Here is a 447471-nt window from a genome sequence, read left to right as displayed (position 1 = left end):
CCGCCGACGCCAAGGCCACCATCGACGTCATCCACCCGGCCGTCATGATCAGCAGGACCGTCGATCCCAAGACCGTCCGCCCGGGGGACACCGTCACCTCGACGATCACCGTCACCAACACCGGCGACAGCGTGCTGCGCGAAGTCTCCGTGGCCGACCCCGGCGCACCGGCATGCGCCAAAACCCTGGGTTCGCTGGAACCGCGAGCCACACAGACCTACACCTGCAGCGAAAGCGCGAGCCCGGAAGACTTCACCGCCACCGCGAAGGTCACCGCCACCGACGCCACGAACCGTCCCGTGACCGCCACCGCCGGGGAACCGGTCGATGTCATCCACCCGGCGATCACCATCACGGACGACGCGACGCCCGCGAAGGTCCGGCCAGGCGACACCGTCACGTTCACCCTCGTCGTCGCGAACACCGGCGATGTCCCCTTGACCGACGTGTCCATTGCGGACAGTCGCACTCCGGCGTGCGCTCAGGCCATCGGCACCCTCCTCCCCGGCGCTCTCCAGCACCACTCCTGCACGGTAAACGCCGGCACCGACAATTTCGTGAGCTCCGCCACCGCGATCGGCACCGATCCGACGAACCGCAAGGTCACCGCGACCGACGACGCGTCCTACGCCGTCCTGCACCCCGCGCTCGCGATCACGCAGGACGTGAACGGGGTCTTCCGCGAAGGCGACACCGTGCCGCTCGCGATCACCGTCACCAACACCGGCGACGTCGCGCTGACCGGCGTGCAGGTCAGCACGCCCTGTGTGAAGGCCTTCGACCGGCTCGAACCCGGTGCGACGCAGAAGTTCGGCTGCACCACGACCGCACCCCAGGACGACGTCGTGAGCACCGCGAAGGCCACAGCCGCGGCCCCGATCGGCCCGCCGGTCACCGCCGAGGACGCCGACGAGATCGACGTCATCCACCCGGCCGTGAAGATCACCCAAGAAGCGAAGCCGGGCACGGTCCGAGTGGGCGACGACGTCACGTTCACGATCACCGTCACCAACACCGGTGACGTCCCGCTGACCGGCGTGTCCGTCGGCGCCGACGAGCCGTGCGCGAAGAAGCTCGACACCCTCGCGCCCGGGGAAAAGCGGAGCTACCCCTGCACGAGAAAAGCGCCGGACGACGACTTCACCGCCACCGCGGAAGTAACCGGAATGGACACGGCCAATCGCTCCGTGCAATCGAAAGCCGAGACGAAAGTCGACGTCGTCCACCCCGAGATCGCCCTGATGAAGGACGCGGCGCCGTACGAAGTCCACGCCGGCGACGTCGTCACGTTCTCGATCCTGGTCAAGAACACCGGCGACGTGCCGCTCACCGCCGTGTCCGTCGTGGACGACCACACGGCGTCGTGTGCGCATACCGCACCCGAGCTGGCCGCGGACGGCGAAATCACCTACACCTGCACCACGATCGCGGGGAAAGAAGGCTTCACGAGCAAGGCGACCGTCACCGGCCAGGACCCGACCGGCCGCCCGGTGACCGCGTCCGGTGAGGCCACCTTCGGTGTCCGAAGCGGCTGAACGGAGTAACGCCGAAGCGTCCGATTGCCGCGTAATCCGTGTCGGTCGTCGAATGCCGGCCGGAGAAATGTGACCAGTGCGTTCGTAGGGTTCTCGCTGTAATCGTTCCGTGATACGTTCTCGCGCCGTGTCCCCCATTGGTGAACGTGGTCGCGTGGTGATGGTGTCACTCAGTGTGCTGCTCGGCGTTTTTTCCGCCGCGACAGGCACCTGGATGGCCACCGCGGAAGGAAACACGGCCGAACTCGGCGCCGCGGCCTTGGTGCTGCCCGACGCGCCGGCCGGCTCCGGGGGTGGCAGCGGCACCGATCTCGCCGGCGGGCAGGTTCCCGGCGCGAAGCCGGCCAAGACGACGGAAGCTCCCGCGCCGACGACGTCCAGCGCGGCACCGACCCCGACCGAGACCTCCGAAGCCCCGAAGCCGACGACGTCGGAAGCGGCCCCGCCGCCCAGCACCAAGGCCGCGGCCCGCGTCGCGGCCTCGACCACCGAGCAGGTCATCTCCCTCGTCAACGACCAACGCGCGCAGGCGGGCTGCAAGCCGCTGACCGAGGAATCGCACCTGACCACGGCCGCTCAGGACTACAGCGACGACATGTCCGCCCGGAACTTCTTCGCCCACACCAACCCCGAAGGCGTCACGTTCGACCAGCGCATCAAGATCGCCGGCTACTCGAAGCCGGGCGCGGAGAACATCGCGAAGGGACAGACGTCCGCGGCGCAGGTCATGGACGCGTGGATGAACTCCGAGGGCCACCGCGCGAACATCCTGAACTGCTCGCTCGCCAAGATCGGCGTCGGTTTCACCAAGGCCGGCAACTACTGGGTCCAGGACTTCGGGTACTGACGGCCTACTGCCCCGGGGTGTTCCACCGCTCCGCGATGTCGCCGTAACGCGCCAGCACGGTCGCGCGCAGGTCGGGATCCGACCGCGGCACCGGCTCGATGAACACCTCGGTGACGTCGTTGAACGAGCTGGTCAGCTCGGCCGCGATCCGGACGCAGGCGCGTTCGACGTCGCCGGCGCCGAGCGAGTCGTCGAAGTCGACGCGGGTGCAGACGAGGACCTGGTCGGTACCCATCAGCATGGTCTGCAGGTCCACGACGGCCTCGATCTCCGGCGCGGCCGAGAGGTGGTCGCGGACGCCGCGGACGATCTCCGGGTTGGCCTGGCGGCCGATGAGCAGGCCGCGGTTCGTCCGCCCGAGCAGGTAGGCGACGAAGGCGAGCAGGACGCCGATGACGATCGACGCGACGCCGTCCCAGACCTCGGAACCGGTGATCTGGTGCAGCCCGATGCCGGCGAACGCGACCAGCAGGCCGATCAGCGCGGCCGAGTCCTCGAACAGGACGGTCTTCGGCGTCGGGTCGTCGATCAGGCGGAGGTAGGCCCACAATGACCGGTTTTCGGCCTTGGACTCCCGGACGGTCTGACGCACCGCCTGCACCCACGACGTGCCTTCGAGCAGGAAAGCCACCGCCAGCACGATATAGCTGAGGATCGACGTGCTCTGTGCCTCGCCGTGGCCGAAGAGCGTCGAAACGCCTTCGTAGAGCGCGAACATCGAGCCTGAAGCGAAGATCGACACCGCGGCGAGCAGCGACCAGAAGTAGCGCTCCTTGCCGTAGCCGAAGGGGTGCACGCGGTCGGCCGGGCGGTCGGAACGTTTCAACGCGGTCAGCAGCAGGACCTCGGTGAACGTGTCGGCCACCGAGTGCGCCGCTTCGGAGAGCATCGCGCCCGAGCCGGTGATGATGCCCGCGATCAGCTTCATGATCGCGATCGCCAGGTTCACCCCACCGGCGAGCAGGACGGTCAGCGTGCTTTCGCCACCGGACTTTTCGGGTTCCTCGCTCACCCTGGTGAGCGTAATGGTCAGAGGCGGCGCAGGCCGTGCAGCACGCGCTCCATGAGCGCCACGGCCGGGCGGCCGTCGGTGTTCACGCGGTTGTCGTGGATCGTGACCAAGCCCTGCTCGGCCATGTCGTCGAGCAGCACGCGGGCGACACCGAGGGGCACGCTGAGCCGGGCCGCGACCTCGGCGACCGAGCGCGGGTGGTGGCACAACGTGCGCACCGAGCGGAACTCGCCGCTCAGCCGGGCGCCGTTCCAATGCGCCCCGGCGCGCGTCGAGACCATGGCCTCGATCGCCAGGTGCCGTCGCGACTGCGTCCGGCCGCGGGTGAGGACGTACGGGCGCACGAGCGTCCGCTGGACGGGAACGTAGCCACCGGACTCGACCATCCGGATCTCTTCGAGGGGCGGGTCGGTGCGGAGAGCGTGCCGGCCGCCCGTCGGGAGACGATCTTGCCCGCGTCCGCCCGGCGTGGTCCGCGGGTCCTCGCCCATCCTCGCTGCCCCCTGATTCGTCATCGTCGAAGTGGCCTCGCTGGCAGCGGCGGCGGCGAGGAAACGTCAGGATACGCCGGACCACGGGGCTTTTGGCCAAGGTTTCTTGTTGGCCTGATGGGCCATTTCGGTGAATATCATGAACATTATTCGGGAAATCGATTACTTTGACAAAATCCCAGCTAGTGGACGTGGAGATCAGTGACAACGGGTAGCTCGGCGGCTACGGAAATGCGCGAACAATGCGTTTTTCGCAATGAAAACGGCCCCGGCCAGGAAGTCCTGACCGGGGCCGTGCACATTTCCGATCTATGTCACTCTTCTGCGAGCGACGGCGCTCCGAGGGCGATCGGCTTCGGCTCCGGCTTGCGCTTCACCGACTCGAGCAGCATCTGCGCGACGTCGACGATCTCGACCTTCTCGCTCGCGCCGCCGTCGGCCTGGCGAGCCGTGAGGCCGTCGTTCAGCATCACCTTGCAGAACGGGCAGCCGGTCGCGATCTTCGACGGCGCGGTGCCGAGCGCCTCGTCGACGCGCTCGACGTTGATCCGCTTGCCGATCTTCTCTTCCATCCACATCCGCGCGCCGCCGGCGCCGCAGCACATCGACTTGTCGCCGTGCCGCGGCATCTCGCGCAGCCGCGCGCCGGTCGCGCCGACGAGCTCGCGCGGCGCCTCGTACACCTTGTTGTGGCGGCCGAGGTAGCACGGGTCGTGGTAGGTGACGTCCTCGGCGACCGGCGCCACCGGCACCAGCTGCTTCTCGCGAACCAGGCGGTTCAGCAGCTGGGTGTGGTGCACGACGTCGAACTGGCCGCCCAGCTCCGGGTACTCGTTGGCCAGGGTGTTGAAGCAGTGCGCACAGGTCACGACGACCTTGCGCGCCTTGCGCTCCCGTCCCTCGAACACCGAGTTCAGGACCTCGACGTTCTGCTGCGCCAGCATCTGGAACAGGAACTCGTTGCCCGCTCGGCGCGCCGGGTCACCGGTGCAGGACTCCTCCGAGCCGAGCACCTTGTACTTGACGTCGGCCATGTGCAGCAGCTCGGCGACCGCGCGGGTCGTCTTCTTCGCGCGGTCCTCGAAAGCGCCAGCGCAGCCGACCCAGAACAGGTACTCGGCGTCGCCCATGTCGCCGTCGAACACCGGGACCTCGAAGTCCAGGTCCTCGGTCCAGGCCAGCCGGTCCTTGGCGTTCTGGCCCCACGGGTTGCCCTTGTTCTCCAGGTTCTTGAACATGCCGTTCAGCTCGCTGGGGAACGACGACTCGATCATCACCTGGTAGCGGCGCATGTCCACGATGTGGTCGACGTGCTCGATGTCGACCGGGCACTGCTCGACGCAGGCGCCGCAGCTGGTGCAGGACCACAGGACGTCGGGGTCGATGACGCCGCCGTCGTCGCCGATCAGGGCCTTCTGCGACTCGGCGATCGCGAGGACGTCGATGCCGGCGTACATGTTGTCCCCGGACAGGCCGACCTCGTCGCCCGCCATGTCGCGCTTGCCGCCGGCCATCAGGTACGGCGCCTTGGCGTAGGCGTGGTCACGCAGCTGCGTGATGAGCAGCTTCGGCGACAACGGCTTGCCCGTGTTCCACGCGGGGCACTGCTCCTGGCAGCGGCCGCATTCGGTGCACGTCGAGAAGTCCAGCCAGCCCTTCCAGCTGAAGTCCTCGATCTTGCCGACGCCGAAGGTGTCCTCGTCCGGGTCGGCTTCCTCGAGGTCGAGGACCTTGCCGCCGCTCATCATCGGCTTGAGGGCGCCCAGCGCGACGCCGCCGTCGGCCTCGCGCTTGAAGTAGATGTTGAAGAACGCGCTGAAGCGGTGCCAGGCGATGCCCATGGTCATCGTGCGCGCGACGACGATCAGCCAGACGGTGGCGCTCATCAGCTTGACGAACGCGAACACCGTGACCAGGTTCGGGCTGGCCGGCAGCAGCTCGCCGATCGGGTTCGAGACGAAGGCGGCCCACGTCGGCGTCTCGTGCGCGCCGAGCGCGGCCTTCGCGGCGCGGACGCCGATGATGCCGATGCCCTCGATCAGGACGACGGCCTCGATGAAGTAGGCCCACTTGAAGTTGGAGCCTTGGAAGCGGCTCTGGCGGTCGGCGCGGCGCGGGTGGTTGCGCTGGCGGATCGCCATCAGCACCAGGATGCCGACGATCGTGCCGACCCCGAGCAGCTCCATGAGCAGCTGGAACGGCGGGAAGTCGTCGAGGATCGGCCAGCCCCAGCTCGGGACGAAGACTTCGCCGTAGGCCTCGAACAGGGCCAGCGAGCCGAGCAGGAAGCCCCACATGACGAGCCAGTGCGCGGGACCGACGCTGCGCTTGCGGTTCATCCGCGTGTGCGCGGCGAACTCCTTGATCAGCGTCTTCATGCGCGGCACAAAGGGCCCGTTGCGCGTCGAGTCGGGCTGCCCGAGGCGGATCACCCGCACGAAACGGGCGATCGTCGCGGCGAACATGCCCCAGGCGACGAGGCCGAGCACGACGGAGATCCCGCCGAGCGTCAGTTGCAGAGCGCCCATCGTTCGGGTGCCTTTCGTCCGGGTGCTGCAGTCGGATGCTGCAGTGATCAAAGCAGTGGTGGTGCCGGGAGACTAACCTTCCTTACTGATCAGTAACCCGTTGAGTGGCCTTAAGTCCCACCGATGTGGTGTACGTCGCTCTTTGTTTCGGGACGATCGTTCAGGTAGTTTTCACCCTATGGGTGCGTACCTTCTACTCGCGCTGGCGATCGCGGCCGAGGTCTCCGCGACGGTCTCGCTGAAGCTCTCCGAGGGCTTCTCCAAGCTCGGGCCGTCGATCGTCGTCGTGGCCGGGTACGCCGTGGCGTTCGTGGCGCTGTCGTACGTGCTGAAGCTGGGGTTGCCGATCGGGGTCGCGTATGCGATCTGGGCCGCGGCCGGCGTCGCCCTGGTCGCGATCGTCGGCGTCGTGTTCCTGAAGGAACCGGTCAACGCGGCGATGATCGCCGGGCTGGCGTTGGTCATCGGTGGCGTGGTGCTGATCGAAATCGGGAGTGCGTCGACGTGAAACTGCAGGTCGACGGCCGCAAGGCCCGCGGCGACAAGCGGCGCGCGGAGATCATCGAGGCGACGCTGCGGGTGATCGAGCGCGACGGCGTCGCCGGCGTCACGCACCGGATCGTCGCGGCCGAGGCCGGCGTGCCGACGACGTCCACGACCTACCACTTCTCGTCGCTCGACGACCTGCTCATCGCGACACTCATCTCGTGCGCCCGGGACATGGCGACCGAGGTCTACTGGATGATCGACCGGGCCCGGTCCCGCGGTTCGCGTGGTGCTTCGGAGGTCGCGGGCCTGCTCGCGGAGGCCTTGGGGCCGCGGCGCGGGCGGACGATGGCCGAGTACGAGCTGTACCTGCTGGCGGCGCGGAAGCCGGAGCTGCGCCCGGCCGCGCGGCGCTGGCTGGACGTCCTGACGTCGATGGTCCGCCACGACGACGAAGTGGCGTTCCGGGTGTTCCTCGCGGGCATCGACGGGCTGCTGATCCAGGGCCTGATCGACGACGAGCCGCCGTCCGCGGACGAGCTGCGTCCCGTCGTGGACTACCTGATGAAACCGCGTTGAAACACCCCGGCTCTAGCGTCGGCGCATGACGACGAAGCAGGAAGCCGCCGAAGCCGTTCTCGCCGCCAAGACCCGCCTCGGGCTCAGCTGGGCCCAGCTCGCCGAGACCCTCGACGCCCCGCTCGCGTGGACGACGTCCGCGCTGCTCGGCCAGCACCCCGTGCCGGCCGAACTGGCCGCGAAGGCCGCGCAGGTCCTGGAGCTGAACACCGACGCCGAAGCCGCGTTGCGGCTGCAGCCCACGCGCGGCGCCCTCGACGACGTGGTCCCCACCGATCCGACGATCTACCGCTTCTACGAGGTCCTGCAGGTCTACGGGCCGACGATCAAGGAGCTCATCCACGAGCAGTTCGGCGACGGGATCATGAGCGCGATCAACTTCAAGCTCGACGTCTCGCGGCGCGAAGACCCGGGAGGCGAGCGCGTCGTCGTCACCATGGACGGGAAGTTCCTCAAATATCAGTGGGGCTGATCGAGCAGCCTGGGTTAGCTTCCGGGCATGCGGACCTTCGGTGAGTACGAGCTGGACGACGATCGCGCGCGGCTGGACCTCGACGTGGTGTGGAAGTTCTTGTCGACGGAGGCCTACTGGGGCCGGTGGCGGACGCGTGCGCAGGTCGAGGCCGCGATCGACGGGTCGTGGCGGGTCGTCGGCGCCTACCGCGGTGACGAGCTGGTCGGCTTCGCCCGTGCCTTCTCCGACGGGGTGTCTTCGGCGTACCTGGCCGACGTCTTCGTCGTCGACTCCGCGCGGGGAACCGGTCTCGGCAAGGAGATCGTGCGGGAGATGATCGACAACGGGCCCGGCGCGGGCTTCCGCTGGATGCTGCACACCGCCGACGCGCACGGGCTGTACCGCCAGTTCGGCTTCGGTGAGCACACCAAGGGCCGCTACTTGGAGCGCGAGGGCGTCAACGCGGAGTCGCTGCGCTGAGGCGTAGGAAGGCGTCCCACGATCGGGTGGAGATTTCGAGCGTTCCGCCCGGGCGGTCCTTCGTGTCACGGATCCGCACCACCTGAGCGAGCGCAACCTCCACGCAATCGGCCTCTTGCCCGCTGTAGCTCGACTTCCGCCAGGTCACGTCAGGCCTCCAGTTCGGTGATCACCCCCTCGATGAACGCGCGCGATTCATCTGCGCTCAAGGCGAGGGACGCCATCGTTTTCGCAGCCGACTTGTAGTCCGCCACCTGATCGTCATCGTAGATGTAGGCGCTCCCGCGATGCTGGTCCAGGAAGACGATGGAGGGCAGGTCGGAGTACTCCAATACGGCGAAGGAACCGTTGAGGCCGGGGTGGAAGTCGCCGCCGAAGGGGACGATCCGCACCGCGAGTCTGCGCGGCAGCTCGAGCAGGTGCCGGAGCTGGTCGAGCAGGATCTCCCGACCTCCGATCGGCTGCCGGAGCGCGATTTCGCCGAGCAGGAAGGAGCATTCGGGCGCGCGGTACTCCCGGATCGCCGTCTGGCGGATCTTGCGCACCCGCAGCCGCTGTTCCACCAGCTGCGCGGGAGAGCCGCCGTACGCCAGGATCGCCCGCGCGTAGTCCGGCGTCTGCAGCAGCCCGTGCACGACCATCGGCTGCCAGCTGAAGATCGAAACCGCGGTGCGCTCGTACTCGGCCAGCGTCGTGAGGATCGCCGGGGCGTCCGGCATCTCCTTCTCCAGCCAGTTCGGTTCCCGCGCGTGCTCGGCCAGCTCGAACAGCCGCTCCCGCTCGGTCACGTCCACCCGCAGCTGCCCGAGCAGGAGCGCGACCTCCTCGACCTTGGGCACCCGCAGCCCCAGCTCCCAGTTGGACAGCTCCGCCGGGTGCACGCCGGTGGCCCGGGCCAGCTGGCGCAGCCCGAACCCGCGCTCCTGGCGCGTCTTCCGCAACCCGAACCCCAGCGCTCTCGACCGGGGTGTCGCTATCGGTGGTGACATGACCGCAGTGTGTCATCGCCCACCGACAAAAACGGGCCCGGCGCCGTTGCCGATCCGCGACAGCGCCGGGCCCGTCCCGAAAGAACTCAGCCCTTGTTCTCGTACACCGGCGTGATCATCGCGCGAGCCAGCGTGTGGCCGAACATGTTGAAGCCGAGGAACGCCGGGGTCGCGTCCTCCGGGACGTCCAGCTTGTCGACGTCGAGCGCGTGCACCGCGAAGTAATAGCGGTGCGGGCCGTGGCCGGGCGGGGGCGCCGCGCCGAGGAACTGCTTGACGCCGCCGTCGCCCTTGAGCGTCACCGCGCCTTCCGGCAGACCTGAGCCGTCGCCCGCGCCGGAGGCCAGCTCCGTCACCGACGGCGGGATGTTGAACACCGCCCAGTGCCAGAAGCCGCTGCCGGTCGGGGCGTCCGGGTCGTAGCACGTGACCGCGAAGCTCTTCGTCTCCGCCGGGAAGCCTTCCCAGGCCAGCTGCGGCGAGCGGTCCTCGCCGCCGGCGCCGAAGATGCCCGAGAGGTGGGGCGTGGCCAAGGTTTCGCCGTCGGCGACGTCGGTGCTGCGGAGGGTGAAGGACGGCACGTCGGGCAGGGATTCGTACGGGCCGGGTGCTTGCGGCATGGATCCTCCTGATCACGAAACTGAGCCTGGCGCCAGGTTAAGCCCCCCGAGCCACCCCTGCGTGTCAGGGACGGATCTCAGGGTCTTTCGGGGGGTTACCCCCATGTGCGCGCCCCTCACCCGGCCATAACGTTTCTCACGCAGAGGAAACAACTGAGGGGAACGACCATGGCGCGCCCGCTTCTGGCTCTGGGTGGCATCGTCCTGATCGGCGTCGGCCTGGCGACCGCGTTCGGCTGGGGCTGGGGATCGGACTTCGACAACAGCAAGACCCTCTCGGAGACGATCCGCAGCGTGAAGCTGGAAGGCGACTCGGGTTCGGTGAAGATCCGCACCGGGACGGGACCGTCGACGGTGCACGAAAAAATCAACTACCACTGGCGCAGCAAGCCCGGTGACACCTTCTTCCGCGTCGACGGCGACCAGCTCGTGCTCACCGACTGCGGGAGCAACTGCTCGGTCGACTTCGAGGTCGTCGTCCCCGCCGGGGTGCCGGTGACCGGCCGGCTGGACTCGGGCGGGCTGGACGTCGCCGGGGTGGCGAGCGTGGACGTCCAGGCGGACTCCGGGCACGCGCGCGTCGAAGACGTGCCCGGCCTGGTGAAGCTGCGGCTGGAGAGCGGCGGGATCGACCTGTCGGACGTCGGCGAGGTCCAGGTGCACGCCGACTCGGGCCGCATCAAGGCCGAAGGCGTGCGGGGCCCGGTCGACGTGACGTCGTCGAGCGGCAGCGTCGACTTTTCGTTGGTGCAGGCGAACAACGTCAAGATCAAGGCGGACAGCGGAAGCGTCGACGTCGAGGTGCCGGGCGGGCCTTACCGCGTCGTCGGCGACAGCGACAGCGGGCGCCGGAACATCGACGTCCGGACCGACGGCTCCGCGCCCAACACGCTCGACCTCACGACCGAAAGCGGCAGCGTCACGGTCCGCGCGGCCTGACCTTTTCCTTACTACGGGGGCTTTTCACATGGGCAAGATCGAACGGCGCGTGCTGGCGGCCGCGCTGCTGGGTGCCGTCGCGATGTTCGGCGTCGTGGGATTCACGCGGGGGGAGGGGTCCGTGGCGCCGGCGCAGGGGGTGCCGGTCGCCGCGGATTCCCACTATCGAGTGACTTCCTGGGTCGGTACTCCGGCAGAAATCGTTGTGCAGCAAGGAAACTCGGACTTCTTCCTGTCTTCCTGGACCGGCCGCCGCTCCTGAACTGTCGGGGGTCGCTGTTAGGAATGGGGTGCGCCGAAGGACGGCGTGCAGGGGGAGGAAACAAGTCATGGACGTGCGCCGGGTCGTCGCGGTCATCGCGGCGGTCGTGGTCATGGGGGTCGTGCCGGCGGTCGCTTCAGCGTCTTCGTCGCTGGTGTGGCACGCGTGTGCGACACAGCAGGAACCGACGGCCGAGTGCGCGACGGTCGACGTACCGATCGACCGCGCGCGACCGCAGCTGGGATCGGCGCGGCTCGCGCTGGCGCGGTTGCCGGCGGCCGATCAAGCGCATCGGATCGGCTCGCTGCTGGTGAACCCGGGCGGGCCGGGTGGCTCCGGCGTCGGGTTCGTGCAGTTCGGTGGTCTGGCGTCGCCGGATCTCGCGCGGCTGCGGCAGAGCTTCGACGTCGTGGGCTTCGACCCGCGCGGCGACTGGTTCAGCACGCCCCGCATCACGTGTGACCCGGCGACGTTGTTCGATCCGGCGCTCGACCGGTTCCCGTCGTCCCGGCGGGGGTTCGACGCGCTGGTGGCGCACAACCGTGCGGCGGGCGAAGACTGCGTGGCCCGGACCGGGCCGTTGCTGGCGAACGCGGACACGCAGAGCGCGGCCGAGGACATCGAGACGATCCGCGCGGCGCTCGGCGAGCCGAAGATCTCGTGGCTGGGCCTGTCGTACGGCACCGAGCTGGGCGCGGTCTACGCGTCGAAGCACCCCGGCCGGGTGCGGGCGATGGTGTTCGACGGCGCCGTCGACCACGCCCGGCCGCTGCGCCAGGCGATCCTCGAAGAGGCGGCGGCCACCGAGGACGCGCTGGTCCGGTTCGCGGACTGGTGCCGCGGCTCGGCCGACTGCGCGTTGCGAGGGCGTGATGTCCTCCGCTTCTACGACGACGTCGTGGCCCGGGCGGCGCGCGGTGCGGTGTGGGCGAGCGACCTGGGCCGTTCGGCGACGGCCGACGAGATCTCGGCGGGCGTCTACAACCACCTTTACCTCCGCGAGGAGTGGCCGGCGCTGGGCAAGGCGCTGGCCGCGGCCGGCGGCGAGTTCCCGGACGCCCGTGGGCTCACCGAGCGGAACCAGTTCCTGTCCCCGATCTACGGGGCGTACCGGGCGATCGGCTGCCACGACTTCCCGTCGCCGTTCACCGGGCCGGCGGACATGGGGGTGCTGGCCGGGCTGGTCCGCGCGGTGGCGCCGCACAGCTGGCGGTATTCCGAGTACTGGGACTTCGTCAGCGGCTGCACGGGCTGGCCGGTCCCGGCGAAGAACCCGCCGCAGCCCCACCCGGTCCACGGCGCCCCGCCGATCCTGGTGGTCGGCGGCGCTCACGACCCGGCGACGCCGCCGGCCTGGGCCCGCGGCCTGGCCGCGAGCATCGACGGCTCGGCCCTGCTGACGCGTGCCGGTGACGGCCACACGGGCCTGTTCAACTCGGCGTGCGCCCGCGCGGTGGAGGTGGAGTACCTGGTGAGGGGTGTCACACCCGCTCCGAGCCCGATCTGCCGCTGAACCCGGGAACAAGAACCCGGACCGGCTCGTTAGGCTGGGTACGAAGGTTGAGTGCGGTCGACTCAAGTACGACTTGACGAGGCGTACGAGGGCCCGACTAAACTTGCCAGAGCCTCGCTCAAGGCGAGGAAGAACGTGCAGGTCACGTACACAGCAGGCTTACACAGGAGGAAAGCACCATGGCGCGAGCGGTCGGCATCGACCTCGGCACGACCAACTCGGTCGTAGCCGTCCTTGAGGGCGGCGAGCCGACGGTCATCGCCAACTCTGAAGGCTCCCGGACCACCCCTTCGATCGTCGCCTTCGCCAAGAACGGCGAAGTGCTGACCGGTCAGCCGGCGAAGAACCAGGCCGTGACGAACGTCGACCGGACGATCCGGTCCGTGAAGCGGCACATCGGCACCGACTGGAAGACCGAGATCGACGGCAAGAACTACACGTCGCAGGAGATCAGCGCCCGGGTGCTGATGAAGCTCAAGCGCGACGCCGAGGCGTACCTGGGCGAGACCATCACCGACGCGGTGATCACCGTCCCGGCGTACTTCGAGGACGCGCAGCGGCAGGCCACCAAGGAGGCCGGGCAGATCGCCGGCCTGAACGTGCTCCGCATCGTCAACGAGCCGACCGCCGCCGCGCTGGCGTACGGCCTGGACAAGGGCGAGAAGGAACAGACCATCCTGGTCTTCGACCTCGGTGGCGGCACCTTCGACGTCTCGCTGCTGGAGATCGGCGAGGGCGTCGTCGAGGTCCGCGCGACCTCCGGTGACAACCACCTCGGTGGCGACGACTGGGACGAGCGCATCGTCAAGTGGCTGGTCGACAAGTTCAAGGCCACGAACGGCATCGACCTCACCAAGGACAAGATGGCGCTGCAGCGCATCCGTGAGGCGGCGGAGAAGGCGAAGATCGAGCTGTCCAGCTCGAACTCGGCCGGCATCAACCTGCCGTACATCACGGTCGACGCCGACAAGAACCCGCTGTTCCTCGACGAGCAGCTCTCGCGCGCCGAGTTCCAGAAGATCACCTCGGACCTGCTCGAGCGCACCCGGAACCCGTTCAACAACGTGATCCGCGACGCGGGCATCGCCGTCGGCGACATCGACCACGTCGTGCTCGTCGGTGGTTCCACCCGCATGCCGGCCGTGTCGGACCTGGTCAAGGAGCTGACCGGCGGCCGCGAGCCGAACAAGGGCGTGAACCCGGACGAGGTCGTCGCGGTCGGCGCTGCGCTGCAGGCCGGTGTCCTCAAGGGCGAGGTCAAGGACGTCCTGCTGCTGGACGTCACGCCGCTGTCGCTGGGCATCGAGACCAAGGGTGGCGTGTTCACCAAGCTCATCGAGCGCAACACCACGATCCCGACCAAGCGCTCGGAGATCTTCTCCACCGCGGACGACAACCAGCCGTCGGTGCAGATCCAGGTGTTCCAGGGTGAGCGCGAGATCGCCGCGCACAACAAGAAGCTCGGCATGTTCGAGCTGACCGGTCTCCCGCCCGCCCCGCGTGGCGTGCCGCAGATCGAGGTCACCTTCGACATCGACGCGAACGGCATCGTGCACGTCCTGGCCAAGGACCTGGGCACGAACAAGGAGCAGTCGATGACGATCACCGGTGGCTCCGCGCTGCCGAAGGACGACATCGAGCGGATGGTCAAGGACGCCGAGGCGCACGCCGAGGAGGACAAGACCCGTCGCGAAGAGGCCGAGACCCGCAACCAGGCGGAGACGCTGGTCTACCAGACCGAGAAGTTCCTCAAGGACAACGACGACAAGCTGCCCGAGGACCTCAAGGGCAAGGTCAAGTCCGCGATCGACGAGTCGAACGAGGCGCTGAAGGGCACCGACTCGGCGAAGATCCGTGAGTCGATCGAGAAGCTGAACACCGCTTCGCAGGAGCTGGGCACCGCCCTGTACGCCAACGCGAACGCCGATGCGGCGGCCGGTGCGGCCGGTGCCTCGGGTGCGGCCGGCGGCGACGCCGGTGCGGCCGGCGGCCAGGCCAAGGCCGATGACGTGGTGGACGCCGAGATCGTCGAAGAGGACGAGAAGAAGTGACCCACAGCTACGACGAATCCGAGAGCCAGGGCCGCGGCCCCGAGGAGCCGGTGGTCGTGCGGGATCGGCGGCGGGTGGACCCCCAGACCGGGCAGGTCCGCCCGCCCGGTCCGGCCCACGCCGCGCCGGAGCCGGAAGAGGAGCCCGTGGAGCACGCGGGCCCCTCGCTGGGCGAGTCCATTGTGGACGACTCGGTGTCGGTTGTCTCCGACATCGAGAAGGAGCTGGCCGAGCGCACCGCCGACCTCCAGCGCCTGCAGGCTGAGTACGCCAACTACCGCAAGCGGGTCGAGCGTGACCGCGAGGCGGTCGTGCTCGGCGCGAAGGCGACCGTGGTGAACGACCTGCTGCCGCTGCTCGACGACCTCGAGCGGGCCGAGCAGCACGGCGACCTCACCGGAGCGTTCAAGGCCGTCGGCGACAAGCTGATCAGCGGCCTGCAGCGCGCGGGGCTCGAGTCGTTCGGCAGCGAAGGCGAGGCCTTCGACCCGAGCGTGCACGAAGCCGTGCAGCACAACACCTCGCCGGACGTGGCGGGCCCGACGGTGACCGTGGTCATGCGCCGCGGCTACCGCTTCGGCGACCGGGTCCTGCGGGCGGCGCTGGTCGGGGTCACCGACCACGAGCCCGGCGGCCCGGCGGAGCACCCGCCCGTCGGTGGCGAGCTGCCACTCGGCGGCGGACTCGATGACCAGCAGCAGTAAGCAGTATCCGGTTCACCTGGAAGGAGGAGGCGCCCGATGAGTGCTCGGGAATGGGTCGGTAAGGACTTCTACCGTGAACTGGGCGTCTCCTCCGACGCCACCCAGGACGAGATCAAGAAGGCCTACCGCAAGCTGGCCAAGGAGAACCACCCGGACGCGAACGCCGGCAACGCCCAGGCGGAGCAGAAGTTCAAGGCGGTCTCCGAGGCCTACGGCGTGCTCTCCGACGCGAGCAAGCGCAAGGAGTACGACGAGGCGCGGCGGCTGTTCGGCGGCGGGGGCGGGTTCAACTTCCCCGGTGGCGGCGGCACCGGCAGCTTCGACGTCGGCGACATCTTCGGCCAGGCCGGCGCCGGTCAGCAGGGCGGTTTCGGCGGGCTCGGCGACATCCTCGGCGGGCTGTTCGGCCGTGGCCGGACGACGGCGGGCGCGACGGCGAACCGGCCGCAGCGCGGGGCCGACGTCGAAACGGACGTCCGGATCGACTTCACCGAGGCGGTCAAGGGCGCGACCCTGCCGCTGCGGCTGTCGAGCCCGGCGACCTGTTCGACGTGTGGCGGCAACGGCGCGAAGCCGGGCACCTCGCCGCGGACCTGCCCGACCTGCTCCGGTTCGGGGCTGGTCAGCCGCAGTCAGGGCGCGTTCGCGTTCTCGGAGCCGTGCCGCGACTGCCGTGGACGCGGGCAGATCATCGACGACCCGTGCCCCGAGTGCGGCGGCGAAGGCGTCAGCACGCGGACCCGCACGCTGACCGTCCGGATCCCGTCGGGCGTCGACGACGACCAGCGGATCCGGCTGGCCGGCCAGGGCGAGCCGGGCCGGGGTGGCGCGCAGGCGGGCGACCTGTACGTCCGGGTGCACGTGGCCCCGCACGCCTTGTTCGGGCGCAAGGGGCTCGACCTGACGATCACCGTCCCGGTCGACTTCACCGAACTCACGCTCGGCACCACGATCACGGTGCCGACGCTCGAGGGCAAGGTCTCGCTCAAGGTGCCGCCCGGCACCGCGAGCGGGCGGGTGCTGCGCGTGCGCGGCAAGGGCATCGCCAAGCGTGACGGTTCGCAGGGTGACCTGCTCGTCACCCTCCAGGCGGCGATTCCCGCCAAACTGGACGACAAGGCGCGCGAAGCACTGCAGGCGTACGCCGAGTCGATGGCCGGGCACGACCCCCGGCCCGAGATCACTGAGCTGCTCGAAGGCAGGTGAGTGGGATGTTCGGCGGGATCCCCCAGGAAGGCGACGAAGAGACCCCGGTGTTCGTCATCTCGGTGGCGGCCCAGCTCGCCGGGATGCACGCGCAGACGTTGCGCACCTACGACCGGCAGGGCCTGGTGTCACCGGGCCGCACCTCCGGGGGCGGGCGGCGCTACTCGATGCGGGACATCGCGCTGCTGCGCGAAGTCCAGCGCCTGTCGCAGGAGGACGGCGTCAACCTGGCCGGCATCAAGCGCATCATCGAGCTGGAGAACCAGGTCGACGCGCTGCGGGCCCGGCTCGCGGAGCTGACCGAGGAACTGGCCGCGGCGTACGTCGCGGGCGAACAGGCCGCCGCGGCGGCGCACGCGTCCTACCGCCGGGACCTGGTGCCGCTCAACCAGCAGACCGCGATGGTCGTCTGGCGTCCCAAGCGCCGCTGACTTTCCGACGTACCGAAGGCCTCCCCGGGTGACCGGGGAGGCCTTCGTGCGTTACCGATCCAGCCAAAGGTAGGCCGACCCCGCCGCGGCACGTAGTCGTTGCTACGAAGCCGTTCGGCCGTGGCTGTGGTCGGATTGGTAACGATCGGCACAGTAGAGGTGCAGCCGGGGCCAGGTCGCGAGATCCGTCAGCATCCGGCGGTCGTGCGTCGCCACGACCACCGCGGCCGGGGTCTTGAGCAAAGCCTCGGTCAGCTCCTCGACGAGCACGGCCGACAGGTGGTTGGTCGGCTCGTCGAAGACGAGGACGTCCGGGCGTCCGGCCAGCCGCAGTGCCAGGTCGAGCCGCCGCTGCTGACCCTGGGACATGCGGCCGACCGGGGTCCGCAGGGCTTCCGCGTCGAGCAGGCCCATGGCCGAAAACGGGACGCCCGCGCGCTCGAACAACCGGCGAGCGGTGACTTCTTCCGGCCACGCGGGGACTTCCTGGCCGATCAACGCCACTTTCGCACCGGGCAGGTGCCGGACCGACCCCGTCGTCGGCGTGAGCTCGCCGGCGAGCGCCGACAGCAGCGTCGACTTGCCCGCGCCGTTCTCGCCGGTGACGAGCAGCCGGTCGCCGCGGTCGAGCGACAGCGTCACCGGGCTGGCGAGGCGGCCGGCGACGCCGACGTCGTGCAGGCGGACCAGCGCCTGAGCGCCGGAGCCGAGATCGGGCCACCGCAACGACAACGGCGGCTCGGGCACGGTCACGCGGTGCGCCTCGAGCGCCGCCCGTTCCCGGTTGAGCGCTTGGACGACGCCGGGGGCGCGGGACTGGCGCTGGTGCCGTCCGGTGCCCTTGTCCGGTCGCCAGCTCGTGCTGAGCCGGTCGCGTGCCTGCGTCACCGCGAGCGTCAGTTGCCGGTGCGTGTCCTGCTGTTCCTCGAACTCCCGCAGCCAACGTTCGCGGTCACGGCGGCGGCCGTCCTGCCAGGCCTGGTAGCCGCCGGCGTAGCTGCGCGGGCGGCCGTCCTGGCTGGGGTCGAGGTCGAGGAACTCGGTCGCGACGTCGCTGAGCAGCGCACGGTCGTGACTGACCAGCGCGACGCCGCCGTCGTGGCCGCGCAGGCGGTCGGTGAGGAACGCGAGGCCGTCGGCGTCGAGGTGGTTGCCGGGCTCGTCGAGCAGCAGGAAGTCGTGCCGCGCGCCGAGCAGGCAGGCCAGCCGGACGCGGTAGCGCTGCCCGACCGAGAGCGTGCCCAGTTCGCGCGTCCGGTCGGCGCACGCGCCGAGGGCTTCGAGGGCGACGTCGACGCGGCGTTCGGCGTCCCACGCGTCGAGGCGGGTCGCCGCCTCCAGCGCGGCTGCGTAGTGGTCTTCGTCGAAGTCCGAAACCGCCGCGTCGAGCGCCCGCAAGGCTTCGTGGGCTTCGCGCAACGCCTCGGTGGTCAGCGTGCCGACGGTTTCGCCGGACCGGAACGGCAGCGCCTGCCGGGCGACGCCGACCGTGCCCGTCCGGTGGACGGTGCCGTGGTCGGGCGTCCGGAGTCCGGCGAGGACGTGCAGCAGCGTGGTCTTGCCGCGCCCGTTCTCGCCGACGATCGCCAGCCGGGACGGGGCCGAAACGGTGACGCTCACGTCGTGCAGGACGCGGCGGGAGCCCAGCGTGACGCCGACGTGGTCCGCGCGCAGGTGGGCGTGTTCGGGCAGGAGGGAATGCAAGGGATGCTCCGCAGCTCTGGAGGGAGCCGGGCAGCACGAAAGCGGCCGCCCGGCGAAGGCCGGAACGGCGGGCAGGGAAAGGAGATCGGTGCGCCGCCGTCAGCGGCGGGTACGCAACCTCGCGAAGACGGCGAAGGAGAACTTCATGATCACGAGGCTAACGCGGCGCGCAGGCATGGCCAACCGAATATCGGCGCGGTGAAGGGGCGGGGCAGACGGCTGAACCGCGGGCGCTCAGCGCTCAGCGACCGGCGATCGGCGATCGGCGAGAAGAAAACGCACCGGTCGCGAGCAGCCGGGCAGGGGGCTGCCCGCGGCCGGCACCCCGGGGCCGCGGGGACGTCAAACCTTGAAGTTCAACAGCTGCTTCACTTCGGCACTCCGCGACTCGATGACCCGCCGGGCCAGGTCGCGGGCTTGGGCGTTCACCCCGCCGCTCGCTCCGTTCTCCGTCTGGGCCAGCTCGACCGCTCCCTGCTGCTGGCCGGTCAGGACGTCGAGGAACTTGCGCGGGAACTCACCCGAGGGAGCCGCCCGGAGCGTGCTCACCAGGTCCGGCGAGGTCATCTTCATCCCGCCGTGGCCCGCGTGGGCCTGGGGGTTCATGTCCATCGCCTCGGGCTGACCCCACGCGCGCAGCCAGTTCTTCATGTCGGTGATCTCGGTCTGCTGGGTCGACTCGATCGCCGCCGCCAGTTCCTTCAGTGCCGGGGGCAGGGGGTGGTCCGCGGCCAGCCGGACGATCTCGATGCCCTGCTGGTTCTGGGGGATCAGCATCTGCAGGAACATCACGTCGGCCGCGTTGTACGTGGGTGGGGCCGCCGTCGCGCTGCAGCCCGTCAGCAGCAGCGCGACGACGGCCAGCCACACTCTCACTGGCGCTGCCACAAGGCAGGCGTGTTCGGCGGCTCCCAGCCCGCGATCGCCGTGTGCGGCTGGAGGCAGCGGTAGCTCACCCCGTTGTAGGTGACCACGTCGCCGGCCTTGTACGCCGTTCCGGCCGCCCACGTGCCACTCGACGGCGGCGTGGTCGGGGTCGTCGTCGGCGGGCGGGTCGTCGTCGGGGGCGGGGTCGTGGTGGTCGGCGGCGGGGTTCCGCCGCCGCCGATCTGGAGGTCGACGCAGCTGTAGAACGCGTTGGCCGTGTCGGAGATGTTCCAGATCGCCAGCACCTTCACCCGGCCGGAATAGCCGGACAGGTTCACCGTGTGCTGAACCGTCGCCGGTGGCTGCTGGTTGTTGCCGTTGAACGACGCCACGAGCGTGTTGCCGACGTAGTACTCGTAGCTCTTCGTGGCGTGCCGGGCGGTGAACACCCAGTTGAAGGTCACCGACGTGCCGACGGACTTGGCCGGCCAGGGCTTCGACTCGTCGGTCAGCTCGGCGAACTGCGTCAGCCCGGCGTTGCAGCTGCGCAGGCCCTTGGGACCTTCGACGCTCTGGGGTTCGTAGACGATCTGGCCGCAGTTCGGGACCTTCCCGGCCGCGCAGTTGGCCTGCCGGCTGGGCGGATCGGAGATGTACCCGTGGGCACTCGCGGAGGTGGCGGGGAGGACGACGACCAGCACCGGGGCGAGGAGAGCACCGGCTGCGGCCGCGAAGAGCTTTCGCTTCAGGGTCATTTCGGCTCCTCGAGGGGGAACGGCGGTGTTCCGGAGGGAGGACGAACGAGCACGTCCGGGGAAGACGTGGTCTAGACCATAAAGCGATTCGGGCACAACGGTCAATCAACTACAGCCGTTCAGCAGAAACGCTAGCCCGCTCGGCTCAGTGCGAAGGTCGGGCCGGTTGCTGCAGGTGTTCGCCGAAGAAAGACGTCACTCGGCGCCACGCGTCTTCGGACGCCTCGTGGTGGTAGGTGAACCCGACGACCTTGAGCAGCAGGTTCAACGGCGGCGCGACCTCGACCTTGTTGGCGAACCCGTGGCTCGCCCCCTCGTATTCCTTGACGTCGTGCGGGATCTGACGCTCGGTGAGCGCCGTCTCGAGCTTCGCCGCCGCGCCGCGCAGCGAGAAGTCCTTCTTGCCGAAGCTCCCGACGATCGGGCACGCGTCGTCGAGGACCGACAGGTTCTTCGGCAGCTGCCCGTAGTACGGCGCCGACGCCTCGAAGCCGCGCGACGCCGCGACGAGCGCGAAGCCGCCGCCCATGCAGAACCCGGCGATGCCGACCCGGCCCGAGCAGTCCGCGCGGCCCGCCAGGAGCGCGCGCGACGCCTCGATGTCGTCGAACGACCGGCCCTGGTTCGCGAACATGTCCGAGAACACGCGGCGCACGCACCGGCGAAAACCGCCGCGCGAGTACAGGTCGGGGCTCAGCGCGAGGTAGCCCTCGGCGGCGAAGCGGTCGGTGATGTTCTTCGTGTCCTGGCTCAGCCCGAACGCGTCGTGGATGAGCACCACGCCCGGGTGTGGTCCCTCGCCCGCGGGCTCCGCCAGGTAGCCGCCGATGGTTCCGTCCGAAACCGGAATAGTCGTCTCCATATAAGCGAAGATAGCGCGGCGGCCCGCTGAGCGGTCCTCAGTCCAGGGTGAACGGGTCGAAGCGGATGCGTTCGAGCTCGATTCCGGCGGTCAGCAGCTTCGCGATCGTCGCCCGGATCATCTCGGGCGAACCGGACACGAGGATGTCGTGGTCCTTCCAGCCGCCGCGCTGGGTCACCGCGTGGGCGAGCGTGCCGCGGTCGCCACCCGGGATCGCGCCCTCCTCGGTCACCGGGGTCACCGTCAGCCACTTCGACACCGCGGTCAGCCGCCGGAGGTCGTCCAGCGCGTACAGGTCCTCGGGTCTTCTGCCGCCGAAGAACAGGTGCACCGGCGGGTTGCGCTTCCAGTGCGCGAGATCGTCGAGGATCGAGACGAACGGGGTGACCCCGGTCCCGCCGGCGATCATCAGCAGCCGCTTCCTCGTGGCGGTCGGGCGCACGTTGAGCGTGCCCATCGCCGGCCCGAGCCGCCACGTGTCCCCCGGCTTGGTGTGGTTGACGATGGCGCCGCTGACCCAGCCGCCGGGCACCGCGCGCACGTGGAAGGTCATCCGGCCGTCGCCGCGCGGCGCGGTCGCCGGAGAGAGGTAACGCCACATCCGCGGCCGCTGCGGCACCTCGACGCTCACGTAGCTGCCGGCCCGGAACGGCAGGAGCCCTTCGGTCTGCACCCGGACCATCGCGACGTCGCGGGACAGCTTGCGGTGGTCGAGCACCCGCGCCGACCACGACGCCGGCCCGGTCTCGGCCTGCGCGGCCTCGCGCATGGTCTTGGCGATGAGCCCGTACGCCGTCGTCCAGGCGGACTCCACCTCGGGCGTCCACTTCTGCTTGAGGAACCGTTTCAGCGCGGCCAGCAGCGCGACGCCGACGGCGTCGTAGTGGCGGGAGACGACGGCGAACTTGCGGTGGTCGCGGCCCAGCTGCCCGAGGAAGGTGATCAGCTCGTCGGGCCGGTCGACCATCTGCACCACGTACACGAGCGCGCGCAGCAGCCGGCTGCGCTGGCTCGCCATGGTGACCGGGAACAGATCGCGGCAATCCGGTGCGACCACGAACAACACGCCGTAGAAGTACTGCGCGACTTCGTCGGCTTTCGGTTCGATCTCCGCGAAACTTTCACGAATCAGCCGGGCTTGTTCGCGACCTTCCACTGTGGAAACGGGGAGGTTCTTGGGCGGTGCGGAGATCTTCACGGATTCAGCAGTCATCGGGAACGGTAATCTCCAGTCGTGCAAAGGCTTTTTGCGCCGTGCATGTGGCGACGCTGTGGCGGTGCCGCCCCCGAGGGTTTCCGACTGTATGCGAATTCCCGTGCAGATGCGCGTGATTCCGCGCGGTCCGCTCGAACGGACCAATTTCGCCACACCGGGTAAACCCCGTCTGGCGCTACGTAAAAACGATCACCCGGAAGATATACGCGACTCGCGTAACAATTCTCGTCGTTCGTTCGATTTGTGCACCGGACCGGTGCGACCGAAATAGGAGGTGCTAGTCGATCGTGAACGGGTCGTACTGGATCTGGTCCAGCGCACTGCCCGCGACCAGCATGCGCGACACCGTCGCGCGGATCATCGCCGGCGAGCCGGAGACGAGGATGTCGTGGTCAGGCCAGGCGCCGTAGCGCGTGACGGCCTCGGCGAGCGTGCCCTGCTCGAACCCGGGGACGTCGCCGCCGCGCTCCACGACCGGCGTCACGTGCAGCCAGGGGTTGACGGACGCGAGCGAGCGCAGTTCTTCGAGGTCGTAGAGGTCCTCGCGGGCCGGGCCGCCGTAGAACAGCCAGGTCTTCGGGTTTTCGCCCCACAGTGCGAGGTGGTCGAGGATCGACCGCAGCGGCGCGACACCCGTCCCGCCCGCGATCATCAACACGCCCCGCGACGATTCGCGGTCGACCGCCATCCGGCCGAGGGGCGGGCCGAGCCGCCAGACGTCACCGGGCTGGGTGTGGCTGACTATCGCCCTGGACACCCAGCCGCCGTCGATGGCGCGGACGTGGAACTCGATGCCGCCGTCCTCGCGCGGCGCGTTCGCCGGTGAGAGGTAGCGCCACAGCCGCGGCCGCTGCGGGACTTCGACGCTCACGTACTGGCCGGGGTGGTAGGGGACGGGCTGGTCGGGCACGAGGCGCACCAGCGCGAGGTCCCAGGTCAGCCGCCGGTGCTCGACCACGGTGGCCTGCCAGGCCGGCGGGTTCGTGTCGGACGCGGCCGCGTCCTGCATGGCCCGCGCGGCGATGGTGAACGCCTCGGCCCAGGCCCGTTCGACCTCGGGCGTCCACTCGCGGCCGAGGTGGTTCTTGAGCGACGCGAGCAGCGCGGTGCCGACGGCTTCGTAGTGCCGCGGGACCACGCCGAACTTGCGGTGGTCGCGGCCCAGCTGGCGCAGGAACGGCGCGAGGTCGTCGGGCCGGTCCACCATCTGCACGATGTGCACCAGCGCGCGCACCAGCCGGCCGCGCTGGATCTCCATGTTGATCGGGAAGAAGTCGCGCGTGGTCGGGGCGAGGGTGAACAGCATCCCGTAGAAGAACTGGGAGATGTCCGCGATGTACGGCTCGGACTTCGCCCAGCTGTCGCGGATGAGCCCGACCATCGCGACGACGGCGGCGGGGGCTTCACGCGGCGACGAAGACCTCGGGAGCGGGCTGACCGAGTCGGCGGTCATGGGTGGGGGCCGCCTCCTGGATCCATCGCCACTGCTTGCACCTCGGTCACTCGTCGGGACCGCGCGCGCGGCCCGTCCGCAGGGTAGCCGCCGGGCGCCCTTTTGCCCGCATTGTTGCTCCGACCGGGTGTATTGCCCCCGGTCGGAGCGTGGGCGACCTCACCGGGGTGATCCTTGCTCGCGCAAGCGATTGCCAATAAACTTGTATTGCACAAGTATTAGCTCTTGGGGGGTTCCGGGTGGCGGAGCCCCCGGCCCGGGGCGGCGCCCCGGTGCAGCAGCAGGGAGGGGCCGATGGGCTTCGACGACACCGACGACGATGTCCGGGTCGAGCTCATGCGTGAGCTGAAGACCGCGTCGCAGCTTCAGCACGCCTGGGTCATGCAGGCCTGGCAGGACCAGCCGGGGTTGCACCCGGCGGCCGCGATGCTGCTGTCCGACCTCGCGAAGAACGGCGAAGCCAGGCCGTCCGAGCTGGCCAAACGCCGGTTCGTCGACCTGTCGGTGGTCAGCAGGCAGATCACGCAGCTGTCCGCCGCCGGGCTGGTCGACCGCCGTCCCGCGCCCGAAGACGGCCGTGCGTCCCTGGTGAGCGTGTCCGAGAAGGGCCGGGAGGAGCTCGCCCGCTGGCGGGCCAACTACCTGGAGTTCATGGAGACGGCGCTCGGCGGCTGGGACGACGAGCGCGTCACCGACCTCATCGGCCGGCTCGCGGAGATGAACGCCGACCTGCGCCGCGCGCTCGGCACTGCCGCGTACCTGGCTGACACGACCAAGTGACTCCTGGCCAAGCGGTAACACCGGGAGTTGCATTTTGCACGCGGGAAAGTGTCCGTTCGGTCCTGACCTGGCGGTGTGCCACAGGGTTAACGTCGTCAGGTGACGCGTAGCCGGGTCGCACTGCTGTGCGCGCTGGGGATCGACAACTTCGGCTCAGGTCTGGTCCTCCCCTTGGCGCTGGTCTACGTGACGCAGGTGGTCGGCGTGCCGCTCGCGGTGGCGGGCACGGCCGTCACGCTCGGAACCGTCGGCGGGCTCTTCGTGCCGCCGCTGGCCGGCCGTCTCGTGGACCGCGTCGGGCCGCGCGTCGTCGTCATCGGGGCACAGTTGCTGCAGGCCGCCGGCGCGGGCGCGTACCTGCTCGCCGACGGCGTGGGCCCGGTCGTGGTCGCCGCCGTCCTGCTCTCCACCGGCCAGCAGCTGTTCTACAGCTCCCTGTTCGTGCTCATCGCCGACGTCGCGGGCGACGTCCCGAAGGATCGGCCGTTCGCCGAGGTGGGGATGGTGCGGGCCGGCTGCTTCGGCCTCGGTGGTCTCGTCGCGGGGACGGTGCTGACGTGGCGCGGGGCGGGCGGCTACCCGATCTTGCTCGTCCTCGACGTCGCGACGTTCGTCGTGGCCGCCGCGATCCTCGCCGTGTTCGTCCAGTCGGCGCGACCGCACCGTCAGGACGGCGAGCGGTCGGCCCGGGTGCTGCGCGACCGCCCGTACCTCGCCTTGATCCTCTTCAGTGGCCTCTTCGGGCTTTCGCTCGACTTCTTCCTGATCGGCACGCCGGTGTTCGTGCTCGACCGGCTGCACGGCCCGGCCTGGCTGCCCGGGGCGATCCTCGCGCTGCTGACCGTGCTGACGAGCGTCGGCGGCACGCTCGCGCTGCGGCTCACCGCCCACCTGAGCCGGATCACGGCGATGCGCGCGGGCTCGGCGCTGTTCGCCGCGTGGTGCCTGGTCAGCCTCGGCGTGCTGCTCGTGCCCGAGGGGTGGCGGGTGGCGTACTTGCTGGTCTCGACGCTGATCTTCGCCGCCGGTGACCTGGTCTTCGGGCCGCGTTCGGGTGCTCTCGCCGAAGCCGCGGCACCTCCGGTGGCCCGTGGGCGTTATCTCGCTGCGTACCAGTACGCGTTCACCGTGGCGCAGGTCCTCGCGCCCGCCGTGGTGGCGTTGTTCTCGGTTGCCGACTGGTTACCCTGGGTGCTGGTCGGGGCGTGTGCCGGTCTTGCCGTGGCCGGGCTGGGGATGCTCGGCTCGCGGTTGCCGGCGGACGCCGTCGCACCCGGTCAGAGTTGAGCGGAACAGACTCAAGTTTTCGTGCGTTAGGGATAGTGTCAGGTCACGGTCAGGCCTGCCACCACGACTTTTGGTGTATCGAGCATGAGGTGAGGGATGGACGCTTTCAACCCGACCACGAAGACCCAGCAGGCGATCTCGTCCGCGGCGCAGGCGGCCACCATGGCCGGCAACCCGCACGTGTCGGCCGCCCATCTGCTGGGCGCCCTGCTGGCGCAGGGTGAGGGGCTGACCGCACCGCTGCTGACCGCGGTCGGGGCCGACCCGGGAGTGGTGCACAAGGAGCTCGAGCCGCTCATCGCGGCGCTGCCGTCCGCGACCGGCGCGACGGTGTCGAGCCCGCAGTTCGACACTTTCGCCGTGAAGTCGCTGACGCACGCGCAGAAGCTGGCGACCGAGCTGGGCGACGAGTACGTCTCGACCGAGCACCTGCTCGTCGGGCTCGCGACCGAAGGCGGCCAGGTGGCCGACCTGCTCAAGCGCCACGGCGCGACGCCGGACGCGCTGCGCGAGGCGTTCGTCAAGGTCCGCGGCTCCGCCCGGATCACCAGCGAGGACCCGGAGAGCACGTTCAAGGCGCTCGAGAAGTACGGCGTCGACCTGACCGCGCGCGCCCGCGCCGGCGAGCTCGACCCGGTCATCGGCCGGGACACCGAGATCCGCCGCGTCGTGCAGGTGCTGTCGCGGCGCACGAAGAACAACCCGGTCCTGATCGGCGAGCCGGGCGTCGGCAAGACGGCCATCGTCGAAGGGCTGGCCCAGCGCATCGTCGCCGGGGACGTGCCGGAGTCGCTGCGCGGCAAGCGCGTCGTCGCCCTCGACCTCGGGTCGATGGTGGCCGGCGCGAAGTTCCGCGGCGAGTTCGAGGAGCGGCTGAAGGCCGTGCTCAAGGAGATCACCGACTCCGCGGGCGAGGTCGTCACCTTCATCGACGAGCTGCACACGATCGTAGGCGCCGGCGCGACCGGTGAAGGCGCGATGGACGCGGGCAACATGATCAAGCCGATGCTCGCCCGCGGTGAGCTGCGGATGGTCGGCGCGACCACGCTCGACGAGTACCGCCAGCACATCGAGAAGGACGCCGCCCTGGAGCGGCGCTTCCAGCAGGTGCTGGTCGGCGAGCCGTCACCGGAGGACACCATAGCGATCCTTCGCGGGCTGAAGGAGCGTTACGAGGTGCACCACGGTGTCCGGATCACGGACGCCGCGCTGGTCGCCGCCGCGACGCTGTCCGATCGCTACATCACCGCGCGCTTCCTGCCGGACAAGGCCATCGACCTGGTCGACGAGGCCGCGTCCAAGCTGCGCATGGAGATCGACTCGCGGCCGGTGGAGATCGACGAGGTCGAGCGGGCCGTCCGTCGGCTCGAGATCGAGGAGATGGCGCTCGCCAAGGAAAGTGACGCGGCTTCGAAGGACCGGCTCTCCGCGTTGCGCGCGGAGCTGGCCGAGAAGCGCGAGACGCTGACCGCGCTGACCGCGCGCTGGCAGAACGAGAAGGGCTCCATCGAGAAGGTCCGCGAGCTCAAGGAGCAGCTGGAGCAGCTGCGCGGCGAGTCCGAACGCGCCGAGCGCGACGGCGACCTGGGCAAGGCCGCCGAGCTGCGCTACGGCCGGATCCCGGCGCTGGAGAAGGAGTTCGAAGCGGCCACCGCGGCGAGCGAGGCCAGCCAGCAGAACGTGATGCTGAAGGAAGAGGTCGGCGCGGACGACGTCGCCGACGTCGTGGCCGCGTGGACCGGCATCCCGGCGGGCCGGCTGCTCGAAGGCGAGACCGGCAAGCTGCTCCGGATGGAAGAGGAGCTGGGCCGGCGCGTCATCGGGCAGCAGGAGGCCGTGCAGGTCGTCGCGGACGCGGTGCGCCGCAGCCGGGCCGGCGTCGCCGACCCCGACCGCCCGACCGGCTCGTTCCTGTTCCTCGGCCCGACCGGCGTCGGCAAGACCGAGCTGGCGAAGGCGCTGGCCGAGTTCCTGTTCGACGACGAGCGTGCGATCCAGCGCATCGACATGAGCGAGTACGCCGAGAAGCACTCGGTGGCGCGCCTGGTCGGTGCCCCGCCGGGCTACGTCGGCTACGACCAGGGCGGCCAGCTGACCGAAGCCGTCCGGCGCCGGCCGTACTCGGTGGTGCTGCTCGACGAGGTGGAGAAGGCCCACCCGGACGTCTTCGACGTGCTGCTGCAGGTCCTCGACGACGGCAGGCTGACCGACGGCCAGGGCCGGACGGTGGACTTCCGCAACACCATCCTGATCCTGACCTCGAACCTCGGCTCGCAGGCCATCGCCGACCCTTCACTCGACGAACGCCAGCGGCGGGACGCGGTGCTGAACGTGGTGCAGCGGCAGTTCAAGCCGGAGTTCCTCAACCGGCTTGACGACATCGTCGTGTTCCACTCGCTCGGCACCGAGCAGCTGACGTCCATTGTGGACATCCAGGTGGCGCGGCTGGCCGCGCGGCTGGCCCAGCGCCGGCTGAACCTGGAGGTCACCGACGGCGCCCGCGAGTGGCTCGCGCTCAACGGCTTCGACCCGATCTACGGCGCCCGCCCGCTCCGGCGGCTGGTCCAGTCGGCGATCGGCGACAAGCTGGCGAAGGAGCTGCTGTCCGGCGAGGTCCGCGACGGCGACACGGTGCGTGTCGACATCCCGGAGCTGGAAGCCGGGGACTCGCTGACCGTCACCCGCGTCTGATTCACCAGGCCAACCGGCGCTCGTCTTCCCAGACGGCGCCGGTTGGCCCGTTTTCGTCCACAGTGGCCAGCCGGATGGCCACTTCGGCGCCTTCTCCGGGGGTGCGCGTGCCGCGGAAGCCACCGTGCGGGCTCGCGTCGCCGAAGACGTCGCCGCCGCGACCGGACTGTCCGATCCGGACTTCGGTGTGCTCACCCGCCTGACCGAGGACGGGCGCGGCCGGTGCGCGTCCGCGCCGTGCGGGCGCACCTGGTCGAACCGCTCGGAAAGGTCGACCGCGCCACGTTCTTCGCCTGCCTCAAGCTCTGGCCGAATCCCGGGATTAGGCGACTTGTCGACTTGCGGACGGGGAATTGGTCCGAACGGGCCCGGCGACACGGGTACCGGCGATCATCTCTTCGGCGTAGCAGGCGATACCCTGCACGTCGTGGGTATTCCGGCGTGGATCTGGTTCGTCATCGCGGCCGTCGCCCTGGTGGCGGGCCTCGGGCTGCTCGCTGCCGATCGGGCGAAGGAGGGCTCGCGCAACCGCGAGCGCATGCGCTGGGCGCAGTTGCGCGGCTGGCAGTTCGTCGAGGAGGACGAACGGCTGCCGCAGCAGTGGGCCAACGGCGCGATCGGCTACTTCGGCGCGGATGCCGCCGTGAACGTCGTCGCGGGGTCGACCTTCACCTCCGACGGCCGCCGTCCGGTGTTCATCTTCGACATCGAGTCCGAGGGCCAGATCCCGGCCGTCGTCGTCGCCGTGCGCTGCAACAAGAAGCACCGGATCCCGATCGAGATGTGGCTGTCCAGCGTGCCGTTCCAGCGCGCCGACATGCCCGAGATGCTCGGCCCGATCGGCTCGCGCTACGCCTTCGCCGATGACGCGGACGGCGCCCGCGCGGTGATCACCCAGGAGCTCGTCGACGCCGCGGACCAGCTCGGCGGCGACGTCGGCGTGGCCTGGCTCGAGGCCGAGTGGGTGCTCGCCAGCGTCGTCCCGACCGCCGGCCCGTCCCGGCTCGAGCGGCTGCTCCGGGACCTGGGCGAGATCGCGGACATCGTCGACCCGTTCGACGAGGACTACGACGCGGGCCGCCACCAGGCGAGCGCGCCCATCCCGTCCGTCGGCGGTACCCCGGCGACCCCGCCGACCCCGGCCGCCGGCATTCCGGTGCAGCAGCCGCCCGCGGACCCGCAGAACAACTAGAAGCCGAGCACCGGCTGGTCGAGCACGCTGACCGCCAGCGTGCCGCGCATCGACGTCGTGCCGCCTTGGACGTGGACGACGTGGTCCACTCCGAGGTCGCCGCTGAACGCGCCCGATGTCGTCTTGACCAGGCCGGAGGCCGGGCCCAGCTGGCCGCCCAGCTCGTGCGCCTGACCCACGTCGAGGTCGCCGGCGAAGCTGCCGACGGCGTGCACCTCGGACGTCGTGCCGACCGCGCCCAGCTGCCCGAGGTCGACGGCTTGCCCGGACGACCGGCGCGCGGCGATCCCGCCGGTGAGGTCGCCCGTGAACAGCCCGGCGTCGAGCTGCTCCGCGTTCTCGCTCAGGACGTCGACACCCTTGGCGAGCCAGACGCCCTGGTGTCCCCGCTCGAGAGCACCCGCGCGGTCGCCGCGGGTGGCGACGGCCTCCGTGAGGTCGGACGCGAGCCGGGCGTCCCCGAGCTGTTTGACGACGACGTCGCGACGGCTCGCGGAGAGCGTGTCGCCGTCGTTGTCGAGCGTCGTGGTGTGCCGGTGGTCGATCGGCAGGGTCAGTTCGGCCGGGGCCGCGAGTGCCACCGCGGGGGCCGCGAACAGGAGAGCCACGGGTGCCGCGCCGGCGGCGACCCTGGGCAGGTAGCCGCTCTTGCGCCTGCTGTGCTTACCCATGGGCGGGACGATAGCCCGACGCGGAAACGACTGCACCCGGAGGCTCTGACCTGTGGGTATCGTTCACCCACATGACCACCACCGCTCTTATAACCGGTGCCACCGCGGGCATCGGCGCGCAGTTCGCGCGCACGCTCGCCGCCGAGAAGTACGACCTGGTCCTCGTCGCGCGCGACACCAAGCGCCTGGAGGCCTATGCCGCTGAGCTGCGGGGAAAGCACGGCGTCGCCGTCGAGGTGCTGCCCGCCGACCTGTCCGAAGTGGACGGACGGACGGCGGTCGAGGAGCGGCTCGCCGCCGGGCCGGTCGACCTGCTGGTGAACAACGCCGGGTTCGGCCTGAACGGCGACTTCTGGACGATCCCGCCCGACGCGCTGCAACGCCAGCTCGACGTCAACGTCACGGCCGTGCTGAGGCTGACCCGGGCCGTGCTGCCCGGCATGATCGAGCGCGGGCACGGCGAGATCATCCAGGTCAGCAGCGTCGCGGGGTTCTTCAGCGGCCGCGGTTCGACGTACACCGCCAGCAAGAACTGGGTCACGTCGTTCACCGAAGGCATCGCCGCGTCGCTGCCGAAGGGCGTCCGGATGATGGCGCTCTGCCCCGGGTTCACCGCGACCGAGTTCCACCAGCGGGCCGGCATCGGCAAGCCCGGCCCGAAAATCGCCTGGCTGGGTGTCGAACAGGTGGTCGGCGAAGCGCTCGCGGACCTGCGCCGCGGCAAGGTGATCTCGGTGCCGAGCCTGCAGTACAAGGCCGTCGTCGCGATCGGCGGGCTGCTGCCGCGCGCGGTGCTGCGCCGGATCAGCGGCGGCTTCGGCGGCAAGGGCCGCACCTGAGAGGCTTATCCAGCCGTCGGCCGCCGCATGACTTCCGGGCTGGTCGAGGGTCTGCGCGGGGGTGCGGCGCCTAACCAGGATAAGCCTCTGAGTAGGGCTGTCCCTACCCCGAAGACGCGCGTGCGCACCAGGGCGATCGAAGGGCTGTCTCCCTAGCGTTCTCGGCATGACGAATGAGGCGGTGCGGCTCGAGGCCGTGCGCAAGGAGTACGACGGCGTGGTCGCGCTGGACGGGGTCTCGATCTCGTTCCCGCGCGGCGGCTTCACCGCGGTGATGGGCCCGTCCGGGTCGGGCAAGAGCACGTTCCTGCACTGCGCGGCCGGGCTCGACCGGCCGACGTCGGGCCGCGTCGTGCTCGACGGCCAGGATCTCGACGGCAAGAGCGAGACGTACCTGACGAAGCTGCGCCGCGACCGCGTCGGGTTCGTCTTCCAGGCGTTCAACCTGCTCTCGGCGCTGACCGTCGAGCAGAACGTCGTGCTGCCGCTGCAGCTGGCCGGGAAGCGCCCGGACAAGCGGCTCGTGGCGCGGATCCTCTCGCACGTCGGGCTCGACGGGCGTCGCAAGCACCTGCCCGGGCAGCTCTCCGGCGGGCAGCAGCAGCGCGTCGCGATCGCGCGGGCCCTGGTCACCGACCCGGCCGTGCTGTTCGCCGACGAGCCGACCGGCGCGCTCGACACCCGCACGGCCGCCGACGTGCTCGGCCTGCTGCGCGACTCCGTCCGGACGTCGGGCCAGACGGTGATCATGGTGACGCACGACCCGGTCGCCGCCTCCTACGCCGACGAAGTCGTGTTCCTGGCCGACGGCCGGATCGCCGGGCGGCTCGCACGGCCGACCGCGGAAGCCGTCGCCGAGCGGATGACCCACCTCGGGGCGTGGGACCGGGTGACGGCGTGATGTTCAAGCTCGCGATGCGGACGCTGCGCCTGCGCAAGGGCGGCTTCCTGGCGACGTTCGTCGCCGTGTTCTTCGGCGCGCTGATCGTCTCGGCGTGCGGTGGCCTGATGGAGACCGGCATCCGGTCCGAGACGCCGGTGCAGCGGCTGGCCGCGGCGCCGATCGTCGTCGGCGGGCAGCAAACGCTTGCGGTGCCCGAAGAGGACCCGGCGACCCTCGACCCCGAGGACAAGCACAAGGTCAAGAACGCGACGCTGCCCGAGCGCGTCCGTGTCGACGCGGCTTTGGCCGGCCGCCTGCGCGCGGTCCCCGGCGTCACGAACGTCGTCGGCGAAGTCAGCTTCCCGGTGCAGCTCGGCACGGCGAGCGCGCTCGGGCACGCGTGGGATTCCGCCGCGCTGACGCCGTACGCGTTGACGGGCGAAGCGCCGAAGCCGGGTGAAGTGGTTGTTGACGCCGACATGGGGATCGCCGCCGGAACCACTCTGCCCGTCGCGGCGCACGGCACCATCGCTCAGTACCGCGTGTCCGGCGTCGCGAAGGCGCCCCGGTCCATGCGGGAGTCGGCGCTGTTCTTCGCGGCTTCGGACGCGGAAAGGCTCTCGGGACACCCTGGGCAGTTCGACGCGATCGGCGTCTTCGGCGGTGACGTCGCCACGGTGTCGGCGGTGGTCGGGGACGCCGGGGTCGTGACGACCGGCGCCGACCGCGGTGCCCTGGAGTTCCCCGAGGTGACCAAGAGCGGCGAGAACCTGATCGTGCTGGCCGCCGTCTCGGGCGGGCTGTCGGCGATGGTCATGGTGTTCGTCGTCGCGGGCACGCTCACGTTGTCGACCCAGCAGCGCCTGCGCGAACTCGCGCTGCTGCGGGCGATCGGCACGACCCCGCGCCAGCTGCGGCGGATGGTGCTCGGCGAGGCGCTGGTCGTCGGCGTCCTGGCGGTCGCCGTCGCGGTCGCGCTCGGCCCGGTGCTCGGGAACTGGCTGTTCGGCGAGCTCGCGGCCCACCACGTCGTGCCGGACGTGCTGGAGTACGAGCAGGGCTGGCTCCCGGCGACGGTCGCCGCGGGCGCGTCGCTGCTGGCCGTCATCGCCGCGTCCTTCGTCGCCGGCCGGCGTGCCTCGAAGGTCCGGCCGACCGAGGCACTGGCGGAAGCTGCGGTCGAACGGCGCTGGCTGACGCCGATCCGGGTGATCACCGCGATCCTGTGCTTCGCGGGCGGGACGGCGCTGGCCATCGTCACGGTCGCCGTGATGACCGGCCCGGTCGCGGCCAGCACGGCCGGCCCCGCGGTGATGCTGTGGGCGTTCGGGCTCGCGGCGATCAGCCCCGGCGTCACCAAGGTGACGGCGATGCTGCTGAGCTGGCCGGTCCGGGCCCTCAGCGGCGTCACCGGCCGGGTCGCGCTGCTCAACACCCGCGTCGGCGCGGTCCGGACGGCGGGCGCGGTCACCCCGATCATGCTCGCGGTCGGCATCGCGACCGCCAACATCTACCTGCAGACCACCCAGGAAGCCGTCTCGAACCAGGCGTACACCGAGGACCTGCGGGCGGACGCGGTCGTCGCCGGGCCGGGCGGGCTGGACCCGTCGGTGCTCGGCCGGGTCGCCGCGGTCCCGGGCGTCGCCAGTGCGTCGGAGTACGTCACCAGCACGGTGTTCGTCGAGAAGCCGTTCGATTCGACGTCCGGTGACGACGGCTGGCCCGCGCTCGGCGTCAGCGAGCTGACCGGGAACGCCGTCGAGGTACCGGAGAAGCTCGGCCGCCACGTCGGCGACACGCTGTCGCTGCGGCTCGGCGACGGCGCGCGGGTGGACGTGCGGGTGGCCGCCGTGGTGAGCCAGCGCGCCGGGTTCGAACGGCTCGTGCTGCCGGCGTCACTGCTGGCTCCGCACACGACGCTCGGGCTCGCGCCGCAGCTGCTGGTGCGGGCGGGCGAAGGCGTCGACACGGCGACCCTGACTTCGCGGCTTCGCGAGGCGACAGCCGGGTTGCCGGTGGCTGTCGGCGACCGGGACGCGCTCATCGCGGCGCACGCGAAGGGCAACGAGATCGGCGCGTGGGTCAACTACCTGCTCGTCGGGATGATCATCGCGTACACCGTGATTTCGGTCGTGAACACGCTCGTGATGGCGACGGCCAAGCGGCGCCGGGAGTTCGGGCTGCAGCGGCTCAGCGGGTTCACCCGCGGCCAGGTGCTGCGGATGGCCGGCGTCGAAGGCGGGCTGATCGCGACCATCGCGGTCCTGCTCGGGACGCTCGTCGCGGCGGGCTCGATCGTGCCGTTCTGCCTGGTGGTGAGCGGATCGGTGCTGCCGTCCGGTCCACTGGCGATCTACCTGGTGGTGCTGGCGATCGCCGTGGTCCTCTCGCTCGTCGCGATCCTCGTCCCCGCCTGGGCGGCGACGCGCGGGCGTGCGGTCGACGCCACATCCATCGGTGAGTGAGAACGGTCGTGTGTAAGACTCTCGGCCGTGGCGAACCCCGGGTTGGATCAAGCGGCGAAACTCGAACTGGCCAGGCTGGTCACCGATCTTTCCGTGGTGCACGGAAAAGTGACCCTGGCGTCCGGCAAGGAAGCCGACTACTACATCGACCTCCGGCGCGCGACGCTGCACCACGCGGCCGCGCCGCTGATCGGCAAGCTGCTGCGCCAGCTCACCGCGGACTGGGACTACGTCGCCGCGGGCGGGCTGACGCTCGGTGCCGACCCGGTCGCGCTGGCGATGCTGCACTCCGCGGCGACCGACGGGGTCGTGCTCGACGCGTTCGTCGTCCGGAAGTCCGTCAAGGAACACGGCATGCAGCGCCGCATCGAGGGCATGGAGGTCCGGGGGCAGCGCGTGCTGGCGGTGGAGGACACCTCCACGACCGGCGGCAGCGTGCTCGAGGCGGTCGCGGCCCTGCGGGAAGCGGGCGCGAACGTGATCGGCGTCGTGACGGTCGTCGACCGTGACACCGGCGCGCGCGAGGCCATCGAAAAGGAAGGCCTCGAGTACCGGTACGTCCTCGGCAAGGACGACCTCGGCCTGGACTGACCGGCCGGGGACCGCCGCGGCGGTCCCCGGCTCCGGGCTCACTTCTTGAAGAGGTCCTTCGCGGCGTCCTTCACGTTCTCGACCGCACCCTTCAGCCCGGCCTTCGCCTGGTCGGCCTGACCCTCGGCCTGCAGCTGCTCGTCGCCGGTGGCGGACCCGGCCGCCTCCTTGGCCTTGCCGCCCAGCTCCTCGGCCTTGTTGCTGATCTTGTCGCCCAGCGACATGGGGCACCTCCCGGTTCGGCGGCACCCCGGTGGGATGCCTTGGTGCCGTGAAGACCACCGAGGCGCGTGATCGTCACGGACTCGCCCGGGTGACTCGGGTCACCGACAATCGACGCGTGACGTTTTCCGCCCGCCGGTGTCTTCTGGGAGAGGAGGTGCCGTGACGACCAGCGCGGAGCCGGCGACGCCGCTCGACGACGTGACCCTTGTCGGGCGCGCGAAGGACGGCGATGTCCAGGCGTACGAGCAGCTCGTGCTGCGCTACCAGGGGCCGATGTTCCGGCTCGCCGTCAAGATGCTCGCCCACCGCGGCGACGCGGAAGACGTCGTGCAGGAGGTGTTCCTCAACGCCTGGCGCAAGCTCGACCAGCTCGGCGAGGACGCGGCGTTCGTCGGATGGCTCTACCGGGCCACGACGAACCGCTGCCTCAACGCGATCCGGGCGCGCAAGCCCCAGGCGGACGTCGACCTGGACACCGCCGAGTCGCCGCGGGTGGACCTCCAGCCGGAGCGGGCCGCCCAGGTCAGCGGCCAGCTCGCGGCGTTGAACGCGGCGCTGGCGCAGCTGACGCCGGAACAGAGAGCGTGCTGGCTGCTGCGCGAAGTGCACGGCCGGTCCTACGACGAAATCGGCGAAGTCGTCGGCGCGAACGCGACCGCGGTCCGCGGCCGGATCGCGCGGGCCCGGGCCCAGCTGGCGGAGGTGATGAAGCCATGGCGATGACGGACTACGAACTGCCCTGCGAACGCGATGTCGAGCAGGTGTGGGAGCGGCTCGACGCGGTCGGCGCCGGGCAGGCCGACGAGCACGAGCTGACCTGCCCGCACTGCCGGGCCGCGCGCGAAAGCCTGCTGGCCCTGCGCGAGGCCACCGCGGAACTGGTGGCCGACGACGACCTGCCGCCCGCCTTGTTCGGCCGGATCATGTCGGCGGTGCGGGCCGAGGTGCGGCGCGGCTCGATGGTGGCGCTGCCGACCCCGGAACCGGGGGTCGTCGAGATCAGCGAGCAGGCCGTGGCCGCGGTGCTGCGGTACGCGGCGGACACGGTCGACGGCGTCCGGGCGCGACGCTGCCGGGTGCGAACCGCCGAGAACGGCGTCGTGGAAGTCGAACTCACCCTCGCGGTGAGTCTGCGGAACGTCACCGGCGGTGAAGCGTTGGCGCTGGTGCGGGAGCGGGTGACGACGGCGGCCGCGGCGCGCGTGGGGCTGACGCTGGCGAAGCTCGACCTGCTGGTCGACGACATCTTCGAGGAAGCCACTGTCGAGGAAGACACAGCCGGGGAGCCAGGGGAATGAGCGTGGACTACGTCATCGCCGATCCGGTGATCGCCAGCGTGGCGGCCAGGGCGGCGATCGGGACGCCGGGCGTGGTGCGGCTCGAACCGGGCCTGCGCGGCCTGGTGACGGCGTGGACGCGGGCCGCCCGCCAGCGCTGGAAGGGCCTCGACCCGGCGCCGGCCGACGGCGTCCGGGTCCGCACGGCGGACGGCCGGGTGAGCGTCGAGATCGACCTGGTCACGGCGTCGGCCGACCAGGCCGCGGCGGTGGGCCGGGCCGTCCAGCGCGCGGTCGGGCGGTTCGTGACCGAGCAGACCGGCTTGGTCGTCGACCGGGTTTCGGTGTCCATCATGGACATCGAGGGCCGGTGACCGGGTCCGAAGCCGTCGAGAAGATCGTCGGCGCCCTCGCAGCGGTGGACGGCCTCCGGCCGGCGACCCCGGTTTCCCCCGAGACGACGTGGCTGCCGGTCGACTGGGCCGGCCTGGCGGTCGACCTGTCGGCGGAGGTCGTCCAGATCCGCCTGATCGCGACGCGGCTGCCGATTCCGCCGCTGCTCGACCAGGCCGCGGCGGCGGTGCGGCCGATCCTGGCGGGCACGGAGTGGGCGGACGCGCGGCTGCGGCTGGTGGTCACCGACCTCGACGGCGCGGCGTTCGCGAGACCCACGTCACAGTGATCCCTTCCCGTCCCGCGGGTCCTTGGCGACGAAGAGCCTGGGGCTCAGGACATTCAGGGAGGAACTCCATGACCGTGACCGCCGAAGACACCGTGACCGACGTTCTCGTCACGAAGCAGGGCACGACCACGATCGCCGACACCGTCGTGCGGAAGATCGCCGGCCTCGCCGCGCGCGAGGTCAGCGGCGTGCACGACCTCGGAGGTGGCGCGGCGCGGGCGTTCGGCTCGCTGCGCGACCGCATCCCGGGCGCGTCGGCCAGCGCCGGCCAGGGCGTCTCGGTCGAGGTCGGGGAGAAGCAGGCGGCCGTCGACCTGCAGATCCTCGTCGAGTACGGCGTCGCCATCGCCGACCTCGCGCGGTCGGTGCGCCGCAACGTCGTCACCTCGATCGAGCAGATGACCGGGCTGCAGGTCGTCGAGGTCAACATCAACGTCAGCGACGTCCACCTGCCCGGCGACGACGAGCCCGCGCCGAGTGACCGGGTGCGCTGACCCCGCCCGGCGTACCGTCGGGAGCATGGACGAGCCGTCGAAGCCCGACGAGCCACCGGAGCGGCCGGGGCACGCGCCGCCGTGGAAGAAACCGCCCGAGCAGTACCCGCGCGAGGAGCCCACGAAATACCCGGCGAAACGCCCACCGGAATTCCCACCGGGTGTAACGCCTCCGTCACCGCCCAGGTGAACGGGTTGCTCCGGTGGGTTAAACATCACACGCCGGGGCATTCTCAGGGGCGGCCGAACTCGATCAGCGGAGTAAAGTCGCTGGTAGGGGGACGGTGAAGGGGGCGTGTGGTGGCGAAGTTCCTGGCGGATGTGACTGTCGCGGTACACCTTTTGGCCTTGCTTCTGATCGGTTTCGGCGGATTTGTCGCCTGGCGCTGGCCGAAGCTGATCTTCGTGCACATGCTCGCCGTCGCCTGGGGAATCCTGGTCAACGTCGCCCCGGTGCCGTGCCCGTTCACCGCGCTGGAGAACTTCTTCCGCCACCAGCAGGGTCTCGGTGACCTGCCCGGCGGGTTCAACGCCTACTACCTCTACGGCACGGTGTTCCCCCAGTCGTGGCTGCCGGCCATCGGTGTCGTCGCGATCTCGGTGGTCATCTACTCCTACGTCGGCGTCTACCACCGCTGGCGTCACCACGCAGAGGACGCCCGGACGCACCAGGTGCGCCTGGGCTAGGCGACAATCGGGGGGTGAGCACCTCCCCCGACGCCGGACCCACCGAGTGGGTGAGCCGCGAAGAGGTCGGCGTCGGCCCGTGGCCGGGTGACTGGCCCACGGACGAGCGGTACGACCCCGACCTGCTGCGCGACGGCGACCGCCGGAACGTCGTCGACGCCTACCGCTACTGGCGCCGTGAGGCGATCGTGTCCGATGTGGACCGCCGGCGGCACCCCTTCCACGTCGCGATCGAGAACTTCCAGCACGACCACAACATCGGCACCGTGGTCCGCACGGCGAACGCCTTCGCGGCGGCGGAGGTCCACATCGTCGGCCGCCGCCGCTGGAACCGTCGCGGCGCGATGGTGACCGACCGCTACCAGCACCTCCGCCACCACGACGACGTCTCCGGGCTGGTCTCGTTCGCGGCCGAGCACGGCTTGGCGGTGGTGGCGGTCGACAACACCCCGGGGTCCGAGCCGGTGGAGACGGCGTCGCTGCCGCGCGAGTGCGTGCTGGTGTTCGGCCAGGAGGGGCCGGGGTTGTCCGAGGGCACGCAGGAAGCGGCATCCCTGGTGGTGTCGATCGCCCAGTTCGGGACGACGCGCTCGATCAACGCGGGCGTCGCGGCCGGGATCGTCATGCACGCCTGGGTCCGGCAGCACGCCGACCTGTCGACGGCCTGGTAGTCAGAGCCCCCATCCCCAGCGCAGCTGCACCACGCCGGACGCGTTGTTCGTGGCCAGCCCGCTGCCGCTCTGCCGCGTGATCGAGTAGGTGTCCCCCGAGCGCAGGCCGGGCCAGTAGACGACGCCCATCTGCCGTGACCTCGCCAGGTCGGTGGTGGCGGCGAAGTACGCGGTGAAGGTGTTGCCGTCCTGGTGGCCCGCGGAGTAGTCCAGTCCGGTCGTCATCGGGGCGCCGGCCTCGTCGATGACCGTGCGCGAGGAGTACGACCCGAGCCGGTTGCTGAGGTTCGTGGTCCACGCCGAGCGGGTCGTGTCCGAGGCCCAGAAGCCGTAGAAGTGCAGGGACAGCAGCGTTCCGCTCAACGTGCTCGCCGCGCCGACGCCGGTGACGTTGTCGTTGTAGCCGGTGCCGCTGATCAGCACCCGGCCGCGCGGGATGGTCGAGTGCCGGGACAGCCAGGTCGAGCAGAGCGACACCCAGGAGTTCAGGCTGTAGCCGAACGGCTCGTTCATCGGCTCGAAGTAGACGTTCCCGTTGCCGCCGTAGTCGCCGGTGACCTTGTCCCACATGGTGTTCCATGCGGTCACGTCGTCGACGAACCCGTCCTTGTTCGCTTCCCAGTACCCGAAGATGACCTTCATGCCGTGGGCCAACGCGGAGTCGGCGGCGCCCTTGTACCGCGCCCACCAGTCCGAATTCACGCTCGGCGGGTTGATCGGCAGCCGCACGGTGTTCGCGCCGAGCTGCTGCTGGAAGCCGGTGATGATGCCGTCCGCCTTGGTGCGGACGACGTCGTAGCTGTCACCCGCGGTGAGACCGGTCGGGATGACCCAGCCGTCCACGTAGTTGTCGCGGGCGTCGGCCCAGTTCACGCCGCGGAAGGCGTTCGTCGCGGCGGACGCCGGCGGGACCGTGAGCAGGGGCGCGGCGAGCACGGCGAGCAGGAGGACACGCAGGCAGCGACGAAGGCAGGTCATGCGAACTCCGATGTCCGATGATCGATGTTGACGTCAACATGCCTGGCCGAGAATCCTCTCGGACCGTCGCCGGTGTCAAGCGTCAGACGGGTGCGACCTCGACCGGGATGCCGTTCAACACCGACGTTCCGGACGGAACGTCCAGCAGCGTCTCGTCCGCGACCAGGTTCGAGTTGACGCCGGGGTTCGCGCGGGCCACCCGCGTCCGCGAGCCGTCGACGTCGTGGCCCCAGCCGTGCGGGATGCTGACGACGCCCTGCCGGACCTCGTCCGTCACCTCGACCGGGACTTCGAGCTTGCCCGCGCGCGAGGTCACCGACGCCAGCGCGCCGTCGGTGAGGCCCAGGCGCGTCGCGTCGGCCGGGTGGACCAGGACCGTGCAGCGGTTGCCGCCGCGGATCAGCGGTTTCAGGTTGTGCATCCACGAGTTGTTCGAGCTGAGGTGCCGCCGTCCGATCAGCAGGAGGCCCTCGTCGGCCGGCTTCGCCAGCTCGTCACGCAGCCGCGGGACGTCGGCGACGACCTCCGGCGGGGCCAGCTCGATCCGGCCGGACGCCGTGCACAGCACCTCGGGGATCCGCGGCTTCAGCGGCCCGAAGTCCACCCCGTGCGGCGCGGCTTCGAGGTCGGCGAGCGTGACGTCGTACGGCCCGGCGCGCAACAGCAGGTCGACCAGCCGCGCGGGCCCGGTGCGCCCACCGGTGACGTCGAGCTTGTTCCGGCGCGCGGTTTCGGCGGCGACGAAGTCGTCGAGCGCCGCGACGTCCGCTTCGGGGCCCTGACCGGTGACGATGCCGGTGAGCCGCAGCATCGTCTCCCACTCCTGCGGGAGCTTCGACGGCAGCGTCGCCGGCGTCCAGTTGGCGACGTTGCGCACCGACAGCTGGTAGAAGGCCAGGTCGAAGTGCGGGCGTTCGAGCGGCGACGGGCCGGGCAGGATGACGTCGGCCTGGCGTGACGTCTCGTTCAGGTAGACGTCGACGGAGATCATGAAGTCGAGCTTCTTCAGGGCTTCGGCGAGGCGGCCCGCGTTGGGCGTGCTCAGGCAGGGGTTGCCGCTGACGGTGATCAGCGCGCGGACCTGGCCGTCGCCCGGGGTTTCGATCTCGTCGGCCAGTGTCGCGACCGGCAGTTCGCCGACGACCTCGGGGTAGCCGCGCACGCGGCTGTGCCAGCGCCCGACGGCGAACGGCCGCCGGTTCCCGGTCGGCTGGCACGCGGCCAGCGGGAACATCGCGCCGCCGGGCTCGTCGAGGTTGCCGGTGAGCACGTTGAGGACGTCCACCAGCCAGCTCGCGACCGTGCCGAACGTCTGGGTCGTGGTGCCGATCCGGCCGTAGACGACGGCGTTCTCGGTGGCCAGTTCGAGCGCCATCCGGCGGATGTCGGCGGCGTCGATGCCGGTGCGCGAGGCGACGGCTTCCGGGGTGAACGGCCGGGCCAGCTCGCGGACGTCGTCGAGGCCGTTGAGGTGCTCCGCGAGCCGGCCGGGCGCGACGCGATTTTCCGCGAACAGGACGTTGACCAGCGCGAACAGCAGCAGCGCGTCGGTGCCGGGCCGGATGGCGTGGTGCTCGTCGGCGAACTGCGCGGTGCGCGTGCGGCGCGGGTCGACGACGACGATCTTGCCGCCGCGCTCGCGGATCCCGCGCAGCCGCCCGCGGATGTCCGGCGCGGTCATCAAGCTGCCGTTGGAGACGAGCGGGTTGGCGCCGAGGATCAGCAGGTGCCGCGTGCGGTCGAGGTCGGGCACGGGGATGGCGAGCGGGTCGCCGAACATCGTGCCGGACGAGTAGTGCTTCGGCATCTGGTCGACGGACGTCGCGCTGTAGAAGTTCTTGGTGCCCAACGCTTTGTAGAGCACGCGGCCGTAGAGCGTGAGCGCGATGTTGTGCACGCCGGGGTTGCCCGCGTAGACGGCGACGGCGTCCCGGCCGTGCTCCTCGAGGATCGGCGGGAGACGGCGGTCGATCTCGTCGTAGGCCTCCTGCCAGCTGACTTCGACGAACTCGCCGTCGCGCTTGAGCAGGGGCGCGGTCAGCCGGTCGGGGTCGTGGTGCAGCGCCCCGAGCGACGCGCCCTTCGGGCAGATGTAGCCCTTCGAGAAAACGTCGTTGTCGTCGCCGGTGACCCGGGTGACCTGCTGGTTCTCGTCGAGCGTGACCTCGAGGCCGCAGGTGGCCTCGCACAGCGGGCAGGTGACGTGTGCCGTGGTCATGAGTACCTCGCAGGCCGTCGGGTCTCTCAACATACCGAGCGGTATGTCGATGGGCAAGGCAGGATTGCGCCATGGACGTCTCGGCTGCCGAACGCGCGGTGACCGCCCGGCACCTCCGCCGCGTCTGGGGGCTGCCCGGCACGGTCCTCGGCCGCAGCGGCTGGCCGGCATCGGTCGGCCAGCGGCTGCACTGGCACTGGAACTACTGGTGGCAGGCCCATTTGCTGGACACGCTGGTCGACGCTCAGCAACGGTCTCCGTCTGCTTCGCGCTTGGCCCTGATCCGTTCTTTCGTGCGTTCGGTGCGGTTGCGCAACTTCGGGCGCTGGACGAACGAGTACTACGACGACATCGCCTGGCTCGGCCTTGCGCTGCAACGGGTTCAGCATCTTGGTATCGACGTCGGCCCGGCTGTCGCGGCGATCGACACGCAGCTGCTGTCGGGCTGGACGTCCGCGGCGGGCGGCGGAATCTGGTGGCGCGTCGGCGACGAGTTCAAGAACGCCCCGGCCAACGGCCCGGCGGCGATCTTCCACGCCCGGTCGGGAAATCTCTCCCGCGCTCGTGAGATGACGGACTGGATGACGTCCACTTTGGTCGATCCGGCGACCGGCCTGGTCTGGGACGGCATCCGCACGGACACGGGCGAGCTGGTCGAGCACATCTACACGTACTGCCAAGGGGTTTACCTCGGGGCGTGCCTGGAACTGTCCTTGGTGGACGACGCTGCTCGAACGGTGCGGGCGGTGGCTTCGCATTGCGCCCCGGGAGGGGTGATCCGCGGCCAAGGCGGTGGCGACGGCGGGCTGTTCGCGGCGATCTTGGCCCGGTACCTGGCCTTGGCGGCGCGTGCTTTGCCCGGTCCGGAGGCGTCTCTGGCGCGGTCGTTGGTGCTGGACTCCGCGAAGGCCTGCTGGTCTGGCGCGGCGGAAGGGCCGGTGTTCAGCGCGTTCTGGGACCGCCCGGCCTTGGCGTTGCCATTGCCGGAGGACGCCCCGGAGCGCGACATGTCGGTCCAGGTGGGCGGCTGGATGCTGCTGGAGGCCGCGGCAACGCTGTCACCAGACGTCGCCGGCCCGCCAGTCGGCGGTTAGCGCGCCGTCCAGATCGAGCGACGCCCGGCCGGGGAAGACGTAGACCCCGCCGTCGTCGTCCTCGGTGCGCCGCACTCCCGCCGGCGTCAGGGCGAAGGTCGGTCCTCGCCACTGCTGCCAGCCCCGTCCGGCGTACAGCGGCGCCCCGGCCCGGGTCGCACTCAGGGCGCCGACCTCGTATCCGGGCAGCAGATCCTCCATCGCCGCCATCAACGCACTCGCGACCCCACGCCGCCGGTGGTCCGGGTGCACCGCGACGCCCTCGACGTAGCCGGTGTTCAGCACGCGATCGCCGTGCAGGAGCCGGCGTTGCACGAGCGAGGCGTGGCCGACCAGGTCGTCACCGTCGAAGGTCAGGGCGTGCATCCCGCCGAGGGTGTTTTCCCAGCCCGGAAGGTCGAAGTCGGCGAACGCGCCTTCGAGCAGAGCCCGGACGGCGTCCAGCTCGGCGGAGGGCAGCTGGGCGGTGTGCGCGAGCCGGATCACCGCCCCATTCTCCCGCGCCCGGGCCGGGAGTGGTCAGCAGCCGCAGGAGGCGCCGTGCAAGAAGCGCGGCGTCAGCGACACCGTCTCCGGCGGCCGGTCGGGGTCGGCCATCCGGGACAGCAGCAGCTGCACCGCCCGGCGTCCGATGTCGGCGACCGGCTGGGCCAACGTTGTCACCGCCGGGCTCACCCTGCGGGCCCACTCCATGTCGCCGTAGCCGACCACCGCCAGCTCCGAGCCGATGCGGATTCCGCGGCGGTGGGCCTCGTACTGGACGCCCACCAGCATCGACTCGTCCGCCACCACCAACGCCGTCGGGGAAGGCCAGCCGTCCAGGAGCTTGGCCGTGGCCCGTGCTGCTCCGCCCGATGTCGACAACCCGCACTCCACCAGCTCGCGGTTGTACCGCAGCCCCGCCTGCTCCAGGCCCAGCCGGTAGCCGCGGACGCGCTCGCGGCTGATGTCCAGGCTCTCGTCGCCCGAGATCAGGCCGATCTTGCGGTTGCGTCCCTCGACCAGGTGACGGACCAGCGACGCCACCGCGTGCACGTTCTCCGTGCCCACCTGGTCGACGTCGTTGCGGGCGGCGACGCGGTCGATCAGCACCGTCGGCACGCCCATCCGGACCAGGCCGTTGATCACCGCTTCGCCGCCGGTCGAGGGCACCAGCAACACGCCGTCCACGAGGTCCGCTCGCAGCGCGCGCACCAGCGAATCCTCTTCACTCGCCGTGTCGCCGGTGTCCGCCAGCGTGACATCGCACCCCGCCTGAGCGGCGGCGGCCCTGATCGAGCGCAGCAGCTCACCCGAGTAAGGGTTCGCGTGCGTACCCATCGCGACGCCGATCCGGTAGGTGACCGGGGGGTCCCACAACCGGAGCTCTGGCGATAGTGCGGTCATAAGCCCTCGCAGACGCTCAGCCGAAAGGTATCCGCTGAGCGCTCACGCCGAAGCGCTAGGACCCCAGAATCACTTATGTGAGTGAATCGGCGGGCAGCCGCACGACTCACGGTGACGCAGAGTGGGTGGCAGCCGGACCGTCTCGGCCTTGCGCGCGGGGTCGTTGATCCGGGCCAGCAGCAGCCGCACGGCCTGCCGCCCGATCTCCTCGATCGGCTGCGCCATCGTCGTCAGCGGCGGGTCCACCAGGTCCGCCCACTCGACGTCGTCGTAGACCACCACCGGCAGGTCACGCCCGATGCGCAGGCCGCGCCGCCGCGCTTCGTGCAGCACCCCGACCATCATGCTGTCGTTCCCGACGACCAGCGCCGTCGGCGGCTCGGGCAGCGCCAGCAGCGTGCTCAACGCCAGCGAGCCCCCTTCGTGCGATGAGTTTCCGCAGGCCACGAGGTCGGCCGACCACGTCAGCCCGGACCGGCCGAGCCCCAGCCGGTAGCCCAGGACGCGCTCCTCACTCGTCGACAGCCCGGGCGTGCCGCTGATCATCCCGATCCGCCGGTGCCCGAGCGTCGCCAGGTGCGCGGTCAGCGCCGACGTCGCCTGGATGTTCTCCGTGCCCACCTGGTCGACGTCGGCGCGGGTGGTCAGCCGGTCGATCAGCACCGTCGGCACGTCCAGCGACACCAGCTCGCCGATCACCGGGCCGTCGCCCGGGGCCGGGGTGATGAGCAGGCCGTCGACGCGCCGCGAACGCAGCGCCCGCACGGTGTCACGCTCCGTGCCTGCGGTGTCGTGGGTGTCGGCCAGCAGCACGGTGTACCCGTGCGCCGACGCCTCCCGCTCGATCGCCTGCATCAGCGTCGCGAAGTACGGGTTGGCCACCAGCGAGATGGCCATCCCGATCGACCGCGTCCCGCCGGTGACCAGCGAACGGGCGATCGCGTCGCCGGTGTAGCCGGTCGTCTCGATCGCCCGGAGGACGGCCGCCTTGGTGTCCTCCGCGACCGCCCGCGTCCCGTTGACGACGTGCGACACGGTCGTGATCGAAACGCCGGCGAGCTCGGCGATGTCCCGCTGGGTCGGCCGCGATGATCTCGGCTGGGGCATGCCATTCCTTTCCGGCAAGCGTTTGCGCAAACGCTTGCGTACGCGGTGCAGTCTGTCTACCTTCCCGACCATCGGCAAGCACCCGATCACACCGTGTCTTCTTTAAGGGGTGGGAACCCATGAGACAGCGAAGTCTCACCGCACTCACACTGGCCGCCGTGCTCGTCGCGACGACCGGCTGCACCGTCGAACGCCACTGGGGTGGCAGCACGAACACCGGCGGGAGCGGCAAAGCGAAGGTCGGCCTGGTGACCAAGACCGACACGAACCCCTACTTCGTCGAACTGCGCAACTCCGCCAGAGCGGCCGCGCAGGCCAACGGCGCCGACTTCAGCGCGCTCGCCGGCCAGTTCGACGGCGACAACGACGGCCAGGTCCGCGCCATCGAGAACCTGGTGCAGCAGGGCGCGAACACCATCCTCATCACACCCAGCTCGTCGACCGGCGTGCTCAAGGCGATCAAGGACGCCCGCGACGCCGGGATCCTCGTCATCGCGCTCGACACCGCCACCGAACCGCCCGACGCCGTCGACGCCACCTTCGCCACCGACAACTTCGCCGCCGGCGAGCAGCAGGGCGCCTACGTCAAGGCCGCGCTCAAGGGCGTCCCGCCCAAGCTGCTCATGGTCGACGGGACGGCGGGCAGCTCGGTCGACACCCAGCGCCACGGCGGTTTCCTCAAGGGCATCGGGCTGACCGACGGCTCGCCGGAGATCAAGGGCCACACCGCGGCCAACGGCGACCAGAGCCTCGCCCAGCAGGGCATGGAGAACCTGCTGCAGCGCAGCACCGACATCAACGCCGTCTACTCGATGAACGAGCCGATGGGCCGCGGCGCGTACGCGGCGCTGAAGGCCCGCGGGCTCACCGGACAGATCGTGATGGGCTCGATCGACGGCGGCTGCGAGGGCGTCCAGAACGTCAAGGACGGCCAGTACGCCGCGACCGTCATGCAGTTCCCCAAGAAGATGGCCGAACAGGGCGTGCTCGCGGCCGTCGACTACGCGAAGACCGGGAAGAAGCCGACCGGCTTCGTCAACACCGGGTCCGCCGTGATCACCGACAAGCCCTTGCCCGGCGTCGAAAGCCACGACACCGCGTGGGGCCTGCAGAACTGCTGGGGAGGACCGAAATGACCACCGCGACAGTGTCCACAAGGGACACGAAGGACCGTGAGTCGCTCGGCGAGTTCCTCCTCCGCGCCCCCGCGGTCGGCCCGGCGCTCGCGCTGGTCGTCGCGATCGTGGTGTTCTCGCTGGCCACGGACACCTTCTTCGACCTCGACAACCTGTCCACGGTGGTCCAGCAGTCGCTGGTCGTCGGGACGCTCGCGCTGGGCCAAACGCTCGTCATCCTCATCGCGGGCATCGACCTGTCCAACGCGGCCTCGATGGTCGTCGCGACGCTGATCATGGCGAAGCTCGCCGCGGCGGGTACCAACGGCTTCGTCGCGCTGCTCGCCGGCGTCGTGCTGACGATCATCGTCGGCATCTTCATCGGCGGGCTCGCCACGCGGGTCAAGCTCCCGGCGTTCATCATCACGCTCGGCACGTTCACCATGCTGACCGCGGTTTCGAAGCTGATCGCCGGCGGCCAGGCCGTCCCGGTGACCGACGGGGTGCTGCAGTGGCTCGGCACCAAGCGCTACCTCTTCGGCGGCATCCCGATCACCTACGGCATGACGCTGGCGCTGCTGATGTACCTCGGCGTCTGGTACGCGCTGACGAAAACCGCGTGGGGCAAGCACGTCTACGCGGTCGGCAACGCACCGGAGTCCGCGCGACTGTCCGGCATCAAGGTCAACCGCACGGTCCTCTCGGTGTACATCGTGGCCGGGCTGACCTTCGGCATCGCCGCCTGGCAGGCGCTCGGCCGCACGCCGAACGCCGACCCGAACCAGTTCCAGCTCGGCAACCTCGACTCGATCACCGCCGTCGTCCTCGGTGGGACGAGCCTCTTCGGCGGCCGCGGTTCGGTGCTCGGGACGCTGATGGGCGCGCTGGTCGTGGCCGTGCTGCGGTCCGGGCTGACGCAGATGAACGTGGACGGCAACTACCAGGACCTCGCCACCGGCGCCCTGCTCATCGCCGCCGTCGTGGTGGACCGGATCGCGAGGAGGCAGCAGCAGTCATGACCGAACCGATCCTGCAGGCCCGTGGCCTGGTGAAACGCTACGGCCGGGTGACCGCCATCGACGGCGCCGACTTCGACCTGCTCCCCGGCGAGGTGCTCGCCGTGGTCGGGGACAACGGCGCCGGGAAGTCGTCGCTCATCAAAGCCCTGTCCGGAGCGGTGATCCCGGACGAGGGAGAGATCAAAGTGGACGGTCAGACCGTCCACTTCAAGTCCCCTTTGGACGCTCGGCACTACGGGATCGAGACGGTGTACCAGGACCTCGCCGTCGCGCCCGCGCTCGACATCGCGTCGAACATGTTCCTGGGCCGGGAAAAGCGGCTCAAGGGTCCGCTCGGGCTGTTCCGCAAGCTCGACACCGCGACCATGCGGTCCGAGGCGCAGCGGATCCTCGACGAGCTGGGGATCAACATCAAGTCGATCTCCCAGCCCGTCGAGACGCTTTCCGGTGGTCAGCGCCAAGGCGTCGCCGTGGCCCGCGCGGCCGCGTTCGGCACCAAGGCCGTGATCATGGACGAGCCCACCGCCGCGCTCGGCGTCGCCGAGTCCGGCAAGGTGCTCGACCTCATCGGCCGGATCCGCGACCGCGGCCTGCCGGTGGTGCTGATCAGCCACAACATGCCGCACGTCTTCGACATCGCCGACCGCATCCACGTGCACCGCCTCGGCAAGCGCGTCGCGGTCGTCTCGCCGAAGACGCACACGATGAACCAGGTCGTCGGCCTGCTCACGGGTGCGTTGCGGCTCAACGAAAACGGCGAGATCGAAGAGGCCGCCGCCGCTACCCATGTGGCCGGCTTGACGTGAGAGTGCTGCTGGCGGGGCTGTGCACCGTGGACGTCGTCCAGCGGGTCGACGAGCTTCCGGCGCCGGGCGAGAAGGTGCAGTCACTGCGGGTGGACGTCGCGGCCGGGGGGCCCGCGACGAACGCCGCGGTGACGGCCGCCGCGCTCGGGGCCGAGGCGACCTTGCTGACGGTCCTCGGTGCACACCCGCTGGCGGCGCTCGCCCGCGCCGACCTCGAAGCTTGTGGCGTGCGGGTCGTCGACCTCGATCCCACGCGGTCCGATCCGCCGCCGGTCAGCGCCGTCGCCGTCCGCGAACGCGACGGCGAACGCACGGTCGTCTCGCGCAACGCGGCGGGCTCCGAAGTCACCTGGAGCGGCACGCTCGACGCGGACGTGGTGCTCGTCGACGGCCACCACCCGAACCTCGCGCTGGCCGTCGCGAAGGCCGCCAACGCCGACGGCGTGCCGGTCGTGCTCGACGCCGGGAGCTGGAAACCCGTGCTCGACGAACTCCTCCCGCTGGTCGGCATCGCCGCGTGTTCCGCGCACTTCCGCGCCCCGGAACCCGGTCTCCACCAGCGCGGCGTCCCGACCGTCATCACGACCGCGGGGCCCCGCCCGGTGCGGTGGTCCACTGCGGACGGCGGCTCGGGTGAGGTGCCTGTCGCGAGCGTCGAAGCGCGAGACACACTAGGTGCGGGCGACGTCTGGCACGGCGCGCTCGCCGTGGCCGTGACGCGCGAACCGACGGTGACGGACCGGATTCGCTTCGCCAACGAGGTGGCCGCCGAACGGGTGCGGCAGGTGGGACCGCGGTCGTGGACGACCGCGATCGCAGGAAGGAACAGGACATGACGGCGTTCGACGACCTGCTGGCCCGGGCCGAGGGCCTGACCGTGCGCGGGCAGCGCAACGTGCTGGGCATCATCGGCGCGCCCGCGTCGGGCAAGACCACGCTGGCCTGGGCGCTGGCCAACGCGCTCGGCTCGCGCGCCGCGGTGGTCGGCATGGACGGCTTCCACCTCGCGCAGGTCGAGCTGCGCCGGCTGGAGCGCACCGAGCGCAAGGGCGCCCCGGACACGTTCGACGCGGCCGGCTACTACCACATGATCAAGCGGCTCGCCGAAGGCCGCGAGACGGTCTACGCGCCGGAGTTCCGCCGCGAGATCGAGGAGCCGATCGCCGGCGCGGTGGCCGTGCCGCCGGAGGTCCAGCTGGTGATCACCGAGGGCAACTACCTGCTGCTGCCGGACGACCCGTGGAGCGCCATCCGGCCGCTGCTCACCGAGGCGTGGTTCCTCGCGCCGGACGAGCCCGAGCGGATCGAACGGCTGGTGTCGCGCCACCGCCGCTACGGCCGTTCGCTGGTCGAGGCCCGCCGCCGCGCGCTCGGCTCGGACCAGCGCAACGCCGACCTCATCTCCCAGACGCGCGACCGCGCGGACCTGGTGCTGGAGAACCTGCCGCTGGCGAACTTCGCGATTTGACTCTCATCGTCACGGGTGGCAGCCGGGGGATCGGCGCGGCCATCTGCACGCTGGCGGCCTCGCGCGGCTACGACGTCGTGGTCAACTACTCCGGCGATTCCGCGCCCGCTCTCGCGGTGGCCGACGAGGTGCGTTCGCACGGCCGTCAGGCGCTGGCGGTCCGCGCGGACGTCTCGGTGGAGGACGACGTCCGCGCGCTGTTCGACGCGGCCGCCGAGCTGGGCCCGGTGAACGCGCTGGTCAACAACGCCGCGATCGTCGGCAACACGCCCGGGCGGCTCGACTCCTACGACGTCGGGGTCGTCCGGCGGACCCTCGACGTCAACGTCACCGGCGTGTTCCTGTGCTGCCGTGAGGCGGTCCGCCGGATGTCGACGCGGTACGGCGGCGACGGCGGCGCGATCGTCACCATCTCCTCGACGGCCGCGCGGACCGGGTCGGCCGGGGAGTGGGTGCACTACGCGGCGTCGAAGGCCGCCGTCGACACGTTGACGTTCGGGCTCGCCCAGGAGGTCGCGGGCGAGGGCATCCGGGTCAACGCCGTCGCGCCCGGGATGATCCACACTGGCCTGCACGAGGCGGCCGGCCTGCCGGACCGGATGGCGAAGTACGCGCCGCAGATCCCGATGGGGCGCGCCGGGGAGCCGGCCGAAATCGCCGAAGCGGTGCTGTTCCTGCTGTCGCCGGCGTCGTCGTTCACCACGGGAGCGGTGCTCGACGTCGGTGGCGGCCGTTGATCCCTGTGAACCGGTAATTCCTGCTATTCGTGTGGTGGACGTTCCCGAAACCGCGCGAAAGGTGAACAGGAAATGACCGCGTTGCGTACGTTCGAGCTCCCTGATTCGGTGAGCGGGACGACTGTTGATCGAATACTGGGCCGTCAGCTGGTCCGCACCTGGGAGACCGACGGGATCTTCCAGGTCGCCGCCACGGGGGAGCAGGACCGGACCACCGGGGAAGCGCTTGCTGCCAGCCGGCGGTTCTTCGCCAGATCGTTGCCCGAGAAGGCGAAGTTCGTCAGCGATCTGACCTACAGCGGCTACATCGCGTCCGGGGAAGAGGTGACCGCGGGCGAGGCCGACTACTCCGAGATCTTCACGGTGTGCCCCGATGTCCCGCTCGCCGACACCCGGGTGGCCGAAGGCTGGCCGTGCCACGGGCCGGTGCCCTGGCCGGACGAGGATTACCGGGCGGCGATGAAAAACTATCTCCACGAGGTCGGGGAAATCGGTGAAAAACTGCTGAAACTCGTCGCGCTCGGACTGGGGGCGGACCTCGATCAATTGACCCGGCTCACTCGAAACGGGTGGCACCACATGCGCGTGCTGCGGTTTCCGGCCCGCTCCGCGACGACCGAACGCGGAATCGGCGCGCACACCGACTACGGCCTGCTCGTGATCGCCGCCCAGGACGACGTCGGGGGTCTCTTCATCCGGCCGCCGGTGCCCGGTGAACCGCGCAACCGGAACTGGCTGCCGGAGGAGAGCACGGCCGGGATGTACCAGGACGAGGAGCCGTGGCACTTCGTCGAGCCCGAGCCGCGCGTGTTCACCGTCTTCCCCGGCGACATCCTCCAGTTCCTCACCGGTGGCCGGCTGCTGTCGACGCCGCACAAGGTCCGGCTCGCGACGCGCGAGCGGTACACGCTGGCGTACTTCCACGAGCCGTCGTTCGGTGCGACTGTCCGCCCCCTGAGCAGCGAAGACGGCGACGACGAGTACATCCACTACGGCACCCACTTCACGAACATGTTCACCCGCTGCTACCCCGACCGGGTGACCACGCAGCGGATCCACCAGGAAGAGCGCTTGGTCACGCTCGACCGTCTCCGGGCGCGGAGCCTGAGCGGCTGACCCGTCACCGCCGGTCACCATCCGTAAGACGGGTGTGACCGGCGGTAGGTTCCGTCCGCCTGCTGAGACGTCCGGAGACGGCGAGATCACGATCGGACGGGGAACTTGGTTACCCCGGTTTCGGCCGGCGAACGCTGTGCAACTCTGGGGAGCCGCCACGCGAAAGGACGGCTTCCAAAGCCATGGCAAAACTCATGTCCGTGCACCATCTGGCGCTCACCGTGACCGATGTGGACCGCAGCGTGCCCTGGTACGTCCGCGTTCTCGATCTCGAGGAGGTCATCCGGCGCGAAGAGCCGGACACGGGACTGCGCAAGGTTGTGCTCCGGTCCGCCGGGGACGAATTCTCCGTGGTGCTGGTCCAGCACGCGGACACCGGAAGACGCGGGTTCGACGAACGCAGAACCGGACTCGACCACGTCGCTTTCCGGGTCCAGACGACCACCGAGCTGGCCGAGTGGGAGTGCCGGCTCGCCGAGTTCGGGGTGTCGTACCTGCCCGCCGCGCCTTCGCGGACGTTCGAAGGATCGCAGGTCGTCGTGTTCCGCGATCCGGACGGCATCCAGCTGGAGATCTGGGCGGACCCGGAGCTCTGAGGCTCAGGCCCGCGCGTCGTCCCGCTCTTCGACCGGGCGGCGCATCTCCTGGCGGTAGCGCAGCACGCCGTACCCCGTCCCGACCACGAAGAACGCGATGCTGATCCACAGCGCCGCCGTCTTCAGCCACGGCAGCGTGTCCAGCAGGCCGGCGCCGTAGTAGCCGAGCAGGACCAGCGTCGGCACCCAGAGCAGGCCGCCCAGAGCCGTCGCCGCCATGAACCGGCGCGGGTCCATCCGCGCCGCGCCCGCGATCAGCGGGGCCAGCGTGCGGATCCACGGGATCCAGCGGGCCGCCACGATCGCGAAGAAGCCCCTGCGGTCCAGGAAACGCTGCGCGCGGTCGAGGGCCTGCCGGTTCAGCACCTTGCCGTCGCGGCGCGCGATGAGCTTGGTGCCGCTCGTGCGCCCGATGTAGTACCCGATCTGGTTGCCGAGCACGGCGACGATCAGCGCGGCCCCCGAGAGGAACCACGCGTTCGCGTCCGAACCGTGCTGGGCGAGCACCACGCCGGCGCCGAACAGCAGCGAGTCGCCGGGTAGGAACAGCCCGATGATCAGCGCGCATTCGACCAGCACGAAGCTCAGCACGATCACCCAGACGAGCAGCGGACCGGCGGTGTCCAGCCAGCTCACGCCGACGCCCGCGGCCTCGAAGCTCACGACGTTCACACAAGGAGCCTACGTGGCCGAAGTGAACGGCCCACGGCGAACGGTCGAATCGAGCGCTGCGGGATATTCAGGATCTACGAACGGTGAAGGCCCCCTCACCAGCGGTGAGAGGGCCTTCGTGGAGCAAGAGCTCAGAACTGCGGCAGCGACTCGCCCTGGACCGCTTCGACGTCCAGCTCGATCTTCACCACCGTGCCGACCGCCGCCACGCCGGCCCGGACCATCGCGCTGTAGTTGATCGCGAAGTCGTTCCGGTGCAGCGTCGTCTCGGCGTGGAACGCCACGCGCACGCCGCCCCACGGGTCCGGGCCCCAGCCGCCGTAGGTCAGCTCCAGCTCGATCTCGCGGCGCTCGCCGTGCAGCGTGAGGTCGCCGGCCAGCGTCCACGAGTCCACGCCGCGCTGGCGCAGCCCGGTGCTCGTGAACGTGATCACCGGGTGGACGTCGACGTCGAGGAAGTCCGGCGAGCGCAGGTGGTCGTCGCGCATCCGGATGTTCGTGTCGATGCTCGCCGCCTTGATCTCGGCGTGCACCGACGACCGCTCGGCCGGGCGGCCGATCTCGATCCGGCCGGACACGTCCGGGAACCGCGCCTTGATGCTCGCGATGCCCAGGTGCCGGGCGGTCGCGACCACCGACGAGTGCATCGGGTCGATCGTCCACGGCCCGGCGGGCGGCAGGTCGATCGCCTCGGCGACCGGGGCCAGCACGACGTCGCCGAGCGAGGCCGAGCCGTCCGAGGCGACCTGGGTCATCCGGGCGATCGGGGTGTACCCGGCCGCCGTGACGACCGCGGTGTAGGTGCCCGGCGCGAGAGCGTCGGTCACCACTTCGCCGCGGACGTCCGCCGCCTGCCGGGCGACCTGCCGCCCGGCCGGGTCCGTGACGGTGAGCACCGCGTGCTCCACCGCCCAGCCCTCGGCCGTGCGGAAGGTCGCGCGCAGGCCGGTCATGACCGGTCGACCAGCTCGTCGAGGGCCTGGTCGTAGCTCAGCCGGACGTCGTGGCCCGCCTCGCCGCCGGTCAGCTCCACCTGGCTGGTCGCCGGCGGGTAGCCGCTCGCGACCACGGTGTACGCGCCCGCGGGCAGGTCGCTCACCAGGTAGCGGCCCTCGCCGTCGGTCCGGGCCACGGCCGCGACGTTGCCTTCGGCGTCGAGGACGGTGATCCGCGCGTCCGGGACGACCCGGTCGCCCTCGGTCCGCGCGACCCCGCTGAGCTGCACCGAGCTGGACAGCTCGACGTCGTGACGCAGCACGCCGCTGTCCGGCACGGTCAGCGTCACCGCGACGGGCCGGTGGCCCGCACCGCTGGCGACCAGGGTGTAGGCCCCGGCGCCGACCCCGACGAAGGCGTAGGTGCCGTCCGTCGTCGTGATGAACGCGCCGTTGACCTCGCCGCGGCTGTCGGTCAGCGTCACCGTGACGTTCGGCAGCGGCGAACCGGTCGCGGCGGCCTTCACGGTGCCGGTCAGCTCGCCGGACCCGGTGAGCGTGACGTCGACCGTCGCCGGCCCGTTGCCGATCACGACGCTGGAGGCCTGCGGCTGGTGGCCGTGGGCCGACACGATGAGGACGTACGCGCCCGGGCCCTGGCTGGGGACCGAGTAGCTGCCGTCCGAGGCACCGGTGGCCCGCGCGACCTGGCGGCCGCGCTGGTCGATCAGGGTCAGCGCCGCACCGGACACGTGACTGCCGTCCTGACGGCGGACGTGGCCGACGACCGGCACCCCGCCCGCGCCGACGGGGGCGTCGAGCTCGGACTCGGAGACGGAGTTCGTGATCGGCATCGGCAGCGCGCCCGACACGGCCTGGTAGTCGCCGTGCCCGTTGGTGCTCAAGGCGTGCTTCCCGCCGCCGACCAGTGCCGGCTCGCGGTCGACCGGCTTGACCGGCTCGACGATCTCGGTGGGCTCGTCGGCGAAGTCGTGCTCGTGCTCGTCGAGCAGCGCCTCGCCGCCCTCCATGGTCGCCGCGGCCGGAGCCGCGTTGGTCAGCGGGATCTCCTTCATGAACAGCAGCACCACCGTGGCCAGCAGAGCCACCGCGCCCGCGATGTAGAACACCGTGGTGATCGACTCGGTGAAGCCGACCAGGATCGGCGTCTTGATCGCGTCCGGCAGGGACTGGATCACGCTGGTGTTCTCGGACAGGTTGCCGATGTTCGCGCCGGCGCCGGCCGGCAGCTGACCGCCGAACGCCTTCGTGATGTTGGGCATCAGGGTGTTGAACAGGACCGTCAGGAAGATCGCGACACCCGCGGTACCACCGATCTGGCGGAAGAACGTCGCCGACGCGGTCGAGACGCCCATGTCGCTGCGCGGGCCCGCGTTCTGCACCGCGATGATCAGCGTCTGCATGCACTGGCCCAGGCCGAGACCGATGATGGCGGCCGCGACCAGCGGGTGCCACAGCGGCGAGTCGTAATCGACCTGCGCGAAGAAGAACGCGCCGGCGGCGATCATCAGCGTGCCCACGATCGGGAAGACCTTGTAGCGACCGGTCTTGCCGGTGATCCGCCCGGAGACGATCGAGCTGAGCATGATGCCCGCCATCAGCGGCAGCATCAGCAACCCGGATTCGGTCGGCGTGTAGCCCTGCACGACCTGCATGAACTGCGGGATCATCGTGATCGCGCCGAACATCGCGACACCGACGATGACACCGCCGATGATCGCCACGGTGAACGTCGAGTTCTTGAACAGCCGCAGCGGGATCAGCGCGGCGTCCTTCATCCACCGTTCGATCGCGATGAACGCGATCACGCCGACACCGCCGACGACGTAGCAGAGGATCGACTTCCCGTCGCCCCAGCCCCACTTCTGGCCCTGCTCCGCGACGATCAGGAACGGCACGACCGCGACGACCAGCGCGAGGGCGCCCCACCAGTCGATCTTGTGCTTCTGGGGGACGTGCGGCACGTTCAGCACCCGGGCGACGACGAACAGCGCGAGGATGCCGATCGGGACGTTGATCAGGAAGACCCAGCGCCAGCCGTGGATGTCGTAGCCGAAGATGCTGCCCGCGTGCTCGATGCCGGCGAAGAAGCCGCCCAGCACCGGGCCGAGCACGGTCGACAAGCCGAACACGGCCAGGATGTAACCCTGGTATTTCGCCCGTTCGCGTGGCGGCACGATGTCGCCGAGGATCGTCATGGCCAGCGACATCAGGCCGCCGGCGCCGAGGCCCTGCACCGCGCGGAACGCGGCCAGCTGGTACATCGACTGCGCGAAGGCCGAGGCCAGCGAACCGGCGACGAAGATCGTGATCGCGGCCAGGTAGAACGGCTTGCGGCCGTAGATGTCGGAGAGCTTGCCGTAGATCGGCGTGACGATCGTCGAGGTGATCAGGTACGCCGTGGTCGCCCACGCCTGCAGGTCGAAGCCGTGCAGGTCGTTGGCGATCTTGACGATCGACGTGCCGACGATCGTCTGGTCCAGCGCGGCGAGGAACATGCCGCACATCAGGCCGCTCAGGATCGTGACGATCTGGCGGTGGCTCAGCCGGGGCGGTTGCCCCACCTCGGGCTGAGCGACTGCTTCGGTGGTGGAACTCATGCGTTGGCCCCCTTGGCCGGTGCACCGGCGGACGCGTTCGCGTCGGCCAGTTGTGGAGAGTGGTTCTCGATACCTGTGTTGAGTCGGCCGAACAGCTTGTTCAGGGTCTGGATCTCCCCTTCGGTCCAGTCCCCGAGCACGTCGGCCAGCCATTGGTTGCGCTGCTTGCGGTTCTCTTCGAACACCCGCATGCCCTCGTTCGTCGGGGCGAGCAGGCAGGCCCGGCCGTCTTCGGGATCGGCCTGTCGCTCGACCAGGCCGTGCTGGACGAGCGAGCTCGACTGCCTGCTGATCGTGGAGATCTCGGAGTGGAGCGACTCGGCGAGCCGGCTGGTGCGCTGCGGGCCCTCGTGGATGAGGGTGAAGAGGATCGCGTAGGCCGCCCGCTCGATGCCGTCCGGTCCCTGCTTGGACACCTGGGACTTCGCCTTGTTGATCAGCCGGACCAGGCGGACGAGCTCGTGCCCGAGCTGGTCGGCGAGGTCCAGTTCGGCTTTGGGCCGGGTGGCGGAGCTGTTCGGTGCCATGAGGGATCCTTCAACGGCGTTGGTTGGCGGCTGCAACTAGTTGCCTCAGGCAAGGATGTGCCTTCACTAGCGGTTATGCAAGTGGAGGGCAGTTCGATGTGTCGGAACACACTTTAGTTGTCGTATGCAAGCAGATTTCCCCGGGGCTCCCGGAACAAACCCGGCGACGTCCGGTTGGTACAGCTATGACGGACGACACAGCGTTCAAGGACTTCCTCGCCGCGCACCGCCACGGCGTCCTGGCCACGATCCGCCGCGACGGGCGGCCGCAGCTGTCCACGATCACCCACCACTACGACGCGGAGACGGGCACGATCATCGCGTCCATCACCGAGACGCGGGCGAAGACGAAGAACATGCGCCGCGACCCGCGGGTGACCTACCACGTGGGCAGCGAGGACGGCTGGAGCTACGTCGTCGTGGAGGGGCGTGCTTCGCTCACGGCGCCGGCCGCTTCCCCGGACGACGAGACCGTCGAAGCCCTCGTCGACTACTACCGCCGCGCGGCCGGCGAGCACCCCGACTGGGACGAGTACCGCGACGCGATGGTCAGCGACCAGCGCGTGCTGCTGCGGATTCACGTCGACAAGCTGCTGGGCCTGGTCCGGTAGGGGTGTTTTTGAAATAGAAGTTCCGCAGTGCGGACTAACTGGGCTTACTATCGAAGCCATGAGCGACGAAGCTTTGGTCACCCGGCTCCGCGACCTGCTCGGCAAGAGCGCCGTGCTCACCGACACCGACGTCACCGCGTCGTACGCGCGCGACATGATGCCGCTGGCGCCCTCGGGACAGCCGCTGGCAGTGGTGCTGCCCGCGAACGTCGAGGAGGTGCAGGCCGTCGTCAAGGCGTGCGCCGAGGCCGGGGTGCCGATCGTGCCGCGCGGGGCGGGCAGCGGTCTCTCCGGCGCCGCGAACGCCATCGACGGCTGCGTGGTGCTGACGCTGACCAAGCTCGACGAGATCGTCGAGATCGACCCGGGCAACCGGCTCGCCGTCGTGCAGCCGGGCGTCGTCAACCTGGACTTCCGCAACGCCGTCGAGAAGCACGGGCTCTTCTACCCGCCGGACCCGTCGAGCTACGACTGGTGCACGATCGGCGGCAACCTCTCGACCAACGCCGGCGGCCTCTGCTGCGTGAAGTACGGCGTCACCACGGACTCGGTGCTGGGCCTGGAGGTCGTCCTGGCCGACGGGTCCCTGCTCAAGACCGGGCGGCGCACGGTCAAGGGTGTCGCCGGGTACGACCTGGCCCGGCTGTTCGTGGGCAGCGAGGGCACGCTCGGCGTCATCACGCAGGCGACGGTCCAGCTCAAGCCGCTGCCCCAGGCCCCGGCGACGCTCGTCGCGGGCTTCACGACGACCGAAGCCGCCGGCGAGGCCGTGGCCCGGATCGTGCGCGAAGGGCTCGTGCCGTCGCTGCTGGAGATCATGGACGCGTCGTCGATCAAGGCGTCCGAGACGTACTTGAAGACCGATCTGGGCGCGGGTTCGGACTGCCAGGCGCTGCTGCTGGGCCAGTCGGACGCGGGCGGCGAGGTGGCCCGCCGCGAGCTGGCGGCGATCGAGCAGATCTGCACCGACTGCGGCGCGGACCTGGCGTACACGACCGAGGACCTCGAAGAGGGCCGCATGCTGCTGCAGGCCCGCCGGGTGGTGCTGACGGCGCTGGAGACGTACGGCCAGTGGCTGACCGACGACGTCTGCGTCCCGCGCACGCGCATCGCGGAGCTGATCCGCGGCTGCGAGAAGATCAGTTCCGAGGTGGGGTTGCGCATCGCGGTGGTGGGCCACGCCGGCGACGGCAACATGCACCCGACGATCGTCTACCAGCCCGACGACGAGGACGAGTTCGCCCGCGCCCAGCGCGCGTTCGACGCGATCCTCGAGGTGGGGTTGTCCCTCGGCGGCACGGTGACGGGCGAGCACGGGGTGGGCAAGATCAAGCGCGAGTGGCTGGCGCGCGAGATCGGCCCGGTCGGGCTGCGGGTGCACCGGCAGATCAAGGCGGCGCTGGACCCGGAGAACCTGTTCAACCCGGGCTCGATGTTCTCGATGACCTGAGCCGCGCCTGCGGGGGTCCCCTCCCGGGGGACCCCTGCTTTCACGTTACCGCGGGGGTACGACAGTTTTCGCCCGCACGAAAAGGGCCCCACCGCCGACCGGTGGGACCCTCCGAGTCCGAGCTTCAGTCCTTGATCCGCGGAATCCGCTGCGTGACCTCCGGGTCGGTCTCCGTGGCCACCGCCTTCTTCTCGCGCCGGGCCTTCAGGTACTCCAGCCCGATCGGCACCACCGACACCAGCACGATCAGCACGAAGATCGCGTCGACGTTGTTCGCGATGAACGGCACGCCGCCCAGCAGCGACCCCAGCACCGTGATGCCCGCGGCCCACAGGATGCCGCCGATCACCGTGTACGTGAAGTAGCGCTTCGGGTCCATGCGGCCGATGCCCGCGATCCACGTGATGAACGTCCGGACGAACGGCACGAACCGGGCCAGCACGACCGCCTTGGGCCCGTGCTTCTCCAGGAACTCGTGCGTCTTGTCGACGTACTCCCGCTTGAAGATCTTCGAGTCCGGCCGGTTGAACAGCTTGGGGCCGGCGAAGTAGCCGATGTAGTAGCCGACCACGTTGCCGAGCAGCGCCGCGACCGTCACCAGCACGCAGACCAGCCACAACGGCGCGTCGAGGGTGCCGTTCGCGATGAACAGGCCCGCCGTGAACAGCAGGGAGTCGCCGGGCAGCACCGGGAAGATGCTGCTCTCGATGAAGATGATCAGGCAGAGCACCGCGATGACCGGCGTGGTCAGGCCGCTCAGCAGGTGCTGCGGGTCGAGCCATGACGGCAGCAGGGACATCGTGTTGACCGTGCTCTGGGCGAGAATCACCCCAAAAACGGTACAGGGTCACCCTGAGTCGTTACTGAGACCCGGTCAGACCAGCGTGAGCAGGCCCACGACGGACCCCGCGGCGAGTCCCAGGAGCACCGCGAGCAACAGGATCCAGTACGCGGGCAGCTGCGCGCCCTGCCGCGGCGGCTCCGGCGGACGCGGGGCGTACGCCGTGGGGGCCTCGGCGACGGGGTCGAGTGCCGCGCGCTCGCGCTCCAGGGAGTCCGCGCTTGCCCCCGAGAGCAGGCCGTACGCCGAGGGCAGCTCGTTGATCGCGCTGGTCGGGACGGCGTCCGTGGCCGGCTCGGGGTCGCGAGCCGGTGCCGGTGACGCCGAAGGGGCGAAGACCGCTTGCGCGCGAAGGGCGTCCGCTAGCAGCTGCTCGGGGTCCTTCGGCTCGCTCATCTCCGCCCGTCTCGCTCGCAGTTACCTCAGGTACTCAAGGTAGCCGTACCCACCTCGGCGACCCATTCACCCCGGCGCAGCACCTTCGCGGGCCGCAGGTCCTGATCGAGGACGACGATGTCGGCCACGTACCCGGTGCACAGCATCCCCGTGTGGCCGGCGATGCCGAGCAGCTCGGCGGGCCGTTGCGACGTCGCGTGCACCGCGTCGAGGATGCCGAGTTTCGCACCCCGGACCAGATTGCGGAAGGCGGTGTCCATCGTCAGGGTGCTGCCGGCCAGCGAGCCGTTGTCCGCGAGGGTCGCGACGCCGTCGTGGACGTCGACCTCGAGCCGGCCCAGCGTGTAGCGGCCGTCGGCGGCGTCGGTGGCCGACATCGCGTCGGTGATCAGCACCGTCCGGTCGCGGCCCGCGTGCTTCGCCGCCAGCCGCACGACGGTCGGGTGCAGGTGCACCAGGTCGCAGATGAGCTCGATCGTGATGCGCTCGTCATCGAGCAGTGCCCCGACCGGGCCCGGTTCGCGGTGGTGCAGCGGCCGCATGCCGTTGAACAGGTGGGTCGCGACGCTGGCGCCCGCGTCGATGGCCGGCAGCAGCTGCTCCTCGACGCCGTCGGTGTGCCCGATGGCGGCGATGACGCCCGATTCGGCCAGCTGCCGGACGGCCTTGATCCCGCCGTACAGCTCCGGGGCGATCGTGACCATCCGGATCGCGCCCTGGCCGGCCTTCAGGAGCTTGTCGACCGTGCCGGTGTCCGGCTCGAGCAGTGTCTCCGGGTCGTGGGCCCCGCAGCGGGCCTTGGAGATGAACGGCCCCTCCAGGTGGATGCCCGCGACCTCGCCGTCCTGGACGATCTCACGCAGCGCGGCGACCTGCTCACGCAGGATGTCCACCGGGTCGGACACCAGGCTGGCGAGCATGGTGGTGGTGCCGTGACGGCGGTGCGCTCGCACCGCCGTCAGGAGCTCCTCGGGATCGAGGGAGGTGAACGAAGCACCTCCCCCGCCGTGGCAGTGGGTGTCCACGAACCCGGGCACGACCAGTGCCCCGCCGACGTCGACGTATTCGCCCGACGGCGGGGTCCCGGAACCCACGCCGGCGATCCGCCCGTCGGAGACGGCTACCCAGCCGTCATCGAGTACACGGTCCGGGGCAGCGACCCGTCCGCCCATGATCACGAAATCTCCGGCGCCTCTCACGCACCCCAGCATATATTGGTCTGGACCAAGCATGGTGATACGACTCAGTGATCGGAATGGTCCACCCGGGTCACTGTGGGGCCTGCATGGCCTTCTGGAGTGCCTCGAGCGCCCGGCTGGCGGTCGACTTAACGGTACCCTTGGAGATGCCTGCGGCCTCAGAGATTTCGGCCTCGCTCAGCCCACCGTAGTAACGCAGCACCAGCACTTCGCGCTGGCGGGGCGGCAGCTTGGACAGCGCGCTGACCACCGCCTGGTGCTCGCTGGAGAGCATCGCGAGGCTCTCCGCGGACCGCGCGTTGACCGCGTGCGGCGGCACGTATTCGCGGGCGGTCTTGCGCCGGCGCAGCACGCTGCGCGACCCGTTGACCACCGCGGTGCGCAGGTAGCCGACCGCGGCCGCGGCGTCCCGGAGGCGTCCCCAGTTGCGATGCAGGCCGGTGAAGGCCTCCTGGACCACGTCTTCCGCCGTCGCGGGCTCGTCGACCAGCAGAATCGCCAGCCGGACCAGCCGCATGCGGTGCTGGCGGTAGAGGTCTTCGAGGGTCAGGGGCACCGGCGCCTGTGCCGGGGCCGGACCGTCCATGACCCGCAGGTGGCCGAGGGTCGCCTCGACACTGCGTTCCGCATTGCCCTCGAGCATGAACCCCTGCCTGTCCTCGACCCCGGTTTGCACGGTGTGTCGCGTCAGCAGGTTCACGGTATTCACAGCGCTCACACAGGTACTGACGCACGCCCAGCCTATCGGGTTGGCTTCCCGTCGCCACAGATCGGATGCTGGGACACGGCGATCGCCCGGGTAGCGTCGGTCCCGTCCCGCCCCTGCCCGACCCCGGAGATCCACATGGCCTGGTACCTCGTCGAAATCACCTACGTCCAGGAGAAGATGCCGGACGTCCGGCCCCGGCACCGCGAGTTCCTGCGGAACCTGGCCGCGGACGGGCGTGTCGCGGTCGCCGGGCCGCTCGGCGACGGGTCCGGCGGCATCACGCTGTACCAGGCCGATGACGAAGCGCACCTGAAGGCGACCATCGACCAGGACCCGTACGCCCTGGAGGGCGTCATCGCGGAGCGGACGATCCGCGAGTTCAAGCCGGTCATCGGCGCCTGGGTGCCCGAGGAGTCATAGGTCGAGCACGGCGGTGCCGCGGTCGACGCAGATCCGCACGGATCCGCCGTCGGCCGCCGGCACCGCGCACGTCCCGCAGAACCCCTGGCGGCACGAATACGGCGTGCCCGGCCGTGCCTCGAGGATCACGTCGAGCGCCGACCGGTCGCCCGGGACGTCAAGGACCAGCCCCGACCTGCGCAGGGCCAGCCGGAACGGCTCGCCCGCGACGATCGGCGGCGGTGCGAACCGCTCGAAATGCACCGCACCCCTGGTCAGGGCGAGGTCGACGCGGACGCCGGTGATCATCGGTGCCGGGCCGCAGCAGTACACCGAAGCCCCTTCGGGCAGACCTTCGAGCAATTCCGCGCCCGACGCGGGAATGCCGTACTCGGTGTCCGGACGTATGCGGACGCGGTCGTCGTCCGGCAGCTCGTCCAGGAACGGCATCGATGCGCGGCTGCGACCGGTGTAGACCAGTCGCCAGTCCGCGCCTGATTCGACACAGCGGCCGACCATCGGCAGGATCGGCGTGATCCCGATGCCGCCCGCGATGAAGAGGAACGGCCCCTCGCCGACGAAGGGGAACGCCGTCCGCGGGCCGCGCACGGTGACCCGTGTGCCCGGCGTCAGCGCGTGGACCTCGGTCGACGCGACGCCGAGCTGCCGCACGGCGATCCGGTAATGGTCCTTTTCGGACGGGTTCCCGCACAGCGAGTACTGCCGGACCAGGCCGGAGGGCAGCACGAGGTCGATGTGCGCGCCCGGCCGCCAGCCCGGCAACGCCGACCCGTTCGCGAGGCGCAGGCTGACCACGCCTTCGGCTTCGGGTTCGACGGCTTCGACGACCAGCGGCAGGTTCCGGTCGACGGCGCGGACCGGTGGCCGCCGCTTGCCGCTGAACTGCGACATCCGGCGGTAAACACCCACGACACCGACCAAAGTGGACATCAGCCGGTCGGTCCGGTCGCTCCCGTCCAGCCGGGTGGGCCGGCCGAGGGTCACCCCGCCGCCCGGGCGGCCGGGGAGCCGGCCAGGTACGCCACCGCCTGCTCGGTGTTGCCCGTCTCCGTCGGGTGGTAGGTCTTCCGGAAGTACGGCCGGATCTCGCGCAGCAGTTGACGTCCGCTCGGCAGCAGCCCCCGCTTCGCCGCCCGCCGGTACGCCCGCAGAGAAGCGCGGCCGGGCCGCGTCGGGTCGTTGCGCATCAGGTACCGCGTGCCGCGGGCGAAGACCCACGCCAGCACCGGCGTCACCGCCGCCATGCTGCGCACCCGGCGCGTGTACCGCCCGTCCAGGTGCATGAAGAGGTCGAACGCGACGGACCGGTGCTCGACCTCTTCGGCGCCGTGCCAGCGCAGCAGGTCGAGCATCACCGGGTCGGCGCCGGCGTCCTCGAGGGGCGCGTCGAGCACCCACTGGCCGAGGAACGCCGTGTAGTGCTCGATCGCGGCGACGATCCCGAGCCGTTCGACCAGCCACTCCTCGGCGGCCCGGCCGGTGAGGTCGCGGTCGCCGAGCAGCTTGCGGAACAGCCACTCCATCTGCGCGACGTACGGCCGCACGCGCAGGCCGGCGGCTTCGAGGTGCGCCGCCGCGCCGTCGTGGGCCTCGGCGTGCACGGCTTCCTGGCCGATGAAGCCGAGGACGTCCGCCTTCAGCCGCTCGTCCCGGATCAGCGGCACCGCCTGCTTGAACACCTCGACGAACCAGCGCTCGCCCTCGGGCAGCGCCAGGTGCAGGACGTTCATCGTGTGCGTGACCTGCGGCTCGCCGGGGATCCAGTGCATCGGCAGCGCCGCCCAGTCGAACTCGACGTTCCGCGCGTGCAGGACGAAGTGCTCGTCGGTCATGACGACCGGCCGGACAGCTCGAAGTCGGCCGGGTCCACCTTCCGCGTCTCCAGCCAGTACCGCCAGGTGAAGCCGGGCCAGATCGTCCGGTTCACGCCCTTGGCGTCGAGGTACCAGCTCTTGCAGCCGCCCTGCGTCCAGACGCCCTTGACCAGCTTGGCCTGGATGTCGCGCTGGAACTTCTCCTGCACGCCGGGGCGGACGTCGAGCGCGGCGGCGTCACGGGAGCCGGCGAGCTTGATGGCGTCGACGACGTACCGCGACTGCGACTCGATCATGAACACCACGGAGTTGTGGCCCAGCGCGGTGTTCGGGCCGAGCAGGAAGAAGAGGTTCGGGAAGCCGGAGACGGCGATGCCCTTGTGCGTCCGCATGCCTTCGGTGGCCCACTCCTTGGCGAGGTCGCGGCCGTCGACGCCGGTGATGTCGAGGTACTCCAGCGCGTCGGTCACCTTGAACCCGGTGCCGTAGATGATGGCGTCGACCTCGTGCTCGACCCCGGCGGAGTCGACGATCGAGTGCGCCTTGACCTCCTTGATCCCGGAGGTGTTCACGTCGACGTTCGGCCGGGCCAGCGCCGGGTAGTAGTCGTTGGAGATCAGGACGCGCTTGCAGCCCATCGTGTAGTCGGGCGTGACCTTCTTGCGCAGCGCGGAGTCCTTGATGCCCTTCGCGATGTTGCGCTTGGCGATCAGCTCGCCGGCCTTCATGATCGCCGGGTGGCCGTTGAAGCCGATGGCTCGCGCTTCGAGCAGCCAGTACAGCGCGTTGCGGTAGAGGCGCTGGGTGCCGGGCACGCGCTTGAACAGCGTCTGCGCCCACGACGGCATCGCGTGGTCGGGCTTCGGCATGATCCACGGCGGCGTGCGCTGGAACAGCGTCAGCTCGGCGACTTCGGGCGCGATCTTCGGGACGAACTGGACCGCGCTGGCGCCGGTGCCGACCACGGCGACCTTCTTGCCGCGCAGGTCGTATTCGTGGTTCCACTGCGCGGAGTGCCAGGTCTGGCCCTTGAACTCCGCGATCCCGGGCAGCTCGGGGACCTGCGGGATGTGCAGGCCGCCGACGCCGGAGACGAGGAACTGCGCGACGAACTCGCGGCCGTCCTCGGTCGTCGCCGTCCAGCGGCGCTCCCGCTCGTCCCAGTGCGCGCCGGTGAGCTCGACGCCGAACCGGATCTTCTCGCGCAGCCGGTACTTGTCGGCGACGCCCTTCAGGTAGTCGAAGATCTCCGGCTGCGGCGAGAACGACCGCGACCAGTCCGGGTTCTGCTCGTACGAGAACGAGTACATGTGCGACTGCACGTCGCACGCGCACCCGGGGTAGGAGTTGTCGCGCCAGGTGCCGCCCACCTCGGTGGCCTTCTCCAGGATCACGTAGTCCCGGATGCCGGCCTTTTCGAGCTGGATCGCCTGGCCAAGCCCGGAAAACCCGGTGCCCACGATCACGACCTTGAACCGCTCGGTCATCTGTCGGCCTCCGCTGCGCTGGGGGTCTGCCGCAGATGACGTTACCTCAAGTAACAGTTACTTGGAAGTATTACCTACTGATCAGTATGTCCCGCCGAGCTTGGTGTGGTCCCAGCTGACGATCTTCGTCGGGCGGAAGACCAGGCCCACCCGCTTGGGGGCCTGACCTGCGATGAAGGCGCTCAGTTCGGACGGTACGGGGTCGCCCGGCTTGGCGCCCGCGTACCGCTGCATGAGCGTGATCCCCATCCGGGTGACTTCCGCGGTGTCCTCGATGATCTCGACGTCGGCCTCGAGCGAGATGCCGCGCAGCTTCTCGTAGCTGTCGCCGTCCTCGATGAGCACCGTCGCCTCCGGCAGCCGCCGGACGTTCTTCGCCTTCTGCGAGGTGCCGTACGTCCAGGTCGCGACGCCGTCCTCGTGCGGGAAGTACCAGAGCGGCGCGAGGTGCGGGCGGCCGTTCGGGCCGACGCTGGCGACGTTGATGACCTTCTGCTCGGCGAAGTACGCGCGCACCTCGTCTTCGGTCATCCGGATCTGGTCCCGACGCGACATCCGCGGTCTCCCTACGACTTGGTCGTCGCCGCGCGGCCGCCGTGCCCGGTGACCGCCGACTCGAACGCGCCGCGCGCCTCGATGTCGGCCAGCGCGGCCTTGTCCGCCGAAGGTACCCGGCTGCGGGAGCCGATTTCGATGATCGGCGGGAGGAACGCGCGGAGCAGCTTGAGGCCGCCGACCCAGCGCGGCACGTGGATGGTCCGGGCGCGCTTGAGGATGCCCGCTTCGAGGTCGTCCAGGGCGGTGTCGAGCGGGTAGGTCTTGCCGATCAGGCCCGGCATGGAGGCGCGGAGCTTGCCGAACACCGGGTGCGCGTCGGCGCTCTCGACGAGGTCGGTGCGGATCCACGTCGGGTGCGCGACGCCGACCTTGACGCCCAGGTGGGCGATCTCGGCGCGGAGGCTGTTGGAGAACGCCTCGACGCCGGCTTTCGCGGCGGAGTAGTTCGCCATGCCCGGCGCGTGCGTGATCGCGGCGAGGCTGGAGATGGCCAGCAGGTAGCCCTTGCGCTCGATGACGTGCGGGAGCGTGACGCGGAACGTGCGCCAGACGCCGAGCAGGTCGACCTCGATGACCTTTTCGAACGCGGCCCGGTCGACCGAGCGGACGAAGCCCGCGGTCGCGATGCCGGCGTTGGCGATGACGATGTCGATGCCGCCGAAGTGCTCGACGACGCCGGCCGTCGCGGCTTCCAGCGCGTCCCAGCTGGTGACGTCGGCTTCCCAGGAGTGCGCGTTCGGCCCGATCCGGTCGGCGACCTTCCGCTGCTCCTCGGCCTCGAGCCCGACGAGGGCGACCTTCGCGCCGCGCGCGGCGAGGCGTTCGGCCAGCCCGGCGCCGATGCCGCGGGCGGCGCCGGTGATCAGCACGACCTTGCCGTCGACCTTCTTGGTGCCGCTCAGCAGCGAAAACGGGTTGGCCACGGTGCCCTCCTGGACGTCGCACGTCGCTATCTGGAGGGCACCGTACCTCACCTTACCGCCAGTAAGCTACCCGATAGTAGGTTCAGGCTTCGCTCAATGCGGCGACTTCGGCGTCGGTCAGCTCGAGCGTCACCGACGCGATCAGGTCGGTGAGCTGCTCCGGCGTCCGGGCGCTGGCGATCGGTGCGGCGACCGTCGGCTGCTGCCGCAGCCAGGCCAGCGAGACCGTGGCCACCGAGACGCCGTGGGCGGCCGCCACTTCGTCGAGCTTCGCCAGCACGCGCTCGCCACGTGCGTCCAAATAGGACGATGCGCGCGCGGCGCGCGGGCTGTCGACCGTGTCGTCCTTCGTGCGGTACTTGCCGGTGAGGAAACCCTTGGCGAGGGCGAAGTACGGCAGCGTGGCGAGGCCTTCGCGCTCGACGAGCGGGGCGAGGTCGTGCTCGTAGTCCCGCTCGACGAGGTTGTAGTGCGGCTGCAGCACGGCGTAGCGCGCGAGGCCACCCGAGTCCGAAATGGACAGTGCTTCGGCGAGCCGCTCGGCGCTGTAGTTGGACGCGCCGAGATGGCGCACCTTGCCTGCGCGGACCAGCGCGTCGAACGCGGTGAGGGTCTCCTCGAGCGGGGTGTCCGGGTCGTCCCGGTGCGCGTAGTAGAGGTCGATGTGGTCGGTTTTGAGGCGGCGCAGCGAGTCCTCGGCCGCGGCCTGGATGTTCTTCGCCGAGAGCCCCGGCCGGCCCTCCCACATGCCGACCTTGGTCGCGACGACGACGTCGTCCCGGTTGCCGCGCGCGGCTAGCCAGTTGCCGAGGATCTCTTCGGAGCCGCCGCCCCCGCCGTAGAGGTCGGCGGAGTCCACGAAGTTGCCGCCGGCCGCGGTGTAGGCGTCGAGCACGGCGAAGGACTGCGGCTCGTCCGCCGTCCAGCCGAAGACGTTGCCGCCGAGGTTGAGGCCGTACACGTCGAGGTCGGTGTTGCCCAGCTTGGTCATGCTTCCGACGTTAGTTCGCCGATCCCGGGAGGAAAATCGCCGTCCCACGCGTTGGAGTGTTCCATGGCTATCGAACTGGGCAAGATCGGTATCTGGCGGCACTATGCGCAGGTCGACGCGGGCTTCGCGGCCGAGGCGGAGAAGCTCGGCTACGGCGCGATCTGGCTGGGCGGTTCACCCGGTGGTGACCTCGCCTACGTGGACGACCTGCTGGCGGCGACGGACTCGCTGGTCGTCGCGACCGGCATCGTGAACATCTGGCAGGACGAGCCCGCGGACATCGCGAAGGCGTACGAGCGGATCACCGGGAAGTACCCGGACCGGTTCCTGCTCGGCGTCGGCGCGGGGCACCGCGAGGCGACGAAGGAGTACAAGAAGCCGTACGCGGCGCTGGTCGACTACCTCGACGGTCTCGACGCGGCGGGCGTCCCGGTTTCCGGCCGGGCGCTGGCCGCGCTCGGCCCGAAGGTCGTCAAGCTGTCCGCCGACCGCACCGCCGGCGCGCACCCCTACCTGGTGACGCCGGAGCACACCCGCGACGCCCGGGAGATCCTCGGCGCGGGCAAGCTGCTGGCCCCGGAGCACAAGGTCGTCCTCGAGACCGACGCCGAGAAGGCCCGCGCGATCGGCCGCAAGACCGTGAAGTTCTACCTCGGACTGTCGAACTACACCGCCAACCTGCGGAAGCTCGGTTTCACCGACGAGGACCTCGCGGGCGAGGGCAGTGACCGCCTGGTCGACGCGCTGACCCTGCACGGTGACGCCGAAACGGTGGCGCGCGGCCTGTCGGCCCACTTCGAGGCGGGTGCGGACCACGTGAACGTCCAGGTGCTCAACGAGGACCCGTGGCCGGCCTACCGCGCGCTGGCCGCCGAGCTGCTGTGATCCTCGTCCGGCCGCCGGTTCGCCGGCGGCCGGACGCACTCCTTCTGAACCGATTCCACGTGCGGAGAACTTTCCGCGCGGGGACCGGTGTGCGACGGCGGTACACCTCGTACGATGCGGTCGGGACCCATCCCTGCCTAGGAGGAATACCGATGCCCATCGCGACCCCCGAGGTCTACGCGGAGATGCTCGACCGGGCCAAGGCGAACGAGTTCGCGTACCCGGCCATCAACGTGACCTCGTCCGAGACCGTGAACGCCGCCATCCGGGGGTTCGCCGAAGCGGAGAGCGACGGGATCATCCAGTTCTCCACCGGCGGCGCGGAGTTCGCGTCGGGCCAGAAGGTCAAGGACATGGTGACCGGCGCGACCGCGCTCGCCGAGTTCGCGCACGTCGTGGCGGCGAAGTACGACATCAACGTCGCGCTGCACACCGACCACTGCCCGAAGGACAAGCTGGACGGCTTCGTCCGCCCGCTGATCGAGATCTCGACCGAGCGCGTCAAGAACGGCCAGAACCCGCTGTTCCAGTCCCACATGTGGGACGGCTCGGCGATCGACCTCGACGAGAACCTCGAGATCGCCGCGGAGCTGCTCGCCAAGACGGCGGCCGCGAAGATCATCCTCGAGGTCGAGATCGGCGTCGTCGGCGGCGAAGAGGACGGCGTCGAGGCCGAGATCAACGAGAAGCTGTACACGGCCGAGGGCGACTTCCTGAAGACGATCGACGTGCTGGGCGCCGGCGAGAAGGGCCGCTACCTGCTGGCGGCGACCTTCGGCAACGTCCACGGCGTCTACAAGCCGGGCAACGTGAAGCTGCGCCCGGACGTGCTGAAGGGCGGCCAGGAGGCGGCGGCGAAGAAGCTCGGCCTGGACCCCGGCTCGAAGCCGTTCGAGCTGGTCTTCCACGGCGGCTCGGGCTCGCTCCCGGAGGAGATCCGCGAGGCGGTGTCGTACGGCGTGGTGAAGATGAACGTCGACACGGACACGCAGTACGCGTTCACCCGCCCGATCGTCGACCACTTCTTCAAGAACTACGACGGCGTGCTGAAGATCGACGGCGAGGTCGGCAACAAGAAGGTGTACGACCCGCGCTCGTACCTGAAGGCCGCGGAGGCCGGCATGGCCGCTCGCGTCGTGGAGGCCTGCGAGGCTCTGGGCTCGGCGGGCACGAAGGTCAAGTAAGTCTTTTCGCGCGAAGGCCGCCACGGTTCTCGTGGCGGCCTTCGTCGCGTTCAGACCTCGATGACTTCGAGCAGGCTCTCGAGGCCTTTGAAGTCTTTCGTGTTCCGGGTGTACAGCGGCAGGTTCCGCACGGAGGCGATCGCGGCGATCATCAAGTCCATCTTGCGCGGTCGCGGGTCACGGTTGGCTGCCACGGTGAGCGCTGCCAGTGAGCCGAACCGTGTGGAAGCATCGGCGTCGAACGGAAGCGCTACGTAGTCCACCATTGCGGCCGCGAGGTCTTCCGTGCGCGCGGCCTTGGTGACGGGGTTCTTCGCCAGCGCCACGCCTTGGTGGAGTTCGGCCATCGTGACGGTCGTGATCTGGTGGACAACCGGCAGCTTCTCCGGATCCAGGTCGACGAGGTCGAGGTAGACGCAGGTGTCGAGCACGCCAAGTTCGTGCCGCTCAGCCACGAGGCCGTTCCCAAGGGTTGTCGTCATCGGTCAGGCGGTCCTCGCCGAAGAACTCGTCTGTCTCACGGCGCAGCTCTGCGGCGTCCACGCGGGGCAGCCGCCGACGCCGGGCAATTATTTCCTCGGTGGTGAGCTGGCGCCGCTGGGTCAGCGGTCGCAGCTCGGCGATCTCCACGCCATTACGCGTGACGTGGAAGGTCTCGCCGGCTTCGACGGCGTCCATGACCGCGGCGGAGCCGTTGCGGAGTTCCCGCTGGCTGATGATCTTCACGAACCAAGTGTAGCACCTGGTGCTACACGGGGGTCTCGTCGAGCGGTCCACCTTCGGGTGAGGGGCCCGGCCGCCGCCCAGAGGGCGAACACCGCCACCAGCACCACCGCTGCCGTCCAGTACGCCACCGGTGGGGCCGACTCCGTGTGCGCGTCGCCGAGCACCCACGGCCGGACCTGGGACTGCACCCACAGCGCCCCGTACCCGAACGCCGTGACGAGCAGCGCCCCCACTCCCGCCGTCAGCAGGCCGTGGTCGCGGCCGATCACGAACGCCAGGTCCACCGCGAGACCCACGAAGAGCAGGTAGAAAGGCACCGTCGACACCGGGAAGCCCATCCCGAGCAGCAGCGGCCACATCACCGACCGGTACGCGATGTAAGCCACCGCCACGAGAGAACCCGCCCAGCGGAAGCCCAAAGTGCGGCGGGCCAACGCCAAGATCAGCGCCATCACGCCGATGCCCCACACCGGGTACACCCACTCCGGGATCGGCATCGTGAAGTGCAGGATCGCGGTCCGGTCGACCGGGTGGCCGATCTGGTTCGCCGCGAACGACAGCAGGGACGGCTCGGCCTCCGGCGCGCCACGCTCCCACGCGCGCAGCCCCAGGATCCCGTACTCCTGCTGGCCGTTCGGGAAGAACGTGTTCTCCAGGAAGAACGCCCACAGCGCGAGCAGCACGCCCGTGCGGAAGCGCCCCGGCGGGGACAGCCGCAGCCAGCCCAGCAGCACGCCCGCCTGCATGATGCCCGTGCCCAGGTACAACATCAGGTGCGACGGGCTCCACGCGGTCAGGTCGAGACCGTTGACGCGGTGGTTGATGACGTCCAGCGGCGCCGCCACCAGGAACGTCAGCAGGCCGATCTGCATCAGCCGCAGCGACGGCTTGTCGGCACCCAGGCCCGTGTAGCTGTGGATCGCCACCAGCACGACGATGATCACCGTGCCGACGGTGTTGATCAGGTGCGGCGGCGCCAGGTCGTCGCGCAGCCACATGAAGTGCCACGACATGTCCCACGACGAGCCGACCAGCTTGAACGCGAACGCCGCCAGCCACATGCCGTAGCAGAACCGGAGCACCCAGTCCGGCGTCGGCTGCCCGGGGGCGCCGCGGTGCCAGTGCCGCGTGAAGAACAGCCGCGTCTTGCCGATCGGACTGCGCGGGATCACGTCCACCGGGACGTCGACTGCCTTGGCCATGCCGGACATCATGGCCGGTCATGGTCACGAGCGGGCCAAGACCGTGGCAAAGACCTCCAAAACCAGGGTTCACCCCTACGGGTGGACGACTTGCTTTCGCCCGGCATCGGTTGGCAGGGTGTGCCGCCATGATGCCGAAACGAGTTGTGGCCGCCGTCCTGATCGGCGCCTTGGTGCTGGCCGGTGGCGGGGTTCTCGGAGCGCTGTTCTTCTGAGGGCAGAATGGGCGGCATGACGCACAACCTGCTCGGCCCCGAGCCGACGCTGCTGCCCGAGCACACCGCCGCCCAGGCCGCGCTCGACGCCGGGACTGACCCGGCCGCGGTCGCCGCCGAACACCCCGACTACAGCGAGGCGTGGGCTTCGCTGGCCGAGAAGGCCTTCGACGCGGGTGAGACCGTCGCCGCGTACGCGTACGCGCGCACCGGCTACCACCGCGGTCTCGACCAGCTGCGCCGCGCCGGCTGGAAGGGCTTCGGCCCAGTCCCGTGGGCGCACCGCCCGAACCAGGGGTTCCTGCGCGCCCTCGCCGTGCTGGGCAAGGCCGCCGGGAAGATCGGCGAGACCGAGGAGTACGACCGCTGCCGGACGTTCCTCGCCGACTCCGACCCCGCCGCCGCGGAAGCCACCGGCCTGAAGTGACCCACCGGTCGTGAGTGGGAAACAGTGTTCTAACCCTGTTTCTCACTCACGACCGAGCTGCGGCAGACCTCAGAACAGCCCGCAGTTGGAGAACGCCGGGAGGCCGGCGAAGCGCGCCTCCAGCCACGCGAACGCCTCCGGGAACGCCCGCACCGCGGTGAGCACGTGCGTGGGCACCAGTGACGTGTTGAACTGCACCTTCACGCCCTTGCCGCACCACGTCCGGCCCAGGTCGCGGTCCTGCGCGTAGGGCACGATGTCGTCGAGTGCGCTGTGGACGATCAGCACCGGCGCCGCCGGCTTCAGCGTCCCGATCTTCTGCTCCGCCACCCGTGACGCGTACGGCTCCTCACCGAGGTACGCGACGAGCGAGCGGCCGTCGTTCGTCAGCGTCGACGACTGCGTGAACGCGTGCGCGGCGATCGCCTCCACCGTGCACTCGGTCCGGACCTGCTCGAACAGCTGCTTGCCGCGCGCGTTGAGCAGGGCCGGGATGTCCAGCTCGGGGTACGCGTAGTTCATGCTCACCAGCGCGAACCCGAGGAAGCCGACCGCGTAGTGGCCGTCGAGGTTCTTCGCCACCGAAGCCAGGTCTGCCGGCACCGCGCCCGCGTACGCGCCCTTCAGCTTCAACTCGGGCGCGTAGGACGGCTGCAGTTCCGCCGCCGCGGCCGAGGCGCCGCCGCCCTGGGAGTAACCCGCGATCGCGACCGGGCCGTCGTCCGGGAGGCCCGCCTCGGGCAGCCGCTGCGCCGCGCGGATCGCGTCGAGCACCGCGTGTCCTTCCGACGCGCGGTTGACGTAGGTGTGGTCGCCCGGCGTGCCGAGTCCCTCGTAGTCGGTCACGACGACGCCGTAGCCCCGCGCCAGCAGTCCGGCGATGAACGGCCCTTCGTACTCGAAGCCGGCGGCAAGCGCTTTCGACGGGGCGCAGTCATCGCCCTCGCCCTGCGTGCCGACGGCGTAGGAGACGATCGGGCGCACGCCGGCGCCGTGCCAGGCCGAGCGCGGGGTCAGCACCGTGCCGGTGACCGCGATCGGCGAGCCGTGGGTGTCGGTGCTGCGGTACATGATCCGCTGGACACCCGCGTCGGCCTTGGTCAGCTTGACCGGGTCGAGGTAGAAGGTCGAGGTCTCGTGCCGGATGACGTCGCCGTTGCCGCCGTCCGGCAGGGGTGAAGGGGGGTCGTAGAACGACGCCGCGGAGGCCTGCGGCGGGCCGAGAGCGGCCAGGGCCAGAACGGAAACCGTGGCGACCGCCGCGGAGAGGGCGCGGCGAGAGAAGATACGCATGCTTGCTCCTCGTTGAGCAGGACTAGTGCGCGGGGAACACCTTTTTAGACAGAGGTGTCGGAAAAAGAATCACGTGAGGTGGACCACAATGTCAAGCCCGGCTCCGCGCGGGCGGCCGCGCAAGCTCCCGGTCGGGGAGCAGCGCGCCCGCGTGCTGCACGCGGCGGCGCGGGTCGTCGCGCAGCACGGGATGCAGGGCGCGACGATCGAGCAGATCGCGCGCGAAGCCGGCGTCTCCCGCCAAGCCGTCTACGAGCAGTTCGGCGACCGCGCGACGCTGTTCTCCGAGGTCGTGGCGGTGACGGAGGAACAGGCGTTCGCCGCCATCGCGGGCCCGTCGGTCGCCGACCCGCAGCCCGGGCTGCGGGCCTGGGCGCGCGCCAACTACGCCAACATGGTCACCTTCGTCGCCGACAGCCCCGAGGCGTACGGCGTGCTCCGCGCGGCCGAGCGCGCGGGCGACCCCGCTCTCACCCGGTTGAGGGAGAGGCTGGCCGTCGTCTACGCCGACGCGAGCCGCAAGCGGTGGGCCGCGCACGGCATCGACTCCGGCCGCGCCGACCGCGCGCTCGTCACGCTCTTCTTCGCGATGACGGAGTCACTGGTCCAGGCGACCTGGGACGGTGAGCCGCCGGACCAGGACGCCCTGATCGACCTGCTCACCGAGTTCACGGTCGGCGGAGTCGCTCGCCTCCAGACGAAGGCGAGCGACGTCATCGACCGGCTGCGGTAAGGCCAGTTACCAATCCGGCCGAAAGCAGGCCGACCTCCCCGCGGCAAGCAACTGTTGCTACGAAGTCATTCGGCCGTGACTGTGGTCGGATTGGTAACCATCAGCACAGCTAAGCCGCGGCCAAAGCCACTTCGGCGGACCCCACCACCCGGTTCCGCCCGCCGTGCTTGGCCGCGTACACGGCCGCGTCGGCGGACGCCATCACTTCCTCGATCGACGACCCGTCGAGCGGGTAGGCGGCGACGCCGATGGACGCCGTCTGCCGTTCGATGGCGACGGCGGCGCCTTCGTTGGTCTTCGTACTGATGATCAGCTCGCTGACCCGTTGCCGGATCCGTTCCGCCGTGACGATCGCGTCCGCTTTGGACGTCGAAGGCAACAGCGCGACGAACTCCTCGCCGCCGAAGCGGCCGACCAGGTCGTGCGCCCGGGTCTCCTGCTTGACCACGGCGGCCACCGCCTTGAGCACGTCGTCGCCCGCGAGGTGCCCGTAGGTGTCGTTGATCCGCTTGAAGTGGTCGAGGTCGATCATCATGGCGCCGAAGCTGCCGTTGTCCCGCGCCGCGCGCGAGATCTCCCGCTGCGCGCCGTCCTGCCAGGTGGTGGCGTTGAGCAGCTGCGTCTTCTGGTCGGTGGTGGCGAGCTCCTCGAGCCGCTTGATCAGCACGGACCGCTGGAGCACGTACAGCGGCAGGATGACCAGCAAGGACAGCAGCGGCTCGGTCGTCAGCACCATGACGAGCAGGCCGCCGACGCACAGGGTGGCCAGCTCCAGCAGGTTGTCGTCCATGTTCCCCAGACAGCCTTCGACGCTCGCCTTCTCCGGTGCGGCGAGGTACAGGCCGAGCCCGGTCAGGGCGGTGTTCGTGGTGAAGAAGGCGATGGCCGCGAGCGCGACGGCGGTCATGCCGTGGCCGTGGAGCGCTTCCGCGACGAGGCCGGCGGCGAAGCCGGAGAGGATCATCGTCGTCGCGTTGGCCGCGACGCGGTGGAACTCACCGGGCCGGAACCCGGACCAGCTGCGGAACGCGAGGTAGACGTACAGAACGGTGCCCAGCACGGCGACGAGCTGTGGCGGCACGAGCAGCCCGGCGGGCAGCAGCCAGACCGACGTCATGTTGACGTGCGGCCCGTTGCTCAGGATCCGGCGCTGGCGCTCGATGCGCCTGCTGACTTCGGTCTGAGCCACCGCGAGGCCGGTGAGCAGCGCGAACGTCCCCACGTTCGCGAGCGTGACCGGAATCGACAGAGCGGCAGCGGCGGTCCAGGCAAGCATGACGGTGATCGCGGTGAGCGTGACCGCGACCCAAGCGCGTGGCCTGGACCACAGCGCCCAGGCCGCAACACCACGAACCGAGGCTTGTCCAGACCGTTCCCCCGATGTGACCATTTTTCCCCCAGCCCCTTGCGCAGGTGATCAGTGACAATCTACTCACGGACAGTTTCAGACCGTTTGCCAGCTGTCCACAAGGGCTTTCGGTGTGTACTTTTTCTTTGACACCGGAACGAGAGGTGGCCAGCGATGCGCGGCAAAGATCAGTGACCGCACAGCGCACCGCAAGGTCGCGCAGGTCAGGCCCACGCGCGGGGCATGTCAAGCATGTTCGGCGCGTGCGGCTTCTTTGTCGTGCCATCGTCCGGGCTCGCCCGATAACGATCGTGCCCACAGCGCCGCCAGCGGCAGGGTGAGCACGATCCCGGCGATGCCGAAGATCCCGACGGTGCCGTGTGGACTCAGCTGATCCGCGAGCACGCCCCCGATCAGCGGGCTGACGCCCATCATCGTGGTCAGGCCGGTGTTGGACAGGCCCATCACCTGCGCGCGCTGCGCGTCGGGCACGGCCAGCGTCAGTGACGCGGTCGCCTGCAGCAGGCAGACGGTGCCGAGCCCGCCGGACACGATGAACAGGACGATCGACGCGATCGGCCCGGGGTTGAGGAAGCAGAGCACGAGCGGGACGGCGCACAACCCGGAGAGCGGCCCGATCAGCTTCGGGCGGACCCGGGCGGGGACCCAGCGCGTGTAGGCGAACGTCGCGATGACGCTGCCGATCGGGTCGGCCGCGAGCAGCAGGCCGATCGCTTCGGGGCCGCCGCCCGCCGCCGACACGTACGGCGCGGCGATGCCTTCGTAGACCGGCAGCAGCCCCATCAGCCAGGTGAACAGCACCAGGGTGCGCAGCGGCGAGCTCGCGAACGCCGTCCGGCTGCCGCCGCCGAGCGTCGCGAAGAAGGACTTGCGCTGCTCGCCGGTCGCCGCGGCCGGCCGGGCCTGGACGCCGAGGCGGATGAACAGGGCCGAGAGCACGAAGGTGGCGGCGTCGATGGCCAGGGCCACGTGCGGGTCGAGGGCGATCAGCAGCGCGCCGCCGCCGGCGAACCCGAGCAGCTGCGCGCTCTGCACGGTCATGCTGCGGATGCCCATCCCGACGACGAACCGGTCGCCTTCGAGCACCTGGGGCAGCAGCGCTAGCTGGGACGCCTTGAACGGCGGGTTGACCAGGGACACCCCGCCGACCAGCACGCACATCAGCCAGAACGGCACCCCGGGGATGGCGACGAGCAGGATCAGGGCGGCGCGCACGAGGTCGACGAGCACCATCACGCTGCGGCGCGGGAAGCGGTCGGCGAACCCGGTCAGGAAGACGCCGCCCAGCAGCGAGGGAGCGTAGGTCAGCGCGTACGTGAGGCCGGTCAGCGTGGCGGAGTTGGTCCCGGTGAACACCAGGATGGACAGGGCGACCCTGGCGAGCTGGTCCCCGGCGATCGACAGCAGTTCCCCGAACCACAGCGCGCGGAACTCGGCGATCCCGAACACCTCGCGGAACGTGACGCGATCCCGCGGAGCTGCCATGCGCTTTCTCCCGACCTCTTGTGCAGACCGTGCCCTTCGCATGACCGCAGGTGACAAAAAGGGCGATCGGTCATGAGGCAGTCACGGTACGTGAGTTACCTCAGCCAGTGTCCCGTGACGGTTGGTAAATCTCTAGGTTCTTTCGCCGGTATCCAAGGTGTCACGGAGCTTTCCTGAACGGGTCAGACGATAGCCCGCAGTGTCTGGCCGGTCGCCCAGGAGTCACCAATGGATCATTCCGTACCCGATGGCCGGAGGGCCAGAGGCAAAAGTAGCCACCTCGCGTTCGCGAGGTGGCTACTGGGGGGAAACGCAGGTCAGCCGTCTACGGCGAGGGCGTCCTCCGCGGGCGCCCGCGTGACGCCGGAAGCGCGTGCGGCGTCCCGCTTGGCGACCTCTTCCCGGACGATCGGGATGACGTACCGGCCGAAGTCGATCGTGTCGCCGAGCATGTCGTAGCCGCGCGCCGACAGGATCTCGACGCCCAGGTCGTAGTAGTCCAGCAGCGCCTGCGCGACCGTCTCCGGCGTGCCGACCAGCGCGTTCGAGTTGCCCGCGCCGCCCGTCGCGGCCGCCGTCGGGGTCCACAGCGCGCGGTCGAAGCGTTCGCCCTGCGCCGCCAGCGCCAGCAGCCGCTGGGAGCCGGTGTTCTCGGGCTCGGTGAGCTTGTGCCGCCGGGTCAGCGGCTGCCCGCCCTTCGTCCGGTCCTTGATCGCCCCGACTGTCGCGTACGCCTTTTCCCAGGCCAGCTCCTCGGTCGGCGCGATGATCGGCCGGAACGCGACCTGGATCCGCGGCACGTCCGTGCGGCCGGCCGCCAGCGCCGCCGCCTTCACCGACTCGATCTGCTCCGCGGTCTGAGCCAGCGGCTCGCCCCAGAGGCAGTAGATGTCCGCTTCGGCGCCGCCGGCGGCGTACGCGGCGGGCGACGAGCCGCCGAAGGAGACGCCCGGCCGGGGTTTCTGCACGGGCTTGATGTCGCTGACGTAGTCGTTGAAGCGGTAGTGCTCGCCCTCGAAGTCGAAGGGCTCGTCCGACGTCCACGCCTTCTTGATGATCTGGATGGCTTCGCGCGTGCGCGCGTAGCGCTCGTCCTTCGTGAGGAAGTCGCCTTCGCGTTGCTGCTCGTGGTCGTTGCCGCCGGTGATGAAGTGCACCGTCAGGCGGCCGTCGGAGATCTGGTCGAGCGACGCGAACGTCTTCGCCGCGAACGTCGGGTACGAGACGTTCGGGCGGTGCGCGAGCAGGATCTGCAGTTTGTCGAGCTTCGTGGCGACGTACGCGGCCGCCTGCGCGGGGTCCGGCGAACCGGAACCGTAGGCGAACAGCACCCGGTCCCAGCCGAAGTCCTCGTGCGCGCGGGCGAGGCGCAGCGTGTACTCCTTGTCGAACACCCCGCCCGAGCGTGCGTGCGTCTCCGACCCGTCGTGCGTGCCTCCGATGCCCAGGAACTCCACCGGCATTCCGTCACCTTCTCTCGCGTCGCTGCTTCCAGGGCTACGCCTGGCGCGCGGAGGACGGCAACGGAGTCCGCAGGGTGGAACTCAGGCCCGGTGCTTCTCGATCACCTCGATCGACGCGCGGACCTGCTCGAAGGTGGGCGGCGCCGCCCGGTTGAACACGACGGTCAGGGACCGGCGCGGGATCACGACGAACTCGACGTCGACCCCGGCCGCCTCCGACGCGGCTTCGACGACGTCTCGCCAGTGCTTCGGGTCGATCCCGTCGGGGTCGGCCCATTCGTGCGCGAAAATCGCCCAGTTGCCCCTGAGCAGGGTGCCGACCACGTCCTGCGCGGTGTGGACGCGGTGCGGCGGGCCTATCTCAGCGGCCAAGTCTTCGCCGTCGCGGCAGTGCTGCCGTGACATGCGGGGCTCCGCCCCGCGGCCGGGGGCTCCGCCGCCCGGACCCCCGCAAAGCGGGTGGTAAGGCCCGGGCGCCTGGTGGGACTTCGGACAATTCCGCTCCTCTCGCCGTGGTGCCCCGGGGATTCGGCGCCGCGAACCGGAGTGTTTGGTTTTATTCCCGGAATTCCGGAGTATGGGAAGGACGTCCCGGGCCCGGACCGCCGCGTAGCTTCGGTTTCATGGCCGAGCGCGCGCCGTTCACCCTCGCTGTCGTGGGCGCCGGACCCCGGGGGGTCGGCGTCCTCGAGCGGCTCGGCGCGAACGCCGGGCTCCTGCGCGACCGCCGGCTCGAGGTGCACCTGATCGACCCGTTCCCGCCGGGGCCCGGCCGGGTGTGGCGGTACGACCAGTCGCCGTTGCTGCGGATGAACTCCATGCCGGAGGACGTCACGATGTTCACCGACGAATCGGTGAAGATGACGGGCCCGGTGCGCGCGGGGCCGACGCTGCTGGAGTGGGCGCGCAAGGTGCGTGACGGCGAGCTCGACGCCGAGGTCCCGCCGGACGTCGTCGCCGAGCTGACCGCGCTCGACAGCTTCGACTTCCCGACCCGACGGCTGCAGAGCGCCTACCTGACCTGGTTCTACCGCCAGGTCCTCGGCGACCTGCCCGACGGCATCGATGTCGTCGAACACGCCGCGCGGGCGGTCGGGGTCGACGGCCGGACCGTCAGCCTCTCCGACGGGACGACCGTCCCGGCGGACGCCGTCGTGTTCACCGTCGGGCACCTCGACGCGGAACCGGACGAACGGGAGCGCGAGCTCGTGACGTTCGCCGCGCGGCACGGGCTCGCCTACTACCCGGCCGGCTACACCGCCGACGTCGACTACTCCGGCATCGCGCCGGGTGAAACCGTGCTGGTGCGCGGGTTCGGGCTGGCGTTCGTCGACCTGATGCTGCTGCTGACCGAGGGCCGCGGCGGCCGGTTCGAGGACCTCCCGGGCGGCGGACTGCGCTACCACCCGAGCGGTGCCGAGCCGGTGCTGCACGTCGGCTCCCGGCGCGGGGTCCCGTACCACGCGAAGATCGGCTACCGGTTACGCGGGAAACCGTTGCGGCTGCCCAGGTTCTTCGACGCCTACGCCATGGACGGCCTCCCCGGGCAGGCGCTCGACTTCCGCGCGGACGTCTGGCCGCTGATCGCGAAGGAGCTGGCCTGGGGCTACTACAGCGAGCTGTTCACCGGGCACCCGGATCGCGTGAACCTGGACTTCGTCGTGTTCGCGGACGCTTTCGCCGACCTGCCGTGGGACTCGCCGGAGATGCGCGACCTCGTCGCGCGGGCGGTGCCCGCCGAGGCCGACCGCCTCGACCTGGACCGGCTCGACCGGCCCCTGGCGGGCCGCGAGTTCGGCTCGGCGGAGGAGTTCGGCAAGGAGCTGCGGGAGTACGTCGAAGCCGACCTCGCGCGCCGGGCGGACCAGGCGTTCAGCGCCGACCTCGGCGCGTTCATGGCGTTGCTCTCGGTGTACGGCCAGCTGCCGGTGCTCGTCCAAAAAGGACGGTTGGCCGCGTCTTCGCAGGTGTCCGACATGGACGGCTGGTTCCACGGGTTCTTCTCGTACTACGCGAGCGGGCCGCCCCCGCGCCGGCTGGAGGAGCTGCTGGCCCTGCACCAGGCCGGCGTGGTTTCGTTCGCCGGCGCGGACATGCGGGTGACGGCGGAGCGCGACGCGTTCGTCGCGTCCGGCGCCAGCTACCCGGGAGAGGTCTCGGCGCGGACGTTGGTCGAGGCGCGGCTGCCGGGCCCGAGCGTCACGCGGGCGGCGGACGGGCTGCTCCAGCAGCTGCGCGACACGGGCGAGCTGGCCGAGGAGACGGTGGCGGACCCGGTCACCGGCGCGTTGCTGCCCTCGGGCCGGATCCACACGCGGGTGTCGGACTCCCGCCTGCTCGACGGAACGGGTCAGCCGCACCCGCACCGCTTCGCGGTGGGCCCGCACACGAGCGCCCGCTCGGCGGCGGCGTTCACCCGCCCCCGGACGAACGCGTCGAGCTTCCGCCAGAACGACGCGGTGGCCCGGGAGATCCTGGCGCTGGTCAGCGCGCCCAGCTGACGATGTCGGCCAGCACCTGCTCCGGCGGTGGCATCTCCGCGATCTCCGCCGCGATGTCCCGCGCGAGGTTCCGGGGCTTCGGATCCGCGAGCAGCTCGCGTGCCGCCGTCTCGATCGCGGGGATCCGGACTTCGTCGCCCACCAGTGCGCGGGCGAGCCCGAGGGCGGAGAGCGTCTCGGCGTTGGCGAACTGGTCGGCGCCCTGGGGCAGGATCAGCTGGGGCAGCCCGGCCGCGAGCGAGGCGAGCACCGTGCCCGTTCCGCCGTGGTGCACCACCAGGCCCGCGTGCTTCAGCACCTCGGCCTGCGGCACGAACCCGGCCGCTCGCACCCGCTCCGGGAGGTCTCCGAGCAGCGCGGGATCGCCGGGGCCGAGCGCCACCAGCACGTCGACGTCGAGGTTCGCCAGCGCGCGGATCGCGCCGCGCAGGACGTCCGTCGCGCCGTAGACCACGGTGCCGAGCGTCAGGTAGACGAAGCCGTCTGCCGGGAGCGGCGGCAGCGGAACGTCGGGGTCGTACGGCGTCGGGCGCATCCGGAACACCTTCGGGACGGCCGCCGGGCCCGGGTCGCGGACGCTGTCCGGCCAGACGTCGACGCAGGCGTCGCCGAAGAGGGCGTCCGAGGGGAGCGTGCCCCAGAGCGGCCGCAGTCGTTCGGCGGCGACGGACAGGAGCTCCGGCGGCATCGAGCGGCCGATCACGACCGCGACGGCGGGGAGGCCCGCCCGGCGGGCCGCGATGCCGGCGCCGACGTCGCTCATCTCGTAGATGACCAGGTCGGGACGCAGTTCGGGGAGCAGTGGCGTCAGGTCGTCGAGCAGCGACCGGGGCAGCAGCTCGGCGAACATCGTGATGCCGACGTCCATGAACCCGGCGTCCTCGCCGTGCCGCTTCTTGGCTTCGGCTTCCGCCTCACCGATCCCGATGCCGGCGCGGTGGACCTCGAACCCGAGGTCGCGCACCTTGCCGACGAAGGCCTCACCGGTGCCGAAGACGACTTCGTGACCGGCGTCGACGGCCGCGTTCGCCAACGGCAGCAAGGGAAACAGGTGGCCGTACGCCGGGCGGCACGTGAAGAGGATCCGCACCGCCCCGAGCGTACTCGTCAGCCCTTCACGACCGGAGCGATTTGCTGCACCCACTGCTGTGGCGCCGACGTCCCGCCGGGCAGGGAGTTGAAGTATTCCCAGCCGTCGATCCCGCCGAAGTCGGCGTACTTGCTCTTGAGGCTCCGCACGGTCGACTGGAGGGCCGACATGTCCACGTACCCACTGCAGTTGGCGGGGTTGGTCACGGTCCCGGCGACGACCTTGCTCGCGGGCACGACCCCGCGGCGGATGATGTTGTCGTAGCCGGAGGTGCCGGAGAGAGAGCCCCAGCCGCAGTAGAACTGGGCGTTGAACCAGGAGATCTGCGCGCCGCGGTCGCGGTAGAGGGTGTCGTAGTTGAGGCCCGAGAGCCCGCCGCCGCCGCTGAGCTCGGTGGCGACCGGGGCGAGGGTGATCAGGAACGAGCTGCCGAAGTCGGCCCGCAGCGCGTCGATCACCTTGTTGAGGGCGGCGTTCGACATGTGCTCTTCGATGTCCAGGTCGATGCCGGACAGCGAGTAGGTGCGGATGAGGTTGCGCAGCAACGGGTAGTAGGTGTCGAACTGCGTTTCGAGCCGCTGGAAGCTGCCGGCGGCGGCGCCGCCGACGAAGGCGAGGACGTGCACGCCCTGGCCGCGCAGGGTCGCGAGGTCCTGCCACATCCGCGTGAACTTGCTGGCGTTCGGCGGATCGTCGTTGAGGTGCACGACGCTGTTGGCGTCGAGGTGGATGGCCCCGACGATCACGTCCGTGGCCCCGGCGCTCTGGAGCGCGAGCGGCGAGACGTAGGCGGAGCCGTTGTAGATGGTCTGGTAGTAGACGACAACCCTGCGCCCGGCGGCGGCCGAAGCCGGCACCGCACCCGAAATCATCAGCACCAAGGCCACGAAGGCCACGCCGATCCTCCGCATGGTCCAGACCATAAGTCGCGGTGGGTGGTGGGGGAAACACCCACCGTCGAACTTGTCCGGTTTCCTGTCTTGTTTGTCGACATGGGTGGCGTTGTGCTGATGGGGCCATGGATTTCCGGGGATCTTAGGCCGCTGACCAGCACGTTCTTGTGTTGCCGTGAAAACCCGCATAGAAGTGCTACTCTTCTACTGGCTTATTTTGTCCTCTCGTGCTTGAAACTGAGGTCCGAGAGAAGTTGGTTTTGCACATGCGTGTGGTGAACTACCGTTTCGGCGACAAAGTGCTCTTTCGAGGCGACGACAGCGAGGGCTGGGTGCCGGCTCGTGTCGTGCGGGCCGAACATGTCGATTCTCGCTCCGAGTATCGTTATTCCTACGTCAAAGTCGCGACCAGCAGCTTTCCGGCGGATGGCTACGTCGAAGGTGTCAGGGTCGTTCCGGCGGGGACTCCGATCTACCACGTCGCTTGCGCAGAAGACGTGCATCTCGTGAGGCGTGACCCGCGGTGGAATCCGTTCGTCGTCGAGCCGTTCATGACGCCCGACGAGTACCAGGTCATGGGCGGAGCGGCGCAATTCCAGATGTCGGGTATGCCGGGGCTCACTCACGTCGGTGCCTACCAGTCAGCGACCTCCTACGATCTTGGCGACCCTGTCTGGGTCTGGGAACGTGGCTGGCGCAAAGCCGAGGTGCTGGAGGCGAAGTCTTCGTGGGTGCAAGCACGCTACCTCGAAGGGTTCCGGCGGCCGAACGGCTGGCCTTCGAAGAGCTACCGTCCAGCCGAGGTCTGGCCGGTGATCTGCGACTTCCCCGCGCCGGTCCGAAAACTCGCCATCGAGGCGGAGTGGCTGCAGAAACTGGACTCGCGGCGGGCTCATCTCGTATCTCTTCAACTGGGTTACTCCAACTCGGCCCGTTATCTGAAGGAGTGTGAGGACCTCGGCGGATGCGGTCACCCGGGTCATTCCGGGATGGCGGGGTAACCGGTTTCCTGTCTCAGCCCACCTCCTGCACCGAACGTCCGGGGATCGCCGCCAGCAGTTCCTTCGTGTACTCCGCCCGGGGCTCCTCCAGCACCTGCGAAGCCGGGCCCAGCTCCACCAGCGCGCCCTCGCGCAGCACGCCGACCTGGTCCGCGAGTCGGCGGACCACCGCCAAGTCGTGCGAGATGAACAGGTACGACAGCCCCAACTCAGACTGCAGCTCCGCCAGCAGCCGCAGGATCTGGGCCTGCACCGAAACGTCCAGCGCCGACACCGGTTCGTCGCACACCACCAGGTCCGGCCGCAGTGCCAGCGCCCGCGCGATCGCCACCCGCTGCCGCTGGCCGCCGGACAGCTCGGACGGCTTCCGGCGCGCCACCGACGCCGGCAGGGCTACCTGGTCGAGCAGCTCGGGGACCCGGGTGCGCGGCAGCCCGAACGCGCGCAGCGGCTCCGCGACGACGTCTTCGATGGAGAACTTCGGGTTCAGCGACGCGTACGGGTTCTGGTAGACGATCTGCATCCGCCGCCGCAGCCGGCGCAGCTCGTTGCCCGCGAGCGAGGTGATGTCCTGCCCGTCGAACTCCACCGAACCCGCCGACGGCGTCTCCAGCCGGAGCACCATGCGGGCGGTCGTCGACTTGCCCGAGCCCGACTCGCCGACCAGTGCCAGGGTCTGGCCGCGCGGGATGTCGAACGACACCCCGTCGACCGCGCGGATCCCGCCGTCGAACGTCTTCGCGAGGTCGCGCACGGACACCAGGGGCTCGGCGGCCGGCGCGGGCGGACGCACGGTGCTCGTCATGCTCGGCGCCGCCGCGATCAGCTGCCGGGTATAAGGATGCGTCGGCGCGCTGACGACCGACGACCCCTCTTCGACCACAGAGCCCTGCGAAAGCACCACGATCCGCGACGCGCGATCAGCCGCGACACCGAGGTCGTGCGTGATCAGCAGGATCGCGGTGCCCGTTTCAAGAGCCAACGACGTCAGGTGGTCGAGGATCCGCCGCTGCACGGTGACGTCCAGCGCCGACGTCGGCTCGTCCGCGATGATCAGCTTCGGCCGCCCGGCCAGCGCCGACGCGATCAGCACCCGCTGCCGCAGCCCGCCCGACAGCTGGTGCGGGTACTGCCGAGCCCGCAGCTCCGGCGAGGGGACACCCGCGCGCTCCAGCAAGGAGATCGCCTCCAGCGACGCCGACCGCCGGTCCGCGAGGCCGTGGATCTTCAGCACCTCCGCGACCTGGTCGCCGATCCGGTGCACGGGGTTCAGCGACACCGCCGGGTCCTGCGGCACCAGTGCGATCTCGCGCCCGCGCACCGAACGCCACTGCTTGTCCGACAGCGCGAGCAGGTCCCGGCCGTCGAAGGTGATCGAACCGCCGTCGATCCGGCCGCCGCGCGGGAGCAGGCCGATCGCCGCGTGCGCGGTCGTCGACTTGCCCGAGCCGGACTCGCCGACGACGGCGACGACTTCGCCCGCGTCGACGTGCAGGCCGACGTCACGCACGGCCGGAATCTTTTTGTACGACACCGCCAGGTCCGAAATCCGCAGCAGGGTCATCGGTCTCCTCCGTCCAGTGCGCGGGACAGCCGGTTCGCGGCGAGGACCACCGCCGCGACCGTCAGTCCCGGGAACGTCGTCATCCACCAGGCCGTGGCCAGGAAGCTGCGGCCGCCCGCGACGAGCGAGCCCCACTCCGGCGTCGGCGGTGTCGCACCGAAGCCGAGGAAGCTCAGCGCCGACACCTCGAGCACGGCCGTCCCGAGCGTGAGCGTCGCCAGCGCGAGCACCGGGCCCGCTGCGTTCGGCAGGACGTGCCGCAGCAGCACGCCCGACCAACGCACTCCGCTCGCTCGCGCCGCTTCGACGAACACGCCGTTTCGCACGCGAAGCACCTCCGCGCGCATGACCCGCGCGAAGGACGCGAGGTTCGCGATGCCGACGGCGATCGCGACGTTCGTCGTGCCGAAGCCCAGCGCCGTCACCAGGGCCAGCGACAGCAGGATCGGCGGGATGGCCAGGAAGACGTCGACGATCCGCATGATCACCGTGTCCGCCCAGCCGCCGCGGAACCCGGCCAGCAGCCCGAGTGCCGAGCCGGCGACCAGGGCCACGAGCACGGCGATCGCGGTGGCCCGCAGCGACAGCGACGCGCCGTGGATCACCCGCGCGTAGACGTCACGGCCGGTCTCGTCGGTGCCGAAGAAGTGGTGCAGCGATGGCCCCTGCAGCCGCTCGACGGGGACTCCGGTGATCGGGTCGTACCCGGTCAGCAGCCCCGGCACGAAGGCCGCGAGCAGCACGAACGCCAGCACGGCGACGGCGACCACGAGCCCGGGGCGGCGGACGACAGGGGTGGCGAGGTCAACCACGGGCCACCTCCGGCGTACGGGCGATGCGCGGGTCGAGCAGCGGGTAGAGCAGGTCGACGATCAGGTTCAACACCACGAACACCAGCGCGGCCAGCACGATCACCGCCTGCACCACCGGGACGTCCTGCGCGGTGACGGCGGCCGCGGTGATCCGGCCGACGCCGTCGCGGGAGAACACCGTCTCGGTGATCACCGACCCCGCGACGAGGTTGCCCGCCACCACGCCGGCGACGGTCAGCGTCGGCACGGCCGCGTTGCGCAGCAGGTGTCCGAAGTGGACACGCCAGCGGCTCGCGCCCTTGGCCGCGGCGATCTCCGCGTAGGGCTCCTCCTGCTGCGTGGCCAGGCTCTTCGCCAGCACCTGGCCGATGATCGCGCCGGTCGGCAGGGCCAGCGTGACCGCCGGCAGGAGCACCGCGGAGAAGCCCTGCGTGCCGAGCGCGGGCAGCAACCGCAGCCGGAACGAGAAGAACTGGATGAGCAGCAGCCCGACCCAGAACGGCGGCAGCGAGATCGCCAGCGACGGCAACGACAACAGCGCCTGCCGCAGCCAGCGGAACCGCGTGAACGTGCCGAGGAACGCCGAGCCGCCGCCGAACAGCACCGCGAACACCAGCGCCAGGCTCGTCACGGCGAGCGTCGGCGGCAACGCCGTGACGACCATGTGCGACGCGTCGTCGCCGGTCGCGACGCTGCGGCCGAAGTCGCCGTGCAGCGCCGAGACCAGGCGTTTCAGGTACTGGACCGGCAACGGCGAGTCGAGACCGTACTCCGCGCGGGCGGCAGCGAGCTGCTCGGGCGTCGCCGACGAACCGGCCTCCCCGCTGGCGAGCTTCGCCGAAACGGCGTCGCCCGGCAGCAGGTAGAGGATCAGGAACGACAGCGTGAACGCCGCCCACAGCACGAACACCGCCTGCCCGACGCGGCGGAGCAGGTAGCGCCTCACGAGAGCCACGCGTCGAAGAGCTGCAACCGTGACGACGCCTCGAAGTCGACGGCGTGCGCCTGCGAGCCGAGCGCGACGACCTGGGTCAGCTCGAAGACCGGGATCGCGTACGCGTGGTCGATGATCAGCTTCTGCGCCTCGTCGGCCGACGGCTTGCGCTTGGCGTTGTCCACAGTGGACGACTGCGCGTCCAGTGCCACATCGAGGGGGTTGCCCGGGGCGAGCTTGCTTCGGTTGCCGGCCTTGGTGGAGAACTGGCCGCGCAGGATGTCCGGGTCGGCGCGCGTGACGTTGTACCAGAGGAAGTCGTAGTTGCCGCTGAGCTGGATCTGGGTGGTCTCGGCGGTCGTGTGCTGCTCGATCCGCAGGTCGAAGCCGATCTTGCGGAGCTGCTGCTGGACCAGCTCCAGCACGCTGCGGTTCTGGTTGAACACCGGCGAGAACACGACGGACGCGCTCAGCGGCTGCCCGTTCTTGACGCGGATCCCGTCCGGGCCGGGCACCCAGCCGTCGGCGTCGAGCAGCGCGGCGGCGCCCTTCTGGTCGTACGCCAGCTGCTGCGAGAGGTTTTCGTAGAGCGGTGTCGCCGAGCCGAGGATGCTGGTGGCGGGCTGGTAGGACGCCGTCAGCACGGTGTTCACGACCTCGGGGCGGTCGACGCCCTTGAGCACGGCCTGGCGCACCTTCTCGTCGGCGAGCACGCCGCGGGAGGTGTTGGCGTGCAGGTTGAACACGACACCCGGGTTGGGCCGGATGTTCTCGGTGAAGCCGTTGCCCTTGAACTGCGGCTCGTCGACCGGCTGGATGTCGGTCGCCGCGTCGAGCTGGCCGGACGCGAGGCTGCCGGTGCGGACGCCGGGCTCGGGCACGATCTTGTAGTCGATCTTGTCGAGGTAGGCCTCGCCCTGGTGCTTGAACAGCGACGAGCCCCAGTTGTAGCCCTTGCGCTTGGCCAGCACGATCTCCTGGTTCTGCTTCAGGCTTTCGAACACGAACGGCCCGGAGCCGATCAGGCCGTTGCCCTGGCAGCGCTGTTCCGGCGTCTTCTCGAACGCGGCGGGCGCGAGCACGCCGAGCGACATCGTCGAGCTGGCCTGCAGGAACTGTGCGCTGGGCGCGGAGAACTCGAGGCGGACGGTCCGCGGGTCGACCACGCTGGAGCCCTGGTACGCCGCCAGGTAGCCGTAACCCAGCTGGGCCTTGGTGCCGAGGGCCTTGATGCCGTCGAAGCTCGTCTTCACAGCGGCGGCGTCGACCGGGCTGCCGTCGGAGAACGTCGCGCCGGCGCGCAGGTGGAAGGTGAACGCCGTCGAATCGGCGTTGCCCTCCCACTTCTCGGCGAGCCACGGCTTGATCTCGCCGGTCTTCGGGTCCTGGTCGGTGAGCGAGTCGACGAGCTGGCGCGCGACGTTGATGGACGCGTTCGTGGCGACCTGCTGCGGGTCGAGGCAGTCGGGCGCGGACGAGATGCCCAGGCGCAGCGTGCCACCGGGTTTCGGCGGGCCGGCGTCGGCGGCTTGTTCGGTACCGGCGGCGGAGCAGGCGGTCAGCAGGATGGGCAGGGCGAGCAGGGCCGCGGCGTTGCGGGCGCGGAAGAGTGGGGACACCGGACGGCCTCCAGCGGGGAGCGGTTGCGTCTTCGAAGAGCGACGCTAACCACGCGCTGAAGGCCGTCCCATCAGGCGAACCGCGGTCCCATTCCCTGACACCGCAACGAATGCCCCTTGACTAACCGGCCGTGATCAGCACCGGCCGAGCATGTCCGTCAAAGCCGACTTCTCCGCGGTGTTGATCGTCAGCTTGAACTTGTACTTCACCGCGGTCCACATCTTCGCGTAGGTGCACCAGTAGCTCGTGAGCGGCGGCTTCCACTGGTCGGGAGACTTGTCGCCCTTCTGCTGGTTCACGTTGTCCGTCACGGCGATCAGCTGCGGATCGGTGAGGTCGTTCGCGAACGCCTGGCGTTGCGCGGTCGTCCACGCGGACGCGCCGGTGCGCCACGCGTCGGCCAGCGGCACGACGTGGTCGATGTCCACATCGGACGTCGCCGTCCAGGTCGCGCCGTCGTACGGGCTGAACCAGCTGCCGGACGTCGCCGCGCAGTCGGAGCCGGTCTGCACGTTCGTGCCGTCGCGCTTCAGGACCACTTCGCGGGTGTTGCAGCTGCTGCCCTGGTCGATCCAGTGCGGGAACTTGTCCCGGCTGTAGCCGGTCTGGGAACCGTCGGCCTTGACGGTCAGGGACGCGAGCTCGGACTTCGCCGTCGTGGCCGACGGGATGCCCGGCGGAGTGGCCTCGGCGACGCTGACCAGCGTCCCGGAGAGCACGGCGGTGGCCGCGAGAACGGTCAAGGAATGACGAACAGCACGCCTGGTTGGCATTTTGCTGCCTCCGGTTCAGGTGTGGGGACAGCTAACCCTGATACACCGGAGTGGCGGGTGCAACACGTATAGGTGACATGTTGCTGCCCGTTGGTGAACGATGCGTGGCCGTTTACTCACCCGGACGTGAAACTCGCAGGTCAGAGTGTACCGCGCACCAGGCGGAGATCCTCGGTGTGCCGGTACCAGGTCCACTTGTTCAGCGCGCGGTCGTGGACGACGTCGTCGCTGACGGGCCGCGTCGGGATGCAGCCGATCTGGAACGCGCGCGAGTAGAACGTCGTCGGGCGCTTGAAGATCGTCCCCTTCACGACGCGGACGGCCAGGCCCGGGCCGCCCGAGTCCGGCGTCACCTCGACCGACGACGCCGGCCCGCGCAGCGCCACCTGCTCGTCGGCGTAGGCCACGCCGCGGACGAGCCGCAGCACCCCGCGCCCGACGAGCACGCCGCCGACGTCGTCGCGGATCAGCGGCACCGGGTCGACCTCCCCGCGCAGGGCGAGCGCGAGGGCCTGCAACGGCGTCTTGGGCAGGTCCCAGAGCGCGGCGACGGCCGAGTCCGGCGACGACGGCACGAACCCGACCGACACGCCGGTGAGAGCGTCCTTGCGGAGCAGGCGCACCACGACCGCGGCGAGGTCCGCGTCGGTGCCCGACACGACGAGGTGATCGTGTTCGCCCAGCAAGGGGTCGATTTCCGCCTTGCCGGGACGGCTGGGCACGCGGATCGATTCGACGTCATCGACTTCTTCGAAGCCGGCCGCGCCATCGCCACAGGCCACCACTAGTCCGCGCACCCGCAGGACCTCCGTTACAGTCATGCACCGGCATTTCCTCAGCGCCACCGGTGTCCGTCCGGGACACTAAACCTCACGTCGTCGACCACCTTGGAGTGTCACATGCCGGCCATCGTGCTCATCGGTGCCCAATGGGGGGACGAAGGCAAGGGCAAGGCCACCGACCTGATGGGTGACCGCGTCCAGTGGGTCGTCCGCTACCAGGGTGGCAACAACGCCGGTCACACGGTCGTCCTGCCGAACGGCGAGAACTTCGCCCTGCACCTCATCCCTTCGGGCATCCTCACGCCGGGCGTGACGAACGTCATCGGCAACGGCGTGGTGGTCGACCCGGGCGTGCTGCTCGAGGAGCTGTCCGGGCTGGAAGCGCGGGACGTCGACACGTCCAAGCTGCTGATCTCGGCCGACGCGCACTTGATCATGCCGTACCACGTGGCCATCGACAAAGTCACCGAGCGCTACCTCGGCAGCCGCAAGATCGGCACCACCGGCCGCGGCATCGGGCCGTGCTACCAGGACAAGATCGCCCGTGTCGGCGTCCGCGTGCAGGACCTGCTCGACGAGAAGATCTTCCGCCAGAAGGTCGAAGCCGCGCTGGAGTTCAAGAACCAGGTGCTGGTGAAGGTCTACAACCGCAAGGCCCTCGACGCGAACGAGGTCGCCGACGAGGTGCTGGCCGCGGGCGAGAAGTTCGCGCACCGCATCGCCGACACGCGGCTGCAGCTGAACCAGGCGCTGGAGCGCGGCGAGATCGTGCTGCTGGAGGGGTCACAGGGCACGCTGCTCGACGTCGACCACGGCACCTACCCGTTCGTGACGTCGTCGAACCCGACGTCCGGCGGCGCGAGCGCGGGTTCGGGCATCGGCCCGGGCCGCATCACCACGGTGCTCGGCATCCTCAAGGCGTACACGACCCGCGTCGGCTCGGGCCCGTTCCCGACCGAGCTGCACGACGAGTCCGGCGAGTACCTGCGCAAGCAGGGCGGCGAGTTCGGCGTCACCACGGGGCGTTCGCGGCGCACGGGCTGGTTCGACGCGGTGATCGCGCGCTACGCGGTCCGCGTCAACGGCATCACCGACTACTTCCTCACCAAGCTGGACGTGCTGTCCGGGCTGGAGAAGGTGCCGGTGTGCGTGGGGTACGAGGTCGACGGTTTCCGCACGCAGGACATGCCGATGACGCAGACCGACGTGCACCACGCGATCCCCATCTACGAAGAGCACCCGGGCTGGTTCGAGGACATCTCGGCGTGCCGCACGTTCGAGGAGCTCCCGGCGAACGCGCGGGCGTACGTCGAGCGTCTGGAAGAGCTGTCGGGCGCCCGCATTTCGGCGATCGGCGTCGGCCCGGGCCGCGAGCAGACGATCGTCCGGCACCAGTTCGTTTAGGTCAGTTTCGTGCTGACCGGCGTCTCGTTGCGGAACAGGTCGAGCACCGGGCAGTGCTCGTCGACCTCGCGCTTGAGGTCTTCGTAGCGCTCCCGGCTCGCCGGGCCTTCGAGTTCGACGGACACGCGCACGTCCCCGAAACCGGGGCGGGTGTTGAAGGAGAAGCCGAAGAAGCCGTGCAGGTCGAGATCGCCGTCGACGGTGACCTTGACGGAGTCGAGCGGAATGCCGCGCTTCGCCGCCCAGAACTGGTAGGTGATGACCTGGCAGGACCCGAGGGCGGCGAGCGCGAACTCGACGGGGTTGGCGGCCTGGTCGGTCCCCCCGAGCGCGGGCGGCTCGTCGACGGTGAAGCTGTGGTCCCGGACCTTGACCAGGACCTCGGTTTTGGTCCCGGGCTTGAGGGTGTGGTCGACGCTGAAGGAGACGGCGGCGTTGTGTGGGTCGGCGTCGACCGCCTTGCGAGTGCCTTCGATGACGTCGGTCAGCGACATGGGGTTCTCCTCGGGTGATCGGTTTCGCCACAGGGTGGGCGATTCCGAAAGCGCTCGCTCGGGTTCTCAAGTCCTGGGAGCGGCGGTGTCCGGCATGCGGAAGCACTCGACCGGGGGACGCGAAGGCGGTAACGCCCGCGGTAACGGAGCGATAACGAGGGCAGACACCGCCGCCGGACAGCAGGAGAGCCTTTCTTGGAGACGCACAGGGTGGAGACGCACAGCCGGGGCCCGATCGACGTGACCCGGGTCGCCGGGTTCCGCACCGCCACCGCCGATCCCGACGATCTGCGGCGCGCCGTCGCCGCGTCGCCCGGCTACGCGCGGGCTCACGTCGATCAGCAAGCCGCCGTGCTCGAACTCGTCCTGCGGACGGGAACTACTCAGCCGCGACGCCGTCTTCGCTCCCTGAAACGGCTTCTGGGTCGGCGGCGCTGACGGGCTCCGACGACGCCCGGGAGGTCGTCAGCTCAACCGGTTCGTGAGCGCCGCCGTCACCGACATCTCCTCGAGGTCCAGTTCGCGCAGCACTTTCTGCAGGATGTCGTCGTCGAGGCGGCCGGCGCGGTTTTCGTCGATCATCGCCTTGCGCTGGGCGATCAGGAGTTCCTTGCGGGCCTTCGCGAACTGGGCCTGCGGGGTGCCGGAGCGGTCCTCGCCGGACAGCTTGATCGTGGCTTCGGCGAACCGGTAGCGCGTGTCGACGAGCCGTTTCAGCCGCTCCTTCAGCTGTTCGACCTTCTCGGGCGGCAGGTCCAGGGACGCGAGCCGGTCGTGGCTGATCTCGCGCAGCCGCTGGTGCGCCGCCTTCTTCGCGACTTCGCGCGCGGCCAGCTCTTCGGCCTCGTCGCGGGAAGCCTCCGCCGGGTCCTGGACTTTCAGCACGCGGATCAGCGGCGGCAGCGTGAGCCCCTGGATCAGCACCGTCCCGATCGCCACCGCGAACGCGAACAGCTGGATCTCCTCCCGTCCCGGCGTCGCGGCGGGGACACCGGCGGCCGCGGCCAGCGTGACGACGCCGCGCATGCCGGTCCACGAGAGCACCGTGAGCGTCCGCCACGACGGGGCCGCGCGCCCGTAGCCGAACAGCCGCAACGTCCGCGGCAGGTACGCGAAGACGAACACCGCCGGGATCCGCACCAGCATCGTCACCAGCAGCACGACCACCGCGACCAGCGCGAGCGTCCCGTTGTCGCGGGCCGCGTGCTGGGCGCCGTCGAGCACGAACGGCAGCTGCAGCCCCATCAGCGCGAACACCAGCGCCTCCAGCAGGACGTCGACGGACGCCCACACCGATCTGTCCTGCATCCGCGTCGCGGGTGACGCGTACAGCGAACGCGCGCCCAGGTACAGCCCCGCGGCGACGACCGCCAGGACGCCGGACCCGCTGAACTCCGTGCCGAACGGGTGCAGGTGCTCGGCGAGGACGTACGCGCCGAACGGCACGATGATCCCGAACGCCGACTCCATCAGCGGGTCGTCGAGCAGCCGCCGGATCAGCACGACCGCGGCGCCGATCGCCAGGCCGACCCCGATGCCCAGCACCGTCGCCACCCCGAACACCGCGAACCCGTGCCCGGCCGAGCCCGCGGTGCCCGCGACCGCGGCGAGCGCGACCTTGTACAGCGTCAGCGCGGCGGCGTCGTTGACCAGGCTTTCCCCGGTCAGCACGGTCATCAGCCGCCGCGGCAGGCCGAGCTTGCGGCCGATCGCCACCGCCGTCACCGCGTCCGGGGGCGCCACGACCGCGCCGAGGACCAGCGCGGAGGCGAACGGCACGTCCGGCAGCAGCAGGTGCACGACGACCGCGACGACCACCGCGGTCACCGCCACCAGCACCACGCCGAGCGCGACGATCGGCCGGAGGCTGTTCTTGAAGTGCGTCAGGGAGCTTTCCAGCGACGTCGAGTAGAGCAACGGCGGCAGCACGACCGTGAGCACCAGCTCGGGTTCCAGCTCGAACCGCGGCACCCCGGGGATCAGCGCGACCCCGAGCGCGACGACCACGACCAGCAGCGGCGCGGACAGGTTGTAGCGGCGAGCGACCGCGGTCAGCGCGAGCGAACCGGCGAGCACGCCCATCAGCGTCAGGATCTCCACCCGCGTGATCTTCTCCCAGGTAGAGGCCGTGCGCTCGGCTTCCGCTCAATGGAAGTGCCCTGGAAAACCCCATATCCGGCATGCATACTCGTGCGCAATCCGCACACCTGTGCGGATCACGTGCACCGCCGCACATCCGGAGGTTCTCCCATGTCCCCTGGCGCCCGCTCCTGGGTCGTGCCCCTGGCCTGGACCGCCGTCCTGCTCGACGGGTTCGACCTGGTCGTGCTCGGCTCCGTGCTGCCCGTGCTGCTGCGCGACCACGTCTGGGGCCTGACGCCCGGAACGGCGTCGGTCGTCTCGACCGTCGGCCTGGCCGGGATGATGCTGGGCGGGCTCGCGATCGGCACCATCACCGACGTCATCGGCCGCCGGAAGTCGCTGCTCATCTCCGTGACGCTGTTCTCGCTGTGCACGCTGCTGTGCGCGTTCGCGCCGTCGACGTTCGTCTTCGGCCTCCTGCGGTTCGTCGCCGGGCTCGGCCTCGGCGGCTGCCTGCCGACGGCCATCACGCTGGTCACGGAGTACGCGCGCCACGGCAAGTCCGGCAGCGCGACGACCACCGTGATGACCGGCTACCACGTCGGCGCGGTGCTGACGGCGCTGCTCGGCATCGTGCTGATCTCCCCGCTGGGCTGGCGCGCGATGTTCGTCGCCGGCGCGCTCCCCGCGGTCGTGCTGATCCCGCTGATGCTGAAGTTCCTGCCGGAGTCGGAGTCGTTCCAGCGGGTTCGCGAGACCGAGCGGTCGGCCGGGCACGCGGTGGCCGGCCTGTTCCGCGGCGGCCTGTTGCGCGCGACGATCGCGTTCTGGGTGACGTCGTTCATGGGCCTGCTGCTGGTGTACGGCCTGAACACCTGGCTGCCCGAGATCATGCGCCAGGCCGGGTACCCGCTCGGCGCGGCGCTGAGCCTGCTGCTGACGCTGAACGTCGGCGGCATCGTGGGCCTGCTCGTCGCGGGCCGGGTCGCCGACCGCGTCGGCATCCGCCCGTCGGCCATCGTCTGGTTCTGCCTGGGCGCGGTGTTCCTCGCGCTGCTGAGCGTGAAGCTGCCGGCGGTCGGGCTGTACGCGGCGGTGTTCCTGACCGGCTGCTTCGTGTTCAGCGCGCAGGTGCTGGTCTACGCCTACATCGGCCGCGTCTACCCGGACGCGATCCGCGCGACCGGCCTCGGCTGGTCCGCCGGTATCGGCCGGATCGGCGCGATCTCCGGCCCGCTCCTCGGCGGCGCGCTGCTGACCGCCGGGATCGCGTACCCGTGGGGCTTCTACGCGTTCGCCGCAGTCGGCGCGCTGGGCGCGGCGGCCGTGACGGTGGTCCGCCCCGGCCGCCGGTCCCCGGTCGAGACTCCCGCGCCGGCCGCGACTTCCTGAGTCTGCCGCGGCGTGGTCGTGAGTGAGAAACAGTGTTAGAACACTGTTTCTCACTCACGACCACTTGCGCCGAACGTCAGCCGAGCTCCTTCAGCTCCTGCTCGACCGCAGCCAGTTCCGCCTCGGAGCCCTGGACCTTCGGCCCCTTGAACCACTTCCGGGCCGAGACGACCCACCACAGGGCCGCGCCGCCGAGCACGACCAGGAACGCGATCGGGGTGTAGTTGAAGGAGTCCACCGTCACCGGCGACGCCTGCGGGAGCATGAACAGGAAGAAGATCAGCACGACCCAGATCGTCGCGATGATGCCGACCGGCTTGCCCCAGCGGCCGAGGTGCCACGGCCCGCGCTCGAAGTCGTCACCTTGCCGCACCCGCAGGAACACCGGGATCACGTAAGCGACGTACAGGCCGACGACGGCGATGGACGTGACGGCGCTGTAGGCCGTGTAGCTCCACAGGTACGGCAGCGCCAGGAGCAGCGCGCCGCCGGCGCCGAGCCAGACGGCGTTGGTCGGCGTCTGCGTCCGCTTGTTGATCTTGTGCCAGAACTTCGACCCCGGGATCGCGCCGTCGCGGGCGAACGCGTAGATCATCCGCGAGTTCGCGGTCACCGACGCCATGCCGCAGAACAGCTGCGCGCCGATGCAGATCAGGAGGAGGAACTTGCCGGTGACCGCGCCCGTCGCGTCGATGAAGATCTGCGCGGGCGGGACACCGGTGGCGGAACCGACTTCACCGGCGTAGTCCTGGATCGCGAACGTCAGGCCGATCAGCAGGATCCACCCCGCGACGAGCGAGACGACGATCGACATCACGATGCCGCGCGGTCCGGCCGTCGCCGCGCTCTTCGTCTCCTCGGTCATGTGCGCCGACGCGTCGTAGCCGGTCAGCGTGTACTGCGCGACCAGCAACCCGAGCGCGAAGACGTAGAACGCCGAACCCCAGCCCGTCTGGTTCACGAAGCTGCCGAAGACGAACGACGCGTCCTGGTGCTTGGCCGGCACGAAGACCAGCACGCCGACGATCACCAGCACGCCGATGAGGTGCCACCACACGCTGACGTTGTTGAGGATCGCCACGATCCGGACGCCGAAGGTGTTCAGCAGGCCGTGCACCACGAGGATGATCGCGAGCAGCAGGATCGTGTGCCCGGGTGTCGCGCTGAAGCCCCACTGCAGGTCGAGGAACGCGTTGAGGAACAGCGCCGCGCCGAAGTCGATGCCCGCGGTGACCGCGATCTGGCCGACCAGGTTGAACCAGCCGGTGAACCACGACCACGCGGGGCCGTTCTTCCGCGCCAGCCTCGCCGCCCAGTAGTACAGGCCGCCCGCGGTCGGGTAGCTGGAGCAGACCTCGGCCATGCCGAGCCCGACCAGGATGACGAACACCCCGACCAGCGGCCAGCCCCAGATCATCGCGGCCGGCCCGCCCGTCTTCATGCCGAACCCGTAGAGGGTCAGGCAGCCGGACAGGATCGAGATGATGGTGAACGAGACGGCGAAGTTCGAGAACCCCGACATCGTCCGCTTGAGCTCTTGCGCGTACCCCAGCTGGTGGAGGCGCGCACTGTCTTCGTCGGCGTGGTCGGGGGTGGTCTGCTGGTCGGAAACGTCCATCGGGCACCTCTTGAAAGGTATGCGGCCAGACCAATGAATTCGCCGAAGGTAGCCCCGGTCCCGAGGGGTGTCAAGCCTTCGTCAAGAACTCGTCCAGCCGTCGCAGCAGGGGCCCGCCACCTCGGTGGTTGTTCGAGATCAGCGTCGCGGTGACGCCCGATGACGGCTCGTGCGAACTCCAGAACGTGACGCCGTGGTCGCCGCCGTCCAGGTGCACCACACCCGGGCGCGGCAGCCAGAAGCCGAGGCCGTACCCGTCCGCGTGCGGGCGCAGCATCCGGTCGATCCACTCGCGCGGCAGGATCCGGCCGTCGAGCAGGGCCGGCCAGAACTTCCGGACGTCGGCCGCGGTCGTGTAGGCGCCGCCGTCGCCGAAGCCCACGACGGGCAGGCTGAAAACGTTGGTGCGGCCGTCTTCCAGGTAGCCGGTGGCCGTCCGGGCGGGCAGCGCGTCCGAGCGGAGGAACGCCGTCCCGGTCATCCCGGCGGGCTCGGTCACGCGGCTCCGGACGAGCTCGGCGAAAGGTATGCCCGCGATCCGTTCGGCGATCAGGCTCAGTACCGCGAACGCGCCGTTGTTGTAGCGGAACTCCGTGCCGGGCGGGGACTTCTGCGGGAAGCCGTCGAGCGCGGCCAGGTAGTCGGCGGACGTCGCGAGCAGGGGAGTCGGCGGCGGGTCCTCCTCTTCGTCGCAGTAGTCGCCGATGCCGGAGGTGTGCGTCAGCAGGTGTTCGACCGTCACGCGGTCGTCGATCAGCGGCAGGTCGTCGCCGAGGACCTCGCGGGCGGTGGTCGCCAGCTCCAGCCGTCCCTCGGCGACCAGGCCGACGACGACCAGGGCGGTGAACCCCTTGGTGCCACTGGCGATCGCGAACCGGGTGTCGACGGTGTTCTCGACGCCGTAGGCGATGTGCGCGTACCCGTGGGCCTGGGCGACGAGCGTCTCTTCGCCGCGGGTCACCAGGATCACGCCGGAAAAGCCGTCGAAAGCGGTGAAGGGCACGCTCATGGACCCAGCGTCCAGGAGCGTGCCCTTCACGGCAAAGCGATTACCGGCCCAGGAACGCGTGCAGCGACTCGAGGGCGGTGTCCGGCTGGTCGGCGAAGAAGCCGTCGACCCCGGCCGCGAGGAACGCGGCCTCTTCGGTGAAGACGTCACCGTAAGCGTCCGGCTCGGCCGACGAGCGCAGGTTCGCCGGCAGGAACGGGTTCTCGTTCCGGAACGTGTACGGCTGCACCTTCAGTCCCGCCTTGTGCGCGTCCGCGACGATCGCCGACGGCTTCGTCAGGGCGCCGGACGCGTCCAGCGGGATGATCTGGCCCTTGTCCGGCCCGAGGTACTTCGCGTACTTCGCGACGTCCTGCAGCCCCTTCGCCGAGACGATGTCCGCGTACGTCCGCTTGTCGCCCTTCGCGACGAAGTCCGCCGGAGCGCCCGAAGCCGACGTCAGCTGCAGCAGCGGCGTCCGGACCTGCTTGTGCAGGTCGATCAGGTTCGACACCTCGAACGACTGGATGATCGCCGGCGCGTCCGGCCGGTCGAGGCCGTTGCGCTTGAGCGCCGCGACCAGCTTCGGCTCGGTCGGGTTGCCGATCGACTGGAAGAACGTCGAGTGCTTGACCTCGGGGTAGGTGCCGAGCGTCCGGTGCAGTTCCTTGCCGAGCCGCTTGGTCAGGTCGAGCACCTCCTGGAAGGTGGCGATCCGGTAGCGCCCGTTGTAGAGCGTGTTGTGCGGCCGGTTCGCCGGGATCCGCTCGACCGCGCGCAGCGTCTTCAGCTCGGCGAGCGTGAAGTCCTGGGTGAACCAGCCGGTCGTCGCGACGCCGTCGACCACCAGGGTCTTCTTGCGGTTCGCGAACTCCGGGTGCTTCGAGACGTCCGTGGTCCCGCTGATCTCCGGCTCGTGCCGGGCGACGAGCTGGCCGTCCTTGGTGGGGACGAGGTCGACGTCGACCCAGCTCACGCCCATGCGGTAGGCGAGCTCGTACGAGGCGAGGGTGTGCTCCGGCCGGTACCCGGGCGCGCCGCGGTGTCCGATGATCACGGGGTCATCGTGGCCCCGTCCGTGCGCGGCCGCATCGGCGGACCCGGTCTCGGCCGCGTTCGCCGAGCCGATCGCGAATCCGGTGACGCTCAGCAACGCCAGTCCGGCGAGTGTCAGGACGCCGACACGTTTGCGCTTCATCTGGTGACCTCTTTTCACACAGGGTTGACCCTGACTACCCCGCCACCCTCATGGCCGCAAGCGTCTCCCGGTGGTACCGGGGCGGTCAGCGCGGTAAACGACACGTGGACACCCGTCCCGGGGACGGCGAAATGTCCGGCGCGAATCCGGCCGGATACGCTGTGCGGCGTGCGCGTACTGGTAATCGGCTCCGGCGCCCGTGAGCATGCACTCGTCCTCGCGGCGTCCGGCGACCCCACGGTCACCGCCCTGGCCTGCGCGCCCGGCAATGCCGGGACGGCCGCCATGGCCGAGCAGCTCGGCGTCGAGGCGGCCGACCCGGAAGCGGTCGCGACGCTCGCGAAGAACTGGCAGGCCGACCTGGTCGTGGTCGGGCCCGAGGTTCCGCTCGTCGCCGGCGTCGCCGACGCCGTCCGCAAGGCGGGCATCGCCTGCTTCGGCCCCTCGGCCGCGGCGGCCCGCATCGAAGGCTCGAAGGCGTTCGCGAAGGACGTCATGGCCGCGGCCGATGTGCCGACCGCGCGCAGCGAGGTGGTCGACAACCCGGCCCGCCTCGACGCCGCGCTCGGCCGCTTCGGCCCGACCTGGGTGGTCAAGGACGACGGCCTCGCCGCCGGCAAGGGCGTCGTCGTCACGACCGACTACGACGTCGCCCGCAAGCACGCGATCATGCTGCTCGACGGCGGCCACCCGGTCCTCCTGGAGTCCTTTTTGGACGGTCCGGAGGTGTCGCTGTTCTGCTTCGTCGACGGCCACACCGTCGTCCCGCTGCTGCCAGCACAGGACTTCAAGCGCGTCGGTGACGACGACGCCGGCCCGAACACCGGCGGCATGGGTGCCTACGCGCCGCTGCCCTGGGCGCCCGAGAACCTGGTCGACGAGCTGGTCGAGAAGGTCGTCCAGCCGGTCGCCGACGAGCTGGTCGCGCGCGACGCGTCGTTCTCCGGCCTGCTCTACGCCGGGCTCGCGATGACCTCCGACGGCCCGCAGGTCATCGAGTTCAACTGCCGCTTCGGCGACCCCGAGACGCAGGTCGTGCTGGCCCTGCTGCGCACCCCGATCGCCGGGCTGATGCACGCCACCGCCACCGGCAAGCTCGCCGAGCACCCGCCGCTGGAGTGGGCGGGCGGCGCCGCGGTCACCGTCGTGATCGCCGCCGACGGCTACCCGGGCAAGCCGCGCACCGGCGACGTCATCGGCGGTGCCGAACTGGAAGGCGTGCTGCACGCGGGCACCCGCCGTCGCGACGACGGCGCAGTGGTCTCCTCCGGCGGCCGCGTGCTGTCGGTCGTCGGCACCGGCAAGACGCTCAAGTCGGCTCGCAAGCACGCGTACGAGACCGTCGAAAAGGTCCACCTCGCGGGCTCGCACCACCGCACGGACATCGCGCTCAAGGCGGCGAACGGCGAGGTCGGCGCGCCGGGGGCGAAACAGCGCGCCTGATCCGGGAACCGGCGGCCGACGATGTTCGTCCCATCTCAGCCTGCTGTCACACCCGGGTTGGTAGCCTCGACGGGAGTCGGCCGGTCACTGTCCGTATGACGTCAGGGGAGCGCATGTCAGGACCCTCGTACGACCTCAGCTCGGCCGTCCCCGTGGCGCCGGCGGCCGCGGACGTCCTGGTCCACCCGGACAAGCTCCTGGACGTCGCCCGGATCGTCGAAGAGCAGGCGAACTCCCTCGAAGACCAGCTGCTGACCAAGCTCGGGCAGCTGCGGATCGACGCGCCGTCCGCCGACGTGATCAGCACCCAGTCGATCGACGCCTGGAACACCCTGATCGCCGACGGCGACCGCTCCTACGCGGGCCAGGTCCGCGAGTACGTCGCCGGCCTGAAGCGCCTGGTCTCGCAGCTGCGCGAGGCCGCCAAGGACTACAAGGTCAGCGAAGACGAGAAGGCGGCGGTGTTCGGTGACCGCGGCAAGCACGGTGCGTAGCCGGAAGCTGCGCATCACCGGAGGCGTGCTCGCGACGGCGGCGCTCGCCGGCTGCTCGGCGGGCACCGACGGCACGCCCTACCCGATCGAGACGGCCGCGACCGCGGCGTCGCAGAGCGCCAAGGCGGCCCAGCTGCCGCAACGCCCGGCCGAGCTGCCCCTGCAGGGCGTCAACCTGTGCGAGGTCTTCCCGCAGGTGCAGCTCGACGCCATGAAGATCACCAGCACGCCCCGGGAAGCTCCGCCGGAAGACGGGCCGACGTGCGTGTTCGACGCGGACGGCGCCGAGCCCGTGCACGCCTACCACGTGCGCGCCGTCTCGGCGGACCTCGGCGAGTGGATCACCGGGGCCCGCAAGAAGAACAGCATGACCACCGAGCCGAAGACCATCGGCGGTTACCCGGCGCTGACGAACTACCGCGCGGCCGGCGACCCCGCCGACTGCGAAGCGCTCGTCGGCGTCGCGCGCGGCCAGACGCTGGCCGTCCAGACCTTCGCCATCACCCGCGGCAAGTTCACGCAGCCGCAGCTGTGCGACCTGTCGGTGCAAGCCGCCGACATCGCGCTGCAGACCTTGAAAGCACGCAACTGAGGGAGGGCGCGTGGAATTCTCCGAGCTCGCGGCCGGGATCCAGAACCACCGGTTCGACGGCTGGACCAACACCGCGATCGCCGACCAGATCACGCGGATGGTCAACGGCGACGGCACCGGCAGCATCGGCACGGCCGTCGACGCGCTGAAAGCCGTCGCGACCGCCCTCGCCCACACCGACCAGACGCTGCGCGCGCAGCTGCTCAAGCTCGGCGTCGAATGGCAGAGCCAGGCCGGCGGTGCGGCCAGCCAGGTGCTCACCGAGCAGGCCGGGTTCTCCCAGGACGCGACCACGAAGGTCGCGCACGCCGCGGAAATGGTGTTCGAGCAGGGCGAGTCGTTCAACCGGACCAAGTACAAGCTCCCGGACGCCGAGACCGTCCGGAAGGGCGCGGGCGGCTACACGCTGAGCGACGGCCTGCTGCTCAGCCTGATCGGCTTCGAGACCGACCACGCCCGGCAGGTCGAGGCCGCGAACGACGCCAAGGAACAGGCCAAGCAGGCGCTGAACGAGTACGCGCAGGAAAGCGGCACCAACCTGCTCTCGACGCAGTCGCTGTCCGACCCCGAGTCGCTCAAGCTGGCCGCCCCGGGCATCACGCCGGGCGTGCTGGACGTCGCGGGCGCCGCCGTCGCGGTGACGCCGGACGGCAGCGTGCGTCCGGCTTCGGACAAGGTCCGGTCGGTGCACGTCGACCCGCCGGTGGTGCAGCCGGTTTCGCACACCGTGCACGCCGACCCGCCGACCCCGGTCTACGGCGTCGCGGCGCAGCAGCCGTCTCGGCCGCCCGCGCAGCCGCCGCGCCAGACCGGCAGCAGCGGGGGCACGGCTCCCGCGCAGCACACGACCCCGTCGTCGACGACCACGCCGGCCGGCGTCAAGCCGCCGACCTCGGTGCCCGGCCCCGGCTGGGTCAACGCGCCGGGCCGCGGCACGTCCTCCGGCGACTCCTCCCACTTCGCGCCCGGCCTGGCCGGCGGCGGAAGCGGCGAGCAGTTCGTGCCGCCGGGTGCGCCCGGCTCGCTGCCACCCGGCTCGTCACCGGCGACGGCACCGATCAAGTCGCTCGGCGGCGGCGCGTCCGGCGCCGGCTCGACCGGCGTCGAGGGTGCGCTCGGCGGGACCAACCGCGGCCCCGACGGCCTGCTGGCCAAGGGCCGCACGGTCGGCGCGATGCCGCAGCCCCCGCTCCCACCCGGTCAGTTCACGGCCGAACGCGGCTTCACGGCGAAGCCCGGCGCGACGCCGGGCGAGATCGGCGCGGGCGCGGCGGCGGTCGGCGCGGGCGCGGCCGGTGGCGCGCTGAGCGGCGACAAGGAGCGCCTGCGGCGGGAGAAGGGCCAGGCGAAGGGCCCGGTGCGGCCGCTGCCGGTCGGTGAGCTGCCCGAAGAGGAGGCCGTCGCGCTGCGGAAGTCGGAGCAGATCAGCCCGAAGCAGCAGGCCGGCGAGTCGAAGTTCCTGTCCGAGGCGGCCCCGCAGGAGGACGACGCCGAGCACGTCCGCCGCTTCGGCGTCGACGACCAGGACCTGTTCGCCGACCAGCGGATGGTTTCCCCCGACGTGATCGGCGACCACGGCGGGGACGGGCGCTGACGTGTCGCTGGTGCTGTCCGCGCGGGAGTTCGACGTGCTCTGGGAGTCGTTGGACCTGCCGCGCAAGCACGTCGCGCTGGACGTGCCGAGCGAGGGAACCACTCGCGCCGAGCGGGCGCAGGTCGTGGAGGCGGCGTGGGCGTCGCTGAGCGAGCGGCGGCTGGCCCGCAACCGCCGGGTGTCGGGCGAGGTGGCGGACCAGCTGCACCTGCTGTCCCGCCCGCAGTCCGGCCTGGACGTGTGGGTGTGGGCCGAGCGCGAGATCCGCGGCCGCGCGGTGAGCACCCGCGGCCAGGCGGTGCTGGCGGTGGTGGACAACGGCGAGGTCTGGCTGATCCCCGCGACGGAGGACGGCCTCCCGGAGACGGCGGTCTCGGTGGCGGGAGACCTCGGACCGGGCATCGGCCAGACGGTGAGCATCCCGTATTCGGTCCTCCGCGAGGCCGACGCGGCCGCGCGCGGCGACGCGAAGGGGCTGGTCACGGCGTTGGAGGATCGGGGCGTGGAGCTGTTCCTCGCTCAGGAGCTGTCGGGGATGCTGCTGGGCCAGGAAGCCCGAGGCCAGTTCGGCGCGGAACGCGTGGGTCGCGACGGAGTGGTCCACCGCGCGGGTCGGGTGGTGGCGTTCTTCGACACGGACGCGGGGCGGTACCTGTTCCAGGTGGCGCCGGACCGCGACGGCCGCGAGTGGGCGACGGTGACCCCGGCGGACAACGCCCTGCTGGCGACGCGAATCCGGGAACTGATGGCGGAGGCCTGAGTCACTTCACTGGCGGCAACCGGGATAGCACGCTGCCGACGAACTTTTCGGCGGCCAGGCAGATGCCCGCCGTGTCCGGCGGCTGGGGGTCGGGTGTGAAGACGAGCCTGAACTCCTCGGTGAAGTACGCGTCGATCTTCCGGTGCGTCCACGTGATCGTGCACCGGCGGGTTCCGCCCTCCCGGTCGTCCAGCTGTTCGTAAACCTTCGTACCGGCCACTTCGGTCGGTCGCTGGCCGTCCACACTGAGGTCTTGGCCCGTGCCGGTGCTCAGGTCGATGATGTAGGAGCCCGTCCCGTCGATCAGCCACTGACATTCGTGCAGCTGGGTGTTGAGGTAGCCGGCCGGTTGTCCGGTCGGGCTGGTGGGGCTGCCGATCTCACGGCACAGATCCAGGTACATCGCCGAGCCGGGTACGTCCGGAAAACGCTCCGCGGTTCCGGCGGCGATTTCCTTGAGGATCACCGAAATCGCTTCTCGGGGCGCCTCGCACGAATCGCCGGACGCGCGTTGGGCCGAGGCCGTGATCGAGTTCTTCGGCGCGGTGGGAATCTTGAAGGCGGCGGCGCAGACGCTGCCTTGCTTCTTGAAGAACACGTCGCGCCCGTCGATCCGGGTGGGGTCGGCCCCGTCCAGCGAAATGGGGTTGTAGAGGCTGACGTCCACGGTCGTACTGCGCGTTTTGTCCGCCGTCTCGACGAACGAAAGCGAGCACTGGTCGAGCAGGCCCGCAGCGGGGTCGGCCGGCTTGACCGTGCCGGTGCCGGGCATCGAATCCGGCGGGAGGATCTTGCAGGGATCGATCTGCCGCAGATCGGCGGGGGTGAAGGGCTCGAGCTTGGGAGGACTTGTCGACGAGGGGGGAGCAGTTCCGGCGTTCGATCGGTCGCTGTTCGCCGCGACCAAGGCCACCGTCGCTCCGATGATGGCCACCACAGCGACCACAGCCGCCACAAGCGGCCAGCGCCGCTTCTTCGCCGTTGCGAGCGGCGGCGGTTGCGGGAGCGCCAGAACCTGACTGACCTGTGACTTCTGAGCACCGATCAGCGCATGGACGGCCGGTGGCCAAGGCGTCACCCCGGGCGGGACCGGGCCGAGGAAGTCGAGGATCTGTGCCGGCGTCGGCCGCTGTACCGGGTCCTTCGCCAGACACGGCTCCACCAGGCGTCGCAACTCCGGCGGCACGGAGCCGAGGTTCGGACGGCCGTGGACGACGTTGTAGAGCACCTGCGGGGTCGACCCGCCGCCGAACGGTGCCACGCCCGTCGCGGCCATGACCAGGAGTCCGCCCAACGAGAAGACGTCACTCGCCGGGGTGACCGGGCGGCCGTCGGCCTGTTCCGGGGACATGAAGCCGGGTGAGCCGATGATCGATCCGGTGTGGGTCAGCTCGGAGCCGCCCTCGGCCGCGCGGGCGATGCCGAAGTCGATCACCCGGGCGCCGTCGTCGGTGAGCAGGACGTTGCTCGGCTTGAGGTCGCGGTGGATCAGGCCGGCCCGGTGGATGTCGGTGAGCGCCGACGCCAACCCGGCCGCGAGGATCCGGACGGACGCCGGCGGCAGCGGGCCCGCCGCCTCGACGGCCTCCTTCAGCGACGGGCCCGCGACGAACACCGAGGCCAGCCACGGCGTCGACGCGTCCGGGTCCGCGTCCATCACTGCCGCGGTGTAAGCGCCTGAGACCATCCGCGAGGTCTGCACTTCCCGGCGGAACCGGGACCGGAATCCGTCGTCGTGCGCGAAGCCCGGGTGTACCTGCTTGACCGCCACGAGGCGGCCGTCCGGTGACACTCCGAGCAGGACCCGGCCCATTCCGCCTTCGCCGAGTGCCGCCACCAGGCGGTAGCGCCCGACATGTCGCGGTTCATCCGGGTTGAGTGGTTTCATGATCGGTTTTCCTCCCCGCCGGCCATGCTACAAAGCGGGTCCGGCGCCCGCTGGGGTGGAAGTTGGCGGAGATCCGCACGCGCCGCCGGGGGGAAGTCATAAAGTAAGCGCGGGAACCGTCCCGGTCATGGCGACGTCAGATCGGGCGGAGACAAGTTGCCGAAGGGGATGACGAACCGTGCCTGTCTACGACCCGGACTCGATGGCCATCGCGGCCCGTCACGTCGAGAAGCTCAAAGACGAGTTCGAGAAGTCGAAGAAGCACCTGACCGGGGTCGACGACGAGAAGGAAAGCCCGTTCGGGACGATGGGCGGCTCGCAGGACGTCCACGGCGCGGTCGGCGATTTCAAGCAAGGCGTGCACTCCGAATTCGACGCGGCCGGGAAGCTGATGGAGGCGACCAGCTTCGTCTTGAAGAAGGCGGCCGGGCTGATCGCGGAAGCCGACCAGGTCGGGGCGAGCGACCTCAAGCTGCACGAGCACGGGAACCAGTGAGCGCACGGACGGCCTCGGCGGGCCGGGATGACAAGGGGGCGGCAACGTGGGTGGGCTGATCGACTTTCCGCCGGACTGGCCGGACATCGAGGCCAAGAAGAAGCAGGTCGACGGCATCAAGCCGGAGTCGATCGACAAAGCGGCCCAGCAGTTCAAGACCGCCGCCACACAGGCCGGTGACCACGGCGCGGCGCTCAAGTCGGCCACGGACTCGCTGTCCGCCGGTGTCTGGAAGGGCCCGGCCGCGGACGCGTTCGTCGGCTACGTCAAGCAGATCACCACCGCGGGCGACAAGGTGCAGACGCACCTCACCGACGTCGGGAACGACCTCAGTGCGCTCTCGACGCAGCTGAGTGACATCAAGGGCAAGGTCAACGACGCCTGCGAAACCGCGAAGACGGCGATCCAGAACCGCATCAACGCGGAAACCCCGAAAGCCCAAGCGGCGATGAACGCCGAGGCGGAACACGCCAGGGACGAGAACAAGCCCGCCCCCAGCCCGTCGTCGAAGGAAATCATCGACAACGCCAACAAGGCGAACCAGAACGACGTCACCACCGCGCTCGGGAAGATCGATCCGTTGCTCGCCAGCGCGGACGATCTGGTCAAGAAGTCCCAGGCGCTGATGAAGACCCAGATCGAGGGCGGCTACTCGAAGGTCCCGTTGCCCAACAGCGACGGCACGGTTCCGCAGAGCACCGGCGGCATCCACAGCAACGGCTCCTCCCACCATGGCGGTGGCGGTGGCGGAGGCGGCGGTGGTGGTGGCGGCGGAGGCGGTGGCCTCGGCCCCAGCGGCGGCCCGCCGTCGTCCCCGCCCCCGGGCAACGTCCAGCAGTGGATCCAGGAGGCCATCAAGGCGCTCCAGGCCGCCGGCGTGCCCGTCACGGACGCGGACATCCCCAACATCTGGGCGATCATCCAGCACGAGTCGGGCGGGAATCCCAATGCCATCAACAACTGGGACTGCGTGCCGCTGGACACGGTGATCGTGACCAAGCGCGGCCTCCTGAAGCACGATGCGGTCGAGGTCGGCGACGAGACGATCGGCTTCAACCCCGCCACCGGACGCAGTGAGTGGACGCGGATCACCCGGGTCGTCCACCACGAAGACGCCCCGCTGGTCCGGATGAGCAACTCCCGCTGGCAGGCGACCACGACGCCGAACCACCGCTGGCTCACCCTGCCGCGGGTCAGTGTCAGGCGCACCGGCCTGCCGGTGGTTTGCCCGGAGTGCGGCTGGGTGCCGCGCGCGGCGCAGCAGCCGGAGAACGGTGTCGCGGTGCACCGGCGGAAGAAGCACGGCTTCGTTTCGCCGAAGCAGGAGAACCAGCACGAGACCGAGCCTCGTTTCGTCACCACCGAAGACGTCCGCTCTCGCGACCGGATTCTTCTGACTGCGCCCGCCGAGACCGAGTCGTCGCTGGAAATCAGCGTGCCGGAAGCGGCGATCCTCGGATGGATCGCCGGTGATGGTCACATCGAGACGAGGCAGCACCGCCCGACCATGTCCATCGCGCAGTCGAAGCCCGAAATGGTGGCGAAGATCCGCCGGCTTCTCGACGGCGTGCCGCACGCGGTGTACGTCGACGACCGCGGCGGGTGCGGACCCCGGCACCAGTTCCGGCTGGACCACGACTACGCCCAGGACCTGCTGGCGCGAGCGGGGCATCCCAGGTCCGACGCTGTCGCCCAGGTGCTGGCGATGTCCGCCGCTCAACGTGCGGCGTGGCTCGAAGCGATCATCGACGCCGAGGGCACCCGCTACGTGCGACCCGGCTACTCCGCACCTCAGACGGTCGTTTACCAGGCGCCCGGTGCCGTCCTCGAGGCGATCGCACTGGCGGGATACCTGTCCGGATCACGGCCTCGCGTACTCCCGGTGGAACGGACGAACCGGCCGGAAACCTGGCGCCGGGAGTTCTCCGTGCACCTGAACAACCCGATCGTCACGGGGGCCTTCCTGCGGAAGGAAGAGGCCGGGCGAGGCGACGTGTGGTGCGTGACGACGGAACTGGGCACGTGGACGGCTCAGGAAGGCGACCACCTCTTCCTGACCGGCAATTCCAATGCCGCTGCCGGGCACCCGTCCAAGGGGCTCATGCAGTGCATCGACGGGACGTTCAACGCCCACAAGCTGCCCGGCCACGACAACATCTACAACCCGGTCGACAACATCATCGCGGGCGTCCGGTACTCCTTCGACCGCTACGGCGGCCTGGGCAACGTGCCGGGCATCAAGGCCATGGCCCACGGTGGTGCCTACCAGGGGTACTAGAACTAGCCTGGCCGCATGGCCGACCTCGAGGCGGGTCCCGCGCTGCGGGCCGGTGTGCCGCCCTTCCACGTCATGGACGTCCTTTCCGCGGCGGGTGCCCGGCAGCGCAGCCACGGCGATCTCGTGTCGCTCGCCGCCGGGCAGCCTTCCGTGCCCGCGCCGGAACCCGTTCTCGACGCCGCACGCGAAGCGCTCGGAAAAAGCACCCTCGGCTACACCGAACAGCTCGGCATCCCCGAGCTGCGGGACGCCGTCGCGGGGCACTACCGGCGGAAGTACCAGCTCGACGTCAGCGCGCGGGACGTCGTCATGACCACCGGGTCGTCCGGGGGCTTCCTGCTCGCCTTCCTCAGCGCCTTCGACCCCGGCGCCAAGGTCGCGATGGCCCGGCCCGGCTACCCCGCCTACCGCAACCTGCTGTCCGTCCTCGGCTGCGAGGTCGTCGAGTTCGCCACCACGGCCGAGACGAACTTCCAGCCGACCGTCGCCCTGCTCGACGAGCTCGGCCCGATCGACGGCCTGATCGTCGCCAGCCCGAGCAACCCGACCGGGACCGTGCTGCCGCCCGGGGAACTGGCCGCGATCACCGGCTGGTGCTCGTCGCACGGCGTTCAGCTGATCAGCGACGAGATCTACCACGGCATCTCCTACGGCGCCGAGCTCGACTGCGCGTGGCAGTTCGGCCGTGAGCCGCTCGTGCTCGGCAGCTTCTCGAAGTACTTCGCGATGACCGGCTGGCGGCTCGGCTGGATGCTCGTGCCGCAGCGCCTCCACCGCGCCGTCGACGTCCTGACCGGCAACTTCACCATCTGCCCGCCCGCGGTTTCGCAGTACGCGGCGCTCGCCGCCTTCACGCCGGAGGCGTACGCGGAGGCCGACGCGCACGTCGGGCACTACCGCGCCAACCGCGACCGGCTCTTCGCCGGCCTCAAGAGCATCGGCCTCGACAAGCTCGCCCCCGCCGACGGTGCCTTCTACGCCTACGCCGACGTCAGCGCGTACACCCAGGACAGTCTGAGCTGGTGCCAGCGGCTGCTCGCCGACACGGGACTCGCCATCACGCCCGGCGTCGACTTCGACCCGGTCGACGGCGGCAAGTACGTGCGGTTTTCCTTCGCCGGGAGCGCCGAGGACATCGACGAAGGCGTCCGGCGGCTGGGTGCGTGGCTGGGCCAGGGGGAACCCTGATTCATCCCTGAACGTTGGCTCGCCGAGGGGAGTTTCCCCGGCCGGGGTGCCAGAGTGGAGGCATCGGGCCGCCAGCGGCCACGGGAGCAATCGGAGGAAGCCATGTTCTGGAAGATCGTCGGCGGCCTGATCGTCGCCTGGGTGGCGTTCATGGTGCTGGGCGCCGTGATCGGCTTCGTGTTCAAGGCCGTCCTGTGGATCGCCATCATCGGCGGCATCGCGTTCCTCGGCGCCGCCGGCTACCGCGCGATCAGCGGTGGCAAGAAGGACCCGCGCCGCATCAACCGCTACTGAGTTTCAGGGGATCCGCGCCACGCCGCACAGCGACGTCCAGTTGACGGGCGTCAGCGGCGCCAGGCGCGGCCCGTCCGGCCACCACAGGTGCGGCGCCGTGACCCCGGGCTCGAGCAGGTCGAGGCCGTCGAAGAACGACGTGATCTCGGCCCGCGTGCGGTAGCGCGTGCCGAGCCCGGTGCCGCTGTACCTCTTCTGCAGGGCCGTCGCGACGTCCGCCGCCGCGGAGCCGTCGTCCGGGTTGTGCTGGTGGAGCAGGACCAGGTACGACCCCGGCGCCAGCGCGCCGACGTAGGACTTGACCACCTGCCGCGCCTGCTCCAGGTCCGTGATGTGGTGGACGATCGCGCAGAGCACGAGCCCGACGGGCCGGTCGAAGTCGAGGAACCGCCCGACGTCCGCGAGTGTTTCGCCGGACCGCAGCAGGTCGCCGCCCGAGATGTGCGTGAAGTCGTTGTCGACGAGCAACGCCCGGTTGTGCGCCTGCACGACCGGGTCGTTGTCGACGTAGACGACGTGCGCCTCGGGGTTGTACCGCTGCGCCACCTGGTGGGTGTTCTCCACCGTCGGGAAGCCCGAGCCGAGGTCGAGGAACTGGTCGACGCCGAGGCGTTCGGTCAGGTACCGCACGGCGCGGACGAGCCACTGCCGCACTTCCCGCGCCATCGCCGGCGACTCCGGCGCGACCGCCAGGATCTCCCGCAGCACCGCGCGGTCGGCCTCGTAGTTGTCCTGGCCGCCCATCAGCGCGTCGAAGACACGCGCTATGTTCGGCCGGTCGAAGTCGACGCGGGCCGGCGGGAGTTCGGTCGTCATGGCGGCCTACCGGTGTCGGGGTCCGTGCAGCCTAGGTCACCGGCGATCACCGCCGGTAGGCGGACGTGCGGTGCGGGTGAGGTCAGTCCAGCCAGGCCCGGGCGGCGTCGGCGCCGTTCCACACCTGCGCCTTGAGCCCCACCGCCCGTGCGCCATCCACATTGGACGGACGGTCGTCGAAGAACAGGCAGTCGGCGGGCTCCGCGCCCAGTTCGTCGAGCAGCAGCCGGAAGATCTTCGCGTCCGGCTTGACGCACCGGACGTCGCCCGAGAAGAGCGTCACGCGGAAGTGGCGGGCCCAGTCCTGCGCGCGGACCCACTCGCCGAACACCACCGGGGCGTTCGACAGCAGCGCCAGCGACGCACCGGCCTCGGAGAGCGCTTCGACCAGCGCCTGCGAAGACGGCTCGAGGTGAGCCCAGCCTTCGACGTCGATGCGGGTCAGCTCGGCCGACAGTGTTTCGTCGACGGACACGCCCAGCGCCTTGCCGACCGCCTGCCAGTATTCGAGCGGCGTGCTCCCGGCGTCGTAGGGAATCCGGTAGTCCCAGTACGCCTTCTCGAACTCCGGCAGCGGCGCGCCCATCGCCGCGGCCATGTCCGGGCGCGCCAGGCTCGGCTTGCTCAGCACGTCGCCGTAGTCGAACACGATCCAGTTCACAGTGCCCCCAGTACTCATCGAGCGCCGGTCTTGATGCGGCGCAAGGCTTCTTCGACGTCGGTCGCGCTCAGGTCCCGGTGCGTGACGAACCGGACCTTGCCCGCCATCGGCACCGCGCGGATGCCGAGCGAGTCGAGCCAGGCCAGCGCGGTCGGGATGTCGGGTACCTGGGCGAGCACGATGTTGGTGTCCGGCACGTTCGTCGCCCAGCCGTACTCGGTCAGGCCTTCGGCCAGGCGCTGGGCGTTCTCGTGCGAGTCGGCCAGCTCGGGGATGCGGTCCAGCGCGACCAGGCAGGCCGCGGCCAGGACGCCGCCCTGCCGGACGCCGCCGCCGAGCATCTGCCGCATCCGGCGGGCCCGTTCGACGAACGCGACGCTGCCCGCGACGACCGAGCCGACCGGCGCGCCGAGGCCCTTGCTGAAGCAGGCCGACACGGTGTCGACGCCGACGGTGAGCGCGGCGGGCGGCACCTCCAGCGCGACCGCGGCCTGCCACAGCCGGGCGCCGTCGAGGTGCACGGTCAGGCCGGCTTCCTTCGCGACGGACAGCAGCTGGGCGTGCTCGTCGGGCGGGGTCACCGCGCCGCCGGCCGCGTTGTGCGTGTTCTCGAGGCAGAGCAGTGATGTCCGTAATGTGAAGTACGGCCCGGGTTGCCCGATCGCGGCCGCGAGGGTGTCCGGCGAAGGGCGGCCCGGGCCGCCGTCGTGCTCCAGGACGTCCGGCATCCCGCCGGCCAGCCACGCCGCCGAGCCGAGCTCGTTGGACAGCACGTGCGCGCCGCGGGTGGCGAGGAACCGGTCGCCGCGCTGCAGGTGGAGGCTCAGCGCGACGAGGTTCGCCATGGTCCCGCTCGGCACCCACAGTGCGGCCGGCATGCCCAGGACGTGCGCGGCGCGTTCCTCCAGCGCCTGGACCGTCGGGTCGCGCTCGAGGACGTTGTCCCCGACCTCGGCGGACGCCATCGCCGCGCGCATCGTTTCATCCGGACGGGTGACGGTGTCGGAACGGAAGTCCAGCGGCGGCAGCGTGAAGGTCACAGAGCGATCACATCACACCCACCGGATGAGGATCAATGAGGCCCGGAGTGGTGGGACCTGCTCGGTCCGTGCAACCGTGGACGCCCCTGATTCCGTCCTACCCACCGACGACAACAGAGCGGAGCACGACTGCGCGTGGACCAGCGCGACGAGGAGGAGTTCGCGGAGTACTTCGCCGCCAGGCGGGACGCCGTGCGCCGGACCGCGTACATGCTCTGCGGAGACTGGCACCGGGCGGACGACCTCGCGCAGACGGCGTTCGTCGCGCTGCACCGGAGGTGGAAGAAGATCAGGGATCGCGCGGCGACCGACGCGTACGTCCGCACGACGCTCGTGCGGGCGTCGATCGACGAATCGCGGCGTCCGTGGCGGCGTGAGTGGCAGACCGAGACGCTGCCCGAGCCCGCCGACGACTCGCCCGGCCTCGACGACCTCGTCGCGACCAGGGAAGACCTGCTCGCGGCGTTGAAGGAGGTGCCGCCCAAGCAACGGGCGGTGCTGGTCCTGCGGTACTTCGAAGGGCTGGACGTGACCAGCGCGGCGAAGGAACTGGGCTGCAGCGAAGGCAACGTGAAGAGCCAGACCGCGCGCGGGCTGGCGAACCTCAAGCAGGTACTGGAACGGGAGGTGGGGACCAATGGATGAGCAGGAGCTGCGCTCGTTGTTCTCCGCCGCGCCGCCGGACGCGCCCGAGCCGACCTTCAGCCAGGACGACGTCGTCCGCGAATCCCGCCGCCAGACCGTGCGGCGCCGGAACCGGATCACCGCCGGGGTGAGCGCCGCGGCGCTGGTGGTCGTCGGGTTCGGTGCGTACGGGGTGCTGTCCGGGGGTACCCCCGAGACGCTGACGTCCGCCGACAACGGGGCCATGGCTTCGCAATCCGGACCGGGATCGGGGCAACCCGGCTTGAGCCCGGCACGTCCTGAAATCGGTGGGGAGTCACCGAACTTCTCGTCCGAACCACCTCGGCAGGGAGGTGACCAGGGCGGGAAGACCGGCCAGCTGGCCGAAGGCGCCTCCGGGTGCGAACAGGTGGACGGGGAGCTCGCCATTGCCCTCGCTGGCGAGCTCCCCGGCCACGTCGCCGGTACCCCGGCCGTGCCGGGCGGCGCCTGTTCGACGGCGTCGCGCTCCGCCGGGTTCCCGGTTCCGGGCGGCGAGGTGTCCGCGGCGGTGTACCCGAAGGGCATTCCCGTGGTCTTCAAGTCTCAGCCGGCCGGCGCGGTCACGGTCCAGGTGGCCACCGCGTCCGGTGGATCGTTGGTGCTGGTGAGCGTGCCTTCGTCCGGGGCGACGGCGCCCTACGCGGGCCAGGTGCGGGCGTTCGCGCTCGCTCTCGCGCCCCGCTTCTGAGCCCGGGGCCGCCCGGTTGGCAGAATGACCGGTCATGACCGCTGCGACCACCCCGAAAGGGGAACGACGGCGCGCCGCGCTCGTCGAGGCCGCCGCGAAGCTGCTCGTCGAGGGCGGGTTCGACGCCGTCCGGCACCGGGCGGTGGCCGAGCGCGCGGGCTTGCCGCTCGCATCGACGACGTACTACTTCGACTCGCTGGAAGACCTGGTCACGGCGGCCGTCGAGCACCACTCGAACGCCGAGCTGGACGCGGGCCGCCGCCGGCTGGACGAGCTGGCGACGCGCAACCGGGGCGCGCAGGCGACCGTCGACCTGGTGCTGGAGATGCTGCTCGGGCCGGAGACCGACGACCCGGAGGCCGACGCCGAGGCGGTGCTCCTGCGCTATGAACGCCTGGTCGCGACCGGTCGCCGTCCGTACCTGCGGCCGTTGATGCGGACGCTGTCGGCCCAGCTCGACGAGCTGCTGACGGAGATCTTCGCGCGCTCGGGCACGCCGGTGCCCGCTGCCGAACTCGAACGGCTGGTCGCCCTGGTCGACGGCGCCGTCGTCAACGCACTGATCGCGGTCGACCCGGCCCCGCGCGCGGCGGCGTCCCGGATGCTGCGGAACGCACTCGACGGCTCCTGACCATTACTGTCGTGCAGGTGGATCTGAACCTGCTGACCGCACTGGACGCGCTGCTGGAGGAGAACTCCGTGCAGGCGGCCGCCGACCGGCTGCACCTCACCCCGCCCGCCATGAGCCGCACGCTGGCCCGGATCCGGGCGACGACCGGGGACGACATCCTGGTGCGCACCGGCCGGACGATGACCCCGACGCCCCGCGCGCTGGCGATGCGCGACGAGGTGCGGACCCTGGTGGCCCGCGCGAACCGGGTGCTGGCGCCGGCCCGCACGGTGGACCCGGCGACGTTGCGCCGCACGTTCACCATCCAGGGCCACGACGTCCTGCTGGCCGCGCTGTTCCCGGCGTTGCTGCGGACGGCGTCGGCGGAAGCGCCCGGGCTGGGGCTGCGGTTGCTGGCGGAGGCGCCGGTGGACACGCCCGACCTGGCGCGGGGGCACGTGGATCTGGAGCTCGGGGCGACGGTGCCGGCGTCGCCGGAGATCAGCCACGAGGTCGTCGGTGAGGACCGGCTGGTGCTGGTCACGCGCGCCGGGCGCGAGCTGGACATCGAGGAGTTCGCGGCGGCCGAGCACGTGATCGTGTCGCGGCGCGGCCGGCTGCGCGACGGCGTCGACAAGGTGCTGGCCGAGCTGGGGTTGCGCCGCCGGGTGGTGGCGGCGCTCCCGACGGCGGCCCTGGCGTTGCAGGCGATCGTGCACAGCGACGTCGTGGGGGTGCTGGCGGAGCGGTTCACGGCCCAGGCCCGCGCCGACGTCGGCTTGAGCGCGGTGGAACTGCCGTTCGACCCGCCCCACGCACCGGTGGTGCTGAGCTGGCACAGCCGCTACGACACCGACCCGGCCCACGAATGGCTGCGCGCCCACTGCCGCGCCGCGGTGACCGACGTACTGGCCGGATCCGCCGCGGCGGTCGTGAGTGAGAAACAGGGTTAGAACACGGTTTCTCACTCACGACCTCACTTGGCCAGCGCCACCAGTACTTCGCCGCGGGGGCCGTTTTCGGCCGCGTCGAGCATGGCCGCGGCCACCGTCGCGTGGCTGATCATCGGCGGGAACAGCTTGCGGGGCACGGAGCCGAGCCGCACGCTTTGCCGCGTCGGGCTGATCGGGCCGCTCTTCATCGGGCCCACGTGGACCACCGTGCCGCCCATGCCGAGGATCGCCGTGTCCGCGGCCACCTTGTCCGGGACCTCGGCCTTCAGGAGCCGCGCCACCAACGTCCGGGACAGCCAGCCCGCCGCCTCCGCCGACGGTCCGGTCCCGAGCGCGCCGACCGACACCGCCCGCGCCGGTCCCGCGGCCACCACCGCGCGAGCGCCCGCGGTCAGCACGCCGGGTGGGTCGCCCTTCCGCAGTCCCAGTGCGTCGAGCACGATTTCGCTGCCCCGCAACGCTTCCGCGATCCCCGCGGCGTCGTGGACGTCGGCGGCGACCGTGGTCAGCCGCTCGGTGGACGACGGCGGCGGGTTCCGGCTGACGGCCACCACCTCGTGTCCGCGCTCGAGCGCCTGCCGCACCAGTTCGCTGCCCACCGTGCCCGACGCGCCGAGCACCGCCACCCGGCTCACTTCAGCACCGCCAGCGCCGCGGCGTGCAAACCCGGTGCGGCGACGAGGATGTCGGCCGAGTTGACGTCCCAAGCGGAGCCCGTGAGGTCGGTGACGACCGCGCCCGCTTCCGCGGTAAGCAGGGCGCCGGCCGCGCTGCCGGGCAAGTCCGGTTCGTACTGCCAGAAGACGTCGTACTGCCCGGCGGCGAGGCCGAGCAACGGGAACGTCGTCGGAATCGTGTTGCGCACCAGCAATGCCTTCGATGCCATCGCCACGAACGCGCTCGCGAACCGCGTGTAGACCTCGGGAGAGCTGCCCGCCTGGCTCGCCGTCACCGCCGCGCTCGAGAGGTCGGTCTTGGCCGAGACGCGCAGTCGCTGCCCGTTGAGGAAGGCGCCTTCGCCGCGCACCGCGGTGTAGGTCAGGTCGCCGATCGGCTGGCGGACGACGGTCAGCTCCGGCTGCCCGTCCGTGACCAGCGTGATCGTCACGCCCCACTCCGGCAGGCCGTGCACGTGGTTGACCGCGCCCTCGGTGCCGTCGACCACCCACCACCGCCCGGCCGGCACGACCCGGCCGGTCTCGTCTTCGTCCCACCAGCCCACCTCCGGCGCCACGCCGTCGAGGGCCTCGCGCACGATCGCCGTCGAAGCCGCTTCGAGGCCGGTGCCGAGGTCGTGCATCGCCGCCCGGTCCGCCGGCCGGCTCGCCGGGTCGAACGCGGCCAGCAAAGCCTGTCCGGCCTTCTCGGCCGCTTGAACCGCTGCTTCCAGAACGTTGGTCATGCACCCATTACGGCACGGACCGAAGCCTGACTCCAGTGCAATCTTCTCAATCCACGAGTTACCGCCGTGCACTTGAGCTAGGACTTGCGCTGCGCCTTCGCCAGGTCGTCGCGGGATTTCGTGACGAGCGCGAGCATCGCCTGCTCGGCCGCCACGGGGTCGCCGGCCACGATCGCGTCGAACACCTTGCGGTGGCTCGGCACCGGGTCCTCCGCCGCCGACGCGCCGTGCACCAGCTTGTCGCGCTCGGCCAGCCCGATCGCGATGACGCGTTCCATCCGCATCAGGAAGTTGTTGTGGGTGGCGGTCATCAGCCGCCGGTGGAACGCGAGGTCGGCCTGGACGCTCGCCTCCGCGTCCTCGGCCGCGGCCATGTCGGCCAGCGCCTCCCGCAGCGACTCGAGGTCTTCCTCCGACGCGCGTTCGGCCGCGATCCGCGCCGCCGCGGGCTCGACGACCGTGCGGACCTCGGTCAGCTCGTCGAGCAGGCCCGGGTCGTCGGCGGCCGCGGTCTGCCAGCGCATGACGTCGGCGTCGAGCATGTTCCACTTCTCGCGCGGCTGGACGAACGTGCCGCGCTTCTGCCGGGCGTCGATCATCCCCTTCGCGGCCAGCACCTTCAGCGCCTCGCGCAGCGCGGTCAGGCTGATGTCGAGCTCTTCGCGCAGGGCCGGCAGGTCCAGGACGGTGCCCTCGCCCCACTCGTCGGAGAGGATCCGGCTGGCCAGTGCCTCCACGGTCTGGCCGTGCAACCCGCGTGGCCGGTGTTCGGTCAATGGAGGGGCCCTCTCGACTGGTGGTTCGTGGTCGGGCCATCCTACGCTGCGACTGAAGTCGTCATAAATTATGAATACATCTTGACGCCGGCGTCGCCCGGTTGCACTCTTTGGCAGCAGTCAAGCCCGAGCGGGCACCAAGACAAAGGGGTCACGACATGACGAGTGCAGGCCTGTCCCGCCGTCGTTTCCTGCGCAACGCGAGCCTGGCCGGGCTGGGCGCGATCGGGTCGTCCGGCTTCCTCGCCGCCTGCGCCACCTCCGCGAACTCCGGCCCGGTCAAGCAGGCCGCCGGCGCGGTCACCGTCCAGTCGAACCTGTCCTCGCCCGAGGCGAAGAAGGCGATCGAAGCGCTGGCCCAGGCGTTCGGCGCGAAGGGCGGCACGACGGCGACGGTCAACACCGTCGCGTCCGAGACCTTCCGCACCCAGCTGCCCAGCTACCTCACCGCGGCCACCCCGCCCGACACCTACACGTGGTACCCGGGCTCGCTGCTGTCCGGCTACGCGCGCAAGGGCCTGCTGCTCGACGTCGGCGACGTCTGGCAGACCATGGGCGACTACAGCGCCGCGTTCCGCGCGCTCTCCGGCGACGGCGCCGGGCACCAGGTCTTCGTCCCCACGTCCTACTACTGGTGGGGCTTCTTCTACCGGAAGTCCAACTTCGCGAAGTGGGGCGTGCGGCCGCCGACGAACTGGAGCGAGTTCCTCGCGCTGTGCGAAACCCTGAAGGGCAAGGGGATCGCGCCGATCGGGCTCGGCGCGGGCGGCACCACGCCGTGGACCGCGTCCGCCTGGTTCGACTACCTGAACATCCGGATCAACGGCGCGCCCTTCCACCGCGAGCTGCTCGCGGGCAAGCAGCGCTTCGACGACCCGCGCGTCAAGAAGATCTTCGACCCGTGGCGCCAGGCCCTGCCGTACTTCGACCCGAACGGCACCGCGATCGCGTTCCAGGACGCCACGACCGTGCTGCTGCAGGGCCGCACCGGCATGGTCCTGACCGGCACGTTCTTCGCCGACGCCGCCCCGAAGGACGCACTCGACGACCTCGACTTCTTCCAGTTCCCGATCCTCGACCCGGCCATCCCGGTGGCCGAGGAGGGCCCGACCGACGGCTTCTTCGCCAGCGCGCGCACCCCGCACGTCGCCGAGGTCAAGGAGTGGTTCAAGTACGTCGCCACGGCCGAGGCGCAGGAGCTCTACATCAAGAACTCCTCCGGCACGGTCCTGCCGACCAACCCGAAGGCCAAGGACAACGGCACGCAGCTGGTCCAAAAGGGACGGAAGCTGCTCACCGACGCCAAGGAGATCACGCAGTTCTTCAACCGCGACTCCTCCGACGCGCTGCAGCCGACCGCCGACGCCGCGCTGATCCGGTTCATCCAGAAGCCGAACGAGCTCGAGTCGATCCTGAGCGACTGGCAGACCGCCGCGCAGAAGGTCTGGCAGTCCTGAGATGGCGGTGCTGACCGCTGATCGGCCGAAGACCTCGGCACGGACCCCGAAGCGCCGCCGCCGGGTCTCGCCCGTGCTGCTGGCGTTCGTCCTGGTGCCGCTGGTCGTCGAGGGGTTCTGGGTGTTCTGGCCGGCGCTGCAGGGCTTCTACCTGGCGCTGACGAACTGGGACGGCGTCTCGGCGCCCACGTTCGTGGGCCTGGGCAACTTCGCCGAGATGTTCTCCGACGACATCTTCAAGACCGCGGCGTTCGACACGGTGATCTGGCTCGTGCTCTTCGGTGGCCTCTCGGCGGTCGGGGGGCTCGCGCTGGCGACGTTGCTGCAGAAGGAACGCCGTGGTGTCGGGTTCTACCGGGCCGCGCTGTTCACGCCGGTGGTGTTTTCGCTGGTCGCGACGTCGCTGATCTGGCAGGTGATCTACCAGCCGGACGGCGTCGTCAACAAGGTGCTCGGCGCGATCGGGCTCGGCAGCTGGCAGCACGCCTGGCTCGCCGACCCGAAGACGGCGCTGTACGCGGTGCTCGTGCCGGCGCTGTGGCGGCAGCTCGGCTACGTGATGGTGCTGTACCTGGCCGGGCTCAAGGGCATCGACCCGGCGCTGTACGAGGCGGCCAAGCTGGACGGCGCGACCGCGTGGCAGCAGTTCCGCAACGTCACCTGGCCGCAGCTGCGCAGCGTCAACTCGGTGGTCCTGTCGGTGATCATCATCGACTCGCTGCGGTCGTTCGACGTCATCTGGTCCATGACGAAGGGCGGGCCGTACCACTCGTCCGAGGTGCTCAGCACGTACATGTACGCGACGGCGTTCCAGTCGCTGCGCCTCGGTTACGCGTCCGCGCTGGCCGTGGTGATCTTCGTGCTGGCGTTCGGCGTGATCGTGACCTACCTCGTGCGCGCGTTCCGGGAGGACTCGTGAGGAGAACGCGGACCTTCGGGTTCCACCTGCTCGCGGGCGGGCTGTCCGTGCTGTGGCTGCTGCCGATCGCGCTGGTGCTGACGACCAGCGTCCGGACGTTCTCGGACATCGCGTCGAACGGCCTGGGCGCGCTGCCCGCGTCGTTCTCGCTCGACGGGTTCGGGCAGGCGTGGGGCGAGGGCGGCGGCGGGCACGCGATGCTGAACAGCCTGCTCGTCACGATCCCGACGGTGCTGCTCGCGCTGCTGCTCAGCTCGGCGGCGGCGTTCGCGCTGAGCCGGTACGAGATCCCGTTCCGCCGCACGATCATCCTCGTGATGCTGGCGGGAAACCTGCTCCCGCCGCAGATCCTGCTGGTGCCGGTGGCGAAGCTGGCCGAGCTGCTGGGCATCTACGACACCTTGACGGCACTGATCGTCGTGCAGGTCGGGTTCGGGCTCGGCTTCTACACGTTCGTGCTGCAGGGGTTCATGCGGTCGATCCCCGGTGAGATCCAGCAGGCGGCGCTGATCGACGGCGCCGGCGTCGCGCAGATCTTCTGGCGGATCATCCTGCCGATGACCCGCCCGGCGCTGGCCGCGCTCGGCGCGCTGGCGTTCACCTGGACGTTCAACGACCTGCTGTGGTCGATCACCGTGCTGCGCACCGGAACGGTGATGCCGGTGACGCCGGCGCTGCTCGGCCTGCAGGGCCAGTACGTGTCCAACTGGAACGTGATCGCCGCGGGTTCGGTGATCGCCGCCGTGCCGACGGTCGCGGTGTTCCTGCGGTTCCAGAAGCACTTCATCTCGGGGCTCGCGATCGGGGCGATCAAGTGACGTGGACCGTGTCCATGAAGACGACTTCGTACACCGTGGCGCTGGACCCTTCGCGCCGGTGGGCGGAGCTCGTCGCGTGGGGGCCGGCCGGGATCGAGGACGGGCCGTCGGTGTTCACGAACGCGGGCTCGGTGCATTTCATCACCGAGGCCGACGCGGCGCCGGTGGAGTACGCGCCACTGGGGCTGCGCCCGTTCTCGGGCGCGGACGTCGCGGTGCGGGGCGGTTCGTGGTGGCGGTTCGACGGCGCTTCTTCTGCCGCCGACCTGCGGCTGGCCTTCGTGGACGAGGTTTCCGGGCTGCGCGCGGTGCTCTGCTACCGGCCTGTGCCCGAGACGGACGTGCTCACCCGGTGGGTCGAATTCGAGAACACGGGCTCGTCGACCCTGGAGTTCGACCGGCTGGGCTCGGCGGGCGTGTGCGTGCCGACGGTGTCCGGCGCCCGGCTGACGTACTTGACCGGCCAGTGGTCTCAGGAGTTCACGCGCCAGTCGCTGACGCTGCCCGCGGGCGGGTTCCGGATGGAGAGCCGCTTCGGCGTCCCGGGGCACGCGCACGTCCCGTGGCTGGCGGTGCAGGACTCGTCCGGTGGACCGGCTTTCGGCGTTTCGCTGGAATGGCCGGGATCGTGGTCGATCGAGGCGGATGTGGAGCCTTCGGGGCTGACGCGCGTCCGGGCCGGCCGGTTGCCTTCACCGGGCCCGGTGCGCCTGGAGCCCGGTGCCTCCTTGCCGACTCCGGCCGTCGCGTTGGCGTCCAGTGTGGACGGTCTGGCCGGGCTGGCGTCCGTGTGGCACGACTACGACCGCGTGCTGGCGGGCTCCCGTTGGCGGCGCCCGCGTCCGGTGCTCTACAACTCGTGGGAAGCGACCGGCTTCGACGTCCGGAGCGCCGGCCAGCTGGAGCTGGCGAAACGGGCGGCCGACCTCGGCGTCGAGCTGTTCGTGGTCGACGACGGCTGGTTCACCGGCCGCGACGACGACACCGGCGGTCTCGGCGACTGGACCCCGGCGGATTCGGATTTCGGCGACTTCGTCGAGTCGGTGCGGGACCTGGGCCTGGAGTTCGGCCTGTGGGTCGAGCCGGAGGCGGTCAGCCCGAAGTCGCGGCTGTACGCGGCGCACCCCGACTGGGTGTACCGGATCGACGGCCGTCCGCTCACGTTGATCCGCAACCAGCTGCTGCTGGACCTGGGGCTGCCCGACGTCATCGCGTTCGTGAAGTCTACTTTGGACGCACTGTTGTCGGCGTACCCGATCTCGTACCTGAAGTGGGACATGAACCGTCCCCCGACGGAACGCGGCCGCCCGGGCTCGCCTTTCGCCGACTTGGACGCTGAGCACGTGGCGGGCTACCTGTCGGTGCTGGATCACCTGCGTGCCGAGCACCCCCACGTGACGATCGAGGCGTGCGCGGGTGGCGGCGGCCGGACGGACCTGGCGACGGTGGCCCGCACGGACGTGGTGTGGCCGAGCGACAACACCGGACCCCTGGACCGGCTGGCGATCCAGGACGGGTTCCTGCTGATGCACGCGCCGCACCTGATGAGTTCGTGGGTGACGGACGCGCCGGGCGTGTTCGACCCGCGCCCCCGGTCACTGCGGTTCCGCTTCGTGACGGCGATGGCCGGGGTACTGGGCATCGGCGCGGACCTGTCCCGCTGGACGCCCGCCCAGCACGCGGAGGCGGCGTCGCTGATCGCGGTGTACAAGCAGATCCGCTCTGTTGTCCACCACGGAGTCGCCCGGGTGCTGGCCGGTCCGTCGGAGCCGACGGCGGCGACGCAGTACACGTCGGAGAACGGCGACACGGTGGTGGTGCTGGCGTGGAGCACGGGTTCTTTGACCGGGGCGCCGCTGGTGCCGGGCCGGTCGTCGCGGGTGCGCCTCTCCGTACCGGATGCGTCCTATGTGGACCACCGGGGCACCCGGTACTCGGGCGCGCACCTGAGGTACGCGGGCCTCCCCTTCGACTGGACCGCCGACCACGACGCCGACGTCGTGATCCTCCGGCGTCAGGGTAGCGAGACCGGCAGCACGAACGTCGGCGATCCGGTCGGGTAGTACTTCAGGTCCGCCTCGCCCGACGCGGTGAGCGTGAACGCCGTGATCGCGTCCTCCGACTGCGCCGCCACGTAACACGTCCCGTCCACCAGGGCGAAGTGGCGGGGGTTCGCGCCGCACGGCTGGTCCGCCACCGCCAGGGTGTCGTCCAGGGCGAACTCCGTCACGCAGTCCGGGCCGCGGTTCGACACGTACATCCGCGCGTCCGCCAGCTCCAGGTGGGCCACCAGGTTGGGCGTCACCGACGACAGCGTCGACGGGGTCACCGACACCACCGAGAACGCCCCCGGCGACGTCTCGCGGACCGTCACCACGGTCCCGGCCAGCTCGCCGACGACGTACGCCAGGTCGGTACCCGGCCGCCGGATCAGCTGGCGGGGGCCCGTGCCCGCCGGCAGCGAAGACACCGCGAGCAGGTCCAAAGACCCCGAAGCGGACAGCGTGTAGCTGCGGATCTCGTCCGTGCCCAGGTCGACCGCGCTCACGATCGACCCGTCGGCCGACGGGACCGCCATGTGGACGTGCGCCGCCTCCTGGCGGTCGGCGTCCGGACCGCTCCCGCTGTGCTGGGCCAGCGCCGTCCGGGAGACCAAAGCGCCCGACGGCGACAGGGAGAACACCGCCAGGCTGCCGCCGGTGTAGTTGGCGCACAGCAGGAACCGGCCGTCCGGGGTCACCGCCAGGTGACACGGGTGCGCACCACCCGTCGCCAAAGTGCCCAGCACCGACAACGCGCCGGAAGCCGAAAGCGCCAGTGCTGTCACGGAGCCGGTGGCAGTCTCGTTCGCCGCGTACAGCACCGGCAACGACGGGTGCCGCACCAGCCACGACGGCGACTCGAGCGGCAGCGAAGCGATCTCGGTCAAGTCTCCGGAAGAGGAACGCGAGAACGTCGTGATCCCCGTGCCGTTCCCCGCGTCGCCGGTGTAGCACCCGACGAAGACCAGCTCAGCCATGCGCGCTCCTCAGCAGCGTCTCGACGCGGGCGGCGATCTCCGCGGTGGTGCCGCGGGTCAGCGCCGAGCCGACCCCGCACGCCACCGCGCCCGCTGCCAGCCAGCCTGGCACGTCCGCCGGGCCGATGCCGCCGGTGGGCACCAGTGGCGCCTGCGGGAGCGCCGCCCGCACGTCCGACACCCACGAGGGCCCCCAAGAAGAAGCCGGGAAAACCTTGACCGCGTCGGCGCCTTCTTCCAGCGCCCGCACGATTTCGGTCACCGAACCCGCGCCGGGGAACGCGGCCGCGCCGTACCGGTGAGCGGTACGGATCACCGCCGCGTCGACCGACGGCGACACGAGGAACCGGGCGCCCGCGCGGATCGCCAGCACCGCCGACGCCTCGTCGAGGACCGTGCCGGCGCCGATCGTCGCGGCCGGGTAGGCCGCGGACAGCCCGGAGATCGCGTCCAGCGCTCCCGGGTTCGTCAGCGGCAGCTCGACCGACCGCAGCCCGGCTTCCAGGATCGCGCGGGCCGCGGCCACCGCCGACTCCGCGTCGTGCGTCCGGACGATGCCGATGACGCCTTGGCGCAGTGCGTTCGCGGTGATCTCCCAGCGGTAGCTCATCGGGCCAGCCTACCCCGTGAAATCTTAATTTAGGATTTATTCTTGACGTGCCCCGACACGTCCCGGCATGCTGCTCCCGGCTCGCAGTTCACCGGAGAAAGGCGTCCGGCACATGCTCTTGAAGAGAACCCTCGCGGTGGTCGCCGCGATCGCCGCCACCTTCGCGGCGGTACCCGCGTACGCGACCCCGGCCGTGGACCAAGGCGCTCCCGACTACTACGACAGCGGGGTCGCGAAAACCCCGTACATGGGCTGGAACACCTACTACGGCCTGGGCGCGCCCAGCGAGGCGTCGGTGAAGTCCGTCGCGGACTTCCTCGTCTCCAGCGGCTTGCGTGACGCCGGATACCGCTACGTCTGGATCGACGGCGGCTGGACCGCGCCCGATCCGCGCGACGCACAGGGGAACCTCCGCGAGGACCCCGCCAAATTCCCAGGTGGACTGTCCACTTTGGTCGACTACCTGCACGGCAAGGGCCTCAAGGCCGGCATCTACACCGACGCGGGCGCCTCCGACGGCAAGAACTGCGCGGCCGGCTCCGGCGGCTACTACGAACAGGACACCAAGCGCTTCGCGAGCTGGAAGTTCGACGCCGTCAAGGTCGACTTCCTCTGCGGCATCGCCCAGAACCTCAAGCCCGCCGAAGCGTTCACGCAGTTCAGCCAGGCCCTCGCCAAGGCGGGCCGTCCGATGGTGCTCAACGTCTGCAACCCGGTCACCGACGAGTGGGGCACCCCGCACGGGCCCGACCAGGTCGCCGGTATCGCCTACAGCTACGGCCCGCTCGTCGCCGACTCCTGGCGCACCAGCACCGACATCGCGTTCGGTACGCCGTACGAGGGCATCTGGAAAGACGTCCTGCGCAACATGGACGCCAACGCCGCGCACCCCGAGGCGAACGGGCCGGGCCACTACAACGACCCCGACTACCTCATCCCGATGCGCAAGACCGAGCAGGGCACCTACGAGCTGAACGAGGAGGAGTCGACCACCCAGTTCGTCATGTGGGCGGAGATGGCCTCCCCGCTGATCCTCGGCTCCGACCCGCGCACGCTGCCCGCGTCGATGCTCAAGACGCTGAAGAACCCGGAGATCGTCGGCGTCAACCAGGACCGCCTCGGCATCCAGGGCGTCCGCGTCGCGACCAGCGGCAGCACCGACACCTACAGCAAGGTCCTCGACCGGGACGGCGACCGCGCGGTGGTCCTGCTCAACCGCGGTGAGGCCCCCACGCAGATGACGCTGAACTTCGCCGATGCCGGGCTCCAGGGGCGAGTGTCCGTTCGCGACCTCCGCGCCCGGGCCGACCGCGGCAGCGCCACCGGCTCGTACTCGGTCACGGTCCCCGCGCACGGCACCGCGTTCCTCCGCCTGCACGGCACCGACCTCGTCCCGGGCGACGACCTCGGCGGCACCGCGTCGGCGAGCCCGGCGATCGTCCGCACCGGCGGCAAGACCGTGACGTTCTTCCGCGACCAGGGCGGATCCCTGCAGGTCAAGGGCCTCGACGGACCGCGTCAGGTCGGCGGCAGGTTCCTCGGCCAGCCCGCCGCGGTCGCCACCCCGAAGGGCATCGACGTCTACGTCCGCGGCCTCGACAACGCTCTCTACCAGCGCAGTTACACGAAGAAGTGGGGCGACTGGAAGCGGCTCGGCGGCACGCTCACCGACTCGCCGTCCGTCACCACCGAGGGAACCGTTTTCGCGAGAGGCGCCGACGGCCAGGTCTGGCAGCGGACCAGTGCCGGTCAGTGGTCCGGTCTCGGCGCACCCGGCGGCAAGCCGATCTACGGCCGTCCCGGCGCGGCGACGTCCACCAGCGGCACGGTCGTCGCGGTCCGCACGGCTGACGACAGCGTCTGGGTCCGCACGAAGACCGGCGGCACCTGGTCGGACTGGACCGGCATCGGCGGCACGGTCAGCAGCAGCCCGACGCTCGTCGCGGCCGGCGCGAAGGTCGCGCTCACCGCGTCCGCGAGCGACTACTCGCTGTGGGCCAACGAGTGGTCCGGTTCGTGGGCCGGCTGGTTCAAGCGGCCGGACTACCCGAGCGGGAGCATCGTGGGAACCCTCGGCGCGGCGTCCGACGGCGCGTCGCTGTGGTTCGCCGCCCGCGGGCCGGACGACCATGTCCACGTAGCCAAGTTCTAGGAACAGGAGAGGCGATGTCCACGCGTACCGCGGTGGTGACCGGAGCGGCATCCGGGATCGGGCTGGCGACGGCCCGGAAGCTGCTCGACGACGGCTACCGCGTGCTGGGCGTGGACATCGCCGAACTCCCCGACGGCGTCACGCCGATCCGGGGATCGGTCAGCGACGAAACGACCTGGGCGGACATCGGTGAGGTGGACGCCCTGGTCAGCAACGCCTACGTGCCGAGCACCGGGCCGCTGCACGAGATCGATCTCGCCGAGTGGCAGCGGCAGCTCGACGTCAACCTGACCGGCACGTACCTCGCCCTGAAGGCCTGCCTGCCCTCTCTGCGAAAGAGGGGTGGCGCGGTCGTGCTGGTTTCGTCGGTGCACGCGCACTTCGGCCTGCCGGGGCATCCCGCGTACGCCGCGAGCAAGGGCGCGCTGGTCGCGCTGGCCCGGCAGCTCGCCGTCGAATACGCCCCGGACGTGCGGGTCAACTCCGTGCTGCCGGGGCCGGTGCTCACCGAAGCCTGGAGCCGCATCTCGCCGGAGGACCGCGAACGCAGCGCCCGCGCGACGCCGGCGGGGCGCCTCGGCGACCCCGCGGAGGTGGCGAACGTGATCGCGTTCCTGCTCTCGGACGCCGCGTCGTTCGTCACCGGAGCCGAGTTGACCGTCGACGGCGGCTGGTCCGCCGCCAAGGATTCCGCGTAGATGGGGGACACGGGTGAAGATCACCGGGGTTGAAACGTTTCTGGTCGCGCCGCGCTGGCTGTTCCTCAAGGTCAGCACGGACGAGGGCATCAGCGGCTGGGGTGAGCCCGTGGTCGAGGGCCGCGCGGAGACCGTGCGCGCGGCCGTGCACGAGCTGTCCGAGCTGCTGATCGGCCAGGACCCGCTGCGCATCGAGGACCATTGGCAGGTGCTGCGCCGCGGCGGCTTCTACCGCGGCGGGCCGGTGCTCTCCAGCGCGCTCGCCGGGTTCGACCACGCGCTGTGGGACATCGCCGGCAAGGTCCGCAACGCGCCGGTGCACGAGCTGCTCGGCGGCCCGGTCCGCGACCGCATCCGGGTCTACAGCTGGGTCGGCGGCGACCGGCCGTCCGGCATCCGCGAGGCCGTGTCCGCGCAGGTCGAGGCGGGGTTCACGGCGGTGAAGATGAACGTCGCCGGCCCGTTGACCGCGATCGCGTCGCCCGCCGATGTCACTGCCGCCATCGCCCGCGCCTGGGAGGCCCGGGAGGTGCTCGGCCCGCACCGTGACCTCGCGATCGACTTTCACGGCCGCGTCTCGCCCGCGATGGCACGGCGGCTGGTGAAGCTGCTCGAAGACGTCCAGCCGATGTTCGTCGAGGAGCCGGTGCTGCCGGAGACCCAGGGCGACGCGCTGCGCTCGGTCGTCGAGGCTTCGACCGTGCCGATCGCGGTCGGCGAGCGGCTCTACTCGCGCTGGGAGTTCAAGCCGGTGCTCGACGCGGGCGTGGCGGTGGTCCAGCCCGACCCGTCGCACGCCGGCGGCATCTCCGAGCTGCGGCGGATCGGCGCGCTCGCCGAGATGTACGGCGCTTCGCTCGCGCCGCACTGCCCGCTGGGGCCGATCTCGCTGGCCGCGTCGATGCAGGTCGCGTTCGCGACGCCGAACTTCCTGATCCAGGAACAGAGCGTCGGCATGCACTACCACGAGGGTCACGAACACGCGTACCTCACGGATCCGTCCGTCTTCGCCTTCCAGGACGGCTACGCGGCCCGCCCGCTCGGGCCCGGTCTCGGCATCGAGGTCGACGAAGCGGCCGTCCGCCGCGCCGACGAGGTCGGGCACGCCTGGCGCTCCCCGGTGTGGCGCCACGAAGACGGCGGTCTCGCCGAATGGTGACCTGGCTCGACCGCGGCGACCTGCGGCTCGGCCTGGTCCCGGAGCTCGGCGGCCGGCTGCTGTCGGTGCGGTACCGCGGCGTCGAGTTGCTGTGGCGCAACGCCGATCTGCTCGACGACGACCTGCTCGCGGACTACGCGCCGAACTCCGGCCGGATGGGCGACTGGGTCAACTACGGCGGCGACAAGACGTGGCCGGCGCCCCAGGGCTGGTCCGGCCCGGGCGAGTGGGCGGGTCCGCCCGACCCGGTCCTCGACTCCGGCCCGTACACCGCCGTGCGGGACGGCGACACGGTGACCATGACCAGCGCGCCGGACCCGCGCACCGGCCTGCGGTTCACCCGCGCGGTCACGATCCTCGACGACGGCTACCGGCTGGACCTGCGCGCGGAGAACGTGTCGGAGCGGGTGGTGCGCTGGGCGCTGTGGAACGTGACCCAGCTGCCCGGCGGCGGGGCGGTCACCGCGGGACTCCGGCGGCCCGACGTGGTCGCGCTGGTCGCCGGGACCGGCACCCCGGAGTACACAGTGGACGGTGATCGGCTGGTCGTGCCACCCCAGGACGTCGTCGGCAAGCTCGGCGTGCCGGGGACCGCGGGCTGGGTGACCTACGGCGCGTTGACGCTCTCCTTCGACGTCGACCCCGCGGGCGAGTACCCGGACCAGGGCTCGCCGCTGGAGATCTGGCTGGAGCACCCGCTCCCGGAGCCGCTCGCGGAGCTGGGTGACCTGGATCCGCCCGCGCGGATCGTCGAGCTGGAGGTGCTCGGCCCGCTGACCGTGCTCGCCCCGGGTGCTGCGATGAGCCTGACCTGCACAGGTATCGTGAGGGCGTGACGGACAAGCCCCGCATTCCGAACGTGCTCGCCGCCCGCTACGCCTCGGCGGAGCTGGTCTCGCTCTGGTCGCCGGAGCACAAGGTCGTCCTGGAGCGGCAGCTCTGGCTCGCCGTCCTCAAGGCGCAGAAGGACCTCGGCGTCGAGGTGCCCGACGGCGTCGTCGAGGACTACGAGCGCGTCATCGACGAGGTCGACCTCGAGTCGATCGCCGCCCGGGAGCGGGTCACCCGGCACGACGTCAAGGCGCGGATCGAGGAGTTCAGCGACCTCGCCGGCCAGGAGCACATCCACAAGGGCATGACCTCGCGCGACCTCACCGAGAACGTCGAGCAGCTGCAGCTGCTCCGTTCCCTCGAACTCGTGCGCACGCGCGTCGCCGCCGTGCTGGCGCGGCTGGCCGCCCTCGCCGTCGAGCACGCCGACACCGTCATGGCCGGCCGCTCGCACAACGTCGCCGCGCAGGCCACCACCCTCGGCAAGCGGTTCGCCACGGCGGCCGACGAGCTGCTCGTCGCCTTCGACCGGCTCGACAACCTCATCGGGCGCTACCCGCTGCGCGGCATCAAGGGCCCGGTCGGCACCGCGCAGGACATGCTCGACCTGCTCGGCGACGAGTCCACTTTGGACCAGCTCGAGGACCGCGTCATGCAGCACCTCGGCTTTAACCAGAGATTCGTCAGCGTCGGCCAGGTGTACCCGCGCTCGCTCGACTTCGACGTGCTGTCCACTGTGGTCCAGCTCGCGGCGGCGCCGTCCAGCCTGGCCAAGACGATCCGGCTGATGGCCGGGCACGAGCTGGTCACCGAGGGCTTCAAGCCCGGCCAGGTCGGCTCGTCCGCCATGCCGCACAAGATGAACACCCGCTCGTGCGAGCGCGTGAACGGCCTCGCCGTCGTGCTGCGCGGCTACCTCTCCATGATCGGTGAGCTGGCCGGCGACCAGTGGAACGAGGGCGACGTCTCCGACTCGGTCGTCCGCCGCGTCGCGCTGCCGGACGCGTTCTTCGCGCTCGACGGCCTGCTGGAGACGTTCCTCACGGTGCTGGCCGAGTTCGGTGCCTTCCCGGCGGTGATCGAGCGTGAGCTTGATCGCTACCTCCCGTTCCTCACCACGACGAAGGTGCTCATGGCTTCGGTCCGCGCGGGCGTCGGACGTGAGACGGCCCACGAAGCCATCAAGGAGCACTCCGTCGCCGTCGCACTGGAGATGCGGGAAGGCCGCGCCGTGAACGACCTCCTCGACCGCTTCGCCGCCGACGAGCGCATCCCGCTCGACCGCGGTGAGCTGGACAAGCTCCTCGCCGACCGCATCTCGTTCACCGGCACGGCCGGGCGTCAGGTCGAGCAGGTGGCCGAGCGCGTGGCCGAGGTACTGCGGCGGTTCCCCGCGGCCGCGGGCTATGCGCCGCAACCGATCCTGTGAGCTGACGCACTCGTCCACGGAGTGGAACGAATCCCCGCAAACGGGCTGAATCCCTAATCTCGATCGCTGAACCCCGCCGTTCTTCGCGTGCCGATCGCACGCGTCCAACCCACGGAAGAAGCGATGAGATCCACGCTGTCGAAAATCGCCGCGGTCGTCACCGCGACCGCGCTGACGCTGACCCTGGCCGCGTGCGGCTCGGACGGCGGCTCGGCGACCACCCTGCGCGTCGGGACCCTGAGCGACGCCCCGCCGTCGATCTACCTGGAAAAAGGCCGGTTCACCGGCTACGACAACGAACTGCTGCGCGACATCGCGAAGCGTGAGGGGTTCGAGGTCGAGTTCGTCGGCACGGAGTTCTCCAGCCTGCTGGCCGGCGTCGCGACCGGCAAGTTCGACATCGGCAGTTCGACGATCTCCAGCACCGAGGCGCGCAAGAAGACGGTCGCGTTCTCCAACGGCTACAACACGGGCTTCACCACGATCGTCACGGCCAAGGGCGCGAACCTCAAGGACCCGGCGGCGTTCGCGGGCAAGCGTCTCGGCGTCGTCCAGGGGTCGGTGCAGGACGAGCTGGCGGGCAAGACCGCCGGCGCGCAGGTCGTCCGTTTCCCGGACTACAACGCGGGTTTCGCGCAGCTGAAGAACGGCACGCTCGACGGCTGGGTCGTCCCGCAGGACATCGGCCAGAAATACCTTGACCAGAACCCGGCGGTCCCGCTGGAGCTCGGCTACACGGTGGAAGACAAGGACACGCCGTCGGCGTTCGCGGTCGCGAAGAACAACCCTGACCTGCTGAAGAAGCTCAACGACGGCCTGGCGAAGGCGATCGCGGACGGTTCGGTGGCCCGCATCTACGCCCAGTTCTACAAGACGACACCGTTGTCGAAGGAACTCCAGCCGGGCGGCCCCGGTCTGCTCGTGAAGAACCTGTAGTCCACAATGGACGACTTCGTCAACACCTTCCTGAACTGGGAGTACATCTCCCAAGTCCTGCCGGACCTGGTCAAGACCGGCCTGCTGAACACCCTCGTCCTGTCGGTGTCCTCGGCGCTGATCGGCACCGTGTTCGGCATGCTGCTGGCGGTCATGGGCCTGTCGGCCAAGTGGTGGCTGCGCTGGCCCGCGCGGATCTACACCGACGTCTTCCGCGGGCTGCCGGCCATCCTCACGATCCTCCTGATCGGCCAGGGACTCGGCACGCTCGCGCGGGACGTCGTCGGCACGAACCCGTACCCGATGGGCATCCTGGCGCTCTCGCTGATCGCGGCGGCCTACATCGGTGAGATCTTCCGGGCCGGCATCCAGAGCGTCGAGAAAGGACAGCTGGAGGCCGCCCGGGCGCTCGGGATGGGCTACGCGAAGTCGATGCTGCTGGTGATCATCCCGCAGGGGGTCCGGCGGGTGCTGCCCGCGCTGGTGAACCAGTTCATCGCGCTGGTCAAGGACTCCAGCCTCGTCTACGTGCTGGGCCTGCTGTCCGGGCAGCGCGAGCTGTTCCGGATCGGCCAGGACCTCGCGGCGACCACCGGCAACCTGTCGCCGCTGGTGGCCGCCGGGGTGTTCTTCCTGGTGATCACGGTCCCGCTGACGCACCTGGTGAACCACATCGACAAGAAGCTCCGGACCGGCCGCGAGGTGCGCGCCGGCGAGCCGGACGACGACCCGGTGGAGATCGGTCCCGGCGGGAGGGTGAGCACGTGGTGACCACGGCGGTGCGGTCGTCCAGCGTGGAGCTGCGCGACATCCACGTCAGCTTCGGCACGCTCGAAGTCCTGCGCGGGGTGGACCTGCGCGTCGAGAGCGGCAAGACGACCTGCGTGATCGGGCCGTCCGGCTCCGGCAAGTCGACGCTCCTGCGGTGCGTGAACCGCCTGCAGGAACCCGACTCCGGCGACCTCCTGCTCGACGGCGAGTCCGTGATCGGGTCCGACCCGGACGTGCTGCGCCAGCGCGTCGGCATGGTGTTCCAGCACTTCAACCTCTTCGGCCACCGGAGCGTGCTGGACAACATCGTGCTGCCGCTGCGCAGCGTGAAGAAGCTGAGCAAGGAGGAGGCGTCGGCGATCGCCCGCGCGCGCCTCGCCGACGTCGGTCTCGCGGACAAGGCGCCGTACCGGCCGAGCGCGCTCTCGGGCGGTCAGCAGCAGCGCGTCGCCATCGCCAGGGCGCTGGCGATGGAGCCCGAGGTGATGCTCTTCGACGAGGCCACCAGCGCACTCGACCCCGAGCTGGTCAAGGGCGTGCTGGACCTGATGGCGGGCCTGGCTTCGCGGGGACTGACCCTGATCGTCGTCACGCACGAGATGGGCTTCGCGCGCAGCGTCGCCGACGAGGTCGCGTTCATGGACGCGGGCCGCATCGTGGAGCAGGGCTCGCCGGCCCGGCTCTTCGACGACCCGCAGAGCCCCCGGCTGCGGCGGTTCCTGTCCCAGGTCCTGTAAAACGGCGCGCCGCCTCGCCGTGCTCGCAGGTAGCCTGCGGGCATGGCGAGGATCGCGCGGCTGATGTACTACCCGGTCAAGGGCTGTGCCGGCACTTCGGTGCCGGTCGCCGAGGTCGGGCCCGCCGGGCTGGCGCACGACCGGGTCTTCCAGGTCGTCGCGCCGGACGGCGACTTCCGCAGCCAGCGTCGCTACCCGATCCTGGCCTCGGTCCGGCCGCGCGTCGACGGCGGCAAGCTCGAATTCGCCGCGCCGGGCGTCGAAGACCTCGTCGTCGACATCCGGCGCGACGGCCCGCGGCACCCGGGCTCGACGTTCTCCTGGCACGGCACCGGTATCCACCAGGGCGAGGAGGCCGCGCGGTGGTTCTCGGACCTGCTCGGCCTGCCGTCGGTCCTGATCGGCGTCGCGCCGGACCACGAGCGCGTCACCGGCGGCGAGACGCCCGGCACGGCCGCGTTCGCCGACGGGCACGCGCTGCTCGTCGCGTCCGAGTCCTCTTTGGACGGCCTGAACGCGCGCATCCTCGAACGCGGCGCCGAACCCGTGCCGATGGACCGCTTCCGCCCCAACATCATCATCTCCGGCTGGACCGAGCCGCACACCGAGGACGAAGTCCGCGCGATGTCCGCCGGCACCGCGAAGTTCGGCTACGCCAAGCAATGCGTGCGCTGCACGGTGCCGATGGTCGACCAGGACACGGGTGAAAAGGCCGGCCCCGAGCCCATTCGCACGCTCGCGGGCTACCGGCGCCACCCGGACGGCGGCGTGATCTTCGGGATGAAGGCCGCGGTGCTGCGCCCGGGTCAGGTGGCGGTCGGCGACGAGGTGATCGTGCACTCCTGGGCCGGTCCGAGGCCCAGCACGGCGGCAGCGGAACCGCCGTTGACGGCGACGGCGAGCCGTCCGGCGGAGTCGGTGTAGAGCACGCTCGCGCCCGCCGGCACGTCGGCGAAGGTGCGGCCGATCTCGGTGGTCACCGCGACCCGCTCGCTGTGCACGGAAACCGCGCCGGACAGCCCCGACAGCTCCAGGTCCGCGGGGGTCGCGGCGAGCTGGACGTTGCCGAAGTGGTCGACCGTCAGCACCTCCGACACCAGCTTCCCGGGGAACGCCGCCACGAACGGCTCCGGCAGCTCGACCAGGGCGGACACCGGGTCGCCGAAGTCCGACGCCGCGACCCCCAGCGCGAGGTGCGCGGCCGCGGGCGCGAAGACGTCCCGGCCGTGGAACGTCGCCGAGGTCACCGGCAGCCGCAGCGACGGCTCCGCCAGCTCGTACGCGGCCTGGACGCCACCCAGTGCGTGCGCGGCGGGCAGCAGGAGGCCGTTGTCCGGCCCGACCAGCAGCCCGCTCCCGGTGACGACGACCACGCCGAGCCGGGTCGTGCCGACGCCCGGGTCGACGACGGCGACGTGCACCGCCTCCGGCAGGAACGGCACCGTCTGGGCCAGCGCCATCGCCCCGTGCCGGACGTCCTGGGGCGGCACCTCGTGTGTGACGTCGAGTACCCGCACGGCGGGCGCCAGCCGCGCGATCACGCCGTGGCAGGCCGCCACGAAGCCGTCGCGCAGGCCGTAGTCGGTGGTCACCGAGATCCAGTCGTACGCCATGCCAGCATCATCCATGGTGGCGGAGGGTGCGCGTTAGGGTTCAGCGCGTGACACCCCTCCCCACCCCCGAGCGAGTCGCCACCGGCAAGGTCCGTGACCTGTACGCCGTGGGCGACGACCAGCTGCTGGTCGTCGCTTCCGACCGCATTTCCGCCTTCGAGCGCGTGTTCCCCACCGACGTTCCGGACAAGGGCCGGGTCCTCACCGCGATGAGCGTGTTCTGGTTCCGCGAGCTGGCCGACGTCCTCCCGAACCACTTGATCGCCCACGACGGGCCCGCCATCCCGGAGGCCTTCCGCGGCCGGGCGCTGCTGGTCGAGCGGCTCAAGATGCTGCCGGTGGAGGCCGTCGTCCGCGGCCACCTCGCCGGCCGCGGGTACGCGGAGTACCGCAAGTCCGGTTCGGTGTGCGGGATCGCGCTGCCGCCCGGGCTGGCCGAGTCCGCGCGGCTGCCGGAGCCGATCTTCACGCCGTCCACCAAGGCGCGTCCCGGCGAGATCGACGAACACCTCGACTTCGAGACGTTCGCGACGGTCCTCGGCCATCCGCTCGCCGAGCGGGTCCGCGAGGCCTCGCTCGAGCTGTACCGCCGTGGGGCCGCCCGGGCCGCGGAGCAGGGCCTGCTGCTGGCCGACACGAAGTTCGAGTTCGGCGTCCGGCCGAACGGTGAGCTCGTGCTCGCGGACGAGCTGCTGACCCCGGACTCGGCGCGCTACTGGCTCGCCGACGGCCACCGCCCCGGCCGCCCGCGGCCGTCGTTCGACAAGCAGCACGTGCGCGACTGGCTGGTCGACCCGGCGTCCGGCTGGGACTGCGTGTCCGCGCTGCCGCCGTTGCCGCCCGAGGTGGTGACCGCCACGCGCAAGCGGTACCTCGAGGCATGCCGCCGCATCACCGGGCGTTCCCTGGCAGACTGGCTGCGTGATCCTGCTGATCTGCGGCAGCCTGCGGGCCGGCTCCGGCAATGCGGCGGTGCTGGGGACCGTGGCGACGCTCACCGCGAGCAAGACGTACACCGGTCTCGGCGATCTGCCGCACTTCAACCCGGATGACGACCGCGAGCCGCTGCACCCCGAGGTCGCGGCGCTGCGGGCGGCGATCAAGGAAGCGGACGCGATCCTGATCTGCACACCGGAGTACGCGGGCGGCCTGCCGGGCTCGTTCAAGAACCTCCTGGACTGGACGGTCGGCGGCGGCGAGATCTACGGCAAGCCGGTGTCGTGGATCAACGCGTCCTCGGTGGCGGCGCCGACGGGCGGCCGCGACGCGCACGACTCGCTGCGGAAGGTCCTGACGTACGCGGGCGCGAAGATCGTCGACGACGCGTGCGCGCGCATCCCGGTGTCGCGCGCCGACGTCGCCGACGGTCAGGTCGCCGACCCGGATCTGCGCGGGCGGATCGCGGTGGCGGTCCAGCGGCTTCGGGAAGGCATCTGACCCTTCCGGCAACCGACGTCCGGCCGTTCTGCGCAGTTCACGGCGACGTCAGACGCGTGCGTCCCAATGGTGGCGTGGACGCTCGCTTGCTGGTTTCGCTGTCGGGAATCACCCCGCGCACGCTGCACCGGTGCGCCGACCTCGCGGCCGAGCTCGACCGCCGCAAGGTCCCGCTTTCGGTGCTCTACGCCGCCCGCACCGGCGGCGGCCCGGTGACGGAGTGGGTGCGCACGCGCGCCCGGGCCGGCGATTCCGTGCTGCTGCACGGGTACGACCACACCGTCACGCCCACGCACCGCACGGTGTACCTGGGCAAGAAGGCGGAGTTCGCGACGCTGCCGGCCCACGAGGCGCGGCTGCGGCTGATCGCCGCGAAGGCGGCGCTGGACAGCAACGGACTGGCTGTCGACGGCTTCGCACCGCCGCGGTGGATCGCCTCCCAGGGCACGCTGCAGGCGCTGGCGGAGCACGGGTTCCGCCTGTGCGCGGACCTCGGCGCGGTGCGCGACCTGGTCACGGGCGAGGTGCGCCGGGCCCGCGTGAATGAGTTCACGAGCCAGTCGCACCGCACGGAAACGGTGCGCTGCTTCGCACTGGTGCTGGCAGCGGCGCGCGCGGCCCGCCGGGGCGGACTGGTCCGGCTGGGGGTGGACGCCACGGACCTCACCCGCCCCGGCCTCCGCCAGGCCCTGCTCGACGCCGTGGACGTGGCGTTGGAGAACCGGGCCTTCGGAGCGACCTACGGCTCGCTGCGCGCGATCGCGGCCTAGAACTTCGCCGGCTCGGCTCGCTCGAGCACCTTGACCTCGGTGCCTTCCGGCGCGAGGTTGCCGAACAAGCCGTAGTGCAGAGCCGGGTTGGCCAGCACGGCTTCGTGGATCGGCACGGCGACCCGCGGTGCCACGGCCCGCAGGTAGTCGACCGCTTCGCCGGCCTTCAGCCACGGCGCGCCCGTCGGCAGGCCCAGCACGTCGATCTTCTGCTCGGGTACGAAGAACGAGTCGCCCGGGTGGAAGAACGCGCCGTCGTCGAAGACGTAGCCGATGTTCGGGATCACCGGGATGTCCGAGTGGATGACGGCGTGCTCGCCGCCGACCGCTTTGATCGAGGTGTCCCCGACGGCGAACGCGTCACCCACATTGGCGATGTCGAACGGCAGTCCCAGCTTTTCGACCTCGGGAGCCGAGCCGGGGTCGACGATCAGCTTCGCGTCCGGGTTGGCCTCGAGCACCTTCGGCAGCCGGTCGACGTCCAGGTGGTCGAAGTGCTGGTGCGTGACCAGCACGGCGGACAGCTCCCGCTCACCCTCGAACCCGGTGGAGAACGCGCCGGGGTCGATCAGGATCCGCTCGGAGCCGGTCTCCAGCAGTATGCAGGCGTGTCCGAAATGGACGATACGCATCGATGTTCTCCTTCGCTGGTGGTCGATTCCAGCCTAGTCCCGGTTCGTCAGCCGGTGCCGGATCTCGGCGAGGTCCTCGTGGGCGACCCCCGCGTCGAGGAGGTACCGCTCGACGTCCAAACCGTCGAGCGTGTCCCGGACGGCCGCCGCGGTCGTGGTGCCCCGCTCTGCGAGGACAGCCGCGATGACCGGCCCCTGGTCTTCGGCGCCCATCGCGGCGTACAGCGGTTTCACGGCTTCGGCGGACAGGTCGTAGTCCGCGGCGATGGCGTCGGGGGTGGCGTCCGCGAGCGCCAGGAGCAGGAGCGCGATCAGACCGGTCCGGTCGCGCCCGCCGCCGCAGTGGAACAGGACACCGCCGGGGGCGGACCGGGCGATCGCGATCATGACCGCAGCGCAGCGCTCGGCCTTCCGGTCGAGGAACACGCGGTAGTAGAGCGGGGTGGCGTTCAGCCGCTCGCCGTTGACGTACCGCCAGAACTCGAGGTCGTCGATGTCGTCGAGGGGAACCTCCACGCGGTCGATGCCCGGCGGGGTGGCCGGGCCGGTCGCGGCGGCGAACTGCGCGGAACCCGCCAGCGCCGTCGGGGCGTCCGCCGTCGGCCGGATCTCGTCCGGGTTGCGCAGGTCGATGACGGTCCGGACGCCGGCCTCCCGCGCTTGCGCCCAGCCGGCGTCGGTCACGAACCGGAGGTCCGCGGCCCGGAAGAAAGCCCCGTGGCGAGTCGTGCCGCCCGCCGCGGTCGGCAGGCCGCCGAGGTCCCGGGTGTTGTGGAAGCCTTCCCAAGGCACCGTTCTGCTCACGCGTCACAGTTTGCCGATGAGCAGCGCGTCGCCCAGCTCGGTCCGCCGGTACAGCACCCGATGGCCGCGCCGCTCGGACGTCAGCAACCCCGCCCCGCGCAACGCGGTGAGGTGCGCCGAAACCGTCGCCGGCGCCAGGCCGTGGCGCCGGGCCAGCTCGGTCGTCGCCGCCGGGCGGTCGAGGGTGGTCAGCAGCAGCGCCCGCGTCCGGCCGAGGACCTCGACCAGCGGCTCCGGCGGCGTCGCGGACGACGTCCACAGCGCGGCCACGCCGCGAGCCGGGTAGAGCAGCGAGATCTGCCACGGCGGCACCGTCACCACACCGACGTTCGGCCACGCGAACACCGCCGGGATCAGCAGCAGCCCGCGCGCGTCGATCTCCACCCGCTCGCGAGCCCGGAGGTCGACCAGGACCGACGTGTCCGACAGCCGCACGCGCGGGTGCAGGCCGGCCAGCATCGACGCGATCCCGCCGGACCCCAGCTGCCGCGTCCGGTACGCGATGTCCGCCGCGAGCAGCTCGCGCAGGCGGGGCCACTCCGGCGCGAGCAGTGCGTCCCACACCGTTTCGAGCTGGTCGGCCAGCAGGTCGCGCGCCGTCGCCGGGTCGTCCGGCAGCAGCGAGAGGTCGGCGTCGACCATCCCCAGCTCCAGCGCGACCTGGTGGGGTGGCGTCGACCGCACGGCCCGCAGCTGCGCCTCCGCCGTCGTCTCCGGGCCGTCGGGCGGCGGGCTCAGGAACTCGGTGATGTAGTGCCGCGCGCCCAGGACCGCGGCCAGCTCGGGCACGTCGGGAGCCGCGGACAGCCACGGCAGGTGCGCCGGGTGCCGCCGGACGCCGAGCAGCGTCTGGACGGCTCCCAGCACCTCCTCCAGCGGCGAGATCGCGAACCGGACGCGTTGCGCGCCCGCCGCCGTCAGGACCAGCTCGATCATCGCCGATTCGCTCTCACCCGAATCAGTGTGCACCGGAAGGGCGGCGAGTGAGCGTAGGACCATGTCGTTGTTCACCCATCGCGCCTACTGGCGCTGGTCGGCGGGCGTCCAGTTCGCCCGGCTCCCGGCGACCATGGCGCCGCTCGCGTTCACCCTGCTGACCACCGCGACGACCGGGTCCTACCGGCTCGGCGGCGTGCTGATGTCGGTCTACGTCGCGGCCGAGATGCTCTGCGCGGTGCCGGTCGGGCGGCTGCTCGACCGCGTCGGCCCTTCGCGAGGGCTGCCCGCGCTGCTGCTGCTGACCGGAGCCGGGTTCGTCGCCGTCGCCCTGGCCGCCGACGCACCCGCGCCCGTCCTGGTCGCGGTCGTCCTGCTGCCCGGCATCGCGGGTGGCGCGCTGTCCGGGGGCTTCCGGACGCTGCTCGCGGACACCGTCGACGACGAGCTGCTGCCCCGCGCCATCTCCGTCGACGCGATGATCCTCGAAGGCGTGCTCATCGGCGGTCCGGCGCTGGTCGCGCTGCTCGACCTGGCCGGCCCGTTCGTCCCGGTCGCCGCGATGGCCGTCGCCTGCGTGGTCGCCGCCGCGCTCGTGCCACGCCGCGCGGGTGAGCGCGAACGGGTGGAATCCGGCGACGACGTCCCGCCCGCGCGGCTCGGCACCTACCTGCCGTGGTTGTGCTGCGCGTTCACGGTCGGATTGCTGCTGTCGACGGTCGAGGTCGCGCCCCTCCCGCTGGTCCAGCGCCTCGGGGCGCCCGAGACGGCCGCGCCGGTCGTGATCGCGGTGCTGAGCGGGGCGAGCATCGCCGGCAGCGCGCTCTACGCGTGGCGTGGCAAGACCGGCGACCCGCGGCTGTTCCTCGCGGGGTTTGTTGCCGGTGGGCTCGCGCTCGCCGCCGACCTCGGCTGGGCCGGGCTGCTCGGTTCGGTGGCGGTGATCGGCGCGTGCACGGGACCGCTGGTGGCCACGACGTCGGTCAACTTGCAGCGCGTACTGCCGAAAAATCGCAGGTCAGCGGGGTTCTCGCTGTCGTTCACGGTCCAGGCGGCGGGCTTCGGGCTGGGTTCGCTGGCCGTCGGCGTGCTGCCGTTGTGGCTCGCACCGTTGTTCGGTGTCTTTGCCGCGGCGATCGCGGGTGCAATGCTGGTGGCGAAGCCCGCGAGAGCTATTGGCACAGTGTCAGTAACGTCGTAACCTGGGCTGACCCGCGACCTCCAGGGAGACGCCGATGACTGCCGTCCAGCCGAAGCCGACGTCGGTCGGCGAGACCTTCGACTCGCTGAGCCCGGCGACCGACGAGGTGGTCGGAACCTACCCGGTGCACGACGCCGAGGACGTCCAGGCGGCCGTCGCGCGAGCGCGTGTCGCGGCGAAGTGGTGGGAGGACCTGGGCTTCGCCGGGCGCGCCGAGCGGCTGCGCGCCTGGAAGGGCGTGCTGACGCGCCGGCTCCCGCAGCTGTGCCAGGTCGTCCGCGACGAGACCGGCAAGCCGATCGCGGACGCGCAGCTCGAGAGCGTCCTGGCCATCGAGCACATCGCGTGGGCGGGCAAGCACGCGAAGAAGATCCTCGGCAAGCAGAAGCGCTCGGCCGGGCTGCTGATGTCGAACCAGGCGGCGACCGTCGAGTACCAGCCGCTGGGCGTGGTCGGCGTGATCGGCCCGTGGAACTACCCGGTGTTCACGCCGCTCGGTTCGATCGCGTACGCGCTCGCCGCGGGCAACGCCGTGGTGTTCAAGCCCAGCGAGTACACGCCCGGCGTCGGGAAGTGGCTGGTCGACGCGTTCGCCGAGGTCGTGCCGGAGCAGCCGGTGCTGCAGCTGATCACGGGCTTCGGCGAGACGGGCGCGGCGCTGGTCGGCGCGGGGGTCGACAAGATCGCGTTCACCGGCTCGACCGCCACGGGCAAGCGCATCATGGCCGCGGCGGCCGAGACGCTGACGCCGGTGGTCATCGAGGCCGGCGGCAAGGACCCGGTGCTGGTCGACGCGGACGCCGACCTCGACGCGGCGGCCGACGCGACGGTCTGGGGCGCGTTCTCCAACTCGGGCCAGACGTGCATCGGCGTCGAGCGGGTGTACGTCCACGAGAAGGTCCACGACGAGTTCGTCGCGAAGGTCGTCGAGAAGTCGAAGGACGTGCGCGCGGGCTCGGACGAGGCGGCGCAGTACGGCCCGGTGACGATGCCGTCGCAGCTGGGCGTGATCAAGCGCCACATCCAGGACGCGCTGGCTCGCGGCGGCAAGGCGGTCCTCGGCGGCGAGGAAGCGGTCGGCGACCGGTACGCCCAGCCGACGGTGCTGGTCGACGTCCCGGAGGACTCCGAGGCGGTCACCGAGGAGACGTTCGGCCCGACGGTGACGATCGCGAAGGTCCGCACCATGGACGAAGCGGTCGAGAAGGCGAACAACACGAAGTACGGCCTGGGCTCGACGGTCTTTTCGAAGTCCCGCGGGGTGGAGCTGGCGGAGAAGCTGCGCACGGGGATGACGTCGATCAACGCGCCGCTGTCGTTCGCCGGAATCGCGTCCTTGCCCTTCGGCGGCGTGGGCGACTCGGGCTTCGGCCGCATCCACGGCCCGGAGGGGCTGCGCGAGTTCGCCCGCACGAAGGCGATCGCCCGCCAGCGCTTCACGGCGCCGTTGACGCTGACCTCGTTCACCCGCAAGCCTTCGACGGACGCGATGGTGGCCAAGCTGGTGACGATCCTGCACGGCAAGCGCTGAGCCGGTCCGGGGTTGTGGACAAGTCGCGTCCACAACCCCGGAACCGCCCGGAACTGTCGGTGGCCGCCGCTAAGCTGGATACCGGGGCCGCGGCCACTGTCAGCAAGGCCGGGCACGCGACAAGCCGTCCCGCGGCAGGTCAGCGCCCCCGAATCAGATCCGCCGCCTTCTCCGCCACCATGATCGTCGGCGCGTTCGTGTTCCCCCGCGGCACCACGGGCATCACCGAAGCGTCGACCACCCGCAGCCCCTCGACGCCCTGAACCCGCAGCTGGGGATCGACCACCGACCCGATCGCGCACGTCCCGACCGGGTGGTAGAGCGTCTGCGTGTTCTCGCGGATGTGCTCGGCCAGCTCGGCGTCGGTCAGATCGTGCCGCGTGGGCAGGAACGGCTGGTCGAGGAACCGCTTCAGCGGCCCGGCGCGTCCGATCTCGATCAGCGCGCGCAGCCCGGCGATCATCCGGTCCATGTCCACGGATTCCGAGTAGTACGCCGGGTCGATTTCCGGCTTCCACGCCGGGTTCGCCGACTTCAGCCGCAGCCGGCCGCGGCTCGCGACGTCCACCAGCGTCGCCGCCGACGTGAACCCCGGGACCGTCGGCTCGCGCATGCCGTTGTCGTAGAACAGCGTCGGCGCGACGTGGATCTGCATGTCCGGCGCCGGCAGCCCGCCGGTGGTCGGGAAGAACGCGCCCGCCTCGCCGATGTTCGACGTCAGCGGTCCGCGCTTGGTCAGCTGGTAGCGGACGAGCCCGCGCGGTGTGGCCGCGTCGACCAGGTCGGTCGTGCCGCGCGTGGACCAGATGATCCCGCAGGCCGGGTGGTCGTGGAGGTTCTCGCCGACACCGGGCAACGCCGCGACGACGTCGATGCCGTGCTCGCGCAGGTGCTCGGCCGGCCCGACGCCGGAGAGCATCAGCAGCTGCGGCGAGTTGACCGCGCCACCGCTCAACAGAACCTCGGTGGACGCACGCGCGGTGCGCTCCACGCCGTTGTCCAAATAGGACACACCGACCGCGCGCGTGCCCTCGAAGACGACGCGGGTCGCCGGCGCGCAGGTCTTCACCGTCAGGTTCGGCCGCTCCAGAGCGGGCCGCAGGTACGCGTCGGCGGTGGACCAGCGGCGGCCCTTCTTGCAGGTGACCTGGTAGACGCCGGCGCCCTCCTGGCTCTCGCCGTTGAAGTCGTCGGTGCGCTTGAGGCCCCACGCGACGGCCGAATCGACCCACGCCGTCGACAGCTCGTGGGTGAACCGGCGGTCTTCGACGTTCAGCGGGCCGTCGGTGCCGTGCAGCGGCCCGTCGAACCGCTGGTTGCCCTCGGCGCGCTTGAAGTACGGCAGGACGTCGTCCCAGCCCCAGCCTTCGGCGCCGTGGGAATCGCGCCAGCCGTCGTAGTCGGCGCGGTTGCCGCGGATGTAGATCATGGCGTTGATCGACGAGCAGCCGCCGAGCATCTTGCCGCGCGGCCAGTACGCGGTCTTGCCCGTGTGCTTCTGCTCGACGGTCTCGTAGTTCCAGTCCCACTTGGTCTTGAACAGCGAGGCGAACGCCGCGGGGATGTGGATTTCGTCCGCGGTGTCTTCGGCGCCCGCTTCGATCAGCAAGACCTGGGCGGACGGGTCCTCGGTCAGCCGGTTCGCCAGGACGCAGCCCGCGCTCCCGGCGCCGACGATCACGTAGTCGTAGGAGTCCACGGTGCCTCCACAGCTGTTGGCGCGATGTCAACGACTCATCATGGCGCAGCGGCGCGCCGTCGGCCAGTCTAGTTTTCCCGGCGGCCCCCGCGGCCTGCCGAACTGGGTGAACTATGCTCGCGGGGTACCCACGACCTGCGTGAATAAGGAGCAGCCTGCCGTGGCCCGAGTCGTCGTCGACGTCATGCCCAAGCCCGAAATCCTCGACCCGCAGGGACAGGCCGCGCTCGGCGCCGCCGGCCGTCTCGGCTTCACCGGGATCAAGGAGATCCGCCAGGGCAAGCACTTCGAGATCGAGGTCGACGACACGGTCGACGACGCGACGCTCGAAAAGATCGCCGAGGGCTTCCTCGCGAACCCCGTCATCGAGCAGTGGACGATCACGCGGGTCGACGCGTGAGCGCGCGCATCGGCGTCATCACGTTCCCGGGCACGCTCGACGACGGCGACGCGGCCCGCGCGGTCCGCTACGCCGACGCGGAGGCGGTGCCCCTGTGGCACGCGGACGAGAACCTCCACGACGTCGACGCGGTGGTCGTCCCGGGCGGATTCTCCTACGGCGACTACCTGCGCGCGGGCGTGATCGCCCGGTTCGCGCCGGTGATGACGCCGGTGATCGAGGCGGCGCGCGCGGGCATGCCGGTGCTCGGCATCTGCAACGGGTTCCAGATCCTGTGCGAGGCGGGGCTGCTGCCCGGCGCGATGATCCGCAACCAGGGCCTGCACTTCATCTGCCGCGACCAGTGGCTGCGGGTGGAGAACACCGAGACGGCGTGGACGTCGCGCTACGAGCCCGGCGCCGAGATCCTCATCCCGATGAAGAACATCGACGGGTGCTACGTGGCCGAGCAGTCCACTTTGGACGAGCTGGAGGCGGAGGGGCGCGTGGTGTTCCGGTACGTCGGCGGCAACCCGAACGGCTCGCGCAACGACATCGCGGGGATCCGGTCCGAGAACGGCCGGGTCGTGGGCCTGATGCCGCACCCGGAGCACGCGATCGACGCGCTGACCGGGCCTTCGGACGACGGGCTCGGCATGTTCTACAGCGCGGTGGACGCGCTGATCAAGGCCTGAGGGCGGCCGCCGGGAAGCTTTCGGGCTTCCCGGCCGCGTGTCGTCCAGCCAAGTACGCGTGTCGTCCAGCCGGGTACGCGAACCGACTCTCGGTACGCGTGTCGACTGCTCAATCACGCGTGTCGGCTTCCTGATCACGGGTGGCGACGGTTCGCGCTCCGCCTAAAGGGCCCGGAATCGCGGAGCCAACCGCGCGGAACGCGAGCTTGCTGCGTGGAGGGCGGCCCTCGGCCCCCGGTCAACCAGTTTATCGAGCCCCACCGACAGTTCCGGGGTTGCGGACGCGAGTTGTCCACAGCCCCGGACTCGTCAGCTCTTGCTCTGGTCGTTCGACAGCCACTTCTCCGGCCGCACCCGCACCAGCACCGACCGCTCCCCGAGCGCCGAGTCGACGTACGCCTTCGCCTGGTCCTCGGGCCAATACCGGCCCGCGATCCGCAACGCCTGCTCGCGCGTCGGGGGCTCGTCGTTCGCCACCACCGGCCCCTCCACCGTCACGTACTTGTACGGCGGGTTCTCGTCCTGCACCGCCAAGCTCAACCGGCCGGCCGCGGTGATCGCGCGGTCCTTGACCGTGTCGCGCTCCATCCAGATCAAGACCTCGCCACCGGGCGAGTAGTCGTACCAGACCGGGACCGCCAGCGGGGCCCGGCCGGCGCGCTCCACCGCCAGGACCCCCACGTGCACCCCGCTCAAGAACGCTTCGCGCTCGGCCGCGGTCATCACGAACGACATGGCACTCCCCAGGCAGAAAGATTGGCTACCTGGGGAGCAACCAGCCGAGCACTCCGGACATTCCGGACTACGAAGCCGCCGCCACCAGACGCGCGTACGAACCGCCCGCCGCCAGCAGTGCCGAATGCGACCCCAGCTCCGTGATCCGGCCGCCCTCGACCACCGCGACCCGGTCCGCCGCCGCGGCCGTGTGCAGCCGGTGGGCGATCGCGATCACCGTCCGCCCGGCGAGCACGCCGTTCAGCGACCGCTCCAGGTCCCGAGCCGAACCCGTGTCCAGCAGCGACGTCGCCTCGTCCAGCACCAGCGTGTGCGGGTCGGCCAGCACGACGCGGGCCAGCGCCAGTTGCTGCGCGATCGCCGCCGGGACCGGGTGCTCGCCCGAGCCCAGCTTCGTGTCGAGCCCGGACGGCAGCGTCGCCACCCAGTCCGCCGCGCCCGCCGAGGTCAGCGCCGCCAGCAGCTCGTCGTCGGTCCAGTCGCCACCCGCCCGACGCGCCGGCAGCGCGAGGTTCTGCCGCAGCGTCCCCGAGAACACGTGGTGCTCCTGGGTCAGCAGCAGCACCTCGCCACGCAGGACGTCGTCGGCCAGCGACGAGACGTCCTGGCCGCCGATCCGGACCGAGCCCGACGACGGCGCCGCGATGCCCGCCAGCAGCCGGCCGAGCGTCGACTTGCCCGCGCCGGACGGGCCGACGATCGCCAGCCGCTCGCCGCGGGGGACGCGCAGGTCAATGCCGTGCAGCACCTCGCGGTCGGCCGTGTACGCGAACCGGACGCCGTGCACGTCGATGTCGCGCCCGCGCGGCACCTCCATCACCTTCGGCGACTCTTCGAGGGACACCTCGTGGATGCCCAGGATCCGGCGCGCGGCGGCCGCCGCGACCTGCAGGTCCTCCAGCCAGAACAGCGCTTCGTTCAGCGGCGCCGACATCGCCTGCACGTACAGCAGCATCGTGGTGATCTCGCCGAGCCCGGCCCAGCCGCGCGTGTACGCGAGCAGCCCGAGCGGCAGCATCACCGCCAGCGGCAGCACGTAGCTGATCTCCAGCGACGGCAGCCACCGCAGCTGCAGCGCCCGCATCCGCCGCTCGCCGAGGATGCTCTGGTCCAGCGCGCCGTACGCCGCGTCGACCCGCCGCTCGGTCAGCCCGAGCGCCTCGACCGTGCGCGCGCCCTCCGCCGTCTCGTGGACGCTGGTGGTCAGGTCCGCCCACCGGTCGAGCATCCACTGCATCAGCGACGGGATCCGCCGCTGGTACCAGACGTTGACGCTCACCAGCAGCGGAACCGCGATCAGCAGGCCCAGGGAGAGCAGCGGCGACGTCACCACCATCGCGACGACCGTGAACACCACGGTCACCGCCGCGATCAGGATCTCCGGCGCCGCGAACCGCGCCGCGTGGTCGATCCGGCCGAGGTCGGTGGTGGCGCGGCTGAGCAGGTCGCCCGTGCCGGCCGCCTCGACCGTGCCGAGCGGCAGCTGCAACGCCGTCCCGACGAACTCCTCGCGGGTCTCGGCCAGCACCAGCTCGCCGAACACCGCGCCGCGCAACCGCGCGATCTTCCGCGCCACCGCCTGCAGCGCCAAGATCCCGACGAACACCATCGCCAGCACGTCGACGCGGCCCGTCGTCGCGCCCGCCGCGACGTCGTCGACCAGCGAGCCGAGCAGCTGCGGCCCGGCCAGCCCGATCAGCGTGGCCACGGCCAGCGAGCCCAGCAGCAGGCCGAACTCGCGTTTGTGGTTCGCCGCCGTCTTCAGCACCCAGCGCCGGACGTCCCGCCGGGACGCCGTGGGGAGCCGCTTCACACCGTCACCACCTTCGCCGTGAATACTTCGTCGGCCACATGTGTCCACAGTGGACTCTGGCTGAACACCACCGTGGTCTTGCCGCGGCGCAGCGCCGCGACGCGCTCGGTGATGCGTGCCTCCGTGTGCGCGTCGACTGCCGACGTCGGCTCGTCGAGCACCAGGACGTCCGCGTCGGTCGCCAGAGCGCGGGCCAGGTTCAGCCGCTGCCGCTGGCCGCCGGACACCTCGCGCCCGCGCTCGCCGATCACCTCGTCGATGCCGTTGGGCAGCGCCTCGACGATGTCGTCGGCATCGGCCGCGTACAGCGCTTCGGTGATCCCGACGCCGCTCGGCCGCGCCGGCGCCAGCTGCTCGCGCAGCACACCCGAGAACCAGATGTCCTGGTTGTGCGCGTAGACGATCCGCCGCCGCAGCTCCGCGAGCGCGACGTGGTCCGCCCGGACGCCGCCGACCAGCACCTCTTCGCCCTCGGCCGGGTCGGCGAACCGCGCCAGCCGGTCGGCCACCGCTTCGCCGTCGGCGCCGAAGTCGACGACCGTCAGCCGCCCGGCCGCGACCCGCACGCCGGACTCGGAGTCGAGGAGCTCCAGCGGCCCCGCGGGCAGCCGGACCGGCTTCTCCGGGTCCGCCAGCTTCGGGTGGATGGCCAGCAGCGTCACCACCTTCCGCGCCGCGACCAGGCCGGACGTGATCGCCCCGACCGCCTCGGTCGCCGCCGTGACCGGCCAGATGAGGAACGCCGAAACGCCGTAGAACGCCACGAGCTGCCCGACGCCGATCTCCCCGGCCACGGCCAGCCGCGCGCCCAGCCAGGTGATCACCACGGTGACCAGGCCGGGCATCGCGATCTCCGCCGCGGCCAGCCACGCCTCGGCCTTGCCGACCTCGACGCCGGCCCGCCGCACCCGCTGGCTCGTGTCGCGGAAGCGGGTGAAGAACCGCCGCTCACCGCCGATGCCGCGCAGGATCCGCAGGCCCGACACGATGTCCGCGCCGAGCGCGTTGACGTCACCGCGCTTCTCGCGCTGGCTCGCCTTGCGCTTCTGCAGGGGCGCCAGCAGCGGCCCGATGCCCAGCACCGCGACCGGCACGCCGACCAGCGCGACCACGCCGAGCAGCGGCGACGTCGAGAGCAGCCACACCGCCACCACGACGAACGCCAGCAGCGAGCCGAAGGCCCGGCCGGTCATCTCGACGGTGTTGCCGATGTGGTTGATGTCGGTCGTGGAGATCGCGACGAGGTTGCCGGTGGTCGTCTTCTCCCGCAGGCCGGCGCCGACGCGCGTGGTGTGCGCCGACACGGCGCGCTGCGTCGAGCCCGCGCCGTGCAGCCACAGGCCGTAGTTGAGGAAGTGCAGCCAGGTCCCGGTGAGCGTCTGCACCACCCCGAGCAGGGCGGCGGCCAGTGCCCAGCGCCAGACGGCGGCGCCGTCGTGCGCGCTGACGGCGCCGATGCCCTGGCCGATCACCAGTGGCACCAGCGCACCGGGCAACGCCCAGACGACACCGAGCGCGGCAGCGCCCAGCACCGTGCCGAGCCGGGCCCGGAACACGGCGAGCAGGAAGCGGCTCGCACTGGGCCGCGCGGGCAGCCGCAGCGGCGGAAAGGGATACGTGGCGGAAAGCACGATTCCTGACGGTAAGCCGCCGACCAGCGGAAGGCGACCGATTTTCCGGCGCCCTCGCGCTCGCACGCCCTCTTCCGCACCCGGCCCGGAGTCTCTTTTCGTGCTCCGCCCGCGCGTGGGGGGACCCCCGGTTTCAACGTTACTCGCGGCGGCCGACAATTCCGGGTCCGCGCACCCGAGTTGTCCCCAGGCGCGCGTGATGCCGCCGAGTTGTCCCCAGGCGCCGGGAAGTCACAGCGGGGCCCTCGATGTCGGCTCGGTCACACCCGCCGGCGTCCGCTCGATCCCGGCGGGCCCACCGTCCGGGGCGGCCGGGTGCGCCCCGTATCCTGGCGGCCGTGGCGAACCCTGACACGGACACCGTGACCAGCACCGTTGACACCACCGAGCGCGCCGGGGCGACCCCGGACCACGGCCAGCCGTATCGCGAGCTCGGGCTCGCCGACGACGAGTACGCCCGCATCCGGGAAATCCTCGGCCGCCGGCCCACCGACGCCGAGCTGGCCATGTACTCGGTGATGTGGAGCGAGCACTGCTCCTACAAGTCGTCGAAGAAGCACCTGCGCTACTTCGGGGAGACCGCCACCGACGAGATGAAGGCCAAGATGCTGGCCGGCATCGGCGAGAACGCCGGCGTCGTCGACATCGGCGAGGGCTGGGCGGTCACCTTCAAGGTGGAGAGCCACAACCACCCGTCCTATGTGGAGCCGTACCAGGGCGCCGCGACCGGCGTCGGCGGCATCGTCCGCGACATCATGGCCATGGGCGCGCGGCCCCTCGCGGTCTCGGACGCGCTGCGCTTCGGCCCGGCCGACGCCCCCGACACCAAGCGCGTGCTGCCCGGTGTCGTCGCCGGCGTCGGCGGCTACGGCAACTGCCTCGGCCTGCCGAACATCGGCGGCGAGCTGGTGTTCGACCCGTCCTACGCCGGGAACCCGCTGGTCAACGCCCTGTGCGTCGGCGCGATGCGCGTCGAGGACCTGCACCTGGCGTTCGCGTCCGGCACCGGCAACAAGATCATCCTGTTCGGCGCGCGCACCGGCCTCGACGGCATCGGCGGCGTGTCCGTCCTCGCGAGTGACACCTTTTCGGGTGACGAGTCCTCGGGCGGCCGCAAGAAGCTGCCGAGCGTCCAGGTCGGCGACCCGTTCACCGAGAAGGTGCTCATCGAGTGCTGCCTCGAGCTGTTCGAGCAGAAGCTCGTCGTCGGCATCCAGGACCTCGGCGGCGCCGGGCTGTCCTGCGCGACGTCCGAGCTGGCCGCGGCCGGCGACGGTGGTATGCACATCTACCTCGACCGGGTTCCGTTGCGCGCCACCGGGATGACGCCGGCGGAGGTGCTTTCGAGCGAGTCGCAGGAGCGCATGTGCGCGGTCGTCTCGCCGGAGAACGTCGAGGCGTTCATGGCGGTCTGCCGCAAGTGGGACGTCATCGCCACCGACATCGGCGAGGTCACCGACGGCGAGCACCTGGTGATCACCTGGAACGACGAGATCGTCGTCGACGTCCCGGCGCACACGGTGGCCCACCAGGGCCCGGTGTACGACCGGCCGATCGAGCGTCCGTCCACTCAGGACGCGCTGATCGCGGACACGTCGGCGAAGCTGCCGCGTCCGTCCACTCCGGACGAACTGCGCGCGGACGTGCTTCGCCTCATCTCTTCGCCCAACCAGGCCTCCAAGGAATGGGTGACGTCGCAGTACGACCGGTACGTGCGCGGCAACTCCGTGCTCTCGCAGCCGTCCGACTCGGGCATGATCCGGATCGACGAGTCGAGTGGCCGCGGCGTCTCGGTGGCGACGGACTGCAACAGCAAGTTCGTGTACCTGGACCCGTACCGCGGCGCGCAGCTGGCGCTGGCGGAGGCGTACCGCAACGTGGCGACGGGCGGCGCGACGCCGGTGGCGGTCTCGGACTGCCTGAACTTCGGCGCCCCGACCGACCCGGGCGTGATGTGGCAGTTCGAGCAGGCGGTGCACGGCCTGGCGGACGGCTGCGTCGAGCTGGGCATCCCGGTGACGGGCGGCAACGTGAGCTTCTTCAACCAGACGGGTTCGACGGCGATCCTGCCGACGCCGGTGATCGGCGTCCTCGGCGTGATCGACGACGTGACCCGCCGCATCCCGACGGGCATCGGCGCGGAGGCGGGCGAAACCCTGCTGCTGCTGGGCGAAACGCACGACGAGCTGGACGGTTCGGCGTGGGCCCGCGAGCTCCACGGCCACCTCGGCGGCGTCCCCCCGCGCGTCGACCTGGCGCGCGAGAAGCTGCTGGGCGAGATCCTGGTGGCGGGCTCCCGCGACGGAATGATCTCGGCGGCGCACGACCTGTCCGACGGCGGCCTGATCCAGACGCTGGTCGAGACCGTCCTCATCGGACAGTGCGGCGCCCGCGTGTTCCTCGACGACACCCAGGACCCGTTCGTCCAGCTGTTCTCCGAGTCGGCGGGCCGCGTCCTGGTGGCGATCCCCCGCACAGAGGAGCTCCGCTTCACGGAGATGTGCACGGCGCGCGGGTTGCCGTGGCGCCGGACGGGCGTGGTGGACCCGGAGTCGGGCACGCTGGAGCTGCAGGGAATCACGGAGTTCACGCTCGACGAGCTGCGCGAGCCCTGGGAGAAGACCCTCCCGGCCCTGTTCGACTGACGGATCCCCGGACCTGTCCACAGGGTGGTTCGAATGTGGACAGGTCGGGGGAGGGTGAGCTTTTCCCGAGGGTTTGTCGCACCCCGCCGATAGACTGGACTCGGGGACGCCCCCCAGGGAAGGGCGGGGGCTGCTCGGGGTTGTGCTGACCCGCGAGGTGGGGCACGCGGCTGGTGAGTGGGCGGCTTGCGAGTGCGGTGTACCCGCGGTTCGGGCTTGCGTGCGATCGGCTGGACCGATCGGCCATAGCCGGGGTCGCGGTAGCGGCCGGCCCGCCGCGCGGCGGTGGAAAGCGACACCTGGAAACGCTCCGCGACTCGTCGCAGTGACCAGCCGTCATCGACGATGCAGCGGGCCAGGCGCAGTCTGCCGGTCGGGTCAGGGGCGCGTTGGCACGGGGCACGAGGGCTTCCGTCGGGCTGGTGTCGACGTCGCAGTCCACGCCGACCCCGGAGTCCTTTCCTCACACCAAGATCATCACCACGGTCACCCAGGTTCCGGCAGCAGGCGAGGCCTGAGCCGCACCCCGCCCTCGGCGGAAGCCGGAGCGGCAAAGCAGCACCTTGCCCGAGCCCGCCCGGAAACGCGGGACTGCTCAGGGCAGCTCGGTCCCCTCAGGCAAGCTGGCCTGCCCGAAATCCGGCGGCAGGGCAAACGAAACCTCCCGAAAACTCACCTCATCGTGCGCGGTGAAGTCCCGAAACCCCGTCCCAGCCCCGAACTTGGTCCGCACGAAATCCACCGGCCCGTGCACGCTGGCCCCGGTGAAGAAGACGGAACCCGAAAACGACGTGTCCGTGAACGAAACACCGTTGACGATCATCGCCCGTTGCGCGCCCAGCAGGCCCACCTCCTTGCCCGACAGGTTGAACCGGTCGAGCCGCGCCCCCGAAAGGTCGAGCGCGTAGGCCGGCCCGCCCGAACCGGCGTCCGGCAGCAACGAGCGGATCACCCGCTGGGCCGTACGCCGGGCCTGCAGCTCACGCGAGGCGGCAGCCGGATCGTCGACCTTGTCGATCTCGGGGTGCGCGAACGGGCGCCGCAAGTACGCGCACAGCACGTCGAGCACCGTCTGCGTGTAGGTCTCGGGCCGCGACCGCGCGACTCCGCCCAGCGCGTGAATCGCCCCCACGCGCACCTGGTCGGCGTCGTGCCCGAGCAGCTCGACCGCTTTCGCGAACCGCTCGTCGGAGATGCGCGTGCGTTCGAGTTCGTGCCGGTCCTCCTCGACGCGACGGCGCCGGTCGTTCAACCACAACCCGTACAACGCCGCGACCGCGCCACCCGCCAGCCCCGCGGTCTTGAGCGCGTCGCCCCGGCTGGTCGCGCGGTCGGCGAGCAACCACACCAGCACCCCGGCGAAGATCGCCGCGCTGACCAGGAACGCCGTGGCCAGGGGTGAGACGCGCGGTCGCCTCACTTGCCCACCTTCGAGACGATCCGGGATTCGCCGTCGCGCAGTTCCTCCAGTGCCCAACCCTCAGGCAGTCGTACGTCTTTCTCTGACCGAACCAGCGTGTTGTACAGCGAGGCTGACTTCGGTAGCGAAGCGAACCGCAGGTCCGTCTGCCCTCCGAAGGAGATTCGCTGCAGGTCCAGCGAATCGGCAGCGACCACGTCGGTGAACACCGCATCTCCGTTGAACTCCGCGTTCCTGAACTTGGTTCGACTCAAGAAACGTGTTCCGGTGAAGTCTGCCAGGGTCGCGAACTTCGTGCCGCTGAACCATGCGAAGTGTTCAAAAACTGTTCCGCAGCAACGAAAGGAGCCGAGGACTCGGCCAGGGCCGGCTCCGGCGGCAGTGAAGTAGGCCGGGCCGGTGAAGCGACAGTTGTTCAGGTTCGTTCTGCTGTGCAACGCGGCATAGCGCAGAAGCAGCTCGCCGATCTTGCGCCCGGACAGATCGAAGTACTCCAAGACCGCGCCGGTCAGATCGAGATCGTACGAGGGTGCCTCGACGTCAGTGGACAGGGGCAGCAGCTCCGTGATCAGCCGCTGCGCTGTAAGGCGCACCTGGAGTTCCTGCTCCTGCTCGGGCGTCCCTCGGGTGCCGTCGCGCTCCTTGCGTTCGAGGTCGGCTTTATACCTCGGGTGGTCGAACGGCCGCCTCAAGTACGAGCACAACACGTCCAGCACCGTCTGCGTGTACTCCGGACGGCTGCGCGCCAACCCCGCCAGCGCGTGCATCGCCCCCACGCGCACCTGGTCGGCCGCGTGCCCGAGCAGCTCGACGGCCTTCGCGAACCGCTCGTCGGCCACCCGCTCGCGGTCCAGCTCCGCGCGCTGGGACTCGAGCTCGTGCCGCTGCCGCTCGATGTCCTGGCGGCGCTCCTCGACCCGGCGGCGCCGGTCGTTCAGCCACAGCGCGTACAGCGCCACGATCGCGCCGCCGGCGAGGCCGCCGGTCTTCAGCGCGTCACTGCGGCTGGTGGCGGGGTCGGTCAGCAACCAGCCGCCGACCCCGGCCAGCAGCACCACCGACGCGAGGAACGTCCACGCCAGCGGTGATCGCCACAGCTTCACCGGGTCAGGACACCAGCATCGTGCTGACGCAGAAGCCCTTGTCGTCGAAGTTCGTCGCGCTCAGCGTGCCCTTGACGTTCTTGCCCGCGGACGTCCCGGTGACCTGGCCCTCGACGAGGAACTCGTCGTCCGGCACGTCGCCGAGCTCGAGCTGCAGCGGCGGCTTGAGGAACGTCTTGAGCCACGAGTCGAGCAGGTCCTTCGAGTCCGAGCAGCCCAGCGCGAGCGCGCCGGGGGTGTCGCCCGCGTTCAGCTTGTCGATGAAGCCCTGCAGCACGACCTTGGCGTCCGCCCCGCCCGCGCTCGGCGAAGACGGCTTCGTGGTCGGCGTGGTCTTCTTCGGGGTCGTCTTCGGCGTCGACGGCTTGGCGGACGTGCTCGACGACGGCGGCGCCGCGACGTTGTTGTCCTTCGACAGGAAGAAGCCGGGCGCGACGAAGCCGGTGATTCCCACGGCCGCGAGCAGGACGACCACGGCACCGATGGTGATCCACAGCCCGGTCTTGCCCTGCTTCGGCGGCGCCGGCGGCCCGCCGAAGCCCTGGCCGTAGCCCCCGGACTGGTCCCAGCCCGCCATCTGGCCACCCTGGTTCGGGTCCCAGGCCTGCTGGCCGTACTGCTGCGCGTTCGGGTCCGCCCACGCCGACTGCTGCTGCGCGTTCGGGTCGCCCCAAGCCTGCTGCTGCTGGGCGTTCGGGTCACCCCACTGCGGCTGCGGGTTCGCCGGGTAGCCCTGCTGCTGCTGGTTCGGGTCCCAGCCCTGCGGGTACTGCTGCGTCGGGTACGGCTGCTGCTGCTGCTGGTTGGGGTCCCACCCACCCTGCTGCGGGTACGGCTGCTGGAAGCCACCGGACTGGGGCTGCTGGCCGTACGGGTCGGGCTGGCCGGGCTGGCCCGGCTGAGGCGGGTACGTCATCTTTCATGCCTTCCGGGCGCTGGATGTTCGTGCGCTTCCGACGTCCGCAAGGCCTGTGCGGTTCCCCCAGGACGTGGTGAGCAGCATTCTGCAAGGTCGGACGGTACGGCATGAAACCGGCTCCCGGGCGCGACGACGCGAAGTCGTCACGGATCCGGGAGCCGGGATGGCGGGGATAGGGGTCAGCCGTTGGCGAGGGCCTGGAGCCGGTCGTAGGCACCGTTGAAGGTGTCCTGGTCGAGCGGGCTCGAGGTGTACTGCCAAACGGTGTAGAAGCCCCAGTTGTAGGGCAGGGTGCCGACCGACGACGCGTACCGCGCGACCCACAGCGGGGCCGTGCTGGAGAAGTCACCGCTCACGCAGCTGCCCCACCAGCTCGTCGACGTGTAGATCACCGGGTAGCGGCCGGTCAGGGAGTGGTAGGTGTCGTGGAAGTCGAGGATCCACGACGTCATGCCCGCCTTGCTCAGCCCGTAGCAGGTCGCGCCGTACGGGTTGTACTCCATGTCCAGTGCGCCCGGCAGCGTCCGGCCGTCCTTGGACCAGCCGCCGCCGTGGGCGACGAAGTACCTGGCCTGCGCGGCGCCGCTCGCGGTGTTCGGGGTCGCGAAGTGGTAGGCGCCGCGGATGAAGCCCTGGTTGTAGGAGCCGTTGTACTGCTGCGCGAAGTACGGGTTCGTGTAGCTGGTGCTCTCGGTGGCTTTGGTCCAGACGAACCGCTTGCCCTGGTTCCACCAGTTCGCCCAGTCGACGTTGCCCTGGTAGCCGGCGACGTCCATGCCGGCCACGGTGGCCAGCACCTGGCCGGGGATCGCCTGGCCGGGCTGTGGCTGCTGCGCCGCCTTTTGCGAGTCCGGGGTCGACTTGTCGCCTTCGACGCGGCGGATCTGCGACCCCAGTTCGTGGTCGTGCTGGGCGATGTCCGCGTTGATCGCGGACACGGGGTCGGCTTCGGGGGAGAAGGTCGCCGCCTGGGCCGTGCTGCCGAGCAGGAGCAGCGTGGCCGGGACGACCAGGGCGGCGAACAGCCGCCTTCTTCGGGAAGTGGACATCGTTGAATCCCTTCACAGATACCCTCGCTGAGGACGGCTTACTGCAGGTAGCCGCCCGTGCACGATTGTGAGGACGAAGGGGCGCTTTGTCACTCAGTTCCGTGAAATTGGGTATACGTGTGGGTGATTTTCCCGGGAAGAAGATCGTCAATCGGTGGCCGGTTAACACCTATAATTCGTGAGGCCGGTCAGCCGAGCGCGAGGGCGCGCAGCCGGTCGGCCGGGCCGTTGAACCAGTTCTGGTCGCCGGGCAGGGAACCGCTGTCGGCGAACTGCCAGATCGTGTGGACGCTCCAGCTCGCGGGCAGCTCACCGATGAAGGTGTTGTAGCGGGCGATCCACAGCGGATTGCCGCCGAAGCCGCCGTTGTTCGCGGTGCAGCGCTTCCACCAGCTCGTCGACGTGTAGATGGCCGGGTAGCGCCCGGTGGCCGCGCGGTAGGTCTCGGAGAAGTCGCTGATCCAGCGGACCATCCCGGCCGCGTCCTTGCCGTAGCAGGTTTCGCCGTACGGGTTGTACTCCGCGTCGAGTGCGCCGGGCAGGGTCCGGCCGTCGGCCGACCAGCCGCCGCCGTGGGCCAGGAAGTACCGCGCCTGCGACGCGCCGTCGGAGATGTCCGGCCGGGCGAAGTGGTAGGCGCCGCGGATCAGGCCGGCGTCGTAGGAACCGTTGTACTGCTGGGCGAACTGCGGGTTGACGAACCCGGTGCCCTCGGTCGCCTTGACGTAGACGAACTTCGCGCCCGTCCGCGCCGCGCCGGGCCAGTCGACCGGGCCCTGGTGACCGCTGACGTCGTGCCCGAGCTGCTGGTCGTCGGTCGCGTACAGCGGGCCGGGCGCCGCGTCGACGCCTTCGACCTTGGCGATCTGCGAGCCGGCGTAGTGGTCCGCGGCGCCGGCGTAGATGTCGTCGGCCTCCGCCGGCGCCGGTCCGGCGACGAGCAGGACGGCAGCGGCGAAGGGAAGCAGTGCACGACGTCTCACCCTCATGCTCCCCACCGGTCTCGTGAGTCTTGTCCAGCCTCACGATGCACCCGAGTCGCCGATCCGGCGACTCGGGTGGTCACCCGATGGAGTTAAATCCGCAGGTCAGCGCGGTTCGTCGGCCAGCGCCTTCAGCAGGTGCTCGGCCGGGACGACGGCCGTGATCAGGTCGTGCGGGTTGATCGCGACGGGGTGGCCGCCGAGCAGGCCGACGATGTCGCGGCCGACCACGGCGCGCGCGTGCGGCCACTCGCGCGGCACCAGCGCTTTGCGGGTGTAGGCGGGCACCATGACCCGGCCGTCGGTGTTGTGGAAGCCGATCACCGTGCGCTGCACCGGCGACATCGCGTAGACGAACAGCGTCGAGTCGAGGACGACCTTCGGCAGGTCCGACGCCGGCCGGTGCTCGGTGCGGACGAGCTGCAGCAGCTGCTCGAGGTCGTTCGACGGCTCCGGGAAGCCGAGCGCCTTGGGCGAAGGCCGGTAGCGGTCGTTGGGGTGGAAGTCGGCGACGACGTCGCCCGCGCCGTTCACCGGGTAGGCGCCGACGACCGCCCACGACGGCACCGGGCCGTTCGGGTCGAAGGCTTCGTCGATGACGTAGAGCCAGCTGTCGGGGTTGGCGCGGGCGTTCGCGCGCATCTCCGACGTGATCTCGGGCGTGCCGTGCTTGCCGGAGCGCCGCGCCTGCTGGCCGCCGCGCCGCGCGGCGCGGTTGTGCTTGCTGTGCTTGCCCGGGCGATCGGCCCCGCTTCCGGTGGGCTGCTGCGAAACCATCCGATCTGCCTCGTCCCGCTGCGCCATCTACATCCCCACGTTCTCGGGTGTGCCTGAAAAGTCTTGGTGCGCCACTCTACTGTTTGCCCATGGCCTCTTCGCGTTCGGTCGACCCCGGACAGTTACGTGCGGCGGTGCTGGCGATTTCCGGGTGGCTGCAAGGCGACGCGCCCGATCCGGCGCGGCCGGAGCTGGCCGCGGCGGTCCGGCTCAGCCTGCGCGCGCTCGCGGCCGACGCGCCGGGCCGCACCGTCGAGGTCCGCGTGCCGCCGTTCGCGGCGGTGCAGTGCGTGGACGGGCCGCGGCACACCCGCGGCACCCCGCCGAACGTGATCGAGACCGACCCGCGCACGTGGCTCGAGCTCGCCACTGGCCGGCTGGACTGGACCACGGCGGTGGCGGACGGCCGGGTGTCCGCGTCGGGCACCCGGGCCGACCTTTCCCACTGGCTCCCGATCCTCCGGATCTGATTCCGGATCCGGAGGAAGGCGGGAGCGGGCCGGGCTACGGCTTGCGGCCGACGCCGCCGGAGATCGTCCGCTGCGCGACGTTGAGCTCCTTGAGCCGCGGGCCGTCCGGCCACCAGTCGGCGCACAGCGTCACGCCGGGTTCGACCATTTCGAGGCCGGGGAACAGCGCCTCGATCTCCTTGTGCGTCCGGAACGTGCCCGAGCCCATCGGGCTGTGCACGAAGAAGTCCTCCATGCGGCGCGCGGTCGCGGAGTCCTCGTTCTCGGGGTCCGAGAAGTGGCTGAGCCCGACGAAGGAGCCGGACGGCAGCGCGTCGACGTACTCCCGCATGATCTCGGCCGGCCGGTCGTGGTCGCCCTTGAAGTGGTGCAGCGTGCCCATCTGCAGCAGCACGAGCGGCTGCGTGAAGTCGATGTGCTCGCGGACGACCTCGTTCTGGAGGATCCGCTGCGGCTCGAAGATGTCTTCGGCGACGAAGTGGGTGTGCTCGTTCTCTTCGAGCAGTGCGCGGCCGTGCGCGAGGACCACCGGGTCGTTGTCGACGTAGACGACCTTGGTCTCCGGGTTGATCCGCTGGACGACCTGGTGCGTGTTCTCCGCCGTCGGCAGGCCGGATCCGAGGTCGAGGAACTGGGTGATGCCGGTCTGGCTGGCGAGGAAGCGGCACGCGCGGATGAGGAAACCGCGGTTTTCGAAGGCGAGGTCCTGAGCTTCCGGCGCGGCCTGCTGCACCTTGTGCAGGACCTCCCGGTCGATCTCGTAGTTGTCCTTCCCGAGGAGGAAGGCGTCGTACACGCGCGCGATGCTCGCTCGGGTCGGGTCGACCCCCACAGGAACTCGTTCGGTCCGGGTCGCGGCTTCGGGCATCTTGAACCTCGCAAGTTCTGTGTCGAAAGTCTCGTACTCTACGTAGAGTAGGCCGACGCGCGCATGGGGTAAACCGGGTCACCTCTTTGCGCAGGACGGGTTAACGTGTACTTTCGGTAGTCGGGCTAGAACCCCCTGGTGACGTGAGCGCGGAAGGTCCGGGAATGAACGCGGTGAACGCGTCCGCAGGCGAACAGAACATCGGCCCCACTGCGCGCCGCATGATCCTGGGCTCGCAGCTGCGGCGCCTCCGTGAAGAGGCCGGCATCACCCGCCAGCAGGCCGGGTACAACATCCGCGGGTCCGAGTCGAAGATCAGCCGCCTGGAACTGGGCCGGGTCGGCTTCAAGGAACGCGACGTCACCGACCTCCTGACGATGTACGGCGTCGAAGACTCCACCGAGCGCCAGACGTTCCTCGACATGGTCAAGCAGTCGAACGAGCCGGGCTGGTGGCGCCGCTTCGGCGACACGATGCCGAACTGGTTCACCGACCTCGTCGGCCTGGAAGAAGCCGCGGCCCGGATCCAGATCTGGGAGCCGCTGTACGTGTCGGGCCTGCTGCAGATCGAGGGGTACGCCCGGGCGATCTTCAGCCACGGTCGTCCGGAGATGGCCGACGAGCGCGTCGACCAGCTGGTCGCGCTGCGCATGCGCCGGCAGAAGATGTTCAGCAGGCCGGACGCGCCCCGCGTGTGGATGGTGCTCGACGAGTCCGTCCTGTATCGGCCGATCGGCGGGATGAAGGTGCTCAAGCAGCAGATCGAATACCTGCTGGAGATGAGCGCGCTGCCGCACGTGTCGGTGCAGATACTCCCGTTCTCCCGGAGCGGGCTGTCCGCGGAGCACGCATTTTCGCTGCTGCGGTTCGGCGAACCGGAACTGCCGAACATCGCGTACGTCGAGTACCTGACCGGCGCGCACTACATCGAGAAGCGCGAAGAGATCGAGAAGTACAGCCGCTCGCTCGACATGCTGGCGGTCGACTCCGAGACGCCGGAGCGGAGCCGGGCGCTGCTCGCGAAGCGGCGCGCCGAGATCTGAGAACGCCCTGGTGAACCGCTTCACCGGGGTCGACGTGTTCCCGGTAGGTGGTCACCGTTGGTATCCGCGGGTCGGCGGCACTTCCGCGTAATGCCCCGGTCAGCGGTGACTACTCGTAGTTGTTAACCCATTAGGGTCTCTAACTATCACCCGATAGGTTAACTGTGACCTGGTGATCCTTTACCGTCCGAGAACTTTGCATGAAATTCTGCACGTGCATTTACCGTTGCAGGCACACGTGCTAGCCTCCGATACGCGGGCAAATGCACATGCAGATGCATTGCTCGACAAGGTTTTCCGCATCGAGAGGTGGACCATGGCTGAGCGATTCGAGAACGGCATCCCGGCCGACCGGCTCTCCGGGGCCGAGTGGCGCAAGGCGAGCTACAGCGGCGCCGTCGGCAACTGCGTCGAGGTCGCGCCGCTGACCACCGGCGAGATCGCCATGCGCAACTCGCGGTTCCCGACCGGTCCGGCGCTCGTCTACACGCGCGCGGAGATGACGGCGTTCCTGGCCGGCGCGAAGGACGGTGAATTCGACGATGTCCTCGGCTGAGGCCGTCGCCCCCGTCTTCGACATCGAAACCGGACTGCAGGCGCTGGTGGCCCGCGGCTACCAGTTCGTCCACCCCGCCGACGAGCGCGGTGAGGTCCTGGCCGTCGTCGGTGTGCGGGTGCACGATGACGTGGTGGACGTCGTCCGGCTCAACGCCGAAGACGACGTGGAGGCGATCCGGATGCCCGGTACCGAAGACAACATCTTCGAGCCGGAGCGCTGGCTGTGGCGCCGCAGCGGTGAAGGCGCCCAAGTGCTCGCGGAGATGCTCTCGCTGCCGGATGCTTGCTAGGCATGAAGACTTCAGGCCCTGTCCGAAGTGGTCAGTACCACGTCGGGCGGGGCCTGACGCATGTCCGCACCGTCTACACTGAAGCTGGCCTGACCACGTCTTCCCAGGAGCTCCTCGGTGGTTTCCGACCCGCAAGTCGTGTCCGACCAGCCCGACCCGGAACCCCGTGAGGAGTGTGGCGTCTTCGGCGTCTGGGCTCCCGGGGAAGAAGTCGCGAAGCTGACCTACTACGGCCTCTACGCCCTGCAGCACCGCGGGCAGGAGGCCGCCGGCATCTCCGTCTCCGACGGCTCGCAGATCGTGGTCTTCAAGGACCTCGGCCTGGTCAGCCAGGTGTTCGACGAACAGATCCTGCAGTCGCTGCAGGGGCACATCGCCGTCGGGCACTGCCGGTACTCGACCACCGGCGCGACGATCTGGGAGAACGCCCAGCCGATCTTCCGCACCACCGCGACCGGCAGCGGCCTTTCCTTCGCGCACAACGGCAACCTCGTCAACACGGCCGAGCTGCGCGAGCGCACCCTCGCCGCCGGGCTCAAGCCGCACGCGGGCCTGACCGGCTCGTCGAGCGACTCCGACCTGGTCTGCGGCCTGCTCGCGGCGAACGCCGCCGACAAGGGCATCGAAGCCGCCGCGATGGAGCTGCTCCCCACGCTCAAGGGCGCCTTCTGCCTGGTCTTCGCCGACGAGAACACGCTCTACGCGGCGCGTGACCCGCACGGCGTGCACCCCCTGGTCCTCGGCAGGCTCGAGCGCGGCTGGGTCGTCTCGAGCGAGACGGCGGGCCTCGACATCGTCGGCGCGTCCTTCGTCCGCGAGGTCGAGCCCGGCGAGCTCATCGCGATCGACGCGGAGGGCCTGCGCTCGTCTCGTTTCGCGAGCCCGGACCCCAAGGGCTGCGTCTTCGAGTACGTCTACCTCGCCCGTCCCGACACCACGATCGCCGGCCGCGGCGTGCACGCCACGCGCGTCGACATCGGCCGACGGCTCGCGTCCGAGCAGCCGGTCGAGGCCGACCTGGTCATGCCGGTGCCGGAGTCCGGCACGCCGGCTGCCATCGGGTACGCCCAGGGCTCCGGCATCCCCTACGGCACCGGCCTGGTGAAGAACGCCTACGTCGGGCGCACGTTCATCCAGCCGTCGCAGACCATCCGCCAGCTGGGCATCCGCCTCAAGCTCAACCCGCTGCGCGACGTCATCCGCGGCAAGCGCCTGGTCGTGGTGGACGACTCGATCGTCCGCGGCAACACCCAGCGCGCGCTGGTCCGGATGCTGCGCGAGGCCGGCGCGCTCGAGGTGCACGTCCGGATCGCGTCGCCGCCCGTGCGCTGGCCGTGTTTCTACGGCATCGACTTCGCGTCGCGGGCCGAGCTCGTCGCGAACGGCGTCGACCTCGACGGCATCCGCCGCTCGATCGGGGCCGACTCGCTGGGCTACATTTCCCTCGACGGCCTGGTCGCGGCCACGGAACAGCCGAAGTCGCGACTGTGCACGGCGTGCTTCTCCGGCGAGTACCCGATCGCGCTCCCGGAGGACGCGCTGATCGGCAAGCACCTGCTCGAAAGCCTCGACTCGGTCAATGGCGCGGCAACTCCGGTCAGCTCCGCCGGGTACGGTGCCGAAGACGCCGTCCGGCGTCCCTAGCAGTTCCTTCCAGAGGGAGTCCTTCCACCGTGAGCGAGTCCACGAGCGCCACGTACGCCGCCGCCGGCGTCAGCATCGACGCCGGTGACCAAGCCGTCGAGCTGCTCAAGCCGCACGCCGCGCGGGCCACGCGCCCCGAGGTCCTGGGTGGCGTCGGCGGCTTCGCCGGGCTCTTCTCCCTGAGGCTCGACAAGTGGAAGGAGCCGGTGCTCGCGTCGTCGACCGACGGCGTCGGCACCAAGATCGCGGTCGCGCAGGCGCTGGACAAGCACGACACCGTCGGCATCGACCTGGTCGCCATGGTCGTCGACGACCTCGTCGTGACCGGCGCCGAGCCGCTGTTCCTGCAGGACTACATCGCCGTCGGCAAGGTGCACCCGGAGAAGATCGCCGCGCTGGTCGGCGGCATCGCCGAGGGCTGCGTCCAGGCCGGCTGCGCGCTGCTGGGCGGCGAGACCGCCGAGCACCCGGGCCTGATGGGCGAGCACGACTACGACATGTCGGCCACCGGCGTCGGCGTCGTCGAGGCGTCGCAGCTGCTCTCGCCGGAAAAGGTCCGCCCGGGTGACGTCGTGCTCGCGCTCGGCTCGTCGGGCCTGCACTCGAACGGTTACTCCCTGGCCCGGCACGTGCTGCTGGACATCGCGCGGATGCCGCTGAGCGGGCACGTCGAGGAGTTCGGCCGCACCCTCGGCGAGGAGATGCTGGAGCCGACGCGGATCTACGCGAAGGACTGCCTCGCGCTCGCGGCCGAGACCGAGGTCCGGACGTTCGCGCACATCACCGGCGGTGGCCTGGAGGCGAACCTGGCCCGCGTCATGCCGCGCGGCCTGGTCGCCCGGCTCGAGCGCGGGACCTGGACGCCGGCGCCGGTGTTCGCGGTGATCGGCCAGCGCGGCAAGGTCGAGCGGGCCGAGCTGGAGAAGACGTTCAACATGGGCGTCGGCATGGTCGCGATCGTCGGCGCCGAAGACGTCGACCGGGCGCTGGCCATGCTGACCGCGCGGCACGTCCCCGCGTGGATCCTGGGTGACGTCCAGCCCGCCGGCGACGTCGACGGCCCGCGCGCGGTTCTCTCGGGCGACCACCCGCGCTTCTGAAACGTACTTGATCGCAGCTGTCACACTGGTCGAGTGGCAGCCGAAGACGTGGTGATCGGCTCCCGGTTCACGATCCCGGGAGCCGAGTTGAGCGAGCGCTTTTCACGCTCGTCCGGCCCGGGCGGGCAAGGCGTGAACACCACCGACTCGCGCGTCGAGCTGTCCTTCGACGTCGCTTCGTCGCCGTCGATCCCGGAGCACCTGCGTGACCGGGTCCTGGCCGGGCTCGGCTCGCGGCTGGTCGACGGCGTCCTGACGATCGCGGCCAGCGAACACCGCTCGCAGCTGCAGAACCGGGAAGCGGCCCGCGGCCGCCTGACGAACCTCCTGAAGGACGCGTCGGCGCCGCCGCCGGCCAAGCGGCGCGCCACGAAGCCGTCCCGCGGTTCGAAGGAGCGCCGCCTGGCGTCGAAGAAGCGCCGGAGCGACGTGAAACGCGGCCGCTCCGGCCGCTTCGACGATTAGCTCAGCGACAAGTGCACGCACTCACCCGCCGGCCGGTAGCCGACGCGGGCGTAGACGGTGCCGATCCCCAGGTCACCCGGGGTGAGGAACGCGGTGTGCGCGCCGGCTTCGTGGACGTCGCGGGTGAGGCGCGCGGTGAGCGCCGCGGCGATCCCGCGCCTCCGGTACGCCTCGAGCACGGCGATCCCGGCGACCTCGGTGGTGCCGTCGACGATGTCCAGCGCGACCCCGCCGCCGACGACCACGCCGGCCTCTTCCGCGAGGAGGTGCCGTCCGGTGGTCTTCAGCCGGTCGACCTCGGCGTCGCTGATCTCCGGTGCCTCGCCGAACGCGATGTTCTGCGCGGCTCGCATGCGCCGGAAGTCTTCGGCGGACTCCGGTGTCCGCAGCCGGATCTCCGCCGGAGCCGGCCGATCGACCCGGTCGGCCGGCGAACAGGTCATCAGCGGCACCCGGCGTTCGAGCGCGTACCCCGCCTCGACCAGCAGGTTCTCCAGGTCGGGGGCGACGTCGGTGAAGTACTCGAGCCGCGGGAGCAGGTCCCGCCGCCGGTACGCCTCGGTCAGGGCGTCGATCTCGGCCGCCGTCGGCTTCGCGCCGTCGTCCGGGATCGCGTAGTTGAGCATCGGATGGGCCGTGCCCGGTGAGTAGGTCGCCAGGAAGGGGCCGACCTGCTCGGTGTTCCGGCCGCGCGGCGCGGTCTTGCGGACATAAGCCTGAATAGCGGACATCGCTGGGTTGGAGCCTTTCGAGAGCATGTCAAGGAACCGCGGCCCCGGACGGGCTCGCGGGCGGAACGCCGGGCGTCGGGCCTAACGGGGGCCGACGCCGGAGGCGGCGCCAGGCATAGGCGGTCATTCCTTGACTCGAAACGGGCTCTACCCGGCCATCTTGGCACGGCTCGCAAGCGGTTTACTGGCGTTCCGGGTGGGCGACGGCCGCGTAGCGCGTGTCCCAGACCGAACGCGGGACCCGCATCCTGAGCGGGGCTTCGCAGATCGTCCGGCGTTGCGCCGGAATCGTGACGGGCACCGGCGGCGGCGGGTCGAGCGCCCGCCAGCCGCGACGGCTGAGGGCCGCGCCGAGCGTGGCGCCCGCCGTGTTGAGCAGGACGTCGTCGGTCGAGGTCACACGGCCGGTATGGATCAGATATTGCGTACCTTCCACCAGCACGGACGCGACCAGCGCGGCCAGCGCGATCCGCAGCAGGGTGCGCAGGCGGCGCATCCTCAACGGCAGCAAGGCGCCGAGCGGGCACAGCAGCAGGACGTTGCCGATCACTTGCCAGAGTGACCCGTCGTCGCTGAAGGCCGCGGTGATGTCGGCGCCGGGAACGAGGTCGAGCGTGCTCACGCCGGAGGTGCCGACGGGCATCGTGACCAGGCACAACACCAGGAATGCGACGAGGAATGCGGCGCTGTCGACGCCGGCTGTCGCGGTCGCGTAGCGGGCGGGCAGTCTTCGCCGCCGTCGAGCCGCGAGCAGTGGCCAGCCGAGCAGCGCGTACGGCAGCGCGATGGCCGAAACCGGAATCATCCCCCAGAAGGCGCGCAGCAAGGCTTCCATGCGCCTCCTCTCTCGAACCCCTCAAGAAACTTCGATGCGCGTGCCCTCCCAAGATCACCTTCGCATCACAAGATCGTCTCGGCAGTCCGAGCAGACCGCACTATTCGGTGATCTTTCCGGTGGCGCGACGAAGGTTCCCGTGGTTCGGTCGGGAGGCGCACCGTCCACAGTGGATCCTGTGGACAACCCTGTGGATGAATTCGGGGAGTTTGTGAGGAAGCCTTACTTCACAACGTAAACCCGCGATGCGGGCCTGTGTACTACTCGGCCAGCGTCCGGGCCTGCTCGAGGAGGTTCTGCAGGTGCAGACCACGGCGGACGTCGCACGGGTGCGTCGTGGTGCCGCTGGCGATCATCGCCGCGAAGTCGTCCAGCAGCGCGGTGTAGGACTCCTGCGCCGTGCCCGGTTTGCGCCCGAGCGTCCGATAACCGTGCTGTCCCCAGACGGCGACCTCGACCACGGTCGGCTGCACCGGCAGCCGCAGCGACAGCGTCGCGGTGCTGACCACGCCGTTCTCGTGCGCCAGCATCAGGTGCCAGAGGTCGCCGGGGCTCTGCCGGGCCGCCACGACCTCGGTGATCGGGCCGAGCGCGGCGTCCAGCATGTCCAGCGCGTGCGGGCCGATGTCGAACAACGCGCCGCCGTCGTCCTGACGCCACTCCGAAGCGGCGTACTGGCCGCCGAGCAGGGCGCCGGACAGCCAGCGTGCGCCCCCGCCGGCCCAGCCGCCCGCCTGGGCGAGGTCCGCGAGCCAGTCCTGGGTCTGCGCGGAGTACCGCAAGGTCAGCACGACGAGTGCGGCGACGTCCGCGGCCGCGACGGCGTCCGCGAGCCGCTGCGCACCGGCGAGGTCGGCGGCGATCGGCTTCTCCAGGATCAGGTGCTTCCCGGCTTCGGCCGCGCGCACGCCCAGCTCGGCCTGTACCGACGGCGGAACGGCCAGCGCGACCGCGTCCACCTGCTCGAACAGCTCCTCGACGCTGCTCGCGGTGGCCGCGCAGTGCGTGTCCGCAAGCGTTTGCGCGGCCTCGGGCCGCCGGGCCCAGACCGCGGTCAGCGCCGTGCCGGGGTGATCCGCCAGGCCGGGCGCGTGGATGGTCGTCGCCCACGGGCCGGCACCGATCAGGCCGACGCGCAGCTGTCCGTCCGCGATGAGCTGTCCCACGAGCCGCAGTCTAGGTGTGTCGCTCGTCGCGCCGGAACCGCGTCCGCGGCTGGTTATGGTTCTCGCATGATCGCCGCGCGCTTCGCCCGTTTCTCCGCTGCCTCTGCCCTGCTGCTGGGGGCGTGCCTCGCCGGGGCCGCTCCCGCGTCGGCGACGGGGACCGAGGGGTCCTGCGCCGAGGGTGCCGGGGTCACGGTGGTCGTCGACTTCGGCGACCTGGGCCCGCAGCCGCTGATCCGCTGCGCGCCCGGCACGCCCGCGAACGGCATCGCGGCCCTGCAGGAAGCCGGCGTCGACGTCGCCGGCTCGCAGAAGTACGGCCTCGCCGTGGCCTGCCGGATCGACGGCAAGCCGGGTCCGGACGTCGAGTCGTGCGCGGGGATGCCGTCGGCGACGGCGTACTGGAGCTACTGGCACGCGAAGCCCGGCGGCACGTGGGAGTCGAGCCAGGAAGGCGCGCAGACGTCGAAGCCGGTCGCGAACGGCTTCGAGGGCTGGGCGTTCGCGCGGCCGAAGTCGGCGAACGACCTGCCGGCGCCGCCTCGCGTCGCGCCGGTCCGGCAGGCGGCCTCTCCCGCGCAGGCACCCGCCGAGCAGGGCAGCTCGTTCCCCTGGGGCCTGGTCATCGGGGCCGTCGTGATCGTGGTGGTCGCCGGCGCCGGGATCGTCGTCGCCCGTCGCCGGCGTGCGCAGTAGGGCGCTGCACCCCGGCGCCTGGTGGGTCTGGGCGCTCGCGCTGGCCGTCGCCGCGAGCCGGACGACGAACCCGCTGCTGCTCGGCCTGATCATCGCCATCGCGGGTTTCGTGGTCGCGAACCGGCGGAGTGACGCGCCGTGGGCGCTGGCGTTCCGGCTCTACGCGTACGTCGGCGCGCTGATCGTCGCGTCGCGCGTGCTGTTCCGGATCCTGGTCGGCGGCGAGGACGGCGGCCACGTGCTCCTCGCGCTGCCCCGGATCCCGCTGACCGCCGGGTTGTCGCTGCTCGGGCCGACGTCGGCGGAGGCGCTCCTCGGCGGGTTCTACGACGGCCTGCGGCTGGCCACAATGGTCGTCTGCGTCGGCGCGGCGAACGCCCTGGCCAACCCGAAACGCCTGCTCAAGGCGGTTCCGGGGGCCCTGTACGAGGTGGGTACGGCGGTCACGGTGGCGCTGACCGTGGCGCCGCAGCTCGTCGAGAGCGTCCAGCGCGTGCGACGCGCCCGGCGGCTGCGGGCGGGGCGGACTCGCGGGCTGCGGGCGGTGAAGGGCATCGTGGTGCCGGTGCTGGAGGACGCGATGGACCGGTCGCTGCGGCTCGCGGCCGCGATGGACTCCCGGGGCTACGGGCGCCGGGCGTACCTGAGCCCCGGCGTGCGGGCGCTGATCGCTTCTTGCGTCCTGTTCGGGCTGGTGGGCGTGTGCGTCGGCGTCTACGGCGTGCTCGACGGGACGTCGTCGTGGCTCGGCGTGCCGCTGCTGGCGGTGGGCCTGGCGGTGGCGGTCGTGGGGTTCGTCCTCGGCGGACGGCGCGTGCGGCGGACGGCGTACCGGCCGGACCCGTGGGGGTGGCCGGAGACACTGGTCGTGCTGGCCGGGGTGGCGTCGTGCGTTTCGCTTTTCCTGTTCGCTCAGGTCGATCCGGCGAACCTGTACCCGTCGTTGAGCCCGTTGCGGTGGCCGGAGGTCTCCTTGCTCCACGTGGTTTCCCTGCTCATCGCGGTGGTGCCCGCGTTCGTGGCGCCTCGTCCTCCCGGGGTGGTCCGGTGATCGAGTTTTCGCGGGTCACGGTGACCTACCCGGACGCCTCGCGGCCGGTGCTTTCGGACGTCTCGTTGCTGGTCGAGGAGGGTGAGCTGTGCCTGGTCGCGGGGCCGACCGGGGCCGGCAAGTCGACTTTTCTCGGCGCGATCAACGGGCTCGTCCCGCACTTCACCGGCGGACGTCTGTCCGGGCGGGTGCTGGTGAACGGGCTGGACACCGCTTCGTACCCGCCGCGTGAGCTGGCTTCGGTCGTCGGGGTTGTCGGGCAGGACCCGCTTTCGGGGTTCGTGACCGACACCGTCGAGGAGGAGCTGGCGTACGCGATGGAGCAGCTCGCGGTGGCGCCGGACGTCATGCGCAAGCGCGTCGAGGAAACCCTGGACCTGCTGGGGATCGCGGAGCTGCGCAACCGTCCACTTCGGACTTTGTCGGGCGGGCAGCAGCAGCGCGTCGCGATCGGCTCGGTGCTGACGGCGCACCCGTCCGTCGTGGTGCTCGACGAGCCGACGTCGGCGCTGGACCCGACGGCGGCCGAGGAGGTGCTGGCGGCGATCACCCGGCTGGTGCACGACCTCGGGACGACGGTGGTCGTCGCGGAGCACCGGATGGAGCGGGTGGCGCAGTACGCGGACCGGGTGCTGTACCTGCCGGGCGACGGTTCGGTGCGGTCCGGGCCGCCGTCGGAGATCTTGGCGACGTCGTCGATCGCGCCGCCGATCGCCGAGCTGGGACGGCTGGCGGGGTGGTCGCCGTTGCCGCTGTCGGTGCGGGACGCTCGCCGGGTCGCGGGCCCCTTGCGATCTCGGCTTCAGAAATTGTCGGTGGTGAGTCGTACCCTCTCGGTGACCGGTCAAGCACTGGACGTGAGAGGGGTGGTGGTCCGATACGGAGATGTCCTGGCGGTGCGCGGGGTGGACCTGCGTGTCGGGCAGGGGGAAGTGATCGCGCTGATGGGACGCAACGGCTCCGGCAAGTCGTCGCTTCTCTGGGCGGTGCAGGGCAGCGGCCCGAGGTCGGCGGGGAAGGTCGACGTCGGTGGCGCGGATCCCGCGTCGCTCAAGCCACGAGTGGCCCGTCAGCGCGTCGGGCTGGTCCCGCAGACCCCGGCCGACCTGCTGTACCTCGATTCGGTCGACGCCGAGTGCGTACAGGCCGACACCGAATCGGAGGTCCCGGCGGGAACGGCCCGGGCCCTGCTGGACCGGCTGGCCCCCGGGATAGCCGGTGAAGCGCACCCCGGCGACCTCTCGGAAGGGCAGCGACTGGCGCTGGTGCTGGCGATCCAGCTGGCATCGGCCCCACCGGTCGTGCTGCTCGACGAGCCCACCCGCGGCCTGGACTACCACGCGAAAAGGCGCTTCGCGTCGACCCTGCGAGAGCTGGCCTCGCAGGGCCACGCGGTAGTGCTGGCCACCCACGACGTCGAGTTCGTGGCCACGGTGGCGCACCGCGTGGTGGTGCTGGCCGAGGGCGAGGTGGTCGCGGACGGCCCGACGAAGGAGGTGATCGTCGCGTCGCCGGCGTTCGCCCCGCAGGTGGCGAAGATCCTGGCACCGGAGCAGTGGCTGACGGTGGACGAGGTAGCGGAAGCCCTGGCATGAGGAGGGCGGCGGAGGGGAGGGGGCGGGCGGGCGGGGGCCGGGAGGTGCCGGTGGTTTCGCGGCAGCCGGCGCGCGGGTTCGTGCGGCCTGGTGTCGCTTCGTGCCCGGCTGTGTCCGACGGTGGGTCGCGCGCACTGGCGCTCGGCGATGCCTCGCCGAGCGGCACGGATCGGGCCGATCGGCCGGCCGCGGTCGCCGGGCAGCACCTCGCGTCGGCACCCTCGCACTTCGCGTCGAGCGTTGGCCCGCGGTCCGCCTTCCGGCGCCGACCGCGTGGCCGTGACTCGTGGCCGGCGCGACCAGCGGTGGTTGCGGCATGAGCGACTTCCTCGGGCCGCCGCCCCGCGCCGTCCGGATCGCCCTCCGACCCGCGCTGGTCCTCGGCGTCGCGTCCGTCCTCGGCCTCGCCATGTTCTGCTGGCCCCTCTTCGCTCACCCCGCGCCGAGCGAAGCCGCGCACACCGCCGATGCCCCTTTCGTCTTCATGGCGACCCTGCCGGTGCTGATCCTCGTCGTCCTCGCGGAACTCTCGCGTGGGGGCATCGATGCCAAAGCGCTCGCCCTGCTCGGGGTGCTTTCGGCGGTCAACGCTGGCCTGCGGCCGCTCGGGGCCGGGACCGGGGGTATCGAGCTCGTGTTCTTCCTGCTCGTGCTCGCCGGGCGGGTGTTCGGGCCCGGCTTCGGGTTCGTGCTCGGCTCGACTTCGCTCTTCACCAGCGCGCTGCTCACCGCCGGGGTCGGGCCGTGGCTGCCGTTCCAGATGCTCGCGTCCTCGCTCATCGGGCTCGGCGCCGGGCTCTTGCCGCGGAAAACGCGCGGCAAGACAGAAATCGCGATGCTCGTGGCGTACGGCGTCTTCGCCGCCTACTTCTTCGGGCTCCTCATGAGCCTCTGGTCATGGCCGTTCCTCGCCGGAACCAGCGTCGGCGCCACCGCGGGCCTCGGGTTCGTCCCCGGTGCGCCGCTCGCCGACAACCTCCACCGGTTCGCGGTGTTCACCGTCCTGACCTCGACCCTCGGCTGGGACACCGGCCGCGCGGTCACCAACGCCGTCGCGATCGTCCTGCTGGGTCCGGCCGTCCTGGCCGTGCTGCGGCGCGCGGCCCGGCGGGCTGCCTTCGACGCGCCCGTGGGATTCGGTCAGCCGTAGGAGTAGAAGCCGCGGCCGCTCTTCTTGCCCAGCAGGCCCGCGTCCACCATGCGCAGCAGCAGCGGCGGCGACGAGTACAGCGGCTCCTTGAACTCCGCGTACATCGAGTCCGCGATGGCCTTGATCGTGTCCAGCCCGATCAGGTCGGACAGGCGCAGCGGGCCCATCGGGTGGGCGGTGCCCAGCTCCATGCCGCGGTCGATGTCCTCGGCCGACGCGAAGCCCGACTCGATCATGCGGATCGCGGAAAGCAGGTACGGCACCAGCAGCGAGTTCACGATGAACCCGGCGCGGTCCTGCGAACGGATGACGGTCTTGCCCAGCGCCGTCGTCGCGTGCTCCTCGGCGCGGCGGGCCGTCTCCTCGCTGGTCAGCAGCGAGGGCACCAGCTCGACCAGCGGCAGCACCGGCACGGGGTTGAAGAAGTGGATGCCGACCACCTGCTGCGGCCGGCTCGTCGCCATGCCCAGCTTCATGATCGGGATCGACGACGTGTTGGACGCGAACAGCGCGTCCTCCGCCTCGACGATCTTGTCGAGCTGGCGGAAGACGTCGACCTTCGCCTGCTCCTGCTCGAGGATCGCCTCGATGACCAGTTCGCGGTCGGCGAACTCGGCGATGTCCGTCGTGAAGCGGAGGCGGCTCAGCGCCGACTCGGCGTCCTCGGGGGTGAGCTTGCCGTTCTTGACGCCGCGTTGCAGCGACTTCTCGATCCGGGCCTTGCCCGCGTCGAGTGCCGGCTGGTTCACCTCGGTGACCACGACGTCCACTCCGGACCGGGCGTGCACCTCGGCGATACCGGACCCCATGAGGCCCGCTCCGACGACTCCAACCCGACTTACCACCGGCTCACTCCTTCATCGGCTTCCCAGCCCCGCATCGGCGGACCGTGGGCAGCACACAGCGCGCGAGGGCGGTCGCCGGAGTTTGTAGGTCCGGCTATGCCCTCGCGCGGTTACGCGTGCTCAACGACGGTACTCGCCGTACCCGTCGTCGTACGGGTCGTCTTGATCATCGCTATCGGCTTCCTCGTAGTGACCACTAGAGGAACCAGTCGACAGCTCGCGCTGCAAAGCATCGAAGTCGGTCTCGTGCGAGCTGTACTTGAGCTCGCGCGCCACCTTCGTCTGCTTGGCCTTAGCCCGGCCGCGCCCCATGGCTCGACCCCCTCGCACAGGGGCGGGGCGGCCGGGGGAATCGGCGGCCCCGCATCGTCTCGACAATTCTTTCCTGCTCACACCGTACCGTGTCCGGGGGGTTCGATGCGACGTGGCACGGTGTGCCGGTCGCGACAGTGTCCGCCGGACGCCGGTTACCGGCCGGTCGGTGGCGATCGACGCAGGTAGGCGTGCCACGATCTACTCGTGCTCCGTCCCTTCGTGGCCTACTTGCGGGTGTACGAGCCCCTGCTCGCCCTGGGCGAGCCGCCGGACGAACGGCTGCGTGCGGCCGTCGCGGCGGCCAAGCTGCGACGCACCGACGCGGGGGCGCGCGAGCAGGCCATGTGGCTCAAGTCACAGGTCGCCGCGCCGCGGCGGCTGCTGCCCGCCGAGCTCGCCGACGGGCGTCCGGCACCGAGCCTGCTGACCGACGTCCTGGTGCTCGCGGCCGAGGACGTGCCGGAGGGCAAGGAAGAGCACGGGCCGTTCGTGTGCCCGCTGGAGCTGCGGGCCCGCTCGGCCGCCGCACTGGTCACCTTCATCGGCGACGCGCACCCCGCGCTGAAGAACGTCGTCCTCGACGAGGGCGGCTTCACCCAGGAGACGATCCGCGCGCGGACGAAGTCGGCGCTGACGGACCTGAGCACGTCGGCGGCGCACACGCTATCGACGACCTGGACCGTCCCGCTGCCGTGGTTCGTGCTGATCGACCCCGACGAGCGCCGGCTGGTGCTCGGCGGCGGCCGCGACGCCCCGGAGCGCGAGGTCTCCTGGCGCGCCACCCTCGCCGACGCGCAGCACCGGGCGCGTGAGGCCGGCGAGCTGCTGGAGCAGACGTTCGGTGACTCCGGGCCGGGGCGCGTGCTGTTCGAGACGCGGCGGTGGCTGGACAACTTCCACCCGGACTCGGTGGTCGAGCTCGACTACGGCGGGCTGGTGCAGCTGTTCGCCGACCCGATCCTGGAGGCCGACAACACCGCCGACGAGGTCCACGACATCCTGGACGCGCTGCGCTCGGGCAACGTCGAGGAGCTGGCCGAGCTGTTCTCCGACCTGCGCGAGTTCTGGGGCGACCTGGCGTCCCGCGAACGCTCGAACTAGCCGCCCGCCGGGCTCCCGAAACTGTCGGTGTCCGCCGGTAGCGTGGAAAACGGGGGCTGCTCAGCGCAGCTCCGGGACCCGCACCTCACCGACCGGGCGGCCGCCGCCGAGCACCGAACCGTGGGCCAAGCCGTCGAGCCTCGAAACGTCCACACCCAGGTAACGCAACGCCTCGACGGCCAGGGGCGCGCACGCCCGCTTGTTGCCGTCGTCGATCTTCACCGCCATCGCGAACCCGTCCGGGAGCGCGAACGCGTGGACGCCCTCCGCGCCGCCCTTGGACACCAGACCGTCCACGGCGGACATCAGGTCCGTGTCCTCGCGGCCGGTACCCGCCACCAGCCACGGGTGCGCGCGCATCGCCGAGGCCACCGCCTGCGCCGGCCCGTCCGGCGCGGCGGCCACGCGGCCGAACGCCCGGGCCAGCGCCGTCAGGGAAAACGCGAACAGCGGCGCGCCACAGCCGTCGACACCCGTGTGGGCGATCGGCTCGCCGGTCAGGACGGACACGGCCGCCGCGATCGCCTGCTGGAGCGGGTGGTCCGGGGACTCGTAGCCGGACGTCGGCCAGCCGGCGCGCACGCACGTCGTCAGCATCGCCGTGTGCTTGCCCGAGCAGTTCATCATCACGCGCCGCGGCTCGGCGGCGTCGCGCATGCTCGGCACGTGCAGCGGGAAGTCGGGCGGGCACGCGAGGTCGTCTTCCTGCAGCCCGGCGGCCTGCAGCAGCTCCAGGACCCGCTTGACGTGCATGGGCTCGCCGGAGTGCGACGCGCACGCCAGCGCCAGGTCCTCGCCCGTGAAGTCCAGGCCGGACCGCAGCATCCCGACGGCCTGCAGCGGCTTGTTGGACGAGCGCGGGAAGACCGGGGAAGTCACGTCGCCGAGGGCCAGGCGCGCGTCGCCTTCGGGGCCGGTGATCACGAGCGCGCCGCGGTGGACGCTTTCGACGAACCCGGAACGGACGACTTCGGCGAGGACGGGGTTCGTCACTCGCCGTGCCCGCCTTCGCTCTCCAGCAGCTCGTCCACAGTGGCCGAACCCTGCTGGTAGCGCTTCGCGATCTCCGCGTTGAACGCGTCCATCACGCCCTGGACCTCGCGCCGGAAGGACGACACCGACAGCTCTTCGCTGGCGTAGGTGTCCAAAGCGGAGGCGAGCTTCTCGTCCGTCAGGGACTCGACGTCGGTGAGATCGGTGTCGCCGATCAGGGCCTCGGCGTGCCGGCGGTGCTCTCCGGCGCGCGACGGCTCGAGCTGCTGGTGACGTCCGGAACCGGCGGCCGGGCCCAGCGCGTTGTCCGCCAGGATCGTGGCCAGCTGGTCGACGATGCTCGACTCGCCGCCGGAGCTGCGCCGCGCCTGCTCGGCGCGGACGATGTCGATCCGGGCGTGCAGGAGACGGCGCAGGTAGGACAGGTCCGTCTCTTCCTGCGCGGCTTCGTCGCGCCGCTCGCGCAGCACCTTCAGCGGCAGTTCACCCAGGCCGCTGAGGTACCCCGGGCCGAGCACGCGGTCGATCCGCCGCCTGCCGCCGGGCCGCACTTCGATCACAGCGCAGTTTATCCCGGTTGAGCGTGATCTCGCTGTCAGGGGCTTTCGTTCAGCCACGAAGTTGCGCCGCCGCCGCGCGGCCCGGCGCGGGCTGCTCCGACGGGACGGAGTCGGGGTCGATCGCCGCCTGGACCAGGTTGTCCTCCGAGCCCGCCAGCAGCTCGGCGCCCACCGGAGTAGACCGCTTGACCAGCGCCAACGCGATCGGCCCCAGCTCGTGGTGCTGGATCACCGTGCCGATCCGGCCGACGGTCCGGCCGTCGAGCAGCACCGGGTCGCCGGTTTCCGGTCTGATCTCGGGCGAACCGTCCAGGTGCAGCAGGAGCAGGTTGCGCGGCGGGCGTCCCACGTTGTGGACTTTCGACACCGTCTCCTGGCCGCGGTAGCAGCCCTTCGCGACGTGCGCGGCCGAGCCGACCCAGCCCACCTCGTGCGGGATCGTGCGGTCGTCGGTGTCCACTCCCAGCCGCGGCCGCAGCGACTCGACGCGCAGCGCGTCGAACACCCAGCTGCCGGCCGCGCGGGCCCCCGCGTCGGTGAGGCGCTTCCACCAGTCCACCAGCGACGCGCGCGGAACCGCCAGGTCGACGCTCGACCGGCCCGGCCACGGCATCCGCCGCGCGAAGCCGCCACCCGGCAGCGCCGCGACCGCGTACGGCTCGGGGCCGACCTCGGCGCCGGCCGCGCTCAGCACGCGCTCGGCGTCCGGGCCGAGCACGGTGAGCAGGGCCAGCTCGTCCGTCGCGTCGCGGATGTCCACCTTGGACCAGAACTTCATGGCTTCGAGGTACTCGCGCAGCGTCTGCGGACCGCCCTTGGGCAGCGCGCTCGTGACGCTCGTGCCCGGGTCGGTGTCGAGGTAGACGGTGCCGTCGAGGTGCGCGACCACCATGTGCGTCTCGACGCGGCCCTGGCTGTCGAGCACCAGCGCCTCGGTGCCGGTTCCCTCGGCCAGCTCGGTCACGTGCTGCGAGATCACCAGGTGCAGCCACGAAAGCCGCTCTTCGCCGGAGACGGCGAGGACCTCGCGGTGCGACCGGTCGATCACGACCACGCCGCGCGACGCCGTGCGCTGCTCCGCGAACGGGTCTCCCCAGTGCCAGGGCACTCCGGCTTCCGGGTGGTCGTCAGGCGGAGGGATGGATCCGGGCACGTCCAGCAGCGGCGAGCGGTACGGCATACCGCCCAGCCTAGGTGAGTACCGTGTCGGCATGCGCGTGCTCGTCTTCCTCGACGGAACCCCGGCCGACCCCGACGCCGCCCAGATCAAGGTCGACGACCTCGGTCTGCTGCGCGGCGACGGCGTCTTCGAGACGATCCTCGTCGTCGACGGCAAGCCCCGCGAACTGCGTCCGCACCTCGAGCGGCTCGCCCGCTCGGCCGCCATGCTCGACCTGCCCGAGCCCGACCTGAGCGCGTGGGAACGGGTCGTTTCGCTGGTGCTCGAAAGGTGGTCCGGCAGCGCCGAAATGGCGCTGAAACTGGTGTACACCAGGGGTTCCGACGGCGACCCCGGCGCCGGCCCGACCGGGTTCGCGCTCGGTTCGGAGGTCTCGCCGTCGATCTTGCGGGCCCGCGCCGAGGGCGTCGCCGCGATCACCCTCGAACGCGGTTTCCCGCCGGACCTCGCCGAGCGCGCGCCCTGGCTGCTGCTCGGCGCGAAGCCGCTGTCGTACGCGGTGAACATGGCCGCGGTGCGCGAAGCCGGCCGCCGCGGCGCCGAAGATGTGATTTTCACCGCCGCCGACGGCTCGGTGTTCGAAGGGCCGACGTCGACCGTGGTGCTGGCGAAGGGCCGGACGCTCTACACACCGCCGTCGAGCATCGGCATCCTGCCGGGCACGACGCAGGCCGCGCTGTTCCGCGGGGCCGAGAAGGCGGGCTGGGTGGTCAAGGTGGAGCCGCTGACCGTCCGCGACCTGGTCGACGGCGACGGCGTCTTCATGGCGTCGAGCGTGCGCAAGCTGACCCGGGTGCACACGCTGGACGGCGAGCGGCTGCCGGACTCGTCGGCCGGGTACGCCGAGCTGGTGGCGGCCTACGAGAGCGAATACGCCTGAGTGATCCGCACGATCGCCGGCGCGACCTCCTCGGCGCGGTAGGCGGCGATCTTGTGGTGCCCGTCGATGATCAGCTCGCGGTCGCCGTCGGCCAGCACGACCGCGACCGGGCGGTGGCCGGTGCGGATGGCGGTCCGGTAGTAGCCGACGCGGGCCTCGTCGGAGGGCGGCCAGACGTCGGTGGGGGTGAGCAGCTGGTCCTCGGCCAGCCGTTCGGGGCCGCTCACGCGGTAGTCGCCGTCGACGAGCAGGTCGAGGACCGGGCCGAGCGTGGTGGCGAGCGGGCGGCGCAGCTGACCGGTGGCCAGCGCGATCCGCAGCGACTGGGGCAGCTCCGCCCGTGCTCGCGCGTTCACGTCCAGGAAACCCGTGCCACCGCTGATCGTCACCTTCTCCACGCCTATGAGGACGGGCGGCGGCGCGACAAGGTTCCAGCTCTCACGCGGACGGGTGCACGGCGTGACCCGGGTCTCACTCGCGTGGCGGTACAGGACTTTCAGGACATCCGGAACCGCACCCGGGTGCCCGGCCGGGCCTGCGCGAGCGCGCTCAGCGCACCGGCCCGGACGACGGCCGCGACGGGGTAGCCGCCGGTGGTCGGGTGGTCGGCGAGGAACACCACCGGCAGCCCGCTCGGCGGCACCTGGATCGCCCCGGTGACCACGCCCTCGCTGGGCAGTTCGCCCTCGACGGCCCGCCGCAACGGCGTCCCGTCGAGGCGCAGGCCGACGCGGTTCGACTCGGCCGTGACCGTCCACCACGCCGACAGCCCGCCGGCCGGGTCGTCGAGCCAGTCGTCACGGGGGCCGAGCGTCACCGGGACGACCAGGTCGGCCGGCGCGGGACTCGGCACGACGACGTCCGCGCCCGCCGGGATCCCGGGTTCGCCGAGCGGCAGCACGTCGCCGGCGCGAAGCGGCGGCGGGCCGATGCCCGACAGGACGTCCGACGAGCGGCTGCCCAGCACCTCGTCCACCGCGATCCCGCCGGAAACCGCCAGGTAGCAGCGCAAGCCGGCCGACGGCGAGCCGACCGACACCGTCTGGCCGGCCCGCACCGGCACCGGCACGTGGGACCCGACGGGCCGGCCGTCGACCGAAACCGGGACGGCCGGACCGGTCACCGCGACCGTCGCCGAGGCCGTGAACCGCACCGACGGGCCGCCGAGCAGGGCTTCGATCCCGGCGGCCCCCTCGGAGTTGCCCACCAAGCGGTTCGCCAGCCGCAGCGACGCCGTGTCGAGCGCCCCGGACGGCGCGACGCCGAGGTGCGCGTAGCCGGGCCGGCCCAGGTCCTCGACCAGCGCGTACCGCCCGGGGTCGACGACTTCGACGGACCTCATCGGACGGCCCGGAAGCGGACGCGGTCGCCCGGCGCGAACAGCGCGGGCGGGGCGGCGTGCGGGTCGAACAGCGTCGCCGAGGTGTGCCCGAGCAAGCGCCAGCCACCCGGGGACGCACGCGGGTAGACGCCGGTGAACTCGCCGGCGATCCCGACCGACCCGGCCGGGACGCGGGTGCGCGGAGACTCGAGCCGCGGCTGCCGCAGTTCCGGGGGAAGCCCGGTCAGGTAGCCGAACCCGGGCGCGAACCCGGTGAACGCGACGGTGTAGACGGCCTGGGTGTGCAGCTCGGCGACCGCGTCCGTGGAGACCCCGGCGTCCGAGGCGATCAGGGAAAGGTCCTCGCCGTCGTAGCGGACGTCGAGGGTGACTTCGCGGGGCTCGCCGGCCGGCGGGTGCGTCAGGTCGGCGCCGTCCAGCAGTGCTTTGACGGCGGCCACCCCGCCGACGACGAGCAGGCTGCGGGCGCCGGGCACGAGGTCGACGACGGCGGCGGGACGCGCGGCGAGGACCGTGGCGTGGGCCGCCCGCATCTGGTCGAGCGAGTCGCAGTCGAGCAGGGCGGCGTCCTCGCCACAGCGCCGCCAGCGCACGGCGTCAGCCGACGACGCGGCGCAGCAGGGCCGAGGTGTGCGGTTGCATCTCCTGGCCCATCATGGCGCGCTCCTCGACGTAGCCGAGGGAGCCTTCGATGAGGCCGTACAGCCGCTGGGCCGCGGTGACGTCCTTGGCCGTGGCCGTGCGGATCACCGCGTCGGTGCCGAGCTCCCAGGACGTCTGGGTGCGCGGCTTGCCGTAGTACAGCTCGACGATGCCGGTGTTGTGGGTGAGCAGCAGCTCGATCGTGTCGTCCGCCTGCGGCCGCCAGAACCCGGACTCGCGGGCGGCGGGACGGATGACGTTGCCGTCGTCGTCCAGCAGCCACGCGCGGGCCTCGTGGACGAGGAACGGGCGGCCGTCGTGGGAGATCGTCAGCTGCTGCGCGAACTTGCGCGGGCCTTCGATGGTCGGGTAGTCGACCTCGCCCTCACCGCGCCAGACGCCGACGAGCGGCAGCAGCGCGAGGCAGGCTTCGTTGAGGTCCGGCCCCTCACGCAGGTTCGCGGTGTCGTTCGGGATGGGCAGGTCGTCCCACAGCGGGAGGTTGCGCGCGCGGGTGCTTTCCGCGCGGATCTCCGCTGCCACGATGGCGTCGTCGCCGCTGGCACTCATCGGTCAGCGCTGGTCCGCGTACAGGCGGTAGACGACGTACACGGCGAACCAGGTGATCGCGACGCCGGCCAGCACCAGCAAAGTCGTAAACAGAGCTTCCACGCCCAGCAGGATAGTCCGCCGCCGCTCACCGGGCCCGGTGCAGGGTCGCCGCGGTGAGCACGGTCACCGCGAGCAGGACTCCGGAAAGCCGTGAAGGCCACCTCCAGGAACTCAAAGTTCCTCAAGGTGGCCTTCACGAAGTACGCGAGTCAGGCGACGGAGATGGCCAGCTGGTGCAGGCCCGGACCCTCCGCCGTCACGGACGCTTCGCCGTTGCCGGTGCGGTGCAGTGCGCGCACCGTCCACTCGCCCGGCGCGGCGTAGAAGCGGAAGTCGCCGTCGGCCGAGGAGACCACCTCGCCGGTGAAGTCGCCGCCGCCGTCCAGGAGGCGGACGAACGCGCCGCCGACCGGGCCGTCCGCGCCCGTCACCTTGCCCGCGAGCACGACCTGGCCCTTGGTGTCGTAGTCCGCCGGCGTGGCCTCCTGGACCGGTGCGCCGCAGCTGTCGTCGACCGCCATCACTTCGCTCCCAACTCGACCGGCACGCCGACCAGCGAGCCGTATTCCGTCCACGAACCGTCGTAGTTCTTCACGTCCTCGTGGCCGAGCAGCTCGTGGAGCGCGAACCACGCGATGGACGAACGCTCGCCGATGCGGCAGTAGGCGATGGTGCCCTTGCCCGCGTCGATGCCCTGCTCCTTGTAGAGCTCGTCGATCTCGGCCTCGGTCTTGAAGGTGCCGTCCTCGTTGGCGACCTTCGCCCACGGCACGTTCAGCGCGCCCGGGATGTGGCCGGGCACCTGGGACTGCTCCTGCGGCAGGTGCGCCGGGGCGAGCAGCTTGCCGGAGAACTCGTCCGGCGACCGGACGTCGACGAAGTTCTTCGCGCCGATGGACTGGACGACCTCGTCGCGGAACGCGCGCAGGGAGAGGTCCTGGTCCTTGGCCTTGTAGTCGGTGGTGTCGCGCTTGACCTCGTCGGAGTTCAGCTCGCGGCCGTCGAGCTCCCACTTCTTGCGCCCGCCGTCGAGCAGCTGGACGTTCTCGTGGCCGTAGAGCTTGAAGTACCAGTACGCGTAGGCGGCGAACCAGTTGTTGTTGCCGCCGTAGAGGATCACGCGGTCGTCGTTCGAGATGCCCTTCTCCGACAGGAGCTTCTCGAAGCCCTCCTTGGAGACGAAGTCGCGGCGCACCCCGTCCTGCAGGTCCTTGCGCCAGTCGAACTTCACCGCGCCCCGGATGTGGCCTCCGTCGTACGCGGTGGTGTCCTCGTCGACCTCGGCGAACACGACGCCGGGGGTGTCCAGGTTCTCCTCGGCCCACTGGGTGGTGACCAGGACGTCTTCACGGCTCATGAGAACAGAACTCTCTTTCTGGATCGGATCAACACAGCGGCGCGAAGCGCCTTCCGTTGAGGGTGGTGGCGGGGGCATGGATGGACTTCAGGACGACGCGCGGGCGGGACTGAAGCGTTTGATCAGCAAGAACATTTCGCAGCCGAGGCAGAAGTCGAAGGCCGCGTTGAGGAAGGCCGCGAAGAGCGCGAACGCCGTCGCGACGATGCCGAGCGGGGCGAGGTCGAGCGCGAACCCGATCGTGCCGACGAGCGCGAACACGAACCCGACGGCCTGGGCGAACCGCAGCGGCGCCGCGTCCTCCCGCTCGTCGGTCGGGCCGAGGCGCGGGGCGACGAGCGTGCGGTACACGATCGAGTAAGGCGCCGGCTTCAGTCCGACGAACGCGCCGATGGCGAACACGACGGTCTGGATCGCCAGCAGCGGCCACCACTGGGTGACCAGGACGACCGCGAGCACGATCGTGGTCAGGATGGCGGCGAAGCGCGGGCCCCGCGGGTCGACGGCCGGTCCGGCGGACATGGTTCCTCCAGCTGGAGCAGAGGGGGGTGCGTGCGAACGGCACGCTTCAGCGACATCAAGGCTGGGGTGAAACCGGACGTGCTTCAGCGCCGGTCGGAGTGGGTGCGACACAGGCTGCTGCGGACGCGGCAGAGGTCCACTGCGCGTCGCTGCGTCAAGAAGGTGTTCAGCCCGGTCACGGGTGCGAGGGTACCCAGAGCTCCCTCAGGGTGGGAACCACGTTCATACCTTGGGACGATTCCCGACGCGTGGGACACGTCCTGGTCAGGGCGTCCGGGTCGTGAGATGAGGCCTCAGCGCGTCCATCAGCTCGGGGCCCTTGGGGACGCCGCCGACGCGCAGCAGCTCCCGGCCGTCCGGGGTCAGCGCGATCGTGGTCGGCGTCCGCAGCACGGAGAGGGACTGCGCGACCTCGGGCTGGTTCGTCACGTCGAGCTCGACGTGGTGCAGGCCGTCGGTCCGCTCGGCCAGCGGCTCGAGCACGGCCTTCGCGTGCCGGCACGGCGCGCAGAAGGTGGTGGAGATCTGGACCAGCGTCACGGCGGACGCCGGGTCGAGGACGTCGGTGACGGGGCCGGGCAGCGCACGGGCCGGAACCTCGGCTTCGGGCTTGGCCACGCGCACCCGGCCGTTGCGGGCCTTCAGCAGCGCGCCGACCGCGAGCCCGGCCACCAGCACCGCCACGAGCACCCACAGCCCCGTCACCGGTCGCCTCCTACTTGCTCAGCTCCGCGAACGACACGTCCGTCGCCTCGCCCTTGATCGTCACCGACCCGCTCTGCACCCGCACGCCGGTCGGGGTGACCGACAGCGGCAGGTCCTTGGTGTTGATCGACGCGCTGAAGTTCGGCATCAGCGCTTTCTGCACCGCTGACGGAACGATGGTGGTCTCCTGGTCATTCCCGAACTGCAGCCGCTTGGGGATGAACCTGATCGCCCCGCCCTTCGCGTCGGCCTCGATCATCGCGAAGCAGAAGATTTCCAGATCCTTGCCCGCGAACGGAAGGTGTCCCGAAATGCGGACACCGGTGCTCGACTGGTCCTGGTCGGCCTGTCCCTCGGTGGTGGTCGTCGGAGTCGGCGTCGGCTCGCTCTGCCCGCTGTCGCCGTTCTCGACGTAGTCCGTGGTCGCCGGCTCGATCCGCAGGTCCTTGATCTTGTCCAGCGGCGAGACGCGCGCCAGGTCGGCGGCCTTGATGGTGACGGCGCCGGTCAGCTTGCCGATCTTGATCGCCTTCGTGTTGCCGCTCGTGAGGTCCGACAGCGGCGCGGTGACGTCCTCGAGCTCGGCGTTGAGCGCGACGTCCTGGAGCTTGTCGCCGACGGGGACACCGGCCGCGGACACGCTGATGTGACTGTAGTCACCGCCCAGCGCCTGCGTGAGGAACGGGAAGCCGTGGATCGTCACCGAGGGGTCGTCGGTCAGCTGGAGCTGCGTCCGCGCCTTCTGGGAGATCGTGTGCTCGGCGAAGGCCGCGGCGCCGAAGTCGGCGCCGACCAGCAGCAGCACCAGCACGACGAGAGCGATCACCCAGCGCCGTGCCCGGCGTCCGCGGCGCCGCGCGTCCGGCCTCGGTGCGGGTCGGTCGTCCCGGGTCACGGGCCTGCTCACCATCGCGTCCGTACTCCTGTTCGTCGGGTCCACCGGAGTTTCTCCAGGTGTGATCGATCCAGCAAGGGTTAGGTGCCGGGCGGTCGAGCCGCTATTCTCACTTAGCACCGAACAACGCCACCGTGCGGCGACGATTTGTGAAGGCGGTGCGGCTCATGAGCCTGGACCTTCTGGTGTTGACTGCGGAAGCCGATGCCACTTCGGTGCTTCCCGCGCTGGACCTGCTGCCGCACACCGTACGCGTCCGCCCTCCCGAGGTGACGGCCCTGCTCGACGCGGGCCACCGCGACGTGATCGTGCTGGACGCCCGCAGCGACCTGGCCTCGGCGAAGAGCCTTTGCCGCCTGCTCAAGGGCGCCGGCGAAGAGGAAGCGTCCACCCCGATCATCGCGGTCGTCGGCGAAGGCGGCCTCGTCGCGGTGAGTGCCGAGTGGCGCACCGACGACATCCTGCTGCCCACCGCGGGTCCGGCCGAGGTCGACGCGCGGCTGCGGCTGGTGACGACCCGCGACGGCGGTTCCGCCCAGGTCGAGGCCGAGCTGCGGGTCGGCGAGCTGGTCATCGACGAGGCGACCTACACCGCCCGCCTGCGCAAGCGCACCCTCGAACTGACCTACAAGGAGTTCGAGCTGCTCAAGTACCTCGCGCAGCACGCCGGCCGGGTGTTCACCCGCGCCCAGCTGCTGCAGGAGGTCTGGGGCTACGACTTCTTCGGCGGCACCCGCACGGTCGACGTCCACGTGCGGCGGCTGCGCGCCAAGCTCGGCCCCGAGCACGAGCAGATGATCGGCACCGTGCGCAACGTCGGCTACAAGTTCGAGCGGCCCGCCAAGGGCGGCGCGCGGCCGAGCGTGCCCGCGCAGGCCGAAGCCCCGGCCGAGACCCCCGAACTCGCGCGCTGACCGTCCCACGTTCACCAGGACGCGCTGACAGCCGTCGAGTTGCCTCCTCCGGCGGTACGGTCGCAGGGTGAGCGGAGACGGCGAATGGCGCCAGGAACTGGACGAGCAGCAGCTCGAGGACGTGCGTGGGCTGCTGCTGGCCGTGCGCGAGGCCGACGGGCGGCCCGAGACCGAACCCGAGGGGCCGCTGCCCGGTGAGTTCGACGGCGGTGAGCACCTCGTCGCCTGCGTCGAAGGCGAGGTCGTCGGCTACGCCCACCTCGACACCACGGGCGACTCCTTCGGGCACCAGGTCGCCGAGCTGTTCGTGCACCCCGCCCACCGCAACCGCGGCTACGGCGCGAAGCTCCTCCAGGCCGTCGACGAGCGCGCCGCGGTCGGGTTCCGCATCTGGGCCCACGGCGACCACCCGGCGGCGCGGCAGCTGGCCGTGCGCACCGGCCTGGAGCGCAAGCGCGAGCTGCTGATCCTGCACACCGACGTCGAGGGCGCCGACTGGCCGGAGCCGCGGCTGCGCGACGGCGTCTCGCTGCGGACGTTCGTCCCGGGGCAGGACGAGGACGCCGTCATCCGCGTCAACGCGCTGGCCTTCGACTGGCACCCCGAGCAGGGCGCGCTGACCGTCGAGGACCTCCGCGCGGACGAGGACCGGCCGTGGTTCGACCCGGACGGCTTCTTCCTCGCCGAGCAGGGCGGCGAGGTGATCGGCTTCCACTGGACGAAGGTCCACGAGGCGACGCCGGGCCGCTTCGACGGTGAGCGCGTCGGCGAGGTCTACGTCGTCGGCGTCGACCCGGCGGCGCAGGGCGGCGGGCTCGGCCGGGCGCTGACACTCGCCGGGCTGCGGTACCTCGCGGGCCGCGGGCTGCGGCAGATCATCCTGTACGTCGAGGGCGACAACGCCCCGGCGCTCGCCGTTTACACCAAGCTCGGGTTCACACGTCACGAAACCGACGTCCAGTACGGTCGGTGACCACGATGGACACCGCGCGAACAGTCCGTCACGGTGTGCGAACGCGCAGGTCACGGCCGGGACACGGCACCCTATCGGGCTAGTAGCACTGCTCACATCCTGGGCCTTGTTCACTTCGCGTTCATTTGTTCACGGCCGACCGTCCACCAGGGCTGCCTAATGTCCGGATCCGGCGCGGCAGCACAGCCGCGACGACCCGGTCAAGCTCCTGATGGAGGAAACAGCAGTGAAGATCATGCGGCCCCTGAGCGCGGTGGGCATCGTCGCGAGCGCCGCCCTCGTGCTCGCCGCCTGTGGTTCCGACCCCGCGGCGTCCAACAGCGGCAGCTCGAACTCGGCTTCGGCACCCGCTGCCACCGGCACCGCCGACGTGGAGTGCGGTGGCAAGAGCCCGCTCTCCGCGGAAGGTTCGTCGGCCCAGAAGAACGCCATCGACATCTTCACGCAGCAGTTCAGCAAGAAGTGCGCCGGCCAGCAGGTCAACTACAACCCGAGTGGCTCGGGCGCCGGCGTCAAGCAGTTCAACGCCAACCAGATCGACTTCGGCGGCTCGGACTCGCCGATCAAGGACGCCGACGCCGCGGCCGCCAAGGCCCGCTGCGCCAGCGACGCCTGGAACATCCCGCTCGTCGTCGGCCCGATCGCGGTCGCCTACAAGCTGTCCGGCGTGGACAAGCTGACGCTGACCCCGTCGGTGACCGCCAAGATCTTCAGCGGTGGCATCACCAAGTGGAACGACCCGGCCATCAAGGCGGTCAAGGGCAACGAGAGCCTGAACCTGCCGGACAAGCCGATCCAGGTCGTCTCCCGCGCCGACGAGTCGGGCACCACCGACAACTTCCAGAAGTACCTGGGCGCGGCCGCGAAGGCCGACTGGACCAAGGGTGCCGGCAAGAAGTTCAACGGTGGCGTCGGCAACGGTGCGCAGGGCTCCAACGGCGTCGCGACCGCGGTGAAGGCCTCCGACGGCGGCATCACCTACGTCGAGGGCGCGTTCGCCAAGGACGGCCTGACCCCGGCCCTCATCGACAGCGGCTCCGGCGGCGTCGAGCTCAACGCGGCGAACGTGGCGAAGTCCCTCGACGCGGCGAAGTTCCTCAAGGACGGCTCGAACGACCTCGCGCTCGACCTGAACGGCATCTACGCCAGCAACACCGCGGGTGCCTACCCGCTGCTGCTGACGACCTACGAGATCGTCTGCTCGAAGTACGCGAACCCGGACGTCGCGAAGGCCGTCAAGGCGTTCCTGACGGTGGCCGCCACCGACGGTCAGCAGCCGCTGTCCGCCAAGGGCTACGTGCCGATCCCGCAGTCGCTGCAGACCAAGGTCCTAGCCGCGGTCAAGGCGATTTCCTGAACCGGCGTTGCGACTGATATCCGAGTGATAGAGGCTGGTCAGAGCTAGCTGATGAGCGAGTCATCCTCGACGCGAACGCCCACCGGCGACCCCGGTGGGCGTTCGTCGTCCGCCACGACGCCCCCGGAGGTCCCGATTTCGGAGCAAGCAGCCCCGCCGGCGGCGCCCCAGCCGCCCGCGAGCGAGAAACCGAAGAAGGTGCGGCCCGGTGACCGCATCTTCCAGAACCTGACCACCGGGGCCGGGATCTTCGTCGTCGCCCTGATCGGCCTGATCGGGCTCTTCCTGCTCATCCAGGCGATCCCCGCGTTGCAGGCCAACAAGGGCAACTTCCTGACCAACCACGGTTGGTCGACCAACGACCCCGCGAACATGTCGTTCGGCATCCTCGACCTCCTCGAGGTCACGGTGGCGACGTCGCTCGTGGCGCTGATCATCGCGATGCCGGTGTCGCTGGGCATCGCGCTTTTCCTGACCCAGTACGCACCGAAGCGGCTGGCGCGGCCGTTCGCGTACGTCATCGACCTGCTCGCCGCGGTGCCGTCGATCATCTTCGGCCTGTGGGGCATCCTCGTGTTCGCCCCGGCGATCGAGCCGTTCTCGCAGTGGATCAACGACACGTTCTCGTGGTTCCCGCTGCTGGCGCCGGGCAACGTCGCGCCGAGCGTGCGCGGCACGATCTTCACCGCCGGCATCGTGCTGGCCGTGATGATCCTGCCGATCATCACGTCGCTCTCGCGCGAGGTCTTCGAGCGCACGCCGACCCCGCACCTCGAGGGCGCGCTGGCGCTGGGCGCCACCCGCTGGGAGGTCATCCGCACCACGGTGCTCCCGTTCGGCAAGGCCGGTTACGTCGGCGCGTCGATGCTCGGCCTCGGCCGCGCGCTCGGCGAGACGATCGCGCTGGCCGTCATCCTGCTCATCCCGCAGGGCCGGAACTTCGACTGGAGCCTCTTCGACGGCGGCGCCACCTTCGCGTCGAAGATCGCCGCGAACTACAGCGAGTTCAACAACGAGATCTCGGCCGGCGCGTACATCGCCGCGGGCCTGGTGCTGTTCGTGCTCACGTTCCTCGTCAACTTCGCGGCCCGGTCCGTCATCGGCAAGAAGGGAGAGTGAGCATGACCACCACGCTCGAAGCCCCTGCCACGACGCCCGCGTTCCAGCAGGTCAGCTTGGCTCGCAAGTTCAAGAACGGGCTGGCGACCACGCTGGTCTGGCTGTCGTTCCTGATCGCCGTCGTCCCGCTGGTGTGGGTGCTCTACACGGTCATCGCGAACGGCATCAAGCGCATCCCGTACAGCAACTGGTGGTCGCAGGACCTGGGCAACTTCCTGTCCGACGAGGTCGGCGGCGGTGTCCTGCACGCGATCATCGGCAGCCTGCTGCAGGGCCTCGTCTGCGCGATCATCGCGGTGCCGATCGGCATGCTCGTCGCGATCTACCTCGTGGAGTACGGCCGGGGCAAGCTCATGAAGGCCACCACCTTCATGGTCGACATCCTCTCCGGTGTCCCCTCGATCGTCGCCGCGCTGTTCATCTACGCGCTCTGGATCACCACGTTCGGCCTGCCGCGCAGCGGTTTCGCCGTGTCGCTGGCCCTGGTGCTGCTGATGATCCCGGTGGTCGTCCGCTCGTCGGAGGAGATGCTGCGGATCGTCCCGGACGACCTGCGTGAAGCTTCCTACGCGCTGGGTGTGCCGAAGTGGAAGACGATCGTGAAGATCGTGCTGCCGACGGCCCTGTCCGGGATCATCGGCGGCATCATGATGGCGCTGGCCCGGGTGATGGGCGAGACCGCGCCGCTGCTGGTCCTGGTCGGGTATTCCGCCTACACGAACTGGGACATCTTCAGCGGCGAGCAGGCGGCGCTCCCGCTGCTGATGAACAACGAGCGCGTCACCAACTCGATGGACCCGGGCTCGGTCGGCTTCGACCGGATCTGGGGCGCGGCCCTGACCCTGGTGCTCATCATCGCGATCATCAACCTCCTCGCCACCGTGTTCGCGCGCCTTGTCGCCCCGAAGAAGAAGTGAGCTGTAGCCATGGCAAAGCGAATCGACGTCAAGGACGTGGACATCTACTACGGCAAGTTCCACGCCGTCGACGGTGTCACCCTGTCCGTGCCGCCGCGCAACGTCACCGCGTTCATCGGCCCGTCGGGCTGCGGCAAGTCGACGGTGCTCCGCACGCTCAACCGCATGCACGAGGTCATCCCCGGCGCCCGCGTCGAGGGTGACGTCCTGCTGGACGGCGAGAACATCTACGCCTCGGCCGTCGACCCGGTCCAGGTCCGCCGCACGATCGGCATGGTGTTCCAGCGCCCCAACCCGTTCCCGACGATGTCCATCAAGGACAACGTCGTCGCGGGCCTGAAGCTGGGCGGCACCAAGGGCAAGAAGACCCTCGACGACATCGCCGAGCGCGCCCTGCGCGGCGCGAACCTGTGGAACGAGGTCAAGGACCGCCTCAACAAGCCGGGCGGCGGGCTGTCCGGTGGTCAGCAGCAGCGCCTGTGCATCGCCCGCGCGATCGCGGTGCAGCCGGACGTCCTGCTGATGGACGAGCCGTGCTCGGCGCTGGACCCGATCTCGACGCTGGCGATCGAGGACCTGATCGGGGAGCTGAAGAAGGACTACACGATCGTCATCGTCACGCACAACATGCAGCAGGCGGCGCGGGTTTCCGACCAGACGGCGTTCTTCAACCTGGCCGGCGTGGGGCAGCCGGGGCGTCTGGTCGAGCTCAACGACACGGAGAAGATCTTCTCCAACCCGGACGAGAAGGCAACGGAAGACTACATTTCGGGGCGTTTCGGCTGAGTCGTCGTTGTGGTGGAAGGCCTTTCTCGCCCGCGCTCGGGGCAGGCGAGAAAGGCCTTCTTCTGTTTGTCCTTTGTGGATAATCAGGCCGGAAGGTACCGCAGTGTGAGGATTCCCGATTCCCACGCTTTGCTTTCCGTCAAACGCAATTCCGTGCGCCGGTGCGTGAACAACGGCTGCCCCGCGCCGATCGCCGTCGGGTAGAGCTTGATCCAGTACTCGTCCACGAGCCCCTCGCGGACGAACTGCTGCACGATCGACACCCCGCCGAAGAGGACCATGTCCTTGCCGGGCAACGCCTTCAGCTCGGCCACCGTTGCCGCGAGGTCGTCCCCGGCGAGCCGGTGCGGCGCGGCAACCTCGGTCAGTGACCGCGAGAACACCACCTGCGGCGCCGAAATCATCCACGTCGCGAAGTCGGCCAGCTCGGCCGGGCTCGCCGGGTCGTTCGCCTGGGCGCGGAAGTTCTGCTCGATGCCGTGGTGGAAGTTCCGGCCCGTCAGGATCGTGTCGCACCGGGAGCGCATCTCGTCCGACAGGGCGATGTTCATCTCCGGGTCGAACCGCATCCAGTCCAGCTCGCCCGCCGGGCCGGCCAGGTGGCCGTCGAGGGTCAGGTTGACGTAGGCGATGACGTTGCGCATGGCCGGCTCCTTCGTGAGGGTGCTGTCACCCGTTGAGAGACACCCGCGCCGCGAAACTCATCGGTCTCCACGAAAAAAGCCCCTGACCAGGTGGTCAGGGGCCCTTTCGAGGATTGCTCAGATGTCGTCGTCGGAGCCGTAGCCCGGCATCTTGCCGGTCACCACGAAGATCATCCGCTTCGCCACCGACACCGCGTGGTCGGCGTAGCGCTCGTAGAAGCGGCCCAGCAGCGTCACGTCGACCGCCGCGGCCACACCGTGCGGCCACTCGCGGTCCATCAGGACCGTGAACAGGTGGCGGTGGATGTCGTCCACCTGGTCGTCGTCGGACTCGAGCGTCTTCGCCGCTTCGACGTCCTTCGTCTTGATGACCTGCTCGGTCGACCGGGCCAGCTTCACCGCGACCTCGCCCATCTCGGCGAAGTACGGCCGCACGGCCTCCGGCAGCACCGGGTCGGGGTGGCGGCGCCGGGCGGCCTTCGCCACGTGCAGCGCCAGATCGCCCATCCGCTCCAGGCTTTCCGCGGCGTGGATCGCCGCCAGCACGGTGCGCAGATCGGTCGCCACGGGCGCCTGCAGGGCGAGCAGGGCGTACGCCTGCTCCTCGCACTGGGCCCGGGCGTCGTCGACCTTCACGTCGTCGCTGATGACCTGCTCGGCGAGACCGAGGTCGACCTCCAGCAGGGCGCGCGTGGCACGCTCCATGGCGTCGGCGACCTGGACCGACATCCCGGCCAGATTGACGGCAAGCTGTTCGAGTTCGACATGGTAAGCCTCACGCATGGCCCAACCCTACGGCCAACCGTGGCCAAACACCTCATCGCCGGGTGAACCGCACGTGAACCCGGACTAACAATCCTCGCGGATCAGCCCGTGGTGCTCGTCTTCTTGCTCGTGCTCGTCGTCGACTTGGATGTGGTCTTGGACGACGACTTCGACGTACTGGTCGGCGGGGCCTGCTCGCTCGGCGGGACGGGCGCGTTGGGGTCCGGCAGCTGGGTGTTGTTGCGCAGCGCGTCGAAGAGGGCCTTCGTCTTGCTGCGGACGAGAACCTCGTTGCCGCGGCTGTTGGCCTCACCGGTCGTCGGCACGGTCAGGAACGAGATCTTCGACTGGTCCATGCCCTTCATCGACTGCGCCAGCGTCATCATCTGCTTGACGCCGAGGTTGTCGCCGAAGGTCGCCTTCGCGAAGGCCGTGATGAAGTCGCTGAGCTTGCCGGGGTCGAGCACGACGTCCGACGACATGACCTTCTTGAGCAGCGCGCCGATGAACTCCTGCTGCCGCTTGATCCGGCCGTAGTCCGAGGTCGGGTCGCCCTTGACGTGCCGGGCGCGCACGAAGTTCAGCGCCTGGTCACCGGAGATCGTGACGTCCCCGGTCTCCAGCAGCACCTTGCCGAGGATGCCGTCGTCGATCGGCTTCTCGTTGTGCACGGTGACGCCGTGCACGGCGTCGACCATCTCCTTGAAGCCGTTGAAGTCGATGCCGACGAAGTGGTTGATCCGCAGGCCGGTGATCTGCTGGATCACCTTGGTGACGCACGCCGGGCCGCCGACCGCGTAGGCGGTGTTGAGCTTCGCGATCTTCTGGCCGGGGAAGACCTCGTCGGTAGTCTTGTTCTGCGCCGGGTCCCACTTCTGGCAGTCCGGCCGGTTGATCTCGAGGTCGCGCGGGAACGACGTGACGACGACCCGCTTCCGGTCGGCCGGGACGTGCGCCACCATCACGGTGTCGCTCCGGGCGCCCGGAGTGCTGTCCGCGGTGCCGACGCCTTCCTCGGCGGTCGCACCGTCGCGGCTGTCCGAGCCCACCATGAGGAAGTTCTCGTCGTTGGCCTGCGCGTCGGCGTCCTGGATGTCGGACGAGTTCTCGTCGAGCGCGGAGACCTGGGTGAACTTGGCGTCGAAGTAGGTCTGGGCGCCCCACGCGCCCCCGATGCCGAGGAACACGAGCCCGGCGACGACGGCCGCGGCGATCCGGCCGAACCGGACCGAGCGCTCGATCTTCCGGGCCTTCTTCTCCTGCAGCCGGGTCTGCTCGGCCTGCTCGGCATCTTCTTCGGGCGACGGCACCGGGGTGACGACGCGCTGAAGCGCCGTTCGCGTGCTCTCGATGAGCGAAGCGGGCGAGAGCCGCTCACGGCGTTCGCGCCGCTTCGCCTCCTCGGCGTTCATCTCGTCGTGCGCGGCCGAGAACCGGGCGAGGGTGTGGTCGATCTTGCGGCGGTACTGCGTCGCCTCGTCGATCGCTTCCATCTCGTCGGTCATGGTCAGCGGGTCCAGCTCGGCGCGCGGGGGCACCGCGCCCGGACGGCGCTTCGGGGCGTCGCCGGCGGACCGGCTCGACGCGGCCGCTTCGGGTGCCTCCGCGTCCGGGCGCTGGGGCGCCGGCGAGTCCGGCGTCGGCCGCCTGCGCGCGGGTGCTTCGGGTGCGACGGCGTCGGCCGGCCGGCGGGGTGCGGCCCCGTCGGGGGTGGCCGCGGCGCGGCGGGGTGCCTCGGCGGCGGGACGCTGGGGCGCGGGTCCGTCGGCCGGAGGGCGCTGGCGGGCGGGACGGGGTGCGGCACCGCCGTCGGCCGGGACTCCGGCGGCGCGCTGCCGGGCGCTGTCCGGGCGAGGGGCGGCGTCGGGAGCGGTGGCCGCGCGCTGACGGGGGCTGTCCGGGCGGGGTGCGACGCCCTCGGCCGCCGGGCGCTGACGAGCGGCGCTGTCGGGGCGGCGGGGTGCCTCGTCGGCGGGGCGCTGGGGCGCGGCGCCGTCAGGACCGGCCGCGGGACGGCGGAGGCGCCGGGGCGGCTGTGCCGCGGCCGACGTCTGCTGCGCGCCCGGGTTCACGGCCGGCGGGCGGCGCTGGAGCGGGGCCTCGGGCAGCGGGGCGGCGGCCGTCGTGCGGCGTGGCTGCCGCGGCCGCGGCGGGCGCGGTTGACGAGTGGCGTCCGTGGGTACTGGGTTCTCGGCGGGCGGCTGCGGTGCCCGCGAGCGCGGCTGAGTGCCCCGTGCCGGAGCCGGGGGTTCGGCGGGTCGCGCCCGGTGTCCGGGCTGGTCGGGACGGTCCTCGCGCGGCGGGACCGGGCGAACGCCGGTGGACTTGGCGACGACGTCCGAGACGCTGATCCCGCCCTGGTCCTCCATCGACCGGCGTCTGCCGGTCCGGGGCCGCGCGGGACCGTCCGAACGGCGACCGGTTCCCGGGCTGTCGTGCTCGTCCGGCACTCGGTCTCCTTTCGCGCGATCGAAGGCGGGTGGTACTTGGCCGTCTTCCCCCGCGAGAGGTGATCGTTCTCCGGGAGGTTTTCGTTATCGTACGGATACCCCCCGTTCGTGACGACACCCTCCCGGAATTTTCTTCACCTTGAGTCGACGAACGGCCGCTGGCCGTCGACAAACGGGTGAAGGGTGCCCGCAGCTTTCCGGGGTAATGCGGCGTTTACGTTACTCAGAGTGGGTTATTAACTGCGTGCTTTGCGCGTCGTGATAGGCGACTTTGTTCCGCCCGGCGCGTTTCGCCGCGTAAAGCAGGTCGTCGGCACTGCGCAGCTGGCGCTCGGGCGGCGTCGGGGCGTCGGGGCCCTCGTGGGCGAGCCCGGCGCTGATGGTCACGTGCAGCCCCGGCTGGAGTTCTGACCAGGGGTGACGGGCGACGCGCACCCGGGCGGCGTCGACGATGCGGACCGCGTCCCCCGCGTCGACGCCGGGCAGCCACAGTACGAACTCCTCGCCGCCGTAGCGGGCGCAGAAGCCGTCCGGCGGCAACCCCTCCTGGAGCAAGTCGGCCACCCGCCGGAGGACGCGGTCGCCGACGAGGTGACCGTACGTGTCGTTCACGCGCTTGAAGCGGTCGAGATCGACGAGCGCGATGCCCAACGCCGGCCGCGGCCGGGCGGGCCGCCGATCGGCGAACGGTCCGTACAAGCGCTCGTCGAGGTAGCGCCGGTTGTAGCTCGACGTCAGCACGTCGCGCAGGCTGCCGTCGCGCGCGATGTCCAGCGCGGAGCGAAGGTGCTGGTAGGCACGCCGCCAGTCGCCCTGGGTCGCGAAGAGGGTGGCGACGGCCTCGTGGAGGCGCAGCAGGTCCGGCGGCTGCGGGCTCCGGCGCAGCACGCCTTCGTCCCCGGCGACCATGCCCACCTCCACCACGCATTGGTTGTCGTCGTCGTGGAGGCCGTGCTTGAGGCGCGGGTGCGGACGAAGGTGAATTTCGCTCAAACGGGACTACGACAGTGACGCTCCGGAGTTTTGGCGTCAGAGTCCGGAGAACGGCTCGATGCCCTTGAGCTGGGAGAACTGGTCTTTGGCCCAGTAACTCACATTAGCCGTCTCGTCGTTCAGTAGCTCCTGGTAGTCGGTCCAGGCGACCCATCGCCAGTCGCCGACCTCGGCCGGGTTCGGCTCGGGCTCGGCGTCGGCCCAGGCGGCGAAGACCGGGCAGAACTCGTTCTCGACGATCCCCTGGAACGGCGGCGTCCGGTAGCGGTAGCTCGGCAGCACGCAGCGCAGCCCGGACAGCGACGGCAGCCCGATCTCGTAGGCCGCGCGCCGGCGGACGGCGTCCTCGAGGGACTCGCCGGGGGCGGGGTGCCCGCAGACGCTGTTCGTCCAGACCCCCGGCCAGACCTTCTTGTGCAGGGCGCGCTGGGTGATCAGCAGCGCGTTGTCGCCGCGTCGCAGGACGTAGCAGGAAAAGGCGAGGTGCAACCGGGTGTGCTCGTGGTGACTCGCCAGCTTCGGGCCGGTCTCGCCGGTGGGCACGCCGTCCTCGGTGACGAAGACGACCTGCTCGGTCTCGGGTTCGGTCGCGGTGTCCACAGGCCCAGTGAACACGACGGGCGGGAGGGCCTCGTACCGCGAGCCGGGTGGGTTACGGGCGCTCCGCCCGGCCGGGTGACGGGCCGTCACCACGCGTCGAGGTGCTCGACGATGAGCGAGGTGACGACCTCCGGCGCCTCTTCCGGCACCCAGTGCGTGACGTCTTCGACCATTTCGAACCGGAAGGGCCCGGTGACCCGGTTCGCGGTGTCGAGCGCGGCGGTCGAGCCGAACGAAACGTCCTCGGTGCTCCAGATGTACAGCGTCGGCACGGAGATCTTGCCGATCTTCCCGCCGGGCCGGCCGCCGCGGTACCAGTTGAGGGCCGCGGCGAGCGCCCCCGGCTCGGACAGCCGCCGCACGTACTCGTCGATCTTGCTCGGTGACACGCGTCGCTCGAACATGTCCCGCAGCGCACGGGCGTCGTTCTCCAGCATCTTGCGCTCGGTGACGCGGGTCTGCCGCCACTCGGTCATGTAGCGCGACCGCAGGTGCTGGTCTTCGTCGGTCTTCATGGCCTCGGCGAGCGCGGCGGGGTGCGGCGTGGAGACGACGGCGAGGCTGCGCAGGCGTTCGGGGTGCGCGTCGGCGGTCCACCAGGCGACGGCCCCACCCCAGTCGTGGCCGACGAGGTCGAACTTCGGCCAGCCGAGCCGGTCGGCGATGGCGACGACGTCCCCGACGAGGTGATCGATCGAGTAGTCGCCGGCCGGCTCGGGCCGCACCCCGGGCGAGTAGCCCCGCTGATCCGGCGCGACGGCCCGGTACCCGAGCACCCCGAGGGTGGCAACCTGGTGCTCCCACTCGACGGCGGCTTCGGGAAAGCCGTGCAGCAGCAGCACGGGCCGCCCGTCTTCGGGCCCGGCGGCGATGGCGTCGAAGGAACCGGCTTCCGTGGGGATGCTGATGTGGTCGATCACGGCCCGAATCTACTTGCCGCGCCCGAGCCGCTTGACTTCGCACCCGGGCCCCAGCAGCTCCTCGCCGACGAGGTGGGCCTCGAAGTTGACGATCACGATGAGGTCGGTCCGGCCGGCCAGGGGAGTCAGGTCGATCTCGCCAACTCCCAGCAAACCCAGTAACCGCAATGAGGTCAGCGACGGAAGCACGGTGAGGTCGACCTCGGGGCAGTTGACGAAAGTGAGCTCGGTCAGGCCGCGGGACCAGTCGGCGAGGACGTGCACGTCCCGCAGACGTGGGCAGTTTTCGAAGCGAAGCCTGCGCGGATTGTTCAAAAAGGACAGACGGCTGAGGTCTTCGATGCCGAAGACCTGGTTCAAGGTCAGCTCGGGCACCAGACGCAAGGGGGCTAGCTCAGCCAGCTGGTCGAGATCGAGGTAGCTCAGCTTGAGCCTCTTCAGGTTCGGCAGTTCGGCCAGCCGTGACCACCCGTGCGTCTTCAGCACGACCTCGATCGTGCGCAGGGCGGGGATCCCGGCGAGTGGTCCGAGGTCCGTCGACGCGGTGGACATGCTGCCCGTCAAGGTGAGGCGTTCCAGCGAGGTGCCGACGAGCGGCCGTAGGTCGAACTCGCCCGGGTCGGTGACGTCGACGCTTTTCAGCCGGGGGAGATCCCGGACGAAGCCGAGGTCGCTGTGAGCTTCAACGAACCAGCAGCGGAGGTGTTCGAGGTGGCTCAGGTGCTCGAGGCCGGCCAGGTCCGCCGGATCGTCGATCGACAGGCGCTGGATCGGCAAGCCGGCCAGCACGCGTTCGGCGAACTCGGCCGGATCGAATCTCTTCCGGGCTTTGACCAGCGCGTCCACCACAACCTTCTCCTCGGCCCGGCGGTAGCGAGTCAGCAGCTCCAATGCGCCCGGGCCGCCGATCGACGCGATCGCGTGGACGGTCGCCGCGGTGGAGGTGGGCGTCTCGGGCTCGCAGTCGGCGAGGAGGTCCAGCACGAACTCCCCGACGGCCGCCAAGGTATCGGCTTCGGCGAAGGTGGTGGGCGGGATCAAGGTGCTCGCCCGGTCCTCGATCTCGTTCCGCAACCGTTCGCTCAACACCGGTGACGTCTCCAGGCACGCCAACGCCACCAGGTCGAGCCTCAGCCGCTCCTGCTCATCCGCGTCCCACTGGAGAATCCCGTCCAGCAACCGTTCCCGCTGGGCCGGGTGCGCGTGCCCCGCGGCCAGGACCACCACTTCGCGCCACTCGTCCAGGTGGGCGTTCGCCGTCAGGACGCCGATGTCGTCCTCTTCGACCGCAGCCTGGGCGGCCAGGTACTCCTGGAACGTCCGGTGCACGAAGTCGATCCGGCCCGGGACCGGTTCGCGCAGCACGCCGCCGCGGTCCACCAGGTGGCGGAACACCGTGTGCGGCGTGACGTCGATCTGGCCCATCGAGCGCAGCTTCGCTGCGACGCGGGCCTCGGCGTCCGGTATCGGGACGTCCGTGTGGCCGTTGCGGACCAGCCAATACGCCAGACTCCGGAGCAGCACGAGCTTTTCGGTCAGCGAAAGCCGCACGGTGGCTTCGATCCGGCGCTCGATGTCGCGGCTGTCGAGCAGCATGCGCAACGCGACGTCGTACAGCTCCATGCGGTTGTCCGGCAGGCGCCCGTTGCCCTCCTGGTGCAGGGCGCAGAGCAACGCGCACATCAGCGGGTTCTCGGCCAGGCGCCGCACCGCGCTGCGGGCGCCGATGGCCGCGATCAGGGCGTCGCCGCGGTCCGTGAGGGCCGGCATCGCCGCGTGCCAGCGCTTGACGAACGTGCGGACGTCGCGGGGCGTCATCGGCTGGAGGCGGACCTCGGTGAACCCCTCGCCACGCAGCCAGTCCGGGGCCACCGCGGCCGGGCGGGTGGTCACGACGAACCGGGCGCGCGGGAACGCGCCGACGAGTTCGCGGAGCCAGCCGCGCACCTCACGGCGGCGCTCGTCCGGCAGCTCGTCGATTCCGTCGACGAGGACGACGGCCCATCCCTTGCGCAGCCGCTTGTGCACCCACCCCGGCGGCATCTCGTCCGCGATATGCCTGCCGACCTCGTCGAGGAAGCGTTCCGGCGTGGGCAGCGGTGACTGGCTGAACCGCCGCAGCCGCACCAGGAACGGTTCCAGGCCGGCCCAGCCGTCGACACCCTGCAGCTGCCGGCTCGCGCACTGGACGGCCAGCCACTGCAGCATCGTCGTCTTGCCGGAGCCCGCCTCGCCGCGCAACAGGATCCGCCGGGTGCGAGGCAGCACGTGCTCGATCCGGTCGGCGGGCGGACCGTCGTCCTCGGCGCTGACGCTCAGGCTCAGGTACGCGACCGACAGCGGGTACAACCGGGTCGCGTCGGTGAGACCCGCGCCGAACAACGCCATCCGGTCCAGCGCCGTCACGACCTGGCGCCGGAAGTCCGCCGCGAAGTCGTCCGGGTGGCGACGTTCCGGCAGCGCCGTCAGGACGTTGCGGACCGTCTCCAGGATCTCCGTCTCCCGCCGGAGCACCTCGACCAGCGCGCCCGGCTGGAAGCGGGGCAGGGTGCTCGTCACCTGCACCAGGTACGCGCAGCACTCCCGCAGCACCCGCTGGTACAGCTCGGTCGCGTCGGCCGAAAGGAGCGTCGCGGCGCCGGGCACGGTGCGCAGCAGGTAGCGGTACAGGTAGCCGGCGTCGAGGTCGGCGTCGAAGAGGTCTTCGTCGGTCAGCGCGGCCCGGTCGAACGTGTCGTGCACCGCGTCCACCGCCGCGGCCCGCTCGTTTTCCGGCAGCGCGCGGAACTCGACGTCGATGAAAGGCAGCAGCCGGTCGGCGACGCGGGACTCGAGGTTCGTGAACAGCAGGTGGAGCTTGCGACGGTCGTTGAGGCCGGTGACCTGCTTCTCCAGCAGGTCGAACGCCTTGGCCGTGGCGTCGGCGGCGATCGGGCGGTCGCCGAGCCAGAGCTTCGCGGCGGCCTTCACGACCGCGGTCGTCAGCGCGATGGCCGAGGCTTCGAGGCTCACGAGGCGAGCCTAGCCGAGCACCTCGTCGGTCGTGGCCACCTTGACCAGCGGCCCGTACAGCCGCATGAGGTCCAGTGCCTTCGCGTGGCTCTCGTCGTCCACTCCCGCGCACGCGTCGGACACCACCGTCACCGACACGCCCGCGTCCGCCGCTGCCAGCGCCGTCGACAGCACGCAGCAGTCCGTCGAGACGCCCGCCAGCACCAGCCGGGCACCGCCGACGCGGGTCGCCAGGCGCGGGGTCCACTTGCCGAACGTCGTCGCGTCCACTGTGGACGGCGGCTGGAACTCGTCGATCACCTGGTACAGCTGATCATCCGGGGGTCGCAACGCGAACGGCCACTGCTCGTAGTACTGCTTCCACGCCCCTTCCGGGTGAGCGGGGGCGATGAACCGCGTGAACACGACGTCGTTGCCGAACGCCGTCACCAAGCGGTGGATCGGCGGGAGCACCTCGGCGAAGCGCGGGGTGAACCATTCGCTCGCCGGGGTGGCGAACACGTTCTGCAGGTCGATGACCGCCAGGACCGACCTCACGCCGCCTCCTGCGCGCGGACGCGTCGGCGCGTGAGCAGGGTGACGACGAAACCGAGTGCCAAGGCCACGAGGACGCCGAGGTTCGCGTACGCCCACGCCCCGCCACGCCCGCCGAGCCCGAACGGCTCCAGGAGGTAGCCCTGCCACTGCAGCCAGCCGGCGGCCGTGTTCGTGACCAGGCCCCAGCCGAGCGCCGTCGCCACCAGCACCAGTGCGATCGGCCCCCAGCGGACGTCGCCGTAGCGGCCGGCCGGGTCGAACAGGTCGGGCTCGGCGTAGTCGCGCCGTCGCAGCAGGACGTCCGCGAGCATCACGCCGCACCACGCCGCGACCGGCACGCCCAGCGTCACCAGGAAACCCTGGAACTGGTACAGGAACTCGCCGCCGAAGAACACGATGTAGACCGTGCCGAGCACCATCAGCACGCCGTCCACGAACGCCGCCACCGGCCGCCGCACGCGCAGCCCGGCCGACAGCAGCGCCAGCCCGGACGAGTAGATGTCCAGCACCGCGCCGCCGACCAGGCCGAGCACCGCGACGAGCGCGAACGGCACCAGGAACCACAGCGGCAGCACGGTCGTGAGCGCGCCGATCGGGTCCGTCGCGATGGCCTTGCTCAGCTCCGTCGACGAGCCGGCCAGCAGCAGCCCGAACACCAGCAGCACCAGCGGGGCCACCGACGCGCCGAACGTCGTCCAGCCGACCACGCCGCGGCTCGACGACGACCGCGGCAGGTAGCGCGAGTAGTCCGCGGCCGCGTTGACCCAGCCGAGGCCGAAGCCGGTCATCAGGAACACCAGCGCGCCGACCCACTGCTGCGCCGAGCCGGACGGCAGCGCGCTCACCGTGTCCCAGTGCACGTCCCCGACGACCAGGACGATGTAGACGACCGTGAGCACGCCGGTGATCCAGGTGATCCACGTCTGCAGCTTCATGATCGCGTCGAAGCCGAGGACGCCGGCGGCGACGATCAGCGCGGCGACGACGACCAGCGCGACCACCTTCGTCGAGGTCCCGCCGCCCCAGCCGAGGCGTTCGAAGACCGTCGACGTCGCGAGCGTCGCCAGCGCGGTGAGCACGGTTTCCCAGCCGACCGTGAGCAGCCACGAGATCGCCGACGGCAGCCGGTTGCCCCGGACACCGAAGGCCGCGCGCGAGAGCAGCATCGTCGGCGCCGACCCGCGCTTGCCCGCGATCGCGATGAACCCGCACAGCAGGAACGAGAACAGGATGCCGACGACGCCGGCGACCAGCGCCTGCCAGAAGGAGATGCCGAAGCCGAGCGTGAACGAGCCGTAGCTCAGCCCCAGCACCGAGACGTTCGCGCCGAACCACGGCCAGAACAGCTGTCGCGGACGCCCGCGGCGCTCGGCGTCGTCGATCACGTCGAGGCCGTTGGTCTCCACCTTGAGCTTCCGGGTGCCCGCTTCGGTCATGGCCCGTCCCCTGTGGTCAGTAGGTGCGCTGACTCTGCCCGGTCCGCCGTCGCAGGGCGAGCAGCTCGTCGACGAGCGGCCCGAACTCGAGCCGGTTCACGGAGAGCACAGTCTCCACGACGTCGGGGCGGAAAGCACCGACGCCGTGCGCGGCGCCGAGCATCGCGCCGCAGATCGCGGCGACGGTGTCGGTGTCGCCGCCGAGCCCGGCGGCCAGGCGCAGCGCGGCCGGCGGGTCGTCGCCCATGGCCTCGGCCAGCGCGAACGCGGCCACGACGGACTCCTGCGACGCGACCGACGTGCCGATCACCCGGGCGACCGCGTCGGCGACGGCGGCCGGCGCCATGCCCCGCACCCAGCCGCGGGCCCAGGTGATCCGGGCGGCGATCTCCCCGCCGGCCGCCCAGTGCCCGCGTTCCCCGCCGACGACCGCGGCCCGCTCGCCGGCGTCGAGCGCTTCGGCGAGGCTCGCGCCCTCGACCCCGGCGGACACGGTGGCGGCGACCGCGGCGGCGGACGCGATGCCGAGGCTGGTGTTGTGCGTGACGCGCGCGGTCGCGGCGACCGCGTCGACCAGCGCGTGGAGGTCTTCGGAGGGGGTCGCGATGCCGACCGGCGTGACGCGCATGGCGGCGCCGTTGGTCGTCCCGGTGCGGCCGGCCTCTTCGGCGGGGACGCCGTCCTGGAGGCGGGTGAGCGCGCGTTTCGTGGACGGGCCGAGGAGGTCGGCGGAGCCGCGGCGGATCATGTCCGCCTCCCAGATGAGCAGGGCGTCGGCGAAGACCTGCGGCTCGACGGTGCCGCGGCCGTCGATGAGGAGGCGGGCCAGCAGGACGGCCTGCTCGGTGTCGTCGGTGACCGACCCGGCGGGCATAGACGGCGCGACCGGCTGCTCGGCGACGGCGGTGAGCAGGCCGGTGACCGGCCCGTAGGCGGCGGCGATGGCGGCGCGGGACATGGACTGCGTCGGCATGCCGAGCGCGTCGCCGACGGCGAGGCCGGTGAACGCGCCGAGCGCCCGGTCCCGCGCGTTCACCGGTGTCCGAAGGTGAGGTGGAACTGGAACCGGTCCGGGTCCAGCAGGCTGACGACCCGCTCGACGAGCCGGCCTTCGACGTCGACCGAAGTGCGTTCGGCGCGGAGGAAGAGCTCGCCGACACCGCGGCCGAGCAGCTCGGCGTCGGCGGCGTCGAGGCGTTCGGTGCTGATCCACTGGTCACCGCCGACGGAGATCCGTCCGGCGGCTTCGAGTGTCTTGGTGAGGGAGCCGTCCCGCAGGCCGGTCTCGGGGAGGTCGGCGAGCGGGCCGTCGGCGGAGACGGTGGCGGTCTCGAGCGAGACGCCGCGATCGTGCTCCCGCCGCAGCCGCCGCACGGCGACGTAGGTCTTCTCGCCGAACTCTTCTTCGAGGGCCCGGTCTTCGACGGTCTCGATGCCGAGGAGCTGCGTGGTGACGGGCGCCCCGGCGTCGGCGAGGGCGCGGGCCCAGCCGAGCCGCTGGTCGAGCTGGACGCCGTCGAAGGTGACGAACGACCCGACGCCGGCCTGGGTGGAGATGAGCTCGAGCTGCTGGAGCTCGGAGAGGGCGCTGCGGACGGTCCCGCGGCTGACCTGGTACTGCTCGGCGAGCTGGTTCTCGCCGGGGAGACGTTCACCGTGGGCGAGCCGACCCGAGCGGATCAGGTCGGAGAGGTCGCCGACGAGCTGCTGCCGCTTGCTGTACATGTACACACCTGTACACGCTGCGTTCGTGCTGGTCAAGCGGCGACGAGCTCGCGGGTCTGCGCCTCGCGGGCCACCATCACGCCGGCTTCCTTCGCGACCGCACCGGCGATGACCATGATCAGCGCGAAGGTGCCGATGAAGACGACCGTGCTCAGCCACACCATCGTCGAGACGGGCAGGGTGAAGGCGCCGACCACGCGAGCGGCGCTTTCGAGCACGAACCCGACACCCCAGATGACGCTGCTGCGACGCAGGACGGTGGCGAACCTTTCGTTGCCCCGCAAGCGTTCCCAGGCGGATTCGTGGTCGGCTTTGCCGTGGGTGAGGAACGGGCGCAGGGCCTTCGTCATGATCGGCTGCGCGGTGAACGCGGAGATCAGGATGACGATCCCGGTGATCCCGCTCCCGATCGAGTCCTTGGCGATCATCATGCGGGCGTCGCCGGAGACGAAGGTCAGCAGCATCCCGACGACGTTGGTCACGAGGACGACGAGGGCGAGCCCGTTGAGGGTGCGGTGCTTGGCGAACTGGAACAGCGTCCGGCCGAGCGGGAAGACACCGGAGAGCGCGAGCGCGGTGAAGTCGTCGACGCCGAGCGAGTGGAGCCCGTAGTAGACGCCGAGCGGGACGGCGATCTCGACGCCGAGGGTCTGGAGCAAAGAGGCGGGAGCGCTGTGGTTCGTCATGCGAAAAGCTTGTCGCGGCCGGGGTTCCGATACGGATGCGATCCGCCACGATCGAGGGATGACAGTTGTCACGACCTCACGTTCGGTGCGGCCGCGTCGTCGTAATGGGTATGGCGACCTTCCTGCGTTTCACCACACCGAACGGCCATTCATTGCACAGCGCGGCGGCGTACACGGTGTTCGTGCTGGCGCAGGTGGTGTTGGGCATCGCACACGTGACGGTCGTGCACGTGCCGTTGGGGGTGTTGCTGTTCGGGTTCAGCTGCTGCAGCTCAGCCGCCCGAGTGCATGTCTTCCGCCTCCGGGACGCAGTCGTCGTCCGGGTCGTCGAGCCAGCCGTGTGGCAGCGTGACCTTGCCCGGGGAGCCCTGGCGCCCCCGAGGGCCGTCGGCGTTGTCCGGGAACGGGGCGTCGTGGTCGAGGCGGCCGATCAGGTCGTCCAGTTCCGCGAGGCCGGACACCATCGCGAAGCCGCGGCGCAGTTCGGAGCCGACCGGGAAGTTCATGAAGTACCAGGCCATGTGCTTGCGCAGGTCGCGCAGGGCCTTCGTCTCGCCGTCGTGCCCGATGAGCAGCTCGGCGTGGCGGCGCAGGACCTGCGCAACCTCGCCCAGGTTCGGCGGGGTCGGCAGCGGGCGCCCGGCGAAGGCGGCTTCCAGCTCGCCGAACAGCCACGGGCGGCCCAGGCAACCGCGGCCGACGACCACGCCGTCGCAGCCTGTTTCGTCGACCATGCGCAGCGCGTCGGCGGCGGAGAAGATGTCGCCGTTGCCGAGGACCGGGATGCTGGTCACGGCCTCCTTCAACGCGGCGATCTTCGTCCAGTCGGCCTGGCCGGAGTAGCGCTGCGCCGCGGTGCGGGCGTGCAGGCTGACGGCGGCCGCGCCCTCGCCCTCGGCGATGCGGCCGGCGTCGAGGTACGTGCGGTGGTCGTCGTCGATGCCGATGCGGAACTTGACCGTGAACGGCACGTCCCCGGCCGCGCGAGCCGACTCGCGGACGATCGCCTCGAACAGCTTCCGCTTGTACGGCAGCGCCGCCCCGCCGCCCTTGCGGGTCACCTTCGCGACCGGGCAACCGAAGTTGGAGTCGATGTGGTCGGCCAGGCCTTCGCCGACGATGATCCGGACGGCTTCGGCCATCGTCTTCGGGTCGACGCCGTAGAGCTGCATGGACCGGGGCTTTTCCTCAGCCCCGAAGGTCATCATGTGCATGGTCGCGGGGTGCCGTTCGACGACGGCCCGCGCGGTGATCATTTCGCACACGTAGATGCCGGCGCCGTACTCGGCGCACAGCTGGCGGAAGGCGACGTTGGTGATGCCGGCCATCGGAGCGAGCACCACTGGCGGATCGACCTGGTAGGGGCCGATCTTCAGGGCGGGCTTGCTCAGGGTGGCGGTCACGTCCTCCATTGTCGCTTGTGGTGTCGATCACGTCGACCAGGGGCTGGTCAGGCGACGAGGTCGTCCCAGCGGACCAGGATCGCCGTGGCCAGGAGGCCGGCCGCGATGATCTTGATCAGGACCGCTCCGGTGGTCAGCCCGGTGAGTCCCGTGAAGTCCAGCAGCACGCTCGCCACGAACGCCGCCGCGAGCAGTTTCGCGCCCCAACGGCGGCGGAAACCGAGTGCGACGACGGCCAGCAGCTGGATCGCCGTCGCGAACACCGACAGCACGAACCACGGCGACGGATCGCCGCCGTGGCCGAGGTCGTCCGCCAGGACCTTGATCGAGGCGACCAGGAGCACCAGCGTGCCCAGGCCGAAGACCACCAGCATCACCGGCAGGAAGATCCGGCCGGCGCCGACGGGCGTGGCACGTTCGGGAACACGGCGACGGGGCACGGCAGGCCCTCCGCTCGGCTCGGGAAACCACCACCCTGCCCGATCGCGCGACGGGTATCCACCGTGGTTTTACCGACACTGCCCGTAGGGTTCCGGCATGACCGACAAGCCCCTGCGCTGGGGAATCATGGGGACCGGCGGCATCGCCGGGGCCTTCGCGGAAGACCTGAAGCTGACCGGATCCGGCGTCGTCGCCGCGGTCGGGTCGCGCACGGCCGAAAGCGCCGACGCTTTCGCCGGGAGACTGGGCATCCCCACTCGCCACGGCAGCTACGAAGCCCTCGCGAACGATCCGGACGTCGACATCGTCTACGTCGCCACGCCGCACCCCCTGCACCACGGCAACGCGCGGCTCGCGCTCGAAGCCGGCAAGCCCGTGCTGGTCGAGAAGCCGTTCACGATGAACGCCGACGAGGCGCGCGACCTGGTCGCGCTCGCCCGCGAACGCGGCCTCTTCCTCATGGAAGCCATGTGGACGCGCTTCCTGCCGCACATCCGGCACATCCGTGAGCTGCTGCCCAGCCTCGGCGACGTCGTCACCGTCATGGCCGACCACGGCCAGTGGTTCGCCGAGGACCCCGCCTTCCGGCTGTTCGCGCCCGAGCTCGGCGGTGGCGCCCTGCTCGACCTGGGGATCTACCCGGTTTCGTTCGCGTCGATGGTGCTCGGGGCCCCGGACCGCGTCGCCGCGATGGTGACCCCGGCGTTCACCGGCGTCGACGCGCAGACGTCGATGCTGTTCGGCTACGCGAGCGGCGCGCAGGCCGTGCTGAGCTGCACGTTGAGCGCGGTTTCGCCGACCACGGCGGCGATCGTCGGCACGGACGCGCGCATCGAGGTCGAAGGGCCCTTCTACGCGCCCGCGTCCTTCACGCTCATCCCGCGCGAAGGCGAGCGAAGCCGCTTCGAGTACTTCGACGAGGGCCGTGGCCTGCGGCACCAGGCCGACGAAGTGGCCCGGCTGCTGGCCGCCGGCGAGACCGAGAGCGCGCTCATGCCGCTCGACGAAACCGTCTCGATCATGACGACCATGGACCGGGTACTCAGCTCGGTTGAGTAGAGATACGGATCCGCTGGGCGCCCCTTGTGGGTGACTCTGTCCAGTATGACCACCGAAGATGTGCTCCTCCGGCTCGCCGGCGAGATCGACGACCTGGGGCGTCGTCTCGCCGTGGTGGGCTCCGAACTGCGGACCGTCCGGGCCGACCAGCCCCAGCAGGCCGAACAGCCGAAACCGGCCGAGCAGCCTCAGCAGCCGCCTCAACCCCAGCCCTGGTCCCTGCCGCCACAGCAGCAGATGCCGCCGCCGTGGCCCCCGCACCCCTGGCAGCCACCCCGGCAGTACTACGTCCCGCCGCAGGCGCCCTACCAGCCCGTCCCGCGGCAGACACTGGGCGAAAAGCTCGGCAAGGAGGGCGCGGGCAGCCGTGTCCTGGCCTGGGTCGGCGGCGCCGTGACGCTGCTGGGCGTCGTCCTGCTGCTCGTGCTGGCCGTCCAGCGGGGCTGGCTCGGGCCGCTGCCGCGCGTGCTCGTCGGCGCCGCCTTCGGGCTCGCGCTGACCGGGGCCGGCGTCTGGCTGCACCGCAAGCCCGCCGGCCGCACCGGGGCGTTCGCCCTCGCCTGGACCGGCATCGCGACGCTCTACCTGGACGCCGTCGCCGCGACGTCGCTGTACGACTTCCTGCCGGTGCTCGCCGGGCTCGCCGTGGGTCTCGCGGTCGCCGCCGGCGGGCTGCTCGTGGCCGTGCGCTGGGAGTCGCCGCTGCTGGCTTCCGTCGTGGTCGTCGGCTGCGTGGTCTGCGCGCCGATGATCACCCGCGGGTTCACCCCCGAACTCGTCGCCTTCCTGCTGATGGTCCAGCTCGCGACGGCGCCGGTGCAGCTGCGCCGCGACTGGTCGTCGCTGACGCTCGCCGCCGGGGTGCCGCCGCTGTTGGCCTCGGTCATCAGCAGCGCGGTCGCGCACGACGGCCGGCAGAACACCGTCGCGGCGCTCGGTGCGGGCGTCATCGGCATCGCCCTCGCGCTGATCGTGCTGCGCCGCCGCGAAAACGACCCCGCCGCGCTCGCCGTGCTGGCGACGTCCGTCGTCCCGGCGCTGGTCGCCGCGTTGCTCCTGCCCAAGGCCCAGGCCGTGCCGGTCGCGGCCGGTGCCGGTGTCGTCCTCCTGGCCGTCTGGGCGACGCGCCGCTGGTGGCCGGGGATCGCCGGGCAGCTGGCCGGGCTCGCCGGGCTGCTGGCGATCCTGCAGGCGACCGTCACGCAGTTCGACGGTCCCGCTCGTGCCGCGGTGCTGCTCGGCGAGGCACTGCTGCTCGCCGTGGCCGCGGTGGGCGGGCGAAACAAGTTCGCGCTGGCGGCCGCACTCGGCTTCGCGACGATCGGGGGCCTGATCGGCGTGTTCTTCGACGTCACGCCCGCTTTGCTGATGGTGTACCGGATCCGGCCGGCCGCCGACGTCGCCGGCGCGCTCGCGGTCGCCCTGCTGCTCCTCGCGGTTTCGGTCGCGCTGCCGTGGGCGGCCGTGCGGCTGGCGGTCTTCCGCGGACCGGCCGACGACCTGCCGATCTGGCTCGTCGCCGGGGTTTCCGCGCTCTACGGCGCCGCCGGGGTCGTGCTGTGCGGGTCGCTGCTGGCCGTCCCCGGCCGCACCGGCTTCCTCCTCGGCCACGCGCTGATCACGGTCTCCTGGACGATCGCGGCGCTCGTGCTGCTGCTGCGCGGCATCGACGTCGTCGCGCTGCGCGTGATCGGGCTGGTCCTGGTCGGCGCGGCGGTGCTCAAGCTGGTGCTGTTCGACCTGGCGACCCTGGACGGCCTGGCGCGGGTGGGCGCGTTCCTCGGCGCGGGACTGGTCCTGCTCGCGGCCGGGACGCGGTACGCCCGGCTCGTCGCCTCGCGCTGACGGGGAAGAATTGTCGGTGCCCTGTGGTTACCTGGATCACACGACCGACGACCAGGGGGCACCAATGGCAGAACCGAAGCTCAGCGATCGCTCCGCCGAGAGGATCGGCTGGCTGACCACCGTCACGCCGAAGGGGCGGCCCGCGCCCCGGCCGGTGTGGTTCGTCCTCGACGGCGCCGACATCGTGGTGTTCAGCAAGCCGGACACCGCGAAGCTGCGGCACATCGAGGCCAACCCCGAGGTGAGCTTTCACCTCAACGGCAACGAAAGCGGCGGCGCGATCCTCGTCGTCAACGGCAAGGCGCACGTCGAGGAGGGCAAGGCGTCGGAAGCGCCCGGCTACCTCGACAAGTACGGCCCGGCGTACGCCGCCATCGGGTTCGAGACGCCGGACGCCTTCGACGCCGAGTACTCCGTCCGCATCCGCTTGGTGCCCGACCGCACCTGGGGGTGGTGACGATCAGTCCACTATAGACAATTCAATACGCATGAGGACGCGCCGCGGCGTCGGGTGGCCGACCTCTTCGAAACCGGCGTCGGCGAACACCTGGCGGGCGCCGACGTGCAGCTCGCCCCAGGTGATCTCCTTACCTGGCTGGGTGATCATCGGATACGCCTCGAGCGCGCGGGCCCCGCGTTCGCGGGCGAAGCCGATGGTGGCGCGGGCGAGCGGGTAGGTGAGGCCGCGGCCGCGGAAACCCTTGCGGACGGCGAAGCACGTCACCGCCCAGACGCCGTCGTCGTCCTTGTCTTCGCTGCGGCCGGTCCACGGGACACGGGTGCCGCGCAGCTTGGGGTAGGCGATCCGCGGCTCGACGGCGACCCAGCCGGCCGGCTCACCACCGACGTAGGCCACCAGCCCGCTCGTCGCGGCGCCCGGCTCGCCGCAGGCGGTCTGGGCCCGCAGCATGGCGGTGCGCTGCTCCTGCGTGGAGTCGCGCCAGATCCAGCCGGCGACCTTGAACCGCTGGCACTGGCAGCGGCCCGGGTAGTCGGTGGTCCCGAAGACCGCGGCGACGTCGTCCCACGACGCCTCGTTGGCGGGCACGACGGTGACGTCCTCGGCCGCCGTCACGCCGGCGCGTCCTCGCCCACCAGGCCGTCCACGGCTTCGCGGAGCAGGTCGGCGTGGCCGGTGTGGCGCGCGTACTCCTCGATCATGTCCGCGATGATGCGCCGCAGGTTCGGGGTCCGCCCGTCGGGCCAGGTGAAGCGGCCGGGCTGACCGGCGTCGCCCTCGGCCAGGGCGGCGGCGACCAGCGCGCGTGACCGGGTGACCGCGGACTCCCAGAGCGCGTACAGCGACTCCGGGCTGTCACCGGCGGCCGTGGACCACTCCGAGCCCGGCTCGGCGGTGTCCCACGGCGGCCCGATCGGCTCGCCGCGCAGCTTGACGGCGAACCAGTCGGCCTCGACGTGGGCGAGGTGCTTGAGCAGGCCGCCCAGCGTCATCGTGCTCGCCGCGACGGTGACCCGGAGCTGCCCGGCGTCCAGGCCACCGCACTTCCAGGCGAACGTGCGCCGGATGCGCTCGAGCGTGCTGAGCAGGGTCGCGATCTCGTCGCCGTCCACCACGAGCGTCGCGTAGGAGTCGGTCATGGCCGCGGAGCCTAGGATCGGTTCCGGACGATCCACTTCCGGAATCGGGAATTCCCATGGCGGACGACACGAGCCCGACGGCGCGGGCCCTGCGCACCCTCGAGCTCCTCCAGGCCGGTCCGGGCATCACGGCCGACCGGCTCGCCGGCAAGCTCGGCGTCTCCGAACGCGCCGCCCGGCGCTACGTCGGGATCCTGCGCGAGGCGGGCATTCCGGTCGTCTCCGTCCGCGGGCCCCACGGCGGCTACCGGGTCGGGCGCGGCCTGCGGCTGCCGCCGCTGACGTTCAGCCCCGCCGAGGCCCTCGGCCTGGTCATGGCCGTGCTCGACGGCCACCACGACGCCGGCGATCCCGCCACTCTGGTCGGCGGCGCGCTGGGCAAGATCGTGCAGGCCCTCCCCGAGTCGGTCGCCGCGCAGGCCGAGGCCGTCCGGCGGACCGCCGCGGCCGCACCGGACGCCGCGGCCGCGCGGCCGGACCCCGAGACCACCTCGGCCCTGGTGCACGCCTGCGCCGAGCACCGGCGGGTCCGCCTCGGCTACCGCTCCGAGGCCGGCACCGAGTGGACGGGCGACGTCGACCCGTGGGCCGTCGTCGTCCGCCACGGCCGGTGGTACCTCTTGTGCCGCAAGCACCCGAAGGGCGAGCGCCGGGCGTACCGGATCGACCGGGTCCGAAGCGCCGGCATCGGCGACGACACCTTCGAGCCGCCCCGTGACCTGGACCCGGTCGCGATGGTCGAGGAACACCTCGCCGTCGGCTGGGAGTACGACGTCGAGGTCGTCATCGACGCACCCCTCGACCTGGCCCGCCGATGCCTGCCCCGCGCCGTCGGGCAGCTGGGGCGCATCGACGACGGGACGACCCGCCTGACCGGCAGCACCGGCAATCCCGCCTGGTACGCCGAACAGCTGGCCAGGATCCCGGCGCCGTACCGGATCGTGCGCTGCCCCGAGCTGCGGGAGGCCGCGCGGGTCCTCGGGCAGCGGCTGCTGGACGCCACCCGGATCGACCGGTGAACCCGGGGACGGCCGCGTATCGTCCTCCTGTGGCGGAACACACCGGCGAGACCCGCAACGAGCAGCTGACGCGCAACATCGGCGAGCTGCTGCAGGAGCTGCGGGTCGCGCAGGCCGGCGTGCAGATCCTCTTCGGCTTCCTGCTCTCGGTCGTGTTCACCGACCGGTTCCACGACGCCAGCGGGTTCGAGAAGTCACTGCACCTGTCCGCGGTGGCGCTCGCGGTGGCCGCGACCGCGCTGCTGACCGCGCCCGCGGCCTGGCACCGGCTGCTGTTCCGCACGGGCAGCCGGGAGCGGATCCTGACCGTCGGCAACCGGCTCGTGCTCGTCGGCCTGGTCTGCCTGGCCTTCGCGATCACGTCGACGGTCGCGCTGATCGCCAAGGTCGTCTACGGCGAGATCGCGATGATCGTCCTGGCCGCGCTGTGCGTGCTGCTCTTCGGGATCCTCTGGTTCGTCATGCCGCTCCGGATCCACCGCGCCACCGGTGGTCAGCCGACGGGACCGCCCAGGTAGAGCGTGTCCTCCTGGACGAAGCAGAGCGGGTTGCCGAACGGGTCGTCCGCGTAGAAGGACCGTTCGCCCCAGAACTGGGTTTCGATCGCGTCGTCGATCCAGCGCGGCCCGGCGTCGCGCACCCGCCGGAACGTCTCCTCGACGTCCTCGACCGCCAGGTAGACGATCCGCGGGTCCCGCTGCGGCCGCGGTTCGCGGTGTTCGAGCGGCGCCTCGACGCAGGCGAGCACGACGTCGCCGCAGGTGAAGTAGTGCCGGTTGACCGAGATCCGCTCGCCGGGACCGTCCAGGACGGCGGCGTAGAACGCGACCGCGATCTCGATGTCGTCGACCGGCTGGATCAGCCGGAAGACCCGCGCTCCGCTCATGGCGCGAACAGTACCGCTGTTCATCCCGAGTTCGGCGGCCGTTGCCGGTGCGGTCGGCCGGCGCCCGTAGCTTCCGGCGCGTGACTGACACCTCTCGCCGGACCTTCCTCCTCGGCGCGGGCGCCGCCGCCGCGGCGACCCTGCCGGCCGTCGCCCTCGGCACGCCGGCCGTCGCCGCCGAAGCGCGGGGCCACCACCGCCCCGACGCCGAAGATCCGCGCTTCACGCTCGTGGTCATGCCGGACACGCAGTACCTGTTCGACGAGGACCGCGGCGACGCGGCCCCGTTGGACGCCTCGCTGCGCTACGTCCTCGACGAGGCCGACGACAACGTTGTCTTCCTCGCTCACCTCGGAGACCTCACACAGAACGGCCGCGCGGACGAGTTCTCGCGCATCAGCAGGTCGTTCCAGGCCCTCGACCGCCGCCGGTTCCCGTACAGCACCCTCGCGGGCAACCACGACATCGACGGCTCGAAGGACGACCAGCGCGGCCCCTCGCCCTACCTGGACGCGTTCGGCCCGCAGCGTCACCGCAACTCGCCGACGTTCAAGGGCGCGTCGAAGGACGGCTACAACACCTACCACGTCTTCCGCGGCGGTGGCCGTGACTGGCTGCTGCTCGCCCTCGACTGGCGGCCCTCCGCGGGCGGGCTCGAGTGGGCCAGGCAGGTCCTCGCGCAGCACCCGACGCTGCCCGCGATCCTCACCATCCACGAGCTGGTCTGGGCCGGCGACGACCACCAGGCGCAGTTCTCGACGTTCGGCGAACTGGTCTGGAAGGAGCTGGTGAACGGCAACGACCAGATCTTCCTGACGCTCAACGGCCACTACTGGCCGACCGGGCGCACGGTCCGCGAGAACGCCGCCGGGCACGACGTCCACGTCCACATCGCGAACTACCAGGACCGCTACTACGGCGGCAGCGCCATGGTCCGGCTCTACCAGTTCGACCTCGCGCGCGGCGTCGTCGACGTCCGGACGTTCTCGCCGTGGCTCGCCGCGCAGGACCACCTCAGCGAAATGCAGCAGGTCGAGGCCGAGCGCAGCGGCGCCGCCGACTACTTCAGCCTGGAGATCGACTTCGCCGAGCGCTTCAAGGGGTTCGCGCCGGTGCCGGTCCCGCCCGGGCGTCCCGCGAAGCAGGTGCTGGTGCCGGGAACGGTCGCGTACTGGCGCTTCGAGGGCGGCCAGGACGGCAAGCCGGTGCCGGCCGACGTCGTCGTGCGCGACCAGAGCGGCCGCGGCAACGACCTCACGCGCGTCACGGCGCCCGGGAGCGGTCCGGACGCGCTGAGGTACGCGAGCGAGTTCTCGCCGCGGCAGCCGTCGCGGGCGAGCCTGCGGTTCGACGGCGGCCGTGACCCGAGCCGCGGCGCGTACCTGCGCACGGTCGACGCGGCGCCGATGAACGAGCTGGAGTTCGAGCGCGGCTACACCGTCGAGGTGTTCTTCCGGTTGCCGGCGGACTTCAAGGACGGCCACCACGGCTGGTGCGGGCTGTTTGCCCGCCAGGGCAGCGGTGGCGCCGCCGGCAAGACCGGCGACGACCCGGAGGAATCGGCCGCCACACTGTCCCTTTCGGACGGTGGCGAGCTGCAGTGGGCGGTGTTCCCCTTGAACCAGAACCGGATCTCGACGAACTGGGGCCACGAGCTGCCGGTCGAGAAGTGGTGGCACGTCGCGGTCGTCAACGATGGCCGGCGCACGACGGTGTTCGTCGACGGCTGCCCGGTCGTGCGCAACCCGGCCACCCCGGCGGTCGGCCTCGCGAATCCCGGCGGCTCGTGGCTGGTCGGTGCCTCGTCCTACGACGGGAAGGTCGACCGGAGCTTCGCCGGGCTGCTGGGTGACGTGCGGGTGGTGGACCGGCCGCTGAACCCGCGCGAATTCATGCTCGGATAGGGGTCTTGACAGCGGGTGGACAATAAAAAATCGACGTGCCTTCCGAGAACAACAGGAAGACCCATCGAATGTAGCTTCAGTCTAACCGCTGTGAGGGGAATTTGTCAAACCAGGGGTACGACGAGGAATTGCGAGCCGAGCGCGCGTACGTCACCGGGTTGTACGCGCGCCTCGACCGCGAACGCGAGCAGGCGGGGGCGCGCTTGCGCGGCGCGCTCGGGGAACCGGGGACCACGCTGGTGGAGCGCGACGCCGACGTGCGTGTCCGGGCCCGTGAGACGGTCCGGCTGAACGTCGCCGACAACGGGCTCTGCTTCGGCAGGGTGGACGCACTGAGCGGGGAAACCGGCTACATCGGCCGGATCGGTCTTTTCGACGGCGAAAACGACTACGAACCCCTTCTGCTGGATTGGCGGGCGCCGGCGGCGCGGCCGTTCTACGTCGCCACCGCGGCGTCGCCGGAAAACCTGCGCCGCCGCCGTCAGTTCCACACGCTGGGGCGAAAGGTCGTCGATTTCACCGACGAAGTCCTCGGCCGTCCCGGTGACGGCGAACGCGGGGACGCGGCGCTGCTGGCCGCGGTCAACGCCCCGCGCGGCGACGGCATGCGGGACATCGTCGCGACGATCCAGGCCGAGCAGGACGAGATCATCCGGCTCGGCCACTCGGGGGCGCTGGTCGTCGAGGGCGGGCCCGGCACCGGGAAGACCGCCGTCGCGCTGCACCGGGTGGCGTACCTGCTCTACACGCAGCGCGAACGGATGTCGCGCAGCGGCGTGCTGGTGGTCGGGCCGAGCCCGCTGTTCCTCGACCACATCGGCCGCGTGCTGCCTTCGCTCGGTGAGTCGGACGTCGTGTTCGTGACGACCGGCGACCTCGTGCCGGGCTTGCGCGTCACCGCCGAAGACGAGCCGGAGGTGGCGAAGCTCAAGGGGTCGCTGGAGATCCTCGACGTGCTGACCGCGGCGGTCGCCGACCGGCAGCGCGTGCCCGAGGAACCGGTGCCGGTCGAGCTGGCCGACGTCACCGTGGCGCTCGACGCCGGCATCGCGGACGAGGCCCGGCTCGAAGCGCGCCGGTCCGGGCTGCCGCACAACGAGGCCGGCGCGGTCTTCCGCGCGCAGGTCGTGGCGATCCTCGCCGAGCGGGCCGTGGCCGAGATCGGGGAAGGCTGGCTGACCCGCGAGGACCGTGGGGCGTGGGCCGACCTGCGCGCCGACGTCCTCGACGAGCTGGCCGGGCACGAAGACCTCGGCGTCACGCTCGGCGCGTTGTGGCCGGAGCTGACGCCGGAGACACTGCTGGCGCCGCTGTACATGTCGCCGCGCCGGCTCGAAGCCGCCGGCGCCGATCCGGCGCTGTTCCGCGCGGACGGCGCGGCTTGGACCGTGTCGGACGTGCCGCTGCTCGACGAGCTGGTCGACCTGCTCGGCCGGGACGATTCCGCCGAGCGCGCCGCCGCGCGTCGCCAGGCGGAGGAGGACGCGGAGTACGCCGAAGGCGTCATGGACCTCATCAAGCTGGACCGCGAAGAGCAGGACGAGGATCTGGGCCTGGTCGCCACCGACCTGCTCTACGCCGAGGACCTGGCCGACCGGTTCGCCGAGCGCGACACCCGCGACCTCGCCGAGCGCGCGGCCGAGGACCGGGACTGGACCTACGGGCACGTCGTCGTCGACGAGGCACAGGAACTGTCCGAAATGGACTGGCGGGCGCTGATGCGGCGGTGTCCGAGCCGGTCGTTCACGGTCGTCGGCGACCTGGCGCAACGCCGCAGCGCCGCCGGGGCGACCGCGTGGGGATCGATGCTGGCGCCGTACGTCGCCGACCGGTGGGCGTACCGGGAGCTGACGGTGAACTACCGGACCCCGGCGGAGATCATGACCGTCGCCGGCGCGTTGCTCGCGCGGTTCGCGCCGGACGCGCGGCCGCCGGAATCCGTGCGGGCGAGCGGGATCCGGCCGTGGTCGCGGCGGGTCTCGGACGCCGAGCTGGCGGCCGCCATCGACGATTTCGATCGCGAAGAGGCCGAGCGCGAAGGCACCAGCGTCGTGATCGGCCCGCCCGGCGTGCCGGGCACCGTTGCGCCGTCGGCGACGAAGGGCCTGGAGTTCGACGCGGTCCTCGTCGTCGAGCCGGAACGGATCCTGGCCGAAGGCGCGCGTGGCGCGGCGGAGCTGTACGTCGCGCTCACGCGCGCCACGCAGCGCCTCGGGGTGCTGCACCGGGATCCGCTCCCGGCGGTGCTGGCCGGGCTCGCCGAAGCGGGCGTGCCCGCGCGGGCGGGTCACCGGCGGTTCCAGTAGCGCGCGCTCGCTCGTGAGTGAGAAACAGTGTTCTAACCCTGTTCCTCACTCACGACGGGCCTACGCCGTGAGCCGGCCCCAGGCGTAGTTCTGCTTGGCCAGCTTGAGGTAGACGAACAGCTCGGTCCCGGACACGCCGTCGATCTTGCGGATCTCCTCGCCCAGCACTTCGAGCATGTGGTCGTCGTCCCGGCAGACGAGTTCGGCCAGCAGGTCGTAGCGCCCGGCGCACAACACGACGTAGTGCACGTTCGGCAGTTCGGACAGCTTGTCGGCCACGGCGCGCGGATCAGCGCCGTCGACGCTGATCCCGACCATCGCCTGCCTCGTCAGATCGACGTTGACCGGGTCGGTCACCGCCACGATCTGCATGAGGTCGTCACGCAGGAGTCGTTGCACGCGCTGGCGAACGGCTCCCTCCGAGAGCCCGACCGCCTTCGCGAGCGCGGTGAACGAGGCCCGGCCGTCTTGCTGCAGCAGGGCGATCAGCGATCTGTCCGTGTTGTCCAGCCCGCGCGCACGTGAATCTTCACCCATGCCGTCCCTCCCTGTGTTTCGGCATGTGATTTGTCAAGTGCGCAGCGTATCGAGACCTGACCAGAAAGCGAGACCCCTGCGCCAGCTTCACGTGATCCGGCGCCAGGATCGTGATTTGCCGAGGAATCGGTGGCTGGGGAGGAAACTCACGAGTCATTCCGAGGCGGCTTCGGGCGGCCGATCTAGAACCAGGTGGCGAGGGCGACGTCGAGCGGCCCCTCGCCCGCCCAGGCGACCACGCCGTCGGGCCGGAGCAGCAGCGGACCGGTGTTCGTGACCGGCACGACGTCGACGCGCGGATCGGCCGGGTGCTCCGCGATCAGCAGGAGGCCGCGGCCGGTGCGGGTGTGCTCGTGCAGCCGGGTCGTGCGGCCGTCGGCGTCGACGAGTTCGAGGTCCGGGCAGTGCTCGCCGACCGGGGCCGGGGCGGGGTAAGGGAAGTCGTAGCGCTCGCGGACGCCGGACAGGAGGTCCGCGAAGTACCGGTTCGCCTCGGGCAGGTCCAGCACTTCGCCGACGATCTCCCGCAGCGCGTCGACGTGCGGGCCGGGCGCCAGCAACGCCGACTGCGCGCGTGTGTTGCGTAGCACCGCTTCGCCGGCCGGGTGCCTTTCGCGTGTGTACGTGTCGAGGAACGCTTCGGGCTTGTCGCCGCGAAGGACGGCGCCGAGCTTCCAGCCGAGGTTGGCCGCGTCCGGAATGCCGAGGTTGAGGCCCTGCCCGCCGCTCGGCGAGTGCACGTGCGCGGCGTCACCGGCGAGGAAGACGCGGCCGCGGCGGTAGTCGTCGGCCTGGCGGGCCTGGTCGCCGAACCGCCGTTCCTCCCGGAAGTCCTCGACGACGACGTCCGCGCCGGTGACCCGCCGGATGCTCTCGGCGAGCTCGGCCGCGGTGACCGGCTCCGGGTTCGACGCGGGTTCGGTGACCCCGACCATGCTGCCGCCGTGCAGGAAGGTGCCCCCGGCGTACCGCCCGGCGGGCGGGATGGCGCCCGCGAACCGCACCTGCCCGGCGACCGTGCGCAACAGGGCCGGCGTGCCGGGGAAGGCGAAGCCGGCCAGCTTGCGCACGGTGCTGCGGCCGCCGTCGCAGCCGACGACGTACTGGGCGCGCCAGGTCTTCCCGGCGGTGACGGTGACACCGTCCACATCGGACTCCAGCGCGGTGACCTCGTGACCACGCAGGATTCTGATGCCCTCGGCGTGCTTCGCGAGGACGCGTTCCAGCTCCGGCTGCCAGATGTTCGTCCGCGGGCGATCTTCGCGCGGGACGATCTTGAAGATGTTCGCGAAGTGGCCGCGGGCGCTGCCGTGGTCGCGCGCGAGGTCCTTCGTGCCTTCGACATCGGCTTCGGCGAGCTGGGCACCGAGACCGCGTCGCCGGAGTGCCTCGGTCGCGAGCACGCCCAGGCCGCGTGACTTCGGTTCTTCGGAAGGCGTGGTCAGGCGTTCCAGGACCAGCGGCTCGGCGCCGGCCAGCTTGAGCTCGGCGGCGAGGAACAGGCCCACCGGGCCCGCGCCCACGACGATCACGTCGGCATCCATGCTGTCTCCTTAACTTGTTAAGGACTAAGATGGCCTTAACAAGTTAAGTCGTCAAGGAGCAGCATGCCGCTGGAAGTCGGCGACGCGGTGCGCGTCGCGCTGGAACTGCTGGAAGACGAGGGTCTCGACAAGCTGACCGTGCGGCGGCTGGCCACGGAGCTGGGCGTCAAGGCGCCCGCGTTGTACTGGCACTTCCGGAGCAAGCGCGCGCTGCTCGACCACATGACGGACGCGATCGTCGCGCCGGTCGTCGCCGGGCTGCCGTCCGGCGGGCCGTGGCTGAAGTGGCTCGAAGAGGCGGGTCTGGCGCTGCACACGGTGTTGCTCGCACACCGCGACGGCGCCCGCGTCGCGCTGGGCGCGGACCTCACCACGGCCCGCGCGCTCGGCGAGCTGGCCGAGCGCGCGGTCGGGGTGCTGCACGACGCGGGCTTCCCGCTCGGCGAGGCCACCCGCGCGGCCGGGGTGCTGGTCCACTTCGTGCTCGGCCGGGCCGTCGAGGACCAGACGCGGCTGCCGCCCGCCGAGGAGGCGGCGGTGCTCGCGTCGGCCTCGTTCCCGTTCCCGCTGATGGCGCGTGGCCTGCGCGAACGCGCCGGCTCGACGGTCGAAGACGACTTCCGCTACGCGCTCGGCGTGCTGCTCGCCGGCCTCGACGCGGTCAGCCCAAGTCGCGCCGGCTGAGGTCCTCCTCGGTTTCGCGGCGCACCAGCAGCGTCGCGACGCCGTCCTTGACGCCGACCAGCGGCGGGCGTCCGACCTGGTTGTAGTTCGAGGCCAGCGAGTGGTGGTACGCGCCGGTGCACGGCACGGCCAGCAGGTCACCGGCGTGCAGGTCGCCGGGCAGGAGGAGGCCGTCGGCGAGGACGTCGCCGGCTTCGCAGTGCCGGCCCACGACGGTCATCGGGACGCGCTTCGCCTTCGATCGCCGTCCGACCAGGCGCGTCGTGTAGCGCGCGCCGTAGAGCGAGGGCCGCGCGTTGTCGCTCATCCCGCCGTCGACCGCGACGAACGTACGGCTGCCGCGCTTGACCGCGCAGACTCGGTAGACGGTGATCCCGGCCGGCCCGACGAGCGCCCGGCCGGGCTCGATCGTCAAGCGCGGCAACGGGAATCCGTGCGCCGCGCACTCGTAGGCGAGCGCCACTCGCAGGCGTCGCGAGTAGCCGCCGAGGTCGAACGCGGGCTCGCCGCCGACGTACGGCACCGCGTGCCCGCCGCCGAGGTCGAGCTCCCGCAGGGTGACGCCGTGGGTGTCGCGGATCCGGACGAGCACCTCGGCCATCCGGCGCGCGGCGGCCTCGTAGCGGTCGACGCGGGAGACCTGCGAGCCGATGTGGCAGTGCAGGCCGGCGAGCCGCAACCCGGGCTGGTCTCGCACGGCCCGCACGGCCGCGTCGACGTTGTCGGGGACGCCGTCGAGCAGCGAGAAGCCGAACTTCTGGCCCTCGGTGCCGGTGCTGATGGCCGCGTGCGCGCCGGCCGCGACGCCCGGCGTCACGCGGATCATCACCTGCTGCGCGCCGTGGGCGAGCGCGCCGAGCTGCTCGATCTCGTCGAGCGAGTCGACCACGATCCGGCGGACGCCGTACGCGAGAGCGGCCTTCAGGTCTTCGGGAGTTTTCGCGTTGCCGTGCAGCAGCATGCGCTCCGCGGGGAAGCCGACTCCGCGCGCGACGGCGATCTCGCCCGCGGAGCAGGTGTCGAGCGACAACCCCGCTTCGGCGACCCAACGCAGTACGGACCGCGTACACAGCGCCTTGCTCGCGTACGCGACTTCGACGTCCGGGAGCGCTTCGCGGTACTCGCGGGCGGTGTCGCGGACCTGCTGCTCGTCGATGAGGTAGGACGGCGTCCCGAAGCGGGCGGCGAGGTGGCTGACCCGCGCGCCGGCGAAGAGGAGCTCGCCGTCTTCGCCGATTCGGGTGCTTCGCGGCCAGACTCCTGGCTCGAGGTGATCGGCGGCTTCGCAGCCGAGGCTGGGAAGAAGCTCGCTGAGCGTCACGGTGTGCCTCCGGGCATCACGGCGGATCGGACTCCGTCAGGACATCGCTGTCTTCTTCGCCGGGCTTCCCCCGTGAATGTCGTCCTGACGGTGTCCGGTGGTGTGCTGATGCCTTATTAACGCGCGAGTAACTTCGGCCACACCCCGCTTGACCTGCGCAGAGCTGAATTTCCACGGCGGCCGCCGTCACACGGGGCATGGTTACCGACACGATGGACGAGACCGAGTTCGCCGAACTGACCGAGCGGCACCGCCGGGAGCTGCGGGTGCACTGCTACCGGTTCCTGGGGTCGCTCGACGAGGCCGAGGACCTGGTGCAGGAGACGTTCCTGCGCGCGTGGCGCGGGCGTGACCAGTACGCCGGGCGGGCGAGCGTGCGGGCGTGGCTGTACAAGATCGCCACGAACGCGTGCCTGGACTTCCTCGCCCGGTTCGTGCGGGAGGTGCCCGCGCTCGACCTCCCGGTGGCGTCCGGCTCGCACTTGGCCCCCCGACCCGCGGCGGCCGTCCCGTGGTTGCAGCCGGCCCCGGACGACGTCCTCGAGACGGCGATCTCGCGGGAAACGGTCGAGCTGGCGTTCCTGGCGGCGGTCCAGTACCTTCCGCCGCGCCAACGCGCTGTATTGATCCTTCGCGACGTCGTCGGCTGGTCGGCGAAGGAGACAGCGGCGGCGTTGTCGACAACCCCGGCTTCGGTGAGCAGCTCGCTTCAGCGCGCTCGGGCGGAGTTGAAGGAGCAGCTGCCTTCGCAGCGTACGGAGTGGCGCGTGGCTTCAAGCGGCGAAGAGCGCGAAGTCGTCGCGCGCTACATCTCCGCTTTGACGACGGCGGACGACGCGGCGATCGCGGCGGTGCTCAGCGAGGACATCCGCTGCAGCCACCAGCCGGGAGCAGGCGGCCACAACGGCCCCCACCCGACTTGGTACGGCGGGCGGTCAACGGTCCTGGCCGGCTGGGCGCCGGTGCTGCACGGGCCGGGGGCGATGGAGCTGCGCCTGCTCCCGGTCCGCGCGAACGGCGGCCCAGCGGTAGCGACGTACCTCCGCCACGACGGCCGGTTCCGGGCGTTCGGGCTGAACGCGCTGCGGGTGGTCGACGGGCAGGTGGCCGAGGTGACGACGTTCGTCCCAGCGGTTTTCGGGGCGTTCGGTCTGCCGGAGGTGCTGCCGGAGGATGTGTGAGGCGGGCCGATCGGCGACGCGCGTTCGGCGTGCCGAGTTGCTCTGCCGGAGGGCGCGTGGGTGTGGCGGGCCTGCCGGACGTTCGGTGCGCCGGCCCGGCCGCAGCGTGCCCACTCGCCGGGAGCCGGGAGCCGGGAGCCGGGAGCCGGGAGCCGGGAGCCGGGAGCCGGGAGCCGGGAGCCGGGAGCCGGGAGCCGGGAGCCGGGAGCCGGCTCGCTCGGCCCCTGCCTCAGCGGGCCTTGTGGTCCGCCGCCGTGCCGCAGACGCAGCCGCGGTCGGCTCCCTGGCCGGCCGCCGTTGCCGCGCAGTAGCGGCGGGCTATCGCGTCGTGCGCTTCCAGGTCGTGGGAGCAGTTCGGGCACTGGGCTTCGGTGCGGGGCACCTCGGGTGCGTCGGGCGCCGGGGCCGTCATGCCGGCACCTTCTTCGCCCGCAGCGGCTCGCTCACCGAGTGCAGGTGCTGGAGCACGTAACCGTACGAGCGGGCCCAGCCGCACTGCGCGTAGGAAATCCCGTGCCGGTCGCAGAACTCGCGGACGATCACCTGCGCGTGCTTGAGGTTCGGCCGGGCCATGCTCGGGAACAGGTGGTGCTCGATCTGGTAGTTCAGCCCACCCAGCGCGAAGTCGACCACCGGGCCGCCGCGGATGTTGCGTGACGTCAGGACCTGCTTGCGCAGGAAGTCGAGCTTGTGCCCGGTCTCCAGCATCTCCATGCCCTTGTGGTTGGGCGCGAACGAGCAGCCCATGTACAGCCCCCACAGGAACTGGTGCACCAGGATGAAGATGATCCCGGTCAGCGGCGACAGCACGATGAACACCGCGGCGAGGTACGCGGCCAGGTGCGCGATCAGCAGCGCGGACTCCAGCTTGCGGCGGCGAATATCTTTGCGCAGCACCGCTTTCACGCTCGAGACGTGCAGGTTCAGGCCTTCGAGCAGCAGCAGCGGGAAGAACAGGAACGCCTGGTACTTCGCCATCCAGCGCAGGAACCCGCGCTTCTGCGAGCTCTGCGCCTTGCTGAACGCGAGCGCGGCGATGTCGACGTCCGGGTCTTCGTCTTCGTGGTTGGGGTTGGCGTGGTGACGCGCGTGCGTGCCGATCCACCAGCCGTAGCTCAGCCCGGTTAGTCCACCGTGGACGAACCCGGTGGCGTCGTTCGCCCGGCGGGTGCGGAAGATCTGCTTGTGCCCGGCGTCGTGCCCGATGAACGACAGCTGTGCGAACATCATCGCGAAGAACGCCGCGAGGAAGAGCTGCCACCACGAGTCGCCGAGGTAGGCGAACGCGACCCAGCCGCCGCCGAACGCGGCGAGGTTCAGCCCGATCCGCACCGCGTAGTACCGCCGTCGCCGCCGGAGCAGCCCGGCGTCCTTGATGAGCCGGGACAGCTCGGCGAAGTCGCTGCCGGCCGTGGCCGGGGTATCCGGAACCTGGGTGGAAGTCATCAACGTCACCGCTCTGGCTAAGTCGTAAAGGCTTGTCCAGCAACGGTTTCCGGCCCCGACGGGGTCCGGGTCCGGTCCGGGAAAGGGCACTGGGGCCTGGTCGCGGTGGTACCGCGTCCTGTCCTCAGCCTCCCATCCCACCGCCGTGAAGGCAATTCCCCGCAGCCTGCCGAAGAGGTGTACAGTCAGCCACATCGGGATGAAAGGTGACTTACCACACACCCGAAACTTCCCGGCCGGGCAGCCCCGACCGGGAGCCGGGCCCGGAACCCGCTCGTACGCAACCATGTCGGCCGTTCGGCCGGCGAGCAGCCGCCCGTAGTCGCGCAGAGTGACGCCCGAGGCGCCCAATTGGGTTGCTACAGCTTGGTTCTTCCGGTTCGACTCCGGTCATCAGGTGGCTCGTCGGCGAGCCGGACTTCGGCGTCACCGCGCTCCGGCACGCCGATGGGCCACCACCTTCACGAAAGCCCCCAGGACGAAAGCAGTCCGAAGAGCCGTTCGCGTTCGGTGCTTGTCAGCAGCCGGCTCGGCGGCCGGACGTCCGGGCGGCACAAGCCGAGTTGCCCGAGCGCGTCCTTGACGACGCTGACGTTGTTGGCGTTCCCGTTCGCGGCGCGCAGCTCTTCGAACGGCCGGATCCGCTCCCAGACCGCCATCGCGCCCGGATAGTCCCCTGTGGACAGTGCACGGAACATCTCCAGCGAGATCGCCGGGTCGACGTTCACGAGTCCCGACGTGAAACCGGTGGCGCCGACGGCGAAGTACCCGGGCGCCGAGAGCTCGGCCAGGCCGGCGATCCACACGAAGCGCTCGAAGCCCGCGTCCCGCGCGACCGAGCCGAACCGCACCGGGTCGGGCACGGCGTACTTCACGCCGATGACGTTCGGCGCCGCTTCGCCGAGCGCGCGCAGCTGGTCGCCCGCGATCGCCGGGTTGCGGACGTAGAGCACGACGCCGAGATCGGGCACCGCGGCCGCGATCGCGGCGTGGTAGTCGACCCAGCCGTCGCCGGAGATGTACGGGTGCACGGGCTGGTGGATCATGATCATGTCGGCGCCGGCGTCCCGCGCGTGCGCGGCCGCCCGCGTCGCCGACGCGACGTCGTGGCCGATCCCGGCGAGCACACTGCCCCGGCCGGCCACGGCCTCGACCGTGACCTCCAGACAGTGCCGGGCTTCCGCCGCGTCCAGCGCGTAGAACTCGCCGGTGTTCCCGTTCGGCGTCACGACTTCGACGCCGCCGGTGATCAGCCGGTCGACGAGCTTCGCGTACGTCTGGCCGTCGACGGCGCCCTCGGCGTCGAACGGCGTCACCGGGATGGCCACCACCCCGGAAAGCCGCCGCCTCTGCTGCTCGAACGTCATCGGGTCCCCTTCGGATCGCCGGTCTCTGCGGTGCTTTCGCCCGGGAGCCCGAAGGCGATCCGGTCGATGAAATCGGTGATGTGCTTGCGCAGCAGGTGTTCGGCTTGCCGGGCGTTGCCGCTCTCGGCGGCGGTCAGGATCGCCCGGTGCTCGGCCGCTTCGCCCCGCCACGTCGGGCTGATGCCCCAGCCGGTGACGGTGATCAGGGCGGCCTGGTCGCGTAGGCCGTCGAGGATCTCGACGAGCAAGGGGTTCCCGCATCCGGAGTAGAGCGCGCGGTGGAACAACCGGTTGGTCAGGCTGGCTTTGGCGCGGTCGGTGGCCGCGGTACCGGTGCCGACGTCGGCCAGGACTCCCCGCGCTTCACCGAAGTCCGCGCCGCGCTCGACAGCGCGTCGGACGGCTTCGGGCTCGAGGAGCGCTCGCAGGTCGTACACGGCGTGGGCGCTCTCGGCGTCCATGACCCGGACCGCGGCGCCCTTGTACGTGCTCATCGTGACCAAACCGGAACCGGCGAGGATACGCAGCGCTTCGCGCACCGGTGTCTTCGAGACCCCAAGCAGGGCGCCCACCTCGGCTTCGACGAGCGTTTCGCCCGGCCCGAACTCCCCGCTCAAGATCGACTCCTTGATCGCATCACGCACGAAATCCGTGCGCGAGACGGGCGGCGGCGGCCTCCGGGCCGAAGAAGTGCTCGCCACTGGCATGTCCGATCTGATATACGATGCGACATACAACATTATCACGGACCCAGGGAGCAGCCATGCAGCGTCGCACCGGCTTCCGATTCCGCCGGGCACTCCTGGCGGCCGGCCTCGCCGCCGGACTGGCGGCCTGTGGCGCGCCCGGCGGGGACGGCGGCCAGGCGGCGGATCCGAAGGCCGTCCCCGACAAGCCGAGCAAGCCCGTCGACCTGAACATCCTCGACATCGCGGGCAACCTTCAGCTCACCAAGCAGATGATCGAGAACTTCAAGGCCGCGCACCCGGAAGTGCTCTCGAAGGTCACCTATTCGACGGCACCCGCACCGAGCATGGCGGGCAAGCTGAAGGCCGAGCAGGACGGCGGCGTCGCCCAGACCCACCTGGTCCTCAGCGGCACGGACGGCCTGTCCGCCGGCATCGCGAACGGCACGCTCGCCAAGGTCCTCCCGGACTTCTCCAGCCGGTTCCCGAACCTGATGCAGAACTACCTCGAGCCCGCGGCCAAGATGCAGGAGCTGGCCAACGGCTACGGCGTCGAGGTCGTCTACTACCCGTCCGGCCCGCTGCTGGAGTTCAACCCGGGAGCGGTTCCGGCCGCGCCGGCGTCCCCGCAGGAGCTGCTCGACTGGGCCAAGGCCCACCCGGAGAAGTTCCAGTACGCGCAGCCGTCGAACTCCGGCCCGGGCCGGACGTTCCTGATGGGCCTGCCGTACCTGCTCGGCGACAAGGACCCGAAGGATCCCGACAAGGGCTGGGACAAGACCTGGGCGTTCCTGCAGGAGCTGGGCAAGTACGTGAAGTACTACCCGTCCGGCACCACCGAGACGATGAAGAACCTCGCGTCGGGTTCGGTGGACATGGTCATGTCGACGACCGGCTGGGACATCAACCCGCGCAAGCTCGGCACGGTGCCCAACACGGTCAAGACCGCGATCATGCAGCCGATGCACTGGGTCACCGACGCCCAGTACGCTCTGATCCCCAAGGGCCTCTCGCCCGACCAGGAGTCGGCGATCCTGCAGCTGATCGCGTGGATGCTGAAGCCGGACCAGCAGGCGATCGCCTACGACGACGGCTACTTCTACCCCGGCCCGGCGGTCAAGGACGTCACCCTGCAGATGGCGCCGCAGAAGAGCCAGGACACGATCAAGCAGTTCGGGCGCCCGGAGTACGAGCAGTGGATCTCCCAGTACCCCAAGGAGACCTCGCTGCCGGCCGAGCAGCAGGTCAAGGCGTTCGACAAGTGGAACCAGCTGGTCGGCGGCTCGAAGGTCGGCAAGAAGTGACGTTCGAGCAGCTCCGGCTGGACGGCGTCTCGCGCAGCTTCGGCACCGCGAACGCCCTGAGCGGCCTCGACCTCGCCATCGCGCGCGGCGAGTTCGTGGCCCTCCTCGGCCCGTCCGGCTGCGGCAAGTCGACCGCGCTCAACTGCCTGGCCGGACTGCTGCCCCTGACGGGTGGCAGCATCTGGCTCGACGACGCCCGCATCGACGGCCGGCCCCCGGAGCAGCGCGGGTTCGGGATGGTCTTCCAGAACTACGCGCTGTTCCCGCACATGTCGGTCCGCGCCAACGTCGGCTTCGGCCTCAAGATGCGCAAGGTCGCCCGCGCCGATGCCCGCCGCCGCGTCGACGAGGCGTTGCACCTGGTCCAGCTCACCGACCACGCGGGGAAGTTCCCCGCGCAGCTCTCCGGCGGGCAGCAGCAGCGCGTCGCCATCGCCCGGGCCGTGGTGCTGGAGCCCCCGGTCGTCCTGATGGACGAGCCGCTGTCCAACCTCGACGCCAAGCTCCGCCTCGAGATGCGGATGGAGATCCGCCGCCTCCACCAGACCCTCGGCCTGACCACGGTGTACGTCACCCACGACCAGGAGGAGGCCCTGTCGCTGGCCGACCGCCTGGTGGTGCTGCGCGACGGCACGGTCCAGCAGATCGGCACCCCCGAGGAGGTCTACGCCCAGCCGGTGAACAGCTACGTCGCGTCGTTCATGGGCTACCGCAACCTCCTGGACGTGACGGTCGTCGAGACCGCGGGCTCGTCGGTCACCGTGGAGGGCGCCGGAGTCCGGCTGACGGGCCGCGGCGCGCTCGCCGAGGGACCGGCGAAGGTCGCGATCCGCCCCGAGGACTTCGTCATCGGCGACGGCGCCGAGAACGCCCTCGACGTCACGGTCGAGATCGTCGAATACCACGGCCGCGAACTGTCGGTCTCGGCCCGTCTCGAGAGCGGGACACCGGTGTACTTCCGCACGGACAAGCGCCTCGCCCCGGGCGACACCGGCCGGATCGGCGTCCCGGCCGAGCGTGTCCTGGTGTTCGAGCCATGACCGCCGTCGCGAGTGCCCGCCCGGCGTTGCGTCACCGCCTGGCCGAACGCGGTGTCGACCGCACCCTGCTCCTCCTGGTGCCCGGCCTGCTGGTCACCGCCTGCCTGTTCCTGTACCCCTTCCTCTACGGCCTCCAGCTGTCCTTCGCCCCGCGCCAGGGCGGGGTCTTCGCCAACTACGCACGGTTCTTCGGCGACCCGTACCTGCGCGACACCATCTGGACGACGCTCGGCATCGCGTTGCCCGCGACCTTCATCAACGTGCTCGCCAGCATCCCGATCGCCTACGTGATGCGCGGCCGCGTCCGCGGCAAGCGGCTCCTGACGACGATCCTCGTCGTGCCGATCACGCTCGGCACGGTGCTCACCGCGCAGGGCCTGATCATGTACGGCGGGCCGGCGGGCTGGCTGAACAAGGTGCTCACGGTCCTCGGCATCACCGACGAGCCACTCCCGCTGATCCACAACTACACCGGCGTGCTGCTGTCCCTGGTGATCACCGGCTTCCCGTTCTCCTTCCTGCTGACGCTGTCCTATCTCTCGGGCATCGACCCCTCCCTGGAGAAGGCGGCCGCGACCCTCGGCGCGAACTGGGCCCAGCGCTTCCGGCGCATCACGCTGCCCCTCCTGGCTCCCGGCCTGGCGATCACCTTCTGCCTTTCGTTCGTGATGGCGTTCTCGGTGTTCCCGAGCGCGCAGCTCGTCGGCGACCCCGCGAACGAGACCCGCGTCGTCTCGATCGCGGCCTACCACGCCGCGTTCGAGGAGTACGACTACTCGATGGGCTCGGCCGTCGCGATGCTCATGGCGGTGGTCATGCTGATCGTGATCGGCCTGGTCATGGCGTGGCGCGGCACGCTGTACCGCGGAGCGACCGGAGGCAAGGGATGACCGGTTGGGTCGCGCGTCCCGGACGTTGGGTCGTCTGGGCCGTCGTCGTGTTCTTCTTCGTCAACCTCGCCGGCGTGGTGCTCTCGGTCGTCGTCGACTCGTTCGGCAAGCAGTGGTTCGGCACCTGGCTCCCGGACGGCTTCACCACCCACTGGTACGCCGACGCCTGGCGCGAGTTCGGCTTGTCCGACGTGCTCCTCACCACCGCGATCGTCGCGCTGGTGGTGATCGCCGTGTCGGTGGCGGTCGGCGTCCCGGCCGCCTACGCGCTGGCCCGCCGCTCGTTCCCCGGCAAGCGCCTGGTGATGCTGCTGTTCGTGCTGCCGATCCTGATCCCTCCCATCACCTACGGCATCCCGCTGGCCACCGTGCTCTACAAGTTCCACCTGGCCGGCACGACCACCGGCGTCATCCTGGCGAACCTCGTGCCGTCGGTGCCGTTCGTCGTGCTGACCATGACGCCGTTCATCGAGCAGATCGACCCGAAGATCGAAGCCGCCGCCCGCATGTCCGGCGCGCGCACGGTTTCGGTGTTCACCCGGATCCTGGGCCCGCTGCTGCTGCCGGGGATCCTGGCCGCCTCGATCCTCGTGCTGGTCCGGACGGTCGGCATGTTCGAGCTGACGTTCCTCACCGCCGGCCCGGACTCGACGACCCTCGTCGTGGCGCTCTACAACTCCGTGTTCGCCGCGGGCATCCGGGCCAACCAGTCGGTCGACGCCATGGCGACCATCTACACCGCCTCCATGCTCGTGCTCCTTCTCGTCGCGCTGCGGTTCGTGAACCCGACCCAGCTGGTCACCCGGATCCGGGAGGAGACCTAGTCCGTTCGCTCATGCGTTCGACTTTACCGCGAAACGTCGAACAGGTGATCGACACGATCGGGCGAACCTGGGACTTGCCCCTCCTCCGAGGGGAGGTGCCACGCTGAGGGCATGCGGTACTCGATCGGCGAGCTGGCCAGCCGGACCGGCCTGACGGTCAAGGCCGTCCGGTTCTACTCCGACCGCGGCCTCGTCCCGCCGTCCGGGCGCAACGCCGCAGGTCATCGCCAGTACGACGACACCGCGCGCACCCGGCTCGACCTCATCCGCACCCTCCGGGAACTCGGCGTCGGCCTGGCAACGATCCGGCAGGTCGTCGACGGCGAAGCGACGGTCGCCGACGTCGCGGCGAGGCACGCCGATGCCCTGGAACTGCAGATCCGCGTGCTGCGCGTGCGTTACGCGGTGCTGACAGCCGTCGCGAAACGTGGTTCGACCCCCGAGGAGACAACGCTGATGCACGAGCTGGCCCGACTGTCCGAAGTGGAGCGCCGGCGCCTGGTCGGCGACTTCCTCGCCGACGCCTTGGGTGACCGTCCCGACCTCGAAGGCGTCGCCCGCACCTTGACCCCCGAGCTGCCGGAGGAGCCGAGCCCCGAGCAGGTCGAGGCGTGGGTGGAGCTGGCCGGACTGACGCGGGACAAGGAGTTCCGCGCGATCCTGCGCCGGCTCGTGGAGCAGCACGAGGGTGGTTTGCGCCGCGACCTGGCCGCCGAGGTGCGCGACGCCGTCACGCCGGCGCTCGAGGCCGGAGTCGCACCGGAGTCGCCCGAGGCCCGGGCGATCGTCGACGGTCTCGGGCGCGACCCCGGCCAGGTGCGGGAATGGCTCGCCCTCGTCGGCGACCCCCGCCGCGAGCGCTACCTGCGGCTGCTCGCGGTGGTCAACGGCTGGGCCGCCCCGGAAAGCCTGGCGCCGGCGTTCGGCTGGCTGGCCGCGGCTACGGCTTGACCTCCGCCCTGATCCACGCCAGCGCCTCCTCGGCCGGCTGGGCGTCGACCCGGTGCCCGTCGCGCAGTCGCAGGGAGAGCTGCCCCGCGGCGACCTCCTGCGGGCCGAGCACGGCCTGGTACGGCACCAGCCGCCCGTCCCGGATCCGCGCGCCGAGACTGCCTTCCGGCGCGATCTCGACGCGCAGGTCGTCACACCGGTCGAGAATTGACCGTGCGTAAGGCAATTCGGCCGGGGACACCGGCAGCAGCCGCAGCTGGACCGGCGCCAGCCAGGCCGGGAACGCGCCGCCGTGGACCTCGACCAGCTGCGCCACCGCGCGTTCGACGCTGCCGATGATGCTGCGGTGCACCATGACCGGCCGGTGCTTCGCCGCGTCCGCGCCGACGTACTCGAGGCCGAACCGCTCGGGCTGGTGGAAGTCGATCTGGACGGTGGACAGGGTCGATTCGCGGCCCGCGCCGTCGACGATCTGGACGTCGATCTTCGGTCCGTAGAAGGCCGCCTCGCCCTCGACCGCGTCGTAGGGAAGCCCGTCGAGGACCGAGCGCAGGATGTCCACGGCCCGGTCCCAGTCGCCGGCGACGTACTTCCCGCCGGGGCCGGGGAGCGAAAGCCGGTAACGCGCCGGGCTGATCCCGAGTGCGTCGTAAGCCTTCCGGATCATGGCCAGCGCGGCGCTCGCCTCGGCTTCGACCTGATCGGGGGTGCAGAAGATGTGCGCGTCGTTGAGCTGGATCGCGCGCACCCGGCTCAGCCCGCCGAGCACGCCGGAGAGCTCGCTGCGGAACATCCCGCCGATTTCGGCGATGCGCAGCGGGAGCTCGCGGTAGCTGCGGCCGCGCGAACGGTAGATCAGCGCGTGGTGCGGGCAGAGGCTCGGCCGCAGCACGAGCTGCTCGCCGCCGACGTCCATGGGCGGGTACATGTCGTCGCGGTAGTGCGCCCAGTGCCCGGAGATCTCGTACAGCTCACGTTTTCCGAGCACCGGCGAATGGACGTGCTGGTACCCGGCGCGCCGTTCGAGGCCGCGGACGTACTCCTCGAGGCTGTGGCGGACGATCGCGCCGTCGGGCAGCCAGTAGGGCAGGCCCGCGCCGATGAGCGGGTCGGTGTCGAACAGGCCGAGCTCACGGCCGAGCTTGCGGTGATCGTGCACGGTGGACTCCTCGTGGACGGCGAGGCGATCGACCACAAGACGAAGCCCGGGGCGACCGCCCCGGGCTTCGGTGAGCATGGATCAGCGCGCCGGGACACTTTCCGGCGTCGTCGTGTCCGCTGCACGCTTCATGTCTTTGACGGTAGCAAGACCGTCCACCGCTATTCCGCCACGAGCCGGAAGGTGTCGTAGTCCGGGTTCCCGGCCGGCCGCAGCACGAGCACGGTGACCCCCGCGGCGGTGCGCCGGCTTTCGACGTGCTCGAACTTCTTCGGCACCACCCCGGCCGGGAAGAGCTGCCGCCCCTTGCCCAGCACGACCGGGAACAGCCACAGCCGGTACTCGTCGACGAGGTCGTGCGCGATCAACGTCTGCAGCAGCGCGCCACTCCCGTGGACCTGGATCTCGTCGCCCGGCCGCGACTTCAGCTCGCGGACGGACTCGACGACGTCGCCGCGCACGATCGACGTGCCGGTCCAGGGGGACTCCGTCAGGGTTCGCGAAACCACGTGCTTCGGCAGGCCGTTGAGGCGCGAGGCCAGCGGGTCGGCGGGGTCGGTGACCTTCGGCCAGTGCGCGGCGAAGATGTCGTGCGTCCGCCGGCCGAGCAGGAACGAACCCGCCCGGGAGATCCACTCTTCGGCGAGGTCCGCCATGCCCTCCTCGTAGAACGGCGTCACCCAGCCGCCCAGGTCGAAGTCGCCGGACGGGTCCTCTTCGGTGCCGCCCGGGCCCTGGTAGACGCCGTCCAGGCTCAGGAACGTCGTGGCGATCAGCTTGCTCATTGAGACTCCTCGGATGCCGTGTACCAGTACGTCACCCGAGGAGGCGCCGGATCGACAGCGTCAGGAAGCCAGGAACAGCTCCAGCTGCTCGACGACGAACGCGTGGTCGTCGGCCTGCGGGAGTCCCGAGACGCCCACCGTCCCCACCGGACCGACGCCGCGCACCAGCACCGGGAACACGCCGCCGTGGGCGGCGTACTCGTCCGGGTTCAGGCGCGAGTCCGCTTCGAACGAACCACCCTTCGCGCGGAACTGCGTGCCGACCAGGAAGGAGCTGTGCCCGTAGCGGTCCACGACGCGGCTCTTGCGGTCGATCCACGCGTCGTTGTCGGCCGATGTCCCCGGCAGCGCCGCGTGGAAGAGCCGCTGGCCGCCCCGGCGGACCGAGATCGTCACCGGCAGCCCGCGCTCCCGGGCCGCGGCCAGCAGCTGGGCGCCGAGAGTGAGCGCCGTCTCGTTGTCGAACTTCGTGAACTGGAGGCGTTCTTCCTGGTCAGCGAGCTGGGCGAGACGATCGGCTTCGGTCATCCGCCCATTAAATCAACACTGTTGTTTAATTGCCAGTGAACTCGGTCAGGGACAGCACGTTGCCGTCCGGATCGCGGAACCAGGCGATCCGCCCGCCCGGCGTGGTCCAGATTTTGTCGGTGCCCTGTGGCAGCGTGTCGAACGTGAGGAACTCCACGCCCCGGCCCCGCAGCTCGGCCACCGACGCCCGGATGTCGGCGACCGCCCAGCCGAGCACCGTGAACGGCTGCGGCGTGAACTCCGCGACGGCGGTGACGCGGAGCATGGTCGTTCCACTGCGGAACACGCACGCGAAGGGGGACTGCTCGATGAACTCGAGCCCGGTGACGTCCGTGTAGAAGGCACGGGAGCGCTCCAGGTCGGTCGACGGTGCGAAGGCGACCAGATCCGCTGAGTCGAGCATGGGTACCACCTCTCTCGGCGGAGAAGGTACCCCTCGCCGGGCCGCCGGCGTGGGGATGAGGAGGCAGGCATGGGCCGCATTCGGCGGCGCACGGTGCTCGGCGGCGCGGCCGCGGCCACCGTCGCCGGCTCGTTGACGGCCGCGTGCGCCGCTCCGCCGCGGAAGGGGACGATCGACGACGTCCGCCACGTCGTGGTGCTTATGCAGGAGAACCGGTCGTTCGACCACTACTACGGCACGATGGCCGGCGTGCGCGGCTTCGGTGACCGTGCGGCGCTGCGGGACGTCTTCCGCCAGCGCGGCAAGGGCGCGCCGGTGCTGCCGTTCCGGGTCGATACGTCCGTTGTGGACGGCCAGGACCTCGGCGAGCTGCCGCACGACTGGAACAGCACGCACCGCGCGTGGAACGGCGGCGCGTACGACGCCTGGGTCGCCGCGAAGAGCCCCATGACGATGGGGTATTTCACCCGCGACGATATCCCGTTCCAGCGCGCCCTGGCGAGCGCGTTCACGCTGTGCGACCACTACTTCTGCTCGATCCAGGGCCCGACCCAGCCGAACCGGCTGTTCCACTGGACCGGCACGATCGACCCGGACGGCGTCGCCGGCGGTCCCGTCACGCACAACTTCCCCGACTACGAGCCGTCCTTCCGCTGGACGACCTACCCGGAGCGGCTCGAGTCCGCCGGGATCACGTGGCGGATCTACGCGAACGACGAGGAACGCGGCGTCCCCGAGCACTTCGCCGGCGACTACGGCGACAACCCGCTGTGGCTGTTCCAGAACTTCCACGACGCGCTGTACTCGATGGACCCGGTCAAGCACCGGCTGGCCGAGCGCGCGAACCTGCGCACGAAGCTGCTGCCCGACTCCGGCAAGGGCAAGGACCTCGACCACACGCTGGCCGAGTTCATCGCCGACTGCGCCTCCGGGGCGTTGCCCGCGGTGTCGTGGGTCGTGGCCCCGTACGGCTACTGCGAGCACCCCGCCGCGCGGCCGGTCGACGGTGCCTCCTACGTCCAGCGGATGCTGAAAGCGTTGTGGGACAAGCCGGAACTGTGGGAATCGACCGTCGTCTTCCTCAACTACGACGAAAATGACGGCTTCTTCGACCACGTCGTCCCGCCGACGCCACCGCCCGGGACTCCGGGCGAGTACCTGCCGGGGAACCGCCCGGAGAGGGGTGGGGCGTCCGGTGCCCCGCTGCCGATCGGGCTGGGGCCGCGCGTGCCGATGACCGTCGTCTCGCCGTGGAGCCGCGGCGGCTGGGTGAACTCGCAGGTCTTCGACCACACGTCGGTGCTGCGCTTCCTGGAGACGTGGACCGGGGTGCGCGAGCCGAACATCTCGGCCTGGCGCCGGGCCATCTGCGGCGACCTGACCAGCTGTTTCGACTTCCGCTCGCACGACACGACGATCCCGCTGCTGCCGGACGTGGACGCGTTGCGCGCCGACGCCGACCGGACGCAGTCCCGGCTCCCGAAGCCCGGGCTCGGGCCGGGGGCCCTGGTGCAGGAGCCCGGCACGGCGAAGGCGCGCCCGCTGCCGTACCAGCCGGTCGCCTGGGCCACGGCGGCGCCGGGCGCGCTGAAGCTCAACCTGGCCAACCACGGGACGCAGACGCTGCAGCTGGCTGCGTACGCCTACCACGCGGGCGGAGCGTCACAACGCTTCGACGTCGGCCCGGGGAGCGAGATGACCGGCGAAGTCCCGTATGGAGAGTCGTACGACATCGCCATCCACGGCCCGAACGGGTTCGTCGTCGAGGCGTCGGGCCGACCGGGGCTCGACGCCTCCGTCACGTTCACCCCGGCGCCCGCACTGCGCGTCACGGTGACCAACAGCGGGCCGGCGCCGGTCGTGCTGAACGGCGTCACGATCGCGCCGGAAGCCACGCACGACTTCCCGGTGCCGGCGAAGAACGGCTGGTACGACGTCACGTTCGAGGCGCCGGGGTGGCGTCGCCGCTTCGCCGGGCACCTCGAAGACGGCCGTCCGTCTCGGACCGGGCCCTAGCGCAGGGCGTCGAGCGCGAACGCGGCCAGCATCGCGACGCCGCTCGGCATCGCGTCCTCGTCGAAGAGCACGCGGTTGGAGTGGTTCGCGGCCGCTTCGGCGGGGTCGACGCCGGGCGGGCACGCGCCCAGGAACGCGTACGCGCCCTGAACGCGTTGCAGGACGTAGGAAAAGTCCTCGGCGCCCATCAGCGGATCCGCCATCAGCTCGACGTTCTCCGGGCCGAGCACGGCCTCGCCGAGCGTCAGGACCTCGGCGGCGACGCGCTCGTCGTTGACCGTCACCGGGTAGCCCGGCTCGACGTCGGCGACGACGCGGCAGCCGTAGGCCGCCCCGACCTGCTCGCACACTTTGTAAAGCTCGTCGCGGACCAGCGCGCGCGTCTGCTCGGACAGCGTGCGGATCGTGCCCTCCAGCTCGGCGGTCTCCGGGATGATGTTGGACGTCGTCCCGGCCTGGATCCGCGTCACCGAGAGCACCGCGGGGTCGAACACGCTGACCCGGCGCGTGATCATCGTGTGCAGTGCGCCGACCATCGCCGCGGCCGCCGGCACCGGGTCGACCGTGTGCTGCGGCGCGGAGCCGTGGCCGCCCTTGCCGGTCACGTGCACCGTGAAGGAGTCCGCCGACGCCATCTGCGGGCCCGGCCGGACCGACAGCAGTCCACTCCGGAGGTTGGCGAGGATGTGGACGCCGAACGCGCGCTCGACCCGCGTCCCGGCGGCGTCGAGCACGCCTTCGTGGATCATGAACCGGGCGCCGTGGTGCCCCTCCTCGCCCGGCTGGAACATGAAGACGACCGAGCCGGCCAGCTTCTCCTTGCGCCCGGCGAGCAGCCGCGCCGCCGACGCCAGCATCGCGACGTGCGTGTCGTGCCCGCACGCGTGCATCGACTGCTCGTCTTCGGACGCGAAGTCGAGGCCGGTCTCCTCGGTCAGGGGCAGCGCGTCCATGTCGCCGCGCAACAGCACCGCCGGACCGGGCCGCCCGCCGCGCAGTACGGCCGTCAGCGACGTCGTCGCCTTGCCTTCGGTGATCTCCAGCGGCAGGTCCGCGAGGGCCTCCCTGATCGCCGCCTGGGTGCGCGGGAGGTGCAGGCCCTGTTCCGGGTGGCGGTGCACGGCGCGCCGGAGCGCGACGGTGCGGTCTTGCAGCGCCCGCGCGTCGCCGAGGAGGCCGTCGAACGGCGTACCGGGCAGGGTGGGCAGGTCAGTGGGGCCGGTCATGGTCCCGATAGTGCCCCATGCGGCGCTTCGGGCGCACCGTGCGTGCGCTCGGTCGAGCGGCGGAATACGGTGTGCGCATGGCGGTGGATGAGCCGGTCACGGGCTTCGCGGTAGCCGTGGTCCGGGAAGACGGTCGGTGGCGGTGCAGTGCGCTCGACCCGGGGGCGCTGACCGAGCTGGACGCAGCGATCACTGAACTGGGCAAACTACGTTCCACCGGTGCGTCCTTCGGGCTGCTGGCGGTCGACGACGAGTTCTTCGTCATCGTCCGGCCGAGCCCGCGAGGGCCGTCGTTGCTGCTCTCGGACGCGGCGGCGGCACTGGACTACGACATCGCGGCGGACGTCCTCGACGTCCTGCGCGTCGATCCACCGGACGAGGAGGACGACTCCGTCTGGCCCGAGGGCGACCTGGGGCTGCTGGCGGACCTCGGGCTGCCCGGGCCGGAGCTGGAGGTCATCGTCGGCGAGGTCGACCTGTACCCGGACGAGCAGCTGCAGATGGTCGCGCAGCGGTGCGGGTTCGGCAGCGAGTTCGCCAAGCTCCTGGACGAGCTCTGAGACGGCCGTCCGATACCGAGGCCGTGGAGGCCGCGCTCGAAGCGGCGCGGGCTCCCGGCGCGGACGTGCCGATCGGGGCGGTCGTGTTCGGCCCCGACGGGGTCCCCTTGGCGGCGGCGCGCAACGCGCGTGTCGAGCTGGGCGACCCGACGGCGCACGCGGAGATCCTCGCCCTCCGGGCGGCGGCCCGCGTGGTGGACGACGGCTGGCGCCTGGAGGGCTGCACTCTGGCGGTGACGCTCGAGCCGTGCACGATGTGCGCGGGCGCCCTGGTGCTGGCGCGGATCTCGCGTCTGGTGTTCGGGGCGTGGGAGCCCAAGACGGGTGCGGTGGGGTCGCTGTGGGACGTCGTGCGTGACCGCCGTCTCAACCACCGCCCGGAGGTCCACGGAGGCGTCCTTTCGGCGGAGTGCGCTTCCGTCCTGGAGACGTATTTCGCCACGCGGCGCTGACGTTCGCGCCCGGGTGGGTACCCAATGGACATGACTATGAAGGACAAGGTCCAGCAAGCGGTCGGCGGCGCGCGTTCGAAGCTCGGCGCGGCCACGGGCAACCGCCGCCTCGAGGCATCGGGACGCGTGCAGCGCCGCCGCGCGCAGGTCGCCGAGGTGGCCCACGACCTGCGCGACCGCTTCCGGGACGCCCAGGCCAGGCGCCGTTCGCCCCGCCCGGGCGACCCCTCGTGAGGCTCGGGTAGGCGCTCCGGTATTGTTCTCGGCGGTGGCGTGTCCGAGCGGCCGAAGGAGCACGACTCGAAATCGTGTGACGGCTAATCCCCGTCCGTGGGTTCAAATCCCACCGCCACCGCTCTCGAAACGCCCGGCAGCCTTCACAGGTTGCCGGGCGTTTTTGCTTGTGACCACAAGCCGAGCCACTGCTGGGCGCCGTATGCCTTGAACCGGTCCACCTCGATGAATCCCAGCTTCGCCGCGAGCCGCATCGAAGGGGTGTTGGCGGTTTGGGCGCGGAGCGCCACCGGCTCGGCGGGGTGCGCGCCGGCGAACCGGACGAGGGCCGCCGCGCATGCCTCGGTCGCGTAGCCGTGTCCCCATGCCTCCGACAGGACAGGTAGACCAACTCGGCTTTCGGCGCGGCGTGGTCCTTTGTGTCGAGCCTGATCGGGCGGGTGGCCAGGCGACGGACATGGCGGGCAACCTAGCCCAAGCCGTAATGCCGTCCCTCGCCGACGCGATACAGACCCCGACGACGTGGGCTACCGGAGGTGCGGGCGTGGACGAGCTGCTGGTGGAACACCTCCCCGGGAAGGTCGAGGAACGCGGCCTCAGCGTCTCGGTGCTCGGGGAGTACCTGCGCGCGATCGGGCCCGTCGAAGACGTGCACATCGCCGCGATCCGGCCGGGTGCTGTGCGGGGCAACCACTTTCACACGCGCAAGCAAGAGATCATCGCGGTCGCCTACCAGGGCAGGTGGTCGCTGCACTGGGACAGCGGCGCCGGCACCGAAAGCCGTCGGCAGGAGTTCGAGGGAGCCGGCGGGGTGCTGGTCCGGCCGCCTCTGGGGTGGTCGCACGCGATCCGCAACGACGGTGACGCCGACCTGTGGATCGTCGCACTCAGCGATCGGGCCTTCGATCCCGGCGAAGCCGTGTCCCGGCATGTCGTGGACCCGGCGTGACCGGCTTCCGGACGTTCTGCCACATCAGCGAATACGGCGAAGCCGGCTACCGGCACCTGCACCGCATGATCGCCAGCAGCAGCCCCCTCGTGCTCTGGGCGCCGTCCAGCGCCCTGCTGTCGGCTCCCTCGTGCCAGGTCGAGCCGCGGCAGTTCGTCGATCTCGTCCGGAATGGACACGTACGGGTCATCGCCCGGGAGGAATGGCTGTTCTCGTCGGCGAAGCGGAACGACCACCCGTGGGAAGGCGCTGCCTGGACACCGTCGGTCGACGACGAGCTCATGAAGTTCGCGGAGGCCGATCGTGATCGCGAGGCCTCGGAGCGGCGGGTCACGGTCGCCTCGCCCGAACCCGGGATGAGGTGGGCCAAGGATCATTTCGAGGAGAACGGCGAACTGGTCGCCAAGGTGACCCGGGTGCTGAAAGGCCGTGCGCCGGAGAAGGACATCCCGATCGGCGTGCTGGAAACCGCGCGGCGGTACGAAAACGACCCGCGGAAGACTGTCGAGCACATTCTGCGGGACGTCTGCAACCACGGCGACGCCATCGCCTTGTCGGGTGCGGAAGCCCCGTTCTTCCTGAGTCCCCGGGACAGCCAGTTCCTGCGGTGGATCGATTCCACCACGCAAGCGCCGTCTTCGGCGGGGCGCCGGCAACAGCACCTCGACCACGCGGAACTGGCCGCCCAGCTGCTCGCGCTGCTGCGGACCATGGAGATCTCGGGCGGAGCGACCGACCTGGACCGGTTCATGGGATCCGAAGGGCACGAAGAGCTGACCCGCTGGTACGCGTCGATCTGCCGCTGCGTCGCCCTCGAGCGACCGAAATCCCTCGAAGGAAAGGTTTCTCGCGAGCTGAACCGCGCGCTCGACGGCGGCCGGCTGCACAACACGCTCCGCTCGTGGATGTCCCGGAAGGTCGAAGCCCCGGTTTTCGCGCTCGGCCTGGCCACCACGATCGCCGGGCCCTTCGTCGACGGCCCCAGCATGCTGTCGCTGGCCGGTGTGCTGCTGGGGGCGATCCCGGTCGGCAACGGAGTGTTGCGGCGCTTGGGGTACGTGCCGGCGCAGTACACCGGCGCGCAGTGGCCGTTCCTCTACAGCTTCGGGCACGAGGCTTCGGCCAAGCGGATCAGACGGCTGCGCAGGGCGCTGGACCTGGCGGCCGAAGCTTGACCTGAAGGGCTCTTGAAGTGTGACGGTGGTCAGCGAACCCGATCACCAAGGAGCGCACCATGAAGGTCCTCGTCACCGGGGCCACCGGCAACACCGGCCGCCACGTCGTCAGTGGTCTCCGGGACGCCGGTGTGGACGTCAGGGTCCTCGTCCGGGACCCGGCGAAAGCCCCCGAAGGAACGGAAGCCGTCGTCGGCGACATCACCGACCCGGCCGAAGCTGCCGAAGGGGTCGACGCCGTCTACTTCGTCTGGCCCTTCTACTCCGCCGAAGGCATCGACAAAGCCGTAAAACCCTTCAAAGACAAGAAAATCGCCTACGTCTCTTCGGCGGCCGCCGAAGAGGGCGGGTTCTGGGGTGACGTCGAAGAAGCCGTCCGAAACGTCACCGGTGACTGGACCTTCCTCCGCATCACCGGCCTCGCCACCAACACCCTCGGCTGGGTGGGGCAAGCGAAAACCGGCAAGGTCAGGGCGCCTTACGGGCAAGCCAAACGGTCCCTCGTCCACGAAAAGGACGTGGCCGACATGGCGATCAAGGCGTTCACCGAAGATCACGCCCGGCAGATCTACCTCGTCACCGGACCGGAAGCCCTCAGCCAGGCGGACCAGGTGAGGATCATCGGCGAAGCACTCGGAACACCCGCGAAGTGGGAAGAACAACCGATTGAAGAAGCAATAACGCAGCTGGGCGAGGAATTCGCGAAGAGCGCCCTGCCCTACTGGGCCTCGCTCGTCGACGATCCGGAACCCGTTTCCCTGGACGTCGCGAAAGTCACCGGGCACCCGGCAAGGAGCTTCGACGACTGGGCGCGGGAACGGTTCAGCTGAGCTGGACCGCCGGCGCCGTCAACGGTTCCAGTTCCGCCAGCAGCGAAGACAGCGAAGCCACCCCCTGCTGGATCACCCGCACCACCGAAGTGCACGCGGCGCTGACCGCGCTCACCACCTCGGGGGAGCGGTCGTCCGCCAGGACCGCCGACACCGCGTCCTCCGCGGCGGACGCCAGGGCGCACACCTCCGCGGACGCCGAAATCGCCAGCTCGTCCAGTCGCGCCGCGATCCGAACGCCCAGCTCGGCGGTGGCGGCGGCCGCGCGGGCCGCCGCCGTGTACTGACCGTCCACTGTGTCCGCCCAGATGCCGAACGTCTCCGCGCTGCCGCCGCTTTCGCCGTGCTCGACGCCGCCTCGGAACTCCGTCGACGCCGACGTCACCAGCGACGCGCCCGCGTCGACCGCCGAGGCGGACGCGCTGATCGACGACGGTGAGCAGTCGAGGTGCCGCAAGGCCGCGACCGGGTCCGGGGCGCCGATCCGGCCCGCGGCCGTGCGCAGGGACGCCAACCGGACCGCCGCCGACGTCAACGCGGGGTGTTCGAACACGGGCGACGTCACGGGGCCACCGCGATCCGCCCCCGGAAGCCGGTGCTCCGGGTGCTCTCCGCCGCCATGCGCAGCCGGCCGGCCAAGTCGGACGTCGCGTCGCCGAGGACGCGCGCGTCCGCTTCGCGGGCGGCGAGGGCGGCCGACCAGCGGGCCGCCAGCTCGCGGGCCTGCGGCGAGATGCCGAACGGCGTCGAGTCGACGCGGGCTTCGGCGAACCTCCCCGCTGCCTTGTCGTCGGCGGCCGCGGCCTGGTCGAGCAGGTCCGCGGCGGCGCGCAGCCGCTCCGGCCGCTTCGAGGGGCTCCCAGGACGCAGCCCGGAGAAGTCACCCCCCTTCTTCGGGGGGTTCCGGGTGGCCGGACCCCCGGCCCCGGGGCGGAGCTCCGGGATAGCACTGCCGATCCGCGAGCCTCTGCCTTCCGGCATGGGGGACCTCCGTCGTCCAAGGGCGCTCACCCGATCGTGGAAGATCTTGCCTCATGCTCCCGAGTCGCCCGCATCGCGGTGACCTGCGGCGTTGACCGCGTTCCACCAAGTGGACGTCTTGACCGCAGGGCGGGAGGGAGAACACCATGAGCACATGCCCGCCACCTCGGAAAGCACGCCGATCCGGTGGTACGGCCGCGCCTCCAAGCGGTCGGTCGGAGAAGGCACCGTGGAGCTCCTGCTGCGCCGCGGCCGCCTGGGCTCGCCTCCTGCCTGACGCGAGCCCGGCGTCCCGATTCCTCCGAAAACCCTTGGAGCACAACCATGTCCGTAGACCTGCCTGCCCGGATTCCGCTGCGCGACGCCGTCACCCCGCCCGACGGCCTCCTCGAAGGCCCGCGTGTCCTGCACCGGAGCGAAGGCGAAGCGTACGAACTCTTCCGGATCCGCCCGCTCGGCCGGGTGATCGGCGCGGAGATCGACGGCGTCGACCTCCGGGAGCCGCTCACGCCCGAGCTGCGCGAGGAGCTCAACCGCGCCCTGCTCGAGTGGAAGGTGCTCTTCTTCCGCGACCAGGACATCACCTCGGCGCAGCAGCGCGCGTTCGCCGCGAACTGGGGTGAGCTGGAGACCAACCCCTTCATCCCGAAGGGCGATGACGACGCTGTCACGCGCTTCGAGCGCACCGCGGCGATGCCCGGCTACGAGAACATCTGGCACGTCGACGTCACCTGGCGGCGCAACCCGGCCCTCGGCTCGGTGCTGCGGCTGATCGAGGTGCCGCCCGTCGGCGGCGACACGCTGTGGGCCGACATGGCCGCCGCCTACGACAACCTGCCCGAAGACGTCCGCGCCCGCATCGACGGGCTGACCGCCGTCCACGACTACCTCCCCGGTTTCGACCGGTTTTCCGATCCCGCGCTCCTGGCGCGGTGGCAGGACGAGTTCCCGCCGGTCGAGCACCCGGTGGTCCGGACGCACCCGGAGACCGGGCGGCGCACCCTGTTCGTCAACCAGGCGTTCACCACGCACATCGTCGGGATGGACCGCGACGAGAGCGACCGGCTGCTGCGGTACCTGTTCCTGCAGGCCCATACGCCCGAGTTCCAGGTCCGGTTCAGCTGGCGGCCGAACTCGGTGGCCTTCTGGGACAACCGCGCGACGCAGCACTACGCGGTCAACGACTACCACCCGCACGTCCGGATCGCGGAGCGCGTCGCCATCGCGGGCGACCGGCCGTTCTGACCCTTAGCCTGGGGGCATGACCGATGAACCCCAGGCTGAGACATCCCGGGGCTCCGCCCCGGGCCGGGGGCTTCGCCACCCGGAACCCCCCAAAGAGGTAGTGACCGGTTTCCTCAAAGCCCTCGAAGACCTCGACGTGGACCGCGCGCTGACGTTCGCGGCGAGCGACATCGTGTACCAGAACGTGCCGTTGCCGTCCGCCCGCGGCGTCGCGGCGGTCGAGAAACAGCTGCGTTTCATGGCCAAGTACGGCTCAGGTTTCGAAGCGCGCACCCACCACATCGCCGCGGACGGCAACGTCGTGCTCACCGAACGCACCGACGTGCTGCGCCGCGGCGCGTGGGAAGCGGAGTTCTGGGTGTGCGGCACGTTCGAGGTCGAAGCCGGCCGGATCGTGCTGTGGCGCGACTATTTCGACTGGACGACGTTCCTGGCCGCGAGCGCGAAGGGCGCCGGGCGGGTCGCGCTGGCCGGCGCGCGCACGCTTTTCGGCCGCTACAAGGCGAAGCAGTCTGTGCGCTAGACGCGGTGTTCGCCGCGGTCGTGGTCCCGAAGGTCCACGACCGCGGCTATCCCCAGCACCAGCACGAACACGCAACTGAGAACAATCAGCCCCCACATGATGGTTCTCCCTCCCCCACGTGTTCGTGCTGGTCGAGAGCTGTCGAGAGTGGTCTGTGCCACTTTTCCGGCGGCTCTCGCAGACCGTACCGCCGCTTCACGCGGGTTGTTCCGGGTCTTAGGGAGCATTTAAGGCAGATGCGCCGGATGGGTGACAGTCGCACCGCATCCTGTAACAGCTCGCACGCGATCAGTTACGTACCAACGCTTACTGATGCTATTCCGTCCCGGATGGAGACGGACGTCGAGCGCCGGGCCGAAAGATCCGCGACGTACTGCAGCACTTTGCCCGCTTCGTCCCCGGCGAGCGGTACGCACTCGTTGTCGGCGTTGCGCCGCACCGGGATCAGCTCGAGGCGGGGCTCGTCGCCGAACATGCAGCCGGCCAGCAGTCCGTCGACGTGGCGGCCACGCATCGCCGGCCAGTCGAAGACGAGGTTGCCGAGGCTGTAGAGGATCGGACGGCCGCGGTAGACCTCGACGGCCTGGATCGTGTGCGGCCCGTGCCCCGCGACCAGGTCGGCGCCGGCGTCGATCACGGCGCGGCCGTAGGCGACCTGGTACTCGGCCAGTTCGGGGCCCGGCAGGCCCCAGTGCATCGAGACGACGACGTGGTCGTGGGCGGCCTTGGCCTGCTTGACGTCGGCGACGAGCCGGTCGAGGTGTTCGGGCAGGGGCGACGTGCGCACCAGCGGCGGCCGGCCCGGGATCTCCGCGACGCGCGGATCGGGCTGGTAGGCCGTGGTCGCAAACGCTTGCGCGACGCCGGGAAAGTCCAGATGCGAGCCGTAGGGGCGAAGTGACGTGTACGCGAGGAAGGCGACCTTTTCCCCGGCCCGTTCGAGCACGGCGGGCGCGTGCGCGGCGGCGAGGTCCGGGCCGGCGCCGCAGTGCGCGATCCCGGCCTGGTCGAGGACCGGGAGCGTCGTCAGCACGGTGAGGTCGTTGGCGCACGAGACGACGTCGATGCCGCCCGACGTCAGCGCTTCGGCCATCGCCGCGTCGAGGGGACCCTCGAGGTTCGCGAACCGGACATCGGCGCCCTTGAGCAGCGGTTCCAGCCGCTCGAACGCCGCCGACGGTGTCGCGCGCCCCTGAACGTTGACGTCTCCGCCGAGTACCAGCGTGATCACAAAACCTGCTCTGCCGAAAGAGTGACGACGAAAGTAGTTGTTACGAATCGTTGCACCTTTGTCTTCCTCCTCCTCATCTGTTCGGGGGACTATGCCACGACTGTTCAAGCACAAAGGGGACTCAGGGTGATCAAGACCCACAGAGCCAAGACCGCGCTGACGGTGGCTGTCGCGTCCGGCTTGGTGCTCGGCGGAGTGGCCGCACCGGCCGCGTCCGCGGCACCCAGCGCCGACGCGGTCATCGCCGAGGTCTACGGCGGTGGCGGCAACTCCGGCGCCACGTTGACCAACGACTTCGTCGAGCTCGCCAACCACGGTACTGCCGCCACGAGCGTCGACGGCTTCAGCGTCCAGTACCTGCCCGGCTCGCCGAGCGCGTCCAGCACCTGGCAGGTGACGCAGCTGGCCGGCAGCGTCGCGCCGGGCGGGCGCTACCTGGTGGCCGAGGGCAAGGGCACCGGCGGCACCGTCGCGCTGCCCACGCCGGACGCGACGGGCACGATCGCGATGTCGGCGTCCGCGGGCACGATCGCCCTCGTCTCCGGCACCACCGCGCTGACCTGCAAGACCGCCGCGGACTGCGCCGCCGAACCCCGGATCAAGGACCTCGTCGGGTTCGGCACGGCGACCGTGCGCGAAGGCAACCCGACGGCCGCGCCGTCCAATTCGACGTCCGTCGCGCGGGGAACGGCCCTGGCCGACACCGACGACAACGCGGCCGACTTCACGGTCGGCGACCCGTCCCCGACGAACACCAAGGGCGAGACGACCGGCGGCGGCACCCCCGGCGACCCGGGCACCCCGGCGAAGATCCACGAAATCCAGGGCGCCACGCGCATTTCGCCGTTCAAGGACAAGAAGGTCAGCGACGTCACCGGCGTCGTCACCGCGACCCGGACGTTCGGCTCGGTGCGCGGCTTCTGGCTCACCGACCCGAACCCGGACAACGACCCGCGCACCAGCGAGGGCCTGTTCGTGTTCACCGGCTCGACCAGCCCGGCCGTGGCGGTCGGCGACGCGGTGACCGCGACCGGCACCGTCCGCGAGTTCTACCCGGACGCGCCGGCGACGTCGAACTACCAGTCGCTCACCGAGCTGGGCAGTGCACAGTGGACGGTCGGCTCGCACGGGAACGCGCTGCCGGCGCCGACCGTGCTGAACCCCGACACCGTGCCGACGACGTACGCGCCGTCGCCCGGCGGGAACATCGAGCCGCTCACGCTGGAGCCCACCAAGTACGCGCTGGACTTCTGGGAGTCGCACGAGAGCGAGATCGTTTCGGTCAGTGACGCCCGCGTCGTCGGCCCGTCGAACTCCTTCAACGAGCTGTACGTGACGTCCAAGCCGGACCAGCACGAGTCCGTGCGCGGCGGCAGCGTATACCTGGGGTACGACCAGCTGAACAGCGGCGTCATGAAGGTGTCGTCGCTGATCCCGTTCGACCAGCGGCCGTTCCCGAAGCTCAACGTCGGCGACGTGCTGACCGGCACCACGTCCGGCCCGGTCGAGTACAGCAACTTCGGCGGCTACACGCTGTTCGCCAGCGTGCTGGGCACCGAAAAGGACAACGGGCTGCAGGCCGAGACCACGCGCAAGCAGCGGTCCGGCGAGCTGGCCGTCGCGACGTACAACGTCGAGAACCTGGCGCCGGGCGACCCGCAGGCGAAGTACGACCGGCTCGGCGAGGCGATCGTGACGCACCTGGCGACGCCGGACATCGTTACCCTGGAAGAGATCCAGGACAACACGGGCGCGACCGACGACGGCACCGTCGCGGCGGACCAGACGCTGCAGAAGTTCACCGACGCCATCGTCGCCAAGGGTGGCCCGCGCTACCAGTGGCGCTCGATCGACCCGGTGAACGACCAGGACGGTGGCCAGCCGGGCGGCAACATCCGCGTGGCGTTCCTGTTCAACCCGGCTCGCGTGTCCTTTGTGGACAAGCCAGGCGGGACGCCGACCTCGGCCGTGGGCGTTGTCCGCGACCGCGGGAAGACGCACCTGACGGCGTCGCCGGGCCGCGTCGACCCGACGAACGAAGCCTGGGAAAGCAGCCGCAAGCCGCTCGCCGGCGAGTTCGTCTTCAAGGGCCGCACGGTGTTCGTCATCGCCAACCACTTCAACTCCAAGGGCGGCGACCAGCCGACGCACGGCCGGTTCCAGCCGCCGGTGCGCAGTTCCGAGGTGCAGCGGGCGAAGCAGGCCGCGGTGCTGCGCGGGTTCGTCGATTCGTTGCTGGCGGCCGATCGCAACGCGAACATCGTCGTGGCCGGTGACCTGAACGACTACCCGTTCTCGCCCGCGGTCCAGACGCTCACCGCCGGTGGCGCGCTGAAGGACCTGATCGCGTCGGTGCCCGAGGCCGAGCGGTACAGCTACGTGTTCGAGGGTCAGTCCCAGGTGCTGGACCACATCCTGGCGTCGAAGGCGCCGCGCGGGGTGGACTACGACGTCGTCCACATCAACGCGGAGTTCGCCGACCAGGCCAGCGACCACGACCCGCAGGTGATCCGGTTCCGGCCGAGCACCGGGAACGCGATCCAGGACGGGATCAACGACCTGCTCGACTACCTGGAGCAGCTGCTGGACAAGTACTTCCCGTAGGCCTGGCTCCGTCGAGGCCACCACCGGGCGTCCGCTCGGTGGTGGCCTTTTTTCTGTTCACTCCTTGGGGTGACAGCGAAACCGCATCGAGGGTGCTGCCGTCTTTACTGGTGACGGGACCACAGGGGAGGGTGGCGTGGACGGGTACGCGGTGAAGGCCGGCGAGCTGGGCAAGCTCATCGACGACCTCGACACGGCGGCGGACAGGATGGCGGATGCCAACCGGAAGCTCGGTGGCGGTGGGGCGTTCGGCTCGCTGGGAACGGCGGAGCTGGGGCGGGCGGGTATCGAGTTCGAGGAGGCGTGGGGGTACGGGATCGGCCGGCTCGGCGAGGCGGCTTCGGAGATCAGTGAGCGGCTGAAGCAGGCGAAGCAGAAGTACGAGCGGATCGAGGCCGAGTTCGGCGATGAGCTGGCGAAGTTCGGCTCGGCGGTGCTTGGTGCCGATGGCAAGGTCGGGGGCGGGGTGACCGGTGGGGTGCCGGGCATCGACGACCTGGCCGGGCGCGATGGTCCGGCGGGTATCGGTGACCTGGGCGGGGACGACGGCAAGGTCGGTGGTGGGGTCACCGGGGGCGTGCCGGGCGTCGGTGACCTTGCCGGTGGCGATCCCCGGCCTGCCGGTGGCGTGCCGGGGATGGGTGACCTGGGCGGGGGCGGCGGCCGGGCTGCCGATGGCGGTGTGCGGGGCCTGGGCGGTGGCGACGACCGGCCTGCTGGTGGCGCGCCGGGCTTGGCTGACCTGGCCGGTGGCTCCGGCGGCGGGATGGTGGGCGGTGGCGCGACCGGCGGCATCACCGACCTCCTGAACGGCCTCGACCGGTGAGCGTCCGCGACTTCCCGGCTCTGGGCTTCGACCCGGCGCCGGGCGACCTCGACGGCGTCACCGACCTGGCCGGCAAGTACCGGACGGTGAGCGGCGACCTGACCGAGGCCGACGACTCGCTCCGGCAGATCGTCCGGCGGCAGGGCATCTGGCAGGGCGAGGCGAGCGAGGCCTTCGCGCGGCGCGTCGGCCCGTTGCCGCAGTACCTCGAAGGTGCGGCGAAGTCGATGGGCCAAGCCGCGGACGCGCTCGAAGGGTGGTCCCGCGACCTCGGCGACCTGCAGCACCGCGCGGCCGACCTGGAGGCTCGCGCGGAGGCGGCGGCCAAGGCGGCCGAGCAGGCGCGCGCGAACCCGGACTTCGCGCTGGCCGACCGGACGTTCCCGGACCAGCCGTCGCTGCGGATCGCCCAGCGCCTGCTCGACGACGCCGGCCGGCAGCTCCAGTCCGCCATCGACGGCTGCCAGAACGTCCAAGACGCGGCGAAGCAGCTCCAGCAGGAGCACACGGAGGCGGCGGCCCGCGTCGCGGAAGCGCTGCGGAAGGCGAAGGACCTGGCGCCGGACGAGCCGGACGTCCTCGACCAGCTGACCGACGCCGTCGGCGGAGCGCTGACCGACCTGGGCAACACCCTCGCCGACGGCGTGGATCAGGCGTGGGACTTCGTCCAGGACCACGCGGAGGTGCTGTCGAAGGTCTCCGACGTGGTCGGGGACATCGGCAACGGCCTCGGTGTCCTGAGCGACGTCCTCCCGTCACCGGCCGGTGAGGTCACGAGTCTCCTCGCCACCACTTTCGGCCTGGGCGCGCTCGGCGGTCACGCGGTCGCCAAGGCGGCGGGCGCCGATGTGGCGCCCGAGACCTTGATCTTCGACGTGGCTGGTGCGGTCACTTCGCTCGCCGGGATCAACCCGATGATGCCGGACAGCGTGATCAAGGTCGCGACCTACGGAGCGCTGGCCGGCCAGCTGGGAGGCGAAGCAGCGGCGGGAGCCGGCTTCGAGAGCCCGGTGGACGACTTCAAGAACTACTGGGTGCCGAAGGACGCGGCCCAGTGGGCGGTCACCGGCACGTCGATCGTCGCCGGGCCCGCTGCCTGGGCGGCGGTGGCGTTCGGCAACGCGATCGACGCCGGAACCCAGGCCGACACCACGCCCCAGCGCCGGCGTGAACGTGCCGAAGACGAGGTGTGGAACTGATGCCTCTCCAGATCGACCTGCCGCCTGGGTTCGCGGGCATGCCGGTGGGCACCGACGACAAGATGAACCGCGGTCACGCCTGGACCATCGCGGAAAACCTGGCGTCCGGGACATCCATCCAGGAGTTCGGCAGCTACCTGATGGCGCTGGTGCCGTCCATGCGGGCCAACGGCATCCGCGTGTTCGGCAAGTTCGCCGTCGGACGGCGCAAGGGTGACGTCGCGACCCTGACGCTGGGCGTCGCGCAGTGGCCGGAGACCGCGCCCGCCGACCCGGACGCCCTCGTGTCCGCGATGGCGGAGGAGTACCGGAGCCGGCACAAGCGCGCGGTGGTGAAGCCGGTCCGGCTCCCGATCGGCCCGGCGATCGCCGCGATCAGCGGCGGCGAGTTCCACCTGCCGGAAGGCGACGTCCGCACCCAGATCAAGGCGGAGTACCAGATTCCCCTGCCGGACGGCCGGTCCGTGGTGATCCTGTCGGTGGTGGCGGAGTCCGAAGACGCCTGGCCGGCGGTCGCCGAGGCGACGGCGAAGGTCGCGTGGAGCCTCCGCAGTCAGGACGTGGCATGAACAACGCGCAGCTGATCGAGGAAATGCGCTGGCAGCTCAAGCGGATCGACGACCGCAAGGCCGACAACCAGCGCATCCTCGCGGGCATCGCCGGGAGCGAGCACACCACCGTCGTCTCGCCGGATCGGGTCGTCACCGTGCTCGCCGGGCCCGGTGGCGTCGTCAGCGAAGTGCGGCTCGCGCCGGAAGCGATGCGGTTCGACGCCGTCACGCTGAGCCGGGCCATCACCGCCGCCGTCCGGGAAGCCGTCGCCGCCACCGGTCAGCTCGCCGAACCTCGACCGCCGAAGCCGCGACCGAAGCCGGGACCGGCGGACGACGACGAGCCCTACGACACGGTGTTCGATGTCTAGACCGGCGGCTGCTCGCCGCGCTTCGCAGCCGCTCGCTTGGCCCGCCATCCCAGGGCCAGCACCGCCTGCACCAGCTCCTGGTAACTGGGCTTGACCTCCTCGAGGTACCGCTCCAGGTACGCCGGGCGCGCGGTCAGGACCGGGCGGGGCTCGTCGCCCGGGTCGAGCCAGAGCAGGCCTTGGATGTTGTGCAGCGCCATCTTCCACCAGCGCGTCGCGCGCTCGGCCGCTCGGGCTTCGCGCTCCGCGGCCGTCTCGATGGCGGTCTGGGCTTCCTCGATCTCCCCGGCCAGCTCTTCCGCGCGCGCCAGCTCCCAGGCGCGCAGGTTCTCCGCCGAGCCCCGGGAGAGGGCGATGATTTCCTTGTACCGCATGGCCGCGGTGGCGCCGTCGTCGGTCACTGTGCGTTCTCCGGGCGCTGGAACGGGATGATCACTTCGGGGGCGCCGTGGGTCGTGCGGTCGAAGAACAACGCGCGGCCCGGGCGCGGCGACCAGTGCACCACCTGGCCCGCCGCGAACGGCGCCAGCTCGTTGCCCTGGACGTCGAGCGCCGCCCACGTGCCGATGTCGTCGGTGCCCCCGAAGCCCAGCGTGTCCTTCAGCCGGGCGATGCTGCGCCACCAGCCGATCGTGTGGACGCCGTGTCCCGGGCCCTGCTTCAGCACCATCCGCAGGTGGTCGAGGCCGCTCTTCAGCTGCCCGACGGCCTTGACCTCCAGCGACGGCAGCGCCGCGTCGACGCCGTACAGGAGCAGGACCTTCGCGCCGCCGGACAGCGCACCTGTCATCGACTCAAGCACGCCGGTCAGGTCCTCCACCAGCGTGGCCGCGTGGCCGTCGGCGCGCAGCCGCTCGGTCAGCTCCAGCGCCGCCGGGGCACAGGCTTCGATCGGGCAGCTCAGCAGGAACTCGATCTCGCCGGGCTCGTACTGCCGCGACAGCGAGCGCGCCGCCGAGTCCATGATGGACAGCGCTTCGGCGGTGGCCGACCCGAGCACCGCGACATTGCGGCCCGGCGCCCGGGGCAGCTCCACGCCGCACGCGGCTTCGGTGACGTCGATCGACTGGCCGAGCAACGCCCGCGGCCGTGAGTTCGGCTTCAGGTCCAGGTACGCCGGGAACTGTTCCAGGATCGGCGAATGCGCGCCGTCGAACAGGCGCGGCCGCGGGAACCGGCCCTGGTACTCCTCCCACAACCGGTGCTGCAGCCGCACGAAGACGTTCTTGCTGCTCGCGTCCGGGATGTGGGCCAGCTGGTTGCCGTGTGCGACGCCGGAGTCGTGGTTGATCACCCCGTGCCACTTCGGCGCCGACACCGCCGCGTTGTTCGTCTCGGCCAGCACGCGCCGCGCCTTCGGCATCGCGATGCGCAGCGTGCACTGCTCGAACACGGCCGGCTTGCCCCAGAACGCCTCGATGCCGGCGACGTCCTGGCTGGCCAGCACCAGATGGATGCCCTGCGACCGGCCGCGTCGCGCGATGTCCTCCAGCAGCTGCGTCGCCGTGGCTGTCACCTGGTCGCGGCCCGCGAACAGGTACTGGAACTCGTCGATCACCGCGACGATCCGCGGCCAGTGCCCGCCGGGGTCGGCTTCGCGGAGATCCGCGAGGTTCGTGACCTCGTGCTCCTTCGCCGCCGCCGACCGCCTTCGCAGCTCGTCGGCCAGGAACCGCAGCAGCGCCAGGCCGAACTCACGGTCGGTGTTGACGTTGACGCCGATGAGCCGCGCGTGCGGCAGCCAGCTCGCGTCCTTGCGCCCCGGCGCCAGCCCGGCGAACGACACGCCTTCCTTGAAGTCCAGCAGGTACAGCGCCAGCTCGTCCGGCGAGTACCGCGCCGCGAGACTGCCGAGCAGCGCGTACAGGAAGTTCGTCTTGCCCGAACCGGACGGTCCGCCGATCAGGACGTGCGGGCTCGCGTCGCCGATGACGACCTCGACCGGCTCGCCCTCGAAGAACCCGACCGGTGCGCGCAGCTCCCGTGCCGAGCTTTCGCGCCCGATCTCCGTCGGCAGCAGGTCGTCGAACGACCGGGGCCCGCCCTGCTTGGCGATCAGCGCCGCCGCGATCCGGTCGGCGGCGCGGATGACCTGGCCGGACGGCATCGGCGGATCGAGGTCGACGACCAGGTCGGTGCCGGTCATGCTGCTGATCGCGTGGCGGTCGTCGATGAGGCTGAGCGTCTCGACCGACGCGCTCACGGCGGTCGGCACGTCGATCATGATCAGGCAGATCCCGGCGGCCAGCGCTCCACTCGCGACCCGCTTGAGATCCCGGGCGCGCTCGGGCTCGAGCGTTTCGCCGTTGCCGTACAGCACGACGATGCGGAACGGCTCGACCCGCTCCTGCCGGTCGATGCGCAGCTCCCGCAGCGACGTGTGCCCCGCCTGCATCCCGGTCGCGTGGATGCGCCGGATGTGCCCGGCCAGCTCGTCGAGGAGGTCCTCGAGCCGGCCCGGGTCGTACAGGGAAAGCGCGCTCGTGCGGCTGAGCGGGTAGAGGTCGGGCAGGATCGCGGTCAGCTGCCCGATGTCCCACAGGTGCACGCGCACCGCGCCCGGTTCGAACGTCGAGAGCACGCGGATCAGCAGGTTCTGCACGATGCCGTCGATGGTGGGCCGCGTCTTCGGCGCCGACGTGATCGCCAGGTGCGATTCGTCGAGGAGCGGGACGGCGACGTCGAACGTGCGGGTGGCGTCGCCGCCGGCCGCCGTCGCGGAGCCGACGCGCCACAGCCCGGGCGAGGTGATGCCCGCGTTGTGGCCGACGCGCCCGAGCCAGTCACCCGGGGGCAGTCCCGCCGGGCCGGGCGCGTTCTGCGAGACGAGCTCGCGCAGCGTCGAGGGGCCTTGACCCCAGTCGGTGTAGAAAGCGCTTCGCACACTGCCGAGCGCGCCGAACACTTCGTGCGCGGCCGGGTGTTTGGCCCACTCGTGTTGCTGCTCGTTGGTGGCGTGGTTCATGCCGACGCGGACGATCTCGCGTTCCAGCTCGAGTTTGGCGAGGTCGGCCTCCGCGGCTTGGCGTGCCCCGGCCGCCGCACCCAGGACCAGCCCGATCTGGTGGCGGACCCGGTCGAGTGCGGTCTCGACGCGGTTGCGTTGCTCGGCTGACTTGTTGGCCATCGGCGTCCCCAAGAAAAGGTGTCCCCAAAAGGATTACAGGCGCGACCGGTATCCGCTCACCAGATCTTCGGCAGCGGCCAGGCGGACGAGGAGCTGGTCCAGCCCCTCGCCGGCCTGCGCGTACTGCGAAGGCAGCCAGGGATCGGCCTTGGCCTGGGCGTCCACGAGCGCTTGCCGGGCCTCTCCGAGCAGGCTTGTGACCCGCTCGGCGTGGGCTCGCGCGTCGGCGAGCCCGGCCACGACGGAGGTGAGCAGCTGGTGGAGATCGGCGAGCGTCATCCGGCTAGAGACGCGCCGAGTAGGAGTCGGCGGAGGAAATGCTTGCTTGGACCGTGCTCTGCAGGCCGCTGATGTCGTGCAGGGCTTGTGCGAGAAGGCCGTGTGCCTGACTCACTTCGTGCTGGCTGCTGCCTTGCGTCGCTTGTGCGAGCGACTGCTGGGCTTCTTCGAGAGACTGCGCTGCCTGCTGCAGGGCGGCGATGCTCGCGGACGCCTTTTCATTGGCGAGCGCGATGCCAGCGCGGATCTCTTCGACTCCGGCCATCGGGCCTCTACTCCTCGGTCGTACGGGGGCGGATTTCTATTGAAACAGATCCAACGACTCAGCGTGATCATCTGACTGTGCGGAGTGATCACGGGTCCGGAATCAGCAAGGCCCCGGACGTGGGAACGTCCGGGGCCGGGCCGATCACGGTGCGTGCCGGGGTTGACCCGGCACGGATGACGAACACTGAAGTCGCTGGCCAGCGCTACCCCAGGTCAGAGCGGTTTTCGTGCCACTGCTGGCCTTTCTGGAAGCGTCGGGCTCGGGTTGGGGTGAGACTAGCGCGACCGGAGCAGCGGGCTGCGCCCAGCCCTGCTCGTAACTCCCTGTGGGCGACCAAATTTGTCCGGCAATCGCTCGAAAGACATTTCACATTTCGGGCGGCCGGCCGGGCGGGACGGACTCGCGCTCGCATCCGCACGGGAACGTGCTCGTGCGAGGGGTGCCCGCACGGCCACGGCCCGGATTCGGGACGGGCCACCAGTTTCCGGCCCGGAACGACGAAACGCCGGGCGCGCGGCCCGGCGTTTCGCCTGTTCAAGTGCGGAGGATACAGGATTCGAACCTGCGAGGGCGTGAACCCAACACGCTTTCCAAGTCTGCACACGGGTGTTCAGCGGGGTCTGTCGCGCGCAAACCCGCAGGTCGACGGGCCGGGGCACGCGTGGCGGACCCGCTCGAACGGAGACGAATGAGACTGGGATTGAGACTAAGTCGCGGTGAGGTTCGAGTCTGCTGCGACGGACCAGCTGGGCTGGTGGGCGGTGACCTGGCGGCCTTCGCCTTGCTGTGAGGTGACAGTCAGGCTCCCGTCCTGGGAGTCGTGCCAGGTGTACTGGTGAGGGCCCGTCGGGGTCGAGCGTGCAGACCCACGGTGAGGCGCTAGCGGGCCGTGTTGGCCTCAGGCGCAGCGACACGCAGTGGTCTGCAGCTGAGGGCTGACGTCGTAGAAAGTGACTTAAGTCACAATAGGCCGAGTGTGCCTCATGCTCGGGGCGCATCGGTGTCGGATGGATCTTGAACTCGCCCTTCGACCCGCAGGCGTCCTCGGCGCGGGGCTGTCTGGGAACGCGGGGCGGCGAGGTTGTCCAGCGGTGGTGCCGGTTGCGGCACGGCAGCCCGGGGCCTCAAGGCCTGCATCTCGGCGGCATCACTTTGGCGGTTCAACTAGCGCTACAGCCTTCGCCCGAGTCGGCGGTACCGACGCGGAGATCTGCCGGGGAGTCCGCATGGATTCCAGCTAGGAAGGGATCGCGCCATGGAAAATGACGAACCTATGGGATTTCGTGGCGGATTTTGGATGAAGACCAGAACGGTTTGGGGACCGGCAATTTTGGTCGGTGTCGGAATCATTAGTGCGATAAGGTATCCCCGCGTTGAGTTAGCCGTATTCTATTCCACTAGCGCGCAGGTCATCGTGACGCTATATGTGGCAATCGCGATCGAAGCAATGGCATCCAGCGTGACTCAAAAGGCGGCGGAGCTTACGGGCAAACACTGGATCTATTTGGTTGTGAGCTGTGGAGGTCTACTTGCAGCCCTACGAGCTATCAGCAGGCAGGAAGTTTATCCGTGGCTCACTGGGCTAACCGTAGCCGGCCTAGCTGCAACAATTCTCCTTATTGTAGAGAAGTTAATTAACATGCGAGCTCGGCAACGATGGGCATGGCTGTGGGCGGTTATCTTTATTGTTCTTGTTGTTGTAGTTCTAGTCATATAGGGAATGAGTCGACGGTGTCATAGGTCGGATTAATGTCATACCCGCTGCGCGGTCACGGTGATTGCTGTGCGGGTCTCCGTCTAGGCTTGAACTCAAGCTGGGCGGATTTTGAACGGATTCTGTATTCATGCTTTGACCTGTGGCAATGCCTCTGTCAGGGCCGTCAGGGGGTGCCGGGGTGGGAAGCCTTGAACGACTAGACATCCTCCAAGATGTGCATGGCTGTAGCTCGTAGGATCTCGTCGGCGTTATTCCAACCCGTTGGACTGTAATCACCCGCTGATGCGAGACGACCTGAAATCAGCTCTTGGCTGAGCCAATACAGATAGATCATCCAGAAGGTGACGCCGACCGGCGTTTCTAAGATTGGCTCGTCGGCAAAGTGTCCATCGGGATCACTTGCCCAAATCTGGGAGAACTTCATAATATGAGAGAAGTTTTCCGTTGTGTAGTCAAGAAGATCTTTGACTGTCGTTACGCCCATGTCGGCGAGATTGTCGGCTCGCTTGGCAATGTATTGCATTGACAGAGGGGCGACGCCCGCCTCTGTGTTGTCGGCTACGGCGGCCGCCTCGATGTCCTTAATTGTCTCATTTGATTTCAATAGTTCAAGTAGAGTGTCTTGGTTGATTGATAGATCTTGGGGGCTGGTGTTGATCGTATTCCGAACCTGCTCTTGGTATTCACCAATATCGTTCCGAAGGGACCGAAATTCCCCGTCTGCGCTCTCGAGAAGCCCTGCGACTCGTGAAAATCTCCGACGGAGGTTTTGTGGGATTCCGCCTCTGATTTTATAGCCTAGGTCGTGTTCGATTTCCGCCCATGCGTGCTGCAGAACTGATCGGACCTGGACTTCAAATTTCTTGCCGCCGAATCTGCTGTACTCCACCAGGTGTTCCCGCTTCTCGCCTAGAGTGAGGATAAAATGAACGGAAAGATAGCCGAATCTATCGGAGTCGAGGTTGGCTCGCTTGTCTACTGAATTCTCTTCGTCAACGTCAAACTCTGTGCGAAGCACGTCTGAAACCTTGTCCACGTCGTCTTCGAAGTAGGTAATCACGCGAAGTCCTAGTAAATCTGTCAGTGCACTGTAGTCGGGGTATCGACTAGAGCGTGATGCGATCTTTTCGTGGGCGCTATCAAGCTCCTTTACTCGGAAACTAACGGTGTGGAATTGAATCTTACTAGCCGCAAGCGCTGCAGAAATGAGGTTGGCTACCAGGCTGCCCATGTCGGCTAGGCCGGCGACGCTCTCTTCGTACTTTTCTCGCTGGCTGCCTACTTCTCGGCGTCGAGACTTTTGGGAATCCTTGGAGTTCATGTTGTTCTCCGTTAATCGCGTTTCTTAAGGATTTGTTGCTTGAAGCGCCATGAACGTTCAAGGATGCAAGCCCCGGGTGACGCCATCGGCTCTTGTGTTAGTGGCCTTTTTACATTCTCTTCGGTAAGCGGTACTCCCTCGGAAACCGAAGATGATTCTGAAGCCGTGATTAGTACACCTTCGGCGTTGACGTTGACAGCGTCGCCGAATAGGGCATCAAATACGTCATCGTCCATCACGACGACGGTCAAGACGGTAGCGGTGAGGGTTAAGGTGTCCAGGCCAATGCCGAGGCAGTAGGCGGTAACGCGGTCCTTTTCGCGCGCGGCCTGAAGGTCGCGGTACAGCGTCCAGTTCTCGTAGTCGAGCGGCTCGCCATGGCTGCCGTCGCGTTCAGGCTCGCCGAGGATCTCCTCGGAGTACTCCCGGACCATGCTGCGCCACAGGTCGAAGTCGTTCGCCTTGTCCCAGGCCGCCACAGACGACGGCTGGAACTCGCCTGCCGGGATGAGGCCGTAGATGCCGGCGGCCGTCGCGACCTTCGCCGGGTCGCGCCAGTGCAGGAGGAACGTCGCCTTGTCGGTGTCCCGCTGCCGGCGGAGCGTCAGCGTCTCAATCGCGGGCATAACCGGCCGCCGCTCCACTACGAAGAGATGCCCATCGCTCACTGAGCAGCGTTTGGCATCAGCGAACGTGTGGGTGGTGCTGCCGGAGCGGACCTCGATTGCCACGTTGTACCTCCTTGGCAGGTTAGTGATCACGAAGTCGGCGCCGCCCAGCACGCTGTTACGACTGGTATCAACTTTACATGTTCGCCGAAAACCAGCGGCGGTTCTCGGCTTCGAGGCGAATCATGGGGAGATGCCAGAACCAGAGAAAGCGAGTATGAAGGCCTTGAAGCGTGTGCAGGTCACTGCCCGCACACGCCTGCGGCCAGGTGAGCAGACGTATATGACGCGGCGCATCCGCAGCGAACCGCGGAAGGCACTGGTCTATAGCCTCGACGCCGTCAAGGCCGTCGAGGCTGCTGCCGCTCAGCTCGAAGCTGATCTGCAATTCGAGCACCTAGAGCAGCTCGAAGACCGACTTTGGGACTTGGCTGAGAGGTGTCATCAGGACCGGCGTGGTGACCATGTCGGCACCTTCGTTGACGAGCATGCGCGAGAACCTGAGTCTCTGGTCTGTCGCGTATCGATCGATTACCTCAAGGTCGATTCTCCGGTTGAGGCGCTTGGGGTGCGGTTTGGTCCCTTAGGTGCAGAGTTGGTTGCTCAGGATGACTGGCCGTCGGCCGGTCCTGCCGCCACTTCGCAGGCGACGATCATAGTTACCGGGACGAGCCGTCAACGAATGTCGGAACGGGCGCGCGACCAAGTTGAGCGTGCTCTGCACGTCCTACGTTTCGCGATCCAAGACATACGCAGCGCAACCGCTCGGGAACTTCGATTTCAGGTCGGATCGTTCCTCGTGTTCGAGGATGGCGGCGGTGCGTGGACGCCGACAGGCGAAGGCGGGGCTCGCTCCTTCGCCATCAACGAGCTAGCTTTGAAGCCGTCGAACGTCACACCGTGGCGAGTCTGTGCGGCAAGCCTTCGCGGGACATTGAGAAGAAGGCGGACGTTGCACTGAGATGGATCGAGAGAGCTGCCTTCTCGACTGATCCGCTGATCTCGCTTCTTTACCAGTTCTTCGCTCTAGAGGCGCTGCTCGGCGACGTGTCACAGGGCTTGAAGAGCGCTCAGCTGGCGTTCCGTTCTGCGATGCTCAGCCTCGTAGCCACCGGCGAGTTTCGCCACCCGTCGACGACGTTGATGCTCTATGAAGACGTCCGCAACTACGCGGTGCACGGGCAGAGTATGCCCGACGTCGACCGGACTACGGTGCGTGCTTTCGCCGCGGAGGTCCGAGAAGCCCTCTGTGAGTATCTCGCCCTAGCCCGTGCTCGCGGGTTCAGCACACGCGGGAAGCTGACAGCGTTCCTGGACTGCCACCCGAAGGGGGCTGATCTGGTGGAGTGGATCCGACACTACGGAGGCGATGGGTGGGAGCAGTTCCTCGCGAAGCGAGCGGGGCGGGCAACCGACGAGCCGTGGGCAGCTCCAGGTACTAGCGAGGCAGGCAGCCAAGGGTCGATCCACGAGGCCCCAAACCGGCCCTGACCAGGGTCGAATGAGACTAGAACTGAGACTAAGACGGAAAACGCCGGGTGTCCCGAAGTGGGGCACCCGGCGTTTCGCCTGTTCAAGTGCGGAGGATACAGGATTCGAACCTGCGAGGGCGTGAACCCAACACGCTTTCCAAGCGTGCGCCTTAGGCCGCTCGGCCAATCCTCCGCAGGAGACGATACCGGATGGCCGTCCCGGGACTTGAAGGCGGGTCTCAGCCGTCGGCCGGCTGGGGCGCGGCCATGACGTCGGCCACCACGCAGGTGATGTTGTCCGGTCCGCCGCCTTCGTTGGCCAGGCGGATCAGCTCCGGGATCACGTCGTCCGGGGCGGTGGCCGCGTCCAGGACGTCGCGCAGGGTCGCTTCCTTCACCGGGCCGCTCAGGCCGTCCGAACAGAGCAGGTAGCGGTCTCCCGGCTTCGCCTTGAACGTCCAGATGTCGGGGGCGCTGGAGCCCGTCGTCTGCAGCGCTTTCATCAGCAGCGAGCGCCGCGGGTGCGAGTCCGCGTCCTCGGCCGCGACCCGGCCGTCCTCGACCAGGGCCTGGACGAGCGTGTGGTCGCGGGTCAGCCGGCGCAGGCCGCCGTCGCGCAGCAGGTAGCCGCGGGAGTCGCCGATGTGGGCGGCCGCGAACTCGGCGCCGTCGAACATCAGCACCGTCAGGGTCGTGCCCATGCCCTCGGTCGTCGGCTCGTTCGAGGCGACCTCGGTCAGTCTTTCGTCGATCGACTTGACCACGCCGGCCAGCGTCGCGGCGAGGTCGATGCTCGTGAGGTCGACCCGTCGCAGGTCGACGTCGAGCTCGCGCAGCACGTCGACCGCGGTCGCGCTGGCGACTTCGCCGTGCGGCTGGCCGCCGATGCCGTCGGCGACGGCGAGCAGGCGGGAACTCGCGTACAGCGAGTCCTCGTTGACCTGGCGTCGCTTGCCGACGTCCGACCCCGCGGCGTACCGGAGGACGTACCGATCGTGTGTCATGCCCCCATAAAAGCATTGGTTGACTGAGTTCACAAGCAACTCGTCTGAATGGAGCACTCTCCGATAGAGTGCCCGCCATGGACGACGACGCCACGGTCAGCGCGGCCGACATCGCGCGGCTCGCCGGGGTCGGCCGGGCCGCGGTGAGCAACTGGCGACGTCGTTACCCGGACTTCCCGCCGCCCGTCGGCGGCACGGCGTCGAGCCCGTTGTTCGGCCTGTCCGCCGTCGCCGGCTGGTTTCGCGCCCGGGGCAAGAAGTTCGAGCTGTCCGCCGGCGAACGCGCGTGGCAGCGCCTGCGCGCCCTGGGCGACGACCTCGGCCTCGCCGAGCGCGTGAGCCACGCGGGCGGCTTCTTCGCCGTCCAAGCCGGGGTCTCCGGCACCTTCGACGGCCGCCTCGACGACCCCGAGCTGCTCACCCTGCTCAACGAGATGACGCACCGGGCCGGGCCGGTCGAATCGTTCGAACTGTTGTGCCGCCGGTACTTCGAGGCGCACTCGCGGCGGTTGTCGGCCACGCCGGAGCCGGTCGCCGAGCTGATGGCGCGGCTCGTCGGACCGGTCTCGGCCGTCCTCGACCCCGCCTGCGGCTTCGGCGCGCTCGCGCTGGCCAGCGGCGCGAAAACCGTGCTGGGCCAGGACAGTGACCCGATGACGGCGTCGATCGCGACGCTGCGGCTGCGGCTGCGCGGCATCGAAGCCGAGGTCTACGCGGTCGACGCGCTGCGCGAAGACGCCTTCGCCGGCCGGGTCGCCGAAGCCGTGCTGTGCGACCCGCCGTTCAACGAACGGGCCTGGGGGCACGACGAACTGGTCGGCGACGCGCGCTGGGAGTACGGCCTGCCGCCGCGCGGCGAGCCCGAGCTCGCCTGGGTCCAGCACTGCCTCGCCCACGTCGAACCCGGTGGCGCGGTGGCGATCCTGATGCCGGGCGCGGCGGCCGGGCGGCGCAGCGGGAAGCGCATCCGCGGCAACCTGCTGCGCGCGGGCGCGGTCCGCGCGGTCGTCACGCTGACGTCGGCGGGGCCGGATCTCTGGCTGCTGCGGCGGCCGGTGCCCGGGCAGCGCCCGCCGTCCACCGTGCTGCTGGCGGAGGCGGGCGACGAGCTGTCCACTGTGGACGACCTGTGGCAGGAGTTCCACGAGCACCCCGAATCCGGCGTCCGGATCATCGACCTGCTCGACGACGACGTCGACCTCACGCCGGCCCGGCGACGCGGTCGCGACGAGGACCTCGGCCAGGCCTTCCAGGCCGTGCGGGGCCGGTTCGCCGGCCTGGTGCCGCGGCTGCCGCCCCTCGACGCCGCCGACACCGAACCGGCGTTCACGACGATCGGCGAGCTGGTCAAGGCGGGAGTCGTCGAGGTCAGGCACGCGGCCCGCGCCGACGCCGACCACCCGACGGCCGAAGCGGGTGACGTCGTCGCGTCCGTGACCGGCACCGCGTACGTCCACAGTGGACCACCGGAGGCGGTTGGTCCGGGGCTTACCGTGTACCGCGTCGACCCGGAGCGGCTGGACGCGGACTTCCTGGCCGGCTGCCTGCGCGCGGCGGACCTGCCCGCCGCGTCCGCGTCGACGCGCATCGACAGCAGGCGCGTGCGGATCCCGCGCGTCACGATCGGCGTCCAGCGCGAGTACGGCCAGGTCTTCCGGCGCCTGGCGGAATTCGACGCCGTCCTGCGCGAGACGGCGGAAACGGGCCGCGAGCTGGTCCGGCTAGGCTTCGCAGGACTTGTCGAAGGACGGCTCAGACCGGGCCGATAGGGGAACGGATGCTGATCGCCGACCGCTACGAGCTCGACGAGCTGCCGCTCGGGCGCGGCGGGATGGGCGCGGTGCACGGCGGGCACGACCGTCGGCTGGGCCGGCGCGTGGCGATCAAGCTGCTCAGGCTGCCTGGCCGTGACGAAGAGCTCGAAGCCCGCTTCGCGCGCGAAGCACGGATTCTCGCGACGCTCGACCACCCCGGCGTCCCGACGCTGTACGACTACGGCACCCACGACGACCGGTTGTTCCAGGTCATGCAGTTCGTAGACGGCGTGACGGTCGCCGACCTGCTCGCCGAGCACGGGCCGCTGCCGGTGCAGTGGGCCGCGGCGATCGCGGCGCAGGCGTGCGCGGTGCTGACCGCCGCCCACGCGCTCGCGGTGTGCCACCGCGACCTCAAGCCGTCGAACCTGATGCTCGGGCCGGACGGTGGCGTCAAGGTGATGGACTTCGGGCTCGCGGTGCTGCGCGAAGCCGACGCGGCACAGTTCACGCGGGCCGGGCAGCTGCTCGGGACGCCGTCGTACATGGCGCCCGAGCAGATCCAGCGGGGCGGCGCCGAACCGCGAAGCGATCTGTACGCGCTGGGGTGCGTGCTGCACGAGATGCTCACCGGGCAGCGGCTCTTCGACGGACCCACCGCGTACGCCGTGTTCGAGCGGCAGGTCAAGGAGCTGCCGCCGCCGGTGCCGGGGGTTCCGAAGCCGCTCAACGCGCTCCTCGCGGAGATGCTGGCGAAGGACCCCGAAGCGCGGCCGCCCGGAGCGGCCGCGCTGTACGAGCGGCTCGGCGCGTTCGTCGGCGGGCTGCCCCCGCTGCCGGGGTTCCTGGTGCCGCCGTCGGTGCCGAGCCCGGGCCGGATGTACGCGCGGATGCTGGGGCGCGTCAGCGGCTGAGCGCCGCCGGCCGCCGGTCGGCCAGCGGCAGGCCGCGCCGCTGGACGCGGGAGTACGTCGTCGCGTTCTGCACGGCGATGCTGACCCCCAGCGTGAGCGCGATCGACGCCGTGGTCAGCGGCCCGGCGACCCCGAGCGCGGTACCCAGCCCGACCAGCCCGACCCGGACGGCGATGGTCAGCAGCCACAACCCGACGGTGACGGCCGAGCCCTTCTGGAACGTCGTGCCGTCACGCTCGGTGAGCGTCGTCGTGGTGCTGCGCAGGACCCCCAGACCGGCGAGCACGACGAGGTCGGCGCCGAGCAGCCCGAGTTCGGCGGCCGACGCGCCGGGCAGCGCTTTCGCGGTGAGGTAGGCGCCGACGGCGACCAGGATCAGCGGCATCACGACCAGCGTCTTGCGGTCGAGCAACGTGCCGCGGACCTGCTTGTAGACGACCTTGTAGAGGACGTAGGCGGCGATGACCGCGTAGAGCAGGACGTTCGCTGCGCTGGGCATTTGCGGGCTCCTTGGTTTCCGAGGTGCTCCCAGCTTCGGCGGACGGCGGCGGGTTTTCGTCGGCGTGGGGATCGGGTCCGGGTGGAACCGGGCCTCAACCCGGAGGTGGAGGCGCCACCCGTCCGGGCTACCCAAATCGTGACCTTTGCGGACGAACCTCGGACGGGTGACCGCCGTCTTTACGGGTGTCCACAAGCGATGATCGAGTATGGGGGTAACGGATCGTGAAGAGGCTTCTGGCGGGAGCGGCCGCGCTGGCCACCGCGTTCGTGCTGGCCGCCTGTTCCGGGGGTGGGACGGCGCCGAGCGGTCCGAACGCGGGCGGCGGGGCCGTCGCCGCCGGTGCCGGGGGCGGGGCGCCGACCACGTCGAGCACCACCGCGGCCCCCACCACGACGACCAGCGCGAAGCCCGCTCCGGCGCCGTCGACCACGAAGCCGGCGCCGACCAGCACCACGGCCAAGCCGAAGCCCAAGCCCAAGCCGGCCGCCCCGGCGAGTGACCCGGGCGTGCCGTGCGCCGCCGCGGCCGCCGCGTCGGGCACCGCCGCCTGCGTCGACATCTCCGCGCACAAGGCGTGGATCCTGCAGGGCGGCAAGGTCGTCTACGGGCCGGTGCCGATGCTGCCGGGCCGCAAGGGCTACGCGACGCCGACCGGCACGTTCCACGTGCTGTCGAAGGAGAAGGTGCACCTGTCGAAGGAGTTCGACAACGCGCCGATGCCGAATTCGGTGTTCTTCTACCCGGGCGACGCCTTCCACACCGGCAGCCTTTCGGTGTATTCGCACGGCTGCATCCACCTGTCGGCGGGCGCGTCCCTGAAGTTCTTCAACACTTTGCACGTGGGTGACGTCGTGCAGGTTGTCCCGTAATCACTCACTGGCCAACACGGACAGTAGGTTACAAACAGATAAATTCACTCATCAGAGTGCAACTGGCCCCCCTGCTCAGGCGATAAGTGATCGCTTGGGAAGGGGGGCCAAATGGCCTTGGGAAAGCTCAGAGCACTACGTCACGCCTTCGTGGCGACGGTGCTGACAGGGGCGCTGCTGCCCGTCGTGACCACGGGGGTGGCGGCAGCGGCGACCACGCTCCCACCGGGGTTCGTCCTACAGGACACCAACACCGGAACGGGGCAGTACCAGCTCACCGACTTCGCGTTCCTGCCGGACCAGTCCGCGCTCGCCACGGCGAAGGACGGGCGCGTCCAGTGGGTACCGGCGAGCGGAACACCGCGGACGATCGCGACGCTGCCGACCCGCGAGATCAGCGACATCGGGCTGGTCGGGCTGGCCGTCGCACCGGATTACGCGACGTCGCACTCGATTTACCTCACGCGCTCGCTGAACGTCACCGGCGGCTTCGTCTTCCGGCTTTCGAAGTTCACCGTGGGCCTGGACGCGGCCGGCGCGCCCGCGTCGCTGAGCGGTGAGCAGACGCTGTTCGAGGTGCCGGGCATCTCCGAAGTCCACGCCATCAACGGCGTCATCCCCGCCGCCGACGGGACGCTGTGGCTGTCGATCGGGGACAACGGCGACTTCACGAAGGTGGACCCGGGCGCGCTGCGCGCGCAGGACATCAACCAGCCGTACGGCAAGATCTTCCACTTGGCCGCCGACGGCAAGGGCGTGCCGGGCAACCCGTACTACGACGCCGCCAACCCGGCGTCGACCGCCAGCAAGGTCTTCGCGCGCGGGTTCCGCAACCCGTTCCGGATGACGATCGACTCGAACTCCGGCCTGCCGGTCGCGGGTGACGTCGGCTGGAACACGTGGGAAGAGGTCGACGTCGTCCAGCGCGGTTCCAACCAGGGCTGGCCCTGCTGGGAGGGCAACCACCCGACGCCGGGCTACAGCGCGCTCGCGGGCTGCGCCGGCGTGGCGAACCAGGCCCCGGTCTTCGAGTACCAGCACGGCAACGGCCCCATGCAGGGCAACAGCGTCACCGGCGGGATCGTCTACAACGGATCCAGCTACCCAGCGGCCTACCGCGGCTCGTACTTCTTCGGCGACTACGTCACCAACAAGATCTGGACGCTGCGCTACGACGACCAGGGCAAGCTCACGCAGGCCCCGGAGAACCCGCCGGTCTTCACCGGCATCGGCGGCCCGGTCAAGTTCGCGGCGGCGCCGAACGGCGACATCGTCTACGCCGACATCCTCAGCGGCAACCTGCGCCGGCTGAGCTACTCGGCGGGCAACACCGCGCCGGTCGCCAAGGCCACGACGACCACCGACCCGGACACCCGCACGGTGTCCTTCGACGGCTCGACGTCGGTCGACTACGACAACGACCTGCTGAAGTACGACTGGGACTTCGGTGACGGGACCGCCGCCGCCGACGCCGGGCCCACCACGAGCCACCAGTACGCGGCCGGCACCGAGTCGTTCACCGCGAAGCTGACGGTCCGGGACCCGCTGGGGCTCACCGGCACGACCGACATCAAGGTCGCGCCCGGCAACCACACCCCGCAGCTCACGCTGACCACGCCGGGCGACACCGCGACGTTCGCGGTCAACCAGCAGGTCGGCCTGAGCGCCACGGCGACCGACACCGAGGACGGCACGCTGCCGATCACGTGGACCACCGCGGTCCGGCACTGCCCGAGCGAGGCGACCTGCCACTCGCACCCCGGCGCCGGCGGCACCGGGGCGAGCTTCGCGCAGCCGTTCACCGAGCACCCAGACTCCCGCATGGAGTTCACCGCGACGGTGACCGACAGCGCGGGCGTCACGGCGTCCAAGACGTACACGGCGATGCCGCGCCAGCACCGGATCACCCTGCTGAGCACGCAGCCCGCGGCGCTGAGCATCCCGGTCGAGGGCGGTGTCAGCACGTCACTGGTGACCGAGGGCGCCAGCTTCGACGTCGAGGCCTCGCCGCTGGGCACCGACGGCGTCTCGAAGTTCACCGGCTGGCAGGGCGGTCCGACGGACACGACGTGGGTCGTCACGGTCGGCACGAGCGACCTGACGCTGACGGCGAACTACGCGACCCCGATCGACCAGCGCTACAACGCCGACCCGGCGTTGCAGGCGAAGCTCGGCGCGCCGACGGCGGCCGAGGTCACCGACGGCGTGGTCCACTACCGGGCCTACGCCAACGGGCGCCTGTACTGGAGTGCCGTGGGCGGGACGAAGTACCTGCTCGCCGGTCCGGTGCTGGACAAGTACCTCGCCGTCGGCGGGCTCACCAAGCTCGGGCCGCCGACGACCGACACCGCGACCAACGCGGACGGTGCGCAGTTCAACGACTTCGTCAACGGCGGCAACGTCGGGTCGATCTACTACACGGCCGCGACGGGTGCGCACACGATCTACGGTGAGATCCGGAAGAAGTGGGTGGCGCTCGGCCTCGGGCAGATCCTCGGTTACCCGACCAACGACGAGGACGGCACGCCGGACGGCATCGGCCGGTTCAACCACTTCCTCAAGGGCAACAACGTCGGTTCGATCTACTACACGCCCCAGACGGGCGCGCACGCGATCTACGGCGAGATCCGGAAGAAGTGGGCCGCGTACGGGTACGAGCGCGGTCTCGGCTACCCGACGAACGACGAGGACGGGACGCCGGACGGCATCGGCCGGTTCAACCACTTCAGCCTCGGCCACTCGATCTACTTCACGAACGCGACGGGCGCGCACGTGATCAAGGGCGAGATCCGCAAGCGCTGGGCGGCCCTCGGGTGGGAGCGGTCCTACCTGCACTACCCGACGACGGACGAATACGGGACGTACCGCAGCGACTTCCAGGGCGGCTACATCACCTACACGCCGCAGACGGGTGCGGTCGACCGCCCCTGGTGACCGTGATCGTCAGGAAGTGAAAGCGGGCGCGGGCCGTCTCCGGGGATTCCGGAGGCGGCCCGCTTCTCTGTTCAGGAGCGCAGGTCCGCCGGTGTCGTCCCGGTCGACGTCAGCGGCAACCCGAGCGTCACCCGCTCGGTCAGCCACGGGCTCGGGCGGTACCGCGGATCCCCGGTGGACGTGGCCAGGCCGCGCAGGATCCGCAGCACGACGTCGCCGCCCACCAGGTCTCCCCAGGCCAGCGGGCCGCGCGGGTACCCCAGTCCCAGCCGGACCGCGGTGTCGATGTCGTCCGGGGACGCCAGGTTCTGGCCCGCGATGAAGCACGCCGTGTTGACGATCGACGCCAGGAGGCGCTGGGCGATCGGGGCCGGGCCGTCGCGGACGACCGTCACCGGGTGGCCCGTCGCCGCCAGCGCGCCCCAGGCCGCGCGGCCCGCCACCGGGTCGAGTCCCGGGTGGACGGACATCGTCAGGCGCCGCTCGTAGCCGCCCAGGGGATCCACGCCGGCGACGCGGTCCAGCGGCAGCCCGGCGCGGGTGGCCGCGTCCACTGTGGACTCACCGTAGAGCGGGACGAGCAGGACCGCGTCCGGGTACGCGTCCGGGACCACCTGCACGCCGGCCGCCGACAGCACGCGGCCCAGGTGCTCGTCCGCCACGAACACCGGGCCCGACGGCTTCGGCGGCGCCACCGGCTCCTCGGCGACCTGCTGCTTCCCGTCGGCATAGGAGTAGAAGCCGGAACCGTTCTTGCGCCCGAACAAACCGGCAGCGACCCGCGGCCGCGTCAGCCACGACGGCCGCAGCCGCGGTTCGCCGTGGAAGCCGCTCCAGATGCTCTCCAGCACGGCGTGGGACACGTCGAGGCCGGTCAGGTCGAGCAGCTCGAACGGTCCGAGCTTCAGGCCGAGCACGTCCCGCGCGACGCGGTCGACGTCGGCGGGCTCGGCCAGCGCCTCGGTGAGGATCTGCAGCGCCTCGGTGTTCAGGCCGCGCCCGGCGTGGTTGACCAGGAAGCCCGGCGCGTCCTTCGCCAGCACCGGCTCGTGGCCCCAGCTCTTGACCAGTTCGAGGGCTTCGGCGGGCAGCCAGTCGTGCGTGCGCGTGCCCGGGACGACCTCGACCAGGCGCATCAGCGGCACCGGGTTGAAGAAGTGCAGGCCGATCAGCCTGCCGGGGTCGGCCAGCTCGGCGGCGATCTCGGTGACCGACAGCGAGCTGGTGTTCGTCGCGAAGATCGTCTCCTGTGGACAGACGCGCTCGAGGCCGGCGAACAGGGCCCGCTTCGTGCCGACGTCCTCCCGGACGGCTTCGACGACGAGGTCGACGCCGTCCGCGGGCGCGTCGGGCGCGTCCACCGCGACCAGCCGGCCCTTGACCGCCCCCGGGTCATCGAGCTTGCCCTTCGCGGCCAGCTTGTCCGCCATGGCGCCGACGTACTCGATCGCCTCGTCGACGGCCTCGCGCCGGACGTCGGCGAGCTCGACGGTCATCCCCGCCGTCGCGGCGAGCTGGACGATCCCGCGGCCCATCACCCCGGTCCCGATCACCCGGATCCTGCCGACCTTCCCGGCCCACCCCGTCACGTCGTGCCCGCCTTCCCGCCGATGTCGTCGGGCCGACGGTACCGTCTCGGCCGTGACGGGGAACCGGCTGACACGGGCGGAAAGCCGCGAACGGACGAAGGACCGGCTGCTCGCGGCGGCCGCCGAGCTGTTCGCCGAACGCGGCGTCAACGGCACCTCGGTCGAGCAGATCGCCGACCGCGCCGGGTACACGCGCGGGGCGTTCTACGGCAATTTCGAGGACAAGCACGAGCTGGTCGTCGCGTTGCTGGAGCGTTCGGTGCCCGGTGTGCTGCGGTCCGAGCTGGTGCTGCACGCGGTCCGGGACCCGGCCGTCCGCCCGCACTTCGACGCGCGCGAACGGTCCGCTCGCGCGGTCGTCGAAACCCGGCTGCGGGCGGACTTCGCCGCGCGAGGGGTGGCGCCACCCGCGAGCCCGGCGTTCCTGGCGCTGGTCGTCCGCGCGCTGGAGGACGGCTTGCTGCTGCACGGACACCTGAACCCGGAAGCCGGGCCGGACGCGCTCGCCGAAGCCGTCCGCCTCCTGCTTCGCCCCTAGATGCCGACGAACTCCGCCATGCGCGTCGCCGAGTGCGTGAAGAACGCGTCGGCCGGGTCGACGCTGCCGACGTACTGGCCGAACAGGTCGAAGTTGATCGCCCCGAACAGCTGGGTCCACGCCATGATCAGCCGGGTCACGGTTTCGGGCCCGGCGACGATCCCGAGGATCTTCGTGAGTGTCTCGGCCTGGGCACGCAGCTCTGGCGCGACCTCGCCGTCGATCGCCCGCAGCTCGGTGTGCGTGAGGACCTTGACCAGGGCGAGCGCGACCCGGCCGGCGGGGGCGACGGTGTCCTGCGGGGCCTGGTAGCCGGGGATCGGTGAGCCGTAGATCAGCGCGTACTCGTGCGGGTGCGCGCGGGCCCAGTCGCGCGTCGCGTGCCAGATCGCGAGCCACCGGTCGCGGGGGGCGCCCTTGCCGGGGTCGGCCTGCTCGGCCGCCTCGCCGATCGCGTTGTAGGCGTCGACGATCAGGTCGGTCAGCAACCGGTCCCGGCTGGGGAAGTACCGGTACAGCGCGGACGACACCATGCCCAGCTCCCGGGCCACCGCGCGCAGCGACAGCCCGTGCGCGCCGACGTCGGCGAGCTGGCGGCGGGCCTCGTCCTTGATCTCCTGGGTGAGTTCGGCGCGGGCACGTTCGCGCGCGGTCCGGGTCGCGGTCATGGGGATCAGTGTGCCACGACGAGAGCGGCGCACAAAATAGAGAGCAGTGCTCTTGACCATGTGCAGTGCTCTTGACACAGTGCGGTGCTCGGGTGTTCACTGCTCTTAACCGAGAGCACTGCTCTCCCAAATCTCCGGAGGACACCATGACCGCCGCCCGCTACATCGAGCCGAAGAAGTCGACCAACACCTTCAACGAGCTGGTCGCGAGGCTGACCCGGATGGGCTTCAGCGTCTGGGGCAGCCGGGTGCTGACGGTGGTCGGCCGCAAGAGCGGGGAGCCGCGGTCGGTGCCGGTCAACCTGCTGACCGTCGACGGCGTCCGCTACCTCGTCGCCCCGCGTGGCGAGACGCAGTGGGTGCGCAACCTGCGTTTCGCCGGCGAAGGCACGCTTCGCGTCGGAAAGCGCGTCGAGGGGTTCACGTTCCGCGAGCTGGCCGACGACGAGAAGCCGGGCATCCTCCGCGCCTACCTGAAGCGCTGGAAGTTCGAGGTCGGCGTGTTCTTCGACGGTGTCGACGCCAAGGCGTCGGACGAGAAGCTGCGCGAGATCGCGCCCGGCTACCCGATCTTCGAGATCTTCACGAAGTAGGTTTGCGCCGCTTGGTCAGGTTCGCCGCCATCAGCACGACGCCGACCAGGAACGCGACGAGCCCGATCAGGAACCACAGCTTCTGCCCGGTCATGAAGCTGCCGGTGATCACGCCGATGCCCTGCAGCACCCAGACGGCGCCGACCAGCACGAGCACGACCCCGACCGCGAAGGTGATCCAGCGCCTCATGCGGCCAGTCTAGGCAGGACGGTCGCCCGGGACGAGTTCGTGCCGGTAGGCGTACACGACGGCGTGCACGCGGTCGGGCAGGCCGAGCTTGCTCAGCACGCGCGACACGTGCGTCTTGACCGTCTCCTCGCCGACGTGCAGCTGCCGCGCGATCTCGGCGTTGCTGCAGGCGTTGGCGATGAGCAGCAGGACCTCGCGTTCGCGGGAGGTGAGCCGGGCCAGCTCGGGCGGTTCGGCGGCCGCGGGTTCGAGCACCGACGCGAACTTCGCGACCAGCCGCCGCGTCACCGACGGGTCGATCAGCGCGTCGCCGCGCGCGGCCACCCGGATCGCCGCGACCAGCTCTTCCGGCGCCAGGCTCTTCAGCAGGAACCCGCTCGCTCCGGCCCGCAGCGCGCGGTAGACGTACTCGTCGGCGTCGTAGGTCGTGAGCACGAGGACGCGGGTGTCGTTGCCCGGCGCGGCGAGGATCGCCTCGGTCGCGGCGAGGCCGTCGAGGCGGGGCATCCGGACATCGAGGACCGCGACGTCGGGGCGCAGGCGCGCGGTCTCGGCGACGGCTTCGCGGCCGTCGGACGCTTCGCCGACGCAGGTGAAGTCGGGCTGGGTGTCGAGCAGCGCGCGCATCCCCGAGCGGAACATCGCGTGGTCGTCGGCCAGCAGGACGCGGATCATGTGCTCTCCACCGGGAAGGTCGTGCGCAGCTGCCAGTGCTCGCCGGTCTCGCCGTAGGAGACCTGGCCGCCGAACAGGGTGACGCGCTGGCGGATCCCCGCCAGGCCGCGGTGCGCGTGCCCGTTCTCGGTGGGGCGGTCCGCGCGGAGTCCGTTGGTCACCGTGAGCACGACCTCGGTGCGGCCGTGGTTCAGTTCGACTTCGACCGGGCCTTCGCCGTGGCGCAGCGCGTTGGTCAGGGCTTCCTGGGCGATGCGGTAGAGGGCGACGTCGAGCGACCCGGGGAGCTCGCGGGGCTCGCCGCGCAGGGTCAGCCGGGTCGGCAGGCCGGCCGCGCGGACGGTCTCGACCAGCTCGTCGAGGTTGTCCAGGCCGGGCTGCTCGGCGTGGGTTTCGGCGTGCAGGAGGTCGAGCAGGCGGCGCAGGTCGGCCATCGCCGAGCGGCTGGCGGACTCGACGGCGCCGAGCGACTTGCGCACGGTCTCGGCGCCGTCCGGGAGCCCGAGGCGGGCGGCGCCGGCGTGCACGCCGATGGCGCTGACGTGGTGGGAAATGACGTCGTGGAGGTCGCGCGCGATGGTCGTGCGCTCCTCGAGGACGGCTCGCTTCACGGCTTCTTCTTCGTGCTGCCGCCGTTCGTCGGTCTCGCGCTCGAGGTCGGCGATGTAGGCGCGCCGGGCGGTCGTGTACCGGCCGACCAGCCACGGGAGGAGGCCGCTGACGCTGACGCTGATGGCGGTCAGCCGCCAGTCGGCCGCGGTGCGGCCACCGCCTTCGATGCACCCGGCGACGACGCCGGCGAGCAGGGCGAGCAGCGCGAGGACGGCGGGTTTCGGGCGCAGCCAGGCGCCGGCCCGGTAGCCGGCGATCAGGATGCCGGCGTTGTTCCCGACGACGTACCCCTGGCAGGTGCAGAGAAGAAGCGGCGAGCCGGCGAAGAGGAGAGCGTGCGCGAGGGCGACCCAGCCGGAGTACCGGGCGGGGCCGGCGAGGGCGGCGTTGACGGCGACCCCGCCGAGCAGGACGACCCACGCCCGCCAGTCGGCGCCGCTCCCGCCGAGCGGGCCACGAAGGCCGAAGAGGGCGGCATCGCAGACGACACAGACCAGCGCGACCAGCAGCGACTGGCGCCGCAGGGATCCGCTGATGTCGTACACACCCGCAACTCTGCCCTAGTCAGCGGGAGCGGTGGGCGGGAACGCCCCGATGCGGCGGGAGGGGGCCGCGGCACCGGGACGCTCCCTGACAGGAGGGTCAGTGGCCGGGTGGGTCGCCCGGCGAGGACACCCCGGCTCGTGACCCGCTCGCGTGGCCCGGACGTCATGACGACTCGTTCATGACGTTCCACCCGCTCGCGTGGCCCGGGCCTCAGGTCGTCGGGCGGGCCGAGTAGTCGCCGCCCCGGCGCTGGCCGCCGCCCGGACGCTGGCCCTGGAGTGCCTGGCCCAGTGAGGTCGCCGTGGCCGTTTGGCCGTCCACCTTGGCCACCACCGTCACGTTCTGGTCGCCCTGCTTCACGTCGCCGGTCTTCTGGGTCGATCCGTCGAGCGTGTACGTCTGCTTGTAGCCGTCCTTGCTCGTCAGGGTCACCGAGGTCGCGCTCAGTTCCGTCACGTCGCCCGTCTGGAGACGCTCCGTCGTGTAGCCGCCGTTGCCGTTCGACACCACGAAGTCGCCGTGGAGCGCCTCGCGCAGGGCCGCCATTCCGCCGCCGAACCCGTTGCCGAAGCCGCCTCCCGGGCCGCCCTGGCCGGGGAACTGGCCGGGTCCTCGGCCGCCGAAGCCGCCCGGGCCCTGCTGGGCCGCGTTGTCCGCGCTGCTGGTGCCCGCCCAGATGGCCGCGCCGCCGCCGGCCGCGATCACCACCGCGATGCCGGCCGCGATCGCCGTCTTCTTGCCGGACCAGCCCTTCTTGGGCGCGGCCGGGGCCGGGTCGCCCCAGTTGGCGGGGGCCGGTTCACCCTGCGGTGGCGTGTTCGGCGTCGGCTCGGTCGTCATCGTGTCCTCCGGTCGTACCCACACTGGTCCAGGCCAGCCTCACCGCCGAGGCTGTGTTTGAGCTGTGCGAGGCGTCAGCACGCGCTGTGGCTCCCTTACCCGGACGAAGGACTCTCACAGGAAACGCACAGCACGGGCACAGTGAGCACTGATGAGCCGCCGGGAAGATGGCACTATGACCGCTATGAACGCCACGTCACCCGGCCCCGGCAAGGCCGACCTGCGCCGCGCCGACGGGAGCCCGGTACGGGTCCTCGTCGTCGACGACGAGGCGACGCTGGCCGAGCTCGTGTCGATGGCCCTGCGCATGGAGGGCTGGGAGGTGCGCAGCGCGGGCGACGGCACGGAAGCCGTCCGGATCGCGCGCGACTTCCGGCCCGACGCCGTCGTGCTCGACGTCATGCTCCCCGACTTCAGCGGCCTCGAAGTGCTGCGCCGCATGCGTTCCGAGGCGCCGCACCTGCCGGTGCTCTTCCTGACGGCGAAGGACGCGGTCGAGGACCGCATCGCCGGGCTCACCGCCGGCGGCGACGACTACGTCACCAAGCCCTTCAGCCTAGAAGAGGTCGCGCTGCGCCTGCGCGCGCTGCTGCGCCGGGCCGGCGGGGTGACCGGCGCGAGCGGGTCGACGCTCGTCGTCGGCGACCTCACCCTCGACGAGGACAGCCGCGAGGTGCACCGCGGCGGTGACCTCGTTCCGTTGACCGCGACCGAGTTCGAGCTGCTGCGCTACCTCATGCGCAACCCCAAGCGCGTGCTGTCGAAGGCCCAGATCCTGGATCGCGTGTGGAGCTACGACTTCGGCGGTCAGGCCAACATCGTCGAGCTCTACATCTCCTACCTGCGCAAGAAGATCGACGCCGACCGCGAGCCGATGATCCACACCATGCGGGGCGCCGGGTATGTCCTCAAGCCAGCGGGCTGAGCGGCGGCGGTTCCGGGCGCAGCGGCCGTGGTCGTTGCGGCGGCGGCTGATCGTCCAGCTGGCCGCGTTGCTCGCGCTCGTCTGCCTCGTCGTCGGCGTGGTGACGGAGTTCGCGCTGAGCGAGTTCCTCGTCGGCCAGCAGGACAAGCGGCTCGCCGCGGCGAGCGACCGCGCGTTCCGCGGCGCGGAACGGCCGCCGTGGCAGTACCCCGACGCCGCGCCGCCGCCGGACCCGCTCCGGGCGCTGGGCCAGGGCGACGGCACGCTCGCCGTGGTCCAGAAGGGCCGGTTCGCCCAGGGCAGCGTGCTCGACTCCAGCGTCGGCGTGCCGTCGAAGCGCAAGCCGCCGTTCCGCGGCCTCCCGGAGAGCCAGGTGCTGGCGCTGCTGGCGGTGCCGACCGACGGGAAGCAGCACAGCGTCGACCTCGGCGGCAACCTCGGTGAGTACCGCGTGGTTTCGACCGTGGCGCCCAGCGGCGAGAAGACGGTCATCGGCCTGCCCCTCAAAGACGTGAACGAGACGTTGTGGCAGCTCGGGTTCATCCTCGGTGGCGTCGCGCTCGCCGGGATCCTGGTGGCCGGGGCGGTCGGCGCGGCGACGATCCGGCGCACCATGAAACCCCTCGACCGGTTGGCCGCGACCGCGACGCGCGTCTCCGAGCTGCCGCTGGACCGCGGCGAGGTCGCGCTGTCGGAACGGGTCCCGGAGGCCGACACCGACCCGAACACCGAGGTCGGCAAGGTCGGCTCGGCGCTGAACCGGATGCTCCAGCACGTCGCGAACGCGCTGACCGCGCGGCACGCGAGCGAGAACCGCGTCCGCCAGTTCGTCGCGGACGCGAGCCACGAGCTGCGCACGCCGCTGGCGGCGATCCGCGGGTACGCCGAGCTGACCCGCCGCGGCGGCGAGCAGGTGCCGCCGGACGTCGCGTTCGCGATGAGCCGCGTCGAGTCCGAGTCGCGCCGGATGACGACGCTGGTGGAGGACCTGCTGCTGCTCGCGCGCCTCGACTCCGGCCGTCCGGTGGTGCCCGAGTGGGTGGACCTGTGCCGGCTGGTGGCCGACGCGGTCGCGGACGCGCACGTCGCGGGCCCGGGCCACAAGTGGCTGATGGAGGTGCCCGGCGAGCCGATCGGCGTCCTCGGCGACGCCGGCCAGCTGCACCAGGTGGTGATCAACGTCCTGGCCAACGCGCGCACGCACACCCCGGCGGGCACGACGGTGACGACGACACTGTCCACATCGGACGGAGCGGTCCGGCTCCGCGTGGTGGACGACGGCCCGGGCATCCCGCCGGACATCCTCCCGGACGTGTTCGAGCGTTTCGCCCGTGGTGACAACTCGCGCTCACGGGCGGCGGGGAGCACCGGGCTGGGGCTGGCGATCGTGGCCGCGGTGGTCGGGGCGCACGGCGGCCGGGTCAGGGTGCAGAGCCGTCCGGGACGGACGGAGTTCGAGATGACCTTCGCGGAGGCACCCGCTCCCTAGGCCGGTCACCCGAACGGGCCGGATGCACAGCGCGCGCACAGCTTCGGCACAAGTTCACCACATGCGGCGACGAGACGGTCGGGACCATGACGACCACGCTGTCGGCGCCCGAGCACGCCCAGCCCGCTCCCGAAGCCGCCCGGAAACCGCGGTGGATCAGACCGTCCGTGACCGCTCTGCTGCTCGGTACCGGCCTGCTCTACCTCTGGGACCTGGCGAAGACCGGCTGGGCCAACGACTTCTACGCGATGGCCGCCCAGGCCGGCACGTGGAGCTGGAAGGCGCTGTTCTTCGGCTCGCTCGACCCGGGCAACGTCGTCACCGTCGACAAGCCGCCCTTCTCGCTGTGGGTCATGGGGTTGTCCGGGCGGCTCTTCGGCTTTTCCAGCTGGAGCCTGCTCGTGCCGAACGCGCTCGCCGGCGTCGCCTCGGTCGGCCTGCTCTACCTCGCCGTGCGACGGCTGTCCGGCCCGGGCGCCGGCCTGCTCGCCGGAGCCGGGCTCGCGCTGACGCCGGTCGCCGCGCTCATGTTCCGGTACGACAACCCCGATGCCTTCCTCGTGCTGCTGCTCGTCGCCGGCGCCTACTGCGTCGTGCGCGCGCTGGAACACGCCGGCACGAAGTGGCTGCTGCTCGCCGGGGTCGCCGTCGGGTTCGGCTTCCTCGACAAGATGCTGCAGGCCTTCCTCGTCCTGCCCGCGTTCGTGCTGGCGTACGCCGTCGCGGCGCCGACGTCGCCCGGCCGCCGGATCGGCCAGCTGTTCGCCGCGGCCGGGGCGGTGCTCGTCTCCGCGGGCTGGTGGATCGTGGTCGTCGCGCTCTGGCCGGTGGCGGACCGGCCCTACATCAGCGGCTCGACCGACAACACCGTGCTGGAGCTGGCGTTCGGCTACAACGGCCTCGGCCGGATCTTCGGTGAGGGCCGGGGTGGCAGCGGGGCGCCGCCGGGTGGCGCCGGGGGTGGTTTCGGCGGCGGCTTCGGCGGCGAAACCGGCCTGACGCGGTTGTTCGGCGGCGAGTTCGGCGGGGAAGCCTCGTGGCTGCTGCCCGCCGCGGTCCTCGGCCTGGTCGCCGGGCTGTGGTTCACCCGGCGCGCGCCCCGCACCGACCGGACCCGTGCGGCACTGCTGCTGTGGGGCGGCTGGCTGGTCGTCACGACGCTCGTGTTCAGCTACATGAGCGGCATCATCCACCCGTACTACACGGTCGCGCTGGCCCCGGGGATCGCGGCCACGCTGGGGATCTCCGCGCGCGAGCTGTGGCGCGGCCGGTCGAACTTCGCGGCCCGCGCGGTGCTGGCCGTGTTGCTCGCGGTCACCGCGGTCTGGGGCTTCGTGCTTCTCGCGCGTACGCCGGACTGGCAGCCGTGGATCCGCTACGCGCTGCTCGTGCTCGGCGCGGCCGGGGTGCTGGCGCTGCTCTTCGGCGCCGACCGGGTCCGGCGCTTCGGCCCGGTCGTGGCCGCGCTCGGCCTCTGCGGCGCGCTGCTCGGGACGGCGTCGTTCACCCTGGCCACGGCGGCGACCGCGCACTCCGGCGGCACTCCGTCGTCCGGACCGGCGGTCGCGAGTGGACGCGGGTTCGGCGCGCGGGGCGGCTTCGGCGAAGGCCGGACCGACACCGCGGTGATCGACCTGCTGAAGAACACCACGACGAAGTGGGCCGCGGCGCAGAGCGGTGCGATGCAGTCGGCCGGGCTGGCGCTGGCGAGCGGACGGCCGGTGCTCGCGATCGGCGGCTTCAGCGGCAGCGACCCCGCGCCGACGCTCGCGCGGTTCCAGGAGTACGTCGCCGCCGGCGACATCCGCTACTTCGTCGCCGGCGGTCGCGGCGGCTTCGGTGGCGGCCGCGGCACCTCGGGTGAGATCCAGGCCTGGGTCGAGCAGAACTTCACGCCGGAGACCGTCGGCGGCACGACGATTTACGACCTCACGAAATCTGTCGCGTGATCGAAATTCGTCCGATTGTTTCAGGCGTGTTAACAGTCGAGGAATCATTCCCGGATCCCGGCTTCGTGCGATATCGGCGAGGGCGCACACCTGTTCGATTCCCGCCTCGGTGAACGACACAATCCGAACGATTGTTCGCCGGACTCGGGTAGCGCTCGGTGATGATCAAGGCGCGCGGTAACGACTAGGGACTACAGCCCGTGCGGCTGCACGGCCGCTCGGCCACGATCTTGGCCGGGCGGCCGACAGAAAGCCGGTCGGCAAGGGGTGTCGAAAGCGTCGATGACGCTGGTTGGCCCCGGCGCGGATCACTCGTTCGGCCGCATCCTCCGGGCATTGTGGTGATCTTGTGCCACTCGCTAGGCTGCCCGCCGGGTGAGGGACAAGGGGTAGCCGATCCGGTGCGCTGAGGGGCCGGATATCACTGAGTGTGGGTGATCCTTGTCCGCTTTCTCTCATCCGCGACCCGATCAGGTGCGTCTGGAAGAGGGCAGCGATGACTGTGCGCTTTCGACGCCGCAACACTCCACTTTCCCCGCCTTTTGGAGTTTCGCTGTGACTTCCCGCCCCCGTCTGCTGACGGTGCTCCTGACCTTGCTGACCCTCGCCGGGGTCACCGCGCTTTCCGGCTGCGGCGACAGCTCCGCCACCGGCTCCGGGGACAAGATCACGCTCGGGTTCAGCGCCTGGCCGGGCTGGTTCCCCTGGCAGGTGGCGCAGGAGCAGGGCCTGTTCGCCAAGAACGGCGTGAACGTCGACCTGAAGTACTTCGACAACTACACCGACAGCATCAACGCGCTCTCCAGCGGGGCCATCGACGCGAACAGCCAGACCCTCAACGACACGCTCTCCTCGGCTTCCGGCGGCGCGAAGCTGTCGATCGTGCTGGTGAACGACAACTCCACCGGCAACGACAAGATCATCGCGCGGGACGGGATCAACGCCATCGCCGACCTGAAGGGCAAGAAGGTCGCGGTCGAGCAGGGGACGGTCGACCACTACCTGCTGCTGCTCGCGCTGCAGGAGGCGAAGCTGACCGAAAAGGACATCGAGCTGGTCAACCTGCCGACCGACGCCGCCGCGGCCGCGTTCGTCGGCGGCCAGGTCGACGCGGTGGGTGCGTTCGCGCCGTTCACCTCGAAGGCCCTCGAGCGCCCGGGCAGCCGCGCGATCTCGACGTCGACGGAGTTCCCCGGTGCCATCCCGGACCACCTCGTCACGTCGCAGAAGCTTGTCAAGGAGCACCCGAAGGACGTCCAGGCACTGGTCAACACCTGGTTCGAGACCCTGACCTGGATCAAGAACAACAAGGACGCGGCCGTCGGGATCATGGCCAAGCGCGGCGGTGTGTCCGATGCGGACTACCGGTCCTACGACGCCGGCACCACGATCTTCACGCGCCAGCAGAACCTCGACGCGTTCACCCCGGGCGTCACCGCGCAGCACCTCGACTTCCAGGCGAACAAGATCGTCGACTTCATCGTCGGCACCGGGCTCGCCCAGCAGCGGCCGTCGCTGGACGGGTTGTTCGACGACCAGTTCGTGAAGGCCGCGCCGCAGTGACGGGTCCGACCCAGCGCACCACCCCGGCGGTCACGGCCGACGAGCGGGCCGCCGAGGTGTTGGAAGCCGAGCAGCGGCTCGCCGAAGCGCAGGAGTCCGGCCGGGGCCGCCCGGCCTGGGCGCCGCTGCCGCGCCGGACCGCGCCGAAGGCCACCTCGGCGCTGCTTTCCCTGCGCACGCCCCTTTCCGCGTCGGCGCGCTGGAAGCTGGCGGTGCTGTCGTTCGCGATCCCGTTCCTCGCGTGGGTCCTGCTGAGCGTCAGCGGGGTCGTCAACCCGACGTTCCTGCCGTCCCCGGTCGCGGTGGTCCGGGCCGGCGTCGACATGGCGAGCACCGGTGAGCTCTTCGACGACCTCTGGGCGACAACCCAACGGGTGCTCGAAGGCTTCGGCCTCGCCATTCTGGTGTCGGTGCCGCTCGGCATCCTGATGGGCGGCTTCAGCGCGGGGCAGGCGTTCTTCGAGCCGCTGATCGGGCTGCTGCGCTACCTGCCGGCGAGCGCGTTCATCCCGCTGCTGATCATCTGGCTCGGCATCGGCGAGCCGTCGAAGATCGCCATGCTGTTCCTCGGGACGGTCTTCTTCAACACGCTGATGACCGCCGACGTCGTCCGCGGCGTCCCGGGCGCGCTCCTCGACGTCTCCTACACCCTCGGCGCGCGCCGGGGCGAGGTGCTGCGCAAGGTCGTCGTGCCGCACTCGCTGCCCGGCGTGATCGACGCGATCCGCGTCAACGCCGCCGCGGCGTGGAACTTCGTGGTCGTCGCCGAGCTGATCAACTCGTCGGCGGGCCTCGGCTACCGGATCGTCCGGGCGCAGCGGTTCCTGCAGACCGACAAGATCTTCGCGGTGCTGGTGGTCATCGGCGTCGCGGGGCTCCTCATCGACGTCCTGTTGCGCCTGCTGCGCACGCGGGTCGGGAAGTGGGCGGCATGACGCTGGAGCTGCGGAACGTCGCGAAGGACTACACCGTGCGCGGCACGGTGACCCGCGCGCTCGACGGCGTCGACCTCGAGGTGCGGCGCGGCGAGTTCGTCTGCGTCGTCGGCGCGAGCGGCTCGGGCAAGTCGACGCTGCTGTCGCTGGTCGCCGGGCTCAGCCGGCCGACCGAGGGCGAGATCGTGCTCGACGGCGTCCCGGTGACCGGTCCCGGCCCGGACCGCGGGCTCGTCTTCCAGGCCGGCGCGCTGTACCCGTGGCGCAGCGTCGAGAAGAACGTCGCGTTCGGACTCGAGCTGCTCGCGGTCGACGCGGGCGAGCGCGCCAAGCGCGTGGACTGGTACCTCGCCGAGACGGGGCTCCACGCCGTGCGCAAGTCGTTGCCGAAGCAGCTTTCCGGCGGCCAGAAGCAGCGCGTCGCGATCGCGCGGGCGCTCGCCTGCGAACCGGACGTGCTGCTGCTGGACGAACCCTTCGGCGCCTTGGACGTCCAGACCAAAGAGGACATGCAGGTGCTCATCCGCCAGGTCTGGGCCGACACCGGCACCACGGTGCTGATGGTCACCCACGACGTCGAGGAAGCGGTCTTCCTGGGCGGCCGGGTGGTGGTGCTCGCCTCCGACCCGGGCCGGATCGCCGCCGACGTCGAGGTGACGCTGCCCACCGAGCGGGACTTGGCGGTGAAGCGCGAACCGCGCTTCCTCGCGCTGCGCGCCCGGATCGAGGACCTCGTCCGGGAGCAGCACCGCGGCCACGTCGGCCGGGTGGCCGCGGACGGGTGAGAACGGAAGACGGAGAGGTGCGGGAATGAGGCACGGCAAGGCGACCGCGGACCGGGCCGGCGGCGGGGCGATCCTGTCCCGGCTCGGCATTCGCGGCAAGCTGAACCTGCTGCTCCTGCCCCCGCTGGTCGCGGTGGTGCTGGTGTCGGTGCCGTTCGTGCTGACGCAGGCGAACAGCGCCGTGGCCGCGACGCAGTCGGCGACGGTGGCGCGGCACGCCCAGCAGCTCGGCGGCCTGGTCTGGCAGCTGCAGCGCGAACGGCTGCTGACCGGCGCGTACGTCGCGACGCCGTCGATGCCCGCCGACCAGATGCTGCAGCAGCAGAAGACGGTGAGCGCGGCGGTCGAGGACGTCCGGTCGTCGCTCGGCGCCGACGCGCCCGACGAGCTTTCCGCGGCGCTGACCCGGATCGGTTCGCTCGACGAGCTGCGGCAGAACGCGCAGCGCCGCGGTGTCGCGCTCGACAGCGTCGCGCGCACCTACCACGCGGTCATCGGCGCGGTAATCGATTCACTGCGGCTGGTCCCGCAGCTCACCAGTGACGCCGAGGGCACGCGGGAGCTGACCGCGCTGGAGGCGTTGCTGCGCGCGAACGAGGAGAACTCGTTGCGCGGCATGGCGTTGATCGTGACGGCGGTGTCGCCCGACGCCGGCCGGTCCATCCTGGACGACGCGACCCAGCAGGCGCCGATCTTCACCGACCGGTTCGTCCAGCAGGCCGACGACGAGACCGACCGCGACCAGTCCGCGCTGGTCGTCAACGTCGAGCAGAGCGACGCGGGCCGCCGGATCGACGAGCTCGCGGCCCAGATCGGCAACCCGCGGGACGCGGCCGCGACCAGCCGGTACGTCACCGACGTCCTCACCGCGTCGGAAAGCCAAGCGGGACAGCGGAAGCTGGTCCAGGAGCGGGTCACCGGCGAGATCGCCGACGCGGCGAACGACCGGGCGGCCGCCGGCACGCGGCTGGCGTGGCTGGTCGGCGTCGGCGCGGGCCTGCTGTTCTTGCTGGTCGCGTTCCTGGCCGTCGCGGTGTCCCGCTCGATCGCCCGGCCGCTGCGGCGGCTCACCACCGCGGCGACCTCGGTCGCCGACCTCGCCGGCACCGAGCTCGTCCGCGTCACCGACACCGAAGAGGCCGAGGAGCAGGTCCCGCGGCTGGCCACGATCGACGTCGTCTCGGACGACGAGCTCGGCGAGCTGGCGGCCGCGTTCAACCGGGTCCAGACCACCGCGGCCGAGCTGGTCGAGCGGCAGGCGCTCACCCGGCGCAACACCAGCCTGATGTTCGCGAACGTCGCCAAGCGCACGCAGAACCTCGTCGGCCGCCAGCTCGCGCTGATCGACGAGGTCGAGCGCAACGAGCAGGACACCCGGCTGCTGGCCAGCCTCTACCGGCTCGACCACCTCTCCACCCGCCTGCGCCGCAACGCCGACAACCTGCTCGTCGTGTCCGGCACCCGCGACGAGACGCGCATCGCCGGTCCGATCGAGCTGTCCACGGCGCTGCGCTCCGCGCTCGCCGAGATCGAGGACTACCAGCGCGTCAAGCTGGGGGTCGTCGCGGAGATCCTGCTGTCGTCGTCCTTCGGCGCCGACCTGGTGCTCGTGTTCGCCGAGCTGCTGGAGAACGCGACGTCGTTCTCGCCCCCGGGTTCGATGGTCGAGGTCGACACGATGCTCCTCGCCGACGGCTCCTGCCTGGTGAGCATCGTCGACCACGGCATCGGCATGACCGCGCAGAAGGTCGCCGAGGAGAACCGGCGGCTCGTCGAGCGCGAACGGCTCGAGCTGGCGCCGACCAGCGTGCTCGGCCTGTTCGTGGTCGGCCGCCTGGCGCGGCGCCACGACCTGGGCGTCGAGCTGCTCGCGACGCCGACCACCGGTGGCGTGACCGCGCGGCTGACGATCCCGCCGTCGCTGTTCAGCCACCGCGTGAACGTCCGCGTGAAACCCGCGCCGGCGATCCCGGCCCAGGCCGTACCCGAGGCGCGTCCCGCGGAAGCCGTCGCGGTGGCGGCCACTGTGTCCACTTCGGACTTGCCGCGTCCGGTCGAGCTGCCCGCGCCGGCGATCCCGGCGCTCCTCGGTTCCCGCAACGGCTTCCTCTGGTTCGACCAGCGGGAACCGGTGTGGCCGGACGCCGAACCGGACGTCCCGGCCGAGCGCGAGCCGGAGAGCCGGGCCGGGCTCAAGCGGCGCGTGCGCGGCGCCCAGCTGCCGAGCCCGGGCACCACCGCGCCGGTTTCGCCCGAGCCGCGGCACGACCCGGAGGCGACCAAGGCCGCGATGGACGGGTTCCAGGACGCCTTCGCCCGGGCCGCCGGAGGGACGGAAGCGCCACCTCTCCGGGAAACCGCCGCCTCGGAAGTGTCGCTTTTCCGCGAAAGTGACAGCTTCGGGCAGACACCGGTCGCCGAGGCCCCGGCGGCCCGGGACGGCCTGGTCCGCCGCGTCCCCGGCGCCCAGCTCGCCCCCGGCCTGCGTCCGCCGACCGTCACGGGCAGGCCGGCCCCGAGAGCCGCCGCGAACCGCGGCCGGCGGGACCCGGCGGCCGAGCGGGCGGCGTTCGACTCGTTCGCCGCCGGCCTGGCCAAGGCGGACGTGGTGACGGCGGACAGCCCGCCATGGGGCGTGGCCGCCGGTCGTGTGATGGAACGAGGAGAAGAGAGCAGGAAATGAGCATCCCCGCAGCCGGCGTCAGCGTCGAGGCCCAGAACTTCAACTGGCTGGTGAGCCGCTTCGCGCAGCACACCGCGGGCGCGATCGCCGCCATCGCGGTCTCGGCCGACGGCCTGCTGATCGCGGTGTCCTCGGAGCTCGAGCGATCCAACGCCGACCGCCTCGCCGCGATCTCCTCCGCCATGCTCGGTCTCGCCCACGGCGTCTCCGAAAGCCACCCGCTCGGCTCGCCCGACAAGGTGATCATCGAGCTGGAGCACGGGTACCTGCTGGTCTGCACCATCAGCATCGGCTGCTCGCTGGGCGTGCTGGCCAACAAGCAGGCCGGCCTGGGCACGATCGCCTACGAGATGGCCATGTTCGCCAACCGCGCCACCGAAGTCCTGACGCCGGGCCTGATCGAGGAGCTCAAGAACACCGTAGGTTCGTGATGACCGAGGAACCGGACACCTCGTTGCTGCGGCCGTACCTGATGACCTCGGGGCGCGCCCAGCCGGTCGACCAGAGCCTCGAGATCGAGGCGCAGGTCATGACGTCCCGCCTGGGGGCGGCTTCACACCCGAAGCTCACGTTCGAACGGCAGGAGATCGTCTCCCTCTGCCGGAGCACCGTTTCGGTCGCCGAGGTGGCCGCCGTGCTCGGCCTGCACATCGGCGTCGCCCGGGTGCTGGTGGCCGACCTCGCCGAGCAGGGCTACGTCGTCGTCCGCCGGCCGGCGAACACCAACTCGCACGACCTCGGCATGATCGAAAGGGTCATTCGTGGACTCGAAGCCATTCACTGAACCGGCGGCCCGCCCGCCGGCCCCGGTCAAGATCGTCATCGCGGGCGGCTTCGGCGTGGGCAAGACGACGGCCGTGTCGTCCATCTCGGAGATCAAGCCGCTGACCACGGAGGCCGCGATCACGTCGGTGGCGGCCGCGGTGGACCGCACCGGCCACGTCCCGCGCAAGACCACCACGACGGTGGCGCTGGACTTCGGCTGCATCACCATCGACGACGAGGTGAAGCTGTACCTGTTCGGCACGCCCGGCCAGGACCGCTTCGGCTTCATGTGGCAGGACCTGGTCCACGGCGCACTGGGCGCGCTGGTGATCGTGGACACCCGCCGCATGGACGACTGCTACCCGGCGGTCGACTACTTCGAGAACGCGGGCCTGCCGTTCGTGGTGGCGGTGAACATGTTCGACGGGTCACTGGGCCACAACCTCGACGACGTGCGGTGGGCCTTGGCGGTCAGCGAGGACGTCCCGCTGATCACGTTCGACGCGCGGCAGAAGCTTTCGGTGCGGGACGCGCTGCTGGCGGTCCTGCACAACACGTTCAAGAAGGCCCGTGCGCAGGCTGGTGCGGGGGCTTGAGCCAGGCCCGCTACACTGATCCACGGACCCCGCGCGGCGTCCACCCTGTGAACCTCCCCAGGGCCGGAAGGCAGCAAGGATAAGCAGGCTCTGACGGGTGCGCGGGGTCCCCTTCGTCTCTGCTTCGGGCTTCGCCCTTCGCTCGACTCCGTCGTTGTCCCCGGGGGCCGAGCCCCCGGACCCCCACGGTGCCTCGCTCGCGGCTTTGCAGGTCTGCCGTGGCTGGTCGTGAGTGAGAAACAGGGTTAGAACACTGTTTCTCACTCACGACCTCTTTGGAACAGCCCCAGGATGTCGGCCGGGGGTTGGGGGGAGGGTGGGCGGTCCTCGTCCGTGATCGGGTTCGCCCTTCCTGCCAGCTTGCGTAGCTCTGCGCCCTCCACGCACCTCGTCGGGAATGCCGCCGAGGCCGTTCGGCGGGCGATCTCCGCCGTCGGTAGCGGTGAGGCCGAGGCCGTGAACACCAGGTTGCCGAAGCGGCGGCCCTTCAGCACCGCCGGGTCCGCCAGTAGCAGGACCTCGGGGAACACCTCGCGCAGCGTCGCCAGGAAGCGGCGGGCGAACGGGAGCCCCGCGCCGTCCGTGATGTTGGCCAGGTAGATGCCCGGGGGCCGCAGGATCGCCGCGATCGAGCGCGTCGCCTCCAGGGTCGCCAGGCCGCCGGCCAGGGTCGCGCGCTCGAACGCGTCGACCACCAGCAGGTCCGCCGTGTCCTCGCGTCTCGTCGTGAGGCCTTCGCGGCCGTCCGTCACCCGGACGCGCAGGCCCGGCACCCGCAGCCCCAGCTGGGCGCGGACCAGCTCGACCAGCTCGCCGTCGGCGTCGAACACCAGCTGCCGCGACCCCGGGCGCGACGCCGCCACGTACCGCGGCAGCGTGCACGCCGCCCCGCCGATGTGCAACGCCTCCAGCGGGCCCGGCGGCAGCTGGTCCACGACGTCGGCGAACCGCCGGATGTAGTCGAACTCCAGGTCGGCCGGGTCGTCGAGGTCGACGTGCGACTGGGCGACCCCGTCCACCGACACCAGCCATGCGTTGGCCCGGTCGGCGTCGCGGAGGAGCTCCGCCGTCCCGAACCGGACCGGGTACCGCCCGGCCACCGGGCCGGGCTTTCGCGTGCGACTCACGAAATCCGAGGCTATCGGAAACATTCCGACCGCCCCGGCGATAAGGGAGCGGAACGATCATCGATCGAGGGGGTTTTCCTTGCGTGCGAACGCAGTAATCGTCGCCGCGGCTCTCGCCGCCGGTGTCTTCGCGACGCCGGCGGCCGCGGACGTCCTGCCCGACCGGGCCCAGGCCGTGGGGTACCTGGAAACCGGTGGCCCCGGCGTCGCCAGAGCCGCCGAAGCGGCCTTGCTCGGCACTCCGGCCGACCTGCAGGACTTCCTGGCGACGGGCCGCCAGCGGGCCCGTGACGACGACGACCGGGTCCTGGTCACCCAGGCACTCACGACCGGCGGCCCGGTCACCAAGCGCGCCGCCCAGCAGGCGCTCGACGGCACCATCGAGGACGTCCGCGCCTTCTTGGCCACCGGCCAGGCCCAGGCCCGGGTCGCCGACGACCGGATCGCGGTCGGGCAGGCGATGAGCACCGGCGGCCCGGTCGTCAACGCCCGGGCCCAGAAGGCGCTCGACGGCACTCCCGCCGACGTGCGGGCGTTCCTCGAGACCGGCTTGCAGCAGGCCAGGGACACCGACGAGCGGATCACGGCGAACCAGGCGCTGGCCGCCGGCGGTCCCGAGGTCCAGGCGGCCGCGCAGACGGCGCTCGACGGCACCCCGGACGACATCCGGTACTTCCTTTCCCGCTGGCGGCAGGTCGCCGCGGACGGGGACGCCGAGGTCGCCGCGGTCCAGGCCCAGCTCGACGGGGCCAAGGTGGCGGCGGCCAACCACCGCCCGCTCGTGGTGAGGCTCGCCGCGGAGCGGGCCACGCAGATCGCCGCCGACGCGCGGAAGGCGAACGTCGACCGGCTCGCCGCGCAGCAGGCCGCCGCCCAGCACGACGCCCAGGTCGCGGCCGGCGCGGCCGCCGACGCCGCGCAGCAGGCCCGTGACGCCGCCGCCCGCGCGGCGCAGGCCAAGGCCGACAACGACAAGCTGCTCACCGACGCGGCCGACCCGGCGCTGACCGTGCCGAACGGCCGTCGCGCGTCGGTCTACCTGCTGCGCACCGGCGGTGCCGCGGTCAAGAACGCCGCCCGGACCGCGCTGAGCGGCTCGGACGACGACGTCGTCACCTTCGTGCGCAGCGGTCTGATCGCCGCGCAGGAGACCGATGACCGCGCCGCCGTCGCGGCGATCGCGGCCGACCCCGCGGCCCGGGCCGGCCTGCGCCAGGCCGCTCGTGACGCGCTCGCCGGGCCGTACGCCGGTGTCGCCGGCCTGCTGCGCACCGGGGACTACCCGGGCCGTGACACCGACGACCGCGTCGAGGTCAACCAGATCATGGCGGCCGGTGGCCCGGCGACGAAGTCGGCGGCCCAGCAGGCGCTCGACGGCACGGTCGCCGACGTCCGGGCGTTCCTGGCCACCGGCCGGTTCGTCGCGCGGACGCACGACCTGCGGATCAAGGTGGCGCAGTCGCTGTCGGAAGGCCCGGAGGTCAACGCGGTCGCGCAGGGCGTCCTCGACGGCCCGGAGTCGTTCCTGCAGCCGTACCTCGACAACGACCTGGGCAAGGCACGGGCGCGTGACGCCTTCACCGCCGGGCACGTCGCGAAGGTGAACGCTCTGGTCGCCGAGGTGAACGCACTGAGGTCCTGACCGCACGGCGAAGGTTGTCGGACCCTGACGGTAGTCTCGCGGCGTGGCTCTCGCGCTGTACCGCAAGTACCGTCCGGCAACCTTCGCCGAGGTCGTCGGGCAGGAGCATGTGACCGAACCCCTCCGGACGGCGTTGTCCGCCGGGCGGATCAACCACGCCTACCTCTTCTCCGGCCCCCGCGGCTGCGGCAAGACGTCCAGCGCGCGCATCATGGCGCGCTCGCTGAACTGCGTGAAGGGGCCGACGCCGGACCCGTGCGGCGAGTGCAACTCGTGCAAGGCGCTCGCCCCCGAGGGGTCGGGCAGCGTGGACGTCACGGAGCTCGACGCGGCCAGCCACGGTGGCGTCGACGACGCCCGCGAGCTGCGTGACAAGGCGTTCTACGCGCCGGCGGAGTCGCGGTACCGCGTGTTCATCATCGACGAGGCGCACATGGTCACCACGCAGGGCTTCAACGCCCTGCTGAAGATCGTGGAAGAGCCGCCCGAGCACGTCATCTTCATCTTCGCGACCACCGAGCCGGACAAGGTGCTGACCACCATCCGCTCGCGGACGCACCACTACCCGTTCCGGCTGATCCCGCCGGGCGCGATGCGCACGCTGCTGGAGAGCAACGTCGCGGCCGAGGGCGTCGAGGTCGAGCCCGCGGTGTACCCGCTGGTCATCCGGGCGGGCGGCGGTTCGGCGCGGGACACGCAGTCGGTGCTCGACCAGCTGCTCGCCGGCGCGGGCCCGGACGGCGTTTCGTACTCGCGCGCGGTCGCGCTGCTGGGTGTCACGGACGTCGCGCTGATCGACGACATGGTGGACGCGCTTTCGACCGAGGACGCCGCGACGGTGTTCGGCACGGTCGAGAAGGTCACCGAGGCCGGGCACGACCCGCGCCGGTTCGCCACGGACCTGCTCGACCGGTTGCGCGACCTGGTGCTGCTGCGCGCGGTGCCGTCTTCCGCCGGCGGACTGGTGTCCGCGCCGGAGGAAGAGCTGTCGCGGATGGTCGCGCAGGCGGAGCGGATCGGACTGGCGACGCTCTCGCGGTACGCCGACATCGTCCACAATGGACTTCTGGAGATGCGCGGGGCGACCTCGCCCCGGCTGGTGCTCGAGCTGCTGTGCGCGCGGATGCTGCTGCCGTCGGTGACGGAGGCGGAAAACGCGCTGCTGGCCCGCCTGGAGCGGCTCGAACGCCGCGCGACGCTGGCGGGCGGGGGTGGCGCGCCGGCCGAGGGCGGCGTGGAGCCGCCGGTGCGGGCGGCGTCGGAGCGGTTCTCACGTCCTTCGCAGCGTCCGGCTTCGGCGGATCCGGCGCCGGTCGCGCCCGAGCCGGCCCCGGCGCCCGAGCCGGCTTCGCGGCCCGCCCCCACGCCCGAGCCCGCTCCGGTGGCGAAGCCCGCCGAGCCTGCTCCGGCGGCCAAGTCCGCGGAAAGCGGCTGGGGGACGCCGCGAACTCCTGGTGGTGGCACTCCCGCTACGCCCGCTCCGGCCGCTACGCCCGCTCCGGCTCCCGACCCCGCTCCGGCGGCGTCGCCGGCCGCCGCGTCCGGGGGTCTGGACGCCGCCGCGATCCGGAACGTGTGGCCGCAGCTCATGACCGCGCTGCGCAAGTTCACCGGCGGCCGGAGCCTCGAGGCGATGCTCACCCAGGCGACGGTCGCGACCGTCGAGGGGAACTCCCTCACCCTCACCCACAAGTCCGAGCCGCTGGCCCGTCGCCTGTCCGACCAGGACAACGCCCGCAAGATCGCCGGCGCGCTGGCGGACGTCGTCGGTGGCGACTGGCAGGTCCGCTGCGTCCACGGCAACGCCCCGGCCGCGCCCGCCGCGCGCACGCAGCAGGCCGCGCCCGCGGCGGAGCGGTCGTTCACCCGGCAGTCGGCGGCCCCGGCCGCCGCGCCCGCGCAGCCGCCCGTTGCAGCGCCGGCTCGTCCCGCGCCGGCGCCAGTCGCCGCACCGGTCCGGCCCCGCGTAGCCACGTCCGAGCCGGACATCCCGCTGCCCCCGGAACCCTCCGACGAGGACGACGAGGACCTCTACAACGAGGACGCCAGCCCGGCCCCGCCGCCGCCCCCACCGCCGCCGGACCAGGACCCGGACGAGCTGGCCCGCAAGCTGATCTCGGACCACCTCGGCGCCCGCCCCCTGGACTGACGCCGACCCTCCGGGCACGGTGTCAGGAAGCCAGGTAGGCCTCGATCGCCGCCGCGATGGCGGACGCGTACTGCTGGCGCCCTTCCGCGCTGGTCATCCGGGCCGCCTCCGCCGCGTTGCGCATGTTGCCGCACTCGACGAGCACCGCCGGCCGCGTCGACAGGTTCAACCCGCCGAGGTCCGTGCGCGCCGAAAGGCCGTTGCCGCCGATGTAGTTCGACGTGCTGAACCCGCCCGAGCGCAGCGTGTCCCGGACGACCTGCGCCAGCCGCGTCGACGGCTCGCCCTGCGCCGCGTTCAACGGCGGTGACGAGTACGCGACGTGGAAGCCGTTCGCGCCGGCCGCGGTCGAGCCGTCGGCGTGGATGGAGACGACGGCGTCGGCGTTCGCTTCGTTGCCGATCGCGGCCCGGCGGTCGACGCAGGGGCCGACGCCGGTGTCGTCCGGTCGCGTGTAGACGACGCGGATTCCCTTGGCCGTCAAGGCTTGCCCGACCCGCTGGGCGACGTCCCAGGTGAACGCGTGCTCGGGGTAGCCGGCGTTCGTCGCGGTGCCGGTCGTGTTGCACGGCTTCCGCTGCCCGCGCCCCGAGGGCACCTGCCGGTTGATCTCCGCCGGGTGGGCCGCGTTCCCGCCGTTGTGCCCGGGGTCGAGCACGACGACCTTCCCGGCCGCGACCGGCGGCACGGCGGCCGACGGCGGCGGCACCGACGGCGGGGGCGACGCGGGCGGCGTCACGGTCGTCGGCGTGGGCGTGACGGTCCGGGTCGTCAGGGGAGCGGGCGCCGGCGCGGCCGGAGCCGCGGGGGTGTCTTCGGAGCAGCCGGTGAGCAGCAGGGCACCGGCCAGCAGGAGAGGGGCAATCGCGCGTCGCACGGCGACCACGGTGCCACAGCCCGGCACCCGGCGTGGCGCGACTACCCTGGCGGAGGACACAGGCGTGCAGAGAGGACCGAGTGCGATCATGGTGCAACCCGGCGGCGGCTTCGACATTTCCCAGCTGATGCAGCAGGCCCAGCAGATGCAGCAGAAGCTCGTCGAGGCCCAGGAGGAGCTCGCCAACACCGAGGTCACCGGTACGGCCGGTGGCGGGCTGGTCACCGCGACCGTCTCCGGTGACAGCCAGCTCAAGAGCCTGCAGATCGACCCGAAGGTCGTCGACCCGGACGACGTCGAGACGCTGTCCGACCTGATCGTGGCGGCGGTCCGCGACGCGTCGGCGAGCGCCCAGAAGCTCACCGAGCAGAAGCTCGGCCCGCTGGCCGGCGGTCTCGGCGGCGGTGGCGGCATGCCGGACCTCGGCGCCCTCGGCTTCGGCGGCTGACGAACTTGTACGAAGGTGTCGTCCAGGACCTGATCGACGAGCTCGGGCGTCTGCCCGGGGTCGGGCCGAAGAGCGCCCAGCGGATCGCGTTCCACCTGCTGGCCGCGGACCCGGCGGACATCTCGCGGCTGCAGGACGTCCTCGGCAAGGTCAAGGAGGGCGTGCAGTTCTGCGAGGTGTGCGGCAACGTCTCCGAGCAGCAGAAGTGCCGCATCTGCCGCGACGAGCGCCGCGACCTCACGGTCATCTGCGTGGTCGAGGAGCCGAAGGACGTCCTGGCGGTCGAGCGCACGCGCGAGTTCAAGGGCCGCTACCACGTCCTGGGCGGCGCGCTCGACCCGCTGTCGGGCATCGGCCCGGAGCAGCTGCGGATGCGCGAGCTGCTCAAGCGCATCGGCGAGGCGGACATCAGCGAGATCATCATCGCGACGGACCCCAACACGGAGGGCGAAGCGACGGCGACGTACCTGGTGCGCATGCTGCGGGACTTCCCGGGGTTGAGCGTGACGAGGCTGGCGTCGGGTCTGCCGATGGGCGGTGACCTGGAGTTCGCGGACGAGCTGACCCTGGGCCGCGCGCTCTCGGGCCGCCGTGTCCTTTGACGGGCGTCCGGTTCCGCCGATCCGGACGCTCGTGCTCATCGGGCGGGGGCGGAAGGGGCGGTACGTCGACATCGCCGACTGCGCCGAGCTGCCCGGATCCGCGAAGTCCGGCCTCGTGGAAGGCTCGATCGAGCTGCCGTTCGGAGAGCCCGCCGTCATCGGCCGCACCACGCTCGACACCGAGGTGGCCATGATGTGGTCACAGATCGCCGGTCTCGTGGCCGGCTACCGCGAGACGGGCAAGGCCACGACCGACCTGCCCGACCAGCCGGGCGAACTCCGGCTCGAGGCGATCCCCGGCGGTCTGGCGCGGCTCACGCTGGCGTACAGCGAAGACACGAGCCTGAGCCACGTCACCGGCGAGGAGGACCTGCTCGCGGCCCTCGCCGTGGGCGGTGTCGGGTTCTTCGAGAAGCTGGCGGAGCTGACCGGCCGCTTCCACGACCGGGAAATCGACCAGCTCACCGGTCGAAGCGCCTCAGGTCGTAGAGGTCCATCAGCCTGATCACCTTGTTCGCGTACTCCGGGTCGGTGGCGTACTTGCGCGCCACCGCCCGGACGAACGCGTCCGGGTCATCACGCACCGGCAACGCCGCCGCGTAGTTCGAGGACGTCGTCAAAAGCCGCCCGTAATCGCGGAACGAGTCGAAAACCGACGCGTACGAACGGAAAAACGCATCCACCGGATGACACGGCGACGGAATGCACTCCGTCGTCGGATATCGCGCGCACCGCAACGCGATGGGTCCCGGGCTCGTCGGCGTCACGCACTTGAAGCCGAAGTGGTTCAGCTCGTTCACCGACAGCTTGCTGCGGCCCCAGTTCGACTCCAGGATCGCCTGCGCCACCGTGACCGACGCCGGGATGTCGTACGCCGCGTGGATCGCCTGGGCGATCGGGCCCGCCGAACCGACGTACGCCTCTTGGAAGCCCGACGAAAGCGCGGCGTCCCGCACCGACGCCTGGTCGACGGGAGGCGGGACCACCACCAGCAAAGCCGCCAGTCCGATGTGGATCATGGCGGCCAAGCTGCCCGATCGCCGCGGCGGCGGCGACCGGGATCACTCCAACGAGACCGTCAGCAGTAGCCGAGCTGGGCCAGCGTGTCCACGATGATCTCGGACGGGTGGTACTTGTCCATCCAGGACTCGCCACGCCGGTTCTGGTACGTGTCGAGGAAGTTCTGCAGCTTGTCGCCGCGCATCTCCGTCAGCACGACCGTCTCGCCGAGGTGTTGCGGCGTCTCCGTGCGCTCGCGGTGCACCGCGCACGGCAGGCCGAGGTAGTAGCACTCCGCCGAAAGACCACCCGAGTCGGTGACGACGTACTCGGCGCGCGCCACCAGCGGGAGGAACTTCAGGTAGCGCATCTTCGGCTGGACGATGAACTGGTCGTCGAAGATGTTGCCGATGCCCAGCGCGCGGATCTTCTCGCGCTCCGGCGCGCCGGCCATGTACAGGATCGGCATCTTGCGGCTCTGCTCGCGCAGGATCTCCAGCGCCTCGCGGTACTTGTCCGGGCGCGAGACCAGCTCGAAGCGGTGCAGCGTGGCGAGACCGAACTTCTCCGGCAGGTTCGGCACGTCCAGCGGCTGGTTGATGGCCAGGCGCATCGCGTCGATCGCCGTGTTGGCCTCGGTGTCGACGACCACGCCGCGCGCGTGCCGCAGGTTGTTGACCTCACGCGCGCTCGGCGCGAAGTGCATGTCGACGATCTTCGCCGCGATCTTGCGGTTCAGCTCCTCCGGCAGCGGCGACAGGATGCTGCCCGACCGCGCGCCCGCCTCGACGTGCCCGACGCGGGACTTGAGGATGCGCTTCCCGATCAGCGAGCCGTACGGCGTGGTGAACGTGTCGCCGTGCACCAGCACCAGCGGGGGACGGCCGTCCTCGTTCAGCGCGGCGCGCAGCTCGTGGCGGCGGCTCCAGGCGGTGCGCATGACCTGCGCGGCCCAGCCCGGCACCTGGGCCGGCGACTCGAGGTTGTGCGCCTTCTCCTCCGGCACCAGCCAGACGTCCGGCGCGGGCATGTCCAGGTCCGCGAGGACGTCCGCGACCTCGTCGACGTGCTGCGCGGTGAACCAGATCTTCGGCCGCATCCCGCGATCGCGGATCCCGTGGTAGACCGGCGCGATCTTGATCAGTTCCGCGGTGGTGCCGAGAATGAAGGAAATCACCAGAGGAGCCCATTTCCGGTCGGGTGCGGTGGCGTAAGGATACTGGCCGACCCGTCGCGGGGGCCGCCGGGTAGCCTCGGCCCGGTGAGTGCGAACCCGCTCCTCCCCTCGCTCAGCGTCGTGATCCCGGTCTACAACGAGCAGGACTGGATCGAACGCAGTGTCGGCGCGCTGCTCGCCTCCGCGACGGAGGCCAGCTGGCCGATCGAGGTCGTCGTCGTCGACGACGGCAGCACGGACGCCACCCCCGCGCGGCTCGACGACCTGCGCGAACGCCACGGCATCACTGTGCTCAGCCAGGCCAACTCCGGCCGCTTCGAGGCCCGGCGGGCGGGCATCGCCAAGGCTTCCGGGAACCAGATCCTGCTGCTGGACAGCCGTGTGGTGGTGGACACCGGCGCGCTGACCTTCCTGCGCGACCAGCTGGTCGACCACCCCGAGCGGACGGTCTGGAACGGCCACGTCAACGTCGCCTCCGAGGACAACCCGTACGCCGGTTTCATGGCCGGGCTGGTGAAGATCCCCTGGCGCCGGTATTGCGCGGATCCGCGCCTGATGTCCTTCGGCATCGAAGAGTTCGACCTGTTCCCGAAGGGCACCGGATTCTTTTCCGCGCCGCGCGCGGTTCTCGAGTCGGCTTCGGACGCTTTCGTTTCGCTGTTCGACGACGTCCGCTTCGCCAGTGACGACACCGGCGTCCTGCGCTGGATCGCCGAACGCCACCGCATCTTCCTGGCCCCGGAGTTCTCCGCGACCTACCACGGGCGCGACAGCTTCAAGAAGTTCGCCGCGCAGGCGTACTTCCGCGGGACGACCTTCGTGGACTCCTACCTCGGCTCGCCGGGCCCGGCCCGCAACGGCCTGTTCGCCGCGTTCGGCGTCGGCCTGCTCGGCCTCGGCGTCGCGGCCAAGCGCCCGAAGACGGCCGTGCTGCTCGCGGCCGCCGGGTCCGCCGCGGCCGGTGCGGCCGTGACGCGCTTCGGCGCGACGAACGCGGAGGCCAAGGCCGTCGCGAAGCTGGCCCCGGTCTTCGGCGCCGGCTTCGGTGCCGGTGCCGTGCGTGGTCTCGTCATGGCGCTGCGTGCCCGCCGGCGGCGGGGACGATGAGCTCACCGGTGACCCACGAGTCCGATGAGGCGGACGGGCGCAGCCTGGCGAAGGAAACCGGGCGCTCGGCCGGGAAGATCGGCATCTCGCTGCTCGTCGCCATCGCGCTCGGCTACGTACTGACGCTGGTCGCCACCCGCTGGCTCGGGCCGGAGAACAGCAAGGTCTACCTCTCCTTCTGGGGCATCCTGATGGGCCTCGGCAGCGCGCTGTCGCCGCTGGAGCAGGAGCTGTCCCGCCAGTCCGCGGTGGCCGCGCTCGACGGCGGCAAGGCGGGCAAGCCCGCGCTGCGCGCCCTGACCGTCGGCGCGGTGACCGTCGCCGTGGTCGCGGCGCTGACGATGGCCGTGCCGGTGCTTTCGGACCGGCTTTACGGGGGCAACACCGCGCTCGGCGTCATCGTGCTGTGCGGCGCGATCTCGTTCGCGTGCCAGTTCGCCGCCCGCGGCCTGCTCGTCGGCCAGCAGCGGATCAAGCCGTACTCGGGGCTGGTGGTCGCCGAGGCGGCCGTCCGCGTGCTCGTCCTGCTCGGGATCGCCGCCGCCGGCCTCACCGGCCTGACGTCGTTCGCGATCGCGGCCGCGACCGGCTCGTTCGCCTGGCTGCTGTTCGTCCGCCCGGTCGCCGGCCTGGTCGACCCGCACGCCGACGGCGACGGCTGGGGGCCGGTGACCGCCCGGATCCTCGTGCTGATGGCCGGCGCGGGCCTGACCGCCAGCGTCATCACCGGCTACCCGGCGATGGTCAGCCTGCTCGCCCCGGGCGGGTCCGACGCCGACGTCGGCGTCCTCTTCGCGACGCTCACCGTGTCCCGGGTGCCGCTCCTGCTGCTCTCCCCGCTGCAGGCGCTCGCGGTGCCGACGGTCGTCCGGCTTTCGGGCACCGAAGAGGGCACGCACCGGCTGCGGCGGCTGCTCGCGCTCGGCGCGCTCGGCACGGTCGTCCTCGGCGTCGTCGGCGCCCTGGTCGGCTGGCTCATCGGGCCGTGGCTGGTTTCGCTGCTCTACGGCGCGAAGTTCGTCGCCCAGGGCTGGTGGGTGGCGTGGATGGTGTGGGGTGCGGTGCTGCTCACGGCGTTGCAGCTGATGACGGCCGTGCTCGTGGCCCGCAAGGAGGCGAGCAAGGTGCTCGTCACCTGGGCCGTGGTCGCGGTCGCCACCGCGGCGACGTTGCTGCTCGTGCCGGGCGACCCGATCCTCAAGGCGGTCGCCGGGCTGGCCGGGGGCCCCACGCTGGGCCTGCTGGTCGTGTTGATGTTCGTTCTGCGGCGTCCGGGCAACGTGCGGCCCGCTCCGGACGTCCCAGTAGGGTGACCCCGGCCGGACCCGGGGACAGGATCGGCGGGGAACCGCCGGTGAGGTTGGACAGCGGAAAACCATGAACGTACTTCTGGTCGTGCTCGCCTTCTGGCTGCCGGGCCTCGTCTTCGGGGCCGCGATCCGGCTGCGCGGCTGGCTGCTCGCCGCGGCCGCGCCGATCCTGACGTTCGGCATCGTCAGCCTGGGCGTGCCGGTGCTCGGCGGGCTCGGCATCCGCTGGTCGATGCTCGACGTCGCCCTGTGGACGCTCGTCCTCTCGGCCGTCGGCTTCGGGCTTTCGTTCCTCGTCCTGCGCTTCACCGCGCGCCGCCACCCGGACTGGGCCGAGCAGGACGCCGCCGTGGCGGCCCCCGCCCGGTCCCTGCGCGACCACCTGCTGATCGGCGCCGGTGTCCTGGCCGGCAGCCTCGTCGGCATCGTCACGTTCCTGCGCGGCGCCCGCGGCCTGAACCAGGTCCAGCAGGGCTGGGACGCGCCGTTCCACGCCAACCTGGTGCGCTGGATCGCCGAGCACGGCGACGCCCGGCCGTCGACGGTCGGCACGATCGCGAACCTGCCGGACCAGACGAACTACTTCTACCCGGACACCTACCACGCCCTGCTCGCGCTGGTCTTCGACAAGGCCGGCCTGGCGATGATGCCGACGCTGAACATGGGCGCGCTCACGGTGATCCTGTGCGTGCCGATCGGCGTCGCGGCGATGTGCCACGTGTGGCGGATGCCGCCGCTCGCGGTCGCCGCGGCCGCGGCGGTGTCGGCGTCGTTCACCAACTTCCCGTACGACTCGCTGTGGCGCGGCCCGCTCTGGCCGTACGTCGCCGGCGTCGCGCTGATCCCGGCCATGCTCGCGCTCGGCCGGCTGCTGCTGGAGCCGCGCGGGCTCGCCGGCCCGGTCGCCATCGGGATCGGCGTCGCCGGGCTGATCGGCCTGCACACCAGCGTCGCGTTCGTCGTCGTCGTGTACTTCCTGCTGATCCTGCTCGCCGTGCTCTTCCGGTTCGAGCGGATCGACTGGCGCCGGTCCGGGGCCTCGCTCGGGGCGACGATCGCGCTCGCCGTCCTCTGCGGGCTGCCGCTCGCGTTGCCCTCGCTGTACAACGCGGGTGGCGTGACGGGCGCGTCCTGGGCGTCGCAGGCCACCGTCACCGGCGGGCTCGGCGAAACGATCACGTTCTCGCCGATGGCGGCGTTCCCGCAGTGGTGGATCGGCGTGCCGGCCCTCATCGGCATCTTCCTGCTGGTGAAACACCGCCGGATGCTGTGGATGGTCGCCGCCTACGTCGTGTTCGGCGGGCTGTTCGCGGCCACCGTGTCGCTGGAGACGCCGCTCATCCACACGCTCACCGGCATCTTCTACAACGACCACTGGCGGATCGGCGCGCTGGTCCCGCTGGCCGGGGCGGTCGCGTTCGGGGAGTTCACCGACACCGCGGCCCGCTGGTTCGGGCGGAAGGCGGCCACCCGGCTGCCGAACGTCTCGCCGGCGACGCTCACCACGGTCGGCGTCGTGCTGCTCGTCGTGGTGATCGGCGGCCTGAGCCGCGGCGGGTACATCGGCCGCAACGCCGCCCGCCTGCAGATCAACTACAGCGGTGGCCCGACGGTCAGCGAAGACGAGCGCAAGGCGTTCGACTGGCTCGGCGCGCACGTCGCGCCCGGCGAGCACGTGATGAACGGCAAGGCCGACGGTTCGGTCTGGATGTACGCGCTCGACGGCGTCAAGCCGGTCGAATGGACCTTCTACGGCGCCGAGCCGGACACCCCGGCCGGCTACCTCGGCATCTACCTCGACGACATCGACCGGTTCCCGCACGTGCGTGAACTGCTGACCAACCTCAAGGTGCGGTACGTCTTCGTCGGCAAGGGCAAGGTCACGTCGGAGACGAACAACGGGCCCGGCCTGAGCCACCTCGACACGACCCCGGGCTTCAAGGTCGTGTTCCAGAACCCCGGCGCTTCCGTCTACGAGATCGAGGGCCAGCAGGGCGTTGTCGCCGCTGGTGCCGCTCCAGGGTCCGCAGTCGGTAACGGGCAGTGAAAGGCTAGAGTGATCGCGTGTCCAGCACCTCCGTGACCAGCCGCCGCGTGCTCATCGTGATGCCCGCGCTGAACGAGTCCGCGAGCGTCGCTTCGGTCATCGACCAGGTGAAACGTGCTCTGCCGACCGGCGATTTGCTGGTCGTCGACGACGGCTCGGTCGACGACACCGCCAAGCTCGCGCGCGCGGCCGGGGCCGAGGTGGCCCGCCTCGCGGTGAACCTGGGTGTCGGCGGCGCGATGCGCACCGGCTTCCGCTACGCCGCCGCCCGCGGGTACGACGTCGTCGTGCAGGTGGACGCGGACGGCCAGCACGACCCGGACGAGCTCGACGCGCTGCTGCGCGGCCTGGACGACGCGGACATCGTGATCGGCTCCCGGTTCGCCGGCAAGGGCTCGTACAAGGCCAGCGGGCCGCGCAAGTACGCGATGGTCGCACTGTCGCTCGTGTTCTCGCGGCTCGCGAAGACCAAGCTCACCGACGTCACGTCGGGCTTCAAGGCGATGGGGCCGCGCGCGATCAAGCTGTTCGCCGGCTACTACCCGGCGGAGTACCTCGGCGACACCGTGGAGTCCCTGGTCATGGCCATCCGAGCCAAGCTGACCATCCGGGAGATCCCGGTCGTCATGCGGGAACGCGCGGGCGGCACGCCCAGCCACTCGCCGCTCAAGTCGGCCGTCTACCTGAGCCGGGCCGGGCTCGCACTGCTGCTGGCGCTGGTGCGTCGCCGCCCGGCGGTCGACTCCTCCGACTCGGCGTAAGGGGAAGCAGAAATGCAGGGTTGGCGCATTCTCAGCATCATCGTCGCCTGCGTCGTGCTGTTCGTCGTCCTCGAGATGATGCGGCGGCGGAAGCTGCGGGAGAAGTACGCGGGCGTGTGGCTCGTCGTCTCGATCGGCGTCGTCGTTCTCGCGGTGCTGCCGCAGGCGGCCGACTTCCTCGCCAAGCACACCGGCGTCCAGACGCCGTCGAACTTCGTCTTCCTCCTCGCCGGCGTCGTGCTGGCCCTGGTGTCGCTGCACCTGTCCACCGAGGTCGGGCACCTGGAGGAAGAGGTGCGCACGTCGGTCGAGGAGACCGCGCTGCTGCGCTGCGAGCTCGAGGACGCCAAGCGCGAGCTGGCGGGCCGGATCGCCGAGCTGGAGGCGCGGACCAGCGCGCCGGACAACGTCAAAGGGCTTCCCGAGGTCGAGCGCGTCAGCAAGTGACGAGCTGATCGACGCCCTGCTCGCCGCGCCCGCCCGGCTGGGGGCGGTGCGGGTGCTGGCCGTCGACGGCCCGTCGGGCGCCGGGAAGTCCACTCTGGCCGGTCGAATCGTCGCCGGGCTGCGTGCGCGCGGGTGCCGGGCCGAGCTGGTGAGCACCGACGCCTTCGCGACGTGGGACGACCCGGTTTCGTGGTGGCCGCGGCTGCTCGACGGCGTCTTGAGGCCCCTCGCGAACGGCGTCGAAGGCGCTTACCGGCGGATGGACTGGGCGGGCGGGGCACCCCGCCTGGGGGAGCCCGTCCGGGTGCCTGTGCCGGACGTCCTGGTGCTCGAGGGCGTCTCGTGCGGCCGCACTTCGGTAAGACCCCTGCTTTCGCACCTCTGCTGGCTCTCCGGCGGCTCAGCGGCTGAACGGCTGGCCCGGACGGTCGCGCGCGACGGCGCGGCCGCACGGGCCGAACTGGCCCGCTGGCAACGGTTCGAGTGCGGCTGGTTCGCCGTCGACGGCACCGCCGAGGCCGCCGGGACCCGACTTTCGTCGGAACGAAGCGGTCACCCTGCGTGAGTGGACCACTCCGGATCGATCAAGGCAAGTCGGTCGGGTCACCACGACCGGTCTAACGTTGGTACCGCCATCTGAGTTAGTGATCCGGCACCGGGCGCAGTGGTCGGCTCCAAATGGTCACAGTCTGTCGTGATTTACGGACACATTGCGGTCAAATCGGCGCGCACGTAGCGCGATCGTAACCTCACGTACTTAAGCCCAGGCCGACTTCCCGCTAGTGTCGGCGGGCACACCGACCGTCCGTCGAGTTCCTGACCGACCGGACGGTGACTTTGAAACCCGAACATCTCCCAAGGGGTGCCAGATGCAGCAATTGCGGCTGACCCGAACACGCCGCGTGGCCCTGATCGGGCTCGCCGGCGCGCTCGCGGTTTCGCTGTCCGCCTGTGCGGAATCCAAGCGTGACGAGGGCGCCGGGGGTGGTACCGGAGGCACGATGATCTTCGGTGCGGCCGGTAACCCGAAGATGTTCGACCCCGCGTTCAACGACGAGGGCGAGACCTTCCGGATCACGCGGCAGATCTACGACACGCTGATCCAGAACAAGCCGGGCACCGCCGACCTCGAGCCGTCTCTCGCCGAGAAGTGGGAGCAGAGCAACGAGGGCAAGACCTGGACGTTCACCCTGAAGTCCGGCGTGAAGTTCTCCGACGGCACCCCGATGGACGCCACGGCGGTCTGCTACAACTTCGACCGCTGGTACAACATGAAGGGCGCCGCCGCCCAGAGCCAGATGATCTACTACGGCGACGTCTTCGAGGGCTTCGCCAAGAACGAAGGCGACGCGAGCGGCGACCCGGTCTACAAGAGCTGCGAGGCGAAGGACCCGACGACCGCGGTCCTCAACCTGAACAAGGCCAAGGGCGCGTTCCCGTCGGCGTTCACGCTGCCGTCGTTCTCCATCGAGAGCCCGGCCGCGCTCAAGGCGCACAACGCGGACCAGGTCACCCAGAGCGGCGACTCGTTCACCTACAGCGAGTACGCGAACAAGTTCCCGACCGGCACCGGTCCGTTCAAGTTCGAGAGCTGGGACCAGGCCAAGGGTGAGATCACCCTGGTGCGCAACGACACCAGCCCGTCGCCCGCGAAGCTCGACAAGCTGATCTTCAAGGTGATCCCGGACGAGAACGCCCGCAAGCAGGCGCTCAAGGCCGGCGACATCAACGGCTACGACTACCCGAGCCCGGCGGACTACGGCCTGCTGCGCAACGACGGCGAGCAGGTGCTCATCCGCCCGTCGTTCAACGTGCTGTACCTGGGCATCAACCAGGCCAACAACCCGAAGCTCAAGGACGTGCGCGTCCGGCAGGCGCTGGCGTACGGCATCAACCGCGAGCAGTTCGTGAAGTCGAAGCTGGCCGAGGGGTCCGAGGTCGCGACCGAGTTCGTCCCGAAGGTCATCTCGGGCTACACCGACGACGTCACGAAGTACCCGTACGACCAGAACAAGGCGAAGGACCTCCTGAAGCAGGCCGGTGCCGAGAACCTCACGCTGAAGTTCTACTACCCGACCGAGGTCAGCCGTCCGTACATGCCGAACCCGGCGGACACCTTCACCGCGATCTCCGAGGACCTCAAGAAGATCGGCGTCACGATCGAGGCCCACGCCGAGCCGTGGAACGGTGGCTACAAGGACGACGTGCAGAAGGCCGGCAAGCAGGACCTCCACCTGCTCGGCTGGACCGGTGACTACAACGACGCCGGCAACTTCGTCGGCACGTTCTTCGGCCGTGAGAAGAAGGAGTTCGGGTTCAACAACCCCGAGCTGTTCGCGGCCCTGAGCGCGGCGGACGCTTCGCCCGCCGGTGACGCCCACGCCAAGGCGTACCAGGAAGTCAACAAGAAGATCATGGACTTCCTCCCGGCGGTCCCGATCGCGTACCCGACCCCGGCGATCGTGGTCGGCCCGAAGGTCAAGGGTCTGGTGGCGAGCCCGCTCACCGACGAGCGTTTCAACACCGTGACCGTGAGCTGACTGAAGGATTTCAGCCAAAGGCAGGGGGTGGGTGCTACCGCACCCACCCCCTGCGCCTGATTCCCGGGCTGGCAACAAAGGACTGCAAGTGCTCCGTTTTCTCGTGCGTCGGCTGCTACAAGCGATCCCGACGCTCTTCATCCTGTCCATCTTGGTCTTCGCTTGGCTCCGGTCCCTGCCCGGCGGTCCCGCCGCCGCTCTGCTGGGGGACAAGGCGACGCCGGAGAAGATCGCCAACCTCAACCACGTGCTCGGCCTCGACCAGCCGATCTTCGTGCAGTACTTCGGATTCCTCGGCCGGGCGCTGACCGGCGACTTCGGCAACTCCCTGGTGTCGACCCAGCCCGTGATGGGCGAGATCGTCACCTTCCTGCCGGCGACCATCGAGCTCGGTCTCTCCGCGATGATCATCGCGGTCGTCATCGGCATCCCGGCCGGCTACCTGTCCGCGCGGTACCGCGGTGGGCCGGTCGACAACGTGGTCATCGTGCTCAGCCTGATCGGCGTCGCGGTGCCGGTCTTCTTCCTGGGCTACATGATGCAGGACATCCTGGCCGCGCCGCTGGGCCTGCCGTCCCAGGGCAGGCAGGCCGCAGGCCTCGACGCCACGGCGATCACGAACTTCGCCATCCTCGACGGCATCATGACGAGCGAGTGGGACGCCGTCTGGGACGCGATCAAGCACCTGATCCTGCCCGCGTTCGCGCTCGCCACCATCCCGCTCGCGGTGATCACCCGGATCACCCGCGCGTCGGTGCTGGACGTCCTCAACGAGGACTTCATCCGCACGGCCAACTCCAAGGGCCTGACCCAGCAGGTGGTGCGCACCCGGCACGTCCTGCGCAACGGCCTGCTGCCGGTGGTCACGACCATCGGCCTGCAGACCGGCGCGCTGCTCGGCGGCGCCGTGCTGACCGAGCGGGTGTTCAACTTCCGCGGCCTCGGCTTCCTGCTGGCCGAAGGGATCGAACGGCGTGACTACCCCCGGCTGCAGGCGCTCCTGCTGTTCGGGGCCGTGGTCTACGTCCTGGTGAACATGCTGGTCGACATCTCGTACGGGATCATCGACCCGAGGGTGCGTGTGCGATGAACACTCTGCTGAACAAGAAGAAGGAACCGATCGACAAGCTCGCCGCGGCGAGCGGGCGCAGCCTCGGCGGGGAAGCGATCCGCCGGATGCTGCGCAGCCCGGTCGCGATCACCGGTGGCGTCATCACCGGCCTGTTCCTGATCGTCGCGATCTTCGCGTCGGTGCTGGAGCCGAAGGACCCCGACGTCCAGTACCTCGGCGACCAGGTCCGGCCGAACTTCATCCCCGGCGCGCAGGCCGGGTTCCCGCTCGGCGTGGACGACTTCGGCCGCGACTTCCTGTCGCGGCTGATCGCCGGCGCCCAGCAGACGCTGATCGTCGGTGTGCTCGCCACGATCGTCGGCGTGCTCATCGGCGTGATCATCGGTGGCCTGGCGGGTGCCTTCGGCGGCTGGGTCGACACCATCCTGATGCGACTGGTCGACGTCATGCTGGCGTTCCCGTCCCTGCTGCTGGCCATTTCGATCGCGGCGCTGTTCGCGAAGCCGAGCCAGTGGACGGTCATCCTGGCCGTGTCGATGATCGGCGTGCCGATCTTCGCCCGGCTGCTGCGCGGTTCCATGCTGTCCCAGCGGGACGCCGACCACGTGCTGGCCGCGAGGTCGCTCGGCGTCAAGCGCTGGCCGATCGTGTTCCGGCACATGCTGCCGAACTCGCTCGGCCCGGTCATCGTGCAGGCGACGCTGACCCTGGCGACGTCGATCCTGGAGGCCGCCGCGCTGTCGTTCCTCGGTCTGGGCGACCCGGACCCGTCGCGGGCGGAGTGGGGGCTGATGCTGGGCAAGGCCTCGCACCAGTTCCTCGACGTCCGTCCCGAGCTCGCGTACTACCCGGCGATCGCGATCATCATCGTGGCGCTCGGGTTCACGCTGGTCGGCGAGTCCCTCCGCGAAGCCCTCGACCCGAAGAACAGGCGGTGAGAACCCATGGCACTCCTTGAAGTCCGTGACCTGAAGGTCGACTTCGTCCGCCGTGGCGAGCGGTCGTTCACCGCGGTGGACGGCGTGAGTTTCGACGTCGAACCGGGCCAGACCGTCGGCCTGGTCGGCGAGTCCGGCTGCGGCAAGTCCGTGACGTCGCTGGCGATCATGCGGCTGCTGGCCCGGCGCGGCAACAAGGTCAGCGGCTCGGTGCGCTTCGAAGGCACCGACCTGCTCAAGCTGTCCGACAAGGACATGCGCGACCGCCGCGGCCGCGACCTCGGCATGGTGTTCCAGGACCCGCTGTCCTCGCTGAACCCGGTCATCCCGATCGGGCTGCAGATCACCGAGGTGCTGGAGCGCCACCGCGGGATGTCGCGCAAGGCGGCGACCGTCGAAGCGACCGACCTGCTCGACAAGGTCGGCATCCCGGACCCGTCGCGGCGGCTTTCCGAGTACCCGCACCAGCTTTCCGGCGGGATGCGCCAGCGCGCGCTGATCGCGATCGCGCTGGCGTGCCGGCCGCGGCTGCTCATCGCCGACGAGCCGACCACCGCGCTGGACGTCACCATCCAGGCGCAGATCCTGGCGCTGCTGCGGGAACTGGTGCAGGACACCGGCACCGCGTTGATCATGATCACGCACGACCTCGGTGTGGTCGCCGGGCTGTGCGACGAGGTCAACGTGCTCTACGGCGGCAAGATCGTCGAACGCGCGCAGCGGCACCAGCTGTTCGCCGAGCCGCGGCACCCGTACACCCACGGGCTGCTCGCCTCGATCCCGCGCCTCGACGCGGGCCGCGGCGAGAAGCTGATCCCCATCCGCGGTTCGGTGTCCGACAACATCCCGTGGGACGGCGGCTGCGCGTTCGCGCCCCGCTGCCCGAACGCGCTGCCGGTCTGCCGTGAGGTTTCGCCGCGGCTGGTGCCCGACCAGGGCGGGCTGCTGCGCTGTCACAACCCCGTGCGGCCGGCGGTCGCGGCGGGAGGAGGAGCCCGATGACCCGTCCTGCTGGCGACGTGCTGCTCGAGGTCAGCGACCTCAAGGTGCACTTCCCGATCAAGAGCGGGATCGTGTTCGACCGGACGGTCGGCCACGTCTACGCGGTCGACGGTGTCGACCTGTCCATCCGCCGCGGCGAGACCTACGGCCTGGTGGGCGAGTCCGGGTGCGGCAAGTCCACGCTGGGCCGGGCGATCCTGCGGCTCAGCGAGCCGACCGCCGGCTCGGTGGTCTTCGACGGCACCGACGTCGCCAAGCTGAAGGGTGAGGAACTGCGGAAGGCCCGGCGCCGGATGCAGATGATCTTCCAGGACCCGCTGTCCAGTTTGGACCCCCGGCAGTCGGTGGAGTCGATCCTCGTCGAGGGCATGCACGCGCACGGCCTCGACAAGGACAAGGAAGCCACCCAGCGGCGGCTGCGGCAGCTGCTGGCCGCGGTCGGCCTCCCGGAGACGGCGCTGCGGAAGTACCCGCACGAGTTCTCGGGCGGGCAGCGCCAGCGCATCGGCATCGCGCGGGCGCTGGCCGTGGAGCCGGACCTGATCGTCGCCGACGAGCCGGTGTCCGCGCTGGACGTCTCGGTGCAGGCCCAGGTGGTCAACCTGCTGGAGGACCTGCAGGACCAGCTCGGCCTGACGTACGTGGTGATCGCGCACGACCTCGCGGTGGTGCGGCACATCTCCGACCGCATCGGCGTGATGTACCTGGGCGCGCTGGTCGAGGAGACCGACGCGGACTCGCTGTACCGCGAACCGCTGCACCCGTACACGCGGGCGCTGCTGTCGGCGATCCCGGTGCCGGACCCGCAGGTCGAGGACACCCGTGAGCAGATCCTGCTCGCGGGCGACCTGCCTTCGCCGGCGAACCCGCCGTCGGGCTGCCGCTTCCACACGCGCTGCCCGTGGAAGCAGGCGAGCCTGTGCGACACGGACCGCCCGCAGCTGCGCGAGATCGGCGGCGGTCACCGGGTGGCGTGCCACTACGCGGAGGACATCCGCGACGGGCGCATCCAGCCGCACGAGGTGAAGCCGGAGCTGGTCGAGCTCACCGGGGCGCTGAACCCCGACCTCGGCCCGCCGGACATCGGCACGTCCGCCGAGATCCTCTGAGGTTCTCTTCCGAACGGCCGGCCGGGATTCGTCCCGGCCGGCCGTTCGTCGTTTCGCTTCTCCCTCATGCCATCCTGGATTTCGACATCGGCCGGGAGGCGTTCGTGAAGTACGTGGTCCTGATCTACGGCAACCCCGAGTCGCGCGCGGCCTGGGAGGGCATGAGCGACGAGCAGCAGGCCGCCGGGCTCGCCTACTACCAGCAGCTCAACGACGACCTCGACGCGTCCGGCGAGCGCGTCGTCTCCGAACGGCTCGCCTTCCCGGAGCTGTCCACGCGGGTCAGCGTGGGCGAGCGCGGCAGGACGACGACCGATGGCCCGTTCGCCGAGGCCAAGGAGTTCCTCGCCGGCTTCTACGTGCTCGACTGCGACAGCCGCGAACGCGCCGTCGAGATCGCCGCGCGGATCCCCGAAGCAGCGTTCGGCGTGGTCGAAGTGCGGCCGGTGATGGGGCTGCGGTGAACCCCGAGCTGCTGCGTTCGCTCGCCCCGCAGGTCCTGGCGGCGCTGGTCCGGCGGTACGGCGACTTCGAGTCCTGCGAGGACGCCGTTCAGGAGGCGCTGCTGGCGGCATCGCAGCAGTGGCCGTCGTCCGGGATCCCGGACCACCCGAAGGGCTGGCTGATCACGACGGCGTCCCGGCGGCGCATCGAGCAGTGGCGCAGCGAGACCGCCCGGCAACGGCGCGAGGAGAGCGTGGCGCTGGCCGAGCCGCCCGGCCCCGCGCCGGTCGGAGTCGACGACACGCTGACGTTGCTGCTGCTCTGCTGCCACCCGTCGCTGACCCAGCCGTCCCAGGTGGCGCTGACGCTGCGTGCGGTCGGCGGCCTGACGACGGCGGAGATCGCCCGCGCGTTCCTCGTGCCGGAGGCCACGATCGGCCAGCGGATCAGCCGCGCCAAGCAGAAACTCCGCGGCGAGCGCCTCACCCGGGACGGGGGTCCGGAGCGCCTGGCGGCGGTGCTGCAGGTGCTGTACCTGATCTACACGGAGGGCCACACGGCCAGTTCGGGCGACGAGCTGAACCGCGTCGAGCTGACGACGGAGGCGATCCGCCTGGTCCGGCAGCTGAGCGCGGAGTTGCCGCACGACGGCGAGGTGACCGGACTCCTGGCGTTGATGCTCCTGACCGAAGCCCGCCGCCCGGCCCGCGTCGACGGTGCGGGTGCCCTGGTCCCGCTGGCCGAGCAGGACCGGAGCCGGTGGAATCCACGGCTCGTCGAAGAGGGTGTTTCGCTGATCACGGGCGCGTTGTCGACGGCACCGGTGGGGCCGTACCAGCTCCAGGCGGCGATCGCGGCGGTCCACGACGAGGCGGCGTCGGCGGCGGAGACGGACTGGGCGCAGATCCTCACGCTGTACGACCTGCTGCGCGTGGTGGCGCCGGGGCCGATGGTGACGTTGAACCGGGTGGTGGCGTTCGCGCAGGTCCACGGGCCATCGGCCGGGTTGGCGGAGCTGGCGGACACCGAGTTGACGGAGCACCACCGGGTCGACGCCGTGCGGGCGCACCTGCTGGAGCTGGCGGGTGACGCGGCCGGGGCGCGGGAGGCTTACCTGGCCGCTGCCCAGCGGACCTTGAGCCTGCCCGAGCAGGAGTACCTGCGATCGCGGGCCGCCGGGCTGACCGGCAACTGACAGTTGTCCACATGGGGGTGAACCCTGTGGACAACTCTGGTGTCCAGCGAACCCGCCCCACCTGCGGGAGGATCACCGCATGCAGGTCACCGTGCTGGGCGCGACGGGACGAACCGGGATCCACGTCGTCCGCCTGCTCGCGGCCCGAGGTCACCAGGTCCGTGCCGGCCTGAGAAGCCGCAGACGGGCCGACGTCCTCCGCGACGAGCCCGCCCGGCCCGTCGTAGCCGACGTCACCGCCGATCGTGACGACCTCGTCGAGGCCCTCAAGGACTCCGACGTCGTCATCAACACCATCGGGGCACCCGATCCGGAACCCGAATCGGTGAACCTCGTCGACCGGGACGGGGCCATCGCCGCCATCCGGGCCGCCGAAGTCGCCGGGGTTTCGCGGTTCATCCAGCTCTCCGCCCAGTTCGCCGACTCCCCGGACCAGGGCGACCGCCTGGTCCGGTCGATCCTGCTCGCCAAGCAGGTTTCCGACAGCGTCCTGCAGAAGTCCGCGCTGACCTGGACCATCGTCCGGCCCGGGACGCTCACCGACGGCCCCGCCACCGGCCGCGTCAAGGTGGCGGGCCACCTCGAACCCGGGCGGATCACCCGGCGGGACGTCGCCGCCGTGCTCGTCGGGGTGCTCGGGGAGCCGCTCACCGAAAACCGCGGCTTCGACGTCGTTTCCGGGGATTTCCCGGTGGCCCCCGCCCTCGCCACGCTCGAGTGAACCCCGACTTGAGTCGTACCCCCCGCAATACCTGAGTAGGCCGCCCCCGGCGCACTTGCCCCGGTACCCTGCGGAAAGCAGATTCGGCGAACAGCAGGGGGTACGACCGGTGCACATCGACCAATGGCTGGAGGCGATCCCGCCGCTTTCGGTGTACCTGATCGTCGGCGCGGTGATCATGATCGAAAGCCTCGGCATTCCGCTGCCGGGCGAGATCGTGCTGGTCAGCGCCGCTTTGCTCGCTTCGCAGCACAGCAACCTGAGTCCGCTGTGGATCGGCATCCTGGCCAGCGCCGGCGCCATCATCGGCGACAGCATCGGGTACCTGATCGGAAAGACCGGTGGTCAACGGCTGTTCGCCTGGGCCGGCCGGAAATTCCCGAAGCATTTCGGCCCGACGCACCTCGCCAACGCCGAACGGATCTTCGACAAACGCGGCGTGTGGGCCGTCTTCCTGGGCCGCTTCATCGCGTTCCTGCGCATCCTCGCCGGCCCGCTCGCCGGGTCGCTCAAGATGCACTACCCGAAGTTCCTGATGGCGAACGCGGCCGGCGGCATCGTGTGGGCCGGCGGCACCACGGCCCTCGTCTACTACCTCGGCGTCGTCGCCGAAAAGTGGCTCGGCAACTTCTCCAAGTACGGCCTGGTCGCCGCCATCGTGATCGGCGTCGTCGTCTTCTTCGTGATGAAGAAGCGGCTCGGCAAGAAGCACGACGAAGAAGAGAAGCAGGAAGTCAGCGAGCCGACCGCCTAGACCGTGACGAGCTCGGGTTCGCGCTTGCGCGTGAACCGCAGGGAGCCCAGCAGCACCCCGGCGATCACGACGGCGGCCGCGCCGATCTCCAGCCCGGTCGGCCGCTCGCCGAGGAAGACGAACGACGCCGTCAGACCGACCACCGGCACGAGCAGCGAAAACGGCGAAACCACGCCCGCCGGGTTGCGCCGCATCAGCGTCGTCCACAGGCCGGACCCGACGACCGTGCCGATCAGCACGACGTAGGCCAGCCCGCCCAGCGCGGTCAGCCCGGTCGGCGTCCCGAGCGTCGTCAGCGAGCGCCACTGCGCGGCCGGGCCCTCCATGACCAGCGAAAGCGCGAACATCGGTAGCGGCGGCACCACCGACATCCACAGCGTGAAGTGCAACGGGTTGTCCGGCTCGGCCTTGCGCGTGCTGAGGTTGCCGAACGCCCAGCTCAGCGCGGCCAGCAGCGTCAGGACCATCGGCAGCAGGGCCGCGTGCCCGGACTGCTGCCACGCGATCGCGACCATCCCGGCGACGGCCAGCGCGATGCCGGCCAGCTGGTGCGGCGTGACGCGTTCACGCAGGAAGACGGCGCCGAGCAGCACCGTGAACGGCGCCGACGCCTGCAGCACCAGCGACGCGAGCCCGGTCGGCATCCCGGTGTCCATCGCGATGAACAGGAACGCGAACTGCCCGGTGCCGAAGCCGAGGCCGTAGCCGAGCAGGTGCCGCACCTTCACCTTCGGCCACGGCACGAACAGGATCGTCGGCACGGCGATGACGGCGAACCGCAGCGCGCCCGCGAACACCGGCGGGAACTGGCCGAGCGTGGCGTGGATGGCGAGGAAGTTCAGGCCCCAGAGCACGGCGACGAGCACGGCGAGCAGGCGGTCACGGGTGGGCATGCCTCCACTCTCGCAAGGCGGACAGTGAAGGACCAGCGAGATTATCTGCACGAACCTTGTAGCTGAGCTTCACGAAAACGACCGCTGACCTGGGCCGATCGGTGGACGTCACCTCTCGGGCCGTGCTCACCCCGCCCGGACGCTATTGCCCGGGATGTCCGGATCCGGTGACGATGAGCGTCCGCCGACGACTGGGGAGTTTCCGATGCTGCGAGGCGTACTGCCACTGACCGGGTTCGCGGCGCTGACGGCGGCGCTCGACGTTTTCGCCGGAAACCAGCTCGAACAGCTGCGCCCGGCGACCGTCGCGGCGGTGTCGTTCACCCTCGCCGCCGTGTTCTTCCTCGGGTTCGCGCTGCTGCGCGACGGGGTGGCCGTGACGTTCCGGCCACTGCGCGAGCTGCGCCGTGACGTCGTGATGATCAACGTGACGACCGCCGCGACCTGGCTGTCGATGCTCTTCGCGCTGCGCTACCTCGAACCCGCGGTGGTGAACGTCGTGGGCATCGCGCTCGGCCCGGTGCTGACCCTCGCGTTCAACCCGTTGCTGCGCAAGGGAACCGCGATCCTGCGCGCGGAGGCGTGGGTGGCGGCCGGGATCGGCGTGCTGATCGGGCTGCTCGTCTGGGGGTCGTTCACCGGCCACAGTGGACTCGACCGGACGCCCGGCGAGACGCTCATCGGGGTGGCGCTCGTGCTCGTCACCGGGGTCGGCTCGGTGACGAACGTGATCTACTCGAAGCGGCTGAGCGACGCCGAGCTGCCGCCGCGGCGGGTGCTCGCCGTGCGGTTCTTCCTCATCCTGGCGATGACCTGGGCGCTCGTCGCGGTCGACGACGCGCCGGGCTTCGGGCCCGCGTTCGGGCCCTCCGCGCTGATCGCCCTGCTCGGGGTCGCGCTGCCGCTCTACCTGCTGCAGGTGGGGATCCGGCGGACCGAGCCGATCACCGCGTCGATCCTGCTGACGTTGTCGCCGCTGTTCGCGTACGTGCTGCAGCTGGCCGACAACCGCCTGACGCCGTCGGTGCTCACGCTCGGCTGCGTCGCCGGGATCGTCGCGCTCGTCAGCGCCGGGACGGTCGCGCGGCTGCGCCACGACCGTGAAGCGAAGGCCGCCGAAAGCGTGGCCACTGTGTAGCCGCGCTTCAACTACGCTGGGGCCGTGGATCTGGGTCGCCTGCGCACACTGCGCGAGTTCGCCGACCGCGGGAGCGTGACGGCGGCCGCCCGGGCGCTGCACTGCACGCCGTCCGCGGTCTCGCAGCAGCTGCGGGCGCTGCAGGGCGAGGTCGGCCTGCCGCTCACCGAGCCGGCCGGGCGGGGGCTGCGGCTGACCGACGCCGGTCGAGCGCTGGTCGCCCGCGCCGACGAGGTGCTCGCCGCGCTCGATCGCGCGGAGTCCGAACTGGACACCTACCGCAGCGCGCCGCGCGGCCGCGTGCGGATCGCGATCTTCCAGTCGGCCGGGCTGATGCTGCTGCCCGGCCTGCTGACCCGCGTCGCGGAGTACGAGGGCCTGGAGGTCGACGTCCGCGACGTCGACATGACGCCACCCGAGGTGCCCGGCCTGGTCGCGGACTACGACATCGTCGTCGCGCACCGGGACGAGCACGCGCCGGAGTTCGACTCCGGCCGCCTGGACGTCGTGCCGCTGCTGCGGGAGCCGCTCGACGTCGCGCTCCCCGCCGGGCACCGGCTGGCGGCCAAGCGGCGGGTGGACCTGGCGGAGCTGGCCGACGAACGCTGGATCGGCGTCGACCACGGCTTCCCGGTGGACGACGTGCTGCGCTCGCTGACCGTCCGCACCGGCGTCCGGCCGGTGGTGGTGCAGCGGATCAACGACTTCCGCATCACCGAGCGGCTCGTCGCGGCGGGCCACGGGATCGCGCTGGTCCCGCGCTACACGATCGACACCCGCCGCGGCAGCGGCCTGGTCAGCAAGCCATTGGCGGGGATCCGCGCCGCCCGGCTGGTGGAGGCGGTCTGCCGGGTCGGCGCGCTGCAGCGTCCGGCCGTGGCCAAGGTGATCGACGAACTGCGCGCGGAGATCGCCCAGCTCACCGCCTGAAGCCGCGCAGGTGGGCGAGCGCGATGCCCAGCGCGTCCTCCAGCGCGGTGAGGTCGTGCCGGATGTGGGCCAGCAGCAGTCCACCTTGGACGGACGTCATCGCCGCCTGCGCCAGCCGCGCCGGATCGGCGTCGGGAGCCAGCTCTCCCTTCTCCTGCAACGTCTTCAGTCCGCGCTCCAGGTGGGACTCCCACGTCCGGTAGGCCTGGTCGACCAGCGGCGCCAGCTTCGGGTTGTCCCCGACTTCCCCGGCGAGGTTGCCCAGTGGGCACGCGATCGGCGCGCCGGCGCGGCGGTGGACGTCCAGCAGCTGCTCGGTCCACGTCTCAAGATCGGCCCAGGAGGACAGCGTGAAGATCGCCGGCTGATTGCCGAGGATCTGCTCGAGGTACCGGTCGATCACGGCCCCGACCAGCTGTTCCTTGTTCTTGAAGTAGTGGTACATCTGCGATTTCCCGGCCCCGCTGGCGGCGAGCACCTTGTCGACGCTCGTGCCCGCGACGCCGTCGACGTACATCAGCTGGGCCGCGGCGTCGACGATCGCGTCCCGCGTCCGCTTGCCGCGCGGGGTCGTGGCGGCCGCTTGCGCATCCATGTACCGAATAGTACAGTTCGGTCCACTGTACCGATCAGTACAACTGAACCAGGGGGATCCATGACGCTCAACGACGCCCTGACCGACGTCAACGCGAAGGCCCGCGGCGCGCTGCCGCCGGAGATCTTCGAGGTCCTCGAAGCGGACCGGCGCCGGGCGACCGGGACGAAGTTCGCCGAGGCGGGCGACAAGATCGAAGACTTCACGCTGCCCGGGGCCGACGGCACGCTGGTGAGCCTGAGCCACCTCGTCGCCGACGGGCCGGCGGTGCTCGTCTTCTACCGCGGCCAGTGGTGCCCGTACTGCAACCTGACCCTGCGCACCTACCAGCAGGAACTCCTGCCCGAGCTGACAGCGAGGAACGTGACCCTCGCCGCGATCAGCCCCCAGAAGCCGGACGGGCCCTTCGCGGACCTCGAGTTCCCGGTGCTGTCGGACGTCGGCAGCACCGTCGCCCGCGGACTCGGGCTGAGCTACCCGGTTTCCGCGCCCGTGCGCGAAGCCATGCAGACGCTCGGCACGGACCTTGAGCAGTTCAACGGCACGTGGGAGCTGGTCCACCCGGCGGTCGTCGTGGTGGATCAGGACCGGGCACTGCGGTTCGTCGACGTCCACCCGGACTTCGTCACGCGGACCGAGCCGGCGGAGATCCTCAAATCGCTTTAGCCGACCGCTTCGCGCCGTAGGTGATCACCGAACCCAGGATCAGGGCGACGCCGAGGGAGAGCAGCATGCTGATCCCGGGTTCGGTGATGATCCGGCCGCCCGCGTAACCGAGGAAGGCCACGTACGACGTCCAGAGCGTGACGCCGACGGCCGACGCGGTGAAGAACTCCGCGACCGGCCACCGGAGCGATCCGGCGAGCAGGGCACCGACCGTCCCGCCCGACGGGAGCCAGCGGGCGATCACCAGCACCGGCCTCGGGTGGCGCTGCAGGCGTCCGTCGAGCCAGCCGATGCCGGCGGCGATCTTCCGCCGCCGGCTCAGCCGGTCCAGCGCCGCCCGGCCACCGAACCGGCCGAGGGCGTAGAGCGCCTGGTCGGAAACCAGGCACCCGGCCGAGGCGACGGCGATCACCAGGGCCAGCGACGTCCCGCCCTGCGCCGCCGCGACGCCCATGCCGAGGAGCGTCACCTCGGTGGGCAGCAGGGGCACCAGCGAGACGACGAACAGCACCAGCAGGCCCGCCGTCGTTCCGTCCACACTTCCATTAACCGCCTGCCGGTCCCGGAAAACTCCTGATCAAGGGGTACTCACAGGAACCCGACAGGCGGCCCACAGGTTCAGCGGTTGGCGCGGTTCACCGCCGAGACGACCGCGCGCAGCGACGCCGTGACGATCGACGCGTCGATGCCGATGCCCCAGAACACCCGGTCCGAGATCGCGCACTCGATGTACGACGCGGCGCGCGCGTCGTCACCCGGCGAGAGCGTGTGCTCGGAGTAGTCCAGGAGACGCAGGTCGAAGCCGACGGTCGACAGCGCGTCGAAGAACGCCGCGATCGGGCCGTTGCCGCGGCCGGTGACCTCGTGCTCGTCGCCTTCCACCTTCACGGTCGCGGTGATGTCGTACTCGCCGTCACCGTTGTCGCGCACGTGCTGGCGGACCAGCTCCAGCGGCGTCTTCAGCTCCAGGTACTCGGCCGAGAAGGCGTTGTACATCGTCGTCGGGTCGACCTCTCCGCCCTCGGAGTCGGTGTAGCGCTGGATGACCTTCGAGAACTCGATCTGCAGGCGCCGCGGCAGGTCGAGCTGGTGCTCGGCCTTCATGATGTAGGCGACGCCGCCCTTGCCGGACTGCGAGTTCACGCGGATGACGGCCTCGTACGTGCGGCCGACGTCCTTCGGGTCGATCGGCAGGTACGGGACCTCCCACGGGTACTCGTCCAGCGGCACGCCCTGCTTGTCGGCGGCGTCCTTCAGCGCGTCCAGGCCCTTGTTGATGGCGTCCTGGTGCGAGCCGGAGAAGGCCGTGAAGACCAGGTCGCCGCCCCACGGCGAGCGCTCCGGGACCGGCAGCTGGTTGCAGTACTCGACGGTCCGCTTGATCTCGTCCATGTCGGAGAAGTCGATCTGCGGGTCGATGCCCTGGCTGTAGAGGTTCATGCCCAGCGCGACCAGGTCGACGTTGCCGGTGCGCTCGCCGTTGCCGAACAGGCAGCCTTCGATCCGGTCGGCGCCGGCCTGGTAGCCCAGCTCGGCGGCGGCGATGCCGGTGCCGCGGTCGTTGTGCGGGTGCAGCGACAGGATCACCGAGTCACGGCGCTCCAGGTTCCGCGACATCCACTCGATCGAGTCGGCGTAGACGTTCGGCGTCGCCATCTCGACGGTCGCCGGCAGGTTCAGGATGACCGGCTTCTCCGGCGTCGGCTGCCAGATCTCGGTGACGGCGTTGCAGACCTCGAGCGCGTACGACAGCTCGGTGCCGGTGTAGGACTCGGGCGAGTACTGGAACCGGAAGTCGGTGTCGGGCTGCTTGGCGGCCAGCTCGACGACCAGTTCCGCGGCCTGCGTCGCGATCTTCTTGATGCCCTCGCGCTCCTCGCGGAAGACCACGCGGCGCTGCAGGATCGAGGTCGAGTTGTAGATGTGGACGATCGCGCGCGGCGCGCCTTCGAGGGCCTGGAAGGTCCGCTCGATCAGCTCGTGACGGCACTGGGTCAGCACCTGGATGCTGACGTCGTCCGGGATGGCGCCTTCGTCGATGATCTCGCGGACGAAGTCGAAGTCGGTCTGGCTCGCGGCCGGGAAGCCGACCTCGATCTCCTTGTAGCCCATGCGTACGAGCAGGTCGAAGAACTTGCGCTTGCGCGCGGGCGACATCGGGTCGATCAGGGCCTGGTTGCCGTCCCGCAGGTCGACGGCACACCACAGCGGTGCGCGGTCGATGCGCTTTTCGGGCCAGGTGCGGTCGGGCAGGTCGATGTTCTCGACGACGTCGTACCAGGGGCGGTAGCGGTGCACCGGCATGGACGTGCCGCGCTGGGTGTTCCAAGCGGGCTGGTCGGCGGGCGCGGTGCGAGAAGGCTTGCGGATCTTGCTCATGGGATCGGGGGTGTCTCCAGCTCGACGGGTGCGACCGGCACCACGAAGCCCCGCGACGGGGAGCCGGTCCGGTCAGGCCCCGTCGCGGCAGCGAAGCAGGAGAGCACGCGCCACGACCACACCATAACCACGGAACGCCGGGTGAGGGAAGCCGGGCCATGCCCGTTCGGGGTTACCTGTGGGTAGCAATTGGCCGGTCGCCGTGCGAAACTGCGGGCATGGGTGAGCACGCAGAGTCGTCGGCAGCGTCGTCGGACGAGGAGACGAAGGTCTCCCGCCGGGCCCCGGTCGACTGGCGCGGCACCGGCGGCAAGGTCGCCTCGCTGGTGGCGTCGATCGTCCGCTGGGTGGGATTGATCTTCGCCGCGCTGCTGGTGATCCACGTGATCTTCACGGTCGGCTCGGCCAACCCGGACAACGGCATCGTCTCGTTCGTGAAGTCCTGGGCCGACAGCCTGGCGCTGGGCTTCAGCGACCTGTTCACGCCCAGTGACGGAAAGCTGCGGGTCCTGGTCAACTACGGCATCGCGGCCATCTTCTGGCTCGTGGTGTCGGGGATCCTCGCCAAGGTCATCCGCCGGGTGGGCGGAGCTTCCTGATTTCGCGGTGATCACGATCGGCGGACCCTCGTAACGCACTGTCGCCGCCGGGCGACATCAGCACGCCGGAAGGGGTGCTGATCATGTCCGTTTCACAGCCTGTCGTGACGTCGCCGAGTGCGGTCGCCCGCGTCGGAAGCCGCTGGTACTTCGTCGTCACGATCGCCACGGTGGGGCTCTTCGCGTGGGTGCCGTTCGTGCACGCCGCCGTGCGGCTCGGCCGGAAGTCGCTCTACGCGCGCGCCGTGGTCTTCGGGGCGGCCGCCGCGGTCATGTCCACGCTGATGTCCCTTTCGCCCAAGGATGCCGCGGGCAAGACGGTCGGCACCGCGGGCAACGTGCTCACCTCGGTCGCGGTGGTCCTCGGGCTCGCCGTGGTCGCGGTCGCCTGCGTCCAGCAGGCCAAGTTGCGCCGGGAGATCCTGCGCCACGTCCCCGGTGAGCGCCTCGACGGCCCGGACCCGGCCCTCGCCGCCGCGCTCGCGGCGCGGGAACGTCGCACCGAAGCGCGAAAGCTGGTCGCGAGTGACCCGCTCATCGCGCGGGACCTCGGGATCGGCCGCCCCGACCTGCCGCGGAACTACGACGACGGTGGCCTGGTCGACCTCAACAACGCGCCGGCGGCCGTGATCGCCTCGGTTTGCGGCCTCGACCCGGCCACCGCGGCGGGGATCGTCGAGATCCGGACGGCCGCCGGCGGGTTCTCCGCCGTGGATGACGTCTTCACCACCGTGCCGGTCAACGCCTGGGACCGCCTGCGTGACCGGGCCGTCGTGCTGCCGGGCTAAAGGGCGGGCGTGCCCCACTGGCCGGTGAACGCGAACTCCTCCAGGGGTAGCCGCTGCCGCTCCGCCCGTTCCCGCTCGACCCGCCAGTCCTCCTCGAGCACCTCCGCCGGCGCCGGTGACCCCACCGCGATCGCCACCTTCGGCACCGCGTCCTCCGGAAGGCTGAACGACGACCGCACCGCGTCCGCCGAAAACCCCGCCATCTGGTGCGCCACCAGACCCAGCTCCACCGCCTGCAGGACGAGGTTCTCCGAAGCCAGCCCCAGCCCGTACTCCGCGTACGGCACCGCGCCCTTCTCGTTCGTCGTCACCATCACGCCGATCAGCAGCAGGCTCGCCCGGTGCGCCCACCCGCGGTTGCCCGAGTTCAGCGTCGCCAGGATCGCGTCGAACGTCGGCGTCCCGCGCACGCCCACCAGGTAGCGCGCGGGCTGGGTGTTGCCGAACGACGGCGCCCAGCGGGCCGCCTCCAGCAACGCCCTGACCTGCTCCGGGGAAACCACAGCAGACGCGTCCAGGGCCCGCGGGCTCCACCGCTCGGCCAGCACCGACGCGATCGGGACGCTCGTCACAGCTGGTTTCCGCATGATCGCCACGGTACTCATCGAGTGCGCTGCATCACTCGGGAGGAAGGGCTTCGCGCATTCCGTTGGTGTTACGGAAGATTTACTTCCGCACCACCCGCCCGCAGCACCCGCCCCACGTCAAGAGGGTGGCGGGCCGCCGGTGCCCCGGTAGGCTCCAGTTCAAATATGGGACGCGGGGGCTCCTCGGTGCCCACCAGGGAGCAGACCCGGCCCGTCTAGGAGGTTCGGGCGTGGCCCTCGTGGTCCAGAAGTACGGCGGATCGTCGCTGGAAAGTGCCGACCGGATCAAGCGCGTAGCCGAGCGGATCGTCGCCACGAAGAAGGCGGGGAACGACGTCGTCGTGGTCTGCTCGGCGATGGGAGACACCACCGACGAGCTGCTCGACCTGGCGCAGCAGGTCAACCCCGCGCCGCCGGAGCGGGAGATGGACATGCTGCTCACCGCCGGTGAGCGCATCTCGAATTCGCTGGTCGCCATGGCCATCGCCGCGCAGGGCGCCGAGGCGTGGTCGTTCACCGGGTCGCAGGCCGGCGTCGTCACGACGTCCGTGCACGGGAACGCGCGCATCATCGACGTCACCCCGAGCCGCGTCACCGAGGCCCTCGAACAGGGTTACGTCGCGCTGGTGGCGGGCTTCCAGGGCGTCGCGCAGGACACCAAGGACATCACCACGCTGGGCCGCGGCGGCTCGGACACCACCGCCGTCGCGCTGGCCGCCGCGCTGAACGCCGACGTCTGCGAGATCTACTCCGATGTGGACGGTGTGTACACGGCCGACCCGCGAGTGGTGCCGGACGCGAAGAAGCTCGACACCGTCACCTACGAAGAGATGCTGGAGCTCGCCGCCAGCGGCTCGAAGATCCTGCACCTGCGTTCGGTCGAGTACGCACGCCGCTACGGCGTCCCGATCCGTGTCCGTTCTTCCTACAGTGACAAGCCGGGCACGACGGTGACCGGTTCTATCGAGGAGATCCCCGTGGAACAAGCCCTGATCACCGGTGTGGCGCACGACCGCTCCGAAGCCAAGATCACGGTCACCGGGGTGCCGGACCACGCCGGTGCCGCGGCCCGGATCTTCCGCGTGATCGCCGACGCCGAGATCGACATCGACATGGTGCTGCAGAACGTGTCCAGCACGGTGTCCGGCCGCACCGACATCACCTTCACGCTGTCGAAGGCCAACGGCGCCGCGGGCGTCAAGGAGCTGGAGAAGGTCAAGGCGGAGATCGGCTTCGAGTCGGTGCTCTACGACGACCACGTCGGCAAGGTCTCGCTGGTCGGCGCCGGGATGCGCTCGCACCCGGGTGTCACGGCGACGTTCTGCGAAGCGCTGGCCAACGCCGGCGTGAACATCGAAATCATCAACACCTCGGAAATCCGGATCTCCGTGCTGATCCGCGACGCTCAGCTGGACGACGCCGTGCGCGCGATCCACGACGCGTTCGAGCTCGGCGGCGACGAGGAAGCCGTGGTCTACGCGGGGAGTGGTCGCTGATGGCCGAAGGGTTGCGGGTCGGGGTGGTCGGCGCGACCGGCCAGGTCGGCGCGGTCATGCGCAAGCTGCTGGCGGAGCGGGAGTTCCCGATCGCCGAGCTCCGGTACTTCGCCTCGGCGCGCTCGGCGGGTTCGAAGCTGCCTTGGCGCGACACCGAAATCACGATCGAGGACGCCGCGGAGGCGGATCCGTCCGGTTTGGACATCGCGCTGTTCTCCGCGGGCGGGTCGACGTCGAAGGCGCAGGGGCCGCGGTTCGCGGACGCCGGCGTCACGGTGATCGACAACTCCTCGGCGTTCCGGATGGACCCGGACGTGCCGCTGGTCGTCAGCGAGGTCAACCCCCACGCCATCAAGGAAGCGCGCAAGGGGATCATCGCCAACCCCAACTGCACCACCATGGCCGCGATGCCGGTGCTGAAGCCGCTGCACGACGAGGCCGGGCTGGTCCGGCTGGTGGCGTCGACGTACCAGGCGGTGTCCGGCAGCGGGCTGGCCGGCGTCGACGAGCTGGCGGGCCAGATCAAGGCCGGTGCCGAGCACGCTTCGCTGCTGACCCACGACGGCGCGGCGATCGAGTTTCCCGAGCCGAACAAGTACGTCCGGCCGATCGCGTTCAACGTCCTGCCGATGGCGGGGTCCATTGTGGACGACGGTGAGCTCGAGACGGACGAGGAGAAGAAGTTCCGCAACGAGAGCCGCAAGATCCTGAGCATCCCGGGCCTGGGCGTGTCCTGCACGTGCGTGCGGGTGCCGGTGTTCTCGGGGCACTCGATCTCGGTGAACGCGGAGTTCGCGCAGCCGCTGACGGTCGAGCGCGCGACGGAGCTGCTGAGGCACGCGCCGGGCGTCGAGCTGTCGGAGGTCCCGACCCCGCTGCAGGCGGCGGGCAACGACCCGAGCTACGTCGGCCGCATCCGCGTCGACCAGGGCGTCGAGGGCGGCCGCGGGCTGGCGCTGTTCATCTCGAACGACAACCTCCGCAAGGGCGCGGCGCTCAACGCCGTGCAGATCGCGGAGCTGATCGCCCAGCAGTGACCACAGTGGACGACTGAAACTCGCTTGGCCGTTTCGCGGTGTCCGGGGGATCCTGGGCACCGCGAAAACATTTCCAGGGGAGGAAATCATGTACACCGCTGTCGAAGGCGCCCGCGTCCCGATCCGGATGTGGGCGGACCCCGCGTCGGTCGAAGAGCAGGCCATGCGGCAGCTGCGGAACGTCGCCAACCTGCCGTGGGTGCACGGTCTCGCCGTGATGCCCGACGTGCACTACGGCAAGGGCGCCACCGTCGGCAGCGTCATCGCCATGCGTGACGCCGTCTCGCCCGCCGCGGTCGGGGTGGACATCGGGTGCGGCATGAGCGCCGTCCGGACGTCGCTGTCCGCGAGCGACCTGCCCGACGACCTCGGGAAGTTGCGCCGCCGCATCGAAAGCGCCGTGCCCGTGGGTTTCGGGCTGCACAAGACGCCCGTGAACCCCGCGAAGGTGCACGGCGTCGGCGGCTGGGACACGTTCTGGAAGGGCTTCGGCGAGCTGCACACCGGCGTCCAGGAGCTGCACGACCGGGCCGCGCGCCAGATCGGGAGCCTCGGCGGCGGGAACCACTTCATCGAGGTCTGCCTCGAAGAGGGCGGTGCGGACGAGGGCCGGGTCTGGCTGATGCTGCACTCGGGTTCGCGCAACATCGGCAAGGAGCTCGCGGAGCGGCACATGGCCGTCGCGCGCAAGCTGCCGCACAACGCCGACCTGCCGGACCGGGACCTCGCGGTGTTCGTCGCCGGCACGCCGGAGATGGCGGCCTACCGGCGCGACCTCTTCTGGGCGCAGGACTACGCGGCGCGCAACCGCGCCACGATGGTCGCGCTCGTGAAGCTGGCGCTGGCGGAGGTCGTGCCCGGCACGACGTTCGACGACGCGATCTCCTGCCACCACAACTACGTCTCCGAGGAGACGTACGACGGTGTCGAGCTGCTCGTCACCCGCAAGGGCGCGATCCGCGCCGGATCGGGTGACCTCGGGATCATCCCGGGCAGCATGGGGACCGGTTCGTACATCGTCCGCGGCCTCGGGAACGACTCGTCGTTCCAGTCGGCGTCGCACGGTGCCGGCCGCCGGATGTCGCGCACCAAGGCCAAGAAGCTGTTCACCGCCGACGACCTCGCGGCGCAGACGGCCGGCGTCGAGTGCCGCAAGGACTCGGGCGTCGTCGACGAGATCCCGGCGGCGTACAAGGACATCGATTCGGTGATCCGCGCGCAGACGGACCTGGTCGAGGTCGTGGCGCACCTCAAGCAGGTGGTCTGCGTCAAGGGTTGAGCGGTACCTTGGCGCGATGACGAGGGGTGGAACGACGGCCGCGCTGCTGGCCGGGATCGCACTGCTGGTGAGCGGGTGCGACCAGGTCGGCAACGCGGTCGACCAGGGGTCGAAGACCGTGGACAAGGTGGGCGCGTGCACCGAGGCGCTCGGGCTCGCGGACCTGAACCCGCTGGTCGACCCGGACAAGCTCAAGGCCCGCGCCGCGGACAAGGAGAAGCGGCTGCGGGAGCTGGCGGGGAACGTCCAGGACCAGGACGTCAAGAACGCGCTGCTGGGCATGGCCGGGTCGTACGTCGAGGTCCAGAAGGAACGCATCGAAGACGCCGGCGTCGTCGCGCAGTGGGTGCAGCGCAACGTCAAGAAGCTCGACGCCCTCCGCGTGGCCTGCGGCGGCTGACGCTCGTGAGTGAGAAACAGGGTTAGAACACTGTTTCTCACTCACGACCGCCGCGGCAGACCTACTGACTTTCGGCCAGCGCCGGGACCGGCTCCACGGCCGGTTCCGGTGTGCGGCGGTGCAGCAGGCCGGCCGCCGCGATGACCAGGCCGCCCAGGCCCGCCGCGGCGAAGCCCCACGCCGGGCTCGAGTGGTCGATCGCGAAGCCGACCACCGGGCTGCCCAGCGCCAGGCCGAGGCGCGTCGACGCGTCCTGCAGCCCCATCGCCTCGCCGCGGACCTGCGGCGGGGCGATCCGGCTGACCGTCTCGGTGGTGGCCGCGAGCGTCGGCGCGCAGACCAGGTTCGTCGGGATCAGCACCAGCATCAGCAGCCACCACGGCTGGTCCGCGAGCCCGACCGGCACCACCAGCAGCGCGAGCAGCAGCATCAGCAGCCCCTGCGGCAGCGACTTCTTGACCGCGCCGTGGACGATGCCGCCGATGATCGACGCCGCGCACATCACCGCGATCACCAGCCCGGTCACGCCGATGTCGCCGTTCGCGCGCAGGGCCGCCAGCGTCGCCAGCTCGGTGCCGACGAGCACGAACAGCGCACCGGCGGCGATCAGCAGCGTCGCCACGAGCCGGCCGGTGAGCCAGCTCCGCAGCGGCGGCCGGGTGGTGGACGCGCCGGGCTCCATGCTTTCGCGGATGGGCGGGTCGACCAGCCAGATCAGGAAGGCCGTGCCGCCGAAGAGCACGCCGAGCGCGGTGAGCGTGAAGGTCGGGGAGAGCGTGGTGATCGCCGCGATGCCTATCGCCGGACCGATCATGAACGTCGCTTCGATCGAGATCGTGTCGAGCGAATACGCCGCACGGCGCTCCGCGGCCGGGACGAGCGTGGCCAGGACCTGACGCGCGAGCGAGCCCGCCGGCACCGAGAGCATCCCGCCCGGGATCGCGACGGCGGCGAGCGCCGCGTAGGGCAGGTGCGGCGCGGCGATCCAGAACACCGTCGTGCCGATCCCGCAGACGGCGACGACCGGGCGCAGGCCGTAGCGGTCGAAGCAGCGGCCCAGCAGAGGCGCGCCGAGCGCCATGCCGAGGGTGACGCCGGCGCCGACCAGCCCGGCGGCGCCGTAGCCGCGGCCGAGTCCGGTGACGATGTACAGCGTCATCAGCACGCCGTTCATGGTCATCGGCAGCCGGGCCAGGAACATCAGGGCCATCGTCGAGGGGACGCGGGGGACGGAGAGCACCCGGCGGTAGGGCTGCAGAGGCACGCCCTCGATGAGAACCCAAGGTGGTACGCGCGTGCAACTTATTTCCCGTCACCGAGGTGCTGGCGGCCCAAGATTATGAGAGCTACTATCATTTGGTAGCGACTACCAAATGGGGGTCCCTGTGACTCAGCCCTATCCACGCAGGTGGTGGGCGCTCGGCGCGCTCGCGGTGAGCCTGCTGACCGTCGGACTCGACCTGACCGTGCTGAACGTCGCCGTGCCGACGCTCGCCGTCGACCTCGGCGCCACGACCACGCAGCTGCAGTGGTTCGGCAACGCCTACACGCTGGCGCTGGCCGCGCTGCTGCTGCCGGCGGGCCTGCTGGGCGACCGGTTCGGCCCGAAGAAGCTGCTGCTCGGCGCGCTCGCGCTGTTCGGGCTGGCCTCGCTGGGGTGTGCCTACGCCGGCTCGCCCGGCCAGCTGATCGCCGCCCGCGTCGTGCTCGGCGTCGGCGCCGCGTTCCTCATCCCGCTCTCGCTCTCGCTGCTGAACGTCCTGTTCCCGCCGGAGGAGCGGGCGAAGGCGCTGACGACGTGGGTGCTGGCGACGTTCGTCGGCATCCCGCTCGGCCCACTGCTCGGCGGCTGGCTGCTCGACCACTTCGCGTGGGGCTCGGTGTTCCTGATCAACGTGCCGCTGACCGTGGTCGGCCTGGTGGCAGTGCTGTTCCTGGTACCGCTCACCCCCGGGTCCGGCCGGGGTGCGATCGACTTCACGGGCATCGCGCTCTCGGCGGCCGGGCTGGTCGCGCTGACCTACGGCTTCGTCTACGCCGGCGAGCACGGCTGGGCCGACCCGGCGACGTACGGCCTGCTCGCTCTCGGCGCGGCGGTGCTCGCGGTGTTCTGCCGGTTGCAGACGCGGACGGCGGCGCCGTTGACCGATCTCGGGCTGCTGCGCGAGCCGCGGTTCGTCTGGGGCGCGGTGCTCGCGACGATGGCGTCGTTCGCGCTCATGGGCCTGCTGTTCGTGCTGCCCCAGCTGTTCCAGGCGGTGCAGGGGGCCGACGCGCTGGAGACCGGCGTGCGGCTGCTGCCGCTGATCGGCGGGATGCTGGTGTCGGCGAAGATCGCCGAGAAGCTGGTCGCCGCGGTCGGCGTCCGCGTGGTCGTGACGGCCGGGTTCTCGCTGCTCGCGGCCGGGATGGCCTGGGGTTCGACGACGTCGCCGTCGGACGGCTACGGCGGCACCGTCGGCTGGGAGCTCGTCATCGGCTTCGGTACGGGGTGCACGCTGCCGCCGCTGATGACGATGGCGATGGGCGCGCTCACCGAGGGCCGCTCGGGCGCCGGCTCGGCGCTGATCCAGGTGCTGCGTCAGGTCGGCGGCACGATCGGCGTCGCGGTGTTGGGCACGGTGCTCAACGGCGTCTACCGCGCGGGCGTCGCCGTCGACGGCCTGCCCGCGCCGGTCGCCGACGCGGTGCGCGGCAGCGCGTCGGGCGCGGTCGCCGTCGCGGGGAAGCTGCACCGGTCCGCGCTCGCCGACTCCGCGCGGCTCGCGTTCACCGACGGCATGGCGGCGACGCTGTGGGTCTGCGCCGGGCTCGCCGTGGCCGGCGCGCTGCTCGCGGTGCTGTTCCTGCCCGGGCGGACGGCCCCCGGGACGCAGCCGCGAGAATCGGAGCATGACGTCGTCGCGATCTGAGCCCACGGGGCTGCGGGAACGGAAGAAGGCCAAGACGCGTGCCGCGATCCAGCGGCACGCGTTGCGGCTGTTCCGGGAGCAGGGCTACGGCGCGACGACGGTCGACCAGATCGCGGCGGCGGCGGAGATCTCGCCCAGCACCTTCTTCCGGTACTTCCCGACGAAGGAGGCCACGGTGCTGTACGACGCGTTCGACCCGGTGCTGGTCGCGGCGACGCTCGCTCAGCCGGCCGAGCTCACCCCGCTCGCGGCGTTGCGGGCGACGGTGGACGTCATCCGCGAGCAGGTCTCGGGCCAGGACTGGGAGGACGAGCGCCAGCGGCAGATGCTGGTGTTCCGCGAGCCCGAGCTGCGAAGCGCGATCATGGACCGGTTCGCCGACGGGATCGAGCTGCTGGCGGGAATGACCGCCCAGCGCACCGGCCGCGCGGCGGACGACTTCGAGGTGCGCAACTGGGCGGGCGCGGTGGTCGGGGTGATCATGGCGGCGTTCCTGGGCGCGGCGGCGGACCCGGAGGCGGACACGCTGGCGGTGCTCGACCGTGCGGTGGCGCACCTGGAGGCCGGCCTCCCGCTTTGACGGCCGGCCCGCCCGCGTCTTCTCGACGGTTGTCCCTTTTCGGAATTGATTTCGCATTTCTGTCCCGACCAGGGGAGAACCTTGTGGGTGGCGGCGCGGGCGCGGGAGATTCCCCGTCTGGAGCAGTGCCGACACGCGGTCCAACGGAGTGATGAGGCCAAATGATCACCGTTTACGCCCGGGCGAGTGGCCGAAACGCTCTACAGTGGACATCCGCTACCAGCGGTGACGGAGAGAATCGATCAGGATGATCTTCAGGGGGAAGGGCAAGCTTTCGACGTTAATCAATTGCGGGCGAGTTCACTGCCTTCGCATCCGGCACGTAAGGGTTAGAAAACGTCCCTAACCGGTGATCGGGTGGCTTATCTCCGATACGGGGGGTATCGATTTAACCCGTCAGGTCTCCCGAGGCCAGGAGGTAGGAAATGAAAGGCAAGTTCGGGCGGTCCATCGCCCTGGTAGCCGCCGGCAGTCTGCTGGCGGTCGGAATGGCGGGGATCGCCTCGGCGAGCCCGGAAGGGGGCAAGGGTTCCTCCAGCACCCAGGCCCTCGCCGCACAGGTGCTCCAAATGCGTGACGACCTGACCAAGGTGGCTTACGCGGGCAACGTCGGTGCCACTCGCGCCGACCTGGGCCAGATGAGCCCGGTCCTCGCGGACATCGCCGCCGGGAAGCGCTACACGATCCAGACCGACACCCAGCAGCTGGCCGGCCTGGCCAAGGGCCGCGCCGACGAGTCCAACCGGCTGCTGACCGACCCGACGGCGAAGGCGCGCCAGCTGCCGCCGTTGCCGTTGCCGATCCCGTCGCTGCCGGACCTGCCCGGGCCGCTGAAGATCGTCAGCGACCTGGTGAAGGCCCTGCTCGCCGCGGTGACGGGCATCCTCGGCGGCCTGCTCGGCGGCCTGCCGGTGCCGCCGCTGCCGGTGCCGCCCCTGCCCACGCCGTAACCGGCCACTGAAAACAGGGGGGCCCGGAGCCCGGCCGCGGACATTTCTCCGCGCCGGGCTCCGGGTTCGTTCCGGCCGGCGGCCACTCAGTCCCGTTTGGACAGTCCCTGCCGCAGCGCGCCCGCCATCTCGGCCAGCGCCTCGCGGAACCGGGTCCCGACGCCGGTGAAGTTGATGAACCCGTGGATCAGGTCGTCGTGCCGGCGCAACGCCACCTCGACGCCCGCCTCGCGCAGTTTCTCCGCGTACGCCTCGCCCTCGTCGCGCAGCGGGTCGAAGCCCGCCGTGACGACCAGGGCCGGCGGCAGGCCGCTCAGGTCGTCCGCGCGCAGCGGGGAGAGCCGCGGGTCGGTCAGGTCCGCACCCTCCGGCACGTAGTGGCCCTCGAACCACTTCATGTGCACGTCGGTCAGGAACAGGTTTTCGGCGAACAGGTCCTGCGAGCGGTAGCGCCGCGCGAAGTCCGTCGCGGGGTAGATCAGCAGCTGGAACGCCGGCACCGGGCCGCCACGGCGAACGGCCTGCTGGGCCGTCACCGCGGCCAGGTTGCCGCCCGCGCTGTCGCCGCCGACGGCGATCCGCGCCGGGTCGGCGCCGAGGTCGCTCGCCTTCGCCACCGCGTACTCGAACGCCGCGAGCGCGTCCTCCGCGGCCGCCGGGAACGGGAACTCCGGCGCGAGCCGGTATTCGATCGACAGCACCCGCACCCCGGCGTGCTTGGCCAGGAAGCGGACGGCGTTGTCGTGGCTCGCGCGCGTGCCGATCACCCAGCCGCCGCCGTGGAAGAACACCAGCAGCGGGGATTTCTCCGGCAGCCCGACCGGCGTGTAGAGCGTCGCCGGCAGTTCGCCATCGGGTGTCGGCACCGCGATCTCCCGCACCGAGACCGGCTCGATCGGCTTGCCGCTGACCAGGTGCCGTCCGATGTCGAGCAGGGCGCGCGACTGCTCCACCGAGCCCCGCACCAGCTCGGCTCCCGCGATCTTCTGCAGCCGGAGCAGCAGCTGGGCGTCGAGCGCGAGGTCCTGTCCGTCGAGGTGCACCGGGCGGCCCGCGAGTGCCCGCCGCAACGGCTTGGGCAGCCAGAACGCGAGCTGGGACGCCGCGGCCTGGACGCGGACCGGGAGCGGGATCGCCATCTTTGCCTCCTGAGCTTCGGTGCCGCCCCGGAGGTTACTCGCCAGTAAGTAACAGGTCCAGCTGTGACGCGGGCCTCGGTCCCAAAGTCTGGATATCCACTTAAGTGGAGGGGTTAGCCTGGAAAGCGTGACTTCAGCCAGGACAGTCAACGTGCTCGGGATCGGCGGCTCGCTGCGTGAGGGCTCCCAGTCCGAACGCGCCCTGCAGATCGCGCTCTCCGGCGCGGCCGAAGTCGGGGTCCGGATCCGGATGCTCTCCGGTCCGGAGCTGATCCTGCCGTTCTACGACGCCGGCGTGCCGGACCGCGACGAACGCGCCGCGACCCTCATCGAAGCCGTGCGCCAGGCGGACGGGCTCATCGTCGTGTCGCCGGGTTACCACGGCGCGCTGTCCGGCCTGGTCAAGAACGCCCTGGACTACGTCGAGGACCTGCGTGACGACCAGCGTCCCTACCTCGACGGCCGCGCGGTCGGCCTGGCCGCGGTCGCCTATGGCTGGCAAGCGGCAGTGACGACGCTGGAGCAGCTGCGCACGATCACGCACGCGCTGCGCGGCTGGGCCACCCCCCTGGGTGGTTCGATCAACTCCGCCGAGACCAAGTTCGACGAAGGCGGCGGCGCATCCGACGAGAAGAGCGCCCGCACCCTCCGCCTGATCGGGCGCCAGGTGGCGGAGTTCGCGGTGACGCGCGCCGCATGACGTTTCGCCCGGATGCCGCCGGGTAATCGATCCACGTGATGCCTGCCATGTGGGGGCACTGTTCCGCGGGTGCGGGATGTTGTGTCCGGTGAGACGCTCATTGAGGAGCGTCCGGCGACAGAAGGCAGGCTGAGCATGGGTCAGGCGATCTACACGGCGGTGGCGACGGCTCGCGGCGACGGCCGCAACGGCGAAGTGACTTCCTCCGACGGCGTCATCGACGAGTCCCTGGCCATCCCGAAGGAAATGGGCGGCCCCGGCGGGGACAAGACCAACCCCGAGCAGCTCTTCGCCGCCGGCTATTCGGCCTGCTTCCACAGCGCCCTGCAGCTGGTCGCCCGCCAGGCGAAGGTGGCGCTGCACGACTCGACGGTGACCGCCGAGGTCAGCGTGCTCAAGCAGGACGTCGGGTTCGGTCTCGGCGTCGCGCTGAACGTCTCGCTGCCGGGCCTCGAGCAGGCCCAGGCCGACCAGCTGGTCGAGCAGGCCCACCAGGTCTGCCCCTACTCCAACGCGACCCGCGGCAACATCGAGGTGGCTCTCTCCGCCACCGTCTGAACCTTTTCCGGCACGAAGGAAGGAACACCAGAGATGAGCAAGTCTCCGATCAAGAGCCCGCTTTCCGAGGCCGACAAGGAGATCACCGGCAACGCCCTGCAGGCGACGCTGGTGGACCTGGTCGACCTTTCGCTGATCGCCAAGCAGGCGCACTGGAACGTCGTCGGCTCGAACTTCCGCAGCGCGCACCTGCAGCTCGACGAGCTGGTCGCCACCGCGCGCCAGTACGTCGACGAGGTCGCCGAGCGCGCCAACGCCATCGGCATCTCGCCGAACGGCAAGGCGAAGACCGTCGTCGAGAGCTCGGGCGTGCCCGAGTACCCCGACAACTGGCAGTCCGTGGAGTCCACGGTCGCCGCGATCGTCGACATCCTGTCCGCGCTGATCGAGCGGCTGCGGGCCCGGATCGACGAGACCGACAAGAGTGACCTCGTGACGCAGGACCTGCTGATCGAGATCACCCGCGCGCTCGAAGAGGCGCACTGGATGTGGCAGGCCCAGCAGGCTTGATTTTCGTGCGAAAGGGGCCGTTCCGGGAGGAACGGCCCCTTTCGCGTCTGCCGAAACCCGCGATCCGCAGTACGTTCGGCGGCATGGTGCTGCATCAGGGGAAGACGGACCGTCCGGACCGAGTGGGCGGCACGAATCCGATGTACGCCGGGGCGAACCCGGCGCTCGCGGCGAGCCTCGTCATGCCTCGCGACAAGCTGCGCGACGACCCCCTGCCGCCGGACGCGGCGCTGCAGCTCGTGCGCGACGAGCTGATGCTCGACGGCAACGCGCGGCTCAACCTCGCCACCTTCGTCACGACGTGGATGGAGCCGCAGGCGCGGGAGCTGATGGCCGAGTGCGTCGACAAGAACATGATCGACAAGGACGAGTACCCGCAGACGGCCGAGCTGGAGCGGCGCTGCGTGAACATCCTCGCCGACCTGTGGCACGCCCCCGATCCCACGGACATCATGGGCTGCTCGACGACCGGGTCGTCCGAAGCCTGCATGCTCGCCGGGATGGCGTTGAAGCGCCGCTGGTCCAAGCTGGGCCGCACCGGCAAGCCGAACCTGGTGATGGGCATCAACGTCCAGGTCTGCTGGGAGAAGTTCTGCGAGTACTGGGAGGTCGAGCCGCGGCTGGTGCCGATGGAGGGCGACCGGTACCACCTCTCCGCCGACGAGGCGGTGGCGCGCTGCGACGAGAACACGATCGGCGTGGTCGCGATCCTGGGCTCGACGTTCGACGGCAGCTACGAGCCGGTCGCGGAGATCGCCGCGGCGCTGGACGCTCTCCAGGAGCGCACCGGCTGGGACATCCCCGTGCACGTCGACGGCGCTTCGGGCGCGATGATCGCGCCGTTCCTCGACCCCGAACTGGAGTGGGACTTCCGGCTGCCGCGCGTGGCGTCGATCAACACGTCGGGCCACAAGTACGGGCTCGTGTACCCGGGCGTCGGCTGGGTGGTGTGGCGCGACCAGGCCGCGCTGCCGTCGGAGCTGGTCTTCAACGTGAACTACCTGGGCGGCGACATGCCGACGTTCGCGCTCAACTTCTCGCGCCCGGGCGCCGAGGTCGCGGCGCAGTACTACACGTTCGTGCGCCTCGGCCACGAGGGGTTCCGCGCGGTGCAGCAGGCTTCGCGTGACGTCGCGACGCACCTGTCGGCCGGCATCGAGGCGCTGGGGCAGTTCGAGCTGCTGACCCGCGGCGAGCAGCTGCCGGTGTTCGCGTTCACCACCCGCGCGGAGGCGGGGTTCGACGTGTTCGACGTGTCACGACGGCTGCGCGAGCGCGGCTGGCTGGTGCCGGCGTACACGTTCCCGGAGAACCGGACGGATCTGGCGGTGCTGCGGATCGTGGTCCGCAACGGCTTCACCCACGACCTCGCGGACCTGCTGCTGGCGGACCTGAAGCGCGTGCTGCCGGAACTGGAGAAGGAGGGCGGCCGCCCTCAGGATCCCGCGAAGGCGACCTCCTTCCACCACTAGTGCCAGGACTTGGCGCGGGCGTACTGGTCCGGCCAGCGGACGTCCGCGCCGAGGGTGTTCGCCGCCCGCAGCGGCCAGTGCGGGTCCCGCAGCAGGGCGCGGGCCAGGAACACGACGTCCGCTTCGCCGTCGGTGATGATGTCTTCCGCCTGCTGGGGGTTCGTGATCATGCCGACCGCGCCGGTCGGGAGGCCGGTTTCGGTGCGGATCCGCTCGGCGAACGGGACCTGGTAGCCCGGGCCGACGGGGATGTCCGGGTTCGGGGTGTTGCCGCCGCTGGAGGTGTCGATCAGGTCGATCCCGCGCTCGGCCAGGAGCTTCGCCAGCCGGACGGACTCGTCGAGCGTCCAGCCGTCCTCGGTCCAGTCCGTGGCCGACAGCCGGGCGAAGAGGGGCACGTCGGTCGTGGCGCGGACCGCGTCCGCGATTTCGAGGGCCAGCCGGGTGCGGCCCTCGAAGTCGCCGCCGTAGCGGTCGGTGCGGGTGTTCGACAGCGGGGACAGGAACTGGTGCACCAGGTAGCCGTGCGCGAAGTGCAGTTCGAGCAGGTCGAACCCGGCGCCGACCGCTTTCCTGGCCGCCTCGGCGAACGCCTCCGGGAGGGCGCTGACCTCGTCCGTGGTGAGCGGCCGCGCCGGGGCGTAGGCGCCGAACGGCTGAGCGTCGGCGCCGACGCTCAGCCAGCCACCCTCGCTCTCCGGGACGCTGCCCGAGCCTTCCCACGGCCGCCGTGTCGAGCCCTTGCGGCCGGCGTGGCCCAGCTGCATGCCGATCGCGGTGCCCTGCTTGTGCACGAACTCGACGATCCGCTGCCACGCTCCGGCCTGCGCGTCGTTCCAGATGCCGGTGTCCTGGGGGCTGATCCGCCCTTCGGGCACGACGGCCGTCGCTTCGGTCATGACGAGCCCGGCGCCCCCGGTGGCGAACTGGCCGAGGTGCACGAGGTGCCAGTCGTCCGGCACACCATCGGTGGCGGAGTACTGGCACATCGACGACACCCACACGCGGTTCGGCAGGGTCAGGCCACGGACGGAGATCGGGCTGAAGAGTCGGCTCACGTCTGGATCAACGACACGTGCCCGTGGTCTCTTCCCGTCGCCAGGGACGTCTACCGGCGGGTAACGTGGACCACATGGGTGTCGCTGCTGACGAACGCCAGGCGCTGAGCTCGCTCCTCGACGACCTCGGGCCGGACGCGCCCACCTTGTGCGAAGGCTGGACGACGCGGGATCTCGCCGCGCACCTCGTCGTGCGTGAGCACCGGCCCGACGCCGCGCCCGGGATCATGGTGCCCGCGCTCGCCGGGTACACGCAGAAAGTCCAGGATCGCTACGCCGCCAAGCCGTGGGCCGGCCTGGTCGAGCAGGTCCGGAAGGGCCCGTCGAAGTTCTGGCCCACCGCCATCGGCCCCCTCGACGAGCTGACCAACACCGCCGAGTTCCTCGTCCACCACGAGGACGTCCGGCGCGCGCAGCCGGGCTGGGAGCCGCGGCCCGCCGATGCCACCCGGGACGCCGCCGCCTGGAAGTCGGCGAAACAAGCCGCCAAGCTCAACCTGCGCAAGGCGCCGGTCGGCGTGACGCTCCGCACGAAAGACGGCCGGGAAGCCGCCGTCAAGACCGGGCCGGATCCCGTCACGGTCGTCGGCGAGCCCGTGGACCTGCTGCTGTTCGTCTTCGGCCGCGACGCCGTGCAGCTCGACTTCGAGGGCGACGCCGCCGCCGTCACCAAGCTGCAGTCGGTGAACCGGGGGCTCTAGGCTGCGCGTCATGCCGATGATCAGCGTTGCCATGTTCCCCGGCCGCACGCCCGCCCAGAAGAGCGCCTTGGTCCGGGAGCTGACCGACGCGTTCGTCCGCACCTGCGGCGGCAAGCCCGAGGGCGTCCAGGTGACGCTCGTCGAGATCGGCGCCGACCACTGGGCGACCGGCGGCGTCCTGCACTCCGAACGCTGACCCGCCGGGAGACCGTCCGGCCTCCCGGCGAGTGCGTCAGCGCAGGCCGAGGGCCCGCTGGGCGAAGTTGACCTCGATCGCCGTCTGCTTGATCGTCTCCGCGATCACGAGCGAGCCGTGGCCGGCGTCGTAGCGGTAGAACTCGTGGTGCAGGTCGCGGCCGCCGAGCCGGTCGAGGTAGTTCTCGATCTGGCGGATCGGGCAGCGCGGGTCATTGTCGCCGGCCAGCACGAGCACCGGCGCCCTGACGGCGTCGACGTACGTCAGCGGCGAGCACTCGGCGTACACCGCCGGCACGTCCTCCGGCGAACCGCCGAAGAGCGCGCGGTCGAACGAGCGCAGCTGCTCCATCTCGTCCTCGTACGCGGCGACGTAGTCCGCCACCGGCACCCCGGCGACGCCCGCCGCCCACCGCGCCGGCTGCGTGCCGAGCGCGAGCAGCGACAGGTAGCCGCCCCACGAGGCGCCGTTGACGACGCACTTCGCCGGATCACTGAGTCCACTTTGGACGGCCCAGTCGTGGACCGAGGCGACGTCCTCCAGCTCGGTCAGCCCGGGCCGGCCTTCGATGGCGTCGCGCCAGGCCGAGCCGTAGCCGGTCGAGCCGCGGTAGTTGACCTCGATCACGGCGAACCCGGCGTCGAGCCAGGTCGCCCGGTAAGCCGAGAAACGATCTTCGTCCGCCGCGTGCGGGCCGCCGTGCAGCGAAAACACCGTCGGCAGCGGGCCCTCCGGCGCGTTCGAAGGCCGCGAGACCAGCGCGTGGATCCGGCCGCCGACGCCTTCGACGAACGCGTCGGTCACCGGCTCCGACCCCGGCGCCCGGTCGCCCGGCGGCTCGAGCAGCACCGAGTCGGCGCCGTCGGCCGTCCGCGCCCGGACCGCGGCCGGCTCGGCGGCGCTGGACCACGAGTACTCGACCGTCCCGTCCGGACGGACCCCGGCGCCGCCGATCCGGCCGGCCGGAGTGTCCACAGAGGACAGTTCGGCCGTGTCGAGGTCGTAGCGGTACAACGAACTGCGACCTTCGTGGAAGTGGACGACGAGCAGGGCGCGCGCGTCCGGGTACCAGCCCGCGACGACCTCGCCGGGCAGGTCCAGCTCGATCTCGGTCTCGGTGTCCACCCGGACGTCCCAGACGAGCAGTTCCTCGCGGCCCCGGCGTTCGTGCAGGACCAGCAGGCGCTGGTCGCCGGGCAGCGGCGAGAACTCGAGCGCGGACAGGCCCTTGCCCTCGCCGTCCCACTTGTCGGCCACCACGGCGAACCCGTCGGTGGCGAGCACCCGCAGGGCGGGGTGGCGCGAGTCGCCGTGCTCGGAGTGGGAGATCGCGATCAGGCTCTCGTCGCGGGACATCGACGCGATGCCGGCGTCGTCCGCGTGGCTGTAGAAGCGGTGCGTCTCGCCGCCGATCCGGGCGAACAGCTCGCTGCCGTCGTCGGTCGAGACGCCGACCGCGATGATCCCGGCGCCGATCTCGAGGCCGGCCGGGTAGCCGTCGTGGACGTCCGGCACGGCCTTCTCGGGCTTGCTGCCCTCGGTCGCGGCGAACGGCTCGCGCACCCAGGAGCCGAACTCGTCGCCGTCGGTGTCGTCGAACCACCAGATCCACTGGCCGTCCGGGGACGGGGTCGAGTGCAGGGTGCCGTTCGGCCGGTCGGTGACGCGGCGGTGCTCGTCCGTCGCGCGGTTCCAGGCGTAGACCTCCCAGACACCGCTGGCGTTGGAGACGTAGACGTTGGCGTCGGGGGCGTCGCGGGCCCAATCGGGCGTGGAGATGCGGGCGGCGTGGAAGCGGGCGCGCCAGCGGGCTTCGGCTTCGGCGTCGTCGAACAGCCGGTCCGGGACCACCGCGGGCGGGAATTGCTTGGCTGACTGCGTGCTCACCCCTCGATCCTGCCACCTTCTGGCCGTACTGTGTGCGGGGTGCTGGAGGGTTACGCGCCGGGCTACGGGCGAGACGCGGTTTCGATGATGTCCGCGCGCACGGCGGCGGAGCGCGCGACGTTCGCCCAGCCGCTGTTCGGGCCGGGGACGTGGGTGGTCGACCTCGGCTGCGGCCCGGGCTCGATCACGCTCGGGCTGGCCGCGGAGTCCCGCGTCACCGGAGTCGACCTCGACGCCGGTCAGGTGGCGCTCGCCCGTGCCGCCGCGCGCCGGGCCGGGAGGTCCACAGTGGACTACGTGGTGGCGTCGGCGTACGACCTGCCCTTCGCTTCCGGGAGCGTGGACGTCGCGTTCTCGCACGCGCTGTTCGAGCACTTGGCCGCACCGCTGGACGCGCTGGCGGAATTGCACCGCGTGCTGAAGCCGGGCGGCAGGCTGGCTTTGTCCACTTCGGACTGGAGCAAGGCCCGCCTCCGGCCGAAGACGGCGAACGTCGACGCGGCCCTGCGCGGCCACTACCTCCTGCGCCGCCAGGCGGGCGGCAACCCGTTCGCGGGCCGTGTGATCGCGGACCAATGCGCGACGGCGGGGTTCACGGAGATCGTGTCGAGAGCCCGCTACCGCTCGGACATGAGCTACCGCGACCTGGCGAGATACGTGGAGAAGCGGCTCGAGGCGGCGATCGAGGAAGAGGGACGAGACCGGGACCAGCTGGCGAGCGCGGCCCGCTCGGCGTGGGTGTGGACCCGCGGTGGCGACGGCGACTTCAGCCAATGCTGGGTCGAGGTGACGGCGACGCGATAGCCGGGACGCGCGGGGGTCCGGGGGCGAAGCCGCCCGGCGGGGTTTGGGGTTCGACCCCAAAAAACACCGAGAGGGCCAGCATGGTTGGCGTTTTCCGCCAACACACCGGCCCTCTCGGCGCTCTCGTCGGGGTGGCGGGATTCGAACCCACGACCTCCTCGACCCGAACGAGGCACGCTACCAAGCTGCGCCACACCCCGAGGTACTGCTTAACGGGTCGTGGAGAAGTCTAGCGGACGGTGTCGCGGGCTTTCCGGGGGGCCGTCTTACGTGATTTGGGCGAGCCCGATCCGCGCGGGACCAGCGTCAACAGGCTCGCCTCGGGCGGGCAGGCGAAGCGCGCCGGCGCCCAGGGCGACGTGCCCAGGCCGGCCGAAACGTGCAGCCACATGTGCGCGCCCCAGCGCGAGGCGCCGCGGGCTCGGGTGCGATCCAGCTCACAGTTCGTGACCAGAGCGCCGTAACCCGGCAGCCGGAGCTGGCCGCCGTGGGTGTGGCCCGCCAGGACCAGGTCGTAACCGTCCGTGGCGAACGTGTCGAGCACTCGTGGCTCGGGCGAGTGCGTCACGCCGATGCGGACCGCCGCGCCGCTGTCGGCCGGGCCGGCGATGTCGGCGTAGCGGTCGCGGCGCAGGTGCGGGTCGTCGACGCCGGCCGCGAACACCGGCTGCCCGCCGACTTCGATCGTGCGGCGGACGTGCGTCAGGTCGGTCCAGCCGTGCTCGACGAACGCCGCGCGCAGGTCGCGCCACGGCAGCTGGACGCCGTGGATGCGCTTCTTCTTGCCCTGCGGCATCAGGTACCGGGCCGGGTTCTTGGGTTTCGGCGCGTAGTAGTCGTTGCTGCCGAAGACGAACACCCCGGGACGGTCGAGCAGCGGGCCCAGCGCGCGCAGCACGGACGGGACGGCCTGCCGGTGCGAGAGGTTGTCGCCGGTGTTGACGACGAGGTCGGGGTTCAGTTCGTCGAGCGCGGCGACCCAGCGCTGCTTGCTGCGGTGGCTCGGCAGCATGTGCAGGTCCGAGACGTGCAGGATGGTGAACGGCCGCGACCCCGGCGCCAGCACCGGCAGCTCGGCGGTGCGCAGGGTCCAGTGGCGCCGTTCGATGCCGACGGCGTAACCGAGGGTCGCGACGCCGAGCGCCACCGTCCCCGCGGCGAGGCGCTTCGCGGTCGCCCCCGACGTGCTTGTGTTACTGAGCGTGCTCACGGAGTCCAGGATACGTGCTCAACGGTTGGGTCAACTCGCCGCCGTTCCGGGGAACCTGACCTTTAGCATTTGCGTCGGCCCGTGTGATGGGTTTCCAACCGGGGGGTTGGGGAGAACGATGGAGCAGTTCGGGCCGTACCGGATCGAGGGCCTGCTCGGCCGAGGGGGCATGGGCGAGGTCCACCGCGCGTACGACACGGCGCACGACCGCGTCGTCGCGCTCAAGCTGTTGTCCGGGCCGAACGCGGGTGACGAGGCTTTCCGCGCGCGGTTCCGCCGCGAATCGCAGATCGTCGCGCGGCTGCGGGAGCCGCACGTGATCCCGATCCACGCGTACGGCGAAATCGACGGGCAGCTGTACCTCGACATGCGGCTCGTCGAGGGCAAGGACCTCAAGGAACTCCTGGAAGACGGCCCGCTCGAGCCCGCGCGGGCCGCCGGGATCGTCGAGCAGGTCGCGGGCGCGCTCGACGCCGCCCATGAGGACGGCCTGGTGCACCGGGACGTCAAGCCGTCCAACGTGCTGGTGACGAGCGCGGACTTCGTGTACCTCGTGGACTTCGGCATCGCGCGGTCGATGACCGCCGAGGGGACGTCGATCACCGGCACCGGCAACGTGATCGGCACGCTTGACTACATGGCGCCCGAACGCTTCGGCGACGCGCCGATCACCGGGCTCGTCGACGTCTACGCGCTCGCGTGCGTGTTCTTCGAGTGCCTCACCGGGCGGCGCCCGTTCGTCGCGGAAGGCGCGGCCGCGCAGATGGGCGCGCACTTGAACGCGCCGCCGCCGGTGCCGTCGCAGGAGCGGCCCGGGCTGCCGCCGGCGCTGGACGCGGTGGTGGCGCGCGGGATGGCGAAGTACCCCGCCGACCGGTACCCGACGGCCCGGGCCTTCGCCGACGCCGTCCGGACGGCCCTCGCCGCACCGGTGCCGCCGATGCCGACGTGGCAGAAGACCCTGCCGGGCCCGGTACCGCCGCCGGCTCGGCCCGCGCCGATGACCCCGCCGCGCGCCATGCCGATGCCGACCGCGCCCTACGGCGGGCCGCCGACCGGGACGTACGCGGGTCCGCCGACGGGACCGCGGAGTGCCCCGGTCCCGATCCCGGTCGCGCCGCAGCCGCCCCGGGCGGCGAAGTCGCAGCGGAATCGGTGGATCGCGCTGTGCGGCGTGCTCGCCGGGATCGTCGTGGTCGCGCTGGTGATCACGTACGTGGTGACGAAGGACAAGACGACGCAGACCGGCGGTCCGACGACGCCGGTGACCGTCGACCCGCCGACGTCGTCGACGCCGGGGACGACCTCGAAGACGTCGGCACCACCGTCCACTTCGGAAACGAAGCCGGCCCACGACGAGAAGCTGTACGCCGCGCTTCCCGCGGTCTACAAGCAGTTAACGTGCGAAGACGCGACCGTCCCGGCCGGAGCGGCCGCCGCCGTCGAATGCGGCGACTCGAACGTGGGGGACGTCAAGGCGGGCAACGTGGTGTTCCCCCAGCCGACGGGGGCGAAGTTCCTGCGGTTCGCCGACGCGGCGGCGATGGACAAGTGGTTCCAGGACATCGTGAAGAGCCAGGGCCTCACGCGCAACGACGCCCAGGGCGCGTGCCGCCCGCTGACGTTCCCGAAGATCTGGGGCAGGTACTACCGAGCCGAGACGCCCGCGCCGGTGCCCGGCGACTACTTGACGTGCTTCCTCGGCGACCCGGCCCAGCTGGCGTGGACGGACGCGAAGAAGCTGATGGGCGGGATCCTGCTGTCCACGAAGGTCACGAACACCGACCAGCTCGACCAGCTGTACTACTGGTGGAACATGGAGGTCCTGTCCGACATGCCAGGGGGGAACTGACCGTTGGGGTATTCCGGGTAAAAGGGAATGACCGTGCTGGTGATGACCGATGCGATGCGCGAACTGGCCGCGCGGGCGGAGCTGGACACCGTCACCGCGGCGGACCTCCCGCCCGGGGCCGGCCGAGTCCTGGCGGCGGGCTGGGTCCGGGAGCCCGACGGCGCGTGGGTCCTGGGAGCCCGGCGCCGGTCGTATTCGGGTGACCGCGCCGCGTTCGACGACCTGACCGGGTACGAAGCGGCGGTGAACGGCCGTGCCGTGCACGACCTGGACCTTCCGCGCGGGGAGGAGCGGGCGGCGCTGCTGCTTCGTCGTGGTTATGCGCTGAGCCGCGAGGTGCTGCACCTCGTCCGCGCCGTTCCGGACGCGCCGGCGGTGACGGCGCTCATCACGGTTTCGATGTCGCTGACCGAGGATCCCGAGTGGGTGGGCGACCAGACCTTCTGGGCGCGGCACGAGGGTGAACGACCGTACGTCGAGATCGACGACCGGGCCAGTCCGGAATTGCTGATGTCGATGGATTCGGCTTTCCTGCCGGCGTAACCGACCGGAACAAGCCGGAAGGGGCCGCGCCGGCGCGGCCCCTTCCGGCCGTTGCCGGCGCGGCCCCTTCCGGCCGTTACCGGGCGGCGCCGCCCATGTACTGCGGATCCGGTCCTGGCAACGGCAAAACCGGCTGACTGGCGTCCATGATGTTCTTCATCGCGCCGAACCAGGTGCGGGCCGGGGCCTTGCCACCGAAGATGTTCCCGCTGCCGCAGACCCGGACGTTGCCCGGTCCCGCGTCGCAGATACCGCCCTGGCCGCCACCGAACTTGAACGTCATCGCCGCGCCCGCCAGCTGCGGGGTACCGCCGACGAACGTCGCCGAGACGTTGCCCTGCGTCGTGCCCGTCTTGCCGATGATCGGCCGGTTCCAGCCGACCGCGCCCGCCGCGGTCGCCGACGTGCCGCCGGGCTGGTCGTCCTTGCTCATGCCGACCGCGAGGGTGTTGGCCAGGCCCTCGGGCACCGCCTGCTCGCACGGGGCTTCCTTGACCGGCACCGGCGCGCCGTTGCGGTCGGTCACCCCGGCGATCGGCGTCGGCGGGCACCAGACGCCGCCGGAGAGGATCGTCGCCGCGACGTTGCCCAGCTCCAGGCCGCTCAGCGGGGAGAAGCCCAGGGTGAACGCGCCGAAGCCCGGCCAGCTGCCCTTCGGGCCGTAGTACTCGGCCTGGCTCTGGCTCTTCTCCGGCTTGTCCGCCTTCGGGTCGACCGTGCCACCGCCGATGTTGCTCGCCATGGTGTCGCGCATGCCGAGCCGCTTGGCCATGTCGATGCCGGGTGCGGTGCTGCCGAGCCGGTCCTCGAGCTCGACGAACGCGGTGTTGGGCGAGGTCGCGAGCGCCGTCTGCAGGGTCGCGCCCTGGGCGATCCGGCTGTAGTCACCGGCGTTGCCCACGCAGTACCAGTTCGAGCGCAGGGGCGGCCCGGTCGGCGGGCAGCTCTTCGCGCCACCGGTGAACACGTGCGACGTATAGGAGTCGGGCACCAGCACCGGGGAGTAGATCCCCGCCACACCCTTCTCGAGCGCCGCGGCCGACGTGAAGATCTTGTACGTCGACCCCGCACCGCCGGTGTTGTAGACGCCGGTCGGCAGCGCATACGTCGTCTGGCCCTGGTCCTGGTTCTGGCCGTAGTCGCGGTTCGCGGCCAGCGCGACCACCTCGTGCCGCTCCTTGCCCGGCCTGATCAGCGACAGCGTGTTGGCGACGTACGGCTGGGTCTTCTTGACCTGCGCTTCGGCCGAGACCTTCGCCTCGTGGTTGGCGCGCTCGTCCAGCGTCGTCTTGATCGTGTAGCCGCCGGTGTAGAGCTGGTCCTTCGTCATGCCGGCCTTGATCAGGTAGTCCTCGACGTACTGGCAGAAGAACCCGGACTCCGGGCCGGCGCCGATGCAGTTGGCCGCGGGCTTGGCCGGGAAGTCCGGCACCACGCCCAGCGGCTCGCCCTTGAAGCGGTCCGCGTCGGCCTTGGCCAGCTTCTTGTTCTCCACCATCCGGTCGAGGACGAGGTTGCGGCGCGCGGTGGCCTTGTCGGCGTGCTTCCACGGGTCGTTGTTGATCGGGTTGTTCACCAGCCCGGCCAGCAACGCCGCCTGCGGCACCGTCAGCTTCTCCGGGGTGGTGTTGAAGTACGCGTGCGCGGCGGCCCCGATGCCGTAGATCTGCCGGGAGAACTCGACGATGTTCAGGTAGCCGGCGAGGATCTGCTGCTTGGACAGCTTGGTCTCGAGCTGGATCGCGATCCGCGCTTCCTTGAGCTTGCGGGCGACCGACTGCTCCTGCGCCTTCTTCTGGCCGATCGGGTCGTTCCGGTAGACGACGTTGATCAGGTAGTTCTTGGTGTACTGCTGGGTCAGCGTCGACGCGCCCTGCGTGTCCGCGCCCGTCGTGTTGCTGACGGCCGCGCGCAGCGTGCCCTGCCAGTCGACGCCGTGGTGCTCGTAGAACCGCTTGTCCTCGACCGAGACCAGGGCCCACTTCATGGCCTCGTTGATCTGGTCCGGGGTGATCGGCAGGCGGTACTGGTCGTACAGGGTCGCGATCGGCTTGCCGGTGCTGTCGGTGACCGTCGTGACCAGCGGCGGCGGGATGTCGGCGAGGTCCGAGGACGTCTTCTCCACCGTCTCGCTGGCCTGGTTGGACATGACACCGGCAGCCCCCACGATCGGGAAGAGCATGCCGGCGACGAGCACCCCCGCGAGCAGACAGAGGCCGATGAGCTTGAACAAACCATCCGCTTTTCGCACGAGGGCCAGGCTACCCGGAGTGAGTCAGACGCCGGTGACGCCGTGTCTCCGGAGGTGTGAAATCAGTGACAAAACCGACCCCCTTCGGTGACATCTGGTAACGGAAGGCATTCTAGGTCTCGACGGGGGGAACCGAGGGCCCCTACAGTCCGTCAACGTCTCACGAAGACAAGCCGTCGGATGGACCAACACGAGTGGGAGCTCGTCTGGTCGATGCGGCGGCACCGGCACCGGGGAGGTGCCCGGAACCGACGTGAGCAGAGGGAGACACGCTCGCGGGGGCAAGGAGCGCAGTGCCTTTCCCCGCTGGTGCGTCGATCACCAGGGTAGGGAGCTGGGGGTATGGAAACCAACCAGTCGAGCTGGCGAATGAACGCGTCCTGCCGGGACGCCGACCCGGACGGGTTGTTCGTCCGGGGCGCGGAGCAGAACCGGGCCAAGGCGGTCTGCATGGGCTGCCCGGTCCGGACGGAATGCCTCGCCGAAGCGCTCGACGGCCGGATCAACTTCGGCGTGTGGGGAGGCATGACCGAGCGGGAGCGGCGGGCGTTGCTGCGCCGCCGCCCCGACGTGGAGAGCTGGGCGGACCTGCTCGACGCGGCCAAGAGGGACGCGGAAGAGCGGGTCGAAGTCGGCTGAGCTTTCTGCCGCACCGGTCGTGAGTGAGAAACAGTGTTCTAACCCTGTTTCTCACTCACGACGGGTGGGCGGGCGGGTCAGCCGGCGAGCTTCACGCCGATGGCGCGCAGGCCTTCCAGGTCGTGCACGTCGCCGGCCAGCGCGGGCACCCGGGCCAGCGCCACCTCGGGGTGCGCCCGGGTGAACCGCGCCAGCAGCCTTTCCTCGCGCGCTGCCAGGTCGACGCGGTCCGCGTGCAGGCGCAGCACCGCTTCGGCCAGGGGCGCGCCCTGCAGGGAGTCCGCCGCCGTGCGCGCCTCGGAGCCGGACAGCTTCGCCAGCACCGGGTGCGTCCGGTTCGCGATCAGCCCGGCCAGCGGCATCGACTCCGACGACAGCCGCTCGACGAAGTAGGACGCCTCGCGCAGCGCGTCCGGCTCCGGGGCCGCCACCACCAGGAACGACGTCCCCGACGAGCGCAGCAGCTCCGCCGTCTTGCGGGCGCGCTCGCGGAAGCCGCCGAACATGCTGTCGAACGCCTGCATGAACGCCGACGCGTCGGTCAGCAGCTGGCCGCCGATGATCGTCGAGACCGCCTTCGCGAACATCGAGAAGCCCGCGTTGACGACCTTGCGCAGACCCCAGCCGCCGGCCTTCGCCGGGCCGGTCAGCAGCCGGATCATCCGGCCGTCCAAAGCGGACGACAGCCGCGTCGGCGCGTCCAGGAAGTCCAAAGCGGACCGGCTCGGCGGGGTGTCGACGATGATCAGGTCCCAGTCGCCGCTGGCCGCGAGCTGGCCAAGCTTCTCCATCGCCATGTACTCCTGCGTGCCGGAGAACGACGTGGAAATGGTCTGGTAGAAGGGGTTCTGCAGCAGCTGCTCGGCCCGCTCCGGGCCGGCGTGCACGCGCACCATGTCGTCGAAGGTGCGACGCATGTCCAGCATCATCGCCCACAGCTCGCCCTTGGGCTCGAACCCTTCGACCTTCACCTGCTTCGGGTGGTTGCCGAGCTCGCGCAGCCCGAGCGCCTGCGCCAGGCGCCGCGCGGGGTCGATCGTCAGCACGACGGTCTGGCGGCCGCGCTCGGCCGCGCGCAGGGCCAGCGCCGCGGCGGTGGTCGTCTTGCCGACGCCGCCGGAGCCGCAGCAGACGATCACGCGGCTCTCGGGAGCGTCGAGCAGCGCGTCGATGTCGATGGTGGTCACACCCGCACCCCCTGGTCGGTCAGGGCCTCGGCCAGGTCGTAGAGGGCCGCGACGTCGACGCCGTCGGTGAGGTCCGGCAGCTCGAGCGTCGGCAGGTCGGCTTCGGCGAGCTGCTCGCGCGCCCGCTGCTCGGCGGCGACCCGCACGGCGTGCTCGACGGTTTCCTCGACGAGCGCGTCCAGGGTGTCTTCCGGCAGCTTCAGCCCGGCCGACGCGAGCCCGGTGCGGACGCGGGAGGCGTCCACGCGCCCGTCCGCGGCGGCGGTCACCGAGCGCGCGGGCAGCCGCGGCGGTCTGACCCGGTTGACGAGCACCGCACCCGGGCGCAGGTCGGCGCCGTCCAGCTCGGCGACGGCTTCGACGGTCTCGCGGACCGGCATCTCCTCCAGCAGCGTGGCCAGGTGGATCACCGTCTCGCCGGAGTGCAGCAGCTTGACGACGCCGTCGGCCTGGCCGCGGATCGGGCCGGTCTTCGCGAGGTCGGTCAGGGCCTTGGTGACGTCGAGGAACTTGACGACCCGGCCGGTCGGCGGCGAGTCGACGACGACGGCGTCGTAGGTGTGCCGCCCGTCGGACTCGGTGCGCCCGACGCACTCCTTGATCTTCCCGGTGAGCAGGACGTCCCGCAGGCCCGGGGCGAGCGTGGTCGCGAACTCGATCGCGCCCATCCGCCGCAGCGTCCGGCCGGCGAAGCCCAGGTTGTAGAACATCTCGAAGTACTCGAGCAGCGCGGCTTCGACGTCGATGTGCAGCGCGCGCAGCTCGCCCCCGCCGGGGACGGCGGCGATGCGCTGCTCGGCGTAGGGCAGCGGCTCGGTGTCGAAGAGCTGGGCGATGCCCTGGCGGCCCTCGACCTCGATGAGCAGCACGCGCCGGCCTTCGCGGGCGAGCGCGAGCCCGAGCGCCGCGGCGAGCGTCGTCTTGCCGGTCCCGCCCTTGCCGGTGACGAAGTGCAGCCGGGCGCGGGCAAGCTCGTCGGTCCAGCCGGCATGGGAAGTGGTCACCACTTCACCCTAAATCAGCGCTCAGCTGGCCAGCAGCATGACGCTGACCGCAGCCGCGACCGCCGCGACGAGCACCCAGGCGACGAGCCCGGGCAGCACGGTGAGGATGAGCACACCGAGGACGACCAGCAGCGTGAAGGTGATCACCCCGCCGAGGACGACCTGGCCGGAGCTTTGCGTCCGGTCGCGCACTTTCGCCATCACGACGAGCACCAGGGGCAGCCCGGCCGCCGCGAGCAGGGCCGCCGCGATCACGCGCCACGTTTCCACGAGCCCACGCTAGCGGCGTGAGATGGAACACAGCACGGCGCGTCGCGCGCGGATTTCCGGCGGCGGCCCCCGGCGGTCTTGCCCGCTTGGCTACGCTCCCGGTTCATGAGCGCCACCAAGTGGGAGTACGCGACCGTCCCTCTGCTGATCCACGCGACGAAGCAGATCCTCGACCAGTGGGGCGAGGACGGCTGGGAACTGGTCACCGTGCTGCCGAACCCGACGGGCGAGCAGCACGTCGCGTACCTCAAGCGTCCGAAGGGCTGACCCCGTGAGCTGGAGCGAACGGCTGAAGGAGCTCGGCATCGAGCTGCCCGGCGTGGCCGCCCCGCTGGCCGCCTACGTGCCCGCCGTCCAGAGCGGGAAGCACGTCTACACCTCGGGCCAGCTGCCCTTCGTCGACGGCGTCCTCGCCGCGACCGGCAAGGTCGGCGCGGAGATCAGCCCCGAGGAGGCGAAGGGCCACGCCCGCACGTCGGCGCTCAACGCGCTCGCGGCCGTGCACGCGCTGGTCGGCATTGACAACGTCGCGCGGATCGTCAAGGTTGTCGGCTTCGTGGCTTCCGCGGAGGGCTTCACCGGCCAGCCCGCGGTCGTCAACGGCGCGTCCGAGCTCCTCGGCGAGGTCTTCGGCGACGCGGGCATCCACGCCCGCTCGGCCGTCGGCGTGGCGGAGCTGCCCATCGGCTCGCCGGTGGAGGTCGAACTGATCGTGGAGGTGCAGTGATGGATCCGGACATCGAGCAGTCCACTCACGAGCTGCTGCTCCGGCTGGCCGGGCGGCTGCCCGACCAGCTGCTGTGGCGGTTCCGGGACTGGCTCGGCGAGGGCGCCATGGGCACGCTCGCCCGGACGCTGCCGAGGTCTTTGCTTAAGCACAGGATTGACCTCGACCAGACGGAGTACCGCCTGCTCGTGGCCGGGCTCATCCCGCACGGCGCCGACTGGCACCAGGTCAGTTCGACGCTGGGGGTAGACGACGTCACCGAGAACCGGTACACATTCACGTCGAGTGCGCCCGAATGGGTTAACTCGGTCGACTCCGTGTCCGTGTTGATCCACGCAACGTTGCGAGGACGCCCGGACGTGGGGGAAGTGCGGCAAAGCTGGCGACACGTCGGTGTGGTCGGGCAGGGCACGGCCAAACGCGTGCTGCTGATCACCGCGCTGAACGGTCTGCCGAGGTTGACCGGCGAACTGCAGCGGGTGCTGCGCGTTCTGGGCGACGAAGAGCCCAGCGTCGAGGTCATTCCGCCGCGCTTCGACCTGCCGGGGTACCACCGGGCCGCGCTGGCCGACTCAGAGCTGGTCTGCGTGGGCGCGGTGACCGGGACCCGGCTAGTAGCCGCATAGCGCTCGCCCGCCAGCGAGCTGGGAGGGAGCAAGGCAATGGTGGAGGTCCACGACGGCCCGCCCATGGACGGGTTCTCGGTGCCCCTGCGCCTGCACAACCTGTTACTGGCCCTGGCGGGCCGGATCGACGACAGCGCGCTCACCGAGGCGCGTGAGCTGATCGCCCGTGCGCACATCGACGAGGCGGTCGAGCTGACCACCGGCACGCTCATCGCGGGCCGGATCCCGGTCAGCTCCGCCGAGCAGCGGGAGCTGGCGCTGGTGCTCGAGATGAGCCGGTCGGACGCCACGCTGGCGAACGACCTGCTGGTCGACGAGGCCGAGCCGGTCAGCACGCACCGGTTCAGCGGCGAGAACTCCCCGGAGTTCGGCATCGCCGAGGCGCTCGACCGGACCCTGCAGGTGCTGCCGGACGTCCGCTCGGTGCACGCGGTGTGGCGCAACACGCCGGCCGGCAGCGTGCCGGGCGCGCTGCCGCAGCGCGTGGTGCTCGTCGAGCTGGGGCCGGAGGGCAACCCGCCGGCCGTCGCGTTCCGGGTCGACACGGCGCTGCGCCGGGCCGGGATCCACTCCGTCGTCGAGGTCAGCGGCCCCGGCGTCGCGCACTCCGAGTACCACCAGGCCGCTTCGGCGGCCGCGTCGCCGGCCTGGGTGACCGGGAGCACGACGTCGACCGCGTCGGTCTACCGGCCCGAGCCGGTCAAGACGCCGGCGGCGGTGGCGCCGGAACCGGTCGCGGAGTCCTCGGGCAGCCGGCACAGCATGCGGTCGAGCGCCGCCACGACGACCTCGCCGGAGCCCGTCGCCCCGGTGGTGCCGATCGTGTCGCCGCCGCCCGTCCCGGAGCCGCCGCGCCAGTCGCGGTCGGAGCGGTCTTCCGAGCGGTCCGAGACGCGGGCCGAGCGCACCGCCGACCTGACCCCGGCCGAGGTCGCGCAGCTGCGGCAGGCGCTGGCCGAGGACCCGGAGAAGGGCCGCGAGATCGCCATCGGCAAGCCGTCGATGCACGAGGTCGTCGAGCTGCCGGCGCTGGACCTGGACGACCCGAGCCTGAGCGAGCGCGACCGGGCACTGCTGCGTGAGCTGCACGCCGAGCTGGCCGAGCGCGAGCGCGCCGAGGCGGCGAAGATGCGGCTCAACGGCGCTTCCCGCTCCGGCGGCGAGCAGCGCGGCTGGACCGCACCCTAGGTTCGTCTTCATTCGGCGAAGGCGGAGCTTTCAGGTGAAAGCTCCGCCTTCGCCGTGTCCGGCGTGCCACAACTGCGCGACGGACCGTCGGGGTCCGGCGGTATGTTGCCCGGGTGGAGCAGCCAACGGAGTTCGTCTTCGACATCCCGGTAGGGGCCGGCGTCGCGACGCGGGCCAACACGGACGGCCCCCCGGTGACGCCGAAGGACGCGGCCACCGTGATCCTGGTCCGGGACGGCGCCGACGGCGTCGAAGTCTTCCTGCAGCACCGGGTCAAGGGCATGCCGTTCGCGGGCGGGATGACCGTCTTCCCGGGCGGCGGGGTCGACAAGCGCGACGCCGACGCCTCGGTGGCGTGGGCCGGTCCGGAGCCGTCGTGGTGGGCATCGCGGTTCGGGTGCGACGACGCCCTGGCCCGGGCGTTGACCTGCGCGGCGGTGCGCGAGACGTTCGAGGAGTCCGGCGTGCTGCTCGCGGGCAGCGCGGACGAGGTGCTCACCGACGTCACGACGTACGCGGCCGCCCGCCAGGCCCTGGAGACGCGCGAAGTCTCGCTCGCCGCGTTCCTCGCCGACGCCGGGCTGACGCTGCGGGCCGACCTGCTGCGCCCGTGGGCGCACTGGATCACGCCCGAACAGGAGCCGCGCCGCTACGACACCCGGTTCTACGTCGCGAAGCTACCCGAAGGCCAGGAAGCGGACGGCGCGACGTCGGAGGCGTCGAGCTCCGGCTGGCAGCTTCCCGAGGACGCCATCGCGGACGCGCGGGAAGGCCGCCGGATGCTGATGCCGCCGACCTGGCTGACGCTGAGCGAGCTGGCGAAGTTCGCGACCGCCGACGACATCCTGAATGAGCAGCGCGAGATCGTCCGGATCGCGCCGACGCTGATCCGCGAGAACGGCCACGTCCGCGTCGTGCTGGAGCGGCGATGAGCGCCCCCGCGTACGGCGTGCTGCGCCAGGTGTCCGCGACGGCGTCGGTGCTGCTGGAGAACAACCCGTCGTCGATGACGCTCGAAGGCACCAACAGCTGGGTGCTGCGGGCGACGCCGTCGACCCCGGCGGTCGTCGTCGACCCCGGCTACCGCGACCTCGAGCACCTCGAGCTGCTGGCCGCGGTCGGCGAGGTCGAGCTGATCCTGCTGACGCACTTCCACCCGGACCACGCCGAGGGCGCGCCGTGGCTCGCCGAGCGCGTCGGCGCGCCGGTGCGGGCCTTCGACCCGTCGCTGTGCCTGTCCGCCGAGGCCTTCGCGGACGGAGAAGAGATCGCCGCCGGAGGGCTGTCGATCCGCGTCCTGCACACGCCCGGGCACACCGGCGACTCGGTGTCGCTCGTGCTCGACGGCCAGGTCCTGACCGGCGACACCGTCCTCGGCCGCGGCACCACCGTGCTGCACGACCTGGGTGACTACCTGCGCTCCCTGCGGAAGCTGATCGAGCTCCCGGCGGGCACGCTCGGCCTGCCGGGGCACGGTCCGGAGCTCTCCGATCTGGCCTCGACCGCCCGCGAGTACCTTGCCCACCGGGAACAGCGGCTCGGCCAGGTGCGTTCGGCTCTGAAGGTGCTCGGTGCGGACGCCACCCCGCGTCAGGTCGTCGAGGTCGTGTACGCCGACGTCGACCGGGCGCTGTGGGCGCCGGCCGAACTGAGCGTGCAGGCGCAGCTGGACTACTTGCGGTCGGAGGAACAGGGATGAGCAACGTCGAGGTCGAGTTCTACTGGCGGCCGGGCTGCGGGTTCTGTGCCGCGCTCGACCGGCCGATGTCGAAGAGCGGCTTCAACGTCCGGAAGATCAACATCTGGGAGGACCCGTCCGCGGCCGCGCGCGTGCGCGAGGTCGCGAACGGGAACGAGACGGTCCCGACCGTGATCGTCGGGTCGACCGCCATGGTCAACCCCTCCTTCGCCGAGGTCGAGGCCGCGGTCAAGGCCGCATCGGCCTGATCGCCTCCCATGTCGGGCTGGGCCGCTTTCCGTGCAGGAAGGCGGCCCAGACTTCGCGAAGGCCGGGTTCGGTTTCGAGGCCCTTCGGCGCGCCTTCGAGCATCGGCGCGTCCCAGACGTCGTGGGTGCCGAAGAGGAACGGGAGGTCGATGCAGTGGCAGGCCCTGAAGGGGTTTCCCGGCGCTGCCCAGTCGAAGCGGTAGACGAAGGCGTCGAGCTTCTCGGCCAGCTTGTCGCTGACGAAGACGCTGTTCGCGGCATCGACGGTTTCTTGGGGCGCGTCGGGGACGAAGGCGCGTAGCTCGTCTTTCGTCCAGCTGATGAGCGCCGGGCCTTCGGGTGCCGCTTCGATGAGGTCCTTCGCGACGAGGTCGTCGTCGGCGACGAGCTGGAACGGCGGTTCGAGAGAGCCGGGCTTCGCGGTCTTGGCCGCCACCCTGAGCTGGGCTTCGAGGAGTCGCGCCGTCGGCGCCGTGCGGATGTCTTCGCCGAGTTCTTGTTGTAGCAGCAGCGCGTTTTGCTCGGCTTCGTCCCGTATGGACGGTCGCATGCCGACGGGTGCGCTCTGCAGGGCGATCCGCTTGACGAGGCCCCGGGCACGCGGTGCCGACCAGAGGGCGAGCGTCGAATGCGCGCCGGCCGACTGCCCGCCGAGGGTGACGTCGGCGGGATTGCCACCGAACGCGGCGATGGTGTCGCGGACCCATTCGAGGGCGGCGAGCTGGTCGGCGAGGCCGAGGTTGGGCGGGACCCCTGGTGCGCTCAGGAAGCCGAGGGCGCCGAGGCGGTAGTTGAGCGTCACGACGACGACGTCGGCCTCGCGCGCCAGGCGCGTGCCGGTGTACCAGACCTGACCGCCGCAACCGCTGGAGAACCCGCCGCCGTGGATCCACACCAGCACGGGGCGGCTCCCGGCGGTCGACGGCGTGAAGACGTTGAGCGACAGGCAGTCCTCGCTCTGCGGCAGGGGCATCGGCCCGAGGGCATGCTCCAGCCGCGACGGCGGTTGCGGCGCCGCGGGACCGGGTTCCAGCGCGTCCCGGACGCCGGTCCACGGCTTCGGCTTTACCGGGCTTTCCAGTCGTTTCGCTGTGGCGTAAGGGATTCCGTAGAAGGTGCCTTCAGTGCCGCGCACCCGGCCGGTCGTGGTTTCGACGATCATCATGCCTCCTCGAAGTACACAGAAGCCGGTCCGGTGGGTCGTGGCCGGGACGTGCTCCTCGACCAGCTTCCGCGCTTCGCCAGATCGGCAAAGGCCTTGGCCACCGACGATCGATTTGGCGGACGACCTGGGCGGGTTGGCGGGAGTCCAGCAGGTGGAGACAGCACCGATGATCCGGACGTCGAAATGCTTCGGCACCGTCGTGCCTTAGCGGGCCAGCATCGGCATCAGGTAGTACGTCAGCTCCACCTCCCCAGGCTCCGCGGCCCGCAGGATGCACGCCCGCATCCCCGGCTGGATCGACAGCACCACGCGCTCGCCGGCGAACGCCTGCAGCGCGTCCAGCAGGTACCTCGCCTGGAACGACGGGGACGTCCGGCCGCCGCCGACGTCCGCCTTCAGCGTCTCCTCCGCCTCGCCCGTGTCCTGGCGGGCGCTCGCCAGGCGGACCTGCGCGTCGCCGACCTCCAGGGTCAGGACGCGGCGGTCCTCGGCGTACACCCCGACGCGGCGGACCGCGGCCGCCAGTGCGTCCGCGTCCAGGGTCACCGTGGTGTCGACCGCGGCCGACGGGATCGAGTCCTCGGACAGGAACCCCGCGTCGAGGACCGCGGTGCCGACCAGGCCGCCTTGCCAGCTCAGGCCGAACCGGCCCGGGCCCGCGTGCAGGCCGACGACGCCCTTCGCCTGGCGAGCGGCCTCGGTCAGCAGGGTGGCCGGGACCAGAACGTCGAGCGAGCCCGGCGTGCGCAGCGGCAGGCGGGCCACCGCCATCCGGTAGCGGTCGGACGCCGTCAGCGTGAGGTGGTCGGCCGCCTGCACGCGGACGCCGGTGAACAACGGCAGCGGGTCGTCCTTCGACGCCGTGCCCGCGACGATCCGCAGCGCCGACGCGAACGCTCCTCCGTCCACTTCGGACACTTGCGGCGGTTCGGGAGCCGGCCGGTCGGCCTCGGTGGACAGGAGGGGGAGCGCGAACCGGGCGTTGTCGAGCCGCAGCGCCAGGCGGCTGCCTTCGACGACCAGGCGCACCAGGTCGGTGTCGAGCATCTTCAGCGTCTCGGCGAGGGGCGCCGCCGGGACGGCGACCGCGCCATCGGTGTGGGTGGTGGCCGGGCAGTCGAACCGGACGGCGAGATCCGAATCGCTCCCGGCAACGGTCAGCCCGGCCGCACCCGCCCGCAACCGCAGCCCGACGCGGCCGGGCAGCAGCCGCGAAGCAGCAGAAACGGCCGCCGACAGGCGGTGGGCAGGCGCGGTGACGTCCATGCCCCGCAAGCTAGCGGCGAGCACCGACAAAAACGGCGTGAGAGCCCGCTGACCAGGGAAGATGCGCACAACGCGAGCGCGTCCAGACGGCGGCAGGCCGCCGGCGGGACCGAGGCGGAGCGGGTCGGCCCGCCGCCGGCGGGGGCTGCTCGGCGGGATGGGCCGACCAGGAGAGGCCCCTCGATCGGCCGACGTTGCGCCCATGGTCGAGCTACCGGCGGGTGCCGACTAACGGAGGCCCGCCAACCAGCAACGGTCGCGGATCGACCTACCGGCCGGCCCCGACCAGCTCCGCGACCGCCGAAGCCTGCCGAGGCGCCCGGACCGTCCCCCGCAGCAGCCACACCACCACCGCGAGCACCAACCCGGCCACGCTCGCCGCCAGGAACGCTGCCGACGGCCCGGCGTGCTCCACGATGTGGCCGCTCACCGACTGGCCCGCGGCCAGCCCCAGCGTCACCGCCGTGAGCACCCAGCCGAACGCCTCCGCCGCGGTCCCCGACGGCGCCACCAGCTCGATCGCCGACGAGTGCGCCGTCGACTGGGGCGTGATCAACGCGCCGGCCAGCAGCATCATCAGCGCCAGGCCCCACAGCGACGAGGGCCACGCGAGCAGCGCCACCAGCGCCCCGAACGCGCCGAGCAGGGCCGGCAACCGCAGGCCCATCCGGCGGGGCCACGGGCGCAGGCTGTACGCCACGCCGAAAGCCACCGAGCTCAGGGACCACGCCGAAAGCAGCAGCCCGCCGAACGACGGAGAGCCCGCCTCGGTCGCCGACGCCGGGACCGCGACCTCGACGAACCCGATCACCATGCCGAAGCCGAGCGCGGCCAGCGCCAGGGTCCGCATGCCCGGGCTCGCCAGCGCGCCCAGCAGCGAGCCGGACGAACTCGGCGAAGCCCGCCACGCCCGCACCGCCGGGCTCAGCGCGAACAGCACCGCGCCGGTGAACTGCAGCGCGACGCCCAGCACCAGGCCGGTCCCCGCCCACGGCGCCAGTACCAGCAGCCCGGCCAGGCCGGGACCGAGGATGAAGAACACCTCCATGCTGATCGCCTCGTACGAGAACGCCGCGTTGCGCGGGCCGCCCGGAGGGAGCAACCGGGCCCACAGCGCGCGGGACGCCGATCCGACCATCGGCTCCGACAGCCCGGTGACCGCGCCCAGCGCGACCATCACCGCGGTCGGCGCGTGCGACTCGATCGAGGTCACCAGCGCCGTCATCGACAGCGCCAGGGTGACCGCCACGACGAGCAGCGGCCGCGTCGGGCCGAACCGGTCGATCAGCCTGCCCTGGATCACCGCGCCCACCGAGACGCCGACGAGGGAGCCGGCCGAGACCAGCCCGGCGGCGGCGAAGGACCCGGTCTCGCGCTGGACGTAGAGCAGCGCGGAGATGCCGATCATGGCGATCGGCAGGCGGGCGAGCACGGACGCGATGGCAGGCCACCGGGCGGCGCGGGTCGTCAGCGCGCTGCGGTAGTCGGCCAGAGACGTACGACCTTCAGAGTGGGACACGCGTACCAGTATGCCGCAGAGTGGTACGTCGGTACCAGTTATTTGACGGTCAGGTGCGTCACCGGAGACCGGAGCCGATCACGTGAGGTCTCGATCGGGTAACACTCGGGATATTCTCCGTGGACTCGTGCAACAAAACCGCCGGCACGGCGTCCTTGAGAGTGAATGGCCTTGAATTCGTGGGTATGGGCCGTGATGGTTGAACAACAGCACAGAACCCAGCTCCCTCCGGCATATGGGTCGGGGCCTGGCCCGGAGGGCGGGGAGCGCGGATCGTCGGGGGATGGTCCGCGCGACAAACGAAGAGCCGGTGCGCCACGTCGGGGGTGGCGCCCGGCTCTTTGTTTTTGATCAGACACTGTTGTCACACGGCGTGAAGAAGGCCCCTCGCTCGGAAGAGTGAGGGGCCTTCGACGTGAGAAGAACTCAGCGGGCCCGGCGGGCGAGCCGCTCCGGGTCCAGGATCAGCACGCTCTTGCCCTCGAGCCGCAGCCAGCCGCGGTGGGCGAAGTCGGCGAGCGCCTTGTTGACGGTCTCGCGCGACGCGCCGACGTACTGGGCGATCTCTTCCTGCGTCAGGTCGTGCGTGACCCGCAGCAGGCCCGCCTCCTGGCTGCCGAACCGCTGGGCGAGCTGCAGCAGCGCCCGCGCCACGCGACCGGGGACGTCGGTGAAGATCAGCTCCGCGACCATGTTGTTCGTCCGGCGCAGGCGGCGCGCGACCACGCGCAGCAGCTGCTCGGCGATCTCCGGGCGGGTCGAGATCCACTGCCGCAGGGCCGGGCGGTCCATGGTGACCGCGCGGACCTCGGTGACCGTGGTCGCGCTCGACGTCCGGGGGCCGGGGTCGAAGATGGACAGCTCGCCGAACATGTCGGACGGGCCGAAGATGCCCAGCAGGTTCTCGCGGCCGTCCGGCGACTTGCGGCCGATCTTCACCTTGCCGGACTGGATGATGTACAGCTTGTCGCCGGGTTCACCCTCGTTGAAGATGACATGGCCGCGGGGGAACTCCACGGATTCCAAGGTCTGGGCCAGCGCCTCCGCCGCTGCCGGCTCCACACCCTGGAAAATGCCCGCACGGGCCAGGGTTTCGTCCACCTCGGGTGCCTCCTCGTCGAGAAACGTTCACGCCCTCCCTTGGCTGGAAGAGCGTGACGCCGATCACTTGCGCGTCAGTCTAGGGCGTACTCGCGAGATCGCCTGTCGGACGCGCGCGCCCGCCAGATGATCTCGTTCGAACGTGGAGCCTAACTCCGCACGCGTCGCGCGCGAAGCCTGGCTGCCCGTCCGCCCAGCCTACGCAGCCGGAACAGCTCCAGCGCGCGGCCGATGCCGTGCCCGTAGAGCGCCCTGACTTCGTTGGGCTGCGCTTGCTCGAGGAACTCTTCGACCTCGTTCTCCTGCACCGCGACGTGCTTGAGCCTGCTTTCCACGCGCTCCATGAAGAGCGCGAAGAACATGATCACCAGGGGGACCAGGATGACGAACCAGACAGTCATGACCGGACCCCAAAAGTTTCAGTGGGAAGCATCTACTCCAGATCCTCGCTCATGGCGGCCGGGAAACTGCGCCGAGGTGGTGCTCTGGCGTGTCGGTCGTCCACCGGTGCACTGACCGGCTCGTCCGACGGCGCCCGTAGGCTATCGGGGTGCCACCTGCCACCACGAACGCCCCCCAAGAGGGCGCTGGTGAAAGCCGGTTAGCTCTGGTGAGACGCGCCAGGCGGATGAAGCGTTGCCTCGACGACGTGTATCCCGACGCCCACTGCGAGCTCGACTTCACCACTCCACTGGAACTGCTGGTCGCGGTCGTGCTGTCCGCGCAGACCACCGACGTCCGGGTGAACCTGGTCACGCCCGCGCTGTTCAAGCGCTACCGGACCGCCGCCGACTACGCGGGCGCCGACCGCACCGAACTGGAGGAATACCTCCGGAGCACCGGCTTCTACCGGGCCAAGGCGAACTCCGTGATGGGGCTCGGCGCGGCGCTGGTCGAGCGCTTCGACGGCGAGGTCCCGGCGAAGCTCGACGACCTCGTCACGCTGCCCGGCGTCGGCCGCAAGACTGCCAACGTCGTGCTCGGGAACGCCTTCGACGTCCCGGGCATCACCGTCGACACCCACTTCGGCCGGCTGGTCCGGCGCTGGGGCTGGACGGCGGAGGAGGACCCGGTCAAGGTCGAGCACGCGGTCGGCGAGCTGATCCCCCGCAAGGAGTGGACGATGCTCTCGCACCGGGTGATCTTCCACGGCCGGCGCGTCTGCCACGCCAAGAAGCCCGCCTGCGGCGCGTGCCCGCTGGCCAAGGACTGCCCGTCGTACGGCACCGGCCCGATCGGGTTCGAGGAAGCCGCCAAGCTGGTCAAGGGCGTCGAAAAGGACCACATCCTGGCCATGGCGGCGCCCCGGTGACGACCGTCACCAAATGGGCGCTGGCCGCCGCCGTGCTGGCGGTGGCGCTCATCGTCGCGCTGCTGCCCCGCGGGGGTGACGACAGCGCCGCGAAGCCGTCCGCGAGTCTGGCTCCGGCCCGGTCCGCGGCGGCGCTCCAGCCGTGTCCCGCGGCCGGGCCCGCGCGGCCGGTCGAGCAACTCGACGGCGTCAAGGCGGACTGCCTCGGCGACGGCGCGAGCGTCGACGTCGGCAAGGCCCTCGCCGGTGCTCCGGTGCTGGTCAACGTGTGGGCGTCGTGGTGCGAGCCGTGCCGGACCGAGCTGCCCGTGCTCCAGGAGTACGCGAAGCAGCCGGGTGCCGTGCGCGTGCTCGGCGTCCAGGTCCAGAGCCCGGCGGAGGACGGCTTGAACCTGCTGGCCAAGCTGGGCGTGCACCTACCGTCGGTGTTCGACGGCGACGGTCCGGGCGGGCCCGTCCGGACCGCGCTGAAAGTGCCTTCGTCGCTCCCGGCGTCCTACCTGGTCACCGCCGCGGGCGAGGTGCGGTTCATCGCGAATCCACGCACCTTCGGGAACACTGACCAGGTGCGCGCGGCAGTCGAGGGGGCATCGTGATCGGACCACTGGTCGAGCCGGAGTCCGTGCCCGAGTGGCTCCGCCCGCTGGTCAAGGTCAGCGCCGACGTCGACGCGAAGACGTTCACCCGGTTCACCCCACCCGAAGACGCCTACACGCGCCCCGCCGCGGTGCTCATCCTCTTCGGCGAGCGCGAAGCCGACGGCGAACCCGACGTCCTGCTGCAGCGCCGGGCCGACACGCTGGGCTCGCACGCCGGGCAGGTCGCGTTCCCCGGCGGCGGCGCCGAGGACGGCGACGACGGCCCGGTCGGCACCGCCCTGCGCGAGGCCGAAGAAGAGACCGGTGTCGTCCCGTCCGGCGTCCGGCCGGTCGCGGTGCTGCCGGAGCTGTTCGTCCCGGTGTCCGGCTTCGCCGTGACGCCGGTGCTGGCGCACTGGGCCGAGCCGTCGCCGGTGCACGCGGTCGACCCTGGCGAGACGGCGTCCGTCGCCCGCGTCGCCATCGCGGACCTGGTCGACCCGGCCAACCGGTTCACGATCAAGAAGGCCGGCATGCCGTGGAAGGGCCCGGCCTTCGAGGTCGGCGGCCTGTTCGTCTGGGGCTTCACCGCCGGGTTGCTGTCCGTCCTCCTCGGCCTGGGAGGCTGGGAGCGCGAATGGGACTCGGACGACGTCCGGGACCTCGACGAGGCGCTGGCGGCCTTCCAGGCGCGCCTGACAAGCGGGGAGTGACGCGGTGAACTGGGTCGATGTGCTGGTGCTGCTGCTGGCCGTGCTGGCGGCGGTGTCCGGTGCGTACCAGGGTGTGATCGTCGCGCTGCCGTCGCTCGTCGGCGTCGTGCTCGGCGCGCTCGCCGGGATCAAGCTCGCGCCGGTCGTCGTCTCGTTCTTCGACGACCCGGTGTGGAAGGTCGCTTTCGCCGTCGCGACCGTCGTGTTCCTGGTCGCCTTCGGCGAGGCCATCGGTGTCTACGTGGGGCGACGCCTGCGTCAGAAGATCAACCCGGACAAGCTGTCCGGGGTCGACAAGACGCTCGGCGCCATCGTGCAGGCCGCGGTCGTCTTCGTGGTCGCCTGGCTGATCGCGACGCCGCTGACCACGGTCTCCGGCTTGCCCGGGCTGGCCAAGGCGATCAACGGCTCGGTGGTGCTCGGCAAGGTCAACGAGGCCATGCCGGAGGCCGCCCAGGGCTTTCCGAGCCAGCTGCGCAAGCTGCTCGACGCGTCCGGCTTCCCGTCCGTCATGGACCCGTTCCAGAAGGCCCCGACGGCCGACACCTCGCCGCCGGACCCGGCCCTGCAGAGCAGCGGGACCGTCCAGGCGCTGCACGGCAGTGTCGTCAAGATCCGCGGCAGCGCCAGCTCGTGCTCGCGGTCGCTGGAGGGCAGCGGGTTCGTGATCGCGCCGCAGCGGGTGATGACGAACGCGCACGTCGTGGCGGGCACGGACACCGTCGGCATCGAGACGACGCAGGGCGACTACCCGGCGCGGGTCGTCTACTTCGACCCGGAGGTCGACATCGCGGTGCTCGCCGTGCCGCGGCTGCGCGCCGAGCCGCTGCAGTTCGCGCCGGAGACGGCCACCGCCGGCGACAGCGCGATCGTGCTCGGGTACCCGCTCGACGGCCCGTACCGGGCGACGCCGGCCCGCGTGCGAGGCCGGATCAACCTGCGCGGCCCGGACATCTACGACGCCAACACCGTGCAGCGGGACGTCTTCACCGTCCGCGCGGAGATCCGCAGCGGCAACTCCGGCGGCCCGATGGTGACCCCGGACGGCAAGGTCATCGGCGTCGTGTTCGGCGCGGCCGTCGAGGATCCGGAGACGGGCTTCACGCTCACGGCCGAACAGGTGCGGGCCGAGGTCGACGCGGCGCCGTCGCAGTCGACGAACGCGTCCACCGGCTCCTGCGCCGCCTAACGTCCGAACCGCAGCGCGAGGCCGTCCAGCAGCGCCCGCATGCCCGACTCGAAGATGTCGTCGAGCACCAGGTCGTAGCCGGTTTCGGTCAGCTCGGCGAGCATCTTCGCGAACGTCGGGTGCCCGGCCGCCATCGCCGCCACCGCGGGGCCCTGGTGGTCCATCCAGTCGTCTTCGGTCAGCCCGGACGACGCCAGCGCGCTCTGCTCGCGTTCCAGGTGGACCGCCATGCCCTGGACATGGCCGAAGAACAGGACGTGCAGGTCGCACAGCGTCGCCGCGTCGACGTCCAGCTCGGCCAGCGCGGAGAGGGCCCACTCGCCGTGCGTGGCGAGGCTGCGCAGCGGCAGCGGGCGGGTGATCGGCCCGAGCTGCGCCAGCCACGGGTGGCGCCGGAAGAGCGACCAGAGCGTGCGGCCGCCGAGCGTCAGCCGTTCGCGCCAGTCGCCGGACGGCTTCGCCGGATAGCCGCGCTCGCCGAACGCGGCGTCGGCCATGAGCAGCACCAGTTCGTCCTTGCCGCGTACGTACTTGTACGGCGCCATCGCCGCGACGCCGAGGCGGGCCGCGACCCCGCGCATGGACAGCGCGCCGAGGCCCTCCGCATCGGCGATGTCGATCGCCGTGCGCACGATCCGGTCGCGCGTCAGCCCCCGCTGGCCGCCGCGCCGTTCCCGGCTCGCGACGACCGTGCCCGAGCGTGGCTCGGCGCGCACCAGTCCTTCCTGGCTCAGCAGGGCCAGCGCCTTGGCCGCGGTCGCCATCGCCACGCCGTGGTCGGCCGCGAGCCGCCGGGTCGAGGGCACCCGCGCGCCCGGCGGAAGCTCGCCACGCGCGATCCGGCCGCGCAGCTCTTCGGCGATACCCACGTATTTCACGACGCTCCCTGACCTAGCACAGGCGGTCATCTGTACTAGTACAGATTTGGCCGGTGAACTGCGTTGACTCCACTGTGGTGCGGGCAAGCGTACGACTCTGGAGGAACCATGCGAAACGTCCTGATCTCCGGCGCCGGTGTCGCCGGCGCCACCCTGGCCTGGTTCCTGGCGCGCCAGGGCTTCGCCGTCACGGTGGTCGAGCGCGCGCCCGGCCCGCGGACCGGCGGCCAGGCGATCGACGTGCGCGGCGCCGCGCTCGACGTCGTCGACCGGATGGGCCTGGGCGAGCGGATGCGCGCGGTGCGCACCCGGATGCGCGGGATGTCGGTGGTGGACGGTGCCGGGCAGGAGCTGTTCCGGTCCGAGGAGTTCACCTACAGCAGCGGACGGCTCGACAACGACGACTTCGAGGTCCTGCGCGACGACGTCGTCGCGATCCTGCACGAGGCGGCCGACGTCGAGTACGTCTTCGGCGACTCGGTCACGGCGTTGACCGAGGAGGCGCACGGCGTGCGCGTCGAGTTCGAGCGCGGCGGCTTCCGGACGTTCGACCTGGTCGTCGGCGCGGACGGCCTGCACTCGGCGGTGCGGCGGCTGGCTTTCGGGCCGGAGGAGGAGTTCGTCCGCCACCTCGGGCAGTACCTGGCGATCTTCCCGGCGCCGAACTTCCTGGGCCTGGCGGACTGGCAGGTCTGGTTCCGGCACGAAGAGACCGGCGGGGCGATCTACCCCGTGCGGGACAACACCGAGCTGCGCGTCACGCTCGGCTTCGGCTCGGAGCCGTTGCCGCGGCTGGACGTCGAGGACCAGAAGCGGCTCGTCGCCGAACGGCTGGGCGGGATCGGCTGGGAGGTGCCGAAGCTGCTGGAGGCGATGGCCGCCGCGGACGTCTTCTACTTCGACGCGATGGCGCAGATCCACCTCGACCGCTGGTCGGCGGGCCGGGTCGCGCTGCTCGGCGACGCCGGCTACTGCGCTTCGGCGCTGTCCGGCCAGGGAACGAGCCTCGCGCTCGTCGGTGCGTACGCCCTCGCTCAGGAGCTGGGCCGCGGTGAGCACGAAGCGGCCTTCGCGGCTTACGAACGCCGGATGCGGCCGTTCGTCGAGCTGAACCAGGCGCTGGCCACGGAGAACCCGGCGGGTGGTCCGTCGGAGGAGTCGGTCGACCGGGCGAAGAACGCCATCGTTCTCACTTGAGGAAGTCCACCAGGGCCGCCGACGTCCGGTCCGGCGCCTCGAGGTGGGGGAAGTGCCCGACGCCCGGCCAGAGCACCGGCTCGGCGTGCGGGCCTGCCCAGCGCACCGACGACGCCGCCGTCTCGGGCAGGACGCAGGTGTCGTCGGCGCCGTGCAGCTGCAGCGTCGGCGCGGTGATCCGGGCGTCGACGGCGTCGGTGAACCGGCGGCCCTCGCCGCGGAACTGGGCGCGGAACGCCCAGCGGTAGTACTCGAGGGCGCTGTGGGCGACGCCGGGCACGAGCATCGCCTGCCGGAAGACCGCGACGCTGTCGGTGAAGTCCGATGTGGACTGCCAGCGGCGGCCGGACCAAGCGCCGAAGAGGTCCTCGACGGCTTGGGCGTCGTCCTTCACGAGCCACTTCTCCGGCGCCATCGGCACCTGGAAGCGGAAGAGGTGCCCGGCGGCGCGGCCCTGGCCACGCCACGGGCGGGCGGCCCCGGACCGCAGCGCGAGCGGGTGGGCGGCCCCGATCGCCGTCACCGACGACACGAGGCGGGGGTGCAGGGACGCGACCGTCCAGGCGAGCATGCCGCCCCACGCGTGCCCGACGAGGTGTGCCCGGCGCGCGCCGAGGGACTTGATCAGGCCGCCGACGTCCCCGGCGAGCGTCCACGCGTCGTAACCGCGCGGCGGCTTGTCCGAGTCGCCGTAGCCGCGCAGGTCGACGGCCACCGCGCGGAAGCCGGCGTCGGCCAGCGCCCGCAACTGGTGGTGCCAGGTCCACCAGAACTCGGCGAACCCGTGCAGCAGCACCACGACGGGCCCCTCGCCGAGCTCGGCGACGTGCAGGCGGATGCCGTTCGCGGAGACGTCGCGGTGGGCCCACGGGCCGTCGAGCCGGACGCTCGACGGGTCGGGGGACGCGTGCAACGCCTCAGTCGCGCGTGGTGGTCAGGTCGGCGTCGGGCGCCTTGTGCGGCTTGAGCGCGGCGGCCGTCTCCTTGACGCTGGCGATCGTCCGCTCCGGTGCCTTGAACTTCTTCACCTTGCGGTAGCCCAGGAACGCGGTCGCGCCGACGACCAGCAGCATCAGGGCGAACACGATGCCGAACGCGCCCCAGCGGTGCAGCGGCCGGAACCAGTCCGCGAGGCCTTCGGACAGGAAGAAAAAGAAGAAGAACGAGCTGTACAGCAGGACCGTCAGTGCGATCAGGAAGTAGATGGCCCCCTTGAGGCCCTTCTTCACCTCGCCGACCAGCTCGGACTTCGCGAGCTCCATCTCGGCCCGGACCAGGGTCGAGATGTGCTGGGTCGCGTCGCCGACGAGCCGGCCGATCGACTGGTCGCCGGGGACGTCGGAGTCGGAGGACAGCGGGAGGTAAGGCACGGCCCCCACGCCGTCGGGGCCGGTGCGTTCGTGCTTGGGGCTGCTCACCGGGTCATCGTGCCATGTGTCCCGAAACCGGGCGCGGCGGCGTAGCCGAGTGTCGCGAGATCAATCCGCTTCGGCGTGCACGCGGCTGCGCTTCAGGAGCAGAACCGCCGCGAGCAGGGACGCCACCGCGGAGGCGATCAGCACCGCCGCCTTCGCCAGTTCACTCGTCTCCGCCGGGAGCGCCAGTTCCGCGATCAGCAGGCTCACGGTGAAGCCGACCCCGCCGAGCACCGACAACGCGCCGATGTCACGCCAGCCCATGCCACGGGGCATTTCGGCGGCCTTGAGCTTCACCGCGAGCCAGCTCGCGCCGAAGATCCCGACGACCTTGCCGCCGAGCAGCCCGGCGAGCACCGCGAGCGGCAACGCCGTCGTGAACACCGCGCCGAGCGCGTCGCCGTCGACCGAGATCCCGGCCGCGAACAGCGCGAACAGCGGTACGGCGACGGCGGCCGACCACGGCTGGAGCCGGTGCTCCAGCCGAAGCGCCGGCGCTTCGGCCTCGCCGTCGTCGGCGCGGACGCGGGTGAGCAGGCCCAGCGCGACGCCGGCGATCGTCGCGTGGATGCCCGCCGAGTGCACCGCGACCCAGGTGACCAGCGCGAGCGGGACGTAGAGCCACGGCGTCCGGACGCGCCGGTGCTGCAGGAAGGCGTACAGCGCGAGCGCGACGACCGCCACGCCCACCGCGACCAGGTCGAAACCGGTCGTGAACAGCACGGCGATGACGATGATCGCGCCGAGGTCGTCCACGACGGCCAGCGACAGCAGGAACACCCGCGCGCTCGAGGGCAGGTTCGACGCGGTCAGCGCGAGCACGCCGAGCGCGAACGCGATGTCCGTGGCCACCGGGATGGCCCACGCCCGCTCGATCCCCGGTGTCCCCCAGCCGACGCCGAGCGCGACGAGGGCGGGTACGACCATGCCGCCGAACGCGGCCACGACCGGCAGCACGGCCTGCTTGAAGCGGGACAGCTCGCCGATGACCAGCTCGCGCTTGAGCTCCAGCCCGGCGACGAAGAAGAACAGGGCGAGCAAGCCGTCCTTCGCCCAGTCGCCGATGGTGAGGTTGAGGTGCAGGAACTCCGGGCCGAGCCGGAACTCGCGCAGCGCGTGATAGCTGTCGCGCAACGGCGAGTTGGCCCAGATCAAGGCGACGGCGGTCGCGCCGAGGAGGATGAGGCCGCCGGTGGTTTCGGTGCGCAGGTAGCGCGCGAACTCGCTCAACGGACGGGACATGCGGGCGGCTCCTGGGGTCGCTGATCACTGTTGCCGACCAGACTTCCCGGCGCACCTTGACGTTATTTTAATACCTCTTTGTCACGGACCGTTATGGCCGCCGCCACACGGGGTACCGGTGGTGGGTCACCACTTCGGCTCATAGCATGCCAAGCGACAACGAAGTCCGAGACAAAGGAAGACGACAGTTGTGAGCACCTCTACCGAGGTCCAGCAGGACACGAGGTTCTTCGGGCACCCACGAGGGCTGGCGAACCTCTTCGGCGTGGAGATGTGGGAACGCTTCTCCTACTACGGGATGCTCGGCATCCTGCCGATCTACCTCTACTACAAGGTCGAACAGGGCGGTCTCGGCCTGGCGCAGGAGTCCGCGCTCGGCATCGTCGGCGCGTACGGCGGGCTGGTGTACCTGTCCGCCGTCATCGGCGCCTGGGTGGCCGACCGGCTGCTCGGCTCCGAACGGACGCTGTTCTACAGCGCCGTGCTGATCATGATCGGCCACGTCAGCCTGGCGATCCTGCCGGGCCTGGCCGGGATCGGCGTCGGCCTGGTCTGCGTCGCGGTCGGCAGTGGCGGGCTGAAGTCGAACGCGACGGCGATCGTCGGCACGCTCTACGCCGACGGCGACGAACGGCGCGACGCCGGCTTCACGATCTTCTACATGGGCGTCAACCTCGGTGGCTTCGTCGGGCCGCTGCTGACCGGGCTCGCGCAGACGGAGGTCGGCTTCCACCTCGGCTTCGGACTCGCCGCGGTCGGCATGGCGCTCGGCCTGATCCAGTACACGCTCGGCCGCAAGAACCTCGGCGAGAAGGCCAAGGAGATCCCGAACCCGCTCCCGGCTTCGCAGCGCACGCTGGCCGTCGGGGCCGCCGTCGTGCTGGTCGCCGTGATCGTGACGCTGGTGCTGACCGGCGTCGTCAACCCGGACAACCTCGCCGACGTCGTCGTCATCGTGGTCGGCGTGATCTCGGTGATCTACTTCCTTGTGATCCTGACCAGCCGCAAGATCACCGGTGACGAGCGCAGCCGGGTCTTCTCGTTCATCCCGATGTTCATCGCCAGCGCGGTGTTCTTCTCGCTGTACCAGCAGCAGTTCACGGTCGTCGCGGCCTACACCGACCAGCGGCTGAACCGGAGCCTGTTCGGCTGGGAGCTGCCGGTGCCCTGGGTCAACTCGATCAACCCGGTGTTCATCATCGTGTTCGCGCCGCTGCTGGCGGCCCTGTGGACGAAGCTCGGCGAGCGCCAGCCGTCGACGCCGATGAAGTTCGTCCTCGGCACGGTGCTGATGGGCGCGGCCTTCCTGCTGTTCCTGCCGATGGTGGGCAGCGGCAAGAACGCGAGCCCGATGCTCGCGCTGGTCGGCATCCTGTTCGTCTTCACGATCGCCGAGCTGTGCCTTTCGCCGGTCGGGCTGTCGCTGTCGACGAAGCTCGCGCCGGAGGCGTTCCGGACGCAGATGGTCGCGCTGAACTTCCTGTCGATCTCGTTCGGCACGGCGATGTCCGGCAAGCTCGCCGAGTACTACTCGGTCGACGACGAAGCGCCGTACTTCAGCACGGTCGGCGGCGTCGCGATCGGTGTCGGCGTGCTGCTGTTCCTCGGCATCCCCTTCATCCGCAAGCTGATGAAGGGCGTCCACTAGCCGACTGTGACCCCGAAGATCACACCGACGAAGTAGGTCACGACCATGGTGAGGGCGCCGACCCCGACGTTGCGCAGGATCGCGCGCCCCACCTGGGCGTCCCCGAGCCGCGCGCTGAGCCACCCGGTCAGTGTCAGGCCGACGACGACCGCGGCCGCGCACGCCCACACCCGCCAGGAGACGCCGGCCCAGGCGATCGAGAGGATCGGCAGCAGCGCGCCGACCGAGAACGCGATCAGCGACGCCCAGGCCGCCTGCCACGGGCTGGTCAGGTTGTCCGGATCGATGCCGAGCTCAGCCTCCGCGTGCGCGTGCAGCGCGTCCTTTTCGGTCAGTTCGCGAGCGACCTGGCTCGCGAGCTCCGGCGAGAGCCCTTTGTCCTGGTAGATCTCGGCGAGCTCGCGCTCCTCGGCCTCGGGCATGGTCTTGAGCTCCTGCTTTTCCAGCCGGAGCAAGGCCTGTTCGGTGTCGCGCTGGGTGCTCACGGAGACGTATTCACCGCCGGCCATGGAAAAGGCGCCGGCGACGAGCCCGGCGATTCCGGCGGTCAGGATCGTGGTGCTTTCGGTGGTCGCGCCGGCCACCCCGACGACGATGCCGGCGACGGACACGATGCCGTCGTTCGCCCCGAGAACCCCGGCCCGGAGCCAGTTCAGCTTCCCGCCCACGTCCTGGTGCGGTTCGTGGGCGTGGCCCACGGCGTCACCGTCGATCGTTTCGGTCACCCGACAAGTGAAACACGAACGGAGAATCGTGGCGAGACTTGTTCTTTTTGTCAGGTACGCCTAATTAACGCGTGCCTTACCTAAGCCGGTCCTGTGTGGACTCTCAGCGATCCTGGGTCATGATGGGCCCATGGAGGATCAGGTTTGGCAGCCACTGGTGACGGTGGAGGGCCTCCCGCTGACGGGCGGCGAAGGCCGGTTCCGGCTGCTGGAGACGGCGGAGAGCGGCCTGGCGTACTTGATCCACTACCCGGCGGGGGTGGCCTCGCCGACGCACGCGCACGACCACGACTCGATCGTGTACGTCCTGTCGGGCCGCATCCGCGGCACGGTGGACGGGGTCGAGGCGGAGCTGGAACCGGGGGCTTCGATCCTGCACCCACGCGGGGTGGACCACCACGTCGAGGCGTTGACGGACTCGATGTGGGTGGAGTTCAAGTCCCCGCTGCCTAGGCGTCCCCCGATCGCCTGAGCCGTGTCGACCCGCCAATCACGCGTGTCGACTCCCCGATCACGCGTGTCGACCCTCCAGCCACCCGAGCCGACCCCCGGAAAGCGGAAACGCCCGGCCCCGCGGATGCGGAACCGGGCGCTCCCTGGAGTGAAGCTCAGGCGTCCAGCTCGGCGAGGGCCTGCTTGGCCTTCTCGAGCTCGGCCTCCAGCGCCGCGACCTTCGCCGCCTGCGCCTCGCGGGCCTGGTTGATCACCTCGTCGATCGGGCCGGACAGGTCCGCGTGCAGCTCCTTCGCCGCGCGCGAGACGGCCGCCGCCGGGATCTCGAGGCCCTTCGCGACCCACTTCGAACCGTTCTTCAGCTCGGCCTGCCATTCGCCATCGGCGGTGCCGGTGACGGTCAGGATCAGCTCGACCGTGCGGGTCTTCTTCGCCGTCGACGCCGTCGACGCGCCCTTCGGGCGGCCGCGCTTCGGCTTCGGGGCTTCTTCGGCGACCGGCTCGGCCGGGCTTTCCGAAGAGGCCGGGGACGCGGACTCGGTGACGGTCGCCTCGTCGGCGGAAACCTCCGGAGTCGAAGCCGGAGCCTCGGCCGGAGCCGAAGCCGTTTCCTCGTCGTGCGTCAGGACATCCACGGTCATCGTCGTGTCGTCTCCTTGCCCGGGAAGGGGGTGTGGTTCGCGGCACAGCGTAGAACATGCGTTCGAGCCGCGCCACTCGGGGGTGTCATGACAGAGCCCTTCCGGCGCGAAGCCGGAAGGGCTCTGACGAAGAGAACGCTAGCTCACTCCTCGGACTTGCCCGTCTTCAGGCCCGTCGAGATCAGGTCCATCACCGACGAGTCGGCCAGCGTGGTGACGTCGCCGACCTGCCGGTTCTCCGCGACATCGCGCAGGAGGCGGCGCATGATCTTGCCCGAACGCGTCTTCGGCAGCTCCGGCACGACCATGATCTGCCGCGGCTTCGCGATCGGCCCGATCTCCTTGGCGACGTGGTTGCGCAGGGCCTGGATGGCCTCCTCGCCGCCGTCGACGGCGTTGCCGCGCAGGATGACGAACGCGACGATGCCCTGCCCGGTCGTCGGGTCGGTCGCGCCGACGACCGCGGCCTCGGCCACCGTCGGGTGCGAAACCAGCGCCGACTCGACCTCGGTCGTCGAGATGCGGTGGCCGGACACGTTCATCACGTCGTCGACGCGGCCCAGCAGCCAGACGTCACCGTCATTGTCGTACTTCGCGCCGTCGCCGGCGAAGTAGAAGCCCTGGTCCTTGAAGCGCGACCAGTAGGTGTCGCGGAAGCGCTCCTCGTCGCCCCAGACGCCCCGCAGCATCGACGGCCACGGCTTGTCGAGCACGAGGTACCCGCCGCCGCCCGGGCCGACCTCGGTGCCCTGGTCGTCGACGACCTTCGCGGAGATGCCCGGCAGCGCCTTCTGCGCGGAGCCCGGCTTCGTCGAGGTGACGCCCGGCAGCGGCGAGATCATGATCGCGCCGGTCTCGGTCTGCCACCACGTGTCGACGATCGGCGCCTTGCCCGCGCCGATGTTCTCGCGGTACCAGATCCACGCCTCGGGGTTGATCGGCTCGCCGACCGAGCCCAGCACCCGCAGCGACGACAGGTCGTACTTCTCCGGGATTTCCGCGCCCCACTTCATGAAGGTGCGGATCAGCGTCGGGGCCGTGTAGTAGAGGGAGACCTTGTACTTCTGGACGATCTCCCAGTGGCGCCCCTCGTGCGGGGTGTTCGGCGTGCCTTCGTAGACGACCTGCGTGACGCGGTTGGCGAGCGGGCCGTAGACGATGTAGCTGTGGCCGGTGATCCAGCCGATGTCGGCGGTGCACCAGTAGACGTCTTCGCCGGCCTTGTGGTCGAAGACGTTGTGGTGCGTGTACGCCGTCTGCGTCAGGTAGCCGCCGGAGGTGTGCAGGATGCCCTTCGGCTTCCCGGTCGTCCCGGACGTGTAGAGGATGAACAGCGGGTGCTCGCTGTCGAACGCTTCGGGAGTGTGCTCTTCGGACTGTCCGTCGACGAGCTCGTGCCACCACAGGTCGCGGCCGTCGGTCCACGGGACGTCGCCCTCGAGCTTGTCGCCCGTGCGCTTCACGACGATGACCTTCTCGACGGTTTCGGCGCCTTCGAGCGCTTCGTCGACATTGGCCTTCATCGGCGCGGCCTTGCCGCGGCGGAACTGCCCGTCGGAGGTGATCACGACCTTCGCGGCGGCGTCGTCGACGCGGGCCCGCAGCGCCGTCGGGGAGAAGCCGCCGAAGACCACGTTGTGCAGCGCGCCGATCCGCGCGCACGCGAGCATGGCGAAGATGGCCTCGGGGACCATCTGCAGCTGGATCGCGACGACGTCGCCGGCGGTGACGCCCAGCGACGTGAGTGCGTTGGCGGCCCGGGAAACCTCGCTCTTCAGCTCGGCGTAGGTGATGTCCCGCGTGTCACCCGGCTCGCCGACCCAGTGGATCGCGACCTGCTCGCCGTGCCCGGACTCGACGTGCCGGTCGACGCAGTTGTACGCGACGTTCAGCTTCCCGCCCACGAACCACTTCGCGAACGGCGCATTGGTCCAGTCCAGTACCGTGGTCCACTTCGTGTCCCACGTCAGCCGCTCCGCCTGCTTCGCCCAGAACGCTTCGCGATCAGCGTCCGCCTCGGCGTAGAGATCGGCCTGCGCATTGGCCTGAGCAGCGAAATCTTCACTGGGCGGGAACGTGCGGCTCTCGGTGAGCAGGTTGTCCAGGGCTGGGGACTGCTCGGTCATGGTTGCAAGGCCTCCTGTAGTGCGCCGAAACGACGGCTAGCGGCACGCTAGCGACGTTAGTCCGCCTTGTAAAAGGTTGCACCCACGTTGCCCTGTCGTTTCACCGAGCCAGGCGAGCCCCGGTGACTAAGCGTTCGCTCAGACGGGCCTTCGCCGCCGGCCACTCCGGTGCCAGCATCGAATAGGTGACGGTGTCGCGGGACGAGCCGTCCGGCCGGATCCGGTGCGCGCGCAGCACGCCTTCCCGAAGCGCGCCAAGTCGTTCGATGGCGCGTTGCGAACGGAGGTTGCGGATGTCGGTTTCCCAGCAGACCCGTTGCGCGTCAAGGGTTTCGAACGCGTGGGTGAGCAGGAGCAGCTTCGACTCGGTGTTCAGACCGGTCCGCTGCCAGTCCGCGCCGATCCACGTGTGCCCGATCGAGAGGATCCGGTGCGGCGCGACGACCTGGTAGTACGACGTCGTCCCGGCGACGCGGCCGGACGCGACGTCGATCTGCGCGAAGGGCCGCCGGTCGGGGTCGGCGAGCGCCTGCTCGACCATGCGCTCCGCCGCGGGGAGATCACCCGGCTGCCGGATGCTCAGCCACGCCCAGATGCCCGGGTCGGTGCCGGCCTCGAACAGGCCCTTGGCGTGCTCGGGCGTCAGCGGCTCCAGGCGGACGTGCTCGCCGGACAGGGTCGGTCGGGTGCTCCAGTCGCTCACGAGATCACCTTAAAGTCGGTTTTGGCTACCTTGGATAGCCAATTTCCGAGCATTTCCGAAGACCACTTCGGCGTTGCCTATGCTCGGCTGACCACGACGAAGGGCGAGATCGATGGCCGAAGAGCGGGAAGAGCTGAGCTGGGAGCTGTTCGGCACCGCGAGCCGTGAACTGGCTCACACCATCGCCGACGACGGCTTCGCGCCGGACCTCATCCTGTCCATCGCGCGCGGCGGGCTGTTCGTCGCCGGCGCGCTCGGCTACGCGCTCGACGTGAAGAACCTGCACGTGATGAACGTCGAGTTCTACACCGGCGTCGACCAGCGCCTCGACCTCCCGGTGATGCTGCCGCCGGTGCCCAACGTCGTCGACCTCACGAGCAAGAAGGTGCTGATCGCCGACGACGTCGCCGACACCGGCGCCACGCTCAAGCTGGTCCGCGACTTCTGCGTCGCGCACGTCGCCGAGGTGCGCTCGGCCGTCGTCTACGAGAAGCCGCATTCCACGGTCAAGTGCGAGTACGTCTGGCGGCACACCGACCGCTGGATCAACTTCCCGTGGTCGGTGCTGCCGCCCGTGGTCTCCCGCGAAGGCCAGGTTCTCGATGCCTGATCCGCTCAAGCCCCTCCTCGACCTCGAAGGCGTCGCGGCGGCCGCGAAGTCCGCGCAGGACGCCGTCTTCGCGGTGCACCGCCTGCCCGCCAACCTCCGTGGCGGCGCGGCGACCGCGGCCGAAGCGTCGGTGCGTGCGGCTCGCGCGTCGGCGGGGATCGAAGGCGCCAACCCGGAGCTGCCCGCCGACGGTTCGGTGGCCGACCCGGTGCTCGCCGGCGCGCTGCGCGTCGCGGAGACGTTGGAGACGCTGCTCCCGACGTGGCGCCGCGCGCCGATGCAAGCGTTGGCCCGCATGCACGTCCTCGCCGCGGCGGACCTGGTCAGCGACCCGGATGCGTTGGGGCGCCCGCATTCCGGCGGTGGCCGCCTCGAGCTGCTCGCTCAGCTCGTGACGGGCGCGACGTCGGTGCCGGGCCCGGTCCTGACGGCAGTCGTGCACGGGGAACTGTTGGCGCTCAAGCCGTTCGGCAGCGCGGACGGCGTCGTAGCACGGGCCGCGGCGCGGCTGACGATGATCGCGACGGGCCTGGACCCGAAAGCCCTGAGCATCCCCGAGGTCGCGTTCTTCCGCCGTGTGCCCCGGTATCTGGAAGCCGCCGAGGGATTCGCGAGCGGGACGCCGGATGGCGTACGCGCGTGGCTGCTCTTCAATTGCGAAGCGTTCGAAGCCGGTGCGCGCGAAGCGAAAAGCATTTCGGACGCCGCTTCCTGAGCGTGACACCCAGAGCCGAATCCCTTCGGCTCTGGGTGTGCTATCCGGCGAGCCGGATGGCTACACGCAGGCGAGATAGTCGCTCGCCACGACTTCGGGGCTCCAGTCGGCTGAGCCGTACTGGACGATGAGCTGTTCGTTGTGGCGGAAGTTGCAGTAGTAGTGGTGCCACGAGCGGCCGGAGAAAATCGTCTGCTGATCCGTGGCGGCGATGGAATTCGTCCCCGAGTCGTCCCAGGTGTACACACCCGGGTTGTACGAGGTCGAGTAAGTCAGATGCCAGTCGACCGAGCGCGGGGTGGTGGCGTTGTTGACGATGCCCAGGTACGCCCAGGTGTTGCAGCTCTTGCTGTCGCAGTTGTAGCGGAAGCAGACCTGGTAGCGGAGTACCCCGTAAGTGCCCGTGCTCGAACACTTCGGTGAGCTGCTCACCGATTCACCGCTCCGGGGCGTCGAGGCCGGCGCGGGTCCCATGTCGAAGGCGAACATCGACTCACCGGCAGGAACCTGAAGAGCAGTACCGCCCGTTCCGCCCGTCGGCGAGGTGGCGGCCTGTGCCGGAAGTGCTGCCACGGAGAACAGTGCCGCGCAAATCGCTGTCGCGGTCAGCAAAGCCCGTCTGAACATTTTTCCTCCCTCGGCGGCACGAGACCGTGCCGTCCCTGAAGGGATTGTCGGCCGCCGGGTTGCGGCTCCGGCAGAGTCAATCGCGGCCATTGTCCGGTATCGGCCACGTCCCGATGGCGAACCTGCTCGGATGCCGGAGCGCCGACTCGTCTAGCCGGACAGTTTCGCCGACCATTTCTCTTCGATGCGCCCGAACCGCCACACCGCGAGTGCGACGACCCACGTCAGCACGAACAGCCCGACGATCCCGAAGCCGACGTAGTCCAGGTCCACCGACGCGATCGCGGCCAGCGGCCCCGAGGTGATGTCCAGCTTCTCGGTGAGGATCGAGACTAGCTCGATCGTGCCGATGACGAACGCGACGGCGACCGACAGCGTCGTCACCGTGATGTTGTAGAAGATCTTGCGCACCGGCTTCGCGAACGCCCAGCCGTAGGCGAAGTTCATGAAGCAGCCGTCCACGGTGTCGAACAGGCTCATGCCGGCGGCGAACAGGATCGGCAGTACGAGGATCGCGTACCAGGGCAAGGCGAACGTGGCGGCGCCGGCGGCGAGCACCAGCAGGCCGATCTCGGTCGCGGTGTCGAAACCCAGCCCGAACAGCAGGCCGACCGGGTAGATGTGCCACGGCTTGCGTACGGCCTTCGTCGCCCCGCGCAGCACGCGGTTCAGCAGGCCGCGGTTGTTCAACTGGTGCTCCAGCGCGGCCTCGTCGAACTCGCCGTGGCGCATCCGCCGGAACACCCGCAGGATGCCGATCAGCACGACGAGGTTCAGGATCGCGATCACGTACAGGAACACGCCGGACACCGACGTCCCGATCAGGCCGGTCGTCTGGTGCAACGCCGACGAGTCGTCCTCGACCGGCCCGGCCAGCGCGCGGACGCCGAGGGAGAGCAGCAGGCACAGCGCGAAGACGATCGTCGAGTGCCCGAGGGAGAACCAGAAGCCGACCGAGAGCGGCCGCTGGCCGTCGGCCATCAGCTTGCGGGTGGTGTTGTCGATCGCGGCGATGTGGTCGGCGTCGAACGCGTGCCGCATGCCGAGCGTGAACGCCGTGACGCCCAGCCCGATCCCGAAGACGCCGGACGCGCCGAGCGCGTAGTGCCGGGGTGCGACGAAGACCGCCAGCACCACCCAGCCCACGACGTTGAGCAGCAGGATGAACCCGGCCATCCCGCCGATCGACACCCACTCGCGGCGCGACAGCCCGCGCCGCGAGTCCTCTGTGCCCTCCATCGGCCACCCGCCTTCCCTCTCATCTGAGAGGTTAGACAGGTGAACAGATGAGATCTAGCTCGCGCGGACCCGCACCAGGTCGAGCGCCTTCCGGACGTGCCCGCCGGAGACGTGCAGAGCCTTGGCCGCGCTCTTGACGTCCTCCCCGGACAGCAAGTGCACCAGCGCCACCTTGAGGTCGCCCCCGGCCTCGGTGAGCGCGTCCGAGCAGTCCGCCATCGTCATGCCGGTGGCTTCCTGCAGGATGCGGATGGTCCGGCCGCGCAGCTTCGCGTTCGTCGCCCGCATGCTGACCATCAGGTTGGAGTAGGTCCGGCCCAGCTTGATCATCGTCGCCGTCGAAAACGACGTGAGGATCATCTTCTGCGCCGTGCCCGCCTTCATCCGGGTCGACCCGGCGATCGCCTCCGGACCGGTGTCGACGGCGATGAGCACGTCGACGCCCGCCGGCTTGGCGGCCTTCGCGTTGCCGGACACCAGGCCGGTGTGGGCGCCCTGGCGCTGGGCCGCGAGCAGCGCACCCAGGACGTACGGCGTCCTGCCCGACGCCGTCAGCCCCAGCACGAAGTCACCCGGCTGGACCATGGCGGCCATCTCGGCCGCGCCGGCCCCGTCGTCGTCCTCCGCGTTTTCGACGGCCTGGCGCAGCGCGCGCTCGCCGCCGGCGTGGTGCGCGATGAACCAGTCGGCCGGCACGTTGAACGTCGGCACCAGCTCGGCCGCGTCCAGCGTGGCCAGGCGCCCGGACGTCCCCGCACCGACGTAGTGCACCCGGCCACCGGCCCGCAGCGCGTCCACGGCGTAGTCCACCGCGCGCGCCACCTGGGGCAGCACCGCGGCGACCGCGCCGGCGACCGTGCGGTCCTCGGCGTTGATCGCGCCCAGGATCCCCGCGGTGGACATCAGGTCGATGTCCGTGGTGCGGGGATTGCGGGTTTCGGTCGGCGAATCGACGTGCACCGCCTGCACGGGGACGGTCATCATGCGCCTCACATTTTCTCCGGTCACTATTTGCCGGTTTCCCGAGGACGGCGACGACCGTCCGGCCTGACCCCCAGGCGGTGCGAGCCGACCGCGTCCCTGGTGGCGTCCAGGGCGTTGACCGACGCGTCCATGTGCCGCTGCGCGACGCCGATGAACAGGCAGTCGATGACGGTGAGCTGGGCGATGCGGCTCGCCGTCGCCCCCGAACGGAACGTGGTTTCCCGCGCCGCGGTCGTCAAAACGTAGTCGGCGACCTCGGTGATCGGCGACCGCGGGAAGTTCGTCACGGCGATGGTGATCGCGCCGTGCTCCCTGGCCACCCGCAGCGCCTCGACGGTGTCGGTGGTCGCGCCGGTGTGCGAGACGCCGATCGCGACGTCGCCCGGGCTCAGCACCGCGGCCGAGGTCAGCATGATGTGCGTGTCCGACCACGCGAAGCACACGCGGCCGATGCGGTGCAGCTTCTGCTGCAGGTCCGCGGCGACGAAGGCGCTGGCGCCCACGCCGTAGACGTCCGCGCGGCCGGCGCTCGCGACGACCTCGATCACGCGCTCCAGCGTGGCGACGTCGAGCTGGTCGGCCGTCTCCTCGACGGCCCGCGCGTCGGCGAAGCTGACCTTGCCGATGACGGCCGCCAGGTCGTCGTCCGGGCCGATCTCGCCGCCGAGGTTGCGCGTGGTGCGCGCCTCGGTGCGCGCGGTGTCCGCGGCCAGCGCGATGCGCAGCTGCGGGTACCCGCCGACGCCGACGGCCTTGCAGAAGCGCGTCACCGTCGTCTCGCTCGTGTTGGCGGCCAGGGCCACCTCGGTGATGCTGCGTCTCGCGACGTGCGCGGGATCCTCCAGCACGACCTTCGCCACGCGCTGCTCCGCGCGGGCCAGGCCAGGGAGCAACGACCGGATGCGCACCAGCGGGCTGGAGTCCGCGTCCCGTGCGGCCATCTGGACCGATACGGGCTCGGACGGTGCCGTGCCGACTACGGATTCGGTATCACTCACCGTCGGAAAGTTACTAACCGTTGGCATCTGCGACAAGGCTACCCACACCCTTCAGTCCTCTCGCAACCCATCCGTGTCTGCGGATCTGGATTTGCGATTAATCACTGACCAGAAAGTCGCCAACCAGGTCGGTCTTGTTAACGAGGTCAAGCTAACGACTTGGCAACTTAGTGTCGCTGCGCAAACGGCAAGGAGACGGTTAACTGGGGTCAGAGTTGGACGGTGTGCGACAGGTCGGTCACCTTGCGCTCAACTGCCAACCCTCTGCGACGAAAACCGCGGGGTTCCGTTCACCGTCGAGGAGTGATCGGCCGCTCTCGGTGACTTTCACACCGTCGACCGAAACACCGCGGCCCGTGTAGTTCGGATCGGTGCTGTAACGCCAGCGGAGGCTCATCGACGCGCCTTGGGGCAGCACGCCGCTCGCCTTCCACCAGGCACGGTGTCCGTGTCCGGAGAGCGACGTCACATCTCCGGAGGGTGCGCCCGGCCCGGAAACCGATAGCGCGATCGGTTGCCAGTTCACCCCGTCGGTGGACGCCTGCAGCTGTAATGGATCAGTGCTTCCCTCGGTGTCCACGAAGGCGTAGAAGGACACCCGTGCTTGATCACTTTGCGTAGTAAACGGACGCGTACTGAGCGTGGCGGCGCTCGCGTTACCCAGCGTGCTCGTCCAGGCGTCCTTCCCGACGGCCGGCCGGACGGCCATCGCCCTGGCCAGCGACGTCGCCCAGACCTGGCGCGCGGTGTTGATCGAGCCCCAGCTCCGGCTCGGGTGCACACGGTTGGTCAGCAGGATCGCGAAGGAGCGCGACTCGGGGTCGATGACCAGCGTCGTCCCGGTGAAGCCGGTGTGCCCGGCGGTGACCGGGGAGGCCAGCGCGCCCATGTACCAGGGCTGGTCGAGCTCGAAGCCCAGGCCGTGCGCGTCGTCCGGGAACTGCTGGTTGTAGTTCGTCAGCATCATCTGCCGCACGGTCTCCTCGCCGAGGATCCGGTGCCCGCGGTAGCTGCCGCCGTTGAGCATCGTCTGGGCGAGGACAGCCATGTCGGTCGCGGTGCTGAACACCCCGGCGTGCCCGGCGACCCCGCCGAGCGACCACGCGTTCTCGTCGTGCACGCTGCCGCGCACCATCCCGCGCGGCGGGTTGGCCTCGAACTCCGTCGCGGCGACCCGGTTCAGCTTCGACGCCGGCGGGTTGTACCCCGTGTCGACCATGCCCAGCGGCGCGGTGATCCGGTCGTGGACCACCTTGTCGAGCGGCTGCCCGGTGAGCTTCTCGACGATGAAGCCGAGGGTGAGCAGGTTGATGTCGGAGTAGAGGTAGGTCGTGCCCGGCTTGTTCTTCAGCGGGCTGTCGAGCACCGCCTGCCGGCGCGACGGGATGTCGGGGTAGCCGGCCCACAGCGACGGGATCGGGTCGGCGTCGAAGCCCGAGACGTGCGTGAGCAGCATCTTGATCGTGATGGCGGCCTTGTCGCCGGTGGCGAACTCCGGGAAGAACCGGCTCACCGGGGTGTCGATGGTGAGCTGGCCGCGTTCGACGAGCTGCAGCACGGCGATCGAGGTGAACAGCTTCGAGATCGACGCCATGTCGAAGATCGTGTCGTTGCGCATCGGGACCTGCTGGTCCGCCGGCAGCTCCGTGCCGGTGGCGTCGGCGTACCGCAGCGCGCCGCCGACGGCGTACCGGTCGACGACCACGCCGTCGTGGGCCAGCAGGCCGACCGCGCCGGAGAAGTGCGGGTGCCCGGTGGCGTCCGGCTTCGTCCAGCTCGCGAGGAAGTCCTCGGCGGCCTTGATCGGCGCCGGGTCGAGGTCGACGTCCTTCGGCCGGCCGTCGCGCAGGGTCGTCCACGGGGACGCGAAGCCCTGCTGCGGCCGGTCGAAGCGGCCCGCGTCGTCATGGCGTCCGATGGCGCTGGCTCCCGAGGTCAACGTGGTCAGTGCGACCAGCACTCCGGTGGCCGCGGCGATGACCTTCCTAGCACGCACGAGTGCCCCCTCAGCGGTAGAGCAGGTAGTGGCGACGTCTCTTGTCGAACTCGGCGAGCTCGGCCCGCCAGGCCCCGGTGACCTCGTCGACGCCCGCCCCGGCGTCGACCATGGTCCGGAGCCGGTCGGACCCGGAAAGCTTGTCGATGTAGTTGTCGGGGCGCCAGGCGAAGACGTCCGGGTGCAGTGCCTTCGCCGTGACGAGCATGGCGACCGCGGTCCGGATGGCGTCGAACGCCCGGGGGTCGTCGACGCTGACCTGCACGCCTCCGCAGGTCTGGTTGACGAACTTGCTGAAGGTCGGCACGAAGTAGATCTCGCGGAACTTCGCCCCGGGCAGCCGCAGGTCCTCGAGCTTCTCCCGCCAGTGCCAGTCGAGCCCGGGCGCGCCGATGATCTCGAACGGCCTGGTCGTGCCGCGGCCCTCGGAGAACACCGTGCCTTCGAACATGCCGGTGCCGGGGTAGACGAGCGCCGTGTCCGGGGTCGGCATGTTCGGGCTCGGCAGGACCCAGTTGAGCCCGGTCTGCGCGAAGAGCGTGTCGCGCTGCCAGCCGCGTACCTGGACGACGTCCAGCTTCGCGAGCTTCACGCCTTCGCCGGGGAGGAACTCCTCGGCGAAGAAGCGCGCCAGCTCGCCGACGGTCATGCCGTGTTGCTGGACGATCGGCTTCTTGCCGATGCCCGAGGAGAACTTCGGGTCGAGCAGCGGGCCGGCCGCCCGGCCGCCGATCGGGTTCGGCCGGTCGAGCACGACGAAGGCGGCGTTGACCCGCGCCGCGGCCACCATCGCCGTGTAGAGCGACCAGATGTAGGTGTAGAAGCGCGCGCCGACGTCGGCGATGTCGAAGACGACCGTGTCGACGCCCGCCTTGGTGAACAGCGAAGCGAGCTTCGTCGCGTCGACGCCGTACGCGTCGTACACCGGGACGCCGGTCCTCGGGTCGGTGTAGTCGCCCTCGGAGCCGCCGGCCTGCGCGCTGCCGCGGAAGCCGTGCTCCGGCCCGAAGGCCGCGACCGGCCGCACGCCGGCCGCGACCATCGAGTCGACGATGTGGTCGCCGTTCAGCAGGACCCCGGTCGGGTTCGACAGCACACCGAGCTTGCGGCCCTTGAAGGACCGCCAGCCCTGCGCGGCCAGCTGCTCGGCGCCGGTGAGGACGCGGCCCGGGTGGGCCTGGGGCTGCGCCTGGTCCTGGGGCTGGGCTCCGGCGACGGCCGAGCCGCCCGCGAAGACCGGGACCGCGAGCGCGCCCGCGCCGAGGAAGTGGCGCCGGTTCAGGTTCACCAGGTCAGCCCGTGGCCGAAGGGGTACTTCACGGTGTGCACGTCGGCCCCCGCCGGGATGTCGACCGGCAGCTTCCCGACCGGCTTCGTCTCGCCGAGGATCACCTTGGCCAGTGCTTCCAGCGTCGGCCCGATGTAGCCGTAGGTCGCCAGCCAGGTCTTGACGGTGCTCGCGTAGCCCGCGTCGTACGGGATCTGCGCGGCGACCGCGACGACCGGCTTTCCGGTGGCCTGTAGTGCGTCGAGGAGCTTGGTCTGCAGGGGGAAGCCGCCGATGTTGTTGGTCAGCACGACGACCAGGTCGACGTTCTTGGCGTTGGTGACCGACTGCGCGATCTGGGTGTCCGTCGGGGCCTGGCCGGTCTGGTACGCCGTCGCGGCCGTGCCGTGGGCGGTCAGCTTCTGCGCGAGCGTCGCCGTCGTGGTGGCGCCCCAGCCGGTGACGAGCGCCGTGGCGGGCTTCTGCTTCAGCGGCAGGAGGCCGGCGTCGTTCGCGACGGCCGTGATGCCGCGGTCGGCGATGTCCTGCGCGGTGGCGAGGTTCGCCGGCGTGCCGACGGTCTTCATCACCCGGTTCGGGTCGACGAACGGCGCGAAGAGCATGCCGCTCTTGAACTTCAGCTTCAGCACGCGCAGCACGCTCTGGTCGATCCGCTGCATCGGGATCTCCCCGGACTTCACGGCGGTGAGCACCGAGTTGATGGCGACCTCGAGGTGCACCGGCATGAGCAGCTGGTCGACGCCGGCCTTGAGCGCGAGGACCGGGATCTCGGCGTCGCTGTGCATCTCGCGCACGCCCTGCATCTCGAGGGAGTCGGTGATGACGACGCCGTTGTAGTGCAGCTCGTTGCGCAGCTTGCCGGTGACGATCGGCTTCGACAGCGTCGCGGGCTCCAGCGACGGGTCGAGGCTCGGGAACTGGATGTGCGCGGTCATGATCGAGTCGATGCCGGCCTGGATGGCGGCCTTGAACGGCGGCACGTCGGTGGCCCGCCACTGGTCTTCGGTGCTGTCGATCCGCGGCAGCCCGGTGTGGCTGTCGGTCGGCGCCGCGCCGTGGCCGGGGAAGTGCTTCGAGGTCGCGGCCACCGACTTCTGGAAGCCCTTGATCTCGGCGGTGACGAAGTCGCCCGCCAAGCCGGGCTGGCCGGCGAAGGACCGCACGCCGATGACCGGGTTGACGGGATTGGAGTTGACGTCCGAGTCGGGCGCGAAGTCCTGGTTGATCCCGACGGCCCGCAGCTCCTGGCCGAGGATGGTGGCGGCCTTCGTCGCGCGGCCGGTGTCCCGCCCGGCGGAGATGGCCATGGCGTTGGGGAACTCGGTGGCCGGCGCGCCCATCCGGGTCACCGTGCCACCCTCCTGGTCGGCGGCGATCTGCAGCGGGATGTGCGCCCCGCTGGTGATGGCGGCCTTCTGGAGGCCGTTGGACAGCTTCGAGACCTGCACGGGGTCGTCGAAGTTGTCGCGCGAGTCGTTGTTGAAGTAGATGACCCCGCCGAGGTGGTACTTCCGGATCACCTGCGCCGGGGTGTCGACGCCGAAGTCCGTCTGGTTCTTCGGGTTCACCTCGTCGGCCGTCTTGCCGTTCACCCAGGTGACGAACAGCTGCCCGACTTTCTGCTCGAGCGTCAGCCCGCGCAACGCCTGCGTCGCGGCGGCTTCCGCCTGAGCGTCCGCGCTCATCCGCGGCGCGCTCGCCGCGGTCGCGACACCCACACCGGTGAAGGCGAGCACCCCCGCGACGGGCAGGGCGAGCGCATGGAACCTCCGATTTCGGGTCGTCACGACCAGCCTCCCAGAAAGTTGCGGACGCTCGGCGGACGTCAGAAGTCCACTCGGAAGCGCCAATATCGGGAAGCTACTCACCGAATCCGTCGATGTCCATCGACCGACCGCACCAACGGAGGAGTTCATACCCGGATCGGTAAGAAAGTCGCCGTTCGCAAGGTGCGAGGGGGCCGAACGGGTGGCGCGGCGGCTGTTCCGCCCTGCCCTGGACGTAACTGCCCCGACATAGACGGAGCTGCCCCGGACATAAACGAGGCGGCGCCCGTGGCCAAGGGCCAACGGGCGCCGCCTGCAAGCGCGAACTTCTCGGGCGACCAAGCGTGCAACTCTGGTCGTACCTACATGGACTCGGCGTGCGGCGTCCCGCTACGCAGTCCCTAGACGACGAGCCTCCCGCGGCGCGCTGCGCGTGGGTACCCGGAGTCCGCGCACGGAGGTTTGCCGGGGTGGAACAGGCTTCTCTTCTACCTGCTCCCTGGCCGACCGAACGTCCGCACCTACTTTCTACGCCGTGAGCCCGGTCACTTCAAGTGCGCGGATGGGTGCACCGGTACAGAGGCTGGATCGGGTGACACGGGCACCCTCCGCGACGGACAATTCGGGGCTGGGCCAAGCAAAGCGGAGACCGTACGGCCGTGTGGGTGGCGGCCCGGGCGGCTACCGGGACCGACGGCGACGATTGAGGCCGTACCAGGTCGCTCCGGCGGCCACCGCGCCGACGCCGAGGGCCACCATTCCCGCCGATCGTGTCGGGATCCGGCTGCGCAGCGACATGGGCCGGTCGAAGGCCAGGATCGGCCAGCCGCGGTCGAGGGCCTCGCGCCGCAGGAGCTTGTCCGGGTTGACCGCGTGCGGGTGCCCGACGACCTCGAGCAACGGGATGTCGGTGCTCGAATCGGTGTAGGCGAAGCACTCGGCGAGGTCGTAGCCGTGCGTGGCGGCGAGCTGCTTCGCGGCGACGGCTTTGTTGGCGCCGTAGCAGTAGAAGTCGACTTCGCCGGAATAGCGGCCGTCGACGATCTGCATCCGCGTGGCGACGCTCCGGGTCGCGCCGAGCATTTCCGCCACCGGCGCGACGACCTCCTCGCCGGTCGCCGACAGCACGATGACGTCGTGCCCGTCTTCGCGGTGCCGCGCGATCAGTTCGGCCGCCTCCACGTACACGAGCGGATCGACGACGTCGTGCAGGGTTTCCCGGACGATCGACGAAACCTGCGCGACGTCCCAGCCGGCGCAGAGCGCGGAAACCTCGGCCCGCAGCCGCTCGGTCTTGTTCTCGTCGGCGCCGGCGAGGGAAAACACCAGCTGCGCGTAGGCGCTTCGCAACGCGGCGCGACGGTTGATCAATCCTTCTTTGAGCAATGGTTTGCTGAACGCCAGCGCGCTCGACGAGGCGATGATCGTCTTGTCCAGGTCGAAGAACGCGGCCACCGCGTGCTCCGGGCCCGGGTTCCGGATGCGCGACGGGGCGCTGCTCGGTTCGGCCACATGCCCAGGATAAGAGCTTGATCGCGGCACGTCCCGTTGATCCACCACCTGCGTGCCGTGTCGGGCGGAAAATCCATGACAGGAAGGCACTTCCGGCGCGCCGTGCCGTTATCGAACTGTGTGCCTCGCCCGGTGCGCGAACCGGCCACCGGCGGAGTTACAGTGAGGGAGCCCGGTGTCCAACCGGGCCGGTTCAGTCCGACCCCCCGGGGCTGAACCCACGGCGGCCCCCGTCCCTCCCCCCTGGCGGGGGCCGCCCTCTTAACCTTCTTCTTACCTTTCGACGCGCGCCCCTCGGTGCGCGTCGTCTTGCCTTCCGCTTACCTTTCTCGATTCCGTTTCCGCGAGCCGGTTCGCCATTTCTTCGGCGCGGAGGAATCTTCGGACGCGGGTATTTCCCGCGTTTTCCGCCGCGCGTGCGTCGCGGGCGGGCGCGATCGTGCCACAGACCACCGGCGGAACCGGTCCACGAGCCGTCCGTGGGGCGGCAGTTGTCCACAACACCCCGGTTGTCCACAGCTGCCCGCCCGGCCCATTGCGCCCCCGGCCCGCCCCCCGCGACGGTGGAACCCGGGCCACCCACGGCCCGCACCGACGACGGGGGAGCAACTCATGACGGGGGAACGACCGATCGTGGTCGCCGCGGACGAAACCGTGCTCGACGAGATCCTGCGCGTGGCCGCGGTCGCGGGCTGCGAGCTCGACCGGGCACCGGACCTGACGGCGGCCCGCGGGCACTGGGCCCGGGCCCCACTGGTGGTCCTCGACGAAGAAGCCGCCCGGCTTTCGCCCGTCCTGCCCCGGCGGGGCGGGATCCTCCTGGTCTGCAAGGGCAGCCCGGGGACCCGGACGTGGGAGCACGCGTTCCGCGTCGGCGTCGAGCGCGTGATCTCGTTGCCTGAGGAGGAAACCGAGCTCGCCGGCGCGTTCGCCGACGTCGTCGAGACCCCGGCGGAGGAAGCCGGCCTGGTGCTCGCCGTGGTCGGCGGCCGGGGCGGCGCGGGCGCGTCCGTCTTCGCGGCGACGCTGGCGCTGGCGGCCGACCGGGATCCGGGCGGCGCCCTGCTGGTGGACTGCGATCCCCTCGGCGGTGGCCTGGACCTGTTGCTGGGCTTGGAAAAGACGCCAGGGCCACGCTGGTCGGAGGTGCGGCTGAGCGGCCGCGTCTCGGTACCGGCGCTGGCCGCTGCGCTCCCGCAGCGGAGGCATCGCGGCGGCAGCCTGCCGGTGCTGGCGTGCGGCCGGGAGGGCGAAGGCCCGGCGGTCGAGTCCCTATCGGCCGTCCTCGCAGCCGGGCGCCGTGCGGGCCGCACGGTGGTCTGCGACCTCCCGCGCACCCTGGGCGAGGCGGCGGCGGAAGCGGTCGCGGTGGCCGACCTGGTGGTCTTGGTGGTGCCGGTGGAGTTCCGCGCCTGCATGGCGGCGAAGCAGGTGCTGCGGCCCCTCTCGGAACTCACGGCCCGCCTGGGTGTGGTCGCGTGTGGACGGTCCCGGGCCGGCGCCTCGCCCGTCCGGACGGCCGGTCTCCTCGGCCCGCCCCTGCTGGCGTCGATGGCTCCGGAGCGGGGCTTGCCGGCGGCGATCGAACGCGGCGAGTTCCCGGCCAAGCCGTCCGGCCCGCTGGCGACGGCGGCGGCCGACGTCCTCGCCGTGGCGCGTCGCGAGGCCCGGGCGGCGGCCCGATGACCGCCCGGCTCCGCCCACCGGGACCGCCGCTGAGGGTGTCCGAGCTTCTGCTGCCCACGGTCCTGACCCTCGCCGGCCGCGGCCCGGTGAGCGCGGAGAACTTCCTGGCCGTGCTGGCCGGCACCCGGGTGACAGCCCTCCGTAGCCGGACCGAGGCGGGCAAGCCATGACCACCGACTTCGTGGACCGCGTCCGCAACCGCCTCGCCGGCGATCGCCGTCAAGCCGACCCGGTCGCCGTCGCGACGGCGGTCCGCGCGGAAGCCGGCGGTGCCCTCGGCCACGACGCTGTGCTCGATGCGGCCCGCCTGGCCCGCGACGAGTTCGTCGGCGCCGGCCCGCTGGCGCCGCTCCTCGAGAACCCGGCGACGACCGACGTACTGGTCACCGGCCCGGACGAGGTCTGGACGGACGGTCCGGACGGCCTCACCCGCACCGGAATCCGGTTCACCGGAGGCGAAGAAGCCGTCCGCCGCCTCGCCCAGCGCCTCGCGCTCGCGGCGGGCCGCCGGCTCGACGACGCACAGCCCTATGTGGACGGCTGGCTGCCCGGCGCCGGCCCGCACGGCCGCATCCGCGTACACGCCGTCCTGCCCCCGGTCGCGGCCGGCGGCACCTGCCTGTCGCTGCGCGTCCTCCGCCCGGCGACGCACGACCTCACGACGTTGCGGGAGCTGGGCGCGTTCGACGCGAACGGCGCGAAGCTGCTGGAGATGGTCGTCTCACGGCGGATGGCGTTCCTGGTCACGGGCGGCACCGGCGCGGGCAAGACGACGCTCCTGGCCGCCCTGCTCGGCGCGGTCGACCCGGCCGAGCGGATCGTCTGCGTCGAGGACGCCGGTGAACTGCAGCCCGCGCACCCGCAGTTCGTCAGCCTCGTCGCCCGCCCGGCCAATGTGGAGGGTGCGGGCGCGGTGGAGCTGCCGGAGCTCGTCCGGCAGGCGCTGCGCATGCGTCCCGACCGCCTGGTGGTCGGGGAGGTCCGCGGCGCCGAGGTCGGTGCCTTGCTCACGGCCTTGAACACGGGCCACGACGGCGGCGCGTGCACGGTCCACGCGAACTCGCCGGCCGAGGTACCGGCCCGCATCGAGGCGCTGGCGGCCCTCGGCGGCTTGGGTCGCGAAGCGGTGCACAGCCAGCTCGTCGCGGCGATCCGCGTAGTCCTCCACATGCGACGCGAGCCCGGCGGCCGACGCCGTCTCGCGGAGGTCGGCGTGCTCCGCTCGGAACACGGCCGGGCGCGAGTCGTCCCGGTGTGGCGCGCGGGCCGCTGGACGGTCGACCGGCACCTGTTCGTCACGAAGGGAGCGCTCGCGTGCTGATCCTGCTGCTCGTGCGCATCTCCTTGCTGGTGAACATCTTCCCGCGCCGAAGAAGGAGCCCGCGATGATCACGGCGTGGTTCCCGCTCTGCGTCGGCGCCGCCTTGGCGTGCTGGCCGGCGGCACCGACCCGGCTCCAAGCCGCGGTCGAGCAGCCGGCGATGGTCCGCCTCCCGGACGTGTGGGCCGTGGTCCGCTGGCTGCTCCCGGCGGCCGTCGCGGGCTTGCTCGCCGGAGTCGGGGGCGCGATCGCCGCCGGCGTGCTGACGCTGGCGTGGCGCCAGGAGCGGCAAGCCCACCGCCGGGCGACCGCGGACCTCGAGAGGGCGGCCCACACAGCGACGGCCCTGCGCACGATGGTGTCCGAGCTGCGCTCCGGCGCCCACCCGGTGACGGCGGCGGAAGCGGCGGCCGAGGTCGTCCCGGCGGTGTCGGGCGACCTCCACGCGCTGGCGACGTCGGCCCGCCTCGACGGCGAGCTGCGGGCCCCGGCCCTCCCGGAGCTGGCCGCGGCCTGGACGCTGGGCAGGCGCTACGGCCTGCCGATGGCGGACGTCCTGAACGCGGCCCGCTGCGACGCCGAAGCAAGCCTGACATTCGCCCGCCGGGCGCGCGCGAAGCTGGCAGGCCCCCGAGCCAGTGCGGCGGTCCTCACCGGCCTGCCCGCGTTGTGCGTAGTGCTCGGCCAGGCGATGGGCGCGTCTCCGCTGCCCGTGCTGACGGAAAGCGCGCCAGGCCAGCTGCTGCTCGTGGCCGGCAGCATCCTGCTCTGGGCCGGAACGGCCTGGTGCCGTGCCCTGACGGGCCGGGTGCGACTCCGATGAACCCGACCGCGCTCCTTCTCTTCGCCGCGGGTCTCCTCATCTGGCCGAGCGACTCAGCCACAGCCCGGCGCTTCACCTGGCTGGCCGGCAGCGCGAGCCCCGAACCACGCAAGTGGTCCCGAGCGGTCCCGCACATGGCGATCACCCTGGGCGGCGTATCGACGGCAGTGCTCATGGGCGGACTGCCCGGAGTGGTCGCAGGCGCATTGGCGACCGCGGCCGGCTGGTGGGCGATCCGTCGCACCCGGCAGCCACGTGCACCCACCGTCGACCTGGCGGCCAAGCTCCGCCTCGCCGGAACGCTCGATCTCCTGGCGGCATGTCTCCGCGCCGGGCTACCGGTCCCGTCGGCCCTCGACGCGGTGGCGGACACCGCGCCGGCCGCGGCAGGTGCGGCACTGCGCTCGACCGCCGGCCTGCTCGCCCTCGGCTCCGGTCCGGAAGAGGCCTGGGCGCCGGTGAAGGCCATTCCGGGCCTCGGCGAACTGGCGGCCACGGCGATCCGGACGTCCCGCTCGGGCGCGGCGTTCGCCGCGGCGAACACCGACCTGGCCGGACGCTTCCGCGAGGAGCTGGCCACCGAGGCAGAGGAGCGCGCGGAACGAGCCGGGGTGGCGCTGGCGCTCCCGGTCGGCCTGTGTTTCCTGCCGGCTTTCTTCTGCCTGGGCGTCCTCCCGGTAGTCCTCGGCCTGGCCACCCGCCTCGGCCCGCTCTTCTGACCCCGACAACCACCGAAGGAAATCCCATGCGCACGTCCCACCGCAGCCCAGCGCCCGACGACGGCTCCACCACGGTGGAGTACGCGATAGTCACGGTCGCCGTCGCAGCCTTCGCGGCTGTCCTCTACACGCTTCTCACCGGCGACTCGGTGGTCTCATGGCTGACAAGCCTGGTCATGAAGGCCCTGACGGTCCCATCATGACCGGCGACGACGAAGGCGCGGTGACGGTCGAAGCGGCGCTCGGACTGGCGGGCCTGACGGTGGTGACCGTCCTGCTGGTAGCGGGTCTCACGCTCCTGACAAGCCAGCTGCGCTGCACGGACGCGGCCCACGAGGCAGCGCGCCTCCTGGCCAGAGGCCAGCCCCACGAGGCAGCGGCAGCCGTCCACCAGATCGCCCCACCAGGCGCGAACCTGGAAGCCCACCAAGCCGGCGACGCGATAACGGTGAAGGTAAGTGCCCACCCGACAGGAGGCCTGCTCCCGGCGATCGACCTGAACGCAACGGCGTACGCGGTGGCAGAGCCAGGCGTGGAGGCCCCCGATGCACCAGGGTGACGCAAGTCATGACGCCCAGCGCCCGGATGACAGCAGGAAGGCCAGCCGACCCGACCACCAGAACGCCGCAGGTGGCCGGCTCGCGACCCGTCAGGACAGCACCGAATCGGGACGGTCCCGCCAGACCACCACCGATCAGCCGCGCGAGCCCCGGCAGGAGAGGACTAAGGCGGGAGGGTCCCACCGCCAGGCCATCGCCGACCTGCGGTGCGCGGCCCCTGAGGTGGGCCGGTCCGGCTGCCAGGGCCCTGCCGGTTGGCGGCGTGTGGCTCGGCACGTCAGTACTGAGCAGGGTCGGGCTGGTCACCGGAACACCGTCGGCCGGCAGCGCCCCGCCCGGCAGGACAGCGGCGTGGCCACCATCTGGACAGCCATGGCGGTGGCCGCGCTGGCGGGAGTGGCGGTCCTCGGCTGCTGGCTCGGCGCGGCGGTCCTCGCCCGCCACCGGGCGGAGAGCGCCGCCGACCTGGGCGCGCTCGCCGCCGCCTCGCACGCCGCGGATGGTCCGGTCCGAGCCTGCGAGCGCGCCCGGTGGGTTGCCGATCGGATGGCCGTCAGCCTCCTGACCTGCCGGTGGCAGCGGCTGGATGCCTTCGTCGAGGTCCAGGCGCCGAGTCTCGGCTTCGCCGGACTGCCGGGCCCGTCCGCGAGGGCCCGCGCCGGACCGGCCGGCCCACCACCGTGAGCGGCTGCCCCGCGACCACTGGACCCCGAGCACCCGCATTCGTGGCCAACCGGCGCGCGGACCTCCCCGTCGCCGGCGTGCATCCCCAACTTCGGACCGCTCGGCACGATCCGCGGCGATACAACCAGCGCCGCCCGAGGCCGGCCACCACACCCCCTGGCGGCGGCTCCAGCCGTCCAGACAACCGGGGCCACCCGTTCACCGGGACACCTCTCACCGCCGCCGCCCGGCGGACGCCGACCGGTCGGTATGCCACGGTGACCGGCTGATCCGCCGGGGTGGACGATGAGCGGCCGATGGTCACGGGCAGCGGTCGGTCATGCACGGCGAGCGGTCGAAACCCCCGCTCACCTGGGCCGATAAGGGGCGTCCCGACCCTCGTGAGCGTGGCTTACGGGCTCTCGACGCTGGGGTTTCCCACGACGAACGGTCCTTGGGCGGTTGCCGTTCACCGTCGATCCGCGCCGCCGGGTTCGGTCGGGCGGTAGGGACTACCGGGCGTTCATCGCCGCGTAACCACCGGTTGTCGCGTGGGGGTTCCGGGCAATGTGCAACTTGCCGTTAAGTGAGATGTGCGACACCACGGCAGGGTTTAACGGGTCGCGGAGAACCAGATCCCCTAAGGCAGGAAAGACAATGTTGGACGCGAATTGGCCGGACAGCTGGCGCGGCGCCTTCCGCATCGAACTGCGGGCGGAGGCGATCGGTCTCGCCTGGCGCGGCTGGCCGGTGCTCCCGGGTGTCGACCCCGCTCCGCTGACCGGCGGCGACGACCTCACCTGGCGACGCCCGGTCCCGGCCAGTGACCACTGGCGCGAGCAGATCGGCACCCACGCCCACGAAGTCGCCACCTGGTTCTCCGACCGCACCCACAGCCTGCTCGTGGCGACCGGCACCGTGCTCGACGCCATCGAGGTCGACGACGAACTCGGCAAGCGCGCCTGCCGCCTGCTCCGCGCCCTCGGCCACCCCGCGCCCATCGTCGCGATGCCGAACGGCCGCTGGCTCTTCCTCACCACCGTCGCCGACCACATCCCGGCCGAGCTGGCGACCCGCGCGTCGATCCAGTGGCACGGCAAGGACAGCTACATCCCGCTGCCCCCGTCGCCGTTCCAGCACGGTGTCGTGCACTGGCGCGTCAAGCCCGAGGTCTGCGGCTGGCAGCTGCCGGACGCCGCCGAGGTGCACGACGTGCTCGTCCGAGCGCTGGCCGGTGCCGACGCCGCGCAGCTGGTTCAGACCACTGCGGCCTGACCCACCCGAACCACCGCCGCCGGCCGGTCCCAACCCGGCCGAGGCGGAGCAGGACACAACTCCATGAACCACCAAAGTGGCCGTCTAGGCACCGTGTTGACGCAACGCCCCGAGCACGGTGCTCAAGACAGCCACTGCCCCCGCCTTGTCCAGCGGATCGTTGCCGTTCCCGCACTTCGGCGACTGGACGCAGGACGGGCATCCCGTCGGGCACTCGCAGGAGACGATCGCCTCCCGCGTAGCGACCAGCCACGGGACAATCGCGGCATAACCGCGTTCGGCAAATCCCGCACCCCCGGGATGGCCGTCATGCACGAACACCGTCGCCTCCCCGGTGTCTTCGTGCCACGCGGTACTCACCCCGCCGATGTCCCATCGGTCGCACGTAGCGAACAGCGGTAGCAGGCCGATCGCCGCGTGCTCGGCGGCATGCAGGGCACCGGGGACCCGTGCCGGAACCAATCCGGCACTCCCCGGTGCCCTGCCACCCTCGTGAACGGGCCCCCGACCGTTCGCCAGGGAGTCCTCCCCGGTCCCCACCGGCCCCGCAGATTCGGTCCCCACCCGATGGCCCCCGGTCCCCGCCTCGCCATCAGCCGAAACGCCCGAGCCGCTCAAGCGACCATCAGTCGCGGAGCCGGCTGCGACACCCGAAGTCGCCAAGCCGCCGAAGCCGCCCGAAGCCGCAGCGCCGGCCGAAGCGATCGACTCACCCGAGGGTGCCGGACCGCCGGTAGTCGTCGAGCCGTCAGAGCCGCTCGAAGTCGCCAGGTCGCCGTCATCACCGGACCCGCGCGAACCACCAGCACCCGAAGCCCGCGCCGTTCGCACTCCATCGGTCCCGAGCAACCCCGACGAGATCGTGTACCAAACCGCCCGCGTGCGCAGGCTCTGCTCCGGCAGGTCGAGCGGCGTGTGGTCCAGCACCTCACCCGACGGACGTCGCCGCAGGTAGCCGACCACCTGGGACGTCACCGCCACCTCGCCGAGGCACACGCTCACCCCGCCGAAGTCCTGCTTCTCCTGCGTGCTCAGCACCGCGATGTCCACGATCTCGCGCGGCGTCGTCGTCCAGTCCGGGTTCTCCGCGTGCACCATCGCCAGCCCCTGATCCAGGTCCAGCTCGTCGACCACGTACGACGACCCCTGGTGCAGGTACACCGCGCCGGGGTGGACCGCGAAGCACGCCGACCCCGGGTCGACCGTTCCCAGCATCCGCCCGGAGTCCGACTCGACCACCGCGATCTGCTCGCCGCCCGTCCCGCGGATCCCGACTTCGGCGTGCGGCCGCTCCCGGGACGTCCAGTACCAGCCGCTCGACCGGCGCCGCAGCAGCTGCTGCTCCGCCAGCTCGGTCAGCACCTCCTGGGCCGCCGCGCCGCCGAACATCTCCAGTTCCGGGAGGGTCAGCGGCAGCTCGGCCACCGCGCATGCGAGCTGCGGCGCCAGCACGTACGGGTTCGCCGGGTCGAGCACCGCCGTCTCGACCGGGCGGTCGAGCAGCGCCGCCGGGTGGTGCACCAGGTACGTGTCGAGCGGATCGTCCCGCGCCACGAACACCACCAGCGCCGAATCGCCCGAGCGGCCCGCCCGCCCGGCCTGCTGCCAGAACGACGCGAGCGTGCCCGGGTAGCCGGCCAGCACCACCGCGTCCAGCCCCGCGATGTCGACGCCGAGCTCCAGCGCGTTGGTCGTCGCGACACCCAGCAGGCGCCCCGACAGCAACGCCGCTTCCAGCGCCCGACGCTCTTCCGGAAGGTAGCCAGACCTATACGCCGCAACGGTTTCCACCAATGCGGGGTCCACTTCGGACAATATGCGACGCGCACCCAGCGCGGCCAGCTCCGCGCCCCGCCGCGACCGGATGAACGCCAGTGACCGCGCGCCTTCGACGACCAGGTCGGCCAGGATCCGCGACGTCTCCGCGCCCGCCGAACGCCGGACCGGCGCGCCGTTCTCCCCGGTCAGCTCCTCCAGTAACGGCGGCTCCCACAACGCGACCGTCCGGGCGCCGCGCGGAGAGGCGTCGTCCGTCACGGCGAGACAAGGCACCCCCGTCAACCGCGAAGCGAACGAAGCAGGCGAAGCCGTCGTCGCCGAAGCAAGCACGAAGACCGGCGAAGCGCCGTAATGCTCGGCAACGCGCCGAAGCCGGCGAAGCAGCAGCGCGACATGAGAGCCGAAGACGCCCCGGTAGCTGTGGCACTCGTCGACCACCACGCAGCTGAGCCGCCGGAAGAACGGGGCCCACCGCCCGTGCTGCGAAAGGATCCCTCGGTGCAGCATGTCCGGGTTGGTGAACACCCAGTTGGCGTGCGCGCGCACCCAGTCGCGCTCCACCATCGGCGTGTCCCCGTCGAACGACGCCGCCCGCACGCCCGGGATGTCCAAAGAGGACACGGACCGCAGCTGGTCCGCTCCCAGCGCCTTGGTCGGCGACAGGTACAGCGCGTTCGCCTTCTCGCCCGCGGCCAGCCGGGACAGCACCGGCAGCTGGTAGGCCAGCGACTTTCCCGACGCCGTGCCGGTCGAAATCACGACGTGGCGACCCTCGTACGCGTGCGAAGCCGCCTCCGCTTGGTGCGTCCAAGGGGCCGAGACGCCGCAGTCACGCAGCGCAGTCACGACGGCCGGATCCACCCACGGCGGCCACTCTGCGTAACGCGCGTTTCGGCCCGGCAGGTCCGCGACGTGCGTGACCGGATCCTCGCGCGACGGGATGCCGGCGGTCACCCGCCCCAGCAGCCGCCGTCCCCGTGAGTCGTCCACCAGCCGAGCTTCGCACAGGGGTCCGACAGTTCTCGCATCCCCGAGCGATCCTCAACCGCCCCAACGGATCGGCGGATGAGTGATCGATCAAGTGAGGAGCCTCACAAGGTAACGGAATGTACCGTCACCGGGACGGCGTGAAGACGCTGGTTGCGATACCAATACACTCCCGCAATCCACACCCTCTGTGGTGAGCGTCATGTGAGACGTGCGTTGCTGCCCGGCTAGCGTGTCGCTCCGTACAGGGTCCATGCCAGCGCCGGCCGTGTCGAACCCTCGGCTCGTCGACGCTGGCGATCGGCGACGTCTCCTGGAGGACGAATGTCACGGCAGTTCCTCGCGGAGGGCGCAGGCAGTATTGCGCTCACCGGAGGTGGCTACACGATTGTCGGTGTAGTCGCCGTGGTCGCGCTTGCCGCACTCGTCATCGGCTACGTCCTGCTCAAGGAGGTGCTGGCCGCGGGCCAGGGCACCGCCAAGATGCAGGACATCGCCAAGGCGGTGCAGGAAGGTGCGGCCGCTTACCTCAAGCGGCAGCGGAACACCCTCGCCATTTTCGGCGTGATCGTGTTCCTCCTGCTCTTCGCACTTCCCGCCGACGACTGGAACGAGAAGATCGGTCGTTCGATCTTCTTCCTGGTCGGTGCGGCGTTCTCGTTCGCGATCGGCTACCTCGGCATGTGGCTGGCCACGCAGGCGAACCTGCGCGTGGCCGCCGCGTCGCGTGAGGAAGGCGGCCGCGAAATCGCGATGCGCGTCGCGTTCCGCACCGGTGGCGTGGTCGGCATGATCACCGTCGGCCTCGGCCTCTTCGGTGCCGCGGTCGTCGTGCTGGTCTACACCGGCCAGGCGCCCAAGGTGCTCGAGGGCTTCGGCTTCGGCGCCGCCCTGATCGCGATGTTCATGCGTGTCGGCGGCGGTATCTTCACCAAGGCCGCCGACGTCGGCGCGGACCTGGTCGGCAAGGTCGAGCAGGGCATCCCCGAGGACGACCCCCGCAACGCCGCGACCATCGCGGACAACGTGGGCGACAACGTCGGCGACTGCGCCGGCATGGCCGCGGACCTCTTCGAGTCCTACGCCGTCATGCTCGTCGCCGCGCTGATCCTGGGCAGCACCGCCTTCGGCGTGCACGGCCTGATCTTCCCGCTCATCGTGCCGGCCATCGGTGTCATCACCGCGGTCATCGGTGTCTACATCACCAAGGCGCGCCCGGGCGAGGGCGGTCTGGTCACGATCAACCGCTCCTTCTACATCTCCGCGGTCATTTCCGCGGTGCTGTCGGCGATCGCGGCGTTCGTGTACCTGCCGAGCAGCTTCTCCGACTTCGGCGCGGGCTTCGAGAACTCGGGCAACCCGGCGGTCATCGCGACCATCGCGGTGATCATCGGCATCGTGCTCGCGGCGGTCATCCTGAAGCTGACCGGCTACTACACCGGCACCGAGTACAAGCCGGTCAAGGACGTCGCACAGACGTCGGAGACCGGTGGCGCGACCGTCATCCTCTCGGGCATCTCGGTCGGTTTCGAGTCCGCCGTCTACACCGCGCTGGTGATCGGCGCGGCCGTGTTCGGTGCGTACCTGCTGGGCGGCGGCGTCGCGCTGTTCGCCGTGGCGCTGGCCGGTACCGGCCTGCTGACCACCGTCGGCGTCATCGTCGCGATGGACACGTTCGGCCCGGTTTCGGACAACGCGCAGGGCATCGCCGAGATGTCGGGCGACGTCGACGAGAAGGCCGCGCAGATCCTCACGGAGCTGGACGCGGTGGGCAACACCACCAAGGCCATCACCAAGGGCATCGCGATCGCGACCGCCGTCCTCGCGGCGACCGCGCTCTTCGGCTCCTACTCCGACGCGATCACGAAGACGCTGTCGGGCATGGGCAACGGCGTGGTCACCGGCCTCGACGCGACGAAGTCGTTCGTCAACTCGATCGTCAGCCCGAACACGCTGGTCGGCGTCATCATCGGTGCGGCCGTCGTGTTCATGTTCTCCGGTCTCGCCGTCAACGCGGTCTCCCGCGCCGCCGGTGCGGTCGTCTACGAGGTCCGTCGCCAGTTCCGCGACATCCCGGGGATCATGGAGGGCACCACCCGCCCCGAGTACGGCAAGGTCGTCGACATCGTCACGCGCGACTCGCTGCGTGAGCTGACGACGCCGGGTCTGCTGGCGGTCTTCGCCCCCATCGCGGTCGGCTTCGGCCTGGGCACCGGCGCGCTCGCCGGCTACCTGGCCGGCGCGATCGCCTGCGGCACCCTGATGGCGATCTTCCTCGCCAACTCCGGTGGCGCGTGGGACAACGCGAAGAAGCTGGTCGAGGACGGCAACCACGGTGGCAAGGGCTCGTCCGCGCACGAGGCCACCATCATCGGTGACACCGTGGGTGACCCGTTCAAGGACACCGCCGGCCCCGCGATCAACCCGCTGATCAAGGTCATGAACCTGGTCTCGGTGCTGATCGCGCCCGCCGTCGTCCAGTTCTCGATCGGCCCGGACGAGAACACCGCGGTGCGCATCATCATCTCGCTCGTCGCGGTCGCCGTGATCGTGGCGGCGATCGTGGTGTCGAAGCGCCGGGGGACGGTCCTGACCGACTCCCCGACGGAGATCAAGGCCTGACGCACATCCCCGTCCACAGGCCCGGCACGCAGCGTCGCGTGCCGGGCCTGTGTTCGTCCCGGGGCTCCTGAAAAGCGCCGAGGCGTGTCGGGACATCCCACACTGGCTCGGCGACTTGCGAAGCGGCACCGAGTCGGTACCGTCGGGCCTTCCGGGACGTCGTCGAGCAGGAGGTCTTGTGCGGCCGCGGTCAACCGTCTTCGCCGCCGTAACCGCGACGATCACCATCGGCCTCGCCGGTTGCGGGCAGCAAGCCGCGCAAGCGCCGGCGCGGGACCAAGGTCTGTCGGTGACGACCGTGGTGCCGCAGGCCGATCCCGCGGCGAGATGGGCGGACTCCTACTGCGGCGCGGTGACGCACCTGGTCCGCACCCTGGCGGCGTTGCCGGTCGTCGATCCGAGCACGCCTCAGCAGGCCTCCCGGACCTCCAGCGACCTGCTTTCCTCGGTGGTCGGCGGGCTCGACCAGAGCCTCGCCGGGCTGAACGCGCTCGGCGCGCCACCGGTGCCGTCGGCCGACGGCGGCCGTGAGGACGTCATCGGGCAGTTCGCCGACATCCGTGAGCACGCCGAGAACGCGCGTCAGCGCATCGACGCCGTCCGCGGCGACGCGGCGGCGACCAAGGAGGCCCTCGGCGAGGCCAAGGCCACGCTGGACCGCATCGACGCGCTCGACTACCTCAAGGGCCTGAAGGACGTCCCAGCCCTCGAAGCAGCGGAGCAGCGCGCTCCTTCCTGCCGTCAGCTGGATCAACCGCCTCGGTGAAGATCGGCGTGACTATCGCCACGAATCGAACTTGTGTTCTAGTATGGCGCGGTGGATCGGACGATCTCCCTCTTTTCCGCCGAGGCCAGCGGGCCGGGTCTGGGTGACCTGGCCGGGCTGTTGTGCTGCCACGGTCAGATCACCGGCTTCGGGCGCACGGCCGCCCGGCTGTCGGTGGTCGTCGAGGAGCCGTGGCGGGCACACATCCTGGCGCGCGAGTTCCGCTGCCGCGGCGCGGACGCCCAGGTCTCGAAGGCCGACTGCGGCAATCCACAGGTCCGGACGTCGTTCCGGGTCGACCTGCTCCCGTTGGCGCTGAGGTGGCTGCGTGAGGGCTGCGTGGGCCCGGTCGAGGACGACTCGGGCAAGGCGGTGCCGGACGGCTTCCGGCTGAGCGGGGCGATGCTGCGGATGTGGGCGCTGGCCAGTGGCCGCCCCGGCACGCAGGGCTACCTGCTGGGCGTCGACCCGCTGGCGCCCGGCATGCACGAGCGGCTGGTCGAGGCGCTGACGCCGTTGGGCGTCGCGGCGAAGCTGACCGGCCCGAAGGTCGAGGTCCCGGCGGTCAAGGTCACCGGGAAACGCCGGTTGGAGGCGCTGCTGGAGCTCATCGGGGAACCGCCACCGGGCGCCGAGGCGGTGTGGCCCGGCGCGGCGCCGCGGCCGGTCCCGCACCCGGAGGCCGTGACGAGCACGGCCTGACCGGGCGCGGGCGGCGCGTCAGGGCCGGGGCAGGGTGCAGCCGGCCTGGGTGAGGGCGATTTCGCTGGCCGCGGTGAGACAGGCGGGAATGCCGTAGGTCTCCTGGCCGTAGTTCGTCTTGTAGTGGACGGTGACGTTCCCGGCCTGGTCGACCTCGCACGGGTTGTTCTCCGTGCACCGCTGGCCGTCCTCGTTGCCGGTGTTGTTCACGCCGACGACCTTGCCGCCGGAGACGATCGGCGAGCCCGACGTGCCGCCGATGGTCTGGCAGGCGGACGTGTAGCGGATCGAGTCCTTCCAGGTCCAGCTGCCCTCCTTCAGCCGGTAGACGAAGCCGTCGACGTTGCAGGAGTAGATCCGCTTCCAGTAGCCCGAGACGACGTCGATCGCGATGCCGGCGGACGGGTGCGCGTTGGACAGCTCCAGCGGCGAGATCCCGTAGCTCGACTTGATCTGCGCGTAGGTGGTGGTGAGCTGGTAGAGCGACACGTCGGTGTCGGTCATCGTCCCGTAGACGATCTTCTTGGCCCGCAGCGTGCCCGCGTTGCCGCCGCTCGCGTTGAGCAGCGTGAACGTCCGGCTGGACGTCCGGTTGGTGATGACCTGGCCGGGACCGGGGAACCCGGTCTCGAGGCAGTGCCCGTTGGACATCACGAGCGCGGGTGCGGTGTCGGGGGTCGCGGCGGGCTTGACCACCGAACCGGAGCAGTTGGACAGGGCTACCGTGCCGGCGAAGTTCGCCGCGGCCGCACTCGCCGGAGTGGTCCCCAGTAATACTGTGGCGGTCGCGGCGGTGAGCAGGGCGCCGAGGAGGCGTCGGGACATGGCGGATCCTTTCGGCTGGGCGGGGAAACCAGTGAAGCGGTGACGTCCCCGCCCCCACCACCGTCGAACGGAGGGTATCCGGACGGTCACGCGCTAGGCTGCGCGGGACGTGGCCGAAATCACGTGGCAGGTACGTTGGGGAAACATCGCCGAGGTCAGCGGCGATGCGCTGGGCACAGGACCGGCGGCGTGTTGGGCCACCTCCGCGCCGTCCCGGCCGGAACAGCGTGCACACTGACAGGTCGAGACACGGGCCCGGACCCCCAGGGGGACGGGGCGCGGTGCAGTCCCGCGGCGGCGGGACGAGATGAGCGGAGAGCAGGACAGCGTGGCAGGAGCACGGACCAAGAAGAACGGAGCCTCGGCGGACAACGGCGCCGGGCACCGGCGGCTGGTCATCGTCGAGTCGCCGACGAAGGCCCGCAAGATCGCCCCCTACCTGGGCGGCGGTTACGTCGTCGAGTCCTCCGTCGGGCACATCCGCGACCTGCCGCGTGGCGCTGCCGACGTGCCCGCCCAGTACAAGGGTGAGTCCTGGGCACGCCTCGGCGTCGACGTCGACAACGACTTCAAGGCCCTCTACGTGGTGACCCCGGACAAGAAGTCCAAGGTCACCGAGCTCAAGAGCCTGCTCAAGGACGTCGACGAGCTCTACCTCGCGACGGACCCCGACCGCGAGGGCGAAGCCATCGCGTGGCACCTGCTCGAGACGCTCAAGCCGAAGGTCCCGGTCCGCCGGATGGTCTTCCACGAGGTCACCGAGCAGGCCATCCTCGCGGCCGCCGACTCGACCCGTGAGCTGGACGCCGACCTCGTCGACGCGCAGGAGACCCGCCGCATCCTCGACCGCCTCTACGGTTACGAGGTCTCGCCGGTGCTGTGGAAGAAGGTCATGCCGAAGCTTTCGGCGGGCCGTGTGCAGTCGGTGGCGACCCGGATCGTCGTCGAGCGGGAGCGCGAGCGGATGCGCTTCACGTCGGCTTCGTACTGGGACATCTCGGCGACCATGGACGCCGGCGAAGAGGCCACGCCGCGAAACTTTCCCGCCCGGCTGGTCGCCGTGGACGGCGCGCGCCTGGCCACCGGCCGCGACTTCGGCTCGGACGGGCAGCTCAAGTCCTCGAACAACGAGATCCGCGTGCTGGCCGAGGCCGACGCGCGGCGCCTCGCCGACGCGCTGAAGCAGCGTGACTTCAAGGTCTCGAGCGTCGAAGAGAAGCCGTACACGCGGAAGCCGTACGCGCCCTTCATGACGTCGACGCTGCAGCAGGAGGCGGGCCGCAAGATGCGGTTCACCTCGGAGCGCACGATGCGGATCGCGCAGAAGCTGTACGAGAACGGCTACATCACCTATATGCGTACCGACTCCACGACGCTGTCGGAGTCGGCGATCTCGGCGGCGCGCAGCCAGGCCACGCAGCTGTACGGCAAGGAGTACGTCTCGCCGTCGCCGCGCCAGTACACGCGCAAGGTCAAGAACGCGCAGGAGGCGCACGAGGCGATCCGCCCGTCGGGCGAGGTCTTCCGCACGCCGGGCCAGGTCGCGAGCGAGCTGGACACCGACGAGTACCGCCTCTACGAGATGATCTGGCAGCGCACGATCGCGTCGCAGATGGCGGACGCCAAGGGCACCACGATGTCCGTGCGCATCGTCGGCAACGCGACGTCGGGCGAGGAATGCACCTTCGCGGCTTCGGGCCGCACGATCACCTTCGCGGGCTTCCTCAAGGCGTACGTCGAGGCGGTCGACACCGAGACCGGTGGCGAAGCCGACGACAAGCAGAGCCGCCTGCCGGTGCTGGAGAAGGACCAGGACCTGACCGCGACCGAGCTGAGCCCGGACGGGCACACGACGTCGCCGCCGGCCCGGTACTCCGAGCCGAGCCTGGTCAGCAAGCTGGAAGAGCTGGGCATCGGCCGCCCGTCGACGTACGCGTCGATCATCAAGACCATCCAGGACCGCGGCTACGTCTGGAAGAAGGGCTCCGCGCTCGTTCCGTCGTGGGTCGCGTTCGCCGTGATCGGCCTGCTGGAGCGGCACTTCGAGCGGCTGGTCGACTACGACTTCACCGCCGGCATGGAGGACGAGCTCGACCGCATCGCGTCGGGCAACGAGCAGCGCGCGCAGTGGCTGTCGAAGTTCTACTTCGGCGGTGACATGGGCGTCGACGGCTCGATCGGACGGCTGGGCGGGCTGAAGAAGCTCGTCGAAGGCAGCGTCGAGGACATCGACGCGCGGGAGATCAACTCGATCCCGCTGTTCAGCGACGCCGACGGGCACACCGTCGTGGTCCGCGTCGGCCGCTACGGGCCGTACCTCGAGCGCGAGGTCAACGGCGAGTCGCAGCGCGCGAACCTGCCCGAGGACCTGCCGCCGGACGAGCTCTCGCAGGAGATCGCGGAGAAGCTGTTCGCGACCCCGCAGGAGGGCCGCACGCTGGGCACCGACCCGGTGAGCGGGCACGACATCGTCGCGAAGGAAGGCCGTTTCGGGCCCTACGTGACCGAGGTGCTGCCGGAGATCGAGATCCCCGAGGATGCCACTCCGGCACAGAAGAAGGCCGCGAAGGCGAAGGCGCCGAAGCCGCGTACGGGTTCGCTGTTCAAGTCGATGGACATCGAGACCATCACGCTCGAAGACGCGCTGAAGCTGCTCTCGCTGCCGCGCGTGGTCGGCAAGGACCCGGAGTCCGGCGACGAGATCACGGCGCAGAACGGGCGCTACGGGCCGTACCTGAAGAAGGGCACGGACTCGCGGTCGCTCTCGACCGAGGACCAGCTGTTCTCGATCACGGTCGAGGAAGCGCTGAAGATCTACGCCGAACCGAAGCAGCGTGGGCGTTCTGCCACGGCGAAGCCGCCGCTCAAGGAACTCGGTGAGGACCCGGCGTCGAAGAAGCCCATGGTCGTCAAGGAAGGCCGGTTCGGCCCGTACGTGACCGATGGCGAGTACAACGCGACGCTGCGGAAGGGCGACGAGATCGAGTCGCTGACCGCCGAACGGGCGTCCGAGCTGCTCGCGGAGAAGCGGGCGAAGGGCCCGGCGCCGAAGCGGAAGGCGCCGGCGCGGAAGCCGGCTTCGACGACGGCGAAGACGGTCAAAGCGGGCACGAGCAAGACCGCCAAGGCCGCGGCCACGAAGTCCACCACGACGAAGCGCAGCTCGACCGCGACGAAGGCCAAGTAAGACCGCTGGTTTCCGCTTGTGAAGGCCCCCGGTGCGCCGGGGGCCTTCACGGCGTCCGGCCACACTTTCGAGTGACACCTCGAACAGATGTTCGGGAAATTGTCAGTGGTCCCGGGTTTCATGAACGCGTGACCACGACACCACGCACCGTGCACGCGGTGACCACCAAGATCCTCAAGCCGGTCCGGGCGGCGGCCGCCGGCAGTTCCACCGCCACGGACCTGATCGAGTCGCTCCCCGGCTTCCTGGGCAGCGGCGGCGTCTGCGGCGTGGTCGTCGCGGTGTTCGACGAGCCGTGGACATCGGCGTTCTTCGACGACCGGACGCGGTTCGGCGTGGCCGGGGAGGGCTTGCGCCTGTCCGGGCCTTCGCCGGGGTCCGTCGCGGAGTTCCTCGCCCTGGCGCTGACGCGGCTGCCGCCTCGTCCGCCGGCGCCGGGCGAAGGGCTGTGCCTCGACGCCGACGAGCGTGGAGTGCTCGAGCCCGAGCAGGAGTGCCTGCTCTTCGATCTGATGGACGACCTGCGCCGGCCGCGGCTCGGTACCGTCCAGTTCGACATCGCCCGCGATGGCTCGCGGTGGCCGTGGGAGATGCTGGCGTTCGTCGACGACGACCGCGGCCGGCACCTGGCGGCGCTCGGCAGGGCCAGGGGTGGTCACCGCCGGTTCTGGTGGCTGCCCGGAAGCGTGGCGGGGCTCGCGGAACTCGTCGAAGGGCGGGTGCCGGCTCATGGCTGAGCCGCTCGCCGACCGCTCACCGAACGATGTCACCCACTCGAACATATGTGCGAGAAATTGTCGGTGCCAGGGTGTTCAATCTAGGGGTGAACACTTCAGTCGCCGTCTTCGACGTCATCGACGAGGTCATCGCCCCGCTGTCGGCCGAGGTGCCGGAGCGGCCCTCGGTGATGGAGTTCTACGACCCCGAGTTCGAGATCCCGCCGGTGCTGGCGGACACCGAACCGCTGCCGGGACGTCGCTCGTCGCCCGTGCGGAGCCTCGCCGACGAGGTGGAGCAGTACACCCGGTTCGTCGCCGGCATGTCCGCGATCGGCCTCGCACCCGGCGGCGAGGTCACGCCGGAAGCGGTCGGGCTGTACCGGGCGCTGCGGGGCGGCTTCATCCGCGGCGTGGTCACCGGCGTCTTCCCGGCGCGGCAGGAGCCGTGGGAGGTGCGGTTCTTCGGCGACGAGGACTACACGACCGTGCTGCACAAGCTGGGCAACCGCGCGCGCCTGCGGTCCGGCTTCCTGAGCGAGCTGCCGGGCTGGGTGTTCGACGGCCTGCCCGACCGGCCGCCGGGCCCCGGTCAGCACGTGCGCATCGAGACGGACGAGGGCGGCCTGATCCCGCGCGGGTGCGAGGGAGCGGTGGAGCAGATCCGCGAGTGCGCGGCCCGTCCCCGGCTGGGCACGGTGCTGGTCGACCTGGCGGTGCGCAACGCGATCCTGGCCGAGTACCCCCACGGAGCGTTCGGCCTGGTGGACAACGACCTGGGCCGCTACCAGTTCAGCGCGGCGGTCGGCCGCACCGGGCGCTGGACGGTCACGTGGGGCCCGGCCTCACGGAGCACGGCCGAGCAGTGGATCGTCGAGGCGGTGCAGAGCCATGCGTGAGCAGGGGTTCTCGAAGGGAGTGGAGGAAGAGCCGGCCCAGCTGGGCCTGACCGTGCGCGACGCGATCCTCGAGGCAGTGGAGCTGATCAGCGACGTACCCATCCCGCGGAGTCCGGTGGCGATCCGCAGCACCCCGTCGGCGGCCGAGGAGGCTCGCCGCTCGTCGGCGGCCGGCCGAGGTTTGTCCGGCAGTCCGGCCGCGTTGCCGGCTGCCGGTCGGACCTCGCCCGGTGGTGAGAACGGGTCGCGGGCCGGTGGGCTGGGTTCGCCCGGGAGAGGAGGGTCGCCGGCGGTCGAGCAGAGGATGCCCGACAGCCCGGGCGGGCCGTCGGCTGCCGGGCGGCGTGTGTCGGCGCGCGGTGGGCTGCCGGTTGCCGATCGGGGCCTGGCCGATGCTCCGAGCGGGCCGCGAGTCGGTGAGCCGCGTGCGCCGGATCGTGGCGGGTCGTCGGGTGTTGCGCGGGGCGAGCCCGGTCCGGGCGAGGTCGAGCGAAGCCCGGGACAGGCGGTGCGAAGCCATGGCTGAGCGCACGGCGGCCCGGGAACTTCTCGAACTGGCCGCCGGGCCGGTACTGGCCGCGATGCCGGACCGCGAGCCGGTCGACCGGCTCTACAACCCGGACGTCAGCGACCACGACATCCTGGTGCACGGACCAGTCTCCGACGACCCCGCTGACCTGGTAGAGGAGGTCGAACGGCACACGGCGTGGGCGGCCTGGATCGACGGCACGCCGTTCGGCGTGGACGGTGAGCTCAACGAGGTCGGCTTCGAAGTCGTGTCGCTGATGCTGCGCGGTTCGGTCCGGGCGGCGCTGTGCGGTGTGTTCGACCAGGGACCGGAGACGGCGGACATCCGCTGCTACGCGGACGGCGAACGGGCCTTCATGATGGGCTCGCTGCCCGGCCGCACGGCGATCCACCTCGCCGACTTCGAGGAGCTGCCGGAAATGCTGGTGGCGGAGCTGCCGGAGGCCCCGTTCGGCGCCTCGCCCCGCGCGATCTGGCTGTCGGTGGACGACGACGGCCTGGTCCGTGACGGCCAGGACGACGACGTCGGCGCGATACGCGAGCTGCTCCGCCGCCCGCGCTCGGGTACGGCGGTGTTGGACATGCTCGCGTTCGGGGGCCTGTGCGCGGAGTTCCCGGACCACGGGTTCGTCCTGGTGGACACCGACCTGGGCCGTTTCGCGCTGGCCGCCCTCGATCGCGGCGACGGTCGCCGTCAGCTGGTCCTGAGCCCCTTCAGCCGCGGCATGCTCCGCGACTGGTGCCGGAAGATGATCGACCTGGGGCACGAGGAGGTGCCTTGAGAGAAGCGTCGCCCCAGCACGCCATCGGAACAGTCAGTCACGACGCCCACCCGAGCCGATGCTCCGACCGGCCGCAGCCGACCCGCCGACCGGCGCACCTCGTTCGTCCGGCGCCTCCAGGCAAACCCATCCCCAACCCGATCGGAAACCGGCAAACTGGTCACCGAACGGCCACTCCCGGCCGGCCCCTCCCGACGGCTCCTGTGACCCGACTCACTACGATCCGTCACCATTGGCGGTCGACCGGACCACCGGCGGACTGGACACTGCAGGGGGTTCGGGTGCGGGCTTGCGCTGCGTGACCGACCCTCCATTACAGACAGAGCCATTGGGCGGATGCGTTATCCGCCATCGTCGCTACCCTGGAAAGGCGAGGACATTCAGTAGTGAGGTGGTCACCATGAGCGCGAACGGTGAGGCTCCCTTCTTCAATGCCCCCGAGCTCACTCAGCGCGACGGCACGTTGTCCGAAGCCCCCGGCGAGATGTTCGCCGACCCCGTCTCGGGACTGGTCACGGCGGCACCCGAACCACGCTCCGCCGGCGCCCATGGCCACGAGCCCGCTGCCTTCCCGGTAGCCGGGCCCGTGCCGCACGACGACGAGGCCGTGCGGCGGATGGTCGAGGAAACCCTCCGGGAGGAGGACGGCGGGACCCCGAAAGCGATCCCGCCGGCCGGCACCACGGGCGGCCTCGGCGAAGACGTGGCGCCGCCGATGGGGCTCCTGCCACGCCAGCGGAACCGGCGGCGTACGTGGCCCACGAGGCCGCCGATGCTGCAGCGGCCCGTGCGGCAGAAGGCACCCGCCGAGGACGACTTCGACGAAGACCTCGAGGTGGTGCCCGTCAAGCGGCGGCGCCTGCCCGCGGTGTCGATGCCGGCGTTCAACCGGCCGTCGTCGAGTGCGGCGGGGGTCATGCTCGCGGTGGCGTTGCTGATCGTGTTCGGTTTCGTCGCCATCGAACTGGTGTCGAGCCTGGTCAGCAGCGTGACCGGACTGTTCGACTAGCATTCGCTCGCTGTTCCCCACCCCACCGGCACCTCGGGGCCGTCCGCGAGGCAAGGGCCGATCGGGCTACCCTGGCTTCACGGTCGGGCGACCTCACGAGGGCGCCCGGCGCCGCGGTGACTAGTGGGGTGGGCGTATCAGCGAGGGCGTGCGATCGGTACCCGGGTCCGGCCCGGGTAGGTCGTCGGGCGCCGAGGCGTCCACGATCAACCGGGTCCGGCGGGTGCTGGCGATCAAACCGTTCCGGCGCCTCTGGGGCGTCACGTACCTGTGCAGCGTGGCCGACTGGCTGAACATCCTCGCCCTGACCGGCCTGGCCACGAAGCTGACGAACAACTACTTCGCGCAGAACTTCGCCTTTGTCGGCGTCGTGCTGACCGGCCTGGCGCCGGGACTGTTGTTCGCTCCGGTCGGCGGGCTGCTCGCGGACCGGTTCGACCGCCGCAAGGTCATGGTGGTCGCCGACCTGCTGCGCTGCGGGTTCCTGCTGTCCATCGCCTTCGTCAGCGCGCCGTGGTGGCTGCTCGTCGGCAACTTCCTCGTCGGCAGCGCGGCGAGCATGTGGATCCCCTCGAAAGAGGCCGCGGTCCCCAACCTGCTCCGCCGCCCCGACCAGGTCGAGACGGCCAACCAGCTCGGCATGGTGATGACCTACGGCCTCGCCGTCATCACCGCGGCCGGTGCGAACGCGATCATCACCGGCGTCAACACGACCTTCCACCTCTTCCCCGGCGAGAGCGCGAGCCTCAGCATCGCGAAGCTCGTCGTCATCATCACCGGCCTGCTCTACCTGGCCAGCGCGATCCTCATCGCCACCCGGATCCCCGAGCTTTCGCTGCGCAACGTCCACGAGCTGCCGGAACAGAAGATCAAGCCGGCCGACGAGGAGAAGACCGGCATCGGCACGATGATCGCCGACGGCTTCCGGTTCATCCGCAGCACGCCGCTCGTGCGCGGGCTGCTGGTCGGCGCGTTCGGCGCGTTCGCCGCGGGCGGCGCCGTCATCGGCTCGGCCAAGCCGTACTCGTCGAGCCTGCTGGCCGGCGACTCGGCGTTCAGCCTCCTGGTGCTGGCCATCTTCCTCGGTCTCGCGTCCGGGATGGCCTTCGCGCCCAAGCTCTCCCGCCGGCTCCCGCACGACCGGTTGTTCGGCGTCTCCATCATCGCGGCCGGGCTCTCGCTCGCGCTGGTGGCGTTGTCGCCGCACCTGTCGATCTCGCTCGTCACCGTGGTCCTGGTCGGTTTCTGGGCCGGGACGGCGTTCCTCACCGGTGTCACGATCATCGGCTCGCGGGTCGAAGACGCCATCCGCGGCCGGATCAACGCGATCTACCAGCTGATGATGAAGCTGGTCCTGTTCGGCACCACGGTCACCGTCCCGGTCCTGGTCGGCGTGGTGGCGCCGCACACCATCAACGTCTGGGGCAGCCCGGTCACGATCGACGGCACCCGGCCGATCATGCTCGCCGGCGCCGCGATCGCGCTGGTCGCCGGGCTCTTCGCCTACCGGCAGATGGACGACAAGCGCACCGAGCCGATCCTGTCGGACCTGCGCAACGCGCTGCGCCGCACGCCGAGGCGCGTCAACGGCTTCCTCATCGCCGTCGAAGGCACCACCGCGATCAACACGGCGATCCAGGCCGTCAACCTGGCCGACTGGATGCGCGGCGGCACCCGTCCCGTCGTGGTCGCCGCCGATCCGGCCCTCGACGACAAGCGGCTCACGGCGCTCGTCGCCGGCGCTTCGCTGACCGGGGCACGGGCCCAGGCGCTGGCCGCCGCCGCGGTCCGGGCCGACATCGTCGAGCGGCACGTGCAGCCGGCGCTCGACGCCGGTTCGGTCGTGGTGATGGAGCGGTTCGTCGACTCTCCGCTGGCGCACCTCTCGGCCGTCGCCGGGCTGGACAGCGACGAGCTCGAAGGCCTCGCCGACTGGGCGACCGGACGGTTGCGGCCGGACCTGACCGTCCTGCTGGACTCCGCACCGCCTGGTGCGCCGCGCGACCGCGCGACCACGATGAACGACCAGTGGCGCGTCCAGCACCTGCTCACCGAGATGGCCGCGGCCGACCCGGAACGGTACGTCGTGATCGACGCCGACGGCTCGGACACCGAGGTCGCCGAGCGCATCCGCACCGCGCTGCGTGCCGTGTTCGTCGGCCGCCTGTCCGCGCTGGCCCCGGCGGCCGACGCGCCGACCAGCGGAAACCCGGCGACCACCGACGCCCCGGCGACGGACCGGCCGTCGATCCTGCCGCTGGACCTCGACGACCCCCTGCCCATCGAGACGCCGGAAGAGCCTCGCGTGGAGGCGAAGTGACGACGACTGAACGCATCGGTGTCTGGAACCAGCTGGTCGGCCAGGAGCCCGCGGTCGAAACGTTGGCCTCGGCCGCGGCGGCCGCCGCGAAGATCGTCGCCGGCGAGCCCGCGCCGCCCGGCGCGATGACGCACGCGTGGCTGCTCACCGGCCCGCCCGGGTCCGGCCGGTCGGTGGCCGCGCGAACGTTCGCCGCCGCTCTGCAGTGCAGCACCGGCACCGGCTGCGATGCCTGCCCGGGCTGCCACACGACGATGGCGGGCACCCACGCCGACGTCCGGCTCGTGGTGCCGGAAGGCCTGTCGATCTCGGTCGCCGAGATGCGCGCGCTGGTGCAGGCGGCCGCCCGCCGGCCGACGACCGGCCACTGGCAGGTCGTGATCATCGAAGACGCCGACAGGCTCACCGAAGGCGCGTCGAACGCTCTGCTGAAAGCCGTCGAGGAGCCGCCGGAGCGCACGGTCTTCCTGCTCTGCGCGCCGTCCGACCACCCCGACGACGTCTCGGTGACGATCCGTTCGCGCTGCCGCCTGGTGACGCTGCGGACGCCGCCGCCGGAAGCGATCGCGGACGTCCTGATGCGCCGCGACCACGTCGACCCGGAGCGCGCGCAGTGGGCCGCCGCCGTCTGCGGCGGCCACGTCGGCCGCGCGCGCCGGCTCGCCACGGACGAGGCCGCGCGGCAGCGGCGGGCGACGGTGCTGCGGATCCCGACGGGCCTGCGTCGGCCCAGTGACGTCTTCACGTGCGCCGACCAGCTGATCAGCGCGGCGGAGGCCGACGCCGGAGAGGCGAGCAAGGGCCGCGACGAAGACGAGCGCAACGAGCTCCGGACGGCGATGGGCGGTGACGGCATCGGCAAGGGCGTCGCCGGGGCCAAGCGAGCCGCCGAAGCGGCGGTCAAGCAGCTCGAGAAGAAGCAGAAGTCCCGCGCGACGCGCACCCAGCGCGACACGCTCGACCTGGCCCTGATCGACCTGGCCGGCTTCTACCGCGACGTCCTGGTGACGACGACCCGCTCCGGCGCGACGCTCAACCACCCGGACCACGCCGACCAGATCGCCGAAGCGGCTTCGGCGTGGACACCGGAATCGACGCTCCGCCGCCTCGAAGCGGTACTGGAATGCCGGGACGCGATCGACCTGAACGTGAAGCCCCGCATCGCCGTCGAGGCGATGGTCACGACGCTTCGCCAAGGGTGAGACTGCTCCCGGCGCGGCCAGACTCTGTGAACCCCTGCTGGGCTGACCTGCCGGAACGACGGTTCACAGATTTGAGTACTTCGAGTACTTGCAGAGAGCGTGCGAGTCACGCTAGTCTTCAGTAGTCGCCAATGCGATGAGGGGCCGCGGCAAGACAGCCGCCGGCAGCAGACAAAGCAATGCCCCGGGCGGCGTGCCGAAGCAGAGGCGAACCCGGGGCTTACCCCTGAACAGTAGCACATCTCGTGCTGCCATGAAGACGATGGAGGCGCGAGATGGGCATCGAGCCGGACTGGGTCCGTGACGCACTGTCGTCGTCGCGCTTCGCTCCGTACCTGGCCAAGGTCGACGGCGACATGACGGCCGCGATCGAGCTGTACTGGTGGAACGTCGACATCTCGGCCGCGTTCTATATGCCCCTGCACTGTCTCGAGGTGGCCCTCCGCAACGCGATCCACCAGCGGCTCGTCGCGGCCTTCGGCCAGGACGACTGGTGGCGAGTGGCGCCCCTGCAGAAGAAAGGGCCGTACCTGGTGGCGGACGCTCGGCGCAAGCTCGCCGATCGCGGCCGTCCGGCCACCGCCGACAACGTCGTGGCCGAGCTTTCCCTGGGGTTCTGGGTGTCGTTGGTCAGCCGCAACTACGACCGGGATCTCTGGGTCCCCCACCTGTACAAGGCGTTCCCCCACTACGGCGGCAGCCGGGGGGACCTGCACGACGGGCTGAACACCGTGCTGCTGTTCCGGAACCGGATCATGCACCACGAACCCATCCACCACCGTCACCTGGAAGCCGATCACCGGACGATCTGCCGGCTGTTGGGTTACCTTTCGGCGGGCATGATCGGACAGTTGGCGTCGTACGACCGCGTCGAGCAGGTGCTGAAGCTGCGTCCGGGCGGCCGGGGAGGTGGGCGGTGACGAGTGACGGCGGCTATCTGTCCCTGACAGACGTGGCGAACGGAGCCGAAGTCCGGCTGAGCGCGGTCAGCAACTGGCGGGCGAGGCACGCCGACTTCCCGCGGCCGCACATGGTGTCCGGGCAGGAAGTGTTCGACCGAGACGAGATCGCGGAGTGGCTCCAGAACAGGAAGATCCCGCAGAACCGGCTCAAGTCGGACGAACGGCCGGGCACCAGCTACGGGGACCGGCTGCTGCTCAACATCGACGCGACCGGACGGCCGGCGCCGGAACGGCCGAACACCGGATCAGCTCCAAGGCCGCAGACGTTGTCCTGGTCAAAGGGGCTGTGGTCCGCGATGGATCATCTCCGCGGTGCGCATGACAGGTCTTTCGCCCTCGAATACCTGCTTGGCCTGGTGTACGTGAAGACGCACGAGCCCAGGGCTTGGCAGGCGGTCGTTGCGACAACCGAGTGGTCTGAGGTGCGCGCCACCCTGTCCGGAGTGGCGCTGTCCACAACCGTGGGCAAGGCGATACCGGTGTTCAGGGCGTTGGGCCAAGTCGCTGACGCGTCATTGCTGGAGGTCATCCAGCTGGTGGACAAGATCGATCTCAGTAGTGGCCCAGGACCGGGATCGCCGGGTGCGCAGATCAGCGACGCCATTCTGGCCGACCTGGAACGAGCTATGGGGCGCAGAGGCGGTCATTTCACGCCGCCGGGCGTGGCCGGTTTCCTCGTCGACCTGCTCGAACCGAATCAGTCAGACCAGCTGTACGACCCCTTTTGCGGCTCTGGTGAGTTGTTGGTCGCGGCCGCGGAGGTGGCCGGACGTGAGGGCTTTGCGTTCGACGGCCCGCAGGTGCATGGTCAGCCATCGCACGACTGGTCACTGCTCACCAGCAAGATGAACCTCTCCCTGCACGGGGTGGAAGCCGACATCAGCGGTCCGGCGAACGCGCTTGACGACGATTTGTTCGTGGACCGGCAGTTCGACGTGGTCCTCGCGAATCCGCCGTTCAGCATGCGGCTGAACCCGCAGGCAAGCCGGGAATGGCCATTCGGGGACCCGCCCCAGCACAACGCCGACCTTGCATGGCTTCAGCACGTGGTGACCAAGCTGAAGCCCGGTGGGCGAGCTGCGGTGATCATGCCCGCAGGAGCCTCCTTCAGAGGAGGCCGGGAGGCGCACATTCGCCAGAAGATGGTCGAGCGTGGCGTAGTCGAGTGCGTTGTCGGGTTGCCGCCCCAGCTGTTCAAGTACACCGCGATCCCGACGATGGTGTGGATGCTGCGTGGCATCGATGCCGCGCGAGGCCCTGCGGAGATCTTGTTCATCGACGCGCGGGAGCTGGGCGAACTGGTCGACCGCACCGAGCGGCAGCTCAGCGTGGACGACACCACGCGCATCGCCGACGAGCTTCGGCGCTGGCGTGAGCGCGGCACGCTCGGTGAGTTCACGGGAACGGCGGGGTTCTCCCGCGCCGTGGGGCACGACGAGATCAGCCGAAACGACTACGACCTCACGCCCGGCCGCTACACCGGCCAAGTGCCCGAGCAGATCGATACCGCACGCGTCGCACGGGAACTCGACGGTCTGTCGGGCGAGCTGAGAAGGCTCATGGAGCGCGCGGAGCAGATCCAAAGACTGCTCTACACAAAGTTGGACGCAGCCGTCGCGGGCCGGTCTCAGGACAGCACCGGACGGAGCGTTTCGCTGGGGGAAGTGTGTGACGTTCTGGCAGGCTCGGGCACGGTGGCGAAGGAAGGCCGAGACTCCTTCGGGATACCTCTGGTGCTGCCGCGCAACATCAAGGAGAACCGGATCGGGATCGAGGATCTGGATACCGTCTCCCCGGCGACGGCCCGGCGGATGGACCGATACCAGCTGATCGCGGGCGACATCGTCACCACCCGTACCGGCACGCTCGGCCGGTACGGGCAAGTGGGCGAAGAGCAGGCCGGCTGGTTGCTCGGCCCAGGCTGTGTGCGGTTCCGGCCGGCCGACGAGGTGGACCCGGACTTTCTGATTTCCTACTTGACCGGTCGCGCGGCCCTTCACTGGCTCACGGAACATGCCTCAGGAACAGCCATCCGGCAAGTGACCACGTCGACGCTGCGGCGGATGCCTCTTTGGCTTCCGTCCCTCCCCGCACAGCGTGAGATCGTCCAGATCTTGGAGCCTTTCCGAGCCGCGGCGGCCACGCACGAGGAGATCGGCTCGGCCGTCACCGGGCTGCACGATCTCCTGGTATCGATGCTCATGGCTCCCGGAACGACGCTTCGCCAAGGCTGAACGCGAAGGAACCCACCAGAAAGCTTCCTGGTGGGTTCCCTCACCGCCCCCGGGGGCTGCCTCAGGTCACTCGCGCGGACGCGGTGACGGCTTGAACGGCTTCTCCTCGACCGCCACGGCCAGCGGACGACGTCGCGTCCCCGGCATCGCGGCCACCATCACCACGCCGAGCAGCAGCATCGCGGTGCCCGACCAGAACAGCGGCACCGTGTCGTACGCGCCGCCGGTGTAGGCGAGGTTCTTCACCGGTCCCTTCGGCGCCTGGCCGCCCGCGGGTGGCGTCGTCGCGGTCCCGCAGACCACGCCGCCGGTCGGCGCGTAGGCCCGCGCCACCTGCTCGCCGAGCGACAGCTGGGCCAGCGACGACGGCAGGTTCTTCGCCTGGTCGGCGGGCAGCAGGCTCTTGAGCTTGGTCGTGGGCAGCAGCTGCAGGTCGAACAGCCGCGCCGACGCACCCAGCTGGAAGCCCTTGAACGGCGTGGTCATCTGCGCGGACTTCTGGTCCAGCCCGGCGATGCTCAGCCGCAGGACACCGAGGTCCAGCACGGTCCCCGCGGTGTTGCCGACCTGCTGGATGCCCTTGGTGAGCGTCGAAACCAGGCCGCCGACCACCGGGATGTCGTTGAGCTGCCCGAACTGGTCGCTCAGCCCGGTCAGCGGCAGCCCGATCGGGATGTCCTTCGTCGGGTGCGCCGCGTCCAGCGTGTACAGCGTCTTGCCGGCCGCCTCGATGGTCAGCACCGGCGCGGTGTAGTCCACTTTGGACGTCTTCGCGTCGCCGGTGGAGGTCACCTTCAGCGTCGGCTGGCTGGCCACCTTGATGCTCAGCGCCAGCGGCGTCCCCTTGAGGATCTCGATGTCCGCGGCCTGCAGCGTCGACGTCGACTGCACGGCCTTGTTCTTCGAGCCCGGGACGTCGACCAGCTTCACCTGCGAACGCGACGAGAGCGTGTTCGGCAGGCTCAGCAGCGAGCCGGTGCCGTTCGCCGCGGTCTGGCCGCCGCCCTGCAGCAGCCCGCCGAGGCTCTGCAGACCCTTGGTCAGGTCGAAGCCCTTGGCGAGCGTGCTCGGGTCCAGGGCGAGCTTGTCGAGGCCCAGGTTCGGCATCGACGGGATGACGTTCAGCAGCGACAGGCTCGCCACCGACGTGCTCGCGTCGGCGATGGTGTCGACGCACGGACCGAGCGTCGGGCTCCACCGAGCGTGCGCGCTCCCGTTGAGCAGCCCTACGTTCAGCAGCGGGTTCGGCGGCGCGTTCAGCCCGCCGCTGATCGGCTGCGGGTTGTCGGGCAACGCGGTCTGCACGACGCTGCCGGGCGTCTGCGGCGCGTTCCCGCCCACGGACAGCCCGAACGGCGAGGCCTGCGCGATCGACTTCTCGTAGCTCAGGTAGGCGTCGGAGTTCGCCGACGCGTTCGAGAGGCCCATCCCGGCCTCGAGCGCCGACTGCTTCGGCAGGGTGTCCCCGAACCCGGGCAGGATCGTCTTCGTCGGCACGGCGTTGGGCAGCAACCGGATGATGCCGAGCGCGGTCCCCGCATCCCCGACGGCCTGCCCCAGCGGCTGCGGCCCGATCGGCGCCGAGATCGGCGCCTGCCCCGGATTCGCCGGCTGCGGGATCGGCGTCGTCGGATAGGTCGGATCGGCATTCGCCGGCGCCGCGCTGAACAGGAGCAACGCCGCGGCCGCCGGCAGGGCCACCGAACGGGGCAGTCTTCGCCGCATGTGCCAGAGCCTCCAGATAGGTCGATCGGGGGATGAGACCGACGTCATAGGCCCTAACGACAGTCCCCCCGGAAAGTGACGCGCACAGCCTCCGCTACACTTGCCCTCGTCGTCAGCGCGAGCCGGAGACATGCCGCCTTAGCTCAGTCGGCCAGAGCGATTCACTCGTAATGAATAGGTCAGGGGTTCGATTCCCCTAGGCGGCTCCGCAGGTCAGGCCCCATCCGAGACACCTCGGATGGGGCCTGGCTCGTCTTGCGGGTGACTAAGTGGGTGACTAAGACGCCCGGTCAGTGGGAGAAGAAACTTCCGCAGGTTCACCCGTCGCGGGGAAATGCCAGGTTGTCCCGGTCGTGCCCGAGCGACCGTGAGATCCCGGTGTCAGTCGGGGCGGGTGGGGCTGCTTGCGCCGTGCCGGGGGAGTTGTCCTGTCGGACCGGTCGTGATGCTGAAACGCGAACTGAACGGCACTTGACCTGTCGGACCTGGGGTGATCGATGCCGTTCCGGCTTGCAGGTCCGCTTCGAAGCCGGGCAGCTTGAGCTTGATCAGGGCAGGCAGGAGCACGGCGATCGTGAACAACCCGACCAGCACCGGCGTCGTCGTCGTGAGCAGGAGAACCGTGACCTTGTCGGTCAGGTAGAACGTCACCCACTCCACGCCCAGCAGTACCACCGAGATCGTGGCCACCGCGTATCCGCCCCAGATCGCGGGAGCCGTCGCGCGCATCTCACGCTCGAGCAAGAGCTTGTTGCGCTGGGCGTCCGCGTGGCCCGGCGTGCGCTCCAAGCACTCGCGCAAGTGGTTCATCGCGCGCTGGCGGTAGCCGAAGCGGCCGCGTGCGTCGGCTGAGAGCGAGCCCATCCGGTGGTGCGCGACTCCCGCCACGAAATGCGGCTCCGGTTCGTGGTCCGGTGCCAGCCCGATCGCCATCTGTGCCTCGGCGTACGCCTCCGCGTGCAGGTCCGAGCTCTGCTGCTTGTCACCGCGCTGGACGAGCAGGCGGGCGAGGGCGAGGTGGGTCTGCCACTTCCTCCGCCCGGCCTGATGCTTCAACGCGTTGCGCAGCGTGGCCTCGGCTTCGGGCTCTTCGCCCGCCTTCGTCAGCGTCTGCGCCAGGCCGATCGCCGCCTCGGTGGACGCGCGATCGGCGGCCAGCGCCTGGCGGAATTCCCGCTCCGCCTCGGCCAGCCGGTCGCCACCCAGGTCGAGCAGGAGGGAGCCCAGTTCGACGTGCGCCACCGCGTCGTGCCAGTCCTGGTCGATCGCCGCCCTGAGCTCGCTTTCCGCTTCTTCGGAGCGGCCCAGATGTGCGTACAGGGCGCCGAGGTCGGTGTGGCTGCCGTGGTTCGGGCTGATTTCGAGCGCGCGGCGGAAGTGGTGCTCGGCGGCGGCGGGTTGGCCGGCCTTGAAGGCCAGCACGCCCAGGCACACGTGCACCGACGGGTCGGACAGCCGCCGATCGAGGTCGGCGGCCACTTCCAGGGCCTGCCGTTGTTTCGCCGCGTCCGCCTGCCTGGCCAGGGACCAGGCCAAGCCCAGTTGGTCGTCGAATTCGTTCGGACGGTGCGCCAGCGCGGACTGGAAGTCCTTTTCCGCGGCAGCGAAGTTCTCACCCGCAAATTCCGTCCAGCCGCGGCCGTGCAACGCCGTGGCCCGTTCGCCGTTGTCCGCCGCCGTGGCCAGCAGTGCGGTGAACGTACGGTTCGCTTCGTCCAGGCGGCGGCAGTCGTGCTGGATCCAGCCGAGCTCGAGGCGGAGGTCCCAGTCGTGGGGGAGCTCCCGCACGAGCCGGTCGACCTCGCGTTCGGCCTCCGGGAACCGCCGCGCCGAGCGCAGCAGCCGGGAACGGGCGAGCCACAGCGAGACGGCATCAGGATCGCGGGACAAGGCCGGCTCGAGACAAGTCAGCGCACCAGCGATGTCCCGGCGGTGCTCGAGCACGCGGCTGAGCGCGAGCGCGGCCGTCGCCTCTCCGGGGTACTCGTCCATCGCCTGACGCGCGATCGCTTCGGCCTCAGCCAGGCGCTGCAGCGGAAGCAGTGCGTTGACCTGCTGCGCCCGCACGCCAAGGTGTGACGGATCCGCTTCGCCGGCGCGAGCAAGAAGGTCGACGGCCGTTTGGTGCTTGTCGCGCAGTCGTGCGATTCGTGCGCGGAGCAACAGGACTTCTCCATCGTCCTCGTCCGGCAGCAGCTCACAAGCGTGCTCGGCGTCGCCGAGCCGCCTCGCGGCGATGAGCGTGCCGACCCGGTGGCGAAGTGGGCGCAGGTCGCCCGGGCTGAGCTCGATCGCATGGTCCACCAGAGCGATCGCCTGCTCATGGCGGTCGTAGTCGCTGTGCACTGACGCGGTGGCGAGCAGGATGTCGACGTCGTCGGGGTGCAGCTTCAACGCGTGGGCAAGAGCCTCCTGCTGTTCCTCGAATCGCCGTGCGAAGCCGAGGAAGCTGATGCGCGCCGACAACGCCGAAACATTGTGGGGGTGTGCGGCCAGCACTTCGTCGATGAGTCCGACCGCTTCCTCCTCGCGGTTCTGTCGGCTGACGAGCCAGGCGAGATCGGTTCGCAGGCCGGGACTGTGTGGCATCAGCGCGATCGCGCGCCTGGCCTCCGCCTCGGCCTCCGCCAGTGAGCGTGCGGATGAGACGAAGGTGACCAGGCTGCGCAGTGCCCACTCGTTGAGCGGTGCGATGCGCACAGCTCGTCTGCCGGCCTCGTCGGCTTCTTCGTAGCGCCGTTGCTGGTGCAGCAACCAGCCTTGTTCGGTCACAAGATCGGGAAGGTCCGGCAGTTGAGCCTGGGCGGCCTCCAGCGCCTCCGTCGCTTCGTCGTACTTCTTCAGGTCCGACAGAAAGCGGACGCGGCTGCGGAGCGCCCACGTGGACGATGGCGTCGCGTCCAGCGCCCGCTCGATGGTCGCCAACGCTTCTTTTGCTTTGTTTCGCTCGCTGAAGTTCCAGGCCAATTCCGTGAGCAGGTAGGCGTCGTCCGGGTATTTCACCAGCGCGGCTTCAGCGGCTGCGAAGGATTCGTCGTATCGGTGAGTTTGCCGAAGCAGGCTGACGAGGTCGCGAAGGAGGGCGAGGTCGCCTTGGAAGCGGCTGAGGCCGGCGCGGATGGCCTCGACTCCGTCCGCCGTCCTGCCTTGGTAGAAAAGGGCATTGCCCAGCTGCAGGTATATGGCGGCCGTGCCTGCGTCCCGGCGCAGCGCCGCGTTCGCGGCTTCCTCCGCTTCGGCGAATCGGTTGGCGTAGTTGAGGAAAGAAGCGCGCGCCTCGAGCGCATCGGGAGACGCGGGGTCGATCAGCAGCGCTCGCTCCGTCGCGAAGATCGCCGCTTCTTCGTCGTCTTGGCTGCTTGCGAGCCAGGCCTTCTCGAGGTGCAGCTCGACACTGGCCGGATGCCGCTCCAGCGCTTCGGCGACGGCGGCCTCGGCTTCGGGGTATCGGCGCGCGAGCCTGAGCATTTCGACCAGGGTTCGCTGGGCGTTGACGGACATGGGGTTCGCCCGCGCGGTGTTCTGCGCCGCGGCTACGGCTTCGTCCTCGCGATCCCGCCGGCAGAGCAACCAGACGTACTCTCGGTGCAGGCCCAGGTCGTGCGGTCGCAGCGCTAGCGCTTCGAGGGCGGCCTTCTCGGCGTCCTCGTACCTTCTGGCGCTCTGCAGGAGCGAGACTCGGCTGCGAAGGGCCCAGGAATCCGGCAGCTCCCCGCGCACCGCCTTGTCGGTCATCGCCAGCGCACCCGGCAGGTCGTCCTGTTCGCGGCGCAGCCATGCGTGGGCGGTCAGGATCTGCGGCTCGTCCGGGTGCACGGCCAGAGCCTCTGCCACGGCTTCCTCGGCTTTGTCGAATCGGCCGGCGTCACGCAGGATGGTGATCCGCACGGAGTGGGCCCAGATGTCGTGCGGCTCGATCGCCAGTGCCTGGTCGGCGGCGGCCAGCGCGTCGTCGTAGCGCATCCGGGCGTGACGGGCCCAGGCCAGGGAGACGTGGATCTCCGGGTCGCCCGGCCAATGTTCGAATGCCTGCCGGGTCGCCTCCTCGGCTTCGTCGTAGCGATGGGCGTCGGCCAGGACGTCCACTTTCCGGCGCAGGGCCCACCGGTGCCGTGGAAGGATTTCCAGCGCTTCCCCGATCGCCGTCAGCGCGTCGTCGTACCGCTTGAGGTCGCTCGCCAGCATGGCTTTCTCGACTCGCAGCTTCGGGAACGCGGGGAACTCCTCGATCGCTTCGGCGACCCGGGTCTGGGCCTCCTCGTAGCGATTGAGGCGCCGCAACGCGGTCACTCGCCATTCGTGGTGCCTGGGGTCGCCGGGATCGAGCTCGACGGCTCTGGTGAAGCACGACAGGGCCTTCGCCGGAGCCGATGACAAAAGGGCGCAGCCGAGCTGGTACTGCGCGCCTGCCAGGTGGCCGTGCAGATCGTCGAACTTCCCGGCTCGCTCGGCCACCGCGGCGAACTGGCGGTCGGTGGCCAGACCGTTGAGGTACCAGCCGAGCGCGTGCCGGTCATCGGGTGCGACGGTGATCGCCTCGTGAAGGACGGCGAGCCCCTCGCGAACCTGGCCCCGGTCGAGGTGCAGCCGGCCCAGCGCGATCCGGATCTGCGGATCGGTGGGGTGCCGCGCCAGCGCCGCCGACGCCACCGCGCAGGCTTCGGAGTACTGCCACCGGGACGCGAGCAGCGCGATTCGCCACGCGGCCGGGCGGGGGTCGTCGGGTGCGAAATCACCCGCACGGAGGAACTGCTCGTCGGCCTCGCGGTACCGGTAGCCCTCGAACAGGATCCGGCCCAGCGCGAGCATCGCATCGGTTGTGGCGGGGTGGGCGTCGAGGGCCTGGTGAGCGAGTTCTTCGCCGTCCCGGAGCTCGCCGCGGCGACGGTGGCGGGCGATGCGTTCGACCAGGGTGTCCAGTGCGTCGGTCAAAGCCACGAGCCCCCTCCATGACGTCGTCGCCGGATGATGACGGCTGGTCATGACACGGGCTACCGCCGTCCGGGCGGACGGCGGTAGCCCGTGCAGGTGAAGTGGGGTCCTACTTCGGTGGGGTTACCTTCAGCACCGTTGCCTTGGCGTCGCCGCGGGGGGTTCGGTAGGTGATCTCGTCGCCCGCCTTGCGGCCTACCAGGGCCAGGCCCAGGGGGCTGTCGGACGTGATCGCGTCCGCGTCTTCTCCCGGGACTGTCACCACCTGGAACGTCTCTTCGTCGCCGTCCGAGAAGCGGAGGGTCACCGTTGTGCCGTCGGGGAGCTGGGCGTTGCCGTAGCCGCCGTGCTCCATCTTGGCGGCCAGGTCCGCGATCTGGCGGTCCAGCCGCGCTGCGGACTCCGCGCGGTCGATCACGTCCGCCTGGTCCGCCGCGTCCCCCGTGCGCTCCTGCTCGCCGGGTTGCGGCGCGAGCGCGGCTCGTTGCGCGCGCAAGTTCGCGATTTCCTTCTCCAGCTGGCTGCGCGCGGCCGAGCTGAGCCCCTTGTCCCCTGAGATCACCATGCCGGGCATTGTCCGCTGCGCGGACCGGGGTGGCCAATCCGGTTTTTCACCCGAAGGTCATCCGCGGGACGTCTGCCCTAGGATTCGGGGCTGCCGTCCAGGAAGAAGGTAACGAGAATCACCGTGAGCGCAGTCCCCGGTCGCAGCGAGCGGCTCTCTCCCAACCAGCTGGCCAAGCAGGAACAGATCGTCGAAGCCGCGCGGATCGTCCTCGCCCGCGACGGCCTCGCCGGGTGCACCGTGCGGGCCATCGCCGACGCCGGACCGCTCACCAAGAGCGCGATCCACTACTACTTCGCCGACATCGACGTCCTCATCGACCGCGCCATGGCCGCGCACATCACCGCCTTCGCCGCGGGGCTGCGCGAGGTCGCCGCGAAGCACGACGAGCCCCGCGAGCGCCTCTTCGCCGTCCTCGAGGAGTACCTGAGCGTCTTCGCCGCCAACCCCAACGCGGCGTTCCTCTGGTTCGAGTACTGGATCGCGGCCGGCCGCGCGCAGCACCCTCAGGCCATCGACGCCATGCTCACCTCGCTCACCGAGCTGCTGGCCGAGCTGCTCGCCCCGCTGGACGTCGACGACCCGCGGGCGCGGGCCCGCGCGCTGCTGTCGTACCTGCTGGGCACCGTCGTCCAGCAGCGGGTGCGCCCGCGGCCGTTCGCCACCCTGCGTGCCGACATCGAGGCGCTCTGCTTCGCCAACTACGGCTAGAAACGCCCTTTAGATCCGTAGACGTACGGATTGCGCACTACGTCCGGCTCCGGCCACGCTCGGGGAACCCCCGAGAGCAGGAGACGTGATGCGCCCACGAACGTGCCTGGCGGCGGCCGCGGCCGCCCTCTTGATGCTCACCACCGGCGGCGTGGCCGTCGCCCAGCCCGACGCCGGCCCGCAGGTGTACGAGGTGACCGGCACCGGCACGGCCCAGCTGCGCACCGAGGTCGCCCGGACCGGCGCCGACATCCTCGACAGCACGAACGGCACGACGACGGTCATCGCCAACCCGGGCGAAGCCGCCCAGCTGCGCGCGCTCGGCTTCGGCGTCCGGGCGCTCGGTGCGGTCAACCGGCCGCGGGGCACCGCGACCGTCGAGGACTTCCCGGCCGGCTACACCGGCTACCACACCTACGCCGAAACCCAGACCGAGCTGCAGAAAGCCGTCGCGAACTACCCGTCGCTGACGAAACTCGGCAGCGCCGGCACCTCGTACGAAGGCCGCGCGCTTTCGCTGATCAAGATCTCCGACAACGCCGCGACCGACGAGAACGAGCCCGAAGTGCTGTTCACCTGCAACCAGCACGCGCGCGAGCACCTCACCACCGAGATGTGCCTGCGCATCGTGCAGCGGCTGACCAGCGGGTACGCCACCGATCCGGCGATCAAGCGGCTCGTCGACAGCACGGAGATCTGGGTGGTTCCGAGCGTCAACCCGGACGGCTCCGAGTACGACATCTCCGGCGGCACGTTCCACAGCTGGCGCAAGAACCGCCAGGGCCCCGGCACCGACACCAACCGCAACTGGGGCTACAAGTGGGGCTGCTGCGGCGGCTCGTCGGGCTCGACGTCCAGCGAGACCTACCGCGGCACGGCGGCGTTCTCCGCGCCCGAGACCCGGGCCGTCTCGAACTGGGTGAACTCCCGCGTGGTCGGCGGCGTCCAGCAGATCAAGACGCACATCGACTTCCACACCTACTCCGAGCTGGTGCTGTGGCCGTTCGGCTACACCTACGACCGGACCGCGCCCGGGCTCACCGCCGCCGAGGCCACGAAGTTCGAGACGCTCGGCCGGCAGATGGCGGCGACCAACGGCTACACGCCGCAGCAGTCCAGCGACCTCTACATCACCGATGGCAGCGTCAACGACTGGATGTGGGCGACGCACAAGATCTGGAGCTTCACCTTCGAGATGTACCCGAAGGGCAGCAGCCCGGGCTTCTACCCGCGTGACACCCAGATCGTCCCGCAGACCACGCGCAACGACAAAGCCGTCGACATCCTGATCAACGCGGCTATCACGGGCTGAGCCCCATGGTGCTTTCCGGGGGTTCCGGGTGGCGGAGCCCCCGGCCCGAGGCGAAGCCTCGGATGTCACAGCGGGGCGGTTTAGGGTCTGTGGCATGCCTCTGTTCTCGTTCGAAGGGCTCAGCCCGCAGGTCCACCCGGACGCCTGGATCGCCCCCACCGCCACCCTCATCGGCGACGTCGTCGTCGAAAAGGACGCCTCGATCTGGTTCGGCGCGGTGATCCGGGCCGACTTCGGCCGGATCGTCATCCGCGAGGGCGCCAACATCCAGGACAACTCGGTGATCCACGTCAACGACGGCGTCTGCGAAGTCGGCAAGAACGTCACCGTGGGCCACCAGTGCCTGGTGCACGACTGCACGATCGAGGAGCAGGCGCTGATCGGCAACGGCTCGACGGTGCTCGACAAGGCGAAGATCGGCGCGCGGGCGCTGGTCGCGGCCGGCGCGACGGTCACCCCGGCGACGGAGGTCCCGCCGGAGGTCATCGCGATGGGCAGCCCGGCGAAGAAGTTCGTCCCGCTGACCGACTCGGCGCGCATGTGGGTCGAGCACAACGCGGCGATCTACCAGGAGCTGGCGCGCCGGCACCGGGCGGGCACAAAGCCGGTTTGACCCTCCAGTAGCTGGAGACTCTAGCTTCAGGGCATGGCTCCGAAGAAACTCACCCACCAGGTCACCCTCGAGCTTTCCGCGGGCAACGCCCCGGTCGTCGACCTCGGCAAGATGCTGGGGCAGACCGGGGTCAACCTCGTCGAGATCAAGAAGGCCTACGACGCGTCGACGGCCGCCCAGCGCGGCGACATCGTGCCGGTGGTCGTCTCGGTGTTCGAAGACCGCTCGTTCGCGCTGCGGCTCAAGACGCCGCCGACGTCGTTCCTCATCAAGAAAGCGTTGGGGGACAAGGGTTCCTCGCGGCCCGGGCACGAGGTCGCGGGAAAGATCACGACGCAGCAGCTGCGCGAGATCGCCGAACGGAAGCTGCCGGACCTGAACACGTCCGACGTCGAGAGGGCGATGCGCACGATCGCGGGCACCGCCCGGTCCATGGGCGTCGCGGTAGTGGACTGAGGTGCGTGGGCACGGACTAGGCTCTTACGCGCAGCAGCGACTGGCGCCATCGAGGTGGAGCACCACCGGGAAGCGACGACGAGGCCGGCACCGCGCGCCTGGGTGAAGGCCACTCCAGAGCCGGAGTACGCCATGACACACCAGCCGAAACTGAACGCACTCGCCGCCGCCGACCCCGCCATCGCCGGGCTCGTGGAGGACGAGGCGAAGCGCCAGCACGACAAGATCCGCCTGATCGCCTCGGAGAACTACGTCTCGCAGGCCGTGCTCGAAGCGACCGGCACCGTGCTCACCAACAAATACTCCGAGGGGTACGCGGGCAAGCGCTACTACGAGGGCCAGCAGTTCATCGACCAGGTCGAGCAACTGGCCATCGAACGGGCGAAGGCCGTGTTCGGCGCCGACCACGCGAACGTCCAGCCGTACTCCGGTTCTCCGGCGAACCTGGCCGTGTACCTGGCTTTCGCGCAGCCGGGCGACACCGTGCTCGGCATGGCGCTGCCGGACGGCGGCCACCTCACGCACGGCTGGAGCGTCTCCGCGACCGGCAAGTGGTTCAACCCGGTCCGCTACGGCGTCGCCAAGGAGACCGGCCGCGTCGACCTCGACCAGGTGCGCGACCTCGCGCGCCGGCACCGGCCGAAGCTGATCTTCGCCGGCGGCACGGCGATCCCGCGCACGATCGACTTCCCGGCGTTCGCCGAGATCGCCGCCGAGGTGGACGCGGTGCTCGTCGCCGACATCGCGCACATCGCCGGGCTCGTCGCGGGCGGCGCGCACCCGTCGCCGGTCGGGCACGCGCAGGTCATCACGACGACGACGCACAAGACCCTCCGCGGCCCGCGCGGCGCGATGATCCTTTCCGACGCCGACCACGCGAAGGCCGTGGACAAGGCGGTGTTCCCGGGTCTGCAGGGCGGTCCGCACAACCACACGACGGCCGCGATCGCCGTCGCGCTCGGGGAAGCGCAGCGCCCGGACTTCAGCGAGTACGCGCACACGATCGTCGCGAACGCCCGCGCGCTGGCCGACGCGCTGCTCGCCTGCGGTTACGACCTGGTGTCCGGCGGCACGGACAACCACCTGCTGCTGATCGACCTGACGAACAAGGGGGTGGCGGGCAAGCCGGCCGCGCAGGCCCTGGACCGCGCCGGGATCGAGCTGAACTACAACACGGTGCCGTTCGACCCGCGCAAGCCGTTCGACCCGTCCGGCATCCGGCTCGGCACGTCGGCGATCACGACCCGCGGTCTGCGCCCGCAGCACCAGGTGCAGGTGGCGGAGTGGATCGACCGGACGATCACCGCGGCGGCCAGTTCCGACGAGTCCTCGCTGGACACGATCGCGGCCGAGATCCGCGAGTTCCTGGCGCCGTTCCCGATCCCGGGCTACTCCGCCTGACGCTCGTTCGCCCGAAGGCCACCTCCGCGGCTCGGAGGTGGCCTTCGGCGCGTCCGGGGGCTGGAGACGCGGCTCACAGAAAACTTGGTTGCATCATACAAGCTTCAGCGGAATACTTGACCGAGGCAAGTAGTTGAGAGGTACAAGCAACTACGGTGAAGGCTTACCCAGGGAGACCACCATGAGCGACACCACCACGGCGGAAGGAGCGGCCGCTACGAACGGCAAACTGTCCCACCGCCAGATCCTGACCGTCCTGTCCGGGCTGATGCTCGGCATGTTCCTCGCCGCGCTCGACCAGACGATCGTCTCGTCGTCGATGCGCACCATCGCCGACGAACTGCACGGCCTGTCCCTGCAGGCGTGGGCGACCACCGCCTACCTGATCACCGCGACGCTCTCGACGCCGCTGTACGGCAAGCTGTCCGACCTCTACGGCCGCAAGCCCATGTACCTGACGGCGATCTCGCTGTTCCTGGTCGGCTCGCTGGCCAGCGGCATGGCCACGTCGATGTACGAGCTCGCCGCGTTCCGCGCCTTCCAGGGCCTCGGCGCCGGTGGCCTGATGTCGCTGGCTCTCGCGATCATCACCGACATCACCGCGCCCCGTGAGCGCAGCAAGTACCAGGGCTACTTCATGGCCGTCTTCGGTGTGTCTAGCGTCCTGGGCCCGGTCGTCGGCGGCTTCTTCGCCGGGGTCGACTCCTTCGCGGGCATCACCGGCTGGCGCTGGGTCTTCCTGGTCAACGTCCCGATCGCGCTGGCCGCGCTGGTCGTCGTCACCAAGGTGCTGAACCTCCCGCACACCCGCGTGGACCAGAAGGTCGACTACTGGGGTGCCGTCGCGCTGGCCACCGGCCTGGTGCCGCTGCTGATCGTCGCCGAGCAGGGCCGCGAGTGGGGCTGGGGATCCGCCGCCTCGATCGCCATGTACGTCGTCGGCGGGCTGGGCGTGGCCGCGTTCGTCTGGATCGAACGCCGCATGGGCGACGCCGCCCTGCTGCCGCTGCGCCTGTTCAAGCGCCCGGTGTTCCGGATGGCCACGCTGGTCACCGTCGTGCAGGGCGCCGGGATGTTCGGCGCGATGATGTCACTGCCGCTGTACCTGCAGATCGTCAAGGGCGCGACGCCCACCCAGGCCGGCCTGCAGATGCTCCCGCTGACGCTGGGCATCATGGTCGCCAGCCTGACCAGCGGCCGCCTGATCTCCAAGACCGGGCGCTACAAGATGTTCGCCGTGGCCGGGATCGGCCTGATGGCGGCGGCGCTGTTCGCGCTGTCCACGATCACCGTCGACAGCTCGCTGGCCCTGGTCATGGTGATCGCCTTCGTGATCGGCCTCGGCCTCGGCGCCTCGATGCAGACGCTGGTGCTGGCCGCGACCAACGACGTCCGCCCGCAGGACATCGGCGTCGCCACCTCGGCGGCGACGTTCTTCCGGCAGATCGGCGGCACGGCGGGCACCGCGGTGTTCCTGTCGATCCTGTTCGGCACGGTCGGCGACCGGATCGCGAACGCCATCCGCTCGGCGATGACCACGCCGGCCTACGTGTCGGCGCTGGCGCAGCACCCGGAGTTCGCGAAGCAGATGCAGAGCGGCCTGGACGTCAACGACACGTCGTTCCTGTCCACGCTCGACCCGACGCTGGCCCGGCCGATCCTGCAGGGCTTCGCCGAGTCGATGAGCACGGTGTTCCTGGTCGGCGGGATCGTGCTGACCGTCGGGTTCGCCCTGGTGTGGTTCCTCAAGGAGAAGCCGCTCTCGGACAAGTCGGCGATGGAGCAGCGCGCGGACGCCGAGGCGGAGGCGGCTCCGGCCCTCGCCCTCGCGCACTGACCGCGTGAAAACGGCCCCTCGGGAGATCCCGGGGGGCCTTTTTCACGTGCGGGCTAGTGGGCCGGCCCGCCGTTGGCCGCTTCCTTGGCCAGGCGGTCGGTCTCGCGCTCGTACGAGCGGCCGATCTCCGCCTCGGCCTCGGTGCGGCCGACCCAGGACGAGCCTTCGACGCTCTTGCCCGGCTCGAGGTCCTTGTACACCTCGAAGAAGTGCTGGATCTCCAGCCGGTGGAACTCGTTCATGTGGTGGATGTCGCGCAGGTGCTCGAGGCGCGGGTCGTTCGACGGGACGGCGATGACCTTGTCGTCCGGGCCCTTTTCGTCGGTCATCCGGAACATGCCGATCGCGCGGCAGCGGATCAGGCAGCCCGGGAAGGTGGGCTCCTGGACGAGCACCATCACGTCCAGGGGGTCGCCGTCCTGGCCGAGGGTGTCGTCGATGAAGCCGTAGTCGGCCGGGTACTGCGTGGCCGTGAACAGGGTCCGGTCCAGCTTGATGCGGCCGGTCTTGTGGTCGACCTCGTACTTGTTGCGCTCCCCTTTGGGGATTTCGATCGTGACGTCGAACTCCACGGCGTCCTCGCTGCTTCTTTATAGATCTCGGCGTGCCCGCACGTCGCGGGCGGCAACCTTAATGACTGTCTTGGCGTCTCCTAGTGTGGACTACGCCGCGGCGCGGGGTCGCATCGATGTCGGCCACGCGGCATGTGAGCTTGGCCCCTTCCGGGGCAGGTGAGAAGGAGTGGTGGGTGCCGGAAAACGACCAGCCGATGTGGCCTTCGTCGGACGAAGACCGCTCGTCGTCGGGCGCGCGGAAGACCACTCCGATGTCCCTGCCCGATCCGCCGGAGAGCGCTTCGGAAGAGCGTGGCGTGCCCAACGTCACAGGCAGTGAGGCGCCGAAGGGATCGTGGTTCGCGCCGAACGTCGAGCCCGAGCCGATCCCGGGGCTGAACGCGCCCGCCGAGGAGCAGCCGCCGCCACCGCCGCCCCCGGTCAAGCAGGACCTGGCCGACCGGCTCGGCTCGCGCGAGCCGAAGCAGAAGCCGGCCGAGCCCGCGCCCGCACCTGAGCCCGACCCGGCGCCGGAGCCGGCGCAGGTCGCGGAGAGCACGCAGTACATCGAGGTGAAGAAGTCCGAGCCGGTCGCCGAAAGCACCCAGTACATCGCGGCGAAACCGGACACCCAGAGCACGCAGCAGATGGAGCCGCAGAAGGCGCCGTGGGTGCCCGTCGAGCGCAACGTCTGGCCCGGTGAGCAGCAGGATCGTCACGACGAGCCCGAGGCCGGCAAGTCCGAAGCGCAGCCGTGGCGTGAGGAGCTGCAGCTGTGGCGCGAGGAGCAGCAGCGCCGCGAAGAGCAGCTGAAGCGCTCGGAGCCGCCGCGCCGTGAGGAGCCCCCGCAGCAGCGCGCCGACGCGCCCTGGGCGCAGCGCCTCGACGTGCCGGACGACCGCGTCGCCGAACCGGACGTCCGCCGTCCGGGGCTGCCGCCCGAGCCGCCGCGCGGGGTCGTCCCGCCGGCGTCCGCCGGATCGCTGGCCCGGCCGATGCGGATCGAGCCGGACGGGCAGCGGTTCGACGCCGAGGCGACCGTCGGGATCGAGCGGCCCACCCAGTTCCCCGGGGCCTTCCAGCAGCAGCCGCAACCGCGCGTCGAGCCGCCCGCGGCGCCGCCGCCCCCGGCCGAGCCCGCTGCTTCTGCCGCGGAGGAACCGCCGAAGAAGAAGCGGCGCAAGGGCAAGATCATCGCGCTCGTCGCCGTCGTCCTGCTGCTGCTGGCCGGCGGCGGGGTCGCCGCCGCGATGCCGAAGGTGTCGAACCGCCTCGGCCTGCCGTGGGCGCCGAACGCGCCGAAGGGCGACAGCCCGGATCCCGCCGCCGCCACGCGCCAGCTGCAGGGGCCGGCCACGTCCGGGCAGGCGCCGACCGCCAACGGCGTCAAGTCCGTGCTGACCGGGCCGGCCGGGAACAGCGCGCTCGGCCAGCTCAACGGCAGCGTCGTCGACCCGGTGAGCGGCACCACGCTGTGGGACCACAGCGCGGCGTCGGCGGTGACCCCCGCGTCGACGACGAAGGTGCTCACCACCGCGGCCGCGCTGCTCGCGCTGGACCCGACCACGCGGCTGTCGACGAAGATCGTCCAGGGCGCCGACCCGGGCACCGTGATCCTGGTCGGCGGCGGCGACGTCACGCTCACTTCGCTGCCGCTGGGCACCGAGTCGCCGTTGTACCCGGGCGCCGCGCACGTCGACGACCTCGTCGCGCAGGTGAAGAAGGCCAACCCGAACGTGAAGAAGGTGCAGGTCGACCTGAGCCTCTTCAAGGGCGCGACGACCGCGCCGGGCTGGGCCGCGGGTGACGCGCCCTCGACGTTCGCCACGCAGATCGGGTCCGTGATGGCCGACGCCGGCCGGCTGGACCCGAAGAACAACACCTCCATGCGCGTGGCCAACGCGGGCAGCGCGCTGGCGTCGACGATCGCGTCGAAGCTCAGCGCGTCGGGCGGCGGCCAGGCGGCCGCGCCGAAGGACGCGAAGGTGCTCGCCGAGGTCAAGTCGGCGCCGCTGACCGAGCTGGTCTCCGACACGATGGAGCTGTCCGACGACGTCCTCGCCGAGGCCCTCGCCCGCCAGGTGGCGCTGGCCACCGGCCAGGAGGCGACCTTCGCCGGCGGCGCCGCGGCGACGATCAAGGTGCTCAAGGACCACGGCTTCGACACGACCGGCGTCAAGCTCTCCGACGGCAGCGGTATCTCGACGGAGAACAAGATCCCGGCGAAGCTGCTGACCCAGCTCATGGCGGCCGCGGCGGCGCCGGAGGGCAAGAACCCGAACACCGCGAAGCTGCGCGCGATGCTGGCCGGCCTCCCGGTGGCCGGCGGGTCCGGCACCCTCGCGGACAAGCGGTTCGAGACGCCGGCGTCGCAGGCCGGCCGCGGCTGGGTGCGGGCGAAGACGGGCACGCTCACGGGGGTGAACACGCTGGCCGGGCTGGTCCTCGACCAGGACGGCCGGGTGCTGGTGTTCGCGTTCATGTCCAACGGTTCGGACCAGCAGCCGGGCCGGGACGCCATCGACGCGTTGGCCACGAGCCTGCGCAAGTGCGGCTGCTCGTAGCCGGGCGGTCGGCGGAGGCCGCCGGCGGTGCTCGTGACCGCGGACGCCGAACCGTACGAAGATCGTGGCCGTAAACCCACGTCGGCCAGGTAGCGTCGGAAGGGTGAGTCAGGAAACCGAGACCCGGCCCATGGTCGACTGGGCGCTCGCCGCGCAGACCGGTGCGTTGCTCGTGCGCGGTGGTCCGCAGGTTCCGAGAGAAGAGGCCGAGGCGGCCGTCGCCGACCTGCGTGAGCTGACCATGGCGGCCGAAGGGCACGTCCGGGAGCTGACGAACCTGGGTCTCGACCTGCCGCTGCTGCCCGGTGAAGTCGTCGACCGCCCCGGCTGGGTGCGGTCGGCCGCGGCCGGGCTGGACGCGCTCACCGGGCGTGCGCTGCCTCAGCAAGGCGGCCCCTTCGGGCCGATCCTGGCCGGTGGCGCCGGCGTGCAGACCGGGCTGGTGCTCGCCTTCCTGGCCAGCCGCGTGCTCGGCCAGTACGACCCCTTCGGCGGCCCCGACCGGGAAGGACGGCTGCTGCTGGTCGCGCCCAACGTCGTCGCCGCCGAGCGGGCGATGGACGTGCCCGCCCACGACTTCCGGCTCTGGGTCTGCCTGCACGAATGCACCCACCGCCTGCAGTTCACCGCCGTCACCTGGCTGCGCGACTACTTCGCCGACGAGGTCGAGCGGCTCGTGTCCGGGCTCGCCGGCGGCGGCAGCGACAGCCTGGCCGACCTGGTCGGCCGGCTGCCCGAGGCGATCAAGCAGGGCCCGAAGCTGAACCTCGCCGAGCTGCTCCAGTCGCCGAAGGAGCGCGCGGTCTTCGACCGGCTGCTGGCGCTCTCGACGCTCCTGGAGGGCCACGCCGACTTCGTCATGGACGCCGTCGGCCCGCAGGTCGTGCCGAGCGTCGACACGATCCGCGCGCGGTTCAGCGCCCGGCGCAAGGGCGGCGGCGTCTTCGACCGGCTGCTGCGCGCGCTGCTCGGCGTCGACGCGAAGATCCGTCAGTACGAAGAAGGCGCGAAGTTCACGAAGCACGTCGTGGACGCGGTCGGCATGGAAGGGTTCAACGCCGTCTGGCGCTCGCCGAACACCCTGCCTTCGCGCGCCGAGATCGCCGACCCGGCCGCGTGGGTCCGGCGCCTGCACGGATGACCGGCAAGGCGGTCGCGGCCGTCCGGCGGGCCGTCCGCGAATTCCTCGAGACGGTAGAAGCGCCGGCCGAGCTGTGCGTCGCCGTCTCCGGCGGTGCCGACTCCCTCGCGCTCGCCGAGGCCACGGCGTACGTCGGGCACCATCGCGGCCACCGCGTCCGCGCGCTGGTCGTCGACCACGGCCTGCAGGATGGCTCGGCGAAGATCGCGCGTGACGCCGCCGAGGCCGCGAAGTCCCTCGGTGCCGACGAAGCCGAGGTGCGCCGCACCGAAGTCACCGGCCCCGGTGGCCCGGAAGCCGCCGCGCGCAAGGCCCGCTACCGGGCGCTGGCCGGCCACGACCTCGTCCTGCTCGGGCACACCCTCGACGACCAGGCCGAGACGGTCCTGCTCGGCCTGGGCCGCGGCTCCGGCGCCCGCAGCGTCGCCGGGATGCGGCCGCACGACCCGCCGTGGGGCCGTCCGCTGCTGGCGGTGCCGCGCGCGACGACCCGGGCCGCCTGCGCCGAGCTCGGCGTCGAACCCTGGGACGACCCGCACAACGCCGAGCCGCGCTTCACCCGGGTCCGGCTGCGCACCGAGGTCCTGCCGTTGCTGGAAGACGTCCTCAACGGCGGCGTCGCCGGCGCTTTGGCCCGCACGGCCGCGCAGCTGCGTGAGGACAGCGAGGCGTTGGACACATCGGCGGACCGGATCTTCACCCGTGCGGGCGGTCCCGACGGACTGGATGTCGCAGTGCTGGCGGCCGAGCCCGCGGCCCTGCGCCGGCGGGTTCTCCGCAGGTGGCTGCTGGCCTCGGGCGTGCGCGAACTCACCGACGCGCACCTCCGGGCGGTCGACGCGCTGGTCGCCCGGTGGCGTGGTCAGGGCGGCGTCTGGTTACCGGGCAACTTGGAAGCGCGCCGGGCGCATGGCAGGCTCTGCGTCATCTCCCAACCCACCACCCGAGGGGAATGACCCGTGTACGAGGGCGAAATCGCCTCCGTGCTCGTCACCGAGCAGCAGATCCAGGACAAGATCGCGGAGCTGTCGGCGCAGATCGCCGCCGACTATCCGGCCAACGGGCAGGGTGAACTCCTGCTGGTGGGTGTCCTGAAGGGCGCGGTCATGTTCATGACCGACTTCGCCCGTGCGCTGCCGCTGCCGACGCAGCTGGAATTCATGGCCGTCTCCTCCTACGGTTCCGCGACGTCGTCGTCCGGCGTCGTGCGGATCCTCAAGGACCTCGACCGCGACATCGCGGGCCGGGACGTGCTGATCGTCGAGGACATCGTCGACTCCGGCCTGACGCTGTCGTGGCTGCTGAAGAACCTCGCCAGCCGCAACCCGGCGTCGCTCGAGGTCGTTTCGCTGCTGCGCAAGCCGGAGGCGGTCAAGGTGGACGTCCCGGTGAAGTACATCGGCTTCGACATCCCCAACGAGTTCGTCGTGGGCTACGGCCTGGACTACGCCGAGCGGTACCGGGACCTGCCCTACATCGGGACGCTGGACCCGAAGGTCTACACGGCGTAGTTCACCGCGAGCTTTACGGGGGCTCCGGGTGGCGGAGCCCCCGGCCCGGGGCGAAGCCCCGGTTTGTCACCGACCGTTCACCGCAACTACCGGATTCGCGGAACCCCGGTGGCGAAGTTTGCGTCATAGGCTCTGATCACGTGCGTTAACCTATGCGAAGACCATTCGTGCCCGCGGTGACCGGGTCGGGGGAACGGGAGAGAGCTCAGATGGGGAACAGCAGCGCTGCCGACGCGAACGCCTTCAAGGCAGCGGCCGCGGCGGGCCAGGTCGGGATCGACCCCGACGCCGCGCAGACCGTGCTGAACAAGATCCGCACCGGCAAGGACGCGGTGGAAGCCCTGCTCAGCGGAGCGGGCACCCTCGCCCAGCCGCCGAAGCTCGGCGACAACCCGGTCGGCAACGCCATGGCCGCCAAGTTCGTCCAGCGCGCCGACGGCGGGAACGACTCGTACGCCTCCGCGCTGCAGAACCTGCTCGACCAGTACACCGCCGCCGAGGAGGGCATCGTCACGGCGATGTCCCGGTACCACGAGATCGACCAGGCCGCGGCCGACCCGTTCCGCAACGCCTGAGCCCGAGGGGGATTTCGCAATCATGGCTCCGAACCACAGCGACCAGCCGGCGACGACCACTTCGGGTGCTGCCAACCCGGGATCGCTCGTCCCGCTCGGCGACAACGCGTCGTCGCAGAACATCGTCGACAACGCCCGCGGCACCGCCGGCGGCTTCGACATGGGCAGCGACCGCGCGATCGCCAACCCGCCGAACTGGAACGCGCAGGAAAGCCAGCAGCTCTACGCCGGTGCGGTCAACAACAACGACCCCGGCACGGCCGAAGCGACCGGGCAGGCCTGGTCGCACCACGGCACCGAGCTGAAGCAGGCGTCCGACCACCTCTACAACGCGATCTCCGAGCTGGGCAACGCGTGGGTCGGCCGGGGTGCCGCGGGCGCGCAGGGCGCGCTGGTGGCCATCGCCAACTCGGGCTCGCAGGCGTCCGAGGCCGCGCACACGATGTCCGACCGGCTCGCCCGGCAGGCCTCGGCGGCCGCCGAGGTCAAGAAGATGCCGGCCCCCAAGGACTACGACCCCAAGCAGTCCATGGCGGCCGCGCTGGCCGGCGGCCCGGCGGCGCTGATCGCCGACCAGAAGGCGCAGGCCGACGCGGCCAACGACGTCAAGGCGCAGCAGGTCGCGTTCTTCAACGCCTACACCAAGTCGATGAGCGAGGTCGACAGCTCGACCCCGAGCTTCGGCCCGGAGTCGCTCGGCATGAAGCCGACCGGTTCGCACAACTCGGTGTCGTTCGGCGGCATCAGCTCTGTCGGCAGCACCGGCCCGGTCCAGGGCCTGTCCGGCGCGGGCGGCGCGGTGTTCGCGTCCAGCGGCTCGGGCTTCGGCGGCCCCGGCGGCGCGTTCGACGCGCAGCACGCGGGAGTCGGCCCGAACGGCGTCCACGGCGCCGGTGCGGCGGGCTTCGGCCACGACGCGGCGGCCCTCGGCGGCGACGGCTCGGTCCCGGGTGCGGGCACCGGCGCGAACCCGGGGACGGGGACGAGCACGGGCGCGGGCCACGTCGGCTCGGGTGCCGGGCAGCCGGGTGGCAGCAACCCGCTGAGCAAGATCGGCATGGGCCTCGGCCTCGGCGGTGCCGCCGGCGGCCTCGGCGCGCTGGCTTCCCGCGCGCTGGGCAAGGGCAACCGGTCCGGCGCGAAGGCCGAGAACGAGACGTCGCTCGCTTCGGCCGACGGCCAGGGGCAGAGCGCCGCGTCGGCTCAGGCGCCGCAGCAGGGCCTCGTCTCGTCGGCGGGCACCATCGGCGGGCAGCAGGCTCCGCCGCCGATGAACCCGGGCGGCATGGGCGGCATGGCTCCGCACGGCGCTCAGGGCGAGCAGGACGAGGAGCACACGCACGCGTCGTTCCTCATCGAGGCGGACCCGGACGCTGCCTTCGGCGCGAACCAGGCGACCCCGCCGCCGGTCATCGGCGCGTGGTCCGAGGACGACGAAGACCGCTGATCCTTTTCGGGCCGGGCACGCCGACAGCGTGTCCGGCCCGGTTTCTCTTGGGGGTGGCTCGATGCCGAACGCTGAGCTGCTCACCCCGATCGAGGTGGACTTCCTGTGGGAGTCCGCCGGGCTGGGCGAGCTGCCGTACCCGCTGCGCATCCGTTCGCACGGCGAGACCGTGGACGAGCGGTCCCTCCTGCGCCGGCGCACGTTGGAAGGGCTGACTGCGCGCGGCTTGGCCGACGGACGCGGCCGGCCGGAACCGCACGTCGAGGACTACTTCGGCGTGCTGGCGCAGTCCGAGCTGAGCCTGGACGCGGTCCAGCTGATCGCCCCGGACGCCGAACCGCTGCTGGCGATCGCCGGCGTGCTGGGCGGTCAGGGGCTGCTGGCGGTGCAGGACACGCGGGGGCTGCACCTGCAGCCGTGCCCGGTGGACGGGCTGGCGAGCGCGATCGTCTCGCTGCTGCCCGGTGCCCCGCGCGGTTCGGAGAAGTCCGTCACGGTCCCGCTGGAGCAGCTGGTCGGGGCCCATGGCGTCGATTTCCTGTCCCGCCGCGGCAACGGCGACGAGCGCTCGTCGGCCGACGAGGACCGCAAGGCGCTGGCGAAGCTGCACGCCCAGCCGAGGCTGCGCGGCGGCCAGATCGCGGCGAACGCGCGGTCCCGCATGGGCGGCCGCACGCGGACGCCGGTGCTGAGCTGGTTCGACACGGAGACGGGCCGCTACTTCACGCAGGCGAGCCGCGGCCGCGACGGCCGTGACTGGATCACCATCGCCCCGGCCGACGCGGCGACGCTGCGCCACCGGCTCGGCGAGATGCTCGCGGGAGCGACGACGACCAGCTCGGTCTGACGCCTCTCCGTTCCCGCGCCGGGCGGCCTCTGCCAAGATCGGGCTCCGGTTTCTCCGTGCGTGCCCGGCCGCCGACCCTTTTTTGTCGGTGGTGCGGGCTACGCTGAGCAAGAGTCCGATCCGGGAGAGTAGTGATGCAAGAGTTCTTCTCGCCGCTCGCGTTCGACTTCCTCTGGGAGTCGGCGCAGGTCGGGGAGCTGCCGTACCCGCTGCTGGTCAAGTCGCACGGCGCGACCGAAGACGAGCGCGTCTCGCTGCGCCACCGCGTCGACGCCGAGCTGAAGGCCCGCGGCATCCGTGAAGCACGCGGCAGGCTCGCGCCACCGATCGAGGACGCGCTGCACCTGCTCGCCTTCGCGCCGCTGACCATCGACGCCCTGCACATCCCGCAGTTCGAGGCGCCCACCGTCGGCGTCCTCGCGGCGGCCGACGACACCCAGGGCGTCCTCGCGGTCCAGGACGCCGACGGCATCTGGCTGCGGGACGTCCCGCCGGACGGCCTGGTCTCCGCCGTCGTCGGGGTGCTCCCGGCCGGGCCGCGCGGGAGCGAGGCGTCGGTCACACTTCCGCTGGACGACGCCCTGCGGACGGCGCCGATCCGGGTGCCCGTGTCCCTGCCGTCGAACCCGGCCGAGGAGCGGGGGAAGGCGCGCCGGACACCGCTGAGCGAACGCGTCACGGCCGATCCGCGGGAGGCCTACGGCCGCATCTCCGGGCAGCCGCGGCAGCGCGGCGGTCAGCTGGCAGCGAACAGCCGTTCGCAGGTCGGGGCCAAGCAACGGTCCCGGGTGCTGGCCTGGTTCGACACCGCGACCGGGCGCTACCTCAGCCTCTCCCGCGCAGGTACGGACGGCCGCGAGTGGGTCACGGTCGCCCCGGCCGACCCGGCCACGCTGCGGACCCGGCTGGGCGAGATGGTGAACAGTGTGTCGGACGGCACGCGATAGCGTGACCGGTGTGGACGCCGGGCGGGAACCCGGGCGCGCTATCGCCCGTTGACCTGCGAGAGGCTCACAGGGGATGAACGCGGCAGCGGACGGTACCCTGATGGGACGGGTGTCCAAGGCACCACGGGTTTGTCAAGATCGTGATGGCGGGTATCACAGGAGCCGCCCAACCAGGGAGGGTCGAGGCCACCAGGGCCGAGTCGTATGAACCGGAAGAGCGTGCTCAGGAACCCACTGCTGTGGATCGTCGCGGGGTTGCTGGCGTTGTTCGCGTACAACACGATCTTCGACAGTGATCGTGGGTACACCCAGGCACCCATCTCGGTGGCGAACTCCCAGATCTCCTCGAACAACGTCAAGGAAGCCAGCCTCGAGGACAAGGAACAGCAGCTCAAACTGCTGCTGAACAAGCCTGTCGACGTGGACGGCCAGCAGGTCACCCAGATCATTTCGCAGTACCCCTCGGACGCCACCCGCCCGATCTACGACTCGTTGATCGCGGCGAAGAACGGCGGCCAGCCGATCAAGTTCACCACCAAGGTGACCCAGCAGGGCGTGCTGACCCAGATCCTCATCTTCGCCATCCCGCTGGCCCTCGTGCTGGGCCTGCTGATGTGGATGATGAACAACGCCCAGGGTGGCGGCAACCGCGTCCTCAACTTCGGCAAGTCCAAGGCCAAGCAGCTGAACAAGGACATGCCCAAGACGACCTTCGGGGACGTCGCGGGCGCCGACGAGGCCGTCGAAGAGCTGTACGAGATCAAGGACTTCCTGCAGAACCCGGCGCGCTACCAAGCGTTGGGCGCGAAGATCCCGAAGGGCGTGCTGCTCTACGGGCCGCCCGGTACCGGCAAGACGCTGCTCGCGCGGGCCGTCGCCGGCGAGGCGGGCGTGCCGTTCTACACGATCTCCGGCTCGGACTTCGTCGAGATGTTCGTCGGTGTCGGTGCGTCGCGCGTCCGTGACCTGTTCGAACAGGCCAAGCAGAACGCGCCCTGCATCATCTTCGTCGACGAGATCGACGCGGTCGGCCGCCAGCGCGGCGCCGGCCTCGGCGGCGGGCACGACGAGCGCGAGCAGACGCTGAACCAGCTGCTCGTCGAGATGGACGGCTTCGACGCCCGCGGCGGCATCATCCTGATCGCGGCGACCAACCGGCCCGACATCCTCGACCCCGCGCTGCTGCGCCCGGGCCGCTTCGACCGGCAGATCCCGGTCTCCGCGCCCGACCTGCGCGGCCGCAAGGCGATCCTCGAGGTGCACTCCAAGGGCAAGCCGATCGCCCAGGGCACCGACCTGACCAGCCTGGCCAAGCGGACCGTCGGCATGTCCGGCGCCGACCTGGCGAACGTGCTGAACGAGGCCGCCCTGCTCACCGCCCGCAAGAACGGGCACGTGATCGGCGACGTCGAGCTCGAGGAATCGGTCGACCGCGTCGTCGGCGGCCCCGCTCGCAAGAGCCGGATCATCTCCGAGAAGGAGAAGAAGATCACGGCCTACCACGAGGGCGGGCACGCGCTCGCCGCGTGGGCGATGCCGGACATCGAGCCGGTCTACAAGCTGACGATCCTGCCGCGCGGCCGGACGGGCGGGCACGCGCTGCTCGTCCCGGAGGACGACAAGGACCTGATGACCCGCTCCGAGATGATCGGGCGGCTGGTCTTCGCGATGGGTGGCCGCACGGCGGAGGAGCTCGTCTTCCACGAGCCCACCACCGGCGCGTCGTCGGACATCGAGCAGGCGACGAAGATCGCCCGCGCGATGGTCACCGAGTACGGCATGAGCGCCCGGCTCGGCGCGGTCAAGTACGGCCAGGAGCAGGGCGACCCGTTCCTCGGCCGCTCGGCCGGCCGCCAGGCGGACTACTCGCTCGAGGTGGCGCACGAGATCGACGAGGAGGTGCGCAAGCTCATCGAGACGGCGCACACCGAGGCGTGGCACGTGCTCAACACCTACCGCGACGTGCTCGACGAGCTGGTCATCGAGCTCCTGGAGAAGGAGACGCTGACCCGTAAGGACCTGGAGCGGATCTTCGCGACGGTCGAGAAGCGCCCGCACATCACCGTGTTCAACGAGTTCGGTGAGCGGACGCCGTCGGACAAGCCGCCGATCAAGACCCCGGGCGAGCTGGCGATGGAACGCGGCGAGCCGTGGCCTCCGCCGGAGAAGGAGAAGCCGGTCCTGAAGCCGGAGCCGACCCCGGTCGGCACCGCCCAGGGCGCGGGCGACCTGCCGGGCGGTCCGCCGTACCCGGCGCCGGTCGATCCCAACGCCAACCCGTACGCCCCGCCGCCGCCGGGCTCCTACCCGAACGGTGGCCGTCCCTACAGCGGCCCGAACGGCGGCGCCAACGGCACGGCGCACTGGCCCCAGGCCGGCGGCCCGCAGGCGGGCGGCTACCAGGGTGGTCCGGCGGGCCAGAGCGGTCCCCCGAACTACGGTGCCCCTCCGGGCTGGACGCCCGCGACCTCGCCGGGCGGTCAGCCGGGCCAGTCGTGGCGGCCCGGTGGTGACGAACGCCCTCGCGAGCACGGCTGGTTCGCCGATCAAGCGGGCAACCAGCAGAGCGAGGGGGAGCGCCGTGACCCTGATGGACCCGAAAAGTCCCAGTGACGCCGACCGCCCGGTCTTCGACCAGGACCGGGCGGAGAAGGCGATCCGCGAGCTCCTCTTGGCCTGCGGCGAAGACCCGGAGCGGGACGGTCTGAAGGACACTCCCGCCCGGGTCGCCCGGGCGTACCAGGAAATGTTCGCCGGGCTGTACATCGAGCCGGACTCGGTTCTGGACAAGACGTTCGACGAGTCGCACGAGGAACTCGTGCTGGTCACGGACATCCCGATGTACAGCCAGTGTGAACACCACCTCGTGCCCTTCCATGGCGTCGCGCACGTCGGGTACATCCCGAACGCCGCCGGGAAGGTCACCGGGCTCTCCAAGCTCGCCCGGCTCGTCGACCTCTACGCCAAGCGCCCGCAGGTTCAGGAGCGCCTGACATCCCAGGTCGCCGACGCCCTCGTGCGGAAGCTCGAACCGCGCGGTGTCATCGTCGTGATCGAGGCCGAGCACCTCTGCATGGCCATGCGCGGCATCCGGAAGCCGGGCGCGCGCACGACCACCTCCGCCGTGCGGGGACAGCTGAAGAACTCCCCGTCGTCGCGGGCGGAGGCGCTCGACCTGATCAGGGCGCGCCGGTGAGCGTGGGGCTTCCCGCTCCCGGCCGGTGCGTCGTGATGGGCGTGCTGAACGTGACGCCGGATTCCTTTTCGGACGGTGGCCGGTACCTCGGGCTCGACCAGGCGCTGGAGCACGCCCGCGCGATGTGGGCGCGTGGTGCCGACCTGATCGACGTCGGCGGTGAGTCGACCCGGCCGGGTGCGGCGCGGGTCGACGCCGAGACCGAGCTGGCACGCATCATCCCGGTGATCCGCACCCTCGCCGGCGAGGGTATCCACCTTTCGGTCGACACGACGCGCGCTTCCGTCGCCGCCGCGGCGCTCGACGCCGGGGCGAAGGTGGTCAACGACGTCTCGGGCGGGCTGGCCGATCCGGACATGGCGCGCGTCGCCGCGGAGTCCGGGGCGCCGTGGGTGCTGATGCACTGGCGCGGGCACAGCCGGGACATGCAGGCGCTCGCCGAATACGACGATGTCGTGGCCGACGTCCGCGCCGAGCTGCTGTCCAGAGTGGACGAAGCGCTCGCGGCGGGGGTCGCCGAGAGCGCGATCGTGCTGGATCCCGGGCTGGGCTTCGCGAAGAACGCGGAGCACGACTGGGCGTTGCTACGCGGCCTGGATTCGCTGCTGTCCCTGGGTTTCCCGGTGCTCGTCGGTGCTTCGCGCAAACGTTTTCTCGGCCGCTTGCTGTCCGAAAAGGACGGTACGCCGCGTCCGCCGGACGGCCGTGAGGACGCCACCGCCGCCATCTCGGCGCTCGCCGCGGCCGCGGGCGCGTGGGGCGTGCGGGTGCACGAGGTCGGGGCGTCGCTGGACGCGGTCGCCGTGGCCGCCGCGTGGTGGAAGGGTTCGCCGGATGTCTGACCGGATCACGCTGACCGGCCTGCGGGTGTTCGGCCGCCACGGCGTTTTCGAGCACGAGAAGCGGGACGGGCAGGAGTTCGTCGTCGACATCACGGTGTGGCTGGACCTCGGGCCCGCCGCCGCGTCGGACGACCTGACCAAGACCCTGCACTACGGCGAGCTGGCCGAGCTGGCGGCGGGGATCGTCGCGGGCGAGCCGTACGACCTCATCGAGAGCGTCGCGGGCAAGATCGCCGACGAGGTCATGCGCGACGAGCGGCTGCGCGCGGTCGAGGTGACGGTGCACAAGCCGTCCGCGCCGATCCCGCTGACCTTCGACGACGTGGCCGTCACGGTCCGGCGCGACCGATGAGCCGGGCCGTCCTTTCGCTGGGCTCGAACCTCGGCGACCGGCTCGGCTTCCTGCAGCTGGCGCTCGACGCCGTGCGGCCCGCGCTGGTCGCGGTGTCGAGCGTGTACGAGACCAAGGCGTGGGGCGTCGAGGACCAGCCGGACTTCCTGAACGCGGTCTGCGTCGTCGACGACCCGGTGCGCGATCACTGGGCGTGGCTGCGCGCGGGCCAGGCGGCCGAGCGGGCCGCGGGCCGGGTGCGCGAGCTGCGCTGGGGACCGCGGACGCTGGACGTCGACGTGGTCACCGTCGAGGGCGTGACGTCCGGCGACCCGGAGCTGCTGCTGCCCCACCCGGGGACGCCGGACCGCGCGAGCGTGCTGGTGCCGTGGGTGGAGATCGAGCCGGCCGCGGTGCTGCCGGGGCACGGCCCGATCGCGGCGCTGCTGGCCGCGCGCCCCGAGGACGACCTGGCGTCGGTCCGCCGCACGGACTTCGAGCTGCGCTGAACATGACCTATCGATGAACCGGGGGTGTCCGTTACCCCTCACCCCCGGCCGGTCGCCGAGCTGTTGTTCTTGTGCGGTCAGCCGCGCAGCGCCTCGATCATGAACCGCACCGCGGGCTGGGCCGTCGGGACCGGCGGCCAGCCGTTGATGATCGCCAGCAGCTGCCAATAGCGTTCGGCCCGCGGGTCGCCGCTCGTCGCGAACCGGTCCGCCATCTCCGCGCGGAACTCCGCTGAAGCCGGGTCCTGGTCCGGCCCGGCCGTCGCCGCCGCGATCTCGGCCGCAAGCGTTTGCCCCGCCTCCGACGTCGGCGATTCCCCGGCTGTCACGGCCGCTTCCGCGCGAGAGACCCAGCCTGGCCAGTTCTGCTGCCAGGCGTCCGCCGGCTGCTCGAACTCGCCGTCGCGGATCTGCCGGGCCTGGGTTTCGCTCATGCCGCGGATCAGCGCCCGGAAGTCCGGGTCCTGGACCAGCTCGGCGAACTCGATCCAGGCCTCGAGCTGCTCGGGCGACGGATCGTCGGGCAGCTCCGGCTTCCCCGCGCGCATGCGCCGGTAGAACTCCTCGTTGATCTCCAGCCCGGAGACCATCTCGTCCCAGAACTCGTCGACCAGCCGCTTGCGCTCTTCGTCGGACATCGACGCGAGACGGTTCATCAGGTTCACTTCCTCCAGCTCGGAATCACGCTTGGCCACCGCGCGCAGCACCGCCCGGCGCAGCCGCAGCCGCCGGATCTGCTCGTCCAGCGCCTCGACGTGCCGGGTCGCCAGCTCGCCGACGGTCGCCGACCGCGTCAAGGCCGCGGAGACGTCGACGAGGCCGAGGCCCAGCTCCCGCAGCGTGCGGACGAGCTCGAGCCGGGCCATCGCCGCGGCGTCGTAGAGCCGGTAGCCGGCGTCCGTCCGGTCGGTCGGGGGCAGCAGGCCCTCGTCCGAGTAGAAGCGGATGGTCTTGACGGGCAGGCCGGTCCGCCGGGCCAGCTCGCCGATGGTGAAGGTCGCGGTGGTGCCCACAAGACGCATGGTGAACTCTCCAGTCGGGGGAGAGTCAAGGGTAGTGCGAAGCTTCGGGTGGCCGAGCTGGGTACGGTTGAACCATGCACTTCACCCGGCCCCGCGACCTGGTGGTGGCCTTCGTGCTCGGCCTGGTCCTCGGCTACCTGCTCTTCCTGGTGGCGTACGGCTCGCTGCCCCAGTTGCCGACGTTCGCCGGCGTCACCTTCGCCGTGCTGGCCGTGGTCGAGGGCGGGCTCGCGCTGTCCATCCGCTCCCGGATCAAGAACGGCCGCGTCGTCGCCGCGATCGGGATCGCCCGATCGGTGGCCCTCGCGAAGGCTTCGTCGCTCGCCGGGGCGTTCATGGGCGGCGCCTGGCTGGCCGCGCTCGCGTACCTCATCCCGCGACGTGACGAACTCGTCGCGGCGGTGCTCGACACCCGCGCCGGCGTGGTCGGCGTGGCGTCCTCCGCGGCCCTGGTAGCAGCGGGTTTGTGGCTCGAGCACTGCTGCCGGACCCCGCGCGACCAGGACCGTGAGCGCACGCGCGGAATGACCGGTTAGCGCTGGATTCCCACCGCTCGCGGGACCGAGTAGGTCTCGTTCGGATTACGAGCAGGTACGGTGTCAGGCATGACCGGCGTGGGTGACGACTCGCGCGGCCGCCTACTGGGCAGGCCGTGGCTCGTCGTCGGATTCGTCCTCGCCATCGGAGCCACCCTCGCACTGGTGCTCAGCGATGATCTCCGCTATCTCCGGCTCGGGATCGTCGCCGCCCTCTGGGCTGCCCTGATCGGCGCTTTTCTCGCCGTGAAGTACCGCAAGCACGCGGCACAGAGCGAGGACGCGGTTTCCGAGGCGCAGGCTGTGTACGAGCTGGAGCTGGAACGCGAGATCGCGGCCCGGCGTGAATTCGAGCTGGAGGTGGAGGCGGAGAACCGCAGCGAGTCCGACTCCCGCGGCCGCGAGGAACTGGAGGCGCTGCGCCTCGAGGTGTCCGCGCTGCGCGACAGCCTCCAGTCGCTGTTCGGCGGCGAGGTGCTGCTCGAACGCGTCGCGCTGACCGCGCAGGCGACCCGGATGCGCAAGCTGTCCGACGACAACCGGATGATCCCCGACCCCGCGCCGAAGAAGAAGCCGGCGCAGCTGATGTCCGGGAAGAAGCCGGCCGAGCAGGGTGAGCGGCCGACCGAGCTGATCGACCGCGTGCTCGACGAGCGCCGCCGGAAGGCGTCGAACGGGAAGCCCGCGAACGGCAAGGGCCTCGGCAAGGGCAAGGGCTTCGGCGGCAAGCCGGCCCCGAAGGCCCCGGCGAACGTCAACGTGCAGAGCACCCAGCAGATGGCCCGGCCGAAGCCGTTGAGCGACCGCCGTCCGCCGGTGCCGTCCGTCGATCCGGCGCTGAACGCCGCGCAGCGCGAGCTGAAGGCCGCCGAGCTGCGCGCCGAAGCGGCCCGCCGCCAGGCCGAGTCGCAGCCCATGCGGCTGCCGAACCCGGACGAGGTCGCGAAGCAGCCCGAGCGCCGTCCCGAGGCCGCCGCCGAGCCGACGCGCCAGGTGCCGCGGCCCGACCCCAAGACCGAGATCCGCCGTGCCCCGGAGCCGAAGACGGAGATCCGCCGTCCCGAGCCGCCGCCCGCGCGCCGCGCGGAGCTGTCGCGGCCGGCGATGCGGCCGGCCGAGGTGTCGCGTTCGGACCTGCCGCGGGTCGACCCGGCCCGCCCTGCCGTGCGGCCGGGCGAGGTGTCGCGGTCGGACATCCCGCGCGTCGAGCGGTCGATGCCGGAGATCCCCCGGGTGGAGATGTCGCGCCCCGACATCCCGCGCGTCGAGATGTCGCGCCCGGACATTCCGCGCGTGGAACGGTCGATGACCAACATTCCGCGCGTGGAACGGTCGATGACCGACATTCCGCGGGTCGAGCGGTCGATGCCCGCCATTCCGCGGGTGGAGATGTCGCGTCCGGACATTCCGCGCGTCGAGATGTCGCGGTCGGACCTGCCCCGCGTCGGCGGCCAGCCGAACGGTGCGCGCCCCGAGCCGCGCAAGGCGCCCGAGCCGCCGCGGCCCGCGCCGCCCCGCCCGGCACCGCCGGTGAAGCCGTCGGAGATGTCCCGGTCGGACCTCCGGCCGGTGACCGACCTGAGCGCGGCCTTCCAGAACCGCGACGACTTCGCCGAGCGGCAGCGGCCGAACCGGCCGAAGCCGCCCGAGCCGAAGGCCCCGCCGATGCCGAGGGACGCCTCCGCGTCGCGTCGCGACCTTCCCCCGGTCGTCCCGCCGACGACACCGGTGCCGAACACCAGCCCGGCGCAGCGGCAGCCGTCGCGCACGAACCTGCCCCCGGTGGTGCCGCCGACCACGCCGGTCCCGGCCGCCGACGGCCGCCGTCCGTCGCGGCTGGAGCAGTTCTCGCGGGCGGACATGTCGCCGATCCTCGACGAGCCGGCCTCCCGGCACGGGGGCTCGCACCGCGCGCCCGCCGACGCCGCGAAGGCGGACGCGCCGATGGTGAACCCGACGCTCCCGGAGTCGGTCCGCGACTACCAGGGCCGCTCGGGTGGCCGTCGCCGCAAGCCGGACGAGTCGCAGCAGATGCCGGCGGTGCCCGCCCCCGAGCCCACGGGCGGCGGCCGTCGCCGTCGTCCGGACGGCGAGCCCCCGGCGTGGGAAGGCATGGTCGCCGAGCGGGCGTCGATGTCGCGCCGCAACATGACCCCGGTCGACCCGGCGGACGTGGAGCAGCACAACGGCAACGGCCACAACGGCGGCGCCCACAACGGCAACAGTCACAACGGCAACGGCCACAACGGCGCGAGCAACGGTCACGCCCGCAACGGCCACCGGTCGCCCGAGGCACCGCCGCCACCGGGCAGCGGTTCGCACACGGCGGGCCGGTCGGTGAGCGAGCTGCTGGCGGCGAACGGCGGCACGGGCTCGACGCCCCGCCGCCGCCGTCGCGCGGAAGACTGAGCCCGGCCGGGCCGCGGGACGCGCCGTGTGTGCCAGGTGGCGTTTCTCTTCCTGTCCGGTCTGCGTAGGGTGACCGGCTGTGAGCGGAACCCTCTCGCCCGCGACGGGACTTGATCGCGGACGGCGGCCTCGCCGGATCACCGTGCTGCTGCCGGTGCTCGGGCTGCTGGTCGTCGCCTTGTGCGGCCTGGTCCTGTTCGCCGTGGCCACGGCGCGGGTCGGACCCCTCGCCGTCACCATCGGCGTCCTCGCCGCCCTCGTACCGGTCGCGGGCGTGGTCGCCGGGTTCCTCTGGGTCGACCGCTGGGAGCCCGAACCGGCCAAGTTCCTGCTGCTCGCCTTCGCCTGGGGCGCCTGCATCGCGACGATCACCGCGCTGCTCATCAACACGACCGCCGAAGCCGTCGGGGACGAGCTGCTCGGCAAGGGCAGCGGCAACACCGTCGCCGCCCTGGTCTCCGCGCCCATCGTCGAGGAGGCCGCGAAGGCGCTCTTCGTCGTCCTCATCCTCTGGCGCCGGTCCAGCGAGTTCGACGGCGTCGTGGACGGGGTCGTCTACGCCGGCTTCAGCGCCGCCGGCTTCGCGTTCACCGAGAACATCTACTACTTCGGCCGGGCCTTCAACGACTACGGCTTCGGCGACGGGCACAGCCAGGGCGTCATCACGGCGTTCTTCCTCCGCGGTGTCCTCGCGCCGTTCACGCACCCGCTGTTCGCCGTGCTGACCGGCATCGGCATCGGTATCGCCGCGCGGACCACCACGAAGTACCTGAAGGTCCTCGCGCCGCTCGCCGGCTACCTGGCCGCCGTCTGCCTGCACGCGCTGTGGAACAGCGCCGCGCTGCTCGGCGGGTCGAAGTTCCTCACCGTCTACTTCCTGATCATGTTGCCGCTCTTCCTCGGCGTGGTCTACCTGGTCGTCCTCCAGAGACGGCGTGAGCAGCGGATCATCGCGACCGCCCTGCCGCACATGGCCGCGGCGCGCTGGATCGCGCCGTCGGAGGTCGACCTGCTGGCCAGCCTGCCCGGCCGCCGGGCCTGGCGGCGACAGGCGAAGCGCCAGTCCGGCAAACAGGCCGCCAAAGCCGTCGCCGTCTACCAGGCGAGCGTGACCGAGCTCGCCTTCCTGGACCGGCGGGAGCTCACCACCGACGTCGACCGGCAACGGCAGCAGGAGCTGCTGCACACGTTGAAGGCCGCTCGGGCGGAGGCGACGCGCCTCGCCCAGGAAGCTCCGCAAGGGTGACCCGGTCCGGGTGAAGCTGGTCACCCGGGTTCAACGCCACGCGCTCAATCGAGTTAGTCTCGCGCCGTTCGTCCGGTACCCGGAACGGGACTGGAACGAGAGCAGAGGGAGTCTGCCCGCCATGAGCGTCCACAGGCGCACGCCATGAATAGGCCCGCTCGTCTCGCGGTCGGTGTCGTTTCCGCCGGCCGCGTGGGCAGTGTGCTCGGCGCCGCGCTGGCCCGGGCGGGGCACACCGTGGTCGCCGCGTCGGGGCTGTCCGCCGCGTCGCTGGCCCGTGCCGAACGCCTCCTCCCCGACGTGCCGCTGCTGCCGCCCGACGAAACCGTCCGCGCGGCGGACCTGGTGATCCTCGCCCTCCCCGACGACGCGCTGGCCGGGATGGTCCGCGGGCTCGTCGCGACCGGGTCGCTCCGGCCCGGGCAGATCGTCGTGCACACCTCCGGCGCCCAGGGCATCGACGTGCTGGCGCCCGCCGCCGAGGCCGGCGCGCTGCCGCTGGCGCTGCACCCGGTGATGACGTTCACCGGCCGCGAGGAGGACCTCGAGCGGCTGGCGGCGTGCAGCATCGGCGTCACGGCGGCGGCCGGCGACGACGCTGCGTGGAGCGTCGGCGAGGCCCTCGCGGTCGAGATGGGGGCCGAGCCGGTGCGCATCCCCGACTCCGTGCGAGCGCTCTACCACGCAGCGTTGACCCATGGCGCGAACCACCTGATGACGCTGGTCGCCGACTGCGCGGAAATGTTGCGGGAAGCGGGAATCGGGCATTCCGAACGCCTGGTGGCGCCACTGCTTTCGGCGGCGTTGGATAATGTTCTCCGACACGGCGACCGCGCGCTCACGGGCCCGGTCGCGCGTGGCGACACCGGTACCGTCCGCAAGCACCTCGCGGTGCTGGCGGACCGGGCGCCGGACGTGGCGCCGGCCTACCGCGCACTGGCCAAGCGCACGGTGGCGCGTTCCTCGGCTGCCGGGCTGCTGGACACCGCGGCCGCCAAGGACCTCACCGAACTCCTCGACGATCCCGCCGAAGGGCACCAAGACCAGTGACCACACCGAAATTCAGCCGCGGCACGCTGAACACGTTCGCGTCGCCCGAGCAGATGAGCCAGGTCAGCAAGGCCCTGCACGGCGTCGGCCGCAAGCTGGCGCTCGTGCCGACCATGGGCGCGCTGCACGCCGGGCACCGCGAGCTGATCCGCCGCGCGAAGCGGCTGCCGAACAACGTCGTGGCGACCTCGATCTTCGTCAACCCGCTGCAGTTCGGCGAGGGCGAGGACTTCGAGGCGTACCCGCGGCCGCTCGACGCCGATCTGGCCGTGCTGACCGAGGACGGCGTCGAAATCGCGTTCACGCCCAGCGCCGACGCCCTCTACGGCGAAGGCGCCGTCGTGACCGTGCACCCGGGCCCGCTCGGAGACGAGCTGGAGGGCCTTGTCCGGCCCGGCCACTTCGCCGGCGTGCTCACCGTCGTGGCGAAGCTGTTCAACCTGCTTCGCCCGGACTACGCGCTCTTCGGTGAGAAGGACTACCAGCAGCTGGTCCTGATCAAGCGGATGGTGCGCGACCTGAACATCGACACGCACGTCATGGGCGTGCCGACGGTGCGGGAGCGCGGCGGGCTGGCGCTGTCGTCGCGCAACGTCTATCTGACGCCCGAACAGCGTGAAGACGCCGTCGTCCTGTCGGCCGCCCTCACCGCGGGGGCGTTCGTCGGGCGCGACGGTGCCGACGCGGTCCTCGAGACCGCGTGGAAGACCCTGGCCGCGCGGCCCGCGGTCGAGGTGGATTACCTGGAGTTGAGGGGAACCGACCTCGGGCCCGCGCCCGTCGACGGTGAGGCACGACTGTTGATCGCGGCCCGGGTGGGGAGTACCCGGCTGATCGACAACGTTCCGGTGTTGCTCGGTGCTTCGGTAGATCACCCAGCGCAGCCGGAGCGGGACGCAGGGGAATAGGAGTCCACTATGTACCGCACGATGCTCAAGTCGAAGATCCACCGCGTCACCGTGACCCAGGCCGACCTGCACTACGTCGGCTCGGTGACGGTCGACGAGGACCTGATGGAGGCCGCGGACCTGCTGCCGGGGGAACAGGTGTCCATTGTGGACGTCACCAACGGCGCGCGGCTGGAGACCTACGTCATCAAGGGTGAGCGCGGTACCGGCGTGCTCGGCATCAACGGCGCCGCGGCGCACCTGGTGCACCCGGGCGACCTGGTGATCCTCATTTCGTACGGCCAGATGGACGACGCCGAAGCCGCGACGTACGAGCCACGCGTGGTGTTCGTCGACGCGGACAACCGGATCGTCCACCGGCACGCCGATCCGGGCTACGCGCCCGAGGGCTCGGGGCTGCTGTCCGGCACGGTGACGCTGCCGCCGGAAGAGGAGACGGCGGTGTTCCCGGTCGCGGAGACGGCGGACGCCCGCCGCCTCGACGCGCTGCTGCACGCGGAAAGCTGACCCGCTTGCTGCTCACCGTCGACGTCGGCAACACGAACATCGTGTTGGGGCTGTACTCCGGCACCGAACTCGTCGGGGACTGGCGCATGCGCACGGACGCGCGCATGACGGCCGACGAGCTGGCGTTGACGGTGCGCGGCCTGCTGGGCCCGCACGCGGACGCGGTGACGGGCATCAGCGCGCTGTCGACGGTGCCGGCGGTGCTGCGCGAGCTGCGGGTGATGCTTTCGCGCTACTACGACCGGGTCCCGAAGATCGTGGTGGAGCCGGGCGTCCGCACGGGCGTGGCCCTGCTGGTGGACAACCCGAAGGAGGTGGGCGCGGACCGGCTGATGAACACGCTGGCCGCGCACCACCTCCACGATTCGGCGTGCGTGGTCGTCGACTTCGGGACGTCGACCAACGTGGACGCCATTTCCGCCCGGGGCGAGTTCCTGGGCGGGGCGTTCGCGCCGGGCATCGAGATTTCGGTGGACGCGCTGGCGTTGCGCGCGGCGGCGTTGCGGAAGGTCGAGCTGGTGCCGCCGCGGTCGGTGATCGGGAAGAACACCGTGGAGTGCCTGCAGTCGGGGATCCTGTACGGCTTCGCCGGCCAGGTCGACGGGCTGGTCCGGCGGATCGTCCGGGAGCTGTCGCCGAACGGCACGGAACCGGTGGCGGTCCTGGCGACCGGTGGCTTGGCGCCCCTGGTGATCAGCGAGTCGGAGACGATCACCGAGCACGTGCCGGACTTGACGCTGCTCGGCTTGCGGCTGGTGTTCGAGCGGAACATCCGGTCCTGACGGCTAGTCGCGAGCCAGCCGGCGTCGCTCCAGCAGGTAGCCCAGCGCGGTGATGCCCAACGCCGGGA

At 70.6% G+C, this 447471-nt stretch carries 443 protein-coding genes, 4 tRNA genes, 1 other RNA gene and 4 pseudogenes (2 of these 452 running past the window's edge); 259 read left to right on the top strand and 193 right to left on the bottom strand.

Annotation, left to right across the window (positions count from 1 at the left end):
* Positions 1–1535, top strand: partial view of a CLIPPER-2 domain-containing protein gene (locus AA23TX_RS39915; protein ID WP_155548141.1) — the 3' portion only. 2974 nt of this gene lie to the left of the window's left edge; 1535 of the gene's 4509 nt are visible here — the last part of the coding sequence; the start codon falls outside the window, past its left edge; the stop codon is at positions 1533–1535.
* A gap of 154 nt (positions 1536–1689) precedes the next feature.
* Positions 1690–2382 carry a CAP domain-containing protein gene (locus tag AA23TX_RS39910; RefSeq protein ID WP_155548140.1) on the top strand — a complete coding sequence of 231 codons (693 nt, stop codon included), beginning with the start codon at positions 1690–1692 and terminating at the stop codon, positions 2380–2382.
* 4 nt (positions 2383–2386) lie between these two features.
* Here the strand turns inward: AA23TX_RS39910 and AA23TX_RS39905 are convergent, their stop codons facing one another.
* From AA23TX_RS39905 to AA23TX_RS39895, 3 genes are all read right to left on the bottom strand, one after another.
* A complete protein-coding gene (locus AA23TX_RS39905) occupies positions 2387–3394 on the bottom strand; it encodes a cation diffusion facilitator family transporter (RefSeq protein WP_155548139.1) in 1008 nt (335 codons plus the stop codon).
* Between the two features lie 17 nt (positions 3395–3411).
* Positions 3412–3885, bottom strand: coding sequence for a DUF742 domain-containing protein (locus AA23TX_RS39900; RefSeq protein ID WP_155548138.1), 474 nt, complete (start codon positions 3883–3885; stop codon positions 3412–3414).
* Positions 3886–4199: 314 nt separating this feature from the next.
* Positions 4200–6413 (bottom strand): (Fe-S)-binding protein, encoded by a 2214-nt coding sequence (locus AA23TX_RS39895; RefSeq protein ID WP_155548137.1) that lies wholly within the window; start codon positions 6411–6413, stop codon positions 4200–4202.
* 178 nt (positions 6414–6591) lie between these two features.
* Between AA23TX_RS39895 and AA23TX_RS39890 the strand changes: the two genes are divergently transcribed.
* From AA23TX_RS39890 to AA23TX_RS39875, 4 genes are read left to right on the top strand one after another with little or no spacing between them, the layout of a single operon-like run.
* Positions 6592–6921 carry a DMT family transporter gene (locus tag AA23TX_RS39890; RefSeq protein ID WP_155548136.1) on the top strand — a complete coding sequence of 110 codons (330 nt, stop codon included), beginning with the start codon at positions 6592–6594 and terminating at the stop codon, positions 6919–6921.
* Positions 6918–7478, top strand: coding sequence for a TetR/AcrR family transcriptional regulator (locus AA23TX_RS39885; protein WP_155548135.1), 561 nt, complete (start codon positions 6918–6920; stop codon positions 7476–7478). The genes AA23TX_RS39890 and AA23TX_RS39885 overlap by 4 nt, the downstream gene beginning before the upstream one ends.
* 25 nt (positions 7479–7503) lie before the next feature.
* Complete coding sequence (cynS, locus tag AA23TX_RS39880) at positions 7504–7950, top strand: cyanase (protein ID WP_155548134.1); 447 nt, start codon at positions 7504–7506, stop codon at positions 7948–7950.
* Between the two features lie 27 nt (positions 7951–7977).
* Complete coding sequence (locus AA23TX_RS39875) at positions 7978–8412, top strand: GNAT family N-acetyltransferase (RefSeq protein ID WP_155548133.1); 435 nt, start codon at positions 7978–7980, stop codon at positions 8410–8412.
* Here AA23TX_RS39875 and AA23TX_RS39870 read toward each other — a convergent pair.
* The 3 genes from AA23TX_RS39870 to AA23TX_RS39860 all read right to left on the bottom strand — a co-directional run bounded on the left by AA23TX_RS39870 (position 8390) and on the right by AA23TX_RS39860 (position 10021).
* Positions 8390–8560 carry a DUF397 domain-containing protein gene (locus AA23TX_RS39870; protein WP_155548132.1) on the bottom strand — a complete coding sequence of 57 codons (171 nt, stop codon included), beginning with the start codon at positions 8558–8560 and terminating at the stop codon, positions 8390–8392. The genes AA23TX_RS39875 and AA23TX_RS39870 overlap by 23 nt on opposite strands.
* Position 8561: 1 nt before the next feature.
* Positions 8562–9401: a helix-turn-helix domain-containing protein gene (locus AA23TX_RS39865; RefSeq protein ID WP_155548131.1), complete on the bottom strand. Its 840-nt coding sequence runs from the start codon at positions 9399–9401 to the stop codon at positions 8562–8564.
* A gap of 86 nt (positions 9402–9487) precedes the next feature.
* Positions 9488–10021, bottom strand: coding sequence for a YbhB/YbcL family Raf kinase inhibitor-like protein (locus AA23TX_RS39860; RefSeq protein WP_155548130.1), 534 nt, complete (start codon positions 10019–10021; stop codon positions 9488–9490).
* A gap of 168 nt (positions 10022–10189) precedes the next feature.
* On the opposite strand from AA23TX_RS39860, the gene AA23TX_RS39855 reads away from it, so the two are divergent.
* From AA23TX_RS39855 to AA23TX_RS39825, 7 genes are all read left to right on the top strand, one after another.
* Entirely contained in the window at positions 10190–10960 is a 771-nt protein-coding gene (locus AA23TX_RS39855) for a DUF4097 family beta strand repeat-containing protein (protein WP_155548129.1), read from the top strand.
* A 28-nt stretch (positions 10961–10988) separates the two neighbouring features.
* The gene (locus AA23TX_RS39850) at positions 10989–11222 is read left to right on the top strand and encodes a hypothetical protein (RefSeq protein WP_155548128.1); all 234 of its coding nucleotides are present in this window, start codon (positions 10989–10991) and stop codon (positions 11220–11222) included.
* Between the two features lie 67 nt (positions 11223–11289).
* The gene (locus AA23TX_RS39845; protein ID WP_155548127.1) at positions 11290–12735 is read left to right on the top strand and encodes an alpha/beta hydrolase; all 1446 of its coding nucleotides are present in this window, start codon (positions 11290–11292) and stop codon (positions 12733–12735) included.
* 179 nt (positions 12736–12914) lie between these two features.
* Entirely contained in the window at positions 12915–14786 is a 1872-nt protein-coding gene (gene dnaK, locus AA23TX_RS39840; protein WP_155548126.1) for a molecular chaperone DnaK, read from the top strand.
* A complete protein-coding gene (grpE, locus tag AA23TX_RS39835; RefSeq protein ID WP_155548125.1) occupies positions 14783–15490 on the top strand; it encodes a nucleotide exchange factor GrpE in 708 nt (235 codons plus the stop codon). The genes dnaK and grpE overlap by 4 nt, the downstream gene beginning before the upstream one ends.
* 36 nt (positions 15491–15526) lie before the next feature.
* Positions 15527–16696 carry a molecular chaperone DnaJ gene (dnaJ, locus tag AA23TX_RS39830; RefSeq protein WP_155548124.1) on the top strand — a complete coding sequence of 390 codons (1170 nt, stop codon included), beginning with the start codon at positions 15527–15529 and terminating at the stop codon, positions 16694–16696.
* Positions 16697–16701: 5 nt separating this feature from the next.
* Positions 16702–17127, top strand: coding sequence for a heat shock protein transcriptional repressor HspR (locus AA23TX_RS39825; protein ID WP_155548123.1), 426 nt, complete (start codon positions 16702–16704; stop codon positions 17125–17127).
* Positions 17128–17229: 102 nt separating this feature from the next.
* On the opposite strand, the gene AA23TX_RS39820 is transcribed toward AA23TX_RS39825, so the two are convergent.
* The 6 genes from AA23TX_RS39820 to AA23TX_RS39795 form a co-directional block, all read right to left on the bottom strand.
* A complete protein-coding gene (locus AA23TX_RS39820) occupies positions 17230–18831 on the bottom strand; it encodes an ABC-F family ATP-binding cassette domain-containing protein (protein ID WP_155548122.1) in 1602 nt (533 codons plus the stop codon).
* 342 nt (positions 18832–19173) lie between these two features.
* Positions 19174–19707: a DUF305 domain-containing protein gene (locus AA23TX_RS39815; protein ID WP_230863028.1), complete on the bottom strand. Its 534-nt coding sequence runs from the start codon at positions 19705–19707 to the stop codon at positions 19174–19176.
* Positions 19704–20453 (bottom strand): lytic polysaccharide monooxygenase, encoded by a 750-nt coding sequence (locus tag AA23TX_RS39810; protein WP_155548121.1) that lies wholly within the window; start codon positions 20451–20453, stop codon positions 19704–19706. The genes AA23TX_RS39815 and AA23TX_RS39810 overlap by 4 nt, the downstream gene beginning before the upstream one ends.
* Before the next feature lie 145 nt (positions 20454–20598).
* Positions 20599–21315, bottom strand: a complete 717-nt coding sequence (locus AA23TX_RS39805; RefSeq protein WP_155548120.1) for a dienelactone hydrolase family protein — start codon at positions 21313–21315, stop codon at positions 20599–20601.
* 37 nt (positions 21316–21352) lie between these two features.
* The gene (locus tag AA23TX_RS39800) at positions 21353–22528 is read right to left on the bottom strand and encodes a globin domain-containing protein (RefSeq protein ID WP_155548119.1); all 1176 of its coding nucleotides are present in this window, start codon (positions 22526–22528) and stop codon (positions 21353–21355) included.
* Positions 22529–22808: 280 nt separating this feature from the next.
* On the bottom strand, positions 22809–23984 hold the full coding sequence (locus AA23TX_RS39795) for a globin domain-containing protein (RefSeq protein ID WP_196425797.1): 1176 nt from the start codon (positions 23982–23984) through the stop codon (positions 22809–22811).
* A 294-nt stretch (positions 23985–24278) separates the two neighbouring features.
* Between AA23TX_RS39795 and AA23TX_RS39790 the strand changes: the two genes are divergently transcribed.
* From AA23TX_RS39790 to AA23TX_RS39775, 4 genes are all read left to right on the top strand, one after another.
* Entirely contained in the window at positions 24279–24764 is a 486-nt protein-coding gene (locus AA23TX_RS39790; RefSeq protein WP_155548118.1) for a MarR family winged helix-turn-helix transcriptional regulator, read from the top strand.
* 99 nt (positions 24765–24863) lie between these two features.
* Positions 24864–26051: an MFS transporter gene (locus AA23TX_RS39785; protein WP_155548117.1), complete on the top strand. Its 1188-nt coding sequence runs from the start codon at positions 24864–24866 to the stop codon at positions 26049–26051.
* Between the two features lie 96 nt (positions 26052–26147).
* Positions 26148–28742, top strand: a complete 2595-nt coding sequence (clpB, locus tag AA23TX_RS39780) for an ATP-dependent chaperone ClpB (RefSeq protein WP_155548116.1) — start codon at positions 26148–26150, stop codon at positions 28740–28742.
* Positions 28743–29169: 427 nt separating this feature from the next.
* Complete coding sequence (locus AA23TX_RS39775) at positions 29170–29934, top strand: TtfA family protein (RefSeq protein ID WP_155548115.1); 765 nt, start codon at positions 29170–29172, stop codon at positions 29932–29934.
* Here AA23TX_RS39775 and AA23TX_RS39770 read toward each other — a convergent pair.
* Complete coding sequence (locus AA23TX_RS39770) at positions 29931–30605, bottom strand: hypothetical protein (RefSeq protein WP_155548114.1); 675 nt, start codon at positions 30603–30605, stop codon at positions 29931–29933. The genes AA23TX_RS39775 and AA23TX_RS39770 overlap by 4 nt on opposite strands.
* 71 nt (positions 30606–30676) lie before the next feature.
* Here AA23TX_RS39770 and AA23TX_RS39765 point away from each other — a divergent pair, with 71 nt between their 5' ends.
* The 4 genes from AA23TX_RS39765 (at position 30677) to pyrE (ending at position 35383) form a co-directional block, all read left to right on the top strand.
* Complete coding sequence (locus tag AA23TX_RS39765) at positions 30677–31444, top strand: SDR family NAD(P)-dependent oxidoreductase (protein ID WP_155548113.1); 768 nt, start codon at positions 30677–30679, stop codon at positions 31442–31444.
* A 166-nt stretch (positions 31445–31610) separates the two neighbouring features.
* Positions 31611–32345 (top strand): ABC transporter ATP-binding protein, encoded by a 735-nt coding sequence (locus AA23TX_RS39760; protein ID WP_196425796.1) that lies wholly within the window; start codon positions 31611–31613, stop codon positions 32343–32345.
* A complete protein-coding gene (locus AA23TX_RS39755; RefSeq protein ID WP_155549374.1) occupies positions 32345–34792 on the top strand; it encodes an ABC transporter permease in 2448 nt (815 codons plus the stop codon). The genes AA23TX_RS39760 and AA23TX_RS39755 overlap by 1 nt, the downstream gene beginning before the upstream one ends.
* Before the next feature lie 27 nt (positions 34793–34819).
* Positions 34820–35383 (top strand): orotate phosphoribosyltransferase, encoded by a 564-nt coding sequence (gene pyrE / locus AA23TX_RS39750; protein WP_086671745.1) that lies wholly within the window; start codon positions 34820–34822, stop codon positions 35381–35383.
* 38 nt (positions 35384–35421) lie between these two features.
* Here pyrE and AA23TX_RS39745 read toward each other — a convergent pair whose 3' ends face one another.
* Positions 35422–35607 (bottom strand): CsbD family protein, encoded by a 186-nt coding sequence (locus AA23TX_RS39745; protein WP_155548112.1) that lies wholly within the window; start codon positions 35605–35607, stop codon positions 35422–35424.
* 160 nt (positions 35608–35767) lie between these two features.
* Here AA23TX_RS39745 and AA23TX_RS39740 point away from each other — a divergent pair, with 160 nt between their 5' ends.
* From AA23TX_RS39740 to AA23TX_RS39710, 7 genes are all read left to right on the top strand, one after another.
* A complete protein-coding gene (locus AA23TX_RS39740; protein WP_155548111.1) occupies positions 35768–36331 on the top strand; it encodes an RNA polymerase sigma factor in 564 nt (187 codons plus the stop codon).
* Positions 36322–36906 (top strand): Asp23/Gls24 family envelope stress response protein, encoded by a 585-nt coding sequence (locus tag AA23TX_RS39735; protein WP_155548110.1) that lies wholly within the window; start codon positions 36322–36324, stop codon positions 36904–36906. The genes AA23TX_RS39740 and AA23TX_RS39735 overlap by 10 nt, the downstream gene beginning before the upstream one ends.
* Positions 36903–37259 (top strand): Asp23/Gls24 family envelope stress response protein, encoded by a 357-nt coding sequence (locus AA23TX_RS39730; protein WP_155548109.1) that lies wholly within the window; start codon positions 36903–36905, stop codon positions 37257–37259. The genes AA23TX_RS39735 and AA23TX_RS39730 overlap by 4 nt, the downstream gene beginning before the upstream one ends.
* Entirely contained in the window at positions 37256–37567 is a 312-nt protein-coding gene (locus AA23TX_RS39725; RefSeq protein WP_155548108.1) for a hypothetical protein, read from the top strand. Before AA23TX_RS39730 ends, AA23TX_RS39725 begins: the two co-directional genes overlap by 4 nt.
* 68 nt (positions 37568–37635) lie before the next feature.
* Entirely contained in the window at positions 37636–38061 is a 426-nt protein-coding gene (locus AA23TX_RS39720) for an Asp23/Gls24 family envelope stress response protein (protein ID WP_155548107.1), read from the top strand.
* Between the two features lie 300 nt (positions 38062–38361).
* Positions 38362–38748: a DUF2784 domain-containing protein gene (locus AA23TX_RS39715; protein WP_155548106.1), complete on the top strand. Its 387-nt coding sequence runs from the start codon at positions 38362–38364 to the stop codon at positions 38746–38748.
* A 14-nt stretch (positions 38749–38762) separates the two neighbouring features.
* Positions 38763–39419 (top strand): TrmH family RNA methyltransferase, encoded by a 657-nt coding sequence (locus AA23TX_RS39710; RefSeq protein WP_155548105.1) that lies wholly within the window; start codon positions 38763–38765, stop codon positions 39417–39419.
* On the opposite strand, the gene AA23TX_RS39705 is transcribed toward AA23TX_RS39710, so the two are convergent.
* The gene (locus tag AA23TX_RS39705; RefSeq protein WP_155548104.1) at positions 39420–40397 is read right to left on the bottom strand and encodes a cellulase family glycosylhydrolase; all 978 of its coding nucleotides are present in this window, start codon (positions 40395–40397) and stop codon (positions 39420–39422) included.
* 82 nt (positions 40398–40479) lie between these two features.
* Positions 40480–42615: a molybdopterin-dependent oxidoreductase gene (locus tag AA23TX_RS39700; RefSeq protein WP_196425795.1), complete on the bottom strand. Its 2136-nt coding sequence runs from the start codon at positions 42613–42615 to the stop codon at positions 40480–40482.
* Between the two features lie 71 nt (positions 42616–42686).
* Here AA23TX_RS39700 and AA23TX_RS39695 point away from each other — a divergent pair, with 71 nt between their 5' ends.
* On the top strand, positions 42687–43709 hold the full coding sequence (locus tag AA23TX_RS39695; protein ID WP_155548102.1) for a glycoside hydrolase family 76 protein: 1023 nt from the start codon (positions 42687–42689) through the stop codon (positions 43707–43709).
* On the opposite strand, the gene AA23TX_RS39690 is transcribed toward AA23TX_RS39695, so the two are convergent.
* The 3 genes from AA23TX_RS39690 to AA23TX_RS39680 all read right to left on the bottom strand — a co-directional run bounded on the left by AA23TX_RS39690 (position 43674) and on the right by AA23TX_RS39680 (position 46202).
* On the bottom strand, positions 43674–44195 hold the full coding sequence (locus AA23TX_RS39690; RefSeq protein ID WP_155548101.1) for a GNAT family N-acetyltransferase: 522 nt from the start codon (positions 44193–44195) through the stop codon (positions 43674–43676). The genes AA23TX_RS39695 and AA23TX_RS39690 overlap by 36 nt on opposite strands.
* A gap of 33 nt (positions 44196–44228) precedes the next feature.
* On the bottom strand, positions 44229–45095 hold the full coding sequence (locus tag AA23TX_RS39685; protein WP_155548100.1) for a LacI family DNA-binding transcriptional regulator: 867 nt from the start codon (positions 45093–45095) through the stop codon (positions 44229–44231).
* A 69-nt stretch (positions 45096–45164) separates the two neighbouring features.
* Positions 45165–46202 (bottom strand): LacI family DNA-binding transcriptional regulator, encoded by a 1038-nt coding sequence (locus AA23TX_RS39680; RefSeq protein WP_155548099.1) that lies wholly within the window; start codon positions 46200–46202, stop codon positions 45165–45167.
* 119 nt (positions 46203–46321) lie between these two features.
* Between AA23TX_RS39680 and AA23TX_RS39675 the strand changes: the two genes are divergently transcribed.
* From AA23TX_RS39675 to AA23TX_RS39640, 8 genes are all read left to right on the top strand, one after another.
* Positions 46322–47338 carry a substrate-binding domain-containing protein gene (locus AA23TX_RS39675; protein ID WP_155548098.1) on the top strand — a complete coding sequence of 339 codons (1017 nt, stop codon included), beginning with the start codon at positions 46322–46324 and terminating at the stop codon, positions 47336–47338.
* Positions 47335–48336 (top strand): ABC transporter permease, encoded by a 1002-nt coding sequence (locus AA23TX_RS39670; protein ID WP_155548097.1) that lies wholly within the window; start codon positions 47335–47337, stop codon positions 48334–48336. The genes AA23TX_RS39675 and AA23TX_RS39670 overlap by 4 nt, the downstream gene beginning before the upstream one ends.
* Positions 48333–49142, top strand: coding sequence for an ATP-binding cassette domain-containing protein (locus AA23TX_RS39665; RefSeq protein WP_155548096.1), 810 nt, complete (start codon positions 48333–48335; stop codon positions 49140–49142). Before AA23TX_RS39670 ends, AA23TX_RS39665 begins: the two co-directional genes overlap by 4 nt.
* Positions 49143–49144: 2 nt before the next feature.
* The gene (locus tag AA23TX_RS39660) at positions 49145–49978 is read left to right on the top strand and encodes a PfkB family carbohydrate kinase (RefSeq protein WP_155549373.1); all 834 of its coding nucleotides are present in this window, start codon (positions 49145–49147) and stop codon (positions 49976–49978) included.
* A complete protein-coding gene (locus AA23TX_RS39655) occupies positions 49975–50610 on the top strand; it encodes a nucleoside/nucleotide kinase family protein (RefSeq protein ID WP_155548095.1) in 636 nt (211 codons plus the stop codon). The genes AA23TX_RS39660 and AA23TX_RS39655 overlap by 4 nt, the downstream gene beginning before the upstream one ends.
* Positions 50607–51347, top strand: a complete 741-nt coding sequence (locus AA23TX_RS39650; protein WP_155548094.1) for an SDR family oxidoreductase — start codon at positions 50607–50609, stop codon at positions 51345–51347. Before AA23TX_RS39655 ends, AA23TX_RS39650 begins: the two co-directional genes overlap by 4 nt.
* Positions 51348–51419: 72 nt before the next feature.
* Complete coding sequence (locus AA23TX_RS39645; RefSeq protein WP_196425794.1) at positions 51420–52463, top strand: isopenicillin N synthase family dioxygenase; 1044 nt, start codon at positions 51420–51422, stop codon at positions 52461–52463.
* 182 nt (positions 52464–52645) lie between these two features.
* The gene (locus tag AA23TX_RS39640) at positions 52646–53059 is read left to right on the top strand and encodes a VOC family protein (RefSeq protein WP_155548093.1); all 414 of its coding nucleotides are present in this window, start codon (positions 52646–52648) and stop codon (positions 53057–53059) included.
* Between the two features lie 3 nt (positions 53060–53062).
* Here AA23TX_RS39640 and AA23TX_RS39635 read toward each other — a convergent pair whose 3' ends face one another.
* From AA23TX_RS39635 to AA23TX_RS39620, 4 genes are all read right to left on the bottom strand, one after another.
* Entirely contained in the window at positions 53063–53731 is a 669-nt protein-coding gene (locus AA23TX_RS39635; RefSeq protein WP_155548092.1) for a DedA family protein, read from the bottom strand.
* Between the two features lie 131 nt (positions 53732–53862).
* On the bottom strand, positions 53863–54684 hold the full coding sequence (locus AA23TX_RS39630) for a YceI family protein (protein ID WP_155548091.1): 822 nt from the start codon (positions 54682–54684) through the stop codon (positions 53863–53865).
* A complete protein-coding gene (locus AA23TX_RS39625; RefSeq protein WP_155548090.1) occupies positions 54681–57287 on the bottom strand; it encodes an MFS transporter in 2607 nt (868 codons plus the stop codon). The genes AA23TX_RS39630 and AA23TX_RS39625 overlap by 4 nt, the downstream gene beginning before the upstream one ends.
* A complete protein-coding gene (locus AA23TX_RS39620; RefSeq protein WP_155548089.1) occupies positions 57284–57814 on the bottom strand; it encodes a MarR family winged helix-turn-helix transcriptional regulator in 531 nt (176 codons plus the stop codon). The genes AA23TX_RS39625 and AA23TX_RS39620 overlap by 4 nt, the downstream gene beginning before the upstream one ends.
* A gap of 185 nt (positions 57815–57999) precedes the next feature.
* Between AA23TX_RS39620 and AA23TX_RS39615 the strand changes: the two genes are divergently transcribed.
* Together AA23TX_RS39615 and AA23TX_RS39610 are read left to right on the top strand one after the other, a co-directional pair.
* Complete coding sequence (locus AA23TX_RS39615) at positions 58000–58425, top strand: PPOX class F420-dependent oxidoreductase (RefSeq protein ID WP_155548088.1); 426 nt, start codon at positions 58000–58002, stop codon at positions 58423–58425.
* A gap of 58 nt (positions 58426–58483) precedes the next feature.
* Positions 58484–59875 carry an FAD-binding oxidoreductase gene (locus tag AA23TX_RS39610; RefSeq protein WP_155548087.1) on the top strand — a complete coding sequence of 464 codons (1392 nt, stop codon included), beginning with the start codon at positions 58484–58486 and terminating at the stop codon, positions 59873–59875.
* Positions 59876–59999: 124 nt separating this feature from the next.
* Here AA23TX_RS39610 and AA23TX_RS39605 read toward each other — a convergent pair whose 3' ends face one another.
* The 4 genes from AA23TX_RS39605 to AA23TX_RS39590 all read right to left on the bottom strand — a co-directional run bounded on the left by AA23TX_RS39605 (position 60000) and on the right by AA23TX_RS39590 (position 62954).
* Positions 60000–60704, bottom strand: coding sequence for a DedA family protein (locus AA23TX_RS39605; protein ID WP_155548086.1), 705 nt, complete (start codon positions 60702–60704; stop codon positions 60000–60002).
* 45 nt (positions 60705–60749) lie between these two features.
* Positions 60750–61112, bottom strand: a complete 363-nt coding sequence (locus tag AA23TX_RS39600) for a hypothetical protein (RefSeq protein ID WP_155548085.1) — start codon at positions 61110–61112, stop codon at positions 60750–60752.
* Positions 61113–61138: 26 nt separating this feature from the next.
* Complete coding sequence (nagA, locus tag AA23TX_RS39595) at positions 61139–62290, bottom strand: N-acetylglucosamine-6-phosphate deacetylase (RefSeq protein WP_155549371.1); 1152 nt, start codon at positions 62288–62290, stop codon at positions 61139–61141.
* 91 nt (positions 62291–62381) lie between these two features.
* On the bottom strand, positions 62382–62954 hold the full coding sequence (locus AA23TX_RS39590; RefSeq protein WP_196425916.1) for an RNA polymerase sigma factor: 573 nt from the start codon (positions 62952–62954) through the stop codon (positions 62382–62384).
* Between the two features lie 201 nt (positions 62955–63155).
* Between AA23TX_RS39590 and AA23TX_RS39585 the strand changes: the two genes are divergently transcribed.
* On the top strand, positions 63156–63440 hold the full coding sequence (locus AA23TX_RS39585) for a YciI family protein (RefSeq protein WP_155548083.1): 285 nt from the start codon (positions 63156–63158) through the stop codon (positions 63438–63440).
* Here the strand turns inward: AA23TX_RS39585 and AA23TX_RS39575 are convergent.
* The 6 genes from AA23TX_RS39575 to AA23TX_RS39550 form a co-directional block, all read right to left on the bottom strand.
* The gene (locus AA23TX_RS39575; protein WP_439328812.1) at positions 63435–64370 is read right to left on the bottom strand and encodes a PDR/VanB family oxidoreductase; all 936 of its coding nucleotides are present in this window, start codon (positions 64368–64370) and stop codon (positions 63435–63437) included. The two genes, AA23TX_RS39585 and AA23TX_RS39575, sit on opposite strands and share 6 nt — an antisense overlap.
* A gap of 50 nt (positions 64371–64420) precedes the next feature.
* Complete coding sequence (locus AA23TX_RS39570) at positions 64421–65272, bottom strand: metal-dependent hydrolase (RefSeq protein WP_155548081.1); 852 nt, start codon at positions 65270–65272, stop codon at positions 64421–64423.
* Positions 65269–66741, bottom strand: coding sequence for a flavin-containing monooxygenase (locus AA23TX_RS39565; RefSeq protein WP_155548080.1), 1473 nt, complete (start codon positions 66739–66741; stop codon positions 65269–65271). The genes AA23TX_RS39570 and AA23TX_RS39565 overlap by 4 nt, the downstream gene beginning before the upstream one ends.
* Positions 66742–66822: 81 nt before the next feature.
* On the bottom strand, positions 66823–67296 hold the full coding sequence (locus AA23TX_RS39560) for a pyridoxamine 5'-phosphate oxidase family protein (RefSeq protein WP_155548079.1): 474 nt from the start codon (positions 67294–67296) through the stop codon (positions 66823–66825).
* An 11-nt stretch (positions 67297–67307) separates the two neighbouring features.
* A complete protein-coding gene (locus tag AA23TX_RS39555; RefSeq protein ID WP_155549370.1) occupies positions 67308–68222 on the bottom strand; it encodes an SDR family oxidoreductase in 915 nt (304 codons plus the stop codon).
* A gap of 82 nt (positions 68223–68304) precedes the next feature.
* Positions 68305–69213, bottom strand: coding sequence for an aldo/keto reductase (locus AA23TX_RS39550; RefSeq protein WP_155548078.1), 909 nt, complete (start codon positions 69211–69213; stop codon positions 68305–68307).
* Between the two features lie 63 nt (positions 69214–69276).
* On the opposite strand from AA23TX_RS39550, the gene AA23TX_RS39545 reads away from it, so the two are divergent.
* Positions 69277–70098 (top strand): LLM class F420-dependent oxidoreductase, encoded by an 822-nt coding sequence (locus AA23TX_RS39545; RefSeq protein ID WP_155548077.1) that lies wholly within the window; start codon positions 69277–69279, stop codon positions 70096–70098.
* Positions 70099–70250: 152 nt separating this feature from the next.
* Complete coding sequence (fbaA, locus tag AA23TX_RS39540; RefSeq protein ID WP_155548076.1) at positions 70251–71282, top strand: class II fructose-bisphosphate aldolase; 1032 nt, start codon at positions 70251–70253, stop codon at positions 71280–71282.
* Between the two features lie 50 nt (positions 71283–71332).
* Here fbaA and AA23TX_RS39535 read toward each other — a convergent pair whose 3' ends face one another.
* The 3 genes from AA23TX_RS39535 to AA23TX_RS39525 are packed head-to-tail and all read right to left on the bottom strand — an operon-like array spanning position 71333 to position 73210.
* Positions 71333–71737 carry a PIN domain-containing protein gene (locus AA23TX_RS39535; RefSeq protein ID WP_155548075.1) on the bottom strand — a complete coding sequence of 135 codons (405 nt, stop codon included), beginning with the start codon at positions 71735–71737 and terminating at the stop codon, positions 71333–71335.
* Positions 71730–72008: a type II toxin-antitoxin system Phd/YefM family antitoxin gene (locus AA23TX_RS39530; RefSeq protein ID WP_155548074.1), complete on the bottom strand. Its 279-nt coding sequence runs from the start codon at positions 72006–72008 to the stop codon at positions 71730–71732. The genes AA23TX_RS39535 and AA23TX_RS39530 overlap by 8 nt, the downstream gene beginning before the upstream one ends.
* Positions 72005–73210 (bottom strand): hypothetical protein, encoded by a 1206-nt coding sequence (locus AA23TX_RS39525; protein WP_196425792.1) that lies wholly within the window; start codon positions 73208–73210, stop codon positions 72005–72007. The genes AA23TX_RS39530 and AA23TX_RS39525 overlap by 4 nt, the downstream gene beginning before the upstream one ends.
* Positions 73211–73441: 231 nt before the next feature.
* Here AA23TX_RS39525 and AA23TX_RS39520 point away from each other — a divergent pair, with 231 nt between their 5' ends.
* Positions 73442–73852 (top strand): DUF3151 domain-containing protein, encoded by a 411-nt coding sequence (locus tag AA23TX_RS39520; protein WP_155548072.1) that lies wholly within the window; start codon positions 73442–73444, stop codon positions 73850–73852.
* 69 nt (positions 73853–73921) lie between these two features.
* Here the strand turns inward: AA23TX_RS39520 and AA23TX_RS39515 are convergent, their stop codons facing one another.
* Entirely contained in the window at positions 73922–75145 is a 1224-nt protein-coding gene (locus tag AA23TX_RS39515; RefSeq protein ID WP_155548071.1) for a lipase family protein, read from the bottom strand.
* An 88-nt stretch (positions 75146–75233) separates the two neighbouring features.
* Here AA23TX_RS39515 and AA23TX_RS39510 point away from each other — a divergent pair, with 88 nt between their 5' ends.
* A complete protein-coding gene (locus AA23TX_RS39510; protein WP_155548070.1) occupies positions 75234–75878 on the top strand; it encodes a TetR/AcrR family transcriptional regulator in 645 nt (214 codons plus the stop codon).
* A 109-nt stretch (positions 75879–75987) separates the two neighbouring features.
* Here AA23TX_RS39510 and AA23TX_RS39505 read toward each other — a convergent pair whose 3' ends face one another.
* The 4 genes from AA23TX_RS39505 to AA23TX_RS39490 all read right to left on the bottom strand — a co-directional run bounded on the left by AA23TX_RS39505 (position 75988) and on the right by AA23TX_RS39490 (position 80600).
* Positions 75988–77154 (bottom strand): sensor domain-containing diguanylate cyclase, encoded by a 1167-nt coding sequence (locus AA23TX_RS39505; protein WP_155548069.1) that lies wholly within the window; start codon positions 77152–77154, stop codon positions 75988–75990.
* Between the two features lie 318 nt (positions 77155–77472).
* Positions 77473–78732 (bottom strand): MFS transporter, encoded by a 1260-nt coding sequence (locus AA23TX_RS39500; protein ID WP_155548068.1) that lies wholly within the window; start codon positions 78730–78732, stop codon positions 77473–77475.
* Between the two features lie 317 nt (positions 78733–79049).
* Positions 79050–80195, bottom strand: coding sequence for an LLM class flavin-dependent oxidoreductase (locus tag AA23TX_RS39495; RefSeq protein ID WP_155548067.1), 1146 nt, complete (start codon positions 80193–80195; stop codon positions 79050–79052).
* An 81-nt stretch (positions 80196–80276) separates the two neighbouring features.
* Positions 80277–80600 (bottom strand): hypothetical protein, encoded by a 324-nt coding sequence (locus AA23TX_RS39490; RefSeq protein WP_230863026.1) that lies wholly within the window; start codon positions 80598–80600, stop codon positions 80277–80279.
* Between the two features lie 218 nt (positions 80601–80818).
* On the opposite strand from AA23TX_RS39490, the gene AA23TX_RS39485 reads away from it, so the two are divergent.
* Positions 80819–82696 carry an FAD/NAD(P)-binding protein gene (locus AA23TX_RS39485; protein WP_155548066.1) on the top strand — a complete coding sequence of 626 codons (1878 nt, stop codon included), beginning with the start codon at positions 80819–80821 and terminating at the stop codon, positions 82694–82696.
* Here AA23TX_RS39485 and AA23TX_RS39480 read toward each other — a convergent pair.
* The gene (locus tag AA23TX_RS39480; RefSeq protein WP_155548065.1) at positions 82680–83786 is read right to left on the bottom strand and encodes a glycosyltransferase; all 1107 of its coding nucleotides are present in this window, start codon (positions 83784–83786) and stop codon (positions 82680–82682) included. The genes AA23TX_RS39485 and AA23TX_RS39480 overlap by 17 nt on opposite strands.
* 17 nt (positions 83787–83803) lie before the next feature.
* Positions 83804–84697 carry a glycosyl hydrolase family 18 protein gene (locus tag AA23TX_RS39475; RefSeq protein ID WP_155548064.1) on the bottom strand — a complete coding sequence of 298 codons (894 nt, stop codon included), beginning with the start codon at positions 84695–84697 and terminating at the stop codon, positions 83804–83806.
* A gap of 209 nt (positions 84698–84906) precedes the next feature.
* On the opposite strand from AA23TX_RS39475, the gene AA23TX_RS39470 reads away from it, so the two are divergent.
* Positions 84907–85680 carry a hypothetical protein gene (locus AA23TX_RS39470; protein ID WP_155548063.1) on the top strand — a complete coding sequence of 258 codons (774 nt, stop codon included), beginning with the start codon at positions 84907–84909 and terminating at the stop codon, positions 85678–85680.
* Between the two features lie 13 nt (positions 85681–85693).
* On the opposite strand, the gene AA23TX_RS39465 is transcribed toward AA23TX_RS39470, so the two are convergent.
* The 6 genes from AA23TX_RS39465 to AA23TX_RS39440 all read right to left on the bottom strand — a co-directional run bounded on the left by AA23TX_RS39465 (position 85694) and on the right by AA23TX_RS39440 (position 92204).
* Positions 85694–87244 carry a dipeptide ABC transporter ATP-binding protein gene (locus tag AA23TX_RS39465; protein ID WP_155548062.1) on the bottom strand — a complete coding sequence of 517 codons (1551 nt, stop codon included), beginning with the start codon at positions 87242–87244 and terminating at the stop codon, positions 85694–85696.
* Entirely contained in the window at positions 87241–88056 is an 816-nt protein-coding gene (locus AA23TX_RS39460) for an ABC transporter permease (protein ID WP_155548061.1), read from the bottom strand. The genes AA23TX_RS39465 and AA23TX_RS39460 overlap by 4 nt, the downstream gene beginning before the upstream one ends.
* Entirely contained in the window at positions 88049–89002 is a 954-nt protein-coding gene (locus AA23TX_RS39455; protein ID WP_155549368.1) for an ABC transporter permease, read from the bottom strand. The genes AA23TX_RS39460 and AA23TX_RS39455 overlap by 8 nt, the downstream gene beginning before the upstream one ends.
* The gene (locus AA23TX_RS39450; protein WP_155548060.1) at positions 88999–90609 is read right to left on the bottom strand and encodes an ABC transporter substrate-binding protein; all 1611 of its coding nucleotides are present in this window, start codon (positions 90607–90609) and stop codon (positions 88999–89001) included. The genes AA23TX_RS39455 and AA23TX_RS39450 overlap by 4 nt, the downstream gene beginning before the upstream one ends.
* 135 nt (positions 90610–90744) lie before the next feature.
* The gene (locus AA23TX_RS39445) at positions 90745–91383 is read right to left on the bottom strand and encodes an HNH endonuclease family protein (protein WP_155548059.1); all 639 of its coding nucleotides are present in this window, start codon (positions 91381–91383) and stop codon (positions 90745–90747) included.
* A gap of 140 nt (positions 91384–91523) precedes the next feature.
* Complete coding sequence (locus tag AA23TX_RS39440; protein ID WP_439328801.1) at positions 91524–92204, bottom strand: hypothetical protein; 681 nt, start codon at positions 92202–92204, stop codon at positions 91524–91526.
* Between the two features lie 78 nt (positions 92205–92282).
* Between AA23TX_RS39440 and AA23TX_RS39435 the strand changes: the two genes are divergently transcribed.
* A complete protein-coding gene (locus AA23TX_RS39435; protein ID WP_155548058.1) occupies positions 92283–93569 on the top strand; it encodes an adenylosuccinate synthase in 1287 nt (428 codons plus the stop codon).
* On the opposite strand, the gene AA23TX_RS39430 is transcribed toward AA23TX_RS39435, so the two are convergent.
* The gene (locus AA23TX_RS39430; RefSeq protein WP_155548057.1) at positions 93566–94063 is read right to left on the bottom strand and encodes an OsmC family protein; all 498 of its coding nucleotides are present in this window, start codon (positions 94061–94063) and stop codon (positions 93566–93568) included. The genes AA23TX_RS39435 and AA23TX_RS39430 overlap by 4 nt on opposite strands.
* A gap of 210 nt (positions 94064–94273) precedes the next feature.
* Here AA23TX_RS39430 and AA23TX_RS39425 point away from each other — a divergent pair, with 210 nt between their 5' ends.
* On the top strand, positions 94274–94501 hold the full coding sequence (locus AA23TX_RS39425) for a hypothetical protein (protein WP_155549366.1): 228 nt from the start codon (positions 94274–94276) through the stop codon (positions 94499–94501).
* 27 nt (positions 94502–94528) lie between these two features.
* On the opposite strand, the gene AA23TX_RS39420 is transcribed toward AA23TX_RS39425, so the two are convergent.
* Positions 94529–96163, bottom strand: coding sequence for a cation:proton antiporter (locus AA23TX_RS39420; protein WP_155548056.1), 1635 nt, complete (start codon positions 96161–96163; stop codon positions 94529–94531).
* A 150-nt stretch (positions 96164–96313) separates the two neighbouring features.
* On the opposite strand from AA23TX_RS39420, the gene AA23TX_RS39415 reads away from it, so the two are divergent.
* Positions 96314–97537 (top strand): MFS transporter, encoded by a 1224-nt coding sequence (locus tag AA23TX_RS39415; RefSeq protein WP_155548055.1) that lies wholly within the window; start codon positions 96314–96316, stop codon positions 97535–97537.
* Positions 97538–97613: 76 nt separating this feature from the next.
* On the opposite strand, the gene AA23TX_RS39410 is transcribed toward AA23TX_RS39415, so the two are convergent.
* From AA23TX_RS39410 to AA23TX_RS39400, 3 genes are all read right to left on the bottom strand, one after another.
* On the bottom strand, positions 97614–99155 hold the full coding sequence (locus tag AA23TX_RS39410) for an amino acid permease (RefSeq protein ID WP_155548054.1): 1542 nt from the start codon (positions 99153–99155) through the stop codon (positions 97614–97616).
* Between the two features lie 70 nt (positions 99156–99225).
* Positions 99226–100164 carry a serine hydrolase domain-containing protein gene (locus AA23TX_RS39405; RefSeq protein WP_155548053.1) on the bottom strand — a complete coding sequence of 313 codons (939 nt, stop codon included), beginning with the start codon at positions 100162–100164 and terminating at the stop codon, positions 99226–99228.
* Positions 100165–100204: 40 nt separating this feature from the next.
* Complete coding sequence (locus AA23TX_RS39400; protein ID WP_155548052.1) at positions 100205–101341, bottom strand: glycerophosphodiester phosphodiesterase; 1137 nt, start codon at positions 101339–101341, stop codon at positions 100205–100207.
* 168 nt (positions 101342–101509) lie between these two features.
* Between AA23TX_RS39400 and purD the strand changes: the two genes are divergently transcribed.
* The 5 genes from purD (at position 101510) to AA23TX_RS39375 (ending at position 106224) form a co-directional block, all read left to right on the top strand.
* On the top strand, positions 101510–102784 hold the full coding sequence (purD, locus tag AA23TX_RS39395) for a phosphoribosylamine--glycine ligase (protein WP_155548051.1): 1275 nt from the start codon (positions 101510–101512) through the stop codon (positions 102782–102784).
* Positions 102785–102897: 113 nt separating this feature from the next.
* Positions 102898–103278, top strand: a complete 381-nt coding sequence (locus AA23TX_RS39390; protein ID WP_196425791.1) for a hypothetical protein — start codon at positions 102898–102900, stop codon at positions 103276–103278.
* Between the two features lie 25 nt (positions 103279–103303).
* Complete coding sequence (locus AA23TX_RS39385; protein ID WP_155549364.1) at positions 103304–103870, top strand: DUF3558 domain-containing protein; 567 nt, start codon at positions 103304–103306, stop codon at positions 103868–103870.
* Positions 103871–103880: 10 nt separating this feature from the next.
* Complete coding sequence (locus tag AA23TX_RS39380; RefSeq protein WP_155548050.1) at positions 103881–105464, top strand: hypothetical protein; 1584 nt, start codon at positions 103881–103883, stop codon at positions 105462–105464.
* A 1-nt stretch (position 105465) separates the two neighbouring features.
* On the top strand, positions 105466–106224 hold the full coding sequence (locus tag AA23TX_RS39375) for an ESX secretion-associated protein EspG (protein ID WP_155548049.1): 759 nt from the start codon (positions 105466–105468) through the stop codon (positions 106222–106224).
* A 1-nt stretch (position 106225) separates the two neighbouring features.
* Here the strand turns inward: AA23TX_RS39375 and AA23TX_RS39370 are convergent, their stop codons facing one another.
* On the bottom strand, positions 106226–108112 hold the full coding sequence (locus AA23TX_RS39370; RefSeq protein WP_155548048.1) for a serine/threonine-protein kinase: 1887 nt from the start codon (positions 108110–108112) through the stop codon (positions 106226–106228).
* 178 nt (positions 108113–108290) lie between these two features.
* Between AA23TX_RS39370 and AA23TX_RS39365 the strand changes: the two genes are divergently transcribed.
* From AA23TX_RS39365 to AA23TX_RS39345, 5 genes and pseudogenes are all read left to right on the top strand, one after another.
* Positions 108291–108608: a hypothetical protein gene (locus tag AA23TX_RS39365; RefSeq protein ID WP_155548047.1), complete on the top strand. Its 318-nt coding sequence runs from the start codon at positions 108291–108293 to the stop codon at positions 108606–108608.
* A gap of 46 nt (positions 108609–108654) precedes the next feature.
* A pseudogene (locus tag AA23TX_RS50995) lies at positions 108655–108954 on the top strand (WXG100 family type VII secretion target); the annotation flags it as partial.
* A 1716-nt stretch (positions 108955–110670) separates the two neighbouring features.
* Positions 110671–110886 (top strand): annotated as a pseudogene (locus AA23TX_RS39355) (transglycosylase SLT domain-containing protein); the annotation flags it as partial.
* Between the two features lie 15 nt (positions 110887–110901).
* Positions 110902–112074: a pyridoxal phosphate-dependent aminotransferase gene (locus AA23TX_RS39350; RefSeq protein ID WP_155548046.1), complete on the top strand. Its 1173-nt coding sequence runs from the start codon at positions 110902–110904 to the stop codon at positions 112072–112074.
* A 102-nt stretch (positions 112075–112176) separates the two neighbouring features.
* On the top strand, positions 112177–112368 hold the full coding sequence (locus AA23TX_RS39345) for a hypothetical protein (protein WP_155548045.1): 192 nt from the start codon (positions 112177–112179) through the stop codon (positions 112366–112368).
* Between the two features lie 3 nt (positions 112369–112371).
* Here the strand turns inward: AA23TX_RS39345 and AA23TX_RS39340 are convergent, their stop codons facing one another.
* The 3 genes from AA23TX_RS39340 to AA23TX_RS39330 form a co-directional block, all read right to left on the bottom strand.
* Positions 112372–113184: an SAM-dependent methyltransferase gene (locus AA23TX_RS39340; RefSeq protein WP_155548044.1), complete on the bottom strand. Its 813-nt coding sequence runs from the start codon at positions 113182–113184 to the stop codon at positions 112372–112374.
* 82 nt (positions 113185–113266) lie between these two features.
* On the bottom strand, positions 113267–113845 hold the full coding sequence (locus AA23TX_RS39335) for an HAD family hydrolase (protein ID WP_155548043.1): 579 nt from the start codon (positions 113843–113845) through the stop codon (positions 113267–113269).
* Positions 113846–113859: 14 nt separating this feature from the next.
* Positions 113860–114885 carry a threonine aldolase family protein gene (locus AA23TX_RS39330; protein ID WP_155548042.1) on the bottom strand — a complete coding sequence of 342 codons (1026 nt, stop codon included), beginning with the start codon at positions 114883–114885 and terminating at the stop codon, positions 113860–113862.
* A gap of 135 nt (positions 114886–115020) precedes the next feature.
* On the opposite strand from AA23TX_RS39330, the gene AA23TX_RS39325 reads away from it, so the two are divergent.
* Genes AA23TX_RS39325 through AA23TX_RS39310 form a run of 4 tightly spaced genes read left to right on the top strand, consistent with a single transcriptional unit; the run spans position 115021 to position 117802 of the window.
* Positions 115021–115530, top strand: coding sequence for a SigE family RNA polymerase sigma factor (locus AA23TX_RS39325; protein ID WP_155548041.1), 510 nt, complete (start codon positions 115021–115023; stop codon positions 115528–115530).
* Complete coding sequence (locus tag AA23TX_RS39320; protein WP_155548040.1) at positions 115523–116239, top strand: hypothetical protein; 717 nt, start codon at positions 115523–115525, stop codon at positions 116237–116239. Before AA23TX_RS39325 ends, AA23TX_RS39320 begins: the two co-directional genes overlap by 8 nt.
* A 34-nt stretch (positions 116240–116273) precedes the next feature.
* On the top strand, positions 116274–116870 hold the full coding sequence (locus AA23TX_RS39315; RefSeq protein WP_155548039.1) for a TetR/AcrR family transcriptional regulator: 597 nt from the start codon (positions 116274–116276) through the stop codon (positions 116868–116870).
* A gap of 11 nt (positions 116871–116881) precedes the next feature.
* Positions 116882–117802, top strand: coding sequence for a LysR family transcriptional regulator (locus AA23TX_RS39310; RefSeq protein ID WP_155548038.1), 921 nt, complete (start codon positions 116882–116884; stop codon positions 117800–117802).
* A 23-nt stretch (positions 117803–117825) separates the two neighbouring features.
* On the opposite strand, the gene AA23TX_RS39305 is transcribed toward AA23TX_RS39310, so the two are convergent.
* From AA23TX_RS39305 to AA23TX_RS39295, 3 genes are all read right to left on the bottom strand, one after another.
* Complete coding sequence (locus tag AA23TX_RS39305; RefSeq protein WP_155548037.1) at positions 117826–118437, bottom strand: NAD(P)-dependent oxidoreductase; 612 nt, start codon at positions 118435–118437, stop codon at positions 117826–117828.
* The gene (locus tag AA23TX_RS39300) at positions 118434–119204 is read right to left on the bottom strand and encodes an inositol monophosphatase family protein (protein ID WP_155548036.1); all 771 of its coding nucleotides are present in this window, start codon (positions 119202–119204) and stop codon (positions 118434–118436) included. Before AA23TX_RS39300 ends, AA23TX_RS39305 begins: the two co-directional genes overlap by 4 nt.
* Positions 119205–119281: 77 nt before the next feature.
* Positions 119282–119980: a FadR/GntR family transcriptional regulator gene (locus AA23TX_RS39295; RefSeq protein ID WP_155548035.1), complete on the bottom strand. Its 699-nt coding sequence runs from the start codon at positions 119978–119980 to the stop codon at positions 119282–119284.
* A gap of 158 nt (positions 119981–120138) precedes the next feature.
* Between AA23TX_RS39295 and AA23TX_RS39290 the strand changes: the two genes are divergently transcribed.
* From AA23TX_RS39290 to AA23TX_RS39275, 4 genes are read left to right on the top strand one after another with little or no spacing between them, the layout of a single operon-like run.
* Complete coding sequence (locus AA23TX_RS39290) at positions 120139–121437, top strand: ABC transporter substrate-binding protein (RefSeq protein WP_155548034.1); 1299 nt, start codon at positions 120139–120141, stop codon at positions 121435–121437.
* Between the two features lies 1 nt (position 121438).
* The gene (locus AA23TX_RS39285; protein ID WP_155548033.1) at positions 121439–122356 is read left to right on the top strand and encodes a carbohydrate ABC transporter permease; all 918 of its coding nucleotides are present in this window, start codon (positions 121439–121441) and stop codon (positions 122354–122356) included.
* Positions 122353–123174 (top strand): carbohydrate ABC transporter permease, encoded by an 822-nt coding sequence (locus AA23TX_RS39280; RefSeq protein ID WP_155548032.1) that lies wholly within the window; start codon positions 122353–122355, stop codon positions 123172–123174. Before AA23TX_RS39285 ends, AA23TX_RS39280 begins: the two co-directional genes overlap by 4 nt.
* Before the next feature lie 14 nt (positions 123175–123188).
* Positions 123189–125237 carry an alpha-galactosidase gene (locus AA23TX_RS39275; protein WP_155548031.1) on the top strand — a complete coding sequence of 683 codons (2049 nt, stop codon included), beginning with the start codon at positions 123189–123191 and terminating at the stop codon, positions 125235–125237.
* On the opposite strand, the gene AA23TX_RS39270 is transcribed toward AA23TX_RS39275, so the two are convergent.
* Both AA23TX_RS39270 and AA23TX_RS39265 read right to left on the bottom strand, forming a co-directional pair.
* A complete protein-coding gene (locus tag AA23TX_RS39270) occupies positions 125189–126193 on the bottom strand; it encodes a lactonase family protein (protein WP_155548030.1) in 1005 nt (334 codons plus the stop codon). The genes AA23TX_RS39275 and AA23TX_RS39270 overlap by 49 nt on opposite strands.
* Entirely contained in the window at positions 126186–126803 is a 618-nt protein-coding gene (locus AA23TX_RS39265) for a bifunctional 4-hydroxy-2-oxoglutarate aldolase/2-dehydro-3-deoxy-phosphogluconate aldolase (protein ID WP_155548029.1), read from the bottom strand. Before AA23TX_RS39265 ends, AA23TX_RS39270 begins: the two co-directional genes overlap by 8 nt.
* Before the next feature lie 112 nt (positions 126804–126915).
* Between AA23TX_RS39265 and AA23TX_RS39260 the strand changes: the two genes are divergently transcribed.
* From AA23TX_RS39260 to AA23TX_RS39220, 9 genes are all read left to right on the top strand, one after another.
* The gene (locus AA23TX_RS39260; protein ID WP_155548028.1) at positions 126916–128955 is read left to right on the top strand and encodes a DUF8189 domain-containing protein; all 2040 of its coding nucleotides are present in this window, start codon (positions 126916–126918) and stop codon (positions 128953–128955) included.
* Between the two features lie 14 nt (positions 128956–128969).
* Positions 128970–129653, top strand: a complete 684-nt coding sequence (locus tag AA23TX_RS39255; protein ID WP_155548027.1) for an SDR family NAD(P)-dependent oxidoreductase — start codon at positions 128970–128972, stop codon at positions 129651–129653.
* Positions 129654–129666: 13 nt separating this feature from the next.
* Positions 129667–130812, top strand: a complete 1146-nt coding sequence (gene dgoD, locus AA23TX_RS39250) for a galactonate dehydratase (protein WP_155548026.1) — start codon at positions 129667–129669, stop codon at positions 130810–130812.
* Positions 130806–131648 carry a DUF4380 domain-containing protein gene (locus AA23TX_RS39245; RefSeq protein ID WP_155548025.1) on the top strand — a complete coding sequence of 281 codons (843 nt, stop codon included), beginning with the start codon at positions 130806–130808 and terminating at the stop codon, positions 131646–131648. Before dgoD ends, AA23TX_RS39245 begins: the two co-directional genes overlap by 7 nt.
* A complete protein-coding gene (gene purB / locus AA23TX_RS39240; protein WP_155548024.1) occupies positions 131645–133072 on the top strand; it encodes an adenylosuccinate lyase in 1428 nt (475 codons plus the stop codon). Before AA23TX_RS39245 ends, purB begins: the two co-directional genes overlap by 4 nt.
* A 123-nt stretch (positions 133073–133195) precedes the next feature.
* Positions 133196–134008: a substrate-binding periplasmic protein gene (locus AA23TX_RS39235; protein ID WP_155548023.1), complete on the top strand. Its 813-nt coding sequence runs from the start codon at positions 133196–133198 to the stop codon at positions 134006–134008.
* Positions 134009–134014: 6 nt separating this feature from the next.
* Positions 134015–134779 (top strand): amino acid ABC transporter permease, encoded by a 765-nt coding sequence (locus AA23TX_RS39230; RefSeq protein ID WP_155548022.1) that lies wholly within the window; start codon positions 134015–134017, stop codon positions 134777–134779.
* Complete coding sequence (locus tag AA23TX_RS39225) at positions 134776–135516, top strand: amino acid ABC transporter ATP-binding protein (protein ID WP_196425790.1); 741 nt, start codon at positions 134776–134778, stop codon at positions 135514–135516. Before AA23TX_RS39230 ends, AA23TX_RS39225 begins: the two co-directional genes overlap by 4 nt.
* Positions 135517–135558: 42 nt before the next feature.
* Positions 135559–136440, top strand: a complete 882-nt coding sequence (locus AA23TX_RS39220; protein ID WP_196425789.1) for an MOSC domain-containing protein — start codon at positions 135559–135561, stop codon at positions 136438–136440.
* Here the strand turns inward: AA23TX_RS39220 and AA23TX_RS39215 are convergent.
* Positions 136323–137129, bottom strand: coding sequence for an SAM hydrolase/SAM-dependent halogenase family protein (locus AA23TX_RS39215; RefSeq protein WP_155549362.1), 807 nt, complete (start codon positions 137127–137129; stop codon positions 136323–136325). The two genes, AA23TX_RS39220 and AA23TX_RS39215, sit on opposite strands and share 118 nt — an antisense overlap.
* A 47-nt stretch (positions 137130–137176) precedes the next feature.
* On the opposite strand from AA23TX_RS39215, the gene AA23TX_RS39210 reads away from it, so the two are divergent.
* The 3 genes from AA23TX_RS39210 to AA23TX_RS39200 all read left to right on the top strand — a co-directional run bounded on the left by AA23TX_RS39210 (position 137177) and on the right by AA23TX_RS39200 (position 139336).
* A complete protein-coding gene (locus AA23TX_RS39210; RefSeq protein ID WP_155548020.1) occupies positions 137177–138181 on the top strand; it encodes a phosphoribosylaminoimidazolesuccinocarboxamide synthase in 1005 nt (334 codons plus the stop codon).
* Complete coding sequence (locus tag AA23TX_RS39205) at positions 138102–138566, top strand: NADPH-dependent FMN reductase (protein ID WP_196425788.1); 465 nt, start codon at positions 138102–138104, stop codon at positions 138564–138566. Before AA23TX_RS39210 ends, AA23TX_RS39205 begins: the two co-directional genes overlap by 80 nt.
* 74 nt (positions 138567–138640) lie before the next feature.
* Positions 138641–139336: a DUF2334 domain-containing protein gene (locus AA23TX_RS39200; RefSeq protein WP_230863025.1), complete on the top strand. Its 696-nt coding sequence runs from the start codon at positions 138641–138643 to the stop codon at positions 139334–139336.
* Here the strand turns inward: AA23TX_RS39200 and AA23TX_RS39195 are convergent.
* From AA23TX_RS39195 to AA23TX_RS39185, 3 genes are read right to left on the bottom strand one after another with little or no spacing between them, the layout of a single operon-like run.
* Positions 139333–139968: an MBL fold metallo-hydrolase gene (locus AA23TX_RS39195; protein ID WP_155548019.1), complete on the bottom strand. Its 636-nt coding sequence runs from the start codon at positions 139966–139968 to the stop codon at positions 139333–139335. The genes AA23TX_RS39200 and AA23TX_RS39195 overlap by 4 nt on opposite strands.
* Before the next feature lie 33 nt (positions 139969–140001).
* On the bottom strand, positions 140002–140772 hold the full coding sequence (locus AA23TX_RS39190) for a tyrosine-protein phosphatase (RefSeq protein WP_230863024.1): 771 nt from the start codon (positions 140770–140772) through the stop codon (positions 140002–140004).
* A 3-nt stretch (positions 140773–140775) separates the two neighbouring features.
* A complete protein-coding gene (locus AA23TX_RS39185; protein WP_196425787.1) occupies positions 140776–141708 on the bottom strand; it encodes an ArsR/SmtB family transcription factor in 933 nt (310 codons plus the stop codon).
* A gap of 61 nt (positions 141709–141769) precedes the next feature.
* On the opposite strand from AA23TX_RS39185, the gene AA23TX_RS39180 reads away from it, so the two are divergent.
* Both AA23TX_RS39180 and AA23TX_RS39175 read left to right on the top strand, forming a co-directional pair.
* Positions 141770–142909, top strand: coding sequence for an MFS transporter (locus tag AA23TX_RS39180; protein ID WP_155548017.1), 1140 nt, complete (start codon positions 141770–141772; stop codon positions 142907–142909).
* A 34-nt stretch (positions 142910–142943) separates the two neighbouring features.
* Complete coding sequence (locus AA23TX_RS39175; protein WP_155548016.1) at positions 142944–144440, top strand: aldehyde dehydrogenase family protein; 1497 nt, start codon at positions 142944–142946, stop codon at positions 144438–144440.
* Positions 144441–144579: 139 nt separating this feature from the next.
* Here the strand turns inward: AA23TX_RS39175 and AA23TX_RS39170 are convergent, their stop codons facing one another.
* On the bottom strand, positions 144580–146139 hold the full coding sequence (locus tag AA23TX_RS39170; RefSeq protein ID WP_155548015.1) for a GMC family oxidoreductase: 1560 nt from the start codon (positions 146137–146139) through the stop codon (positions 144580–144582).
* Positions 146140–146299: 160 nt separating this feature from the next.
* Here AA23TX_RS39170 and purS point away from each other — a divergent pair, with 160 nt between their 5' ends.
* Together purS and purQ are read left to right on the top strand one after the other, a co-directional pair.
* The gene (gene purS, locus AA23TX_RS39165; protein WP_086675945.1) at positions 146300–146539 is read left to right on the top strand and encodes a phosphoribosylformylglycinamidine synthase subunit PurS; all 240 of its coding nucleotides are present in this window, start codon (positions 146300–146302) and stop codon (positions 146537–146539) included.
* Positions 146536–147213: a phosphoribosylformylglycinamidine synthase subunit PurQ gene (purQ, locus tag AA23TX_RS39160; protein WP_155548014.1), complete on the top strand. Its 678-nt coding sequence runs from the start codon at positions 146536–146538 to the stop codon at positions 147211–147213. The genes purS and purQ overlap by 4 nt, the downstream gene beginning before the upstream one ends.
* A 309-nt stretch (positions 147214–147522) precedes the next feature.
* Here the strand turns inward: purQ and AA23TX_RS39155 are convergent, their stop codons facing one another.
* The 3 genes from AA23TX_RS39155 to AA23TX_RS39145 form a co-directional block, all read right to left on the bottom strand.
* Positions 147523–147948 carry a pyridoxamine 5'-phosphate oxidase family protein gene (locus AA23TX_RS39155; RefSeq protein ID WP_155548013.1) on the bottom strand — a complete coding sequence of 142 codons (426 nt, stop codon included), beginning with the start codon at positions 147946–147948 and terminating at the stop codon, positions 147523–147525.
* A 67-nt stretch (positions 147949–148015) separates the two neighbouring features.
* On the bottom strand, positions 148016–149761 hold the full coding sequence (locus AA23TX_RS39150) for an ABC transporter ATP-binding protein (protein ID WP_155548012.1): 1746 nt from the start codon (positions 149759–149761) through the stop codon (positions 148016–148018).
* Positions 149758–151392, bottom strand: coding sequence for an ABC transporter ATP-binding protein (locus AA23TX_RS39145; protein ID WP_155548011.1), 1635 nt, complete (start codon positions 151390–151392; stop codon positions 149758–149760). Before AA23TX_RS39145 ends, AA23TX_RS39150 begins: the two co-directional genes overlap by 4 nt.
* Positions 151393–151730: 338 nt before the next feature.
* On the opposite strand from AA23TX_RS39145, the gene purL reads away from it, so the two are divergent.
* Complete coding sequence (gene purL, locus AA23TX_RS39140; protein WP_439328800.1) at positions 151731–154037, top strand: phosphoribosylformylglycinamidine synthase subunit PurL; 2307 nt, start codon at positions 151731–151733, stop codon at positions 154035–154037.
* Positions 154038–154200: 163 nt separating this feature from the next.
* On the opposite strand, the pseudogene AA23TX_RS39135 reads toward purL, so the two are convergent.
* The 7 genes and pseudogenes from AA23TX_RS39135 to AA23TX_RS39105 all read right to left on the bottom strand — a co-directional run.
* A pseudogene (locus AA23TX_RS39135) lies at positions 154201–154440 on the bottom strand (leucine zipper domain-containing protein); the annotation flags it as partial.
* A gap of 192 nt (positions 154441–154632) precedes the next feature.
* Complete coding sequence (locus AA23TX_RS49810; RefSeq protein WP_196425786.1) at positions 154633–155457, bottom strand: pentapeptide repeat-containing protein; 825 nt, start codon at positions 155455–155457, stop codon at positions 154633–154635.
* Positions 155454–156560 carry a pentapeptide repeat-containing protein gene (locus tag AA23TX_RS39125; protein ID WP_155548010.1) on the bottom strand — a complete coding sequence of 369 codons (1107 nt, stop codon included), beginning with the start codon at positions 156558–156560 and terminating at the stop codon, positions 155454–155456. The genes AA23TX_RS49810 and AA23TX_RS39125 overlap by 4 nt, the downstream gene beginning before the upstream one ends.
* A gap of 4 nt (positions 156561–156564) precedes the next feature.
* Positions 156565–157476, bottom strand: coding sequence for a hypothetical protein (locus AA23TX_RS39120; protein ID WP_155548009.1), 912 nt, complete (start codon positions 157474–157476; stop codon positions 156565–156567).
* 182 nt (positions 157477–157658) lie between these two features.
* A complete protein-coding gene (locus AA23TX_RS39115) occupies positions 157659–158528 on the bottom strand; it encodes a lysozyme (protein ID WP_155548008.1) in 870 nt (289 codons plus the stop codon).
* A gap of 188 nt (positions 158529–158716) precedes the next feature.
* The gene (locus AA23TX_RS39110; protein WP_155548007.1) at positions 158717–159517 is read right to left on the bottom strand and encodes a lysozyme; all 801 of its coding nucleotides are present in this window, start codon (positions 159515–159517) and stop codon (positions 158717–158719) included.
* A 99-nt stretch (positions 159518–159616) separates the two neighbouring features.
* Complete coding sequence (locus AA23TX_RS39105; protein WP_155548006.1) at positions 159617–160315, bottom strand: type VII secretion system-associated protein; 699 nt, start codon at positions 160313–160315, stop codon at positions 159617–159619.
* Positions 160316–160377: 62 nt separating this feature from the next.
* Here AA23TX_RS39105 and AA23TX_RS39100 point away from each other — a divergent pair, with 62 nt between their 5' ends.
* Positions 160378–160758, top strand: coding sequence for a sterol carrier family protein (locus tag AA23TX_RS39100; protein ID WP_196425785.1), 381 nt, complete (start codon positions 160378–160380; stop codon positions 160756–160758).
* 34 nt (positions 160759–160792) lie between these two features.
* Here the strand turns inward: AA23TX_RS39100 and AA23TX_RS39095 are convergent, their stop codons facing one another.
* Complete coding sequence (locus AA23TX_RS39095) at positions 160793–161590, bottom strand: SAM-dependent methyltransferase (protein ID WP_196425784.1); 798 nt, start codon at positions 161588–161590, stop codon at positions 160793–160795.
* A 200-nt stretch (positions 161591–161790) separates the two neighbouring features.
* Between AA23TX_RS39095 and AA23TX_RS39090 the strand changes: the two genes are divergently transcribed.
* The 6 genes from AA23TX_RS39090 to arfB all read left to right on the top strand — a co-directional run bounded on the left by AA23TX_RS39090 (position 161791) and on the right by arfB (position 166726).
* On the top strand, positions 161791–162669 hold the full coding sequence (locus AA23TX_RS39090; protein WP_155548004.1) for a Sco1979 family transcriptional regulator: 879 nt from the start codon (positions 161791–161793) through the stop codon (positions 162667–162669).
* A gap of 316 nt (positions 162670–162985) precedes the next feature.
* Entirely contained in the window at positions 162986–163225 is a 240-nt protein-coding gene (locus AA23TX_RS39085; RefSeq protein WP_155548003.1) for a DUF397 domain-containing protein, read from the top strand.
* Positions 163212–163517 (top strand): hypothetical protein, encoded by a 306-nt coding sequence (locus AA23TX_RS39080; RefSeq protein WP_155548002.1) that lies wholly within the window; start codon positions 163212–163214, stop codon positions 163515–163517. Before AA23TX_RS39085 ends, AA23TX_RS39080 begins: the two co-directional genes overlap by 14 nt.
* A gap of 117 nt (positions 163518–163634) precedes the next feature.
* Entirely contained in the window at positions 163635–165161 is a 1527-nt protein-coding gene (gene purF / locus AA23TX_RS39075; protein WP_155548001.1) for an amidophosphoribosyltransferase, read from the top strand.
* 29 nt (positions 165162–165190) lie between these two features.
* On the top strand, positions 165191–166261 hold the full coding sequence (gene purM, locus AA23TX_RS39070; RefSeq protein ID WP_155548000.1) for a phosphoribosylformylglycinamidine cyclo-ligase: 1071 nt from the start codon (positions 165191–165193) through the stop codon (positions 166259–166261).
* A gap of 48 nt (positions 166262–166309) precedes the next feature.
* Positions 166310–166726, top strand: a complete 417-nt coding sequence (gene arfB / locus AA23TX_RS39065; protein ID WP_155549356.1) for an alternative ribosome rescue aminoacyl-tRNA hydrolase ArfB — start codon at positions 166310–166312, stop codon at positions 166724–166726.
* On the opposite strand, the gene AA23TX_RS39060 is transcribed toward arfB, so the two are convergent.
* The 3 genes from AA23TX_RS39060 to AA23TX_RS39050 all read right to left on the bottom strand — a co-directional run bounded on the left by AA23TX_RS39060 (position 166723) and on the right by AA23TX_RS39050 (position 169458).
* A complete protein-coding gene (locus tag AA23TX_RS39060) occupies positions 166723–167457 on the bottom strand; it encodes a GNAT family N-acetyltransferase (protein WP_155547999.1) in 735 nt (244 codons plus the stop codon). The genes arfB and AA23TX_RS39060 overlap by 4 nt on opposite strands.
* A gap of 181 nt (positions 167458–167638) precedes the next feature.
* Complete coding sequence (locus AA23TX_RS39055) at positions 167639–168292, bottom strand: VanZ family protein (protein ID WP_155547998.1); 654 nt, start codon at positions 168290–168292, stop codon at positions 167639–167641.
* Between the two features lie 260 nt (positions 168293–168552).
* Positions 168553–169458, bottom strand: a complete 906-nt coding sequence (locus tag AA23TX_RS39050; RefSeq protein ID WP_155547997.1) for a Gfo/Idh/MocA family protein — start codon at positions 169456–169458, stop codon at positions 168553–168555.
* 66 nt (positions 169459–169524) lie between these two features.
* On the opposite strand from AA23TX_RS39050, the gene AA23TX_RS39045 reads away from it, so the two are divergent.
* The 4 genes from AA23TX_RS39045 to AA23TX_RS39030 all read left to right on the top strand — a co-directional run bounded on the left by AA23TX_RS39045 (position 169525) and on the right by AA23TX_RS39030 (position 173950).
* Positions 169525–170154: an SCO2322-related protein gene (locus tag AA23TX_RS39045; protein ID WP_155547996.1), complete on the top strand. Its 630-nt coding sequence runs from the start codon at positions 169525–169527 to the stop codon at positions 170152–170154.
* Positions 170144–171205 (top strand): CbiQ family ECF transporter T component, encoded by a 1062-nt coding sequence (locus AA23TX_RS39040; RefSeq protein WP_196425783.1) that lies wholly within the window; start codon positions 170144–170146, stop codon positions 171203–171205. Before AA23TX_RS39045 ends, AA23TX_RS39040 begins: the two co-directional genes overlap by 11 nt.
* Complete coding sequence (locus AA23TX_RS39035; RefSeq protein ID WP_155547995.1) at positions 171202–172800, top strand: ABC transporter ATP-binding protein; 1599 nt, start codon at positions 171202–171204, stop codon at positions 172798–172800. Before AA23TX_RS39040 ends, AA23TX_RS39035 begins: the two co-directional genes overlap by 4 nt.
* 316 nt (positions 172801–173116) lie before the next feature.
* Positions 173117–173950 (top strand): ECF transporter S component family protein, encoded by an 834-nt coding sequence (locus AA23TX_RS39030; RefSeq protein ID WP_155547994.1) that lies wholly within the window; start codon positions 173117–173119, stop codon positions 173948–173950.
* Here AA23TX_RS39030 and AA23TX_RS39025 read toward each other — a convergent pair.
* Both AA23TX_RS39025 and AA23TX_RS39020 read right to left on the bottom strand, forming a co-directional pair.
* Entirely contained in the window at positions 173941–174795 is an 855-nt protein-coding gene (locus AA23TX_RS39025) for a 3-hydroxybutyryl-CoA dehydrogenase (protein WP_196425782.1), read from the bottom strand. The genes AA23TX_RS39030 and AA23TX_RS39025 overlap by 10 nt on opposite strands.
* 120 nt (positions 174796–174915) lie before the next feature.
* Positions 174916–175107 (bottom strand): DUF3073 domain-containing protein, encoded by a 192-nt coding sequence (locus AA23TX_RS39020; protein ID WP_155547992.1) that lies wholly within the window; start codon positions 175105–175107, stop codon positions 174916–174918.
* Positions 175108–175314: 207 nt separating this feature from the next.
* Here AA23TX_RS39020 and AA23TX_RS39015 point away from each other — a divergent pair, with 207 nt between their 5' ends.
* Complete coding sequence (locus AA23TX_RS39015; RefSeq protein ID WP_196425781.1) at positions 175315–176211, top strand: DUF8083 family protein; 897 nt, start codon at positions 175315–175317, stop codon at positions 176209–176211.
* Between the two features lie 60 nt (positions 176212–176271).
* Here the strand turns inward: AA23TX_RS39015 and AA23TX_RS39010 are convergent, their stop codons facing one another.
* From AA23TX_RS39010 to ygfZ, 3 genes are read right to left on the bottom strand one after another with little or no spacing between them, the layout of a single operon-like run.
* Positions 176272–177204 (bottom strand): asparaginase, encoded by a 933-nt coding sequence (locus AA23TX_RS39010; protein ID WP_155547991.1) that lies wholly within the window; start codon positions 177202–177204, stop codon positions 176272–176274.
* Positions 177201–177764, bottom strand: coding sequence for an RsiG family protein (locus tag AA23TX_RS39005; protein WP_155547990.1), 564 nt, complete (start codon positions 177762–177764; stop codon positions 177201–177203). The genes AA23TX_RS39010 and AA23TX_RS39005 overlap by 4 nt, the downstream gene beginning before the upstream one ends.
* A gap of 49 nt (positions 177765–177813) precedes the next feature.
* Positions 177814–178944 carry a CAF17-like 4Fe-4S cluster assembly/insertion protein YgfZ gene (ygfZ, locus tag AA23TX_RS39000; RefSeq protein ID WP_155547989.1) on the bottom strand — a complete coding sequence of 377 codons (1131 nt, stop codon included), beginning with the start codon at positions 178942–178944 and terminating at the stop codon, positions 177814–177816.
* A gap of 31 nt (positions 178945–178975) precedes the next feature.
* Between ygfZ and AA23TX_RS38995 the strand changes: the two genes are divergently transcribed.
* Positions 178976–179824: an aminodeoxychorismate lyase gene (locus AA23TX_RS38995; RefSeq protein WP_155547988.1), complete on the top strand. Its 849-nt coding sequence runs from the start codon at positions 178976–178978 to the stop codon at positions 179822–179824.
* Here AA23TX_RS38995 and AA23TX_RS38990 read toward each other — a convergent pair.
* The 10 genes from AA23TX_RS38990 to AA23TX_RS38950 form a co-directional block, all read right to left on the bottom strand.
* Positions 179803–180222: a hypothetical protein gene (locus tag AA23TX_RS38990; RefSeq protein WP_196425780.1), complete on the bottom strand. Its 420-nt coding sequence runs from the start codon at positions 180220–180222 to the stop codon at positions 179803–179805. The genes AA23TX_RS38995 and AA23TX_RS38990 overlap by 22 nt on opposite strands.
* A 98-nt stretch (positions 180223–180320) precedes the next feature.
* Complete coding sequence (locus tag AA23TX_RS38985; protein WP_155547987.1) at positions 180321–181166, bottom strand: 5-oxoprolinase subunit C family protein; 846 nt, start codon at positions 181164–181166, stop codon at positions 180321–180323.
* Entirely contained in the window at positions 181163–181759 is a 597-nt protein-coding gene (locus AA23TX_RS38980) for a 5-oxoprolinase subunit B family protein (protein WP_155547986.1), read from the bottom strand. Before AA23TX_RS38980 ends, AA23TX_RS38985 begins: the two co-directional genes overlap by 4 nt.
* Before the next feature lie 4 nt (positions 181760–181763).
* Positions 181764–182378 carry a heme-binding beta-barrel domain-containing protein gene (locus AA23TX_RS38975; RefSeq protein ID WP_155547985.1) on the bottom strand — a complete coding sequence of 205 codons (615 nt, stop codon included), beginning with the start codon at positions 182376–182378 and terminating at the stop codon, positions 181764–181766.
* Between the two features lie 251 nt (positions 182379–182629).
* Positions 182630–182941, bottom strand: coding sequence for a DUF1416 domain-containing protein (locus AA23TX_RS38970; protein ID WP_196425779.1), 312 nt, complete (start codon positions 182939–182941; stop codon positions 182630–182632).
* On the bottom strand, positions 182941–183777 hold the full coding sequence (locus tag AA23TX_RS38965; RefSeq protein ID WP_155547983.1) for a sulfurtransferase: 837 nt from the start codon (positions 183775–183777) through the stop codon (positions 182941–182943). Before AA23TX_RS38965 ends, AA23TX_RS38970 begins: the two co-directional genes overlap by 1 nt.
* Before the next feature lie 87 nt (positions 183778–183864).
* Complete coding sequence (locus tag AA23TX_RS38960; protein ID WP_155547982.1) at positions 183865–184299, bottom strand: DUF4395 domain-containing protein; 435 nt, start codon at positions 184297–184299, stop codon at positions 183865–183867.
* Between the two features lie 83 nt (positions 184300–184382).
* On the bottom strand, positions 184383–184478 hold the full coding sequence (locus AA23TX_RS51060) for a putative leader peptide (RefSeq protein WP_369334191.1): 96 nt from the start codon (positions 184476–184478) through the stop codon (positions 184383–184385).
* An 85-nt stretch (positions 184479–184563) separates the two neighbouring features.
* Positions 184564–185004 (bottom strand): TlpA family protein disulfide reductase, encoded by a 441-nt coding sequence (locus tag AA23TX_RS38955; RefSeq protein WP_155547981.1) that lies wholly within the window; start codon positions 185002–185004, stop codon positions 184564–184566.
* Positions 185005–185014: 10 nt separating this feature from the next.
* Positions 185015–185914 carry an LmeA family phospholipid-binding protein gene (locus AA23TX_RS38950; RefSeq protein WP_155547980.1) on the bottom strand — a complete coding sequence of 300 codons (900 nt, stop codon included), beginning with the start codon at positions 185912–185914 and terminating at the stop codon, positions 185015–185017.
* Between the two features lie 152 nt (positions 185915–186066).
* Here AA23TX_RS38950 and AA23TX_RS38945 point away from each other — a divergent pair, with 152 nt between their 5' ends.
* The 6 genes from AA23TX_RS38945 to pstB all read left to right on the top strand — a co-directional run bounded on the left by AA23TX_RS38945 (position 186067) and on the right by pstB (position 191965).
* A complete protein-coding gene (locus tag AA23TX_RS38945; RefSeq protein WP_196425778.1) occupies positions 186067–186813 on the top strand; it encodes a winged helix-turn-helix transcriptional regulator in 747 nt (248 codons plus the stop codon).
* Positions 186814–186880: 67 nt separating this feature from the next.
* Positions 186881–187786 carry a mycothiol synthase gene (gene mshD / locus AA23TX_RS38940; protein WP_155547979.1) on the top strand — a complete coding sequence of 302 codons (906 nt, stop codon included), beginning with the start codon at positions 186881–186883 and terminating at the stop codon, positions 187784–187786.
* 226 nt (positions 187787–188012) lie between these two features.
* Complete coding sequence (pstS, locus tag AA23TX_RS38935; RefSeq protein WP_155547978.1) at positions 188013–189143, top strand: phosphate ABC transporter substrate-binding protein PstS; 1131 nt, start codon at positions 188013–188015, stop codon at positions 189141–189143.
* 198 nt (positions 189144–189341) lie between these two features.
* Entirely contained in the window at positions 189342–190262 is a 921-nt protein-coding gene (gene pstC, locus AA23TX_RS38930) for a phosphate ABC transporter permease subunit PstC (protein ID WP_155549351.1), read from the top strand.
* A gap of 2 nt (positions 190263–190264) precedes the next feature.
* Entirely contained in the window at positions 190265–191179 is a 915-nt protein-coding gene (pstA, locus tag AA23TX_RS38925; protein WP_155547977.1) for a phosphate ABC transporter permease PstA, read from the top strand.
* Between the two features lie 9 nt (positions 191180–191188).
* Positions 191189–191965 carry a phosphate ABC transporter ATP-binding protein PstB gene (gene pstB / locus AA23TX_RS38920; protein WP_103337881.1) on the top strand — a complete coding sequence of 259 codons (777 nt, stop codon included), beginning with the start codon at positions 191189–191191 and terminating at the stop codon, positions 191963–191965.
* An 83-nt stretch (positions 191966–192048) separates the two neighbouring features.
* Here the strand turns inward: pstB and AA23TX_RS38915 are convergent, their stop codons facing one another.
* The 14 genes from AA23TX_RS38915 to AA23TX_RS38850 all read right to left on the bottom strand — a co-directional run bounded on the left by AA23TX_RS38915 (position 192049) and on the right by AA23TX_RS38850 (position 207576).
* A complete protein-coding gene (locus AA23TX_RS38915; protein ID WP_155547976.1) occupies positions 192049–192609 on the bottom strand; it encodes a dihydrofolate reductase family protein in 561 nt (186 codons plus the stop codon).
* 117 nt (positions 192610–192726) lie between these two features.
* Positions 192727–193392, bottom strand: a complete 666-nt coding sequence (phoU, locus tag AA23TX_RS38910) for a phosphate signaling complex protein PhoU (RefSeq protein WP_155547975.1) — start codon at positions 193390–193392, stop codon at positions 192727–192729.
* Positions 193393–193475: 83 nt separating this feature from the next.
* The gene (locus tag AA23TX_RS51260) at positions 193476–194912 is read right to left on the bottom strand and encodes an LCP family protein (protein WP_155549350.1); all 1437 of its coding nucleotides are present in this window, start codon (positions 194910–194912) and stop codon (positions 193476–193478) included.
* Between the two features lie 1131 nt (positions 194913–196043).
* Positions 196044–196733, bottom strand: coding sequence for a GGDEF domain-containing protein (locus AA23TX_RS38900; protein WP_155549349.1), 690 nt, complete (start codon positions 196731–196733; stop codon positions 196044–196046).
* A 120-nt stretch (positions 196734–196853) separates the two neighbouring features.
* Positions 196854–197417: an isopentenyl-diphosphate Delta-isomerase gene (gene idi, locus AA23TX_RS38895; RefSeq protein ID WP_155547974.1), complete on the bottom strand. Its 564-nt coding sequence runs from the start codon at positions 197415–197417 to the stop codon at positions 196854–196856.
* Between the two features lie 86 nt (positions 197418–197503).
* Positions 197504–198337, bottom strand: a complete 834-nt coding sequence (locus tag AA23TX_RS38890) for an alpha/beta fold hydrolase (protein ID WP_155547973.1) — start codon at positions 198335–198337, stop codon at positions 197504–197506.
* A gap of 9 nt (positions 198338–198346) precedes the next feature.
* On the bottom strand, positions 198347–201349 hold the full coding sequence (locus tag AA23TX_RS38885) for an NACHT domain-containing protein (RefSeq protein WP_155547972.1): 3003 nt from the start codon (positions 201347–201349) through the stop codon (positions 198347–198349).
* A 9-nt stretch (positions 201350–201358) separates the two neighbouring features.
* On the bottom strand, positions 201359–201886 hold the full coding sequence (locus AA23TX_RS38880) for a cysteine hydrolase family protein (RefSeq protein ID WP_155547971.1): 528 nt from the start codon (positions 201884–201886) through the stop codon (positions 201359–201361).
* Positions 201883–203322 (bottom strand): purine-cytosine permease family protein, encoded by a 1440-nt coding sequence (locus tag AA23TX_RS38875; RefSeq protein ID WP_155547970.1) that lies wholly within the window; start codon positions 203320–203322, stop codon positions 201883–201885. The genes AA23TX_RS38880 and AA23TX_RS38875 overlap by 4 nt, the downstream gene beginning before the upstream one ends.
* A 16-nt stretch (positions 203323–203338) precedes the next feature.
* The gene (locus AA23TX_RS38870) at positions 203339–204358 is read right to left on the bottom strand and encodes an ADP-ribosylglycohydrolase family protein (protein WP_155547969.1); all 1020 of its coding nucleotides are present in this window, start codon (positions 204356–204358) and stop codon (positions 203339–203341) included.
* Complete coding sequence (locus AA23TX_RS38865; protein ID WP_196425777.1) at positions 204355–205047, bottom strand: GntR family transcriptional regulator; 693 nt, start codon at positions 205045–205047, stop codon at positions 204355–204357. The genes AA23TX_RS38870 and AA23TX_RS38865 overlap by 4 nt, the downstream gene beginning before the upstream one ends.
* Before the next feature lie 32 nt (positions 205048–205079).
* Positions 205080–205733: a VC0807 family protein gene (locus AA23TX_RS38860; RefSeq protein ID WP_155547967.1), complete on the bottom strand. Its 654-nt coding sequence runs from the start codon at positions 205731–205733 to the stop codon at positions 205080–205082.
* 272 nt (positions 205734–206005) lie between these two features.
* Positions 206006–207145: a tRNA dihydrouridine synthase DusB gene (dusB, locus tag AA23TX_RS38855; protein WP_155547966.1), complete on the bottom strand. Its 1140-nt coding sequence runs from the start codon at positions 207143–207145 to the stop codon at positions 206006–206008.
* Positions 207146–207183: 38 nt separating this feature from the next.
* Entirely contained in the window at positions 207184–207576 is a 393-nt protein-coding gene (locus tag AA23TX_RS38850; protein ID WP_155547965.1) for a hypothetical protein, read from the bottom strand.
* Between the two features lie 97 nt (positions 207577–207673).
* Between AA23TX_RS38850 and AA23TX_RS38845 the strand changes: the two genes are divergently transcribed.
* The 3 genes from AA23TX_RS38845 (at position 207674) to AA23TX_RS38835 (ending at position 210938) form a co-directional block, all read left to right on the top strand.
* Positions 207674–208636 (top strand): Gfo/Idh/MocA family protein, encoded by a 963-nt coding sequence (locus tag AA23TX_RS38845; RefSeq protein WP_155547964.1) that lies wholly within the window; start codon positions 207674–207676, stop codon positions 208634–208636.
* Between the two features lie 45 nt (positions 208637–208681).
* Positions 208682–210481, top strand: a complete 1800-nt coding sequence (locus AA23TX_RS38840; protein WP_230863021.1) for a DUF2339 domain-containing protein — start codon at positions 208682–208684, stop codon at positions 210479–210481.
* 64 nt (positions 210482–210545) lie between these two features.
* Positions 210546–210938: a TIGR03667 family PPOX class F420-dependent oxidoreductase gene (locus AA23TX_RS38835; RefSeq protein ID WP_155547962.1), complete on the top strand. Its 393-nt coding sequence runs from the start codon at positions 210546–210548 to the stop codon at positions 210936–210938.
* 3 nt (positions 210939–210941) lie between these two features.
* On the opposite strand, the gene AA23TX_RS38830 is transcribed toward AA23TX_RS38835, so the two are convergent.
* Both AA23TX_RS38830 and AA23TX_RS38825 read right to left on the bottom strand, forming a co-directional pair.
* On the bottom strand, positions 210942–211556 hold the full coding sequence (locus AA23TX_RS38830) for a GNAT family N-acetyltransferase (protein WP_196425776.1): 615 nt from the start codon (positions 211554–211556) through the stop codon (positions 210942–210944).
* On the bottom strand, positions 211553–212080 hold the full coding sequence (locus tag AA23TX_RS38825; protein ID WP_155547961.1) for a DinB family protein: 528 nt from the start codon (positions 212078–212080) through the stop codon (positions 211553–211555). Before AA23TX_RS38825 ends, AA23TX_RS38830 begins: the two co-directional genes overlap by 4 nt.
* Positions 212081–212136: 56 nt before the next feature.
* Here AA23TX_RS38825 and AA23TX_RS38820 point away from each other — a divergent pair, with 56 nt between their 5' ends.
* Complete coding sequence (locus AA23TX_RS38820; protein WP_155547960.1) at positions 212137–213099, top strand: helix-turn-helix transcriptional regulator; 963 nt, start codon at positions 212137–212139, stop codon at positions 213097–213099.
* 29 nt (positions 213100–213128) lie between these two features.
* On the top strand, positions 213129–213617 hold the full coding sequence (locus AA23TX_RS38815) for a DUF6328 family protein (protein WP_155547959.1): 489 nt from the start codon (positions 213129–213131) through the stop codon (positions 213615–213617).
* Here the strand turns inward: AA23TX_RS38815 and AA23TX_RS38810 are convergent.
* The gene (locus tag AA23TX_RS38810) at positions 213593–213985 is read right to left on the bottom strand and encodes a VOC family protein (RefSeq protein ID WP_155547958.1); all 393 of its coding nucleotides are present in this window, start codon (positions 213983–213985) and stop codon (positions 213593–213595) included. The genes AA23TX_RS38815 and AA23TX_RS38810 overlap by 25 nt on opposite strands.
* 80 nt (positions 213986–214065) lie before the next feature.
* Here AA23TX_RS38810 and AA23TX_RS38805 point away from each other — a divergent pair, with 80 nt between their 5' ends.
* Both AA23TX_RS38805 and helR read left to right on the top strand, forming a co-directional pair.
* A complete protein-coding gene (locus tag AA23TX_RS38805; protein ID WP_155547957.1) occupies positions 214066–215889 on the top strand; it encodes a LamG-like jellyroll fold domain-containing protein in 1824 nt (607 codons plus the stop codon).
* 101 nt (positions 215890–215990) lie between these two features.
* Positions 215991–218195, top strand: coding sequence for an RNA polymerase recycling motor ATPase HelR (gene helR / locus AA23TX_RS38800; protein ID WP_155547956.1), 2205 nt, complete (start codon positions 215991–215993; stop codon positions 218193–218195).
* Between the two features lie 60 nt (positions 218196–218255).
* Here the strand turns inward: helR and AA23TX_RS38795 are convergent, their stop codons facing one another.
* The gene (locus tag AA23TX_RS38795) at positions 218256–218732 is read right to left on the bottom strand and encodes an Lrp/AsnC family transcriptional regulator (protein ID WP_155547955.1); all 477 of its coding nucleotides are present in this window, start codon (positions 218730–218732) and stop codon (positions 218256–218258) included.
* 182 nt (positions 218733–218914) lie between these two features.
* Complete coding sequence (locus AA23TX_RS38790; protein ID WP_155547954.1) at positions 218915–220276, bottom strand: FAD-dependent monooxygenase; 1362 nt, start codon at positions 220274–220276, stop codon at positions 218915–218917.
* 63 nt (positions 220277–220339) lie between these two features.
* On the opposite strand from AA23TX_RS38790, the gene AA23TX_RS38785 reads away from it, so the two are divergent.
* On the top strand, positions 220340–220960 hold the full coding sequence (locus AA23TX_RS38785; protein WP_155547953.1) for a TetR/AcrR family transcriptional regulator C-terminal domain-containing protein: 621 nt from the start codon (positions 220340–220342) through the stop codon (positions 220958–220960).
* Here AA23TX_RS38785 and lysA read toward each other — a convergent pair.
* The gene (gene lysA, locus AA23TX_RS38780; protein WP_155547952.1) at positions 220938–222281 is read right to left on the bottom strand and encodes a diaminopimelate decarboxylase; all 1344 of its coding nucleotides are present in this window, start codon (positions 222279–222281) and stop codon (positions 220938–220940) included. The two genes, AA23TX_RS38785 and lysA, sit on opposite strands and share 23 nt — an antisense overlap.
* 197 nt (positions 222282–222478) lie before the next feature.
* Between lysA and AA23TX_RS38775 the strand changes: the two genes are divergently transcribed.
* Entirely contained in the window at positions 222479–223462 is a 984-nt protein-coding gene (locus tag AA23TX_RS38775; protein WP_155547951.1) for an RNA polymerase subunit sigma-70, read from the top strand.
* A gap of 229 nt (positions 223463–223691) precedes the next feature.
* On the opposite strand, the gene AA23TX_RS38770 is transcribed toward AA23TX_RS38775, so the two are convergent.
* The 4 genes from AA23TX_RS38770 to AA23TX_RS38755 all read right to left on the bottom strand — a co-directional run bounded on the left by AA23TX_RS38770 (position 223692) and on the right by AA23TX_RS38755 (position 226976).
* Positions 223692–223874: an RGCVC family protein gene (locus tag AA23TX_RS38770; RefSeq protein ID WP_155547950.1), complete on the bottom strand. Its 183-nt coding sequence runs from the start codon at positions 223872–223874 to the stop codon at positions 223692–223694.
* Positions 223871–224908: a fatty acid desaturase family protein gene (locus AA23TX_RS38765; protein ID WP_155547949.1), complete on the bottom strand. Its 1038-nt coding sequence runs from the start codon at positions 224906–224908 to the stop codon at positions 223871–223873. The genes AA23TX_RS38770 and AA23TX_RS38765 overlap by 4 nt, the downstream gene beginning before the upstream one ends.
* Positions 224909–225369: 461 nt before the next feature.
* Entirely contained in the window at positions 225370–226275 is a 906-nt protein-coding gene (locus AA23TX_RS38760) for a dihydrodipicolinate synthase family protein (RefSeq protein WP_155547948.1), read from the bottom strand.
* Entirely contained in the window at positions 226272–226976 is a 705-nt protein-coding gene (locus AA23TX_RS38755) for a GntR family transcriptional regulator (protein ID WP_155549347.1), read from the bottom strand. The genes AA23TX_RS38760 and AA23TX_RS38755 overlap by 4 nt, the downstream gene beginning before the upstream one ends.
* A 62-nt stretch (positions 226977–227038) precedes the next feature.
* Here AA23TX_RS38755 and AA23TX_RS38750 point away from each other — a divergent pair, with 62 nt between their 5' ends.
* From AA23TX_RS38750 to AA23TX_RS38730, 5 genes are all read left to right on the top strand, one after another.
* Complete coding sequence (locus AA23TX_RS38750; protein ID WP_155547947.1) at positions 227039–228265, top strand: extracellular solute-binding protein; 1227 nt, start codon at positions 227039–227041, stop codon at positions 228263–228265.
* Positions 228262–229305 (top strand): ABC transporter ATP-binding protein, encoded by a 1044-nt coding sequence (locus AA23TX_RS38745; RefSeq protein WP_155547946.1) that lies wholly within the window; start codon positions 228262–228264, stop codon positions 229303–229305. The genes AA23TX_RS38750 and AA23TX_RS38745 overlap by 4 nt, the downstream gene beginning before the upstream one ends.
* Entirely contained in the window at positions 229302–230195 is an 894-nt protein-coding gene (locus tag AA23TX_RS38740) for an ABC transporter permease (protein WP_155547945.1), read from the top strand. Before AA23TX_RS38745 ends, AA23TX_RS38740 begins: the two co-directional genes overlap by 4 nt.
* Positions 230192–231019 carry an ABC transporter permease gene (locus AA23TX_RS38735; RefSeq protein ID WP_155547944.1) on the top strand — a complete coding sequence of 276 codons (828 nt, stop codon included), beginning with the start codon at positions 230192–230194 and terminating at the stop codon, positions 231017–231019. The genes AA23TX_RS38740 and AA23TX_RS38735 overlap by 4 nt, the downstream gene beginning before the upstream one ends.
* Positions 231020–231130: 111 nt before the next feature.
* Complete coding sequence (locus AA23TX_RS38730; RefSeq protein WP_155547943.1) at positions 231131–231970, top strand: MerR family transcriptional regulator; 840 nt, start codon at positions 231131–231133, stop codon at positions 231968–231970.
* On the opposite strand, the gene thrS is transcribed toward AA23TX_RS38730, so the two are convergent.
* From thrS to AA23TX_RS38710, 4 genes are all read right to left on the bottom strand, one after another.
* A complete protein-coding gene (gene thrS / locus AA23TX_RS38725) occupies positions 231960–233207 on the bottom strand; it encodes a threonine--tRNA ligase (protein WP_155547942.1) in 1248 nt (415 codons plus the stop codon). The genes AA23TX_RS38730 and thrS overlap by 11 nt on opposite strands.
* Before the next feature lie 83 nt (positions 233208–233290).
* Positions 233291–233914 carry a dihydrofolate reductase family protein gene (locus tag AA23TX_RS38720; RefSeq protein ID WP_155547941.1) on the bottom strand — a complete coding sequence of 208 codons (624 nt, stop codon included), beginning with the start codon at positions 233912–233914 and terminating at the stop codon, positions 233291–233293.
* 60 nt (positions 233915–233974) lie between these two features.
* Positions 233975–234442 carry a heme-degrading domain-containing protein gene (locus AA23TX_RS38715; protein WP_155547940.1) on the bottom strand — a complete coding sequence of 156 codons (468 nt, stop codon included), beginning with the start codon at positions 234440–234442 and terminating at the stop codon, positions 233975–233977.
* Positions 234443–234467: 25 nt separating this feature from the next.
* Positions 234468–234845 (bottom strand): VOC family protein, encoded by a 378-nt coding sequence (locus AA23TX_RS38710; RefSeq protein WP_155547939.1) that lies wholly within the window; start codon positions 234843–234845, stop codon positions 234468–234470.
* 69 nt (positions 234846–234914) lie between these two features.
* Between AA23TX_RS38710 and AA23TX_RS38705 the strand changes: the two genes are divergently transcribed.
* On the top strand, positions 234915–236861 hold the full coding sequence (locus AA23TX_RS38705) for a phosphocholine-specific phospholipase C (protein ID WP_155547938.1): 1947 nt from the start codon (positions 234915–234917) through the stop codon (positions 236859–236861).
* Here the strand turns inward: AA23TX_RS38705 and AA23TX_RS38700 are convergent.
* Positions 236858–238087, bottom strand: a complete 1230-nt coding sequence (locus tag AA23TX_RS38700) for a M20 metallopeptidase family protein (RefSeq protein WP_155547937.1) — start codon at positions 238085–238087, stop codon at positions 236858–236860. The two genes, AA23TX_RS38705 and AA23TX_RS38700, sit on opposite strands and share 4 nt — an antisense overlap.
* A gap of 77 nt (positions 238088–238164) precedes the next feature.
* On the opposite strand from AA23TX_RS38700, the gene AA23TX_RS38695 reads away from it, so the two are divergent.
* The 4 genes from AA23TX_RS38695 (at position 238165) to AA23TX_RS38680 (ending at position 239454) form a co-directional block, all read left to right on the top strand.
* Positions 238165–238647 (top strand): tRNA adenosine deaminase-associated protein, encoded by a 483-nt coding sequence (locus AA23TX_RS38695; RefSeq protein WP_230863018.1) that lies wholly within the window; start codon positions 238165–238167, stop codon positions 238645–238647.
* Between the two features lie 23 nt (positions 238648–238670).
* Positions 238671–239099: a nucleoside deaminase gene (locus AA23TX_RS38690; RefSeq protein WP_155547935.1), complete on the top strand. Its 429-nt coding sequence runs from the start codon at positions 238671–238673 to the stop codon at positions 239097–239099.
* Positions 239100–239129: 30 nt separating this feature from the next.
* A complete protein-coding gene (locus AA23TX_RS38685) occupies positions 239130–239333 on the top strand; it encodes a CsbD family protein (protein ID WP_155547934.1) in 204 nt (67 codons plus the stop codon).
* Positions 239334–239366: 33 nt separating this feature from the next.
* Positions 239367–239454, top strand: a tRNA-Ser gene (locus AA23TX_RS38680).
* Between the two features lie 22 nt (positions 239455–239476).
* On the opposite strand, the pseudogene AA23TX_RS50855 reads toward AA23TX_RS38680, so the two are convergent.
* Positions 239477–239719 (bottom strand): annotated as a pseudogene (locus AA23TX_RS50855) (GNAT family N-acetyltransferase); the annotation flags it as partial.
* A gap of 158 nt (positions 239720–239877) precedes the next feature.
* On the opposite strand from AA23TX_RS50855, the gene AA23TX_RS38670 reads away from it, so the two are divergent.
* From AA23TX_RS38670 to AA23TX_RS38660, 3 genes are read left to right on the top strand one after another with little or no spacing between them, the layout of a single operon-like run.
* Entirely contained in the window at positions 239878–240282 is a 405-nt protein-coding gene (locus AA23TX_RS38670; RefSeq protein ID WP_155547932.1) for a polysaccharide biosynthesis C-terminal domain-containing protein, read from the top strand.
* Positions 240279–241457, top strand: a complete 1179-nt coding sequence (locus AA23TX_RS38665; RefSeq protein ID WP_155547931.1) for a hypothetical protein — start codon at positions 240279–240281, stop codon at positions 241455–241457. The genes AA23TX_RS38670 and AA23TX_RS38665 overlap by 4 nt, the downstream gene beginning before the upstream one ends.
* Before the next feature lie 59 nt (positions 241458–241516).
* Positions 241517–242287, top strand: coding sequence for an SDR family oxidoreductase (locus AA23TX_RS38660; RefSeq protein ID WP_155547930.1), 771 nt, complete (start codon positions 241517–241519; stop codon positions 242285–242287).
* Here the strand turns inward: AA23TX_RS38660 and AA23TX_RS38655 are convergent.
* Both AA23TX_RS38655 and AA23TX_RS38650 read right to left on the bottom strand, forming a co-directional pair.
* Entirely contained in the window at positions 242280–242852 is a 573-nt protein-coding gene (locus tag AA23TX_RS38655; RefSeq protein WP_155547929.1) for a hypothetical protein, read from the bottom strand. The genes AA23TX_RS38660 and AA23TX_RS38655 overlap by 8 nt on opposite strands.
* Positions 242849–243268: a hypothetical protein gene (locus AA23TX_RS38650; RefSeq protein WP_155547928.1), complete on the bottom strand. Its 420-nt coding sequence runs from the start codon at positions 243266–243268 to the stop codon at positions 242849–242851. The genes AA23TX_RS38655 and AA23TX_RS38650 overlap by 4 nt, the downstream gene beginning before the upstream one ends.
* A 154-nt stretch (positions 243269–243422) precedes the next feature.
* Here AA23TX_RS38650 and AA23TX_RS50850 point away from each other — a divergent pair, with 154 nt between their 5' ends.
* The 3 genes from AA23TX_RS50850 to AA23TX_RS38635 all read left to right on the top strand — a co-directional run bounded on the left by AA23TX_RS50850 (position 243423) and on the right by AA23TX_RS38635 (position 245036).
* Positions 243423–243545: a hypothetical protein gene (locus tag AA23TX_RS50850; RefSeq protein WP_277875462.1), complete on the top strand. Its 123-nt coding sequence runs from the start codon at positions 243423–243425 to the stop codon at positions 243543–243545.
* Positions 243546–243592: 47 nt separating this feature from the next.
* On the top strand, positions 243593–244513 hold the full coding sequence (locus AA23TX_RS38640; RefSeq protein WP_155547926.1) for a TauD/TfdA dioxygenase family protein: 921 nt from the start codon (positions 243593–243595) through the stop codon (positions 244511–244513).
* Positions 244514–244613: 100 nt separating this feature from the next.
* Positions 244614–245036: a limonene-1,2-epoxide hydrolase family protein gene (locus tag AA23TX_RS38635; RefSeq protein ID WP_155547925.1), complete on the top strand. Its 423-nt coding sequence runs from the start codon at positions 244614–244616 to the stop codon at positions 245034–245036.
* 292 nt (positions 245037–245328) lie between these two features.
* Here the strand turns inward: AA23TX_RS38635 and AA23TX_RS38630 are convergent, their stop codons facing one another.
* Positions 245329–246267, bottom strand: a complete 939-nt coding sequence (locus AA23TX_RS38630; RefSeq protein WP_155547924.1) for a CapA family protein — start codon at positions 246265–246267, stop codon at positions 245329–245331.
* A 126-nt stretch (positions 246268–246393) separates the two neighbouring features.
* Here AA23TX_RS38630 and AA23TX_RS38625 point away from each other — a divergent pair, with 126 nt between their 5' ends.
* The 5 genes from AA23TX_RS38625 to AA23TX_RS38605 all read left to right on the top strand — a co-directional run bounded on the left by AA23TX_RS38625 (position 246394) and on the right by AA23TX_RS38605 (position 251818).
* A complete protein-coding gene (locus AA23TX_RS38625; protein ID WP_155547923.1) occupies positions 246394–248871 on the top strand; it encodes a DUF8508 domain-containing protein in 2478 nt (825 codons plus the stop codon).
* A gap of 136 nt (positions 248872–249007) precedes the next feature.
* Positions 249008–249697 carry a type VII secretion target gene (locus AA23TX_RS38620; RefSeq protein WP_155547922.1) on the top strand — a complete coding sequence of 230 codons (690 nt, stop codon included), beginning with the start codon at positions 249008–249010 and terminating at the stop codon, positions 249695–249697.
* On the top strand, positions 249694–250896 hold the full coding sequence (locus AA23TX_RS38615; protein WP_155547921.1) for a WXG100 family type VII secretion target: 1203 nt from the start codon (positions 249694–249696) through the stop codon (positions 250894–250896). Before AA23TX_RS38620 ends, AA23TX_RS38615 begins: the two co-directional genes overlap by 4 nt.
* Positions 250896–251465 carry a hypothetical protein gene (locus tag AA23TX_RS38610; protein WP_230863017.1) on the top strand — a complete coding sequence of 190 codons (570 nt, stop codon included), beginning with the start codon at positions 250896–250898 and terminating at the stop codon, positions 251463–251465. The genes AA23TX_RS38615 and AA23TX_RS38610 overlap by 1 nt, the downstream gene beginning before the upstream one ends.
* Positions 251462–251818 (top strand): YbaB/EbfC family nucleoid-associated protein, encoded by a 357-nt coding sequence (locus tag AA23TX_RS38605; RefSeq protein ID WP_155547919.1) that lies wholly within the window; start codon positions 251462–251464, stop codon positions 251816–251818. Before AA23TX_RS38610 ends, AA23TX_RS38605 begins: the two co-directional genes overlap by 4 nt.
* Here the strand turns inward: AA23TX_RS38605 and AA23TX_RS38600 are convergent.
* The 4 genes from AA23TX_RS38600 to AA23TX_RS38585 are packed head-to-tail and all read right to left on the bottom strand — an operon-like array spanning position 251815 to position 255489.
* The gene (locus AA23TX_RS38600; protein ID WP_155547918.1) at positions 251815–252219 is read right to left on the bottom strand and encodes a hypothetical protein; all 405 of its coding nucleotides are present in this window, start codon (positions 252217–252219) and stop codon (positions 251815–251817) included. The two genes, AA23TX_RS38605 and AA23TX_RS38600, sit on opposite strands and share 4 nt — an antisense overlap.
* Entirely contained in the window at positions 252216–254945 is a 2730-nt protein-coding gene (locus AA23TX_RS38595) for an FtsK/SpoIIIE domain-containing protein (protein ID WP_155547917.1), read from the bottom strand. Before AA23TX_RS38595 ends, AA23TX_RS38600 begins: the two co-directional genes overlap by 4 nt.
* Positions 254946–254978: 33 nt before the next feature.
* A complete protein-coding gene (locus AA23TX_RS38590; RefSeq protein WP_155547916.1) occupies positions 254979–255224 on the bottom strand; it encodes a hypothetical protein in 246 nt (81 codons plus the stop codon).
* Between the two features lie 4 nt (positions 255225–255228).
* The gene (locus AA23TX_RS38585) at positions 255229–255489 is read right to left on the bottom strand and encodes a hypothetical protein (RefSeq protein ID WP_155547915.1); all 261 of its coding nucleotides are present in this window, start codon (positions 255487–255489) and stop codon (positions 255229–255231) included.
* Between the two features lie 1258 nt (positions 255490–256747).
* Between AA23TX_RS38585 and AA23TX_RS38580 the strand changes: the two genes are divergently transcribed.
* A complete protein-coding gene (locus AA23TX_RS38580) occupies positions 256748–257209 on the top strand; it encodes a hypothetical protein (protein WP_155547914.1) in 462 nt (153 codons plus the stop codon).
* Between the two features lie 196 nt (positions 257210–257405).
* Here AA23TX_RS38580 and AA23TX_RS38575 read toward each other — a convergent pair whose 3' ends face one another.
* Together AA23TX_RS38575 and AA23TX_RS38570 are read right to left on the bottom strand one after the other, a co-directional pair.
* On the bottom strand, positions 257406–258530 hold the full coding sequence (locus AA23TX_RS38575) for a GTP pyrophosphokinase (protein ID WP_155547913.1): 1125 nt from the start codon (positions 258528–258530) through the stop codon (positions 257406–257408).
* An 11-nt stretch (positions 258531–258541) separates the two neighbouring features.
* Positions 258542–259261 carry a hypothetical protein gene (locus tag AA23TX_RS38570; RefSeq protein ID WP_196425774.1) on the bottom strand — a complete coding sequence of 240 codons (720 nt, stop codon included), beginning with the start codon at positions 259259–259261 and terminating at the stop codon, positions 258542–258544.
* Positions 259262–259481: 220 nt separating this feature from the next.
* Here AA23TX_RS38570 and AA23TX_RS38565 point away from each other — a divergent pair, with 220 nt between their 5' ends.
* Both AA23TX_RS38565 and AA23TX_RS38560 read left to right on the top strand, forming a co-directional pair.
* On the top strand, positions 259482–260159 hold the full coding sequence (locus AA23TX_RS38565) for a hypothetical protein (RefSeq protein WP_155547912.1): 678 nt from the start codon (positions 259482–259484) through the stop codon (positions 260157–260159).
* A complete protein-coding gene (locus AA23TX_RS38560) occupies positions 260099–260689 on the top strand; it encodes a hypothetical protein (protein ID WP_155547911.1) in 591 nt (196 codons plus the stop codon). The genes AA23TX_RS38565 and AA23TX_RS38560 overlap by 61 nt, the downstream gene beginning before the upstream one ends.
* An 89-nt stretch (positions 260690–260778) precedes the next feature.
* Here the strand turns inward: AA23TX_RS38560 and AA23TX_RS38555 are convergent.
* Positions 260779–260863: transfer RNA gene (locus tag AA23TX_RS38555), tRNA-Ser, on the bottom strand.
* Between the two features lie 46 nt (positions 260864–260909).
* Positions 260910–261674 carry a PP2C family protein-serine/threonine phosphatase gene (locus AA23TX_RS38550; protein ID WP_155547910.1) on the bottom strand — a complete coding sequence of 255 codons (765 nt, stop codon included), beginning with the start codon at positions 261672–261674 and terminating at the stop codon, positions 260910–260912.
* Positions 261675–261751: 77 nt separating this feature from the next.
* Between AA23TX_RS38550 and AA23TX_RS38545 the strand changes: the two genes are divergently transcribed.
* Positions 261752–263443, top strand: a complete 1692-nt coding sequence (locus AA23TX_RS38545; protein WP_155547909.1) for an HsdM family class I SAM-dependent methyltransferase — start codon at positions 261752–261754, stop codon at positions 263441–263443.
* Between the two features lie 8 nt (positions 263444–263451).
* On the top strand, positions 263452–264342 hold the full coding sequence (locus AA23TX_RS38540; protein ID WP_155547908.1) for a serine/threonine-protein kinase: 891 nt from the start codon (positions 263452–263454) through the stop codon (positions 264340–264342).
* Here the strand turns inward: AA23TX_RS38540 and AA23TX_RS38535 are convergent.
* Positions 264332–264841: a hypothetical protein gene (locus AA23TX_RS38535; RefSeq protein WP_155547907.1), complete on the bottom strand. Its 510-nt coding sequence runs from the start codon at positions 264839–264841 to the stop codon at positions 264332–264334. The two genes, AA23TX_RS38540 and AA23TX_RS38535, sit on opposite strands and share 11 nt — an antisense overlap.
* Before the next feature lie 224 nt (positions 264842–265065).
* On the opposite strand from AA23TX_RS38535, the gene AA23TX_RS38530 reads away from it, so the two are divergent.
* Both AA23TX_RS38530 and AA23TX_RS38525 read left to right on the top strand, forming a co-directional pair.
* Entirely contained in the window at positions 265066–265713 is a 648-nt protein-coding gene (locus tag AA23TX_RS38530) for a L,D-transpeptidase (protein ID WP_155547906.1), read from the top strand.
* 111 nt (positions 265714–265824) lie between these two features.
* Positions 265825–268647: a PQQ-dependent sugar dehydrogenase gene (locus AA23TX_RS38525; RefSeq protein ID WP_155547905.1), complete on the top strand. Its 2823-nt coding sequence runs from the start codon at positions 265825–265827 to the stop codon at positions 268645–268647.
* A gap of 71 nt (positions 268648–268718) precedes the next feature.
* Here AA23TX_RS38525 and AA23TX_RS38520 read toward each other — a convergent pair whose 3' ends face one another.
* Positions 268719–270236: a 3-hydroxyacyl-CoA dehydrogenase gene (locus tag AA23TX_RS38520; RefSeq protein ID WP_155547904.1), complete on the bottom strand. Its 1518-nt coding sequence runs from the start codon at positions 270234–270236 to the stop codon at positions 268719–268721.
* Positions 270237–270288: 52 nt separating this feature from the next.
* On the opposite strand from AA23TX_RS38520, the gene AA23TX_RS38515 reads away from it, so the two are divergent.
* Positions 270289–270774, top strand: coding sequence for a TetR/AcrR family transcriptional regulator (locus tag AA23TX_RS38515; RefSeq protein WP_155547903.1), 486 nt, complete (start codon positions 270289–270291; stop codon positions 270772–270774).
* On the opposite strand, the gene AA23TX_RS38510 is transcribed toward AA23TX_RS38515, so the two are convergent.
* Positions 270771–271442, bottom strand: coding sequence for a TetR/AcrR family transcriptional regulator (locus AA23TX_RS38510; RefSeq protein ID WP_155547902.1), 672 nt, complete (start codon positions 271440–271442; stop codon positions 270771–270773). The genes AA23TX_RS38515 and AA23TX_RS38510 overlap by 4 nt on opposite strands.
* Before the next feature lie 146 nt (positions 271443–271588).
* Here AA23TX_RS38510 and AA23TX_RS38505 point away from each other — a divergent pair, with 146 nt between their 5' ends.
* Positions 271589–272035, top strand: a complete 447-nt coding sequence (locus tag AA23TX_RS38505; protein WP_155547901.1) for a nitroreductase family deazaflavin-dependent oxidoreductase — start codon at positions 271589–271591, stop codon at positions 272033–272035.
* Here the strand turns inward: AA23TX_RS38505 and AA23TX_RS38500 are convergent.
* From AA23TX_RS38500 to AA23TX_RS38485, 4 genes are all read right to left on the bottom strand, one after another.
* The gene (locus tag AA23TX_RS38500; RefSeq protein WP_155547900.1) at positions 272025–272225 is read right to left on the bottom strand and encodes a hypothetical protein; all 201 of its coding nucleotides are present in this window, start codon (positions 272223–272225) and stop codon (positions 272025–272027) included. The two genes, AA23TX_RS38505 and AA23TX_RS38500, sit on opposite strands and share 11 nt — an antisense overlap.
* Before the next feature lie 9 nt (positions 272226–272234).
* The gene (locus tag AA23TX_RS38495) at positions 272235–272900 is read right to left on the bottom strand and encodes a response regulator (protein ID WP_155547899.1); all 666 of its coding nucleotides are present in this window, start codon (positions 272898–272900) and stop codon (positions 272235–272237) included.
* Positions 272897–274057, bottom strand: coding sequence for a sensor histidine kinase (locus AA23TX_RS38490; RefSeq protein WP_155547898.1), 1161 nt, complete (start codon positions 274055–274057; stop codon positions 272897–272899). Before AA23TX_RS38490 ends, AA23TX_RS38495 begins: the two co-directional genes overlap by 4 nt.
* 211 nt (positions 274058–274268) lie before the next feature.
* Positions 274269–274898 (bottom strand): hypothetical protein, encoded by a 630-nt coding sequence (locus AA23TX_RS38485; protein WP_155547897.1) that lies wholly within the window; start codon positions 274896–274898, stop codon positions 274269–274271.
* Positions 274899–275073: 175 nt separating this feature from the next.
* On the opposite strand from AA23TX_RS38485, the gene AA23TX_RS38480 reads away from it, so the two are divergent.
* From AA23TX_RS38480 to ffs, 11 genes are all read left to right on the top strand, one after another.
* Complete coding sequence (locus AA23TX_RS38480) at positions 275074–275823, top strand: response regulator transcription factor (RefSeq protein ID WP_043776006.1); 750 nt, start codon at positions 275074–275076, stop codon at positions 275821–275823.
* Positions 275801–277312 carry a sensor histidine kinase gene (locus AA23TX_RS38475; protein WP_155547896.1) on the top strand — a complete coding sequence of 504 codons (1512 nt, stop codon included), beginning with the start codon at positions 275801–275803 and terminating at the stop codon, positions 277310–277312. The genes AA23TX_RS38480 and AA23TX_RS38475 overlap by 23 nt, the downstream gene beginning before the upstream one ends.
* 86 nt (positions 277313–277398) lie before the next feature.
* Positions 277399–279261 carry a glycosyltransferase family 39 protein gene (locus AA23TX_RS38470; protein ID WP_196425773.1) on the top strand — a complete coding sequence of 621 codons (1863 nt, stop codon included), beginning with the start codon at positions 277399–277401 and terminating at the stop codon, positions 279259–279261.
* A gap of 594 nt (positions 279262–279855) precedes the next feature.
* Entirely contained in the window at positions 279856–280824 is a 969-nt protein-coding gene (locus AA23TX_RS38465; protein ID WP_155549345.1) for an aliphatic sulfonate ABC transporter substrate-binding protein, read from the top strand.
* On the top strand, positions 280821–281759 hold the full coding sequence (locus AA23TX_RS38460; RefSeq protein WP_155547895.1) for an ABC transporter permease: 939 nt from the start codon (positions 280821–280823) through the stop codon (positions 281757–281759). Before AA23TX_RS38465 ends, AA23TX_RS38460 begins: the two co-directional genes overlap by 4 nt.
* Positions 281756–282544, top strand: coding sequence for an ABC transporter ATP-binding protein (locus AA23TX_RS38455; protein ID WP_155547894.1), 789 nt, complete (start codon positions 281756–281758; stop codon positions 282542–282544). Before AA23TX_RS38460 ends, AA23TX_RS38455 begins: the two co-directional genes overlap by 4 nt.
* 25 nt (positions 282545–282569) lie before the next feature.
* Positions 282570–285227, top strand: coding sequence for a nitrate- and nitrite sensing domain-containing protein (locus tag AA23TX_RS38450; RefSeq protein WP_155547893.1), 2658 nt, complete (start codon positions 282570–282572; stop codon positions 285225–285227).
* A complete protein-coding gene (locus tag AA23TX_RS38445) occupies positions 285224–285658 on the top strand; it encodes a roadblock/LC7 domain-containing protein (RefSeq protein ID WP_155547892.1) in 435 nt (144 codons plus the stop codon). The genes AA23TX_RS38450 and AA23TX_RS38445 overlap by 4 nt, the downstream gene beginning before the upstream one ends.
* Complete coding sequence (locus tag AA23TX_RS38440) at positions 285658–286011, top strand: DUF742 domain-containing protein (protein WP_155549344.1); 354 nt, start codon at positions 285658–285660, stop codon at positions 286009–286011. Before AA23TX_RS38445 ends, AA23TX_RS38440 begins: the two co-directional genes overlap by 1 nt.
* A complete protein-coding gene (locus AA23TX_RS38435; protein WP_155547891.1) occupies positions 285989–286588 on the top strand; it encodes a GTP-binding protein in 600 nt (199 codons plus the stop codon). Before AA23TX_RS38440 ends, AA23TX_RS38435 begins: the two co-directional genes overlap by 23 nt.
* A gap of 21 nt (positions 286589–286609) precedes the next feature.
* Positions 286610–286704: signal recognition particle sRNA small type (gene ffs, locus AA23TX_RS38430), an RNA gene on the top strand.
* 144 nt (positions 286705–286848) lie between these two features.
* Here the strand turns inward: ffs and AA23TX_RS38425 are convergent.
* Positions 286849–287739, bottom strand: a complete 891-nt coding sequence (locus tag AA23TX_RS38425) for a spermidine synthase (RefSeq protein WP_196425772.1) — start codon at positions 287737–287739, stop codon at positions 286849–286851.
* A gap of 55 nt (positions 287740–287794) precedes the next feature.
* Between AA23TX_RS38425 and AA23TX_RS38420 the strand changes: the two genes are divergently transcribed.
* Positions 287795–289357: an ALF repeat-containing protein gene (locus AA23TX_RS38420; RefSeq protein WP_155547890.1), complete on the top strand. Its 1563-nt coding sequence runs from the start codon at positions 287795–287797 to the stop codon at positions 289355–289357.
* A gap of 43 nt (positions 289358–289400) precedes the next feature.
* Positions 289401–291506: a DNA polymerase III subunit gamma and tau gene (locus AA23TX_RS38415; protein ID WP_155547889.1), complete on the top strand. Its 2106-nt coding sequence runs from the start codon at positions 289401–289403 to the stop codon at positions 291504–291506.
* 22 nt (positions 291507–291528) lie between these two features.
* On the opposite strand, the gene AA23TX_RS38410 is transcribed toward AA23TX_RS38415, so the two are convergent.
* Positions 291529–292392, bottom strand: coding sequence for an N-acetylmuramoyl-L-alanine amidase (locus tag AA23TX_RS38410; RefSeq protein WP_230863015.1), 864 nt, complete (start codon positions 292390–292392; stop codon positions 291529–291531).
* Positions 292393–292471: 79 nt separating this feature from the next.
* Here AA23TX_RS38410 and AA23TX_RS38405 point away from each other — a divergent pair, with 79 nt between their 5' ends.
* Genes AA23TX_RS38405 through AA23TX_RS38395 form a run of 3 tightly spaced genes read left to right on the top strand, consistent with a single transcriptional unit; the run spans position 292472 to position 293938 of the window.
* A complete protein-coding gene (locus AA23TX_RS38405; RefSeq protein WP_155549341.1) occupies positions 292472–292831 on the top strand; it encodes a YbaB/EbfC family nucleoid-associated protein in 360 nt (119 codons plus the stop codon).
* Between the two features lie 5 nt (positions 292832–292836).
* Positions 292837–293433, top strand: a complete 597-nt coding sequence (recR, locus tag AA23TX_RS38400; protein WP_103343528.1) for a recombination mediator RecR — start codon at positions 292837–292839, stop codon at positions 293431–293433.
* Between the two features lie 31 nt (positions 293434–293464).
* Positions 293465–293938 carry a hypothetical protein gene (locus AA23TX_RS38395; protein WP_155547888.1) on the top strand — a complete coding sequence of 158 codons (474 nt, stop codon included), beginning with the start codon at positions 293465–293467 and terminating at the stop codon, positions 293936–293938.
* On the opposite strand, the gene AA23TX_RS38390 is transcribed toward AA23TX_RS38395, so the two are convergent.
* Positions 293895–294452, bottom strand: coding sequence for a glucosaminidase domain-containing protein (locus AA23TX_RS38390; RefSeq protein ID WP_155547887.1), 558 nt, complete (start codon positions 294450–294452; stop codon positions 293895–293897). The genes AA23TX_RS38395 and AA23TX_RS38390 overlap by 44 nt on opposite strands.
* A gap of 59 nt (positions 294453–294511) precedes the next feature.
* Positions 294512–295609: a UDP-N-acetylglucosamine 2-epimerase gene (locus AA23TX_RS38385; protein WP_155547886.1), complete on the bottom strand. Its 1098-nt coding sequence runs from the start codon at positions 295607–295609 to the stop codon at positions 294512–294514.
* A gap of 84 nt (positions 295610–295693) precedes the next feature.
* On the opposite strand from AA23TX_RS38385, the gene AA23TX_RS38380 reads away from it, so the two are divergent.
* The 15 genes from AA23TX_RS38380 (at position 295694) to AA23TX_RS38305 (ending at position 311056) form a co-directional block, all read left to right on the top strand.
* Positions 295694–296716 (top strand): glycosyltransferase family 2 protein, encoded by a 1023-nt coding sequence (locus AA23TX_RS38380; protein WP_155547885.1) that lies wholly within the window; start codon positions 295694–295696, stop codon positions 296714–296716.
* Entirely contained in the window at positions 296713–298029 is a 1317-nt protein-coding gene (locus AA23TX_RS38375) for a polysaccharide biosynthesis protein (protein WP_155547884.1), read from the top strand. The genes AA23TX_RS38380 and AA23TX_RS38375 overlap by 4 nt, the downstream gene beginning before the upstream one ends.
* A gap of 64 nt (positions 298030–298093) precedes the next feature.
* Positions 298094–300073, top strand: a complete 1980-nt coding sequence (locus AA23TX_RS38370; protein ID WP_155547883.1) for a DUF6541 family protein — start codon at positions 298094–298096, stop codon at positions 300071–300073.
* 59 nt (positions 300074–300132) lie between these two features.
* The gene (locus AA23TX_RS38365) at positions 300133–300834 is read left to right on the top strand and encodes a glycosyltransferase family 2 protein (protein WP_155549340.1); all 702 of its coding nucleotides are present in this window, start codon (positions 300133–300135) and stop codon (positions 300832–300834) included.
* A gap of 12 nt (positions 300835–300846) precedes the next feature.
* Positions 300847–301281 carry a DUF2304 domain-containing protein gene (locus tag AA23TX_RS38360; RefSeq protein WP_155547882.1) on the top strand — a complete coding sequence of 145 codons (435 nt, stop codon included), beginning with the start codon at positions 300847–300849 and terminating at the stop codon, positions 301279–301281.
* Between the two features lie 37 nt (positions 301282–301318).
* A complete protein-coding gene (locus AA23TX_RS38355; RefSeq protein ID WP_230863104.1) occupies positions 301319–301846 on the top strand; it encodes a uridine kinase family protein in 528 nt (175 codons plus the stop codon).
* 304 nt (positions 301847–302150) lie between these two features.
* Positions 302151–303821, top strand: a complete 1671-nt coding sequence (locus AA23TX_RS38345) for an ABC transporter substrate-binding protein (protein ID WP_230863014.1) — start codon at positions 302151–302153, stop codon at positions 303819–303821.
* An 88-nt stretch (positions 303822–303909) separates the two neighbouring features.
* Positions 303910–304911: an ABC transporter permease gene (locus AA23TX_RS38340; protein ID WP_155547880.1), complete on the top strand. Its 1002-nt coding sequence runs from the start codon at positions 303910–303912 to the stop codon at positions 304909–304911.
* Complete coding sequence (locus AA23TX_RS38335; RefSeq protein WP_155547879.1) at positions 304908–305831, top strand: ABC transporter permease; 924 nt, start codon at positions 304908–304910, stop codon at positions 305829–305831. Before AA23TX_RS38340 ends, AA23TX_RS38335 begins: the two co-directional genes overlap by 4 nt.
* 6 nt (positions 305832–305837) lie before the next feature.
* On the top strand, positions 305838–306833 hold the full coding sequence (locus AA23TX_RS38330) for an ABC transporter ATP-binding protein (protein WP_155547878.1): 996 nt from the start codon (positions 305838–305840) through the stop codon (positions 306831–306833).
* Complete coding sequence (locus tag AA23TX_RS38325) at positions 306830–307942, top strand: ABC transporter ATP-binding protein (RefSeq protein WP_155547877.1); 1113 nt, start codon at positions 306830–306832, stop codon at positions 307940–307942. Before AA23TX_RS38330 ends, AA23TX_RS38325 begins: the two co-directional genes overlap by 4 nt.
* Positions 307943–308046: 104 nt before the next feature.
* Positions 308047–308406 carry a YciI family protein gene (locus AA23TX_RS38320; protein WP_155547876.1) on the top strand — a complete coding sequence of 120 codons (360 nt, stop codon included), beginning with the start codon at positions 308047–308049 and terminating at the stop codon, positions 308404–308406.
* Positions 308403–309581: an RNA polymerase sigma factor gene (locus tag AA23TX_RS38315; protein ID WP_155547875.1), complete on the top strand. Its 1179-nt coding sequence runs from the start codon at positions 308403–308405 to the stop codon at positions 309579–309581. The genes AA23TX_RS38320 and AA23TX_RS38315 overlap by 4 nt, the downstream gene beginning before the upstream one ends.
* Positions 309582–309660: 79 nt before the next feature.
* Positions 309661–310302, top strand: a complete 642-nt coding sequence (locus AA23TX_RS38310; protein ID WP_155547874.1) for an SDR family oxidoreductase — start codon at positions 309661–309663, stop codon at positions 310300–310302.
* A gap of 109 nt (positions 310303–310411) precedes the next feature.
* The gene (locus AA23TX_RS38305; RefSeq protein WP_155547873.1) at positions 310412–311056 is read left to right on the top strand and encodes a DedA family protein; all 645 of its coding nucleotides are present in this window, start codon (positions 310412–310414) and stop codon (positions 311054–311056) included.
* Here the strand turns inward: AA23TX_RS38305 and AA23TX_RS38300 are convergent.
* Positions 311053–311949: an EamA family transporter gene (locus tag AA23TX_RS38300; RefSeq protein ID WP_155547872.1), complete on the bottom strand. Its 897-nt coding sequence runs from the start codon at positions 311947–311949 to the stop codon at positions 311053–311055. The two genes, AA23TX_RS38305 and AA23TX_RS38300, sit on opposite strands and share 4 nt — an antisense overlap.
* Positions 311950–312154: 205 nt before the next feature.
* Here AA23TX_RS38300 and AA23TX_RS38295 point away from each other — a divergent pair, with 205 nt between their 5' ends.
* Both AA23TX_RS38295 and AA23TX_RS38290 read left to right on the top strand, forming a co-directional pair.
* Positions 312155–313087, top strand: coding sequence for a DMT family transporter (locus AA23TX_RS38295; protein ID WP_155547871.1), 933 nt, complete (start codon positions 312155–312157; stop codon positions 313085–313087).
* A 24-nt stretch (positions 313088–313111) separates the two neighbouring features.
* On the top strand, positions 313112–314017 hold the full coding sequence (locus tag AA23TX_RS38290; protein ID WP_155547870.1) for a LysR family transcriptional regulator: 906 nt from the start codon (positions 313112–313114) through the stop codon (positions 314015–314017).
* Here AA23TX_RS38290 and AA23TX_RS38285 read toward each other — a convergent pair.
* Positions 314007–314612: a TetR/AcrR family transcriptional regulator gene (locus AA23TX_RS38285; protein WP_155547869.1), complete on the bottom strand. Its 606-nt coding sequence runs from the start codon at positions 314610–314612 to the stop codon at positions 314007–314009. The genes AA23TX_RS38290 and AA23TX_RS38285 overlap by 11 nt on opposite strands.
* A 60-nt stretch (positions 314613–314672) precedes the next feature.
* On the opposite strand from AA23TX_RS38285, the gene AA23TX_RS38280 reads away from it, so the two are divergent.
* Positions 314673–315278 carry a peroxiredoxin-like family protein gene (locus tag AA23TX_RS38280; protein ID WP_155547868.1) on the top strand — a complete coding sequence of 202 codons (606 nt, stop codon included), beginning with the start codon at positions 314673–314675 and terminating at the stop codon, positions 315276–315278.
* Here AA23TX_RS38280 and AA23TX_RS38275 read toward each other — a convergent pair.
* Positions 315265–315816 (bottom strand): DedA family protein, encoded by a 552-nt coding sequence (locus AA23TX_RS38275; protein WP_155547867.1) that lies wholly within the window; start codon positions 315814–315816, stop codon positions 315265–315267. The two genes, AA23TX_RS38280 and AA23TX_RS38275, sit on opposite strands and share 14 nt — an antisense overlap.
* A gap of 80 nt (positions 315817–315896) precedes the next feature.
* Entirely contained in the window at positions 315897–317657 is a 1761-nt protein-coding gene (leuA, locus tag AA23TX_RS38270; protein ID WP_196425771.1) for a 2-isopropylmalate synthase, read from the bottom strand.
* A gap of 218 nt (positions 317658–317875) precedes the next feature.
* Between leuA and AA23TX_RS38265 the strand changes: the two genes are divergently transcribed.
* Entirely contained in the window at positions 317876–318256 is a 381-nt protein-coding gene (locus AA23TX_RS38265; RefSeq protein ID WP_155547866.1) for a hypothetical protein, read from the top strand.
* A gap of 83 nt (positions 318257–318339) precedes the next feature.
* Entirely contained in the window at positions 318340–319044 is a 705-nt protein-coding gene (locus AA23TX_RS38260; RefSeq protein WP_155547865.1) for a ComEA family DNA-binding protein, read from the top strand.
* Here the strand turns inward: AA23TX_RS38260 and AA23TX_RS38255 are convergent.
* The gene (locus AA23TX_RS38255) at positions 319041–319631 is read right to left on the bottom strand and encodes a nitroreductase family protein (RefSeq protein WP_196425770.1); all 591 of its coding nucleotides are present in this window, start codon (positions 319629–319631) and stop codon (positions 319041–319043) included. The genes AA23TX_RS38260 and AA23TX_RS38255 overlap by 4 nt on opposite strands.
* A 230-nt stretch (positions 319632–319861) precedes the next feature.
* Here AA23TX_RS38255 and AA23TX_RS38250 point away from each other — a divergent pair, with 230 nt between their 5' ends.
* The 4 genes from AA23TX_RS38250 to AA23TX_RS38235 all read left to right on the top strand — a co-directional run bounded on the left by AA23TX_RS38250 (position 319862) and on the right by AA23TX_RS38235 (position 323843).
* Entirely contained in the window at positions 319862–321127 is a 1266-nt protein-coding gene (locus tag AA23TX_RS38250; RefSeq protein WP_155547864.1) for an aspartate kinase, read from the top strand.
* The gene (locus tag AA23TX_RS38245) at positions 321127–322164 is read left to right on the top strand and encodes an aspartate-semialdehyde dehydrogenase (protein WP_155547863.1); all 1038 of its coding nucleotides are present in this window, start codon (positions 321127–321129) and stop codon (positions 322162–322164) included. The genes AA23TX_RS38250 and AA23TX_RS38245 overlap by 1 nt, the downstream gene beginning before the upstream one ends.
* An 88-nt stretch (positions 322165–322252) precedes the next feature.
* A complete protein-coding gene (locus tag AA23TX_RS38240; protein WP_155547862.1) occupies positions 322253–323443 on the top strand; it encodes an RtcB family protein in 1191 nt (396 codons plus the stop codon).
* A gap of 16 nt (positions 323444–323459) precedes the next feature.
* A complete protein-coding gene (locus AA23TX_RS38235) occupies positions 323460–323843 on the top strand; it encodes a DUF8711 family protein (protein WP_196425769.1) in 384 nt (127 codons plus the stop codon).
* A gap of 61 nt (positions 323844–323904) precedes the next feature.
* Here the strand turns inward: AA23TX_RS38235 and AA23TX_RS38230 are convergent, their stop codons facing one another.
* A complete protein-coding gene (locus tag AA23TX_RS38230; protein WP_155549335.1) occupies positions 323905–325044 on the bottom strand; it encodes an MFS transporter in 1140 nt (379 codons plus the stop codon).
* A gap of 184 nt (positions 325045–325228) precedes the next feature.
* Between AA23TX_RS38230 and AA23TX_RS38225 the strand changes: the two genes are divergently transcribed.
* The 3 genes from AA23TX_RS38225 (at position 325229) to AA23TX_RS38215 (ending at position 328285) form a co-directional block, all read left to right on the top strand.
* Positions 325229–326755, top strand: coding sequence for an MFS transporter (locus AA23TX_RS38225; protein ID WP_230863013.1), 1527 nt, complete (start codon positions 325229–325231; stop codon positions 326753–326755).
* Positions 326736–327335, top strand: coding sequence for an acyl-CoA-like ligand-binding transcription factor (locus tag AA23TX_RS38220; protein ID WP_196425768.1), 600 nt, complete (start codon positions 326736–326738; stop codon positions 327333–327335). The genes AA23TX_RS38225 and AA23TX_RS38220 overlap by 20 nt, the downstream gene beginning before the upstream one ends.
* Before the next feature lie 425 nt (positions 327336–327760).
* On the top strand, positions 327761–328285 hold the full coding sequence (locus AA23TX_RS38215) for a hypothetical protein (RefSeq protein ID WP_155547861.1): 525 nt from the start codon (positions 327761–327763) through the stop codon (positions 328283–328285).
* 86 nt (positions 328286–328371) lie between these two features.
* On the opposite strand, the gene AA23TX_RS38210 is transcribed toward AA23TX_RS38215, so the two are convergent.
* Positions 328372–329424, bottom strand: a complete 1053-nt coding sequence (locus tag AA23TX_RS38210; RefSeq protein ID WP_155547860.1) for an alpha/beta hydrolase — start codon at positions 329422–329424, stop codon at positions 328372–328374.
* A gap of 127 nt (positions 329425–329551) precedes the next feature.
* Here AA23TX_RS38210 and AA23TX_RS38205 point away from each other — a divergent pair, with 127 nt between their 5' ends.
* From AA23TX_RS38205 to gad, 4 genes are all read left to right on the top strand, one after another.
* Entirely contained in the window at positions 329552–330124 is a 573-nt protein-coding gene (locus tag AA23TX_RS38205; protein ID WP_196425767.1) for an NADPH-dependent FMN reductase, read from the top strand.
* Positions 330125–330259: 135 nt separating this feature from the next.
* Positions 330260–330682, top strand: coding sequence for an organic hydroperoxide resistance protein (locus AA23TX_RS38200; RefSeq protein ID WP_155547859.1), 423 nt, complete (start codon positions 330260–330262; stop codon positions 330680–330682).
* 33 nt (positions 330683–330715) lie between these two features.
* Positions 330716–331192, top strand: coding sequence for a Dps family protein (locus AA23TX_RS38195; RefSeq protein WP_155547858.1), 477 nt, complete (start codon positions 330716–330718; stop codon positions 331190–331192).
* Between the two features lie 83 nt (positions 331193–331275).
* A complete protein-coding gene (gad, locus tag AA23TX_RS38190) occupies positions 331276–332664 on the top strand; it encodes a glutamate decarboxylase (RefSeq protein ID WP_155547857.1) in 1389 nt (462 codons plus the stop codon).
* On the opposite strand, the gene AA23TX_RS38185 is transcribed toward gad, so the two are convergent.
* The gene (locus tag AA23TX_RS38185; protein WP_155547856.1) at positions 332661–333722 is read right to left on the bottom strand and encodes an NADH:flavin oxidoreductase/NADH oxidase; all 1062 of its coding nucleotides are present in this window, start codon (positions 333720–333722) and stop codon (positions 332661–332663) included. The genes gad and AA23TX_RS38185 overlap by 4 nt on opposite strands.
* Before the next feature lie 74 nt (positions 333723–333796).
* Between AA23TX_RS38185 and AA23TX_RS38180 the strand changes: the two genes are divergently transcribed.
* Positions 333797–334423 carry a TIGR03085 family metal-binding protein gene (locus AA23TX_RS38180; protein WP_155547855.1) on the top strand — a complete coding sequence of 209 codons (627 nt, stop codon included), beginning with the start codon at positions 333797–333799 and terminating at the stop codon, positions 334421–334423.
* Positions 334424–334433: 10 nt separating this feature from the next.
* Complete coding sequence (locus tag AA23TX_RS38175; protein ID WP_086859558.1) at positions 334434–334619, top strand: tautomerase family protein; 186 nt, start codon at positions 334434–334436, stop codon at positions 334617–334619.
* A gap of 36 nt (positions 334620–334655) precedes the next feature.
* Here AA23TX_RS38175 and AA23TX_RS38170 read toward each other — a convergent pair whose 3' ends face one another.
* Complete coding sequence (locus AA23TX_RS38170; protein WP_155547854.1) at positions 334656–336506, bottom strand: prolyl oligopeptidase family serine peptidase; 1851 nt, start codon at positions 336504–336506, stop codon at positions 334656–334658.
* Between the two features lie 39 nt (positions 336507–336545).
* Here AA23TX_RS38170 and AA23TX_RS38165 point away from each other — a divergent pair, with 39 nt between their 5' ends.
* Positions 336546–337310 carry a methyltransferase domain-containing protein gene (locus tag AA23TX_RS38165; RefSeq protein WP_155547853.1) on the top strand — a complete coding sequence of 255 codons (765 nt, stop codon included), beginning with the start codon at positions 336546–336548 and terminating at the stop codon, positions 337308–337310.
* Positions 337311–337436: 126 nt separating this feature from the next.
* Here the strand turns inward: AA23TX_RS38165 and AA23TX_RS38160 are convergent.
* A tRNA-Pro gene (locus AA23TX_RS38160) sits at positions 337437–337510 on the bottom strand.
* A 29-nt stretch (positions 337511–337539) separates the two neighbouring features.
* Positions 337540–338520, bottom strand: coding sequence for a metallophosphoesterase (locus tag AA23TX_RS38155; RefSeq protein ID WP_196425766.1), 981 nt, complete (start codon positions 338518–338520; stop codon positions 337540–337542).
* Positions 338521–338638: 118 nt separating this feature from the next.
* Between AA23TX_RS38155 and AA23TX_RS38150 the strand changes: the two genes are divergently transcribed.
* Together AA23TX_RS38150 and AA23TX_RS38145 are read left to right on the top strand one after the other, a co-directional pair.
* On the top strand, positions 338639–340372 hold the full coding sequence (locus AA23TX_RS38150) for a serine/threonine-protein kinase (protein ID WP_155547852.1): 1734 nt from the start codon (positions 338639–338641) through the stop codon (positions 340370–340372).
* A 42-nt stretch (positions 340373–340414) separates the two neighbouring features.
* Complete coding sequence (locus AA23TX_RS38145) at positions 340415–340915, top strand: hypothetical protein (protein ID WP_155547851.1); 501 nt, start codon at positions 340415–340417, stop codon at positions 340913–340915.
* A 76-nt stretch (positions 340916–340991) separates the two neighbouring features.
* Here AA23TX_RS38145 and AA23TX_RS38140 read toward each other — a convergent pair whose 3' ends face one another.
* Positions 340992–343166: a transglycosylase domain-containing protein gene (locus tag AA23TX_RS38140; protein ID WP_230863012.1), complete on the bottom strand. Its 2175-nt coding sequence runs from the start codon at positions 343164–343166 to the stop codon at positions 340992–340994.
* A 342-nt stretch (positions 343167–343508) separates the two neighbouring features.
* Here AA23TX_RS38140 and AA23TX_RS38135 point away from each other — a divergent pair, with 342 nt between their 5' ends.
* Positions 343509–343805, top strand: a complete 297-nt coding sequence (locus AA23TX_RS38135) for a WhiB family transcriptional regulator (protein WP_155547850.1) — start codon at positions 343509–343511, stop codon at positions 343803–343805.
* A gap of 77 nt (positions 343806–343882) precedes the next feature.
* Here the strand turns inward: AA23TX_RS38135 and bagB are convergent, their stop codons facing one another.
* The 3 genes from bagB to AA23TX_RS38120 are packed head-to-tail and all read right to left on the bottom strand — an operon-like array spanning position 343883 to position 346266.
* The gene (gene bagB, locus AA23TX_RS38130) at positions 343883–344992 is read right to left on the bottom strand and encodes an ATPase BagB (RefSeq protein WP_155547849.1); all 1110 of its coding nucleotides are present in this window, start codon (positions 344990–344992) and stop codon (positions 343883–343885) included.
* Positions 344989–345996: an ATPase BagA gene (gene bagA / locus AA23TX_RS38125; protein WP_155547848.1), complete on the bottom strand. Its 1008-nt coding sequence runs from the start codon at positions 345994–345996 to the stop codon at positions 344989–344991. Before bagA ends, bagB begins: the two co-directional genes overlap by 4 nt.
* Positions 345997–346017: 21 nt before the next feature.
* Positions 346018–346266, bottom strand: coding sequence for a hypothetical protein (locus AA23TX_RS38120; RefSeq protein WP_155547847.1), 249 nt, complete (start codon positions 346264–346266; stop codon positions 346018–346020).
* Positions 346267–346371: 105 nt separating this feature from the next.
* On the opposite strand from AA23TX_RS38120, the gene sp36 reads away from it, so the two are divergent.
* From sp36 to AA23TX_RS38085, 7 genes are all read left to right on the top strand, one after another.
* Positions 346372–346533 carry a Sp36 family protein gene (sp36, locus tag AA23TX_RS38115; RefSeq protein ID WP_086679227.1) on the top strand — a complete coding sequence of 54 codons (162 nt, stop codon included), beginning with the start codon at positions 346372–346374 and terminating at the stop codon, positions 346531–346533.
* Between the two features lie 4 nt (positions 346534–346537).
* A complete protein-coding gene (locus AA23TX_RS38110) occupies positions 346538–346993 on the top strand; it encodes a RidA family protein (RefSeq protein WP_086840822.1) in 456 nt (151 codons plus the stop codon).
* A complete protein-coding gene (locus AA23TX_RS38105; protein WP_155547846.1) occupies positions 346993–347619 on the top strand; it encodes a hypothetical protein in 627 nt (208 codons plus the stop codon). The genes AA23TX_RS38110 and AA23TX_RS38105 overlap by 1 nt, the downstream gene beginning before the upstream one ends.
* Before the next feature lie 36 nt (positions 347620–347655).
* Positions 347656–348807 (top strand): hypothetical protein, encoded by a 1152-nt coding sequence (locus tag AA23TX_RS38100; protein ID WP_155547845.1) that lies wholly within the window; start codon positions 347656–347658, stop codon positions 348805–348807.
* A gap of 113 nt (positions 348808–348920) precedes the next feature.
* On the top strand, positions 348921–349739 hold the full coding sequence (locus AA23TX_RS38095) for an NUDIX hydrolase (RefSeq protein WP_155547844.1): 819 nt from the start codon (positions 348921–348923) through the stop codon (positions 349737–349739).
* A complete protein-coding gene (locus AA23TX_RS38090) occupies positions 349736–350506 on the top strand; it encodes an MBL fold metallo-hydrolase (protein ID WP_155547843.1) in 771 nt (256 codons plus the stop codon). The genes AA23TX_RS38095 and AA23TX_RS38090 overlap by 4 nt, the downstream gene beginning before the upstream one ends.
* Positions 350503–350754, top strand: coding sequence for a glutaredoxin family protein (locus AA23TX_RS38085; protein WP_155547842.1), 252 nt, complete (start codon positions 350503–350505; stop codon positions 350752–350754). The genes AA23TX_RS38090 and AA23TX_RS38085 overlap by 4 nt, the downstream gene beginning before the upstream one ends.
* On the opposite strand, the gene AA23TX_RS38080 is transcribed toward AA23TX_RS38085, so the two are convergent.
* From AA23TX_RS38080 to AA23TX_RS38055, 5 genes are all read right to left on the bottom strand, one after another.
* Positions 350735–351916, bottom strand: coding sequence for a carboxylesterase family protein (locus tag AA23TX_RS38080; RefSeq protein WP_155547841.1), 1182 nt, complete (start codon positions 351914–351916; stop codon positions 350735–350737). The two genes, AA23TX_RS38085 and AA23TX_RS38080, sit on opposite strands and share 20 nt — an antisense overlap.
* Positions 351917–352123: 207 nt before the next feature.
* Positions 352124–353185 (bottom strand): DNA polymerase III subunit beta, encoded by a 1062-nt coding sequence (locus tag AA23TX_RS38070; RefSeq protein ID WP_155547840.1) that lies wholly within the window; start codon positions 353183–353185, stop codon positions 352124–352126.
* Positions 353186–353453: 268 nt separating this feature from the next.
* Complete coding sequence (locus tag AA23TX_RS38065) at positions 353454–354704, bottom strand: MFS transporter (RefSeq protein WP_439328799.1); 1251 nt, start codon at positions 354702–354704, stop codon at positions 353454–353456.
* A gap of 426 nt (positions 354705–355130) precedes the next feature.
* The gene (locus AA23TX_RS38060) at positions 355131–355805 is read right to left on the bottom strand and encodes a Crp/Fnr family transcriptional regulator (RefSeq protein WP_003081747.1); all 675 of its coding nucleotides are present in this window, start codon (positions 355803–355805) and stop codon (positions 355131–355133) included.
* Positions 355806–355954: 149 nt separating this feature from the next.
* A complete protein-coding gene (locus AA23TX_RS38055; protein WP_013230551.1) occupies positions 355955–356206 on the bottom strand; it encodes a hypothetical protein in 252 nt (83 codons plus the stop codon).
* Positions 356207–356433: 227 nt separating this feature from the next.
* Between AA23TX_RS38055 and nth the strand changes: the two genes are divergently transcribed.
* From nth to AA23TX_RS38035, 4 genes are read left to right on the top strand one after another with little or no spacing between them, the layout of a single operon-like run.
* A complete protein-coding gene (gene nth / locus AA23TX_RS38050; protein ID WP_155547838.1) occupies positions 356434–357117 on the top strand; it encodes an endonuclease III in 684 nt (227 codons plus the stop codon).
* Positions 357114–357713 carry a TlpA family protein disulfide reductase gene (locus AA23TX_RS38045; RefSeq protein WP_155547837.1) on the top strand — a complete coding sequence of 200 codons (600 nt, stop codon included), beginning with the start codon at positions 357114–357116 and terminating at the stop codon, positions 357711–357713. Before nth ends, AA23TX_RS38045 begins: the two co-directional genes overlap by 4 nt.
* Positions 357710–358408, top strand: coding sequence for an NUDIX hydrolase (locus AA23TX_RS38040; protein WP_155547836.1), 699 nt, complete (start codon positions 357710–357712; stop codon positions 358406–358408). The genes AA23TX_RS38045 and AA23TX_RS38040 overlap by 4 nt, the downstream gene beginning before the upstream one ends.
* Before the next feature lie 4 nt (positions 358409–358412).
* Positions 358413–359597, top strand: coding sequence for a MarP family serine protease (locus tag AA23TX_RS38035; RefSeq protein WP_155547835.1), 1185 nt, complete (start codon positions 358413–358415; stop codon positions 359595–359597).
* Here AA23TX_RS38035 and AA23TX_RS38030 read toward each other — a convergent pair.
* Positions 359594–360475, bottom strand: coding sequence for a TetR/AcrR family transcriptional regulator (locus tag AA23TX_RS38030; protein ID WP_155547834.1), 882 nt, complete (start codon positions 360473–360475; stop codon positions 359594–359596). The two genes, AA23TX_RS38035 and AA23TX_RS38030, sit on opposite strands and share 4 nt — an antisense overlap.
* A gap of 108 nt (positions 360476–360583) precedes the next feature.
* Between AA23TX_RS38030 and AA23TX_RS38025 the strand changes: the two genes are divergently transcribed.
* A complete protein-coding gene (locus tag AA23TX_RS38025; RefSeq protein ID WP_155547833.1) occupies positions 360584–361672 on the top strand; it encodes an FAD-dependent oxidoreductase in 1089 nt (362 codons plus the stop codon).
* Here AA23TX_RS38025 and AA23TX_RS38020 read toward each other — a convergent pair.
* Genes AA23TX_RS38020 through nhaA form a run of 3 tightly spaced genes read right to left on the bottom strand, consistent with a single transcriptional unit; the run spans position 361665 to position 364329 of the window.
* On the bottom strand, positions 361665–362585 hold the full coding sequence (locus AA23TX_RS38020; RefSeq protein ID WP_155547832.1) for an alpha/beta fold hydrolase: 921 nt from the start codon (positions 362583–362585) through the stop codon (positions 361665–361667). The genes AA23TX_RS38025 and AA23TX_RS38020 overlap by 8 nt on opposite strands.
* A 4-nt stretch (positions 362586–362589) precedes the next feature.
* The gene (locus AA23TX_RS38015; protein ID WP_155547831.1) at positions 362590–363090 is read right to left on the bottom strand and encodes a phage holin family protein; all 501 of its coding nucleotides are present in this window, start codon (positions 363088–363090) and stop codon (positions 362590–362592) included.
* 60 nt (positions 363091–363150) lie between these two features.
* Entirely contained in the window at positions 363151–364329 is a 1179-nt protein-coding gene (nhaA, locus tag AA23TX_RS38010) for a Na+/H+ antiporter NhaA (RefSeq protein ID WP_155547830.1), read from the bottom strand.
* Between the two features lie 190 nt (positions 364330–364519).
* On the opposite strand from nhaA, the gene AA23TX_RS38005 reads away from it, so the two are divergent.
* Entirely contained in the window at positions 364520–365977 is a 1458-nt protein-coding gene (locus AA23TX_RS38005) for a peptide MFS transporter (RefSeq protein ID WP_155547829.1), read from the top strand.
* On the opposite strand, the gene AA23TX_RS38000 is transcribed toward AA23TX_RS38005, so the two are convergent.
* Positions 365974–366702 carry a VIT1/CCC1 transporter family protein gene (locus AA23TX_RS38000; RefSeq protein WP_155547828.1) on the bottom strand — a complete coding sequence of 243 codons (729 nt, stop codon included), beginning with the start codon at positions 366700–366702 and terminating at the stop codon, positions 365974–365976. The two genes, AA23TX_RS38005 and AA23TX_RS38000, sit on opposite strands and share 4 nt — an antisense overlap.
* Before the next feature lie 130 nt (positions 366703–366832).
* On the opposite strand from AA23TX_RS38000, the gene AA23TX_RS37995 reads away from it, so the two are divergent.
* A complete protein-coding gene (locus AA23TX_RS37995; protein WP_155547827.1) occupies positions 366833–367174 on the top strand; it encodes a cupin domain-containing protein in 342 nt (113 codons plus the stop codon).
* Positions 367175–367310: 136 nt separating this feature from the next.
* Here the strand turns inward: AA23TX_RS37995 and AA23TX_RS37990 are convergent, their stop codons facing one another.
* The 3 genes from AA23TX_RS37990 to AA23TX_RS37980 form a co-directional block, all read right to left on the bottom strand.
* Positions 367311–367796 carry a DUF6319 family protein gene (locus AA23TX_RS37990; protein WP_155547826.1) on the bottom strand — a complete coding sequence of 162 codons (486 nt, stop codon included), beginning with the start codon at positions 367794–367796 and terminating at the stop codon, positions 367311–367313.
* Positions 367797–367939: 143 nt separating this feature from the next.
* Entirely contained in the window at positions 367940–369922 is a 1983-nt protein-coding gene (gene acs / locus AA23TX_RS37985) for an acetate--CoA ligase (protein ID WP_155547825.1), read from the bottom strand.
* A gap of 100 nt (positions 369923–370022) precedes the next feature.
* Positions 370023–370625, bottom strand: coding sequence for a GNAT family N-acetyltransferase (locus AA23TX_RS37980; RefSeq protein WP_155547824.1), 603 nt, complete (start codon positions 370623–370625; stop codon positions 370023–370025).
* 112 nt (positions 370626–370737) lie between these two features.
* Between AA23TX_RS37980 and AA23TX_RS37975 the strand changes: the two genes are divergently transcribed.
* Together AA23TX_RS37975 and AA23TX_RS37970 are read left to right on the top strand one after the other, a co-directional pair.
* A complete protein-coding gene (locus AA23TX_RS37975) occupies positions 370738–371235 on the top strand; it encodes a phosphoribosyltransferase (protein WP_155547823.1) in 498 nt (165 codons plus the stop codon).
* A complete protein-coding gene (locus AA23TX_RS37970) occupies positions 371228–371950 on the top strand; it encodes a Fic family protein (RefSeq protein ID WP_155547822.1) in 723 nt (240 codons plus the stop codon). The genes AA23TX_RS37975 and AA23TX_RS37970 overlap by 8 nt, the downstream gene beginning before the upstream one ends.
* A gap of 60 nt (positions 371951–372010) precedes the next feature.
* On the opposite strand, the gene AA23TX_RS37965 is transcribed toward AA23TX_RS37970, so the two are convergent.
* From AA23TX_RS37965 to AA23TX_RS37930, 8 genes are all read right to left on the bottom strand, one after another.
* On the bottom strand, positions 372011–372577 hold the full coding sequence (locus tag AA23TX_RS37965; RefSeq protein ID WP_155547821.1) for a hypothetical protein: 567 nt from the start codon (positions 372575–372577) through the stop codon (positions 372011–372013).
* Positions 372578–372727: 150 nt separating this feature from the next.
* Positions 372728–373816: a Nickel transporter NicT gene (gene nicT, locus AA23TX_RS37960; protein ID WP_155547820.1), complete on the bottom strand. Its 1089-nt coding sequence runs from the start codon at positions 373814–373816 to the stop codon at positions 372728–372730.
* 54 nt (positions 373817–373870) lie between these two features.
* Positions 373871–374800: an N-acetylmuramic acid 6-phosphate etherase gene (locus tag AA23TX_RS37955; RefSeq protein WP_155547819.1), complete on the bottom strand. Its 930-nt coding sequence runs from the start codon at positions 374798–374800 to the stop codon at positions 373871–373873.
* Positions 374801–374823: 23 nt separating this feature from the next.
* Positions 374824–375741, bottom strand: coding sequence for a MurR/RpiR family transcriptional regulator (locus AA23TX_RS37950; protein ID WP_196425912.1), 918 nt, complete (start codon positions 375739–375741; stop codon positions 374824–374826).
* A 295-nt stretch (positions 375742–376036) separates the two neighbouring features.
* Positions 376037–377758, bottom strand: coding sequence for a serine hydrolase domain-containing protein (locus AA23TX_RS37945; RefSeq protein WP_155549328.1), 1722 nt, complete (start codon positions 377756–377758; stop codon positions 376037–376039).
* A 46-nt stretch (positions 377759–377804) separates the two neighbouring features.
* The gene (locus tag AA23TX_RS37940; RefSeq protein ID WP_155547818.1) at positions 377805–379082 is read right to left on the bottom strand and encodes an exo-beta-N-acetylmuramidase NamZ family protein; all 1278 of its coding nucleotides are present in this window, start codon (positions 379080–379082) and stop codon (positions 377805–377807) included.
* The gene (locus tag AA23TX_RS37935; protein WP_155549327.1) at positions 379079–380818 is read right to left on the bottom strand and encodes a glycoside hydrolase family 3 protein; all 1740 of its coding nucleotides are present in this window, start codon (positions 380816–380818) and stop codon (positions 379079–379081) included. The genes AA23TX_RS37940 and AA23TX_RS37935 overlap by 4 nt, the downstream gene beginning before the upstream one ends.
* Positions 380819–381529: 711 nt before the next feature.
* On the bottom strand, positions 381530–382360 hold the full coding sequence (locus AA23TX_RS37930; protein ID WP_155547817.1) for an HAD family hydrolase: 831 nt from the start codon (positions 382358–382360) through the stop codon (positions 381530–381532).
* A gap of 612 nt (positions 382361–382972) precedes the next feature.
* Between AA23TX_RS37930 and ssd the strand changes: the two genes are divergently transcribed.
* The 9 genes from ssd (at position 382973) to AA23TX_RS37890 (ending at position 389407) form a co-directional block, all read left to right on the top strand.
* On the top strand, positions 382973–384046 hold the full coding sequence (ssd, locus tag AA23TX_RS37925; protein ID WP_155547816.1) for a septum site-determining protein Ssd: 1074 nt from the start codon (positions 382973–382975) through the stop codon (positions 384044–384046).
* 35 nt (positions 384047–384081) lie between these two features.
* On the top strand, positions 384082–384216 hold the full coding sequence (locus AA23TX_RS50845; protein WP_277875460.1) for a hypothetical protein: 135 nt from the start codon (positions 384082–384084) through the stop codon (positions 384214–384216).
* Positions 384213–385367, top strand: a complete 1155-nt coding sequence (locus AA23TX_RS37920; RefSeq protein WP_155547815.1) for a TadA family conjugal transfer-associated ATPase — start codon at positions 384213–384215, stop codon at positions 385365–385367. The genes AA23TX_RS50845 and AA23TX_RS37920 overlap by 4 nt, the downstream gene beginning before the upstream one ends.
* A gap of 64 nt (positions 385368–385431) precedes the next feature.
* Positions 385432–386190, top strand: a complete 759-nt coding sequence (locus AA23TX_RS37915; RefSeq protein ID WP_155547814.1) for a type II secretion system F family protein — start codon at positions 385432–385434, stop codon at positions 386188–386190.
* Positions 386187–386909, top strand: a complete 723-nt coding sequence (locus tag AA23TX_RS37910; RefSeq protein ID WP_155547813.1) for a type II secretion system F family protein — start codon at positions 386187–386189, stop codon at positions 386907–386909. Before AA23TX_RS37915 ends, AA23TX_RS37910 begins: the two co-directional genes overlap by 4 nt.
* Positions 386910–386935: 26 nt before the next feature.
* On the top strand, positions 386936–387112 hold the full coding sequence (locus tag AA23TX_RS37905) for a DUF4244 domain-containing protein (RefSeq protein ID WP_155547812.1): 177 nt from the start codon (positions 386936–386938) through the stop codon (positions 387110–387112).
* A gap of 20 nt (positions 387113–387132) precedes the next feature.
* Positions 387133–387468 carry a TadE family type IV pilus minor pilin gene (locus AA23TX_RS37900; protein WP_155549326.1) on the top strand — a complete coding sequence of 112 codons (336 nt, stop codon included), beginning with the start codon at positions 387133–387135 and terminating at the stop codon, positions 387466–387468.
* A gap of 352 nt (positions 387469–387820) precedes the next feature.
* Positions 387821–388153 carry an Rv3654c family TadE-like protein gene (locus AA23TX_RS50555; protein WP_155547811.1) on the top strand — a complete coding sequence of 111 codons (333 nt, stop codon included), beginning with the start codon at positions 387821–387823 and terminating at the stop codon, positions 388151–388153.
* 636 nt (positions 388154–388789) lie between these two features.
* Positions 388790–389407 carry a bifunctional DNA primase/polymerase gene (locus AA23TX_RS37890; protein WP_155547810.1) on the top strand — a complete coding sequence of 206 codons (618 nt, stop codon included), beginning with the start codon at positions 388790–388792 and terminating at the stop codon, positions 389405–389407.
* An 84-nt stretch (positions 389408–389491) separates the two neighbouring features.
* On the opposite strand, the gene AA23TX_RS37885 is transcribed toward AA23TX_RS37890, so the two are convergent.
* Positions 389492–392140: a DEAD/DEAH box helicase gene (locus AA23TX_RS37885; protein ID WP_155549325.1), complete on the bottom strand. Its 2649-nt coding sequence runs from the start codon at positions 392138–392140 to the stop codon at positions 389492–389494.
* A gap of 357 nt (positions 392141–392497) precedes the next feature.
* Between AA23TX_RS37885 and AA23TX_RS37880 the strand changes: the two genes are divergently transcribed.
* From AA23TX_RS37880 to AA23TX_RS37870, 3 genes are all read left to right on the top strand, one after another.
* Complete coding sequence (locus tag AA23TX_RS37880) at positions 392498–394795, top strand: sodium-translocating pyrophosphatase (protein ID WP_155547809.1); 2298 nt, start codon at positions 392498–392500, stop codon at positions 394793–394795.
* Positions 394796–395084: 289 nt separating this feature from the next.
* Complete coding sequence (locus AA23TX_RS37875) at positions 395085–395561, top strand: hypothetical protein (RefSeq protein ID WP_230863010.1); 477 nt, start codon at positions 395085–395087, stop codon at positions 395559–395561.
* Positions 395562–395612: 51 nt separating this feature from the next.
* Positions 395613–396263 (top strand): hypothetical protein, encoded by a 651-nt coding sequence (locus AA23TX_RS37870; protein WP_155547807.1) that lies wholly within the window; start codon positions 395613–395615, stop codon positions 396261–396263.
* 18 nt (positions 396264–396281) lie between these two features.
* Here AA23TX_RS37870 and AA23TX_RS37865 read toward each other — a convergent pair whose 3' ends face one another.
* Positions 396282–397088: a S1 family peptidase gene (locus AA23TX_RS37865; RefSeq protein ID WP_155547806.1), complete on the bottom strand. Its 807-nt coding sequence runs from the start codon at positions 397086–397088 to the stop codon at positions 396282–396284.
* A gap of 307 nt (positions 397089–397395) precedes the next feature.
* On the opposite strand from AA23TX_RS37865, the gene topA reads away from it, so the two are divergent.
* The 9 genes from topA to AA23TX_RS37820 all read left to right on the top strand — a co-directional run bounded on the left by topA (position 397396) and on the right by AA23TX_RS37820 (position 410927).
* Positions 397396–400275 carry a type I DNA topoisomerase gene (gene topA, locus AA23TX_RS37860; protein WP_196425763.1) on the top strand — a complete coding sequence of 960 codons (2880 nt, stop codon included), beginning with the start codon at positions 397396–397398 and terminating at the stop codon, positions 400273–400275.
* Between the two features lie 128 nt (positions 400276–400403).
* A complete protein-coding gene (locus AA23TX_RS37855; protein WP_230863009.1) occupies positions 400404–401012 on the top strand; it encodes a hypothetical protein in 609 nt (202 codons plus the stop codon).
* Positions 401013–401098: 86 nt separating this feature from the next.
* Complete coding sequence (locus AA23TX_RS37850; RefSeq protein ID WP_155547804.1) at positions 401099–401890, top strand: ESX secretion-associated protein EspG; 792 nt, start codon at positions 401099–401101, stop codon at positions 401888–401890.
* Between the two features lie 518 nt (positions 401891–402408).
* A complete protein-coding gene (locus tag AA23TX_RS37845; protein ID WP_155547803.1) occupies positions 402409–403200 on the top strand; it encodes a hypothetical protein in 792 nt (263 codons plus the stop codon).
* A 400-nt stretch (positions 403201–403600) separates the two neighbouring features.
* Positions 403601–404209, top strand: a complete 609-nt coding sequence (locus tag AA23TX_RS37840; protein ID WP_230863008.1) for a hypothetical protein — start codon at positions 403601–403603, stop codon at positions 404207–404209.
* A gap of 148 nt (positions 404210–404357) precedes the next feature.
* Positions 404358–406529: a bifunctional MFS transporter/dTMP kinase gene (locus tag AA23TX_RS37835; protein ID WP_155547801.1), complete on the top strand. Its 2172-nt coding sequence runs from the start codon at positions 404358–404360 to the stop codon at positions 406527–406529.
* Positions 406526–407731, top strand: a complete 1206-nt coding sequence (locus AA23TX_RS37830; protein ID WP_155547800.1) for a DNA polymerase III subunit delta' — start codon at positions 406526–406528, stop codon at positions 407729–407731. Before AA23TX_RS37835 ends, AA23TX_RS37830 begins: the two co-directional genes overlap by 4 nt.
* A gap of 275 nt (positions 407732–408006) precedes the next feature.
* Complete coding sequence (locus AA23TX_RS37825) at positions 408007–408651, top strand: hypothetical protein (protein WP_155547799.1); 645 nt, start codon at positions 408007–408009, stop codon at positions 408649–408651.
* Positions 408648–410927 carry an N-6 DNA methylase gene (locus tag AA23TX_RS37820; protein ID WP_155547798.1) on the top strand — a complete coding sequence of 760 codons (2280 nt, stop codon included), beginning with the start codon at positions 408648–408650 and terminating at the stop codon, positions 410925–410927. The genes AA23TX_RS37825 and AA23TX_RS37820 overlap by 4 nt, the downstream gene beginning before the upstream one ends.
* Positions 410928–410993: 66 nt before the next feature.
* Here the strand turns inward: AA23TX_RS37820 and AA23TX_RS37815 are convergent, their stop codons facing one another.
* A complete protein-coding gene (locus AA23TX_RS37815) occupies positions 410994–412652 on the bottom strand; it encodes a hypothetical protein (RefSeq protein WP_196425762.1) in 1659 nt (552 codons plus the stop codon).
* A 132-nt stretch (positions 412653–412784) separates the two neighbouring features.
* Here AA23TX_RS37815 and AA23TX_RS37810 point away from each other — a divergent pair.
* A tRNA-Thr gene (locus AA23TX_RS37810) sits at positions 412785–412858 on the top strand.
* Positions 412859–413033: 175 nt separating this feature from the next.
* On the opposite strand, the gene AA23TX_RS37805 is transcribed toward AA23TX_RS37810, so the two are convergent.
* On the bottom strand, positions 413034–417590 hold the full coding sequence (locus tag AA23TX_RS37805; protein ID WP_196425761.1) for a tetratricopeptide repeat protein: 4557 nt from the start codon (positions 417588–417590) through the stop codon (positions 413034–413036).
* Positions 417591–417693: 103 nt separating this feature from the next.
* Positions 417694–418149, bottom strand: a complete 456-nt coding sequence (locus AA23TX_RS37800; protein ID WP_155547796.1) for a GreA/GreB family elongation factor — start codon at positions 418147–418149, stop codon at positions 417694–417696.
* 123 nt (positions 418150–418272) lie between these two features.
* On the opposite strand from AA23TX_RS37800, the gene AA23TX_RS37795 reads away from it, so the two are divergent.
* The 6 genes from AA23TX_RS37795 to AA23TX_RS37770 all read left to right on the top strand — a co-directional run bounded on the left by AA23TX_RS37795 (position 418273) and on the right by AA23TX_RS37770 (position 424479).
* Positions 418273–418860 carry a TetR/AcrR family transcriptional regulator gene (locus AA23TX_RS37795; RefSeq protein WP_155547795.1) on the top strand — a complete coding sequence of 196 codons (588 nt, stop codon included), beginning with the start codon at positions 418273–418275 and terminating at the stop codon, positions 418858–418860.
* A gap of 106 nt (positions 418861–418966) precedes the next feature.
* Positions 418967–420172 (top strand): M14 family metallopeptidase, encoded by a 1206-nt coding sequence (locus tag AA23TX_RS37790; RefSeq protein WP_155549322.1) that lies wholly within the window; start codon positions 418967–418969, stop codon positions 420170–420172.
* A 94-nt stretch (positions 420173–420266) separates the two neighbouring features.
* Positions 420267–420785, top strand: a complete 519-nt coding sequence (locus AA23TX_RS37785) for a gamma carbonic anhydrase family protein (protein ID WP_093946282.1) — start codon at positions 420267–420269, stop codon at positions 420783–420785.
* A gap of 33 nt (positions 420786–420818) precedes the next feature.
* On the top strand, positions 420819–421241 hold the full coding sequence (gene rplK / locus AA23TX_RS37780) for a 50S ribosomal protein L11 (protein ID WP_155547794.1): 423 nt from the start codon (positions 420819–420821) through the stop codon (positions 421239–421241).
* Positions 421242–421373: 132 nt separating this feature from the next.
* Positions 421374–422642 carry a serine hydroxymethyltransferase gene (gene glyA, locus AA23TX_RS37775; RefSeq protein WP_155547793.1) on the top strand — a complete coding sequence of 423 codons (1269 nt, stop codon included), beginning with the start codon at positions 421374–421376 and terminating at the stop codon, positions 422640–422642.
* 181 nt (positions 422643–422823) lie between these two features.
* A complete protein-coding gene (locus AA23TX_RS37770) occupies positions 422824–424479 on the top strand; it encodes an MDR family MFS transporter (RefSeq protein WP_155547792.1) in 1656 nt (551 codons plus the stop codon).
* 53 nt (positions 424480–424532) lie between these two features.
* Here the strand turns inward: AA23TX_RS37770 and AA23TX_RS37765 are convergent, their stop codons facing one another.
* Positions 424533–425051 carry an inorganic diphosphatase gene (locus tag AA23TX_RS37765; RefSeq protein ID WP_155547791.1) on the bottom strand — a complete coding sequence of 173 codons (519 nt, stop codon included), beginning with the start codon at positions 425049–425051 and terminating at the stop codon, positions 424533–424535.
* A gap of 176 nt (positions 425052–425227) precedes the next feature.
* Here AA23TX_RS37765 and dacB point away from each other — a divergent pair, with 176 nt between their 5' ends.
* The 13 genes from dacB (at position 425228) to folK (ending at position 438943) form a co-directional block, all read left to right on the top strand.
* A complete protein-coding gene (gene dacB, locus AA23TX_RS37760) occupies positions 425228–427597 on the top strand; it encodes a D-alanyl-D-alanine carboxypeptidase/D-alanyl-D-alanine endopeptidase (protein ID WP_155547790.1) in 2370 nt (789 codons plus the stop codon).
* 130 nt (positions 427598–427727) lie between these two features.
* Complete coding sequence (locus AA23TX_RS37755; RefSeq protein WP_155549321.1) at positions 427728–428738, top strand: zinc-dependent metalloprotease; 1011 nt, start codon at positions 427728–427730, stop codon at positions 428736–428738.
* The gene (gene tilS / locus AA23TX_RS37750; protein WP_155547789.1) at positions 428735–429694 is read left to right on the top strand and encodes a tRNA lysidine(34) synthetase TilS; all 960 of its coding nucleotides are present in this window, start codon (positions 428735–428737) and stop codon (positions 429692–429694) included. The genes AA23TX_RS37755 and tilS overlap by 4 nt, the downstream gene beginning before the upstream one ends.
* A 3-nt stretch (positions 429695–429697) precedes the next feature.
* The gene (hpt, locus tag AA23TX_RS37745) at positions 429698–430249 is read left to right on the top strand and encodes a hypoxanthine phosphoribosyltransferase (protein ID WP_155547788.1); all 552 of its coding nucleotides are present in this window, start codon (positions 429698–429700) and stop codon (positions 430247–430249) included.
* Positions 430250–430458: 209 nt separating this feature from the next.
* Entirely contained in the window at positions 430459–430824 is a 366-nt protein-coding gene (locus tag AA23TX_RS37740; RefSeq protein WP_155547787.1) for a hypothetical protein, read from the top strand.
* Positions 430825–430846: 22 nt separating this feature from the next.
* Positions 430847–432271 carry a hypothetical protein gene (locus AA23TX_RS37735; RefSeq protein WP_155547786.1) on the top strand — a complete coding sequence of 475 codons (1425 nt, stop codon included), beginning with the start codon at positions 430847–430849 and terminating at the stop codon, positions 432269–432271.
* A gap of 61 nt (positions 432272–432332) precedes the next feature.
* Complete coding sequence (locus AA23TX_RS37730; RefSeq protein WP_155547785.1) at positions 432333–433118, top strand: ESX secretion-associated protein EspG; 786 nt, start codon at positions 432333–432335, stop codon at positions 433116–433118.
* Positions 433119–433249: 131 nt separating this feature from the next.
* Positions 433250–434065 (top strand): ESX secretion-associated protein EspG, encoded by an 816-nt coding sequence (locus AA23TX_RS37725; RefSeq protein WP_155547784.1) that lies wholly within the window; start codon positions 433250–433252, stop codon positions 434063–434065.
* 204 nt (positions 434066–434269) lie between these two features.
* Positions 434270–436678: an ATP-dependent zinc metalloprotease FtsH gene (gene ftsH, locus AA23TX_RS37720; RefSeq protein WP_155547783.1), complete on the top strand. Its 2409-nt coding sequence runs from the start codon at positions 434270–434272 to the stop codon at positions 436676–436678.
* Positions 436656–437261 carry a GTP cyclohydrolase I FolE gene (gene folE, locus AA23TX_RS37715; protein ID WP_196425760.1) on the top strand — a complete coding sequence of 202 codons (606 nt, stop codon included), beginning with the start codon at positions 436656–436658 and terminating at the stop codon, positions 437259–437261. The genes ftsH and folE overlap by 23 nt, the downstream gene beginning before the upstream one ends.
* Positions 437262–437296: 35 nt before the next feature.
* Positions 437297–438103 carry a dihydropteroate synthase gene (folP, locus tag AA23TX_RS37710; protein ID WP_196425911.1) on the top strand — a complete coding sequence of 269 codons (807 nt, stop codon included), beginning with the start codon at positions 437297–437299 and terminating at the stop codon, positions 438101–438103.
* On the top strand, positions 438096–438455 hold the full coding sequence (gene folB / locus AA23TX_RS37705) for a dihydroneopterin aldolase (RefSeq protein WP_155547781.1): 360 nt from the start codon (positions 438096–438098) through the stop codon (positions 438453–438455). Before folP ends, folB begins: the two co-directional genes overlap by 8 nt.
* Entirely contained in the window at positions 438452–438943 is a 492-nt protein-coding gene (folK, locus tag AA23TX_RS37700) for a 2-amino-4-hydroxy-6-hydroxymethyldihydropteridine diphosphokinase (protein WP_155547780.1), read from the top strand. Before folB ends, folK begins: the two co-directional genes overlap by 4 nt.
* A gap of 77 nt (positions 438944–439020) precedes the next feature.
* Here the strand turns inward: folK and AA23TX_RS37695 are convergent, their stop codons facing one another.
* A complete protein-coding gene (locus AA23TX_RS37695; protein WP_155547779.1) occupies positions 439021–439956 on the bottom strand; it encodes a MerR family transcriptional regulator in 936 nt (311 codons plus the stop codon).
* Positions 439957–440039: 83 nt separating this feature from the next.
* Between AA23TX_RS37695 and AA23TX_RS37690 the strand changes: the two genes are divergently transcribed.
* The 7 genes from AA23TX_RS37690 (at position 440040) to AA23TX_RS37660 (ending at position 447403) form a co-directional block, all read left to right on the top strand.
* Entirely contained in the window at positions 440040–440501 is a 462-nt protein-coding gene (locus AA23TX_RS37690; RefSeq protein ID WP_155547778.1) for a DUF3180 domain-containing protein, read from the top strand.
* Between the two features lie 69 nt (positions 440502–440570).
* Positions 440571–442910, top strand: coding sequence for a DUF6779 domain-containing protein (locus AA23TX_RS37685; protein WP_155547777.1), 2340 nt, complete (start codon positions 440571–440573; stop codon positions 442908–442910).
* Positions 442911–443052: 142 nt separating this feature from the next.
* Positions 443053–444156 carry a PrsW family intramembrane metalloprotease gene (locus AA23TX_RS37680; protein ID WP_155549319.1) on the top strand — a complete coding sequence of 368 codons (1104 nt, stop codon included), beginning with the start codon at positions 443053–443055 and terminating at the stop codon, positions 444154–444156.
* Positions 444157–444246: 90 nt separating this feature from the next.
* The gene (locus tag AA23TX_RS37675) at positions 444247–445206 is read left to right on the top strand and encodes a Rossmann-like and DUF2520 domain-containing protein (RefSeq protein WP_439328811.1); all 960 of its coding nucleotides are present in this window, start codon (positions 444247–444249) and stop codon (positions 445204–445206) included.
* On the top strand, positions 445203–446114 hold the full coding sequence (gene panC / locus AA23TX_RS37670) for a pantoate--beta-alanine ligase (protein WP_155547775.1): 912 nt from the start codon (positions 445203–445205) through the stop codon (positions 446112–446114). The genes AA23TX_RS37675 and panC overlap by 4 nt, the downstream gene beginning before the upstream one ends.
* 9 nt (positions 446115–446123) lie before the next feature.
* Positions 446124–446621 (top strand): aspartate 1-decarboxylase, encoded by a 498-nt coding sequence (panD, locus tag AA23TX_RS37665; protein ID WP_155547774.1) that lies wholly within the window; start codon positions 446124–446126, stop codon positions 446619–446621.
* A 5-nt stretch (positions 446622–446626) separates the two neighbouring features.
* Entirely contained in the window at positions 446627–447403 is a 777-nt protein-coding gene (locus tag AA23TX_RS37660; RefSeq protein WP_155547773.1) for a type III pantothenate kinase, read from the top strand.
* 3 nt (positions 447404–447406) lie between these two features.
* Here AA23TX_RS37660 and AA23TX_RS37655 read toward each other — a convergent pair whose 3' ends face one another.
* Positions 447407–447471 carry the final stretch of a DUF6640 family protein gene (locus tag AA23TX_RS37655; RefSeq protein ID WP_155547772.1) on the bottom strand. Its footprint extends 337 nt past the window's final position, so the window shows 65 of its 402 coding nt (coding positions 338–402); its start codon lies off the right edge, out of view; it ends in the stop codon at positions 447407–447409.

It is taken from the genome of Amycolatopsis camponoti, from assembly GCF_902497555.1.
Classification (GTDB): Bacteria; Actinomycetota; Actinomycetes; order Mycobacteriales; family Pseudonocardiaceae; genus Amycolatopsis; species Amycolatopsis camponoti.
The sequence above is the reverse complement of the archived record's forward strand: the minus strand, read 5'-3'. Positions and strand labels throughout refer to the sequence as shown.

Bases quoted from the DNA above. Each gene is read 5' to 3' on its own strand.
- AA23TX_RS39410 (WP_155548054.1), bottom strand. From the start codon at position 99,155: ATGGACGTTTCCGACCAGCAGACCACCCCCGACCACGCCGACGAAGAC.
- AA23TX_RS37975 (WP_155547823.1), top strand. From the start codon at position 370,738: ATGGCCGAAGAGCGGGAAGAGCTGAGCTGGGAGCTGTTCGGCACCGCG.
- AA23TX_RS38760 (WP_155547948.1), bottom strand. From the start codon at position 226,275: ATGACGTTCGAGCAGCAGAGGCGGCGGCTTTCCGGGGTGGTGGCCATC.
- AA23TX_RS39705 (WP_155548104.1), bottom strand. From the start codon at position 40,397: ATGACCTGCCTTCGTCGCTGCCTGCGTGTCCTCCTGCTCGCCGTGCTC.
- AA23TX_RS39405 (WP_155548053.1), bottom strand. From the start codon at position 100,164: ATGAGCGTGCCCTTCACCGCTTTCGACGGCTTTTCCGGCGTGATCCTG.
- tilS (WP_155547789.1), top strand. From the start codon at position 428,735: ATGACCGGCAAGGCGGTCGCGGCCGTCCGGCGGGCCGTCCGCGAATTC.
- AA23TX_RS39795 (WP_196425797.1), bottom strand. From the start codon at position 23,984: ATGACCGCCGACTCGGTCAGCCCGCTCCCGAGGTCTTCGTCGCCGCGT.
- AA23TX_RS39030 (WP_155547994.1), top strand. From the start codon at position 173,117: ATGAGCGACTTCCTCGGGCCGCCGCCCCGCGCCGTCCGGATCGCCCTC.
- AA23TX_RS37785 (WP_093946282.1), top strand. From the start codon at position 420,267: ATGCCTCTGTTCTCGTTCGAAGGGCTCAGCCCGCAGGTCCACCCGGAC.
- AA23TX_RS39055 (WP_155547998.1), bottom strand. From the start codon at position 168,292: ATGGAAGCCTTGCTGCGCGCCTTCTGGGGGATGATTCCGGTTTCGGCC.
- AA23TX_RS37880 (WP_155547809.1), top strand. From the start codon at position 392,498: ATGTCACGGCAGTTCCTCGCGGAGGGCGCAGGCAGTATTGCGCTCACC.
- AA23TX_RS39790 (WP_155548118.1), top strand. From the start codon at position 24,279: ATGGGCTTCGACGACACCGACGACGATGTCCGGGTCGAGCTCATGCGT.
- AA23TX_RS38240 (WP_155547862.1), top strand. From the start codon at position 322,253: ATGTACACCGCTGTCGAAGGCGCCCGCGTCCCGATCCGGATGTGGGCG.
- AA23TX_RS38730 (WP_155547943.1), top strand. From the start codon at position 231,131: ATGCGGTACTCGATCGGCGAGCTGGCCAGCCGGACCGGCCTGACGGTC.
- AA23TX_RS38325 (WP_155547877.1), top strand. From the start codon at position 306,830: ATGACCCGTCCTGCTGGCGACGTGCTGCTCGAGGTCAGCGACCTCAAG.
- AA23TX_RS39285 (WP_155548033.1), top strand. From the start codon at position 121,439: ATGGCGGTGCTGACCGCTGATCGGCCGAAGACCTCGGCACGGACCCCG.
- AA23TX_RS39045 (WP_155547996.1), top strand. From the start codon at position 169,525: ATGATCGCCGCGCGCTTCGCCCGTTTCTCCGCTGCCTCTGCCCTGCTG.
- AA23TX_RS38775 (WP_155547951.1), top strand. From the start codon at position 222,479: ATGGTTACCGACACGATGGACGAGACCGAGTTCGCCGAACTGACCGAG.
- AA23TX_RS39115 (WP_155548008.1), bottom strand. From the start codon at position 158,528: ATGTCCACTTCCCGAAGAAGGCGGCTGTTCGCCGCCCTGGTCGTCCCG.
- fbaA (WP_155548076.1), top strand. From the start codon at position 70,251: ATGCCCATCGCGACCCCCGAGGTCTACGCGGAGATGCTCGACCGGGCC.
- AA23TX_RS39430 (WP_155548057.1), bottom strand. From the start codon at position 94,063: ATGTCGCTGACCGACGTCATCGAAGGCACTCGCAAGGCGGTCGACGCC.
- AA23TX_RS39850 (WP_155548128.1), top strand. From the start codon at position 10,989: ATGGGCAAGATCGAACGGCGCGTGCTGGCGGCCGCGCTGCTGGGTGCC.
- AA23TX_RS38200 (WP_155547859.1), top strand. From the start codon at position 330,260: ATGGGTCAGGCGATCTACACGGCGGTGGCGACGGCTCGCGGCGACGGC.
- AA23TX_RS39100 (WP_196425785.1), top strand. From the start codon at position 160,378: ATGGCCTCTTCGCGTTCGGTCGACCCCGGACAGTTACGTGCGGCGGTG.
- AA23TX_RS39440 (WP_439328801.1), bottom strand. From the start codon at position 92,204: ATGACTGTAACGGAGGTCCTGCGGGTGCGCGGACTAGTGGTGGCCTGT.
- AA23TX_RS39060 (WP_155547999.1), bottom strand. From the start codon at position 167,457: ATGTCCGCTATTCAGGCTTATGTCCGCAAGACCGCGCCGCGCGGCCGG.
- AA23TX_RS39760 (WP_196425796.1), top strand. From the start codon at position 31,611: ATGACGAATGAGGCGGTGCGGCTCGAGGCCGTGCGCAAGGAGTACGAC.
- folE (WP_196425760.1), top strand. From the start codon at position 436,656: ATGGACCCGAAAAGTCCCAGTGACGCCGACCGCCCGGTCTTCGACCAG.
- AA23TX_RS39765 (WP_155548113.1), top strand. From the start codon at position 30,677: ATGACCACCACCGCTCTTATAACCGGTGCCACCGCGGGCATCGGCGCG.
- AA23TX_RS39350 (WP_155548046.1), top strand. From the start codon at position 110,902: ATGGCCGACCTCGAGGCGGGTCCCGCGCTGCGGGCCGGTGTGCCGCCC.
- AA23TX_RS38405 (WP_155549341.1), top strand. From the start codon at position 292,472: ATGGTGCAACCCGGCGGCGGCTTCGACATTTCCCAGCTGATGCAGCAG.
- AA23TX_RS39730 (WP_155548109.1), top strand. From the start codon at position 36,903: ATGAGCGTGGACTACGTCATCGCCGATCCGGTGATCGCCAGCGTGGCG.
- dnaJ (WP_155548124.1), top strand. From the start codon at position 15,527: ATGAGTGCTCGGGAATGGGTCGGTAAGGACTTCTACCGTGAACTGGGC.
- AA23TX_RS38220 (WP_196425768.1), top strand. From the start codon at position 326,736: ATGACGTCGTCGCGATCTGAGCCCACGGGGCTGCGGGAACGGAAGAAG.
- AA23TX_RS37815 (WP_196425762.1), bottom strand. From the start codon at position 412,652: ATGCGGCGAAGACTGCCCCGTTCGGTGGCCCTGCCGGCGGCCGCGGCG.
- AA23TX_RS39735 (WP_155548110.1), top strand. From the start codon at position 36,322: ATGGCGATGACGGACTACGAACTGCCCTGCGAACGCGATGTCGAGCAG.
- AA23TX_RS39610 (WP_155548087.1), top strand. From the start codon at position 58,484: ATGAGCGACGAAGCTTTGGTCACCCGGCTCCGCGACCTGCTCGGCAAG.
- AA23TX_RS39500 (WP_155548068.1), bottom strand. From the start codon at position 78,732: ATGGCAGCTCCGCGGGATCGCGTCACGTTCCGCGAGGTGTTCGGGATC.
- AA23TX_RS39825 (WP_155548123.1), top strand. From the start codon at position 16,702: ATGTTCGGCGGGATCCCCCAGGAAGGCGACGAAGAGACCCCGGTGTTC.
- AA23TX_RS39275 (WP_155548031.1), top strand. From the start codon at position 123,189: ATGAAGACGACTTCGTACACCGTGGCGCTGGACCCTTCGCGCCGGTGG.
- AA23TX_RS39215 (WP_155549362.1), bottom strand. From the start codon at position 137,129: ATGGCGTACGACTGGATCTCGGTGACCACCGACTACGGCCTGCGCGAC.
- AA23TX_RS38575 (WP_155547913.1), bottom strand. From the start codon at position 258,530: ATGAACTCCAAGGATTCCCAAAAGTCTCGACGCCGAGAAGTAGGCAGC.
- AA23TX_RS37890 (WP_155547810.1), top strand. From the start codon at position 388,790: ATGTTGGACGCGAATTGGCCGGACAGCTGGCGCGGCGCCTTCCGCATC.
- AA23TX_RS38545 (WP_155547909.1), top strand. From the start codon at position 261,752: ATGGACGACGACGCCACGGTCAGCGCGGCCGACATCGCGCGGCTCGCC.
- AA23TX_RS38300 (WP_155547872.1), bottom strand. From the start codon at position 311,949: ATGCCCACCCGTGACCGCCTGCTCGCCGTGCTCGTCGCCGTGCTCTGG.
- AA23TX_RS38135 (WP_155547850.1), top strand. From the start codon at position 343,509: ATGGAAACCAACCAGTCGAGCTGGCGAATGAACGCGTCCTGCCGGGAC.
- topA (WP_196425763.1), top strand. From the start codon at position 397,396: ATGAGCGGAGAGCAGGACAGCGTGGCAGGAGCACGGACCAAGAAGAAC.
- AA23TX_RS38195 (WP_155547858.1), top strand. From the start codon at position 330,716: ATGAGCAAGTCTCCGATCAAGAGCCCGCTTTCCGAGGCCGACAAGGAG.
- AA23TX_RS38475 (WP_155547896.1), top strand. From the start codon at position 275,801: ATGTCCTCAAGCCAGCGGGCTGAGCGGCGGCGGTTCCGGGCGCAGCGG.
- AA23TX_RS38900 (WP_155549349.1), bottom strand. From the start codon at position 196,733: ATGGTCGCCGGGGACGAAGGCGTGCTGCGCCGGAGCCCGCAGCCGCCG.
- AA23TX_RS38945 (WP_196425778.1), top strand. From the start codon at position 186,067: ATGAGCCTGGACCTTCTGGTGTTGACTGCGGAAGCCGATGCCACTTCG.
- ygfZ (WP_155547989.1), bottom strand. From the start codon at position 178,944: ATGCCGTACCGCTCGCCGCTGCTGGACGTGCCCGGATCCATCCCTCCG.
- AA23TX_RS37685 (WP_155547777.1), top strand. From the start codon at position 440,571: ATGACCGGCGTGGGTGACGACTCGCGCGGCCGCCTACTGGGCAGGCCG.
- AA23TX_RS39180 (WP_155548017.1), top strand. From the start codon at position 141,770: ATGTCGTTGTTCACCCATCGCGCCTACTGGCGCTGGTCGGCGGGCGTC.
- AA23TX_RS39855 (WP_155548129.1), top strand. From the start codon at position 10,190: ATGGCGCGCCCGCTTCTGGCTCTGGGTGGCATCGTCCTGATCGGCGTC.
- AA23TX_RS38105 (WP_155547846.1), top strand. From the start codon at position 346,993: ATGGATCCGGACATCGAGCAGTCCACTCACGAGCTGCTGCTCCGGCTG.
- AA23TX_RS39485 (WP_155548066.1), top strand. From the start codon at position 80,819: ATGGCCGAGCGCGCGCCGTTCACCCTCGCTGTCGTGGGCGCCGGACCC.
- AA23TX_RS38260 (WP_155547865.1), top strand. From the start codon at position 318,340: ATGTCCGTTTCACAGCCTGTCGTGACGTCGCCGAGTGCGGTCGCCCGC.
- AA23TX_RS38785 (WP_155547953.1), top strand. From the start codon at position 220,340: ATGCCGCTGGAAGTCGGCGACGCGGTGCGCGTCGCGCTGGAACTGCTG.
- AA23TX_RS38580 (WP_155547914.1), top strand. From the start codon at position 256,748: ATGGAAAATGACGAACCTATGGGATTTCGTGGCGGATTTTGGATGAAG.
- AA23TX_RS37845 (WP_155547803.1), top strand. From the start codon at position 402,409: ATGGCTGAGCGCACGGCGGCCCGGGAACTTCTCGAACTGGCCGCCGGG.
- phoU (WP_155547975.1), bottom strand. From the start codon at position 193,392: ATGCGTGAGGCTTACCATGTCGAACTCGAACAGCTTGCCGTCAATCTG.
- AA23TX_RS39670 (WP_155548097.1), top strand. From the start codon at position 47,335: ATGACCACCGCGACAGTGTCCACAAGGGACACGAAGGACCGTGAGTCG.
- AA23TX_RS38715 (WP_155547940.1), bottom strand. From the start codon at position 234,442: ATGACCGAAGCCGATCGTCTCGCCCAGCTCGCTGACCAGGAAGAACGC.
- AA23TX_RS38550 (WP_155547910.1), bottom strand. From the start codon at position 261,674: ATGACACACGATCGGTACGTCCTCCGGTACGCCGCGGGGTCGGACGTC.
- AA23TX_RS38090 (WP_155547843.1), top strand. From the start codon at position 349,736: ATGAGCGCCCCCGCGTACGGCGTGCTGCGCCAGGTGTCCGCGACGGCG.
- AA23TX_RS39265 (WP_155548029.1), bottom strand. From the start codon at position 126,803: ATGAGCTACCGCTGGGAGATCACCGCGAACGCACTGCGCCAAGGCGTC.
- AA23TX_RS38585 (WP_155547915.1), bottom strand. From the start codon at position 255,489: ATGGCCGGAGTCGAAGAGATCCGCGCTGGCATCGCGCTCGCCAATGAA.
- nth (WP_155547838.1), top strand. From the start codon at position 356,434: ATGAAGCGTTGCCTCGACGACGTGTATCCCGACGCCCACTGCGAGCTC.
- AA23TX_RS37770 (WP_155547792.1), top strand. From the start codon at position 422,824: ATGAGCGACACCACCACGGCGGAAGGAGCGGCCGCTACGAACGGCAAA.
- AA23TX_RS38345 (WP_230863014.1), top strand. From the start codon at position 302,151: ATGCAGCAATTGCGGCTGACCCGAACACGCCGCGTGGCCCTGATCGGG.
- AA23TX_RS37920 (WP_155547815.1), top strand. From the start codon at position 384,213: ATGACCACCGACTTCGTGGACCGCGTCCGCAACCGCCTCGCCGGCGAT.
- glyA (WP_155547793.1), top strand. From the start codon at position 421,374: ATGACACACCAGCCGAAACTGAACGCACTCGCCGCCGCCGACCCCGCC.
- AA23TX_RS39525 (WP_196425792.1), bottom strand. From the start codon at position 73,210: ATGGCCAAGGCAGTCGACGTCCCGGTGGACGTGATCCCGCGCAGTCCG.
- AA23TX_RS38735 (WP_155547944.1), top strand. From the start codon at position 230,192: ATGACCGGTTGGGTCGCGCGTCCCGGACGTTGGGTCGTCTGGGCCGTC.
- AA23TX_RS39415 (WP_155548055.1), top strand. From the start codon at position 96,314: ATGTCCCCTGGCGCCCGCTCCTGGGTCGTGCCCCTGGCCTGGACCGCC.
- AA23TX_RS39570 (WP_155548081.1), bottom strand. From the start codon at position 65,272: ATGACCGACGAGCACTTCGTCCTGCACGCGCGGAACGTCGAGTTCGAC.
- AA23TX_RS38975 (WP_155547985.1), bottom strand. From the start codon at position 182,378: ATGAGTGCCAGCGGCGACGACGCCATCGTGGCAGCGGAGATCCGCGCG.
- AA23TX_RS38970 (WP_196425779.1), bottom strand. From the start codon at position 182,941: ATGGCGGTCGACGACAGCTGCGGCGCACCGGTCCAGGAGGCCACGCCG.
- AA23TX_RS38450 (WP_155547893.1), top strand. From the start codon at position 282,570: ATGAGGCACGGCAAGGCGACCGCGGACCGGGCCGGCGGCGGGGCGATC.
- AA23TX_RS38965 (WP_155547983.1), bottom strand. From the start codon at position 183,777: ATGAGCCGTGAAGACGTCCTGGTCACCACCCAGTGGGCCGAGGAGAAC.
- AA23TX_RS39435 (WP_155548058.1), top strand. From the start codon at position 92,283: ATGCCGGCCATCGTGCTCATCGGTGCCCAATGGGGGGACGAAGGCAAG.
- AA23TX_RS39020 (WP_155547992.1), bottom strand. From the start codon at position 175,107: ATGGGGCGCGGCCGGGCTAAGGCCAAGCAGACGAAGGTGGCGCGCGAG.
- AA23TX_RS39175 (WP_155548016.1), top strand. From the start codon at position 142,944: ATGACTGCCGTCCAGCCGAAGCCGACGTCGGTCGGCGAGACCTTCGAC.
- AA23TX_RS38310 (WP_155547874.1), top strand. From the start codon at position 309,661: ATGCAGGTCACCGTGCTGGGCGCGACGGGACGAACCGGGATCCACGTC.
- AA23TX_RS38535 (WP_155547907.1), bottom strand. From the start codon at position 264,841: ATGCCCAGCGCAGCGAACGTCCTGCTCTACGCGGTCATCGCCGCCTAC.
- AA23TX_RS39520 (WP_155548072.1), top strand. From the start codon at position 73,442: ATGACGCACAACCTGCTCGGCCCCGAGCCGACGCTGCTGCCCGAGCAC.
- AA23TX_RS39545 (WP_155548077.1), top strand. From the start codon at position 69,277: ATGGCTATCGAACTGGGCAAGATCGGTATCTGGCGGCACTATGCGCAG.
- dnaK (WP_155548126.1), top strand. From the start codon at position 12,915: ATGGCGCGAGCGGTCGGCATCGACCTCGGCACGACCAACTCGGTCGTA.
- gad (WP_155547857.1), top strand. From the start codon at position 331,276: ATGGTGCTGCATCAGGGGAAGACGGACCGTCCGGACCGAGTGGGCGGC.
- nicT (WP_155547820.1), bottom strand. From the start codon at position 373,816: ATGGAGGGCACAGAGGACTCGCGGCGCGGGCTGTCGCGCCGCGAGTGG.
- AA23TX_RS39700 (WP_196425795.1), bottom strand. From the start codon at position 42,615: ATGACCACGGCACACGTCACCTGCCCGCTGTGCGAGGCCACCTGCGGC.
- AA23TX_RS38695 (WP_230863018.1), top strand. From the start codon at position 238,165: ATGGCGGTGGATGAGCCGGTCACGGGCTTCGCGGTAGCCGTGGTCCGG.
- AA23TX_RS39550 (WP_155548078.1), bottom strand. From the start codon at position 69,213: ATGACCAAGCTGGGCAACACCGACCTCGACGTGTACGGCCTCAACCTC.
- AA23TX_RS39800 (WP_155548119.1), bottom strand. From the start codon at position 22,528: ATGACTGCTGAATCCGTGAAGATCTCCGCACCGCCCAAGAACCTCCCC.
- AA23TX_RS38605 (WP_155547919.1), top strand. From the start codon at position 251,462: ATGAACAACGCGCAGCTGATCGAGGAAATGCGCTGGCAGCTCAAGCGG.
- folP (WP_196425911.1), top strand. From the start codon at position 437,297: ATGGGCGTGCTGAACGTGACGCCGGATTCCTTTTCGGACGGTGGCCGG.
- AA23TX_RS38795 (WP_155547955.1), bottom strand. From the start codon at position 218,732: ATGGGTGAAGATTCACGTGCGCGCGGGCTGGACAACACGGACAGATCG.
- AA23TX_RS38640 (WP_155547926.1), top strand. From the start codon at position 243,593: ATGTCCGTAGACCTGCCTGCCCGGATTCCGCTGCGCGACGCCGTCACC.
- AA23TX_RS38470 (WP_196425773.1), top strand. From the start codon at position 277,399: ATGACGACCACGCTGTCGGCGCCCGAGCACGCCCAGCCCGCTCCCGAA.
- AA23TX_RS39630 (WP_155548091.1), bottom strand. From the start codon at position 54,684: ATGACCGGCCTGCGCGCGACCTTCCGCACGGCCGAGGGCTGGGCGGTG.
- AA23TX_RS38485 (WP_155547897.1), bottom strand. From the start codon at position 274,898: ATGACGACCGAGCCGACGCCGAACACGCCACCGCAGGGTGAACCGGCC.
- AA23TX_RS39195 (WP_155548019.1), bottom strand. From the start codon at position 139,968: ATGCGTATCGTCCATTTCGGACACGCCTGCATACTGCTGGAGACCGGC.
- dusB (WP_155547966.1), bottom strand. From the start codon at position 207,145: ATGGAGGACGTGACCGCCACCCTGAGCAAGCCCGCCCTGAAGATCGGC.
- AA23TX_RS39685 (WP_155548100.1), bottom strand. From the start codon at position 45,095: ATGACCGCACTATCGCCAGAGCTCCGGTTGTGGGACCCCCCGGTCACC.
- AA23TX_RS39185 (WP_196425787.1), bottom strand. From the start codon at position 141,708: ATGATCGAGCTGGTCCTGACGGCGGCGGGCGCGCAACGCGTCCGGTTC.
- AA23TX_RS39680 (WP_155548099.1), bottom strand. From the start codon at position 46,202: ATGCCCCAGCCGAGATCATCGCGGCCGACCCAGCGGGACATCGCCGAG.
- AA23TX_RS38960 (WP_155547982.1), bottom strand. From the start codon at position 184,299: ATGTCCGCCGGACCGGCCGTCGACCCGCGGGGCCCGCGCTTCGCCGCC.
- cynS (WP_155548134.1), top strand. From the start codon at position 7,504: ATGACGACGAAGCAGGAAGCCGCCGAAGCCGTTCTCGCCGCCAAGACC.
- AA23TX_RS37970 (WP_155547822.1), top strand. From the start codon at position 371,228: ATGCCTGATCCGCTCAAGCCCCTCCTCGACCTCGAAGGCGTCGCGGCG.
- AA23TX_RS38330 (WP_155547878.1), top strand. From the start codon at position 305,838: ATGGCACTCCTTGAAGTCCGTGACCTGAAGGTCGACTTCGTCCGCCGT.
- AA23TX_RS37825 (WP_155547799.1), top strand. From the start codon at position 408,007: ATGGGCATCGAGCCGGACTGGGTCCGTGACGCACTGTCGTCGTCGCGC.
- AA23TX_RS38055 (WP_013230551.1), bottom strand. From the start codon at position 356,206: ATGACTGTCTGGTTCGTCATCCTGGTCCCCCTGGTGATCATGTTCTTC.
- AA23TX_RS38255 (WP_196425770.1), bottom strand. From the start codon at position 319,631: ATGCGGAAACCAGCTGTGACGAGCGTCCCGATCGCGTCGGTGCTGGCC.
- AA23TX_RS38950 (WP_155547980.1), bottom strand. From the start codon at position 185,914: ATGGTGAGCAGGCCCGTGACCCGGGACGACCGACCCGCACCGAGGCCG.
- AA23TX_RS39270 (WP_155548030.1), bottom strand. From the start codon at position 126,193: ATGGCTGAGCTGGTCTTCGTCGGGTGCTACACCGGCGACGCGGGGAAC.
- AA23TX_RS39475 (WP_155548064.1), bottom strand. From the start codon at position 84,697: ATGCGGAGGATCGGCGTGGCCTTCGTGGCCTTGGTGCTGATGATTTCG.
- AA23TX_RS38145 (WP_155547851.1), top strand. From the start codon at position 340,415: ATGACCGATGCGATGCGCGAACTGGCCGCGCGGGCGGAGCTGGACACC.
- AA23TX_RS39510 (WP_155548070.1), top strand. From the start codon at position 75,234: ATGTCAAGCCCGGCTCCGCGCGGGCGGCCGCGCAAGCTCCCGGTCGGG.
- AA23TX_RS39290 (WP_155548034.1), top strand. From the start codon at position 120,139: ATGACGAGTGCAGGCCTGTCCCGCCGTCGTTTCCTGCGCAACGCGAGC.
- AA23TX_RS37965 (WP_155547821.1), bottom strand. From the start codon at position 372,577: ATGTTCAGACGGGCTTTGCTGACCGCGACAGCGATTTGCGCGGCACTG.
- AA23TX_RS38915 (WP_155547976.1), bottom strand. From the start codon at position 192,609: ATGCGCAACGTCATCGCCTACGTCAACCTGACCCTCGACGGCCACCTG.
- AA23TX_RS39315 (WP_155548039.1), top strand. From the start codon at position 116,274: ATGACCGCTGCGACCACCCCGAAAGGGGAACGACGGCGCGCCGCGCTC.
- AA23TX_RS39895 (WP_155548137.1), bottom strand. From the start codon at position 6,413: ATGGGCGCTCTGCAACTGACGCTCGGCGGGATCTCCGTCGTGCTCGGC.
- AA23TX_RS39245 (WP_155548025.1), top strand. From the start codon at position 130,806: ATGGTGACCTGGCTCGACCGCGGCGACCTGCGGCTCGGCCTGGTCCCG.
- AA23TX_RS39260 (WP_155548028.1), top strand. From the start codon at position 126,916: ATGCTCTTGAAGAGAACCCTCGCGGTGGTCGCCGCGATCGCCGCCACC.
- AA23TX_RS39370 (WP_155548048.1), bottom strand. From the start codon at position 108,112: ATGAAACCACTCAACCCGGATGAACCGCGACATGTCGGGCGCTACCGC.
- AA23TX_RS39445 (WP_155548059.1), bottom strand. From the start codon at position 91,383: ATGCCAACCAGGCGTGCTGTTCGTCATTCCTTGACCGTTCTCGCGGCC.
- AA23TX_RS37730 (WP_155547785.1), top strand. From the start codon at position 432,333: ATGCCGAACGCTGAGCTGCTCACCCCGATCGAGGTGGACTTCCTGTGG.
- AA23TX_RS39235 (WP_155548023.1), top strand. From the start codon at position 133,196: ATGAGATCCACGCTGTCGAAAATCGCCGCGGTCGTCACCGCGACCGCG.
- AA23TX_RS37755 (WP_155549321.1), top strand. From the start codon at position 427,728: ATGGTCGACTGGGCGCTCGCCGCGCAGACCGGTGCGTTGCTCGTGCGC.
- ssd (WP_155547816.1), top strand. From the start codon at position 382,973: ATGACGGGGGAACGACCGATCGTGGTCGCCGCGGACGAAACCGTGCTC.
- AA23TX_RS39645 (WP_196425794.1), top strand. From the start codon at position 51,420: ATGACCGCGTTGCGTACGTTCGAGCTCCCTGATTCGGTGAGCGGGACG.
- AA23TX_RS38810 (WP_155547958.1), bottom strand. From the start codon at position 213,985: ATGAGCGGAGCGCGGGTCTTCCGGCTGATCCAGCCGGTCGACGACATC.
- AA23TX_RS38360 (WP_155547882.1), top strand. From the start codon at position 300,847: ATGCAGGGTTGGCGCATTCTCAGCATCATCGTCGCCTGCGTCGTGCTG.
- AA23TX_RS39810 (WP_155548121.1), bottom strand. From the start codon at position 20,453: ATGACCCTGAAGCGAAAGCTCTTCGCGGCCGCAGCCGGTGCTCTCCTC.
- AA23TX_RS37865 (WP_155547806.1), bottom strand. From the start codon at position 397,088: ATGTCCCGACGCCTCCTCGGCGCCCTGCTCACCGCCGCGACCGCCACA.
- AA23TX_RS37910 (WP_155547813.1), top strand. From the start codon at position 386,187: ATGAACCCGACCGCGCTCCTTCTCTTCGCCGCGGGTCTCCTCATCTGG.
- AA23TX_RS38505 (WP_155547901.1), top strand. From the start codon at position 271,589: ATGACCGCCGCCCGCTACATCGAGCCGAAGAAGTCGACCAACACCTTC.
- AA23TX_RS39085 (WP_155548003.1), top strand. From the start codon at position 162,986: ATGGCTGAGCGATTCGAGAACGGCATCCCGGCCGACCGGCTCTCCGGG.
- AA23TX_RS38210 (WP_155547860.1), bottom strand. From the start codon at position 329,424: ATGGCGATCCCGCTCCCGGTCCGCGTCCAGGCCGCGGCGTCCCAGCTC.
- AA23TX_RS38710 (WP_155547939.1), bottom strand. From the start codon at position 234,845: ATGCTCGACTCAGCGGATCTGGTCGCCTTCGCACCGTCGACCGACCTG.
- AA23TX_RS38705 (WP_155547938.1), top strand. From the start codon at position 234,915: ATGGGCCGCATTCGGCGGCGCACGGTGCTCGGCGGCGCGGCCGCGGCC.
- AA23TX_RS39300 (WP_155548036.1), bottom strand. From the start codon at position 119,204: ATGACCAACGTTCTGGAAGCAGCGGTTCAAGCGGCCGAGAAGGCCGGA.
- AA23TX_RS38070 (WP_155547840.1), bottom strand. From the start codon at position 353,185: ATGGACGTCACCGCGCCTGCCCACCGCCTGTCGGCGGCCGTTTCTGCT.
- AA23TX_RS38375 (WP_155547884.1), top strand. From the start codon at position 296,713: ATGAGCTCACCGGTGACCCACGAGTCCGATGAGGCGGACGGGCGCAGC.
- AA23TX_RS38285 (WP_155547869.1), bottom strand. From the start codon at position 314,612: ATGGATGCGCAAGCGGCCGCCACGACCCCGCGCGGCAAGCGGACGCGG.
- AA23TX_RS39665 (WP_155548096.1), top strand. From the start codon at position 48,333: ATGACCGAACCGATCCTGCAGGCCCGTGGCCTGGTGAAACGCTACGGC.
- AA23TX_RS39090 (WP_155548004.1), top strand. From the start codon at position 161,791: ATGAACGCGGTGAACGCGTCCGCAGGCGAACAGAACATCGGCCCCACT.
- AA23TX_RS37995 (WP_155547827.1), top strand. From the start codon at position 366,833: ATGGAGGATCAGGTTTGGCAGCCACTGGTGACGGTGGAGGGCCTCCCG.
- panD (WP_155547774.1), top strand. From the start codon at position 446,124: ATGTACCGCACGATGCTCAAGTCGAAGATCCACCGCGTCACCGTGACC.
- AA23TX_RS38790 (WP_155547954.1), bottom strand. From the start codon at position 220,276: ATGGATGCCGACGTGATCGTCGTGGGCGCGGGCCCGGTGGGCCTGTTC.
- AA23TX_RS39560 (WP_155548079.1), bottom strand. From the start codon at position 67,296: ATGTCGCGTCGGGACCAGATCCGGATGACCGAAGACGAGGTGCGCGCG.
- AA23TX_RS39625 (WP_155548090.1), bottom strand. From the start codon at position 57,287: ATGAGTTCCACCACCGAAGCAGTCGCTCAGCCCGAGGTGGGGCAACCG.
- AA23TX_RS39320 (WP_155548040.1), top strand. From the start codon at position 115,523: ATGGATGAGCAGGAGCTGCGCTCGTTGTTCTCCGCCGCGCCGCCGGAC.
- AA23TX_RS39620 (WP_155548089.1), bottom strand. From the start codon at position 57,814: ATGGCACCGAACAGCTCCGCCACCCGGCCCAAAGCCGAACTGGACCTC.
- AA23TX_RS39390 (WP_196425791.1), top strand. From the start codon at position 102,898: ATGTCAGGACCCTCGTACGACCTCAGCTCGGCCGTCCCCGTGGCGCCG.
- AA23TX_RS39585 (WP_155548083.1), top strand. From the start codon at position 63,156: ATGGCCTGGTACCTCGTCGAAATCACCTACGTCCAGGAGAAGATGCCG.
- AA23TX_RS39845 (WP_155548127.1), top strand. From the start codon at position 11,290: ATGGACGTGCGCCGGGTCGTCGCGGTCATCGCGGCGGTCGTGGTCATG.
- AA23TX_RS38835 (WP_155547962.1), top strand. From the start codon at position 210,546: ATGGCAGAACCGAAGCTCAGCGATCGCTCCGCCGAGAGGATCGGCTGG.
- nhaA (WP_155547830.1), bottom strand. From the start codon at position 364,329: ATGTCCCGTCCGTTGAGCGAGTTCGCGCGCTACCTGCGCACCGAAACC.
- AA23TX_RS39675 (WP_155548098.1), top strand. From the start codon at position 46,322: ATGAGACAGCGAAGTCTCACCGCACTCACACTGGCCGCCGTGCTCGTC.
- AA23TX_RS39590 (WP_196425916.1), bottom strand. From the start codon at position 62,954: ATGCTCGAGGGCAATGCGGAACGCAGTGTCGAGGCGACCCTCGGCCAC.
- folK (WP_155547780.1), top strand. From the start codon at position 438,452: ATGAGCCGGGCCGTCCTTTCGCTGGGCTCGAACCTCGGCGACCGGCTC.
- acs (WP_155547825.1), bottom strand. From the start codon at position 369,922: ATGACCGAGCAGTCCCCAGCCCTGGACAACCTGCTCACCGAGAGCCGC.
- AA23TX_RS39220 (WP_196425789.1), top strand. From the start codon at position 135,559: ATGGCGAGGATCGCGCGGCTGATGTACTACCCGGTCAAGGGCTGTGCC.
- AA23TX_RS37735 (WP_155547786.1), top strand. From the start codon at position 430,847: ATGGCTCCGAACCACAGCGACCAGCCGGCGACGACCACTTCGGGTGCT.
- AA23TX_RS39720 (WP_155548107.1), top strand. From the start codon at position 37,636: ATGACCGTGACCGCCGAAGACACCGTGACCGACGTTCTCGTCACGAAG.
- AA23TX_RS37955 (WP_155547819.1), bottom strand. From the start codon at position 374,800: ATGATGACCGTCCCCGTGCAGGCGGTGCACGTCGATTCGCCGACCGAA.
- AA23TX_RS38085 (WP_155547842.1), top strand. From the start codon at position 350,503: ATGAGCAACGTCGAGGTCGAGTTCTACTGGCGGCCGGGCTGCGGGTTC.
- AA23TX_RS38295 (WP_155547871.1), top strand. From the start codon at position 312,155: ATGCTGCGAGGCGTACTGCCACTGACCGGGTTCGCGGCGCTGACGGCG.
- AA23TX_RS39575 (WP_439328812.1), bottom strand. From the start codon at position 64,370: ATGTCCACTTTGGTCGGTGTCGTGGGTGTTTACCGCCGGATGTCGCAG.
- folB (WP_155547781.1), top strand. From the start codon at position 438,096: ATGTCTGACCGGATCACGCTGACCGGCCTGCGGGTGTTCGGCCGCCAC.
- AA23TX_RS38685 (WP_155547934.1), top strand. From the start codon at position 239,130: ATGACTATGAAGGACAAGGTCCAGCAAGCGGTCGGCGGCGCGCGTTCG.
- AA23TX_RS38480 (WP_043776006.1), top strand. From the start codon at position 275,074: ATGACCGCTATGAACGCCACGTCACCCGGCCCCGGCAAGGCCGACCTG.
- AA23TX_RS38180 (WP_155547855.1), top strand. From the start codon at position 333,797: ATGGGTGTCGCTGCTGACGAACGCCAGGCGCTGAGCTCGCTCCTCGAC.
- AA23TX_RS38215 (WP_155547861.1), top strand. From the start codon at position 327,761: ATGAAAGGCAAGTTCGGGCGGTCCATCGCCCTGGTAGCCGCCGGCAGT.
- pstA (WP_155547977.1), top strand. From the start codon at position 190,265: ATGACCACCACGCTCGAAGCCCCTGCCACGACGCCCGCGTTCCAGCAG.
- AA23TX_RS38175 (WP_086859558.1), top strand. From the start codon at position 334,434: ATGCCGATGATCAGCGTTGCCATGTTCCCCGGCCGCACGCCCGCCCAG.
- AA23TX_RS39890 (WP_155548136.1), top strand. From the start codon at position 6,592: ATGGGTGCGTACCTTCTACTCGCGCTGGCGATCGCGGCCGAGGTCTCC.
- AA23TX_RS38235 (WP_196425769.1), top strand. From the start codon at position 323,460: ATGACGAGGGGTGGAACGACGGCCGCGCTGCTGGCCGGGATCGCACTG.
- AA23TX_RS39745 (WP_155548112.1), bottom strand. From the start codon at position 35,607: ATGTCGCTGGGCGACAAGATCAGCAACAAGGCCGAGGAGCTGGGCGGC.
- AA23TX_RS37950 (WP_196425912.1), bottom strand. From the start codon at position 375,741: ATGGCCGCACGGGACGCGGACTCCAGCCCGCTGGTGCGCATCCGGTCG.
- AA23TX_RS39490 (WP_230863026.1), bottom strand. From the start codon at position 80,600: ATGTCACGGCAGCACTGCCGCGACGGCGAAGACTTGGCCGCTGAGATA.
- AA23TX_RS39120 (WP_155548009.1), bottom strand. From the start codon at position 157,476: ATGACGTACCCGCCTCAGCCGGGCCAGCCCGGCCAGCCCGACCCGTAC.
- AA23TX_RS37990 (WP_155547826.1), bottom strand. From the start codon at position 367,796: ATGACCGTGGATGTCCTGACGCACGACGAGGAAACGGCTTCGGCTCCG.
- AA23TX_RS38610 (WP_230863017.1), top strand. From the start codon at position 250,896: ATGCCTCTCCAGATCGACCTGCCGCCTGGGTTCGCGGGCATGCCGGTG.
- sp36 (WP_086679227.1), top strand. From the start codon at position 346,372: ATGAGCGCCACCAAGTGGGAGTACGCGACCGTCCCTCTGCTGATCCAC.
- AA23TX_RS39695 (WP_155548102.1), top strand. From the start codon at position 42,687: ATGGACGTCTCGGCTGCCGAACGCGCGGTGACCGCCCGGCACCTCCGC.
- AA23TX_RS38820 (WP_155547960.1), top strand. From the start codon at position 212,137: ATGGCGGACGACACGAGCCCGACGGCGCGGGCCCTGCGCACCCTCGAG.
- AA23TX_RS38390 (WP_155547887.1), bottom strand. From the start codon at position 294,452: ATGATCCACATCGGACTGGCGGCTTTGCTGGTGGTGGTCCCGCCTCCC.
- AA23TX_RS39505 (WP_155548069.1), bottom strand. From the start codon at position 77,154: ATGCTTGCCTGGACCGCCGCTGCCGCTCTGTCGATTCCGGTCACGCTC.
- AA23TX_RS38590 (WP_155547916.1), bottom strand. From the start codon at position 255,224: ATGACGCTCGCCGATCTCCACCAGCTGCTCACCTCCGTCGTGGCCGGG.
- leuA (WP_196425771.1), bottom strand. From the start codon at position 317,657: ATGAGCAAGATCCGCAAGCCTTCTCGCACCGCGCCCGCCGACCAGCCC.
- AA23TX_RS39615 (WP_155548088.1), top strand. From the start codon at position 58,000: ATGACGGACGACACAGCGTTCAAGGACTTCCTCGCCGCGCACCGCCAC.
- AA23TX_RS38595 (WP_155547917.1), bottom strand. From the start codon at position 254,945: ATGGCCAACAAGTCAGCCGAGCAACGCAACCGCGTCGAGACCGCACTC.
- AA23TX_RS39345 (WP_155548045.1), top strand. From the start codon at position 112,177: ATGTTCTGGAAGATCGTCGGCGGCCTGATCGTCGCCTGGGTGGCGTTC.
- AA23TX_RS38370 (WP_155547883.1), top strand. From the start codon at position 298,094: ATGAACGTACTTCTGGTCGTGCTCGCCTTCTGGCTGCCGGGCCTCGTC.
- AA23TX_RS37840 (WP_230863008.1), top strand. From the start codon at position 403,601: ATGAGCGCGAACGGTGAGGCTCCCTTCTTCAATGCCCCCGAGCTCACT.
- pstB (WP_103337881.1), top strand. From the start codon at position 191,189: ATGGCAAAGCGAATCGACGTCAAGGACGTGGACATCTACTACGGCAAG.
- AA23TX_RS38100 (WP_155547845.1), top strand. From the start codon at position 347,656: ATGGTGGAGGTCCACGACGGCCCGCCCATGGACGGGTTCTCGGTGCCC.
- clpB (WP_155548116.1), top strand. From the start codon at position 26,148: ATGGACGCTTTCAACCCGACCACGAAGACCCAGCAGGCGATCTCGTCC.
- AA23TX_RS39155 (WP_155548013.1), bottom strand. From the start codon at position 147,948: ATGTCGTTCGTGATGACCGCGGCCGAGCGCGAAGCGTTCTTGAGCGGG.
- AA23TX_RS38495 (WP_155547899.1), bottom strand. From the start codon at position 272,900: ATGATCCGCGTCCTGCTGGCCGACGACCACGCGATGTTCCGCTCGGGG.
- AA23TX_RS39465 (WP_155548062.1), bottom strand. From the start codon at position 87,244: ATGACCCTGCTGCGGATTTCGGACCTGGCGGTGTCGTACAAAAAGATT.
- AA23TX_RS39860 (WP_155548130.1), bottom strand. From the start codon at position 10,021: ATGCCGCAAGCACCCGGCCCGTACGAATCCCTGCCCGACGTGCCGTCC.
- AA23TX_RS38265 (WP_155547866.1), top strand. From the start codon at position 317,876: ATGGGTGAGCACGCAGAGTCGTCGGCAGCGTCGTCGGACGAGGAGACG.
- AA23TX_RS38425 (WP_196425772.1), bottom strand. From the start codon at position 287,739: ATGTTTCCGATAGCCTCGGATTTCGTGAGTCGCACGCGAAAGCCCGGC.
- AA23TX_RS39755 (WP_155549374.1), top strand. From the start codon at position 32,345: ATGTTCAAGCTCGCGATGCGGACGCTGCGCCTGCGCAAGGGCGGCTTC.
- AA23TX_RS38080 (WP_155547841.1), bottom strand. From the start codon at position 351,916: ATGATCGTCGAAACCACGACCGGCCGGGTGCGCGGCACTGAAGGCACC.
- AA23TX_RS39875 (WP_155548133.1), top strand. From the start codon at position 7,978: ATGCGGACCTTCGGTGAGTACGAGCTGGACGACGATCGCGCGCGGCTG.
- AA23TX_RS39105 (WP_155548006.1), bottom strand. From the start codon at position 160,315: ATGGCGCAGCGGGACGAGGCAGATCGGATGGTTTCGCAGCAGCCCACC.
- AA23TX_RS39770 (WP_155548114.1), bottom strand. From the start codon at position 30,605: ATGGGTAAGCACAGCAGGCGCAAGAGCGGCTACCTGCCCAGGGTCGCC.
- AA23TX_RS39400 (WP_155548052.1), bottom strand. From the start codon at position 101,341: ATGAAGCGCAAACGTGTCGGCGTCCTGACACTCGCCGGACTGGCGTTG.
- AA23TX_RS39230 (WP_155548022.1), top strand. From the start codon at position 134,015: ATGGACGACTTCGTCAACACCTTCCTGAACTGGGAGTACATCTCCCAA.
- AA23TX_RS38860 (WP_155547967.1), bottom strand. From the start codon at position 205,733: ATGACGAACCACAGCGCTCCCGCCTCTTTGCTCCAGACCCTCGGCGTC.
- AA23TX_RS38440 (WP_155549344.1), top strand. From the start codon at position 285,658: ATGACCGAGGAACCGGACACCTCGTTGCTGCGGCCGTACCTGATGACC.
- AA23TX_RS38510 (WP_155547902.1), bottom strand. From the start codon at position 271,442: ATGACCGCGACCCGGACCGCGCGCGAACGTGCCCGCGCCGAACTCACC.
- AA23TX_RS38765 (WP_155547949.1), bottom strand. From the start codon at position 224,908: ATGACTTCCACCCAGGTTCCGGATACCCCGGCCACGGCCGGCAGCGAC.
- AA23TX_RS37690 (WP_155547778.1), top strand. From the start codon at position 440,040: ATGCACTTCACCCGGCCCCGCGACCTGGTGGTGGCCTTCGTGCTCGGC.
- AA23TX_RS39805 (WP_155548120.1), bottom strand. From the start codon at position 21,315: ATGGAGACGACTATTCCGGTTTCGGACGGAACCATCGGCGGCTACCTG.
- AA23TX_RS38720 (WP_155547941.1), bottom strand. From the start codon at position 233,914: ATGAGCAAGCTGATCGCCACGACGTTCCTGAGCCTGGACGGCGTCTAC.
- AA23TX_RS38825 (WP_155547961.1), bottom strand. From the start codon at position 212,080: ATGACCGACTCCTACGCGACGCTCGTGGTGGACGGCGACGAGATCGCG.
- AA23TX_RS39515 (WP_155548071.1), bottom strand. From the start codon at position 75,145: ATGCGTATCTTCTCTCGCCGCGCCCTCTCCGCGGCGGTCGCCACGGTT.
- AA23TX_RS38540 (WP_155547908.1), top strand. From the start codon at position 263,452: ATGCTGATCGCCGACCGCTACGAGCTCGACGAGCTGCCGCTCGGGCGC.
- AA23TX_RS38660 (WP_155547930.1), top strand. From the start codon at position 241,517: ATGAAGGTCCTCGTCACCGGGGCCACCGGCAACACCGGCCGCCACGTC.
- AA23TX_RS38700 (WP_155547937.1), bottom strand. From the start codon at position 238,087: ATGACCGGCCCCACTGACCTGCCCACCCTGCCCGGTACGCCGTTCGAC.
- AA23TX_RS39600 (WP_155548085.1), bottom strand. From the start codon at position 61,112: ATGAGCGAGCCGAAGGACCCCGAGCAGCTGCTAGCGGACGCCCTTCGC.
- AA23TX_RS38525 (WP_155547905.1), top strand. From the start codon at position 265,825: ATGGCCTTGGGAAAGCTCAGAGCACTACGTCACGCCTTCGTGGCGACG.
- AA23TX_RS38740 (WP_155547945.1), top strand. From the start codon at position 229,302: ATGACCGCCGTCGCGAGTGCCCGCCCGGCGTTGCGTCACCGCCTGGCC.
- AA23TX_RS39865 (WP_155548131.1), bottom strand. From the start codon at position 9,401: ATGTCACCACCGATAGCGACACCCCGGTCGAGAGCGCTGGGGTTCGGG.
- AA23TX_RS39110 (WP_155548007.1), bottom strand. From the start codon at position 159,517: ATGAGGGTGAGACGTCGTGCACTGCTTCCCTTCGCCGCTGCCGTCCTG.
- AA23TX_RS37915 (WP_155547814.1), top strand. From the start codon at position 385,432: ATGATCACGGCGTGGTTCCCGCTCTGCGTCGGCGCCGCCTTGGCGTGC.
- AA23TX_RS38565 (WP_155547912.1), top strand. From the start codon at position 259,482: ATGACGCGGCGCATCCGCAGCGAACCGCGGAAGGCACTGGTCTATAGC.
- AA23TX_RS38840 (WP_230863021.1), top strand. From the start codon at position 208,682: ATGACCACCGAAGATGTGCTCCTCCGGCTCGCCGGCGAGATCGACGAC.
- AA23TX_RS37740 (WP_155547787.1), top strand. From the start codon at position 430,459: ATGGGGAACAGCAGCGCTGCCGACGCGAACGCCTTCAAGGCAGCGGCC.
- AA23TX_RS38750 (WP_155547947.1), top strand. From the start codon at position 227,039: ATGCAGCGTCGCACCGGCTTCCGATTCCGCCGGGCACTCCTGGCGGCC.
- AA23TX_RS39255 (WP_155548027.1), top strand. From the start codon at position 128,970: ATGTCCACGCGTACCGCGGTGGTGACCGGAGCGGCATCCGGGATCGGG.
- AA23TX_RS39495 (WP_155548067.1), bottom strand. From the start codon at position 80,195: ATGCCGGTGGAGTTCCTGGGCATCGGAGGCACGCACGACGGGTCGGAG.
- AA23TX_RS39080 (WP_155548002.1), top strand. From the start codon at position 163,212: ATGTCCTCGGCTGAGGCCGTCGCCCCCGTCTTCGACATCGAAACCGGA.
- AA23TX_RS37800 (WP_155547796.1), bottom strand. From the start codon at position 418,149: ATGGTGATCTCAGGGGACAAGGGGCTCAGCTCGGCCGCGCGCAGCCAG.
- AA23TX_RS38985 (WP_155547987.1), bottom strand. From the start codon at position 181,166: ATGAGGTCCGTCGAAGTCGTCGACCCCGGGCGGTACGCGCTGGTCGAG.
- AA23TX_RS39655 (WP_155548095.1), top strand. From the start codon at position 49,975: ATGACGGCGTTCGACGACCTGCTGGCCCGGGCCGAGGGCCTGACCGTG.
- AA23TX_RS38445 (WP_155547892.1), top strand. From the start codon at position 285,224: ATGAGCATCCCCGCAGCCGGCGTCAGCGTCGAGGCCCAGAACTTCAAC.
- ftsH (WP_155547783.1), top strand. From the start codon at position 434,270: ATGAACCGGAAGAGCGTGCTCAGGAACCCACTGCTGTGGATCGTCGCG.
- AA23TX_RS38865 (WP_196425777.1), bottom strand. From the start codon at position 205,047: ATGTACAGCAAGCGGCAGCAGCTCGTCGGCGACCTCTCCGACCTGATC.
- rplK (WP_155547794.1), top strand. From the start codon at position 420,819: ATGGCTCCGAAGAAACTCACCCACCAGGTCACCCTCGAGCTTTCCGCG.
- AA23TX_RS38280 (WP_155547868.1), top strand. From the start codon at position 314,673: ATGACGCTCAACGACGCCCTGACCGACGTCAACGCGAAGGCCCGCGGC.
- AA23TX_RS38025 (WP_155547833.1), top strand. From the start codon at position 360,584: ATGCGAAACGTCCTGATCTCCGGCGCCGGTGTCGCCGGCGCCACCCTG.
- AA23TX_RS38995 (WP_155547988.1), top strand. From the start codon at position 178,976: ATGCGCGTGCTCGTCTTCCTCGACGGAACCCCGGCCGACCCCGACGCC.
- AA23TX_RS38335 (WP_155547879.1), top strand. From the start codon at position 304,908: ATGAACACTCTGCTGAACAAGAAGAAGGAACCGATCGACAAGCTCGCC.
- thrS (WP_155547942.1), bottom strand. From the start codon at position 233,207: ATGCTCACCGAAGCCCGGGGCGGTCGCCCCGGGCTTCGTCTTGTGGTC.
- AA23TX_RS38875 (WP_155547970.1), bottom strand. From the start codon at position 203,322: ATGACCGAAGCGGGCACCCGGAAGCTCAAGGTGGAGACCAACGGCCTC.
- AA23TX_RS38150 (WP_155547852.1), top strand. From the start codon at position 338,639: ATGGAGCAGTTCGGGCCGTACCGGATCGAGGGCCTGCTCGGCCGAGGG.
- AA23TX_RS39565 (WP_155548080.1), bottom strand. From the start codon at position 66,741: ATGACCGAGCGGTTCAAGGTCGTGATCGTGGGCACCGGGTTTTCCGGG.
- AA23TX_RS38365 (WP_155549340.1), top strand. From the start codon at position 300,133: ATGCCCGCGCTGAACGAGTCCGCGAGCGTCGCTTCGGTCATCGACCAG.
- AA23TX_RS38500 (WP_155547900.1), bottom strand. From the start codon at position 272,225: ATGAGGCGCTGGATCACCTTCGCGGTCGGGGTCGTGCTCGTGCTGGTC.
- AA23TX_RS38230 (WP_155549335.1), bottom strand. From the start codon at position 325,044: ATGTTCCTGGCCCGGCTGCCGATGACCATGAACGGCGTGCTGATGACG.
- AA23TX_RS50850 (WP_277875462.1), top strand. From the start codon at position 243,423: ATGCCCGCCACCTCGGAAAGCACGCCGATCCGGTGGTACGGCCGCGCC.
- AA23TX_RS38770 (WP_155547950.1), bottom strand. From the start codon at position 223,874: ATGACGGCCCCGGCGCCCGACGCACCCGAGGTGCCCCGCACCGAAGCC.
- AA23TX_RS39900 (WP_155548138.1), bottom strand. From the start codon at position 3,885: ATGGGCGAGGACCCGCGGACCACGCCGGGCGGACGCGGGCAAGATCGT.
- AA23TX_RS39640 (WP_155548093.1), top strand. From the start codon at position 52,646: ATGGCAAAACTCATGTCCGTGCACCATCTGGCGCTCACCGTGACCGAT.
- AA23TX_RS37905 (WP_155547812.1), top strand. From the start codon at position 386,936: ATGCGCACGTCCCACCGCAGCCCAGCGCCCGACGACGGCTCCACCACG.
- AA23TX_RS38650 (WP_155547928.1), bottom strand. From the start codon at position 243,268: ATGCCGGAAGGCAGAGGCTCGCGGATCGGCAGTGCTATCCCGGAGCTC.
- AA23TX_RS38245 (WP_155547863.1), top strand. From the start codon at position 321,127: ATGGCCGAAGGGTTGCGGGTCGGGGTGGTCGGCGCGACCGGCCAGGTC.
- AA23TX_RS38455 (WP_155547894.1), top strand. From the start codon at position 281,756: ATGACGCTGGAGCTGCGGAACGTCGCGAAGGACTACACCGTGCGCGGC.
- AA23TX_RS38845 (WP_155547964.1), top strand. From the start codon at position 207,674: ATGACCGACAAGCCCCTGCGCTGGGGAATCATGGGGACCGGCGGCATC.
- AA23TX_RS39340 (WP_155548044.1), bottom strand. From the start codon at position 113,184: ATGACGACCGAACTCCCGCCGGCCCGCGTCGACTTCGACCGGCCGAAC.